This window comes from Nocardioides alpinus, assembly GCF_900112035.1.
GTDB lineage: Bacteria > Actinomycetota > Actinomycetes > Propionibacteriales > Nocardioidaceae > Nocardioides > Nocardioides alpinus.
The window spans coordinates 169473-516257 of the sequence record NZ_FOKC01000002.1 but is presented as its reverse complement, the minus strand read 5'-3'; the positions used below and the strand labels follow the sequence as shown (position 1 = coordinate 516257).

The following is a 346785-nucleotide window of genomic DNA, read 5'->3' as shown; positions in this document are numbered from 1 at the left end:
CGTCGCACTTCGTGTGGCAGGACCTGGATCCGGTGGGGTTCTTGTGGGACTTCAAGGACCGGATCTATCACGTGGACTGCAAGGACGCGAAGCGTCAGGTCGGCAATGGTCGTAATGGTCGGTTGGGGTCGCACCTGGCGTGGGCGGATCCGCGTCGGGGGTGGGACTTCGTCTCGACCGGGCATGGTGATGTGCCGTGGGAGGCGTCGTTCCGGATGCTCAACACGATCGGTTACGACGGGCCGATCTCGGTGGAGTGGGAGGACGCGGGGATGGACCGGCTCGTGGGTGCGCCGGAGGCGTTGGAGTTCGTGCGTCGCCTGGCGTTCGACGCCCCGTCCGCCTCGTTCGACGCCGCCTTCTCGACCACGTCCTGACATGAGCGACGAGACGCTCCACCCGGCAAGGATCGGCGTGTGGTTCGTGGGCGCCCGTGGTTCGGTCGCCACCACGGCAGTGGTCGGCGCCCTCGGCGTGTCCCACGGCCTCGCGCCGGCCACCGGGCTGGTGACCGAGCTGCCCGAGCTGGACCCCGACGGCCTGCCCGACCTCGGCGCCCTCGTCTTCGGCGGCCACGACGTCAGCTCGCAGGGCGTACCCAAGAAGGCCGAGGCGCTCGTCGCCGGCGGCGTGGTGCCGGCCGCGGTCGTCAGCGCGATCGGCGCGGGGCTCGACGCGATCGACGCGGAGGTGCGGCCCGGCTACGTCGCGGGGGAGGAGACCGCGACGAAGGCGGTGGAGCGGCTCGCCGGCGACATCGCCGACTTCCGCGAGCGGCACGGACTGGCGCGGGTGGTCGTCGTCGACGTCGCCAGCACCCAGCCCCCGGTCGACGAACCCGACCACGTGGTCGACCTCGACGACCGGCTCCCCGTGGGCGCGGTCTATGCACTCGCGGCCTTCCGCGCAGGCGCGCCCTACGTGTCCTTCACCCCCAGCCCGTGCCTGCGCCTGCCGGTGGTGGTCGAGGCTGCCGCTCGCGCCGGACTGCCGTACGCCGGATGCGACGGCAAGACCGGGGAGACCCTGCTCAAGTCGGCCCTCGCGCCGATGTTCGCGATGCGCGCCCTGGAGCTGCGGTCGTGGACGTCGGTCAACCTCCTCGGTGGTGGCGACGGCCAGACGCTGTCGGACCCCGAGGCTGCTCGGAGCAAGACCGTGGCGAAGCGCAGCGGGCTCGACGCCATGGTCGGTCGGCCCGTCCCGGGCCCGATGCACATCGACCAGGTCGAGGACCTCGGGGAGTGGAAGACCGCGTGGGACCACGTCCGGTTCGACGGCTTCCTCGGCACCCGGATGACCCTGCAGCTCACCTGGCAGGGGTGTGACTCGTCCCTGGCCGCCCCGCTGGTCCTCGACCTCGTACGACTGGTGGCTGCGGCGCACGAAGCCGGCCGCTCCGGGCCCCAGCCCGCGCTCGCCTTCTTCTTCAAGGACCCGGTCGGTGGCACCGAGCACCGGCTGTCCGAGCAGTGGCGCGACCTCGTCGCCTGGCGTGGGGGGCTGGGTGCATGACCGGCCTCCCTGCGCCACGTGACCTCGCCGAGCTGGTCCGGCTGCCCGCGGCCCTGACGGTCCCGGGCGACGCCTGGTCCGGCGCAGCCTGGTCCGGTGCGCCGACCGGGCAGGCGGCGCTCATGCCGATCGGATCGGTCCTGCTCTACTGGTCCGGGATGGCCCTCAACGACTGGGCCGACCGCGAGGTCGATGCCGTCGAGCGTCCCGAGCGCGTCATCCCCACGGGCCGGGTGCCGGCCGGGGCGGCCCTCTGCGTCGCGGGATCGCTCGGCGGTGCCGGCCTGGCGGCCACCGCGCTGGTGGGTGGCCGGCGGGCGCTCCGGACCAGCGTCCCCCTGGCCGTGCTCATCGCCACCTACGACGTGCTGGCCAAGGACTCGCCCCTCGGCCCCCTGGTCATGGCCTCCACCCGAGGTCTCGACGTGCTGCTCGGTGCGGCCGGAGCGCCCGCCCTGGCTGTCGCCCCAGCCGCCTCGGTGGCGGTGCACACCCTCGGGGTCACCGTGCTCAGCCGCGGTGAGGTGCACGGGGCGACGCCGGCGACCGCTGTCGCGGCGTTGGTGGCCACCGGCGCGGCGATCGTCGTGCTGGTCGCGGCCACGTGGCAGGACGACGTCCGGCCCGGCCACCGATGGGTCGCCCTCGGCTTCGCAGTGCTCTACGGCGCCGCGGTCGGTGTGCCCCAGGCCCGTGCGGTGGACGCACCCGATGCGGTGCACGCGCGTGCCGCGACCGGCGCCGGCATCGGTGGACTGACCCTGCTGCAGGCCGGGTGGCTGGCCGCCCGCGGACGGATGCTGCCGGCGCTCGTCGTGGCCGCGGCCGGTCCGCTGCTCCGCCGGGCCGCCCGGACAGTGGGACCGACATGAGCGTGCGCCTGGGCTACGGGCTCAACGGCTTCGCCGGCCACCGACTCAGCGACGCCTGCAGCGTTGTCGCCTCGCTCGGCTACGAGGGCGTCGGACTGACGCTCGACCAGCCCCACCTCGATCCCTTCGGCGACCTGCCCGCGCAGGTCGCCCACGCCCGGCGCTGCCTCGATGCCCACGGCCTCGCCTCCGTCGTGGAGACGGGGTCGCGCTACGTGCTCGACCCGTGGCGCAAGCACGAGCCGACCCTGGTCAGCGACGAGGGACGCGAGCGCCGCGTCGAGCTCCTGTGCCGCGCCGTGCGCATCGCCCACGAGCTCGGCTCGGAGGCAGTGTCCTGCTGGTCCGGAACGGCGCCCGCCGAGGTGGACGGCGTACGCCTGTGGCGGCGGGTGGTCGACGGGCTCGGCCCGGTCCTCGACGACGCCGCGGACCTCGGCGTCACCCTCTGCGTCGAGCCCGAGCCGGGGATGTTCCTGGCGACCCTCGACGACGTGCTGGAGCTGCGTCGACGGCTCGGCCACCCCGAGCACCTGCGGGTCACCCTCGATCTGGGCCACCTGGTCTGCAACGAGCCGCGCACCCCCGAGGACACCGTGCGGCACGCCGGTGCGCTGCTCGCCAACGTGCAGGTCGACGACATGGTGCGCGACGTGCACGAGCACCTCGAGCTGGGCACCGGCGACCTCGACCTCGACCGCGTCCTCGGCGCCCTGGTCGAGACGGGGTACGCCGGTCTGGCGTGCGTGGAGCTGCCGCGCCACTCGCACGCGGCCCCCGCCGTCGCGGCCTCGACGATGACGGCACTGCAGGCCTCGCTGGACCGGCTCGGCCAGCCCGTCGGCGCCTCACGGGAGGCACGATGACGTCCGTGCGTCCCCTCGCGCCTCCGGAGGAGCTGCGCAGCGCCCTGTCCGACGACGCCAGGCGGGCCCTCGACGACATGGTCGCGGTCCTGGCTGCCGGGGCGACCACGCTCGGCCGCGTCTTTCCCGCTGCTGCCCGCCGCACCGCGCGCGGCGACCTCGCTGCCGGTGGCCCCCGCCTCGAGGACGCCGTCCGCGTCGAGCTGGTGGCGATCGCCGCGACCCGGCTCGCTCCCGGCGCGCTGCTCGACGAGCTCGACCAGCTCTACCGCTACGGCGACGCGGACGAGAAGCGTGCCGTGCTGCTGGCGCTGGGCGGGATCGACGACCCCGCTGTCGACGGCTCCGCGGTCCTCCTCGACGCGCTCCGCACCAACGACCCACGACTGGTGGCAGCCGCCATGGGCCCGCACGCCCGGCGGCTGTCACCGCACGACTGGCGCCACGGCGTGCTCAAGTGCCTCTTCGTCGGCGTGCCGCTGGCCGGAGTGTCCGACCTCGCCGTCCGCGCCGACGCCGAGCTGACGGAGATGGTGCGCCGCTACATCGACGAGCGCGAGGCGGCCGGTCGTCCGGTTCCGGACGACGCCCTGCTCGTGCACGACCTGACGACCCTGACCCGCCCGGAGGCCTGAGATGCGCATCTTCGATCCCCACATCCACATGACGTCGCGCACCACCGACGACTACGAGCGCATGCACGCCGCCGGCGTGCGCGCCGTCGTCGAGCCCGCCTTCTGGCTCGGCCAGCCGCGGACCAGCGTGGGTTCCTTCACCGACTACTTCGACGCCCTCGTGGGCTGGGAGCGTTTCCGGGCGTCGCAGTTCGGCATCGCCCACCACTGCACGATCGCGCTCAACCCCAAGGAGGCCAACGACCCCCGCTGCGACGGGGTCCTCGACGTGCTGCCGCGCTACCTGGCCAAGGACGGGGTGGTCGCCGTCGGCGAGATCGGCTTCGACTCGATGGGGCCGGCCGAGGAGCGGGCCTTCCGGCGACAGCTCGACCTCGCGGTCGAGTTCGAGCTGCCTGCGATGGTGCACACCCCGCACCGCGACAAGGAGGGCGGCACCCGTCGTACGCTCCAGCTGGTCGAGGAGTCCGGCATCGACCCGGGCCTCGTCGTGGTCGACCACCTCAACGAGCTCACGGTCGGTCCGGTGGACGCGCACGGGTGCTGGATGGGCTTCTCCATCTACCCCGACACCAAGATGGATCCCCAGCGGATGGTGCGGATCCTCCAGGAGCGCGGTCCCGCGCGGGTGCTGGTCAACTCGGCCGCCGACTGGGGTCGCAGCGACCCGCTGCTGACGCACGCCACCGGCGAGGCGATGCTGGCCGCCGGCTTCAGCGACGACGACGTGGACCGCGTGCTGTGGCGCAACCCGGTGGAGTTCTTCGCGCAGAGCGGTCGGCTGCTGCTGCCCGAGACGGACGATGCTCCCGCGCCGGACGCCTCGTCGCTCTTCGAGGGCAACTCGATCCTGCGCGGGCAGCAGGTGAGCTGATGCGCCTGCGCCACCGCGACGGCACCGTGGTCCACCTGGCCTACGGCACCAACGTCCTGCCCGCCGAGGACGTCGACGGCCTGGTCGCCCAGGCCGCGGCGACGGGCGACCGCATCCGCCGGGCCCTCGGCAGCGACCTCGTCGGCCTCGGCCTCTGGCTGCCGGCGGGTGCCGCCCACCGGCTCGCCGAGGACCCCGACGGCGTACGCCTCGTCCGGAGCCGGCTCGCCGAGCACGGTGTCGAGGTGGTGACGGTCAACGCGTTCCCCTACGCCGCCTTCCAGGAGCCGACGGTCAAGCACTCGGTCTACCTCCCGGCGTGGACCTCACGCGCGCGCCTCGACTACACCCTGGCGGCTGCGCGGGTGCTCGCCAGGCTCCTGCCCGACGATGCCGACCACGGCTCGATCTCCACCCTGCCCCTGGCGTGGCACAACCCGTGGTCACGGGACGACCAGAGGCTCGCCGAGGCCCGCCTCTCCGAGCTGGCTGCCGGTCTGGCCGCGCTGGAGGCCGAGACCGGGCGCCGCGTGGTGGTCGGCATCGAGCCGGAGCCGGGGTGCGTGGTCGAGACCGTGGAGGAGGCCGTCGACCGGCTCGCGACGGTCGACCGCGAACGGATCGGTGTCTGCCTCGACCTCTGCCACCTCGCGGTCGGGTTCGACGACGCGGAGCGGGCGCTGCGCCTGCTCGACGATGCCGGCCTGCGCGTGGTCAAGGCCCAGCCCGCGTCGGCGCTGGTCGTGGACGACCCCGCGGACGCGACGACGCGACGCGCCCTTGCGTCGTACGCCGAGGACCGGTTCCTCCACCAGGTGCGGCAGGAACGACCGCACGGTCACGAGGTCGAGGGCCGCGACGACCTTCCCGACGCCCTCGACGGCGGCGACCCGCTCGCCACGGACACGCCCTGGCGCGTCCACTTCCACGTTCCGGTCCACGCCGACCCGCAACCGCCGCTGCACAGCTCACGCGAGGAGCTGGAGGCCTCGCTCACCGCGCTCCTGGGTGGCCCGGTCGCTCGGGTGGACCACCTGGAGGTCGAGACCTACACGTGGTCGGTCCTGCCGGGCGGAGCACCCGAGGACGACGAAGCGCTCGCCTCCGGCCTCGCGGCCGAGCTGGCCTGGGTGCACGCCGAGCTCGTCGCGCTCGGCCTCACCCCACTCTGACCCCCACCCGCCACACCTGCACCCCGGAGGACCTGATGGACAAGCTGCTCGTCGCGGACGTGGTCGGGCTGACCCCCGACCTGCTCCAGCACATGCCACGCCTGCGAAGCCTCGCGGCCACCGGATCGTCGGCGGTGCTCGACCCCGTCCTGCCTGCGGTCACCTGCAGCGTGCAGTCCACCTTCCTGACCGGTCTGACGCCGACCGAGCACGGCATCGTCGGCAACGGGTGGTACTTCCGTGACCTCGGCGAGGTCCACCTGTGGCGCCAGCACAACGCCCTCGTGCAGGGGGAGAAGGTGTGGGAGACGATCCGTCGCGAGCTGCCCGGCTACACCGTCGCCAACGTCTGCTGGTGGTACGCCATGGGGGCATCGACGGACTGGACGGTCACCCCGCGCCCGATCTACTACGCCGACGGCAAGAAGGCCCCCGACTGCTACACCCGACCGCCCGGGCTGCGCGACGAGCTGGTCGCGGCGCTCGGCGAGTTCCCGCTCTTCCAGTACTGGGGACCGACCGCCTCGATCCGCTCGACCGAGTGGATCGTGGGAGCGGCCCGGCACCTGATGCCCCGCGCGGACCTCACGCTGGCCTACCTCCCGCACCTCGACTACGACCTGCAGCGCTTCGGCCCCGCGTCGGCCCAGGCACACCGGGCCGCGCGCGACGTCGATGCCGCGCTGGCGCCGCTGCTCGACGACGCCGGGCGCCTCGGCGCCCGGGTCGTGGTGCTGTCGGAGTACGGCATCACCGCGGCGGACACGCCCGTGGACGTCAACCGGGCACTCCGCGCGGCAGGCCTCCTGGAGGTCTACACGCAGGACGGCATGGAGTACCTCGACCCGTGGACGTCCCGGGCGTTCGCCGTCGCCGACCACCAGGTGGCGCACGTCTACGTCGCCGACCCGGCCGACCTCGAGCGCGTCCGGACGGTGTGCGCCGGGCTGACCGGCGTGGCCGAGGTGCTCGACGACGCAGGCAAGGCGGCGGCCGGACTCGACCACGAGCGTGCCGGCGAGCTGGTGCTGGTCGCCGAGGCGACCGCCTGGTTCACCTACTACTACTGGGACGACGACGACCGTGCGCCCGACTTCGCGCGCGGCGTCGAGATCCACCGCAAGCCCGGCTACGACCCGGCTGAGCTCTTCTTCGACCCGCAGGACCGCCTGGTGAAGGCGAAGGCGGCGCTGACCCTGGCTCGCAAGGCGGCCGGGCTGCGCTACGCGATGAAGGTGGTGCCGCTCGATCCCGCGCCGGTGCGCGGCACACACGGTCGACTGCCGGCTCGTGATGCCGACGCCCCCGTGGTGCTGTGCGACCGCCCCGGGGCCCTGCCGGAGCGCATGGCCGCCACCGAGGTGAGGAACCTGCTGCTCGAGCTCGCCGGTGCGGTCCCCGCGCAGGTGTCGGTGCCGTGAGCGACGTCGACGACCTGCTCGAGCGGGTCCGGGAGCGGTTGCGGACGACGCCGTCGTGCGGCGTCGCCCGGGTCGACCGACTGGTGGGCGACGCGCTGCGGCCGGGCAAGCTGCTGCGCCCCGACCTCGTGCTGAGGAGTGCCGTGGCGACCGGGAGCGACCTCGGCCGGACCGCCGACGTCGAGCGCCGCGTCATCGAGGGTGCGCTGTCGGTGGAGCTGCTGCACGTCGCGACCCTCGTGCACGACGACATCATCGACGCCGCCGACGTACGCCGTGGGCGACCGTCGGTCGTCGCGAGCGCAGGTGTCGCCACCGCGATCGTCGTCGGCGACCTGCTCCTCGCCCGTGGGGCGGCGGCAGCGGCCCGCTCGTCGGGTGCCGCGTCCGGGGTGTGGGCGCGCACGCTCGACTGCATGGCGGCCGGCCAGCTCCGTGAGGCGGGCCTCGCGGAGTCGCCGTCGCTCGAGGCGCACGCCGAGTACGCCTCGCTCAAGACCGCCGAGCTCTTCCGGTCGAGCGCCGAGATCGGCGCGCTGGCCGCGGGGGCAGCGCCCTGGGTGGTCGAGGCGCACGGCACGTTCGGCCTCCACTTCGGGATGGCCTTCCAGCACGTCGACGACCTGCTCGACCTCGTCGGCGATGCCGGGCGGATGGGCAAGCCGACCGGCGCCGACGCCACCAACGGCGTCCCGACGGCGATCTCGCTGCTCTCGGGTCGTGACGGCCTGGAGGAGGTCGCCGGCCTGATCGCCGACGAGCTCGAGGAGGCGCGAGCAGCACTGCGCCCCGGTCCCGGAGCGGCCGCCCTGGCGACCTGGGCGGGTGGGGCCCTGCGGCGAGCGGCCCGGGCCGCCGTGGACCCGGCCGATCGCGACCTGGACGCACGACTGACCACGGCGTTCGGTCGTCTCGACGACGCCTCCGACCCTCGAGCATGGGAGCTCCGGCCGTGCCGCACCTCGTCCTCCGTCTGATGGTGCTCCTGGCGGTGCTGCTGGCTTGGGCGCCGGCCCCACCCGCAGCAGCCCACGGCGAGCTGCTCTTCTCCGACCCTCCCGCTGACGGTGTGGTCCAGGCACTGCCCTCGCGCGCCTTCCTGACCTTCTCCGACGCGGTGAGCGAGATCCGGGAGATCACCGTCGTCGGTCCGGAGGGGAGCGTGACCAACGGTGCCCCCTCGTCCATCGGGCCGGAGGTGCGCCAGACCCTGTGGGAGGGCGTGGACGGCGCCTACACGCTGGAGTACTACGTGGTGTCCGCCGACGGCCACGACGTGCGCGGAGAGGTGCACTTCGAGGTGGGACCGACCTCCACTGCCGCAACGACCGGCACGTCCGGGGACGAGCCTCAGGCGTCGGGCGAGGACCCACCGTCGGAGGGACGCTTCGCCGCCGTCCTGCCTGCGGGGCTCGTCCTGGTCGCCGCCGCGGTGGCACTGGCGCTGCTCAGGCGCCGCCGCTCGACAGCGACCGGGCCCGACAACGGCTGAGGCCCTCCCGGATCTCTCCGTGAAGGGCCTCTGACCTGCTGCAACTGTTGGTACGCCATGAGGGACTTGAACCCCCAACCCGCTGATTAAGAGTCAGCTGCTCTACCAATTGAGCTAATGGCGCGTGGTGAAGCGAGTGGAACTTTATCAGCGGAGGACGCCCACCAAAAATCGAGGGCTCATCCGAGCTCGGCCAGCACCGCCTGGGCGGCGTTGTGGCCGCCCAGCCCCGAAACGGCGCCACCGCGCCGGGCGCCCGATCCGCACAGCAGCACGGAGTCGTGCTCGGTCTGGACGCCCCACTGCTGGGCAGGTGTGTCGAGCCGGGCGCGGTTGTTGGCCCACGGCCACTCGAGGTCACCGTGGAAGATGTGGCCGCCGGGCATCGCGAGGTCCTTCTCGATGTCCTGGGGGATCTTGGTCTCGATGCACGGGTGGCCGTCGGCGTCGGTGGCGAGGCAGTCCTCGAGGGGCTCGGCGAGCACCGCGTTGAGCGAGGCGAGCGCACGCCCGATCGCGACGTCGCGAGCGCCCGGGTCGGCGTCGAAGAGGGCGGCGGGCGTGTGCAGCCCGAAGTAGGTCAGCGTGTGTGCCGAGCCGGCCCGGTCGCCGAGGATCGAGGGGTCGCTGAGGCTGTGGCAGTAGACCTCGCCCGGCATCGGGTCGGGCACCGCACCGCCGGCAGCGGCGGCGTACGCCTGCTCGAGCTGGGTGTAGTCCTCGGCCAGGTGAAGAGTGCCGGCGAAGGCCGTCGCCGGGTCGGCGCCGGACGCGAGCGCAGGGAGCCGGTCGAGGAGGAAGTTGATCTTCAGCTGGGACCCGGACGGCTTGTTGTCCTCGTCCTCACCCTCGCCGAGGAGGATCCGCAGGACCCATGGCGCGACCCCCGACAGGACGCGGCGCGCAGTGACCGCGTGCTGGCCGGTGCTGTCGTGCCAGGTCACCTCCGCGCCGTCGGCGCCGGGGGTGATGGCGCTGACGCCGGCCCCGGTGAGGATCTCTGCGCCCGCGTCGACGGCGGCCTTCGCGAGGGCGTCGGTGACCGCACCCATCCCGCCGATCGGCACCCGCCACTCACCGGTGCCGTTGCCGATCAGGTGGTAGAGGAAGCAGCGGTTCTGGATGAGCGACGGGTCGTCCATCGAGGCGAAGGTGCCGATGAGGGCGTCGGTGGCGACCACGCCGCGGACCGTGTCGTCGGTGAAGCGCGAGGTGATCGCGTGGCCGAGCGGCTGCGTCACGACGTCGTTCCAGATGCGCTCGTCGGCGAGCGCCCGCACGTCCCGCTCGAGCGGGAGGGGCTGCATCAGGGTCGGCGAGACCACCTCGGCCAGTCGACCGACCTCGGCGTAGAAGTCCTGCCACGCGGCGTACTCCTCGTCCGAACCGGTCAGCTCGCGGAACGACGCGCGGGTCGCCTCGCCCTCGGGCCGCTCGACGAGCAGCCCACCGGAGCGCTCGCTGCGCGTCCAGGGCGTGTACGACGCCGTGGTGCGCGAGGCGAGGCGGATGTCGAGGCCCAGGTCGGCCATCAGCTGCTCCGGCATCAGGCTGACCAGGTAGGAGTAGCGCGAGAGGCGGGCCGGCTGGCCGGCGAACGGCTCGACGGAGACGGCCGCGCCGCCGGTGTGGTCGAGCCGCTCGAGCACGAGGACCGAGAGGCCGGCGCGGGCGAGGTAGGCCGCGCTCACCAGGGCGTTGTGGCCACCGCCGACCACGACGACGTCATAGCTGCTGCTGCCGGAATTCACCGGCCCAACCTAGACCCTCAGCCCGTGAACGCGTCGTTGGGCACGATGACCGCGCGGCCGGTGACGCGACCGTGGGCCAGGTCGTCGTAGGCCGTGACCGCGTCCTCGAGCGGGTAGATCGTCGTGTCGGCGCGCAACAGTCCTCGGGCGGCGAGGTCGAGCACGGCGACGAGCTCGCGCCGGTTGCCCCAGTAGGTGGTCTGGACGCTGGCCTCGTAGGGCAGGCCGAAGAAGGAGACGGGCAGCGTGCCGCCGGCGATCCCGACGATCGTGATGTCGCCCAGCTGGCGCACGCACGCGGCCGCCGTGGCCAGGGTCTCGTCGGAGCCGACGAAGTCGAGCACCACGTCGGCGCCGCGTCCGCCGGTGGCCTCGCGGATCTGTGCCGCGGTGTCGGGCCCGGGGTCCAGCACCAGGTCGGCGCCGTGCTCTGTGGCGGCTACCCTGGCCGCGTCGCGGCCGTCGACCGCGATGACCCGGGCCGCGGTGATCGCCTTGAGCACCTGGACGCCGAGGTGGCCGAGCCCCCCGACACCGATCACCACCGCGGTACTGCCGGGACGCAGCTTGCCCAGCGAGCGGCGTACGGCGTGGTAGGGCGTGAGCGCGGCGTCGGTCAGCGGCGCGGCGTCGACGACCTCGAGCCCGTCGGGGATCGGCACGAGGTGGCGCGCGGCCGGCACCAGCAGGAACTCCGCCATCCCGCCGTCCAGGCCGAGCCCTCCGCCACCACCGGGCACCGGCGCCAGGTCGGGGCGCTCGCAATAGGTCTCCAGCCCGTCGAGGCAGTGCTCGCAGGACCCGCAGCCCCATGCGCCGACGACCGCCACCGCCTGGCCGACGGCCAGACCGGTCACGCCGTCGCCGAGGGTGTGGACCCACCCGGCGTTCTCGTGGCCCAGCGTGAAGGGCGGGCTCCAGGGCAGCGTGCCCGGCTCGAACTCGTGCATCAGGTGCAGGTCGGAGTGGCACGCACCCGCTGCCCCCACCTGCACCAGCACCTGGCCCGGCCCGGGCTCGGGCACGGGCACCTCCTCGAGCACGGGCTCGCTCTTCCACTCCCTCAACCGCAGTGCGCGCATGTCGACCTCCTCAGGTTCCCCTCCGGCCTGACCGTCCGGCAGCCCGGGCAGCAGGGCCCTTTGCCGCCACGTCGCGGGCCCAAGGACCCTTCGTGCCGGCGGCGGGCCGGCGGAGAGTGGACGTGCCGGAACCCAGTCGAGGAGAGCGTCATGACCGCACTGAGCAGCAGCCCCAGCACCCACCCGAGCATCCCGCCGATCGTCGTGGGCATCGGACCGGACGAGATCGAGTCCGCGCTCGCGTTCGCCGCGGACGAGGCCGTACGCGTCGGGTGCGGCCTGCACCTCGTCCACGCCGTGCACGTGGTGCCGTCCGGTCCCGAGACCGTCCTGCTCACCGCGGTCGACGTCGAGGCCTGGGGCCGTGAGCTGCTGACGCTCGCGGTCAAGCGGGCCGACGACCTCGTCGACGGCGCCGTGCCGGTGACGCACGAGCTCCGGCGCGGCACTCCGGTGCAGGTGCTCGTCGAGGCGGGGCGTACGGCCCGGATGGTCGTGCTCGAGCACCGGCACCTCTCCCGCCTCAACCGGATCGTCAACCGGACCGTGGCCGGGGGAGTCGCGGCGCACCTGCGCGTCCCCGTCGTCGCGGTCCCGAGCGGCTGGACGCGTCCCGCGGGCACTCCGGTCGTCGTGGCCGGGGTGGACGTCCCGGACCGCTCGGCCGAGGTCCTCTCCGCCGCTGCGGCCGAGGCACGCGCCCGCGGCGCCGACCTGCGCGTGGTGCACTCGTGGGCGCTCCCGGTCCACCACGACGGGTTCGTCGTCGAGGACGCCGAGCACCGCCGCTGGACCGATCGCTCCCGCGCGGAGGTGCGGGCCGCCCTCGACGCCCTGGGCGACGAGGCGGTGGCGATCGAGGCGGACGTCGTGGTCCACCCCGGCCGCGCGATCGAGGCGATCCTGGAGGCTTCACAAGGTGCCCAGCTGCTGGTCATCGGGCGCCACGACCCGCTGGTCCCGGTCGGCTCCCACATCGGTCCGGTGGCCCGGGCGGTGCTCCGTGAGGCGACCTGCCCCGTGCTGCTCGCCAGCCCGCGCTCCCACCGGGCGGCCTACCGCGCCTCAGTGTGAGGGCAGGGCCCCGCTGAGCCGCTCGTGGCGCTCGGCGCTCGTGGGATCGAGGCCGACGATCTCGACCGTCTTGCCCTTGCGGGCGTACTTCGTGGTGATCGCGTCGAGCGAGGCGACGGTCGAGGCGTCCCAGACGTGGGAGTCGGTGAGGTCGATGACGACGTGGTCGGGGTCGTCGGCGTAGTCGAACTGCGTGTAGAGGTCGTTGCTCGAGGCGAAGAAGAGCTCGCCGGTCACGCGGTAGACCGCCGACGAGGTGCCGTCGCGGTTCTCGACGAGCTCGCGATCGGTCTCGGTGAGGTGGGCGACGCGCCTCGCGAAGAGGGTCATCGCGACCAGGACGCCCACCCCGACACCGATGGCGAGGTTGTGGCTGAGCACGGTGACGACCACGGTGGACACCATCACCGCGGTCTCGGACCGGGGCATCCGGCGCAGGGTGGAGGGTCGGACCGAGTGCCAGTCGAAGGTGCCGACCGACACCATGACCATCACCGCGACGAGGGCGGCCATCGGGATCAGGGCGACCACGTCGCCGAACCCGACGACCAGGACCAGCAGGAAGACGCCGGCGAGGAAGGTCGAGAGCCGGGTCCGCGCCCCGGACGCCTTCACGTTGATCATCGTCTGGCCGATCATCGCGCAACCCCCCATGCCGCCGAAGAAGCCGGTGACGATGTTGGCGCCGCCCTGGCCCCATGCCTCGCGGGTCTTGTCGGAGTGGGTGTCGGTGATGTCGTCGACGAGCTTGGCGGTCAGCAGCGACTCCAGCAGGCCGACCAGCGCCATCGCCACGGCGTACGGCGCGATCACCTGCAGCGTCTCGAGCGTCCACGGGACGTCGGGGAAGAACAGGGTCGGCAGGCTGTCGGGCAGCTCGCCCTCGTCGCCCACGGTGGGAACGGTGATCGCCGCGAGCAGCGTGAAGCCGGTCAGCGCGACGATCGCGACCAGAGGAGCGGGTACGACGCCCGAGATCCGCGGCAGGCCCACGATGACGGCGATGCCGACGGCCACCATCGGGTAGACGAGCCACGGCACGTCGACCAGGTGCGGCACCTGGGCGAGGAAGATGAGGATCGCGAGGGCGTTGACGAAGCCGACCATCACCGACCGCGGGATGAAGCGCATCAGCCGGGCCACCCCGAGGAGCCCGAGCACGACCTGCAGCACACCGCCGAGCAGGACGGTCGCGACCAGGTAGTCGTAGCCGTGCTCACGCACGACCGGTGCGATGACCAGCGCGATGGCGCCCGTGGCGGCCGAGATCATCGCGGGCCGGCCACCGAGGAACGCGATCGAGACCGCCATCGTGAACGACGCGAACAGTCCGATGCGGGGATCGACCCCGGCGATGATCGAGAACGAGATCGCCTCCGGGATGAGCGCGAGCGCGACGACGAGGCCGGCCAGGACCTCGGTGCGCAGCATCTTCGGAGAGCGGAGGGCGTTGCGGACGGTGGGGGCGAGCTCGGGTCGGGACGTGGTGGCGGCAGACTGGGGCACGAGCAGGAACCCTAACCTCACGTGAGGGTAGAGTTGGCATCCGCAACGGGAGGGAACGACGTGGACGAGCAGGCGAGCGTCATGCACATCGGCGAGGTCGCCGCGCGCACCGAGCTGTCGCTGCGCAGCCTGCGGCACTGGGAGGAGGTCGGCCTGCTCCAGCCCTCCGGTCGCACCGAGGGTGGTTTCCGGCTCTACACCGACGCGGACGTGGAGAAGATCCTCGTCATCCGACGGATGAAGCCCCTCGGGTTCAGCCTGGACCAGATGAAGGACGTCATGCGCGACCTCGAGGCGCTCGAGGCACCCGGCACCACGGCCGCGGACCGTGACGCCGTACGCACCCGGCTGCACGCGATCCGCGCCGAGGCGACCGAGCGCCGCGTGGCGCTCGTGCGCCAGCTCGACATGGCCGACGAGTTCATCGCACTCATCGACGCGCAGGCCGACTGAGGCGTCAGCGGCCGAAGAGGCGCGAGAAGAAGCCGCCGCCGGTGCCGGCGGCCGCCTTCTCGTCGGCGCTGTGCTGGCCGTTGCACCAGTCCTTGGCCGGGACGCCGGCCCTGACCTGGCTGATGTGCTGCCCGCAGCCGGCCCAGGTGGTCCGGCCGCAGGTCTTGCATCGGGTTGCTCGGCACATGGAGTGCTCCTTCTGTGGTGAGGGGGTGGAGGGGGAGTGGTGTCAGCCGTGGGAGAAGGTGATCCTCGGCAGCACGCGGGTGAGCCAGCGGGGGCTCCACCACGCAGCCCTGCCGGTGAGGCGAAGCATGACGGGCAGCAGCACGAGTCGCACCAGGAAGGCGTCGAGGAGCACGGCGACGCCGAGCACGATGCCCATCTCCTTGGGCGGCAGTGGCCCGGAGAGTGCGAAGGTGAAGAACACCGCCACCATGACCGCGCCGGCGGCGAAGATCACCCGGCCGGAGTGGGCCAGCGAGCCGACCATCGCCTCGCGCGGGTCGCCCGACTTCTCGTAGTGCTCCTTGGCGGAGGCGAGGAGGAAGACGGTGTAGTCCATCGCGATCGCGAAGATCATCGCGAAGAAGAAGACCGGTGCCCACGCGTCGAGGAAGCCCTGAGGCTCGAAGCCGAGCAGGTCGGCGCCGATGCCCTCCTGGAAGACCAGCCGCGCGACGCCGAACGCCGCGGCCGTGGACAGCAGGCTGGCCAGGGTGCCGAGCAGGGAGATCAGCGGCGCCTGGAGGGCGACGAGCAGGAGCAGGAAGCCCAGGGCGAGCACGACCCCGATGACGAGCGGCGTGGACTCGTCGAGCTGGGTCTTGAGGTCGAGGTTCTCCACGGCCGCGCCGCCGACGAGCGCCGAGGCGGGCAGGTCGCTGCGCAGCCGGTCGACGGTCGCGCCGAGTGCGGGGTCGGACGGGTCCACGTCGGGCACGGCCTGGAGGAGCACGAGGTCGCTGTCGTCGGCGGCGGGCTGGGCGGGCATGACGCCCGCGATGCCCGGGTCCGCGCTCAGGACGTCGTACGACGCCTCGGCGTCGGCCCGGTCCGCGACCACCTGGAGGGTGCCGGGCGCGCCGTCCCCGAAGGACTCCTTGACCTGGTCGTAGCCGACGCGTGCGCTGGCGTCCTCGGGCAGGACCTGGATCGAGGGCATGGCGGTCCTGAGGCCGAGGACCGGTGCGGCCAGCACCAGGAGGACGACGACGGAGGCGAGGCCGAAGGCGACCGGTCGCTTCCAGAGGCGCTCACCCCACGCGGCGAAGCGCGCCGAGCGGTGCTCGCCGGTGTGCACCCACTTCAGGGCCAGCTTGTTGATGCGGTGGTCCAGCACGAACAGCACGAGGGGGAGCAGGGTCAATGTCGCCGCCAGCACGAAGACGACCGCCAGGATGATGCCGCCGGCCATCGACCGGAAGGACGGTGACGGCACCAGCATCACGGCCGAGAGCGAGACGAGCACGGTCAGGCCGGACAGGAGCACGGCCTTGCCGGCGGTGTCCATGGTCTCCGCGATCGCCTGCCGCGGGGTCTCGTGGTGGCCCATCCGGGCCGCGCGGAACCGCACGACGAGGAAGAGGGCGTAGTCGATGCCGAGGGCCAGGGCGAACATCATGGCGAAGTTCATCGCCCAGATCGAGACCGGCACGAGCTCGTTGATCAGCACCAGCGAGCCGGCCGAGGCCACCAGGCCCGCGAGGGTCAGGATGAGGGGGAGGCCCGCAGCGACGAGCGCACCGAACGCGAGCACGAGGATCGCCAGGGTCACGGGCCAGGACACCATCTCGGACTTCAGCATCGCCTCGAGGTTGGCCTCGTTGAAGTCGGACCACAGCAGCGACGCCCCGGTCGGGTTGACCTCGATGCCGTCGCCCGACAGCGCCTCGAGCTCGCCCTTGAGGTCGTCCGCGACACGGACCATCTCGTTCGGGTCGGCGCCGGCGCCGGCGAGGACCACGGCGGTCGAGCCGTCCTGGCTCAGGGAGGCGCCGGGCTGAGGGGCGATCACGTCGGCGATGCGGGGCTCGGCGTCGAGCACCGCAGTCACCTCGTCGATGACCTGCTGGCCGCGGCCCTCGGTCACCGGCCCGTCGGTGCTGTGCACGACGACCTGGATGGCGGAGCTGGCGTTGCCGCCGAAGCTCTCGGTGGCCAGCTCCTGCACGGCGACGGACTCGGAGCCGTCGGCCTGCCAGCCGGCGCCCGACAGGTTGGCCTCGACCTGGGGGGCAAAGGCCCCGAGGCCGACGATGAGCAGCAGCCACACGACCGCGGTGAGGCGGCGGTGGTGGGTGACCCACACGCCGAGCCGGCCGAGGGGGCCGGGGCGGTGGCCGAGGCCGTCGGGGTCGGAGGCGGTGGATCGGTGGGCAGCGTGGCGGCGGGTGGCCGTCGACGTCATGGGAGTGCTCTTCCTGTCGGGGGGTGTGGTGCGGAGACGGGTTAGACGAGGGCGGGCAGGGCCTGGGCGGCCGTGTAGGCCGCGACGGCGAGGACCAGTCCGGTGAAGGCGGTGGAGAGGCGGCGGGTGTCGGCCCGGTCGGCGACCCGGGCGCCGGCGACGGCGGCCACGGCGGCTGCAGCGGTGAGGGCGACGACGGGCCACCAGTCGGGGGCGATGCCGCTGCCCGAGCGGGCGAGCAGCGCGACGCTGCTGGTGATGGTGATGACGACGAGCGAGGTGCCCGCGGCGTACTCGAGCGGGAGGCTGAGCGCCATCAGGAGCGCGGGTACGACGAGGAAGCCCCCGCCGACGCCGAGGAACCCGGTCAGCAGGCCGACCGCCGTGGCCGTGACGAGCACCTTCAGCGCGCGGGGGCACTGGCAGGCGAAGGTCGGGCTGAAGGTGATGATCGGGTCGTCGAGCCCCGGCCGCCGGGTGGTCCCCTCGCCCGCGTCGGCGTGCCGTCCGCGCCACTGGCGTACGGCGAGCAGCGTGCCGACGACGAGCATCAGCACGGCGAAGGCGCCGAGCAGCACCGGCTCCGCGACGGCGGCCGAGGCGCGAGCACCGACGACGGCGCCGCCGGTCGCGACGAGGCCGAAGACGGCGCCGCGGGCGAGCAGGACGTTGCCGGCCCGGTGGGCCGCGATCGCCCCGACCAGGGAGGTCACGGCCACGACGACCAGTGACCCCGTCGTCGCCTGCGCCGGGCTCTGCCCGAGGGTGTAGACCAGCACTGGGACGGCCAGGATGGAACCGCCGCCGCCGAGCGCGCCGAGGCTGAGCCCGATGAGTGCGCCGGCGACGACCGCGAGGGCGAGGGTCACGCGTCGGGCCCCACCAGGTGGAGGCCCACCTTCTCGGCGTTGTCGAAGGAGTCGTCGACGGCGACGAGCGAGCGGCCCGCGGCGTCGAGCATCGAGGCTGCGACCGACGCGCGGTAGCCCCCGGCGCAGTGCACCCAGACCTCTCCCGCCGGCACGTCGCCGATGCGGTCGACGAGCTCGTGGAGCGGGACGTTGACGGCGCCGTCGATCCGCGCCGCGTCGTGCTCGTCGGCCCGGCGTACGTCCAGGACCACCACCTCGCGGTGGTGCCGCACCTGGGCGAGGTCGGCGAACGTCGCCGTCGCGAACGAGCCCAGCTCGCCCTCGGTCCAGTCGTGCGGCGTGCCGGTCGCGTGGGCGGCCGGACGGTCGATGCCGATCCGCACGAGCTCGCGCTGCGCCTCGGCGACGTCCTCGACGGTCTCGCCCAGCAGGGTCAGCGGGGTGCCCCAGGGGATCAGCCAGCCGAGATAGGTCGCGAAGCCACCGTCCAGCCCGAAGTTGAGCGTGCCGGGCGCGTGGCCGGCCGCGAACGCGATGCGGTTGCGCAGGTCGACGACCCACTCGCCGGCCTCGATGCGCGAGCGCAGCTCGGCCGCGTCGGCCACCGCCGGGGGAGAGAGGTCGGGCTCGGCCGGTCCGGCGGTGTTGGCCGGCGCCATGTGGGCGTAGTAGGCGGGCCACGGGCCGAGGCCGGCCAGCAGCTCGTCGACGTACGTCTGCTCGTCCTGCGTCAGGACCGGGTTGGCGTGCCTCTCCCGACCGATGGTCGAGGAGGTCGCGTCCGACTGCGTGGCCGAGCAGAACGACCCGAAGCCGTGGGTCGGGTAGACCTTGGCCGCGTCGGGCAGCAGGTCGGCGAGCCGGTGGGCCGAGGCGTGCTGGTGGTGCACCAGGTCGTGGGTGTGCTCGGGGCCGAGGAGGTCCGGACGCCCGGTCGCGCCGTAGAGCAGGGAACCGCCGGAGAAGACGCCGACCTGGTCGTCGCCGTCGGCGAGCACGTAGGAGAGGTGGGTGAACGTGTGGCCGGGGGTTGCCAGCGCGGTGATGCGCATACGTTCACCCACCTCGACGACCTGCCCATCCGCCACGGGGGTGCGGATGAAGGACACGTCGTCCTCGCCATTGACGAGGTAGTGGGCACCGATGCGCTGCGCGAGCGCGAGGCCACCGGTGACGTAGTCGTTGTGGATGTGGGTCTCGAGGACGTGGGTGAGGCGTACGCCGTGGTCGTCGAGGAGGGTGAGGACCCGGTCGATGTCGCGCTGCGGGTCGACGACGAACGCGACCTCGCCGTCGTGGACGAGGTAGCTGCGGTCGCCGAGGGTCGGGGTGTCGATCGCGATGACGGTGAGGTCGCTCATCACAGACCCACCCCCACTGCGCGCCCGGACCGGATCCAGGCCTGCGTACCGCCGGTGACCGACACGGCGTCGAAGCCCTGGGCCACCAGCAGGTCCGTCATCGCCCTGCTCCGGTTGCCGGAGGCGCAGATGACGTGGACGCGGGTCGATCGGTCGAGCTCGCCCAGGCGCGAGGCCAGCTGACCCATGGGCATCAGGACGGCGCCGGGGACGTGTGCCTGGGCGTACTCCGCGCGCTCGCGGACGTCGACGGTCGTGGCGGTCTCGCGCTCTGCGGCGTAGTCCTCGAGCGAGATCTCGGGTGTCGTGGTCATGAGAAATACCCTAGGGGGTATCCAAGGAGAATGCAAAACACCCCCGGGGGTATGCTGTCCTCATGGAATACACGATCAGCCGGACGCTCCGGATGCCGTACGACGACGCGGTCGCCGCCACGCGCGACGCCCTCTCCGACGAAGGATTCGGGATCCTCACCGAGATCGACCTCGCGGCGACCATGAAGGCCAAGCTCGACGTCGACCTGCCGCCCCAGGTCATCCTCGGGGCGTGCCGGCCTGCGCTGGCCCATGCGGCCATCCAGGTCGATCCCTCGATCGCCGCCGTGCTGCCGTGCAACGTCGTGGTCCGGTCGGTCGACGCGGCGACCACTGTCGTGGAGGCGTTCGACCCCGACGCGATGATGGGCCTCGCCGGAGGGGCACTGGAGTCGGTGGCCACCGACGCCAAGCACCGGCTCACGTCCGCGCTGGACGCCCTGGCCGCACTCGACAAGGAGCACTGATGGAACTCGACCCGACCCAGATGACCCCCGTCATCAACCGCATCAAGCGCGCCCAGGGCCAGCTCGCCGGCGTCCTGCGCCTGCTGGAGGAGGGCCGTGACTGCGAGGACGTCGTCACCCAGCTCGCCGCCGTGTCCAAGGCGCTGGACCGGGCGGGCTTCGCGATCGTCGCCAGCGGCCTGCAGCAGTGCCTCACTGCGGGCGACGGCGTCGACAGCGTGGACGTGAAGAAGATGGAGAAGCTGTTCCTGTCGCTGGCATGACTAGGGTCCGTCAGATGAGCGAGAGCGTGAGGGAGCGGATCGACAGGCGCCTCGGCGACCCGATCTGGTGGAACGACGTCCTGCAGCTGGTGAAGACCGTGCTGGCCGCTGTCGCCGCCTGGGTGATCGCCGCGAGCGTGCTGGACCTGCCGCAGCCGTTCCTGGCCCCGTGGGCCGCGTTGCTGGTGGTGCACGCCACCGTCTACCGGACCTTCTCCAAGGGTGCCCAGCAGGTCGCGGCCACGGTGGTCGCCGTGCTGCTCGCCACCGGGGTGGGGGAGGCGCTCGGGCTCACCACCGGATCGATCGCCCTGCTCCTGGTCGTCGCGCTGGTGCTCGGCGCCGTGCCGTGGCTGGGCGTCGAGGCCACGACCATCGCGACCACCGGGCTGGTGGTCCTCACCACGGGGTTCGAGAGCGACGTCCTGCTCATCTCCCGGCTCGTCGACACCGGGATCGGCGTGGCTGTCGGGCTGCTCGTCAACGTGCTTGTCTGGCCCCCGCTGCGACGTCGTACGGCTGCCGAGGCGATGGACCGCATCGACGACGGGATCGGCGCACTGCTGGTCGACATCGCCGACGGGCTGGGGGAGGGCTGCCAGGAGGCGGACGTCGCCGCCTGGATCGACCGCACCCGCGACCTCGACGGCGACCTCGAGCACGCCTGGGCACTGGTGCGGCAGGCGCAGGAGAGCGCGCGGATGAACCCCCGCCGCTCGGCGCGGGCGATGAAGGACCCGAAGCAGTGGCACGGGCTCCTGCGACGGATGGAGCAAGCCGTCGCCGAGACCCGCAGCCTCGCCCGCACGCTCGGCAGCCAGCAGGCGCACCGGGAGACCTGGGGAGCGGCGTTCGCCGACCCGTGGCTTGCCATGCTCGGCGACGCAGGGCGCGGTGCCCGGTCCGCCGACCCGGCCGCGCTCGTCGACGTACGCCGTCGCCTGGAGGTCTTCGCCGAGGAGCTGCGGTCCACCGAGCGGTCGCCGGAGTGGCCGATCTACGGCGCGCTGATCATCAACCTGCGCAACATCGTCGATGCGATGGACGTGGTCGCCGAGGCCAACCCGATCGGGGGCAACCGGCTGCCGCTGCGGATCCCGGTCCGCCGCGGCACCGCGGCCGCCGGCTGAGCGGGCCCGGACCCGGACGCAGACGCAGATCGAGCCCCCGACCTCGCGGTCGGGGGCTCGATCTGCCTGGGGTGAGTAACGGGACTTGAACCCGCGACATCCGCCACCACAAGGCGGCGCTCTACCAGCTGAGCTATACCCACCATGTCTGCTCGCGCTGAGGCGAGGACGACGAGAAGTGTAGGGCAATCAGCCCGCAGAGCCGGAATCCGGGTCGGCGTCGGACGCCACGTCCGGGCCGAGACCGGTCAGCTGGCCCCCGTGGCGGGCTGCGATCTCCCTGGCCGACGTGCTGTCCGGGCCGGGGTGGGGCACGAAGACGGCCTCGCGGTAGTAGCGCAGCTCCTCGATGCTCTCCTGGATGTCGGCCAGCGCGCGGTGGTTGCCGCGCTTGGTCGGGGCCGCGAAGTAGGCGCGGGGGTACCAGCGGCGCGAGAGCTCCTTGATGGAGGAGACGTCGACGATCCGGTAGTGGAGGAACGACTCGAGGTCCTGCATGTCGCGGGCGAGGAAGGCGCGGTCGGTGGCCACGGTGTTGCCGGCGAGCGGGGGTCGGCTGCCGTCGGGGCAGTGCTCCTTGATGTAGGCGAGCACCTGCTCCTCGGCGTCGGCGAGCGTCGTACCGCTCGCGAGCTCGTCGAGGAGTCCCGACTTCTCGTGCATGCTGCGCACGAAGTCGATCATCTGGTCGAGCGCCTCCTGCGACGGCTTGATGATCACGTCGAGGCCCTCGCCGAGCACGTTGAGCTCGAAGTCCGTCACGAGGGCCGCCACCTCGATCAGCGCGTCCGCGCCGATGTCGAGGCCGGTCATCTCGCAGTCGATCCACACCAGTCTGTCGCTCACGAGCGGTCACACTACCCATGCCTCTCAGGGTCGATTCAGGCTCACCTCCTAACCTTCGGGGTGTGAAGGACTGGTTCGGCCTCGTGGCACGCCTGGTGACGGGCGGCGTGTGGATCGTCGCCGGCGCGCTCAAGCTGCCGCACCCGGCCGAGAGCGTGCGTGCGGTGCGGGCGTACGACCTCCTGCCGGAGGCGATCGTCCCGGCCGTCGGGCACCTGCTGCCGGTGCTCGAGGTGGTCATCGGACTGTGCCTCGTGCTCGGCGTGATGGTGCGCGGCACGTCGGTCGTCTCGGCGCTGCTCTTCGTCGCCTTCATCATCGGTATCTCGAGCGCCTGGGCGCGCGGGCTGTCGATCGACTGCGGCTGCTTCGGCGGCGGCGGCGAGATCCCGGACGCGGCGGCGAAGTATCCCGGCGAGATCGCCCGCGACATCGGGCTGCTGGCTCTCAGCCTCTGGCTGGTCGTCCGTCCGGCGTCGCGACTCGCCCTCGAGAACGTGCTGTTCACCTCCACCGATGACCTCGAACCCACCTCTGACGACGAAGGAAGCCTCGATGGCGCAGAAGAAGACCTCGCACAGGACCGCTGAGGAGAAGGCGGCGACGGCGGCCAAGCGGGAGGCCCGCAAGGCGCGCACCGAGCGTGCACGCGAGCAGGCCGAGGAGCGTCGCAAGGCCAAGCAGCGCAAGGACCAGCTGACCCGCGTCGGCATCGGCGTCGGCGTGCTCGCGCTCGTCGTCGGTGGCTACTTCCTCGTCAGCAGCCTCGGATCCGACAAGCCCGCCACCCCGCCGGCCGGTGCCACGGACAACTTCGGCCTGCGCATCGGCGATGCCGACGCGCCCAAGGAGATCGTGGTCTACGAGGACTTCCTCTGCCCGTTCTGCGGCCAGCTCGAGCTGACCGTGCGCGACCAGCTCGCTGCCGCCGTCGAGGCCGGCGAGGTCAGCGTCGAGTACCGCCCCCTGGGGTTCCTCGGGCGGATCAGCGACTACTCGCCCGAGTCGGCCAACGCCTTCGCGGTCGTGCTCGACGCGGCAGGGCCCGAGGTGGCCACGTCGTTCCACGACCTGCTCTTCGACAACCAGCCGCCCGAGTCCGGTCCCTTCCCCGACTCCGACGACCTCGTCGACCTCGCGGTCGAGGCCGGTGCCACCGAGGCCGACGTGCGCCCGGGGATCGAGGACATGGCGTTCGAGGGCTGGGTCGATGCGGCCAACGACGCGGCGTCGCAGGAGGGCGTCAACTCCACGCCGTCGGTCTTCGTGGACGGCGAGCTCGTCGAGGGACAGACGATCGAGGACATCGCCGGGGCGATGGTCGGCTCGGCCGGCTGAGCCCCTCCTGAGAGACTGCGCGGCGTGAGCCTCCAGTCCTTCATCGCCGGCCTGCCCAAGGCCGAGCTGCACGTCCACCACGTCGGGTCGGCGTCGCCGCGGATCGTCTCCGAGCTCGCGGCGCGCCACCCCGACGCCGGAGTCCCGTCCGACCTGGAGGAGCTCAAGGCGTTCTTCACGTTCCGCGACTTCGCGCACTTCATCGACGTCTACCTCGCGGTGGTCGACCTGGTCCGCACGCCCGAGGACATCCGGCTGCTGACCTACGAGGTGGCGCGCGAGATGGCGCAGGGACAGAACCTCAGGTACGCCGAGCTCACCTGCACGCCGTACACGTCCGTGGTCCGCGGCATCCCGATCCAGGCCTACACCGAGGCGATCGAGGACGCGCGGGTCGCGGCCGAGCGCGACTTCGGCCTGGTGCTGCAGTGGATCTACGACATCCCCGGTGAGTCCGGGATCCCCGCGGCCGACGCCACGCTCGCGTACGCCCTCGAGCACCGCACCGACGCGCTGGTCGGCTTCGGCCTCGGCGGGCCGGAGATCGGGGTGCCGCGGGCGCAGTTCGCACCACACTTCGACGCGGCCCGCGCCGCGGGCCTCCGCTCGGTCCCGCACGCCGGCGAGACGACCGGTCCGGAGACGGTGTGGGAGTCGCTGCGGCTGCTCGGCGCCGAGCGGATCGGCCACGGCGTCTCGGCGGCCCGGGATCCCGAGCTGCTGGCCCACCTCGCCGACACCGGCGTCGTGCTCGAGGTCTGCCCGACGTCCAACATCGCGACCCGCGCGGTCGACCGGATCGAGGACCACCCGCTCCGGGCGTTCGTCGACGCCGGGGTCCGGGTGACGATCAACTCCGACGACCCGCCGATGTTCGCCACCACGCTCAACCACGACTACGAGGTCGCGGCCGGCCTGCTCGACCTCGACGAGCGCGGCGTCGCCGACCTGGCGAAGGCTGCGGTCGACGCGTCGTTCGCACCGGACGAGGTGAAGGCACGCGTGGGCGCCGAGATCGAGGCGTACGCCGCCCTGCCGCACTGAGCGCACCAGAAATGAATTCGGCCCCGCTACCTCATACGTGGCGGGGCCTGCGCCCATCCTGACGGGGCCGGGCGTCTCGGTCGTGGAGGCGGCGCCGCGTGTCGTGGGATGGGGAAGAGGTGGGCTGAAGACCTTCGGGTGATGGGTGACAGATCTAGTTCGGTTGATCTGTGACACTCGTTGTCACTGTAGATCGCCGTTGAGGCGCTTGGGATCTCTTGACCCTCACCTCCCCGGTGCTGTCTCGTTTCTGGGTGCGGAGCAGCTGGTCGCCGTCGTAGAACTGCAGGACGGACTCGGTGACCCACACGTCGATCGGACGGCCTGCGGCGGCCACGCCGAGGCAGACCTGTTGCCAGCTGACGCACACCACTCCGACGGCGCTGGCTCGGCGGGTGATCCAGGTTCCGTCGCTGCGACCAGTGTCGGGGCGGTGGGCCGCACCGGTGTCGACCGGTCGTCGCAGGGGCGTGACGGCTGCGTCGCGTACGGTGAGGAACCGCGCGGCCGGGACGGCCATGTCGAGCGCCTGATGTGGCCGGTCGTGGTTGTAGCCGTGGACCCACTCGTCGAGCTCGCCCTGCGCGGTGGCCAGATCGGGGAAGGTCCGGTCGGTACGGAACTCGGTGCGCAGCGCACGGTGGAACCGCTCGATCTTCCCGGTCGTGGTGGGCGAGCGGGGCTGGGTGTGCAGGTGCTCGATCCCGTTCTCGCGACAGATCCGGTCGAAGAGCACCTCGACCGGCGGCCGGTTGTAGCGACCGGTGAAGACCTTCCCGTTGTCGGTGAGGATCTGCCCAGGCACGCCGTAGGTCCCTAGCGCCAGGCTCAGCCCCTCACACACGTTCGGGGAGCTCTCACGCAGCATCAGATGCGCGCTGACACAGAACCGGGAGTGGTCATCGACCCCGGTCAACGCCTTGGCCCGACGCCCGTCCGCAAGGACGAACCCGCCCACGACGTCCATCTGCCACAACTCCATCGGCAGTCCGCGTTCCCACCGCTTCCACTTCCGATCACGGCGGCGCCGACCCGAGGGGTCGATCAGGTTCAACCGGACCAGGCACCGGTAGACCGCCGACTCGCTCGGGACCGGGTCCACCCCGGCGCGGGCCAGCTCGAAGACCAGCCGCCGCGGCCCCCACCCCGGATGCGCGGACCGCATCGTGGCGATCGCCGCCTCAACATCCGCATCGATCTGGTGCGGACACGACCGCGGCCGGTGGGACCGGTCCGCCAACCCCTCCAGACCCTCAGCCTCATAACGGGCCAACCACCCGTGCACCGTCTTGCGATGCACTCCGTACCGGGCCGCCACGCTCGAGACCGTCTCGCCGTCACTGATCACCGCCAGCACGGCCTGATACCGCTGCTCGGTCACACTCAACTCCCTCATCTGGGGAGTGTCACCAATCAACCGGAGTAGCCGTCACCCATCACCCGAAGATGTGTCACCACTCAGGCGAAGCCCAACTGTCACCCGTCAGGCGAAGTCATACAGCGGGCGCCCCCGGCAGGATTCGAACCTGCGACCTAGAGATTAGAAGGCTCTTGCTCTATCCAGCTGAGCTACGGGGGCCGGCGGCGGCCAGTATTCCAGCGGGGTCGGACGTGTGACGATCCGGTCGCCCGGACGACCGGATCGCCACACGTCGTGGGTCCTCAGGCGGGGGAGGTGGCAGGCTCCCGGTCCGCCGGTCGGGTCGACTCGGGGTCAAGCTCGTCGCGCCACGCCGTACGTCCGCGCGGGGCGTCGTACGCCGCCTGGTCGAGGATGCCCTCGCGCTTGGCCACGAGGGTCGGCACGAGTGCCTGGCCGGTGACGTTGACCGCCGTACGCCCCATGTCGAGGATCGGGTCGATCGCGAGCAGCAGGCCGACGCCCTCCAGCGGGAGGCCGAGGGTCGACAGCGTCAGCGTCAGCATCACGGTGGCTCCGGTGACGCCGGCTGTGGCGGCCGAGCCGATGACCGAGACGAAGGCGATCAGGACGTAGTCGGTGACCGACAGGTCGAGCCCGAAGAACTGGGCGACGAAGATCGCCGAGATCGCGGGGTAGATCGAGGCGCAGCCGTCCATCTTCGTCGTGGCGCCGAGCGGCACGGCGAAGGAGGCGTAGGCGCGCGGCACGCCGAGGTTGCGCTCGGTGACGCTCTGGGTGACCGGCATCGTGCCCACCGAGGAGCGCGAGACGAAGGCCAGCGTGATGGCGGGCCAGGCACCGGTGAAGAACTGCTTGACCGAGAGCCCGTTGAGCCGGAGCAGGACGGGGTAGACACCGAGCAGCACGATCAGCAGCCCGGCGTAGATCGCCAGGGTGAAGGTGCCGAGCGAGCCGAGGGCGTCCCAGCCGTAGGTCGCGACGGCGTTGCCGAGCAGGCCGATCGTGGCGATCGGGGCGAGCAGGATGATCCACCACAGCACCTTCTGCACCACGGCGAGCGCCGAGCGGACGAAGGTCAGGAACGGGTCCGCCGCCTCGCCGACCTTGAGGGTGGCGATGCCGATCGCGATCGCGACCACGAGGATCTGCAGGACGTTGAACGACATCGACACGCTGCCGTCGTCGCCGGCCGAGCCCTCGAGACCGAGCACGTTGGCGGGCACCAGGCCGGTCAGGAAGTCGAGCCACGAGCCGGTCGACGACGGGGCCGCGGCAGCGTCGGAGGCCACACTGGTGTGCTCACCCGGCTGGATGACGAGGCCGAGCACGATGCCGATGGCGACCGCGATCAGCGCGGTGAGGGCGAACCACGCCAGGGTCTTCCACGCCAGTCGAGCGGCGCCGGTGACGTCACGCAGGTTGGCGATCGAGGCGACGATCGCGAGGAAGACCAGCGGCGGGACCACCGTGCGGAGCAGCGTGACGAACGTGCCGCCGACGGTGCTGAGCGTCTCGGTGAGCCAGTTGGGGTCGACCTCGCCGGTGGCGGCGTCGACGCCGTCCGCGCCCATGCTGCGCGCCACGAGTCCGAGGGCCACGCCGAGGACCAGTCCAATCAGGACCTGGACGCCGAACGAGGGGAGCGTGAAGCGGGTGCGCTTCTTCGTCTCCGTAACAGAAGTATTCATAGTGAAACAGTAACCTTTCGGACACGCGCGCCGGCAAGCGTGCGGGCGTCGTCGCGGAGGGGAGCCGAGGGGAGATGTGTCAGGCGCGGGGCGACGGGCCCGGACAGAGGGCGCTCTCGGTGCGCGCGAGGTCGACGTCCCGACGCTGCGTCAGCAGGTCGCCGACGGTCGAGGGAGTCCGGGGAGCACGCACGTAGGTCCCAACCGGTCCTCCTCGTCGCGTGTTCCGTGTTTCGTCTCACATGTCAGGTGTCGCCTGACTAGGGTTCGCGGCATGTCTCTTCGTCTCGGGGTGCGGCTCCTGGCGGCCCTCGTCCCCGCCCTCCTCCTGCTGCCCGCCGCCGCCCACGCCGAGAAGGTGGTGACCGAGGACGCGGAGGGTGACGTGGTGAGCTTCGCCGGCGAGTCCGAGTTCCCCGACCAGACCGTGCCGGCGCCCGACTACGCAGGCGTCGACCTCGTGCGGACGGCCGTCACCCACGGTGCGCAGCGGCTGCGGGTCACGATCAGCTTCCGGGCGCTGGAGCGCGACCCGTTCCAGATCACGGTCGTCAGGGTGAAGACCCCTCAGAAGAACTACGACATCAGCGTTGAGCGCCTGGGTGGGAAGCCGGTTGCCTCGTTCGACGGCGGTGAGAAGGCTCCTGAGTGCCGGGGGTTGAAGTCCAGGATCGACCTGGGCGCCGACGTCGTGACGACCTGGCTGCCCACCTCCTGCCTCGGCGCTCCCCGTTGGGTGCAGGTGGGCGTGGGAGCCGTCGCCGTGTCAGCGGACCAGGCCGAGCCGGACCAGATCGGCGCTCACGCCGACGACGCGCACCGAGTCGGAGAGATCCGCGACAATCTTGCGCTGGGGCCCAAGGTCCGCCGCGGCTGAGGACTCACCGCGAGAGCAGCACCAGCACCTCGTAGTGCGTGGTGTGCGGGAACATGTCGAGCACCCGCGCCTCGACGGGCCGCAGCGACGGCATCAGTGCGAGGTCACGTGCGAGCGACTCGGCGTTGCACGAGGAGTAGACGACGTGCCCCACGCCCGACGACTCCAGCCAGCCCGCGAGCTCGGTGCCGATCCCTCGTCGCGGCGGGTTGACGACGACGAGGTCGGGTGGCGACTGCTGTGCCACGGCCCACTGCGTGGCATCGGCGGCGACGAACGCCGTACCTGCCACCTGCGCGTGGAGCGCCGACCGGATCGCCTCGGCGGACAGCTCGACCCCGACGACCTCGCGGCCCGGCCCGGCGAGGTGGAGCGCGAATCCGCCCACCCCGCAGTAGAGGTCCCAGACCGTGCGCACCGGCAGTGCGGAGACCCACCCCCGCGCCTGCTCGTAGAGCGCCTCCGCCACGAGGGTGTTGGTCTGGAAGAACGACTGCGGCCCCAGCCACAACGTCACCCCGGTGGTGAGCCGCATCGGCATCGTCGCCTCGGGGGTCAGCACGATCTCCCGCTCGCCCTCGAGCACCGCCTTGTGCTCGGGCTGCACGTTGATCGTCACCACCCGAAGCCCCGGCAGCACGTCCTGGAGCGCCGGCAGCCGCGATCGGACCCGCGCCTCCAGCGCCGTCGACCGCATCACCAGCCGGAGCAGCAACTCGGCATCGGGTGACTCGGTCAGCAGCACGTGCTTGAGCTCGCCGGTCCGCGTCGCGACGTCGTACGGCGTCAGGACGGCGTCGCGGATCCAGTCGGCGATGCGGCCCAACGCACCGGTGAGGCCGGGGGAGTGCAGGCCGCAGTCACGCAGGTCGATCCCGACCAGGTCGCGGTCGAGGATCCCCAGCGTCGGGGCGTCCGCCGTGCCGCCGACCACCATCTTGGCCTTGTTGCGGAAGCCCGACTCCGGTCCCGCAACGGTCGGCAGCCACACGGGGGCGTCGACCAGGGAACGCGCCTGCGTCTCCTTGTCGGACAGCTGGCGCGGGCGCGGGACCTCGAGCAGCGTGCAGGAGCGGCAGCGGAAGGCGTCGTAGTGGTGACAGTCCACTACCTGCGCGAGCCCATCCACTCCTCCACGTCCGCCGACGTGCGGGGGAGCGAGGCCGAGAGGTTGGTGCTGCCGTCGGCGGTGACGAGGATGTCGTCCTCGATCCTGATGCCGATGCCGCGCAGCTCCTCGGGGACGAGCAGGTCGTCCTCCTGGAAGTAGAGACCGGGCTCGACGGTGAGGACCATGCCCTCGGCCAGGTCGCCCTTGGGGTAGATGTCGACCGACGTACGGCCGCAGTCGTGGACGTCCATGCCGAGCATGTGCGAGGTGCCGTGCAGCGTCCAGCGCGCGTAGAGCTTCGACTCCGGGTCCAGCGCCTCCTCGGCGGAGACCGGCAGCAGACCCATGTCGGCGAGCCCGTGGGCCAGCACCTCCATCGCCGCGTGGTGCGCGGCGAGGAACGGGACGCCGGGGCGTACGGCCTCGATGCCCTTCTGCTGGGCCGTGAAGACCAGGTCGTACAGGTCGCGCTGCAGCGGCGTGAAGGTGCCGTCCACCGGGAGGGTGCGGGTCACGTCGGCGGTGTAGAGGTTGTGGCCCTCCACGCCCATGTCGAGCAGGACCAGCTTGCCGGGCTCTATCGCGCCGGTGTTGTCGATCCAGTGCAGCGTCGTGGCGTGCGAGCCGCCGGCGCAGATCGAGTCGTAGCCGATGTCGTTGCCCATCGCGCGGGCGCGGCGGAAGAAGGTGCCCTCGATCCAGCGCTCGCCGAACTCCAGGACCCGGTCCCACTCGCGGACCGAGTCCTCGAAGCCGAGGGTGGTGATGTCGCACGCCTCCTGCAGCTCGGCGACCTCCCACTCGTCCTTGACGAGCCGCAGCTCGTCGGCCACCCGTCCAAGGTCCTGGTCGGTGGTGAGGTCGCGGGTCTTGCGGTCGTCGTCGAAGGACGGCAGGTCCTTCACGTGCCGGACCTCGATGCCGAGGGAGTCGGAGATCTCCTGGGCGGACGGACGACGGCCGGCCCACAGCTCGCCGTACTGCCGGTCGCGGAAGAACTCGTCGGTGTCGCGCTCGGACCGCGGGCGGGCGTAGAGCACCGACTCCCCGTCCTCGACGACCAGCACGGCGTCGGAGGTCTGGTTGCCGGTGAAGTAGGTGTGAGCCGTGTCGGGGCGGAAGCGGTAGTCGGTGTCGTTCGCCCGCACCTTGTAGGTGCCGGCCGGCAGCACCAGCCGCTCGCCGGGGAACGCCTCGGCCAGCTTGGCGCGGCGGGCCGCGGCCCAGTCGGCGATGGGGTGGCGCGGCAGCTCCAGGTCACGGTTGCCCCAGCCCTCGCGCATGAAGGCGGCATAGGCCGCCGGCACGGCCGGGTCGTGCGACTCGGTCTTGGGGTCGGCGGGGGTCTCGTCAGTCGTCTCGCTCACGCGGTCACTGTACGACGAACGCGCGGCGTAGGCAGGCCCGGACCTTCCGCCCGTAGGGGTGCGGGGAGGCGGGTTCGAGCGCGCTGCTCCGTTAGGGTCGATCCATGCATCGAGGCCGTCGCGACAGTGTCGCGTTCACCGTCGTGGTGGGCGTCCTCGTCCTCCTCGGCGGCCTGGCCATGGCCCTGGTCGTCGGTCTGTCCGGTGCTCCTCGCTCGCTCGCCCTCGCGGCGGTGCTGGCAGCGGTGCCGGTGGGTCCGCTCGTCGGCTGCTTCATGTGGCTGGACCGCTACGAGCCCGAGCCGCGCAACCTCCTGGTCGCAGGACTCCTCTGGGGTGCCTTCGTCGCCACGGCGGCCGCGCTCGTCTTCCAGGGCATCGGCCTGGTCGGCGGTGCCAGCGAGCGCGACAGCCTGTCCGTCGTCGCACCGATCACCGAGGAGGCGACCAAGGGGGCCTTCCTCCTGCTGCTCCTGTGGTGGCGGCGCCACGAGCTCGACGGCGTGCTGGACGGCATCGTCTACGCCGGCATGGTCGGTATCGGCTTCGCCTTCACCGAGAACATCCTCTACCTCGCCGCCGCCTACGACGGCACCGACGGCCTGGGCCCGGGCGGCACCACGGCGCTGACCGGCACCTTCATCCTCCGCGGTGTGGTCAGCCCGTTCGCGCACCCCTTCTTCACCGCCTTCATCGGCATCGGCGTAGGCCTCGCGATCGCCTCGCGACGCCTGTGGGTCCGGGTGCTGGCGCCGCTCGCCGGCTTCGCCGTCGCCGCGTTCCTGCACGGCCTCTGGAACACCTCGACCCTCTCGGGCACGGGCCACTTCTTCATCGTCTACGGCACGCTGATGTTCCCCGCGTTCCTGGCCGTGGTCGCCTTCGCGGTCTACCGCCGCCGCTCCGAGCGTCCCCTGCTGTCCGCAGCCCTGCAGGACGCCGCCGACCGCGGTCTGCTGCCCTCGAGCGACATCCCGTGGCTCGTCGACCTGCGCGCCCGCCGCCACGCCCGCCGCTGGGCGCGGGAGCAGGGCGGCTCCCTGGCCGAGCGCGGCATGCGGGACTACCAGGCTGCAGCCATCGAGCTCGGCTACCTCCACCACCGCTACCTGCGCGGCACCGCGCCCGCCGACTTCAGCGTCCGCGGCCAGGAGCACGTCGAGGAGCTCGGCCGGATCCGTCCCTACATCTCCTTCCCCGGACAGGTGGTACCCACCCGATGAGTGAGCACGAGGCGGACCAGACGCCGTTCCCCGGCCGTCGCACGCCCGATGCCACGACCGAGATGGTCACCGCGCTGGTGCGCATGCGTGGCGCGCTGCAGGAGGCCCGGCTTCCGCTCGAGCTGCCCGGAGCCGCTGAGCAGCGCGACGCGCGCACCGAGATGGTCGACCAGCTCGAGGACTACGTCATCCCGCGCCTCATGACCCTCGACGCCCCCCTGCTCGCCGTCGTCGGCGGCTCGACGGGCGCCGGCAAGTCGACGCTGGTCAACTCCCTCGTCGGCACCCGCGTGACCACCCCGGGCGTCCTCCGCCCGACCACGAGATCTCCCGTCCTGGTGCACCACCCCGACGACGCCAAGTGGTTCGGCCAGGACCGCCTGCTGCCCGAGCTCGAGCGCGTCGCGCGCCAGACCAACGACCCCGAGGCGCTGCAGCTGGTGGCCTCGCCGGCAATGACGCCCGGGCTGGCCATCCTCGACGCGCCCGACATCGACTCGGTCGAGGAGCGCAACCGGGTCCTCGCTGCCCAGCTGCTCGCTGCTGCCGACCTGTGGCTGTTCGTCACGTCGGCTGCCCGCTACGCCGACCAGGTGCCGTGGGACTTCCTCCGCAAGGCCGCGGAGCGCTCGGCCGCGGTCGCCATCGTGCTGGACCGCACCCCGGCCGACGCCGTCGAGACCATCTCCACCCACCTCGCCAGGATGCTGGCCAGCCGCGGCCTCAAGGACTCCCCGCTCTTCACCGTCGAGGAGGGCGAGGTCTCCGAGATGGGGCTGCTGCCCTCGACCTCGGTCATCGAGATCCGGCAGTGGCTGCAGGCGCTGGCCGACGACCAGGACGCCCGTGGCGCGGTCGTCCAGCAGACCCTCGACGGCGCCGTGCGTACGCTCGCCCGTCGTACGCACACCGTGGCGGACGCCGCGACCGAGCAGACCGACGCCGTACGCCGCCTGCGCGAGGACGCCAACGAGGCCTACGACCGGGCCGTGGCGCAGATCGCGGAGGCCTCCGCGGACGGCACGCTGCTGCGCGGTGAGGTGCTCGCCCGCTGGCAGGAGTTCGTCGGCACCGGCGAGCTGCTCAAGTCGCTGGAGACCAAGGTCGGCTGGCTCCGCGACCGCGTCGTCAACGCGGTCAAGGGCAAGCCCCAGCAGGCCGAGCGGGTGACCGTCGCCGTCGAGTCGGGACTCGAGACGCTCGTCCTCGAGCACGCCGAGGCCGCTGCCGAGCGCGCCGAGGCCTCGTGGCGCGGCACCGCAGCAGGCCAGATCCTGCTGCGCGACGCGGGCGAGGACCTGGGCCGCGCCTCGCGCGACTTCCGTCGCCGTGCCGAGCGGGCCGTGCGTGACTGGCAGTCCGACGTGCTCGAGATGGTCCGCAGCGAGGGTGCCGACAAGCGCTCGACCGCACGCTTCCTCGCCTTCGGCGTCAACGGCCTCTCCGTCGCGCTGATGGTGGTCGTCTTCGCCCACACGGCCGGCGTCACCGGGGCCGAGGCCGGCATCGCCGGCGGGTCCGCCGTGCTGGGCCAGAAGCTGCTCGAGGCCGTGTTCGGCGACCAGGCCGTCCGGTCGCTCGCCGAACGTGCCCGACGACAGCTGGAGGTGGCGGTCAGCGACCTCCTCGACTCCGAGCGCCGTCGCTACACCGAGCTGCTCGACAGCCTCGAGATCTCTCCCGAGGCCCCCGAGCGGCTCCGGGCCGCGGCCCGCAAGGTCGACGACCTGCGCTACGCCGCGACGCGGGTGCAGCAGGACCCGGCCCACCAGGAGTCGGCCAGTGACGACACCGCCCCCTAGTCTTGGGGGTCGTACCCACCCACCCCGGACCGTGAGGGAGTCATGACGTCGTTGCTCGAAGGGGCCAAGAAGCTGGTCACCCGGAGCTCTGACATCGGCGCCCGCGTCGACGGTCTCGAGCGCGCGGCCGCAGCCGCCCGCGGACGCGTCGACGACGACGTCGCCGACCACGCCACAGCCGTCGCGGAGCGTGCGGCCGGGCGGCTCAAGCTCTCGGCCGACCACACGGTGGTCGCCCTCGCCGGCGCGACCGGCTCCGGCAAGTCCTCCACCTTCAACGCGCTGAGCGGGCTCGAGCTCGCCGCGGTCGGCGTACGCCGTCCCACCACCTCCTGGGCCACTGCCTGCGTCTGGGGCAAGGAGGGCGCCGAGGAGCTGCTCGAGTGGCTCGGCATCCCGGCCCGCCACCAGGTGACCCGCGACTCGATGCTGTCCAAGGCCGACGAGGACGTCGAGATGCGCGGCGTCGTGCTGCTCGACCTGCCCGACCACGACTCCACCGAGGTCTCCCACCACCTCGAGGTCGACCGGCTGGTCCAGCTCGCGGACATGCTCGTGTGGGTGCTCGACCCGCAGAAGTACGCCGACGCCGCCATCCACGACCGGTTCCTCAAGCCCCTCGCCGGGCACAGCGACGTGATGCTGGTCGTCCTCAACCACATCGACACGGTCCCCGAGGCCCGCCGCGCGTCCATGATCGACGACGTACGCCGCCTGCTCGAGGCCGACGGCCTCACCGGAGTCCCGGTGCTCGCCGTCAGCGCCCGCCAGGGCTGGGGCGTCGACGAGCTGCGCGCACTGATCGCCAAGCGGGTCGCGGAGAAGAAGGTCACCCGCTCCCGCCTCGAGGCCGACGTGAGGTCCGCGGCCCAGCGGCTGCAGGACGCCGTGGGCACCGGCAAGGCGCCGACGCTGTCCAAGGAGCGCATCGCCGCGCTGGACGACGCCTTCGCCGATGCCGCCGGGGTGCCGACCGTCGTGCAGGCGGTGTCCGACTCCACGCGCCTGCGCGCCAACCGGGCCACCGGCTGGCCCGTGACGGCGTGGTTCTCCCGGCTCAAGCCCGACCCGCTCAAGCGGCTCCACCTCGACCTCGGCGCGTCCGGCAAGGAGCTGACCGGCGCGTCCCGTACCTCGGTGCCGAAGGCGACCGGGGTCCAGCGCGCCCGCGTCGACACCGAGGTGCGCGCCCTCGCCGACCAGGTGGGCGAGGGCATGGCACCGTCGTGGGCGCACGCCGTGCGTGCTGCGTCGGTCTCGCGCCTGCCCGACCTCAACGACCGCCTCGACCGTGCGGTCTCGTCCACCGACCTCGGTGCCGACAGGATCCCCGCATGGGCCGGACTGGTGCGGGTCCTGCAGTACGTCCTCATCATCTCCGCCCTGGTCGGTGCCGGCTGGCTGGCGCTGCTGGCGTTCGGGTCCTACGCCCGCCTGCCCGAGCCCCCGACGCCCGAGGTCGGCGCCTTCCCGCTGCCGACGCTCATGCTGCTGGGCGGGATCGGTCTGGGGTTGCTCCTGGCCCTGGTGTGCCGCTGGCTGGTCTCGCTGACCGCGAGGAAGCGGGCGCGCTCGGCGGACAAGCGGCTGCGCGACGCGATCTCGGAGGTGTCGGCCACGATGGTGGTCGAGCCGATCCGGGCCGAGCTGGTGTCCTACGGCGAGGTCCGCGACGGCTTGTCGGCCGCGCTGCGCTGAGCTCCGGCGTCAGCCCTGATGGGGCCTGACGGGCCGCTGGTCGTCCACAGCGGGTGCCGATCGCGGGTTGTCCACAGCCGGTCGCGCGACGGACCGCTGGTGTCGGTCGAACTGCCGAGCCTTGTGGTGAGCGCGGCGGACCCATCGCCGCCCGACACCGGGAGATGACACCGATGAACGACACCCAGATCACCCTGTCCGGCTGGATCGGCGGCGACGTCACGCTGCGCGAGGTCGCCGAGGGACGTCACGTCGCCTCGTTCCGGATGGCCTGCACCCCGACCCGCTTCCGGGACGGGGAGTGGGTCACGGGCCGCACGTCGTGGCACACCGTCACCGTGTGGAACCGGCTGGCTCGCCACGTCGCAGCCTCGCTGCACAACGGCGACCCCGTCGTGGTCCACGGGCGGCTCGTGGCCAACGTCTGGGAGCGCGAGGGAAAGCCGCAGACGTCCTGGGAGGTGGTGGCCACCTCCGTGGGCCACGACCTCTCCCACGGCACGACGACCTTCACCAAGGCGGCACCGGTCGAGGGGGCGGCAGAGGAGCCGGCCGAGGTCCGGAGCGTGGCGCCGGTCGTCGAGTCCCACGCCGCGTGACCCGCGCCGAGTGCGTGTGACGACCCGGTCGTCCGGGCCGCCGGATCGCCGCACGTCCCCCGGCTGCCGGGTGGCGCGCTGCGATTGTCGGCCCGGGCGCGCTTCCCCGTAGGCTCGCCCGCATGGCTGAGTACGTCTTCACACTGCGCAATGTGCGCAAGGCCCACGGTGACAAGGTCGTCCTCGACAACGTCACCCTCTCCTTCCTCCACGGCGCCAAGATCGGTGTCGTCGGACCCAACGGCGCCGGCAAGTCGACGCTGTTCAAGATCATGGCGGGGCTCGAGCACGCCAACAACGGCGACGCGATCCGCGACCCCGAGGCCACGGTCGGGATGCTCCAGCAGGAGCCCCCGCTGACCGAGGGCAAGACGGTCCTCGAGAACGTCGAGGAGGCCGTCTCCGAGCTCAAGGGCAAGATGAAGCGCCTCGAAGAGGCCTACATGGAGATGGGCGAGCCCGACGCCGACCAGGACGCCCTCATGGAGGAGACCGGCAACCTCCAGACCGAGCTCGACAACGCCAACGCGTGGGACCTCGACAGCCGCTTGGACCAGGCCATGGACGCGCTGCGCTGCCCGCCGCCGGACGTGCTGGTCGACCAGCTCTCCGGTGGTGAGCGCCGCCGCGTCGCGCTGTGCAAGCTGCTGCTCCAGCAGCCCGACCTCCTGCTCCTCGACGAGCCCACCAACCACCTCGACGCCGAGTCGGTCCAGTGGCTCGAGGGCCACCTGAAGAGCTACCCGGGCGCCGTCATGGCGATCACCCACGACCGCTACTTCCTCGACAACGTCGCCGAGTGGATCGCCGAGGTCGACCGCGGCCAGATCCACGGCTACGAGGGCAACTACTCCACCTACCTCGAGACCAAGCGCGACCGCCTCAAGGTCGAGGGCCAGAAGGACGTCAAGCGCGCCAAGATGCTTGAGAAGGAGCTGGAGTGGGTCCGCTCCAACGCCAAGGCCCGCCAGACCAAGAGCAGGTCCCGCCTCGCGCGCTACGAGGAGATGGCGGCCGAGGCCGACCGGATGCGCAAGATCGACACCTCCGAGATCAACATCCCCGCCGGTCCGCGACTCGGTGACATCGTGCTGGAGGCCGACGGCCTCGGCAAGGGATTCGAGGGTCGCACCCTCATGCACGACGTCTCCTTCAAGCTCCCGCGCGCCGGCATCGTCGGCGTCATCGGCCCCAACGGCGTCGGCAAGACCACCCTGTTCCGGATGATCACGGGGGAGGAGCAGCCGGACGCCGGCGAGCTCAAGGTCGGCCAGACCGTCAAGCTGTCGTACGTCGACCAGAGCCGCGGCGGCATCGACCCCACCAAGAACGTCTGGGAGGTCGTCTCCGACGGCCTGGACTTCATCAAGGTCGCCAACTTCGAGATGAACAGCCGCGCCTACGTCGCGTCGTTCGGCTTCAAGGGCCCCGACCAGCAGAAGAAGGCCGGCGTGCTGTCCGGTGGTGAGCGCAACCGCCTCAACCTGGCCCTGACGCTGAAGATGGGTGGCAACATGCTGCTCCTCGACGAGCCCACCAACGACCTCGACGTCGAGACCCTGTCCTCGCTCGAGGACGCGCTGCTCGACTTCCCGGGTTGTGCCGTGGTCACCTCGCACGACCGGTGGTTCCTCGACCGCGTGGCCACCCACATCCTCGCGTGGGAGGGCGACGCCGAGGACCCGGCCAAGTGGTTCTGGTTCGAGGGCAACTTCGCGTCCTACGAGGAGAACAAGATCGAGCGCCTCGGCATCGACGCCGCGCGGCCCCACCGGGTCACGCACCGGCGCCTCACCCGCGACTGATCCGGACTACTGCCTGATCTCGCTCTCGGGGTGCCGGGTGACGAGGTGGTCGGCGATGCGGTCGAAGACCCGTCCCACGGCGGCGAAGTCGTCCTCGGCGACGAGGTCGACGACGTTGCGCCGCACGCTCTCGACGTGGCACGGCGCGGCCCTCACCAGCAGCTCGTGGCCCTGCTCGGTCATGGTCGCGATGACGCCGCGACCGTCCTCCGGGGTGGTGCCCCGGGTGACGTAGCCCGCCGCCTCCATCCGCGCGACCGTGTGTGTCACGCGGCTGCGCGAGTGCGCCATCGCATCGGCCAGCTGGGCCATCCGCATGGCGCGGCCCGGGCGCTCGGAGAGCCGCACCAGCACCTCGTACTCGTTGAGCGACATGTGGTGCTCGCGTCGCAGGTCGTCGTCGAGGCGCTCCAGCAGCAGGGTGATGCCCATCATCAGGGCACGCCACGAGTGCTGCTGGGAGTCGTCGAGCCAGCGCGGGTCGCCCGTCACGGTCATGGCCCGAGCCTAGTCGGCCCGGGCCGCGATCCGGCTCAGGCGGTGCGCTCGAGGATCATCGCCATGCCCTGGCCGCCCCCGACGCACATCGTGATCAGGCCGGTGGACTTGTCGTGCCAGTCGAGGCTGTTGAGCATCGTGTTCTGCAGGCGCGCCCCGGTCATTCCGAAGGGGTGGCCCACGGCGATCGCGCCGCCGTTGACGTTGAGGCGGTCGAGGTCGATGCCGAGGTCCTGGTAGGACGGCACGACCTGGGCGGCGAAGGCCTCGTTGATCTCGACGAGGTCGATGTCGCCGATGGACATGCCGGCGTACTTGAGGGCGTTCTTCGTCGCCTCGACGGGGCCGAGGCCCATGATCTCGGGGGAGAGGCCCGAGACACCGGTGGACACGATCCGGGCGAGCGGGGTGAGGCCCAGCTCGGCGGCCCTGGTGTCCGACATGATCACGACGGCTGCGGCGCCGTCGTTGAGCGCGCAGCAGTTGCCGGCGGTGACGACCCCGTCGGGGCGGAAGACCGGGTCGAGGCCGGCGATGGCGTCGTACGTCACTCCTGCGCGCGGGCCGTCGTCCTTGCTGACGACGGTGCCGTCGGGAGTGGTGACCGGGGTGATCTCGCGGGCCCAGAAGCCGTCAGCGATCGCCTTCTCGGCGAGGTTCTGCGAGCGTACGGCGAACTCGTCGAGCTCCTTGCGGTCGAGCCCGCGCATCCGGGCGACGTTCTCGGCCGTCTGGCCCATCGCGATGTAGATGTCGGGGAGGTTGCCGTCCTCGCGCGGGTCGTGCCAGTCCGTGCCGCCCTTGGCGTACTCGTCGGTGCGCGCCTGCGCGTCCTCGAAGAGGGGGTTGCGGGTGCCGGGGAGGTGGTCGGAGGTGCCCTTGGCGAACCGCGACACGGTCTCGACGCCGGCGGAGACGAAGATGTCGCCCTCGCCGGCCTTGATGGCGTGGAAGGCCATCCGGGAGGTCTGCACCGACGAGGAGCAGTAGCGGGTGACGGTGGCGCCGGGTACCTCGAGGCCGAGCAGCGTGGTGACCACGCGGGCCATGTTGTTGCCCGACTCGCCGCCCGGAAGGCCACATCCGAGGAGAAGGTCCTCGATCGCGGCGGGGTCGAGGTCCGGGACCTTGTCGAGGGCGGCCTGCACGGCGAGGGCCGTGAGGTCGTCGGGACGGAAGTCCTTCAGCGAGCCCTTGCTGGCGCGGCCGATGGGGGTGCGCGCTGCGGAAACGATCACTGCCTCGGGCATGGAGAACTCCGGTTACTCGTCGGTCACGGTCTGCTCCGCACCCTAGTCCGCGGTCACGACCGGTCGGCTCCCAGGCCCGTCAGCAGCTGCTCGACGCTCTCGCTGACGAACGTGTGCCGACGCCGCGTGGGCAGCATCAGCGACGCGAGGAGCACGCCGTCGAGGGCCGCGATCAGCGTCTCGGCGGACGCGCCACCGTCCTCTCCGGCATCGCTCATCACGCCACGGACCATCTCCACCAGGTCGTCGCGCCAGAGGGTGAAGCGCTCGGCGAGGCCGGGATCGCGGGTGGCGATGACGGTGAGCTCGAGGCGGGCGGCCAGCAGGTCGGGCTGCTCGAGCCAGCGCGAGAACAGTCGCGACACCTCAGCGACGGCGCGCTCGTGGTCGCCCGGGCACGAGGCGAGCCGCGTGCCCAGCGCGGCGACGTCCGTCCCCAGCCGTTCGGCCACGAAGTCACCGAGCGCGCCGAGGAGCGCGTCGCGGGAGCGGTAGTAGGCCGAGGAGCTGCCCTCGGGCAGACCGGCCTCGCGGTCCACGGCCCGGTGCGTCAGCCCACGGTTGCCCTGCCGGGCCAGCACGGTCGTGGCGGCAGCCAGGATCTCGCGCCGTCGCGGCGACAGCTCCTGACCCGCTGGGCCCACGTTCGCCACCCTTCTCGGCACGGTGCTCACTGACGGTGACGCAGGACACTACCGGCTCGACTTGCGCCGTGGGTCTCCCGGAGTAGTCTTCTACATACGTAGAAGTTCTACGTCTGTAGAAAGGAATCGACCATGCAGATCTTCGACCCCACCGCCGCCATCGCCCTCCTCGTCGTCGTCGTCATCGCCGCGCTGGCCGCCGTCGCCCTGGCCGCGGTCGCCCTCCCTTCCACCCTCCGCGTGACCCGCCGCGACCGCCAGGCCCGCCACGAGTCCATCCCGGCCTACTACGGTCGCCTGCACTTCGCTGGTTGATGGCGCTCGCCGGTCCAGGCAACGCCGGGTGACGAGCGCGGTGGCCGGGAAGTCTGCGAGCATCAGGACGTGCGCCACCTCTATCGCTGCCCGCTCCGGTGGGCCGACCTCGACCTCCTGGGGCATGTCAACAACGTCACCTACGTCGACTACCTCCAGGAGGCGCGGGTCGACATGTTCCGCACCCACGCCCCCGACAGTCGCGCCGACGACCTCGCGGAGGGCGTGGTCGTGGTCCGTCACGAGGTCACCTACGTGTCCTCGCTGACGTTCGGCTTCGAGCCGGTCGCCATCGAGTGCTGGGTCACGGAGGTCCGGGCGGCCAGCTTCACCATGGCCTACGAGATCTTCGCCGAGGACGAGGCGGGGGAGCGCACGGTCTACCTGCGAGCCCGCACGTTGCTGACGCCGTACGTCTTCGCCACCGAGCGCCCACGCCGCCTCCACGACGAGGAGCGCGAGTCGCTCTCGCGGCTGCTCGAGCCCGACGAGCCGGTCCGCGCACCGAAGCCGGTCGAGGTGGTCGACGTGCCCGGCGGGGCGTACGACGTGCACGTGCGCTTCAGCGACGTCGACGTCTACGGCCACGTCAACAACGTGAAGTACTTCGAGTACTTCCAGGAGGCCCGGATCCAGCTGATGGTCACCCAGGGCCGCGAGCTCGGCGAGGGCTACCACCTCGTGGTGGCGCAGACCGACGTCGACTACAAGCGGCCGATCCTGTTCCGTCCCGAGCCCTACGACTGCAGGACCTGGGTCTCCCGGATCGGGAGCACGTCGGTCGTCTTCGAGTCCGTCGTCCGCGACGGCGACCAGGTGCTGGCCCGGGCCCGGGTGGTCGGGGTCTGCCTCGACAGCGAGACCGGTCGGCCGGCCCCGGTGCCCGACGAGTTCCGCGCCTTCGTCGCGGGCTGATGCACCCCGCCCCGTTCACTCCAGCGTGTTGACCATGAACTGGGCGGCATGGGTCACGTAGTCCCAGAACCGCTGGTCCTGCTCCGGCGTGAGGGCGGCATGGTCGAGGCCCGCCCGGAAGTGCACCAGCCACCGCTCGGCTGCGGCCGGCGTCACCTGGAAGGGCGCGTGGCGCATCCGCAGGCGCGGGTGGCCCCGCGTGTCGCCGTAGGTCGTCGGTCCGCCCCAGTACTGCACGAGGAACAGCGTGAACCGCTCCTCGGCCGGGCCGAGGTCCTCCTCGGGGTACATCGGGCGCAGCAGCTCGTCGCCGGCCACCCCCTCGTAGAAGCGGTGGACGATGGTGCGGATCGCCGCCTCGCCGCCGATCTCGTCGTAGAACGTGGTGCTCACGTGGTCACGCTCCCGGCCTCGGTCTGGGCGGGGCCGTCGGCCGGAGGCTGGGCGTCCTCGTCGGAGGCCTGCTGCTGTGGGCGTTCGGCCTCCCTGTGCCACACCACCTGCTGGGTGAACGGCACCTCGAAGCCCTCGTGGTCGAAGCGGGCCTTGATCCGCGCACGCATCTCGCGCGCCACGGCCCACTGCTCCAGAGGCGCCGTCTTCAGCGCCACGCGTACGACGACCGCGTCCGGGCCGAGCTCCTGCACGCCCCACACCGATGGCTCCTCGATCACGCGGCCCTTGAAGTCCTCGTCCTCCCAGATGTCGTGGGCGAGCTCGCTCAGCACCCGCTGCACGCGCGCCAGGTCCTCGCCGTAGGCGACCTTGACGTCGAGCACGGTGCGCGCCCAGTTCTGGCTCATGTTGCCGACGCGCAGGATCTCGCCGTTGCGGACGTACCAGACGGTGCCGTTGACGTCGCGCAGCCGGGTCACGCGCAGGCTCACCGCCTCGACGGTGCCGGCGGCCTCGCCGAGGTCGACCTCGTCGCCCACGCCGTACTGGTCCTCGAAGATCATGAAGATGCCGGACAGGAAGTCCTTCACCAGGGCTTGGGAGCCGAAGCCCAGCGCCACGCCGATGATGCCCGCGCTCGCGATGAGGGGGGCGATGTCGTAGCCGAGCTCGGAGATGGCCATCAGGGCGATCACGGTGAAGACGACGCCGCTGACGATGCTCTTGAGCAGCGAGCCCATGGTGGCGGCGCGCTGCACGCGACGGGTGTAGCCGGGATCCTCGGTCAGGTTGAGGGCGGCGCCCACGCGGCCGCCGCTGATCGCCCGGCTGAGCCGGTTGGGCAGCATGCCGACCTCGGCGCGCTTGATGACGCGGTCGATCACCCGGTGGAGGAGCCACCGGACGATCAGTCCGATGAGAATGAGTCCCACCAGCGCGCTCGGTTTGCCGAGGATCCAGTCGGAGACCGTGGCGAGGGGCTGGCTACCGGTCTGCTCCAGCACCCAGGTGCAGATGTTCTCGTCGCTCGAGCAGGTCATGAGGGCGTCGGTCCCGCTCCCGGAGACCTCGGTCACAGTGGAGATCGGGGTGGTGAGGGGGTGAGGCATGCCCGCCAGTATGGGCGATACCCTGTTGCTCGTGACCACGCCCGTCAGCCTCTCCGACTCCTCCCGGCGCGCCCACGCTCGATGGGCCCGCCGCGTCGCCCTGCTGGCCAGCGCACCGGCGCTGGCGCTCCTGGCCGCACCGGCCCGCGCCGACGTGCCGGAGGGTTGGGGAGGGGAGACCGAGCAGGCCGGTCTCGACTTCCTTCACGCCCTTGGGCTCTACCTCGGCGCCCCGCTCCTGCTGTTCGTGCTCATCGTGCTGGCGGTCTACCTCCCGGCGATGGTGCGCGGCGAGAAGCTGCTCCCCGACCACACTGGTCACCAGCAGCTGCCCGAGGGCCAGTGGATCGGCGGACCCCGTCAGGGCGTCGCCGAGCTTCCCGGCCCCGACGGCGACGACTCGCGGGCAGGCGGAGCCAGTGCCCAGTGGTGACCCGCTGAGCCAGGCCGACCGCCTCGCGCTCGACCGGACCATCCGCCTCGCCGAGCAGTCCTGCCGCTTCGAGTTCTCCGTCTACGCAGGCCCGGCCGAGAGCGACGACACCCGTGCCTGGGCCACCCGGCTGCACAACCGGCTCGTCGCGCCGTCGCGCAGCGTCCTGATCTTCGTCGACCCGGCCCGTCGCGCAACCGAGGTCGTCACGGGCGGCGACGTCCGCATCCACCTCACCGACGCCGAGGTCGAGCTGGCCGTGCTGGCCATGTCGTCGGAGTTCGCCGTCGGCAACCTGCTGGGTGGCTTGCAGCGTGGGATCTCGATGCTCGCCGATCACGCGCGTCCGCAGAACACCCTGCACGCATAGCCATCTGCGCTCGCTCCGCTCGCGCGTGCGGTGCTTGATGGCGCTCGCTCCGCTCGCGCGTTGCTCGGCGCCCTGCAAGACGTCGTCTTCCCTCCTCGGCTTGCTCGCTGCGCTCGCTGTCGCTCGTCAGTCCAGACGACGTCGGTCGCCGAGCCCCACCTTGATGTGACCTCGGGCTCGCCACGCTCGCTGCGTCCCAGACGAGATACCAGAACGCGGGGTGGCGAGCGCGAGCGAGCGGAGCGAGCTCAATCAGCTCCCGTCGTGCTCCTGGGCGGCCAGCGCGCGGGCGACCTCGGCCCGCGCCTCCCCGACGTAGCGCTGCGCACCCTTGGGCGCGTCGTTGTCGGCGAGCCACTCGTCGAGGCGGGCCAGGGTGGCGGCGGAGCCGAGGGGCTTGGGGAAGCCGTACTCCAGCACGGCTGACGCCTTGTGGAAGCCGATCGTGTCGATCAGCGTCTCCGCGGCGTCGAGGAACTTCTCGAGATAGGGCTCGAGCACGTCCTCCTGGCCGAAGCGGAAGATCGAGAACGCGATCTCGCGCGAGGTCTCGTTGGGCGTCGCCGGGTCGAGGACCGCGTTCCAGCCGGCCTCCTTCGCCTCGGCGGTCGGCTGAGCGACCCGAGCCGCGGCTGCCTGCTCCTTGCCGGAGATGGTCTTGTCGACCTCGAGCTCGGCGTCGATCTCGGCGTCGCCGAACCGACCCGCCCGGGCCAGGGCAGTGATCAGGGTCCACCGCATGTCCTGGTCGACGGCGAGGCCCTCGACCGTGAACGACCCGTCCAGCAGGCCGATCAGGTCGTCGAGCGCCCCGGCACTGTGGGCGGCCCCGGCGTAGGACCGGACGAAGGTCAGCTGGTGGTCGCTCCCCGGCTCGGCGGCCAGCAGCAGCTCGCGCAGTCCGGACTCCCACGTGGCCCTGAGCTCGTCGCGGTGGGCGGGGTCGGAGTAGAAGTTCACCGCCAGTGCCGTCGACGACGGGATCCGGGTCACGGCCCAGGCGTCCGACTCGTGGCCGATGTTGGCCAGGACGAGGTCGGTCCAGTCGCGGGTACGCATCTCACCGTCGCGGGTCATGTCCCACGTGGCGCCCCACACGAGGGCGCGCGGCAGCGAGTCCTCGAAGGTGGCGAGCGCGGAGATCGCGGTGGCGAGCGACCGCTCGTCGAGGCGGATCTTGGCGTAGGCGTGGTCCTCGTCGTTGAGCAGCAGCAGCGCCGGCTGCTTCACGCCGACCAGCTCGGGCACGGCGGTGCTGGCGCCCTCGACGTCGATCTCGAGGTAGTCGCGGCGGACCAGCTTGCCGTCGACCTCGTCGTACAGGCCGATGCCGAGGCGGTGGCGACGCAGCGTCGGCCAGGCCGGGTGCGCCGACTGCGCCACGTCGAACGACGCGTACGTGCCGTCCTCGGCCAGCTCGAAGCTCGGTGCGAGCGTGTTGACACCGGCGGTCTGCAGCCACTCCTGGGCCCAGCCCTCGAGCTCGCGGCCGGAGGCCTTCTCCAGCGTCGCGAGCAGGTCCTTGAACTCCGGGTTGCCGTACTCCCACTCCTTGAAGTAGGCGCGCAGCCCTTCGAGGAACGGGTCGATCCCGACCCACGCGACGAGCTGCTTGAGCACCGAGGCGCCCTTGGCGTAGGTGATCATGTCGAAGTTGACCTCGACCGCGTGCAGGTCGACGTTGTCGGCCGCGATCGGGTGCGTCGAGGGCAGCTGGTCGGCGCGGTAGCCGGTCTGCTTGCGGGCGTTGGCGAAGCCGGTCCAGGCGTCGTCGAACTCGGTGGCGTTGGCCTCGCACCAGTAGCACGCCCACTCCGCGAACGACTCGTTGAGCCAGAGGTCGTCCCACCACTTCATGGTCACGAGGTCGCCGAACCACATGTGCGCCATCTCGTGGGTGATCACGGAGGCCCGGAACTCGAAGAACGAGCGCGCCTGGCGGCTGCGGGGGAGGTACTCGTCGCGCAGCGTCACGCAGCCGGCGTTCTCCATCGCCCCGGCGTTGTACTCGGGGACGTAGAGCTGGTCGTACTTCCCGAAGGGGTAGGGGTAGTCGAACTGCTCCTCGAAGAACGCGAAGCTCTGCTTGGTCAGCTCGACGAGCGCCGCCGTGTCCATGTGCTCCTTGATGGACTGCCGGCAGTAGTGACCCAGCGGGATGGTGCCGAACTTGCCCTCGTAGGTGTCGAACTCGCCGTGGTACTCACCGGCGACGATCGCGGTGATGTAGGTCGACATCTTCTTGGTGGTGGGGAAGCTCCACACCGAGGCGCCGCCGTCCTTCTCGACCGGCTCCGGGGTCGCCGCGTTGGACACGACCACCCAGTGGGACGGTGCGGTGACGGTGAAGGTGAAGACCGACTTGAGGTCCGGCTGCTCGAAGGTGGTGAAGACGCGGCGCGCGTCCGGCACCTCGAACTGGCTGTAGAGGTAGACCCGGTCGTCGACGGGGTCGACGAAGCGGTGCAGTCCCTCACCGGTGTTGGAGTAGGCGCAGTCGGCGGTGACGACGAGCGTGTTGGACGCCTCGAGGTCGTCCAGCGCGATGCGGCTGTCGACGTACGCCGTCGCGGGGTCGAGGCTGCGTCCGTTGAGGGTGATCTCGCGGACCGTCGGCGCGACCAGGTCGGCGAAGGTGCTCGACCCGGGCTGGTGGCAGCTGAACTCCAGCGTGGTGACGGAGGTGAACGTGGCCTGGTCGGGCCGGATGGCGCCCGTCAGGTCCAGGTCGACGGCGTACGCCGTGACGTCGAGGAGGGCGGCGCGGGTGGCCGCCTCGTCGCGGGTGAGGTTGGTTCCAGGCATGGGGCGCATCCTGCCACCGGGCCGGTGGAATACCAGAGCCGGAGCCGCACTTGAGGAAGTCATGGCTACTGCTGACTTCTGGTTCGACCCGCTCTGCCCGTTCGCCTGGATCACCTCGCGCTGGATCCGCGAGGTCGAGCAGGTCCGTGACATCGACGTGCAGTGGCACGTGATGTCGCTGGCCTACCTCAACAAGGACAAGGACATCCCCGACGGCTACCGCGAGATGCTGGTCGGCACCGAGCGGCCCGTCCGCGTGGCGATCAAGATCGCCCAGGACCACGACAACGCCACCCTCGGCGAGTGGTACACCGCGATCGGCACCCGCCGCCACAACAACGGCGAGGACCTGGACCGTGAAATGGTCGCCGCGTCGCTCGCCGATGTGGGCCTCCCCGCCGACCTGATCGAGGCGTGGGACGACGCGTCGCTCGACGAGGCGGTGGCGAAGAGCCACCACGAGGGCATGGACGCCGTCGGCGACGACGTGGGCACCCCCACGATCCACATCAACGGCTCGGCCTTCTTCGGCCCGGTCCTGTCCAAGATCCCCCGCGGCGAGGAGGCCGGTGAGTTGTGGGACGGGGCCGTGGCCCTCGCGAAGTTCCCCTACTTCTACGAGCTCAAGCGCTCCCGCACGGGCGACCTCGACTTCAGCTGACCAGACGCGCGACCCGGGGAAACCGGGTGGCGGACGGTCACTAGGCTCCTCCCCATGACTCGTGTCCTGTCCGCCGTCGCCTGGCCCTACGCCAACGGTCCTCGCCACATCGGCCACGTGGCCGGTTTCGGTGTGCCCTCCGACGTGTTCTCCCGCTACATGCGGATGGCGGGCCACGACGTCCTGATGGTCTCCGGCACCGACGAGCACGGCACGCCGATCCTCGTCACGGCCGACCAGCAGGGGGTCAGCGCCAAGGACCTGGCCGACAAGAACAACGCGGTCATCGTCACCGACCTCGCCGACCTCGGCCTGTCCTACGACCTCTTCACCCGCACCACGACCGGCAACCACTACGGCGTCGTGCAGGAGATGTTCCGCGTCTGCCTCGCCAACGGCTACATGGTCGAGCAGACGACGCTGGCCGCGATCAGCCCGTCGACCGGCCGCACGCTGCCCGACCGCTACATCGAGGGCACCTGCCCGATCTGCTCCTACGCCGACGCCCGGGGCGACCAGTGCGACAACTGCGGCAACCAGCTCGACGCGACGGAGCTGATCAACCCGCGCTCGAAGATCAACGGTGAGACGCCGACGTTCGTCGACACCCAGCACTACCTGCTCGACCTCCCGGCCCTGGCCGATGCGCTCAAGGTGTGGCTCGACGAGCGTGAGGCCGAGGGGCACTGGCGTCCCAACGTGATCAAGTTCAGCCAGAACATCCTCAAGGAGATCCGTCCGCGCGCGATGACGCGCGACATCGACTGGGGCATCCCGGTGCCGGGCTGGGAGGACCAGCCCACCAAGCGCCTGTACGTCTGGTTCGACGCGGTCATCGGCTACCTCTCGGCGTCGATCGAGTGGGCCCGCCGCTCGGGCGACGACGACGCGTGGCGCGCGTGGTGGAACGACCCCGACGCCCTGTCCTACTACTTCATGGGCAAGGACAACATCGTCTTCCACTCCCAGATCTGGCCCGCCGAGCTGCTGGCCTACAACGGCCAGGGATCGCGCGGCGGCGAGCCCGGGTCGTACGGCGTGCTCAACCTCCCCACCGAGGTCGTGTCCTCGGAGTACCTCACGATGGGCGACCAGCAGTTCTCCACCTCGCGCGGCCACGTCCTCTACGTCGGTGACTTCCTGGCCCGCTACGGCCCCGACCCGCTGCGCTACTTCATCTGCGCCGCCGGTCCGGAGACCTCCGACGCGGCCTTCACCTGGGCCGACTTCGTCACCCGCAACAACTCCGAGCTCGTCGCGGGCTGGGGCAACCTGGTCAACCGCACGGCCACGATGGTCGCCAAGAGCTTCGGCGAGGTCCCGCCGTGCGGTGAGCTCGAGGAGGTCGACAAGGCCGTCCTGGCCACCGTGCGCGGTGGCTTCGAGTCGGTCGGCGACCTGCTCGGCCGCCACCGGCTGCGCGCCGCGACCGCCGAGGCGATGCGCATCGTCGGCGAGGTCAACAAGTACGTCACGGTCACCGAGCCCTACAAGATGAAGGACGAGTCGCAGCGCGACCGCCTCGCGACGGTGCTGCACGTGGCCGTCCAGTGCGTCAGCGACTGCAACACGCTCCTGGCGCCCTTCCTGCCGCACGCCGCCAACCAGGTGCACCTGGTGCTGGGCGGCGAGGGTGAGTTCGTGCCGATGCCACGCATCGAGCAGGTCGACGAGCTCGACCCCGACAACGGTGCCGGCCTGGTGTCCTACCCGGTCATCACCGGTGACTACTCGGCCACGCCGCGCTGGGAGTCGCGTCCGGTGACGGTCGGTGCGAAGGTCGAGAAGCCGACTCCGGTCTTCACCAAGCTCGACCCGTCGATCATCGACGAAGAGCTCGCCCGCGTCAGTGGCTGACGTCGAGCTGCGGGTCGCCCGGTCCGACTCCCCGGAGTCGGTTCGGCTGCTCGCTGCCTACGAGGCCGAGCTCGTGTCCCTCGGTGTGACGCTCAACCACGGCTGGGCCGGGGGAGTGACCCCCGAGCAGCTGGCCGCGCCGCAGGGCGCCTGGCTCGTGGGGTGGCGCACCGACACGGGCGGAGGCGAGGAAGCGGTCTGCTGCGGCGGCGTACGCCTGCTGTCACCGGAGGTGGCCGAGGTCAAGCGCATGTACGTCGACCCGTCGGTGCGCGGAGCCGGGCTGGCCAGGCGACTGCTGAGCGAGCTGGAGGCGGCCGCGGTCGACCTCGGTGCCAGGGTGGCGCGGCTCGACACCGGGCGCGACATGGCGCCGGCGGTCGGGCTCTACCGGCGTACGGGCTATGTCGAGATCGAGGACTACAACGGCAACCCGGACGCCGGCTGGTGGTTCGAGAAGGCGCTCTAGGGTGGGCCTCATGCCTGCCGACAACGCTGCCGAGATGTATCTGCCGCACTTCGTGGTGAAGCAGAAGCTCACGATGATGGTGAACCGCTACGAGGTCTCGGAGTCCGACGAGGCCGGCAACCCCACGCGCCTGATGGCGCTGGCCGAGCAGAAGCGGATGGCGTTGAAGGAGCAGGTCACCTTCTTCTCCGACGCGAGCAGGTCGCGGCCGGTGTTCGGCTTCAAGGCACGCCGCAGGCTCGACCTCAACGCCGGCTACGACGTCACCGACGAGGGCGGCGCGCAGATCGGCTTCTTCCGCAAGGACTTCGGAGCCTCCCTGCTGCGCTCGACGTTCCACGTCGAGGGGCCCGGCTATGCCGGCAGCGGCCAGGAGCGCAGCCAGTTCTACGGCCTGCTGCGCCGCTTCACCGATCTCGCCTTCCTGCCGATCCACTTCGACTTCCTCGACACCGAGGGCCGACCGCTCTTCTCGGTCGAGCGCAAGATGTCGATCGGCGACCGCTACCGCGTGACCGTCCCCGACCAGCGGGTCGACTTCCGGGTCGCCGCGGCGGTCGCGGTCGCCCTCGACGCCCTGATGGCGCGCTGAGATGGCCACCGCGCACCACGCAGTGCTGGGCACCGGCACCGTCGGTCGCACCATCGCGGCGCGCCTGGTCGAGCTCGGCCACGACGTACGCCTCGGCACGCGCGACCCGGCTGCCACCCGCTCGCGCGACGGCTGGGTGGACGTCCCCGGCGTCGAGCTGGTCACCTTCGCCGAGGCCACGGCCGGCGCCGACCTGGTCGTGCACGCCGGCAACGGCGCGACCGCGCTGGAGCTCCTTGCCGCGGCCGGCGACCTGTCCGGCCGCGTGCTCGTCGACATCTCCAACCCGCTCGACTTCTCCGAGGGCTTCCCGCCGACGCTCAGCGTCAAGGACACCGACTCGCTCGGCGAGCAGATCCAGAGGGCGTTCCCGGACTCCTTCGTGGTCAAGACGCTCAACACCCTCACCGCGGAGCTGATGGTCCACCCGGAGCGGCTGCCCGACGTGACGAGCGTCTTCGTGAGTGGGGACGACGTCCCTGCGAAGCAGCGGGTGACCGCGCTGCTCGCGGAGCTCGGCCACCGCGACGTCATCGACCTGGGTGGCATCGAGACCTCGAGGGGTGTCGAGATGTGGATGCCGCTCTGGCTGCGGCTGATGGGCTCCCTCGGCACCGCCGAGTTCAACCTCAAGGTGGTGCGGGGGCCGTGATCTATCCCGAGGTCCGGGCCGCCCTCGCAGCCGACGCGGGTCCCGACCTGAGCGCTCCCGGCTTCGACGTCGCCGCCCACCGCGAGCAGGTGCGCCTGGCCAACCTGCGTGAGCCGCGCGAGGACGTCGCCTCGGTCGAGGACGTCGACGCGGACGGCGTCCGGTGCCGGCTCTACACGCCTGCCGAGCCGCTCGACGGACTGGTCGTGCACGCCCACGGTGGCGGCTTCGTGCTCAACGACATCGACGTGCACGACGCCGTCTGTCGACGTTTCGCCAACCGCCTACGCCGTCCGGTGCTGAGCGTGGGCTACCGCCGACCGCCCGAGCACCCGTTCCCCGCGGCGCCGGACGACCTCGACACTGTCGTGGGCTGGCTGCGGCGCGTCGGCCCACCCGGGCCGTACGCCGCCCACGGAGACTCTGCCGGCGCCAACCTCGCCCTGGTCGCGGCGCTGCGCAACCCGGGCTTCTTCCGCGCGGTCGCGCTCGTCTATCCCTTCCTCGACCCGCGCAACAGCTTCCCGTCGTGGACGGAGGGAGCCGCATCGGGCTTCGACCCCGCGGAAGCCTCCTGGTACTGGAGGCAGTACGCCCGCACCGCGGCCGACTTCGACGACCCCGACCTGGCGCCGCTGCTCTCCGACCGGCTCCACACCCTGCCTCCCACCTTCGTCGCCACCGCCGAGCACGACCCGCTGCGCGACGAGGGGGAGGAGCTGGCCCGGCTCGTCGCGGAGACCGGTGTCGAGACCGTCGGCATCCGCTGCCTGGGTCAGGTCCACGGCTTCTGGCGGCACGCGCAGTTCACTGCCGCGGAGCCGCTGGTGCGCACGGTCGCGGGCTGGCTCGACCAACACCTGGGCTGAGCATGATCGTGGGGCTGCTCGGTGACCTGGAGGGTGACCGCGACTGGGCCGTGGGCCGACTGCGAGCACTCGGCGAGCGAGGCGACGTGCGGGCGGTCTGCCAGCTGGGCGACCTGCGGTTCGGTATGGGCCTCGATCACGAGGGCTACCTCGCTCGACCTGGACACGCTCAGCGACGCGACGCCGTCGGGACGCTAGGTGGCGAGGGTGTAGTTGCTGGCGAGGTGGAGCTCAGCGGGTGAGTAGTGCCAGCCGCCGGTGGGTCCGCCGGGCAGGGGTGGGGAGGTGGATCGGGTGATGCGGAGGTGTTCGGTGACGCCGTGGACCTCGTGTCGTGTGGTGTCGCCGGGGTCGGCGACCCAGGTGGTCCAGCCGGGGGTCTCCTTGACGTGGTTGCAGCGTTCGCAGAGTCCTTGGCCGTTGGCCGCGGTGGTGGGGCCGCCGTCGGCGGCGCGTCGGACGTGGTCGAGGTGCCTGATCGTGGCGTTGCAGCCGGGTGTTCGGCAGGTGCCGGCGTCGCGGAGGGTGAGGAGCTCGGCGAGGAGGCCGTCGAAGCGTCGGCTGGTGGACTCCATCGCGACCAGTGCCCGGTCCTCCGGTGTGGCGAACAACCGGCGCAGGGTGGCCTTCGCTGCGGCGGACGCCCTGCGGACGAGGTCGGTGCACAGCGCGGCGGGGAGGAACCCGACGCCGTTGATCAGGCCGGGTTCGGTGCCGTCCCCGAACAACGACTCGACGCCGATAACGAGGTTCACCTTCATGGTGGGCGGGTCGGTGGCGGGGTCGAGTCCGGTGATCCGGGCAGCGAGGGTGTCGGCCCGGACCTGCCCGCCGGTGCGGGTATCGCCGTCGGCGCGGGCGGTCGCGGCCGCGGTGTCGAGGGCGGTCCGGACGGCGGCGAGGACTTCGAGGGGCAGGATCGCGGTGAGGCGTCCGGTGCCGTCGTCGAGGGCGCGGGAGGTGACGTGCCGGTCGGCGCGGGCCCGGCGGTAACGGCGGGTCTCGGCGTCGGCGGCGAGGGTGAGGCACAAACGGCGTACGGCCCGGCGGAGCGTGAGGTCGCCGAGTCCGGGGAGTCGGGGTGCGAGGTCGGCGTCGACCCGGTGGCGTTGCTCGGGGGTGAGGTGGGCGACCTCCCGGGCGAGGGTGAACGCGCGGGCCTCGGTGAGCTCACCGCGCGCGAGCGCGGCCAGCGTCAGGGGGAGGTCGTCACGCAAGCGACGCGACAACAGCACCCGCTGCTCCCCGGCGTGCGGGCTGGCCAGGATCGCCAACGCGACCTCGGCGCCGACCGACATCGCCCGCGGAGGCGTACGCCGACCCGACCTAGCAGCAGGCGCGTCCTCGGCCTCGGCGGCGTCCGCGAACCTCGAGGTCACGACGACCTGAGCGGCCGCGCACGCACTCTTGATCCGCTCGAGCGCTTCGAGCTGGTCGAGGTGCTCACTCGGCAGGCCAGCAGGGGCCAGGGAGGCGAGGAGGTCAGCCAGCGCGTGGAGGTCGCCGGCCTGCCACGCGGTCTCTTCCTGCTGCTGCTCCATCTGCCCTCCTCCGGCTCCCGAGTTCGAACGTGTGTTCCATGATGGCAGCGACCACCGACAGCGGGTATCGCGACAGTCGCTGCGCGACTCCTGCGCGACTCCTGCGCGGGTGCGGCACATCCACCTCGTGGGCGCGTGTGTCGGCGCCCTCTGCCAAACTTTCCCCATGCGCGTTCACCTGGGCTCCGACCATGCTGGCCTCGATCTCAAGGAGCACCTCACCGCGTGGCTGCTCGACCACGACTACGAGGTCGTCGACCACGGTCCCTTCGTCTACGACGCCCTCGACGACTACCCGGTCTTCTGCCTGCGCGCGGGCGAGGGCGTGGCCGGCGACCGTGCGGAAGGCCTGGACAGCCTCGGCGTCGTGATCGGCGGCTCCGGCAACGGCGAGCAGATGGCCGCCAACAAGGTCACGGGCATCCGCTGTGCCCTGGTCTGGTCCGAGGAGACGGCTGTCCTGGCGCGCGAGCACAACGACGCCAACGTCGTCTCGGTCGGCGGGCGGATGCACACGCTGGACGACATGACCCGCTTCGTCGAGGTCTTCCTCGCCACCCCGTTCCCGGGGGAGGAGCGTCACGCGCGCCGCATCGGACAGCTGTCGGTCTACGACGAGACGCGCGAGCTGCCCGACCTCCCCGAGTCGGCCCTGCGCGCACCGGATGCCTGAGGGCCACACCCTCCGCCGGCTGGCAGACGACCTGAATGCAGCGTTCGCCGGGCGTTCGGTGCGGGTCTCCTCGCCGCAGGGACGGTTCGAGGCCGACGCCGAACAGCTCGACGGAGCCCGGCTGCTCGGGGCCGACTCGGCCGGCAAGCACCTCTTCGTCGAGCTCGACGGCGAGCGGTTCGTGCACGTCCACCTCGGCCTGATCGGCACCTTCGACGTGCACGCCGGCGTCGCCGAGGTGCCCGACCCCGTGGGGGCGGTGCGGCTGCGGCTGGTCACCGCGGAGGCTCGCGACCCGCGCGGAACGTCGTACGCCGACCTCCGGGGCGCCATCCTGTGCGACCTCATCGGCCCCGAACGGCGCGCAGAGGTCATCGGCCGGCTCGGTCCCGACCCGCTCCGCGCCGATGCCGACCCGGACGTCGCCTGGCACCGGATCTCGCGGAGCCACCGGACGATCGGCGACCTGCTGATGGACCAGAAGGTGCTGGCGGGCGTCGGCAACGTCTACCGCGCCGAGGTGCTCTTCCGCCACCGCATCCACCCGCTGCGGCCCGGCAACACCCTCCGCGTCGGGCAGTGGCGCGCAATGTGGGCCGACCTCGTCGAGCTGATGGGCGAGGGCGTGCACTCCGGGCGGATCGACACGGTCCGGCCAGAGCACACCCCGGAGGCCATGGGGCGCGCGCCGCGCAAGGACGACCACGGCGGAGAGGTGTACGTCTACCGCCGCACGTCGATGCCGTGCCTGGTCTGCGGTGCAGCCGTGCGCACCGGTGAGCTGGTCGGACGCAACATCTTCTGGTGTCCGCGATGTCAGCCCGCGTTCCGCTCGCGAGCCGTACAGTTCACGGACAAGGACACTGGCCCGTCGCGAGGAGCTCGACCGTGAGTTCTGCCCGCGAGCGCCGACCGACCCTCGGCGAACGCGCCCGCGACCTGCTCAACCGGGTCGTGCCACGAGGGTCGCGATCCCTCATCGTGCTGGTCGTCGCCACCGTGGCCATCGGCGTCGCCATCTGGCAGTTCCCGGTCGACGCTCCGCTGGTGACGTTGCTGGTTCCGCTGGTGGTGTCGAGCCTGATGCTCGGGCCCCGGCAGCTGCCGTGGTTCGTGGTGTTCGTGCTGCTGGTGCTCGCGCTGGTCGTGCCGACGCAGGACGACATCTCGATCCGGATCGCGTTGACAGTGGTCATCATCTTCGGCCTCGGCTTCGTGGTCCTCCTCTCGTCCTTCCGCCGCTCACGCCTCGGCGTCGCCGGCATCCAGGGCGAGCAGATGTTCATCGACCTGCGCGACCGGATCCTGCGCCACGGCGGGATCCCCGCACTGCCCGACGAGTGGTACGTCGCGGCAGAGCTGCGGTCGGCGGGTGGCACCCCGTTCGCGGGCGACTTCATCGTCGCCTCACGCGTCGGCGAGCTCCTCGAGGTCGCCGTCGTCGACGTCTCCGGGAAGGGCCAGGGCGCCGGCACCCGTGCCCTCCTGCTCTCCGGCGCGATCGGCGGCCTGATCAGCGCGCTGCCCCCGGCCGACTTCCTCGCCGCCGCCAACACCTACCTCCTGCGCCAAGACTGGGAGGAGGGGTTCGCGACCGCCATCCACCTGTCCCTCGACCTGACGACCGGTCGCTTCGAGCTGCGCACGGCCGGGCACCCGCCGGCCGCCCTGCGGCACGCGGGGTCGGGACGGTGGGAGGTGATCGAGACCGAGGGGCCGATCCTCGGCCTGATCGAGGGGACGACCTACGCCGCGACGTCCGGTGAGATGCGCAGCGGCGACGCCCTCCTGCTCTACACCGACGGGATGGTCGAGACCCGCACCCGCGACATCGGATCGGGCATCGACAAGATGCTCGGTCAGGCCGAGCGGCTGCTGCGCGGCGACTTCGAGGGCGGCGCGACCCGGATCATCGAGTCCATCGGATCGCGCAACGACGACCGCGCGCTGATGCTCGTCCACCGGCGCTGACGCGGCCGGACGTCGTACGAGCCGGGTTGCGGTGCACGCTCACGGGTGTGGCACCATGACACCCGCATCGGCGTCGAGCACGTCGCCGGAGCGCGCGGATGTAGCTCAATGGTAGAGCCCCAGTCTTCCAAACTGGCTACGCGGGTTCGATTCCCGTCATCCGCTCCAAGCAGGCCTCCTCTGCTCGTCCGGGGGCCCGTTTGGCGGGGCGTAGCGTAGTGGCTAGCGCGCCTGCTTTGGGAGCAGGAGACCGCAGGTTCGAGTCCTGTCGCCCCGACCACGGAGTCCGAGCGCGGGCGTGATTCGGCCTCAGCGCGACGCGTCGATAGACTGACGAGGTTTGCAGTCGCCGGGCTCCTGCCTGCGCGCCGCACCGACACCCCCACGTTCCCCCGTGGGACGACCCATGACCTTCAGCATCAGGAGACATTTGTGAAGAGCGCCGTCGAGACCTTGAGCCCGACCCGGGCCAAGCTGACCGTCGAGGTGCCCTTCGAGGAGCTCAAGCCGAGCCTCGACGCGGCCTACCAGAAGATCGCGCAGCAGATCAACGTCCCGGGCTTCCGCCGCGGCAAGGTTCCGCCGGCGGTCATCGACCGTCAGGTCGGCCGCGGGCCGGTCCTCGACGAGGCGATCAACGCCGTCGTGCCCCAGCAGTACATGGCCGCGCTCCAGGAGCACGACCTCGAGCCGCTGGCCCAGCCCGAGATCGAGGTGACGAAGTTCGAGGACAACGAGTCCCTCGAGTTCACCGCCGAGGTCGACGTCAAGCCCGACTTCGAGCTCCCGGCCTACGACGGCCTCGAGGCCTCGGTCGAGGACATCGAGATCAGCGACACCGACGTCGACGAGCAGGTCGAGGCACTGCGTGAGCGCTTCGGCACCCTCGCCCCCGTCGAGCGCGCGGCCGCCGACGGCGACTTCGTCACCATCGACCTGGTCGCGGCCACCGACGGCGAGGCCGTCGAGGGCGGTGAGGTCAGCGGCATGTCCTACAAGGTCGGCCGCGGCGGCATGATCGACGGCCTCGACGAGGCCCTCGTCGGTCTCAGCGCCGGCGACGACGCCACCTTCGACTCCGAGCTGGTCGGCGGCGACCTCGTCGGCGAGCAGGTCCAGGTGACCGTGACGGTGACCGCCGTCCAGGAGCAGCAGCTCCCCGAGTACGACGACGAGTTCGCCCAGCTCGCCTCCGAGTTCGACACCGCCGACGAGCTCACCGCCGACGTGCGCGAGCGCCTCGGTCGTGGCAAGCGCCTCGAGCAGGCCGCTGCCGCTCGCGACGCCGTGCTCGAGGCCCTGCTCGAGAAGGTCGACATCCCGCTGCCCGAGGTCATGGTGACCGACGAGCTCAACGCCCGTCGCCAGAACGTCGAGCAGCAGCTCGCGATGGCCGGCATCACCATGGAGAAGTACCTCGAGGACGAGGGCCAGACCCAGGAGGAGTTCGAGGCAGACCTCGAGCGCCGGGTCCGCGACGCCGTCGCCGCCCAGTTCATCCTCGACAAGGTCGCCAAGAAGGAGGAGTTCGGCATCGAGCAGGCCGAGCTCTCCGAGCACCTCGTGCGGCGCGCCCAGCAGTCCGGCCAGGACCCGCAGGAGTTCGCCAACCACATGTTCGAGCACAACCACATCCCCGAGCTCGTGCAGGAGATCCTGCGCGGCAAGGCGCTCGCGACGATCGTGGAGTCCGCGACCGTCACGGACGCCTCGGGCAACGTGGTCGAGCTCAAGAACCTGCGTCCCGACGGCACCATCGGCGAGCCCGTCGACGAGGCTGCGGCCGAGGCCGACGCGGAGACCACCCCGGAGGACGAGGCCTGAGCCTCACCCCCACCGTGACCGGCGTCCATCCCCTCGGGGGTGGGCGCCGGTCGGCGTTGCGGGGTCAGGCGGTGGGCTCGGTCCGCGCCAGCACGTCGAGGGCGTAGCGGGCGATGGCCGCGCGCTGCCGGGTCCAGTGGTCGAACGCCGCTTCGTCCGGCAGCACCTCCGTCGGGAGGCTCGGCAGGCCGTTGAAGAGCATCAGGCTCACCGCATGGCTGCGTCGCACCTGCTCGAGCGGCACCTCGAGGCCCTCGTCGGCGAGCCCGGCGGCGTACGCACGCACGCATGCCTCGGCGCGCTCGGGGAGGTCGTCGGCGTCCTGGCGCCCGATCTGGATGTCTCCGACCAGGAGCTGGGAGAGGTCGAAGCCCACCGGTTGCGAGCGCCAGAACCCGAAGTCGATCAGGGTGAGGCCGGACTCGCCCGTACGACGCAGCAGGTTGTTGGGGCAGGCGTCGCCGTGCGCGGCCCGGTGCAGGCTGCCGTCGAACTCGCGGGCGACGGCGTCGAGGCGGCCCGCGGCGGCCCTCAGGCCGTCGCGCAGGTCCCCGAAGTGCTCCGCGACCGTCGGCTGACGCCACGTGGCGTCGTCGTGGAGGCCGGGCAGCACGGTGAACGCGAGCCGGCCCTTGACGAAGGAGTCGATGTGCCAGGGCTGGGGGTCGATGTCGGCGAGCGGGGCGACCTGCGGGCTGGCGGAGAGGCGGCCCAGCAGGCGCGCGGCGCGGACGCTGTCGTCGTACGTCCACGGGGCCGGGTCGCACTCGACGGCCTCGATCCAGACCACGGCGGTCTCGTCGTCGTGCTCGTCGACCCTCAGGCCCCGCGGCACGCCGAGCCCCTCGGGCAGCCGCTCGGCGAGGTCGGAGGCGTAGAGGAGTGGCTCCGCGCGCCACGGCACGGACGCGGCGGCCCACTCGGCGATGTCGGCCGGCACGAAGGCGAAGGCGGGGGAGTGGCGCCAGTTGTGCACCCGCTTGACGAACAACGTGAACTCGCGGGCGCCGAGTCCTGCATCGGCGTGGCCCCGCACCCACGTGCGGGCGCCGGTGAGGATGGACGGCACGTCGTAGTCGACCGTCTCGGCCGACGAGTCCAGCAGCGTCACGGCGCGAACGCACCACAGGTCGGCGACCATCGCGGCCAGCTCGGCGTCGGTGACGTCGTCGTCGCCCAGCACCTCGCGCCGGGGTGCTCGCGCCGCGCCGGTCGCGAAAGTTGCTTTCATGACCAAGAAAGGTAAGCTGCTTTCATGTCTGGTGTCAACCGGTTGCCTGCCGTCGAGCCCCACCTCCCCATGCTGATGGGGATGGTCTTCGGGCGCCTGCGTGAGCGCCTCGCCGAGGAGGCGCCCGAGCTGCGTCCCTCCCAGCTGCGCGTCCTGGAGTGGCTGCCGCCGGAGGGACTGACCATCACCGAGCTCGCCGAGTGCGCCGAGATGACCACGCAGGGGTGCGGACAGTTCGTCCGCCAGCTCGCGGCGCTCGGGATGGTGGAGGTGGCCGTCGCCGACCACGACGCCCGGGCCCGCCGGGTGCGCCTCACGCCCGCCGGCCGTGAGGCCCGCGCCCGTGCGGCAGCAGTGCTCGAGGCGTACGACGAGGCGTGGGCCACGCAGGTGGGAGCCGAGCGCTACCGCGTCTTCCGCGAGGTGCTCGAGGAGGTCGCGCTCGGCTGAGCGGCACGTCGGGGCACGGAATCCGCTGTGGGCGAACAGGGTGGGTCATCGCGTGGAAGTGTCCGACCTTCCGGCTAGTGTCGCCAGCGTGAACCAGAACTCCAGCCCAGCCCTCTCGCCCGAGATGAACGGCGCCGGTGGGATGTATGGCCTCGATGACCACATCTACCAGCGCCTGCTCCGCGAGCGCATCGTCTTCCTCGGTTCGGAGGTGCGCGACCAGAACGCCAACGCGATCTGCGCGCAGCTCCTCCTGCTCTCCGCAGAGGACCCCGAGGCCGACATCTTCCTGCACATCAACAGCCCCGGCGGCTCGGTCGACGCCGGCATGGCGATCTACGACACGATGAACTACATCCCCAACGACGTCGCCACGGTCGGCATGGGCCTGGCCGCCTCGATGGGCCAGTTCCTCCTCTGCGCCGGCACCAAGGGCAAGCGCTACGCCCTCCCGCACGCGCGGATCATGATGCACCAGCCCTCCTCGGGGATGGGCGGCTCGGCCTCCGACATCAAGATCCAGGCCCAGCAGTCGCTCCACATCAAGAAGGTGCTGCTCGACCTGATCGCCGAGCACACCGGCCAGACCGTCGAGCAGGTCGTCGCCGACGCCGACCGTGACCGCTGGTTCACCGCCGAGCAGGCCGTCGAGTACGGCCTGGTCGACAAGGTGGTCACCAATGCCCGCGAAGCCGCAGACGAGGGCCGCCCGGCCAGGACGAAGGACTGAACGAGATGAACTACTACATCCCCCAGTGGGAAGAGCGGACCTCCTACGGGTTCCGCCGCATCGACCCCTTCGCCAAGCTCTTCGAGGACCGGATCATCTACCTCGGCACCCCGATCAGCGACGACGTCGCCAACGCGGTCATCGCCCAGCTCATGTGCCTGGAGACGATGAACCCCGACAGCGACATCAGCATCTACATCAACAGCCCCGGCGGCTCGTTCACCGCGCTGACGGCGATCTACGACACGATGAACTTCATCAAGCCCGACGTGCAGACCGTGTGCATCGGGCAGGCCGCCTCCGCGGCCGCGATCCTGCTGGGAGCCGGCGCGAAGGGCAAGCGGATGGCGCTGCCCAACAGCCGCATCCTGATCCACCAGCCCTACACCGAGGGCACGTTCGGCCAGACCTCCGACATCGAGATTCAGGCCAACGAGATCCTGCGGATGCGCGAGCTGCTCGAGCGGATGATCGCCGACTCCAGCGGCAAGGACATCGAGCAGGTCAGCAAGGACATCGAGCGCGACAAGATCCTCACCGCCGCGCAGGCCGTCGAGTACGGCCTGATCGACGCCGTCATCGAGTCCCGCAAGGCCACCCCCGCGCTCGTCTGAGCGGGTCGGGGACTGACGAAATCATGACCCGCGACATCTCGTGTCCGGCCCCCGTCGGGGGCCGGCACGGGGTACCGTCGTCGGGCCTGTTGGAAGACAGCACGGTGCAGGGTGTTGAGAGCCGGAACCCCTTTCCGGCAAGACTGGAGGACACGACTCGTGGCACGTATCGGTGACGGCGGCGACCTGCTGAAGTGCAACTTCTGTGGCAAGAGCCAGAAGCAGGTCAAGAAGCTCATCGCTGGACCCAACGTCTACATCTGCGACGAGTGCATCGAGCTCTGCAACGAGATCATCGAGGAGGAGCTCGCCGAGGGTTCGGAGGTCAGCCTCGAGGAGCTGCCCAAGCCCAAGGAGATCTTCGAGTTCCTCAACTCCTACGTCATCGGCCAGGAGCACGCCAAGAAGTCCCTCGCCGTCGCGGTCTACAACCACTACAAGCGGGTCCAGTCGGGTCTCCAGCCGGTGAGCGGCAAGGTCAAGGACGACGTGGTCGAGGTGGCCAAGTCCAACATCCTCGTCATCGGTCCGACCGGTTGCGGCAAGACCTACCTCGCCCAGACGCTCGCGCGGATGCTCAACGTCCCGTTCGCGATCGCCGACGCCACGGCTCTGACCGAGGCCGGCTACGTCGGCGAGGACGTCGAGAACATCCTCCTCAAGCTCATCCAGGCCGCTGACTACGACGTCAAGAAGGCCGAGACGGGCATCATCTACATCGACGAGATCGACAAGGTGGCCCGCAAGTCGGAGAACCCCTCGATCACCCGCGACGTCTCCGGCGAGGGCGTCCAGCAGGCGCTGCTCAAGATGCTGGAGGGCACCACCGCGTCCGTGCCCCCGCAGGGCGGCCGCAAGCACCCGCACCAGGAGTTCATCCAGATCGACACCACCAACATCCTCTTCATCGTGGGTGGTGCCTTCGCCGGCCTCGAGCAGATCGTCGAGCAGCGCGTCGGCAAGAAGTCGCTGGGCTTCACCGCCGAGGTACGCGGCGCCGCCGAGCGCAACGCCGACGACCTCCTCGCGCAGGTGCGCCCCGAGGACCTCACCAAGTTCGGCCTGATTCCCGAGTTCATCGGTCGCCTGCCGCTCATCGCGAGCGTCAACAAGCTCGACCGCGAGGCACTCGTGCAGATCCTCACCGAGCCGCGCAACGCGCTCGTCAAGCAGTACCAGAAGCTCTTCGACCTCGACGGTGTCGAGCTCGAGTTCACCGACGAGGCCATCGACTCGATCGCCGAAGCCGCCCTCGAGCGCGGCACCGGTGCCCGCGGCCTCCGCGCGATCATCGAGGAGGTCCTCCTCTACGTCATGTACGACGTGCCCTCGCGCGGCGACGTGGCGAAGGTGATCGTCACCCGCGAGACCGTCGAGGACGAGGTCGCGCCGACGCTGATCCTGCGCGAGTCCGAGGCCAAGAAGAAGAAGTCGGCCTGAGTCGCTGACCGGCCTGCGTGGCCCGTCCTGACCACCCCGGTCTAGTCATTTCGGACTATTCGTGACTATCGGCCGTGATCATGCGTCATGACCCCTCCAGACTGGCGTCTCGTCAGCATGTGGGAAGGGGAACCCGTGGGGGTTGATCCGAAGCGGCCGCTCGTGGGGTTCGCTCTGGTGGCGGTGCTCTGCGCCGTCCTGATGACCTTGTCCGTCGGTCGGGGCTGGGCCCTCGAACTCTTCCACCCCGGCAAGCCGATCGCCGCCGCCGCGGGCGGCAACGTCGACCGCGCACCGGCCCCGGTCGCTGCTCCGGCCGAGCCGACCCCGGTGAGCATCCCGGCCGAGCTCAGCGCGCAGCCGCTCGGCGTGTCCGCCGGTGGGCCCGTGCCCGCCAAGGACGCAGCGAAGGTCACCGACCAGGAGTCCGACAAGGAGTCCGACGTGGTCGAGGCGCAGGTGGACCTCCAGACGGAACCGCCCGCCCCGGACACCGCCTCGTCGGACCAGGCCGACGACAGGTCCGACAAGGCCGCTGACAAGGCCGCGCGCAAGGCGCAGCGCGACGCGGACAAGGCCGCGCGCAAGGCTCAGCGCGACGCGGACAAGGCCGCCCGCAAGGCGCAGCGCGACGCGGACAAGGCCGCCAGGGCTGCCGACAAGGCTGCGCGCGACGCCGCCAAGGCCCAGCGTCACGCCGAGCGCGACGCAGAGAAGCTGGCCCGCGCGGAGCAGAAGTCCGCCGACCACGCGGTCAAGCATGCCGAGAAGGCTGCTGAGAAGGCGGCCGAGGCCGCCGAGCGGGCAGCCGAGAAGGCCGCCCGCAAGGGCTGACCTACTCCGGCGCCGGTGCGTCCTCGACCGGTGCCAGCTCGGCGCTGACCCGCAGTTCGGTCGCGGACTCGTCGGTGACGAACTCCAGGTCGCCGACCACGTTGCCGACCGCCCGCAGGTCGTCCTGCGCCTGCTGGGCAGCCGCGACGAGGGCCCCGGGACCGGTGATCACGACGCGTGACAGTGGTGCCCGCATCTTGGCCTTGGCCTGCGACTTGGCGCCGCGGATGCCGGTCAGGGCCCCGGCGACGGCGTCGAGCACCAGCGGCTGGGACGCGGCGGCGGAGCCGAGGTCGGCGGCGGTGGGCCAGGCGGCGTGGTGGATCGAGCCGTCCTGCCACCACGACCAGACCTCTTCGGTGGCGTAGGGCAGGAACGGCGCGAGGAGCCTCAGCTGCGTGTGGAGGGCGATCGCGAGGGTCGCGCGCGCCGACTCGGTCGCCTGGCCGCCGTCGGTGTCGTACGCCCGCTCCTTAACCAGCTCGAGGTAGTCGTCGCAGAACTCCCAGAAGAACTTCTCGGTGACCTCGAGCGCGGTGGTGTAGTCGTAGGCGTCGAAGGCCTCGGTCGCACGTCGCACGACGGTCTCGAGCCGGCCCAGCAGGGCGCAGTCGACCGGCGCGCTGACCGTGCTGGGGACCAGCGTGGTGGCGCCGACGTTGCCGAGGACGAACTTGGAGGCGTTGAGCACCTTCATCGCCAGCCGGCGGCCGATCTTCATCTGTGACTCGTCGAACGGGGAGTCCATCCCCGGGCGACCGATCGCTGCACGCCAGCGGACGGCGTCGGCGCCGTACTTGTCGAGGATGTCGGTCGGGACCACGACGTTGCCCTTGGACTTCGACATCTTCTTGCGGTCGGGGTCGACGATGAAGCCGGAGATCATCGCGTGCGACCACGGCACGACCCCGTGCTCGAACTCGGCGCGGACCACGCGGGAGAACAGCCAGGTGCGGATGATGTCGTGCGCCTGGGTGGCCAGGTCGTAGGGGAAGACGCGGGAGAACAGGTCGTTGTCGACCTCCCACATGCCGGCGATCTGGGGGGTGAGCGAGGAGGTCGCCCACGTGTCCATCACGTCGGGGTCGCCGACGAAGCCGCCGGGCTTGCCGCGCTGGTCCTCGGTGTAGCCGTGGGGTGCCTGCGTGGACGGGTCGATCGGCAGCTGGTCCTCGGACGGCATCAGCGGGTGGTCGTGGTCGGGCTCGCCGTCGGCGTCGACCGGGTACCAGACCGGGAAGGGGATGCCGAAGAAGCGCTGGCGCGAGATCAGCCAGTCGCCGTTGAGGCCACCGACCCAGTTGTCGTAGCGGTGCTTCATGTGGGTGGGGATCCAGGTGATCTCCTCGCCCCGGACGAGCATCTCCTTGCGCAGCGCTGCGTCCTTGCCGCCGTTGGTGATGTACCACTGGCGGGTGGCGACGATCTCGAGCGGCTTGTCGCCCTTCTCGTAGAAGTTCGCCATCCGCTGGGTGGCCTTCGGCTCACCGTCGAGGTCGCCGGACTCGCGCAGGAGCGCGACCATCGCCTCGCGGGCACTGAAGGTCGTCTTGCCGGCCAGCTCGGCGTACGCCGTCGAGGCACCGTCGGCGGCGAGCCACTCGGGGGTCTCGCGGTGCAGGCGACCGTCGCGGCCGACCACGGTGCGGACCGGCAGGCTCAGCTCGCGCCACCAGATGACGTCGGTGAGGTCACCGAACGTGCAGCACATCGCGATGCCGGCACCCTTGTCGGGCTCGGCCGCGTGGTGGGCGAGGACCGGGATCTCGACACCGAAGACCGGCGACGTGACGGTCGTGCCGAACAGGTCCTGGTAGCGCTCGTCGTCGGGGTGCGCGATGAGCGCGACGACGCTCGGGATCAGCTCGGGACGCGTGGTCTCGATGTGCAGGGGGGTGCCGTCGGGCTTGTGGAACGCGACGCGGTGGTAGTGGCCGGGGTAGTCGCGCGCCTCGAGCTCGGCCTGCGCGACGGCCGTCTGGAAGGTGACGTCCCACAGGGTCGGCGCCTCGGACAGGTAGGCCTCGCCCCGGGCGTAGTTGCGCAGGAACGCACGCTGGCTCACGGTGCGCGAGTGGTCGCCGATGGTCGTGTAGGTCGGGTTCCACTGGACCGAGAGGCCGAGCTGGCGCCACAGCGCCTCGAACGCCTTCTCGTCCTCGACGACGAGCTGCTCGCACAGCTCGATGAAGTTGGGCCGGCTGATCGAGACCTGCTTCTTCGGGTCAGGCTTCTCCGGCGGCGTGAAGTCGGCGTCGTAGGGCAGCGTCGGGTCGCAGCGCACGCCGAAGTAGTTCTGCACCCGCCGCTCGGTCGGCAGGCCGTTGTCGTCCCAGCCGATCGGGTAGAAGACGGCCTTGCCCTGCATCCGCTGGTAGCGCGCGATGAGGTCGGTGTGGCTGTAGGAGTAGACGTGGCCCACGTGCAGCGAGCCGCTGACGGTCGGCGGGGGCGTGTCGATCGAGTAGACGTTCTCCCGCGGCTGCGTGCGGTCGAAGGCGTAGGTGTCGTTGTCGGCCCACGTGCGGGACCACTTCTCCTCCAGGCCCTCCAGTGCCGGACGCTCCGGTACGACGACGTCGCGCAGCTCGGTGCTCGCGGTCGTGTCCGGACCGGTGTCCGGGGTCTGGGTGGCGGGGGAGTCAGTCATGGTCGAAGTCTATGGACGGGCCTCCGGCCTGCGAAAACGAGTATCGACTCCACGTGTCGTCGCCGTAGCGTGGCGTGATGGATCTGGAGTTCTTCGACACCCCGCAGCCCTTCCTCGAGGCGGCCGGTGAGCTGCTCCGCGCGGACCCGGTCCTGGGCAGCGTGATCGCCAGCGTCAGCGAGCGCACCGCCCGCGAGATCGCGGACGGCCACGACTCCTGGGCCGAGGTCGACGCACCGTTCGCACGCTGGTGGCTGGCGGTCCGCGACGACTCCGGCGCCGTGGTGAGCGCGGCCATGCGCACCGCGCCCTTCAAGCCCTACCCGACCTTCGGGATGCCGATGAGCGACGAGGCGGCGCGCACGCTCGCCGCCGCGTTGCACGACCGGGGCGAGCTCCTGGGTGGGGCCAACGGCGCGCTCCCCGGTGCCGGGGTGCTCGCCGCGGCGACCGCCGAGCTGGTCGGCGGCGAGCTCGTCACCGACAAGGCCACCCGGCTCTGGGAGGCCACCTCGGTCGTCGTCCCCCCGGCTCCGGAGGGCCGGCTCAGGCCGGCCACCGAGGACGACGCCGCGCTCGTGCTGTCGTGGTTCACGGCCTTCCACGCCGAGGCCGACGAGCAGGCCGGGCGCGAGCCCGACCCGACGTCGGGCGAGCACAACACCCTCGACAGCGTCCTGGTCCGGATCAGGGAGGGCGTCGAGTGGCTGTGGGAGCTGCCGGACGGCACGGTCGCGCACCTGACCGGCGCTGGCCTGCCGTCGTACGGGGTCGCACGGATCGGTCCGGTCTACACGCCACGCGAGCACCGCGGCCGAGGCATCGCGTCGTACGCCGTGGGCGAGCTGACCCGCCGCGGCCTCGAGGCGGGCAGCCGGATGTGCCTGTTCACCGACCAGGACAACCCGACGTCCCACAAGATCTACGCGGGCCTCGGCTACGAACCGGTGGTGGACATGGCCGAGCACCTCGTCAGGGTGCGCCGCGAGCCCTAGGCTCGCCGGATGCGGCGTCCAGTGCTCATCGCCAGCCTGTGCCTCGTCGTCCTGGCTCCGGGGTCCGCACCGGTGCTCGCTGCACCCGAGGCCGGTCCGGCGGTCGTCCACGCGGTCGGCGGGTGCGAGCTGTTCCCCGCCGACAGCCCGTGGAACCGCCGCATCGACGACCGTCCGGTGTGGCGGTGGTCGAGGGCGATCGTGGACCGGCAGGCGGCCGGGCACGACCTGCACCTCGACCTCGGAACGAGCGAGGACCAGTACGGCATCCCGGTCAACGTCGTCGACGAGGACCAGCCCCTGCTGCCGCTGCAGTTCGGCGTGGACGGTGAGGACTACCGCGACGAGAGCGACCGCGGCCCGGTCTTCGTGCCGGCCGACGCAGCGATCGAGGGCGGCAGCACCCGTGATCCCGACCCCGACGAGGGCGACCGGCACGTCCTGACGGTGCGGCGCGGCACCTGCGACCTGATCGAGCTGTACGCCGCCGAGCGGGTGCGTGACGCGTCCGGCACGGTGGTCGCCTGGCGGGCCGCCGCGGCCGCCCGGTGGGACCTCTCCTCCACCCGCCTGCGGCCCGCCGGCTGGACGTCCGCCGACGCTGCCGGCCTGCCGATCCTGCCCGGCCTCCTCGATCACGACGAGGCTGCCTCGGGTCGCATCACCCACGCGCTGCGGTTCACCCTGCCGTCGGCCCGCCACGCCTACACCTGGCCGGCCCGCCACTGCGGTCCGAGCGGCAACACCGCGCGGGACCTGCCGGCGTACGGCCTGCGCTTCCGGCTGCCGCGGTCGTTCCCGGCGCGGCGCTACACCGGGGCCGCGCGCGCGATCGTGGTCGCGATGAAGCGCTACGGCCTGGTCTACGCCGACCAGGGCTCCGCGATGTACGTCACCGGCACCGCCCACCCGCGTTGGGCCGACGCCCTCGACCAGTTCCGCGAGCGCCCGCTCGACGGCCGCGCGCTGGAGGTCGTGAAGCCGTGGCGGCGAGTGGTCTCCTGCTAGCGCGGTCGCCTCCGGACGGGCCCTAGACTCGACCCGAGATGACTGACGCACCCCAGGCCGCCCGCCCCGCCCAGACGTTCGACGAGGTCGAGGACGCGCTGCTGTCCCGCTGGCCCGAGACCAAGCTCGAGCCGAGCCTCGACCGCATCGAGGCCTTCACCGAGCTGCTCGGCGACCCGCAGCGCTCGTTCCGCTCGATCCACCTGACCGGCACCAACGGCAAGACCAGCACGAGCCGGATGATCGAGACCCTGCTGCGCGCCCTCGACCTGCGCACCGGTCGCTTCACCTCCCCGCACCTGGAGAGGATGAGCGAGCGGATCAGCATCGACGGCGAGCCGATGGACGACGAGGCGTTCGTCCGCGCCTTCAACGACGTCGCCCCCTACACCCACCTCGTGGACGCCGACCAGGAGCACCCGCTCAGCTTCTTCGAGACGATCGTCGGGATGGCCTACGCCGCCTTCGCGGACGCCCCGGTCGACGCGGCCGTGGTCGAGGTCGGGATGGGCGGCAGCTGGGACGCCACCAACGTGATCGACGCCGACGTCGCCGTCGTGCTGCCGATCGCCGTCGACCACGCCAAGTACCTCGGCGAGGACGCCCCCACCATCGCTCTCGAGAAGGCCGGCATCATCAAGGCCGGGTCCGTCGCGGTGCTGGCCGAGCAGACCCCCGAGGTCGCCACCGTCCTGCTCGCGCGAGCGGTCGAGGTCGGCGCCACCGTCGTGCGAGAGGGTGTCGAGTTCGGCGTCGCGGCCCGTACGCCCGCGGTCGGCGGCCAGATGATCTCGCTGCAGGGCCTGCGGGGTCGCTACGACGACGTGTTCCTCCCGCTCTACGGCGCCCACCAGGCCCAGAACGCCGCCGTCGCCCTCGCTGCGGTCGAGTCCTTCGGCACCGGCGCCCTCGACGAGGACCTCGTACGGGCCGCCTTCGCCGAGGTGACCTCCCCCGGGCGGCTGGAGATCATCCGGCGCAGCCCCACGATCGTCCTCGACGCCGCCCACAACCCCCACGGCGCCGAGGCTGTTGCCGCCGCGCTGGAGGACTCCTTCGCCTTCAGCCCCCTGGTGGGCGTGATGGGTGTGATGGAGGACAAGGACCACGAGGGCGTGCTCAACGTCCTCGAGCCCCACCTCGCCTACCTCGTGTGCACCCAGAACTCGAGCCCGCGGTCGATGTCGGCCAGCGCGCTCGGTCGTGCCGCCGTCGAGATCTTCGGCGAGGACCGGGTCAGCGTCGTCCCCGACCTCTCCGACGCCATCGAGCGGGCCGCGACCCTCGCCGAGGCGGGGGAGGCCATCGAGGTCTCCATCGGCGCCGGCGCCGTGCTGGTCACCGGTTCGGTCGTCACCGTGGGCGAGGCGCGCGCGATGCTCAAGGGCCGCCGATGAGCAGCCAGGACGAGGTCCCGACCAACACCGAGCGATCACCCCGCCGCGGCATGTGCGCGGCGGTGCTGTCGCTGGAGGCCATCGCCCTCGGCCTGACCACCCCGGTGATGATCGCGATCTCCGACGTCCCTGCCGGCACCGCCGTGGCGATCGGGCTCGGCCTCGCCGTGGTGTGCCTGCTGCTGGCCGGCATGCTGCGCGCCGAGTGGGCCTACCTCGCCGGCTACGTGGTCCAGGTCGCCGCGATCGGCCTCGGCTTCGTCATCCCGGTGATGTTCGGCCTCGGTGCCGTCTTCGCCGCGCTGTGGGCCGGTGCCGACCTGCTGGGTCGCAAGATCGAGCGCGAGCGCGCCGAGGCATGGGCAGCCTGGCGCGCGGAGCAGGGCTGAGGCTGGCTAGGGTGCTCGCATGACCGACGTGCAGCGTTCCCTCGTCCTCGTCAAGCCCGACGGCGTACGCCGCGGCCTCTCCGGCGAGATCCTGCGCCGGATCGAGGCCAAGGGCTACACGCTCGCGGCCGTCGAGCTCCGCAGCGCAACCCCCGAGATCCTTGCCGCCCACTACGCCGAGCACGAGGGCAAGCCGTTCTACGGGCCGCTGGTCGAGTTCATGCTCTCCGGCCCGGTCCTCGCCATCGTCATCGAGGGCCAGCGCTGCATCGAGGGCTTCCGGTCCCTGGCCGGCGCCACCGACCCGACCGTCGCCGCCCCCGGCACCATCCGTGGCGACCTCGGCCGCGACTGGGGTCTTGCCGTCCAGCAGAACCTCGTGCACGGCTCGGACTCCGAGGAGTCCGCCGCCCGCGAGATCGGGATCTGGTTTCCGAGCTGAGTCAGTGAGCGCGAGCTTGCTCGCGATCCACTGACTCACGCCGAGGACATCTTTCACACCAGCCTCACAGACCCCGCGCGTGTCCTACCGGGATGCTGCCTGCCTGCTCCTTAACCTGAGTCAGGGTCGGCGGGAGGGCTGCTGACCCCTCTTCCCGGCACGACCGACCTCCAAGGGCTCAGGGGCATGGCACACAGCATCATCGGCCGCGACATGGCCGTCGACCTCGGCACCGCCAACACACTGGTCTATGTCCGCGGCAAGGGCATCGTGCTCGACGAGCCGTCGGTCGTCGCCATGAACACCACGACCGGCGAGGTGCTCGCCGTCGGCCACGAGGCCAAGCGGATGATCGGGCGCACGCCCGACAACATCGCGGCCATCCGCCCCCTGAAGGACGGCGTGATCGCCGACTTCGAGGCGACCGAGCAGATGCTGCGCTACTTCATCCACCAGGTGCACCGCCGCCGCTACTTCGCCAAGCCCCGCATGGTGATCTGCGTGCCGAGCGGCATCACGGCCGTGGAGCAGCGTGCCGTCAAGGAGGCCGGCTACCAGGCCGGCGCCCGCAAGGTCTACATCGTCGAGGAGCCGATGGCCGCCGCGATCGGCGCCGGGCTCCCCGTGCACGAGGCCACCGGCAACATGGTCGTCGACGTCGGCGGTGGCACCACCGAGGTCGCGGTGATCAGCCTCGGCGGCATCGTCACGAGCCTGTCCGTGCGGACCGCCGGTGACGACCTGGACCAGGCGATCATCGCGTGGATGAAGAAGGAGTACTCCCTGATGCTGGGGGAGCGCACCGCCGAGGAGGTCAAGATGACCCTCGGGTCGGCCTTCCCGCTCCCCACCGAGCCGGACGCCGAGATCCGCGGCCGCGACATGGTCTCCGGCCTGCCCCGCACCGTCGTCGTCTCGAGCTCCGAGCTGCGCCAGGCGCTCGAGGAGCCGCTCCACAACATCATCGACGCGGTCCGCACCACTCTGGACCAGACCCCGCCCGAGCTCGCCGGCGACATCATGGACCGCGGCATCGTGCTCACCGGCGGCGGCGCCATGCTCCGCGGCCTCGACGAGCGGCTGCGCCACGAGACCGGCATGCCGGTGCACGTCGCCGAGGACCCGCTGTCCTCGGTCGCCTACGGCGCCGGCAAGTGCGTGGAGGAGTTCGAGGCCCTGCAGCAGGTGCTCGTGTCGGATCGTCGGCGCTTCTGATGGGGACGCTGGGGGGACACGACGGGCGCGAGCGCCGCTGGACCGGCCTCGACCGTCTCGAGTCGCGCAACCGGCCGCCGCGCTCGCTCCTGGTCGCCCTGCTGCTCGCGAGCATCACCCTGATCACGCTCGACGTCTCGGGTGGCGGGTCGTCGCCGCTGGAGCCGGCCCGGCGGGTGATCGGCGAGGCCTTCGGTCCCGCCGAGTCCGCCGCGGCAGCCGCCGTACGCCCCTTCACCGCGGTGCCCGCCTGGTTCCGCAGCAAGGACGACCTCGCCGACGAGGTCCGCGACCTCGAGGCCAGCAACGCCGAGCTCCGCGGCCAGGTCGAGCTCGCCGGCTTCGACCGCAACCGCCTCGAGCAGTACGACGGCCTCACCACGGCCGCGGCCGACCTGGGCTCGGCCCTCGTCCCGGCCCGGGTGGTGGCGCTCGGCTCGCGCCAGTCCCAGAGCTTCACGGTCACCATCGACGCCGGGTCGGCCGCCGGGCTCGGCCCCGACATGACCGTCGTCAACAACGAGGGCCTCGTGGGCCGCGTCCTGCGTGTCACCCGCGGCACCGCGACGGTGCTGCTGATCACCGACCCCGACTCGACCGTCGGTGGTCGCGTCGGGTCCAGCATGGAGATCGGCTTCGTCACCGGCAGCGGGTCGCTCGACCAGGACGCCGGGCTGGACCTGCGCCTGGTCGACGACGCCTCGATCCCCGCCCGCGACGACACGGTCGTCACGTGGGGGAGCGCCACCGGCCCCTACGCGCCCGGCGTGCCGGTCGGCACGATCACCGAGGTCTACACCTCTCTGCGCGAGGCCTCCCAGAGGGCCGTGGTCAAGCCGTTCGTGGACTTCTCGGCGCTCGACGTCGTGGGCGTGATGGTGCCCAGCGGCAGCGAGAGCGACCGGGCGGTCGTCGAGGCCGACGGGAGCCTCCGATGAGCTACCTCCGCTGGCTCGCCGCATTCGCCGCCGTGGTCGTCGCCCTCGTCGTGCAGGTGTCGCTCTTCCCGCACCTGGCCTGGCACGGCATCGTGCCCAACCTCTGCCTGCTCGTCGTGGTCGCCGCCGCCCTCACGGTCGAGGCGCCCTTCGCCCTGGTCCTGGGCTTCGCCGCGGGTCTCACCCTCGACCTCGCACCGCCGGCCGACCACATCGCCGGCCGATGGGCCCTGGCCCTGACGGTCGCGGCCTTCCTGGCCGCGCGCATGCGTCAGGACGTGAAGCCGACCGCGCTCGCCGTGGTCGGGACGGTCGCCGCCGCGTCCTTCGTCGCCACCTCGCTCTTCGCCCTCACCGGCGTGCTCCTCGACGACCCCACGATGTCGATCGCCGGTCTGCTCGAGGTCGTGCTGGTCGCGCTCGTGTGGGACGTGCTGCTGACGCCGTTCGTGCTGCCCCCGCTGATGAGGCTCTTCACGCGGCTCAACCCGCAGTGGGCCGCGCAGTGAGTCGTACGTCCCGCACCTCGGGCAGCAGCCGGCTCCGGCTGGTCGTGGTGCAGGCGCTGGCGTTCTCGCTCTTCGCCACCTTGTTCGTCCGGCTCTACTACCTCCAGGTCATCGGCGGTGAGTCCTACCAGGCGCAGGCCGCCAACCAGTCGGTCCGCGACATCGTCGTGCAGCCGCAGCGCGGGTTGATCGTCGACAGCCAGGGACGACCCCTCGTCGCCAACCGCACGTCGTGGGTCATCTCCGTCGACCGCACCCTGCTCGGCAAGCTCGAGGAGGACCAGCGCACCGAGCTCGTCCGCCGCGTCGCGGTCGTCGTCGACGCCGAACCCGAGGACGTCGAGGCCAGCCTGGTCACCTGCGGTGACCCCGGGAGCGTCCGCGACGTCTGCTGGAACGGCTCGCCCTACCAGCCCGTTCCCGTCGCCACCGACGTCTCCAAGGACGTGGCGCTGCGCGTGCTCGAGCAGCCCGAGGACTACCCCGGCGTGCTCGCCGAGCAGCAGAACGTCCGCTCCTACCCCCGCCCCTTCGGCATCAACCTGGCCCACGTCCTGGGCTACCTCAGCCCCATCACCGAGGACGAGTACGACCTCGCTGCCGATCGCGACGACCGGTCCCTCAACGGCGCCTCCGTCGTCGGTCGCGCCGGTGTCGAGAAGCAGTACGACGAGTGGCTGCGCGGCCTGCCCGGCTACCGCCGCGTCGCGGTCGACTCGATGGGCCGCGTGCTGGGCGACGACTCCCTCGTCGAGAGCACGCCGGGAGACACCCTCGTCACCTCGATCGACGCCAAGGTGCAGTCGGTCGTCGAGAAGCAGCTCGCCGAGCGGATCGCCTTCCAGCGCACCCAGGTCGACCCGGTCACCGGACGCAAGTACGCCGCGGACTCGGGCGCCGCGGTCGTCCTCGACGCCAAGGCCGGTCGGGTGGTCGCGATGGCCAGCCAGCCGACGTACGACCCGGACGTGTGGACCGGCGGCATCAGCGAGTCGCAGCTGGCCCACCTCTACTCCGAGAAGGCCGGCACCCCGCTGCTCTCGCGCGCCACGCAGGGACAGTTCGCGCCCGGCTCGACGTGGAAGCCGTTCATGACCGCGGGTGCGCTCACCAACGGCTACGCGCTCGACACGACGCTGCCGTGCTCGTCGGGCTTCCAGGTCGGCAACCGGGTCTTCAAGAACTACGAGTCCGGCGCCTACGGCAACATCGGCTTCGCCAAGGCGCTCGAGGTCTCCTGCAACACGTTCTTCTACCGCATCGGCTACGACTTCTGGCAGCGCTTCGGGAGCGACCCGGCCGACATCGACGCCCGCGACCCGCTGGTCGAGGAGGCCAAGGAGTTCGGCTTCGGCTCGCGGACCGGGATCGACCTGCCCGGTGAGGCTCCCGGTCGCATCGCCGACCGGCAGTGGAAGCAGGACTACTACGAGTCGCAGAAGGACTACTACTGCGACCTCGCGGACAAGCCCCAGACGGCTGACACGAGCGACTTCGTCTACAAGTTCGCCTACGAGTTCTGCCTCGAGGGCAACCTCTACCGAGCCGGTGACGCGGTGAACTTCTCCATCGGCCAGGGCGACACGATCGTCACCCCGCTCCAGCTCGCCCGCGGCTACGCCGCGATCAGCAACGGCGGCACCCTCTTCGCCCCGACCGTCGCCAAGGCGATCGTCAGCCCCGAGGGCCAGGTGCTGCGCCGCATCACCCCGCGCAAGGTCGCCCAGCTCGACGTCCCGAAGAAGTACCTCGACTACATCGACAGCGCGCTGCAGAACGTGACCCGCGTCGGCACGATGGCCTGGAAGATGGGCGGCTTCCCGCTCGACCAGGTCACCGTGCGCTCCAAGACCGGCTCCGCGGAGGTCTACGGCAAGCAGACGACCGGCTGGGTCGCGTCCTACAGCGAGGACTACGTCGTGGTGATGATGATCAGCCAGGCCGGCACCGGGTCCGGCTCCACCGGCGACGGGATCCGCGCCATCTGGGAGGCGTTGTACGGCATCGACGGCGAGGCCGTACGCCCCGCCCGCGCCGCCACTCCCGGCACCGTCCCGCCGATGAGGCTGCCGGAGTTCCTCGACGACGGCTCGATCATGCCGCCGGCCACCCGCAAGAAGGCGGGGGAGTGAGTCGATGACCGTCCTGTCCACCCGTCCCGCCGGCCGCCCCCAGACCGCGGGATCGCTGCGCGCGCCCGGCCTCGACTGGCTGCTGATGCTCGCCACCCTCGCCCTGGTGGTGCTGGGCACGCTGCTGGTCTGGTCGGCGACGTCGACGCGCGCCGACCTCACGGGTGGGGATGCCGACGCCTACCTGCGCAAGCAGCTGGTCAACGTCGCCATCGGGCTGGTGCTGATGGTCGCGGTGCTCGCCACCGACCACCGGTGGGTGCGCATCCTCGCGCCCCTGGCGTACGTCGCCAGCGTCGTGGGCCTCGTGCTGGTCCTCGTCGCCGGCACCACCATCAACGGCTCCCGCTCGTGGCTCCAGGTCGGCGGCATGTCGATCCAGCCGTCGGAGTTCGCCAAGCTCGCCGTCGTCATCGGCATGGCGCTGGTCGTCGCCGAGCGCACCGAGCGACGCTGGGGTCGCGGGGTCGGGAGCCTCGAGGTGGTCGCGATGCTCACCATCGCCGGGATCCCGGCCGTCCTGATCCTGCTGCAGCCGGACCTCGGCACCATGCTGGTCCTGTCCGCCACGGTGTTCGGGGTCCTGGCGATCGCCGGGGCCGGGGGACGGTGGCTGGGCGGCCTGGGCCTCGCCGCCGTGGTCGGAGCCATCGGGGCCGTGTCGGCCGGGGTGCTCAAGCCCTACCAGGTCGACCGCTTCCTGGCCTTCACCAACCCCGGGCTCGACCCGCGGGGGGCGGGCTACAACACCGAGCAGGCACGCATCGCGGTCGGCAACGGCGGACTGTTCGGGCAGGGCCTCTTCGAGGGCTCCCAGACCCGGTCGGGCTTCGTGCCCGAGCAGCACACCGACTTCATCTTCACCGTGGCCGGTGAGGAGCTGGGCCTCGTCGGCGCCGGCGTGACCATCCTGCTCCTGGCCGTGGTCATCTGGCGCGCGCTGGCCATCTCGGCCGAGGCCGGCGACCTGTTCGGCCGCGTGGCTGCCGCGGGGATCGCCTGCTGGTGGGGCTTCCAGGCCTTCCAGAACATCGGCATGTGCCTGGGCATCATGCCGGTCACCGGCGTCCCTCTGCCGTTCGTCTCCTACGGCGGGAGCTCGCTCTTCGCCGGGATGCTCGCGCTCGGCCTGCTGCAGAACATCCACCTGCGGTCATCGGGCCGCTCGTCCCACCGGGGAGCGGTCCTCCCAGGTTAGGCCGCACCCGGCGCGGCGACGTAACCTAGGTGGTCGCCCTCCCGCTCTTCCCTGATCCTCTTCCCTGATCGAGGTGTTCTCCCATGTCCGTCGCGTCGGTCTTCCCGCGCCTGGAGGCGAAGCTGCCGTCGGTCCAGAAGCCCATCCAGTACGTCGGCGGTGAGCTCAACTCCGTCGTCAAGGACTGGGACTGCGCCGACGCCTCGGAGTCGGGCGGCCCCACGGTCCGGTGGGCCCTGATGTATCCCGACGCCTACGAGGTCGGCCTGCCCAACCAGGGCGTCCAGATCCTCTACGAGGTGCTCAACGAGCGGGACTGGATCCTGGCCGAGCGCACCTACTCGGTGTGGGCCGACATGGAGCAGGTGATGCGCACCGGCGACGAGCTGGGGCCGATCCCGCAGTTCACCGTCGACGGCCACCGTCCGGTCGGGGCCTTCGACCTCTTCGGCCTGAGCTTCTCCACCGAGCTCGGCTACACCAACATGCTCAACGCGCTCGACCTCGCCGGGATCCCGCTGCACGCGGTCGACCGTGGCGAGGACGACCCGGTCGTGATCGCCGGCGGTCACGCGGCGTTCAACCCCGAGCCGATCGCCGACTTCGTCGACGCCGCGGTGCTCGGCGACGGTGAGGAGGTCGTGCTCGCGATCTCCGAGGTCGTGCGCGAGTGGAAGGCCCAGGACAAGCCCGGCGGGCGCGAGGAGCTGCTGCGCCGCCTGGCCGTCACCGGCAACATCTACGTCCCGCGCTTCTACGACGTCACCTACGCCGCGGACGGCTCCATCGAGGCCGTCGTGCCCAACCGCCCCGGTATCCCGTTCCGGGTGCGCAAGCACACGCTGATGGACCTCGACCAGTGGCCCTACCCGGCCAACCCGCTGGTCCCGCTGGCCGAGACCGTCCACGAGCGCTTCTCGGTCGAGATCTTCCGCGGCTGCACCCGCGGCTGCCGCTTCTGCCAGGCCGGGATGATCACCCGCCCGGTGCGCGAGCGCTCGATCAAGACCATCGGTGACATGGTCGAGAACGGCATCCGCAAGACCGGCTTCGAGGAGGTCGGCCTGCTGTCGCTCTCCAGCGCCGACCACACCGAGATCGGCGAGGTCGCCAAGGGCCTGGCTGACCGCTACGAGGGATCCAACGTCTCCCTGTCGCTGCCCAGCACGCGCGTCGACGCCTTCAACATCACCCTCGCCAACGAGTTCTCCCGCAACGGCCGACGCTCGGGCCTGACCTTTGCGCCCGAGGGCGGCTCGGAGCGGATGCGCAAGGTGATCAACAAGATGGTCACCGAGGAGGACCTGATCCGCACGGTCGCGGCGGCCTACTCCCACGGCTGGCGTCAGGTGAAGCTCTACTTCATGGTGGGCCTGCCCACCGAGACCGACGAGGACGTCCTCCAGGTCGCCGAGCTGGCCAAGCGGGTCATCGCCAAGGGACGCGAGGTGTCCGGGCGCAACGACATCCGCTGCACCGTCTCGATCGGTGGGTTCGTGCCCAAGCCGCACACGCCGTTCCAGTGGGCCGCGCAGCTCGACCATGTCACCACCGACGAGCGGCTCACCAAGCTGCGCAACATCGTCCGCGACGACAAGAAGTACGGCCGCGCGATCGGCTTCCGCTACCACGACGGCAAGCCCGGCATCGTCGAGGGACTGCTCTCGCGGGGCGACCGCCGCGTCGGTCGGGTCATCGAGGAGGTGTGGCGTGACGGCGGTCGGTTCGACGGCTGGAGCGAGCACTTCTCCTACGACCGCTGGATGGAGTCCGCCGAGCGTGGGCTGGCCGGCACCGGTGTCGACGTCGACTGGTACACCGTCCGCGAGCGCGACTACGACGAGGTGCTGCCCTGGGAGCACCTCGACTCCGGCCTCGACAAGGACTGGCTGTGGGGTGACTGGGAGGACGCCCTCGCGGCCGCCGAGGGCGCCGACATCGAGATCGAGGACTGTCGCTGGACGCCGTGCTACGACTGCGGCGTCTGCCCCGAGATGGGCACCGAGATCCAGGTGGGACCGACCGGTCAGACGCTGCTGCCGCTCAGCGTCGTCTGACCCCGATCAGGGCCGATCGGCCACCCGCTCGGCGCGTGCCGGGTGGGATAACCTGACGCGCGCACGTGCCCAACCAGTGCCCAGCCAGTGCCCAGCCAGCGGAGGAGACAGGGTGACCCAGGACGCGACGACGCCGCCCGGCGACGCGGAGCTCGAGCGGCTCCGTGAGGAGATCGCCCAGGTCCGTCACGAGCTCCTCGTCAACCGGGACCAGGTCATCGGCAGCGACGCCGAGGTGGGCCGGGTCAACCGCGACCTGACCCGCCTGACGCAGGAGCTGCGGTCGACCACCCGCAAGCTGCGGCGTACGACGGAGCGCGCCACCGAGCTGCAGCAGCGGCTCGCCCGTTCGAAGAAGCGCCACGACGAGCAGGTGCAGCGGCTGCGGCACCGGGTGGAGCAGCTCGAGGGCGAGCTCGCCGCCGCCCGGACGTCGTTCCCGCGCCGGGTGGTCCGGTCCGTACGCCGGCGGCTGCGGTGACCCCCAGCAGGACCGGCCGCGACGACGGCCCTCCGCTGTTCTCGATCATCACCCCTGTCTTCGACCCGCCGGTGGACGTGCTGGAGGAGACCATCGCGTCGGTCCTCGCCCAGGAGCACCGCGACTGGGAGTGGATCCTGGTCGACGACGCCTCGACCGACCCGACCGTGGTCGCCACCATCACCCGCCACATGCTCGGGGACCCGCGCATCAGGCTGCTCGAGCGCGACGTCAACGGCCACATCGTCGCGGCGTCCAACGACGGCATCGCCGCCGCCCGCGGCGAGTTCGTCGTGCTGCTCGACCACGACGACCTGCTGACCCCCGATGCGCTCGCGGTCAACGCCCGCCTGATCGACGAGCACGACGACGTCGACTACCTCTACTCCGACGAGGACAAGGTCGACGCCCGGGGGAGGACCTACGGCCGCTTCACCAAGCCCGACTGGTCGCCCGAGCGCCTGCGCGGACAGATGTACACCTCGCACCTGTCGGTCGTGCGGACCTCGCTCGTACGCGAGGTGGGAGCCTTCCGCGAGGGCTACGACGGATCGCAGGACCACGACCTGGCGCTGCGCATCGGCGAGGTGGCCCGCCGCGTCGTCCACATCCCCGAGGTCCTCTACCACTGGCGCGCCGTGGCCGGATCGACCTCCGCTGCCATCGACGCCAAGCCCTACGCCACGGTGGCCGGCCAGCGGGCGGTGCAGGACCACCTCGACCGCACCGGTGTCGCGGCCCGGGTCGACCAGGGTGCCGAGCCCGGTCGCTACGTCATCCAGCGCGAGCTCGACCCGGGCATCCGGGTCTCGGTGGTCATCCCCACCCTGGGCCAGGACGCCATCGTCTTCGGGCAGCGGCGGGTGATGGTCGTGGAGGCGGTCCGGTCCCTGCTCGCGCGCACGGCGCACCCCGACGTGGAGGTGGTGGTCGTCCACGACACCCCCACCCCGGCCGCCGTGCTCGACGAGCTCCGCGAGGTCGCCGGTGACCGGCTGGTGCTCGTCCCCTACGACAAGCCGTTCAACTACAGCGAGAAGATGAACCTCGGCGCGGTGGCGGCGTCCGGCGAGCGGCTGGTGCTGCTCAACGACGACGTGGAGGTCATCTCCGAGCGCTGGCTGGAGAACCTCGTCGCACCGTTGGACGACCCCCGGGTCGGGATGACCGGGGCCAAGCTCTACTTCGACGACAGCACCGTCCAGCACGCGTGCCACGCCTACTGGGGCAGCCACTACCGCCACCCGTTCCGGTTCTGGACGCGGGACGAGCCCGGTCCGTTCGGCGAGCTCGTGGTCAACCGCGAGGTGAGCGGCGTGACCGCGGCCTGCGCCGCGATGACCCGGGAGACCTACTTCGAGGTCGGCGGCTTCACCGAGACGCTTCCGTCGAACTTCAACGACGTCGACCTCTGCTACAAGGTGCGCCACGTGGGTCGCTCGATCGTGTGGGTCGCCAACTGCGAGCTGTTCCACTTCGAGTCCCGCACCCGCGAGGGCAGGGCCGAGGCGTGGGAGCGCTACGCGGTCGTCCGACGGTGGGGCATCCCCGAGGACGACGCGTTCACGCCGAGTGCGGTGGCGTCGCCGATGATCGACCCGCACCGAATCCTGCGCGAGCGGATCCGCGAGGCCGACCCGGGCGTACGAGCGCCTGCCGCAGCACCGCAGCCGTGACCCAGGTGAAGCCGAGCGATGCCGCCACCCAGACCAGGGTCGGTCCCGGACCGACGCCCCACCACCACTCCAGGTCGTCGCCGAAGAGGATCTTCGATGCGTCCAGGCCAGTGACGTAGCGGCGGACCTGGACGTGCAGCGCGACGGCGTGGGCCAGGCCCAGCGCCGCGACGATGCCCCAGTAGGCGGGTGGGGTCAGGCGCAGCGTGGTGCCGCGCGTGCCCAGCAGTGACAGGCCGGTGAAGATCACCAGGACCGGCAGCACGTAGCGGGGCTGGACCCCCTCGCCCACCAGGACGTGGGACTGCATGAGCAGGTACATCGGCTGCACGACCAGGGCGGCTCCGACCAGGCCCAGCGCCACCAGCTTGGCGGGGAAGACCCTGCGCCAGCCCTGCAGCAGCACCCCGAACCACGCAGCCACGGTGAGCATGGCGACCATCGGGGGGAGCGGCGTGTCGAGCCAGCCGATGCGACCCAGCGGGCCTGCGCTGAAGGCGCCGAGCCACAGCGTCGGCAGCGAGGACAGGTTGATCAGGAGCAGCTGCGTCGTGGTCAGCTCGGGCCGGGTGTAGCCCAGGCTCTCGGTGAGCGCCGACGCGTGGCCGGAGGAGAGGAAGATCGCCGCCGCCAGCACGAAGCACACGGCGGCTGCGGCGGTCACCACCGGTGCCCGGCGCAGGTGCCGCACGCGGATGATCAGGACGAGCGCGACGCTCATCAGCACGAAGAGGCACCCGTCGGCCCGGGAGCCCGCTCCGACGAAGGCAGCCAGGACGGCGAAGGCGGCGAGGGCGTTGCGCCGCCACCCGTCGACCTCGAACGCGACGTAGAGGGCCGGCCAGAGCGTGGCCGCGCCGAGCACCGCCCAGCCGCTGGGGTTGGTGGAGGCCAGCACGGAGAGCGACAGCGGGACCGACGTCAGCACGAGCGGTACGGCGGCCAGCGGGCGGCGGCGACGGGGGAGGAGTGCCGCGAGGCCCGCCACGAGAGCCACCACGATGACGGAGCTGGCCAGCCGCATCGCGAGCACGGACCGCGGCACCTCGGGGCCGATGAAGACCGACATCACCCGGTAGAAGTACGGCGGGTAGGCGCCGCCCCAGTTGCCGTGACCTGTCGCGACCTGGGGCTTGGTCGAGGTGAGGTCGTCCTGGCAGGCGCCGCTCGCGGCGAAGTCGGTCGCGAAGCAGGTGCCGGCGCCGGAGGCGAGGAGGGGGAGCAAGCGCTGGCCCGGCTCGCCCTCGACGCTCGCGCAGCGGTCGGGGTCGACGCCCTGGGCGCACCAGATCGAGGCCAGGTGGTAGTCGTCGTCGGGCGACGAACCGGGGGGCGAGGCCATCGACCAGCCGGTGAGCGCCACCAGGGCTGCGAGGCAGGTCACGAGCCAGACGAGGACGGTGCGGCTCCCTCTGGACATGGGGGCAGAGCCTAGCCGCCACCGGGCCGTGCACCCGGGACAGGGTCGGGATCCGTGGGTGCGCTCGGGCGGGGCTTGTGGCGCAGCGCCGGTCGCTCGATCAGCCGCCACGACGCGATGGCGAGCAGCCACACGATCGGCGTCGCGATCGCGATGACCGCCCACGGGTCGTCGATGCCCGCACCGACGACGGTCTGCTGGACGGGGAAGGCCCAGATGTAGACGCCGTAGGACGCGTCGCCGAAGCGCGTCAGCGGGCGACCGATCGGCGGAAGGGCGTAGGCGAACCAGAAGCAGAGGTAGACCGACGCCAGCGTCCAGGTCACCACGCGTAGCGGCTCCGGCCCCAGGCCCGTGGCCACGCACAGTGGCAGGAGCGCGAGCGCGACCGGCCAGGTGAGCAGCAGCCGGTCCCGCCAGGAGTAGGCCGCGGCACCGACGGCGAACGCGGCGATGACGTACGTCGCTCCCACGGCGTCGGAGGTGAGGGGCACCCACACGGCCGCCCACGCCAGGCCCATGGCCGCCACCACCGTGATGACGGCGCGACGGGCCAGCAGGCCGCTCACGCCGAGCAGGAAGAGCAGGAAGTAGGCGAAGACCTCGATGGGCAGGCTCCAGAGCGGCCCGTTGACGGCGCCGGGGTAGTAGCCGTGGTCGAAGACCCCCGGCAGCTCGGCGCCGAAGGGGAACAGCAGCGTGATGCGCACCGGGTAGATCCAGGTCTCCCAGCTGGAGTAGTAGGCCCCGAGGGAACGCGAGGTCACCAGCGGACCGAGCACGAACGCCGTCACCACGCCCACCGTGGCCAGGGCGGGGACCAGGCGCAGCGCCCGCTTGATCCAGAAGTCGCGCGGGGAGGGGTCGTACTCCCAGCTCCTCCGGATCAGCAGGCCGCTGACGCCGAAGAAGATCAGCACGCCGACGTTGCCGAGGGTGGTGCCGAACTGGTGCAGCGGCTCCTCACGCCCGAGCAGGGCGAACGAGTGCGACACCAGCACCGACCAGGCCGCCAGCAGGCGCAGCAGGTCGAAGTTGTTGTCCCGGCTGTCGAGCCGGTCGCCGAGCAGCACCGCGCCGCGCGGACGCGCGGCCGCAGCAGGTGGGGGGTGGGACGACGAGGTCATCCGACGACGTCGCGCAGCGGGCGCACGGAGTCGGTGGTGAAGTCGTGGACCGACAGGTGGGAGATCTCGTCGAGGCGGGCCGAACCGGTCAGGTGCGTGAGGTTGCCGGAGGCGTCGCGCGACTCGCGGAAGCGGGACTCGACGTAGCCCTCGGCAGCCGTCAGCGCCGGGAGGTCACCGAGCTGGTCGAGCCGCACGAAGTAGGCGTTGTTGCCGTTGCTGTTGCTGCCGACGAAGGCATAGCCCTTGCGCTCGCCCAGGGCGCACAGCGCTGCCAGCGAGGCGCCGAAGAACAGGTGGGAGTGGTGCGCGGCCTTCCGCGTGAAGTCGGCGGCGTAGGGGACGGACACCTTCGCCTCCGAACCGAAGACGCTGTTGTACTCCGCGACGACGACCACGGGGGAGACCACCTCGACCGCCTCCCAGACCCAGTAGTCGTTGCCGTCGATGTCGATGCTCAGCAGCCCGACCTCGCCGGTGAAACCGGCACCGGAGAACAGGTCGTTGATGTTGTCGCGGGTGATGAAGCTGGCCAGCGCCGTCAGGTCGTGGCGCCAGTGCTCGGCCAGCGTCCTGATGCTGGCCACGTTGGACTCGCTGCCGTCGATCACCAGCCCGCGCCAGTTGTCCTTCACGAGCAGGAAGCGGGTGTTGGACTCGCGATAGGTCTCCACGCCGAACTCGATGAAGCTCTCGGGTGCGTCCACGTGCTGCAGGAGGTACTGGATGATCCCGTCGTCGCCGTACTGCGAGAACACCCGGAACTCGACGTCGCGCAGCGAGCCTGCCGTCGCGGGGAGCTGGCGGGCCATCATGGTGCCGAGCAGGATCCGGTTGAGCTCGATCTCGCGGGTGAGCGAGCCGGGGGTCTGGGCGCGCGCCTGCTGGAGCGCCTGCGCCAGTCGCGGCGAGTTCGCCACCAATCGCTCTCGCAGCATGCCGTGGTCCCCCTGTCGATGCCTTGCTGGACGGCTCGGACGATACAGGTGGTCGGGCCCCGGCCGCGCCGGTGCCTCCGGGGCGCCCGACGACGCCTAGCATGGGCGACCGTGTCGAGACGATCGCAGCTGACGAGCTCGCCGACCGCCCTCGTCCTCGGCGCCGCCGTGGTGAGCGGTGCGTCCGGCTACCTTGCGCTGATCCTCGCCGCGCGCACCCTCAGCAAGGCCGACAACGCCGACTTCCTCGTGTTCTGGGGGGTCGTGTTCGCCATGTACGGCGTGCTGATCGGCGTGACCACCGAGACGACGCGGGCGGTCAGCAGCACGCGCGACCCCGGTGCCCGTACGACTCTGGTCATGCCCGTCGTCCTGGGGTTCGCACTGGCCCTGGTCGCCGTGGTCGGCCTCACCGGGGTGCTGTGGGCGCCGTCCGTCTTCGGCACCCACTGGGTGCCGCTGCTGGGTGCCACCGTGCTCGGCACGACCCTCTTCAGCGGCCACGTCGCGGTCGCCGGCGTCGCCTCCGGCCGCCGGGCGTGGTCCGGCTACAGCCTCCTCGTCGCGGGGGAGACCGCGACCCGGCTCGTGCTGTTCGGCGTCGTGGTGGTGCTGGCCGGCGGCGTGGTCGGCTTCGCGTTCGCCAGCGCCGTCGCATCCGGGTTCTGGGTCGCGGCCACCGTGGCGTCCAGTCGCTATCGCGACCTCTGGAACCAGCGGATCGACGGTGACGTCCGTGCGATCGTGCGGCGCCTGGTGGCTGCGTGCACCGCGGCCGGGGTCTCGGCCCTGCTGCTCGTCGGCTACCCGGTGCTGCTGCAGGTCACGACCTCCGACGAGGTCTTCGCCAGCGCGGCACCGATCATGCTCGCCGTCTCCCTGTGCCGCGCGCCCCTCCTCGTGCCGCTCGGCGCCTACCAGAACGTCGTGGTCACCAAGGTCGCGGCGCACGGCGTACGAGCACTGGTCCCGGTGCTGGTCGGCCTCGCCGGCCTCACGGTCGTCGGCGCCCTCGCCGCGTGGCCGATCGGCCCGTGGGCGCTGCGCATCGTCAACCCCGACTACCACCTCGACGGCCCGGTGTTCGCCGGCCTGGTGCTGGGAGCCGGACTGGTGGCCCTGCTCACCGTCACCGGCGCGGCCGCGATCGCGCTCGACCACCACACCGTCTACCTCGCCGGCTGGCTCGCTGCCACCGCGGCGACGGTCGCGACCCTCCTGCTGCCCTGGGGCCTGGAGGCGCGCGTGGTCGCCTCGCTGCTGGTCGGTCCGATCGTCGGGGTGGCCGTGCACCTCGTCTGGGGCCGGCAGCGGATCGGTTAGGCTCCCGCGGTGCCCACGCGCCCCCTCGTCCTCGTCGACATGCTCTCCTACACCGGCACCAAGGGCGGGATGGAGACCTACACGCGCGAGCTCTACCGCGCGCTGGGCCGGATGGACACCGGGCTCGACTTCGTCGCGCTCGCCAGCAAGGAGGGCGCCGCGCTCGACCTGTCGTGGTTCCCGGGCGAGGTCATCGCCTCGCGCATCAGCGGTGAGAACCGCTTCGTGTGGGCCTTCGGGGAGCTGGTCGCGTCGAGCTGGACGGCCAGCCGTCGCAAGGCGCAGCTCGTCCACTCGCCCGCCACGCTGAGCCCGATGTGGACGTCCATGCCGACGGTCGTGACCATCCACGACATGCTCTACTGGAGCCACCCCGAGCTGATGACCACACCGCTCTACACACGACCGGTGATGTGGATGGAGAAGCGCGGAGCCGCCAACGCGGCCCACGTGATCACCGACAGCGAGGTGTCCGGCGACGAGATCGTGAAGTATCTGGGGTTCCCGCGCCAGCGGCTGCACGTCGTGCCCCTCGCCGCCGAGCACCCGGACTCGCCGCCCGCACCGGCGCAGCGCCCCGAGAACCTCGTCGTGGCCAGCGGCCAGCGGCGCCCGCACAAGAACTGGGACCGCCTCGTCCGCGCCCTCGCGCTGGTGGAGGAGGACGTACGCCCGCGCCTGGTGATCACCGGCGCGCGGGGTGACGACCCGCTGGCGCCCGTGGTCGCGGAGACCGGGATGGGCGAGTGGGTCGAGCTGCGGGGATGGGTCGACGACGCCGAGCTCGCGGACCTGCGCTCGCGCGCCCGTGCGCTGGCCTTCCCGACCCTCGCCGAGGGGTTCGGCCTGCCGATCCTGGAGGCGATGGCCGAGGGGCTGCCCGTGATCGCCTCCGACCTCCCGGTCCTCCGCGAGGTGGGCGGTGACGCCGCGCTCTGGTTCGACTCGCTCGACCTCGACTCCATCGCCGATGCGCTGCGGACCGTGGCGACCCGACCCGAGGTGCTGCCGGGCATGGCGGCGGCCGGGCTCGAGCAGGCGCGCCTCTTCAGCTGGGAGCGGGTCGCGCACGAGACGCTCGCGGTGTTCCGGACGGCCCTGGCCGCCCGCTGAGGCGGCTCCTCAGCGCTCGAGCGTGTGGTCCACCAGGGACCGTACGACGGTGCGCTCGCGCCGCCTGAGGGCGGTCGGCAGCAGCGTCACCGCGTGCAGCCGCGACGTCCACCGCGTGCGGGCGGTGCGGGCCGCGCGGGTCCATCCGCGTGCTTCCATCTGCTCGGCCGCGGCGGCGTAGTAGCGACGCTCGTCGGCGAAGCGGCTGCCGTGCAGCAGGCTGGTCGCGGACGCGCTCTGCGTGTGCCGTCGGTAGGAGAAGCACACGGTCGGATCGAGCACGAGCGACTCCCCGGCAGCGGTCAGGTCGATCAGCAGGGCGAGGTCCTGGATGATCGGCAGGCCGTCACGGAAGGGGAACCTGTTGAGGACCTCGGTGCGGAACACCAGCGCCGGCCAGTAGTGCCACGCACCGCGCAGCAGGCTGGTGGCGAGCGGCTCGCCGGACAGCTCCGTACGACGGCGTACGCGGGGGCGGATCGCCCGCTTGACCTTGTCGGTGAGCGGGTCGATCGGGTGGTCGTGCTCGTCGATGACCTGCACACCGACCTGGATGGTGGCGGCGCGGGGGAACTCGCTGTGCGCGGCCTTCACGGTGCCGACGAAGTCGGGGTGCATGAGGTCGTCGCAGCCCAGGAACATCATCAGCTCGCCGGAGGCCAGCTCGCGGCAGCGCTGGTAGTTGTCGGTGATGCCGACGTTGACCTCGTTGCGCAGGTAGTGGATGCGCGGGTCGGTCTCAGCCTCGAAGTGCTCGGCCACCGTCGGGTCGGGGTAGCAGTCGTCGACGACGGTGATCATCCAGTCCGGGTCGGTCTGGGCCCGCACGCTCTCCACCGTCGCGTAGAGCAGCTCGGGGTCGCCCCAGAAGGGGATGAAGACCTCGAGCGGGCTGCTGTCCGGGCTCACTCGCGCAGCTCGCGCGGGTGCTCGTCGCGCGGCTCGCTCGGACGGAGCAGGCCACCGGGGTGACGGTGCTGGTCGATCTCGAGGCGCAGCAGCGCGATCTCCTCCGCGAGGGTGCGGGTGCGCTCCTCCAGCCGGCCCAGCTCCGAGCTGTGCTGGAGCGTCAGCACCATGATCACCATGGAGGCCGCGAAGAACAGCAGGTTGGCCGGGACCTCCAGGCCGATCGCCTCCGAGGTGCGGATCAGGAGGGAGGGGAACGCGGCGACGGTGATGATGGCGAGCGCGACGAGCGCCCAGATCAGGGCGTACTTCTCTCGCAGCCGGTGACGCCGCATCATCTCGAAGAGCGCGAACAGGATGATGATCGAGCCGGCGATCCCCAGGATCGTCACTGCACTCATCCGCGTACCTCCTGCTCGTGGGTGGGCTCGGCCTCGGGGCCCGGGGCGGGCGCCGGGACGACCGCCGGGTCGTCGCCGGGCGCGACGTCCTCGAGCTGGGCGGGCCAGTCGCGCACGAGCGCGAGGATCAGTGCGACGACGGCGCGGCAGAGGTAGACGGCGGCCTTGAAGGGCGAGTGGGAGGCCGTGCCCGCCATGCGCGCCCGCATGGTGACCGGGACCTGGGTGATGGTGCAGCCCGCGCGGGCGGCGATGACCAGCGACTCGACGGTGTCACCGAGGTACTCGGCCGGGTAGTGGGTGGCGAACACCGCGATCGCGCGCCGGTTGGACACCCGGAAGCCGGAGGTCACGTCGGTCAGGCGCGTGTGCGCCAGGCGGGAGAGCACCGTGGCCAGCAGCACCATCGCCCAGCGTCGCGGGCCGCGCACCTTGTAGGGGTCGTCGGGCGTGGCGAAGCGCGCGCCGATGACGACGTCGGCGTGGTCGAGCCCGGCGAGCAGTGCCGCGAGGTAGCGCGGATCGTGCTGGCCGTCGGCGTCGATCTGCACCGCGACGTCGTATCCGTGGCGCAGCGCGTAGCGGTAGCCCGTGCGCATCGCGCCGCCGACACCGAGGTTGAACGGCAGCGGGCAGACGGTCGCCCCGGCGGCGCGGGCACGGTCGACGGTGAAGTCGCGCGACCCGTCGTCGATGACGAGGAGGTCGGCGTCGGGGACGCACTCGCGGATCTCGGCGATCGTGCCGGCGATCGCGTCCTGCTCGTTCCACGCGGGAACGATGATGAGCACGCGGTCCCCGGACATGGCCGCGATACTATCGCGGCCGCTCGTCGGTCCATGCGTCAAGGAGGTCGGGGTCCTCGTGGGCCACATCGTTGCTGGTCCCGCACGCAGGTTCGCCCTGCCGGCCCTCCCGTGGCACGTCGTGCTGCCGGTGCTCCTCTACCTCGTGGTGTGCCTGGCCGGCGCGACGCAGTCGTCGATCGGAGCAGATGAGCTGCGGGCCGACCCCGACAACCCCTCGGGCGTCATGCTCGGGGAGGCGCGCAGCACCCGGTCCGACGAGTTCCTGACCGCGAGCCCGCTCGCGCTCGGCGTGACCGCGACCGGGCAGACCGAGGACGTCAACCCGCTGACTGCGTCGCAGGCCCTCCTCAACGTCCTTCCGTCCGGGCCGGTGACGTCACTGCTGTTCCTCGACGGCACGGCGCTGCGACTCGGCCCCTGGCTGCCCGACAGCATGCTGTTCGCGGCCAAGTTCTGGCTGGGCACGCTGCTGCTCCTCCTGGCCGCGCCGGCGTGGTTCCGGACGCTCACCCTCAGTCGCTGGATCGGCTGGTTCGCCGCGACCCTGATCCTCCTCTCCCCGGCCAACGCGTGGTGGTCCAACACCCACGCCAACCTCTTCGGCTTCGCGCTCGCCGGGGCGGTGTCCCTGCAGAAGGCCTGCCTCGAGGCCCACCACGGCCGCTGGTGGCGGGCCGGGCTGTGGGGCGTCGTCGGCGCGGCCCTCCTGGTGCGTACGCCGCTCCTCTACCCCCCGTGGGCGCTGGTCGTCGTGCCGGTGATCCTGGTCGGCACCGTCGCGGCCCTGCTGGCGACCGCACCCGGCCGGCGCACCGCGGCCGTGGTCGGCGGGGTCGGCCTCCTCACGGTCGTGCTCCTCGCCGCGGTCTACCTCGAGAACAGCGAGGCGATCCAGGCATCCGGCTCCACCGTCTACCCCGGCGCCAGGGTGGTCACGGGGTCCGCCAACTCCGTCCAGGCGCTGTTCGGGGCGACCAACCTCGGCATCCTGTCCGACGGTGTCGCCGTCGCCGGGTCCAACTCGTCCGAGATCTCCTCCGGCTTCACCGTGGCGCTCCTGGTGACCCTCCTGCTGCTCTCGCGCGGCGTGGTCTGGCGCGTGCCGGGCCAACGCTGGGCGGTGGTCACGATGGTGGCGCTGACGGGCTTCTGGCTGCTCTGGTCCACCGTGGAGTTCGGGGCCCTGGGGGAGCGGATCCCCCTGCTCAACCAGGTGCCGTCCGGCCGGTCGACCCAGATCCTCGGACACCTCGGCGTGGTCCTGATGTGCCTGGTGCTGCCCGCGGCGCGCTCGCGCGGCGCTGCCTCATGGTCGCTCCTCGCCGGCGGCACGACCGCCGCAGTGGGGGCGTACGCCGGGTCCTTCCTCCGCCTCCAGAACCTCCCCGACCTCTCCGTCGCCGCGATCTGGCTGGCCGCCCTCGGGCTCGGCGCCGCCGTCTTCGCCCTCACCTTCCGCCCGCGGCACGTGCTGGGCTACGCCCTGGGAGGGGTGCTCGCCCTCACGCTCGTCTGGAACGTCAACCCGCTGCTGGTCGGCCTCGCCGACCTCCGCGGCAGCGACATCTCCCAGGAGCTCCTGGCGGGGTCGCCCGCGGCCCGCGAGGCGGGCGACCTCTGGGTCGCGGACAGCTACGGGGTGGACTCGCTGATGATGGCCACGGGCACGCCGGCCCTGTCGGGGCGTCAGATGTCGGGACCCGCGGTGGACGTCTGGTCGAGGCTCGACCCGGGGCGTGAGCACGAGGACGTCTGGAACCGGGGCGGCTCCTACATCTGGTTCACCTGGAGCAAGGACCGCGAGCTGACCTTCGCCAACCCCGGGCCCGACATCATCTCCATCACCGGTTCGCCGTGCACCGTCGCCCGACGGATGGGCCGCCTGAGCACGGTCGTGTCCAGCCGCGAGCTCGACCAGGACTGCCTGACGCCGGTCAGCTCGTTCGACTGGGGTGGCTCCACCCGGTGGGTGTACGACGTCTCCTGACGTCGTCTCGTCCCGAACCCGGCCGCCCGGCTACGGTGTGCCGGTGCCCAAGGACCAGCCCGAGCAGCAGCCACCCCCGGTCCAGCGTCTCCGCGTACGCTACGCCAAGCGCGGCCGGCTCCGGTTCACCAGCCACCGCGACTTCTCCCGCGCCTTCGAGCGTGCGGTCTTCCGCGCCCGGATCCCGATGGCCTACTCCTCGGGATTCAACCCGCACCCCCGGATCTCCTACGCCGGGGCCTCGCCCACCGGGGCGGCGAGCGAGGCGGAGTACCTCGAGCTCGCGCTCGCCGAGGTGGTGGAGCCTGCGGACGTGCACCAGGCACTCGACGCCTCACTGCCGCCGGGCCTCGACGTCCTGGCCGTGGTCGTCTCACCCGGCGGATCGCTCTCCGACCTGCTGCAGGCCAGCCGCTGGCGCATCGACGTCGACGTGCCGCGCGAGGACGCCTGCCGGGCCGTGGAGGCCTTCCTGGCGGCGCCCGAGGTGCTGGTCGAGCGGATGACCAAGCGGGGGATGCGGACGTTCGACGCGCGCGCGGCAGTCACCCACCTCGCCGTGGTGGACGACGCGGGTGCGGGCACGTCGATCGAGCTCGTGCTCAGGCACGGCGAGCCGACCGTGCGCGCCGACGACATCCTCGCCGGCATGACGCGCCTCGGTGGCCTCGAGCCGACCGGCCCGGCCCTGATGACCCGGATCGGCCAGGGGCTCTACGACCCCGTGAGCGGCGAGGTCACCGACCCCTTCGCCAGCTGAGCGGTCAGCGCGGCTCGCACCGGCTCTGCGACCGAGTCCCACGCCCACGTGCGGTGCGCGTGCTCGGCGGCCGCCGACATGGTGGCCGCGTAGCGCTCGGAGTCGCGGGCGAGGTCGACGGCCTCGGCGAGGGCGAAGTCCCACTCGTGGTCGCGGGCCAGCCGTCCGGTGACGCCGTCGGTGATGGCGGCGTCGAGCGACGGGGTGTGCGAGGCCACGGTCCACGTGCCCACCACCGCTGCCTCGAAGAACTTCAGGTCCGACTTGCAGATGTTGAAGCCGTTGTGCTGGAGCGGGGCGATGTTGACCTCCACCTCCGCGATGGACCGCTGCAGGTCGACGTAGTGCATGAACGGCACGAACTCGATCCGGTCGCGGAACTCCTCGAGCGGGCCGACGTCGTCGAGGAAGCCGGCGATCCGGATGGCGACGTCGGCGTCGCGGGCGAGGAGCCGGGCGAGTGCGGGAGCCGCCACCGTGAAGTCGCGGACGTGCGAGGGGGTGCCGCTGAAGTAGCCGATGACGACGGGGCCCGAGCGCCGGTAGCCCGAGCCCTCCTTGGCCTCGAGCACGGTCCGGCTGAACTCCTGCTGGACCCGGTTGAGCACGTTGGGGACGACGTGCACGTCCTCGATCGGCAGGTGCCTGCCGAGGGCGGCACGCAGGGTCTGGTTGGTGGTGAAGGCACCCTCGCACAGGCGCAGGGTGGCGCCGAGCCGACCCATGTAGGCGTACCAGACGTCCCAGTCGAGGCTCACGGTCGCGTCGCGCCCCAGCGAGTCCATCATCATGTCGGCGTACGACGTGTCGAAGACGAGGTCGTCGCTGTCGAAGAGCAGCGGCACGCCCGCCCGGGCCGCGGTCGCGGCGAGGCGGCGTACGTGCCCGCCGTAGCGGTGCCGCACCAGCACGATGGCGTCGAGCTGGGGGACCACGGGAAGCACCGAGGGGATGTCGTCGTCGCTGAACCAGCCGGCACCCACGGGGGAGGCCGGGTCGCTGTTGAGCGCCTCGACGACGTTGGCCACGCGGTAGCGGAAGGTGCTCGTGTCGGGCTGCCCGTAGAACCAGGCCACCTTGACGTCACCGTCGAGCATGCGGCCGACGCGTTGGGTGACGGTGCTGTCCCACAGCACCGGGCGGGGTCCGTGCGGGTGCGGGAGGTCAGCGAACATCGTCGGACCGCATGACGCCGGCGAAGCGCTCGACCAGCGCGTCGACCGTCGGCGCGAGGCTGACGTTCCAGTCGCGCTCGATCCCGTCGGCGCGCACGTTGGCCGCGCGCTGGGCCCGGTCGTCGGACAGGGCGAGGAGACGCGCCATCCCCTCGAGGAGGCCGTCGACGGTCGAGGGCGCGGTGAGGATGTTGGCCGAGTAGTCGGACAGGTCCTGCTTGCTGCCGTGGGTGTTGGTGAGGACCGGTACGCCGGCGGCGGCCAGGTCGAGCGGGGGATAGGAGGGGTGCGGGGTGTCCATCAGCACCAGCGCCGCGTCGATGGTGCGGACCAGGTCCTGGTAGGCGAGCCAGTCGAGGCCCTCGACCACCAGCGGCTTGGTGTCACGGGGGAAGGTCAGGTCGGGCGTGCGCCGGCCGACGAGGTGCAGCTCCCACTCGTCGGGGTCGAGCAGGCCCTGCTCGACGGCGCGGGACAGGACGGTGCCGCCACGCCAGAAGAGGTTGCGCGCGTTCTCGGGGCGGGAGTAGAAGAAGAGTCGCCGCCGGCCCTCGGGACGTGCGCCCAGGTCGGCGCCCTCGCGTGGGAGGCCGCCGGGGAAGGCGGGCGTGAGCGCGATGGCCTCGTCGGCGAGGTGGGGGTAGTGGCCGGCGGAGCCGAGGTGGTCGAGCAGCCGCTGGGTGTTGACGACGACGGTGAACCCGCGCTCGTCCAGGGTCTCGCTGCACATCAGGCGCTCGTCGCCGAACGCGTAGAACATCCGCTCGTCCTCCTGGAGGAGGTAGAGCACCCGGGAGCGGTCGACGGTGCTCCCGAGCGTGGCCCGGGTGGTCCACCACGAGGTCGTCATGAGGATCTCGTCGTCGGCGACCGCCAGCTCCTGGTCGCCCCCGACCGGGACGTACGCCGTCTCCAGCGCCCCCTCGAGGCGCACCCCGGCCGCCCGCTCGAGCGTGGTGACGACGCTCGGGTCCGGAGCCTCGGTGCGCGTGGCGATCCGCAGCGTGGCACCGAAGCGGTTGGCCAGCAGGATCGCGAGGACGATGGAGGTGCCCACCCCGCCGAAGAGGCTGGAGGGTCCGACGCTGTCGGTGAGGACGGTGACCCGCGGCCCGACGGACGGCAGGTGCGCGACCGGGAGCGGCGCGAGGTGCGCCCACTGCTGGGCGAAGAGGCTGTCGAAGTAGGGCTCGCGCAGCTTGCCGCGGGGTGCGATCCGCCCCTCGTGGCGGCCGAAGGCCAGGTAGTGCAGGAGCGGGTTGGCTCCGCTCTTGGCGACGTCGGCGTTCTGCCGCTGGTAGCCCGTGGTGGAGAAGAGCTCGCTGGGGTCGTCGCCGCGGCGGGCCCCGAAGCGGAGGTAGTGGCGGACCAGGTCGGCGTCCTCGGGCAGGTCCGGGTGGAAGTGGCGGTAGTAGTCGGCGTCGAAGAGCCCCGAGTCGACGATCAGCGCGACGTCGTCGGCCAGCGGGTTCATGCTGCGGCCCTCGGCCCTGCCGACGCGCAGGTAGTGGACCAGCGGGTTGATCCTGGCGGCAGCGACCTCGGGGTTGCGCTTGAGGTACGCGCGGGAGGAGAAGGCGGCCGAGGGATCCTTGCCGTTGAACCCGCCGCGCGTGAGGTAGTGGGTGACCGGGTCCTTGCCCTGCGCGCCGAGGCGTGGGTTCTGCTCGAGGTAGAACGCTTCGTCGAAGAGGTCGGACTCCCGCAGCAGGTCGGCGTCGCTCAGCTCGCGATGCTGGATCGTGCGCTCTGTCGTGGCCAACTTCGTGGTCCCCCTGGTGACGTGGCTGGTGACATCGTCGGTGTCATGGTCTGTGCCGTGGCGTGTGGCGTGCGTGTGGTGCTCGGGAGCATATCGGGGGTCGCGCCCGTCCCGGTTCGCCGCGCGCCTTGGGGCCGGGAGCTCGCGGTGTGCGATACTCGCCACGTTCGACGTCCCCTGGCAACCGTCAGGATCCGTCGAGCCGACGACGTTCTCGCCGGTCACCCCAGTGCCCGGCACCCCGGACGGGTGGACGTCACCGGACCGCGACGCGGCCCCGCCGAGCCAGTGACAGTGGCTCCGGGCCCCCGGCGACCGCGGCAGGTGGCAGAAGGCCTTCGGAGACGCTGACGCGGAGGGTGTCGCCGCCACTGAAGCTTTGCGTCACCGGGATCGCTCGCGCGTAAGCGGTGGACGCCGTACCGGCACCGTGACGGTGCCCGAGGAGCACCACATGCTCGATTCCGACCAGCCCGAGCGCACCGAAGCCGGCACCGGCGAGACGCCTGACAGCCCCGCAGCCCCGCCGGCTGCCCCGGTCGTCACCCGGCGCACGCGCAAGTCCCCCGCCAAGAAGGCGGCGTCCGTCCCCGACGCGGCCACCGAGACCCCGGTCCCGGACCCGGCCGCACCCGCCGCCGAGGCGCCGGCGAAGAAGGCCGCCGCCAAGCGCGCCCCCGCCAAGAAGACCGCCGCCAAGCGCACCCCTGCCAAGAAGGCAGTGGCTGCCGAGGTGCCCGCTGAGGTGCCCGCCGAGGTGCCCGCCGAGGACGAGGCCGTCGCCCCCGACGCCGCGCCTGCGAAGAAGACGGCTGCCCGCAAGACGGCCGCCAAGAAGACGACCACCCGCAAGTCCGCCGCCAAGAAGGCAGCGCCGGCGCCCGAGCAGCTCGCGGTGACGGACCCCGAGACGGAGGACGAGGACGAGGAGACCGCGGACGGGTCGACCGGCCACGCCGTGCTCTTCCAGGCTCCCGTCGCGACCACCACCCGCCGTACGCGCTCGAGGGGTGCATCCGCCGCGGAACCTGCCGTCGAGGACGCGCCCGACGCCGCAGCCGGCACCGTGGCCGACGTCCCGAGCGAGGACGCGGCCGACGAGACCGCCGAGGCTGCTCCCGTCGAGAAGCCTGCATCCACGCGTCCGGCCCGCAAGAGGTCCGCCAAGAAGGCGGCTCCCGCGCCCGAGCAGCAGGACGCCGCCCCGGAGCAGGACGACGAGGACGAGACCCAGGACTCCTCGGACGACGCATCGGGTCAGGACGACTCCGGCGACGGAGACGGTGGCCCCGCGCGGCGTCGTCGTCGTCGCGGCGGTCGCCGCCGGCGCAAGTCGTCCGACGGCTCGGACGCCTCGGACGACTCCTCCGACGACCAGGACTCCGGCTCCGCCTCGGACGCCCCCTCCATCGCGTCCGACACCTCCGAGGACGCGTCCACCGAGACCGCTGAGTCCTCGGACGACGACTCGGGCTCGGGCGACTCGGGTGAGGGCAACGGCGAGGGCTCCTCGCGTCGTCGTCGCCGCCGTCGCCGCTCCGGTGACGAGGGTGGCGCCGACGAGGGTGACGCCCAGACGGTGACCCGGGTCCGCAAGACCCGCTCCGCCGAGGACCAGATCACCGCCGTCGCCGGCTCCACCCGCCTCGAGGCCAAGAAGCAGCGCCGTCGCGAGGGCCGCGAGGCCGGCCGGCGCCGCGCGCCGATCGTCAGCGAGGCCGAGTTCCTGGCCCGCCGCGAGTCGGTCGAGCGGGTCATGGTGATCCGCCAGCGCAAGGAGCTCACCCAGATCGGCGTGCTGGAGGACAAGGTGCTCGTCGAGCACTACGTCGCCCGCGAGTCGCAGACCTCCCTCATCGGCAACGTCTACCTCGGCCGGGTGCAGAACGTGCTCCCCTCGATGGAGGCCGCCTTCATCGACATCGGCAAGGGCCGCAACGCCGTGCTCTACGCCGGTGAGGTCAACTGGTCCTCGCTGGGCCACAAGGAGGGCCAGCCCCGCAAGATCGAGTCGGTCCTCTCCAGCGGCCAGATGATCCTGGTGCAGGTCACCAAGGACCCGGTCGGCCACAAGGGCGCCCGCCTCACCAGCCAGATCAGCCTCGCCGGCCGCTTCCTGGTCTACGTCCCGGACGGCACGACGTCCGGCATCTCGCGCAAGTTGCCCGACACCGAGCGCAACCGGCTCAAGACCCTCCTCAAGGAGATCGTCCCGGACACCGCGGGCGTCATCGTGCGCACCGCCGCCGAGGGTGCCAGCGAGGAGGAGCTCACCCACGACGTCGAGCGCCTGAAGTCGCGCTGGGAGGACATCGAGAAGAAGTCCTCCAACAAGGGTTCCGGCCCGCAGATGCTCTACGGCGAGCCCGACCTGACCCTCAAGGTGGTGCGGGACCTCTTCACCGAGGACTTCTCCAAGCTCGTCATCGAGGGTGACGACGCCTGGGACACCGTCTCCGGCTACGTCGAGTCCGTGGCACCCGACCTGTCCGACCGGGTCCAACGCTTCGAGCGCGGCGCGACCGGCGGCGACATCTTCGCGACCTACCGGGTCGACGAGCAGATCCAGAAGGGTCTCGACCGCAAGGTCTGGCTGCCGTCGGGCGGCTCGCTGATCATCGACCGCACCGAGGCGATGACCGTCGTCGACGTCAACACCGGCAAGTTCACCGGCTCCGGGGGCAACCTCGAGGAGACCGTCACCAAGAACAACCTCGAGGCCGCCGAGGAGATCGTGCGCCAGCTCCGGCTGCGCGACATCGGCGGCATCATCGTCGTGGACTTCATCGACATGGTCCTCGAGTCCAACCGCGACCTGGTGGTCCGCCGCCTCGTCGAGTGCCTGGGCCGCGACCGGACCCGTCACCAGGTCGCCGAGGTCACCTCGCTCGGCCTGGTGCAGATGACCCGCAAGCGGATCGGCACCGGCCTCGTGGAGGCCTTCAGCGAGAACTGCGAGCACTGCCAGGGTCGCGGCGTGGTCATCAAGGACCAGCCCGTCGACCCCGACGCGAAGGCCGAGGACGGCGAGGGCCGCCGCGGCAGCCGCCGCCGGGGTGGCCGTCGTGGCGCCGAGGGCAGCGGCTCCGACCGCCCCGCCGACGGCAACGGCAACGGTGGCGGCAACGGTGGTGGCAACAACAGCGCGCCGTCCCCCAAGGACGTGGCCGCGATGGCCCGGCACGAGAAGGCGGTCGAGGAAGCAGACGACGAAGCGGACGAGGACGCGGACGGGGCCGAGCAGGCTCCCGTCGACGAGTCGCCCGTCGCCGAGACGCCGGCCGCCGAGGTCCCTGGCGCCGAGGTTCCTGCCGAGACTGCTCCGGACGAGGCCCAAGCCCCGGTCGAGCCCGTGGTGGAGCCTGACGAGACGCCTGCCGCAGCGCCCGTCGAGGACGAGAAGCCGCGGGTGGTGACGCGTACGCGTCGGCGCTCGGCCAGCCGCCCGGCAGGCCCCCCGGTGGTCGTCGAGGCCAGCTCCGCGCCGAGCGGGGCCGGCACGCCGCCCGACTCGGGTCTCGTGGAGCCCGGCACGGCGGACCTCGAGCCCGGCCAGGGGGCGTCCGACGCCCCGACCGTCGAGCACGTCCCGATCAAGAAGAAGGGCTCGCGCAAGCGCTGACCCTCGGGGGAGAGGGGCGACCGACCGTCGTTTTGCCCGGTCGCCACTCGATCCCGTAGTCTTGACCCCCGGTGTTCGACACACCGATTCTGCGCGCCCGCCACGCGGCGTACTCGCCCGAAGTCCCAGGCGGTGTCGTGCGCAGTCCCGAATGTTCTTTGACCTGAAGTTCCCGCACCGAGGAGAGTGACTCGCCGTGTACGCAGTCGTGCGCAGTGGCAGCAAGCAGCAGAAGGTTGCCGTCGGCGACGTCATCGAGATCGACGCGATGGCCGCCGCAGGCGACACCCTCACCCTGCCCGTGGTGATGGTCGTCGACGGTGACAAGGTCACCGCGACCGGCCTCGACAAGGCCAGCGTGACCGTCGAGGTCACCGGCCGCACCAAGGGCCCGAAGATCATCATCCAGAAGTACAAGAACAAGACCGGTTACAAGAAGCGCCAGGGTCACCGCCAGAAGTACACCCAGGTCAAGGTCACCGACATCTCCCTCTGAGCGCTCGCTCGAGGTCGACCAAGTCTCTTCAGAAGGACTGAACAATGGCTCACAAGAAGGGTGCTGCGAGCACCAAGAACGGCCGTGACTCCAACTCCCAGCGCCTCGGCGTGAAGCGTTTCGGTGGCCAGGTCGTCGGCGCGGGCGAGATCATCGTCCGCCAGCGTGGCACCCACTTCCACCCGGGCACCGGTGTGGGCCGTGGCGGCGACGACACCCTGTTCGCCCTGCAGGCCGGCGCCGTCGAGTTCGGCACCCGCCGCGGTCGCAAGGTCGTCAATATCACGCCCGTCGACTGAGCTTGCGAAGTCGACACTAGGGCGGGAGATTGAGGAGAGCTCGGCTCAGCTCCGAGCTTGCGAGGACCTGAGCGACTCGTCTCGAAATCCGTCTTCACCACTGGGCGTCCCCATCTGGGGCGCCTTTTGTGGTTTCAGCACCTCCACCACAGCAAGGAACACCATGGCCATCCCCACGTTCGTCGACCACGTCACGCTGCACCTCGCAGCCGGACGAGGTGGCAACGGTGTGGCCTCGGTGCACCGTGAGAAGTTCAAGCCGCTCGGTGGTCCCGACGGCGGCAACGGCGGTCAGGGCGGCTCGATCATCCTCGAGGTCGACACGAGCGTCACGACCCTCGTCGACTACCACCACAGCCCCAAGCGCCGCGCCGAGAACGGCGGTCAGGGAGCCGGTGACCACAAGAACGGCGGCAACGGCAAGGACCTGACCCTCACGGTCCCGGACGGCACCCTCGTCAAGGACAACGAGGGCAACGTGCTCGCCGACCTGATCGGCCACGGGACGACCCTCGTCATCGCCGCGGGCGGTCGCGGCGGGCTCGGCAACGCCGCCCTCTCCTCGTCCAAGCGCAAGGCCCCCGGGTTCGCCCTGCTGGGTGAGCCCGGCGACGAGCTCGACGTACGCCTCGAGCTCAAGGTCGTCGCCGACATCGGTCTGGTGGGCTTCCCGAGCGCCGGCAAGTCGTCGCTCATCGCGGCGATCTCGCGGGCCCGGCCCAAGATCGCCGACTACCCGTTCACCACCCTCATCCCCAACCTCGGCGTGGTCACCGCCGGCGAGACGACGTTCGTCGTCGCCGACGTGCCGGGCCTGATCGAGGGTGCCGCGGAGGGTCGCGGACTCGGCCACGACTTCCTGCGTCACATCGAGCGCTGCGCCGCCCTGGTCCACGTGATCGACACGGCCACGATCGAGCCGGGCCGCAACCCGATCGACGACCTGGACATCATCGAGAGCGAGCTCGCCCGCTACGGCGGCCTCGAGGACCGGCCGCGCCTGATTGCGCTCAACAAGGTCGACGTCCCCGACGGCCAGGGCATCGCCGAGATGGTCGTGGAGGACCTGCGCGCCCGCGGCCTCCAGGTCTTCGAGGTCAGTGCCGCGTCCGGCGCGGGGCTCCGCGAGCTCACGTTCGCGATGGCCGAGATCGTGGTGGCGTCCCGCGTGGACACCCCCGAGGTCGAGCCCCAGCGGATCGTGCTGCGGCCCCGGGCCGTCGACGCCAAGGCCGACTTCGAGGTCGTCGCAGTCGACGACCCGTCGGCAGGCGCAGGACAGCGTGGCTGGCGGGTGCGTGGCGCCAAGCCGGAGCGCTGGGTGCGCCAGACCGACTTCAGCAACGAGGAGGCCGTCGGCTTCCTCGCCGACCGGCTCAACCGGCTCGGCGTCGAGGTCAAGCTCGTGCAGATGGGCGCCCAGGAGGGCGACACGGTCCTCATCGGCGCCGAGGACAACTCGGTCGTCTTCGACTTCAAGCCCAGCATCGAGGCCGGTGCCGAGATGCTCGGCCGCCGTGGTGAGGACGAGCGCCTGCGCGAGCAGCGCCCGGCCCGCACGCGCCGCACCGAGATCGCCGAGGCCATGGAGACCAAGGCCGAGGAGGAGGAGCGCGCCGACGTGGCCCGCCGCCTCGACGCGGAGCGCAAGAAGGGGCCCAACCGCAGTTCGGGCACCTCCGGCATCGGGCCGATGGCCTACGAGATCGGCACCAAGGACGACCCCGACTGGGACGGCAGTGACGACTGACCGCTCGGCCCTCGTGGGCGGAGCGCGACGCGTCGTCGTCAAGGTCGGTTCGTCGTCGCTGACCACCGCGGCCGGCGGCATCGACCCGGCGCGCGTACGCCGGCTGGTGGACGTCGTGGCCGCCTCGCGCGCCGCCGGCGTGGAGATGGTGCTGGTGTCGTCCGGCGCCATCGCGGCCGGGCTCGCGCCCCTCGGGCTCAGCAAGCGGCCCAGCGGGCTGGCCGCTCAGCAGGCGGCCGCGTCGGTCGGTCAGGGCCTGCTGGCCCACCGCTACCAGGAGGAGTTCGCCCGCCACGGGATCGTCACCGGCCAGGTGCTGCTCACCGTGGACGACGTCACCCGCCGCGCGCACTACCGCAACGCCCACCAGACCTTTGCCAAGCTGCTCGAGCTCGGCGTCGTCCCGATCGTCAACGAGAACGACACCGTCGCGACCTCCGAGATCCGCTTCGGTGACAACGACCGGCTCGCAGCCCTCGTCGCGCACTTCGTCCACGCCGACCTGCTGGTGCTGCTGTCCGACGTCGACGGGCTCTACGACGGTCCGCCCAGCCGGTCGGGCTCCCGGCTGATCCCGGTCGTACGCTCCGAGGAGGACCTCGCGTCCGTGACGATCGGTGCGGCCGGCTCCTCCGGGGTCGGCACCGGAGGCATGACGACCAAGGTCGACGCGGCGCGGATCGCCACCGGCGCCGGCATCCCCGTCGTGCTCACGTCGGCCGACCAGGCCTCGGGTGCCCTCACGGGTGCCGAGGTCGGCACCCTCTTCACGGCCACCGGCAAGCGCCGCCCCACCCGCCTGCTGTGGCTCGCCCACGCGACGTCCGGGCAGGGAACCCTGACCCTCGACGCCGGTGCCGTGCGCGCAGTGGTCTCACGTGGCGCCTCCCTGCTGCCCGCCGGGATCACCGGGGTGTCCGGGACGTTCGTGGCCGGCGATGCGGTCGACCTCCTCGACCCCGACGGCGCGAGGGTCGCGCGTGGCCTCGTGAACTTCGACGCCGAGGAGCTGCCGGCCCTGCTCGGCCGCTCCACCAGCGAGCTCAAGACGGCCCTCGGCGCCGCCTACGAGCGTGAGGTCATCCACCGCGACGACCTGGTGCTGCTGGGCTGAGCGGCGGCAAGGACTCCTACGAGTCGAACTCAAGGGGACGAAGGGCCGAGACGATCTCTACGCCGACTCCCAGTACCGCGGCCTCGGCACGTGGAGCTCGCCGCGGTGCGGCACGTAGAGAGCCACGATCTACGGCGGCCCTGGCAACGACACCATCACGGGGAGCATCGGCAGTGACCTCCTCATCGGCGGCCCGGGCAAGGACGTCGTGAGGGGGCGTTCGGGCGGGTTCGACGTGTGCCAGGGCGAGAAGCTCCGGGAGTGCGAGAAGCGCATCTGACCGCAGGTCGACCGGGCATGATGCTCCCATGACCGCCACCCTCGCGGCCGTCCTGTGGGACATGGACGGCACCCTCATCGACAGCGAGCCGATCTGGATCGCGCAGCAGTTCGTCCTGGCCGAGCAACACGGCGCAACGTGGTCGACCGAGCAGGGGCTGGCGCTGGTGGGTGCGGACATGCACGACACCGCGCGGGCGATGCAGGCGGTGGGCGTCGATCTGGACTCGGTGGAGCTGGTCGCGACGCTGGAGCGCGCGGTCATCGACTCGCTTCGTGAGACCGTTCTGTGGCGCCCGGGCGCGCGCGAGCTGCTGTCAGCGCTGCGGCAGCGGGGGATCCCGTGCGCGATCGCGACCACCTCGAGCCACGAGATGGCTGAGCTGGTGGCGAGTGCCGCGCCGGACGGCGCCATCAGCGTGGTCGTCGGGTCCGAGGACGTGACCCGGACCAAGCCCTCGCCCGAGCCGTACCTCCGGGCGGCCGAGCTGCTCGGCGTACGCATCGAGCAGTGCGTGGCGGTCGAGGACTCGCCCAACGGGCTCGCCTCGGCCGTGGCGTCGGGTGCCGCGACGGTCGCCGTGCCGAACGATGCGGTGCTGCCCGAGGCCGGCGCCTTCACCACGTGGCCGACCCTCGCTGGCCGAACGGTCGCAGACCTTGCAGCACTCCTGGGGTGACGGAGGGTCAGGCGTCCGGGCCGGACAGGATCTCCTCCAGCTCGTCCATCGTGCTGCTGAACGACGCACCCAGGTCGACGTCGTAGGCGTCGGCGAGCGTCAGCACGCTCCACAGGCAGTCGGCCAGCTCGTGGGCGAGCGCCTCGTCGAGGTCGGGGCGTGGTCGGACGCCGGCCTTGCCCTGCACCAGCTTGGCCAGGTCACCGACGTCGCCGAGGAAGCCGAGCATGATCTCCTCGGTCGTCCACGACCGGCCGTAGCTGGAGGCCTCGACCTCGGCGTAGCGCGACCTGACCGTGCGGGCACGCTCCTGCATCTCCTGGAAGTCCATGCACGGATTGTCGCTCAGGCGAAGACGCGCGGGAGGTCGAGCACCGCGGCGAGCCGCTCGGCGTACGGCTCCCGCTCCTGGGGCGGCACCCAGCGTGTGGAGCGGTGGCGCTCGTAGAGCCGGTCGTCGTGGTGACGCGGAAAGACGTGGACGTGGAGGTGCCAGACGTCCTGGTTGCCGGCCGGCTCGTTGTGCTGGCGGGTCGAGGTGCCCTCGCAGCCGTACGCCTCGCGCATCGCCACCGCGACCTGCTGGGTGAGGTCCCAGACGGCGTGGCCGACCTCGGCGGGGATGCCGTAGAGGTTCTCGTGGTGGGCGCGCGGGATCACGAGTGCAGCGCCGGCGTTGGCCGGCCACCACTTCGGAGCGATGCGGGCGAAGGCGAGGTCCGTGACGCCGACGACGTCCTCGGGCTGGTTGTGCTCGTCGTGGACGCCGGTCTGGAGCCGGCAGAACGGGCAGTCGTAGTCGGCGGGCTCGTGCACGCGGTCAGCCTGCCACGCGGAGCGCTAGCGTCGCTGCATGGACGACGCACGGGAGCCGCTGGACCGGACACCCGAGGAGATCACGGAGGACGAGGAGTTCTTCCGCTGGTACGGACCGTGGGCGCCGCTCGACCCCGACGGACTCGTGGAGCTCATGTCCGGCTTCGCCCGACCGTGGTGGATCGTCGGGGGCTGGTCGATCGAGGCCTTCACCGGGAGCCGGCGCGAGCACGAGGACATCGATCTCTCGATCCTGGCCTGCGACCTCGCCGCGTTCCGCGAGCACGTCGGTGACCGCTGGCACCTGTGGAGCAACCACGGCGGCACGCTCCGGCCCTTCAACGACCGCCATCGCGAGGTCCTGGACGTCAGCAGCCAGGTCTGGATCCGGCGCAGCGCGACCGATCCGTGGGTGGTCGACCTCCCGATCACCCCGGACCGCGACGGGCTGTGGACCAGCAAGCGCGACCCGGGCCACGTCGCCCCGCTCGAGGACGTCACCTGGGTGGACGACGGGGGAGTGCGCTACCTGCGGCCCGAGATCACGCTGCTCTACAAGGCGGCACTGCACCGTCCCAAGGACGACCGCGACCTGGCGGTGACGTGGCCGCTGCTCGGGGAGGCGGAGCAGGAGTGGCTGCGCGAGGCGACGGGCCGGCTCTACCCGGACCACGCCTGGGTGCAGCGGCTGGGCTCGTCCGGTGGCCGCGCGGGGGAGGAACGGACGGTCGCCCCGTAGGCTTGGCAGGTCATGAATGATCCGCTCGTCTACCTCGACCACGCCGCGACCACGCCGATGCTGCCGGTCGCGGTCGAGGCGATGACCCGGCAGCTCACCGGCGTCGGCAACGCGAGCTCGTTGCACGCCTCCGGGCGGGGGGCGCGCCGCGTCGTGGAGGAGTCCCGCGAGTCGATCGCAGACGTCATCGGAGCCCGACCCGCCGACGTCGTCTTCACCTCCGGCGGCACCGAGTCCGACAACCTCGCGCTCAAGGGCATCTTCTGGGCCCGGCGCGACCAGGACCCGCGGCGCACGCGGATCCTCTCCACCTCCATCGAGCACCACGCGGTGCTGGATCCGCTGCAGTGGCTCGGCAAGTACGACCGCGCCGACGTCGAGCTCCTCCCGGTCTCCGCCGAGGGTGTCCTCGACGTCGAGGCACTGAGGGACTCGGTCACGAGGGACCCCGCGTCGGTGGCCCTGATCTCGGTCATGTGGGCCAACAACGAGGTCGGGTCGCTGCAGCCGCTCGACGAGATCGTGGCGATCGCCGCCGAGCACCAGATCCCCGTGCACACCGACGCCGTGCAGGCGCTCGGGCAGGTGCCCGTCGACTTCGCCGGCTCGGGTGTCGACGCACTGACCTTCACCGGCCACAAGGTCGGCGGCCCCTACGGCGTGGGTGCGCTCGTCGTGCGCCGTGACCTGTCGGTGAGCGCTCTCGTGCACGGCGGCGGCCAGGAGCGCGACATCCGCAGCGGCACCCTCGACGTGCCCGCGATCGCCGGCCTCGCTGCCGCGGTCGGGGCCTCGGTCAAGGCCCAGGAGGAGCACGCGGTGCGCGTCGCCGCGCTGCGCGACGACCTCGTACGCCGCGTCATCGAGGTCGTTCCGGACGCCCACCTGCACGGTGCGCCGATGGGTCCGGGACGCCTGCCCGGCAACGCCCACCTCGGCTTCCCCGGCTGCGAGGGCGACTCGATGCTGATGCTGCTCGACGCGCGCGGCATCGAGTGCTCGACCGGCTCCGCCTGCTCGGCCGGCGTGCCACAACCCTCGCACGTCCTGCTCGCGATGGGCTGCGACGACGACCAGGCCCGCCACTCCCTGCGCTTCTCGCTCGGCCACACCACCACCCCCGCCGACATCGACGCTCTCGTCGAGGCGATCGGCCCGGTCGTCGAGCGCGCGCGCGCGGCCAGGGGCCACTCCGTCAAGGGGCAGTGATGAGGGTCGTCGCCGCCATGTCGGGCGGGGTGGACTCGGCGGTCGCTGCCGCCCGCGCCGTCGAGGCGGGGCACGAGGTGACGGGTGTGCACCTGGCGCTGAGCCGCAACCCCGCGTCGTACCGCTCCGGCGCTCGTGGCTGCTGCACCATCGAGGACAGCAACGACGCCCGGCGCGCCGCCGACGTCATCGGCATCCCGTTCTACGTCTGGGACCTGTCGGACCGCTTCCACGAGGACGTGGTCGAGGACTTCATGGACGAGTACGCCGCGGGGCGCACGCCCAACCCGTGCCTGCGCTGCAACGAGAAGATCAAGTTCGCCGCAGTGCTCGACCGCGCCCTGGCGCTGGGCTTCGACGCCGTCGCTACCGGTCACTACGCGCAGCTGCGGACCGGTGCCGACGGGTTGATCGAGATGCACCGCGCGATCGACCACGGCAAGGACCAGTCCTACGTCCTCGGGGTGCTCACCCAGGAGCAGCTGGCCCACTCGCTGTTCCCGCTGGGCGACACCGACAAGCCCGCCGTACGCCGGGAGGCCGAGGCCCGTGGCCTGCTCGTGGCCGCCAAGCCCGACTCCCACGACATCTGCTTCGTCGCCGACGGCGACAACGCTGGTTGGTTGCGCGAGAAGCTCGGCGACCGGGCGCCCAACCACGGCGGTGACATCGTCGACGCCGCCACCGGCGAGACGGTCGGCAGCCACACCGGCACCTACGGCTTCACCATCGGCCAGCGTCGTGGGCTGCGGCTCGGCATCCCGGCGGCGGACGGCAAGCCGCGGTTCGTCCTCGACATCGAGCCGGTCAGCGGCACGGTCACAGTCGGCCCGCGCGAGCAGCTGGCGGTCGACCACATCGCCGGGATCCGACCGCGCTGGTGCGGCTCCGTGCCCGACCGGGTCGAGGGGACCGTCCAGCTGCGAGCCCACGGCGCCGAGCACCGCGCGGTGGTGCTGGTCGACGACGACCGGGTGACCATCGACCTGCTCGATCCGGCCGAGGGCATCGCACCCGGCCAGGCCGCGGTGATCTATGACGGCACCCGGGTCGTCGGCTCGGCCACGATCGAGTCGACCCGCCCGGTGGCGGCGCGCGGATGACCGGACTCGCGGAGCGGGCCGGCGCGCTGCTGGGTCCGAAGCACACGACGTACGTCGTCGCGCTGGTGACGCCGGTGAGCACCGAGGTCGACGCGGCCGGGACGGACGTGCACGGGGACGTCGAGCTCGGGTCCGTCAGCAAGGGCGTCACCGGTCTGCTGTGGCACGACGCAGTGGCGCGGGGCGAGGTCGCCCCCGATGCCGCCCTCGGCGAGCACCTCGCGGTGCCAGCCCGACTGGGGGCCATCCGGCTGTCCGCGCTGGCCACGCACACGTCCGGGCTGCCGCGGCTCGCCGGTGGCGACGTGGTCCGCCGCAGCTGGGAGCTGTGGCGCGAGGGGCGCAACCCCTACCGCGAGGACCTCGCCGGCCTGCTCGCCCAGCTCGAGCCGGTGAAGCCGAAGCCGAAGCCGAAGCCCGCCTACTCCAACCTCGGCTTCCAGCTCCTCGGGCACGCCGTGGCCTCTGCCACGCGGACGTCGTACGCCCACCTGGTCGCGACCCGCATCGCCCAGCCGCTCGGCCTCACCGACACCTACGTCCCGGTCGCCGTCGACCAGCTCCGCCCGGGGTCCGTCGCGTCGCGCAACCGCCGGGGGCGCGAGGTCGAGCCCTGGGCCAACGAGGCGATCGCTCCCGCCGGCGGGGTGCGGTCCTCGGCCGCCGACCTGGCGGTGCTGCTGCGCGCCATGCTGGACCGCACCGTCGCGGGTGTCGACGCCCTCGATCCGGTGGCGCCGATGGGCGGCAGCCAGCGCATCGGCGCCGGCTGGCTGACCGGACCGATGCTGCGACGCACGGTCACCTGGCACAACGGCGGCACGGGTGGCTTCCGGTCCTTCGTCGGCATCGACCGCGACCGCGGTGTCGGGGTCGCGCTGGTGAGTGCGTCCACGCGGTCCGTCGACGGCGCCGCGGCACGTCTGCTGGCGGAGTCCGCGTGAGCACCGCGACGGGGATCGGTTCCCTGCCGGGGGAGGACTATGCCGAGGCCGTACGCCTGGTGCTGGGCGAGCTGTCCGACCTGCCCTACGTCCCCGAGGTCCCTGCGCGCGGCGTCACCGCAGGGATGACCGGACGCGGGCTGGCCGTCGTGGCCGGCCTGGCCGCCGACCTGCAACCCGCCGGGTGGCGGCTCACCGATGCCAGCGGCGTCGACCACCGCCGGGCGCGGTCGCTGCTCGCCCAGGACCTCGACGTGGTCGAGGAGCTGGGACAGGACTACACCGGCGCCTTCAAGACCCAGGTCACCGGCCCCTGGACGCTGGCTGCGACGGTCGAGAAGCCCCGCGGCGACAAGGTCCTCAGCGACCACGGCGCCCGGCGGGAGCTCGCGCAGGCGCTGGCCGAGGGGCTCACCGTCCACCTCGCCGACCTGCGCCGCCGCCTGCGCGGGGTGGATCGCTGGATCGTGCAGGTCGACGAGCCCGCCCTGGCTGCGGTCGTCAACGCCCGGGTCCCGACGGCGAGCGGCTTCGGGCGCCACCGTCGCGTCGACCCGCCCGAGGCGTCCGCCCACCTGGAGTGGGTGGTGTCCGCGATCACCGCCGCGGGTGCCGAGGCGTGGGTGCACTCCTGCGCCCCGCAGACCCCCTGGTCGCTGGTGGCCGGCACGGGCGTGAGCGGCCTGTCGGCCGACCTCGACCAGCTGTCGCCCGGCGACCTCGACACCTTGGCCGAGGCACTGGAGGCGGGGCACACGGCGGCGCTCGGCGTCGTGCCCTCCACGGATCCGGCAGCCGAGCCGTCCGACGCGCGCCTCACCGAGCGCGTCCAGCGCCTGCTCGACATGCTCGGCCTCGACCCCGAGGTCGTGCGGGAGCAGCTGGTCATCACCCCGACGTGCGGCCTGGCCGGTGCGAGCCCGTCGTGGGCGGCACGGGCCACGCGCCTGTCTGCGACGGTGGCGCGCAACCTCTGACCGCCGACCACTCGGTGTGGAGCAGCCGCACCACGAGCAGCGTCACCACCATCGTCAGTGCGACGAGGGGCAGCAGCTCGCCGGGGCGGCGTACGAGCGCGTCGACGAAGGCGTTGCGCCACCACACGTCGCGCACGGGGGAGTAGAAGTCGTCGGCGATCGCGCCGGGGGCGATCAGCACGACCTGGAGGACGGCGACCGGGACGAACCAGCGCTGCGCGCGCGCAGAGAGCCACGGCGAGGCGAGCGCGAGCGCCGGGGCGAGGCACACGACGAGCTCGAGACTGGTGCGGTAGCCGTAGAAGTGGTCGCCGCCGCTGAACCGGTTGAGCACGGCCTGGCTCACGACGTACGACGCACCGCCGGCCGCCAGCCAGCGGCTCCAGTCGGGCAGCTCCCGGCGGCGCCGCCACGCCGACGGTCCGAGCACGAGCAGCAGTGGGCACCACCACAGCAGGCCGCGGTCCGCCGAGAGCACGAAGCCGAGGTGGTTGAGCGGGTCCAGCGCATAGCCCGCCGCGCCGCTGGCGAAGTCCCCTGCGCGGTAGCCGGAGGTGGGGTCCCACGAGCCGTACATCCAGCGGGTCCAGGCCGAGGCCAGGGCCAGCGAGGCGGCAGCGACGGTCCCGACCCGCCAGGCCACGTCGGGGCGCCGCCGCGACCAGGCCACCCCCAGCCCGACCACGGCGCAGATCACCGCCGCGTGGAGCCGGCCCCACAGCATGACCCCGCCGAAGGCGCCCACCAGCCACCACCGGCCGCGGTCCGCGGCCCACGCCGTGCCGAGGATCCCGAGGGTGGTCAGCGTGTGGGGCCAGATCGCGTCGGCCGACACCGACCAGACCGGGGTCGCGAAGGCGAGCAGACCGGCCGCCACCAGGGACCGGCGGGTGCCCACCCGGTCGCGCAGCAGCAGGAAGAACAGCACGACCGCCGCTGCCGAGAGCACCGCCGCGGTGAGACCACCCGGGACCGGGCTCACCGTCGCGCCCCGGGCGAGGGCGTACGCCGGCACGACCGCCGCGATCACCCCCGGTGCCCGGCCGACCGCCTCGCGGCCGTCAGCGGTCTCGACGATCCACGTCTCGCGGATGATGTTGTCGTCCAGGAGCGGGAAGTCGGCGATGTCGGGGACCGGGTCGCCGGTCAGCGCGATGTGGTGCGCGGCGAACTCCGCGGTCCACGCGTCGGGGCTCGGGTCGGGGTTGATCGTGAGGGCGTAGATGCCCGCCACGACGCAGAACAGCAGGGTGGGGACCAGCCGTCGCTGCATGCGCGCCATTGTCCGCGTCCGCGTCGTGCAGGGCGAGACGTGTGGCCGAGCGCTCGTCCAGCGTTCGCCGGCAGGTCACCTGCGCGACCGGCCCGGGACCCGGGGCGCGCCTAGCGTCCCCCGGGTGAAGCTCGTCGTGCAGGTCCCGTGCCTCAACGAGGAGGACACCCTCCCGCTGGTGCTCTCGTCGATCCCGGACTCGATCCCGGGGATCGACGAGATCGTCGTGGTCGTCATCGACGACGGCAGCACCGACGCCACGGTCGCGGTCGCGCGGTCGTACGGCGTCACCGAGATCGTGCGGCACCACCGCAACCAGGGGCTCGCGCGCTCGTTCACCGACGGGATCAACCACGCGCTCGCGATCGGCGCGGACATCGTGGTGAACACCGACGGCGACAACCAGTACCCGCAGGAGCGGATCGCCGACCTGGTCCAGCCGATCCTGCGCGGCGAGGCCGACATCGTCATCGCGGACCGCCAGGTCGGGCTGATCGAGCACTTCTCGCCGGCCAAGAAGGCGCTCCAGCGCTTCGGCTCGAAGGTGGTCAACGTAGCGGCGCGCACCGAGCTGCCCGACGCCGCGAGCGGCTTCCGCGCCTACTCGCGCGAGTCGCTGATGCGGCTCAACACGGTGACACGGTTCTCCTACTGCATGGAGACGATCATCCAGGCGGGCAACAAGAACCTGGCTATCGCCAGCCTGCCGGTGCTGACGAACGCCAAGACCCGCGAGTCGCGGCTCTTCTCCTCCACCCGGCAGCACGTGTTCCGCTCCGGCGCAGCGATCGTGCGGGCCTACGTGATGTACCGCCCCTACGTGATCTTCGGCGTGATGGCCGCGCTCTTCGGTGTGCTGGGACTGCTGCCCTACGCCCGCTACGCCGTGCTCGCCGCGACGGGCGACGGGGGAGGCCACGTGCAGTCGCTGCTGGTCGGGGCCGCCCTCGTCGTGATGTCGTCGCTGTGCCTGATGCTGGGGATCGTCTCCGACCTGATCCGCACCAACCGCTCGCTGATCGAGACCAACCTCGAGCACACCAAGCGCGCCCGCTACGACATCCTCCGCGTCCCACAGACCGCGGCGATCGACTCCGTGTCCTACGAGGCCGGGAGCATCCGGTGAAGTCGCTCTACATCCGTGCCGTGCGGGCTCTCGGTGCCCTGGTGCGGGCCACCGGAGTGCTGGCGTCGCTCGAGCGGCGGGCGCCGCGCTCGCGTGCCGCCACCTGGCTCGCCTCGCTGTTCGCCATCCACGACGTCGACGGGCTGCAGCGCCTCGACGTGCCGTGGTGGACCTTCGCGTCGGCCGACCTCGTGGCCGGGTGGTTGCGCGACCACCCGGGTGCGCGCGTCTTCGAGTGGGGGTCGGGAGCGTCGACGCTGTGGCTCGCGGCCCGCGCCGGGTCCGTGCACTCGGTCGAGCACCACGCCGGCTGGGCCGGCGTACTGGCCCCGCGGCTGCCGGCCAACGTCGACCTGCGCGTGGTCGAGGCCGTCGCGACCTCGACCCCTGCCGTCCCGTCGGCCAAGCCCGGCCACGCAGGCCTCGACTTCGCTGCCTACGTCGCCGCGATCGACGACGTCGCGGGCGACTTCGACGTCGTCGTGATCGACGGCCGAGCCCGCGAGGCGTGCCTGGCCCGTGCCGTGGAGCGGCTGGCACCGGGCGGGATCATCGTCTTCGACAACGTCGACCGGCAGCGCTACGTCGACGCCATCGAGACCGTGGGCGACCGGCTCACCCTCACGATGACCCGCGGCCTCACGCCGGCCCTGCCCTACCCGACACGCACCGCCCTCCTGCACTCGACCGCGCGGTCTGCCGCCCGATGACCGGGCGACGGACGCTGCGCGGCGCCCGCGCGGCCTTCGTCCTGCTGACCCTCGCGCTCGCCTGGTGGGGGTTCCGCGGACGGTGGCGCGAGATCGCCGACGCCGCCGTCGACATCGGCCCGGTCCGGTTGGCGGCGGCCGTGGCGTGCACCGCGGCCGGCCTCGCGCTGACGAGCGTGCTGTGGCGGCTCCTGCTGCGATGGGTCGGGTCGGAGGTCGGGGTACGCGACGGCGCCGCGGTCTTCCTCGTCGGCCAGCTCGGCAAGTACGTCCCCGGGTCGGTGTGGAGCGTGGCGGCCCAGGCCCAGCTGGGCCGTCGCCACGGCGTCCCCGCCCGCTCGAGCGCCACCGCGTCGGCGCTCTTCCTCCTGGTGCACACGGCGACGGGTCTGCTGCTGGGCGGCCTGCTGGTGCTGGGCGGTGCCCTCGACCGGTCCGCCTCCACCACGTGGCCGTGGGTCGCCGTCGCGATCGGCGCTGTGGCCCTCGCTCCCGGGCTGGTGCGGCGACTCGCGGACCGGTTCGCGGGTCCGGGGGCCCGGACCAGCCTCGGGTTCGTCGAGCTCGGCACGACCACGGCCCTGATGACCGCCGTCTGGGGCTGCTACGGCGCCGGACTGCTCCTGCTCGTGCCGGCCGGCGGATCGGGCACTCCCGGGTTCGGCGCTGCGGTCGCGGCATTCGCGCTGGCGCACGCCGCTGGAGTGCTGGTGGTCGTGGCACCGGCAGGGGTCGGCGTCCGCGAGGGCGTCCTCGTGGCCCTGCTCTCCCCGGTGCTCGGGGTGCCGGGCGCGGCAGCCGTGGCGCTGCTGTCCCGCGTCGCCCACGCCCTCGCCGACTTCGCCGTCGCCGGTGCCGCCGGTGCGTGGGCGCGCGTCGGCCGGGTCGGCCCGAGCGCGGCGGCTCCCGCGCCGGCCCGTGCACACCACGAGTGAGGTCCGGACGCGGAGCGTCGTGCGTGTCGTCGCCACCGTGCTCGTCGTCCACCTCGTCTTCGTCGTCGTGCGCCTGGCCGCGGTCGGCGGCACCGAGGGCTTCGTCGTCTACGACGGCCGCGCCTACTACCGCCTCGCCCTCGACCCGCTGACGCTCGCCGTCAGCGACCACGGCATCACCTTCACCCGGCCGGCGTACTGGCAGGCGCGCATCGGCTACCCGCTCTCCTCCTGGGCCGTGTCCCTCGGCGGGCGTCGGGCGCTCGTCCCCGCGGCCCTCGTCCTGGTCAACCTGCTCGCCGTCGCCGGCATCGCCCTCCTCGCGGCCCGCATCGCGACCCGGCTGGGGCGCAGCGCCTGGTGGGGTGCGGTCCCGGCGGGTTGGGCGGGCTTCCTGGTCGGCCTGGGACAGGACCTGACCGAGCCGCTGGCCGGGCTCCTGCTCCTGGCCGCCCTGCTGCTGGCGCGCTCGGGGCGGCACCTCCTCGCCGCGCTGGCGTTGACGACGGCGGGCCTGACCCGGGAGACCACGCTCGTGGTCGCGGTGGCGGTGGTGGTCGCCGCGCTCCTGCCGACGCGCGGCGGACCGGGGGGACGTACGTCGCCCCCCTGGTGGGTCGGCGTCGTGCCGCTCGTGGCGTACGCCGGCTGGCGGGGGTGGGTGCGATCCCGCTGGTCCGACGTGGTGCCGGCGCCGCCGTCCGACAACCCGCTGGGGGTGCCGGGCCTCGCACTGGTGCGCTACCTCGGTTCGGCGCTCACCGACCCGGTCGTCGAGGCCCCCCACCTGGCGCTGCTCGTGCCGACACTGTGGGCGCTCGGCGTGGCAGCGACCGGGCTCCGTGCGGACGGGCCGCGGCACGAGCGGCTGGCGCTGGCCGCGTACCTGCTCCTGCTGGTGAGCCTGCCCGTGTGGGACCGCGGCCAGGCCTACCTGCGGTGGGGCTGCGAACCGCTGCTGATCGGGTGGCTGCTGCTCGTGGGCAGCACCCGCGCCCGCGCGGATCGCGCACTGCGGGCGCTCCCGCCGCTGGTCGCGGTGGTGTGGCTGGTCGCCGCCACGCAGAGCGTCGCCTACCCGCTCGCGGAGGCTCCCTGGAGCGGGTGGTGGACGTGGTCGTGACCTCGACAGCACGGCGGCACGCCTGGTGGCTGGCCGCGGTGGTCGTGCTGGCCCTCGCTGCCCGGCTGGTGGCCCTGCGACACGGGCTGCCCCACGCCTACAGCGCCGACGAGGAGCTGCACTTCGTGCCGCAGGCGGCGCGCGCCGCCGACGGCGACTGGTACTCCGGCTACTTCGAGAACCCGAGCGGCCTCACCTACCTGCTGGCCGTGGTGTTCCGGCTGGTGCTGCCGGGCGACGACGCCACCCGGCTGCTGGTCGACGACCCGGCGCTCGTCTACACGGTCGCGCGACTGACGGTCGTGGCGCTGGCCACGGCGACCGTGGCGGTCGTGGGGATCACCGGTCGTCGCGCCTTCGGACCGGCGGCGGGGGTGTGGGCGGCCGCCTTCGTCGGCCTGACCTTCCTCCCGGTCTTCTACGCCCACCACGCCCTTAACGACGCCCCCACCCTGCTGCCCCTGGCCGTGGGCCTGGCCGCCTGCCTGCACCTGCACGAGCGGGGCGGCACGGCGACGGCAGCGCTGGCGGGGGCCGCCGTCGGCGTCGCGGCGGGCACCAAGTACCTCGCTGCGCCGATGGTCGTGGTGGTGGGGCTCGCCCTGCTGCTCCGGGTGGTCGAGCGCCGTCAGCGCCTGCTCCCCGCGCTCCGCGACCTGACGGTCGCGGCAGCCGCGTGCCTCGGTGGTCTGTTGCTGCTCAACCCGTTCGTGGTGCTGGAGGCCGGCAAGTTCTGGGACGACCTCAGCGGCCAGTCGGCGCAGGCGGCGACGGTCAAGCTCGGCCAGGCCGGCTCGGCGTGGGCCGGCTACCCGGTCACCCTGCTCTGGGGACTCGGCCTGGTGCCCGTCCTCCTCGCCCTGTTCGGCCTGGTGCTGGCGTGGCGCCGGGACCGCGGTCGTGCGCTGCTGCTGGTCGCCTTCCCCGTGCTGCTCTACCTCGTCATGGCCTCCCAGGACCGCTGGTTCGCGCGGTGGCTGCTGCCGGCCTACCCCGCCCTCGCGGTGATCGCCGGGCACGGCGCCGCGCGGACGGCGTACGCGCTCCGGCGTCGGCTGCCCCCCGTCCTGCGTCCCCTGGCGGTGGCGATGGTCGCTGCGGTGGCCCTCGCGCAACCCGTGGTCGACGTGGTCCGCAGCGACGTCCTGCTGCTGCGGACCGACACCCGCGCCGAGGCGCTGGCGTGGCTGGCGAGCCGCCAGGCGGCGGGACGGATCGTCGTCGAGCCCGCCGTGCCCGGGTCCTACCGCCGGGACCTGCGCGAGGCCGGCTTCGAGCTGTTCCCGGTGAGCCGGCCCTTCCAGGCCTACGAGCTCGGTCTGCGGCCCGAGGTCATCGACACCTACCGCGCCGAGGGCTGGTGCTGGGTGATGGTCAACGGCCACCAGCGCGACCGCGGCGTGGCGGCGGGCCTGCCGGGGGCGACGGCCTACTACCGCCGGCTGGCCGAGGAGGGCGCCGTCGCGTTCCGGGTCTCGCCGTTCGGGGCCGCGGCACCGGCACCCGCCTTCTCCTACGACTTCAGCTTCAACTACTACCCGCCCGCACACCACCGACCCGGACCTGTCGTCGAGGTCCACCGTCTCGACGACTGCTGACCCGTCCACGCCGACGAGAGGGACCGCCCATGACACCCGCACTCCGCCGCTTCGCCCGCCACCCGTACGCCGTACCGGTCCTGGCCGCGGTCATGATGGCGCTCGTCGGCGCCCAGATCGCGCTGGTGTTCAAGGTGCCGAGCTGGGGCAACGACGAGCCGGCGCACACCGGCTACGTCGCCTCGCTCGCCGAGGGCCGGCTCCCGACGATCGAGACCGACATCGTCGACGACCCGGCGCGGTTCCCCGGGACGGCCGAGGAGTTCCGCGGGTGGGACGAGCAGCACGGCGACATCTGGACCGCCAACCACCCGCCGCTGTTCCACCTCGCGATGGTCCCGGTCTGGTGGGCGCTCTCGGACCACCAGAGCGGGATGGTCATCACCATGCGGCTGGCCAACACCCTCGGCTTCGCGACCTGGCTCCTCCTCGTCGGCCTGCTGGCCCGCGAGCTCGTGCCGCGGCGTCCGGCGGTCGCGGCGCTCGCGGTGGTGGTGGCGGCGGCACCGACGCTCGTGCTGCGCTCGGCCTTCTTCCAGAACGACGGCTGGGCGTCGGCGTCCGCGGTCCTGCTGCTGCTGGTGACCGTCCGGATGCTCCGCCACGAGGTCACCCGGACGCGGGTCGCGTGGGCGGTGGTGGCGGGGACGGTCGCCGCCGGCACCCGGGCGCAGGGCGTCCTGGTCGTCGCGCTCTGCTCGGTCGCCCTGCTCGTCGTGCTGGCCCACCGGTCACGGTGGAGCCGCGCAGGACTGCGTCGCGGGCTCGGCGTCGCCGCACTCGTCGGCGGCATCCCTGCGGTGGCCTTCGGGTGGTTCTACCTCCGCAACCTGCGGCTCTACGGCGACGTCACCGGCCAGGACGCCCTGCTCGAGAAGTTCGGCCGGGTGCCCGTGACCCGCTGGGACCGGATCGACAACATCCCCGGTCTCACCGAGCCGACGCTCGCGACGCCGATCCTCATCGTCGTCGCGCTGGTCCTGGTCCCGGTCGCGCTCGCCCGGTCCGTACGCCGGCACGGGGTGCGGCTGGACGCAATGTGGGTCCTGCTCGCCGCCCACGCGCTGCTGACCCTGCAGAGCGTGGTGACCTTCCTCGCCGCCGGCGGTGGCTTCCACGACCGCTACCTCATGCAGGTGATGCCCCTGCTGGCGACGGCCACCGCGGTCGGGATGCTCGAGGTCGGCCGGTCGATGGCCGCACCGGAGCCCGGCACCGAGGCGGCGGAGCGCCGCGACTGGTGGGTGGCCGGCGCGTGGTCGGCGGTGCTGCTGGTGTGGCTCGCCGGCGCGATCGCGTGGCTGGAGCACTACTACGTCTTCAGCCGTCAGGAGACCTCGCCGGTCGACGGACCCCTGCCGGACGCACTGGCGGCGCTGGCGATCTGCGCCGGGGCCTCGATCGTCGCCGTCATGGTGGGACGGGCGCGAGGCCGGACGCAGGCGTCAGTGGCCGCGTACGTGCGTGCCGAGGATCGCCAGGGACGACTCGATGGCGACGTCGTGCCACCGCGCGGAGCCGGACAGCATGTAGTGCCCGAGCGCGCCCATGTCCCGTAGGTCGGCGCCTTCGGCGACGGCCGTGGCGCGCGCGACGTAGCGGGTGGTCTCGCGGAACGACGTGATCCGGTCGCGGCGGCCGTGGGCGGCCACGAGCGTGCGCCCGGCCAGCGTGTGCACCGGGTCCTCGGCCGACCACCAGGGGGCCAGCCCGACCACGCCGTGCACCGACGGGTCGTCGGCCACGTGCACGGCGACGCGCGCGCCCATCGAGTGACCGAGCAGGACGACGGGTACGTCACCGTGCGCGGCGCGCACCTCGTCGAGGGCCCATCGGGCATCGGCGCTCCGATCGGCCCCGCCGTTCCAGCCACGCTCGCGGTAGCGCAGGAGCCAGGTGCCGACCCCGGCCTCGTGGGCCCGCGGCGTGATCTCGCGCTGGAGCCAGAGGGCGCGGCGCCAGGACGCGCTGCGCCCGTCGATGGGCTGGCTCGAGCGGGGCTTGCCGCCGTGCAGGACCAGGATCATCGCCCGGGCGTCGCCGGGGGCGTCGTGCTGGGTCAGGAGGCGGCCGGTCACGTCTCTCCTTCGGAATGGTGGCTGCCAACGGATGGGACGAGGGAGGACCTCCGTCGCCGGAGATCCTCCCTCGCTGGTGGTGGTGCGGGTGCTGGTGCTGTCGATCAGTGGACGACGACGGCCTCGGGGCCGTCGGTCGCCAGCTCCTCGTGCTTGACGTCGAGGAAGATCCAGATCACCGCGGAGGCGGCCAGCATCAGGATCGAGCCGACCAGGAACGCGTTGGTCGAGCCCTCCGTGAAGATCTGCTGCTGGGCGATCTGCTGGAACTTCTCCATCTGGTCGGCGGACAGCTGCGGTGCACCCGCTGCGGCTGCGGCGAACTCCTTGCCGCGGTCGGTGAACGTCTGGGTCGCGACCGTGGCGAGCACGGCGAGACCGAGCGCCCCACCGACCTGCTGGGCGGTGTTGAGCACCCCGGAGCCGATGCCGGACTCCTCCGAGCGGAGGTGGTGGACGGCCGTCAGCGTGACCGGCACGAACGTCAGGCCCATGCCGAAGGACATCAGGACGATGAACGGCATGATGTCGGTCAGGTAGTCGCCCGTCAGGTCGCTCGGGGGGAACGACGTGTCGTAGGGCAGTCGCGAGAAGCCGAACAGCGCACCGGCGGCCAGCAGCGTGCCGACGCCGGAGATGTAGCGCGGGTCGATCCGGTTGACCAGGTTGGAGGCCATGCCCGCGCCGACGACGATGCCGACGGTGAACGGGAGGAACGCGACGCCGGCCTTGAGCGGGCTGTAGCCCATGACGTTCTGGATGTACTGGCTGAGGAAGTAGAACATCGCGAACATCGCGGCCGGGGCGAGGAACATCGCCACGAAGCTGGCCGCGCGGGTGCGGTTGGTGAAGATGCGGAACGGGAGGAGCGGGTGCTCGACCCGGCTCTCGATGAAGCCGAAGACGACCAGGAGCACGACGCCGGCCACGAGGCTGGCGATGGTGATGGAGTCGCCCCAGCCCTCGCTGCCGGCCCGGGTGAGGCCGTAGACGACACCGAGCAGGCCCAGGGTGCCGGTGACGGCACCCGGCAGGTCGAGCTCGCCCGGGTGCGACTCGGACTCGTTGAGGAAGCGCGGGGCGAGGAAGGCCGCCGCGAGGCCGATCGGCACGTTGATCAGGAAGGTGAAGCGCCAGCCGTCGACCACGATGCCGAAGATCTCGGGCGACGTGCCGGTGAGCCAGCCACCGAGGATCAGGCCGACCGCAGCGCCGGCGCCGGACATGGCGGCGTAGACCGCGAACGCCCGGTTGCGCGCAGGGCCGGCGGGGAACGTGGTCGTGATCAGCGCGAGCGCGGCCGGGGAGGCGAGCGCGGCGCCGAGGCCCTGCAGGCCACGGGCGCCGAGCAGCAGTGCCTCGTTGGTCGCGAAGCCACCGAGGAGCGAGGCCACCGCGAAGATGGCGAGGCCGGCCATGAACACCTTGCGGCGACCGTAGAGGTCACCGAGGCGCCCACCGAGCAGCAGCAGGCTGCCGAAGGCCAGGGCGTAGCCGGTGACGATCCAGGGCAGGTTGGCGTTGCTGATCTCCAGGTCGATCTGGATGTAGGGGAGCGCGATGTTGGCGATGGTCGCGTCGAGCACGACCATCAGCTGAGCGATCGAGATCAGGACCAGGGCCCACGTCAGGTTGAGCTCACGCTGGGGCGGTGTCACCGCCCCGGATGCCGAGGTGGTGCTGGTGGTGTCGGTCATGGTGTTCCTTCGTCAAGAGCGGATCAGTACGAGTGGAGCAGAGGGGTCCGACAGTGGGGTCGGACCGTGGTCAGGCGGTGTGTCAGGCAGTGGGCCCGTGGAGGGCGGCGGGAAGGATGACCTCGTCGAGGACGCGCCCGATGAGCTCGGGAGTGACCTGCTCGCCGAGCAGGAACACCCGGTGCAGGACGATCCCGGCGAGGGACGGGGCGAGGACGGTGAGGTCGACGTCGGGGTGGACCTCGCCGCGGGAGCGCGCACGCTCGTAGATCGCCTGCGAGGCGGCGATCTTGGGGCCGATGAAGTCGCGCCGGTAGACCTCGGCGAACTCCGGGTCGCGGCCCATGGCGGTGACGACGGCTGACAGGACCGACTGCGCGAGCGGGTCGTTGAGCCCCCCGGGTCCGCCGCAGTAGGCCTCGAGCAGGTCCCCGCGGAGCGTGCCGGTGTCGGGCACGACCGACTCGCCCTTGTGCGCCATGATCGCGGCCACGACGAGCTCGGGCTTGCCCCTCCACCGGCGGTAGAGGGTGGCCTTGGACGCCTTGGCGCGAGCGGCGACCGCATCCATGGTGAGCAGGTCGTAGCCGACCTCGTCGAGGACCTGGAGGGTCGCCTCGAAGATCTCCATCTCGCGCTCGCCCTCCACGCGGGGGCGGGTGCCGGTCTCGGTCGGGGTCACTGCGGGCCTCTCCTGGGTGGCGGGGTGACGGTCGTCACGATGAAACGAAACGGTTTCGTTTCGCTCAACCCCGACTGTAGGCAGATCTATTCCGAGGGGACAAAGGAGTTTCCGCTGGTCCAGACCTCGCCGCACCGGGGCGCCGGTGGGGGACGGCCGGTGGTGTCGGTGGGGACGGGCAGACTGTGCCCATGAGCTCGCTCGACCAGCCCGATCCCGCTGCCGATCCCGCTGCCGAGGTGGCCGCCGCGCCACCCGAGGCACGGGAGCGCCACCGCGAGCTCAGCGAGCAGGTCGACGACGCCCGCTGGCGCTACTACGTGCTCGACGACCCGACCCTGTCCGACGCCGACTTCGACGTCCGGTTGCGCGAGCTCGAGGCGCTGGAGGACGACTTCCCGGAGCTGCGCACGCCCGACTCGCCGACGCAGAAGGTCGGCGGCGCGGTCTCCACCGAGTTCACGGCCGTCGACCACCTCCAGCGGATGGAGTCGCTCGACAACGCCTTCTCCTCCGAGGAGCTGGCCGCCTGGCACGCCCGCATCCTGCGCGAGGGCATCGAGGCGCCCGCACTGCTCTGCGAGCTCAAGGTCGACGGCCTCGCGATCAACCTCCTCTACGAGGAGGGTCGACTGGTCCGCGCGCTGACCCGCGGGGACGGGCGTACGGGCGAGGACGTCACGCCCAACGTGAAGACGATCGCGTCGGTGCCCCACCGCCTCACCGCCACCGACGCGCACCCGGTGCCCGCGCTGCTCGAGGTCCGCGGCGAGGTCTTCCTGCCCAGCGAGGCCTTCGAGCGGCTCAACGCCTCGATGGTCGAGGCCGGCAAGCCCATGTTCGCCAACCCCCGCAACGCCGCCGCCGGCTCGCTGAGGCAGAAGGACCCCCGAGTGACCGCGACCCGCGACCTGGGGATGGTGTGCCACGGCATCGGCGCCCGGCAGGGCTTCGAGCCGACCTCGCAGAGCACGGCGTACGAGGCCCTGCGGGCGTGGGGCCTGCCGATCTCCGACCAGGTCAGGGTGGTGCCGACGCTCGCGGACGTCGAGGAGCGGATCGCCCACGTCGGCGAGCACCGGCACACCATCGTCGGCTACGAGATCGACGGCCTCGTGGTGAAGGTCGACGACGTGTCGCTGCAGCGTCGCCTGGGGTCCACCAGCCGCGCGCCGCGGTGGGCGATCGCCTTCAAGTACCCGCCCGAGGAGGTCAACACGCTCCTGATCTCGATCGAGGTCAACGTGGGCCGCACCGGCCGCGTCACGCCCTACGGCGTCATGGAGCCCACCAAGGTCGCCGGGTCGACGGTGGAGAACGCCACGCTCCACAACGCCCACGAGGTCACCCGCAAGGACGTCCGCCCCGGCGACACCGTGATCCTGCGCAAGGCCGGAGACGTCATCCCCGAGATCCTCGGGCCGGTGCTGCCGCTGCGTCCGAAGGGCCTCAGGCCCTGGAGGATGCCGACGAGGTGCCCCGCCTGCCGGACGCCGCTGGCCCAGCAGAAGGAGGGCGACAAGGACCTCCGCTGCCCCAACCACGAGAAGTGTCCCGCCCAGGTGCGCGAGCGCGTCTTCCACGTGGCCGGCCGCGGGGCCTTCGACATCGAGGGCCTGGGCTACGAAGCGGCGGTCGCCCTCCTCGACGCCCACGCGATCGCCAACGAGGGCGACCTGTTCGACCTCGACGAGGCGGCGCTGCTGACCGCGCCGCTGTTCACCCGCGCGCCGAAGAAGACCGAGGAGGGTCCGCAGCTCAGCGCCAACGGCCTGCGGCTGCTGGCCAACCTCCACGAGCGCAAGGCGACGGTCCCGCTGTGGCGGGTGCTGGTCGCCCTGTCGATCCGCCACGTCGGCCCGACCGCGGCCCGCGCGCTGGCCACGCAGTTCGGCTCGATGGCCGCGATCCGCGAGGCCTCCGAGGAGACCCTTGCCAACACCGACGGCGTCGGTCCCACGATCGCAGCCTCGGTGCGCGACTGGCTCGACGGCGAGGGCTCCGGCTGGCACACCGCGATCATCGACAGGTGGGCAGCGGCCGGTGTCGCGATGGCGGACGAGCGCGACGAGTCCGTCCCGCGCACCCTCGAGGGGCTCACCGTCGTGGCCACCGGCTCGCTCCAGCACTACACCCGCGACTCGGTGAAGGAGGCGATCATCAGCCGCGGCGGCAAGGCGTCGGGCTCGGTGTCGAAGAAGACCGACTACGTCGTGGTGGGGGAGAACGCCGGGTCCAAGGCCGAGAAGGCGGAGCAGCTGGGGGTCCGGGTGCTCGACGAGGACCAGTTCACGACGCTGCTCGAGAAGGGCCCGGTGGGTCTGGTCTGACGGGTCGAGGTTTGGGAGACCCCGGATGCGGTAGGAGCACCTGAACGACAAACTTGGGAGCTCCACATGCGTCTCGTCACCACCCTGCTCGCCACGGCGGCCCTGGCCACTCCGCTCACCCTCGTCCCGTCGGCGCAGGCCGCCGCCGTCACGTGCGGGGGACTCAAGGCCACGATCGTCGGCAACGCGAGGGCCAACACCCTCACCGGCACCGCGCAGCGCGACGTGATCGTCGCGCGGGGCGGCAACGACACCATCCGCGGTCTCGGGGGCAACGACGTCATCTGCGGCGGGGACGGCGCGGACGCGATCCAGGGGGGTGACGGCAACGACCGCCTCTTCGGCGAGGCCGACGCGGTGAAGATCGACCAGTTCGGTCGGATCGTCAAGAAGGGCGACACCATCAACGGGGGAGGCGGCGACGACGCCATCGATCTCGGCTACGACCCGCGCCCGGCCAGCGAGGGCACCAGCGTGCTGCTCGACGGGGTGTCGTACGCCGACGCGCCCGCTGCGGTCGTGGTCGACTTCGGCGCGAGCTTCTCGGTCCCGGTCGCTGCGGAGGGCAACGACACGGTCACCGGCTTCGACGGCGGCATCCGGGTCTACGGCTCACCGCTCGGCGACACGATCAAGGGCACCAACTCCGACGACGTGGTCTTCGCGCGCGGCGGGGACGACACCATCTTCGGACGGGGCGGTGACGACGTCATCGCCGCCGATGCCTCCGGCACGCTCGGCAACGACCGGCTCTACGGCGACGCCGGCGACGACACCCTCAGCTCGACGGTCGGGAGCGACACCCTCGTCGGCGGCAGCGGTGGAGACGTCCTCGGCTCGACCTCGGAGCTGCACCAGGTGATCCGCGGCGGCAGCGGCGTCGACACCGTCACCTTCCCGATCCCGGCCGAGTCCGGCTTCGTGGCCAAGGGCTACGGCGGACAGGACCGGTTGCGCCTGCTGCCCAACTCCAACCCCGCGATCAAGCCGACCGTGCGCATCGACCAGCTGGGCAAGACCCGGATCAGTGACCTGCCCTTCGAGATCGAGGGCAAGATCACCGGCTTCAGCGATGTCCAGCTCCCGGCCCGCGCCCTGTCGATCTTCAAGGGCAGCAACGACTCGGAGATCATCACCGCCCACCCCGACTACCGCGTCATGGTCTACGGCCGCGGCGGCTCCGACGTGATGACCGGCTCCGACGAGCCCGACCGCCTCGACGGTGGCAAGGGCTTCGACATCGCGCGTGGGCGCGGGGGCAACGACACCTGCAAGGCGGCGGAGAAGCGCTCCAGCTGCTGAGGCACCGACCCAGCGCGCCCCCTTTCCCCGCATCCGGGTGCAGGTGCACGATGCCACCATGTCGCGCACCGGCAGGTTGCTCGTGCTCACGGTCGCCTGGGCCGTGCCTGTCGTGTGGATCGGGTTCGCGTTGCTGTCCGGGCCGTCGGACGGCACCAGCCTGAGGTCGTCGGTGCTGGCATCGGGGCCGCGCTGGGGTGAGTCGGTGGTGGTCGCGCGTGCCTACGGCGACACCCCGTTGGTCCGGGGTGACGAGGTGCTGCTGGTCGAGGAGCGGTCGCTCGCCGACTGGGTGGGCAGTGACGACGCCGCCCGGCGCGACGTCGGCGACGTGGTCCGCTACGAGGTGCGCCGCTCCCGGTCGGGGCTCGACCTGATCCAGCAGGTCGACGTGACCCTCGAGCGGTACGACGTAGCGGCTGCCGTGCGTGCCTCGCCGCAGGTGCTGGTCCTCGCGGCCCTCCTGCTCGTCGTCGGCTCAGCGGTGTTCTGGGTCAGGTCCGGGACCGCGTCGGCGCGCGCCTTCCTCGTCGCGACCGCACTCCTGCCCGCCGCGATCACCTCCGCCCCGTTCGGGACCGGCGTGATCGACCTCGCGGGAGGTGGTGGCGTCTGGCCGCAGGTGGTCGGCGAGGTGTGGGCCGCCCTCGCCCTGGTCGCCCTCGTGGTGTCGGTCGCCGCGCTGGTCGACTCCTCCCGCCGTCAGCGGGCGGTGGTGGTGGTGGCCACCCTCCTCGCCCCGTTCCTGGCGTACGGCATCTGGCTGGGGCTGTCCTACGACGGGACCGACCCATCTCCGGCCCGGCTCCAGGTGCTGGCCACGGTCGCGGTCCCCGCGCTGTGGGCCTGCATCCCCGTCGGCCTCGTCGTGGCCGCGCTGACGCACGCACGCGCCCGACGCCGGGAGGACGTGCTGGCCACCCGTCTGGTGCTGCTCGGGCTGGCGGCGGGGGTGGGCGCCTGGATCCTCCTGGGGCAGGCTCCCGCGTGGATCGGCGCCCGGGCCCCGCTGCCGGACGACCTGCTGGCGGGTCTCGCGGCCGGCGTCGCGATCGCCTGCGTGGGAGCAGCGGCTGCGCACTACCGGCTCGGGGAGATCGAGCCGAGGGTGCGCCGCGGTCTCGTCCAGGCGCTGGTGCTGGTCGTGGTCGGGGCGGCGTTCGTCGGTCTGGTGCGGGCGGTCGACGCCGCGGCCGACATCTCGGCCGGCTCGATGCTCCTCGGCGGTCTGCTGGCGCTCCTGCTCGTGCCGGTCGCCGTGACCGTGCAGCGCACCGTGCGCCGGCTGGTCTACGGCGACCGGGCCTCCCCCGACCGGGTCGTGTCGGACCTGCGGAGGCTCGACGCGGTCACAGCTCCCGAGGCCGCCCTCCGCCAGGTGCTGGAGCTGCTGGCCCGCCGCCTGCACCTCTCCTTCGCCGCTGTCGACGTCTTCGCCACCCCCACCTCGGGCCCGATAGCCGCCGCCATCGGGTCGCCCTCCGCCGCTCCGGCCACCATCGACCTCGCGGTCGGCGGCGCCACCCTCGGTCGGTTGCAGGTGGAGGTGGACACGGGCCACGACCCGTTCGGGCCGGGGGACCGGCGGCTCCTGGAGGACATCGGCTCCCAGGTCGGCGCCCTCGTCCAGGCGGTCGTCTCCAACCGCGAGCTCCAGCAGTCGCGGCAGCGTCTGGTCTCGACGCGGGAGGAGGAGCGTCGCCGGCTCCGGCGCGACCTGCACGACGGACTGGGACCGTCGCTGGCCACCCTTGCCATGCGGCTGGAGTCCGCGACGGACCTCATCCGCGACGACCCGGAGCGGGCTGCTGATCTCGTGGCGCGGCTCTCCGACCAGGCACGCGAGGACATCGTGGAGGTCCGCCGCCTCGTCGAGGGGCTGCGGCCGCCTGCGCTCGACCAGCTCGGGCTGGTGTCTGCGCTGCGGCACCGGGCGGCCGAGCACGCCTCCGGGTCGGGGTCGCTGGGAGTCCCGTGGTCGGTCGAGGCCGACGACGATCTCGAGTCCCTCCCCGCCGCGGTGGAGGTGGCGGCGTACCGGATCGTCGTCGAGGCGGTGACCAACGTGCAGCGGCACAGCGGTGCGGACAGCTGCCGGGTGCGCCTGGCGCGCGCAGACGGGGAGCTGCTCGTGGAGGTCGCGGACGACGGGAGGGGGCTGGCCGTGGACAGGCGTGCGGGTGTAGGCCTGTCCTCGATGCGCGAGCGCGCGGAGGAGCTCGGCGGGACCTTCGACGTGGGCGCCGGAGCGGACGGCGGCACCGTCGTCCGGGCGCGGCTCCCGTTGGTCTGGACCAGCTGAGTGAGGGCCGTTGTACGAGAACCAGGGAGGGAGGACCGGGATGGAGACCCACCGGGTGCTGGTCGCCGACGACCACGAGGACTTCCGGCGCGGGCTCGAGGCGCTGCTCGCCGCGACCCCTGCCCTCGAGGTCGTCGGAACCGCCGGCGACGGGGCCATGGCTGTCGCCCTCGCCCTCGACCTCCAGCCCGACGTCGTCCTGATGGACCTGCACATGCCCCGGGTCAACGGCATCGACGCGACCGCGCAGATCGTCCGGTCGTCGCCGCACATCGGCGTGCTGGTGCTGACGATGATGGACGACGAGGAGTCGGTGTTCGCGGCGGTGCGCGCGGGCGCTCGCGGCTACCTGCTCAAGGGTGCGCGGCGTGGAGAGATCGTCCGTGCCGTCCAGGCCGTCGGCGCGGGCGAGGTCATCTTCGGGCCCGGCATCGCCGACCGGGTGATGACGTACTTCTCCTCTGCGCGCACGCGTCCCGCCGCCGACGCCTTTCCCGACCTGACCGAACGGGAGCGGGTGGTGCTCGCGATGATCGCGGCGGGGGAGGAGAACGGCGAGATCGCGCGCCGTCTGGGCCTGTCGATCAAGACGGTGCGCAACCATGCGAGCAACATCTTCACCAAGCTCCAGGTCGCCCACAGGGCGCAGGCGATCGTCAAGGCACGCGAGGCAGGGCTGGGCTGAGGACCCTCAGCCCGAGCCGTCGCGACACCCACCCTGCAGGCGGGCGTCATCGCGGGCGTCGTCCCCGATCGCCCGGGCCTGCGCCTCGTCGGGGTAGACGACGGCGGCACCGAACTCCACCCCGAACGTGCCCCCGATGATGCACCCGGCCGTCCGCTCGGGATCGACGGCGGTGAGCGCCTGGAGGAGCCGGTACACCGCAGCGGGGGACATGTCGGTGCTGAGCCCGCCGAGCGCGGCCAGGGCGGCGCCCTCCATGAATCCCTCCTCGTCCTCGGCGGCACGGAGCCGCTCCAGGACGCCGAGCAGGAGGCGCTGGTGGTTGGCGACGCGCTCGAAGTCACTGCCCGCGGGCAGGTTGTCGCGGGTACGGGCGTAGTCGAGCGCCTGAGGGGCGTCGAACGTGTTGCCGCCGCTGCGCACCTGCACGCCGCCCTCGTCGGTGGTGAAGGTGAGGGGCGACTCGACCCGGACGTCGCCGACGACACCGAGCATCGAGAGGAAGCCGTCGGAGCCGGTCACCAGCACGACGTCGGGAGTGATGCCGACGAGCTCGTCCACCACGCCGGCCACGCCGTCCGGCCCCTCCTCCCGGAGGGCGGTGTTGATCCGGGCACGACCGTCCGGGAGCGCGACGTACAGGTCGCGCGGAAGGCCGATGGCGACCGCGCGGCCGGTTCCGGGGTTCACCCCGATGAGCTGCATCGCGTCGGTGAGGCCCTGCGTCACGTCGACGCCGGGTGCCGCCTCGGAGCCGAGCGCGAGCACCCACACGACGTCCGCTCCGGCATCGACGGCCTTGGCCGTGCCGGTGGTCGTCAGGCTGATGGTCGCGGGGTGGACCGAGGCGGTCGGTACCGCCACGACGAGGCCGGTCACGAGGGTCAGTCGCGCGAGGGCTCGACGGAGCGCCTTCACGGGGTCGACTCCGTCTCCACGGGGACGCCGAGCCCGTCGTCGTACGCGACGTCGTAGCCGAAGATCGACCACGTGTCCCGGTCCGCCTCCAGCAGGAAGCGGCCGTCGAGCACGAGCGCTTGCGTGGTCCCGTCCTCGAGCGTGGCCTCGAACGCGAAGTGCACCGCCGCAGTGCCGCTGTGCGCCGTGCCCGACTGCGTCAGGAACGACAGCCGGGCGTCGAGATCGGTCGCGCGTACGGCGGTGGCGTCGGCCGTGCCGGCCGCCGTGAGCAGGTCGATGTCGCGGGTGGCACTGCTGGCCGCGCGGCTGGTGAAGGACTCGAAGGAGCGGACGAACTCCTCACGCGGGAAGTCGCCGAGGAACGCCTCGAGCACGTAGGCGGAGAGCACGTCGCCGACGGCCGCCTCGAGGTCGGCGCGGGTGCGCTCGTCGAGCTGCTCTGCTCCCGCGACCGTCTCCACGCGGAGCGCCGCGGACTGCTGACCCGGGGCGGGGGGATCGTCGGGTGCGCCGTCCTGGCACCCGGACACCAGCGCCGCCACGGCGACGACGCTCCCCGCCGTACGCAGGAAGGCGCGGCCCGCGTGGCGTCGAGGGTGCCCCATGCCCTTCATCATGGCCGACCGACGCCCGCCGTGTCTCAGCTCGCCGGGACCGTGTTGACAGGGGAGAGGGCGAAGGCCTCGACGTTGTCGCGGGCGGGGTGACGATCGCCGACCGGGCCCCGGGCGAACTCGCGGAGGACCGTGCCGGTGACCACGCGGGTGAAGCGCGCGGTGGCCGTCCCGAGCGGGCGGTCGCACCGGTCGACGAGCGAGCATCCCCAACGGAGCGTGCCGGCGTTGAACACCCCGGCGCCCGACGGCGCCGAGTAGTAGACCGACTGCGACGACGTGGTGACGCCGCGGCACGAGTACGGCGAGTGGCTCAGGACCTGCAGCGGCCGCGGCAGCCTGCCGTCGGGATAGACGCGGTCCGCCTCGGGGCCCACGAGCCCGGTGACGTGGTCACCGCGGCGCACCCCGGTGCCGCGGAAGCCCCACCAGTCCGGGCTCGCGACGACATAGTCGGTGTCGACCGGGTAGCACTCGTACTGCATGCCGAGCAGGTCGTGCTCGGGCCGCGGCACCGGCTGCTGGCGGAACTGGGCACTCGCGTCCTGCGATCCCTGGGCGAACAGAGGGTCGAGGTGCGCCGAGTGGCGGTAGCCGACGACGACCCGTGCGGGACCGGTCGGACGGTCCTCGAGCCGGACCCGCCAGTACATCGTGTTGGCACCGAGGAAGGCCAGGTTGGTGCCGGAGTCCCGCGCGTCGAGGACGACCTCGCGCATCGTGGTCGTCCAGTACTCGTCGTGGCCCATCGACACGTACCCACGGGCTCCGGCCAGGGCGTCCGGCACGGTGTGGAGGTCGACGTTGGTGAAGTAGGAGAGTGGGATCCCCTCGTGCTCGGCGCGCACGACGATCGGGATGGCTGCAGTGCGGTAGTCGTTGGCCCCGGTCGCACCGTTGTAGGGGCGGTCGAAGCTGACCGCGTGGCTGGGGGTGTCGCCGTTGGCCCCCGCGTAGAGGCTGTAGCCGCCCCACTGGTTGTAGGCCTGCCAGGTGGTGATCGGTGCGACCAGGGCGACGGTGCCCTCGGCGGTGGGTGACGTCACGACGTAGGGCACCTGGGTCTCCCAGCCCGTGTCCGTCCGCAGCCGGAAGACGTAGAAGCCCGGCTGCCACGACGAGGTGTCGACGGTCAGGTCCCGCCTCCAGTGCGCGACGACGGTGCGGGTCGCGGCCGGCGCGAACCGGGGAGCAGGCTGCTGGCGACCCACCCGGAACCCGGACTCCCAGACGAACGTGCCCGTGCCGCCGCGGTAGGCGCCGATGCGCCAGGCGGCTGCCTCCCAGCCGCCCTGGGTGGTGGAGACCTTGAGCCCGACCCGGGTCCCGGGCATGCCGCTCGCGCGGGTCGTGTACGCGGCCAGCTCACCGTGCTGTGACGGCTTGCTGATCCGCCAGTCCTCGGACCCCCGGGGTTCCGACCGGTCCCGGCGCGGCTGCCCGTCGTCACGACTGCGACCGTCGGCGCCAGGAGCGAGGGGCGCGGAGGCCGAGGCCTGCGGCAGGTCCGCCTGGATGCGAGCTGCAGCTCCGCACCCGGTCAGCAGGGGGCAGAGCGCCAGTCCCGCCATCGCCAGTCGTGCCCTCATCGTGGTCACCTCGAGCCATGGCGACGGACCTTCCGACGCCGTGGTTCGAGGCTTCGCCCGACGCCATTCCCGTCACATGGGGCACGAATCCCGACGGGACGGGACGAACGGGTCGACCGTCCCGCCCGCCAGCAGAGGTGGGCGGGGCGTGGACCTAGGATTGCCGCCATGCCCGAGATCACCAGGGACGAAGTGGCCCACCTGGCCACCCTCGCCCGCATCGACCTCTCCGACGCCGAGCTCGACCACCTGGCGCCGCAGCTCAGCGTCATCCTCGAGTCCGTCGCCTCCATCACCGGTGTCGCGGGGGACGACGTGCCGCCCACGTCGCACGCGATCCCGCTGACCAACGTGTTCCGCGAGGACGTCGTGGTGCCCGGTCTCAGTGCAGAGGAGGCGCTCTCCGGCGCCCCCGCCGTGGAGGGCAACCGCTTCTCGGTCCCGCGCATCCTGGGCGAGGAGGCCTGATGAGCACGGTGAAGGACACCGCAGCCGAGGCGGCCGGCGCGCTCGCGGACGGTTCCACCACGAGTGTCGAGCTGACCGAGATGCACCTCGACCGCATCGACGCGGTCGACACCGCCGTCGACGGGCGGGGCATCCACGCCTTCCTCCACGTCGACCGTGAGGGCGCGTTGGCCCAGGCCGCCGAGTCCGACGCCCGGCGTGCGCGTGGCGAGGCACGCGGCCCGCTGGACGGCGTACCGATCGCGGTCAAGGACGTGCTCGCCACGCGCGGGCTGCCGACGACCTGCGGGTCGAAGATCCTCGAGGGCTGGATCCCGCCCTACGACGCCACCGTGGTCCAGCGCCTGCGCGTCGCCGGCCTGCCGATCCTGGGCAAGACCAACATGGACGAGTTCGCGATGGGCTCGTCCACCGAGCACTCCGCCTACGGCCCGACCCGCAACCCGTGGGACCTCGACCGTATCCCGGGCGGTTCCGGCGGTGGCTCGGCGGCAGCCGTCGCGTCGTTCCAGGCCCCGCTCGCGATCGGCACCGACACCGGCGGCTCGATCCGCCAGCCCGGCGCCGTCACCGGCACCGTCGGCGTGAAGCCGACCTACGGCGGTGTGTCGCGCTACGGTCTCGTCGCCCTCGCCAACAGCCTCGACCAGGCCGGTCCGGTCACCCGCACCGTGCGCGACTCCGCGATGCTGCACGACGTCATCGGTGGCCACGACCTGCGCGACTCCACCTCGATCAAGACCGAGTGGCCCTCCTTCACCGAGGCGGCCGCGCAGGGCGCGACCGGCGACATGAGCGGCGTCAAGGTCGGCGTGATCACCGAGCTGGCGGGCGACGGCTGGCAGTCCGGCGTGATGGCGCGCTTCAACGAGTCCGTCGAGCTGCTGGTCAAGGCAGGCGCCGAGGTCGTGGAGGTGTCCTGCCCGTCCTTCGTGCACGCGCTCGCGGCCTACTACCTGATCCTGCCGGCCGAGGCGTCGAGCAACCTCGCGAAGTTCGACGCGATGCGCTTCGGCCTGAGGGTCACGCCGGACGGCGACCCGAGCGCCGAGGACGTCATGCGCGCCACGCGCGACGCCGGCTTCGGCGACGAGGTCAAGCGCCGCATCATCCTCGGCACCTACGCCCTCTCCAGCGGCTACTACGACGCCTACTACGGTCAGGCCCAGAAGATCCGCACGCTGATCAGCCGCGACTTCGAGGCCGCATTCGCCCGTGTCGACGTGCTCGTGTCCCCGACCGCTCCGACCACGGCCTTCAAGCTGGGGGAGAAGCTCGACGACCCGATGGCGATGTACCTCAACGACCTCGCCACCATCCCCGCCAACCTGGCCGGCGTGCCGGGCATCTCGGTGCCCAACGGCCTCGCCGACGAGGACGGACTGCCGAGCGGCTTCCAGGTCCTCGCCCCGGCGCTGGCCGACGACCGCGTCTACCGCGTCGGTGCCGCCCTCGAGAAGCTGCTCACCGACCAGTGGGGTGGCCCCCTGCTCGACCGCGCGCCCGAACTGGAGACTGACCGATGAGCGCCCACACGAATGACACAGCTCTGATGTCGTACGAGGACGTGCTGGCGGCGTTCGACCCGGCCATCGGCCTCGAGGTCCACGTCGAGCTCAACACCGCGTCCAAGATGTTCTGCGGCTGCCCGGCCACCTTCGGCGGCGATCCCAACGCCGGCGTGTGCCCGACGTGCCTGGGCCTGCCCGGCGCGATGCCGGTGGTCAACGCGAAGGCCGTCGAGTCCGCGATCCGGATCGGCCTCGCGCTCAACTGCGACATCGCCGAGTGGTGCCGCTTCGCCCGGAAGAACTACTTCTACCCGGACATGCCGAAGAACTTCCAGACCTCGCAGTACGACGAGCCGATCTGCTTCGACGGCTGGATGGATGTCGACCTGCAGAACGAGGCCGGGGAGACCGAGACGTTCCGCGTCGAGATCGAGCGTGCCCACATGGAGGAGGACACCGGCAAGTCGCTGCACGTCGGCGGCGCCACCGGCCGGATCCACGGCGCCGACTACTCCCTCGTCGACTACAACCGCGCCGGGATCCCGCTGATCGAGATCGTCACCCGCCCGATCATGGGCGCGGGGGAGCGGGCACCCGAGGTCGCCAAGGCGTACGTCGCCCAGCTCCGCGAGCTGATCGTCGCGCTCGGCGTCTCCGAGGCCCGGATGGACCAGGGCAACCTGCGCGCCGACGTCAACCTGTCGCTGGCCCCCAAGGGCTCCGGCACGCTCGGCACCCGCACCGAGACCAAGAACGTCAACTCGTTCCGCTCGGTCGAGCGGGCCGTGCGTTACGAGATGCAGCGCCACGGCGCGATCCTCAGCGACGGCGGCTCGATCCTGCAGGAGACCCGCCACTGGCACGAGGACACCGGCGTCACGACCAGTGGTCGCGAGAAGTCGGACGCCGAGGACTACCGCTACTTCCCCGAGCCCGACCTCGTGCCGGTCGCGCCGAGCCGCGAGTGGGTCGAGGAGCTGCGCGGGACGCTGCCGGAGAACCCGACCGTACGCCGTGCGCGGCTGCAGGCCGCGTGGGGCTTCACCGACATGGAGATGCGCGACACCGTGGGCGCGGGGGCGCTCGGGCTGGTCGAGGAGACCATCGCCGAGGGCGCCGCACCGCAGGCCGCCCGCAAGTGGTGGCTCGGTGAGCTCGCCCGGCGCAGCAACGAGGACGGCGTCGACATCGTCGACCTGCCGATCACGCCCGCCCAGGTCGCGCGCATCCAGGCGCTCGTGGACGACAGGACGGTCAACGACAAGCTCGCCCGTCAGGTGTTCGAGGGCGTCCTCGCCGGCGAGGGCAGCCCCGACGAGGTGGTCGAGAAGCGCGGCCTAGCGGTGGTCTCCGACGACGGTGCGCTCGGTGCAGCCGTCGACAACGCCATCGCTGCCAACCCCGACATCGCCGACAAGATCCGCGACGGCAAGCACGCCGCGGCCGGCGCCCTCATCGGCGCGGTGATGAAGGAGATGCGCGGACAGGCCGACGCCGGCCGGGTGCGCGAGCTGATCCTGGAGAAGCTGGGCTGATCCCACCCGCCCCACCCGAACCACTTGAGCGGTCTAGACAACTTGTTACTCTGCAGGTGAGTCACATGGGTCACATCGCCAATTAACGCCCGTGACACGGGGGACGGCCTGGCCGTCAATGACGTCGACATCGTCGCGTCATCTCGTCGCGGGCGGGAAGGAAGTCATGCACCAGTTCATCCGCATCAGCGCGGTCGCCCTGTCGTCCGCAGCACTTGCGACGGGGTTGCTCGTCGCACCGTCCGCCTCGGCGGATCCATCGCCGGCCTTGCGATCGGCCAAGGCCGCCGCCAGCACCGACAGCACGCCCTCCACCATCGCCGCCGAGTGGCTGGCCGGGGAGCTCACCAACGGCCTGATCGTCACCGGGCAGGGCCCGGACTTCGGCCTCACCATCGACACCGGCATGGCGCTCTCGACCGTCGCCAGCCAGGGCGCGAACGTCACGGCGATCAACACCGCCCTCGAGGCGCGCATCGCCGACTACGTCGGTGACGGGACCAAGGAGTCCTACGCCGGGTCGCTGGGCAAGGCGGCGGTCTTCGCCCGCGTGGCCAAGAAGAACCCGACCAGCTACGGCGGGGTCAACCTGATCACGCGCCTCGAGGAGCGCACGGCCGATGTCCCGGCCGACCCCGCGGCAGAGCCGCAGGCGGCCGCGTTCGCCGGGCGCATCTTCGACAAGTCCGAGTTCGGCAACTTCGCCAACGTCGTCGGCCAGGCCTACGCCGTGCGCGCGCTGTCGCTGGCCAGCTCCGCCGAGGCAGGCGCGGCGCGCGACTTCCTGCTCAAGCAGCAGTGCGCGTCGGGCTACTTCCGGCTCAACTTCGACAAGGCCAACGTGCCGAGCCAGTCGTGCACCGAGGGTGTGGCCGGCAGCGAGGCCGACCCGGACGCCACCTCGCTCGCGGTGATCAACCTCATCGAGTCGGGTGACAAGAGCCCGGCCGTCACGGCCGCCCTCGCCAAGGCCGGCACCTGGCTGGCCGCTCGCCAGCGCAACAGCGGCGCGATCCGCGGAGGCGCCGGCACGGAGCAGATCAACACCAACTCCACCGCCCTCGGCGGCTTTGCGATGGGTCTGCTGAAGAACCGCGACGCAGCCCTCAAGGCCGCGCTGTGGGTGCGCAAGAACCAGCCGGTCGACAAGTACAAGTGCCGCACCGCGCTGACCAAGGACACCGGTGCCGTGGCCTACCGCAAGGAGAAGGCCACCGAGGCCGCGACCACCGGCATCCCCGCCGCCGGTCGTGACGAGTGGCGCCGCGCCACCGCCCAGGCGGTCCTCGGCCTCCAGTTCGCCCCGGCGAGCAAGGACAAGCTGAAGATCGTGTCCGTCAAGCGTGAGGCCCGCGCGGGTGACCGCGTGCAGTTCCGGGTCTTCGGACTGGCCCCGAGCGAGAGTGCCTGCATGCAGGTCAAGGGTGACTTCCTGCGCATCAAGGGCAAGAAGTCGGGCGACAAGATCGTGCGCAAGCTGCAGCTCCCCACGGGCAACCAGCGGCGCGTCGCGCTCGTGAAGACCTCGGACGACGAGGCTCGTACGTCGCTGCGGGTCCGCAACTGACCCACCAGCACCACTGCGTCACACCACCTGTCACACCATCTCGGCCCGGCGTCCCGTACGCCGGGCCGAGGTGCGTCCGGGCCGCGCCGAGGGCTAGGCTGCCCACGCCGCACCCACCTGGGTCGGCACCACTTACGCCCGAGCTGGGGAAAGCCGGTCCAACACCGGCGCTGACCCGCAACCGTGGGCACGGGAGCAATCCCGTGCGAGCCGGAACACCCTCCTCGACGCGTCTTGATCACCACCGCTGTCGAGGAATGCAGCGAGGGGCCTGCGGCGCATGCCGTCCTCCCTCGTTGTCGCAGCGGGGGAAGGGAACATGAAGTTCATCTCCGGGCTGGCAGCCGTCGCGCTCGCCGCCACCACACTGGCCCAACCGGCCAGTGCCGCCACCACCACGTCACCCACCGGGATCGCCGGCGACTACATCGCGAGCCAGCTCACCGCCGGGCTCGCCATCGGCGACTACGGCGCAGACATCGGGCTGTCCATCGACGCCGGGCTGGCCCTCGAGGCCATCGGTCGCACCGCGACCGCCGAGCTGGTCGGTGACAGCATCGCCCCCGCACTCGTCACGTCCGAGGCGTACCCCTACGGTTACGCCCGCTCGGACGAAGGCGCCCTGGACGGCCGCTACGCCAACGCCACCGCGAAGGCGGCGGCGTTCACCCAGCGGCTCGGGCGGGATGCCGGCACGACCTATCCCGAGATCGACCTGATCGCCCAGCTCGAGGAGCTGACCTCCGACACGACTGGCGAGATCGCCGACGACAGCATCTACGGCAACTACGAGAACACGATCGGCCAGTCGTTCGCCGTCGAGGCCCTCACGGTCGCAGGGTCCAGCGAGGCGGGAGCCGCGACAGGCGCGCTCCTCGCCCAGCAGTGCCCGGCCGGCTTCTTCCGGTTGACCCTCGACACCACGGCGTGCGCCGATGCCACCGACGCCCCCAACCCCGACGTGACGGCCCTGGCCGTCATCTCGCTGGTCGAGTCCGCCAGCACCGCGCCGGGCGTGGCGGCTGCTGTCGACAAGGCCGCTGACTGGCTCGAGTCGATCCAGCTCGCCGACGGCTCCCTGGAGGGTGACGCCTGGACGCCGGGCAGCAACTCCAACAGCACCGGGCTGGCCGGCTGGGCGCTCGGGCGGGTGGGACGTACGGCGTCCGCCGCGGACGCTGCCGCGTGGACGCGTGGCGTGCAGGCGGCCGACCCCGGAGCCTGCGCGAGCAAGGCTCCGACCGGCGGGATCGCCTACAACCCGGGCGACCTGACCGAGGCGCGCGCCGAGGGCGTGACCCTCAAGCGTGACGCATGGCGCCGGGCCACCTTCCAGGCCGCTCCGGCGCTGCTCTGGGCCGCGCCGGCGAGCTCCCCGCTGGGCATCACCACGCCCTCGACCGCCACTGCGACGAGCACGGTGACCGCGACGGTCACAGGCCTCGCTGCCGGCGAGTACGGCTGCGTGAGCCTCGGCACGACCGCTCGGTTCGTGAAGGGCACCGGCGCGGACATCGCCGTTCCCTTCGCCCTGCCTGCCGGGACCGGGTCGTACACGTTCTCGGTGACGACCCTCGGCGACACGAAGTCGTCCACGACCACGGTGCCGGCTCCCGTCACGCCGACGCCCACTCCCACGCCCAGCCCGGCGCCTGCGGCGCTCACGCCGGTGGTCGGCGAGCTCACCGCCTCGAAGGTCGAGCGGGTCAGCAACAACACGGTCAGGCTGACGGTGAGCTGCCACAGCGCCCAGGCGTGCGACGGCAAGGTCAAGATCCGCTCGAAGCACAAGGTGGAGCTCGCCAACGGTCAGGTCCGCAAGCTGCTCCTCGCGAAGGCGGAGTACTCCGTCGCCCCGGGCGCGAACGCGACCGTGAAGCTCAAGCTCCAGCGTCCGGCGCGCAAGGTGCTGGGTGAGCGGCGGCTGCGCGTCGTGGCGACCCAGACCGCCCGGGGCGCCGAGCCGGCGACTGCAGCCTTCTGGTTGCGCAGGAAGTGATGTCGATGTCAGCCCGAGCTCGGCGGGCCGTGAGCTCCCTGGCGATCCTGGCCTCTGGCCTGGTCGCCGGGGGGCTCACCCTCGGCATCGCACCGCTGGCGGTCGTTCCCCCGGCCGGCGCGGCCACGTGCACGTCGGCCGGAGGCGTGAGCGTCGTGGTCGACTACCGCGAGCTCGGCGGCAGCACCGTCACGGCGTGCGCGGCCGACGGCGGCGGCAAGAGCGCTGCGGCGATCTTCGCCTCGGTCGGCGTCACCATCTCCTACGCCACCCGGCAGCCGGGGTTCGTGTGCCGGGTCAACAGCGTCCCTGCCAGCGACCCATGCGTGAACGCCTCTCCGGCGAACGCCTACTGGGGCCTGTGGTGGGCCGACGGCTCGAAGGCGTCGTGGACCTACTCGTCGTACGGCGTCGGTGGGCTGACCGTGCCCGCCGGGGGCTCGGTCGGGTGGTCGTGGCAGCAGGACCGTCCCTCCGGCGGGAGCGTGCCGCCGAGCGTGGCGCCGCCGGTGATCGCCGCCTCCAGCCCGTCGCCCACCCCCAGTCCCAGTCCCACCCCGTCGGCGTCGGCGAGCCCGTCGCCGACGTCCACTCCGACCAACCCGCCCAGTGGGGGCGGTTCGGGGAGCGGTTCGGGGAGCGGTTCGGGGAGCGGTTCGGGGAGCGGTTCGGGAGGCGACTCGGGCGGGAGTGCCGGGGGCGGATCGGGTGGTTCGTCGGGGGGCTCCGCCAGCTCCGGGACGTCCAGCCCGTCCCCGACGCCGTCGGCCAGCCCTTCCGGCACGCCGGCCGCCACCTCCGAGCCGACCGGAGCGCCTGAGTCTCCCGGAGGCTCACGCGAGAAGAAGTCGTCCGACGATCCGTCGGAGGACCCGACCCCTGCCCCTGAGTCCCCTGGAGACTCGAGCCCGAGTGCGGACCCCGAGGCGTCCCCATCGGCCTCCGAGTCTCCCAGCGACCCAGGCGCGAGCAGCGCCGCAGAGGCGGGTTCGCCCGCCCCTGACGAGCCGGCCCGGGTCCCGGCGGCGGTCTCCTGGGGTGTCGTCGGCCTGCTCGCGATCGCGATCGCGGGTGGTGCCGTCGTGGCGCGTCGTAGACGGGGGGTCTGACGCGCCGTGACCGGATCGGCCGTGCCCCTGGGGGGTCTGCCGCGTGACCTGCACCCGATCGCCTGGTGGTCCTGGGCGATCGGTCTGGCCACCGCGGCCTCCCTCACGATCAACCCGTTGCTGCTGCTCCTGATCATGGGGTCAGCCACCGTGGTGGTCATGGCGCGCCGATCCGGTCACCCGTACGGTCGGTCGTTCCGGCTCTACGTGTGGCTCGCGGTGCTCACGGTCGTGCTGCGCGTCGTGTTCCGGATCATCTTCGGCGGCCAGGAGGTCGGGCACGTGCTGCTGGACCTCCCCGAGATCCCGCTGCCCGACTGGGCGGCCGGCGTCCGGCTCCTCGGTCCGGTGACCAGCGAGGCCCTCCTCGCCGGTCTGTACGACGGGCTCCGGCTCGCCGCCATCATCATCTGCGTCGGGGCCGCGAACTCGCTGGCCAACCCCAAGCGCCTCCTCGCCTCGGTGCCGCCCGCGCTCTACGAGATCGGCGCGGCGCTCGTCGTCGCCGTGACGATCTTCCCGCAGCTCGCCGACAGCGCCCGCCGGGTGCGGGCCGCGCAGGCGCTGCGCGGGGGTACGACGACGGGCGTGGGTCGGCTCCGACGCTTCCTCGTCCCGGTCCTGGAGGACGCGCTCGAGCGCTCGCTCGCGCTGGCGGCCGGCATGGACACCCGTGGCTACGGTCGTTCCGGCGGTTCCTCGCCGCGTGAGCGGCGCGTGACGGGATCACTGCTCCTCCTCGCGCTGATCGGCATCTGCGTGGGGACCTACGCCTGGCTCGACCCCACTGCACCGCGGATCCTGGCCCTGCCGATGCTCGGCGCCGGGGTCGTCGTCGCCGTGCTCGGCCTGGTCAGCGCCGGCCAGCGCGTGCAGCGCACCCGCTACCGACCCGACCCGTGGCGTGCGGCCGAGTTCCTCACCGTGGCGAACGGCATCGTCGTCGCCGTCCTCGGGTGGACCGTGGCCCACACGCAGGTCCCCGTCGCCTACCCCGGGGTCGACGTGATGCCCTACCTGTCGCCCCTCGCGCTCGCCGTCGGGATCGTCGGCATGCTGCCGGCCGTCGCGACCCCGGTCCCGGCGACCGCACTCGCTCCGAGCCGCCGGCCCCAGGAGGTGGCCGCATGACTGGGCACGCGGCAAGCGGGCACGGGGTCATCCAGCTGCGGGAGATCGGCTTCCGCTACGACCAGCACGAGGTCCTCCGCCACGTCGACCTCACGCTCGAGGAGGGCGAGCTCGTCCTCGTGTCGGGGCGCACCGGCGTCGGGAAGTCCACGCTGCTCGGCGTGGTGACCGGCCTGGTGCCGCGCTTCACCGGCGGCGTGCTCACCGGCGACGTGCTGCTGGACGGCGTGAGCATCGTCGAGCAGCCTCCGCGCGAGCGCGCCCACCTCGTCGGCTACGTCGGTCAGGACCCGCTCGCCGGGTTCGTCGCCGACACCGTCGAGGAGGAGCTGGCCTACGGCATGGAACAGCTGGGTGTCGCACCCGGGACGATGCGCCGCCGGGTCGAGGAGACCCTCGACCTGCTGGGCATCGCCGAGCTGCGCGCGCGTGACCTCCGCACCCTCTCCGGCGGCCAGCAGCAACGGGTGGCGATCGGGTCGGTGCTCACCATGCACCCCCGCGTCCTCGTGCTCGACGAGCCGACCTCGGCGCTCGACCCGACGGCGGCCGAGGACGTCCTCGCCACCATCACCCGCCTGGTCCACGACCTCGGGCTCACCGTCCTGCTCGCGGAGCACCGCCTCGAGCGGGTCGTGCCCTTCGCCGACCGGATCTGCCTGGTCACCGGCGACGGCAGCATCCGGGTCGACGAGCCGCAGCGGATGCTCGCCGACTCGCCGGTGGTCCCGCCCCTGGTCGAGCTGGGCCGGCTGGTCGGCTGGGACCCGCTGCCGCTCACCGTCCGCGACGCCCGGCGCCTCGCCCGCGCGCTGCCACCACTGACGCCTCCCGCCGCGCCGCCCGTGCCGGCGACCCGGCCCGAGCCGCTGCTCGTCGCCCGGGGAGTCACCGTCGTCCACGACACCACGGTGGCCGTCCGCGAGGTGGACCTCACGCTGACCCCGGGCCGCGTCACCGTCCTGATGGGCCGCAACGGCTCGGGCAAGTCGAGCCTCATCTGGGCGCTCCAGGGCACCGGCCGGCGTCGCTCGGGCACCCTGGACGTGATCGGCGACGACCCGGCCGCGCTCGCGCCCGCGGAGCGACGTACGCACGTCGGCCTGGTGCCGCAGACCGCGGCCGACCTGCTCTACCTCGAGACCGTCGCCGACGAGTGCGCCGCGTCCGACGCGGGCGCGGATGCCGAGGCCGGCACCTGCCGAGGCCTGCTCGACCGGCTCGCGCCCGGCATCGACGAGGCCGTCCACCCGCGTGACCTCTCGGAGGGCCAGCGCCTTGCGCTCGCCCTCTCCATCGTGCTCACCGCCCGCCCCCCGGTCGTGCTGCTGGACGAGCCGACCCGCGGTCTCGACTACGCCGGCAAGGCCGAGCTCGCCCGGATCGTCGCCGACCTCGCCGCCGACGGGCGCGCGGTCCTCCTCGCGACCCACGACGTCGAGTTCGCCGCGCACGTCGCGGACGAGGTCGTGGTGATGGCCGAGGGCGAGGTCGTCTCCAGCGGCCCCCCGCAGCGTGTGCTGGCCGAGTCGCCGTCCTTCGCCCCGCAGGTCACCAAGGTGCTGGGCGCGCCGTGGCTCGTCGTCGAGGAAGTGGCCGCCGCTCTCGCGACGGAGGTCGCGACGTGAGCATCCTCGAGCGCACCCGTCGGCAGCCGCAGGCCGTCGCGCTGCCGATCGGCCCCCGCACCGCCGCGGTGCTCGTCCTCGCGTCCGTCGCGGGCCTGATGATGCTGTGCTGGCCGCTGCTCCTCAACGCCCAGCCCGGCCAGCGCGTCGAGCCGCCGTTCCTCTTCCTGGCCCTGCTGCCGCTGGTCGTCGTCGTCGTCCTCGCCGAGATGGGGGAGGGTGGGATGGACTCGCGGGTCCTCGCCGTCCTCGGGGTGCTGTCCGCGATCAACGCGGTGATGCGCGGCCTCGGCGCCGGCACCGCCGGGATCGAGATGGTCTTCTTCCTCCTCATCCTGGGCGGGCGGGTGTTCGGCGCGGGCTTCGGCTTCGCGCTTGGCTGCACGTCGCTCTTCGCCTCGGCGCTCCTCACCGCCGGCGTCGGGCCGTGGCTGCCGTTTCAGATGATCTGCGCCGCGTGGGTCGGGATGGGCGCCGGCTTGCTGCCGCGCCGGGTCACGGGGCGCGCCGAGATCGTGATGCTGGTCGCGTACGCCGTCTTCGCGTCGTACGCCTACGGCCTGCTGATGAACCTCAGCTACTGGCCCTTCGCCCTCGGCATCGCCGTGCCCGGGCACGAGGGGTCGCTGTCCTACGTCGCCGGCGCCCCGGTGCTGGAGAACGCCCACCGGTTCCTCGTCTACACGCTGCTCACCTCGACCGGCGGGTGGGACACCGGCCGCGCCATCACCACCGGGATCGCCATCGTGGTGCTCGGACCGGCGATCCTGACGACCCTGCGGCGCGCCGCCCGCCGTGCGGTCGTGCATCCCGGCTGAGGCCGCGCGAGACCGTCACCAGACCGCCGACGACTGGTCACCGGGCCGTCGTCGTACGGCCAGTCGACAGGGCCAGCGTGACGGGACGTGGAGACGTCGCGGCGGGTGCTGCTCAAGGGTGGCCTCCTGGCCACGGGTGCCACCTTCCTGCCGGGCATGACCGGCCCCCCGCTCGACCTGCGACCCAGCGCCGCGGCGCAGACGCCGCTGGACAACCCGTTCAGCCTGGGGGTGGCCAGCGGGGACCCGTCCCCGGACGGCTTCGTGCTCTGGACCCGGCTGGCCCAGCTGCCGCTCGACGACGACGGGCTCGGCGGCATGGGGCAGGGCGTACGCCGTGTCGAGTGGCAGGTCGCCACCGACGCCCGTTTCCGACGGGTGGTCCGGAGCGGGGTGTCCCGCACCGGACCCGAGCAGGGCCACTCGATCCACCTCGAGCCGTCGGGACTCGAACCGGACCGCGACCACTTCTACCGGTTCCGCCTCGACCGGCACCTGTCGCCGGTCGGCCGCACCAGGACGGCACCGCGGTCCACCTCGGTGCCGTCCGCGCTCTCGGTGGCCTTCGCATCGTGCGCGCAGTGGGAGCACGGCTGGTTCACCGCCTACCGCCGCATGGCCGAGGACGAGCCCGACCTCGTGCTGCACCTCGGGGACTACCTCTACGAGTACGACCCCGGCTTCGAGCCCGCGCGGAGCGGGAACGTCCGCAGCCACGAGGGGCCGGAGACCGTCACGCTGGCCGACTACCGGCGCCGCCACGCGCAGTACAAGACCGACCCGGACCTCCAGCTCCTGCACGCGACCGCGCCCTGGGTGGCCGTCTTCGACGACCACGAGCTGACCGACAACTGGGCGGCCGACCGGCCCGGACCCTCGACCGCCCCCGGCCGGTTCGACGACCGGCGGACGGCCGCGCTGCGCGCCTACTGGGAGAACATGCCGCTGCGCCGTTCGGCCTACCCGCAGGGCCCGGAGCTGAAGGCCCACCGCCGCTTCGGCTGGGGCCGGCTGGCGACGTTCCACATGCTCGACACCCGTCAGTACCGCGACCAGCAGGCCTGCGGCGACGGCATGGGCACGTGCGAGGAGACCTGGGAGCCGACCCGCTCGATCCTCGGCGAGGAGCAGGAGGCGTGGATCGCCGACGGACTGCGGACCTCGACCGCCACGTGGGACGTGCTCGGCCAGCAGGTGCCGATGGGCCGCCTCGAGCTGAGCCCCCTGGAGATCGACCGGCTCTCCATGGACAGCTGGGACGGTTACCCGGCCTGCCGGGACCGCGTCCTCGCCTCGATGCGCGAGGCCACCAACCCGGTGGTGCTGACCGGCGACGTCCACGACGCCTTCGCCACCGAGGTCTGGGCCGACCACGAGGACCCCGACTCGGTCGCCGCCCCCGAGCTCATCTGCACCTCGATCACGTCCAACGGCGACGGCGAGGACTCACCCGACGGCAGCTACCGGTGGGGACGGACCAACCCCCAGGTCCAGTTCTGGAACGACCTCCGCGGCTACGTCGCCCTGCGGTTCACCGCGGAGGAGCTGCGCGCGGACTACCGCAGCCTGCCCTACGTCCGGGTCCCCGGTGCGCCTGCCTTCACCCGGGCGTCGTTCGCCGTGGAGGCGGGCTCGCCGCGGCTGCACCAGGTGGGCTGAGGGTCGTCGTGCGGGGGCGGTCAGGGCCGGACGACGATGATGCGGTCGTCCGCCGGCGTCGGCTCGCCGCGGCCGTCCCGGTTGGACGTGGTGAGCCAGAGCTGGCCGTCGGGCGTGGTGACCACGGTGCGCAGGCGGCCGTAGTCCTCGGTGAAGTACGCGGTCGGCTGCGACGCCCTCCCCGCCCCGGAGACCTTGATCCGCCACAGCCGCTGGCCGCGGAGCCCGGCCATCCAGAGGTGCCCGTCGGCGTACGCCAGCCCGCTCGGTGAGGCCTCCTCGACCGGCCAGACCAGCTGCGGGTCGACGAACTCCGAGCCACCGCCGACGCCCTCGACCTGCGGCCAGCCGTAGTTGGCGCCCTTCTCGATCAGGTTGAGCTCGTCGAAGTCGGAGTCGCCGAACTCGGAGGCCCAGAGCCGCCCCTCGTCGTCCCAGGCCAGGCCCTGGACGTTGCGGTGGCCGAGCGACCAGACGGGCGAGGCGGCGTCGGGGTTGCCGGGGGCCGGCTCGCCGTCGGCGGTGATCCGGAGGATCTTGCCGGCCAGGCTGTCGGGATCCTGCGCGAGCGCCGGGTCACCGGTCTCCCCGGTGGTCACGTAGAGGTGGCCGTCGGGGCCGAAGGCGATCCGGCCGCCGTCGTGGATGAACCCCCGCGGGATCCCGTCGAGTACGACCGTCGGCTCGCCCAGGGTCGTACCGTCCAGAGGAGCGCTCACCACCCGGTTGTCGGTGCCGGTGGTGAGGTAGAAGAAGAGCGTCCGGTCGGAGTCGAAGTCCGGGGAGACGGCCACGCCCAGCAGGCCGGCCTCGCCCTCGGGGACCGCCGCCGAGATCCCGCCCAGACGGGTGAGGGTGCCATCCGCCGCCACCTGCAGCACCCGGCCGCTGATCCGCTCCGTGACCACTGCGGCACCGTCGGGGAGGAAGTCGACGCCCCACGGCACCTCGAGCAGGTCGACGAGGGTGCCGACGGCCTTCGGGGGCCCGCCCTCGTCGCTGCCCGTGGTGGGCTCGGGCGTCTCGCTGGCGCTGGGCGTCGGCTGGCTGGGCAGGTCGGTCGGTTGCGTCACACGGGGGATCGGAGCGGGACTTCCGTCGGAGCACGCCGACGTCGCAGCCAGGGTCAGCGCCACCGAGGCGAGGACCCCTCCCGATCTCGTGCGACCCAGTCTCATGTCGCCAGTGTGCCGGGTGTCGCCGAACGCGTGGCGCCGATCGACGCGGCGACGACGCATCCGATGGCCAGCCACTGGACGGGGGTGAGGTGCTCCTGCAGCACGACGATCGCGGCGAGCGCGGCGGCCGCCGGCTCGAGGCTCATCAGGATCCCGAAGACCGCCGGACGCAGGCTGCGCAGGGCGACGAGCTCGCAGCTGTAGGGGATGACCGAGCTCAACAGCCCGACCAGCGCGCCGATGAGCAGGATCCGACCGTCCCAGAGGCTGGTGCCGGCGCTCAGGAGGGCCGGCAGCGTCATGCCCACCGCGGCGATGACGCTCGCGACGGCGAGGCCGTCGAAGCCCGCCCAGCGACGGCCGGTGCTGGCACTGAGCAGGATGTACGCCGCCCACGCGGCGCCGGCGAGCAGGGCGTACGCCACGCCGAGCACGTCCAGGCCGGTGCGCTGGAAGCCGAGGAGGACGACGCCGGCGCCGGCCAGCAGCACCCAGAGCACGTCGCGGGCACGGTGGGACCCGAGCACGGCCAGGGTCAGTGGCCCGACGAACTCGATGGTGACCGCGATCCCCAGCGGGATGCGGGAGAAGGACTGGTAGATCGCCCAGTTCATGGTGGCCAGGCTGAGGCCGAAGCCGACCACCACCAGCCAGTCGCGACGGGTCCGGCCGGTGAGCCGGGGGCGCGCGATCGCGGCCAGCACGAGGGCGCTCGTGACCAGCCGGAGCCAGACCATCGCGGTCGGCGAGATCTCCCCGAACAGGCCCTTGGCGATGGCCGCGCCGAGCTGGACCGACAGGATCCCGATCAGCACCAGTCCCACGGGCCCGAGCAGGGTGCGGCTCGGTCCTCTGGTCACGCGCGCAGCCTATGCAGGCGGGACCGTCCCCTCCGGACCGGTCTCGTCGAGGCCGGCCAGTGCCCGCTTCGCGTGCTGGGTCTCCGCGGCGAAGTAGTCGAGTCCCCAGTCCGCCACCAGCGACGGGAAGCGGAACGCCTCGCCCGGTCGGTCGGCCCCGCGCAGGGACTCACGCACCTGGGCCAGGTCGTCGATGGCCCGGTCGAGCTCGCCGAGGTAGTCGTGCAGCATCTGCCGCGTGTGCGCGGGCTCGGTGGCGTGAGCGATGAGCAGCCGCAGCAGGACCGTGTGCTTGAGCACCGGGAAGCCGGCGGGCGTGCCGTCCATCCACCCTCGCAGGGCCGCCTGCCCGGCAGCGGTGATGGCGTACGACGTCACCTCGCGGCTGCCTTCCGTGCGGGCGTCCGCGGCGACGAGGCCGAGGTCGGTGAGGCGGCGCAGCTCGGTGTAGACCTGGCTCATCGCGGGGGAGACCCAGTAGAAGCGCAGCGTCATGTCGGCACGCTGCTTGATCTCGTACCCCGTCAGCTCGTCGCCGAAGGTGAGGAGGCCGAGGATCGCGTAGCCGGTCACCGGGATGTCTTGACTCATCTCCCTCGAAGGGTAGTGTTCCTAATCGGAATAGTCACGATCTGACACCTTCCTGGAGGCCCCGGATGTCGCGCACCCTGCTCATGGTCGGAACTCGCAAGGGGCTGTGGCTGGGCACCTCCGACGAGGCGCGGACCGCCTGGGAGTGGACCGGGCCGCACTTCCCGATGGAGGAGGTCTACTCCGTCATGATCGACTCCCGGGGCGAGCGCCCGCGCCTGCTGGCGGGTGCGTCCTCGAGCTGGCTCGGGCCGCAGGTCTGGCGCTCGGACGACCTCGGTGCGACGTGGGGCGAGACGCCCAACGGAGCCGCCCGCTTCCCCGAGGACACCGGGGCGACGCTCGCCCGCGTGTGGCAGCTCCAGCCCGGGCTCTCGGCCGACGGGGGCTCCGACGTCGTCTGGGCGGGCACCGAGCCCGGTGCCGTCTTCCGCTCGACCGACCGGGGCGAGACCTTCTCGCTCGTGCGGGGGCTGTGGGACCACCCGCACCGCGAGGAGTGGAACGAAGGTTTCGGCGGACAGGCCTTCCACACGATCCTTCCGCACCCGTCCGACCCCGACCGGGTCCTCGTCGCCCTCTCGACCGGCGGGGTGTACGTCACCTCCGACGGCGGCGAGTCGTGGTCTGCGTCGAACACCGGTGTGAAGGCCGAGTTCTTCCCCGGCGAGCGCAACTACCCGGAGTTCGGCCAGTGCGTGCACAAGGTCGCCCGCGACGCGGGGGACCCGGATCGGCTCTACCTCCAGAACCACGGCGGCGTCTACCGCTCCGACGACGGGGGCGCCTCGTGGACCGACATCGCCCCGGGCCTGCCGACGGAGTTCGGCTTCGCGATGGTGGCCCATCCCCACCGTGCGGACACGGCGTACAACTTCCCGATCACCGGCGCGGAGGCACGCTGGCCCGTGGACGGCAGGGCGCGGGTCTACCGCACCACCGATGCCGGCTCGTCCTGGGCGCCGCTGGGCGACGGGGCGCTGCCGGACGGCTACTTCACGGCGGTGATGCGCGACGCGATGTGTGTGGACGACCATGCCGAGGTGGGCCTCTACTTCGGCGGTCGCAACGGTGGGGTCTGGGCCTCGCCGGACGAGGGCACGTCGTGGCAGGAGATCCACAAGGACCTCCCGGACGTGCTCGTCGTGCGCGCCGCGAAGATCGACTGACGGCTCGACGACCTCCGCGCGGCCCGCCGCAGGTGAGACACAGCGCTCCGCGGGCGGAGGGGGCAACTAGCCTGACGGCATGAGCCACGCAGCCGACGCACCCGACATCAAGCCCCGGAGCCGAGCCGTCACCGACGGCCTCGAGGCCACCGCAGCTCGAGGGATGCTCCGCGCCGTAGGGATGGGTGACGACGACTGGCACAAGCCCCAGATCGGCGTGGCGTCGAGCTGGAACGAGATCACTCCCTGCAACCTCAGTCTCGACCGCCTCGCGAAGGCCGTGAAGAACGGCGTGCACGCTGCCGGCGGCTACCCGCTGGAGTTCGGCACCATCTCGGTCTCCGACGGCATCTCGATGGGCCACGAGGGCATGCACTACTCCCTCGTCAGCCGCGAGGTCATCGCCGACTCGGTGGAGACGGTGATGATGGCCGAGCGCCTCGACGGCTCGGTGCTCCTCGCCGGCTGCGACAAGTCCCTGCCCGGCATGCTGATGGCCGCGGCCCGCCTCGACCTGGCCAGCGTCTTCCTCTACGCCGGCACGATCATGCCCGGTCAGGTCGACGGCAAGGACGTCACGATCATCGACGCCTTCGAGGCCGTCGGTGCCTGCCTCGCGGGCAAGATGACGCGCGAGAAGGTCGACGAGATCGAGCGGGCGATCTGTCCGGGCGAGGGCGCCTGCGGCGGGGCCTACACCGCCAACACGATGGCGAGCGTGGCCGAGGCCCTCGGCATGAGCCTCCCGGGGAGCTCCTCCCCGCCGGCGGTCGACCGCCGGCGTGACGGGTTCGCCCACAAGTCCGGCGAGGCCGTCGTCGAGATGCTCCGCCAGGGCATCACCGCGCGCCAGATCATGACCCGCCCGGCCTTCGAGAACGCGATCACGATGGCCATGGCGCTCGGCGGCTCCACCAACGCCGTGCTCCACCTGCTCGCGATCGCCCGCGAGGCCGAGGTCGACCTGACGCTCGACGACTTCACCCGCATCGGCAGGACGGTCCCGCACCTGGCCGACATGAAGCCCTTCGGCCGCTTCGTGTGGACCGACTTCGACCGCGTCGGCGGCATCCCCGTCCTGCTGCGGGCCCTGCTCGACGCGGGCCACCTGCACGGCGACGTCCTCACCTGCACCGGGAAGACGATGGCGGAGAACCTCGCCGATCTCGACCCCAAGCCGCTCGACGGCGAGATCCTGCGCCAGCTCGACCGGCCGATCCACGCCACCGGCGGGCTGACCATCCTCAAGGGCTCGCTCGCTCCCGACGGCGCCGTGGTCAAGAGCGCCGGCTTCGACGACTCGACCTTCACCGGCACCGCTCGCGTCTTCGACGGCGAGCGCAAGGCGCTCGACGCCCTGACCGAGGGCGCCATCGAGGCCGGTGACGTCGTGGTCATCCGCTACGAGGGCCCCAAGGGCGGCCCGGGCATGCGCGAGATGCTGGCGATCACCGGTGCGATCAAGGGCGCCGGCCTCGGCAAGGACGTCCTGCTCATCACCGACGGGCGCTTCTCCGGCGGCACGACCGGTCTCTGCGTCGGCCACATCGCCCCCGAGGCGAGCGACGGGGGACCGATCGCCTTCGTCCGCGACGGCGACCGGATCACCCTCGACGTGGCCGGGATGACCCTCGAGCTCCACGTCGACGAGGACGAGCTCGCGAAGCGGGCCGTCGGCTGGGAGCCGCTGCCGCCGAAGTACACCCGCGGCGTGCTCGGCAAGTACCGCAAGGTCGTGCACTCGGCGGCCGACGGAGCGGTCTGCTACTGACGCCCGGCCGTCCGCGCACGGCCGATAGGTTGGCGTGGTGAGCACTGCAGCAGCCCTCGACTCCGCCGACCCGCTCGCCCCCTTCCGGGCGCGTTTCGTCGGCGCCGACTCCGACCTCGTCTACTTCGACGGCAACTCGCTCGGACGGCCGGTCGCGGCCGCCGCCGACCGGCTGGCGGAGTTCGTCCGCCAGCAGTGGGGAGAGCGCCTGATCCGCGGCTGGGACGAGCGGTGGATGGACCTGCCCACCACCCTCGGCGACGACCTCGCCCGGATCTGCCTCGGCGCGGCGCCCGGCCAGACCGCGATCGGCGACTCCACGACGGTCTGGCTCTACAAGCTGATGCGCGCCGCCGTCGACCACGCCGTACGCACCGACCCGGGCCGCACCGAGATCGTCATCGACACCGACAACTTCCCGACCGACCGCTACGTCGCCGAGGGCATCGCCGCCGAGCGCGGCCTGACCCTGTGCTGGATCGAGGTCGACACCTCCGCCGGCGTCACCGCGGACCAGCTGCGCAAGGCCGTCTCTGAACGTACGGCGCTCGTCGTGGTCAACCACGTCGCCTACCGCTCCGCGTGGCTCGCCGACGCCCCCGAGCTCACCCGGATCGCGCACGACGCCGGGGCGCTGGTCCTGTGGGACCTCTGCCACTCGGCCGGCGCCCTTCCCGTCGAGCTCGACGCGTGGGATGCCGACCTCGCCGTCGGCTGCTCCTACAAGTACCTCAACGGCGGCCCCGGCTCGCCCGCCTTCGGCTACGTCAACGCCCGCCTCCAGGGGGAGCTGACACAGCCGATCCAGGGCTGGATGGGCCACGCCGACCCGTTCCTCATGGGACCCGGCTACACCCCCGCGGCAGGGATGCGGCGCTTCATCTCCGGCACCCCGCCGATCCTCGGGATGGTCGCGATGCAGAGCATGCTCGAGCTGGTCGAGGAGGCCGGCATGGAGGCGATCCGCGCCAAGTCGGTCGCGCTGACGTCGTACGCCGTCGAGCTCGCCGACGCGACCCTGCCCGGCGTCACCCTCGCCTCGCCGCGCGACCCCGCGCAGCGCGGCGGGCACGTGACGCTCCACCACGACCGGATGCGCGAGGTCACTGCGCGCCTGTGGGAGCGCGACGTGATCCCCGACTACCGCGACCCCGGCGGCCTGCGGATCGGGCTGTCGCCGCTCTCCACCTCCTTCGACGAGGTCGAGCGCGGCATGGCCGCCGTCGCGGAGGCGCTGCGATGAGCGGGCCGGTGGGTTTGCAGCTGTCGGCGACGCGGACCCGGTCCACCAACGACCACGGGCAACCCCTCGGCCGCCCCGTCGACTGGACACCCGCCACTGCGCCCGCGAGCGACACGGTGCTCACGGGCGCCGGCGTACGACTCGAGCCGATCGGGCCGCAGCACGTCGACGACCTGTACGCCGCGCTGTGCCGCACCGACGACGATGCGCTGTGGACCTACCTCGTCTGGGAGCGGCCCCGCACGCGCGATGAGCTGACGTCGATCGTCGAGCAGATGGTGGACGCGCCGGCCGCCGTCGCCTTCGCGATCGTGCCCGTCGAGACCGGCCGTGCAGCGGGCTTCTGCTCGCTGATGCGGATCGACCCGGCCATGGGCTCGATCGAGGTGGGCGGGATCGCCCTCGGCCGCCAGCTCCAGCGCAGCCGGGCCGCCACCGAGGCGATGGCCCTGCTCATGCGCCACGCCTTCGACGAGCTGGGCTACCGACGCTACGAGTGGAAGTGCGACAGCCTCAACGGCGCGTCGCGCCGCGCCGCGATCCGGCTCGGCTTCATCTGGGAGGGTCGCTTCCGCAACGCCCTGGTCTACAAGGGCCGCAACCGCGACACCGACTGGTTCTCGATCACCGACCTCGAGTGGCCGCGCGTGCGCCAGGCGCTCGACGACTGGCTCGACGACAGCAACTTCGACGACATGGGACGGCAGCGGGTCCGCCTCGCCGCCCGCCCGCCCGCGCCTGCGAGCGCCGGGCAGGAGGAGGACTGACATGGACCAGCGCGTCAGCTTCATCACGCTCGTGGTGACGGACCTCGAGGCCACCCGGAAGTTCTACGTCGACGGCCTCGGGTGGGAGCCTGAGCTCCACGAGGTGGGCGAGGTGCTGATGTTCCGCGTCGCCGACAAGGTCGTCCTGAGCCTGTGGGCGGAGGACGCGTTCGTCGCCGAGGTCGGGCACGCCCCGGCGCGCGGCGGCGTACCCCCGATCACCCTGGCCCACAACCTCGCGACCCCCCAGGGCGTCGACACCGTGCTCGAGCAGGCCCGGATCGCCGGGGCCTCCCACGTCGGTGACGCGGTCGAGCGCGAGTGGGGCGGCTACACCGGCTACTTCGCCGACCCCGACGGTTTCCGCTGGGAAGTGGCCTACAACCCCGGTGAGATCGGGCAGTCTGTGCTCCCGTGAGCACGCACGCGGTCCCCGGCTGGGACGACTACTTCCTCGGCATCGCCTCGGCCGTCTCCGCGCGCGCCAAGTGCACGCGCCGCCGAGTCGGCGCCGTGCTGACGATCGACCACCGCATCATCGCGACCGGCTACAACGGTGCCGCGCCGGGCGAGGACGACTGCCTGATGGGCGCCTGCCCGCGCGGCCAGCTGGGGTACGACGACGTGCCGGGGCTCGGCGACTACGACCGGCCGGGCACGGCGGGGTTCTGCATCGCCATCCACGCCGAGGTCAACGCGCTGCTGTTCGCCACCCGCGACACCAAGGGCTCGACCGCCTACATCACCGACCCGCCCTGCCCGGGCTGCCGCAAGGCACTGGCCGCGGCCGGCGTCGTCCGCGCGGTGTGGCCCGAGGGCGAGCACGACCGGGTGGGCCTCACGACCTGGTAGTCCTCGGTGGTCGAGCAGCGAGGAACGAGCGTCCCACCGCCGGTTGAGCAGCGAGGAACGAGCGTCCCACCGCCGGTTGAGCAGCGAGGAACGAGCGTCCCACCGCCGGTTGAGCAGCGAGGAACGAGCGTGTCGAAACCTAGTGCGGCCTGATCCAGACCAGCTCGTCGGAGTCCCACTTCTCCAGCGCCACCGGCACCAGCAGGGTCATCACCTCCGACGGTGAGCCCATCTGCAGCTCCGCGGCGTGCGCGGCGCCGTACTGCTGGCCCGCGGCATTGTTGTGCTCGTCGACCGCGGAGTCCTTGCGGCTCGGAGTGCCGGCCTCCTGGGCGGCGGCGAGGGACCGCGCGGCGTCGAGACCGAAACGGGCGGTGAGCACGGCCTGCCACATGAAGTGGCGCAGCGCGTTGGTCCGGCCCACCACGCCGCGTCCCTCGCTCGCAGCGGTCCGCAGCGCGGCCTCGGAGATCCGCAGCACCTCGACCGTGCCGGCCGGCCCGAGCCCGGCCCTGACCGCCGCCGCGGAGAGCCGCGGCACGACGGTCGCGCTGTGCAGGGCCTGGTCGAGGAGGGTGCCGAGTGCCATGGACCCACAGTGCCAGATGCGGACGGTGCGGGCGGTGCCAGACTCGTGCCATGACGTCCTCGACGCTGCGCTTCCCGCGACCGCTCCGCCCCGGTGACCGGATCGGCGTCACCTCGCCGTCGGCAGGGGTCTCGGGGGATGCTGCGGCGCGGATCGACTTCTGCGTCGCCTGGCTCCGCGAGCGCGGGTACGACGTCGAGGTGGGGGAGTGCATGGACGGCACCGGCCTCACCTCCGCGCCGGCACCGCAGCGGGCGGCCGAGCTGACCCGGATGCTCGCCGACCCGGCCCTCGCGTGCGTCGTGCCGCCGTGGGGAGGCGAGACCGCGATCGACCTCGTCGACCTGCTCGACTGGGACGCGCTCGGCGAGGCCGAGCCGACCTGGCTCGTGGGCTTCTCCGACCTCTCCACCGTGATGCTCCCGATCACCACCCGCCTCGGCTGGGCCACGGTCCACGGCGACAACCTCGCCGACACCCCGTACGCCGTCCCCGACGGGCTGCTCCACTGGCTCGACCTCGTGGGTGGCGACGGCCCCTTCGTGCAGCGCGACTCCGGGCTGGTGACCGACTGGTGGCGCTTCGAGGAGGACCCGCGTGCGACGACGTGGAAGTCCGTGGGGGAGGGCCGCTGGGAGGTGCTGGGCGGCGGCCGCGTCGACGTGACCGGACGTCTGGTCGGTGGGTGCATCGAGACGATCGCGCCCCTGGCCGGCACACCGTACGGCGACGTGCGGGCGTGGGCGGCCACCCTGGACGAGCCCACCGTCGTCTACCTCGAGGCCTGCGAGGACCACGCCGTCGACATCTGCCGCCACCTCCACGGGATGCGGCTCGCCGGGTGGTTCGAGCACGCAGCCGCCGTGCTCGTCGGGCGCACGAGCGCCCCCGACCACCCGGACCTGACCCAGCGCGAGGCGGTCGTCGACGCGCTCGGGCGCCTCGACCTGCCGATCGTGCTGGACCTGGAGATCGGACACGTCCCGCCCCACCTGCCGCTGGTCAACGGAGCGCTCGCGCGGGTGGTGGTCGACGGGGAGACGCGGGAGATCACCCAGCACCTGCGCTGACCAGGAGGTGCACCTGCGGGGGTGGCCACTGTCGGTGGTGCGTGGCACTGTCGGTGACATGAGTGACCCGAAGCAGAAGCTCACCGCAGACCAGGTCCGCGAGGCCGGTCTCGACGACTGGCGCCACCTCCTCACCGGCATCCGCGCGCGGTTCCGCACCGGCGACTTCGCCACCGGCCTCGCGCTGGTGGACCGCATCGGTGCGGCCGCCGAGGAGGCCGGGCACCACCCCGACATCTCGCTCACCTATCCCGAGGTGATCGTGACGCTCTCCAGCCACGACGTCGGCGGCATCACCAGCCGCGACCTCGACCTCGCCCGGAGGATCAGCGGGTTCGCGGCCGAGGCGGGGGCCACGGCCGACGTCTCCGGGCTCACGCAGCTCGAGCCGGGCCTCGACACCTCGGCGCCCGAGCACCTCGGCGCGTTCTATGCCGCCCTGCTCGGGGGAGAGGTGCGCGACGGTGAGCCCGTCGATCCCAGTGGTCAGGTGCCGGGGCTGTGGTTCCAGGGGCCGGGCGACCCGGGAGAGGTCTCGCACCTGCCCCCGCAGGACCCCGAGCAGCGCTGGCACTTCGACGTCTGGGTGCCCCACGACGAGGGCGAGCGGCGCGTCCAGGCCGTGCTCGACGCCGGCGGCACGCTCGTCAGCGACGCCGAGGCTCCGTCGTTCTGGGTGCTCGCCGATGCCGACGGCAACCGGTCGTGCATCTGCACGAGGCTCAACCGCTGAGCGTTGCGTGCCAGCATTCGAGACTCTCGTTCCACATGGTGGGACGACTGTCACACTTGCTTGACGTCGGACGGTCCCGGCGACGACGGTTGTTACATGCGCACCGAGATTCTTGTACGCACGCGACGCGTGAGCTGAGGTCACACCGACCGCAGCACTCGCGTCCCCCCTCGTCGCCCACCGGGCCGGGGGGCTTTTTTATGGGCTCAGTTGTTGGGCACACCACGTACTTCACGGAAGAGAAGCCATGACGGAGCAGGACGGGAAGGGCAGCGGGGCGGTCTCAGGGGCACAGAGCCTGGTGACCTCCCTGGAGGCGGCCGGCGTCACCGACATCTTCGGCATCCCGGGCGGCGCGATCCTCCCGGCGTACGACCCGTTGATGGACTCCACGCGGATCCGGCACATCCTGGTCCGCCACGAGCAGGGTGCCGGGCACGCCGCCCAGGGGTACGCCGCGGCGACCGGGCGGGTGGGCGTCTGCATGGCCACCTCGGGTCCGGGCGCGACCAACCTGGTGACGCCGCTCGCCGACGCCCACATGGACTCGGTGCCCCTCGTGGCGATCACCGGCCAGGTGGGCGCCTCGATGATCGGCACGGACGCCTTCCAGGAGGCCGACATCCGGGGCATCACGATGCCGATCACCAAGCACAACTTCCTCGTGACCGACCCGGCCGACATCCCGGCCCGGATCGCCGAGGCGTTCCACATCGCCTCCACCGGCCGTCCGGGGCCGGTGCTCGTGGACATCGCGAAGTCGGCGCTGCAGGCGCAGACCACCTTCGCCTGGCCGACCGAGCTGCACCTTCCCGGCTACCGGCCCGTGACGACGCCCCACGCCAAGCAGATCCGCGAGGCCGTGCGCCTGATCAAGGACGCCCGGCGCCCGGTGCTCTACGTCGGCGGTGGCGTGATCCGGGCGCGCGCGTCCCGCGAGCTCGCCCAGCTGGCGGCGCTGACCGGCATCCCCGTCGTCACCACGCTGATGGCCCGGGGTGCGTTCCCCGACAGCCACCCGCAGAACCTCGGCATGCCGGGCATGCACGGCACGGTGGCCGCGGTCGCCGGCCTCCAGAAGAGCGACCTGATCATCAGCCTCGGTGCGCGCTTCGACGACCGCGTGACCGGCAACCTCGACTCGTTCGCCCCCCACGCGCTCGTCATCCACGCCGACATCGACCCGGCCGAGATCGGCAAGAACCGCCACACCGACGTGCCGATCGTGGGTGACTGCAAGGAGGTCATCGCCCAGCTCGTGACACTCCTCCAGACCGAGGGCGCCGACGGTGACTACGAGGCCTGGGTCGCCTTCCTCGCCGGCGTCAAGAAGCAGTACCCGCTCGGCTACGACACCCCGGCCACCGGCCTCGCCCCGCAGTACGTCATCGAGCGGCTCGGTGCGATCGCCGGCCCCGACACGATCTTCACCTCGGGTGTCGGTCAGCACCAGATGTGGGCCGCGCAGTTCATCGGCTACGAGTTGCCCAACACGTGGCTCAACTCCGGCGGGCTCGGCACGATGGGTTACGCGGTGCCCGCCGCGATGGGGGCCAAGGTCGGCATGCCGGACAGCACGGTCTGGGCGGTCGACGGCGACGGCTGCTTCCAGATGACCAACCAGGAGCTCGCCACCTGCGCGATCAACGACATCCCGATCAAGGTCGCGATCATCAACAACGAGTCGCTCGGCATGGTCCGGCAGTGGCAGACGCTGTTCTACAACGAGCGCTACTCCAACACCGACCTGCACTCCAAGCGGATCCCCGACTTCGTCAAGCTCGCCGACGCCTACGGCTGCGTCGGGCTTGCCTGCGAGTCGCCGGAGGAGGTCGACGCCACGATCGAGAAGGCCATGGCGATCAACGACCAGCCCGTCGTGGTCGACTTCCGGGTGCACCGCGACGCGATGGTGTGGCCGATGGTCGCCGCCGGCAGCAGCAACGACGAGATCAAGTACGCCCGGGACCTGGCGCCCGACTTCGACGAGAACGACCTGTGATGGGCCGCCGGTCGAGCAGCGAGCGTGTCGAAACCAAGGAGATCCGATGAGCAAGCACACGTTGAGCGTCCTGGTCGAGAACAAGCCCGGAGTGCTCGCCCGGATCGCGGGCCTGTTCTCCCGCCGCGGCTTCAACATCGACAGCCTCGCCGTGGGGCCGACCGAGCACCCCGAGGTCTCCCGCATGACCATCGTGGTCAGCGTCGAGGAGTCCCCGCTCGAGCAGGTCACCAAGCAGCTCAACAAGCTGGTCGAGGTGATCAAGATCGTCGAGCTCGACGGTCCCGGCTCGGTCAACCGTGAGCTGCTCCTGGTGAAGGTCCGCGCCGACGCGTCCACCCGGGGCGCGGTGCTCGACGCCGTCCAGCTGTTCCGCGCCAAGGTCGTCGACGTCTCGCCCGACGCCGTCACCGTCCAGGCCGTCGGCAACGCCGACAAGCTGTCCGACCTGCTCCGGGTGCTCGAGCCGTTCGGCATCCGCGAGCTCGTGCAGTCCGGGATGGTCGCGATCGGTCGCGGCTCCCGGTCGATCAGCGAGCGACCCCAGCGCCCGGTCGCCGTGCCCGCACCACCCATGGCCGTCTGACCCACCCTCCACACCCAGCACCACCTCGAGAATCCCACCGATGAAGGAGAGCCCCCAGTGGCTGAGATGTTCTACGACGACGACGCGGACCTGAGCCTGATCCAGGGCAAGAACGTCGCAGTGATCGGCTACGGCAGCCAGGGCCACGCCCACGCGCTCTCCCTGCGCGACTCGGGCGTCGACGTCCGCATCGGCCTGCAGCCCGGCTCCAAGAGCCGCGAGAAGGCCGAGGCCGAGGGCCTGCGCGTGCTGACCCCGCGCGAGGCGGCCGAGGAGTCCGACCTGATCGTGATCCTCGCCCCCGACCAGCACCAGAGGAAGCTCTACGCCGAGGAGATCGAGCCCGCGCTCACGCCCGGCGACACCCTCGTCTTCGGCCACGGCTTCAACATCCGCTTCGGCTACATCACCCCGCCCGAGGGCGTCGACGTCTTCATGGTCGCCCCGAAGGGCCCCGGCCACCTCGTGCGTCGTGAGTACGTCGACGGTCGCGGCGTCCCCGTGCTCGTCGCGGTCGAGAAGGACGAGTCCGGCACGACCTGGGACCTCGCCCTGTCGTACGCCAAGGCGATCGGCGGCCTGCGCGCCGGCGGGATCAGGACCACGTTCACCGAGGAGACCGAGACCGACCTGTTCGGCGAGCAGGCCGTCCTCTGCGGCGGCGCCTCCCAGCTGGTGATGTACGGCTTCGAGGTCCTCACCGAGGCCGGCTACCAGCCCGAGGTGGCCTACTTCGAGTGCCTCCACGAGCTCAAGCTGATCGTCGACCTGATGTACGAGGGCGGCATCGCCAAGCAGCGCTGGTCGGTCTCCGACACCGCCGAGTTCGGCGACTACGTCTCCGGTCCTCGCGTCATCACGCCCGACGTGAAGAAGAACATGGAGGACGTGCTCGCCGACATCAAGAGCGGTGCGTTCGCCGAGCGCTTCATCACCGACATGGACAACGGTTCGCCGGAGTTCACCGAGTTCCGCAAGAGGGGTGAGTCGCACCCGATCGAGCAGACCGGGCGTGAGCTGCGCAAGCTGATGGCCTGGGTCAAGTCGCACGACACCGACTACGTCGAGGGCACCTCCGCCCGCTGATCCGTGTGGGCGGTCGAGCGGAGTCGAGACGAGGCGTGCCCGTGAGCAGCTACACGCACGGGCACGCCGAGGCCGTCCTGCGCTCCCACCGGTGGCGTACGGCGGCCAACTCCGCGGCCCACCTCCTGCCCCACCTGCACGGCGGCCAGCGGCTGCTCGACGTCGGGTCGGGGCCGGGCACCATCACCGCGGACCTGGCCCGGCTGGTGGGCGAGGTCGTGGCGCTCGAGGTGTCCGAGGACGCGGCTGCGCTGACGCGCGCCGAGCTCGACCGGCAGGGCATCGACAACGCCACCGTGGTCGTCGGTGACGTGCACGCACTCGACCTGGCCGACGACGCCTTCGACGTGGTCCATGCCCACCAGGTGCTCCAGCACGTCGCCGACCCGGTCGGGGCGCTCCGCGAGATGGTCCGCGTGACCCGCCCGGGCGGTGTGGTCGCGGTGCGCGACAGCGACTACGGCCACTTCTCGTGGCATCCCGCGTCGTCGGGGCTCGACCGCTGGCTCGAGCTGTACGACGCCGCCGCCCGCACCAACGGTGGCGAACCGCACGCCGGTCGGATGCTGCTCGCCTGGGCGCACGCCGCAGGAGCGCGCGACGTCGTGGCGGGATCCTCGACCTGGTGCTTCGCCGACCCGGAGGACCGTGCGTGGTGGGGAGGTCTGTGGGCCGACCGCATCACCACGACCGCCCTTGCCCGGCAGCTGACGGCAGGCGGGCGTGCGACCGAGGACGAGCTCGCGGACGTGGCCGCCGCATGGCGCCAGTGGGCCGCCGACCCGGACGGCTGGTTCTCCGTCCTGCACGGCGAGGTCCTCATCCGGGTCTGACCCGGTGTCGGTGCTGCCCACGGGCTGATCTGGATTTAGGTAAGCCTAACCTCAGGTATACGCTGCCACGGTGCTGGCCAACTACCTGATCGGGTTGCGCGAGGGGCTCGAAGCAGCCCTCGTCGTGAGCATCCTCGTCGCCTACCTGGTCAAGACCGACCGCCGGCACCTGCTGCCCCGCGTCTGGGCCGGCGTCGTGATCGCGATCCTGATGAGCGTCGGCCTGACCCTGGGCCTCGGGCTGCAGAGCCGCCAGCTCACCTTCCGCACGCAGGAGCTCGTCGGGGGCGTGCTCTCGATCGTCGCGGCCGCCTTCGTCACCTGGATGATCTTCTGGATGGCCGGAGCCGCCCGCTCCATCGCCGGCGACCTCCGCGGACGTGTGGACGCCGCCGCCGAGTCGCGCTGGTCGCTCGTCGTCGTGGCGTTCCTCGCCGTCGGCCGCGAGGGCCTCGAGACAGCTCTGATCCTCTGGACCGCGACCCGGACGGCGACCGGACGCGACCTCCCGGACACGGCGCCCGTCACCTGGGAGCCCCTCCTCGCCGCGGTCCTCGGCATCGCGACCGCCGTCGTCCTGGGCCACCTGATCTACCGCGGCGCGGTGTCGATCAACCTCACCCGCTTCTTCGCCTGGACCGGCGCCCTGCTGGTCTTCGTCGCCGCCGGCGTCCTGTCCTACGGCATGCACGACCTGCAGGAGGCCGGTGTGCTGCCCGGCCTCGACCACGTGATGTTCGACGTCACGCACATCCTGCCGCCGGACTCGCTCGTCGCGACCCTGCTCAAGGGCTTCTTCAACTTCTCCCCGCAGACGACGTGGGTCGAGGGCCTCGTCTGGCTGGCCTACGTCGCCGTCGTCCTCCCGCTCTTCCTCCTCAAGATCCGCCGTCGCACGACCCCCACCGCTGCCCCTGAACCCGAAGGAATCCCCGCATGAACCGCACGCTCCTCGCCCTCTGCGGTGCCACCGCACTGGTCGCCACGCTCGGCGCCTGCGGCACCGAGAGCACCGCTCCTTCGGACACGTCGGGAGACGCCGGTGACGTGCAAGCGCTGACGGTCGACTCGTCGGCCGACGCGTGCACCCTCTCCGCCGCCGAGGCCCCCGCGGGCACCCTCACCTTCGACGTCACCAACTCCGGCGACCAGGTCACCGAGTTCTACCTCCTCGACGAGGACGGCCTGCGCATCGTCGCCGAGGTCGAGAACATCGGCCCCAGCATCACGCGGGCGCTGACCGTCAACGCCCCGGCAGGTTCGTACGTCACCGCGTGCAAGCCTGGCATGACCGGCGAGGGCATCCGCGGTGAGCTCACCGTCACCGAGTCCGACGACGAGGTCGAGGTCTCCTCCGACGAGCAGGAGCTCGTCGAGGCGGCCGAGGCCAACTACGCGGCCTACGTCGAGGACCAGTCGGCGCAGCTGCTGGAGAAGACTGAGGAGTTCGTCGGGCTCTACAAGGACGGCGACGACGCCGCGGCCCGCGCGCTCTACCCGGTCGCCCGCACCCACTGGGAGCGCATCGAGACCGTCGCCGAGTCGTTCGGCGACCTCGACCCGCTGATGGACGCCCGCGAGGCCGACCTCGAGCCGGGTCAGGAGTGGAGTGGCTGGCACCTCATCGAGAAGGACCTCTGGCCGCAGCGTGCCGAGGACTACACCGCCCTCACCGACGCCGAGCGCGCGACCTACGCCGACGACCTGCTCGCCCACACCGAGGAGCTCGACACTCGCGTGCAGGAGCTGACCTACACCGTCGACGCGATCGCCAACGGCTCGCGCGGCCTGCTGGAGGAGGTCGCCACCGGCAAGGTCACCGGTGAGGAGGAGTACTGGTCGCGCACCGACCTCTGGGACTTCCGGGCCAACGTCGACGGCGCCCGCGTCGCCTACGAGGGCGTGCAGCCGATCGTGTCGGAGAAGGACGCCGAGCTGGCCGACCAGCTGACGACCCGGTTCGAGGAGCTCCAGGTCCTCCTCGACGCGCAGCGCGAGGGTGACGGCTTCGTGGCCTACGACGAGCTGACGCCCGAGCAGATCAAGGAGTTCTCTGACTCGGTCAACGCCCTCTCCGAGCCGCTCTCGCGGCTGACCGCGGCGGTGCTGTCCTGACCGGGCAGCCCCGCACGCAGCTCAGCAGACGCGGCCTGCTCGGCGGCGGGGCCGCGGTCGCGGGCGTCGCAGGCGCCTTCGCCGTCGGGCGTACGACGGCGCACGCGGACGAGGGAGCGACGGTCGCCACCGGCGGCCGCTCGACGACGTACGCCTTCCGTGGTGCGCACCAGGCCGGCATCGTCACCCCCGCCCAGGACCGGCTGCACTTCGCGGCGTTCGACGTCCTCACCGACTCGCGCGACGAGCTCGTCGACCTCCTGCAGCGTTGGACCCTCGCGGCCGAGCAGATGACGGCGGGGGAGCCCGCGGGCACCGGCGCGATCGACGGCGACGTACGCCTGCCGCCCGACGACACCGGCGAGGCGCTCGACCTCCCCGCGAGCGGCCTCACCCTCACGTTCGGCTTCGGGCCGTCGCTCTTCCGCGACGCCGAGGGCCGCGACCGGTTCGGCCTCGCCGACCGGCAGCCCGAGGCGCTGCGCGACCTCCCGCACTTCCCGGGCGACATCCTCGACCCGGCGCGGTCGGGCGGCGACCTGTGCATCCAGGCCTGCGCCGACGACCCGCAGGTGGCCGTGCACGCAGTGCGCAACCTCGCACGGTTGGGCTTCGGCACCGTCTCGGTGCGCTGGTCGCAGCTCGGCTTCGGGCGTACGTCGACGACGTCCACGAGCCAGTCCACGCCGCGCAACCTCTTCGGCTTCAAGGACGGCACCGCCAACGTCAAGGCGGAGGAGACGGCCGCGCTCGACGAGCACGTCTGGGTGGGCGACGACGACCCGAGGGCGGGCTGGCTCGTCGGCGGCTCCTACCTCGTCGCGCGGCGGATCAACATGACCATCGAGGTCTGGGACCGCCAGCCGCTGGGCGACCAGGAGGCCTTCGTCGGGCGCACCAAGGGCACCGGCGCGCCGCTCTCGGGCGGTGAGGAGATGTCCGAGCCCGACTTCGACATGCCCGGCAGCAACGACCAGCCGGTGATCGCGACCGACGCGCACGTGCGTGTGGTCCACCCGGACGTCCACGGCGGCGCCCGGATGCTGCGGCGCGGCTACAACTTCGTCGACGGGTCCAACGCCCTCGGCGGTCTCGACGCCGGACTGTTCTTCATCGCCTACGTCCGCGACCCCGGCACCCACTTCGTCCCGGTGCAGCTTGCGATGTCTAAGAGCGACGCCCTCGTGGAGTACCTGGAGTTCACCGGCTCGGCCCTCTTCGCCGTGCCGCCGGGGGTAGGGCCGGGGGAGCACGTCGGTCAGTCGTTGTTCGCCTAGCCTTCTCCCATGAGCGACACAGCAACCACGGGGTCGGGCCTCGAGCAGACCCGCCGCCTCGGCGTCGAGACCACGGGCATCGAGATCATCGACGAGTCCGAGCGCACCGCCAGGCCGTCCGACCTCTTCTGGCCGTGGTTCGCGGCCAACGTCTCTGTCTTCGGCCTCAGCTATGCGTCGTTCGTCCTCTACTTCGGCATCTCCTTCTGGCAGGCCGTCGTCGTCTCCGTCATCGGGATCGTCGTGTCGTTCGCCCTCTGCGGGGTCATCGCGATCGCGGGCAAGCGGGGCTCGGCGCCGACGATGATCCTGAGCCGGGCGGCGTTCGGGGTCGAGGGCCAGAAGGTGCCGGGTGTGATCTCGTGGCTGGTCTCGATCGGCTGGGAGACGTTCCTCGCCATCCTCGCGGTCCTCGCCACCTCCACGATCTTCACCCGTCTCGGCTGGGGCGGTGGCACCGGCACCAAGGTCGTGGCGGCCGTGCTGGTCGCTGCGCTCATCGTGGCCGCGAGCGTCGCGGGCTACCACATCATCATGCGGATGCAGTCGGTGCTGACCTGGATCACCGGCATCGTCACCGTCCTCTACATGGCGCTCACCGTCGACGACATCAACTGGTCGGCCGTGCAGGACATCCCGTCCGGCTCCACCCAGGCCGTCATCGGCGCGCTCGTGATGGTGATGACCGGGTTCGGGCTCGGGTGGATCAACATCGCGGCCGACTGGTCGCGCTACCAGAAGCGCACCGCGTCCGGCCCCTCGATCGTCGCGTGGAACACCTTCGGCGGTGCGCTCGCACCCGTCGTGCTCGTGCTCTTCGGCCTGGCGCTCGCCGGGTCCTCGACCGAGATCCTCGACGGCGTCGCGGGCGACCCGATCGGCACCCTCGCCACCCTGCTGCCGACCTGGTTCCTCATCCCGTTCCTGCTGGCGGCGATCCTGTCGCTGGTCAGCGGTGCGGTGCTCGGCATCTACTCCTCGGGCCTGACGCTGCTCTCGCTCGGCGTGAGGCTCAAGCGCCCCCAGGCGGCGGCCGTCGACGGCGTGCTGCTCACCATCGGCACCATCTACGTCGTCTTCTTCGCCGACAACTTCATCAACCCGTTCCAGAGCTTCCTCATCACCCTCGGCGTCCCGCTGGCGGCGTGGGCCGGGATCATGATCGCCGACCTCGCCCTGCGCCGGGGCGACTACGACGAGGAGGCCCTGTTCGACGCGTCGGGGCGCTACGGCGCCTTCGACTGGGCCGCCATCGGCACGATGGTGGTCGCCTCGACCGTCGGATGGGGCCTCGTGGTCAACCTCTTCGCCGACGACGCGTCGTGGAACAACTGGCAGGGCTACCTGCTCGGCCCGCTCGGGCTCGGCGGCAAGGACGGCGCGTGGGCCTTCGCCAACGTCGGCGTGCTCGCAGCCCTGGTGATCGGGCTGGTCGGTGGCTACGTGCTGCGGCGCGGCACCGTGGCCCGCCAGGAGTCGGGAACAGCCTGAGCAGGATCGATGTTCAGGCTCTCGTGAAGATCGAGATCTGGTCCGACGTCGTCTGCCCCTGGTGCTACATCGGCAAGCGCCGCATCGAGAACGCGCTCGCCGGGTTCGCCCACGCCGACGAGGTGGAGGTGCGCTGGCGCTCCTACCAGCTCGACCCGGGCGCGCCGACCGAGCCCACCGAGAGCACCTCGGTGATGCTGGCCAGGAAGTACGGCCAATCACCCGAGGGCGCGCAGCAGATGCAGGACCGGGTCGAGGCCGTCGCCGCCGAGGACGGGCTGATCTACCGGCTGTCGGAGACCCTGCACCTCAACACCGTCGACGCCCACCGGCTGATCCACCTCGCCCACCAGCAGGGCGGCAACGCGCTGCAGGGCCGGGTGAAGGAGGCGCTGCTGAAGGCCTACTTCACCGAGGCGCGAAACGTCGCCGACCACGCCGTGCTCCGCGAGGTGGCCGCGGCCGCCGGGCTCGACGCGACCCGCGTCGACGAGGTCCTCGGCTCCCGCGAGTTCGAGGCCGACGTCCACGCCGACGCCGAGCAGGCGCGCGCCTACGGCGCTACCGGCGTGCCGTTCTTCGTGATCGACCAGAAGTACGGCGTCTCCGGCGCCCAGCCGACCGAGGCCTTCACCCAGGTCCTCGAGCGCGCGTGGGCCGACGCCCACCCGAGCATCGAGATGGTCGGTGCCGGCGAGGAGTGCGGCCCGGACGGCTGCGCGATCTAGCGGGCCTTCTCGCCGGTCGCCGCCTTCTCGGCCGTCGTCTCGATCCGCGCCGCTCGGGTCTCCGGCCGCTTGGCGAGCACGATCCAGGACAGCATCAGCTTCTGCGCCGAGGCCGACCACGACTCCCAGTGCTCGCGCGAGCCCGGGTGCCGCTCGAACGCCGCGGCGAGGTCGTCGGGGACGACGCAGTCCTCGACGTCGTCCATCAGCGTCCACATGCCCGTCTCCTTGGCGGTCGCGACCGCGGCCGCACCGGCCGGCTCCATCAGCCCCGCCTCCTCGAGCCGGGCGATGCGACCCTTGTTGATCCGGGTCCACATGCTTCCGGGGCGACGCGGTGCGAACCACTGCATCGAGCGGTCCTCGTCGACGGGCATCACGGTCGAGTCGACCCACCCGACGCGGAGCGCCTCCATCACGGCGTCCTCGTAGGAGAACGCCCGGTGGGCGGCCCTGCGTGCAGAGACCAGCCACACGCCGGTGGTCTGCGTGTGGTGCTCGCCCAGCCACGCGCTCCACTGCTCGACCGCGGTCGGCTCGAGCCGTTCGGCGTCGTCCATCGCACCCATGCAGCCACCCTGCCCGAGTCGAGTGCTGTCGCGGTAGTGGTCGCCGCAGGGCCGCGCACTCGACGCGACCTGAGGAGTGGGACGGGTTCGGAGGTCGGCGGACCCGCGGGTAGTGTGGGCCGGGCACAGCGTCGTGCAGTCCCGGACCCACCCTTGATCCCTGAGGACCCCGCTGTGAACGCACCCGTCAAGCCTGTCGTACTCATCGCCGAAGAGCTGAGCCCCGCCACCATCGAGGCGCTCGGCCCCGACTTCGAGATCCGCCACTGCAACGGCGCCGACCGCGCCGAGCTGATCCCGGCGATCGCCGACGTCGACGCGATCCTGGTCCGCTCCGCCACCAAGGTGGACGCCGAGGCGCTCGCCGCGGCCGGCAAGCTCAAGGTCGTCGCCCGTGCCGGTGTCGGCCTCGACAACGTCGACGTCAAGGCCGCCACGCAGGCCGGCGTGATGGTGGTCAACGCGCCCACCTCCAACATCGTGAGCGCCGCCGAGCTGGCCGTCGCCCTCATGCTGGCCGCCGCCCGCCACATCAGCCCGGCCCACGCGGCGCTGCGCGGCGGCGAGTGGAAGCGCTCGAAGTACACCGGCATCGAGCTCTACGAGAAGACCGTCGGCATCGTCGGCCTCGGTCGCATCGGCGTGCTCGTCGCGCAGCGGCTCAGCGCCTTCGGCATGAAGGTCATCGCGTTCGACCCCTACGTCCAGGCCGGCCGCGCCGCGCAGATGGGCGTACGCCTCGTCGACCTCGACACGCTGCTCGCGGAGTCGGACTTCATGAGCGTGCACCTGCCCAAGACGCCCGAGACCGTCGGCCTCATCGGTGCCGACCAGCTCGCTGCCGCCAAGGACAGCCTCGTGCTCGTCAACGCCGCCCGGGGTGGCATCGTCGACGAGGCCGCCCTCTACGACGCGCTCAAGAACGGGCAGATCGCGGCCGCCGGCCTCGACGTGTTCGCCACCGAGCCGTGCACCGACAGCCCGCTCTTCGAGCTCGAGAACGTCGTGGCCACGCCCCACCTGGGCGCCTCGACCGACGAGGCGCAGGAGAAGGCCGGGGTGTCGGTCGCCAAGTCCGTGCGCCTGGCGCTGAGCGGCGAGCTCGTCCCCGACGCGGTCAACGTGCAGGGCGGCGTCATCGCCGAGGACGTACGTCCGGGCATCCCGCTCACCGAGAAGCTCGGCCGCGTGTTCACCGCGCTGGCCGGCGAGGTCGCCCAGCAGCTCGACGTCGAGGTGCGCGGCGAGATCACGGAGTACGACGTCAAGGTGCTCGAGCTGGCCGCCCTGAAGGGCGTCTTCGCCGACGTCGTCGAGGAGCAGGTCTCCTACGTCAACGCGCCGTTGCTCGCCGCCGAGCGCGGCACCGAGGTGCGCCTGGTGACCGACTCCGAGAGCCCCGACCACCGCAACCTGATCACCCTGCGCGGCACCCTCGCCGACGGCACCCAGGTGTCCGTGTCCGGCACCCTGGTCGGTCTCGCGCAGAAGGAGCGGATCGTCGAGGTCAACGGCTTCGACGTCGACATCGAGCCCACCACCCACCTGGCCTTCCTCACCTACGAGGACCGTCCGGGCATGGTCGGCACCGTCGGCGGCATCCTCGGCGACGCCAAGGTCAACATTGCCGGCATGCAGGTCTGCCGTCAGGACAAGGGCGGCGCGGCGCTGGTCGCACTGAGCGTGGACTCCGCCATCCCGGGCGAGACGCTGGCCGAGATCGAGGCGGCCATGCAGGCCGTCTCGGTGCGCGCCGTCGACCTGTCCTGACCCGCACGTCGGTCGCTAGGCGACCATCACCCGGCCGGCAGCGCCCTGCGTCGCCGGCCGGGCCGCGTCGGTCGACACGTGCTGCCACGCGGTGGCGAGGCGGCGTACGGCCTCGGTGAGGTCCTCGGCCGAGGCGGTCCACGGAATCCGGACGTAGCGGTCCAGGCCGCCCTCGACCGCGAAGACCGGTCCGGGGGCGACGACGACGCCGCGCCGCTCGGCCTCGACCGTCGTCGCGGTGCCGAGGGGGTCGGGGAGCTCGCACCACAGTGCCAGCCCGCCGTCCGGCACCCGGAAGCGCCACGCGGGCAGGTGCTCGCGGACGGCCGCCACCAGCGCGTCGCGTCCGGTGAGCAGGCGCTGTCGGTGGACCGGCAGGACCTCGTCGGCGCGGTCCATCAGGTCCGCCAGCACGAGCTGCTCGAAGACCGGCGCGCCGAGGTCCATCCCGATCCGGGCGTGGATCAGCCGGTCCATCTCCGCGCGGGGAGCGCGGATCCAGCCCAGCCGGAGGCCGCCCCAGTAGGACTTGCTCGCGCTGCCGATGGTGATCGCGTCCCGCGCGTAGGCAGCCATCGGGTGCGGCATCGCTGCCGCCAGCCCGGGCGCCAGCGCGAGTGCCTGGTGGGCCTCGTCGACCACGACGGTCGTACGGGTGCGGGCCAGCGTCGTCGCCAGCTCCTCACGCTGCGCGTCGGGCATCAGGTGACCGGTGGGGTTCTGGAAGTCGGGGATCAGGTAGGCCAGGCGCGGGGAGGACTGACGCAGCGTGGCGCTCAGCGCGTCGAGGTCCCAGCCGTCGGGGTCGACGGCCGCAGGCACCAGCCGGGCACCCGCGTGCCGCACCGCCTGGGTGGCGTTGGGGTAGGTCGGTGACTCGACCACCACGCGGTCGCCCGGTGCGGTGAAGGCCTGCGCGACCACGGACGCGGCGGCGAGTGCGCCGGCCGTGACCATGATCTGCTCGGGGTCCGTCGGCAGCCCGCGCGCGTCGTAGGCCGCTGCGATGCGGGCCTGCAGCGCGGGCACGCCGAGCGGGAAGTAGCCGGGGCCGCTGAGGTAGGCCGGCAGCTCCTCGGTCGCGCGCTGGTAGGCCTCGACGAGGCCGGGCGGGGCCGAGTGCGCCGCGCAGTTGAGGTCGATGACGTCGGCCCCGCCGAGGCCGGGCAGCAGGGCCCGGTCGTGGGCCCGGCGCTCACCGCCCGGCACGGTCGTGAACGTCCCCGATCCGCGCCGCGCCTCGGCGTAGCCGGCCTCGCGCAGCACCTCGTAGGCGCGGGTCACCGTCGTCCGGGAGACGTCCAGTGCCCCGGTGAGCTCGCGCTCGCTCGGCAGGCGTACGCCCAGTCCGACGCGGCCGTCGCCGATGAGCACCCGCAGGCTCTCGGCGAGGCCGAGGTAGGCGGGGGAGCGGGGGAAGTCGCCCACCAGAGTGGCTATGCGGGTGGCAGTGATCACACGGCTCATGCAGGCCACTGTTCCACGATTGGCTATGTCGGGCAAGGCCAATCGAGCGCATGATGGCCCCATGAGCTCGACCGTCCACGCACCCACGCCCCTCGCCCAGCTCGGCCCGATCGCGCAGCTGCGCGCCGGCCGGCTCGCCCGCCGCCTGCCCCAGCTCTACGTCGGGCTGTTCCTCTACGGCGTCTCGCTGGCGATGATGGTGCGCGGTGCGCTCGGGCTGGCCCCGTGGGACGTGCTGCACTCGGGCTTCGTGCGGCACGTGCCGATGACCCTGGGGCAGGCGGTCATCCTGTTCAGCTTCGTGGTGCTCGTCCTCTGGATCCCGCTCAAGGAGGTGCCCGGTCTCGGCACGATCAGCAACGCGATCGTGGTCGGGCTGTCCGCGGATGCGACCCTTGCCGTGCTCTCGGCGCCCGACGCGCTGTGGGTCCGCATCGTGCTCATGCTCGGCGGCGTCCTGCTCTGCGGGCTGGCGAGCGCGCTCTACATCGGCGCCCAGCTCGGCCGCGGACCGCGCGACGGCCTGATGACCGGCCTGTCACGCCGGACCGGCCTCTCGCTCCGGCTGGTGCGCACCGGACTCGAGGTCGCCGTCGTCGTGATCGGCCTGCTGCTCGGCGGCGTGCTCGGCATCGGCACGGTCGTCTACGCCCTGGCGATCGGCCCGCTGACGCAGCTGATGCTGCCGTGGTTCACCGTCGAGCTGGAGTGATCCGGGCGGTGACGACCGCCGTCAGCGGGCGGCGTAGTGCGCGGCAACCCGCTGGGCAGAGAGCGCGGTGCCGTAGAAGGACACGTTGTCGATGGATCCGTTGAAGGCAGCGGTCCCGGACCCGCCGCCGACCCGCACGTAGCCGGTGTAGCTCTCGACCCTGGAGGTCAGACCGCTCACGCGTGCGACGCCGTCGACGTAGATGACGGTGTTCTGGCGGCCGTTGCTCGCGGCGGTGGAGACCACGACCAGCTGGTGCCAGAGATTGTCGTCGTAGGCGGACGGGGTGGTGATCACGCTCTTCGGAGTGTTGCTCCAGTCGCCGTAGGTGATGCGACCGCCTGACGTGAGCCGCACGACCCGGTCCTCGTAGGACGGAGTTCCTGCGGTGGTGCTCAGGCCGAAGCCGGACAGGTAGCCGCCGGTCTGGTCGGCAGACCTGAACCAGAGCTCCACCGTGTGCGTGGTCGCGGATCCGGCTGCGTACGCACCCGTGAGGGCGAGCGCGCCGGTGGTGCTGATCGAGGTGCCGGGGTTGTTGAGGAGGCCGCCCGGCTGGCCGAGGACCGTCGTGGACTTGTAGGTGCCGAGGTACTGGTTGCCGGACTTGTCCTGCGCGGTCGTCGCCCCGGTCTTCTCGTCGAGGAGCCACAGGATCTGTGGCGCGTCGGCGAGGACGGCGTTCACGTAGGGCTGCGCCCACCGACTTGCCGTGAACGACCAGCCGCTGTTCCTGGTCTGGCCGGTGAACCCCGCGCTCGCGGTCGAGGCGAGCGTGCTGAGCAGGACCAGTCCCGCCACGGCCAGCAGCGGCACGCGCGAACGGGCGGCCCGGCCGGGGACGTCGACGGTAGGGGTGCTGCGCGCGAACCAGCCGCGGACCGCGCGCATCGGACCGTGGGTGGGGGGTTCCCCCTCGATGTTCCGGACAGCCATCGCGAACGCAGCCACGGTGATGAGCAGCCACAGTGTCAGGTGGGCCCACTTGCCGGACTGGACCCAGGTCACGGGCAGTCCGGCATAGGGCGCGAGGAGAACTGCCGTCCCACGCACGTGGTCCCGGGGCAGCGGTGTGATGTCGGTGACCTCGTTGGCATCACCGGCGCTGGTGTAGTCGCCGTCGTCGCGCAGCTCTACGACGCGGTGGACGACCAGCCGGTCCTGGTCGGGTGCCGGGTCGTCGAAGACGAAGACCCGGCCGACCCCGATCGGCTGGTCCGGCGTGTACGGCTTGGCGCTGACGACGTCGCCGACCTGGATCGAGGGCTCCATCGAGCCGGACTCGATCACGTAGGAGCCCCACCCGAACAGCACCGGTGCCACCGCGATGACCACGAGGCCGAGGAGGAACGCGCGGTACATGCGGGCGGCGAGCACTCCCACCAGGTGCGCCCAGGTCCGAACGGCGGTCATGTGCTCACCTCCTGGCTGGAATGACGGCGCGCTGGGGTGGCAGGAATCAGTTGCTCTGCATCTCCCACTGCATGTCGATGCCGGTCCTGGCACCCTGCATCTGGTCGATCTGCGCCTGGGTCATGCCCGTGGTGTCGAACCTCCACGACATGCGGTAGGTCTTCGAGGAGACGCCCGCCGGGACGACCCAGCCGCCGAAGCCGGCCGCGAAGGTGTTGACCTGGGCGATCGCCGACAGGGGCTGGTTGGTCACGTGGGCCGCACCCACCTGGGTGTAGCCGGTGCAGTCGGCGAAGGAGCCGCCGGTGCCGGAGTCGATGGTGACGAGGACCTTGGTCTCCAGGCCCGCCGTCGAGGTCACCGGGTTGATGGCGTAGCCCTTGACGGTGCTGGGCACCGACGCGTCGGCCGTGATGGTGATGCACCTGGTCTGGGTGTCGCCGGGCAGCATGTTGTCGACCCGGAAGCGCGCGGCGCCGTTGTCGTCGTCGGTGAGCTTGACCGAGCCAGTGGCCCACTCGTTGCCCGAGTTGCGGGTCTGGCCGGTGAACGCGGCGTACGAGGCCTGGTAGACGGTGGCGCCGAGGGCCACGATCGCGAGGGGAGTGGCGATGGTCGCGAGGACCTGGGTCGTCTTCTTGCCGGGGGACTTCATGGCTGGCTGCTTCCTTGGGATGCGGAGGTGGCCGGTGGTGGTCGCCGGCCTGTGAGCCACACCATAGGAACGGGAAGGTAACAAAATCCCGGGAACGGTAATAACCGTCACATCGGTCTTGACGGCGCCAGATCCGCTGTGCTTGGCAGCGACGGCACGGTGTGCTCACCGGAGCGACGACGTCTGGGCCGATTCCCGGTATCGCCGGACACGGTGTGGAACGTTTCATAGAGTGGCGTCCCTCACCCGAGGTCGCTGGGCGATCTCCTCATCGAAGGACGTCTCGGCGTGCCCCGTCACCCCCTCTCCCGACCGCTGATCACCGCGCTGGCGTCCCTGCTCGTCGCCTCCGGCCTGCTGCTCCCCGGCGTCGCGACCGCCACCGGGACTGCCGCGACATCGTCGGCGCCGTCTGCGCAGCCCGGCGACGGTCCGCGAGGACTGCGCGTCAACGGTCTGGCCGAGCCGGCCGACCTCGGTGACCTCACCACCCCGGACTACTCCTGGCAGGTGGGCGCCGGGATGCAGTCGGCGTACCGGGTCGTCGTGTCGACCAGCGCCGCCAAGGCGCAGGCCGACGACGGCGACGTCTGGGACTCGGGCCAGGTCGTCTCCGACCAGCAGCTCAACGTCGCGCACGGCGGGCTGGACCTGGTGGCCGGCGAGCGCTACTACTGGAAGGTCCGCACGTGGGACGGTGAGCAGGTCTCTGCCTGGTCCGACGTGACCTCCTTCGGCACGGCGCCCGGTCTCACCTGGGCGGGCAGCGAGCCGATCTGGGCCGGCGCGCAGCTGCCCGGCGAGGCGGCGGCCCCGTGGGTCGACTACACCCTGACCGGCCGGATCCGGATCACCGCCGGTGCTCTCGGCATCCGTTTCCGCGCGTTCGACCCGGGCAACGCCTTCATGTGGCAGTTCCGTGCCTCGGACAACCGGCTCACGCCTCACGTGCAGGTCAACGGCACCTACTCGACCCTCGGCGCATCGGTCGCCCTGCCGGCCGGGACGTTGGTGGCCAACACCTGGGCCGACATCCGGATCGTGGCCGCAGGCAGCACCTTCACCACGTTCATCAACAACGTGCAGGTGGACCAGCGTTCCGATGCGCGCAACGCCAGCGGCACGGTCGGCGTCCGCACCGGCAACAGCGAGAGCGCCCAGGTCGACGACCTGGAGGTCGTCGAGACCGGCACCGGTCGGGTCCTGCTCGACGACGCGTTCGAGGGCACCAACCCGTTCCCCTGTGGCGCGGTCTCCGGCGGCGTGCTCAACGTGGGCACCGCCCAGAACTGCGGCCTGGTCAACCCGGCCAACGTCCCTGCCAACTGGGCGTTCCTGCGCGGTGAGGTGGAGCTGGCCGACAAGGAGATCGCCTGGGCCACCCTCAATGCGACCGCCACGGAGTTCCGCAACCACCTGCAGTACGTCTACAAGACCTACGTCAACGGCACCTTTGTCGGCCTCGGCCCGACCAACCGGATCGGCACCGAGGCCCGCTACGACGGCTTCGACGTCACCGGACTGCTGCGGCGCGGCGAGGCCAACGCGATCTCGGCGCTGGCCTACACCACCAACGCCAACCGCCGCTTCCAGGCACAGCTGAAGGTCGCCTACACCGACGGGACGACCGAGGTGTTCGGCACCGGGCCGAGCTGGAGGTCGCTCAACGGCGCCCTCGTCTTCCCGGAGGCGGGCAGCATCGGCACGAGCTACTTCTCCGCCCCGATGGAGAACCTCGACGCTCGCCAGTACCCGTTCGGCTTCGCGTCCCCGGGCTTCGACGACAGCGCCTGGTCGCCCGCCGTGGCGCGGCCGGCGATCCCGCAGCTCGAGTCGACCCCGATGGGCAAGGTCGAGCAGCAGCTGCACGCGCCCGTGAGGATCGTGGACAAGGGCAACGGCAACTACTTCGTCGACTTCGGCCGGACCTGGGTCGGTGGCGTGCAGTACGACGTCGCCGACGGCAGCGCGGGCGACCGGGTCGAGCTCCGTTTCGGCGAGGTCACCTCCAGCCCCGACACCGTGCGCTGGGAGCTCAACACCACCAACAAGTACCGCGACATCGTCACCCTGAAGGACGGCGAGCAGCGCCTCGAGACCTGGGGCATGCGGGTCTTCCGCTACCTGGAGATCGTCGGGGCCACTGAACCCGTGACCTCAGAGAACCTGAAGGCGCTCGCCCTGGTCTACCCGTTCGACCGGGAGGCCTCGTCGTTCACGTCGTCGAACGAGAACCTCAATCAGGTCTACCAGCTCTCGAAGAACTCGATCGAGTCGCTCAACGTCAACTTCTACACCGACTCCTGGACCCGTGAGCGCACCAACTACGAGGCTGACGGCTACCTCCAGCAGCTCTCGTCGCTCTACCTCATGGAGGACCTGTCGCTGGGCCGCTACTCGATGAACTACTTCAAGAGCAACCGGACCTGGCCCACCGAGTGGCCGATCTACGTGGTGCTGTCGGTCTCCGACGCCTGGCGGCAGACCGGCAACACCGAGCAGGTCGCCGACTACTACGACAACCTGAAGGCCAAGCTGCGGCCGGCGTGGCTGGAGGCGTCGACCGGGCTGGTGCGCAAGACCACCGGCTCGAACGGCTCCAGCAGCTGCAACGACTGCGACATCGTCGACTGGCCGACCAGCCAGCGTGACGGCTACCAGTTCCGCGAGTACAACACCGTCATCAACTCGCTCTACTACCGCGCGACCCGCGACATGGCCGCGATGGCCGAGGTCCTGGGCAAGGACGCGGACGCCGCGGAGTTCACCGCGCAGGCCGACCGGCTGCGGACCCAGATCAACGAGCGTCTCTACGACGCCGAGGGCGGTCGCTACGACGACGGCATGAACGCCGCCGGCGCGAGGACCGGTCACTACTCGGTGCATGCCAGCGCCTTCGCCCTGGCCTTCGGGGTCCCCGAGGACGACCAGGTCGCCCGGGTCGCCGAGTTCGTCGACTCCCGCGGGATGGCGTGCAGCGTCTACTGCGCGGCCTTCCTGGTGAAGGGCCTCTACGACGGCGGCAACGGCCAGGCCGCCCTGGACGCGCTGACCGACGAGGGCACGAGCAGCTGGATGAACATGATCCGGCTGGGAGCGGGCTCCACGATGGAGGCCTGGGACCCGTCGCAGAAGAGCAACCTGACCTACTCGCACCCGTGGGCCGCCTCCCCGGCGTTCAACGTGCCCTCGGGCCTGTTCGGGATCCAGCCGCTCGTCACCGGTTACGGCGAGTTCCAGGTCAAGCCGCAGGCCGGTGACCTGGCGGACGCCTCGATCACCGTGCCCACGGTGCGCGGCAGGATCTCGGCCGCCTTCGAGCACGACACCCGCGGCCGCATGGAGCTGTCGGTCACCGTGCCCGGCAACACCACCGCCACCGTGCAGGTCCCGCTCCCGGGCTCGGTGCGGGCGGAGTACGTCCCCAGCCACCCGGAGGGGGCCGAGTACGTCGGTCGCTCCGACCTGCCGGGCGGCACCTACGCCACCTTCCGGGTGGGACCCGGCGAGTGGACCTTCGGCCCGAAGGCCGCGGACGACCTCGGGGTCTTCCAGGACGTCCTCGACGAGATCCTGAACCTGGACGACCGGGTCGACGTGCACCTGGCCACCGGCGACCTCGAGGCGGGGGAGGCGTCCGACCTCACCGCTCGCACCGACGAGGTCGAGGCCCTGGTCCGCTCCGCGTCAGCGGCCCACACCGCCGCCGCCGGCGCCACTGCCCGGGCTGACCTGGGTGAGGCTCTGGACCGGCTGCGCGAGCTGCGCGTCTCGCTGGACGACCGGGTGGGTGACGAGACGGTGGTGGCCGACCTGGCCCCGCGTCTGGCGGCGATCGAGGAGCTGATGGTCGAGCTGGCCCTGGAGGTCCGAGGAGTCACGCTGACCCTGGTGCCGATCGACGAGCCGGTGGTCAGGGGCCAGCAGGTCACCGGCACGGTGCGCCTCACCAACGCAGGCGACGCCCCGGTGGGACCGTTCAACGCGTCCTTCACCGTGGCCGACTGGACGGTCACCAGCGACGACACCGCGCCGGCATCCCTCGCCGCCGGCGACAGTGTCGACCTGGCCTTCACCACGCAGGTCCCGTCGGGGCAGGGCTCCGGCCCGGTCCGGGCCGAGGTGGCGCTGAGCTTCACCGACGGCGGGACGACGTACCCGATCGTGGTCGAGCGCGAGTGGGCGACGGTCGACTCGCAGGTCACCCTGACCGACGTCAGCGCGACGCACCCGGTCGACGGCTCGCTCGAGGTCGCCGAGATCGTCGCCACCGTCCGCAACGCCGGGACCGTCGCCGCGACGGGGCGGCTGCAGGCCGAGCTGCCCGCAGGCTGGTGGCAGGTGGCGCCCACCGTCCGAACGGTCGCAGCAGGGGGCGAGCTCACCCAGCGGCTCCGGGTCCTGGTCCCCGTCGGGTTCGTCGGCGGAGAGGTGCGCGACCTGCCGATCTCCTTCGTCGGGGACGAGGCGCTGGCCACCGCGAGCGTGTCGTTGACGCTGCAGCTCGCGGTGCCGGACAGTGCCACGCTGACCGATCACGTCGACTTCGGTCAGCCGGAGTCGGAGGCCGCCCACGCCATCCAGGCAGCGCCGAGCAGCGGGATCAGCACCGAGGCCGGTCTCACCCGGCGCTACGCGCACTCGCAGTACCCCGGCTCGTGGTTCTCCGCCGAGGTGGCCGCCACGCCGGGCGAGCCGATCGTGCTGCAGGTCCGGGAGACGTTCAACACCGCCGTGACCAAGAAGTACGACATCCATGTCGACGACGTGCTCGTCGACGTCCGGGTCCTCTCGGGGGCCGCCCAGTCGAAGATGTACAGGGTGCTCGTCGACGACCCCGCCCTGCTGGACCACGACGGCACGGTCCGGGTGGAGTTCGAGTACCCCGCGACTGGTGCGACGGGCTTCTTCGACCCGTCGGTCGCCGACCTGTGGGTCAGCTCGGGCGCCGACAGGACCGCGCCGGCGGTCTCGGTGTCGCTCGACACGGCGACCCCGGGAGAGGCCGGTTGGAGCCGGGGCCCGGTCACTGCGACGCTCGCGGCCACCGACGACCGGGACGACGCCCCGGCGGTCGAGGTCGACCTCGGCGCGGGCTGGACGTCGTACGGCGCCCCGGTGGTGCTGTCCGACGAGGGCGAGCAGACGCTGCGCCACCGCGCCACCGACGCGAGCGGCAACGTCTCGGACGAGGGGTCGACCCTCGTGCGGATCGACAGCATCGCGCCGGTGACCACCGTCGTGGCGCGACCGAGCGGGCGCGAGCGACGACAGCTGGAGCTCACTGCCGTCGACGCGACCAGTGGCGTGGCCGTGACCCGGTTCCGGGTCGACGACGGCGCGTGGCAGGACCTCGGCGCCGACCTGCCGGAGGTCGCCGGTGCCGGGGACCACTCCGTGGTCTTCGCGTCGACCGACGAGGCGGGCAACGTCGAGGAGACGCGCACCGAGACGCTCACGATCGAGCCCGAGTACGGCGGGGGCCCGGTGCAGGCCGAGGTGTCGAAGGGCAGCGCCTCGGGCTGGCACGGGATCGGGGCAGCGCTGGCCCTGACTGCCGGCGGCGACCCCGATGAGCTCCAGTACCGCTTCGACGGCGGTCCGTGGCAGACGTGGTCCAGCCCGCAACCGATGCCTGCGGGCACGGTGGTGGTCGACTACCGCGGCCGGACGGGCGAGGTGTTCTCCGAGGAGGCGACCCTCACGGTCCTGGTCGACCTGACCGCCCCGAGCAGCACGCTGGAGTGGACCGGCCGCACCTTCACCCTCACCGGCGGCGACGAGGGCGGCTCAGGGCTGCGACTCGTGCAGTACAGCGTCGACGGCGGCGAGTGGATGACCTACGTCGGACCGGTGAGGCTCGACGGCGGCGCCCACACCATCCGTCACCGTGCGCTCGACGCGGCCGACAACCAGGGCAGTGAGGGCACGGCTCGTCTCGACGCAGTGCCTGACGGTCCGGCGGCTGCGCCGGTCGCCACCTCCGCGCCGGTGATCAGCGGGACGCTGCGGGTCGGTCGCCGACTCACCGCGACCAGCGCGTGGGACAGCGACCGGGTGACCACGTCGGTCCAGTGGACGCGGGACGGTGCTCCGATCGCGGACGCGACCGGCCCGTCGTACCTGCTGGGGCCGGCTGACGTGCGGTCGCGGATCGGCGTAGTGGTGACGGCCACCAGGCCGGGTCACGCCACCGGGGTGGCGCAGGTGACGCGTGACGGCGTCGTCGACCGGGCGACGTCCCGGACACGCCTCCTCAAGCCCGTCTCCAGCGTGAGGGCCGGCAGCCAGGTGCGCCTGCGCCTCCGGGTGCAGGTCCGCGGACTCCCCGCAGACGGTCGGATCCGGGTGTTCCACGCCGGCAGGCGGGTCGGCGTGGCGACCGTGACCGACGGTCGCGCCGTGGTGCGGTTCCGCGCGGCGGAGCCGGGTCGGCGCACGATCCGGGTGCGCTTCCTGGGTGACGACGTGATCGAGAGCAGCGGCACGAGGATCACGGTGCGCGTGCGGTGACCCGCCATGCCGCAGGAGGGGTCGCCTGGCTCATCGCTCGTCGACGATCCGGGCGACCCCTTCGCGGCGCGGGTCGGCGACCGCCTCGAGCCCTCCGTCGTACGTCGTGAGGGCAGCGCCGACGCCCCCGTAGTACATCGACGGCTCCTCCTCCACGCGGACCTCCTCGTCGGGGAGGCCGGCGCGGTGGACGTGCACCCGGGGGTGGGCGACGGCCTCGGTCAGGTCGAGCCCGCCGCTCACGAAGCCGGCCAGCGCCGACACGACGGCCGTGGTGATCCGGTCGGCGCCGGGTGAGCCGATCGCGAGGGTCGAGCCGTCGTCGTGACGGCCCACCGTCGGCGCCATGTTGGACAGCAGCCGGGAACCGGGCGGGACGTGACGACCGGGCGGGTTCAGCTCCTGCTCGCCGAGACAGTTGTTGAGCCAGATGCCGGTGCCGGAGGCGATCATGCCTGCGCCGTATCCCGACGACACCGTGAGGGAGCACGCGGCCCCGTCGGCGTCGGTGACCGACACGTGCGCGGTCGACCCCGACTCGAGCACCGCGCGGTGGTCGGCGTCGACGCGGTCCAGCCAGGCGCGCGAGGCGGCGTCGAGGTCGGCCGCTGTCTCCAGCACCTCGCGCCGGTGTCCCAGGACCGCGCGCTGCACCCGCACCAGGTGCGCGACGTCGTCGGCATCCCAGCCGCTGCGCGGGCGTCCGTCGAGCAGGCGGAGCATCGAGGCCACGACGACCCCGCCGACCGACGGAGGGGGAGTGGTGGCCAGGCTCCACGACCCGACCCGGGTCGTCAGCGGTGCGCGGACCACCGCGGTGTACGCAGCGAGGTCGGCCGCGCCGAGCAGCCCGCCCCGCTCCTGCACGTCCTTCGCGACCAGCGCCGCGAGGTCGCCCTGGTGGAGGGCCCGCGGTCCGTCGCCTGCGATGACCTCCAGGGTCGCGGCCAGGTCCGCGACGACCACGTGGTCGCCCCTCAGGCGTCCGTCCTCGTCGTGCAGTGCCCGGTGGCTCTCGGGGTCCCAGCCGAACACGCTCTCGTGCACGTGGTCGAGGTAGAAGCGCGATGCCGACCCGAGCCGGAAGCCGCCGCGGGCCACGTCGATCGCCGGTGCCACCAGCTCGCGCCACGGCAGCCGACCGTCGCGCGCGTGGGCCTCGCCGAAGGCGGACAGTGAGCCGTGGGTCGCGACGGAGCCGGGCCCGATCGTGATCGTGACGCCACCGCCGTAGGCGGTCGACACGTCCCAGGTGTTCACCGCTGCGTCAGCCACACGGCCGCGTCCCGGCCGGTCCACCCACCCGTCGACGGCGTACGCCGAGCCTGCCGCCGGCTGCACGGTGACGAAGCCGCCCGAGCTGAGCGAGACGAGCCCGACCTCGTTGACCATCGCCACCAGGGCCGCGGCGATGGCGGCGTCGACGGCGGATCCGCCGGCCCGCGCCACCTGCTCGGCGGCGTCCGCCGCGGCGGGGTTGGGTGCGGCGACGGCCAGCGCGGTCATGGACGGACGTTCACGGACGGGTCAGCGACGGGTCGCGATCACGGCCGACGCATCGGCAGCCACCATGACCTCGACGGCGGTGAAGCGCTCGTCGGTGAGCCACTGCTCGCGCAGCGTGTCGACACGGCCGTAGGTGATCGGCGGCCACGACTCGCACGGCGCGAAGTCGTCGAGCACGACGATCCCGCCCGGCTCGACGAGGTCGACGACGTTGTCCACGCCCACCTCGGACGGCGAGCCGGAGTCGAGGAAGAGCAAGGAGAAGGGGCCGTGGTCGCGCAGCACGTTCCAGTCGGCGGCGAGCACCTCGACCTTGGCGTCGTCCTCGAAGATCTTCGACGCAGCGACCGCCAGCTTCTCGTCGAGCTCGGCGGTCAGGATCCGGGCCCCGTTGCGTACGCCGCTGCGCAGCCACGCGGTGCCGACGCCGCAGCCCGTGCCGAACTCCGCCATCGTGCCGCCGCGGGTCGCGGCGAGCGTCGCGAGCAGGCGGCCGGTCTCGTTGCGGCAGAAGGCGACGTAGCCGGCCTGGCGGCACACGTCGAACGCGCGGGAGACGACGTCGGGAAGATCGGGAGGGGCAGACATGAGGTCGCCGAGTGTGTCACCAATCGCGGCGGGTCTCAGGTGCCGGTCCGGCATCTCACGATCTGACACGTTTCGGAAAGCGGATGCGCGTGTCCGCCCAGCGGTCGTACAGTCTTCCCATCATGCGGAGCGTGCTCGTACTTATCGTTCGCCGCGGCGGGGCCTGACAGAAGGCCACCTCGTCGCGGTGTTCGGCGTTGACGAGGTTCCGCCGCCTGGCCTTCATTCGACTCAGTCGAGTTCGAAGCCGCCGCCTCTGCGGCGGGTCCGGTCCCAGGACGCGTGACCCGCACCCAGGTCCTCCGAGGACGCAGGGCCGGCCGGCAGCCGGGCCCCGGGCGATCCCCGCACTCCCGCTCCCTCACCCGCCGCGGTGTCGGCGGCTTCGAGCTCACACCCACATCCATCCGTGTAGGAGTGAGAACCATGTACGACCTGTATCCCGACTCATGGGGCCCCGCGGCCCACGACCCCGAGAACCCGCACAGCGTGGAGAACGCCGCCAGCGCGCTGCAGACGGCGCTTGACCTGCGAGACAACGGGGCCATGCGTCCCGACGACAACTAGATTTCGCGGCATGCCCGACACCCCGCAGACCGTGTCTCCACCTTCTGTCGCCAGCCCGACCCTCGCCGTCATCCCCGGTGACGGCATCGGCCCGGAGGTGACCGCCGAGGCCCTCAAGGTCCTCGAGGTCGCGTCCCCGGTGACGTTCGAGTCCACGCGCTACGACCTCGGCGCCGAGCGCTACCTCGCCACCGGCGAGGTGCTGCCCGACTCGGTGCTCGCGGAGATCCGTGAGCACGACGCGATCCTGCTGGGAGCCGTCGGCGGCAAGCCCAACGACCCCAACCTGCCGCCCGGGATCCTCGAGCGCGGGCTGCTGCTGCGGCTGCGCTTCGAGCTCGACCACTACGTCAACCTGCGTCCCTCACGACTCTTCCCCGGCACGGCCTCACCCCTGGCCGCGCCCGGTGACATCGACTTCGTCGTCGTACGCGAGGGCACCGAAGGCCCCTACACGGGCAACGGCGGTGCCCTCCGCGTCGGCACTCCCGCCGAGATCGCCACCGAGGTCTCGGTCAACACGGCGTACGGCGTCGAGCGCGTGATCCGCGACGCCTTCGACCGTGCCGAGAAGCGACCGCGCAAGAAGCTGACGCTGGTCCACAAGACCAACGTGCTGACCAACGCCGGCTCCCTCTGGTGGCGGCTCTTCCAGTCGGTCGGCGCGGAGCACCCCGACGTCACGACCGACTACATCCACATCGATGCGGCCATGATCTTCATGGTCACCGACCCGGCCCGCTTCGACGTGATCGTCACCGACAACCTCTTCGGCGACATCGTCACCGACCTGGCCGCTGCCATCACCGGCGGCATCGGCCTGGCCGCCTCCGGCAACGTCAACCCCGACCGGACCACGCCGTCGATGTTCGAGCCCGTCCACGGCTCCGCCCCCGACATCGCCGGCCAGCAGAAGGCCGACCCGACCGCTGCGATCCTCTCCGGCGCCCTCCTCCTCGACCACCTCGGCCACGCCGACGCGGCCGCCGCCATCGAGACCGCCGTCCTGGCCGACCTCAGCGAGCGGGCGCCCGGCACGAGTCGTCGTACGAGTGAGGTCGGGGACGCGATCGCCGCCCGACTCTGAGTAGGTTTGCCCCCATGCAGATCAGCACGACCGCCAACACCACGCCCGTCGACGACACCCGGCTCGCCGAGATCCTCGCGAACCCCGGCTTCGGCCAGCACTTCACCGACCACATGCTCACGGTCGAGTGGACGCCTGAGGAGGGGTGGCACGCCGCCCGCATCACGCCCTACGGCCCGCTCACGCTCGACCCGGCGACCGCGGTGCTGCACTACGCGCAGGAGACCTTCGAGGGGATGAAGGCCTACCGTCACGACGACGGCTCGATCTGGACCTTCCGTCCCGAGCAGAACGCTGCGCGGATGGTGCGGTCGTCGACCAGGCTCGCCTTCCCGGAGCTGCCGGTCGAGGACTTCGTGGAGTGCGTCGACGCACTCGTGGAGGTCGACCAGCGCTGGGTGCCGGGCAGCGAGGGCGAGAAGTCGCTCTACCTGCGGCCCTTCATGTTCGCCTCCGAGACCTTCCTCGGTGTCCGCCCCGCCCAGCACGTCACCTTCATGGTGATCGCGTCGCCGGCCGGTGCCTACTTCAAGGGCGGCATCAAGCCGGTCAACCTGTGGCTGTCCGAGACCTTCACCCGCGCCGGGCGCGGTGGCATGGGTGCGGCCAAGACCGGCGGCAACTACGCGTCGTCCCTGGCCGCCCAGCGCGAGGCCATCGAGCAGGGCTGCGACCAGGTCGTGTTCCTCGACGACCAGGAGTTCCGCTACATCGAGGAGCTCGGCGGGATGAACCTCTTCTTCGTGCACGCCGACGGCAGCATCGTGACCCCCGAGACCGGCACGATCCTCGAGGGCATCACGCGCGCCTCGATCATCGAGCTGGCCGGCAAGCTCGGCCACTCCGTGGAGGAGCGCAAGTTCTCCATCGACGAGTGGCGCGACGGCGTCGCGTCGGGCGACATCACCGAGATCTTCGCCTGCGGCACCGCCGCCGTCGTCACGCCGGTCGGGGAGCTGCGCTCGCCGCACGGGGTGACCGCTGCGCCCGCGAGCACCGAGCTCACGATGCAGATCCGCGACGCGCTGGTGGGCATGCAGTTCGGCCGCACCGACGACACGTTCGGCTGGATGCACCGGGTCGTCTGACCCCTCAGATCCGCCTGGCGGGCCCGACGTCGGTTCGCGCGGCACACCCGATGCACGTCCGCGCGGCCGGCAGCGCCCCCAGCCGGGCCGCGCCGATCGGCTCGCCGCACACCTCGCACACGCCGTAGGAGCCCTGGTCGAGGCGCACCGTCGCGGCCTCGATCTCGGCCACGTGGCGGCGCACCTGCTGCACGAGCGCCCCGATCTGCGAGCGCTCGAAGGCGATCGTGGTGCCCTCGGGGTCGTGCTCGTCGTCGGCGTTGGTGTCGAGCGACGCGGCGACCACGGAGTCGAAGTCACTGGTCAGGGTCGCCAGGCGGGCGAGCGCGAGCCGGTGCTCCTCCTCGAGCCGCTCCCGATGTCCGTCCACCACCCCATCATGGGGCGTGGGTACGACAGCGGCGCGCACGCGGCGATCAGCGGGATCGCCCGCCGTCGCCCGTATCCTCATGGCGTGACGACGTCCCCCAAGGAGCCGCCGCCGGGTCTGACCGTGGGCGGCTATGCGCTGCGTGCGCGCCTGGGCGAGGGCGGCATGGGGGTGGTCCACCTCGGGCAGAAGCCGGGGGAGCGACCGGTCGCGATCAAGGTGCTGCGTCCGCACGTCGTCGGCGACGACGAGGCCCGCCACCGGCTCGCGCGCGAGGTCAAGTCGCTCAGCCGGGTCCGCAGCCGCCGCATCGCCGAGATCGTCGACGCCGACCCCTGGGGCGAGATCCCCTACGTCGCGACGCGCTACGTCCCCGGCCTCTCGCTGCACGACCACGTGCAGGAGGAGGGCCCCCTCGCCGGCGCCGACCTGCTGTGGTTCGCCGACTGCCTCGCCGAGGCGCTCGAGGCGGTCCACGACGTCGGCGTGCTGCACCGCGACATCAAGCCGTCCAACGTGATCATGGAGGGCCGTACGCCGATCCTCATCGACTTCGGCCTGGCCCGCGTCGCGGACGACTCCCGCATCACCATGACGGGCTGGCTGCTCGGCACGCCCGGCTACCTCGCCCCGGAGATCCTCTACGGCGACGACGCCACCGCCGCGTCCGACGTGCATGCCTGGGCCGCCACCGTCGCGTACGCCGGCACCGGACGCGCACCGTTCGGCCGCGGACCGTCGGTGGCGATCATGGACCGCGTCCGTCGCGGCGAGCACGACCTGGCCGGCCTCGACCCGGTCATCCTGCCGCTGGTGGAGGAGGCCCTCGCGCCGTCCGCCACGGACCGCCCCTCGCTGGACGAGGTGCGCGACTGGCTCGAGGACCTCGCAGATCCCTCGGGCGGTCAGCCGACGGTCGCGGACGGCCGCCCGCCGATCGCGCGCGCCCCGATGACGCAGCCCATGGTCGCCTCGATGCACGACGACCTCGCCGCGCCGACGCGCATCGGGACGGCCGCGGCCGAGCCCCTGCACTGGTCGGACGAGTGGACCGAGCCGGACGACGACGACCAGTGGGCCGACCGACGCACCGCCCCACAGCGCCACACCCGGGTGCTGCCCGACGGGACCACCGAGTACGTCTCGTCCGACTACGGTCCGGTCCGCGAGCGCGTGCCTGCGGGGGAGCGGGTGCGCCGCGCGATCACCCTCGTCGCCGGCGGCGCGGTCGTCACGGCGGCGGTCGCGTTCGCCCCCTACGTCGCCCTCACCGTCGTCTTCTTCGCCGTCTGGCTGCTCCGCAGCGGTTCGCTCGCCGCGGCCTCGGCAGGCAACCGTCGCAACCGGCGCGGGATCAAGTGGTACGACGGCATCCAGCTGCTGCTCGCCGCGCCCTGGCACGTGGTGGCGGGACTCGGCGGGACGCTGCTCCTGCTGCTGTGGAGCCTCGGCATCGGTGCCGCCTTCGCCCTCCTCTGCTTCGCCTTCTCGGCCTCGTTGACCACGTCGCTGGCGATCGTCGGGGCGGCCTTCGCGATGGGGCTCTGGTGGGGGCCGGGGTCCGAACGGTTCCGCTCGCCCGTCCACCGCGCCGTCGACCCGCTCGCGCGGCGCGGGGTGCCCTGGCTGCTGGTGACCATGCTGGTCGCGGCCGGTGCCTCCGGACTGGCGGGTGCGGCAGCGGCCCAGGGCACGAGCTGGGCCCCCGACGACGCCGCGCCGCTCAGCGACGTACGACTTCCCGGCTGGCTGTGACCCGGTGAAGGTGCGCAACAGCCGCCGGGTGCGGGCGGCCAGGAAGCGCAAGCGCCGGATGGACGGCGTCGAGCACGACCTGACTGCGGACCAGTGGACGGCACTCCTGGCGGCATGGAACGGCTGCGCCTACTGCGGCACCGACGACGGAGCGCTCCAGCGCGACTGCGTGCTCGCGATCTCCCGTGGCGGGCGCTACACGCTCGAGAACGTGGTGCCGGCCTGTCGCTCGTGCAACGCCAGCAAGTGCAACGACGAGGTGACCGGTTGGTTGCGGCGCAAGCGTCTCGACGAGCGGGCGTTCCTCACCCGCTACGCAGAGATCCGGCTGCTCGTCAGTCCGCGAAGTCCCACGTCGACGACCACGCCCCGGAGCTGAGCTCCAGCGCGCGGACCTGCGTGCGGAGTCGTTCCTCGGCCTGGCGCCACAGCGTGGCCGAGTGGGCGTGCTGGTGGAAGACGCCGGTGCCGGGACGCGACCGGTCCCGGCAGGCTTCCTGGAGCCTCGCACTCTGTGCGAAGTCGTCTGCGGCTGCGACCAGCTCGCTGATCGCGGCGGTCCGGTGGTCGATCGTCGTCCCCCTCATGGGACGAGGATTCCCGAGGGGTGCGCGGAAGCGGCCCCCACGACAGGGATCTGCCCGATTTTGGGGCGGGGGCGCTCAGTCCACCAGGTACTGGTCGGCCCACGCACTGATGATCCGCGCGGCCCGCTTCGCCTGGCCGGGCGCGGTGAGCAGGTGGTCCGACCCCTCGAGCGAGATGAAGTTGCGCGGGTGGCGGGCCGCCCTGAAGATCTCGCTCGCGTTGGCGATCCCGACCGTGTTGTCGGTGGGCGAGTGCAGCACCAGGAGCGGCCGGCGCAGGCCGACGATCGCGTCGTGGAGGTGCGCGCGGCGTACGTCCTCGACGAACTCACGCTTGAGCTGCAGCGTCTGGTTGCCGAAGGTCGCCATCGCCTGGCCGTCCGCCAGGACGCGCTCGACCACGGCGTCGTAGTGGCGCTCGACGTGGGAGGGGTCGTACGGCGCGGCGACCGTCGCGATGGCACGCGCCTGCGGGACGTGCTTGGCCGCGGCGATCACCGCAGCCCCGCCGAAGCTGTGGCCCACCAGGATCTCGACGTGGCGTCCGGTGGACTCGAGGAAGCGGGCGGCCTCCGCGGTGTCGGCCACCTTGTGCGAGAACGAGCCGTCACCCCAGTCGCCCTGCGAGTCGCCGAGGCCGAGGTTGTCGAAGCGCAGCATCCCGATGCCCTCGGCGGCGAGCTGCTTGCAGATCCGCGCGGCGGCAGGGCAGTCCTTGCCGAGGGTGAAGCCGTGCGAGAAGACGCCCCAGCCGCGGACGTCGCCGACAGGTACGTCGAGCAGGCCGGCGAGCGTCTCGCCGGAGACGCTCGGGAAGGTCACGCGTTCGGCCATGGACCACATCGTGCCCGATATGCTCCGCGGCACCGCACAACGACAGGATGTGGCCATGGGGGGCTGGCGATCCCGGCGCGCAGCGAGCTGGTCGCCGGCTCGTCTCGCGTGGCGCTCGGCCGTCGGGCACCGGCGCGGCCAGGCCCTCGCGCTGGTCGCGGTCTCCGCGCTGATCACGGCCTGCACCGCCTTTGCGCCGGTCTACGACCGCGCCATGCAGCAGGCGCTCGTCTACACCCTCCTCGCCCGAGCGAGCCCGGCGGAGAAGGCCGTGACCGTGGTGTCGCAGGCGACGATCGACGCGGGCGGGGAGACGGACGCACGCGACCCGCGTGACCTCCGGGCCTTGGTCCCCGCAGACGTGGCGGCACACCTCGAGCCGCCTGTGCTGGGCCGCACCGCGATCGTCACCCCCGTCGCCGGCGACGTCCCGCCGACGGGGCAGCTCGTCTGGCGCGACGGCTTCTGCGAGCAGGTGGAGCTCGTGAGCGGCGTGTGTCCTGCCGCTGCCGGCGAGGTCCTTGTCAGCGACGCGGACGTCGACAACTTCGGTCTCTCGATCGGCTCGACCCGGACGGTGGGATCGGCGTCCGACTCGCCCGACGAGGTGCGGCTGGAGGTCGTGGGCACCTACGCCGCGTCCGACGGCGCGTGGTGGCAGGGGCTGAGGCTGGGCGGCAGCTCCAGCGTGTTCGGGGGCACGGACCCGTCGGCGACGCACGACGTCTGGCTCACCACGGAGGACACGTTCGTCGAGGCTCCGATCCTGACGGGCGAGTCCTCGCAGGCAGGGGCGCTCGTCCGCACCGAGTCGGCCGACGTCGACGAGGTGCTCGCGCTCGGGGACAGGTTGCGAGAGCTGGCCAGGACGGTGCGGGCCGAGGGGGAGAACCTCACCGTCGACTCCGACCTCGGCGCCCTCACCGACGACGTACGCGCCCAGACTGCCCAGGCCCACCGCACCGTCCCGCTGCTGATGGCACCGATGGCGGTGCTGACGGTGTTCGTGCTGTGGCTCGTGCTCGCCGCCGCGACGGAGCAGCGGCGGCGCGAGGTCGCCGTCGCGCGGCTCCGCGGTCGGGGCCCGGCCGGTGCCGTCGGCCTGCTGCTCGTCGAGCTGCTCCCGCTGCTGCTGCTGGGGGTCGTGCCGGGGGCCGCGGCGGCACTGGCCGGCGGTGCCGTCGCGCGGTCGGTGCTGCCGGGAGAGGCGCCGTTCGAGGTGGGCGCCGGATTCGTCGCTTCGGTCCTGCTGGCCGCAGCGGTCGTGGTGCTGACGACGGTGGCGGCCGCCGTACGTGTCGCGCGGGAGCCGCTCGACGCACTCGTACGCCGTGGGCGTCCGCCGTCGCGGCGGTGGGCCCTCGGGGCGCTCGACGCCTTCCTGCTCGCCGCCGTCGGCACCGGCGTCCTGGCCTTCGTGACCGGGAGCCTCGACGGTCCCCTCGCCCTGGCCGGACCCGCGCTCCTGGCGCTGTTCGCCGGCCTGCTGCTGGCCCACCTCGTGGCGCCCGCCGCGACCGCGGGAGGCCGTCGGCTGCTGCGTCGCGGCCGCCTGGTCAGCGGGGTGACCCTGCTCGAGACCGGACGCCGCCGTGAGACCCGCGCCGTCATCGCGGTGATCACGGTGGCCAGCGCGCTGGCCGTCTTCGCGGTCGACGCCGTCGCCATCGGGGAGCGCAACCGGACCCACGCGAGCGAGCACGACGCCGGTGCGCCAGTGGTGCTCCGCCTGGCCGGGCGCGACCTCGTCGGGGTGCGTGCGGCCGTCAGCGAGGCCGACCCCACCGGCCGGCGCGCGACACCCGTCCTGGTCTCGGGCGAGACCCTCGCCGTCGAGCCGGACGGCTTCCGGGAGATCGCGTACTTCCCGCGCGGTGCGCCGACCGACGCGCAGTGGGAGGCGATCGCGCCACCCGCTCAGGCACCGGTCGACCTCACCGGCTCGCGCTTCTCCCTCGACGTGCGCACCGGCGACGAGCTCACCAAGGTCGACGCGCTGGGGAGTGACTCCGAGGTGGCCCTGGGTTTCGTCGTCGTCACCGACACCGGCACGCGCCGCAGGATCCGGCTCGGCACGGTCCCGCAGCCCGGCGGGACGGCGACGCTCACCGGGACCGACGAGGCATGCGTGTCGGGCTGCACGCTCGCGGCCGTCGAGCTCATCGCCGCCCAGGCGGTCGACGTCAGCGGCGACCTGGAGCTCGGCGACCTGCGGGTCGACGGGCGCCCGGCTGACTGGCCCACCGCGGCCGACGACTGGAACGCGACCGACGCGCAGAGCACCGTGATCCGCCCGACCAGCGAGGCGTCCGACGATGCGCTCGGCCTGCTGGTGAGCACCAACGGCCTCTATCCCGCCCAGCTGACGCCGGCCTGGGTGCCCGACACCGTCGCCGCGATCCTGCCCGCCGCTCGCCGCGATCCTCTCGGGCTCGTGGTGGCCGGGGTCGACGGCAGCGACCGGCCCGCCGAGTCCGTCGGCCGGGTCACCCTCGTCCCGGCCATGCCGCGCAGCTCGGCGCTGGTGGACCTCGACGCGCTCTCCCGCGGTGCCGAGGTGTCGTACGACGCGCACCCGGAGGTGTGGCTCGTGGACGACCCCGACCTGCTCGCGGAGGTGGGCACCGCGCTGCGCGAGCGGGGGATCGCGGTGGCCGACCTGCGCCGTGCCTCGACCATCCGGCAGGCCTACCGGGACACCGTCGCCACCTGGAGCCTCGGCCTGGGCGCGGTGATCGGTCCGGCCGTGGTGCTCAACGCGCTGCTCGTCCTGCTGGTGCTCGCCGTCACCGGTTGGCGCGACCGCGCCCGCGACCTGGCCATCCTCCGGCTCAACGGCGCCGGACGTCGTACGACGCGTCGGCTCGCGGCCTGGGCCCAGGTGCCGGCGATCCTGCTTGCCGTCGTCACCGGCGTCGCCGCCGGCACCGTGGGCGCGTTCCTGGCGATGCCCGACGTCGCCCTCTTCCCGACCGTCCCCGAGGTGCCCGTCATCGACACTGCGACGGCCTGGCCGGCGGTGCTCTACGTCGCCGTGGCGTGCCTGGTGGTGCTCCCCGCCGTCGCCGCGACGGCGGGCCTCGCGGTCGCGCGCCGCGCCCGGCCCGAGCGCGTGACGGAGACCGTGTGATGAGCGGGCTCGAGATCAGGACCCGTGGCCTGGTGCACATCTACCACGCCGAGGACCACGACGTCGCGGCGCTGTCGGGCGTCGACCTCGACGTCGCGGCGGGAGAGATGGTCGGCCTGCTGGGGCCGTCCGGCTCGGGCAAGTCGACCCTGATGAGCCTGCTCGCCGGCGTGCTGCGACCCAGCGCCGGCAAGGTGTTCGTCGGCGACACCGAGGTGTCTGCCGCCGCGCCGCGCCGGCTCGACCGGCTGCGCGCGACCGAGATCGGCCTGATGCTGCAGGGCGCCGACCGCAACCTGCTCACCCACGCCACCCCCGGCGACAACGTCCGCTTCGCCCAGCAGCCCGCGCGGCGCGCCGGACGCATGCTCGCCGATCCGGCCGAGGTGCTCGCGGAGGTCGGGCTCGCCGCCGCCGCCGATCGACCGCTGAGCGAGCTGACCCCCGGCGGGCTTCAGCTCGCGGCGGTCGCCGTCGCGATCTCGTCGCGCCCCGGCCTGCTCCTGTGCGACGAGCCCACGAGCCAGCTCGACCACGAGGCCCGCGACCAGGTGCTGGCGGCGCTCGCGCACGTCAACCGCACCCACGGCACCACCGTCGTGCTCGTCACCCACGACCCCGACGTCGCTCGCGTGCTGCCGCGCACGGTCACCATCCGCGACGGCCGGATCGGCGGCGAGGGTCGCAGCGGCGAGGAGTACGCCGTGGTGACCGCCGACGGGTTCCTGCCGCTGCCGGGCCATGCCCGCGAGGGCCTGCCGCCCGGGACGCTGGTCCGCGTGCACCAGGTCGGCGACCACTACGAGATCAGGCCGGAGCGACCATGAGCGACCTGTCCGCCTCCCGGCTCGGCGTCACGTACGGCGACCTCGTCGCCGTACGTCCGCTGGACCTGCACGTTCCCGGCGGCCGGATGGTGTCGGTGACGGGGCCCTCGGGTGCGGGCAAGTCGTCGTTGCTGTGGGCGCTGGGGGTGGCTCTGAGGCCCGCGGTGGCTGCTGTCGCCGGCACGGTCAGCGTCGACGGGTCCGTGCTGGCCGATCGCGACGCCGCGGCCCGAGCAGGGGTCGTCCTCGTCCCGCAGCGCAACGGCCTGAGCGGCACGCTCTCGGCCGAGGAGAGCATCCTGGTCCCTCTCCTGGCGATGGGCGTGCCGGCGCGCGAGGCACTCGGTCGGGTGGAGTCATCCCTGGCCAGGGTCGGCCTGCTCGAGTCGTCGCGTCACCTCGTCGACCAGCTCTCCGGGGGCCAGCAGCAGCGGGTCGCGCTGGCCAGGGCCTTCGCCCTGCGACCGGCCGTGCTCCTCGCGGACGAGTCGACGAGCGACCTCGACGCGGGCAACCGGGAGCTGATGATGGCTGCCCTGCGGGAGGAGGCGGGGCGAGGGGCGGCGGTGGTGCTGGCGACCCACGATCCCGAGGCGGCGGCCGAGACCGACGCGACGTTGGCGCTGGACGAGGGTGCGGCGACATGGGTGCGGAAGTCCATCGGGTCCTGATGGCAGGTGGGCAGCGACAGGTCGGCCTTTCGGCCGGTCCAGTGGCGGCGCTCCATCCCTACGCTGAGCAGGTGAGCAATCCACTGCGGTCCCTGCTGGAGGAGCCCCGGCCCTCGGCCCCACCGGTTCGGGTGTGGCGGGACTGGGCGCTGCTGGCGGGCGTGGCGTTCGTCGGGGTGCTGGAGGTCCTCCTGCGTGAGGACATGCCGCTTCCGGGGTTGTCGCTGGTGCTGGGGGTCGGGCTGGCGCCGCTGCTGCTGTGGCGGCGTACGCACCCTCTCGCCGTGGTCGCGACCGCCTTCGGCGCGGTCGCGGTCGTGGACCTCGGCCTGATCGCAACCGACGCACCCGCGCTCGACGTCTACACGATGATCTACTTCCTGCTGCTGCCCTACGCCCTCTTCCGGTGGGGTTCCGGCCGGGAGGCGCTGGCGGGGCTGGCGATCATCCTGGTCCCGGCCACCATCTCGTTCGTGTTCAACTGGTCCGGGGTGGGAGACGCCATCGGTGGGGTGGCTGTCCTCATGTCCGCCTTCGCCCTGGGCTGGGCCGCGCGCACCCAGCACGGCGCTCGGGAGCGCAGGCTGGAGCAGGTGAAGTCGGACGAGCGGGTCCTGCTGGCGCGCGAGCTGCACGACACGGTGGCCCACCACGTCTCTGCCATCGCCGTCCAGGCACAGGCGGGGCGCGCGCTCGCGGCGACACGCCCGTCATCGGCTCTCGAAGCGCTGGAGGTGATCGAGGTCGAGGCGTCGCGCACGCTGGCCGAGATGCGGGCGATGGTCCGCGTGCTGCGCAACGAGTCACCCGTCGACTACGCCCCGCAGCCCGGTGTCGCGGACCTCGCGCGGCTGGCCGGGGCGTCGCCCGCCGGGCCGCGGGTGGAGGTCAGGGTCTCGGGTGACCTGATCGCCCTCCCGGCGGCGATCGACGCCGCTGTCTTCCGGATCGCCCAGGAGGCGGTCACCAATGCCCGGCGGCACGCCCGGAACGCCACCCTGATCGACGTCACCGTCGCCGGCGACCGGGCCACGGTCAGCCTGGCGGTCCGCGACGACGGGGACCCGGGCACAGCAGAGCCTGCCCCCGAAGCGGGCTACGGGCTGACCGGGATGGTCGAACGCGCACTGCTCCTGGGTGGCACGTGCCAGGCCGGCCCCTGCCCCGGTCGCGGCTGGGCCGTCACGGCGACACTGCCGCGGCAGGTGGCGGCGTGAGCATCCGGGTGCTGGTGGCCGACGACCAGGACCTCGTGCGGACCGGACTGCGGCTGATCCTCGGCACCCTCGACGGCATCGAGGTCGTGGGAGAGGCGCGCGACGGGCAAGAAGCGGTGCGGCTGGCCCGCGAGCTGCGTCCCGACGTGTGCCTGATGGACATCAGGATGCCCGTCCTCGACGGCGTCGAGGCGACCCGTCTGCTGGCTGGTCCGGGCGTCGAGGACCCGGTCGCCGTCGTCGTGATCACCACCTTCGACCTCGACGAGTACGTCCACGGCGCGCTGCGGGCCGGCGCCACCGGCTTCCTGCTGAAGGACGCCGGACCCGCGCTGCTCGGCGAGGCGATCCGGGCAGCCACCCGAGGTGACTCGCTGATCTCCCCCAGCATCACCCGGCGGCTGCTGTCGACGTTCGCGCGCACAGGACGGGCAGCACCACCCGCGCAACCCCTCGACCCGCTCACCGAGCGCGAGGAGCAGGTGCTGCTCACCGTCGCGCGGGGTCGCACCAACGCAGAGATCGCCACCGAGCTCTACATCAGCCTCAGCACGGTGAAGACCCACATCGGCAGCCTCATGGTCAAGCTCGGCGCCCGTAACCGGGTGGAGGTCGCGATGTGGGCGTACGAGACCGGGCGGGTCCGGGAGTAGCGGCCGCGTCCCTGAGGTCGGACAGGGGCACGCCCCGTACTTTCGGCCAGGACAGGACTGGCCATCGAACCGATCCGCGCACGACCCCGTGCCGCGAGGGTTGGGCCCATGATCACTGTCGAGTCCCTGACCCGGAGGTACGCCGGCTTCACCGCCGTCGACAACGTCTCCTTCACCGCCCAGTCCGGTCGCGTGACCGGCTTCCTCGGCCCGAACGGTGCCGGAAAGTCCACCACCATGCGCGTCATGGTGGGCCTGACCGCTCCGACGTCCGGCTCGGCCACCATCGACGGAGTCCGGTTCGCCGACCTCCCCAACCCCGGCCTCGAGGTCGGCGTGCTCCTCGACGCCTCCGCCCAGCACGCCGGTCGCACCGGACGGGAGATCCTCACCGTTGCGTCCGACACCATGGGGCTGCCGCGCACCCGGGTCGACGAGATGATCGAGCTGGTGAGCCTCACCCCCACCGAGGCCGGGCGCCGCGTGCGCAACTACTCGCTCGGGATGCGTCAACGCCTCGGCATCGCCACCGCGCTGCTCGGCGAGCCGAGGGTGCTCATCCTCGACGAGCCCGCCAACGGGCTCGACCCCGCGGGCATCCGGTGGATGCGCGACCTGCTCACGGACTTCGCCAGCCAGGGCGGCACCGTGCTGCTGTCCTCGCACCTCCTCCACGAGATCGAGGTCATCGCCGACGACCTGGTCGTGATCGGCAACGGCAGGATCGTCGCGTCGGGGAGCAAGGAGGAGCTGCTCGCTGCGGCCGGGACGCTGGCCCGCTCGACGTCACCGCGCGACCTCGCCCACGCACTCGAGAGGGCCGGGATCCCCAGCACGCTCGGCGGGGACGGCTCGGTCCGCACCGATGCCGACCCCGCTCGGGTCGGCGCCGTGGCCCTGGCCGCCGGCATCGCCCTCACCGAGCTCCGGTCCGCCGAGGGTGCCGGGCTCGAAGACATGTTCTTGTCGCTCACTGCCGACACCCAACGTGAAGGAGCTGCAGCATGACTGCCACGATCGTCCCGACGGCCTCCACCACGGCAGCCGTCCCGCCCCGCCGGTCTGCCCGTGCCGTGCCGACCACCCGGCTCGTCAAGGTCGAGCTGCGCAAGATGTTCAACACCCGCTCGGGATTCTGGATGCTCGTCAGCATCGGGGTCATGTCGGTCGCCGCGGCCGGCTCGGTGCTGGTCTTCGCGCCCGACAGCGACGTCACCTACTCGACCTTCGCGAGGGCGATCGGTTTCCCGATGTCCGTGATCCTGCCGATGATCGCGATCCTGGCCGTCACCAGTGAGTGGAGCCAGCGCAGCGGGCTCACGACGTTCACGCTGGTGCCGAGCCGCGGCCGTGTGATCGGTGCCAAGGCGATCGCGACCCTCCTCGTCGGCCTCGGGTCCGTGGCCCTCGCCTACGCGGTGGGCACCGTCGGCAACGTGGCCGGGTCTGCGGCCGCCGGAGTCGACACCGTGTGGGACATGTCGTGGTCCACGGCAGCCCAGATGGCGCTCGGCAACCTGGTCGGCATGGCCATCGGCTTCACCCTCGGTGTCGTGATGCGCAACTCCGCGGCAGCGATCGTGGGCTACTTCGTCGTCTCGCTGGTGATGCCGGGAATCCTCGTGCTCCTGGCGCAGGTGCGCTCGTGGTTCGAGGACCTGCAGCCGTGGATCGACTGGAACTACACGCAGGTGGAGCTCTTCGAGGGCACCACGGACACCGCTGAGGAGTGGGCGATGCTCGGCTCGACCACGATGATCTGGATCGCGATTCCCCTCGTCGTCGGGCTGCTGGCCCTGCGCCGCTCGGAGGTCAAGTAGCCAGGTGCGGGTAGTAGTCCCGCTTCTTCCCGTCGCGATCGACCAGCGTCGCGAGCCGCAGTCCCGCCGCCTCGACCGTGCGCGAGCTGATCCAGGCGAGCACGATGGTCGGCACTGCGACCAGCACGGCCGTGGCCACGAAGACCGAGCCCCGCTGCGGGTCGGGCAGCACACCCCAGTGGTTCATCAGGCGCAGCACCGGCTCGTGGATCAGGTAGATCCCGTAGCCGAGACCACCGAGCCAGGCCAGAGTCGGCTCGCTCAGAGCGCGGGCCCACGGGCCGCGGTGCAGCACGACCGCCGACAGCGCGACGCCCAGCGCGACGGCGTACATCGTGGGCCACCAGTGCAGCATCCCGGTCTCCGGGCGCGAGACCACGAGGGCGAGCAGTGCGCCGATCCCCACCGCGGCCGCGAGCCGTCGCGGCACGGTCGGCAGGGTGACGTCCTTCGCGCTCAGCACCGCGAGCAGCATCCCGACGGCGAAGCTCCCGGCACGCGAGGCAGGGGAGAACCACACCGACCAGTTGGTCGGATCGGGGTGCACCAGGTGGATGACGACGGCGTTGTACGCCAGCCCCACGACGAGCAGCAGCGCGGGGAGGCCGAGCAGCACGGCCATGCGGCGCTCCGGCCAGCGGTGCAGTGCCCGGCGGATCACGGGGAACGACAGCGCGACCAGGACGTAGAAGTGGAACTCCACGGCCAGGCTCCACGCGGGTCCTGCGGTCCAGAAGATGTAGGTGTCGCTGTAGACCTGCGTGAAGGTCAGGTGCAGCAGCAGGTCCTGCCAGTGCCCCGGCATCGAGTGGTTGGTCAGCCCCCACACGACCAGCACCACGCTGAAGTAGAGAGGCAGCAACCGGGCCGTACGCCGCAGCAGCATCGCGCGGCCCGACCGGGTCTCCTCGCCGGACAGCACCGCCCGCGCGACGGGCAGCCAGAGCACCAGGCCGGACAGCACGAAGAACATCTCGACGAACAGCTCGGTGCCGGTCATCAGCTGGTGGCCGAGCCCTTCCCACGGCCACGCCGAGTCGGGGCCGCTGCGGGAGAACTGGTAGGCGTGGAAGAGCACCACGCTCAGCGCGGCGAGGGCGCGCAGGGTGTTGAGCGGGAAGACGCGCCGGTCGGGCACGGTCCGCGGGTCGGTCGGGGTCGGTGTGGTCAGCGTCGTGCTCATGCGGCCACCTCCAGGTGGTCGGAGTCGGGGGTCGAGGAGCCGGTGCTCGGGGCCGTCCGCGGAGTGACGACCCACTGGTGCTCACCGCGCAGCTGCTTGAGGTGAGCGACGCGGTTCACGAGGTTCTTGGCCTCGGTGTAGACGAGCAGGTTGAGGAGGGCGGCGGTGACGAACCACCGCTTGTGCCGGCGTACGGAGGGCGCAGCGAGGCGGTATGCCGCCAGCGTCTGCAGCGGGCCGGACACCATCACGAACAGCGTGATCAGCACGAACAGCGGCGTGCCCATGTCGAGCCCGCCGTCGCGCCAGGCGAGGAAGCCCAGCAGCGGCCAGGCCGCGAGCGAGATCCACGGGTAGACCTCGCGCCAGCCCATCAGGTATGTCAGGCCGATGCGCTGCCGAGCAGTCATGTGCGGGTTGCGCAGCAGCGGCCACAGGTGGCGTACGGACACCTGGAACCAGCCCTGCGCCCAGCGCATCCGCTGCTTCCAGAGTGCGCCGACGGTGTCCGGTGCGAGCTCGAAGCTCACCAGGCCGGGGTCGTTGACGATGCTGCCGCCGGCGCCGAGGGTGCGCATCGACGCCTCGATGTCCTCGGTGAGGTAGGACCCGCGCAGGCGGATCCGCTCGAGCGCGTTCGCGCGCCAGTAGCCGTTGGATCCGCCGAAGATGCCGAAGCCGTGCAGCGAGGCGCGACCCGGGTGGGCGACGGCGTAGATCTGCTCGAACTCGACGGCCACCAGGCGGGCCAGCGCGGAGTCAGCGCCGTTGCGGATCACGCAGTGGCCCTGGACCACGTCGTGCCCGTCGGCGATCCAGCGCCAGGCCCGCTCGAACGAGCCGTCGGCCGGGTGGTGGTCGGCGTCGAAGATGCCGATGAACTCGCCGGTGGCGACGCGGAGTGCGGCGTTGACGTTCTGCGCCTTCGACGTGCTGTCGTGGACCTTGAGGACCGTCAGCTGCTCGTGCGCGCGCTCGAGTGCCAGGAGCTCGGACTCGACGGGAAGGTCCACGGGAGAGTTGTAGGCCAGCACGACCTGCAGCCCGCCGTCGTACTCGTGGGCCACGAAGTGCTCGAGCGTCTCGAGGATCGTGTCGCTCTCGTTGGGGAGGTAGGCCGCGATGACCGCGGTCGCGCGCGGCGGCGGTCCGTCGGGCGCGGGCGGCATCACCGGTGGCGTGAAGGAGTGCGACACCTCCGCCCAGATCGTCAGCGCGGTGATGCCGAGCGAGACGACGAGGGCCCAGTAGAGCGGGGTGCTCACGTCGATGCCGACCTGGTAGAGCCCGACCATCGCGAGGAACGGCAGCGCGACGCTGCCCACAGTGGCCCACAGCACCTGCCGGCCGGCGGTCCAGCCGGAGATGCGCGGGTTGCGGGAGGGAGCATGTACGCCGTCCTGGCGCGGCTGCAGGTCGCGCTGGCGCAGCGACTCCGCGGCGGCGTCGGCAGCGGCGCGGGCCGCGGCCTCGGGGTCCTGCTTGCGCGTGATCGGCGCCCACCCGACGCCGAGGTCGACGACGCCGTCGGCGCGGTGCAGGCGGTCGAGCACCTCGAGCGCGAAGTACGCCATCTCCTGCAGGCGCACCGGGCGTGCGGCGCGGTCCTCGCGGCGCAGCTGGAGCAGCAGGCGACCGTTCGGCGTCGCCGAGATCATCTCGCCGGACCGCAGGCGTGCGGTCAGCAGCTCGGCCGCGCGCCGGATGGTCTCCAGCGGGGCGCGGGTGTGGTCGCTCGGGTCGTCGTTGTCGGTCGCCCAGACCGGGTCGATCACGGCGACGATCCGGCGCCGGGTGGCGCGGGTCAGTCGCGAGGTCGGGGCGAGGATCTCGTGCCGTTCGACGACGGCGCCCGTGGTGACGGGCCGGTCGAACGGCGTGGCGGAACGGGGGAGGGTGGTCACGGAAGTCCTTCTCATCGGCTGTGCGGGCGGTGAGCGCGTCTGCGTGAGCCGCGAGTTCGATGCGGGGTTGCCGCCGAACGAAGGGATAGACTGTTCCGAGAGTGGCGGGGGCGAAGCAACTCGAGAGCGCCGTACGGGCCGTGAGTCGGGTCACGGGGTCGGAAGCCGGAGGCGGGTGTCCGCAATGCGTGACGGCGACCGGATCGCGAGACGCCGATCTCACGAGGGCGCGATGAGTGGCACGATCTCTTCCGTGAGCAGCACCACGATCATCATTGCCTAGCGCGACGGGACTCCCGCCGCGCCGACCTCCTGCACTCCAGGGGGTCTTTTTGTTTCCCGATCAAGCACCAGCCCGACCGAGAGAAGACCGATGGACCTCCACGGCGCGTTCCACGTCTACGACACCACCCTGCGCGACGGCGCCCAGCAGGAGGGGCTCAACCTCTCGGTCGCCGACAAGCTGAGCATCGCCAAGCAGCTCGACGGTCTCGGCGTGGGTTACATCGAGGGCGGCTGGCCGGGCGCCAACCCCAAGGACACCGAGTTCTTCCGTCGCGCCGGCCAGGAGCTGGACCTGCGCCACGCCAAGCTCGCAGCGTTCGGCGCCACCCGCCGTGCCGGCGTGCGCGCTGCCGACGACCCGATGATCGCCGCCCTCCGCGACTCCGGCGCGAGCGTGGTCACCCTCGTCGCCAAGTCGCACGACCGCCACGTCGAGCTCGCGCTGCGCACCACGCTGGAGGAGAACCTCGCGATGGTGCGCGACACCGTCACCCACCTGCGCGCTGAGGGACAGACGGTCTTCCTCGACGCCGAGCACTTCTTCGACGGCTACCGCGAGAACCGGGCGTACGCGCTCGAGGTGCTGCGGACCGCGGCCGAGGCGGGTGCGGAGGTCGTCGCGCTCTGCGACACCAACGGCGGAATGCTGCCCGACTGGGTCTCCGACGTGGTGCTTGACGTGATCGAGACGACCGGCGCCCGCGTCGGCATCCACGCCCACAACGACAGCGGCTGCGCGGTCGCCAACTCGCTGGCCGCGGTCGCGGCCGGAGCGACGCACGTGCAGGGCTGCATCAACGGCTACGGCGAGCGCACCGGCAACGCCGACCTCGTCACGGTCGTCGCCAACCTCGAGCTCAAGCTGGACCGGACCGTCCTGCCGCAGGGGCTGCTGCGCGAGGCGACCCGCATCGCGCACGCTGTCGCCGAGGTCACCAACGTGCCGCCGGCCTCGCGCCAGCCCTACGTCGGCACCTCGGCGTTCGCGCACAAGGCCGGGCTGCACGCCAGCGCGATCAAGGTCGACCCCAACCTCTACCAGCACCTCGACCCGCTGGTCGTCGGCAACGACATGCGACTCCTCGTCTCCGACATGGCCGGTCGCGCGTCCATCGAGCTCAAGGGCAAGGAGCTCGGCTACGACCTCTCGGACGACCGCGAGCTGGTCACGCGTGTCACCGCCCGGGTCAAGGAGATGGAGCAGAACGGCCACACCTTCGAGGCCGCCGACGCCTCCTTCGAGCTGCTGCTCGCCGAGGAGGTCGAGGGTGCGCGCCCGTCCTACTTCGACGTCGAGTCGTGGCGCGTCATCACCGAGACCCGCCCCGACGGCGAGGCGATCTCCGAGGCGACGGTCAAGCTGCGAGCGGAGGACGTGCGGTACGTCGTCACCGGCGAGGGCAACGGCCCCGTCAACGCGCTCGACGCCGCGCTGCGAGAGGCGATCGGGCAGGCCTTCCCCGAGGTCGCGAAGTTCGAGCTGATCGACTACAAGGTCCGCATCCTCGACCAGGGCCACGGCACCGATGCGATCACCCGCGTGCTGATCGAGACCACCGACGGGGAGTCCTCGTGGGTCACCGTCGGCGTCGGCGCCAACGTGATCGAGGCGTCGTGGGGCGCGCTGGTCGACGGGCTGACCTTCGGGCTGCGGCGCCAGCACCGCTGAGGTTCCTGTCCCCTCGGCGCGCTTCTCGACCGTTGCAACGGGCGGGAACCTCACGAAGCACCGGCTACCCGGTGGTTGCAGGCGAGGACTCAGCCCACGACCCGGCGCACCAGGTCGTCCCAGCCCGCCTCCAGCCGCTCGACCGGGATCCGCTCCCGCTCGACCTGCTGCTCCAGCACGACCAGCTCGAGCGGGGCGAGGATCGCGGTGGCGAGGAGCGGCAGGTCGCCGTCGACGCCGAGCTCGCGCAGCAGGTAGCGCACGTGCATGTTGGCGAACGACATCGCGGCCACCGATCGCTGGCCCGCCCGGCCGGCCGCCTCGATGAGGGAGGCGTGGGTCAGGTTGGTCCGCAGCCGCGAGTGGCCGAAGGCCAGCAGCCGCTCCATCGCCGGCGCCCCCGGGCCGAGGGGCGGCGGTCCGCCGATCACCGACGCCTGCCACTGCGTCTCCGACGTGTTGAGGACCGCCGCCATGAGTCCCTCGCGGCTGTCGAAGCGCCGGAACAGCGTGCCCTTGCCGACACCGGCCTCGGTGGCGACCGTGTCCATGGTCACGCACCCGACCCCCCGCGATTCCACGAGCCGCAGCGCCGCTGCGAGGATGGCCTCGCGGTTGCGCGCCGCGTCGGCCCGCTCCGGGGCGGGCTCGTCGGCCAGCGGGAGCAGTTTCACGCCGCCAGCCTAGGCGCGAAAGAAGTGCTGACACGTCGGGAATAGAAGCGGACCGTGGTCCGTTTGGGTGTGCATGACTTCTGACAAGCAGACCCGCGTCGCCGTGCTCCTCGGATCCACCCGCACCGGCAGCCTCAACCGCCGTATCGCCGAGCACCTCCGCGACCACGCGCCCGCCGGGGTGACCGTCGACGTCGTCGAGGGCCTCGACACGATCCCGTTCTACACCGAGGAGCTCGACGGCGAGTCCGTCCCTGCCGGCGCCTCCTCGCTGCGCCAGGCCGTCGCCTCCGCCGACCGCGTCCTCGCGGTCACCCCGGAGTACAACGGCACCATGCCGGCCGTGCTCAACAACGCCATCGACTGGCTCTCGCGCCCCTACGGCCAGGGCGCCATCGTCGGCAAGCCCTTCGCAGCCATCGGCGCCACGCCTACGCCCTACGGCGGCAAGTGGTCGCACGAGCACGCCCGCCACTCCGCCACGATCGCCGGTGCGGTCGTCGTGGACGGCATCGTCGTCGACGAGTCCGCCGTCGCCGGTGACCCGCTGGCCGACGAGGCCGCCGTCCAGCGCCTCCTCGGTGCCCTCGACGACCTCGTCGCGCACGAGGCCGAAGCAGCAGCCTGACCCGCTACGGTCGGCGGGTGTCCCAGCTCCACGACCTGACCGCGCTCGAGCAGGGCGACGCCGTACGCAACGGTGACGTGTCGCCGCTCGAGCTGGTCGAGCACTACGCCGACCGTGCCGCTGACCCGGTTCGAGCGGGCGTGGGCGCGTTCATCACGACCACCCACGACCTGGCGCGTGAGCACGCGCGCCGGCTGAGCGACCTTCTCGCCGGGTCGGGACGCCCCGCGGACGCAGGTCCGCTCTGGGGCGTCCCGACCGGCATCAAGGACCTCCACCCGACGGCCGGCGTCCGTACGACCTTCGGCTCCGCGGCCTACGACGACTTCGTCCCCGAGGAGTCCGACGCGCTCGTGCTCTCCGTCGAGGCCGCCGGCATGCCGAGCCTGGGCAAGACCAACACTCCTGAGTTCGGGTCGCCCTGCTACACCGAGCCCGACGTCGCACCGCCCGCGGTGACGCCGTGGGACTCGACCCGTACAGCTGGCGGGTCGTCCGGCGGCGCGGCCGCCGCCGTCGCTGCCGGCCTGCTGCCGGTCGCGCCCGGCTCCGACGGCGGTGGGTCGATCCGGATCCCCGCGTCCTGCTGCGGCCTCGTCGGCCTCAAGCCCTCGCGCGGGCGGATCAGCGGCGCGCCGAGGTACGGCGACCCGGTCGGGCTCGCGACCGCCGGCACCCTGGCCCGTACGGTCCGCGACGCCGCGGCCCTGCTCGACGTCCTCGCCGGGCGCCGGGTCGGCGACCCGTTCTGGGCGCCGGCACCGTCCGCGCCCTTCCTCGACGCCTGCGACCGCGAGCCCGGCCGGTTGCGGGTCGCACGCTTCATCGCGCCGGTCATCGCGGACGTCGACGTCGACGCCTCCAGCGTCACCGCCTGGGAGGACGCCTCCCGGCTGCTCGAGCAGCTCGGCCACGACGTCGAGGACGTCGCCGTGCCGATCCCGCCCGAGGCCGTCGCCGACTTCGAGACCTGTTGGGCCGTCCTCACTGCGCTGTCGCCGGCACCGCCCGGCCGCGAGGACCAGCTCCGTCCGCTCACCCGCTGGCTCAGCGCTCGAGGTCATGCCGTCACCGGTCCCGAGTTCGGCCTCGCCATCGGCCGGCTCCGTCAGCACGCGGCCGGTGCGCTCGCCGCGCTCGCGCCGTACGACGTCGTCCTCACGCCCACCCTCGCCCGACCTCCCGCACTCGTGGGCGAGCTGCGCGACGACGCCGACCCCGCCCGCGACTTCGCCCACCAGAAGGCGTTCACGCCCTGGACGAGTGCCTGGAACGTCACCGGCATGCCGGCGGTCTCCCTCCCGCTCCACGTGACCGACCACGGCCTGCCCGTCGGCGTCATGCTGGCCGCGCGGCCCGCGGAGGAGGAGCTGCTGCTCTCCCTGTCGGCGCAGGTGGAGGCTGCCGCGCCCTGGGCGGACAGGCGTCCGCCGGGCTGGTGAGGTCAGTCGTCGCCGATCCCGCGCGCATGGAGCGCGTCGCCGGACTCGTGCGCGCGGGCGACGACGCGGATCACGAAGGGGGAGAGGTACGCCCTGGGGTTGCGGTCGAGCCCGCGCGCGCGGGCCGCGTCCCGGGTCTCGCGGGCGATCGCGATCGTCCCCGGCAGCGCGCCGATCGTGAGCGCCACCGTCAGGGCCACGCGGTCCGGATCGACCCCGACCACCCGCAGCGGTCGCGCCCACCGGGTCAGGGCGTCGACCATCTCGTTGACCGAGGTCGTGGCCGTCAGCGACAACGCGGCCAGGCCCAGGCTGAGCAGGTCGAGGAAGGTCTCGACGGCCTTCTCCGCGCCGTACCACCACCACTGGAAGGCGCTCGCGACGACCGCGATGAGCAGCACGCCGCGCGCCGCGCGCCACACCGACCGCAGTGGCACCCGGCCCAGCGCCGCCAGCAGCAGCGTCACCGCGAGGAAGACCACCGCCCACCGGACGTCGCGCACGACCACGATCGCCAGGCTGAGCACGGCGAGGCCGAGCACCTTCGCGCCCACCGGGAGCCGGTGGAGGATCGTGTCGCCGGGCTGGTGCAGCCCGGCCATCAGGTCGCTCATCCGTCGACGTCCACCATGTCGGTGTAGTGCGCAACGGCCCCCCGGGGCGAGCCGTCGAAGACCACCCTCGAGCTGTCGACCACGAGCACCCGGTCGCAGCGGGCAGCCAGCTCGAGGTCGTGGGTGACGAGCACGAGCTGCTGGTCGAGCCCGAACAGCGTGTCACCGACGCGTCGGGTGTTGGCCCGGTCGAGCAACGTGGTCGGCTCGTCGGCGACGACGATCGTCGGGTCGAGCGCGAGGACCCCTGCGAGGGCCAGGAGCTGCCGCTGGCCGCCCGAGAGGGAGTGGACGGAGTCGTGAGCATGGTCGGCGAGGCCATTCGCGGCGAGCACACCGAGCGCCCGCTCGCGCCGGGCTGCGGAGTCCTTGACGGTGCGGCGCAGCGACAGCTCGATGTCCTCCACGCACGTCGGCATCACGAGCTGGGCCGCCGGGTCGGTGAAGCAGAACCCCACCATGCGGCGTACGGCGGCGCCCTCGCGCACCACGTCGCGCCCCCCGATGCTCACCCGGCCCGACGAGGGACGTACGAGTCCGTTGAGGAGACGCGCGAGGGTCGACTTGCCCGACCCGTTGGCGCCGATGACCCCGATGCGGTGCTCGGTGAGCGTCAGCGTGGTGGGAGCGAGGATCTCGCGCTCGCCGCGGCCGGGCAGGGGTACGCGGACCGCGGCGGCGTCGAGCTGGATCGTGGGCAAGGAGTCAGTCGCGGTGGAGCAGCTGCGGGAAGGCGCGGTGCACCTCGGCGGCGATCATCGCCACCAGCGACGTCTTGACGAGGTCGCCGATCCAGAACGGCATGTCGTAGGTGAGGGCCTCGCCGAACGTGACGTCGAAGTGGAGCATCATCCCGACGATCCCGAACGTGTGGATGACCAGGATGCTGGCGGTGATCGAGCACGCGAAGACGTAGAGGGCACGCGTACGCCGCTCGCGGGCGACGTACTTCACGAGGAACCCACCGAGGGCTGCGGCGATCGGGAACGAGATCAGGTAGCCACCGCTCGGTCCGCTGAAGACGCCGATGCCCGAGGAGTGCTCGGCGAAGACCGGGAGGCCGACGGTGCCGAGCGCGAGGTAGAGCGTGACCGCGGAGAAGCCGCGCAGCGGTCCGAGGATGCAGCCGGCGAGCATGACGGTGAGGGTCTGGAGCGTGATCGGCACGCCGGCGCTGCCGATCGGGATCGCGCCGATGTAGGCGCTGGCGCTGATGAGGGCGGCGAAGGCCGCGACCAGCGCGATGTCGCGCGTCGGCGACGAGGACCCCGCGGGGGAGTGGGCGGGGGCGGTCTCGGGCTGGGTGGTGGCAGTCATCGGGGGTCCTTGCTGAGCGCGACGGGCGACCTGAACGGTGTTCAGGTTAGGCTCGGGGGGAAGGCAGCGTCAACGGCGTCCGCGGGTCGGGAGGATGTGTGGCTCATCACCGCAGCGACGTGCTCGCGCACGCCGTCACCCTGCTCGACACCCACGGCCTCGCCGCGCTGACCATGCGCCGGCTCGGGGCCGGGCTCGGCGTGCAGCCCAGCGCGATCTACCACCACTTCGCCAGCAAGCAGGAGCTCCTCGCCGCCGTCGCCGACGAGATCCTCGTCCGCGGGGCTCGACCGCGGACGGCCGACGAGTGGCCCGACCAGCTGCGCGAGGTCTGCTCCGAGCTGCGCCACGCCATGCTCGCGTGCACCGACGGGGCCGACGTGGTCGCCACCGTGTGGGCCTTCGGGCTCGGCGCCGCAGGCCCGGTGGCGGAGATGGAGAAGGTGATGGCTGACGCCGGTGTTCCCGACGAGCTCGTCGCCGTCGCCTCGCGGACGCTCGTCCACTACGTCTTCGGGCACGCCTTCGAGGAGCAGACCGCCCGCCAGGCCGTACGCCTCGGTGCCGTCGAGCGGTCGCTGGAGTCGCTGCCCGACTTCGACCTCGGCCTGGACCTGGTCATCGACGGGCTGCGGGCCCGGCTCGCCTGATCCCCCTCGCACCCTCGATACCTGGGGACGAGATGGTGGGCCGCGGACGTGATCGACCCACCAGACAGTCCCTGGATGTCCAGTGTGGTCAGGCCGAGGTGTCGACGTCCGCGCCGTGCAGCTCCGCGAGCAGCACGCCGCCGGCGAGGTCGAGCCTCGTCATCCTCAGCACCGCGGTCGACAGGTCGACTCCGTCCAGGCTCGCGCCGCGCAGGTCGGTGCGGTCGAGGTTGGCCTGCCGCAGCACCGCCCGGTCGAGGCGGGCGCGAGCGAGGGAGGTGAGGGTGAGGTCGGACATCGACAGGTCGGCCTCCCGCAGGTCGACGCCGGCGAGGTCGAGCCGCGAGAGGTTGGTCCCGCGGATCGTCACGCTGAGCCACGAGCCGCCGCTCACGGTGAGCGGCCGCAGCGCGCACTCCGCGAAGCTGCTGCCGACCAGCTTGCAGCCGTCGAGGGTCGCGTCGAAGAACGACGTACGCCGGAAGTCGCAGCCGACGAACGCGCTCGCCGTGTGGGTCGAGGCGTTGAAGCGTCCACCGTGGAAGGTGCAGCGCTCGAACATCGCCCCCGTGGTGGTCGCCTCGGAGAGGTCGACGTCGGTGAAGGTGCAGTCGACGAACCGGACCGCCCCGAGCTCCTCGCCGTACCAGTCCTCGTCGCGGAAGTGTGTGCCAGTGGCTGTCCGAGGGTCGCTCACACGCGCCACCGTATCCGTGCGCCCCGGACCGGCCCGACGGATAGGGTCATGCCCGTGATCGCGTCCCACCAGCACCGCTTCATCTTCCTCAAGACCCGCAAGACCGCGGGCACGAGCGTGGAGATCGCGCTGTCCAAGGTGTGCGGCCCCGACGACGTGATCACCGAGATCAGCCCCGAGGACGAGGCGTTGCGCCAGGCCGCCGGGGGACGCGCCCCGCAGAACTTCGAGTCGCCGCCGCAGCCGCGCAAGGCCTACAACCACATGGGTGCCAAGGCCGTGCGTGACCTGGTGGGGGCGGAGACGTTCGCCGACTACTTCACCTTTGCGATCGAGCGGAACCCGTGGGACGCGGTCGTCTCGCTCTACTTCTGGAAGTACAAGGACCGCCCCGAGCTGCCCGACTTCGAGACCTACGTCCAGGAGATCTGGATCGAGCAGCTCTCCAACAACCGCCGGCTCTACCGCATCCGCGGCAAGATGGCGCTCGACCGGGTCCTGCGCTACGAGAACCTCGACGCCGAGCTGACCGAGGTCTGGGAGCACCTCGGACTGCCCGGTACGCCGGACCTCCCGCGCGCCAAGGGCAACGCCCGGCCGGCGGGGCACTACCGCGAGCTCTACACGCCGACGTCGAAGGAGCGCGTGGCAACGGTGTTCGCCGACACCATCGAGGCCTTCGGCTACGAGTTCTGATGTCGCGGTTCGCTCCCGGCGAGGTGATCTCGCGCCGGGAGGTGCTCCACGGCGACCTCTGGCTCTCGCACCCGGTCACGGTCGTGTCCGACGACGGGGAGGTGCTCGCGACCCGGCTCGACCCGGGCTCGCCGTTCACCTTCCCCGACCACCCCTTCGGCCCCCACCCGTGGGGCGCGCATACGCAGTGGGGAGGCTCGATCGTGCTGCACCTCTCACGCGCGGCGACGGCGTACGGCGTCTGGAAGTTCTTCGACGCCGACGGCACGTTCCGCCACTGGTACGTCAACTTCGAGCCGCCGATCGTCCGCGTGCCCGGCGGCTACGAGACCGATGACCACGGCCTCGACCTGATCATCCACCCGGACGGACGTCGCGAGTGGAAGGACGTCGAGGACCTGCACCACCAGCGGGCCGAGGGCCGGATCACGTCCGAGACGGTCGGTGAGGTGCTGGCGACGGCCGCGTCACTCGTCGACCTCCTCGACGAGGACCGCCGCTGGTGGTCCGACTGGGACGACTGGTCTCCCTAGGCCGTGGCCGCCAGGAGCCGCTCGCACTCCGCGACGAGCCGCGCCCGCAGCGGCGCCCCGCGCTCGGCGAAGACGCGCTGCGCCTCGACGTAGGCCGCCTTGCCTTCCGCCGTCTCGATCCTCACCGGCTCGAAGCCGAGGTCGACGAGGTCGTACGGCGCCGCCCGCATGTCGAGCTCGCGGATGTCGCGCGCGAGCTCGAAGCAGTCGGCCACCAGGTCGCTCGGGATCATCGGCGTCAGCCTGAAGGCGTGCTTGTAGAGGTCCATCCCGGCGTGCAGGCACCCCGGCTGCTCGAAGGACGGCCGGTCGTCACGCCCCGGCTGGAGCGTGTTGAGCGGCCGCGCTGTCGGGGTGAAGAAGCGGAAGGCGTCGAAGTGCGAGCAGCCGATCCGGTGCGACTCCACCACCGCGTCGGTGCCCTCCTGTCCCAGCCGCAGCGGCCAGTCGTGCCGCTTCCCGAACTCGGCGGCGCGGTGCACCATCGCCCACTCGTGCAGCCCGAAGCAGCCGAACTGCGGCGCGCGCCCGGCGGTGGCACTCAACAGCGCGTGCACCTGCGTGAGCAGCGGCCGCTGGGCGTCGACGTACGACTGGGCGACGGCGACCTGGTCGCTCGCTGGTCGAGCAGCGAGCGGCGACCCGTCCGCTGGTTGAGCAGCGAGCGCAGCGAGCGTGTCGAGACCGAGGACCTCGTAGCCCTTCAGTCCTGCGTGGTCGGGAGCATCCTCGAGCACCACCCCGAACCCGGGGTGCCAGCGCCGGAGCTGGGCGGGGCGCTGGGAGTAGTAGGTGAAGAGGAAGTCGTGGACCGGGTGCTTGACCTGCTCGGAGCGCCGCACGAGGTGCGGCGCGACGAACGCATCCACGCGCGCAGCATGGGCCTCGGCCCGTGGGCGCCACTCGACCGCAGGAAGCACCTTCATCAATCCGAGGCTAGTGCGTGGACGCCTCCGGGCAGACACTGACGAGATGGATCCCACCCGCAGCGCCGGTCTGGACCGCGCGCATGTCCTGGCCCTCGAGTGGCTCGATTCGCTGGCAGGGCGCCCGGTGCCTCCGCGCCTCACCACCGACGAGGTCGCCCAGCGGCTCGACCCGGTCCTTCCCGACGGCCCCACCGATGCGGCCACGGTGGTCGACGAGCTCGCCGCGGCGTGCGACCCGGGGCTGACTGCGATGCCGGGCGGTCGGTTCTTCGGCTTCGTCATCGGCGGCACCCACCCCGCCGCGCTCGCCGTCGACTGGCTGGTGAGCGCGTGGGACCAGAACTCCGGGCTGCGCGTCCTCACGCCGGCCCACTCGGCGGTGGAGGACCTCACCGAGACCTGGCTGCTCGACCTCCTCGGGCTCCCGCCGGGAAGTGCGGTCGGGTTCGTGACCGGCGGGACGATGGCCAACTTCACCTGCTTGGCCGCCGCCCGCGACGAGGTGCTGCGCCGCCACGGCTGGGACGTCGCGTCCCAGGGCCTGGCCGACTCGCCGGGCGTACGCGTCGTGGTGGGCGCCGAGCGGCACGACACCATCGACCTGGCTCTGCGCTACCTCGGGCTGGGCACCCCAGAGGCGGTGGCCGCCGACGACCAGGGTCGCGTCGAGCCCGCGGCCCTCGCGGCCGCGCTCGAGGCAGGGGATGGTCGTCCCACCATCGTCTGCCTCCAGGCCGGCAACGTGCACTCCGGCGCCTTCGACCCGTTCGAGGCGTGCATCGCCGCCGCCCACGACGCCGGCGCGTGGGTCCACGTCGACGGCGCCTTCGGTCTCTTCGCCGCCGCCTCCCCGACGCGGCGCCACCTGACGGCCGGCTTCGAGACCGCCGACTCCTGGGCGACCGACGCCCACAAGACGCTCAACGTCCCCTACGACTGCGGCCTCGCGATCGTCCGCGACCGCGCCGCCCTGCGCGCGGCGATGGGCATGCACGGCGACTACCTGATCTTCGACGTGGCGGGGGAGCCGATGGACAAGGTCCCCGAGATCAGTCGCAGGGGCCGCGCGTTCCCGGTGTGGGCGGTGCTGCGCGCACTCGGCCGGGACGGGGTGGCGAACCTCGTCGACGGGTTCTGCGACCACGCCCGGACCTTCGCCGACGGCATCGCAGCGATCGACGGCGCCGAGGTCCTCAACGACGTCGACTTCACCCAGGTGTGCGCCGCCTTCGGCGACGACGACCACACCCGCGCGGTCGTCGACTCGATGCTGGCGGACGGTACGGCGTGGACGACCGGCTCGCGGTGGCGCGGCCGGGCGGTGCTCCGGGTGAGCGTCAGCAACTGGTCCACGACGGCCGCGGACGTGGACGCCAGCCTCGAGGCCCTCTGCCGGGCGGCGGCCGGCAATCCCCCCACAGGGGTGTAGACCCGGCGCCGGAGCCCGACACAATGAAAAGCACGGGGTGCGCGAGGGACCGGCCCGGGGACACGGGGGTGCACGCCGGGTCGGTCCTTTGTCCGCTTCCTCGATAGGCTCGACCCATGCGCATCTGTCGGTTCAGCACGGGCGAGGAGCCGCGTTTCGGCGTCGTCACCGGAGAGGTCGACGAGTTCGGCCAGCCGGCCGAGGACTCGGTCGTCGTCGCCCTCGCGGGCGACCCCCTCTACGTCGGGATCAAGATCCTCGAGGAGCAGTACGCGCTCAGCGACGTACGACTGCTCGCGCCGATCATCCCGCGCAGCAAGGTGGTCGGCATCGGCCGCAACTACGCCGCGCACGCCGCCGAGCTCGGCAACGACCTCCCGGCCGAGCCGTTGATGTTCCTCAAGCCCAACACCACGGTCGTCGGACCGGGTGACCCGATCTTCTACCCGCCGCAGACCAGCGACCTCCACTACGAGGGCGAGCTCGCCGTCGTGATCGGCCGGATCTGCCGCGACGTCCCCGTCGAGCAGGCCACCGACGTGATCTTCGGCTACACGATCGCCAACGACGTGACCGCGCGCGACCTGCAGAAGTCCGACGTGCAGTTCACGCGGGCCAAGGGCTTCGACTCCTTCTGCCCCCTGGGGCCGTGGATCGAGACCGACCTCGACCCGCAGGACTTCGTCGACGGCCGCACGGTGCAGACCTACCTCAACGGCGACGTCGTCCAGGACGGCTCGACCGCCGACATGATCTTCGACGTCCCGGCTCTGGTCGCCCACGTCTCCTCCGTGATGACGCTGCTGCCCGGCGACGTCATCCTCACCGGCACCCCCGAGGGTGTCGGCCCCATGCAGGTCGGTGACGAGGTCGAGATCTCGATCGCCGGCATCGGCGCCCTGACCAACACCGTGTCCCAGAGGAACTGACCCACCGATGAGCAGCGTCCGCGTCCGCTTCTGCCCCTCGCCCACCGGCTCCCCGCACGTCGGGCTGGTCCGCACGGCCCTGTTCAACTGGGCCTTCGCGCGCCACCACGGCGGGTCGATCGTCTTCCGCATGGAGGACACCGACAAGGAGCGCAGCACCCAGGAGTCCTACGACGCCATCCTCGACCTGTGGCGCTGGCTCGGCCTCGACTGGGACGAGGGCATCGAGGTCGGTGGACCGCACGGCCCCTACAAGCAGAGCGAGCGCGGCGACATCTACCGCGACGTCCTCGCCCGCCTGCGCGCGTCGTCGTACACCTATGACTGCTTCTGCCGCAACGACGAGGTCGACGCGCGTCGCAAGGCCAGCGGCTCCAAGATGCAGGGGTACGACGGCTTCTGCCGCGACCTGTCCGCCGAGCAGCGAGCCGCCTTCGAGGCCGAGGGCCGCGCGCCGATCGTGCGTTTCCGGATGCCCGACGGCTCGATCACGTGGGACGACGTGGTCCGTGGCGACATCACCTTCGAGACCGAGAACGTCCCTGACTTCGCCCTCTCACGCGCCAACGGCGACCCGCTCTACACGCTGGTCAACCCGGTCGACGATGCGATGATGGAGATCACCCACGTCCTGCGCGGCGAGGACCTGCTCTCCAGCACGCCGCGCCAGCTCGCGCTCTTCGGTGCGCTCGTCGACCTCGGCATCGCCCGGGAGGTCCCGGCCTACGGGCACCTGCCCTACGTCATGGGCCAGGGCAACAAGAAGCTCTCCAAGCGCGACCCCGAGGCGCACGCGCTGGCCTACCGCGAGCAGGGATTCCTGCCCGAGGGCCTGCTCAACTACCTCGCGCTGCTCGGCTGGGCGATCGCCGCCGACCGCGACATCTTCACGATGGCGGAAATGGTGGAGGCGTTCGACATCAAGGACGTCAACCCCAACCCGGCCCGCTTCGACCTCAAGAAGGCGGAGGCGATCAACGCCTCGCACATGCGGCTGCTCTCCGTCGAGGACATCACCCACCGCGCGCTGCCGTTCCTCAAGGAGGCAGGCGTCGTGAGCGACCCCGTCTCCGACGCGGACGCGCAGCTGCTCGAGCTGGCGATGCCGCTGGTCGCCGAACGGATCAACAAGCTCACCGAGGCGCCGGCGATGCTCGGGTTCCTCTTCGTCGACGAGGCGGACTTCACCCGCGACGAGGCCGACGTCGCCAAGCTGCTCGACGAGACGGGACGCGGCGTCGTCCAGGCGTCGTACGACGCCCTCGAGGGTCTGCACGAGTGGTCGACCGCCGCCATCGAGGAGGCGCTGCGCGTGGCGCTGATCGAGGGCATGGAGCTCAAGCCCCGGGTGGCCTTCGGCCCGGTCCGGGTCGCCGTCACCGGCGCACGGATCAGCCCGCCGCTGTTCGAGTCGCTGGAGCTGCTGGGCCGCGAGCGCAGCCTGGCGCGCCTGCAGTCCGCCGTGCAGGTCGAGCCGGCCTGAGACGACCGACGTGACCACTCCGCTGACGCCCGACTTCCGGCCGCAGTACCACCAGCTGCACCGCGTCGGTCGCCCCGGGATCTGGCGCTCGCTCGTCGGATCGGTGCTGGCGCTGGTGCTGGTGTTCGCGCTCGTGCCGATCGTCGCAGGCGGTGTGGCCTTCGTGCTGCTGCTCGCCACCGGCGACAGCACGGCGGAGGCCGGGGCGGTCCTCGACGTCACTGCCGAGGCCACGCCCGCAGGTCTGGCGCTGCTCAACATCGTCATCGCCCTCGCCATCCCGGTGACCTGGGCGCTCACGTGGTGGTTGCACCGCCTCAAGCCGCGCTGGCTGTCGTCGGTCGCACCGCGGCTGCGCTGGCGCTACCTCTTCGTCTGCCTCGCGCTGTCGTTCGTGGCGCTCCTGGCGTCGCTGGGAGTCAGCGTGCTGCTGCCCCTCGCGCCGGGGGAGTCGCCGGTCGGTGAGGTCAACGAGTTCACCACGCAGACGCGCAACTTCCTGCTCGTGATCCTGCTGCTCACGCCCCTGCAGGCGGCCGGCGAGGAGTACCTCTTCCGTGGCTACCTCACGCAGGCCTTCGGCTCCCTGGTCTGGGCGCGGCGCGCGTCGCAGGCGCTCGCGGTGCTGGCGCCGGCGCTGATCTTCGCGCTGTTCCACGGGTTCTCCCAGGACGCGCCGGTCTTCTTCGACCGGTTCGCCTTCGGGGTCGTGGCAGGCATCCTCGTGATCCGCACCGGCGGGCTCGAGGCGGCCATCGCGATGCACGTCCTCAACAACTTCCTGGCCTTCGGGCTGGCCCTCGCCTTCGGCGACCTCACGACGGCGCTCAACGCCACCGGCGGCAGCAGCTGGTGGATGATCCTCTCCACGCTGACGCAGTCCCTGGTCTACCTCGCGCTCGCGACGTGGGTCGCCAGGGCCATGGGCATGGTCAACGTCGGCCCAGCGATCGGGAGCACGCTGCCACCTCCGGTCGGGGACCCCGTTTTGGAGGGCCCACCTCCGCGCGTGTAACGTTCGGGATCGGTTCCGCAAGGAACCACGTGGTGGTCAGGCGATCGCACCTCGATCGATCTGATACCCCCATGGGGTATGGTGTAATTGGCAACACGGCTGGTTCTGGTCCAGTTGTTCTAGGTTCGAGTCCTAGTACCCCAGCGAGTTCGGATCCCTCGGATCCGGATTTGGAGCGACACTCCAACTTCGGTAGAGTTTCCTCCGCCGCTCACTGAGCGGCATCTGCAAGCCCCCGTCGTCTAGCGGCCTAGGACGTCGCCCTCTCACGGCGGTAACGCCGGTTCAAATCCGGTCGGGGGTACCAACGCAGCAACGAAGGGCCCGGTCCCAGACCGGGCCCTTCGTCGTGTCGCCTGCTTCGGGTGATCCCGCGGTGCCGTCCGGGACGCCACTATCGCTCCATGAGCGCCTCCGTGATGATCCTTGTCGGGCTGCTGCTGGCCGTTGCGGGGATCTGGTCCGTACGCCTGGTGCTGGTGAGCGCCGGCGCCGGTGCGGCCTGGTTGCTGGCCGACGCGTTCGGGGCCGGCACGGGCACCGGGCTCCTGATCGCGGCGGCAGGCGGCGTCATCGCCTTCATCACCGGACTGCTCGCAGCGCGCATGCTCTTCTTCGTCATCGGCCTCGTGGTCGGTGCGGTCGTCGGTGCCCGTCTCTTCACGATCCTCGACTCGGGCGAGGCGAGCGTGCTGCTCGCGGTGGTGTTCGTCCCTGCGGTCGCCTTCCTCGGCGCCGTCGCCGTCGGGCGCTGGCGCGAGCGGATGGTGGGCTGGGCGACCGCGATCGGCGGTTCGGCGCTCGTGCTCGCCGGCGTGAGTCGACTGGACTCCGGCGTCCCGGGATTCGATCGTGACCCGCAGGGCTACGGCGAGCAGGGGATCGCCCTGGCGGCGTGGGTCGCGCTCGCCGTGCTGTCCAGGATCGCCCAGCGCCGCTGGATGTCGTCCTGTACGTCGGAGTCCAGGTGAGCGACGGAGAGGCCCGGGCCGAACCCGCGGATCCCGGGCCCGGGCCGGACGTCGAGCTCGGGAGCGACAAGGCACCCCGGCCTGCCTGGGTGCGGCCGGTGGTCATCGTGGTCATCCTGGTCGTCTGCGGCTGGCTGGCCTCGACCTTCCTCGGCGCCATCGACTGGGAGGCGGTCGGCGAGGCGCTCGGTCGCCTCTCCTTGTGGCAGGTGCTGGCGCTGGTGGCCGTGCTCCTCCTGCGCCAGACGCTCAATGCCTATCCGCTGGCGTTGTTCATCACGGGCCTCGGTGCCGCCCGCGCACTGCTCAACGACCTCGTCGCCTCGATGATGGTGGTCGTCGCGCCGCCGCCGGGGGACCTCGTGGTCCGGGTGGCGATGTTCCGCACGTGGGGCATCGAACCGTCGCGTGGGCTCGCGGGCGCGACCATGAACATGCTCGCGTTCTACGTGAACCGGTTCGCTGCGCCGCTCATCGGCCTCCTCGTGCTGGCGACCCTCGGCAGCGGCACGCAGCGGGTCGGCGCCTCCGTGGCGAGCGTGGTGGTCGCCATCGTGATGACGGTGGTCCTCTCGCTCATGGTCCGCCGGGAGGAGTTCGCCTCCCGGCTGGGCAGGGCCGCCGGCAACACCGTGCGTCGCGTGCGGTCCTCGGTGGACCCCGAGGCGTGGTCCGAGGCGGCGACGGGGTTCCAGGAGCACGTCTCGGAGGGCTACCGGCGCGCGTTCCCCCGCTCGCTCCTGGCCCTGACGCTGATGGTGCTCACGGATGCCTGCATCCTGCTGCTGGCCGCCCGTTTCGTCGGGATCTCGGCGGCGGACCTCCCTGCCTACGAGATCATCGGCATGTTCTTCCTCGCCTACCCGTTGACCCTGCCGCCGCTGATGGGGCTCGGCATCTTCGACGTCGTCCTGCTCGGCGCCTTCCTCGAGGTCGGCGGCGCAGCACTCGAGCCCGAGCTGGTGGCGGCCCTGACCGTGTGGCGAGCCGTGACCATCCTGGGGCCGATCCTGCTGGGAGGAATCGTCACCGTGATCTGGCGCCACCGCACCCGCGGCACGGCGGGTGCGTCACCGGCCGGCTGAGGCCGGACCGGAAGCGGCTCAGCGCACCTGGAAGAAGAGCCCGCGGCCGCCCTTGGTCACGACCAGGAGGCTGTCGTGGAGCTCGACGTTGTCGGCCGTGCCGTCGAGCAGCGCCAGCACCTCACGCTCGGTCTTGCCGGCGGCGCCGGTGCACCGCCCCTGCTGCACGGACGTGTTGGCGAACGCCAGGCTCGCGCCGTCGACGCGCACCGTGGTCCGCCCGCTTCGGCAGCCTGTGAAGACCCGGGAGAGGCCGTCCGCCGCCACGTCGAGGCGCGGGCGCCGGGTGTCGACCGGGAGCCGCGAGACGGCGCCGTCGGACACCGTGCCGAGGACGGTCCACGTCGCCCCGAGGAGGCTGTCGAGGTCCTCCGAGGGCGCGCTCGCCAGCTCGATGACGACCCCGTCCGCCTCCCACGTGAGGGCGCCGTCGGCCTGCGTGGCGGTGACGCCCGTGGTGAGCAGGTCGCTGAGCCACTGGTCCTGGTCCATCAGCTCCGGCTCGCACATCATCATCGTGGCTGCGGGCGGGCCGCTCCATGCGAGCATGCTGCCGTCCACCTCGAAGGGACCGAACAGGGTGTTGCACCCGGCGTAGGCCGACATCGTGTCGCCGTCGAAGGTCACCTCGACGGACGACCCCGGCACCAGGTCGTGCCCCTCGACGGACGTGGAGGCGTACGACGTCGCGTCGAGCGCGGCGGCGTCGAGGTCGGCGGCAGCGACCTCGGCCGACGAGGTGGAGGACGTCGGCGAGGTCGAGGGCGACGACGTGGCGCCCTCGCCATCGTCTGAGTCCCCTCCGCACGCCGTGAGCAGCCCGGCGAGCAGCAGCCCGGCCGCGAGCCGCACCGTCCACCCGACCCGGTCGGCAGGGGAGCGGTGGCGCCTCGATTCCGTCGTGGTGTGCATGCCGGTGTCCTTTCCCGCGGGTGCACCGAGTCTGGTGAGCGGGTGGCCCGGTGCCCTCCCCCCTTTCGGGCGATCGGGCGGTCCGGACCGCCCACCGGATTCGGGTGAGCGGCACCCCGGCGACGTGCTCTACTTTCCAGCGACGATCGTTGACGGAGGTGGGCTGGTGGCTGAGTCTCCCGGGTGGGTGGACCGGGTGGGCGAGCTGGCGAGCCGTCTGCGTCTGCGGCCGGCCGGCGTGGCCTGGGCGGTGCTGTTCATCTGCCTCTCGCTGACCCCGTCGCTGCTCCCGCGACCGCCCGTGTTCCAGGGCGTCGTGAGCGGGGTGGCCGCCGTCTGCGGCTATGCGTTCGGCCTGTTCCTCGCGTGGTGCTGGCGAGGCCTGCGTGACCGTGAGCGCGAGCCCTGGCCGGCGTGGGCGGTGTGGAGCCTCCTGCTCGGAGGCACCGCCGTGGTCCTCGTGAGCGTCGTCCTCGGCGTCCGCTGGCAGGAGGAGGCACACGACCTCGCCGAGACAGCGGCGACCCCGGTGTCGTACGTCCTGCTGACGCCGCCGGTCACCCTGCTGGTGGCTGCCCTGCTGCTCGCCCTGGCCCGCGGGATCCGGTGGCTGTTCCACCGGTTGGTCCGCACCCTCGAACGCTTGCTCAAGCCGTCCGTGGCCCGCGTCCTCGGGGTCATGGTGGTGGGACTCGTCTCCTGGAGCCTGATCAGCGGGGTGGCCGCCGACGCCGCGCTCCGCACGCTCGACGCCACCTTCGCCGTCCGCGACCTCGAGACCCCGCCCGGGGCGGTCAAGCCCACCACCGAGCTGCGCTCGGGCAGCGACGCGTCCCTCATCGAGTGGGAGTCACTCGGACGTGAGGGACGTGCCTTCCTCGGCCGTGGGCCCACTGCCGAGGACATCGCCGACCTCACCGGGCGGCCCGCGATCGAGCCGATCCGCGCCTACGCCGGCCTGGGCAACGCCGAGGACGCGGAGGCGCGGGCGGCGCTCGCCGTGGACGACCTCGAGCGCGCAGGCGGGTTCGACCGCGAGTACCTCCTGGTGGTCACCACCACCGGCACCGGCTGGGTCGAGCCCAGCTCGGTCAACGGCTTCGAGTACGTCACGGGCGGGGACTCCGCGATCGTCGGCATGCAGTACTCACACCTCGCCTCGTGGCTGTCGTTCCTGGTCGACGCGGCCCGCGCGCGTGAGGCCGGTCGAGCGCTGTTCGACGCGGTCTACGAGCGCTGGTCCGTCCTGCCGCGCGACGACCGGCCCGAGCTCTACGTCTTCGGCGAGAGCGTCGGCTCGTTCGGGGCCGAGGAGGCCTTCAGCGGCGAGTTCGACTTCAACAACCGGACGTCCGGTGCCCTCCTGGTGGGCCCGCCCCACTTCAACCCGCTCTACCGCAGCTTCGTCGAGGGCCGTGACCCCGGTTCGCGCGAGATCGAGCCGATCTACCGTGACGGTCGGATCATCCGCTTCACCACGAGTGCCGAGCGCCCCCAGCCGGAGGACCAGCCGTGGGAGGGGAGCCGCGTGCTCTACCTGCAGCACGCCTCCGACCCCGTCACCTGGTGGACCTCCGACCTGGTGCTGACCCGGCCGGACTGGCTCGAGGAGAGGCGCGGCGACGACGTGCCGGGCGAGATGCACTGGATCCCGTTCGTCACGTTCCTCCAGGTCTCCGCCGACCTCGCCGGCGCGTTCTCGACCCAGCCGGCCCACGGGCACAACTTCTCGGGGGAGCACGCAGCCGCCTGGGTCAACGTGCTCCAGCCCGAGGGATGGAGCCAGGAGATCACCGAGCGGCTGCGCCAGGAGCTCGCCCGCTACCCCTGAGGCTTCACGGCCAGCACGGCGCAGTCGGCGCCGAGCAGGATCCGCTGTGCGACGCTGCCCATCAGCAGCTTGCCGACCGGGGAGCGCTTGCGCAGCCCGATGACGATGAGGTCACCGGCCACCTCGGCCGCGACGGCGAGCACCTGGTCGCCGACGTCGGCGCCCATCGAGCGTCGTACGTCGACCTCGACGCCGGCTCCGCCGAGCTCGGTCGCCAGCCGGGCCAGCTGGTCCTCGTCGGCGTAGCGCTCGTCCACGAGGGCGTCGCCGCGGGTGGCGTTGACCACCACGACCCGGCCCCCGCGCAGCTGCGCCTCCTCGACCCCGCGCGCCAGCGCAGCCTCGCCGAACTCGTCGGGCGTCCAGCCCACCACGATCACGCTTGCTGCGTCACTCATCGCACCTTCTCCTCTTCCTCGGATGTGCCGGATGCGTCCAGGTCCTGTGCGACCGCTGCGGGTGCGGGCCGCACCGAGCGGACCACGATCGGGGTGATGACCACCAGCGCGACGATCACGTAGATCACCACGGCGAGCGGCTCGCTCCACAGCGCCGAGACGTCCCCGCCGGAGATCGCCATCGCCTCGCGGAGCTTGGACTCCATCAGCGGTCCGAGGATCACGCCGAGGATGAGAGGCAGCACCGGCAGTGCGAAGCGCCGCATCGCCAGCCCGAGCAGGCCGAGCACGAGCAGCAGGAACAGGTCGAAGGACTGCAGGTTGGTGGCGTAGGCGCCCAGCGCGGAGAAGAACAGGATCCCTGCGTAGAGCTGCGGCCGGGGGATGCGCAGCAGCTTGGCCCAGGCCGGGGCGAGCGGCAGGTTCAGCACCAGCAGCAGCGCGTTGCCGACGAGCAGGCTGGCCAGCAGCGCCCACACCAGCTCGGGCTGGTCGGTCATCAGGCTGGGGCCGGGCTCGATGCCGTACCCCTGGAGCGCGGCGAGCATCACCGCGGACGTCGCGGTCACCGGCAGGCCGAGGGCGAGCAGCGGCACGAAGGTGCCGGCGGCGGACGCGTTGTTGGCCGCCTCCGGGCCGGCGACACCCTCGATGGCACCGCGTCCGAACTCGTCCTGGCCGCGACGACCGGCGAGCTTCTTCTCGGTGACGTAGGAGAGGAACGTCGGGATCTCCGCGCCACCGGCCGGCAGGGCGCCGAACGGGAAGCCGTACGCCGTCCCGCGCAGCCAGGGCCCCCACGAGCGCTTGAGGTCCGTGCCGCTCAGCCAGGGCTGGCCGACCGGGATGATCTGCAGGGGGCTGCGCCGCAGGTGCGCGGCGACCCAGAAGGCCTCGCCCAGGGCGAAGATGGCCACCGCGACCACGACCACGTCGATCCGGTCGGCGAGCAGCGGCTGGTCGAAGCTCAGCCGCGGCTGGCCGGTGTTGAGGTCGAGCCCGACGAGACCGATGGTCAGTCCGATGAACAGAGCGATGAAGCCGCGCAGCCACGATCCGCCGAGCACGCTCGTGACCATCACCATGGTGAGGACCATGAGCGCGAAGTAGGACGGAGCGCCGATCTCGTTGGCCACCGACGCCAGCGCCGGCGCGAAGAACACGACCAGCAGGGTGCCGATGGTGCCGGCGATGAAGGACCCGATCGCGGCGGTGGCGAGGGCCTGGGAGGCCCGTCCGGCCTTGGCCATCAGGTTGCCCTCGAGCGCGGTCATCACCGAGGCCGACTCGCCGGGGGTGTTGAGCAGGATCGCGGTGGTCGAGCCGCCGTACATCCCGCCGTAGTAGATGCCGGCGAACATGATGAACGCCGGGATCGGGTCCATGCCGTAGGTCACGGGCAGCAGCAGGGCGACCGCCATCGCGGGGCCGATGCCGGGCAGCACGCCGACGAACGTGCCGAGCAGCACGCCGATCGCGGCGAAGAGGAGGTTCTGCGGGGTGAGGACGGATCCGAATCCGTCCATGAGCAGTCCGAGGTTGTCCATCAGAGCACCCCGTCCAGGATCCCGGCGGGGAGGATGACGCCCAGCACCTCGTGGAAGAAGTACCAGCTGCTCACCGACATCACGATGCCGACGAGGACGTCACGCACCAGCGTGCGGCTGCCGAGGGCCCAGGCCGAGCCGACGAAGAGGACGGCGCCGCTCACGGCCCAGCCGAGGAACGAGACGGTCAGCGCGGTGAAGAGCAGCACGCCGACCAGCTTGAGGACGGTCACCCAGTCCGCGGGCTGGCGCAGGTCGACGTCCTCGCCGCCCTCGGCCTGCGGCACGTCGCCGCGGAAGGTGGCCAGCACGAGCAGCAGCCCGAGGACCACCGTCACCGCGCCGATGGCGTAGGGGAACAGGCGCGGGCCGACGGGGTCGCCGAAGCCGATCCGCAGGGTCGTGGCCTCGTAGAAGGTGTAGGCGCCGACGACGACGAGCGCCGCGGCCAGGCCGAGCTGGGCCAGGTCCCGCTCAGGGGCCGGCGGCGCCGTGGGCGGCGCGTCCGTGCTCGGGTCAGGGGTGGTGTCGAGTGGTGTGCTCACAGCAGGTCCAGCTCCTCGAGGGTGGTGGCGACGCGCTCGTCCTGCTCCTTGAGGAACTGGGAGAAGTCGTCGCCGGTCTTGAACTCGTCGATCCAGCCGTTGTCCTCGAGGGCCTGTTGCCACTCGGGGGTCTCGTGCATCTCCTCGAGCATCGCGATCAGCTCGTCGCGCCGCTCCTCGCTGATGCCCGGAGGCGCGAAGACGCCGCGCCAGTTGGTGAAGACCAGGTCGATGTCGGACTCGACGAGCGTGGGTGCCTCGCTGACACCGTCACCCGTGAGCCGCTCCTCGCCGGAGACCGCGAGCAGGCGCAGGTCGCCGGTCTTGAGCTGGCCCTCGAACTCGCCCACGCCGGAGAAGCCGACGTCGATCTTGTTGCCGAGCAGGGCGCTGGTGAGCGGCCCGCCGCCGTCGTAGGGCACGTACGTCACGTCGCGCGCGTCGATGTCGACCGCGGTCGCGAGCTGCATGGGGAACAGGTGGTCGGGGCCACCGGGGGAGGAGCCGCCGCCGACGACGATCGAGGCCGGGTCGTCCTGCCACGCCTTCACCAGGTCGTCGATGGTCTCGAAGGGCGAGTCGGCCGGGACCAGCACGCCCTCCTGGTCCTCGATGAGCTGCGCGAGCGGCGTGGCGTCGTCGAGCTTGTAGGGGGCGCCGAAGGAGTAGAGCGAGCCGACGACGCCGAGACCGGCGGTCATCATGGTGCGCTCGTCGCCCTCGGCGTTCATCAGCCGGGTCATCGCGACCGAGCCCCCGGCGCCGATCACGTTGGTCACCTCGAAGGAGCCACCCGTGATGTCGCCGTTCTCCATCACCGCGACCGCTGCCCGACCGGTCTGGTCGTAGCCGCCGCCCGGGCTGTTGGGGATCAGCATCGTCATGTCGCTGCTCTGGTCACCGCGGGTGACCCCGCAGCCGGTGGCCAGCAGCAGGGTCGCGCCGAGCGACAGCGCCACGGCGACGGACCGCCTCGTGCGTGGGCGCATCATGTGGTCTCCTCTTCTGTCGGGCGTCGCTCCCTCGGGTTCTGGGGGAGCGACTCCGACGATGGTGGAGACTTCGTGTGGTGCTCGTCACGCTTGGGTAAGCAATGGAGGTTGTGGAACTTGTGGTCACGCTCGCGCTGGTGGCCGGCGACGCTGGCCGGCCAGTTCCTGGTGCTCCAGCTCACCGTGCTGCTTGCGGTGGTCGCCGCGGCCAGCATGGTGTCGGTGCAGCAGAGCGACGCCGACTTCCGTGACACCCGCGGCGCGCGGCTGCGGGCGGCCGCGGAGTCGATGGCCAACATCGCCGCGGTGCGCGACCCCTACCTCGAGGGCGAGGTCGCGGACCGGCGGGCGTCGCTGACGTCGTACACCCAGCAGGTGCGCACCAACGTGCAGGCCAGCGGTGTCTACCTCACCGACCCCGACGGGGTGGTGCTGGTGAGCAGCGACTTCGGCGGCCGCGAGCGACGCATCGACCTCGACGACAGCACGGTCCAGCAGCTGCGCACCTGGACCGGTGACGTCGACGACTTCGGCACCGCCTCCATCGCGGCCCAGGTGCCGATCATCGACGACGGCGGCAATCTCGTCGGGATCGCGATGGTGGCCGAGGAGTACCCGACCTGGAGCGAGCGCGCGCGCAGCGTGCTGCCGGACCTGCTCACCTTCGCGGGGCTCGGTCTCGGTCTCGGGGTGGCGGGCTCCTTCCTGCTCTCGCGCCTGATCCGACGTCGTACGCGCGGCCTCGAGCCCGCCGCCATCGCCGCCCTCGCCGACCAGCGCGAGGCGCTTCTGCACTCGATCCGTGAGGGTGTGTGTTCGCGGTGGCGGACGACGGCACGATCACGGTGCTCAGCGACAGCGCACGCGAGCTGATCGGCCTCGACGGCGACGTCGAGGGCCGACGGGTCGACGACCTCGACCTCGACCCCGCCATCCGCGGCCTGCTGACCGACGACGCCGAGATCCGCGACCACGTGGTCGTCCTCGGCGACCGGGTCCTGGTCGTCAACCGCAACCCGGTGCTCGAGCGCGGCCGCCGGGTCGCGTCGGTCACCACGCTGCGTGACCGCACCGAGCTGCTGGCACTCCAGAGCGAGCTCAGCGCACGCCAGTCGATCACCAACACCCTGCGCGCGCAGACCCACGAGTTCCACAACCAGCTGCACACCATCTCGGGCCTCGTGCAGCTGGGGGAGTACGACGAGGTGTCGCGGCTCATCGGCACGCTGAGCCGGCGGCGGGCCGAGATCTCCGATGCGGTGACCGCCCACGTCGAGGACCCCGCCGTCGCGGCGCTGCTCATCGCGAAGACCAGCCTGGCTGCCGAGCGCGGCGTGGACCTGCGCCTGAGCGGGGACAGCGACCTGCCCCGGCTCGACCCCGAGTCGTCGACCGACGTCGGCACCGTCCTGGGCAACCTCGTCGACAACGCCGTGGACGCGTCGGTGTCGGTGGGGGGCACGTCCGTCGAGGTCACGCTGCACCTCGACGAGGCCACCGTGCGCCTGGGTGTGGCCGACACTGGGCCGGGCGTGCCGCCGGACCGCGTCGGCGAGATCTTCCGGCGGGGCTGGAGCTCCAAGGCGTCGACCGTCGAGGGCCGGGGTGTCGGGCTCGCACTCGTCCAGGTCGTCTGCGAACGTCGGGGAGGCGGTGTCACCGTGCGGGCCGGCGAGACCGGTGGCGCGGTGTTCGAGGCCGTGCTCAAGGGCGTGCAGTCCGGCGTGGAGCAAGGAGCGGAGGCGCGATGACCGAGGTGACGGTGCTCGTCGTCGACGACGACTTCATGGTCGCCCGCATCCACACGCAGTTCGTCGAGCGCACCCCCGGCTTCCGCGTGGTCGGGGTGGCCAGCAGCGGCCAGGCCGCCCTCGACGACATCGCCCGGCTGCGTCCCGACCTGGTGCTCCTCGACGTGCACCTGCCTGACATGACCGGCATCGTGGTGCTGCGGCGACTGCGCGCCGACGGCGACGACGTCGGCGTGCTCGTGGTGACGGCGGCCCGTGAGGCCGACACCGTGCGTGCGGCCGCGTCCGGCGGAGCGGTGCACTACCTCGTCAAGCCGTTCGACTACGACGACCTCCGTGTCCGCCTCGAGTCGTTCCGCACCGCGCACCTTGCGCTCTCGGGGTCGGGAGCTCCGGGGCAGCAGGACATCGACGCCGTCTTCGGTGCTGCCGCCCCGGCGGCGGCAGCGGCCCTGCCGAAGGGACTGAGCCCGGAGACGGCCGACTCGGTGGAGGAGTCCCTGCGCGCGGCGGGTGAGCTGTCCGCGGCCGAGTGCGCCGACGCCGTCGGCATCTCCCGCGTCTCCGCCCGTCGCTACCTCGAGCACTTCGTCGCCCGCGGGTCGGCGTCGGTGCGCCTGCAGTACGGCGGGGGCGGGCGCCCCGAGCGTCGCTACCGTTCCGGGGTCTGACCCACGTCGCGCGGTGCGTCCGTTCGACCTGGACGTCAGGTCAGGCGGGCGTCGCCGACCACGACGTCGGTCACCGCGACGTCCACGACCGGCCGGGTGCCGGCACCGAGCAGGTCGGACACGACGGAGGTGACGACCCCGCGAGCGTCGTCGGCGGCGCCGGGAAGGGCCGTGCCGTAGGCACAGACGAGGTCGATCTCGACCCGGGTCAGGCGGTCGTCGTCGTCGATCGTGAGGTCGATCCGCTCGGCCGTCAGGTCCGGGCGGGTCCGCAGCGCGTCCCGCAGCCCGGCGCGCACGACGCGCGAGGCGACGTACGTCCTGGAGCCGTGCTCGTCCTGCGCGGTGGACGAGTCAGCTGCGACGACGACGATCGGGCGCGACGGCATGACGGTCGCGCGCACGCGGCGCTTCACCGCCTGGGACACCGACTCCCAGTCCTCGGGCTCCTCTGCCTGGGCGGCGACGACGGCCCGCTCGAGGGGGCCTGTGGGGCTCAACGCCATCGTGCCATCCTCTCTGCCAGTTGCCGACGACCGCGGTGCAGGTGCCCGCGAACGCTTCCGACCGTGGTGCCCATCGCGTGGGCGATCTCGTCGTAGCCGAGACCTTCGACCTCGCGCAGCAGCCATGCGGCGCGTTGGTTCCACGGTAGTTCGTCCAGCGCCTCCTGCAAGGCCTCGAGCAGCTCGGAGTCCATCACGTCCTGCAGCGGGTTGTCATCGGCGACCCGGATCACGTGGGACAGGAGGTCGTCGTCGATGGGCGTGGGACGGCGGTGGCGGATCAGGTCCACTGCACGCCGGTGCACCAGTCGGAACAGCCAGGTGCGCAGCGACGAGTCGCCCCGGAAGCTGTCGAGGCCCTTCCACGCGGAGATGAACGCCTCCTGCACGACCTCGCCGGCGTCGGCCTCGCTGCCGCCGACCAGGCGGCGGGCGTAGCGCAGCATGCCCGGGCCGTGCCGGTCCACCAGCTCCCCGAAGGCCGCGTCATCACCCAGCCGCGCCGCGCGCACGAGCGCCGCGTCGGTGGCGGGCTCGAGGCCGTCGGCAGGCACGGGAGAAGTGTGCAGGGTGTGCACAAGACATCTCGTCCGCGGGGTGATCGGGGTCACACCATCCTTTTCGTGACGATCGTCGAACTGGTCCCGACCAACCTGTGTTCCGGCCCACCGAGGGCCGAGGAGCACACCGAGATCGGAGACACCATGACCGAGAACACGACCACCACACCGGCGACCACCACCCCCGCCACGGGCGCGCTCGTGAGCGAGCAGGGCAAGACCTCGATCGCCGACACCGTGGTCTCCAAGATCGCCGGCATCGCCGCCCGCGAGATCAGCGGCGTGCACGACCTCGGCGGCGGCACCGCCCGCGCCGTGGGCGCGCTCCGCGAGCGGATCCCCGGCTCGCGCACCAACCTGAGCCAGGGCGTGGCCGTCGAGGTGGGCGAGCACCAGACCGCCGTCGACCTCGACATCGTCGCCGAGTACGGCGTCGCGATCGCCGACCTCGCTGCCGCCATCCGCCGCAACGTGGTCGACACCGTCGAGCGGATGACCGGCCTGGAGGTCACCGAGGTCAACATCACCGTCCACGACGTCTTCCTCGAGAGCGACGCACCGGACGAGGAGCCGGCGACCACACGTGTCCAGTGACCTGACACCCGCCGAGCTCGCCGACCGGGTGGCCCACGCCGTCCTGTCGGTGCCGGGGGTGCACGACCTGCACGGAGGAGTGCTCGGCGAGGTGGCGACCTACCTGCCGGGACGGCGCGTGACCGGCGTACGGCTGCGCGACGGCGACACCCAGGTGCACCTCGTCCTGACGTGGGGGGCCCCGGTGTCCGCTACCACCGACGAGGTGCGCACCCGCGTCGCGGCCATCGTGCCCGGCACCGTGCACGTCGCGGTCGAGGACGTCGCCGCCCCCGGCGAGACGGTCGACACCCCGTGACCGACCCCCGGACCAGCAGCGTCACCGACGCTGCCCGCCAGCGCCGCGTCTCCAGGCGTGCCGCGCTGCGGGCCGTCCATCCCGACCTGGTGGGAGGTGACGCCGACGCGTTCATCGAGGTGATGCGCGCGTTCGAGCGCACGGACACCCCAGCGGAGGCCACGGGGGTGGCCCCCGGGATGAACGCTGCTGCGACGACGGGCCCGGGTGCTCAGGGTGCCCGGCCCGTCGTCACCACCACCCTGCGGTCCCGCACCGCGCGCCGCGCCCACCGGACCGCGCGCCGGTTGCGGCACCTGGCCGAGAGCCGTCCCCAGCGATGGCCCGGCCGCCACTACGCGCACCTGCCTGCCCATCCGTTGGAGGAGAGAGCATGACCACGTCCACCCTTGGCCTGATCGCCGGCCTGTTGCTGACCATCGCCATCACCACTGGCGGGCTGCTGGGACTGCTGCTCGCCGTCGTCCTCGGCACCGTGGGATACCTCGTCGGCGGGCACGTCGACGGCGAGGTCGACGTGCGCGCGATGATGCGGGGCCGACGTGAGTGACGTCGTCGCGGTGGAGGGCCGCGGTCAGCTCAGCGTGCGGGCCCAGGCGCTGCAGCACATCGTCGAGACGGTGGCGCTGGAGGTGCCGGGCGTGCACCGCGTCGAGGGAGGACTCGCAGGCGTACGCACGGGGAGCCCGCACGCCTCCGTCCGGGTGCGCGGCACCAGCGCGCGCGTCAGCGTCGAGGTGGCGTGCCGCTGGCCGGCCCCGGTGACCCGGGTGGCGGCTGACGTGCGCGCCCGTGTGCTGGAGCGCGCCTCCGAGCTCAGCGGCGTACGCCTGGGATCGGTGGACGTCACCGTCAAGCTCGTGGGCATCGACGACAGGAGGGCGTCATGAGCACCACCCGCACCGAGCGCGCGCTGGCGCGTGCTCCTCTGGCCCGGCACCGAGCCGTCGCGATCGGCATCGTCCTCGCCCTCGGCCTGGTGGCCGTCGGCGTGGTCGCCGTGCGCGACCTCGCCGTGGCGGAGGGCTGGGCCACGGGTGAGCCCTGGCTCGCCGACGGGCTCCGGTCCCTCGACGGCCTCGGGCCCACCGACGGCGTCCTGGCCGTGGCCACGCTCGCGGCGCTCCTCGGCCTGCTGCTCATGTATGCCGGCCTGCGTCCGGCCGCGCGCCGCCACGTCGCGTCCGGCGAGGTCGAGCAGCTCTGGTCGAACCCCTCGGCGCTCGCCGAGGTGGCCCGCTCCGCGGCCGACCGCGCGCCGGGCGTCGTCTCCGCGCGGACCGCCCGCGCCCGCAAGGGCCGCGTCGTGATCGAGGTCGCGACGCGCGAGGGACGTACGACGGACGGCGCGGACCCGACCGACGCGCGAGACCGCGCGACCACTGCAGGACAGGCCCTCGGCGCCCGTCGGGTGGATGTCCGCACCGCACAGGAGGAGAGCTGATGACGACCCGACGCACCCGCGGCACCGACCGCACCGCCACCGTCGTCCTCGGCGCGGCCCTCGTGGCCCTCGCCCTGATGGCCTGGGAGTGGCGCCTCGACCTGGTCCGGCAGCTCGACCCGACCTTCGACCTCGCCGGCGTCGACGCGGTGGTCGACAGCGCCTGGTGGCCATGGGCCTGGGCGATCGCCGGGATCGTGCTGGGCCTGCTCGGTGTCGTCTGGCTGCTCGCCCACCTGCCCCGTCTGACCAAGGGCACCAGCCGCCTGGCCGAGAGCGACCCGACCGGTCGTCTCGAGGTGGACCGGTCCTCGCTGGCCGCCACGCTGGCCGATCGGTGGGCCGACCTGGCCCCGGTCACCGGCGCCCGCGGGCGGATCCTTCCCGATGCGCCCGACGTGGTCGAGCTGAGCGCCCACGTCGACGTGGAGGCCGAGCCCGAGACCCTGGTCCAGGCGTCCCAGCAGGTCGAGCGCGAGGTGGCAGCCGCCTTCCCCGACGGCACCGTGTGCGTGCGGTTCCTGCTCGACGGCCCGGCCCGGCAGCGGCGGACCCGGCGCACCACCGCGATCGCCGTCCAGGAGTAGCCCGGCCCAAGGGGGTGGGGAGCGGACGCGGCGGGCTCGGGCCGTCGTGTCCGTTTTCCGCTGGTCGAAGCGTCGCGAGCCGGGCAGACTCGCACCATGACGCCGACCGGACACCTCGACAGCGCGGCCTGCTACCGCGCCGTGCAGAGCCGGGACCGTCGCTTCGACGGGGTGTTCTACACCGCGGTCCGCACCACCGGGATCTACTGCCGGCCCTCGTGCCCGGCGCGCACCCCGGCGTCGGTCAATGTCACGTTCCACCCGACGGCGGCCAGCGCGCAGACGGCCGGCTACCGCGCCTGCAAGCGCTGCCTGCCCGATGCGACACCCGGCAGTCCGGAGTGGGACGTCGCAGCCGATGTCGCGGGCCGGGCGATGCGGCTGATCGCCGACGGCCTCGTCGATCGTGAAGGTGTCGGCGGCCTCGCCGAACGCGTCGGCTACACCCCCCGCCACCTCGGTCGGCTGCTCAGCCAGGAGCTCGGTGCCGCACCCCTCGCGCTCGCCCGTGCCCGCCGCGCACAGACCGCCCGCGTGCTGATCGAGTCCACCGACCTGCCCCTCACCGATGTGGCGTTCGCAGCGGGATTCGCCAGCGTGCGCCAGTTCAACGAGACCGTCCGCGAGGTGTACGAGGCCTCACCCACGCAGCTGCGCGGAGCCGGTCGCGCTCCGGCCCGTCGGCCCGCCCACGGCTCGGCGACCCTCGGCCTGAGGCTCGCCGTGCGTACGCCGTTCGCCGGCCGTCGCCTGCTCGACTTCCTGGCCTACCACCTCGTCCCGGGCGTCGAGGTCGCCGGCCGCGGCTGGTACGCCCGGACCCTCGACCTCCCGCACGGTCCCGCCACGGTCCGGATCGAGCTCGACGACCTGACGGCCCCCAGCGGGACCGGCTTCGTCCGTGCCGAGTTCGTGCTGCACGACCTGCGCGACACCACCGCGGCCGTCGAGCGCGTACGCCGTCTGCTCGACGCGGACGCCGACCCCGTGGCCGTCGACAACCAGCTGGGCGCCGATCGGTTCCTCGGCCCGCTCGTGCTCGCCACCCCGGGACTGCGTGTCCCGGGGCAGGTCGACGGCGACGAGACCGCCGTGCGCACCGTCATCGGGCAGCAGGTGAGTGTCACCGGTGCCCGCACCGTCGGCGGGCGCATCGTCGCCGCGCACGGACGCGCCGTCGAGTCGCCGGTCCCCGGGCTGACGCACCTGTTCCCCGACGCCGCGACCCTCGCGACCGTCGACCCGGAGACCCTGCCGATGCCGCGCGCCCGCGGCCGGGCGCTCGTCGGCCTGGCGTCGGCGCTCGCCACCGGCGCCGTGGTGCTCGACCGCGGACCCGACCGCGACGACGTACGACGGGCGCTGCTCGCGCTGCCCGGCATCGGTCCGTGGACCGCCGACTACGTCGCGATGCGGGCCCTGGGGCACCCGGACGTCTTCCTGCCCACGGACCTCGCGGTCCGCCGGGTGCTGGCCGACGTGGGACGCTGTGCCGACACCGAGCCGGACCCGCAGGCCTGGCGGCCGTGGCGCTCCTACGCCCTGATGCACCTGTGGAACACCCTCATGCCCGAGACACCGCCCGGTGAAGGAGAACTGACATGTGGACCGTGATGCCCTCGCCGATCGGCGACCTGCGCATCGTGGAGCGGGACGGCTCGATCGTCGCGATCGAGTTCTCCCCCTTCCTGCCCCCTGCCGACGGACGCCCGCTCGGCGCCCGGTCGGACGACCAGCCGGTGCTGGCCGAGGCCGTCCGTCAGCTGACGGCCTACTTCGCCCAGGAGCTCACCGACTTCGACCTCCCGCTCGCACCTGTCGGCACCGACTTCCAGCAGCGGGTGTGGGAGCAGCTCGCCAAGATCCCGCACGGGGAGACCGCGTCCTACGGCGAGATCGCCGGTCGGCTCGGGATGACCAACGCCGCCTCACGTGCGGTCGGTCTGGCCAACGGACGCAACCCCATCCCGATCGTCGTCCCGTGCCACCGGGTCATCGGTGCCAACGGCACGCTCACCGGCTATGCCGGGGGCCTGGAGCGCAAGCAGCAGCTGCTCGAGCTGGAGCAGGACGCGCTCTTCTGAGACACGCAGCGCCAACCGGCGGCGGAGGGTGGCGGCAGATTGCGGGGGCGCCGACCGGAACTGTGCGATGTGCCGCCACGGCCGGGGGCCGGCGGCGGAGGGTGGCGGCAGATTGCGGATGCACCGACCGGAACTGTGCGATGTGCCGCCACCACCGGGGGCCAGGGGCGGCGGAAGCGCCGACTACTCAGCCGCAGCGCGGCGCAGCGACTCGGAGAGCCGGTCGGCGGCGGCCAGCACCGCGGGTGCGTGCATCCGGCCGGGCTGGCGCGAGAGGCGCTCGAGCGGGCCGGAGACCGAGACGGCGGCGATGACCTTGCCACCGGGGGAGCGGACCGGCGCCGAGACCGATGCGACGCCCTGCTCGCGCTCGCCGACCGACTGCGCCCAGCCGCGGCGGCGGATGCCGGAGAGCGCGGTGGCGGAGAAGGCGGCGTTCTGGAGGCCGCGGTGCATCCGCTCCGGGTCCTCCCAGGCCAGCAGGATCTGGGCGGCGGAGCCGGCGTTCATGGTGAGCTGGGAGCCGACCGGGATGGTGTCGCGCAGGCCGGAGGGGCGCTCGGCGGCGGCGACGCAGACACGGTGCTCGCCCTGACGGCGCCACAGCTGGGCGGACTCGCCGGTGATGTCGCGCAGGCGGGCCAGGACCGGGCCGGCAGCGGCGAGCAGACGGTCCTCGCCGGCGGCGGCAGACAGCTCGGACAGCCGCGGTCCGAGGACGAAGCGGCCCTGCATGTCGCGGGCGACGAGGCGGTGGTGCTCGAGGGCGACCGCGAGGCGGTGGGCGGTCGGACGGGCCAGGCCCGTGCCGGCCACCAGCCCCGCCAGGGTGGCCGGTCCTGCCTCGAGGGCGGCCAGCACGAGGGCCGCCTTGTCGAGTACGCCGACGCCAGATCCGTTGTCCATATAGCGATATTCGCATCTCAGGGAGTGGGATGCAAGCGTTACTGTCGTACCGGTTGTCAGAAATGTCGCCCCAGACTCGTCGGCCGAAATCATCCGGCCGGACGAGCACGGCAGAAGAGAAGGAGATCGCACCATGGGCAAGACCCTGTCCGAGAAAGTGTGGGACGAGCACGTCGTCCGCAGCGCCCCCGGAGAGCCCGATCTCCTCTTCATCGACCTCCACCTCCTTCACGAGGTGACCTCGCCGCAGGCCTTCGACGGACTCCGACTCACCAACCGCGTCGTACGCCGTCCCGACCTCACGCTGGCGACCGAGGACCACAACGTCCCCACGATCGACTGGGACAAGCCGATCGCCGATCCCGTCAGCCGTCTCCAGGTCGACACGCTGCGCAAGAACGCCGCCGACTTCGGCGTTCGGCTCCACCCGCTGGGCGACATCGAGCAGGGCATCGTGCACGTCGTCGGCCCGCAGCTCGGCCTCACGCAGCCCGGCATGACGATCGTGTGCGGCGACTCGCACACGTCCACCCACGGTGCGTTCGGCGCGATCGCCTTCGGCATCGGCACCTCCGAGGTCGAGCACGTGCTCGCCACCCAGACGCTGACGCAGGCCAAGCCGAAGACGATGGCGGTCACGATCAACGGCAGCCTGCCCGCCGGCGTCACCGCCAAGGACATGGTGCTCACCCTGATCACCCACACCGGCACCGGTGGTGGTCAGGGCTACATCGTCGAGTACCGCGGCCAGGCGATCGAGGAGCTCTCGATGGAGGGCCGGATGACGGTGTGCAACATGTCGATCGAGTGGGGCGCGAAGGCCGGCCTGATCGCCCCCGACCAGACCACCTTCGACTACATCGAGGGCAAGCCGGAGGCACCCAGGGGTGCCGACTGGGATGCCGCCGTCGCCCACTGGAGGACGCTGCGCACCGATGACGACGCGGTCTTCGACAAGGAGATCGAGCTCGACGCGTCCACGATGACGCCGTTCGTCACGTGGGGGACCAACCCCGGACAGGGCGCACCGCTCGGCGCCTCGGTGCCGAGCCCCCACGACTTCGACGAGCCCAACGACAAGGTCGCGACGGAGAAGGCCCTGCAGTACATGGGTCTCGAGGCCGGCACCCCCTTGCGCGAGGTGAAGGTCGACACCGTCTTCGTCGGCTCCTGCACCAACGGCCGCATCGAGGACCTGCGGCTGGCGGCGTCGATCCTCGAGGGTCGCCAGGTCGCCGCCGACACCCGCCTGCTGGTGGTGCCGGGCTCGGTGCGCGTACGCCTCCAGGCCGAGGCCGAGGGCCTCGACCAGGTCTTCCTCGCCGCGGGCGCCGAGTGGCGCGGGGCCGGCTGCTCGATGTGCCTGGGCATGAACCCCGACCAGCTCGCCCCCGGTGAGCGCAGTGCGTCCACGTCCAACCGCAACTTCGAGGGCCGGCAGGGCAAGGGCGGTCGTACGCACCTGGTGTCCGTGCCGGTCGCCGCCGCCACCGCGGTGCGCGGCACCCTCTCCAGCCCCGCCGACCTGCAGGAGGTCTGACCATGGATGCGTTCACCACCCACACCGGCCTCGGCGTCCCGCTGCGGCGCAGCAACGTCGACACCGACCAGATCATCCCGGCCGTCTACCTCAAGCGCGTCACGCGCACCGGCTTCGAGGACGGGCTCTTCGCCGCGTGGCGCAACGATCCCGACTTCGTCCTCAACAACCCCACCTACACGGGCGGTTCGGTGCTGGTCGCCGGTCCCGACTTCGGCACCGGCAGCTCGCGCGAGCACGCGGTGTGGGCCCTGCAGAACTACGGCTTCCGCGTGGTGATCTCCTCGCGGTTCGCCGACATCTTCCGCAGCAACTCCGGCAAGGCCGGACTGCTCGCGGCGCAGGTCGACGAGAAGGTCGTGCAGCGCCTGTGGGACTGGCTCGAGGACAACCCGGGCGGTGAGATCACCGTCGACCTGGAGAGCCGCACCATCCGCGCCGGCGTCGGTGAGGACGCCGTCGAGGACTCCTTCGACATCGACGACTACACCCGCTGGCGCCTGCTGGAGGGCCTCGACGACATCGGCATCACCCTCGGCCACGACGACGCCATCACTGCCTTCGAGGCCGGTCGGCCGAGCTGGAAGCCCGTCACCCTCTGAAAAAACCCCTACGAATAAGGGCGATGGTGATTGTGGTCACCCCTCCATGTCCCTAGCGTGCCTCGGAGAGGGTCGAGCACGAGCTCGGCATCCCGTGGTTCATTGGAAGGGAAGCTAGTGAACAAGTCAGAGCTCATCGACGCGCTCTCTGCGCGTTACGAGGGGAACCGCAAGCAGGCGGCCCACGCACTGGAGTCGGTACTCGACACCATCACCCGTGAGGTGGCCAAGGGCGAGAAGGTCGCCATCACCGGCTTCGGCTCGTTCGAGAAGGCGGTGCGCAACGCACGCTGGGTCCGCAACCCGCAGACCGGCGAGCGGATGAAGTCCAAGAAGAAGTCCGTGCCGAAGTTCTCCGCAGGCAAGGAGCTCAAGGACGTCATCTCGGGTGCGAAGAAGCTGCCGAAGCTGACCGCCGCGACCATGCCGAAGCCGCCGGCCAGCGTGCGTGCTGCTGCTGCCGCAGTGACCGGTGGCGCGACCAAGAAGGCCGCTCCGGCAGCGAAGGCCCCCGCAAAGACCGCGGCCCCGGCCAAGAAGACCGCTGCCAAGAAGGCTCCGGCCACGAAGGCACCGGCGAAGAAGGCAGCTCCGGCCAAGAAGGCAGCTGCCACGAAGGCGCCGGCCAAGAAGGCGGCTCCCGCCAAGAAGACGGCCACCAAGGCAGCAGCACCGGCCAAGAAGGCTCCGGCCAAGAAGGCAGCCACCAAGGCTGCTGCGCCGGCCAAGAAGGCCGCCCCGGCCAAGACGGCGGCAGCCAAGAAGGCTCCCGCCAAGAAGGCCCCGGCCAAGAAGGCCGCCGCGAAGAAGTCCTGACGCAGCAGCAACGAAGGCGGGTCACCCCAGTGGGGTGGCCCGCCTTCCGTTTGCCCGGGACGTGTGCATCCCGACACCTGCCACGAGGGCGGCACCCAGGTCGGCCAGGTCGTCGACGTCGGCGCGCACGCTCGGGGCGTCCACTCCCACCTCGACGGCACCGGCGGCCACGTGCCGAGCTGCGGACCCGAAGCCGAAGCCGGGCTCGAAACCCGCGGCAGGAGCGGCGTACAACGTCGTGCCGACCCCGGCCCGGTCGCGTACGAAGGTGGCGCTGCCCGCCGCCGCGTGTGCGACGACCTCGGCCAGGACCGAGGCGAGCTCGATCGGCCGCAGTCCCGGCAGGTCTGCGCACAGCGCCACGGGCACGGTGTCCGGCCACCGGCGCGAGACCTCGGCGGCTGCCTGCACGAGGGTGGCGTTGAGGTCCTCGCTCGCACCGTCCGGCATCACCTCGCAGCCGAGCGCGCGCATCGCCGATGCGAGACGGAAGTCGTCGGTGACGACCAGGACCGCGTCGACCCCGGGTGTCGCCGCGGCTGCCTGGACGGTGTCCAGCGCGAACGCCTCCGCCAGCTCGCGGCGTTGCTCGTCGGGCAGGTGCTGGAAGGGGTCGGCGGCCAGACGGGACTTGCCGATCGCGGGCGGTTTGACGGGTACGACGACGACGCACCGCGCGCGTGCGGGACCGGTCGGCGGAGGGCTGGGCATCGGGCTGGACATCGCGCCCATCCTCCCATCCGGGACGGGCGCGGCGGTGCCCTCCCGGAGCCCGTGGGACCGAGTAGCCTGCTCGCGACGCAGGGAGCGTCCCGGGCCCGGCCCGGTGACAGGGGAGGGTGGCCGGTGCGCGTCAGGAAGCTGGACCAGCCCCGAGGGTGGGCCGTCACCTTTGCCGCGGCACTCATCAAGCCCACGCTCCTGGCCGCGACCTCGCGCACGTGGATCGACGGCGAGAAGATCCCCGCGACCGGCGGGTGCATCGTCGCGCTCAACCACATCTCGCACGTCGACCCGCTGCTGTCGGCGCACTTCGTCTACGACCACGGCCGGATCCCGCGCTACCTCGCCAAGTCTGGGCTCTTCTCCAACAAGGCGATCGGTGGCCTGCTCACGGCTGCCGGCCAGATCCCGGTCGAGCGACTGAGCCGCAACGCGATCGGGGCCTACGACGCGGCGGTCCGCGCGATCGGCGAGGGCGAGTGCCTCGTGATCTATCCCGAGGGCACGCTGACCCGCGATCCCGGCATGTGGCCGATGAAGGGCAAGACCGGCGCGGCCAGGATCGCCCTCGCCACCGGCTGTCCGGTGATCCCTGTCGGGCAGTGGGGCGCGCACGAGGTCCTGCCGCCCTACACGAGGACGCCGCACCTGCGCCCACGCCGGACGATCGTGATGAAGGCCGGTGACCCTGTGCCGCTGGACGACCTGGTCGCCCGGCCGACGAGTCCGGAGGCCACCGCGGAGGCCACCGGCCGCATCATGGACGCCATCACGTCGCTCGTCGCCGACCTGCGCGGCGAGGTCGCGCCGACCGAGCGGTACGACCCGCGCGCCACCGGCGTACGGGAGATCGGGAACCCCCACGACGAGCCCCACCCGGCTCGCCAGCACACCAGGAAGAAGCGGAGCCCATGAGCAAGATCGCCGTATTCAGCGCCGGATCGTGGGGCACCGCCTTCTCGCTGGTCCTGGCCGACGCGGGCAACGACGTGACCCTGTGGGCACGTCGGGACGAGGTCGTCGAGGCCGTCAACGAGCGCCGGGAGAACACCGACTACCTGCCCGGGATCGAGTTGCCGCCGTCGATCAGCGCGTCGACCGACCCGGAGGAGGTCGCGGCCGGCGCCGACGTCGTCGTGCTGACCGTCCCGTCGCAGAGCCTGCGCGAGAACCTCGCCGCCTGGGCGCCGATCCTGCCGCCGGACGCCACGCTGGTGTCGCTGATGAAGGGTGTCGAGCTCGGCACCCTGATGCGGATGAGCGAGGTGATCCAGGAGGTCACCGACGCGTCCGCCCAACGGATCGCCGTGATCAGCGGTCCCAACCTGGCCCGCGAGATCGCGCGTCGCGAGCCCGCTGCGTCCGTCGTGGCGTGCCTCGACGAGGAACGCGCCAAGCAGCTCCAGGCGATCACCCACGGCCCCTCGTTCCGCCCCTACACGTCGGTCGACGTCCTGGGCTGCGAGATCGGCGGTGCCTACAAGAACGTCGTCGGTCTCGCCGTCGGCATGGCCGTCGGACTCGGCTTCGGCGACAACACCACTGCGTCGGTGATCACCCGCGGCCTCGCCGAGACAGCACGCCTCGCGACCGCCCAGGGCGCCAACCCGCTCACGCTCATGGGCCTCGCCGGGCTCGGCGACCTCGTCGCCACCTGCTCCTCGCCGCTGTCGCGCAACCGTACGTTCGGTGAGCGCCTGGGCCAGGGGATGACGACCGAGGAGATCTATGCCTCGACCCGTCAGGTCGCCGAGGGCGCCAAGTCCTGCAAGTCGCTGCTCGCCCTCGCCGAGCAGACCGGCGTCGACGCGCCCATCGCGGCCGCGGTCGACGCGGTGGTCGACGGCAAGATGACCGCGCTCGACATGATGAACTCGTTCATCGCCCGCGACACCAAGGCGGAGATGGGTTGAGTGTGACGCCCAGTCGTGGCCGAGGGACGAGGCCGCGGCGTGGGGGCGGCCAGATTGATCAAGCGACGCGACTGAGGAACGAAGTCGCGCGAGCGCGTCGAAATCCGGTCAGCCGAGAAGCAGCCTCAGCCGATCGGTTTCGACACGGTCGCTGCGCGACTTCCTCAACCAGCAGTCGTTTGGTGCCCCTCAGCCGACGCAGCCATCCAGAGCCGTGCGCAGGTCCTCCCAGAGGTCCTCGATGTCCTCGACGCCGACGGAGAGCCGGACGAGCCCGTCGGGGATCGTGGCGGCTTCTGCCTTCCAGCGGCGCCGGCGCTCCAGTGTCGACTCGACGCCGCCGAGCGACGTGGCGTGCACCCACAGGCGGGTCTTGCGGCTTAGGAGGTCAGCCGCCATCTCGCCCTGGGACAGCACGATGCTGACGATGCCGCCGAATCCGGGGTAGCGGACCTCCGACAGCGCGGGGTGCTCGGCGAGCCGGCGTACGAGCTCCTGGGCGTTGGACTGCGCGCGCTCGACGCGCAGGTGCAGGGTGCGCAGGCCGCGCAGCGTCAGCCATGCCTCGAACGGGCCGGGGATCGCTCCCATGAGGTCACGACGGCCCTTCAGCACGGCGTACAGCTCGTCGTCGCCGGTGATGATCGCGCCCATCTGGACGTCGGAGTGGCCGGCGAGGTACTTCGTCGCGGAGTGCACGACGAGGTCCACGCCGTCCTCGAGCGGGCGCTGGAGGAGGGGAGTGGCGAAGGTGTTGTCGACCACGACGTAGGCACCGGCCTCGTGGGCGGCGGCAGTGATGGTCGGGATGTCCGCCACCTCGAGCGCCGGGTTGGTCGGAGACTCGATCCACACCAGTGCGGCGTCGGCGCAGGCGGCGACGACGGCGTCGGTGTCGGCGATGTCGACCAGCTGCGCCGTGAGGCGCCCCCGCGCCTCGAGGTCGGCGAGCTGCATGATCGTGCCGGTGTAGGCGTGCCGCGGCACGACGACCTTGCCCTCCGTCCCGACGAGGTCGAAGACGGTCGCCATCGCGGCGAGGCCGGAGGCGAAGGTCAGGCAGCGCCCGCCCTCGAGCGCACCGAGCGCATCCTCGAGGGCGGTCCAGGTGGGGTTGCCGTAGCGGCCGTACTCCACCTGGCCGCCTGCGACGTAGGTCGACGCCATGGTGATGGGCTCGTTGAGCGGTGCGTCGGGCGTCTTGTCGGGCCGGCCGGCCGTCACGGCGATCGTGCCGAGCCTGTGGGGTGAGCCGGGGCCCGGGTCAGGAGTGTCTGCAGCCATGCCGGCCAGCGTAGGTGGATAGGGTCGCGGTGATGAACGAGACCTCTCCGAGCAAGACCAGGAAGCCCCGCGTCGCCGTCGTCTTCGGTGGCCGCTCCTCCGAGCACGGCATCTCGTGCGTGACCGCAGGGAGCGTGCTGGCGGCCATCGATCGCGGGGCGTACGACGTCGTGCCGGTCGGCATCGCGACCGACGGCCGGTGGGTGCTGGAGGCGGACGAGCCCGCCCGCCTCGCGATCCGCGGCGCCGACCTCCCGTCCGTGGACGCCGAGAGGTCGCCGGTCGCGCTGATGGGGGCGGTGACCGGCACCGACCTGGTCGTCACCGAGCCTGCGAGCGTGCCGTCGGTGATCGGTGAGGTCGACGTCGTCTTCCCGCTGCTGCACGGCCCCTGGGGCGAGGACGGCACGTTGCAGGGCCTGCTCGAGATGGCCGCCGTGCGCTACGTCGGGTCCGGCGTGCTCGCCTCGGCGATCGGCATGGACAAGGCCTTCATGAAGATCGTGCTGCAGGCCGCCGGCCTCCCGGTGACGCCCGGCATCGTCGTGACCCGCTCGGAGTGGGAGCAGGACCCGGTCGGCTGCCGGACGCGGGTCGAGGAGCTCGGCTTCCCCGCCTTCGCCAAGCCCGCCCGCGCCGGGTCGAGCATGGGCATCAGCAAGGTCCACGACGCCACCGAGATCGAGGCCGCGCTCGAGGAGGCCTTCCGCCACGACCCCAAGGTGCTGGTCGAGCAGTCGATGGAGGGTGCGCGCGAGGTCGAGTGCGGTGTCCTCGGCACCCTCGAGGGGCCCCCCGAGACCTCCCGCCCCGGCGAGGTCCGCACCGGCGGCGACCACGAGTTCTACGACTTCGAGGCCAAGTACCTCGCCGACCAGCACACCGAGATCGACATCCCGGCCGACCTCCCCGCGGAGATCGAGCAGCCGCTGCGCGCGATGGCCGTCCGCGCCTTCGAGGCGCTGTCGTGCGAGGGCCTGGCCCGCGTCGACTTCTTCGTGATGCCCGACGGCTCGCTGGTCATCAACGAGCTCAACACGATGCCCGGCTTCACCCCGACCTCGATGTATCCCCAGCTCTGGGCAGCCACCGGGATGACCTACCCCGAGCTCGTCGACCGGCTCGTCCAGCTCGCCCTGCACCGCGGCACCGGCCTGCGCTGAGCCCCGCTCAGCGTTACAGGCAGGAGAGCCCCTCGCCGAGGTGCTCCTTGAGCGCCGGCGCCAGCTCGGCGAGCGCGCGGTCGACGCCCTCGGTGCGGTAGCGCGACGGGACCTGCACCTCGACGTACGGCGTCAGGCTGAGAGCGATCGGGGCGGCGTCGACCCGCAGGTCGGAGAGCTCGTCGTCGGTGACGTACCAGCCGACTCCCTTGATGACGTTGCACTCCGCCGTCGGCTCGTAGTCCGTCGGGGCGGGGACGCCGCAGGTGAGGACGTAGGCAGGATCGCCCCAGGCCGCACCCAGCGCGTCGTCCGGGTCGACCGAGCGACGTGGTTCTCCGGCGAGGGTGTCGGGAAGGTCGTCGACCAGTGCCTCGCAGGCGGCGCGGTCGGCGCCGGAGAGGTCCTGGTCCTCGAGCGGGACCAGGTCGGGGCTGCAGGCGGCGAGCAGGACGCAGGCGGCTGCGGACGCGACGACGCCCCGGCCCTGGGGACCGAGGCGTCGTCGGTGGAGCACGTGTGTCGTCAGAGGTGGACGATCAGATGTGGACGACCGGGCAGGTCAGCGTGCGGGTGATGCCGTCGAGGTTCTGCACCTTCGACACCACGAGCTTGCCCAGCTCGTCGACGTTCTTGGCCTCGGCGCGGACGATCACGTCGTAGGGACCGGTGACGTCCTCGGCAAGCGTGACGCCGCTGACCTGGGCAATGGCCTTGGCCACCTCGGCGGCCTTGCCGACGTCGGTCTGGATCAGGATGTAGGCCTGGACGACCATCGTGGACTCCTCGGTCTCTTCAGCGGGTGTGACCGGGCCAACCTACCGCGCGACGCGGGCGGGCCGACAGGGGATGGGTGACTGTGATCACCGGCCGCGTCTGGTGGGATGGGGACATGGCCTCGACAGCGGACGCAACCCTCGGCGAGACAGGTGAGTTCGGCCTGATCTCGGAGCTCGTGGAGATCTTCGAGGGCGACGAGCACGTGCTGGTCGGACCCGGTGACGACGCCGCCGTGCTGCGGATCAAGCACGGCCACGTGGTGGTCTCGACCGACCTCATGGTCGAGGGCAGGCACTTCCGCCGCGACTGGGCCAGCGCCGCCGACGTGGGCCACCGTGCCGCTGCGCAGAACCTCTCCGACATCAACGCCATGGGCGGCACCGCGCGCCACCTGACGATCGGGCTCGCCGCACCCGCCGACCTCCCGGTGGCCTGGGCCCTGGACTTCGCGCGCGGCTTCGCAGAGGAGTGCGCGAGCGTCGGTGCGAGCGTCGTCGGGGGCGACGTGACCCGCGCCGACCAGGTCGTCATCGCGGTGACGGTGATCGGTCAGTGCACGCAGTCCCCGGTGCTGCGCTCCGGCGCCCGGCCCGGCGACGTGCTCGCGACGGTCGGGCGTCAGGGGTGGGCCGCCGGCGGCCTGGCCGTCCTCGGCCGCGGCTTCCGCTCGCCGAGGGTGCTCGTCGAGGCCTACCGCCGCCCGGAGCCCCCGTACGCCGCCGGCAAGCAGGCCGCCGAGGCCGGCGCGACCTCCCTCATCGACATCTCCGACGGCCTCCTCGCCGAGGCCGGGCACCTCGCGGAGGCCAGCGGCGTCGCGATCGACGTACGCACCGGAGCCTTCGAGACCCCCGAGCCGCTCCAGGCCGTCGGTGCCGCCCTCGGAGCGGACCCGCTGCAGTTCATCCTCAGCGGGGGGGACGACCACGCGTTGCTGGCGACCTTCCCCGACGCGGGCTCCGTGCCCGCGGGGTGGCAGGTGGTCGGCGACGTGCGCGAGGGAGAGGGCGTGACGGTCGACGGGTCGACGTACGACGGCCCCACCGGCTGGACCCACTTCTGAGCGCCACTCCAGCCACCCTCGCCACACGGGTGGGCCGAGCTTGGCGGAGGTGGGGCGTTGCAACGGCCCATCCGCGCGGAAGTCACCGCTGAGGCGGTGACTCCCACCACGAACGACGAAACCCCCGCCGCAGAGCGACGGGGGTTGCGAGGAAGAGCTTCAGGTCAGCGCGAGACCTTGCCGGCCTTGAGGCAACCGGTGCAGATGTTGACTCGCTTGGGCGTACCGTTGATGGTCGCCCGGACGCGCTGGATGTTGGGGTTGAAGCGACGCTTCGTGATCTTGCGGGACCAGGGACGGTTGTTTCCGAAGCCCGGCTTCTTGGCGCAGATGTCGCAGACGGCAGCCACCGTGCACTCCGATCCGTTCGAGGGTGATGAACTGGCAGGGCCCGCGCCGCAGGAACGCAGCAGCAGGCAACCGGGAAAGAGTAGCCGAGGACCCGCGGGGACAAGAAATCGCAGCACCGTCGGACCGGGGCACTACCCTGTGGCGCGCACCACAGTGCACCTTTCCAGACCAGTTCGCACCCGGGAGCCACCGACTCGATGGAGCCAGTCAGCCACGGCATCACCCTCGACGGGGTGGCCCGGTTCGTCGACATCGCGACCGACGCGCTGTCCTCGGCGCGCGAGGAGATCGATGCCCTCAACGTCTATCCCGTGCCCGACGGCGACACCGGCACCAACATGTTCCTCACCGTCTCGGCCGCCCGCGACGAGCTGCGCGCCGCCCGCGCTGCCGATCCCGACCTCAGCCTCGAGGCGGGCCTGGCGCTGCTGGCCCGCGCGGCGCTGATGGGCGCGCGCGGCAACTCCGGGGTGATCCTCAGCCAGATGCTCCGCGCCTACGTCACCCACCTGGCCGTCGCGGGGACCGACGACCGGCGGGCCAGCACCATCGCCGCCGCGATGGCGGCGGCCACCGACGCCAGCTATGCCGCGGTCGGCACGCCTGTCGAGGGCACCATCCTCACCGTCGCCCGCGCTGCCTCCGACGCCGCCGTCGAGACCGCCGAGCGGCCCGGCGCCCGCGCCCGCGACGTCTTCACCGCCGCCGCAGCAGCAGCACGTGTCGCGCTGGCCCGGACCCCCGAGCAGCTCCCGGTGCTCGCGCAGGCGGGTGTCGTCGACGCGGGCGGTCGCGGCCTGACCGTCGTGCTCGACGCGGTCGAGACGACGTCGACCGGCCGCCGCCCGATGCCGTACGCCGCTCCGATCGGCACGCACCTCATCCCGGTCGCCACCGCCCTGCCGAGCGACGACCTCACCGAGGACGGTCCCGCCTACGAGGTGATGTACCTCCTCGACCTGAGTCCCGAGACCGAGGACGACGACGTCGTCGCCCTGCGCAAGACCCTGGCGGGCCTCGGCGACAGCCTCGTGGTGGTCGGCGGCGGCGGCCTGTGGAACGTCCACGTGCACGTCGACGACGTCGGTGCCGCGATCGAGGCGGGCATCACCGCCGGCCGGCCCTATCGGATCCGGGTGACCCACTTCGCCGAGCAGATCGCGGAGAGCCGCCACAAGGCCTCCGCCCGCCGCGGCCGCAAGGTCGTCGCCGTCGCCGCCGGGCCCGGGCTGGCCGAGCTGTTCGAGTCCGCGGGTGCGGTCGTCGTGCCGGGTGGACCGGGCCAGCGCCCCTCGACCGGGCAGCTGCTCGAGGCGATCACCGCCTGCGGGGCCGCCGAGGTCGTGATCCTGCCCAACGACGCCGACACGGTCCGCGCCGCCGAGATCGCGGCCCGCACGGCCGAGGCCGAGCACGCGATCAAGGTCGAGGTGATCCCGACCCACGCGCAGGTCCAGGGGCTGGCCGCGATCTCGGTCCACGAGCCTGGCCGCGCCTTCGACGCCGACGTCCGCGAGATGACCGCGACGGCGCGCCACGCCCGCCACGGCGCCGTGACCGTCGCCGCGCGCCAGGCCATCACGATGGCCGGCCCCTGCGAGCCGGGTGACGCGCTCGGCGTCATCGCGGGTGACTTCGCGGTGGTTGGCTCCGACCTCGAGGCGGTCGCCAACGACGTGCTCGAACGCCTCCTCGCCGGTGGCGGCGAGCTGGTCACGATCGTCTCCGGCGAGGGTGGTGTCGAGCTCGCCGGGCGGGTCGCCGCGCAGGTCGAGCACCGCCACCCCCACGTCGACGTCGCCGTGCACGAGGGCGGCCAGCCGCGCTACCCGCTGCTGGTCAGCGTCGAGTGAGCGGCCGGTAGTCGCGCATGGTCGCCATCACCCCGGAGAGCCCGATCGCGGCGGTCTTCGGCAGCTCCCACAAGAAGCGCAAGCTGGCCGAGGAGGGCCTCGGCCTCGCCACCATCGGCGACCTGCTGCGCCACTTCCCGCGCCGCTACGTCGCTGCGACCGAGCTCTCCGAGGTGGCCACGCCCATCGTCGGTGAGCAGCTGACGATCGTGGGGGAGGTGCGCTCGTGCGACAGCGCCCCGTTCACGGCCGGCAACCGCCGGCAGTGGCGTACGACGATCCGCCTGCGCACCGAGGGCCCCGACTTCTCCGTGACCCTGTTCAGCCCCTACAAGAACCTGGCCGACCGGCACGAGGCCGAGTTCGGGACGGGGAGCAGGGCGCTCTTCACCGGCAAGGCCAAGCAGTTCCGCGGCGGCTGGCAGCTCGAGCAGGCCCACGGCTTCGCCCTCGACGGTGAGGAGGGCGCGATGCTCAGCAAGCTGATCCCGGTCTACCCGCTGACCGCCAAGCTCTACACCTGGGACCTCCAGAAGGTCGTCACCGCTGCGCTCGACCTGGTGACCGGCGTCCCCGACGTCTTCACCCCCGAGCTCCGTGAGCGCTACGACCTGCTCACGGTGATGCAGGCCCTGCGCTGGATCCACGGCCCAGACGACTGGAGCCAGCTCGGCGCGGCGCAGAAGCGCTTCCGCTTCGAGGAGGCGCTGGTGCTCCAGCTGGTGCTCGCCCGTCGGCGGGCCGCGCACCGTGCCCAGGGGGCGCGTGGCCGACCGGGGCGCAGCGACGGACTGCTCGACGCGTTCGACGCGCGACTGCCCTGGGAGCTCACCGGTGGCCAGCGCGAGATCGGCGACCTCGTCGCCGCCGAGCTCGGCCGCGACCACCCGATGAACCGGCTGCTCCAGGGCGAGGTCGGCTCCGGCAAGACCGTGGTCGCCCTCCGCGCGATGCTCCAGGTCATCGACTCGGGCGGTCAGGCCGCTCTGCTGGCCCCCACCGAGGTGCTGGCCCAGCAGCACCACCGCTCGATCTCCGCGATGCTCGGCGACCTCGCCCAGGGCGGGATGCTCGGCGGGGCCGCCGAGGCCACCAGCGTCGTGCTCCTCACCGGGTCGATGGGCAAGGCCGCCCGCCAGGAGGCGATGCTCCGGATCGTCACCGGCGAGGCGGGCATCGTCATCGGCACCCACGCGCTGCTGGAGGACCGCGTCCAGTTCGCCGACCTCGGACTGGTCGTCGTCGACGAGCAGCACCGCTTCGGCGTCGAGCAGCGCGCCGCGCTGACGGACAAGGCCGGCACCCCACCGCACGTCCTCGTCATGACCGCGACCCCGATCCCGCGCACGGTGGCGATGACGGTCTTCGGTGACCTCGAGACCTCGATCCTCGCCGAGCTGCCCGCCGGCCGGGCACCGATCCAGACCAACGTCGTCCCCCTCGCCGAGCAGCCGGCCTGGATCGAGCGCGTCTGGCAGCGGGTGCGGGAGGAGGTCGAGAAGGGCCACCAGGTCTACGTCGTGTGCCCGCGGATCTCCGGCGACGCGGGCGAGGAGGGGGAGCGCGACCAGCTCGACCTCGACGAGGACGGCAAGGAGGTCGCGCCCAAGCGGGCGCTGGCCGCCGTCGAGGAGGTGCACGCCGAGCTGTCGGCCGGCGCGCTGAGCGGCGTACGCTCCGCGGTCCTGCACGGGAAGATGCCTCCGGACGACAAGGAGCGCACGATGCGCGCCTTCGCCGCGGGCGACATCGACGTGCTGGTGTCCACGACCGTCATCGAGGTCGGCGTCGACGTGCACAACGCGACCACGATGGTGCTGCTCGACGCGGACCGCTTCGGCGTCTCCCAGCTCCACCAGCTGCGCGGTCGCGTCGGGCGCGGCGGTCTCCCCGGGCTCTGCCTGCTGGTCTCCCACGCCGAGCTCGGGTCACCCGCCCGCGACCGCCTCGACGCGGTCGCCTCGACGACCGACGGCTTCGAGCTGAGCCGCGTCGACCTCGAGCAGCGCCGCGAGGGTGACGTGCTCGGAGCCAACCAGTCGGGCTTCCGCTCCAGCCTGGTCAGCCTGCGGGTGCTGCGCGACGAGAAGACGATCGTGCGTGCCCGCGAGGCCGCCGAGGCGCTACTCTCCGAGGATCCCGCGCTCACGCAGTCACCTGAGCTGGCCGCCGTCGTTGACGAGGTGGAACGCTCCGCTGCGTCGGCCTACATGGACAAGGGTTGAGCGTGATGGAAGGGCTGAACGCGAGGACATGACTCGGATCATCGGGGGAACGGCGGGAGGTCGCCGCCTGGAGACGCCGCGCGGCCAGACGACCCGCCCCACCAGCGACCGCGTGCGCGAGGCGCTGTTCTCGGCCATCGAGGCGCGCACCGGATCGCTCGACGGGCTGCGCTTCCTCGACCTCTACGCCGGCTCCGGGGCGGTCGGCCTCGAGGCGTGGTCCCGCGGTGCGGGCGTCGTCACCATGGTCGAGCAGGACCGGCGTACGGCCTCGCTCATCACCCGCAACGCCGCCACCCTGGGCTTCTCCCGCGCCCGGGTCATCGCGGCGACGGTGTCGACGGTCCTGCTGTCACCGCCCACCGCCCCCTACGACCTGGTGTTCTCCGACCCGCCCTACCCGCTGCCCGACGCCGATGTCGCCGCCGACCTCGCCGCGCTCGTCGCCCACGGCTGGCTGGTGCCCGGCGCGCTCGTGATCGTCGAGCGCGCCGCCAAGCGCAGCCAGGTCGTCTGGCCGGACGGGATCGAGGAGGACCGCACGAAGCGCTACGGCGAGACCGCGCTTTGGTACGGTCACGCCACCCCGGCACCCTGACCGACCTGCTCAGGAGCCGGGCCCGAAGGGAGTCCCGCATGCGCCGCGCTGTCTGCCCCGGGTCCTTCGACCCGGTGACCAACGGCCACCTCGACATCGTCCGGCGCGCTGCGACGCTCTTCGACGAGGTCGTGGTCGCCATCGGCGTCAACATGTCCAAGAACCGGCTGTTCACCCCCGACGAGCGCATCGCGATGCTCGAGGAGGCCACCGCCGACATCCCCCACGTGCGGGTGTCGGGCTTCGACGGGCTCATCGTCGACTTCTGCCGCGAGCTCCGCGCGGTCGCGATCGTGAAGGGCCTGCGCGGTTCCGGCGACTACGAGTACGAGCTGCCGATGGCCCAGATGAACTCCCACCTCACCGGCGTCGAGACCGTCTTCCTCCCCGGCGCGGTCGGCAACGCGTTCGTGTCCTCCAGCCTGATCAAGGAGGTCGCGGCGCTCGGTGGCGACGTCCGCGGTCTGCTGCCGGACCCGGTCCACGACCAGCTCGTACGCCGTCTCGCTGAGCGCGCCGGGTGACCCACAGGCCACCCGTTTTGCCCCGTCGTGGGCCGGACGGATACGATTCCGAGGTTGTGTTGGTGTCCAGAAGTGGGAGTTCGTCGTGAACAGCCTGGACCCGAGGGCGCCGCTCGTGCTTGATACTCGCGAGCTCGGCCGCCGCCCGGGGTCCCAGCGTGAACTCGAGCTCACTGTTCCGGCGCCGGCACAACTTGGCATCGAAGTCCTCACTGTCCCCGAAGGATCGCCGGTCGAGCTCGACCTGCGGCTCGAGGCGGTCATGGAGGGAGTACTGCTCACGGGCACGGCCACGGCCGCGCTCGAGGGGGAGTGCGTACGGTGCCTGGAGCCGATCGAGGACGAGATCCTCGCGCGGCTGCAGGAGCTCTACGTCTACCCTGAGCAGCACACCAAGGCCGCGGAGCACGACGACCGCGACCTCGACGACGAGACCAGCCTGCTCGAGGACGACCTGATCGACCTCGAGCCCCTGCTGCGGGACGCGGTGGTGCTCGCACTGCCGTTCCAGCCGCTGTGCCAGGACGACTGTCCCGGGTTGTGCACCGAGTGTGGTGCCCGGCTCGCGGACGAACCGGACCACACGCACGACGCACCGATCGACCCGCGCTGGGCAGGGCTGGAGCAGCTCCAGCAGGACCCCCAGGACTGACCACACCTCACCGGGACTTCCCGGCTGAAGCAACACACAGGAGACCCACCATGGCTGTTCCGAAGCGGAAGATGTCGCGCAGCAACACGCGTCACCGCCGTTCGCAGTGGAAGGCCGTCGCGCCTTCGCTCGCGACCTGCGCCAACCCCGCCTGCGGTGCCAAGCACCTGCCGCACCGTGCGTGTGGCCAGTGCGGCCAGTACGGCGCCAAGGCCGACCGTCGCCAGGTCCTCTGACCACCGACGAGCTCCGCGCAGCGCTCGGTGATCCGGTCCTGGATCCCGAGTTGCTGCAGCGTGCGCTGACGCACCGCTCGTTCGCCTACGAGAACGGGCAGATCCCGACCAACGAGCGCCTCGAGTTCCTGGGCGACTCGGTGCTCGGCGTCGTCGTGACCGAGACGCTCTATCGCAACCACCCGGACTTCTCGGAGGGGCGGCTGGCCAAGCTGCGCGCCGCGGTCGTCAACGCGCGCGCCCTGGCTGACGTCGCACGCGAGATCGAGCTGGGCCAGCACATCATGCTGGGCCGCGGCGAGGAGACGACCGGGGGCCGCAACAAGGCCTCGATCCTCTCCGACACCGTCGAGGCGGTCATCGGGGCGATCCACCTCAGCGGCGGCATCACGGAGGCCGCCAAGGTCATCCACCGCCTCTTCGACCCCGTCATGGAGGCTGCCGCGTCGATGGGCGCCGGCCTCGACTGGAAGACCTCGCTGCAGGAGCTCTCCGCCTCCCTCGGCCTGGGTGTGCCCGACTACCTCATCGAGGACGACGGCCCCGACCACATGAAGACCTTCGTCGCCCGCGTCCGCGTCGGCGACCTGGTGCTCGGCAACGGCCACGGCCGCTCCAAGAAGGAGGCCGAGCAGGGCGCCGCCGAGACGGCCTACCAGGAGATCCAGGCTGCGCAGGTCGCGGAGGCCCCGGCAGGGACGCCTCCCGTCAGCACCGACGCCTGACCCGTGCCTGAGCTCCCCGAGGTCGAGGTCGTCCGCGCCGGCCTCGAGCGCCACGTCGTCGGCAGCACCATCGCGTCGGTCGAGGTGCTGCACCCCCGTCCCGTACGCCGCGACCACCGCGGCTCGACCGGCTTCGTCGCTGCCCTGGTCGGCCAGCGCATCGTCGCCGTGCGTCGCCGTGGCAAGTACTTCTGGCTGGCGCTCGCCAACGGTGATGCCCTCCTGGGCCACCTCGGCATGAGCGGCCAGATGCTCCTCCACGAGCCCGGAGCCGCCGACGAGCGACACCTGCGGGTCCGTTTCACGCTCCGCGTCCCGGGTCCCGACTCCGCTCGACCGCCGGCGACCCTCGAGATGCGTTTCGTCGACCAGCGGATGTTCGGCGGTCTCGCCGTCTCCGAGGGCGGCGCGGAGCTGCCGACCGAGATCGTCCACATCGCCCGCGACCCGATCGACCCGGAGTTCGACGACGAGGAGTTCGTCCGCCGCGCGCGACGGCGTACGTCGGCCGTCAAGCGGCTCCTGCTCGACCAGGGACTCATCTCCGGGGTCGGCAACATCTATGCCGACGAGGCGCTCTGGCGCGCGAAGCTGCACGGCGAGCGGCCGGGGGACCGGCTCACCGGCCCGGTGCTGCGTGACCTCCTCGGCCACGTCCGGGCCGTCATGGGCGAGGCACTGGCGCAGGGCGGCACGTCCTTCGACGCGCTCTACGTCAACGTCAACGGGGAGTCCGGCTACTTCGACCGCTCCCTCGACGCCTACGGCCAGGAGGGCAGGCCGTGCGGCCGCTGCGGTACGCCGATCCGGCGGGTGGCGTTCATGAACCGCTCGTCCTACTTCTGCCCGAGCTGTCAGCGTCCGCCGCGCACCGCGTCGCGACGCGCCGGTGGCCGTTGACCCACCGCGACCGCGGTGGGACGCTGGGAGACGGCCGTCACACCGGCCTCTGCACCCCCCACCTGTCGAAAGGCACCCCATGGCCAAGGCTCTGATGGGTCATGTGACCACTGAGCTGCACTCCACCACGGCCCTGGCCGTGGAGAACCGCCGGCTGCGGCGGCGGGTCCAGGACCTCGAGTCCATGGTCCTGCGGCTGCAGGCCGACAACGACCGTCTCTCGGCGGCCGCGCGCGACGACGCGCTGTCCGTCGAGGACCTGCAGCCGGCCTGAGCCCCCACTGCCGGGTGAAAACCGGCTGCCCTGCGTCGCTCCCGCGACGTAGGGTCACCGACTTGTGAGCACCCTCGTCGAGACCGTCTTCCCGACGCGCCTCGGCACCAGCTTCCGGTGGCTCGCACTGGGGTCGTGGGTCTCCAACATCGGCGACGGCCTGATGCTGGCCGCCGGCCCGCTCCTCGTGGCCTCCCAGACCCGGGACCCGTTGCTGGTCGCGGCGGCCGCGATCGCCCAGCAGCTGCCCTGGCTGCTCTTCGGCCTCGTCGCCGGCGCGATGGCCGACCGGCTCGACCGCCGCCTGCTCGTGATGGTGATGGACGGCCTCCGGGCGGTGCTGATTACCGGACTGTGCGTGGTGATCGTCACCGGTCACGTCAACATCTGGATCGTGCTCGCGGCCTCGTTCCTGCACGCGACCGCAGAGGTGTTCGCCGACGCCACCGCCTCGACCCTCACGCCGATGCTGGTGCCCAAGGAGGACCTGGGCCTGGCCAACGCGCGGATCATGGCGGGCTTCCTCACCGCCAACCAGCTCGTCGGCCCGGCGCTCGGCGCCTTCCTCTTCGCGGCCGGGATGGCGCTGCCGTTCGTCGTGCAGGCGGTCTGCGTCGCCGCCGCCGTGGTGCTGATCTCGCGGATCGCCATGCCGAAGGGCGCCGTGCGCGACGTCGCCGACACCCACGTCCGCCAGGACATCGCCGAGGGCCTGCGGTGGATCGTCGGCAACCGGCCGGTCCGCACGCTCGCCCTCGTCATCGTCGCCTTCAACGTCACCTGGGCCGCCCCGTGGTCCGTGCTCGTCCTCTGGGCACTGGAGCGCATCGGTCTCGACGAGGCCGGCTTCGGGCTGCTCACCACCGCCGCTGCGCTGGGCGGACTGCTCGGCACGTTCGCCTACGGGCGCATCGAGAAGCGCTTCCGCCTCGCGACGCTCATGCGGACGGTCCTGGCCTGCGAGGTGGCGTTCCACCTGCTGATGGCGCTGACCACGACGGCGTACGTCGCCTATCCGGCCATGTTCTTCTTCGGGGCCTACGCCTTCGTGTGGGGCACCCTGTCGCAGGCCGTCCGGCAGCGCGCCGTACCGACCGAGTTCCAGGGCCGCGTCGGCTCGGTCTACATGATCTGCGTGATGGGCGGGATGCTCGTCGGCTCCTTCCTCGGCGGCCTCATCGCGGACCGGTGGGGACTCACCGCACCGTGGTGGTTCGCCTTCGCCGGCTCGGGCCTGACGCTCGCTCTGGTGTGGCGCGAGCTGGCGCACATCGCGCACGCCGACGAGGTGGCGACGGCAGCAGCCTGAGCGGTGGGCGTACCGGCAGGTGGTTCGATGGGCAGATGGACGCCCTCGCCGAGCTCGTCGAGTCCCTCCCCGCCGGTGTCGTGGTCACCGACGGGGACCGCATCGAGAAGTACCGCTGGGACCGGTCGCAGGACCCGCACGCAGGTACGCCTCTGGCCGTGGTGCGCGCCGAGGACGCCGGCCAGGTGCAGACGGCCGTGCGGTGGGCCGCGCGTCACGACCTACCCGTGGTGCCCCGCGGCGCCGGCACCGGCCTGTCCGGCGGCGCGAGCGCCGTCGACGGCGGCCTGGTGCTCACGCTCGAGCGGATGACGGCGATCGAGGTCGACCCGGTCTGCCAGGTGGCGGTCGTCGAACCCGGAGCCCTCAACAAGGACGTGAAGGCCGCCGCCGCGAAGCACGGGCTCTGGTACCCACCCGACCCCTCGTCGTACGAGATCTGCTCCATCGGCGGCAACGTCGCCACCAACGCCGGCGGTCTGTGCTGCGTGAAGTACGGCGTGACGACCGACTACGTGCTGGGGCTCGACGTGGTCCTCGCCGACGGCACGCTCGTCACCCTCGGCGGCACCCGGATCAAGGACGTCGCCGGCCTGTCGCTGCTCAAGCTCTTCGTCGGCAGCGAGGGCACGCTCGGTGTCGTCACCCGAGCCATCATGCGGCTCGTGCCGGCGCAGGTCGTCGGGGCCACGCTGGTGGCGGCCCTCCCGACGATGACGGCCGCGGCGGAGGCGGTCGTCGCGATCCGTCGGTCCCTGCGGCCCTCGATGCTCGAGCTGATGGACCAGCCCTCGATCCGGGCCGTGGAGGCGCACCGGCCTATGGGCCTCGACACCTCGGCCGGGGCCCTGCTGGTCGCGCAGAGCGACGCGCCCGGCAGCGCCTGCACCGCCGAGGTCGAGGCCATGAGCGCCGCCTGCCGGGCGGCGGGGGCCGGGGAGGTCTTCGTGACCACCGACGCCGACGAGGGGGAGCTGTTCGTGCAGGCCCGTCGCATGGTGATCCCCGCCGTCGAGGTCCTCGGCGAGCTGATGCTGGAGGACGTCGGCGTGCCGGTGCCGCGGTTGCCCGAGCTCGTGGACGCGGTCGCCCGGATCGCGGAGCGCCACGACCTGCTCATCCCGGTGGTCGCCCACGCCGGCGACGGCAACACCCACCCGCTCATCGTGGTGCCGCGCGGCGACGACGCGGCCAAGCTCCGGGCGCTGGCGGCCTTCGAGGAGATCATGCACGCCGCCATCGCACTCGACGGCACCATCACCGGGGAGCACGGTGTCGGCCGGACCAAGAAGTCGGCGCTGCCCGCCCAGCTCGGGGAGGACGTGATGGCGCTGACCCGGCGGGTCAAGGACGCGCTCGACCCGCAGGGCATCCTCAACCCGGGCGCAGTGCTGTGAGTCGGGCAGTCGTCCGCGGTGTGGTGCGTTGGTTAGGTTCGACGGCATGATCCGCGAGCGCCACCTCTTCGGTCCCGGTCCGTCCAACCCCTACCCGGAGGCCACCCGTGCCCTGGCCGATCCGCTGCTCGGGCACCTCGACCCCGAGTTCCTCCGGATCATGGACGAGACCTGCGAGATGCTCCGCACGGCCTGGGGCACGTCCAACGCCCGCACCCTGCCGCTCAGCGCCACTGGGTCTGCGGGCATGGAGGCGGCCTTCGTCAACACCGTCCACCCGGGCGACGTCGTCGTGGTCGCCGTCAACGGGCTCTTCGGCCAGCGGATGACCGACGTCGCCGCGCGCTGCGGCGCCGAGGTCGTCGCCGTCGAGCACGAGTGGGGCCAGCCCGTCGACGTCGACCGCGTCCTGTCTGCGCACCCTTCCCCGGCGATCGTCGCCGCGGTGCACGCGGAGACCTCGACCGGTGTCCGCTCCGACATCGCCGCGCTCGGCGCGGGGCTCCGCTCGCAGGGCGGTGACGCGCTCCTGCTCGTCGACGCGGTCACCTCGATCGCCGGCATCGAGCTGCGCGCCGACGACTGGGGCGTCGACCTCGGCTATGCCGGCACCCAGAAGTGTCTCGGCGTCGCACCCGGGCTCGCGCCCTTCACGATCAATGACCGCGCCTTCGAGCGCCGCGTCGAGAAGCCGCGCTCGTGGTACCTCGACCTCGGCATGCTCGGCGGCTACGTCGGGGAGGCGGGGTTGAAGGAGGGTGGCAAGGCGCAGCGGACCTACCACCACACCGCACCCACGGCGATGGTCGCCAGCCTCCACGCCGGTCTCACCCGCATCCTCGCCGAGGGCCTCGACGCGGTCTGGGCCCGCCACCGGGCGGCCGGCGACGCGCTGCAGGCCGGACTGCAGGAGATGGGCCTCGAGCTCTTCGCTGCCGAGGGCCACCGGCTCCCCGACCTGACCACTGTCAAGGTGCCCGACGGCGTCGACTCCGCCGCCGTCCGCAAGGAGCTGCTCGAGCGCTACGACATCGAGATCGGCGCCGGCGCAGGCCCCTATGCCGCAAGCGTGTGGCGGATCGGGCTGATGGGCCACAACGCCCGTCCCGACGCCGTGCTCCTCGTGCTCTCCGCGCTGCGGGACGTGCTGGGTCGTGGCTGACGCCGCACCGGTGCGGCTGCGCCGGATGACGCAGGAGGAGTTCGACACCTACCGCGCCGGCTCCGAGCGGGCGTACGCCCTCGAGATGGCTGCCTCGGGGCAGCTGGACCTCGATGCCGCGGAGAAGCGCTCCGCGCTGGAGTACGCCGAGCTGCTGCCCGACGGCCTCGACAGCCCGCAGATGCACCTGTGGACCGCCGAGGCGGGGGACCCGGCCGAGCCGGTCGGCCTCGGGTGGATCGAGCTCAGGGAGCGCTCGTCGGGCGTGACCGCGTGGGTCTACGACGTCAAGGTCGACGCCGAGCGGCGGGGCCGCGGCCTGGGGCGGGCACTGATGGAGGCGCTGCACGACGCCGCCCGTGACCTCGGGGCGACGTCGATCTCGCTCAACGTCTTCGGTCACAACGCCACGGCGATACACCTCTACGAGTCCCTCGGCTACGCGGTGACAGCGCAGCAGATGAAGCACGACCTCTGACCTCGGCGCAGAGCCTCCCCGGTCGCGTCCCCGCTCACGGGTAGGGTGAGCGGCGCTGAGCTTCCCCAGTTGTCAGCGGCCATCTCGTGACCCGTTGAGGAGCCTGCGTTGTACCTGAAGAGCCTGACCCTCAAGGGGTTCAAGTCCTTCGCGTCCTCCACGACGCTGCAGCTCGAGCCGGGCATCACCTGCATCGTCGGCCCCAACGGGTCGGGCAAGTCCAACGTCGTCGACGCGCTCGCGTGGGTGATGGGTGAGCAGGGGGCCAAGAGCCTGCGCGGCGGCAAGATGGAGGACGTCATCTTCGCCGGCACCTCCGGGCGCCCACCCCTGGGTCGCGCCGAGGTGCAGCTGACCATCGACAACACCGACGGCGCGCTGCCGATCGACTATGCCGAGGTCACGATCAGCCGCACGATGTTCCGCAACGGCGGTTCGGAGTACGCCATCAACGGTACCGGCTGCCGCCTCCTCGACGTGCAGGAGCTGCTGAGCGACTCCGGCATCGGCCGCGAGATGCACGTGATCGTCGGGCAGGGCCAGCTCGACTCGATCCTGCACGCGACCCCGGAGGACCGCCGCGGCTTCATCGAGGAGGCCGCCGGCGTCCTCAAGCACCGCAAGCGCAAGGAGAAGGCGCTCCGCAAGCTCGACTCCACCGACGGCAACCTCACCCGGCTGGCCGACCTGCTCTCCGAGATCCGCCGCCAGCTCAAGCCGCTGGGTCGACAGGCCGAGGTCGCCCGCCAGGCCGCCACCGTCCAGGCCGACGTGCGCGACGCGCGCGCCCGCCTGCTCGCCGACGACCTCGTGACCGCCCGTACGGCGCTGGAGACCGAGCTGGCCGACGAGTCGGTGCTGCTCCAGCGGCGCCAGGAGGTCGAGGCGGCCGTCACCGCCGGCCGCGAGAAGGAGGCCCGCCTCGAGGCCACGCTCCGCGACGACCTGCCGCGCCTCGCCGCCGCGCAGGAGACGTGGTTCGCGCTGTCGGGGCTCAAGGAGCGGCTCCGCGGCACCGCCTCGCTCGCCGACGAGCGGATCCGCAACGCGGCCGGTGCCACCGACGGCGACACCGTCGACTCCGGTCGCGACCCCGACGACCTCGAGGCCCAGGCCGAGCGCGTGCGCCGCCAGGAGGCGGAGATCGCCGAGCAGGTCGAGCAGCACCGCTCGGCGCTCGAGGCCGCGGTGGTCGCTCGTCGCGCCGCCGAGGAGGCCTCGTCCGAGGAGGAGCGACGCATCGTCGGCCTGCAGCGCGCAGCCGCCGACCGTCGTGAGGGACTCGCCCGGCTGATCGGCCAGGTCAACGCGCTGAAGTCGCGCTCGGAGGCGGCCGACGCCGAGATCCAGCGCCTCACCGACGCCCGCGAGGACGCGGCCACCCGCGCCGAGCGCGCCCAGCGCGACTTCACCGCCCTGGAGACCAGGGTCGCCGGGCTCGACGCGGGGGAGGAGGGCCTCGACTCCGAGCACGAGGAGGCCGTGGCCGCCCTCGACGAGGTCGAGGAGCAGCTCGCCAGGGCCCGCGAGGACGCCCAGCAGGCGTCGCGCGACCGCGCCGGTCTCGTCGCGCGTCGCGACGCGCTCGAGCTCGGCCTCAACCGCAAGGACGGCGCCGGGGCGCTCCTGGCCGCCTCCGACACGGTCGCGGGGCTGCTCGGCTCCGTCGCCGCGCTGCTCGACGTCGACCACGGCTACGAGGCCGCTGTGGCGGCCGCCCTCGGGACCGCTGCCGACGCCGTCGTCGTGAGCGACGCCCATGCCGCCGTCGCGGCCATCGACCACCTCAAGGACGACGACCTCGGTCGGGCCGGGCTGCTGCTCGGAGGGGCTCCCGTCACCGACCGCGACTGGCCGGCGCTGCCCGCCGGGGTGACGTACGCCGTCGACGTGGTCACCGCGCCCGACGACGTACGCCCCGCGCTGGTGCGGCTGCTGCACCAGGTCGCCGTCGTCGACGACCTCGCCGCCGCCCGCCGCCTCGTCGCCGACCTCCCCGACGTCATCGCCGTGACCCGCGAGGGCGACCTCCTGGGCGCCCACTTCGCTGCCGGCGGCTCCAGCAGCCAGCCCAGCCTGATCGAGATCCAGGCCGCCTTCGACGAGGCCTCCTCGCGCCTCACCGAGGCGACGGCGACCACCGAGCGGCTCGGCTTCGAGATCTCCCGGCTGGAGGCCGCGCGCCACGACGGCCTCAAGCGGGTCGACGTCGCGCTGGCCAAGCTCCACGAGTCCGACGCGACCCTGGCCGCGGTGGCCGAGGAGCTCGGGCAGTACGGCTCGCAGGCGCGCGCCGCCAAGGGCGAGACCGAGCGGCTCGAGCGGGCGATGGTCACCGCCCGCGAGGCCCGCGAGGCCGACCTCGCCGGCCTGGCCGAGCTCGAGGCCCGGCTCGCCGCGGCGGAGGACGTCACCGACGAGGAGCCCGACACCACCGAGCGCGAGAAGCGCGCCGAGGAGGCCCGCGAGGCCCGGCAGGGCGAGATGGACGCCCGGCTGGCGCTGCGCACCGCCGAGGAACGGGCCCGCGCGCTCAACGGCCGCGCCGACTCCTTGCTGCGGGCCGCGCAGGCCGAGCGCGAGTCGCGCGCACGTGCGGCCGAGCGCCGCGAGCGCCTGATCCGTGAGGGGCGCGCCGCGCAGGCGGTCTCGGTGGCCGTACGCGTCGTGCTCCACCAGCTCGAGCGCTCCGTGATGCTCGCCGCCGACGAGCGGGCGGCCGTCGAGGAGTCGCGGCAGGGGAGCGAGCAGCAGCTGATGGCCGTGCGCACGTCGCTGCGTGACCTGGGCCGCGAGCACGACGAGCTGGTCAACTCCGTGCACCGCGACGAGATGGCCCGCACCCAGCAGAAGATGCGCATCGAGCAGCTCGAGGAGCGCGCGCTCGAGGAGCTCGGGCTGGATCCCGACGGGCTGGTCAACGACTACGGCCCGACGACCCTCATCCCGTTCAGCGGCGAGGTGCCCGACGGCGAGGAGCCGCCGGAGCCGGCGGCGTTCGTCCGCGAGGAGCAGGTCAAGCGGTTGCGTTCCGCCGAGCGCTCCCTCTCGATGCTGGGCCGGGTCAATCCGCTCGCCCTCGAGGAGTTCTCCGCGATGGAGGAGCGGCACAAGTTCCTCACCGAGCAGCTCGAGGACCTCAAGCGCACCCGCAAGGACCTCCTCGACATCGTCCGCGAGGTCGACGCCCGTGTGGAGCAGGTCTTCACCGAGGCCTACGCCGACGTGGAGAAGGCCTTCGACTCCACCTTCGCCCGCCTGTTCCCGGGCGGCGAGGGACGGCTCGTCCTGACCAACCCCGGCGACATGCTCAACACCGGCATCGAGGTCGAGGCGCGCCCGGCCGGCAAGAAGGTCAAGCGGCTCTCGCTGCTCTCCGGAGGCGAGCGCTCGCTGGTGGCCGTCTGCTTCCTGGTGGCCCTCTTCAAGGCGCGACCCTCGCCGTTCTACATCCTCGACGAGGTCGAGGCGGCGCTCGACGACACCAACCTCGGCCGGCTCCTGGAGATCTACGAGGAGCTGCGCGAGAACTCCCAGCTGCTCGTCATCACGCACCAGAAGCGCACGATGGAGGTCGGTGACGCGCTGTACGGCGTCACCATGCGCGGCGACGGCGTGTCCGCGGTGATCAGCCAGCGGTTGCGCGACGCCGAGTCCGCATGAGCCACGAGTCGAGTGCGCCGGAGGCAGCACCCGCCACGGGGACCCGCACTCAACCCGCGCGGCCCACCCGGAGCGACTACGTCGCCTGGCGCACCGCCACCACCCGGTGGCGCGACGACGACGCCTACGGACACCTCAACAACGCGACCTACTACGAGCTGTTCGACACGGCGGTCAACGCCTACCTCTACGACGCGACCGGTGTCGACGTGCGTGCGCTGCCGCAGATCGGCGTCGTGGCCGAGACCGGCTGCCGCTACTTCCGCGAGATCGGCTTTCCCGAGCCGATCGAGATGGGCCTGGTCGTCGACAAGGTGGGACGGAGCTCGATCATCTACCGGATCGGCCTCTTCCAGGGCACGTCGGACGAGGCCGCGGCCGAGGGCCGCTTCGTGCACGTCTACGTCGACAACGCACGCGGCGCCGGCTCGCGCCCGGTGACCCCGGTCCCCGACGTCGTGCGGGAGGCCGTCGTACGACTGCAGCGGCCGGAGGCCTGAGCGGCGCGTGACCCTGCTCACCCCGACGCGCCGGTGGGGCGTACAGATGCGGGCGGTGCAGCGGCGGTGTGTCATGTTGGACGGGACCTGCTCACCACCTCGGGAGGAACCTCCGTGCTCGCGATCATCCTGATGATGACCCTCGGCGTGCTCGTCGCCGGAGCGGTGGCGGTCTACGTCGCCTACCCCCACCGCGGCCAGCGGATCCCCGTCGTCCCGCAGCTCGGTGACGCGATGCGCAAGGGTGTCGACTCGCTCCCCACGCTCGAGGACTCCGAGTCACGCGTCTGACCCTCCCCGGGTCCCGGCCGCCGATCGGCACCGGCGCGGCGCCGCACGTCGGGTCCGCGCAGGGTTAGCGTGCACGGGTGACCGGTGCGCGACACGACGTCCACAAGGCCTACTGCGCCGCCTGCGGCTCGATGGTGTCCCGCCGGTTCCGCCCGGGCCCGGACGGGCGCCTCGAGGCGACCTGCCCCCGCTGCGGCAGCCTCGAGCGGCACCGGTTCCTCTCCCTGCTGCTGGGCGCCCTCGAGCCGGACCTGCACGACCTCGACACGGTGGTCGAGATCGCCCCGTCCCGCCAGTCCACGCCCCTGCTCGACCGGCTCGGTGCGCGGCGGCGGATCAGCCTCGACCTCGGCCACGACAAGCGTGAGGTCGACGCCCTGGCGAGCCTCACCGCGCTGCCGCTGCGGGACGGGTCGGTCGACCTGCTGGTCTGCTACCACGTGCTCGAGCACGTGCCCGACGACTGCTCGGCGATGCGCGAGATCTCCCGCGTGCTGAGCCCCCGGGGCATCGCGCTCCTCGAGGTGCCGATCAAGCGGGGTGTCGTCACCGAGGAGGACCCGTCCGCGACTCCGGACGAACGCGTACGCCGGTTCGGCCAGAGCGACCACGTGCGGTGGTACGGCGACGACTTCGACGACCGGCTGCTGGCAGCCGGCCTCTCGTCGACGCGCGTCACGCCCCCGACGCTCGTGGGCGAGGCGGCCGTCAAGTGGTTCCGGCTGATGGCCCACGAGGTGGTGTGGGTGGCTCGGCACGGCACTGCTGCCGCGACGCCCACGGCGCCCCACGGGTCCGGCCTCACCGCCGCCTTCGACGCCGTGCTCGCCGATCTGGCCCGGACGCAGGTCCGCCTCGACCGGGCGCGCGAGCGGGCCGACCGGCTGGCCGCCCAGCGCGACGCCCTGCGGGCACGGCCGGTGGTGCCTCAGGCGCGGCACGGGGCCGACGTGCTCACCCGGCTCCGCCGCGCCGTGCACCTCTGATTGGATTGCCCCATGGGTGACTGGCTGTTTCTGATCATCGGCATCGCCGTCGTCGGCGTGCTCACGCTCGCTGGACTGCTGACGTCGGGACGACGTCGCAAGGGGGAGCTGCCGCAGGGCGGCACGGACGTCATCGTCCCGACCCCCACCGAGGGCGAGGTCGCCACCGACGCACCTCCGGAGCCCGCGGTCGCCGTCGAGCCCGACGTCGCCGCGACGCCGACGCTGGAGAAGCCGGAGGGTACGGCGTCGCGGCTGGTGCGGCTGCGCCAGCGGCTCTCGCGCTCGCAGGGCGGCCTCGGACAAGGACTGCTCGCCCTCCTCAGCCGCGACCGGCTGGACGAGGACACCTGGGAGGCGATCGAGGACACCCTGCTGACCGCCGACATCGGCGTCGCCCCCACCCAGTCGCTCGTCGACAAGCTGCGCACCCGGCTCCGGGTCGAGGGCGGTCAGACGCACGACACCCGCGCGGTGCTGCGTGAGGAGCTCATCGAGCTCGTCGGCACCGACATGGACCGCCGCCTGCAGGTCACCGGCAGCGACGGCAAGCCCGGCGTCGTCCTCGTCGTCGGCGTCAACGGCGCCGGCAAGACCACCACGGTCGGCAAGATCGCCAGGATCCTCGTCGCGGAGGACCTCACGGTGACCCTCGGTGCCGCGGACACGTTCCGCGCCGCGGCCGTCGACCAGCTCGCCACCTGGGGTGATCGCGTCGGCGTCGCGGTCGTGCGCGGCCCGGAGGGCAGCGACCCCGCGAGCGTGGCCTTCGAGGCCGTCAAGCAGGGCGTCGACCAGGGCATCGACACCGTCCTGGTCGACACCGCCGGCCGCCTGCAGAACAAGGCCGGCCTGATGGACGAGCTCAGCAAGGTCAAGCGGGTCATCGAGAAGATCGCCCCGGTCACCGAGGTCCTGCTCGTGCTCGACGCCACCACCGGCCAGAACGGCCTGATCCAGGCGCGCGTCTTCAGCGAGATCGTCGACGTCACGGGCATCGTGCTCACCAAGCTCGACGGGTCCGCCAAGGGCGGCATCGTGGTGCAGGTCCAGCGCGAGCTCGGCGTACCGGTCAAGCTCGTCGGTCTCGGCGAGGGCCCCGACGACATGGCGCCGTTCGACGCGGCGGCGTTCGTCGACGCCCTCCTCGGCTGACCTGTCGCAACTGCGCACCGCAGAGGCCCCGACCTGTCGCTTGTGTGCGCGGCAGAGGTGCCGACCTGTCGCTTGTGTGCGCGGCAGGGGTGCCGACCTGTCGCTTGTGTGCGCGGCACAGGTGCCGACCTGTCGCTTGTGTGCGCGGCACAGGTGCCGACCTGTCGCTTGTGTGCGCGTCCCTGCGCGTAAGCGTCAGGTCGGTGGGTGTTGCGTGCGTGTAAGCGTCAGCTCGGTGGGTGTTGCGTGCGTGTAAGCGTCAGGTCGGTGGGTGTGGCGTGCGCGCAAGCGTCAGGTCGGCGGGTGTTGCGTGCGCGTAAGCGTCAGGTCGGCGGGTTTGGCGTGCGCGCAAGCGTCAGCTCGGCGGGGCGGCCAGCAGGCGGCGTACGGCGTCGTCGATGAGCGTCTCGGCACGCTTGTCGAAGCTGTGCTCGGCGATGATCCGCTCCGCGATCGCCCGGCGCGCGGCGTTGTCGGGGAAGGCGTCGTAGGGCGGCGCCACCAGGCGGGCCAGCTCGTGCTCGTTGTCGAAGGGCAGCACCAGCCCGGAGAAGGTCTCCTCGAGACCGTCGATGCGGTCGCTGAGGATCCGGGCCCCGCACGCGGCGGCGTCGAAGAGCCGGTTGGAGGCGAAGCTGTCGCGCCGCATGTCGAGGTGGTGGTCGTTGAGGACGACGCCGGCAGAGGCGTAGAGCGCCCCGACCTCCTCGTTGGCCACCCCACCTGACGCGATGTGCTCGCGGTCGACGAACTCGGTCCAGTCGCTGCCGTGGAGCGTCAGGTCGGCGCCGACGGCGAGCGCGCTGCGCACGGCGTAGCGGTAGACCCCGCGGGAGTTGCCGACGAACAGCAGGTGGGGTCCGGTGTCGGGCTCGGCGCGGTCGGGGTGGAACCACCGGGTGTCGGTGCACTGCAGCAGCGACTCGATCGGGAGGCCCCACTCGCGGCTCATCCGGGTGGACCAGCTGGTGCTGGCGGCGTAGACGAGGTCGAACTGCGCCACCTCCTCCGCGCTGATCATGTCCGGGTGGCTGATGATCCACTCGACGTTGAGCAGGCCGGGACGGGGCGTGACGCGGTCGAGGCCGCGCAGGACGAGAAGGACGTCGTCGTGGTCGCGGGAGTCGCGGTCACGGGCGTCGCGCCGGTCGATCGCGACGTGCTGGCCCCGTCGTTCGAGGGCGTCGGCGAGGGACCGGGCGAAGTAGGTGTCGCCCCAGCGGTCGCCGCGGGAGGCGGCCGGGGCCGCGATGTCGACCGCCCACCGCAGGCGCGGCGGGGACTCGCGGATCCCCTGCACGGCGCGTACGACGAGCTCGGGCACCAGGGCCGACGGCGCGGTCCGGTCCTCGGGGTCGGCGGTGATCCGGCGGTTGCGCTGGTCGATGACCTCGAGACCGGCCCGCACCAGCAGCTCCGGCGCCCGGTCGGGAGGGGGGACGGCCGTGCCGCCGCGCAGCGACACCATCGCGCCGATGAGCTCCTCGGGCGCGGCGTAGGACGTGCGGGAGGTGATCACGGTGTCCGGGACGACGACCGACCCGCCCAGTCCCGCCTGCCGGGCGCGGAGGCCGAGGTCGGTCTCCGCGAGCACGGAGTGGAAGCGCGGGGCGAGTCCACCCAGGGCGATGGCGGTCTCGGTCTTCAGCGCCACCAGAGGGGCGGCCGGAGCGGCCACCTCGCAGGAGCCGATCCGGACCGCGTCGCTGCTCGGCAGCCCGGCGAGGAACAGCTCGGGGTGCGGGTTGTCCGCGCTGAAGCGTGCCCCGGCGCTGAGGACGACCCCGTCGAGGTCGACCACCAGCGGCTGCGCGACGGCGACGTCGGGCTCGTGCACGACCGCGGCGAGGCGCTGGGCGATGGGCTGGCGCGGCGGCATGGCCTCGGGCCGGACCAGCAGGACCGTGCTGCCCGCGGCCACCGAGATCCCGATGTTGGTGGCGGCAGACATCGAGACGGGAGCGGTGACGGAGACGAACCTGGCCCCGGAGATGATCGCCGCGATCGAGGCGGCCAGCACGTGGTGGGCGCGGCGCTGGCGGACCCCGACGAGCACCAGCTCCGAGCCCTCGCGCGGCACGGAGCTCAGCCACTCGACGGTGCGGCGGGGCTCGGCGCCGAGCGGCAGGACGTGGCTGACCAGGTCCGGGGAGGTGGTCCGGGCGGCGGCGCCGTCCCAGTCGACGAGCTGGCGCTCGAGCACCACCGAGTCCCAGTCGTCGGCGAAGTCGGTGACGACGGGATCGGGCCTCCTCAGCACGGGTACGTCGACCGCCAGCGGCTCGTGGTCGCGCGAGAGCCGGAGCACCAGGTCGCGCTCCACCGACCCGCCGAGGCTCTCGTCGAAGCCTCCGACGTCCTTGATCGCGGCGCGCCGCAGGAGCGCGGTGGCGAGGTCGACGGACCGACCGCCGAGCAGCTCGACGCGGTCACGGCCGACCGCTCCGGCGCCCGCCAGGACGACCGCGGCACCCGAGTGGTGGGCGTGGGCGAGCAGCTCGGTGAGCATGTCGGGGAGCCACTCGCGACCGAGCGGGAGGAACGCCACGTGGTCGGCGGTGCTGTGCTCGAGTGCGGCGTTGAGGGCACGGGCCTGCCCGCACCGGGTCTCGCGTACGAGCGTGATGCGGTCGTCGAAGGCCGCCACGCCCTGCAGGACCGCCGCCGTGTCGTCGTAGGACCCCCGGTCGACGGCGACGAGGTGCCAGTCGGTGAAGGTCTGCGCCTGCAGCGAGGCGATCGTCGCGTGGACGAGCGGGCCGGAGTCCTGGGCGGCCATCACGACGGTCACCGCGGGGGAGGTGCCGAGCGAGGTCGGCAGGTCGGGCGTCGGGCCGACCAGCTCGGGTCGCTCGAGCACGACCTGCGCGCGCCAGGCGGCAGCCGCCTCGATCGCAGCGGACCGGTAGGTGCCCCACGACACCTTCTTGGGCAGGATCCGGGTCGGGAGCGGGGTCCCGGGGCCGGAGACCGACAGCCAGTACGACAGCGCACCGTAGGGGTGGTGCCGGGCCTCCGGGTGGGCGGCGAAGATGATCCGCGGGTCGACGAGCGGGTGCGGGGAGATCCGGTTGCGGCGGCGGCGCTCGGAGACGTACCAGAGCACCGGGTGCTGCCCGAGCCGCTGCCAGGAGCGGCGCCGGCCGATCCACTGCGCCTCGAAGAGCGGGTGCGGCGAGACGTCGCCGGCCTGCACGGCGGCCCGCGCGGCCTCGTGGAGGGAGTCGAAGCCGGTGCCGAGCTGCGCGGCGACGTAGTCGGCGTCGACCAGGCCGGCCTCGACCAGGACCTCCTCGACGTCGTCGAACCTCACCGGTCCCTGCCGGCGACGCTCACCGCGCATCGGAGTACCTCACCCGCGGGAAGAGCGGCTCCAGCGCGAGCGGGGTCGGCAGCAGCCGCTCGGTGTCGCGCAGCGGGTAGTACTGCGCGGTCTCCTCCAGGAACTCGCGGACCCCGTCGAAGCGCTGGGGGAACCGGCGCTCGCACAGCTCGAGCAGCCGCTTGGCGTCGAGGTTGTAGGGGTCGTAGCGCAGGGTGTCGATCTTGACGTAGGGGAGCCGGGCGTTGTCGAGCACCCGGTCGGCCAGGCTCCGGGCCGGGTTCCACGGCTCGTTGGCGCGCTCACGCCACTCGCGGACCTCTGCGCGGGTCCGCGGGAAGTGCGAGCGGTGGGCCGCCCACCACCGCATCCGCTCGCGGGCGATGCGCTGGTCCTCGGGCGTCTCCACGAAGTAGGTGTCGGAGACGAAGCCGGCCTCGTAGAGCCTCCGAGACATGCCGACCTCGTAGCGACGGATCACCTGCCGGCGCTTGGAGATCGGCTCCATCTCCTCCCAGAAGGTGGTGAACGCCCGCGAGCCGACCACCCACGGCCGGAAGGCGATGAAGAAGGACTGGATGTGGGGCGCGACGCGCTCGGCGCCGGTGAGTCCCCAGAAGTCGCACGGCCGGGCCGCCATCTCGTCGAAGACGGGGGCGTAGGAGTCGAGGGCGAAGACGTAGGTGTCGTTGCAGACCACCACCTCGTCGTAGGCCGTCAGGTCGCCGGCGGCGTCGAGGCCGACCTTGTAGCTGAAGAAGTCGTAGCCGTAGTTGGCGCGCTCGACGACGACCGCCCGCTCGTTCAACCACGCGCGCGCGGAGTCCTGCAGCTGGGCGGTCGTGCAGACCAGCAGAGTGTCGACCGACGCGGCCAGCGCCTCGACCTGCCCGCGCACGTGCGGACGCAGCTCTCCGGCGACGTCGAAGTGCGCCATCACGGCCAGTCTGGACACGGCCGAACCCTAACAAGGTGGGGGTCCCGTCCGTTCTGTTCACACCCCCGTAACACGGCGGGGGATTCCGTTGCCTGCCCGCAACATCCGCCGAGGTCCGGTGAAACCTCGCCCCCCCAGTCTTCGGATGAACATGTGGACCCCTGCATGACATCGTCGTCATGGGCCTGGTGGACCACAACCGTTACGTTTCCTGGAGGTTCTGTGGACGGCTATTACGCCTTCATGCTTGTGGCGACTGCCTTCGTCCTGATGATGACGGTGCCCGCGCTGGCCCTGTTCTACGGCGGCATGTCCCGGTCGAAGTCTGTGCTCAACATGATGATGATGTCGTTCATCGCGGCTGCCATCGTCGGCATCCTGTACGTCGCCGTCGGATGGTCGATGGGCTTCGGTGGCGAGGGCACCTTCTTCGCCAACCCCTTCGAGCTGTTCTGGCTCGACGGCGTCACCACCGACAACTACATCTACGTGATGTTCCAGATGACCTTCGCGATCATCACGGCCGCGCTCATCAGCGGTGCGGTCGCGGACCGTCTCAAGTTCTCCGCGTGGGTGGTCTTCCTCCCGCTGTGGGCGCTCATCGTCTACTTCCCGATGGCCCACATGGTGTTCAGCTGCACCGATGACTCGCTCATCTGTGGCCGCATCGGCGCCCAGGACTACGCAGGTGGCACGGCGGTCCACATCAACGCCGGTGTCGCGGCCCTCGTGCTCGTGCTGCTGCTCGGCAAGCGCATCGGCTGGCCCAAGGACCAGATGCGTCCGCACAACCTGACGCTGACGATGCTCGGCGCGGGCATGCTGTGGCTCGGCTGGTACGGCTTCAACGTCGGCTCGATCGTCTTCGGCACCACCTTCGACGAGGACCCCGACGCGTTCTTGGCGCAGTTCTACTCCGAGACCGGTCGCACCTTCGCCAACACCACGCTGGCCACGCTCGCCGCGATCCTCGGCTGGCTGCTCATCGAGCGGCTCCTGCACGGCAAGGCCACCTCGCTCGGTGCCGCGTCCGGCATCGTCGCGGGCCTGGTCGCCATCACCCCGGCCGCCGGAGCCGTCGACATCAGCGGTGCCGTGGCCATCGGTGCCATCGCCGGTGCGGTCTGCGCCTGGGCGGTCAGCCTCAAGTACAAGCTCGGCTACGACGACTCGCTCGACGTGGTCGGTGTGCACCTGGTCGGTGGCATCATCGGCACTGTGCTGATCGGTGTCTTCTCCACCTCCGACGGAGCCGGTGGCGTCGACGGGCTGCTCTACGGTGGCGGAGCCGGCTCCCTGGGCGACCAGACGCTCGGTGTCCTGGTGGCGGTGGCCTACTCCGGCATCCTCACCGCAGTGATCGCGCTGGCCATCAAGTACACGATCGGTCTGCGCCTCGACGAGGAGGACGAGGTCAACGGCATCGACCTCGCCGCCCACGGTGAGACGGCGTACGACCTGCACAGCGGCACCAGCGGCGGAGGCACCGGGGTCCTCGCCGCGAGCACCTCCACCAACGCCCCCGCCAGCACCAAGGGAGTCAACGCATGAAGCTCGTGACCGCGGTCATCAAGCCGCACAAGTGGGAGGACGTCCGCGAGGCTCTCGAGACCTTCGGTGTCGCCGGCATGACGGTCTCCGAGGTCAGCGGCTACGGCCGGCAGAAGGGTCACACCGAGGTCTACCGCGGTGCCGAGTACGACATCGCGCTCGTGCCCAAGATCCGCATCGAGATCGTCGTCGACGACGCCGACTCCGACGACGTCGTCGGGATCATCGTCAAGACCGCCCAGACCGGTCGCATCGGTGACGGCAAGGTCTGGGTCAGCCCGGTCGACACCGTCGTACGGGTCCGGACCGGCGAGCAGGACGCGTCCGCGCTCTGATGACGACGACCCTCTCGGGCCGGCAGTCGTGACCGCAGCACAACGCCAGACCAGGGCCACCTCGGCCGACGAGCTCTGCCGGGAGGCGTACGCCGCCTCCTGCGGGCCCGTCACCGGGGTGGCCCTGGTCGCGGTCGGGGGATACGGGCGCGGCGAGCTGGCGCCCCACTCCGACCTCGACGTGGTCCTCGTCCACGACGACGACGTACCGCTCGGCGACCTCGGCCACACCCTCTGGTACCCGCTGTGGGACTCCGGGCGACGCCTGGACCACTCGGTCCGCTCGATGTCCGAGATGGTCGAGGCCGCCGCCGACCTCCGCGTCGCGCTGGGGCTGCTCGACGCCCGCCACCTCGCCGGTGACCCCGGGCTCAGCCTGCGGCTGCGCACCACCATGCTCGCCGACTGGCGCCGCCAGGCCCGCACCCGGTTGCCGGACCTGAAGGCCCTCACTCGCAAGCGCCACGAGGTGACCGGCGAGCTCGCCCACGCCTCGGTGCCCGACGTCAAGGAGGCCGAGGGCGGCCTCCGCGACGCCGGGGTGCTCAGGGCGATCGAGGCCAGCTGGCTGGTCGACGCCTCGACCCCGGCGCTCGAGGCGGCCCGCGTGATGCTCCTCGACGTGCGCGACGAGGTCCAGGAGCTGGCCGGGCGTCCCAGCGACCGGATCGCCCCCGAGATGTGGGGACCGCTCGCCGAGCGGCTCGACCTTGCCGACGCCGAGGCCGCGCAGCGTCACGTCCGCTCCCTCGGGCGCCGGATCGGCCACCTGTCGCGCCTGGCCTGGCGTCGCACCGACGCGGTCATGGACCGCACCACCGGCGAGAAGGGACGGCGCACACCCGCCCTCGAGCGGATCGCCCCCGGCATCGCCCTCTCCCGCGGAGAGGTCGTCCTGGACGCCGGGACCAAGCCGGCCGACGACCCGACCCTGCTGCTGCGGGCCGCCGCCGAGGCCGCGAGCCGCGACGCGGTGCTCGCCCCGTCAACGGCTGCCCGCCTCGTGCGCGAGTGCACCGAGCTCCCCGTCCCGTGGCCGGCCCCGGCCCGCGACGCCCTGGTCCGGCTGCTCGCCAGCGGCCCCGGGCTGCTCCCCGTGTGGGAGACGCTGGACGAGATCGGCGGCATCGACACCTTCCTCCCCGAGTGGGAGCAGATCCGGCTGCTGCCGCACGCCTCGACGATCCACCGGTTCACCGTGGACCGGCACGTGGTCGAGACCTGCGCGGAGGCCGGCTCGCTCATCCGCGGCGTACGTCGTCCCGACCTGCTGCTGGTCGCCGCCCTGCTGCACGACATCGGCAAGGGCTCGCTGCACGACCACTCGGTCGCGGGGGAGCCCCTGGCCCGCAAGGTCGTGACCCGGATGGGCTTCACCGACCTCGATGCCGAGGTCGTCGCCTCGCTGGTGCGCTGGCACCTGCTCCTCGCCACCCTCGCCACCACGCGCGACCCCGACGACCCCGCCACCACGGCCGAGCTCCTCACCCACGTCCCCGACGGCGCCAGCCTCGAGCTGCTCCGCGCGCTCACGGAGGCGGACGCCCGGGCGACGTCCTCGGCCGCCTGGACCTCGTGGCGCGAGTCGCTCATCGACCGTCTGGTGACCCGCGCCGGCGCTGCGCTGGGCGCCGAGGTCTCGCACGTCGTCGCCCTCGAGACGGTCCCCGTGCCCGACGTCGTACGACGTGAGTCGGGCGCGGTGTCGGTCGAGATCACCCCGCACGAGGTCGGCGCCACCGTCACGGTGATCGCGGCCGACCGGGTCGGGCTGCTGGCCGACGTCGCCGGCGGTCTCGCCGCGCTGCGGGTGCCGGTGAAGGCCGCGCGGGCGTGGGCCCAGGTCGACTCCGAGGGGGAGTGGGGCGTCAGCGCCTGGGAGGTCCCCGACGCCTACCTCGACCCGGCCGTCGTGCGCGACCGCATCCGGCGGGTGGCCGAGGGCACCCAGCGCCTGCCGTCACCTCCGGCGCGGGGCGTCGACGAGCTGCCGCCCATCGTCGAGGTGCGTCCGGCCGCCTCACGCCAGTCGCTGGTGTTGGAGATCCGGACCTCCGATCGTCCCGGCGTCGTCCACCTGGTCCTCACGACCCTCGCCGACCTCGGCCTGACCGTCGCGTCGGCCCACGTGTCGACGTTGGGGCCGCAGGCCGTCGACGTGTTCTACGTCCAGGAGGTCGGGGGAGTGCGTCCGACCGAGGAGCGGGCAGCCACGGCCGCCCACGCCGTGCGGGGCGCCCTCGAGGGTTGAGCGTCGGGGCCGGCTGCCGGGGGTGGCGGCACATGGTGGGGAATCGTGTCGTCGGACTGCGATCTGCCGCCACCATCGCGGGCCGGCTGCCGGGGGTGGCGGCACATGGTGGGGAATCGTGTCGTCGGACTGCGATCTGCCGCCACCCCCGGAGGGCCCGGCGGGACCGGGCAGGGGGAGGCGGAAGCGCACCCGGTCGCGCTGGATCCGGCCAAACCCCGCCCGCCGGTTAGGCTTGGGCGATCGTGCGGGCACGCCCGCGCCCACCCGTCGTACGACACCGAGGACTGACCACACCGTGTTCGCCACTCTCTCCGACCGCCTTGCCGACACCTTCAAGAACCTCCGGGGCAAGGGCAAGCTCTCCGAGGCCGACATCGACGCCACTGCGCGCGAGATCCGCATCGCGCTGCTCGAGGCCGACGTCGCCCTGCCGGTGGTCAAGGAGTTCGTCGGCGCGGTGAAGGAGCGGGCCCGCTCCGAGGAGGTCAGCGGCGCGCTCAACCCCGCGCAGATGATCATCAAGATCGTCCACGAGGAGCTCGTCACGATCCTCGGCGGCGAGACCCGCCGCCTGCGCTACGCCAAGTCCGGCCCGACCGTGATCATGCTCGCCGGTCTCCAGGGCGCCGGCAAGACGACGCTCGCGGCCAAGCTCGCGCTGTGGCTCAAGGACCAGGACAAGACACCGATGCTGGTCGCCGCCGACCTCCAGCGTCCCAACGCGGTGCAGCAGCTCCAGGTCAACGGCGAGCGCGTCGGCGTGCCGGTCTTCGCCCCCGAGCCGGGCAACGGCACGGGGAACCCCGTCGAGGTCGCGCGCGCCTCCATCGAGGAGGCGAGGCGCAAGCTGCACGACGTGGTCATCATCGACACGGCCGGTCGCCTCGGCGTCGACGAGACACTGATGCAGCAGGCCGCCGACATCCGCGACGCCGTGCAGCCCGACGAGGTGCTCTTCGTCGTCGACGCGATGATCGGCCAGGACGCGGTCGTCACCGCCCAGGCATTCCTCGACGGAGTCGGCTACGACGGCGTCGTGCTGACCAAGCTCGACGGCGACGCCCGCGGCGGTGCGGCGCTCTCGATCCGCTCGATCACCGGCAAGCCGGTCATGTTCGCCTCCAGCGGCGAGAAGATGACCGACTTTGACCTCTTCCACCCCGACCGGATGGCCTCGCGCATCCTCGACATGGGCGACATGCTCACCCTGATCGAGCAGGCCGAGAAGGCCTTCGACTCCGAGCAGTCGATGCGGGCCGCCGAGAAGCTCGCCACCAAGGGCGGCTTTACCCTGGAGGACTTCCTCCAGCAGATGATGCAGATCCGCAAGCTCGGGTCGATGACCAAGATCATGGGGATGCTCCCCGGGATGGGTCAGTTCCGCGACCAGCTGGAGAACTTCGACGAGCGCGAGATCGACCGCATCCAGGCGATCATCCAGTCGATGACCCCGGCCGAGCGGGACAACCCCAAGATCATCGACGGCTCGCGCCGCGCCCGCATCGCCAAGGGCTCGGGGCGTCAGGTCTCCGACGTCAACCAGCTCGTCGACCGCTTCTTCGAGGCGCGCAAGATGATGGAGCAGATGGCCAACGGCGGCGGCATGCCCGGCATGCCGGGCATGCCGGGACTGGGCGGCGGCAAGCGCGCCGGTGCCCGCCAGCAGCCGGCCGCGAAGGGCAAGAAGGGCAAGAAGCGCGTCTCGGGCAACCCGGCCAAGGCAGCCCAGCAGCAGGCGGCCGAGAAGGCCGCAGCCGCGGAGAAGGGCGCCAACCCGTTCGGCAACCCCGACGGCGCCGAGGTCGACTACGAGAAGGCCGCCGAGCAGCTGAACCTGCCGAAGGACTTCTCGCAGTTCCTGAAGTGATGAGACGCCCAGTCGCCTGTGAGCGCAGCGAGCAGGCGGCGTGGGGGCGGCCAGGTTGAGCAAGCGACGCGACTGAGGAACGAAGTCGCACGAGCGCGTCGAAACCCACCCCGGGAGGAACGCCCAGCATGGCAACCACACTGATCGTCGACGGGGCCAACGTCGTCGGGTCCGTCCCCGACGGCTGGTGGAGGGACCGCGCCGGCGCGGCCCGGCGCCTGCACGAGCGGCTGCTCGTGGGCGACACGTCGTACGACGCCATCGTGCTGGTGCTCGAGGGGCAGGCGAAGGGCGGCGTGAAGGCCGGCCGCGACGCGCACGTCACCACCGTCCACGCACCGAAGGACGGCGACGCCACGATCCGCGAGCAGGCCCGCCTCGCCGGCGAGTCCGGGCGCCGGGTGGTGGTGGTGACCGCCGACCGCGCACTCGCCGCCAACGTGTCGCCGGCGCAGGTGCTCAGCCCGTCGTGGTTGCTCGACCACATCTGAGCCGAGGCCGCGCCCACGTCCCGACCCGGGACATGACGATGGCGTCGTCCCCCCAGGACGGCGCCATCGTGTCGTTCAGTGGAGCGGGTCGCTCACACGCCCAGGTTGAGAGCAGCCAGGATCTGGTTGAGCAGGGTGCTCAGCTGACCGAGCAGCGCGGCGAGCGGGCCACCGTCGAGCAGACCGGCGACGGCGCACAGCAGGTTGCCGAGGAGCTGGCCAGCACCGGCGACGGCGACGATGTCGAGCACCACGCGCTGAAGCGACACCTGGAGACCGAGGACGTTGAGGTCCAGCGGGCCGAGCACGAGGTTGAGGATGTCGCAGGCAGCGGCACGGTTCGCGGTGCGTGCGCTGGTCACGGACTGGCCGTTGATCTTCTTCACCGGCATCTTCTTGATCCCGGAGAACTTCGTCGTCGAGCCGTCAGCGTTGCTGATCTTGCCCTCGAGGAAGCCCTTGGCGTAGAGCACGCCGTCGCGCTGGACGAAACGGGTCGGGGTGAACGAGCCGGTGACCTTGTCGCCCTCGGACGTCTTGCCGGTCACGGTGCTGGTGATCTTGCCCTGGTCGGACTTGCCGACGACCGAGCGCGCGGACGGGCTCTCCGGGGCCGCCGAGGCGGAGCCGATGGAGACCGATGCCAGGCCCAGGGCCATGACCAGTGCGAGGACGCCCGTCGTGAGGGCGGAGGTGACGCGTGAATTCCGAGTGTTCATGGATGCCTCCCAAATATGATGACCGTTGCGACACGGCGGTAGCCGTGCTGTCAGCCAGACCCCTCCCGGTCGACGCGGTGCATCGCCTCGACGGTAGGTGGTCTGGACCGGTGCGACACACACCCGCGAGGGTGACAGCGGTCCCGGTCAAGGACGCCGGCTCAGTGCTCCTCGGCGGCGACTCCGCCGCCGCCGCGGGTGAGGCCGATGGCCCGGACCTCCGGCAGCGCACGCGACGTCGCCGAGAGGTGCACGGCGTACTGCACGTAGCGACCGTCGAGGTCGAGCCGGGACGCGAGCGTGGCCAGCACCCAGCCGGACCACGTCGGGTCGGGGCTCGTACGGTCGCCGGCCCGCACGCGCACCACCACCCGGGTGCCCCGGGGCTGGTCGGCGTCGAGCACGAGTCGTCGCCAGCCGGCCTTGCGGCCGGAGTCGACCACGCGCGAGGTGTAGGTCCCGGACCCCTGTCCCTGCAGCGTGAGTGATCCCAGCCCACTGTCGCCGATCGTCAGCAGGTCGTCGGTGGTGCCGGTGCGGAAGTCCTCCGCGGTGAACATCGCCATGCCCGGCGCCTGCGACCGGAAGGTCGTCCCACGCCGTTGCGCAGCATTCCCGGAGGCATCGCGGGACCCGACCCGCACCGTGTGGGCGCGCGTGGCGGCGAGGTCCGTCACCACGACCACGTGACGCCGGACCAGCCGGTCGTCGAACCCCACACCCGTGCGGGGGCGCCCGGCAGGGCCGTAGCGCACCCGTGAGGTGGCCGGCTCGTCCGTGCGCCAGCTCACCCGTGCCGTGCCGTCGGGCATCGGCACCACCGCGAGGGCGCTGATGCGGGGGGCGCGGCGGTCGACGCCGGAGGTCGTGAAGGACGCCGGTGCGAGGTGGGCGGCGGGCCAGACGGTGACGGCGCCGCGCGGTCCGCGGGACTCGAGCCGGTAGTGGTAGCGGGTCGACGGCTCCAGCCCGTCCAGCTCGGCGAGGTGGTCACTGGTGCGGCCGCCGGTCGACAGCCGGGTGGACAGGTCGGACGGCGAGGTGCCCAGCCGGACGGTGCTCGTGCCGGGATCCTCGGTGGTCCAGGTCGCCGTCGCGTCACCCGTGGGGGACGTCGTGACCTTCGCGGCGGAGACGAGGTTGGCTCCGCCGCTCCCGCCGTAGGTCGCCTGGTGCGCACCGCCGACGGCCGGGAACACGGCGTACTCCTGTCCCTTGACCGTCATCGTGGTGAACGCGACCGGTGTCGGACCCCGGTTCACGGCGGTGAGGGTGGAGCCGCCGGGGCCGGTGGTGGGCAGCATGGCCGTCAGCCCGGTCGCACCGACGCCCACGCCGACGGTGAAGGACAGCGTGCCGCTGCTCCACGACAGGCCGCCGAACGACGACCCGTTGCGACTGTCGGTCCAGGTGAGGAGCTGGCGCGCGGCGATGACCGGCACGCCCCTGGCCTGGGCCGACGCCAGGACCTGGGTGTCCTCGAAGGTCGACGCGGCGTCGGTGTGCAGGTTGGCGGTGAAGGCGCCGTAGTAGCCCTGGCTGCCGAGCGCCCGGTCCAGCAGCGTGTTCGGGGTGAACGGATAGCTCTGCCCGGACTCGTCGGTCATGTTGGTGTTGGCCTGGAAGACGTCGATCATCGTGCCGTCGGTGTCGGTGAACCGCATGGGCATGCCCGAGCCGTTCATGAAGCCCGGCCGGTCCGCGACCCACGACCCGGGGTAGTAGTAGTAGTTGGTGTCGAGCCGGATCCCCGAGGCGCGCTCGGCCTTGGCCTGCGAGACCCAGTCGCTCCACACGATGCAGTGGTAGCGGCTGGTCGTGGGCGAGGGGAGCGAGGAGTACTTCGCGCGCCAGCTGCCGAGCTGGTTGGTGTAGGTGTCCTCGACCGCCTGGTAGGAGGGGAAGTTGGCGCAGCCGTTCTCCGGGTGCAGGCCGACCTCGAAGCCCTGGCCGTCGAACGCCGCCGCCTGGGTGTTGGTCATCGGGGTGCTCGGGTAGACGTACGACGTGAAGCGCGGGCACTCCCACCTCGCCACCGAGCAGCCGCTGGGACTCGCAGCCGCGTAGGTGCTGAAGCGCCCGGGTGTGCCTCCCGTGCCGTGGTCGTCGCCGGTGGCCACCACCACGGCCTTGTGGGTGCCGGGGAAGTACCAGAACCTCGGCACCGGGAAACGGTCGCGAGCGGTGACGGTGACGAGGTTGGCGAGCAGCCGCTGCTGCTCGTCGGCCTGCGGGATGTGGGCCTTGGCCAGGTTCACCCAGTCCGTCGCCGCGCCGCCGAAGAAGAGGTCGTTGGACCGGTTGGGTGTGGCGCCGTCGCGGTCCTGGCCGGCCCAGGCGAGGTTGCCCTGGCGGGTGGCGATGACGGACCGGGCGAGGTCGAAGGCGAAGGTCGCGACCTGGCCGCCGTTGGTGCCGACCGTGCGCAGCGTCACCGCCGGCAGCCCGGTGCTGGTGGTCGCGTTGGAGTAGAGGGTCGCCACCGTGGTGGCGCCGTTGAGCGAGTAGCGGTTGGCGGTGCCGTGGAACTGCATGGTGTCCGTGGTGATCCCGGCGCCGGGCTCCGTGGCCGCGTCGACCGCGAGGTAGCCCTCCGCGACGGTGCCTGCCTGGGCGGTGATGCCGGCGAGCCCGTGGAGACGGCTGTCGGGACGCATCGCGACCAGGTTGCCGCCGGCACTGACCCAGGTGGTCAGGGCGCTCACCTGCGCGTCGGTGATCGCGACGTCACCGAGGACGACCACGGCGTACGGGGCCAGCGTCGTGGCGCTGAGCGTCGAGACGCGCATGTTGGCGAACTCGTTGAGCCCCTCCGCGCGGAGGATCTCGGAGAGGTAGGACGACGACGCGTTGCCGGCGCTGGTGACCACCGCGATCGGCCCGCCCGGCCCGTCCTCGATGCCGGGCGGCGGCGGCGCGGAGGTCTGGAAGCTCCACGCGACCGGAGCCATCGTGTTGTTCGCCCCGTCCCGGGCCCCGCTGACCTCCACGGTGTACGACGTCGACCAGGCGAGGTCGGCGGACGGCGTCAGGGTGGCCGCGCGGGTGCCGGTGTCGTACGCGGTCGTGGACGCGACGACCTGGCCGCCGGGGCCGCGCAGCACCATCGCGACGGTGGAGCCGGTGACCGACTCGCTGAACGTGGCCTGCGGGCGGACCCCCACCGGGACTCCGGTCGCATCGGGGGTGGGGACGCGGCTGTTGACCGTGGGCGGCGTGGTGTCGGTGGAGTCCTCCTGGAAGACCACGTCCACCCAGTAGTTCTCGCTGCCGTAGCTCAGGTTGGGGAACGTGCTGGCGGTCGAGGTGTAGCGGTAGAGGCCGTTGCCGCCGTCGGTGCCGTTCTGGAGCGCCGTCAGCGGTCCGCGGGTCGTGGCGGCGGAGCTGAAGTAGCCGCTGTTCACGACGTACCTGCTCGGGGTGAAGTAGGACGCGACGTAGGTGGTGTTCGGTGACACCGCGACGGGCGAGCCGAAGGTCGCCTCCTGCCACCCGCTGGCCGTGCCGCCGGTGAAGGTGACCTGCGCGAGCCGGGTGCCGGTCGCGCTCCAGAGGCTGCCGACGTGGGTGCCCGTGGCCTGGCTGGGCCGGTAGTAGCGGATCCCGGTGACGAAGCCGGGGGTGTCGGTCCGGAACTTCACGCCGAGCTCGACCGCGCTGGTGTCGGGGTCGGTCGTCGCCGGGGCCGTGGTGGGCGGCCAGATCGTGCAGGGACAGCTCGACGTGGTGGCGGCGGTGGTGAACGTCCAGCTCACCGGGTCCATCTGGTTGCCGGCGGTGTCGCGGGCGCCGCTCACCGACGCCGTGTACGTCGTGCTGGCGGCCAGGCTGGCCGTCGGGTCGAGGGTCGCCGTGCGGCTGGCGCCGTCGTAGGTCGTGGTCCCCGCGACGAGCGACCCACCGGGTGTGCGCAGCTCGAAGGTGATGGTCCCTGCCTGGACGGCCTCGCTGAACGTCGCGGTCGGGTTGGTCGCCGTGGACACGCCACCCGCACCGGGCGCGGGGGTGCGGGCGCTGAGCGTGGGTCTGGTGGTGTCCGGCGTGTCGGTGGTGAACGTCCACGAGACCGGGGCGACCAGGTTGCCGGCGGTGTCGCGTACCCCGGTGACGGTCGCGGTGTAGGTCGTCGTGGCCGTCAGGTTCGCGGTCGGGTCGAGCGTGGCGGTGCGGGTCGCGGCGTCGTACGTCGTGGCGCCGGCGACGAGGGCGCCTCCCGGTCCGCGGAGCTCGAGCCCGAGGGTCGACTGCTGCACCGGCTCGGAGAACGTCGTTGTGACGTTGGCGCCCACACTGACGGCGGTGGCGCCGGGTGCGGGGGTGCGTGCCGTGACGGTGGGCGCGGTCGTGTCCGGACCGTCCTCGAAGACGACGTCCACCCAGTAGTTCTCGCTGTTGAAGGACTGGTCGGGGAACGTGCTGGGCGTGGAGGTGTAGCGGTAGAGGCCGTTGCCGCCATCGGTGCCGTTCTGCAGGGCCGTCAGCGGCCCGCGGGTGGTCGCCGCGGTGGCGAAGTAGGCGCTGTTCGCGACGTAGCGGCTGGGCGTGTAGTAGGACGCGACGTACGTCGTCCCGGCGGTGACGGGGATCGGCGACGCGAAGGTCGCCTCCTGCCAGCCGCTCGCGGTCCCGGCGCCGAAGGTGACCTGGCCGAGCCGGGTGCCCGTGCGGTTCCACAGGCTGCCGACGTGCGTCCCGGTCGACTGGCTGGGCCGGTAGTAGCGGATGCCGGTGACGAAGCCGTCGCTGCTCGCGCGGAACTTCACACCCAGCTCGACCGAGCTCGTGTCACCGTCGGTGCCGGCCGGGGTGGCCGTCGACGGCCAGATCGTGCACGGGCAGCCCGAGGTGACCGTCGTCGTCGTGAACGACCAGGACACCGGCTGCACCTGGTTGCCCGAGGCGTCCCGGGCCCCGCTGAGGTTCACGGTGTACGTCGTGTTGGAGGCGAGGGTGCCGCTCGGGTCGAGCGTGGCCGTCCGGGTCGCTGCGTCGTACGTCACGGTGGCGGGGACCAGCGTGCTGCCGGGCCCCCGGAGCTCGAGCGCGATCGTGGCCTGCTGCACCGCCTCGCTGAAGGTGGCGGTCGGCGAGACGCCGAGGGCGACGCCGGTCGCGCCGACGGCCGGGGTGCGTCCGGTCACCGTGGGGGCAGTGGTGTCCGGGGTGTCGGTCGTGAAGGACCAGGTCACGGGGTCCATCTGGTTGCCGGCGGGGTCGCGGGCGCCGGTGACGCTCGCGGTGTAGGCGGTGGTCGCGGCGAGCGCGCTCGTCGGGTCGACGGTCACGGTGCGGCTCGCGGAGTCGTACGACGTCGTCGCCGGCACCAGGGCGCCGCCGGGGGCGCGCAGCTCGGCAGTGATGGTGGGCTGCTGCACGGGCTCGCTGAACGTGGCCGTGACGTCCGCGCCGAGGGCAACGCCGGTGGCGCCGGGCGCCGGGGTGCGGGCGGTGAGAGTGGGCCTGACGGTGTCGGCACCCTCGGTGAAGACGACGTCCACCCAGTAGTTCTCGCTCTGCCAGGTCTGGTCGGGGAACGTGCTCGGCGTGGAGGTGTAGCGGTAGACGCCGTTGCCCCCCGCAGTGCCGTCCTGCAGTGCAGTGAGGGGCCCCCGCGTGGTCGCGGCGGTCGCGAAGTAGCGCGAGCTCACGACGTAGCGGGTCGGTGAGAAGTAGGAGGCGACGTACGTCGTGCCGGCGGTGACCGGGATGGGGGTGGCGAAGCTCGCCTGCTGCCAACCGCTCGCCGACTCGTTGGTGAAGCTCACCTGGCCGAGGCGCGTGCCGGTGCTGGTCCACAGGGTGCCCACGTGGGTGCCCGACGTCTCGACGGGCTTGTAGTAGCGGATGCCGGTGATGAGTCCGTCGGTGCTGGCCCGGAACTTCACCCCGACCTCGACGGGGTCACGGTCGGGGTCGGTGCGGTCGGGTGTGGCGGTGCCCGGCCAGATGGAGCAGGGGCACGACGCCGGCGGCGTCCCCACCGTGACGTTGGTGGTCGCTGCTGTGCCGATGTTGGCGCTGTCGTCGACGGCCCGGGCCCGCACGGTCAGGGCGCCTGCCGCGGAGGGCGTGAAGGTGTAGGTCCACGAGCCACGCCCGGTGGCGCGGCGCCACGTCGTGCCGTTGTCCGTGGAGACCTCCACGCCGCCGACCCGACCGCCGGTGTCGGCGGCGGTGCCGCTCACGGTCACCGGGGTGCCCACCGGCAGCGTCGCGCCGCCCGTCGGCGAGGTGATCGTGGCGGTCGGAGCGGTGGTGTCGAGCGACGCAGTGGCAGCAGTCAGCCCGGGACGGATCGTGTCGGGCTGTGCTCCCATGTCGGCCAGCAGGTTGACGGTGGCCTGCTGCGCGGCCGTGTCGGGCGCAGCCGAACCGCGGTCGTGGTTGCCATCGAGTCCCCAGGCCCACTGGATGGTCCCGGCCCCGAAGACGAGGGCTCCACCGGGAGCCTTGTACATCGTCATCGAGTGGGTGGCAGGGCCCTGCGCATAGCTGCTGCCGTGGTCGGTGATCCGGTCGCCGCTCCCGGCTGTCTGCGAGACGCGGAAGGAGCCCGGGGGACGGTGGCCGTTGTCGAGGTCCTCGTCCCACTCGTAGCCGACGACGTTGGTGCCGATGGTCGTGGTCGCACCCGCGGCCAGGCTCGCCACCCGGGTGTTGCGCCAGAAGCGCATCTGCCCGTCGGCCTGCCCGACCACCATGTTGATGGCGCAGCAGTTGATCGTGAAGATCTGCCCCGACAGCGCGTTCTCCGGCCGACCGCCGTCGGCCGGCGGGCTGAAGCGTGGGTCGCGCCACGTCCCGGTCCACACGTTGGTGGTGGGGTCGATCTTGGCGTCGGCGTGGGTCTCCTTGTAGGACACCAGCGTCCGGTGCGGCGTCCCGGACCCGTCGATGCTGTTCTCCCAGCGCGTCTTCCAGAAGATCTCGTTCCCGGAGAAGAACGCCAGGTCCACGCCGGCCGCACGGGCGGCCTCGACGTTGGTCCGTTGGGTGCCCGACCAGTACTCGTCGTGCCCGACAGAGAGGAAGGCCTCGTGCTCGAGGAGCTCGGCCCCGCGACGGTCGGTGTCCACCCCGCTGCTGTAGCTGACGTCGTAGCCGTTGGACTCGAGGAACCGCACCATCGGGTACTCCGCGTTGAACACCCAGTCCTCGGGCGCGTTGCCGCGCGTCGTGAAGGGGCGGTTGTAGCTCACCTTGTACGCGCGTCCGGCCGGTGCGCCGCTGTAGAGGCTGTTGCCGCCGTAGGTGTTGTAGGCCTGCCACGTGGTGTCGGAGGTCTGGAAGAGGAGGTCGGACCCGCCGTCGTCGTCGCGGACCACGAAGAACACGTGGCTCGCCCCGGCGGTGCCGTCGGTGCGGACCAGGCGGGCGAAGTAGATGCCCGAGACCGCGGTCGCGGGGACGTTCCAGGACGCGTTCTGGGTCCAGTTCCCGCAGTCGACCAGTCCGGTCGCGGTGGCGGTGATGCAGGTCGGCTGGTTGGTGAGCACCGTCGGCAGCACGGTCGCGACCTTCCGGGCGCCCGCGCCGCCGTAGAAGCCCATCCGGTAGATGTCGAGGCGGTACGACGTCGCTGCGGTGTCGACCTTGAAGCCGATCGGCTGTCCCTGGTCGACGCTCATGTCGGTCGCGAAGCCCTGGATGCTCAAGGAGCCGGCGCCCGTGACGCCCCACTCGCTCTCGGGGTTGCCGGGCAGCGTGTTCTCGCACGCCACCGCGTTGGTGACCGGAGGGTCGCAGGGTGCGGCCGCTGCGGGGGTCGTGCCGATGAGCACCGACAACCCCGCCGCCACCAGGACGAGCGTGAAGAGGACGACGAATCGCCGAGCACCGGGCACGACAGGCTCCCTCCTGCACGCGGACCGATCGACGTCCGCGGCCACCGCCTCCATGCTCGATCCGGGGCCGGGCGCGCGTCATGCCCACAACTGGGCACAGGGGTGCTGCCCGATAACGTGCCGACCATGGCGACGACGCTGAAGTTCTCCGGCCCGGTCCTTCCCGACGGCGAGGCGCGCGACCTCTACGTCGTCGACGGCCGGATCACCTACGAGCGGCAGGCAGGTTCCGACACGGTCGCCGAGGGGTGGATCGTGCCCGGGCTGGTCGATGCCCACTGCCACCTCGGGCTGGACGACTTCGGCGCGACCGACGACGAGGCCACCGAGCAGCAGGCCGTCGACGACCGCGACGGGGGCGCCCTGCTGATCCGCGACGCCGGCTCGGCGGCCGACACCCGGTGGATCCACGACCGTGACGACCTGCCCCGCCTGATCCGCTGCGGGCGGCACATCGCCGCGACGAGGCGCTACATCCGCGGCTACGCCCACGAGGTGGAGCCGGCCGACCTGGCGACGTACGCCGCGCAGGAGGCACGCAACGGTGACGGCTGGATCAAGCTGGTCGGTGACTGGATCTCACGTGACGCCGGTGACCTGACGCCGTCCTTCCCCGCGGAGGCCTTCGCCGACGCGATCGCGGCCGCGCACGCCGAGGGCGCGAAGGTCACCGCACACTGCTTCGGCAACGGTGTGCTGCCCGGGCTGATAGACGCCGGCATCGACTGCATCGAGCACGGCACCGGGCTCACCGAGGACCTGATCGACGCGATGGTCGAGCACGGCACGCGGCTGGTGCCCACGGTCATGCAGCTCGACAAGTTCCCCGAGCACGCGGCCGCAGGTGCGGGGAAGTTCCCCGACTACGCCGCGACGATGACCGACCTCTATGACCGGATGCCCGCCACGATCATGGCGGCCCACGAGGCCGGGGTGCCGATCTACGCCGGGTCCGACGGAGGGGGCATCAGCCGGCACGGCAACATCGTCGGCGAGATCGAGGCACTCGTGCGGATCGGGATGCCGGCCCACGATGCGCTGGGCGCGGCGAGCTGGCGGGCCCGTGAGTGGCTCGGGGTGGACGGGCTCACCGAAGGCGCCTCGGCGGACTTCGTCGTCTACGACCGTGACCCGGTCGCGGACCTGTCCGTCCTGCGAACTCCGTCGCACATCGTGCTGCGTGGCAACGAGGTGGGGGTCGGTCGACGTCGATGACCTCGGACTTCACGTTTGGGACCGGCGCGCGGACTCGATGAGGATGGGCCCATGCGCACCCTCACCGACCTCTTCCCGCCGTTCGGGCTGCACGTGGTCGCCGGGCCCCTCGAGCTCCGGGGCCTCACCGACGAGCTCATCGCCGAGCTGTGCCACGCCGCTGAGGCCGGCATCCACGACCCGGACGCGATGCCGTTCTACTTCCCGTGGACGGCCGTGCCTGCCGACCAGCTCGCGCGCAACACCGCCGCCTACCACTGGAGCAAGAGGGCGACGTTCGCGCCCGAGGACTTCTGCCTCGACCTCGCCGTCCTCCTCGACGGGCGGGTGATCGGCTGCCAGGGCGTCGCGGCCCAGCACTTCCCAGTGACGCGCACCGGTGAGACCGGCTCGTGGCTGGGCAGGGAGTTCCAGGGGCGGGGGATCGGCACGCAGATGCGCCGTGCGATGTGCGCGTTGCTCTTCGACCACCTCGGCTTCGAGGAGATCACCTCGGCGGCGTTCCTCGACAACCCCGCCTCGCTCGCCGTCTCGCGCAAGGTCGGCTACCGGCCCACCACGGTCAGCCGGATCAAGCGACGCGAGGGCGAGCTCGCGCTCAACCAGGGCCTCGTCCTGACCCCGGACGACTTCGTCCGCGGTGACCTCGCGATCGAGGTCACCGGCGCCGAGGCGGTGCGCGCCTTCATCGGGCTCGACTCCTGAACCTTGCCGGCGCCGTCCGGCCCGAGGACGATTGCAGGCACCGTGTCAACCGCGGGCGTCGCCCACGGCTGTAGGTGGGTGACGCAGCGGTGGCGCGATCGGAGGCTGCATGGGTACGCCGGAGGGACGCGAGTACGACTGGTACTTCCGCGCGTGCTTCCCGCGCCTCACCCGCACCGTCTTCCTGATGGTCCACGACCAGTCCCTGGCGGAGGACATCGCCCAGGAGGCGCTCTACCGGATGCTGCGGCACTGGCGGACCGTGGCGACCTACGACCGTCCCGAGGCGTGGGCCCGCCGGGTCGCGATCAGGATCGCCCTGCGCGAGATCCAGCGTCGCGCCGCCCGCCCGGGCAAGGAACGGCTCGCCCACCACACGCCCGTCGAGCACGTGCCGGATCCCGACGTCGCCGCCGCGGTCGCCGGACTGGCTCCCATGCAGCGGGCCGCCGTGGTGCTCTTCTACTTCGACGACCTGCCGGTGCGCGAGATAGCCGAGGTGCTCGAGGTCTCGGAGTCGACGGTCAAGCAGCACCTGCACCGCGCTCGCCACCGGCTGGCCCAGTCCCTCGGGGAGGAGGTGGGCGAGGATGTCCGTTGACGACCGCCTGCGCGCCGGTCTCGAGCGCAACGCCTCGTCGCTGGTGCCCGCGGGCGAGGCCCGCCTCGACGCGGTGCGCCGTCGCCACCGGCGCCGGGTGCTGGCCGTCGCCGGCGGCGGGCTGGTGGCGGTGGCGGCGACGGTCGCCCTGGCGTTCGGCCTCGCGTCCGGTGGTGTCGACCGTGCTGTTCCTCCCGACCCGCTGCCGCCCGCCGAGACGTCGCCCGTCCCTCCGGAGGCTGCCGGGCTGATCCCCGACTCCACCTGGCGCCGGGTGGTCACGACGAAGCAGGCCGAGGCCGCCGGTGTCCCGCGCTCGCGCATCCGCGAGGACATCGGCGACGACGGGCGCCTGCCGCTCGAGCTGCGCCTGACGACGGACACGTTCACGCAGTCAGGCGACTACGGAGGCTCCGTCTGGGAGATCGGTGACAGCGGCTCGGTGGCCTACGACGAGCGCGGCAGGCTCGTGGTCACGTCCGCGCGGTGCGTGCCGTGCTCGGCACTAGCCGTGACCTGGCGCATCGACGACGACCGACTGGTCTTCACCCGGCTGGGCCCGAGCAACGGTCCGATGGACAGGGTCGTGTGGACCGGCACGTGGCGTCGTACGAGCTGAGCGGCCGCCGGTGTCAACCGTCGGAGGACGTGGCGGCTGTGTATGAGTGAGGGCCGACCCGGCCCGGTCGACACCGAGGAGACGCCATGCCCATCCTTCATCGTCTTGCTGCTGCGGGGACCGCCCTGAGCGTCGCCGCGGTCCTCCTCGCCACACCCGCGCTGGGGGATCCGCCGGCCCCGGTCGACGAGTCGCTCCTCGTGCCGACGACGCTTGACTCCTCGTTCGCGTTCACCTGCCGCGAGAGGCCGACCGGTCCGGTCTGCACGGGTGATCGGCACATCGACACCGGGTGGGCGCCCCTGGACCTCCCGTGCCACGTGCCGCTGCACGGGAGGTACGTCTCGGACCGCCACACCACCCGCTACTACGACCATGACTACCTCGGCTACTACCGGACCTTCCGCACCGACGACGTCGACCAACTCAGCACGTCGCCCGGCGGTCCCACGACCGGAACCATCGAGTCCCGCACCCGCTTCGTCGAGCCGTACGCCGTGCCGGGTGACGACAGCACCGTCACCATCATCACGACCGGGACGATCTGGGACATCCGCACCGTCGGCCGGCCCTCGATCTTCCGCGCGGTCGGCACGGTGGTCGAGCCGCCCGGGGAGGCGGGTACCTTCACGGGTCGCGTCTTCCGCGACGGCGTGCCCACGCGCTACGAGGACGCCGGGTTGGAGGTCGTCCTGCCCGAGGACGACTTCTTCGACCACGTCTGTCGGGCCGCGACCGGCACGTGAGCGCCAGGCGATTGGTCGCCCACGGCGTACGTCTGGCAGAATCTCTCCTCGTGTCCTGCGCGCCCGGACCCTCTCATCCGAGCGACGCAGCGCCCATCGAGCGACCAGACCCGGTAACCCCACCTGGCGAGGGTCTCTCACCCACGACAATTTCTGAGGAGACACCACAAACGTGGCCGTCAAGATTCGTTTGAAGCGCCTGGGCAAGATCCGGGTGCCGCAGTACCGCATCGTCGTCGTCGACTCGCGCAAGAAGCGCGACGGTCGGGTGCTCGAGGAGATCGGCAAGTACCACCCGAAGGAGGAGCCCTCCTTCATCGAGGTGACCTCCGACCGGGCGCAGTACTGGCTCGGCGTCGGCGCCCAGCCCTCCGAGGCCGTCGAGGCGATCCTCAAGATCACCGGCGACTGGCAGACCTTCAAGGGGCTCCCGGGCAGCGAGGGCACCCTGAAGGTCAAGGAGCCCAAGCGCGACAAGCTCGAGATCTTCAACGAGGCCCTCAAGGAGGCCGCCTCCGAGCCCAAGGGCTCCGCGGTGACCACCAAGAAGAAGTCCGAGAAGGCCGACAAGGTCGAGGAGCCCGCCGCCGAGGCGCCTGCCGAGACCCCTGCCGAGACTCCCGCCGCCGAGGTCCCCGCATCGGAGACCCCTGAGGGCGCTGCCGACGCCGCGGAGGCCACCGAGACGGTGACCGCCGAGGACGCCGGCAAGAGCGAGGCGTGAGCGACGTGCTGGCCGAGGCTCTCGAGCACCTGGTGCGCGGCATCGTCGACCACCCCGACGACGTCGTCGTCCGCGACAAGCAGCTGCGTCGTGGCTCGATCCTCGAGGTCCGGGTCCACCCCGACGACCTCGGCAAGGTGATCGGCCGCAACGGCCGCACCGCGACGGCGTTCCGCACCGTCGTCTCGGCCCTCGCGGGCCGCGGCGGGGCGCGGGTCGACTTCGTCGACACCGACCGTCGGCGGTAGACGCCGGCAGTCGCCGGTGTCGACGAAGCATCGAACGCCTTGTCGACACCGACCGTCGGCGGTAGACGCCGGCAGTCGCCGGTGTCGACGAAGCATCGAACGCCTAGTCGACACCGACCGGCGCTGGGCCGACATAGCCTGACCGACGGGCGCCACTCCATCCGGAGTGGCGCCCGTCGTGGATTTCGGGCGAGGTTCGAGTCCCTTCGATGCGCTTCCCGCCCGTTGCAACCGCTGAGAACCTCAGCTGTCACCGGGTACCCGGTGGTTCCGACCGGACCTCTACGCTGACGCTGTGAGCGATCAGCAGCAGGGCGACATCGAGGTCGTCGTCGGCCGCATCGGCAAGCCCCACGGCATCCGCGGCGAGGTCACCCTCGACGTCCGCACCGACGAGCCGGACCGCCGCTTCGCGCCCGGTACGACGATCCGCGCCGAGGCGCCCGCCGGGGCCGACCGCCGACCCTCCACCCTCACCGTGACCCGCGCCCGCTGGCACCAGGGGACGCTGCTCGTCACCTTCGAGGAGCTCGACGACCGCAACGCCGCCGAGGCGGTGCGCGGCACCGTCCTGTACGGCACCCTCGGCCGGGACGAGAAGCCCGAGGACCCGGACGAGTACTACGACCACCAGCTCATCGGTCTGGCGGTCGTCGACGTCGACGGCGCGCACCTGGGTGAGGTGAAGGCCGTCGTCCACGGCTCCGCCCAGGACCTGCTGACCGTCCGCACGCCCGACGGGCGCGACACCCTCGTGCCGTTCGTCTCCGCGCTGGTGCCCGAGGTCGACCTCGAGGCCGGGCGCGTGGTCGTCGCCGACCGTCCCGGCCTGGTCACGCCGTTCCCCGACGACGTCCCCGAGGCCGCCCCGGAGGGGCCGTCGTGAGGATCGACGTCCTCTCGATCTTCCCCGACTACCTCGCCCCGCTGGACCTGAGCCTGCCCGGCAAGGCGCGCGCCAAGGGCCTGCTCGAGCTCGCCGTCCACGACCTGCGCGACTGGACGACCGATCGCCACCACACCGTCGACGACACGCCCTACGGCGGCGGCGCCGGGATGGTGATGAAGCCCGAGCCGTGGGGTGCCGCGCTGGGGGCCGTCGCACGCGACGCCACGATCATCTTCACCACGCCCAGCGGCGAGCCGTTCACCCAGCAGGTCGCCCACGAGCTCAGCGGGCACGAGCACCTGGTGTTCGCGTGCGGTCGCTACGAGGGCATCGACCAGCGGGTCATCGAGCACGCCGCCACGGTCGGCACGGTGCGCGAGATCTCCCTGGGCGACTACGTCCTCAACGGCGGTGAGGTCGCCGCGCTCGCGATCACCGAGGCGGTCGTACGCCTCCTCCCGGGCTTCATGGGCAACGCCGAGTCGCTCGTCGAGGAGTCGCACGCCGACGGCCTCCTCGAGTACCCCGTCTACACCAAGCCCGCCTCGTGGCAGGGCCGTGACGTCCCTGAGGTGCTGCTCTCGGGCGACCACGGGCGGATCGCCGCCTGGCGGCGCGAGCAGGCCGAGCGGCGCACCGCCGAGCGCCGTCCCGACCTCCTGCCGAGGACCGGCGCGGTCGCCGGCCTCGCCGACCTCGACGTACGCCCTGCCGTGCCGGCCGACGCTGGCGAGATCTACACGCTCCAGCGCGCCTGCTGGCTCCAGGAGATGGTGGCCAACCCCGGGGTGGAGATCCCGGCGCTGCGCGAGTCGCTCGACGACGTACGCCGCGGGCTGGGGGACTGGACCGTGATGGTCGTGCGCGAGCCCGTCTCGGGACGCCTCATCGGTGCCGTGCGCGGTCGGGTCGACTCCCACGGCGAGTGGGACATCGGCCGGATCATGGTCGCTCCCGACCTCCAGAGGCGCGGGCTCGGCAGGGCGCTGCTCGAGCTCGTCGAGGGCCTCGCGCCGCGGGACGTGAGGACGTACGTCCTCTTCACCGGTGCGGGCTCGACCGACAACCTGCGGATGTACAAGAAGGCGGGCTTCCGGTTGCGGTCGGACCGGACGGCGCCGGCGGGCGCGGTCGTGCTCACCAAGCGGATTTCACGCTGACCTCTCCGCTCTGGCAGACTTCACCCTTGGTCCGCTCGAGGCCAGGGTCGCCCGGACCCGTCCCACCAGACGTGCCCGGGGTCCCGCCGTACCGCACCTGCCACAGGGGGCGCACCGGCCGGCCAGCTCGAGCAGCCACCGAAACCCGTCACCACCACGAATCCGCGGCTGACCTGTGGCACTCGCGAGGAGCACACATGACCAACGTCATCGCCGATCTCGGCAATGCACTCAAGCGCGACGACCTCCCGGCCTTCCGCGCCGGTGACACCGTCAAGGTCCACGTCAAGGTCGTCGAGGGCAGCCGCTCGCGCGTCCAGGTCTTCCAGGGCGTCGTGATCCGCATCCACGGTGCCGGCGTCGGCCGCACCTTCACGGTCCGCAAGATCTCGTTCGGTGTCGGCGTCGAGCGCACCTTCCCGATGCACTCCCCGATCTTCGAGACCATCGAGGTCGTCACCCGCGGTGACGTGCGCCGCGCCAAGCTCTACTACCTGCGCAACCTGCGCGGCAAGAAGGCGAAGATCAAGGAGCGCCGCGAGGCGTGATCCACCGGGCTCGGTGCCGCGAGGCCCGAGTTCGACCAGGGACTGGTTAGTCTCTGCGCGTGACTTCTGATGACCGCGGTGCTTCGTCCATCTCCACGGACGAGGGGCCGCGGTCGTCGCGTTCGGGGGGTGCTCCGGGCAAGCCCAAGCGCAAGCAGCTGCCCCTGTGGCAGGAGACGATCCTGCTGCTCGGCGTGGCGCTGGTCCTCGCGATCGTGATCAAGACCTTCTTCGTCCAGGCGTTCTACATCCCCTCGGAGTCGATGGAGCCGGGCCTGATCCTCAACGACCGGATCCTCATCCAGAAGGTCTCCTACTGGGGTGACGACGAGCCCGAGCGCGGCGACGTGGTCGTCTTCAAGGACCCGGGTGGCTGGTTGAGCCCGATCGACGCCGCCGGGCCCACCAACCCGATCGCCCAGGCGATGGCCAAGATCGGTCTCTACCCCACCGGCGGCCACCTGGTGAAGCGCGTCATCGGCGTCGCCGGCGACACGATCCAGTGCTGCGACGAGCAGGGCCGGCTGCTGGTCAACGGCCAGCCGCTGGAGGAGGACGCCTACATCAAGCGGATGGGCGCCAAGTGCAACGGCCCGATGCCCACCAACGGTGCCTGCGACGAGGACTGGAAGACCGGCCCCATCCCCGAGGGTCACATCTTCGTGATGGGCGACAACCGCTCGCGCTCGGCCGACTCCTCGCAGCACATGTGCCCGACCGACGTCACCGAGTGCGTCCCCGGGGACGAGTTCGTCCCGGTGGACCTGGTCGTCGGCAAGGTCTTCGTCCTGCTCTGGCCCGCCGACCGCTTCCGCTGGGACACGCGTCCGTCCACGTTCGAGGACGTGCCGGACCCGTCCTCGTGACGAGGCCGCCGATGACGGCGCCCCCGCTGCCCTCGCCCGTCCCCGCGCAGAGCGGCGTGACCGTACGCCGTGATGCCGGGCTGTACGGCTACGAGCGGGCCCTGCGCCGCGCCGGCCTGGAGCCGATCGCCGGTGTCGACGAGGCCGGGCGCGGCGCGTGCGCCGGTCCCCTGGTCGCCGGTGCCGTCGTGCTGCCTGCGGGCAAGGCGGGCATCGTGCCCGGGCTCGCGGACAGCAAGCTGCTGACCGAGGCCGCCCGCGAGCGGGTCTACGCCCAGGTCGTACGCCGTGCGCTCGCGTGGTCGGTCGTGGTCATCGAGCCCGAGGAGTGCGACCGGCTCGGCATGCACGTCGCCAACGTCGAGGCGCTGCGGCGGGCGGTGGCCCGCCTCGGGACGCGACCGTCGTACGTCCTCACCGACGGCTTCCCGGTCGACGGCCTCGGCGTCCCGGGCCTCGCGGTGTGGAAGGGGGACCGGGTCGCGGCCTGCATCGCGGCCGCCTCCGTGATCGCCAAGGTGACGCGTGACCGGCTGATGGTCGACCTGCACGGGACGTGGCCGGCCTACGACTTCGCGACGCACAAGGGCTACTGCACCTCCGAGCACGACGCCGCCCTGGCCGCGCACGGACCCTCGCCGGTGCACCGGATGCGCTTCGTGAACGTGAGACGCGCGGCGGGTCTCGAGCCGATGCCGGACCCGGTGCTGGATCCGGCCACTAGGGTCGGGCCAGACGGGTTGGGCAGGGTGCAGCCGGGGACGACGACCCCCGCGAAGGAGGAGGACGCATGAGCGCCGAGGATCTCGAGAAGTACGAGACCGAGATGGAGCTCACCCTCTATCGCGAGTACCGCGACGTGGTGGGCATCTTCAAGTACGTCGTCGAGACCGACCGCCGCTTCTACCTGTGCAACCAGGTCGACGTGAAGGCCCGCTCGGAGAGCGGCGACGTGTTCTTCGAGGTCTCCATGACCGACGCCTGGGTGTGGGACATGTACCGCCCCGCCCGGTTCGCCAAGAACGTCAAGGTCCTGACCTTCAAGGACGTCAACGTCGAGGAGCTCGCGCCGGCGGAGATCGACCCGCCCAAGGACTGAGGGGCTGGCCCCACGTCCCGGGCCACTGGCCGTCCACAGGACAGCCGATCGGGGCGTCGTCCACAGCCCTTCGCCCGCTCGCGCCCGGGCCGTCGGTGCTGCGCGGTCTGCTGGTGCTTCCCGATCCTGCCCGACCGGAAGGCACCCACGATGGCTCGATCCGCTGCTGCGTCCCCCTTCACCCCCGACCCCGCCGCCGAGCGCAAGCGGCTGCTCGGCCAGCGCGGCGAGACCCTTGCGGCCCGGCACCTCACGCAGCGCGGCATGGTCCTGGTCGACCGCAACTGGCGCTGCGAGCTCGGTGAGATCGACCTGGTGCTGCGCGACGGCCAGGTGCTCGTCATCTGCGAGGTCAAGACGCGCACCTCGACCGACTACGGCTCGCCCCTCGAGGCCGTCAACCAGGTCAAGGCCGACCGTCTCAAGCGGCTGGCTTTCCGCTGGCTCCGCGAGCACGACTGCCATCCCTCCGACGTGCGCGTCGACGTCGTCGGCGTGCTGGTGCCGCCGGGGGGCCCGGTCGAGATCGAGCACGTCGCGGAGATCGGCTGATGGCGTTCGCGACCGCCCGCACGCTCGCGCTCCGCGGTGCCGACGGCCACGTCATCGATGTGCAGGTCGATGCCTCGCCGGGAGTTCCCGCGACGACCATGGTCGGCCGGGTCGACAAGAGCCTGTCCGAGGCGCGCGACCGGGTGCGGATGGCGGTCAACAACGACTGCGGCCCGTGGCCGGCGACCAAGCGCGTGACGATCCTGCTCTCACCCGCCGACCTGCCCAAGGCGGGCACCCACTACGACCTGGCGATCGCGGTCGCCGTGCTGGCGGCCGACAAGAAGCACGAGGAGCTGCGGGCCGACCACCTGACCGGCTGGGCGTTCATCGGGGAGCTGTCCGTCTCCGGCGGGTTGCGGCCGGTCCCCGGCGTGCTGCCGATGGTCATCGCGGCGGCCTCGCACGGGATCGACCGCGTCTTCGTGCCGGAGCCGCAGGCGGCCGAGGCGGCGCTGGTGCCGGGCATGACGGTCTTCGGGGTTCGCTCCCTCGCCCAGGTCGTGGCCGTGCTGCGCGGTGTCGAGGTCCCCGAGGCGCCACCAGTGGTCGGACCGTCCGCGAGCCCGCTCGCGACCTGGCGCGGCGAGGACCGGCTCGACGGCGCCGACCTGGCGGACCTCGACGGTCTCGAGGACGTCCGCTACGCCGTGGAGGTCGCCGCCGCGGGCGGCCACCCGCTGATGCTCGTCGGTCCGCGAGGCACGGGGAAGACGTCCATCGCCGAACGGATCCCGTCGATCCTGCCCGACCTGACCGTCGAGCAGTCGCTCGAGGTGTCCGCGCTGCACTCGGTGGCGGGCACGCTGCCGGACGGCTCGGGCCTGTTGCGCCGCCCGCCGTGGTTCGCACCGCACCCCTCCGCCAGCGCGGCGAGCGTCCTGGGCGGGGGCACCGGCCGGGTCAGGCCCGGCCAGGTGAGCCTGGCCCACCATGGCGTCCTCTTCCTCGACGAGTTCCCCCACTTCCGCGCGGACGTGATCGAGGCGATGCGCCAGCCGCTGGAGTCCGGCGAGGTGACCATCGCCCGCGGCGAGGAGTCGGCCACCTACCCCGCACGCTCCCTCGTCGTGCTGGCGGCCAACCCGTGCCCGTGCGGCAACTTCCACGGACTCTCGGGCGGAGCCTGCGAGTGCAGCCAGGTGCAGCGCGCCCACTACCTGCGCAAGCTCAGCGGGCCCATCGTCGATCGCGTCGACATCTGGATGGAGGTACGCCCCCAAGCGCGGCGGACCTCCAGCGCCTGGGGTGTCGCGCCGGAGTCGTCGGAGGACGTCCGCTCGCGCGTCACCGATGCTCGAGCGAGGCAGGCGCACCGCTACCGCGACCGACCGTGGTCGCTCAACGCCTCGGTGCCCGGGGTGGTCCTCGACGAGTGCTGGCCTCTCGATCCGGATGCCCAACAGGCGATCGACGACGAGCTCGCCGCTGGCCGGCTCACGCGGCGCGGACTGACCCGCGTCCAGCGTCTGGCGTGGACCGTGGCTGACTGTGCCGGAGCGACGCGCCCCGGGCTCGAGGCAGCACGTGTGGCACTGGCCCTGCGCTCCAGCGATCCGGCCCTCAGCCTGCCGGCGCGCGTGATCGCGATGGCAGCCTCGTGACCGCGGCGTCCGGAGTGCCCGAGGCCGACCGGCTGGCTCGGGTCGTGCTGAGCTGCGGCGTCGAGCCGGGCGACATGACCACCTCCAGGCTGGTGCACGAGCTCGGGCCCCAGCGAGCGCTGGGGTCGCAGTTGGTGCCCAAGCCGGGGAGCGGCCTGGCCGAGCGGCTGGCCGAGGTCGACCCTGCCCGCGCTCTCGAGACGGCAGAGGCGATGGGCATCCGCTTCCTGGTGCCGGGTGACCCGGAGTGGCCTGCGGGGCTCGACGACCTCGACCACGTCGACCAGCTCGACCACCGTGACCCCACCGCCGAGGCCGGCGCGTTGAGCTTCGGTGGCACCCCGCCGGGCCTGTGGGTCCGCGGTCCCATGCCGCTGACCGAGCTCGCCGCCTCTGTCGCGGTCGTCGGCTCGCGCGCCGCCTCGGTCTACGGGGTCGAGATGACCCAGGCCATCGCCGGGCACCTCGCGTCGGCGTCGGTGCCCGTCGTGTCCGGCGGGGCCCTCGGCATCGACTTCGTCGCCCATGACGCCGCCCTGCGGGCAGGCGGAGCGACCGTCGCGGTGCTGCCCTGCGGCGTGGACCGGGTCTACCCGATGAAGCACCGCGCGCTGCTCGATCACCTCTCGGCCGAGTTCGCGGTGGTATCGGAGCAGCCACCGGGCTCGGGACCCACGCAGCTGAGATTCCTGGCCCGCAACCGGCTGATCGCGGCCCTCACCCGAGGCACGGTGCTGGTCGAGGCCGCGCTGCGCAGCGGCGCGCTCAACACCGTGCGCTGGGCCGAGCAGATGAGCCGACCCGTGATGTGCGTGCCCGGACCGGTCACGAGCTACACCTCGATGGGCGTGCACCAGTGCTTGCGACGCGGTGGGGCCACCGTGGTCACCCAGGGCTCCGAGGTGCTCGAGGCGGTCGGTGCGATCGGGGCCCATCTCCTGGAGGAGCCCCGAGGTCCCGAACGACCTCGTGACCGACTCAGCCCGGTCGAGCGCACCGTGCTGGAGCAGGTTCCGTCGGTCTCCCCGGTCGGGGTCGAGAGCATCGCCCGGCTCAGCCTGCTGCACGTGCGCGACACCGTCCTGGCGCTCGGGCGGTTGGAGGTGAAGGGCTTCGTGGTGCGCGGCGACGACGGCTGGCGACTCGCAGGCACCGGGTGAGAGGTCCCGAACACCGGCCTCGCGCCGCCTACGATCCGAGGGTGAGCAACACCGGGGACGAGGCGACGCAGGGCGGCCTGCCCGAGCCGATGGTGCGCCTGCTCGGCGACTACGAGCGGCACCTCGTCTCCGAGCGTGACCTCACGCCCCACACGGTCCGGGCCTACCTCGGCGACATCTCGAGCCTGCTCGACCACTGCCTGCGCCTCGGCATCGACGACGTCGCCGACCTCGATCTCCGCGCGCTGCGCAGCTGGCTGGCCAGGCTCCAGACCACCGGACGCAGCCGGACGACGATCGCCCGGCGCGCGACGGCCGCGCGGGTGTTCACGGCGTGGCTCCACCGCACCGGCCGGCTGCCGACCGACCCGGGAGCGGCCCTGGGCTCCCCGAAGAAGCACAAGACGCTCCCGCCGGTGCTGCGCGCCGACGAGGCCGAGTCGCTGATCCGCGCGGCCGCCGACCTCGCCGACGACGGCTCGCCCGCAGGGATCCGCGACGTCGCGATGCTGGAGCTGCTCTACGCCACCGGCATCCGGGTCGGCGAGCTCGTCGGCCTCGACATCGACGACGTCGACACCGAGCGCCGGGTGGTGCGGGTCTTCGGCAAGGGCCGCAAGGAGCGCTCCGTGCCCTACGGCACGCCCGCCGGTCGCGCCGTCGAGCGCTGGCTCGTCTCGGGGCGACCGACGCTGCGCGTGGAGGGGTCGGGACCGGCTCTGTTCCTCGGCGTGCGCGGTCGCCGGATCGACCAGCGAGCGGTCCGGGACCTTGTCCACCGCCGCATCGCCGACGTGCCGGGGGCGCCCGACATCGGCCCCCACGGCCTGCGCCACACCGCCGCCACCCACCTGCTCGAGGGCGGCGCCGACCTGCGCTCGGTGCAGGAGCTGCTCGGCCACGCCTCCCTGGCGACGACGCAGCTCTACACCCACGTCACCACCGACCGACTCCGCCGGGCCTACCAGCAGGCCCACCCGCGGGCCTAGCGGCGTGTCGAGACGGAGACGACGTCACGCCCGCCAGTCCAGCGGGCGCGACCAACGCTCCAGCGGGGGAGTCCACCCGACCCGCGCCGAGGCGGGCTCGTCGCGCCACAGCGGCAGCAGCCGCACCGGGCCGGAACCGACGAGCGACAGCGGGTCGACGTACTCCTCGTCCGAGCCCTCGCCGACGATCAGTCCCCAGTGCAGGCACGCCGCCGGGAAGCAGTGGCTGTCGGTCACCGTGAGTCGGCCCAGCACCGCGCCGGCGGCCACCTCCTGGCCCCGCTCGACGGTGGCCACCACCGGCTCGTAGGTCGTACGTCGTCCGCCGTGCCGCACCGTGACCACGGGCTTGCCGCCGATCGACCCGGCGAAGCCGACCGTGCCCGGCAGTGCGGCGAGCACCGCCTGGCCGGGACTCCCGGCGAGGTCGACGCCCCGGTGTCCGGCGGCATAGGGGTTCGGCGGGGGCTCGAAGGGACGTACGACGTCGGGCTCGGGCGCCAGGGGCCACACTCCGTCCGGTCGCTCGGGCGCCGCAGCCGCTGCTCCGCCGTGACCGAGCAGGAGGGTGAGCACCAGGAGGGGACGGACGACACCGAGGGCAGCTCGCATCCGGCGATCCTGCGGCCCGGCGCCGGGCACGACCACCAGCACCGGACGAGCCTGTGGACGGCGGGCGGGGGAGCCGGCCTGTGGATGCGTCACGGCCCGGAATCCACGCTCAGAAGAGGGGTGCCCAGCGATTCGCTCCACGCGTACGGGTGGCCTACGATGTGCGGAGCAGTCCTCCCGGACTGACTTCGCACGCTCGCAGACCGCGTCGGAATGCATCCCTGGTTCCGGACCGCCCGTGGGCGTCGGTCCTCAGTTCCCACCAGCCCCACCGGTGCGGATCGGACCGGCGTGTGAGCGTCAGGGCACCCGACGCCCGTCGGGCGCAACGAACTGAACACAACAGGAGTCACGCTCCCGGTCCGTCCTGCGTCAAGGGCGGGCACACAGGTGAGCGCCTCCGCAACAACAGGAGAACCCATGGCAGTCGTCACCATGCGCCAGCTGCTCGAGAGCGGCGTCCACTTCGGTCACCAGACCCGTCGGTGGAACCCCAAGATGAAGCGCTTCATCATGACCGAGCGCAACGGCATCTACATCATCGACCTGCAGCAGTCGCTGGCCTACATCGACCGCTCGTACGCCTTCGTCAAGGAGACCGTCGCCAAGGGCGGCGTCGTGATGTTCGTCGGCACGAAGAAGCAGGCCCAGGAGGCCATCGCCGAGCAGGCGACGCGCGTCGGGATGCCCTACGTCAACCAGCGCTGGCTCGGTGGCATGCTCACCAACTTCCAGACCGTGCACCAGCGGATCAACCGGCTCAAGGAGCTCGACGACGTCGACTTCGACACCGTCGCCGGCTCGGGTCGCACCAAGAAGGAGCTCCTGCAGATGAAGCGGGAGCACACCAAGCTCGAGAAGACCCTCGGCGGCATCCGTGAGATGACCAAGGTTCCCTCCGCGGTGTGGATCGTCGACACCAACAAGGAGCACCTCGCCGTCGAGGAGGCCCGCAAGCTGCGGATCCCGATCATCGGCATCCTCGACTCCAACTGCGACCCCGACCTCGTCGACTTCCCGATCCCGGGCAACGACGACGCGATCCGCGCGGTCGGCCTGCTGACCCGCGTGGTCGCCGACGCCGTCGCCGAGGGCCTCATCGCCCGCTCGGGCGCTAAGGGTGGCGACGCTGACCAGGCCGTCGGCGCCGAGGAGCCCCTGGCCGAGTGGGAGCGCGAGCTCCTGACCGGTGACGCCGACAAGGCTGCTGCTGCCGCCACCGGTGACGCCGCTGCCGAGACCCCGGCCTCCGAGGCCACCGGTGCCGCGTCCGAGGCCCCGCAGGCCGAGGCCGCCGCCGACGCCGTGACCGAGGCTCCCGCCGAGGCGGAGGCCCCCGTCGAGGTCGAGGCCGAGGCCCCCGCCGAGGCTGAGGCTCCTGCTGAGGCTGAGGCTCCTGCCGAGACCGCGGCCGAGGCTCCTGCCGACGCCCCCGTCGAGGCCGAGGCTGCGACCGACGCCGAGGCAGAGCCCGCGAAGAAGGCTGCTGCCAAGAAGGACTGATGGCGGACGCCGGTCGCGGGGGACACCCCGCGGCCGGCCTTCGCACGTCCCCGTACGACCACCCCAGAACCCAAGGAAGAGGGACCATGGCTGACTTCACCGCCGCCGATGTCAAGAAGCTCCGTGAGCTGACCCAGGCCGGGATGATGGACTGCAAGAAGGCGCTGACCGAGGCTGATGGCGACTTCGACAAGGCTGTCGAGCTGCTCCGCGTGAAGGGTGCTGCCAAGGCTGCCGCCCGCGGCGCCGAGCGCGAGGCCGTCGCCGGCCTCGTCGCCACCGCCGGCAACGCGCTGGTCGAGCTCAAGAGCGAGACCGACTTCGTCGCCAAGAACGAGGACTTCATCGCCAAGGCGCAGCAGATCGCCGAGGTCGCCAACTCCGTGAAGGCCACCGACACCGACGCCCTCAAGGCCGCCGAGCTCGACGGCAAGACCGTCGGCGAGGTCGTCCAGGACCTGGCCATCACCATCGGCGAGAAGATCGAGCTGGGCGAGGTCGCCTACTTCGAGGGCACCACCGTCACCTACATGCACAAGCGTGCCGCCGACCTGCCGCCCGCCGTGGGCGTGCTCGTCGAGTTCGAGGGTGACGAGGCTGCCGCCCGCGCCGCCGCGATGCAGATCGCCGCGATGAAGGCCCAGTACCTCACCCGCGACGAGGTCCCCGCGGACGTCGTGGCGTCCGAGCGCTCCATCGCCGAGCAGAAGACCCGCGAGGAGGGCAAGCCCGAGCAGGCGATCGCCAAGATCGTCGAGGGTCGCCTCGGTGGGTTCTACAAGGAGATCGTCCTGCTCGAGCAGGAGTCGGTCACCGAGTCGAAGAAGTCGGTCAAGGCCGTCCTCGACGCCGCCGGCACCACCGTGAAGCGGTTCGCCCGCTTCGAGGTCGGCGCCTGAGCCTCCGCTCACCGCACCCGACAGGGGTCGTACGCCACCGGCGTACGGCCCCTGCGGCATTTGCGGCCGCCCGCAGGGCACCTCCGGGTGCGCGGGTTCGACCCCGCCCCCACTGGCCGGTAGGTTTCTCGGGACCGGTCAAGGCGTGCGAAGGGATCCAGGTGACGGCGTACAAGCGAGTCCTGCTCAAGCTCTCCGGCGAGGTGTTCGGCGGCGGTGAGGTCGGACTGGACCTCGACGTGATCAATGCCCTGGCTGCCCAGGTGGCCGAGGTCGCCAAGTCGGGTGTCCAGATCGCCATCGTCGTGGGCGGTGGCAACTTCTTCCGCGGCGCCGAGCTCCAGCAGCGCGGCATGGACCGCGCGCGTGCCGACTACATGGGCATGCTGGGCACGGTGATGAACTGCCTCGCGCTCCAGGACCTGATCGAGAAGCACGGCGTCGAGACGCGTGTGCAGACCGCGATCACGATGGGCCAGGTCGCCGAGCCCTACATCCCGCGTCGCGCGATGCGCCACATGGAGAAGGGCCGCGTCGTGATCTTCGGCGCCGGCGCCGGCATGCCGTTCTTCTCGACCGACACGGTCGCGGCGCAGCGGGCGCTGGAGACGCGCTGCGAGGTCATCCTGATGGGCAAGCAGGGCGTGGACGGTGTCTACGACTCCGACCCGCACAAGTTCCCCGACGCGGTGAAGTTCGACCAGCTCACCTACGACGAGTACCTCGCCCGCGACCTCAAGGTCGCCGACGCCACCGGCATCGCCATGGCCCGCGACAACAAGATGGACATGGTCTTCTTCAACCTCTCGACGCCGGGCACGATCGTGCGCGCCGTCCGGGGTGAGAAGATCGGCACGTTGGTGAGCAGCTCGGCCTGACCCGGCCGCACCACCTCCGCACCCGACGTACGACGAGAGAGAGCGCAAACGTGATCAACGACGTGATGAACGATGCCGACGCCAAGATGGGCAAGTCCGTCGAGGCGACCCGCGAGGAGTTCGCCGCCATCCGCGCCGGGCGCGCCAACCCGGCGATGTTCGCCAAGATCACCGCCGACTACTACGGCACGCAGACCCCGCTGCAGCAGCTGGCGAGCTTCACCTCCCAGGACGCGCGCACCATCTTGATCCAGGTCTTCGACGTGGGCGCGATGCCGGCCGTCGAGCGCGCGATCCGCGACTCCGACCTCGGCGTCAACCCCTCCAACGACGGCAAGGTGCTGCGCTGCGTCTTCCCGGAGCTGACCGAGGAGCGCCGCAAGGAGTACATCAAGCTCGCCAAGGGCAAGGCAGAGGACGGCCGCGTCTCGGTGCGCAACATCCGCCGCACGGCCAAGCAGGCGCTCGAGAAGCTCGAAAAGGACGGTGAGGTCGGCAAGGACGACGTCACCGGGGCCGAGAAGCGCCTCGACGGGCTCACCAAGACCCACACCGACAAGATCGACGACCTCCTCAAGCACAAGGAAGCAGAGCTGCTCGAAGTCTGAGCGCCCACCCATGACGACCTCCGAGCCACCCGCACCCGGGGTGCCCCAGCCGCCGGCAGAGGCGATCAAGAAGGACCACGGCCGCGCAGGCCGCGATCTGCCCACCGCCATCGTCTCCGCCGTGGTGCTGGTCGGGGCGATCCTGCTGTCGCTGCTGTTCTGGAAGACCGCCTTCATGGCGATCGTCGCCGCGGCGGTCGTCATCGCGATCTGGGAGCTGCACAACGGCCTGGGCGCCAAGGACATCGACATCCCCGAGCAGCCGCTGATGCTCGGTGGCGTCGTGATGGTCGTCGTGGCCTACTTCTACGGCGCGCCCGCCCTCGTCACGGCCACCGCGGTCACGGCCCTGGTGATCATGCTGTGGCTGCTGCGCCGCGGGGTGGACGGCTATGTCAAGAACGCCACGGCTGCGGTGTTCACGCTGATCTACGTGCCGTTCCTCGGCGCTTTCGTCGCGTTGCTGCTCTCGGAGGGCGGGCACAACCCGGCCTTCGGCCTCGACACCGACGACCCCGGCGTGCGCGGCATCATCACCTTCATCGCGATCACGGTGGCCTCCGACACGGGCGGCTACATCGCGGGCGTGCTGTTCGGCAAGCACCCGATGGCTCCGGTCATCTCGCCCAAGAAGTCGTGGGAGGGCTTCGCCGGCTCGACCGTCGCGTGCGTCGCGGTCGGCGTCTGGCTCGTGACGTCGTTCCTCGGCGGCGACTGGTGGGTCGGCCTCCTGCTCGGCCTGATCACCGTCGTCATGGCCACGCTCGGTGACCTGTGCGAGTCCGTCATCAAGCGCGACCTCGGCATCAAGGACATGAGCCAGGTCATCCCGGGGCACGGCGGCCTGATGGACCGGCTCGACTCGCTGCTCGCGACCGTCGCGCCGATCTGGCTGATCCTCTACTACCTCGTCTACTGAGGCGTCGTCGTGCGCGTCCTGGTCACCGGCGGTCGGACCGGCTACCTGGGTCGTCACGTGGTGGCCGCGGCCGCCGCCCACGACGTGGTCGCCGTGGGGTCGACCGACGCCGACCTGAGGGACCGCGACGCCGTGGAGGCACTGCTCGACCGACACCGGCCCGACGCGGTCGTCCACACCGCCTACGTCCAGTCCGACTGGGACGTCACCGCCACCGGTGCCGCGCACGTCGCCCTGGCGGCGGCGTCCCACGCGGCGCGCCTGGTCCTCGTCTCCAGCGACGTCGTGTTCTCCGGCGCGGACGTGCACTACGACGAGTCGGCCAGGCCCGATCCGGTGACCCCCTACGGCGCAGCCAAGGCCGCTGCGGAGACGGTCGCACTGGCCGTCTGCGCGGACGTGGTGGTCGCGCGCACCTCGCTCATCCTCGGCGACGGGAGGTCCCCGCACGAGCGCCTCGTGCACCGCCTGGCCGAGGGCGCCGATGGTGCTCTGTTCGAGGACGAGCGGCGCTGCCCGGTCCACGTCGGCGACCTCGCGGCAGCGCTCGTCGAGCTGGTCACCCACGAGGTCCGGGGTGTCCTCCACGTCGCGGGCCTGGACGCGATGAGCCGCCTGGAGCTCGGGCGGTTGATCGCCCGCCGCGACGGGTGGGATCCCGACCTGCTCCGTGGCGCGAGCCGGGCCGAGCTCGCGGTCCCCGGTCCCGTCGACGTGCGCCTCGACTCCTCCCTGGCCGAGCGCCTCCTCACCACGCGCCTGCGTGGCGCCCGGGAGTTCGTGTGACCCTCCACCTGGTCCGCCACGGTCGCCCGCTGATGGTTCCCGGCACGCCCGCGGCCGAGTGGGACCTCGACCCCGCGGCGTACGACGACGTGTGGGCGTTGCGCGCCTCCGGCCGGCTGCCGGCGCGCGCGGCGTGGTTCAGCTCGCCCGAGCCCAAGGCCGTCCAGACCGCCCAGCTCCTCACCGACACGGAGGTCGGCGTGCTGCGCGACCTGCGCGAGCACGAGCGCTCGGGGGAGCAGGTGGACGACTTCCCCGGCGTCGTACGCCGTGCCTTCGACCGCCCCGACGCCGCGGCCGTGCCCGGCTGGGAGCCGTTGGGCGCGTGCCGCGCGCGCGTCGTGCCGGCCGTACGCCGGGTGCTGGACGTGCACGGCGGCGAGGACGTGGTCCTGGTGGGCCACGGCACCGCCTGGACGCTCGCGGTCGCCGACCTGACCGGACAGCCGCCCGACCTCGAGCGCTGGGCCGGGCTCGCGATGCCCGACGTGATCACCGTCGACGGGTGAGCGCCTCGAAAATCCTCGCACCGCGTGCCCAGCGGCCACGGGCCCGGTCCACCGCCTACTCTGGAGGCGTGGAGACCGACGAGCTGCAGCAGACCGAGGAGTCGCGCGAGCGATCCTTCGAGTGGTGGCACCACAGCCACCCGACCTTCGCGGGGATCACCGGCTTCTTCGCCGGCATGCTCTTCGTCACGGCGCTGCCGGGAGCCTTCGTCGGCATCCTGCGGCTCCTCTTCGACTACGACACGGCCGAGCAGCTCTTCCCCCTGATCCTCATCGCGCTGGTCCTGCCGATCACGATGCTGGTCAAGCGCAAGACGCGCCGCTTCGCCCAGTTCATGTTCGTCGGGATGCTCGTCACGGCGCTGGTCGTCCTCGGTGTCACGTCGCTGGTCCTCTACTTCATGGTCGACGCCTGAGTCGTCGCGTCGCCTCGCGAATCGCCGCGTGACCGCGGGGATGGGAGAATCGCTCCGCGATGTCAGATTCCACTCAGCAGCCCATCAAGACCCTGCCCCTCGTCTTCGACGAGCCCCGCGGACGCAAGAAGCCCCCGCGGCACCTCGCCGACCTCGACGAGGCCGGCCGCAAGGCGCTGCTCGAGGAGATGGGCCTCCCCGGCTTCCGCGCCAAGCAGCTCTCGACCCACTACTTCGGTCGCCTCGTCGACGACCCCGCGGAGATGACCGACCTCCCGGCCACGCAGCGTGACGAGCTGGTCGCAGCACTGCTGCCCGACCTCATGACGCCGCTGCGCACGCTGGAGGCCGACAAGGGCACCACGCGCAAGACGCTCTGGAAGCTCTTCGACGGTGCGCTCGTCGAGTCGGTGCTCATGCGCTACCCCGACCGTGCCACCGTCTGCGTCTCCAGCCAGGCCGGCTGCGGGATGGCGTGCCCGTTCTGCGCCACCGGCCAGGGCGGCCTCCAGCGCAACATGTCGACCGCCGAGATCGTCGAGCAGGTCGTCGCCGGCGCGCGATCGATGGCGCGCGGCGAGGTCCCCGGCGGCCCCGGACGCGTCTCCAACGTGGTCTTCATGGGCATGGGCGAGCCGCTCGCCAACTACAAGGCCGTCATCGGTGCCGTCCGCCGCCTCGTCGACCCGTCGCCCGCCGGCCTCGGGATGAGCGCCCGCGGCATCACTGTCTCGACCGTCGGCCTCGTGCCGAGGATCAACCAGCTGACCGAGGAGGGCATCCCGGTCACGCTCGCGCTGAGCCTGCACGCGCCCGACGACGAGCTGCGCAACGAGCTGGTCCCGATCAACACCCGCTACTCGGTCGCCGAGACCGTCGAGGCCGCCTGGAACTACGCCCGCGTCACCAAGCGTCGCGTCTCCATCGAGTACGCCATGATGCGCGGCATCAACGACCAGGCGCACCGGGCCGACCTCCTCGGCGACGTGCTCAACTCCTACGGCGACTGGGGATGGGTGCACGTCAACCTGATCCCGCTCAACCCGACGCCCGGCTCCAAGTGGACCGCCTCCGACCCGGCCGACGAGCGCGAGTTCGTCCGTCGCCTCGAGGCCAAGGGCATCCCCACGACCGTGCGCGACACCCGTGGCAGCGACATCGACGGAGCCTGCGGCCAGCTCGCCGCCGTGGAGTAGTCCCGGGCAGACCGTCCTGTCGGGGACCGTTCACGTGTCGTCTGCCCGGATCGGGGCCGGTGTTGCCGACCGATCCCTAGCGTCCGTCGCATGGACCTGCTCGAGAGGCGGCGTCAGAGCCGCAACGTCACGGCGAACATCGTTGCGATCACCCGTCCCGCGAGCGCGGAGCTCCGGGTCCTGGTCGTCACCGAGTCCTTCCTGCCCCAGGTCAACGGCGTCACCAACTCTGTACGCCGGGTGCTGGAGCACCTGGCGGCCGAGGGCCACGAGGCTGAGCTGATCGCGCCGACCGGCCCGTCGACGTACGCCGGCTTCCCGGTCACCCACGCCCGCGGCGCCAACCTCCCGTTCTACGCCGACTTCCGGATCGGGTTGGAGACCCGTCGCCGGCTCCGGGCCGCGATGCAGCGCTTCCGCCCCGACGTGGTCCACATCGCCTCACCGGCCGCGCTCGGCTACCAGGCCGCGAAGGCAGCGCGCTCGCTCGGCATCCCGACGGTGGCGATCTACCAGACCGACCTCGTCGGGTTCGCCGACCGGTACGCCGTGCCCGGCGGCGCTCGCGCGATGGAGTCGCTCACCCGGCGGATCCACCTGGGCGTCGACCGCACGCTGGCCCCGTCGACCGCCAGCATCGCCCAGCTCGAGCGGCTGGGGATCGACGCGGTCGCCCGGTGGCCCAGGGGAGTGGACCAGGAGCTGTTCCGGCCTGCGCGTCGCGACGAGGCGCTGCACGCCGAGCTCGCACCGCACGGCGAGCACCTCGTCGGCTACGTCGGCCGCCTGGCCGCCGAGAAGGAGCTCGAGCTGCTGGCCCGGGTCGACCGGCTGCCCGGCGTCCGGCTGGTGCTCGTGGGCGGCGGGCCGGAGGAGGCCCGGTTGCGGGCGCTGCTCCCCGACGCCGCGTTCCTCGGCGTGCTGCACGGCGACGAGCTGGCCCGGGCGTACGCCACGCTCGACGTCTTCGTCCACACGGGGCGGCACGAGACCTACTGCCAGTCCGCGCAGGAGGCGCTGGCCAGCGGGGTGCCCGTGGTCGCGCCCCGCGCCGGTGGGCCGATCGACGTCGTCGACGACACCGTCACCGGCTACCTCTACGAGCCCGGGGACGCCGAGGAGCTGGCGGCCCACGTCGAGCACCTGCTCGCCCGGCCGGTGCTGCGGCGACGGATGGCGCTGGCCGCGCGACACAGCGTGCGGGACCGCACCTGGCAGGCCGTCAACCAGCTGCTGGTGAGCCACTACCGCGACGTCAGCGCTCCGGCTGTCAGTCGCCGCGCGGCCGGCTGAGCGAGACCGCCGCGACCGCCTCGTCGAGGCTCTCGACGAGGTGGACGTGCGACTCCATCGCCCGGCCCTGCGCGAGCGAGCGGAGCAGCGGCCAGACCGGGAGCTCCTCGGTCCAGTGCCGTCGGCCGACGAGCACCATCGGAGCGATGGTCGACGGGTCGCCGTAGTAGTTCTCGCAGGCGTCCTGGAACACCTCCTGGACCGTGCCGGCCGCGCCGGGGAGGAAGACGATGCCGGCGTTGCAGATCTCCAGCAGGGTCGCCTCACGGGTGGCGTTGCGGAAGTACTTCGCGATCGTGGTGGCGAACGGGTTCGGCGGCTCGTGCCCGTAGTGCCAGGTCGGCACCCCCAGCGAGTCGTGGCCCGGACCGTGGGCGTCGATGACCTCGAAGGCGGCCCGGGCCCACGCGCCGACGTCGGGACGGAAGGACGGCACGGCCGCGAGTCGCTGCAGCGCGTCGTCGACCGCAGTCGGGGGCTCGTCGGCCAGGAAGGCGCCAAGGTTGGCCGCCTCCATCGCTCCGGGGCCGCCGCCCGTCGCGACGGTCAGGTCACGGCCGAGCCCGTGGCCGAGGCGCGCGGCTGCGGCGTACGTCCCGCTCCCGCGCTCGAGCGAGTGGCCGCCCATCACGCCCACCACCGAGCGGCCCGCGAGCCACGTCTCGAGCGCCACGTCGACGGCGTGGTCGTGCAGGTCCATCGCGAGCGCGTCGTCGGCGTCGGGTCGGCCCTGCGACCAGGCGTACGCCCTGGCGTCGAGGGAGTCGCGGTAGCGCGGGGTGTCGTAGAGGTCGCGTGGCGCGTAGAGCGAGGCCCGGTAGGGGTCGATCGGCACACCGGGGATGTCGGGCAGGACCACGGCGCCGGCCCGGCGTACGGCGTCGCCCTCACCCTCGGCGAACTCGCAGCCGAGGAACAGCGACTGGGCCAGCGACCGGGTGAGGAGGGTCGGCCCCCGCTCGGTCAGGTCGAGCCCGACCACCCGCCAGCCGGCCAGCGTCGTCGCCCCGCCGGCCAGCCGTCGGTCGAGGTCGGCCAGCGAGGTGACGTCGAGGACACGTCCGCGGGAGTGCTTCACGTCGGACAACCTATGTGGCTGGGTGGTGGGTCTACGGAGACTCACGACCCAGCGGTCGGTAGCCAACCGATGAGTTGGCGGGTGGGGCCCCCTGGAAGGGGTGTCTGCGGCTCCGACCCGCCAACTCACCAGTGGGTGGACCAACTCACGAGTTGGCGGGTTGGGGGCCGCGTGTCGTCGTTGCCCGGCTCAGAACGCGTGCGCCATCAGGTCCCCGAACAGCTCTTGCTCGTCGATCTCGAGCCCGCGCGAGCGGAACCAGCCGGCCATGTTGGCGCAGTCGCGCAGCAGGAAGTCCATGCCGCGTGGGTTCCCGACCAGGTCCACCATCTGGGGGAGGTCGATGATGACGAGCCGGTCGCCCTGGGCGAGGGTGTTGTAGGGCGACAGGTCCCCGTGCACCAGCCCGGCCTGGACGAGCGTCAGCAGCGCCTCGCGGAGCTGGTCGTAGAACCCCTGGACGACCGACGGCTCCGGGCGGACCTGCGCCACCCGCGGGGCGGTCTCCCCGTCGTGGGTGATCCACTCCATCATGATCTCGGTGTCGTCGATCTGGACCGGGTAGGGGACCGGGAGACCGAGCTCCCAGCAGCGGCGCAGGGCGTTCCACTCCGAGACCGCCCACTCGCCGGCCGCCACCTGGCGGCCCCAGGTCGACTTGCGCTTGAGCGCGCGGTTGTCGCGCGAGCGCTTCATCGACCGGCCCTCGGTGTAGGACGCGGCACGGTGGAAGGTCCGGTGGTCGGTGTCGCGGTAGCGCTTGGCCGCCATCACGACCGAGCCGTCGGCGTCGTGGGGGTCCGACCGCTCCACGAGGAAGACGTCGGCCTCCTTGCCGGTCTTGAGGACGCCGAGCTCGGTGTCGATGGCGCCGCTGGACGTCACGACCCAGTCGGGGCGCGGTTCGGGACCCCGCATCAGGGCCTCGAGGTCCTCCCAGCGGGACCACTGCTGTCCTGCGCCGAGGTCGTCGGCGTAGGTGTCGAACGTGAAGACGAACGTCTCGTCGATGCCCTCGACGGGCGAACGGTCGTCAGGCCGGAGGAAGTCCTCCGGAAAGGGTCGTGAGGTGTCGTGGGACAAGGTGGGTGCTCCGGGTGTGAGAAAGGTGGTCGGCGGACAGGCCGAGGACAGTCATGGACATGTCACGACTCCTTTCACAGGCGGGCGGCGCGCGTCGCCACCCGGAGTACGCCGCCCAGTCTGGCGCAGGGGGCGGGAGACCGCACGTGAATATCTGGGCTAGGTTCGTCAGGGTGACCACGCGAACCCTCACGAGGCCCCTGCTCGCCGCCGCCCTCTGCGCGGCGATGACCGTCGGACTGACCAGCGCCACCGCGACCGCCGAGCTCGCCCCGCGCGCTCCGGTCGACGGCGCGTCAGGGATCGGTGATCCCTACTGGCCGCTCGATGGCAACGGCGGCATCGACGTGACGGCCTACCGGATCTCCAACCGCTACGCGCTGGACACCAAGCGGCTGAGCGGTCGGACGTCGGTCGAGCTGACCGCGACCCAGGACCTGGCGAGCTTCTCCCTCGACTTCCTGCTAAAGGTGTCGGCAGTGACGGTCGACGGGGTGGAGGCCGGCTTCGTCAAGACCGACGGCGGCCACGAGCTGCGCATCACGCCCGCCCAGGCGCTGCTCGCCGGCAGCGAGCACACCGTCGTCGTGACGTACGCCGACCGCCCGGGGAAGTACGCGTACGCCGGGGAGAACAACTGGCTCGCGAACAAGCGCGAGGTCGTCACCATGAACGAGCCGCACATGGCGACGTGGTGGTTCCCCGCCAACGACCACCCTCTCGACAAGGCGATCGTCGACGTCCGCATCCGCGTGCCCAAGGGACGCGAGGTGATCTCGAACGGAGAGCTGAAGGGCAGGCGCACCGGGAAGACGTCGACCACGTGGCACTGGCGCGCGGACGAGCCGATGGTGCCCTACCTCGCGTTCTTCGCGGCCGGTGACTTCACCATCGCCAAGGGGACCCGCAAGGGGCTGCCGTGGCTCGTCGCGGTCTCGCAGGGCCTCAGCGAGGGTGACCAGCGGGCCAGCATGCGGCTGATGAAGAAGACCCCGACCGTCATCGCCGGCCTCGAGAAGGACCTCGGCCCCTACCCGTTCTCCGTCGTCGGCGGCATCACCACCTCGCTCGACCCCGGTTTCGCGCTGGAGAACCAGACGCGCCCGACCTACCCCGCGGTGGGCGGCAGCTACACCAGCCTCGTCGTGCACGAGCTGGCCCACCAGTGGTTCGGCGACGACATCGCGGTGCAGGGCTGGCGCGACATCTGGCTCAACGAGGGCTTCGCGACCTTCATGGAGTGGCGCTGGACCGAGACCCACGGCGGACGCAGCGCCGACGCCATCCTGGACAGCTACTTCGACAACGTGGACGCGTCCTCGGACTTCTGGAAGGTCACCGTCGCCGACCCCGGCGCCGCCAAGATCTTCGACTCCGCGATCTACGGCCGCGGCGGGATGACCCTGCAGGCCCTGCGCAACCGGGTCGGCAACCAGGACTTCTGGAAGATCCTGCGCACCTGGATCCGCGAGCAGCGCGGAGGCAACGGTGCGAGCGAGGAGTTCGAGGAGCTCGCCGCACGGGTCAGTGGCGAGGACCTCGGCAGCTTCTTCACCGCCTGGCTCCGGACGCCGACCAAGCCGGCCGAGACTGCGGACAACGGGCTGGCCTGATCGCCCGATGCCTGATGTGAACTGGTTCCGCGCGCCCACGGACGGCGACGCCGGCACCCTCAACGCCTGCTACAACGCCCTCGACATCCACGTGATCCGCGGGCGCGCGGAGGACATCGCCCTCACCGATCCCGGCGGGGACTGGACCTTCGCGCGGCTCCTCACCGAGGTGGGCGCGTGCGCGGGGGTGCTGCGCGCCTTCGGCATCGGGATCGGCGACCCGGTCGCGGTCGGCGCCGTCCCGCGCGTGACGGGGATTGTCGTGGGCCTGGCGGCCGCGCGCGTGGGCGCGGTCAGCGTGTACGACGACCCGCCGGCCGCCGACGCCTCGATGGTCGTCAGCGACAGCGCGGACGGCGTCGTGCTCACGGCCGACGACGAGCCTCTCCCGTGGGACATCGCCCAGCGCGCCGGGCGGACCGATCCGGCCGGCTGCGCGGACGTGCCGGGTGACGCCGTGCTGGCGCGCCACGGCGACCGCACGCTGACGGTCCTCGCGGCGCTGGGTGCCGGCGACCAGCAGTCGTCGCCCCCGGGCCTCGAGCTCGTGCAGGTCGGCGGGCTGGAGTTCTGGTCGTTCGCGAGTCACTGACAGACTGATCCGGTGAGCGCGCGCGACATCGTCATCCTCGGCTCGACCGGCTCCATCGGCACCCAGGCCCTCGACCTGGTGCGCGCCCATCCCGACCGGTTCCGGGTGGTCGGGCTGACGGCCGGCGGCTCCCAGGAGGAGCTGTTCGACGCCCAGGTGGCGGAGTTCGCGCCGGCGTACTCGGGGCTCGGCGAGGACGCCTCCACCGAGGCCGCCTCGATGGCGTGCGACGTCGTGCTCAACGGCATCACCGGTGCGGTCGGCCTGCGACCCACCCTGGCCGCGCTCGACGCCGGCACCACCCTCGCGCTGGCCAACAAGGAGTCGCTGATCATCGGCGGTCCGCTGGTCAAGGAGCGCGCCCGCCCGGGGCAGATCGTCCCCGTCGACTCCGAGCACAGCGCCATCGCCCAGAGCCTGCGCGCCGGCTCGGCGACCGAGGTGCGTCGCCTCGTGCTGACCGCGTCGGGAGGTCCGTTCCGCGGCCGCAGCGCCGCCGAGCTGGCCGACGTGACCCCCGACCAGGCGCTCGCCCACCCCAACTTCGCGATGGGCCGCGTCATCACGACCAACTCCGCGACGCTGATCAACAAGGGCCTCGAGGTGATCGAGGCGCACCTGCTCTTCGACGTCCCCTACGACCGCATCGACGTGGTCGTCCACCCGCAGCAGCTCATCCACTCGATGGTGGAGTTCGTCGACGGCGCCGTGGTCGCCCAGCTCGGCCTGCCGACCATGCTCGTGCCGATCGCGATCGGGATGGCCTGGCCCGACCGGGTCCCCGACGCGGAGACCCCGATCGACTGGACGAAGGCCGCCGACTGGCGCTTCGAGCCCCTCGACGACGAGGTGTTCCCGGCGGTGACGCTCGCCCGTCGGGCGGGGGAGCGCGGTGGCACCGCGCCCGCCGTCTACAACGCTGCCAACGAGGTCGCGGTCGACGCCTTCCACGAGGGGCGGCTGCGGTTCCCGGACATCGTGTCCACGGTGAGGCGGATCCTGGACGCCCACGACGTACCATCGAGGGAGCACTTCACCGTGGACGACGTCCTCGCGGCCGACGCCTGGGCGCGCGCGGAGGCGGCCGCCCTCATCCCCTGACAAGGACCTGCCCCCACATGACCGTCCTGCTCTACACCCTCGGCGTCGTCTCGTTCGTCGTGGCGATCCTCGTCTCGATCGGGCTGCACGAGTTCGGCCACCTCGTCCCGGCCAAGAAGTTCGGCTGCAAGGTGCCGCAGTGGTTCATCGGCTTCGGGCCGACCGTGTGGAGCAAGCAGATCGGCGAGACCGAGTACGGCATCAAGGCGATCCCGCTCGGCGGCTACGTCAAGATCGTCGGGATGCTCCCCCCGGGAGCCGAGGACCTCGTCGAGGAGACGACGTACGACGAGGACGGCGAGGCGGTGCACAAGGTGCGCCGCTCCAACACCGGGATGTTCACCCAGCTGATCTCCGACGCGCGCGCCGCGGAGTGGGAGTACGTCAAGCAGTACGACACCGACCGCCTCTTCTACCGCCTCGCGTGGTGGAAGAAGGTGATCGTGATGGCGGGCGGCCCGATGGTCAACATCGCCATCGCGACGTCGCTCTTCGCGATCCTGTTCGCGACCTACGGCAACCCGCGCGACCAGGTCGTCGAGCCCACTGTGCAGTCGGTACCCGCGTGCGTGATCCCAGCGGCGGAGGCCGGTCGCGAGTGCACGGCCGCGGACCCGCCGACCCCGGCCGCCGAGGCCGGCATGCAGGCCGGCGACGAGATCGTCAGCTTCAACGGCACGCCCTTCTCCGACTGGGACACCTTCCAGGAGCAGATCCGCGCCAACGCCGACGGCGACGCCATCATCGAGATCGTCCGTGGCGGCGAGCCGATGACGCTCGAGACCAACACCACCGTCACCCTTCGCCGGACCTCCCTCGAGGACGAGACGATGACCGAGGTCGGCTTCCTCGGGGTCCAGCCGGAGGTGAACCTCCAGACCGGTGGCCTGCTCTACACCGCCGACCAGATGGGCACCATGACCGTCGAGACGGTCCAGGCGCTCGGCCAGCTGCCGGTGAAGGTCTACGAGGTGGGCCGCGCGATCGTCGGGCTGCAGGAGCGTGACCCGGAGAGCCCGGTCTCGATCGTCGGGGGCGGCCGGTTCGCCGGCGAGGCCGCGGCCAGCGAGGCCTTCCCGCTCGTGGACAAGATCGTGACGCTGCTCTTCCTGATCGCGAGCTTCAACTTCTTCATCGGCATGTTCAACTTCGTGCCGCTGCTCCCGCTCGACGGCGGCCACATCGCCGGCGCGCTCTACGAAGGTCTCAAGCGCGGTGTCGCCCGCCTGCGCGGTCGCCCGGACCCCGGGCACGTCGACGTCGCCAAGCTCCTGCCGGTGGCGTACGTCGTGGGGCTGGCGATGCTGGTCATGGGCGTGGTCCTGATCGTGGCCGACCTCGTGGTGCCGCTCCACATCAGCTGAGCGGCGGGGGCTCCTCCCTGGCACTCTGTCGGGCGGTGAGCCAGACAGGTTCGGCAGCCTCAGAACCTGCTTCACGCACCGCTTCACCAGGGTCCGGGGCCGGGCGGTGAGCCAGGCAGGTTCGGCAGCCTCGGAACCTGCCCCACGCACCGCCCCCGCGGCGGTCCCGCCGAGAGGGGCGTACGACGCCCCGGCCCGTACGATGGAGCCATGACTGCTGTCGGCCTTGGCATGCCCGCTCTTCCCCCGCCCGTGCTGTCCCCGCGCCGCCGGACCCGGCAGATCAAGGTCGGCTCGGTGGGGGTCGGGAGCGACTCGCCGATCTCCGTGCAGTCGATGACCACCACGCTGACCTCCGACGTCAACGCGACGCTCCAGCAGATCGCCGAGCTCACCGCCACCGGCTGCGACATCGTCCGCGTGGCGTGCCCCAGCCAGGACGACGCGGACGCCCTGCCGGCCATCGCCCAGAAGTCGCAGATCCCGGTGATCGCCGACATCCACTTCCAGCCGAAGTACGTCTTCGCGGCGATCGACGCCGGCTGCGCGGCCGTGCGGGTCAACCCCGGCAACATCCGCAAGTTCGACGACCAGGTCAAGGAGATCGCCCGGGCCGCCAAGGACCGCGGCACCTCGATCCGGATCGGCGTCAACGCGGGCTCGCTCGACAAGCGGATCATGGACAAGTACGGCAAGGCGACCCCCGAGGCGCTCGTCGAGTCGGCGGTCTGGGAGGCGAGCCTCTTCGAGGAGCACGACTTCCACGACTTCAAGATCTCGGTCAAGCACAACGACCCCGTCGTGATGGTCCGCGCCTACGAGCTGCTCGCCGAGGCCGGCGACTGGCCGCTGCACCTCGGCGTCACCGAGGCCGGCCCCGCGTTCCAGGGCACCATCAAGTCGAGCGTCGCCTTCGGCCACCTCCTCAGCAAGGGCATCGGCGACACCATCCGCGTCTCGCTGTCCGCGCCGCCGGTCGAGGAGGTCAAGGTCGGCCTCCAGATCCTGGAGTCGCTCAACCTCAAGCCCCGTCGTCTCGAGATCGTCTCCTGCCCGTCGTGCGGGCGCGCCCAGGTCGACGTCTACAAGCTCGCCGAGGAGGTCACCGCCGGCCTCGAGGGCATGGAGGTGCCGCTGCGCGTGGCCGTCATGGGCTGTGTCGTCAACGGACCCGGCGAGGCCCGCGAGGCCGACCTGGGTGTCGCCTCCGGCAACGGCAAGGGCCAGATCTTCGTCAAGGGCGAGGTCATCAAGACCGTCCCCGAGTCGATGATCGTCGAGACCCTCATCGAGGAGGCCATGCGCCTCGCCGAGGGGATGGAGCCGGTCGAGGGCTCCGAGGCGTCGGTCAGCGTCAGCTGATGGGCCCAGCCCTCACCCGTACGGTCAGCAGCACCGTACGGCTCCAGGTCGGCGCGCCCGCCGACCTGGTGCTCTCCGTGGCGGTCGCCGCCGACCTGGCGCCGACCCAGGAGTCGCTCACCGTCACCTCCGAGGCGGGGCTCCTCGAGCCCAGCGAGCTCCTCGCAGCCGGCGGCACCCGCCTGCACCGGGTCGCGCGGGCGCCCGTCGGCACGCTCGTCGTGCGGTACGACGCCGTGGTGCCGCTCGGCGGACCCCCGGCCCCGCTCACCGAGCTCGAGGGCGTGGAGTTCACCCGCCCGAGCCGCTACTGCGACTCCGATCGGCTCACCCCGGTGGCGCGCGAGCTGTTCGGCGGTCGCACGGGCGAGGACCTCGTGCGCGCGGTCGTCCGCTGGGCGCTCGACCACATCACCTACGCGCCGGGCAGCAGCGGACCGCTCGACGGCGCCCTGGAGACCTACCTCCGACGGCAGGGGGTGTGCCGGGACACCTCGCACGTGGTGACCACGATGCTGCGCGCACTGGGTGTGCCGGCCCGGCTCGTCAGCGTCTACGCACCTGGCCTGGTGCCGATGGACTTCCACGCGGTCACCGAGGTCGCCCTCGACGGGCGGTGGTACGTCGTCGACGGCACCGGGCTCGCGCCGCGCGGCTCCCTGGTCCGCATCGCCACCGGGCGCGACGCTGCCGACACCGCCTTCCTGACCGTCAACGCCGGCCAGGCGGGCCTGCTGCAGGTCCAGGTGGGTGCGAGCGTCGCCCCCGCCCTGCCGGCCGACGACGGGCTGACCCTCACCCAGCTGCGCTGACGGCTCGGGCAGCGGCCCGGCTACAGCTCCGGCAGCCGCGTCACGTCGACCCCGACCTTGAGCGAGGACGTCGTGGACTCGGTGAAGATCACGCCCTTGAGCGGGGACACGTCGCGGAAGTCGCGCCCCCAGGCGGTGACGACGTAGCGGCTGTCGGCGAGGTGGTCGTTGGTCGGGTCGAGGTCGACCCACGTCCCGTCGGGAGTCAGGACCGACGCCCAGGCGTGCGACGCGTCGGCCCCCTCCAGCTTCACCTTCCCCGGCGGGGGTGCGGTCTCGAGGTAGCCGCTCACGTAGCGGCCCGGGAGGCCGACGGCGCGCAGGCACCCCAGCGCGAGGTGGGTGAAGTCCTGGCACACCCCCTGGCGCGACTCCAGCAGGTCCTGCAACGTCGTGCGGACGTTGGTGACCCCTGACCGGTAGTCGAAGTCGTCGAAGATCGCGTGCGTCAGCGCGACGACCGCCTCGCCCAGCGGCCGGGTGGGGGTGAGGTGGGTGGCGGCGTAGGCGCATACCGCGTCGTCGACGTCCACCAGCACCGAGGGGAGCAGGTGGGTCGACACGGTGGCGGGGTCGCCCGTCCTGCGGATCTCCTCGGCCGCGGATGCCACCGTCCACCGGTCGAGCGCCGCGAGGTCGACGAGCGGCCACGCGACGTGCACGACGCTGGTCTTGGTGACCTCGAGGACCCGGTGCGGGGTCCGCACCTCGACGTAGAAGCTCTCGTTGCCGAAGTGGTCGCGGTGCTCGCTCACCAGGAGCGGCTCCGGCGAGATGTCGACGTCGTTGCTCACCACCCGCTGGGACGGCGTCTCCCGCGGCCGCAGGAACCCCCGCTCGTAGCAGGTGGTGACGTCCTCGTCGTAGGTGTACGTCGTGCGGTGCCGCACCTCGTAGCTGCGCGGCGTGAAGTCGTCGGGGCCCTGGCGGCTCACGGGCGTCCCGCCCCCGCCCAGTCACCCAGGAGCACCCGCTGCGTGGGCTTGCGGCTGAAGTGTCGAGCGGTCAGGTCGGCCGAGATCGCGCGCAGGGTCGTCTCCACCGTGGCGAGCACGTCCCGCAGCTCGGCGCGGTCGCCGGCGCACACGTCGACGAGATCGAGGTCCGCGAGCGAGGCACCGAGGGCCTCGGCCCTCTCGACCAGGTCGTCGTCGGCGGCGAGCCGCAGCGCCTTGCCGAGGCGGGCGACCTGGAAGGCCACCGACCGGGGGTTGCCGGGGTCGACCAGGAGCAGCGACGTCGCGGAGTGGATCGGCCACGCCGGTCCCTCGCCGGACGCCGTACGCCGCCGGTGGGTCAGGATGCTCTCGCAGGCCTCGAGGACCGACTCGGTGACCTGCCCGTCGGTGATCGGCGCGCGCTCCACCGCCAGCGTGGCGCGGAGGAGGGCGACGGTGTGCTGGGCGCGCTCCACGCGTACGCCACCGTCGAGGAAGCCCCACGTCTGGTCGCGCACCATGCTCTCGTGCACCACGCCCGCGACCGCGAGCAGCGACTCGAGCACGACGTCGAGCTGCTGCCGCAGGGGTACGTCGGTCGGTGCCGGTGTCGCCAGGGTGCGGGCCAGCCGCGACAGGACGTGCCAGATGTCCTGGGAGAGCTGGTCACGGACGTTCTCGGCCGCCGCCACGATGCGGTGGCCGGTGTGCGCGAGGGTGCCGACCTGCTGCGGCGTGCCGACCATGGCGCGGATGTGGTCGGACGGCGACATGCCCGGCTGGGGGGCGAGACCGGTGAGCCGCGCGCCGGCCGCCACCATGACGGCCATGGTGGCGGCGCCCGGGGTGTCGGGACGCTGGGCGTGGTCCTCGGCGAGGTCGTCGGCCACGCGCAGCAGACGAGCGATCCCCTCGGCCCGCTCGGCGTAGCGACCGACCCAGAACAGGTTGTCGGCCACCCGTGGGGCCACGGCGGCGCGGCGTTGCAGCCGGACGAGGGCGGGTTGGGTCGCCGGGTCGCGCGACGCCCACCCGCGCAGGCCCGAGGGCTCGTCGGTCAGCACCCACACGTCCTTGGCCAGCGCCCCGCTCGCGTTGGAGACCAGCAGGGACGCGGCGGAGGTGTTGACCCGGCCCAGGCCGCCCGGCATGACGTGGTGCTCGTCCGCGTGCGCGACCCCGAAGGTGCGGAGCACGAAGCGGCCCGGGGTGAGCCCGGTGGGCGTCACGACCGGGGCGGTCGACATGGCGATCGGCTCCTGGCCCACCCATGCCCAGGGGCGTGCGGAGATCTCACGGCGCAGGTCGTCGCGCTCCGCCGACGAGAGGTCCCAGCCGAAGCGTGCTGCCACCACCGCTCCGCGGGAGATCGGCTTGACGACGAGCGTGTCGAGGTGGGCCAGGACGTGGGAGAGCTCGGCAGGCTCGCCGCACCACCAGGTCGTGGCCGAGGGGAGGGCCAGGTCCTCGCCGAGGAGACGGCGGGAGAGGGCGGGGAGGTAGGGCGTGAGGCCGGGGTTCTCCAGGACGCCCGAGCCGAGGGGGTTCGCGAGGTGCACCGTGCCGCGACGCGCGGACTCCACCAGTCCGGGCAGCCCCAGCTGCGAGTCGGCCCGCAGCTCGAGGGGGTCGCAGAACTCGGCGTCGAGGCGGCGCAGCACCACGTCGACGGGCTCGCTGCGGCCGGTGCTGCGGATCCAGACCCGTCCGTCGCGCACACTCAGGTCGTCGCCCTCCACGAGCGGGAACCCCAGCAGGGTGGCCAGGAAGCCCTGGTCGAAGGCGGTCTCGGCGCCCGTCCCGGGGGAGAGCAGCACCACCCGCGGGGTGTCCACGTCGCTCCCGGCGACTGCTCCGAGCGCGCGCGCCATCGTGTCGAAGAACCCCCGCAGCCGCGCCAGGGAGGCCCGCCGGTGCACCGGGCCGAGCACCCGGCTGGTGACGCGGCGGTTGGCCATGGCGTAGCCGGCTCCGGCGGGCGCGGCGGTCTTGTCGGCGAGCACGGCCCAGGCGCCGTCCGCGTCGCGGGCGAGGTCGGTCGCGGTGAGCACCAGCCGCTGGTGGGCGATGCCGTCGGCGCCGCGGATGAAGCCGGGGTGGCCCAGCACGACGTCGGCGGGCAGCACGCGGTCGGACAGCAGCCGACGGGCGCCGTAGAGGTCGTCGTGCAGCAGCTGCAGCAGCAGCGCCCGCTGGCGAAGCGCGGACTCCAGCCCGGCCCACTCCTGGCTGCCGATGACGACCGGCAGCGGGTCGATCACCCAGCTGCGGCCGGGGTCGGCGTCGTCGTCCATCGCGCCCGGGCCGTAGCGGATGCCGTCGTCCTCGACCAGGCGGCGTGCCTCCCCGCGTGCCGCGAGCAGGCCCGGCAGCCCGAGCTGGTCGACCGCCGACGTGATCGGGTGCTGCTCGGGCCGCAGCCGGTGCGAGGCGTCGTACCACTCGTCCGGTCCGCCCTCGGTCCGCACCTGCGCGCGGTAGTCAGCCAGAGGCCCCGTGCCGCTCGCGCCCTCGGTCACGTCCTCGCTCGCAGAGGCACTGACCGGGACGCTCACCCGCGGAACCCTAGCGATCGCCGGGTAGGAACCGGCGCAGGTCCGTCGTCGCTGGATACTCCACGCCCGGCTCCGGCAGCGCGCCGAGGTCCATCCGACCGCTGGTGTGGCCGAGCGCCTCGAACCGCGACGCGCGCCGCGCCTCGGCGGCCATCGCGTTGACCGGGTGGTCGTCATAGCTGCGACCGCCCGGGTGCACGACGTGGTAGGTGAACCCGCCGAGCGAGCGGCTGCTCCAGGTGTCGACCAGGTCGAAGGTGAGCGGGGAGTGGATGCCGATCGTCGGGTGCAGCGAGGAGTACGGCGCCCACGCGCGGTAGCGCACCCCGCCGACCGCACGCCCCGGGCCGCCGAGCGGCCGCATCGGTACCGGTACGCCGTTGCAGGTGAGCACGTGGCGACCCTCGACGAGCCCGTCGGCCCGCACCTGCACGCGCTCCACCGAGGAGTCGACGTAGCGTGACGTGCCGCCGAGCGACACCTCCTCGCCGAGCACGTGCCACGGCTCGACCGCCCCGCGCAGCTCGAGGCCGACCCCGGCGACGGTGGTCTCGCCGAGCCGGGGGAACCGGAACTCGCGGAACGGCTCGAGCCAGGCCGGGTCGAACCGGGGTCCGTCGCCGAGGAACGCGTTGGTCTCGCGCACCACGTCCTCGAGGTCGGCCATGGCGAAGGCGGGCAGCAGGAACGTGTCGTGCAGACGGGTGCCCCAGCGCACGAGCGGACCCGAGTAGGGCTCCGCCCAGAACCGGGCGACCAGCGCCCGCAGCAGGGCGGCCTGCACCAGCGCCATCCGGGGGTGCGGTGGCATCTCGAAGCCGCGCATCTCCAGCAGGCCGAGGCGACCCCGGTCGCTGTCGGGGCTGTAGAGCTTGTCGATGCAGAACTCGGAGCGGTGCGTGTTGCCGGTGACGTCGGTGAGCAGGTGCCGGAACAGCCGGTCCACCAGCCACGGCTCGGCCTCGCCGCCGTCGCGGGTGGCGCGCTCGAGCTCGGCGAAGGCGATCTCGAGCTCGTAGAGCGTCTCGTGGCGACCCTCGTCGACCCTCGGCGCCTGGCTGGTCGGGCCGATGAAGCGACCGCTGAAGACGTAGGACAGGGACGGGTGGTGCTGCCAGTAGGTGACCAGGCTCCGCAGCAGGTCGGGACGGCGCAGCAGCGGTGAGTCGGCCGGGGTCGGCCCGCCCAGCGTGAAGTGGTTGCCGCCACCGGTCCCGGTGTGGGTGCCGTCCTGGTCGAACTTCTCGGTCGCGAGCCCGACCTGGCGGGCGTCGTCGTAGAGGCTCTCGGTCAGGTCGCGCAGCTCCGCCCAGGTGCGGGTGGGCTGGATGTTGACCTCGATCACGCCGGGGTCCGGAGTCACCGACAGGCTCACGAGCGACGGGTCACCGGGGAGGGAGTAGCCCTCGAGCACGACGGGCACGCCGAGCTCGGCCGCACAGTCCTCCACCGCCGTGACGAGCTCGAGTGCTCGGGCCGCGTCGGTGAGGGGTGGCAGGAACACGCACAGGTGACCGTCGCGCTCCTCGACGACGACCGCGTGGCGCGGCGCCTCCTCGACGTCGTGCACGACCGCCGGCGCGGCACCTGCTGCCGGCTGGTCCAGGGGTGCGTACGGCGCGAACGGCGAGCGGTCCGGCAGGTCCGGCGGCGCGCTCCAGGCGAGCGACTCGAGCGGCAGCCGGTAGCCGGCGGGGGAGTCCCCGGGCACCAGGAACAACCGGCCTCGCCGCAGCCGCCACCGCGCCGTGCCCCAGCCGGTGCCTGACGGGTCCTCGAAGACCGGCACGACCCACGCCCGTGGGTCCGGCGAGGCGGTGCTGTCAACCGCGTCCACGGTCGGTGCCTCGGGGTCGACCGGGTCGCCGGCCGGGCGACGAGCCTCGTCCCAGGCCTGCGCGAAGGGGTCGTCGTACGCCGCCAGGACGTGCGCGTCGGGCACGCCGAGACGGGCCGCCATCAGCCGGGCCGCGGACTCGGTCGGGGCCGGCGTCGCGGTGTCGGCGCCCACCACGGGGTCGCCCCACGGGTGGTCGAGCAGGGCGGGATCGCGCCACAGGGGCGCGCCGTCGAGGCGCCACCAGAGCTGGGCCTGCCAGCGCGGCAGCGGCTCGCCGGGATACCACTTGCCCTGGCCGTGGTGCACCAGGCCGCCCGGTGCCCACCGGTCCGCGAGCCGCTCGGTCAGGCTCCTGGCGAGGACGCGCTTGTCCGGTCCGTCGGCGTCCACCGTCCACTGGGCGCTGGCCTGGTCGACGGCGGAGACGAAGGTCGGTTCGCCGCCGACGGTGAGGCGTACGTCGCCGTCGACCAGCAGCCGGTCGACGTGCTCGCCGAGGCGGTCGACGGCGGCCCACTGCTCCTCGGAGTAGGGGCGGGTGACGCGGGCGTCCTCATGGATGCGGGTGACCCGGTTGTGGAAGGCGAAGGACACCCCGACCGGGCCGGTCGAGCCGCTGATCGGCGCGGCAGACGCAGGGCTGGGGGTCGCGCAGAGGGGGATGTGCCCCTCGCCCGCGAAGAGTCCGCTGGTCGGGTCGAGCCCGATCCAGCCGGCACCCGGGACGAAGACCTCGGCCCAGGCGTGGAGGTCGGTGAAGTCCTCGCTCGGACCGGTCGGCCCGTCGATCGCGGCGATGTCGGGGGCGAGCTGGACCAGGTAGCCCGACACGAACCGTGCCGCCAGCCCGAGCTGGCGCAGCAGCGAGACGACCAGCCACGCGCTGTCGCGGCAGGAACCCCAGCGGGTGGAGAGCGTCTCGTCGGGGGACTGGACGCCGTGCTCCATCCGCACGGTGTAGCTCACCTCGCGCTGCACCGCCTGGTTGACGGCGACGAGGAAGTCGACGATCGGGTCGGTCCGCTCGCCCAGTCCGCTGTCCGCGAGCCACTGCCGCGCCAACGGCCCCGGGCCGCCGCCCGGCTGCTCGTCGACCGGCTGGAGGTAGGGCGCCAGCTCGACGGCCAGGTCGGCCTCGTAGGTGAACGGGTACTGCTCGGCGTAGTCCTCGACGAAGAAGTCGAACGGGTTGACCACGGTCATGTCCGCGACCAGGTCGACTGTGATGTCGAGCTCGCTGACCGGCTCCGGGAACACCAGGCGGGCCAGGTAGTTGCCGAACGGGTCCTGCTGCCAGTTGAGGAAGTGACCGCGGGGCTCGACCGAGAGCGAGTACGACTCGATGGGGGTCCGCGAGTGCGGCGCCGGACGCAGGCGCACGGTGTGCGGGTGGACCGTCACCGGCTCGGCGAAGGTGTAGGTGGTGCGGTGCTCGAGGGCTACGCGGATCGTCACGCGCGTCACCGTAGTGCGCCTACGTGCCAACGATGTTTCCTCTCGTGGCTCTTGAGTGCCGAGCGCTAGGCTCCCGGCGTGCTGAGGACCCGCGAGCAGGTGCGCGTGCTGGGCCCGGGTGACCGGGACCTGTTCGTCGCGCTCACGGAGCAGGACCCGGTCGTCAACGTCTTCGCCGACTACCGCGCCCGACTCACCAACCTCGACGAGCGCTGGCTGGGCGGCCAGGTGTGGGGCAGGTTCAAGGGTGACGAGCTCGTCGCCGGCTGCCACCTCGGCGCCAACCTGGTGCCGGTCCAGTGCACGCCCGACGACGTGGGCGCCTTCGCCGACGTGGCGCTGCGCCGCCGCCACTCGGTCGGCACCATCGTCGGACCCAGCGATGTCGTGGCGGCGCTGTGGGAGCTCGTCGAGCCCCGCTGGTCCAGGCCCCGGGAGTACCGCTCGCGCCAGCCCCACCTCGAGATCCGCCACCGCTCGGAGGTCGCGCCCGCGCCCGACGTACGCCTCACCACCCCCGGTGACCTCGACACGCTCTACCCGGCGTGCGTCGCGATGTACACCGAGGAGGTCGGGGTCTCGCCGGAGAACGACGCCGGCGGCGGCGACCTCTACCGCGCCCGCATCCGGCAGCTGATCGGGCGCGGGTGGTCGATGGCGAGCTTCGACGAGCAGGGCGTCGTGTTCAAGGCGGAGGTCGCCTGCGTGACGCCGTACGCCGCCCAGGTGCAGGGCGTGTGGGTCCGTCCGGACCGGCGTGGGCAGGGCTTGTCGGTCAGCGGCATGGCCGCCGTGGTGGCGCACGTCCTCGACACAGGCGTGGCGCCGGTCGTCTCGCTCTACGTCAACGACTGGAACACCCCGGCCCGGGCGGCGTACGCGACGGTCGGCTTCGAGCAGACCGCGACCTTCGCGACGCTCATGTTCTGAGGGCCTCCGGGCAGTTCAGAAATAAACTTTCCGTGAGGATGTATCAGCACGGCGTGTGCCTCCTCCTGTGAAGACATGGGGACAATGGTCACCATGTCGGAGCATCGAGGAGCTGAGGGGCAGCTCGAGGAGTCACCGTGGGACAAGGCCAGTGGGGCGTTCACGGCGTGGCGTGCAGGGGACGCCACCGCAGTGGACGAATTGGTTTCCGCGATGACTCCGGTGCTGTGGCACGTGGTGAGGGCATACGGGCACGACCGGAGCTCGGCTGAAGACGTCATTCAGGCGACCTGGTTGGGATTCGTACGCCTCCACCGGACCATTGCTGACCCACAGGCGGTCGCGTCCTGGCTGATCACGTCAGCCAGGCGCGGCGCAGCCGCACACACCAAGGCCGCGCGACGTGCGGCCCCGGTGGAGGACGAGGCGTTGGCTGCCGCGCTCCCCGACGAGGAGTCGGCGGAGACGGTGGCGGTGCTGGACGACGAGGCGGCGCGGCTGTGGGGAGCCGTGGCCACCCTCGACGACCGGTGCCGCAGGTTGTTGCGCGTCATCGCCTTCATGGACCGACCCGACTACCACGCACTCAGCCAGGACCTCGACATGCCCGTCGGGAGCATCGGTCCCACGCGGGCCCGGTGCCTGGCCAAGCTGCGCACCGCCCTGACGAGAGGAGGCGAGCGATGACCACCGACGACGACACCCAGCTCCTGGACGCACTCCGGGACATGTGGCGCCGGGCCGATCCGCCGCCGCCCGGGCTGACCGCGACGATGATCGCCGCCGTCGTGTCCGCCGACCTCGACCAGGAGTGGGAGCTGCTCGTCCTGGTCCGCGACTCGGCACAGGAGCCGGCCGCGCAGGTCCGCGGGCTCGCCACTGCCCGGATGCTCTACTTCACCGCCGCGGAGGGTTGGTCGCTCGACGCAGAGATCGACGGCGGCCAGGTCCGCGGCCAGCTGCTCGACTTCGACGGGGACATGGGATCCGTGGAGGTCACAGTGGAGACCACGGACGGCCAGTCGTGGACGACGTCGCTCGACGAGGTCGGGTTCTTCGCCATCGAGGCCGAGCCGACCGGATCCCTGCGGTTCACCGTCCGGCTCGGGGGATCGGTCTCCAGCAGCGTCTGGGTGGCGCTCTGACCCTGCGCCGCGCCCGGTCCTCCTAGGGAAGGAGGTCCAGCTCGTGGTGCGGGCCGACCATCGGGTCCGAGTCGTACCTCGCGCTGGCCAGCACGGCGTCGCGCGCATCCTTCGCGGACGCGCCGGTCTCGGAGATCTCCCGGGCGATCCTGCCGGCCACCAGCGGGGCGGCGAACGACGTACCGCTCCACCTCGCCATGCCGGTGTCGAACACCCGGACGTCGCCCTTGTTCGGGCTCTCGTGGCACACGAAGGTGCCGTCGGGGAACGCGTTGACGTGGTTGCGACCGAGCGCGTAGACGTCGGCGGAGACCCCGAAGTTGGAGAAGTCGGACACTCGGCCGTCGCGGTCGAGCGAGCCGACGCCGACGCACCAGTCGAAGGCGGCCGGCCAGAACGGCGCCGACCACGAGTCGTTGCCGGCCGCGGCCACGAGCACGCAGTCGCGCTTGCGGAGCCGGAAGAGGTAGAAGAGCTCGAGCGCGATGGACGGGTAGTCCATGCGGGTCCGGCAGCCGGCCGAAAGGTTGATCACCTGCGGGTCGTGGGCGAGGGCCTCCTCGAGCTGCAGGACGAGGTCGGACTCCAGGACGCCGCCGCCACCGAGGCCGCCGATCGCGAAGCCCTCGACGAAGACGTTCGTCTCGGGGGCGACGCAGCGCACCACACCGGCGATGAAGGTGCCGTGACCGGCGTAGGTCCGCAGGTCCGGACCGTTGAGCTCGTCGTCACCGGTGACGCCGTCGAGCCACGGCGTACGCGGGTCGGTGCCGGACGGCGGGTTCCACCCGGTGTCGACCACGACGACGTTGACGTCGCAGGACTTCTTGCGCTGCGGGACCTGTGGCGGCCACGGCTCCTTGAGGCCCGTCTCCTCCGGCTCGATGGCCGGGCACAGGTTGCCTCCGGGACCTCCTGGAGCCACGTGCACCCAGTGGTCGGGCGAGGCCGCGCCGGGGCGCAGCCCACTCCGCTCCAGCAGGTCGAGGACGTCCGGGACGGACTGGCCGTCGACGCGCTCGGGCAGCAGGTACCGGACCAGCTCTCCGTCGAGCAGGCGCACGTCGTCGCGACGCGGCGGCTCGGTGAGGACGCCCTTGTCGAGCTGGGCCACCGCACGCTCGAAGTCGTCGGCGTCCGCAGCCCGCACCAGCACGCGGTGGGGGTGGAACACGTAGGTGAAGTCCGCGGGGGCTTCGGTGTCCCACGCCACCTGGCCGTCGTTCGCCGCGCGGAAGTCGCGCAGCTGGTCAGTCGTTCGTCGTCGTGCGTCGTCGCCGATCTTCCAGTCGCTCATGCCACGACGCTAGCGAAGCCCGAGCGCCGTGAGGAGTGGAATGACCACACGCCTTCGACGAGATCAGCAAGGATGGACTCGTGGATCGGGCCGAGGCGGAGGAGCTGCTGCGCACCGTCTTCTCGGAGAGCGACCTCAAGAGGAAGCGCGCCGAGGACGAGCTTGTTCCTGATGCCGATCCGGCGGTGGCCTCGATCGGGCACCAGATCGTCGGGATCGTGCTGCGCGACCTGGGTGAGACCGACGCGGCCCTGCGCGAGCTGCGTACGGCTCTGCGCCTGGCGCGGCGATCTGGTGACGACGAGCGGTGGGGCGACTCGCTGGCGACCCTGGGCGGGACGCTCTGCGCTGCGGGCTGGGTGCCGGAAGGCATGCGGAAGCTCGACCAGTCGGTGTCGGTGCTGCACGGCGTGCCTCTCGGTCGTGCACTGGTGCGCCGGGCCTGGGTCACGGGCCACCTGCTCGCCCAGTTCGAGCAGAGCGCTACCGACCTGAGGGAGGCCAGGAAGCTGTTTGCCGGTGGGGGCGACCACATCTGGGAGCAGCGCGCCCTCAACCTCGAGGGGCTCGTCGACGTCGGACTGGGCGATCTGGAGGCGGCGGCACAGGCGTTCGCGTCCTACGGCGAGCTCGCGTCAGCGCTCGGCAACGACTTCGATGCGGGTCTCGCGCAGCACAACACCGGCTGGCTGGCCTACGTCCGTGGCGACCTGCCGCTCGCCCTCGAGCTGTACGCCGATGCCGATGCCCGCTTCGACGCGATCGGGCTCACCAGCGTCGACCTCGTCTACGACCGCTGCCTGGCCTACCTGGCTGCCGGCCTGGCAACCGACGCTCTGGAGGTCGTCGAGCAGGCGCTCGTCGCGCGGCCACTGCTGCCGCGCGAAGAGGCGGACCTGCTGGTGGCTGTCGCCGAGGCGGCGCTGGCCGCTGGCGACTGGACACGCGCCACCAGCGCCGCCGACGAGGCGAGCCGTCTCTTGAGGGGGCAGTCGCGCCACGTCCACCGGCTGCAGGCCGACCTCCTCGGCCTCGCCGCCCGGACCGAGGCGGGGCTGCCCGCTGTGGCGCTGCTCCGGAAGGCGGAGCGTCTTGTGGCCCGATGCCGCGAGGCGCAGGTTGCGGAGCTCCCGCCGGCCCTGTTGCTGGGGGCACGCCTGGCACGAGCGGTCCGCTCGCCACGCGCGGCCGCCCTGAACGCGGCCTGGCTCGACGAGGCGGCAGGTTTTCGCCGGAGCTCGAGCGGCAGGGTGCGCGTCCTGGGGTGGCTCGCACTCGCGCAGCGCCGTGCGCTCGCGGGCGACCTGGGGGGTGTGGTTCGGGCATGCGACACCGGGCTCCGGGCGCTCGACGAGCACCGGGCAACGCTCGGCAGCCAGGAGCTGCGCGCCGTGGCGTCGGGCCACGGCGCCCGACTGGCCGAGCTCGGCACCCGCACTGCACTCGCCTCGGGGCACCCACGCCAGCTGCTGCGCTGGTCGGAGCGGTGGCGTGCCACCTCCCTGACGATCCCGTCAGCTCGGGACCAGCACGACCCTGCGACCACTGCTGATCTGGCGGCTCTCCGCGCGCAGCACCGTCGGCTCGCGGAGGCGCGCGCGGACGGGGCCCCCACCGAGCGGCTCCAGGCCCGGGCGACCCGGCTCGAGCAGTCCGTGCGGCAGCGCATGTTCCACCTGCGCGGCACCGGCGTGACGGTCTCGACGCTCGATGTCGGCGACCTGATCGAAGCCTTGGTCGAGGACGACACGGTCCTGGTGGAGCTGGTCGAGGTCGACGGTGAGATCCACGCGCTCGTTGCGGGTCGCGGTCGCGTACGCCGTCTCGACGTCGGGTCTGCCGCCGCGGCCACGAAGGCCGTGGACTTCGCGTTGTTCTCGCTCCGGCAGGCCGCCCGTGGTCGACGTACCCAGCTCGACGTCGCAGGCACGCGGCTCCAGCGTGCTCTGCTCGGCTCGGCGCTGGACCACGTGCGGGAGGCGCGCGTGGTCGTGTCCGGCACGAGCGCCCTGCAAGGGGTGCCGTGGGGACTGATGCCGGGGCTGACCGAGCGCCCGGTGACCAGCACGCCGTCCGCGCGGCTGTGGCTGCGGGCGCGATCCGCACGGCCCACGGATGATCGTCGCGTGATGCTCGTCGGTCCCGGGTTGGGCAGCGGCGGCGCGGAGGTACCGGCCGTGGCCGCGCAGGACTCGGGCATCGAGGTGCTCCACGGTGCTGGTGCAACGGTGGCGGCTGCGCTCACCGCGCTCGACGGGGCCGCGCTGGCGCACGTCGCCGCGCATGGTCACTTCCGCGAGGACAGCCCGCTCTTCTCCTCGCTCACCCTCGCCGACGGTCCGCTCCTCGTGCACGACCTCCAACGGCTCCAGCGTCCGCCGCACCGGGTGGTGCTGTCGGCCTGCGAGTCCGGTGTGATGGCGCCGGTCGGCGACCAGGAGCTGCTCGGCCTCGCCGCGGCACTGCTGTCGATGGGCACGGCCGGCGTCGTCTCCAGCCTCGCCGAGGTCGACGACGCCGCCACCGTCGAGGTGATGGTGGCCCTCCACGCCAGCCTGCGTGCAGGCGGTGGACTGGGTGACGCGCTGCTCGCCGCGCGGACGATGGCCGCGGGCGACCCGGTGCTGGCCGCGACCGCGGCGTCGTTCACCGTCCTCGGGATCTGAGCGAGGTCAGGGCGCTTCGACCTTCACCGGGTCGGTCGCGTTCTCGCAGGCGGCCAGGGTGCAGCGCACCGTGGCGGACTCCCGCTGGCCGTTGACGTCCAGCAGCACCGCTGTCGGCGACTCCCACTCCCAGCCGCTGAACCAGCTGGTCGTGTACGTCGCCAGCTTCGTGCCGTCGATCTCGCGCAGGTGCATCTCGCCGGGGCCGAGCCCGTCGGTGAGGATGCCGAAGGTCAGCATCTGCGTCCCGTCCGGGGAGATGGCGGCGACTCGGTCGGTGCAGGACTTCCACACCGTGACCTTCGGGTGCCGCAGTCGCGCCAGACGGGTGCAGCCGCCGAGGTAGGGGTCCTGGGTGTAGGTCGCCAGCAGGTCGTGCTCGATGCTCGCGAGACCTGTCAGCCGGGTCGTCAGCGGACGACGTACGCGGTCCTTGGCGAACTTCCAGAAGAACGTGCGCGTCGTGGTGCGCAGCAGCACCTTCACGCCGTCGGCCGCCACGACCTCGGGGTAGCCGCGGAACGAGCGCGACGTGCTGAGCGTGCCGGTGACCGGTGACCACTGCTTGACCGTCGCACGCGACCGCCCGGTCTGCGAGACGCCGAGGAGGGCACTGCCGTCCTCGCTGACCACGACCGTGGTCGGCCCGATGTCGCGCAGCACCGTACGGACGGTCCCGCTCGGCGTCACGTGCACCACCCGGTGGCCGCGGGTCTCACCGACCCCGTTGGTGCGGTGCGTCGCCACCATCCATCCGCCGAGCGAGGCCCCGACGGTCTCGGCTTCGGTGCCGGGGAGCTCAAGACGCCGCTCACCGTCGACGAAGACGCCGTCCTCGATGTGCGGGACGGCGATGTCCGCGCCGCGGGCCAGCCGGTCCGGTTGGAGATCGGCGGTGGGCGCGGCTGCCTGCGCCGGGACTGCGAGCGCGGCACCGACCGCGAGGGTGGCGAGGAGCGCGACGGAGGTCGGACGATGCATGGTGGGTGCTCCCGAGGTGGTGGCCGGTGCTGTGCCTGTCGTGGTGGAGACGTCGGGGTGGCGGCGTCGGTTGCGTCCGGGCATCAATGGGTTCGTCGTGCCGCGTGCCGCACACCTATCCTTGCGCCCATGACTGGCCGCCTCCTCCGCATGTCGTCCCTGTTCGTGCGCACGCTGCGTGACGACCCCAACGACGCCGAGGTCCCGAGCCACCGCTTGCTGGTCCGCGCCGGCTACATCCGCCGCGCCGCGCCGGGCGTCTACACCTGGCTGCCGCTGGGTCTGCGGGTGCTGCGCAAGATCGAGGCCATCATCCGCGAGGAGATGGACGACATGGGTGCCCAGGAGCTGTCGTTCCCCGCCATCCTGCCCCGCGAGCCCTACGAGGCGACCGGGCGCTGGACGGACTACGGCCCCAACATCTTCCGCCTCAAGGACCGCAAGGGTGCCGACTACCTGCTCGGTCCCACGCACGAGGAGATGTTCACCCTCGTGGTGAAGGACCTCTACTCGTCCTACAAGGACCTGCCGCTCTCGATCTACCAGATCCAGAACAAGTACCGCGACGAGTCGCGTCCGCGCGCCGGGCTGCTGCGGGGGCGTGAGTTCGTGATGAAGGACTCCTACTCCTTCGACATCGACGACGCGGGCCTCGAGAAGTCCTACCAGCTGCACCGCGACGCCTACATCCGGATCTTCGACCGGCTCGGCTTCGACTACGTCATCGTCAAGGCCACGTCCGGCGCGATGGGCGGCTCGGCCAGCGAGGAGTTCCTCGCCAAGGCCGAGGTCGGCGAGGACACCTACGTGCGCTGCACCCACTGCGACTACGCCGCCAACGTCGAGGCCGTCGCCGTCCGCGCACCCGAGGCGATCCCGTACGACAAGGCTCCCGCGGCACACGCCGAGGAGACCCCGGACACGCCCACCATCGACTCGCTCGTGGCCCACCTCAACGCGGCCTTCCCGCGCGACGACCGCCCCTGGGCGGCCGGCGACACCCTCAAGAACGTGCTCGTGGTGCTCAAGCACCCCGACGGCACCCGTGAGCCGCTCGCCATCGGCGTACCCGGCGACCGTGAGGTCGACCAGAAGCGCCTCGAGGGCCAGCTCGAGCCCATCGAGGTCGAGGCGATGGACGAGGCCGAGATGGCCAAGCACCCCGCGCTGGTGAAGGGCTACATCGGCCCGGAGGCGCTCGGCGAGGCATCGAAGTCCGGCATCCGCTTCCTCGTGGACCCCCGCGTCGTCGAGGGCACCCGCTGGGTCACCGGCGCCAACGTCCCCGGGTCGCACGTGATCGACATGGTGGTCGGTCGCGACTTCACCCCCGACGGCACCATCGAGGCCGCCGACGTCCGCGACGGCGACGCCTGCCCCCACTGCCTCGAGGGCACCCTCGAGTCCGCCCGCGGCATCGAGATGGGCCACATCTTCCAGCTCGGTCGCTCCTACGCCGAGGCGCTCGGGCTCAAGGTGCTCGACGAGAACGGCAAGCTCGTCACGGTCACGATGGGCTCCTACGGCATCGGCCCCTCGCGCGCCGTGGCCGCCATCGCCGAGGGCACGCTCGACGAGATCGGTCTCTGCTGGCCGCGCAACGTCGCGCCCGCCGACGTCCACGTCGTCGCCGCAGGCAAGGAGGGCGAGGTCCACACCGCCGCCGCGTCGCTCGCCACCGACCTCGCCGCGCGCGGCCTCGACGTCCTGCTCGACGACCGGACCGGCAAGATCAGTCCCGGAGTGAAGTTCAAGGACGCCGAGCTCATCGGCGTGCCGACGATCATCACGGTCGGCCGCGGTCTGGCCGACGGCACCGTGGAGGTCCGCGACCGCCGCACCGACGAGCGCGTCGAGGTCCCGGTCGGCACGGCGGCCGAGCACGTCGCGGCGCTGATCCGCGGCTGACCTGCGAGCACCATGAAGGCAGTTCGCCCCCCGATGGCGGTCCGCTGAGCGAGGCGAGGTCTGGTCGTAGCTCGAACTGCCTTCATGGTGTCCCCGTCCGCGACAGGGGACGCGCCCGTCACCTCGCTCGCCGACGCCGTACGCCTCCGAGGCCCTCGAAGGGGTGGCTCTGCATCTTTGTGCGTTGCACGAACATGCAACGGCGTTGTGGTTCCGCAGCGGTCGGATCGAATGCATGATTGTGCATGCGGCTCCACCTCCCCCACAGGAGGAGCTGCACAGGGTGATGCTGACCAACCCCACAGATGCGGTCCGCGTCCTCGGCTTTTGGGAGAGATCTCGGGACTTTCCCAAGAGCTGAGGCCGCGGGCCGCTTCCCTGTTTCCGGGGTCGCGGTGGAGGTCAGTCCAGCTCGGGCGCGCCCGGCCACGTCTGCGGGGCGCCGCCCAGCTCGAGCTGCCAGGTCCCCGACCACGTCGCCTCGGTCAGCGCCCACTCGCGCACGGCCCCCGACGACTGGGCGACCAGAGCGATCAACGTCTCGACGCCCGCCACCTCGATCGCGAGGGCGGCAGCCTGCACCGCGGTGCTGCGCAGCAGGGGCCCGTCCAGCTCGTACGTCGCCGCCGCGGCGACCGGCTCGCCACCGGCATCCTCCACGAGGCTCCGCAGCTGGTCACGGCGTGAGCGGTGTCGGCGGTGGGCGGCGGTGAGTGCGTCGAAGAGGTCCGGCGTCGCCGACTGGGACGTACGTCCCCCGAGCACGCCGTAGGTCCAGAGCGCGGCGTGCTCGCCGGCGAGAGTCGTCTGGAGGGCGTCGAGGGTGGTCACGGGGTGACCTCCGCCAGGGCCGCGCTGTGCTGCGACGTGGAGGCGGCGATGCTGGCCAGCACGCGCGCGAGGTCACCGCTGGCGGCGGTGAGGGAGCCGGCGCGCACCTCGCGCAGCAGGCGCTGCTCGGAGCGTCGTACGGCTGTGAGCGCATCCCGGGGGCGAGCAGGCACGGAGGCGGGCGCCGGGGTGGGGAGCTCGGCCTCCGGGACGGCGCCGGCCAGGACGTCGAGGTGCTCCACGTGGGCGGCCGCGACCGGTGCGAGCCGGGCGTCGAGGCTCGGCACCGCACCCGTGGCCGCAGCAAGGACCGCCTGGGCCCGTGCGAGGGCGGCCACGACCGCGGCGACCAGCTCGGAGTCCTCCGGGGGAGGCGGCGTCGCCGACGAGGACCTGCTCTCGTCGAGGGGCGGATCGATGTCGCAGCCGGCCAGCACCGCAGGCGCTGCGAGTGCCGCGCCCAGCGTCGTACGACGGGAGAGCGGGCGGCCGGGCACGTGCGAACCCTAGGTCACCCGGTGCCGGACCGGACCAGTCGGCGGTGGATGACCGACCTGCGCGACGGGCCGCTATCGTGAGCCCACAACAACTTCAGAAGGAGGTCGCCACCGATGAGCACCCCCCACCAGGACGCCACCCGGGACCGCATCGAAGCGGAGCTGATCGACCCCTTGAAGGTGATGGAGCTCGACGTCGAGGCCGTGGAGCTGACCCCGGCCGGCAAGCGCCGGGTCCTCCGCGTGGCCGTCGACAAGGACGGCGGTGTCACGCTCGACGACGTCGCCGACGCGACGCGTGAGGTCTCCCGTGTGCTTGACGAGTCCGACGTGATGGGCGAGATGCCCTACACGCTCGAGGTCACCTCCCGAGGCGTCGACCGCCCCCTGACCCTGCCGCGCCACTGGCGCCGCAACGCCGACCGGCTGGTCAAGGTCACCACCGTCGACGGCACCGACGTGACCGGACGCATCACCACCTCGGACGACACCGCCGTCACGCTGGACGTGGACGGCGAGCAGCAGCAGATCGCCTATGCCGACATCGCCAAGGCGCTCGTGCAGATCGAGTTCAACCGCAAGAGCGAGAAGAAGGACGACTGATGGACATCGACCTGAGCATCCTGCGGATGCTGGAGCGCGAGAAGGAGATCTCCTTCGAGGTGCTCTGCGAGGCCATCGAGCAGGCCCTCCTCACCGCCTACCAGCGCGCCACCGAGTCGCAGCACCCCGCGCGCGTCGAGCTCGACCGCAAGAGCGGGCACGTGACGGTCTGGGCGCGTGAGCTCGACGAGGACGGCACCGCCGGTCCGGAGTACGACGACACCCCCGCCGGCTTCGGCCGGATCGCGGCCACCACCGCCAAGCAGGTCATGCTGCAGCGGCTGCGCGACGCCGAGGACGAGATCAGGTTCGGGGAGTTCGCCGGCAAGGAGGGCGACATCATCTCCGGCGTCATCCAGCAGGGCCGCAACCCCGACGACGTGATGGTCGACCTCGGCAAGCTCGAGGCCATCCTGCCGGTGAGCGAGCGGGTGCCGGGGGAGCAGTACGTCCACGGCGAGCGGATCAAGTGCCTGGTCACCTCGGTGCGCAAGGGCATGCGCGGACCCCAGATCACGCTGTCGCGCTCGCACCCGACCCTGGTCAAGAAGCTCTTCGCCCTCGAGGTGCCCGAGATCGCCGACGGCACCGTCGAGATCGCCGGGATCGCCCGCGAGGCCGGCCACCGCACCAAGATCGCGGTCCACACCAAGGTCGCGGGGGTCAACGCCAAGGGCGCCTGCATCGGGCCGATGGGCCAGCGGGTGCGCAACGTGATGAGCGAGCTGCACGGCGAGAAGATCGACATCGTCGACTGGGCCGAGGACCCGGCCGAGCTCGTCGCCCACGCCCTGTCGCCGGCCCGCGTCACCGCGGTGGAGATCGTCGACCTGGCCGCGCGCTCGTGCCGCGTCGTCGTCCCTGACTTCCAGCTCTCCCTCGCCATCGGCAAGGAGGGGCAGAACGCGCGACTCGCCGCGCGGCTCACCGGCTGGCGGATCGACATCCGCTCGGACGAGGCGCCCGCCCCGGTGGACTGAGGCGGGGCTGCCAGTTCGTAAAGCACTGGCCCGACGCAGTAGAGTGATGAGCAGTGGCCACCACGTCTGACAACCCTGTGCCCGGACCCGTCCGGACATGCGTGGGTTGCCGGGCCAGGGCCACTGTGAGCGAGCTGCTGCGCGTGGTCGCAGGCTCGGATGCCGAGGGCCGACCAGCCCTGGTGCCCGATCCGGACCACCGGGCACCCGGCCGCGGGGCGCACCTCCACCCCACGCAGGAGTGCTGGCAGCTCGCAGTGCGACGCCGAGCATTCTCCCGGGCACTCCGCTCGGGTGTCCCGCTCGCCGGCGCACCGGTGGAGGACCATCTCGCCGCACTGCACCAGGATCAGCACCACCCGCACGACCAGTCCGAATCACAGCACCACCGACCAGAAACTGGAGCACACAGCTCATGAGCACTCGATGAGTAACTCGTAATGAGTGTGCACACCCACTAGCTGGTCCGTTTTCTCCTTCTGGGGTCACGGACCAGAAGGAGTAGTAACCCACCGTGGCAAAGACCCGAGTCCACGAACTCGCCAAGGAGTTCGGAGTCGAGAGCAAGTTCGTTCTCGAGAAGCTCAAGGAGATGGGTGAGTTCGTCAAGTCGGCTTCGTCGACTGTCGAGCCCCCCGTCGAGATGCGCTTCAAGAAGCAGTACGGCGATGAGCTGAAGGCCGTTGCGGCCTCCGCTCCCGCCGCCGACACCGCGGCAGAGGCGCCGGCCAAGAAGGCCGCCCCGAAGCCCGGTCCCAAGCCTGCCGCCGCACCTGCGGCGACCGAGGCGCCCGCCGAGACGCCGACCGAGGCTCCTGCCCCGGCCGCTCCTGTCAAGGAGGCCGCACCGGCTGCACGCCCCGGCCCCAAGCCCGGCCCCAAGGCCCCCGTGGCCGAGCCCGAGGCCCCGCCGGCCGAGCCCGAGGCACCGGCTGCGCCGGCCGCCAAGAGCCCGTCCCCGGCACCGCGCCCGGTGGGTCGTCCCGGAGCCCCGCGCCCCGGCAACAACCCGTTCGCGCCGAGCCAGGGCATGGGCTCGCGCCCGGCGCCCCGCACGCCCAGCGACGACACGCGCCCGCCGCGCCCGCCGGCCGGCGGTGGCGGCGACGCACGCCCCGGCATGCCGCGCCCCAACCCGGCGATGATGCCCAAGTCCCCGGCTGCCTTCGGCAACGGTCCCGGTGCCCGGCCCGCCCGTGGCGGTCCCGGTGGCGGCCCCGGCGGCGGTCCCGGTCGTCCCGGTGCCCCATCCCGCGGTGGCGCCCCGGGTCGTCCCGGCGGCGCACCCGGCGGTGCTGCCGGCGGAACGACCGGTCGTCCCGGTGGCTTCGGCCCCAACGCCAGCGGCCGTCCCGGCCAGCGCCCCGGCCAGCGTGGCCAGACCCAGGGTGCCTTCGGGCGCGCTGGCGGCCCGTCGCGTCGAGGACGCAAGTCCAAGCGTGCGCGTCGTATGGAGTTCGAGGCCATGGAGGCCCCGACGATCGGTGGCGTGCGGGTCCGCAAGGGCAACGGCGAGACCGTACGTCTCCCGCGTGGCGCCTCGCTGACCGACTTCGCCGAGAAGATCAACGTCGACGCAGCCGCACTGGTCCAGATGCTCTTCTCGCTCGGCGAGATGGTCACCTCGACCCAGTCGGTCGGCGACGAGACCTTCGAGCTCATCGGTGAGGAGCTCAACTACGTCGTCCAGATCGTGTCCCCGGAGGACGAGGACCGCGAGCTGCTCGAGACGTTCGACCTCGAGTTCGGCGCCGACGAGGGCGACGAGGACGACCTGGTCATCCGCCCGCCGGTCGTGACCGTCATGGGTCACGTCGACCACGGAAAGACCAAGCTCCTCGACGCGCTGCGTGACGCCAACGTGGTCGACAAGGAGGCCGGTGGCATCACCCAGCACATCGGTGCCTACCAGGTCCACACCGAGGTCGACGGCAACGACCGTCGCATCACCCTCATCGACACCCCCGGTCACGAGGCGTTCACCGCCATGCGTGCTCGTGGTGCCCAGGCCACCGACATCGCGATCCTGGTCGTCGCGGCCGACGACGGCGTCATGCCGCAGACGGTCGAGGCGCTCAACCACGCCCGCGCTGCCAACGTGCCGATCGTGGTCGCGGTCAACAAGATCGACAAGCCGGACGCCGACTCGACCAAGGTCCGCGGCCAGCTGACGGAGTACGGCCTGATCCCCGAGGAGTACGGCGGCGACGCGATGTTCGTCGACGTCTCGGCCAAGGCCGGGCTCAACCTCGACAAGCTGCTCGAGGCCGTCGTCCTGACTGCCGACGCGTCGCTCGACCTGCGTGCCAACCCGACGCAGGACGCCCAGGGCCTCGTGGTCGAGGCGCACCTCGACCGCGGTCGCGGTCCGGTCGCCACGGTGCTGGTCCAGCGCGGAACCCTCCGCGTCGGCGACTCGATCGTCGCCGGTCCGGCCCACGGTCGTGTCCGCGCCATGCTCGACGAGCACGGCAACGAGATCACCGAGGCCGACCCGTCGCGTCCCGCGATGGTGCTGGGTCTCTCGGCGGTGCCGGGTGCGGGCCAGAACTTCATCGTCGTCGACGACGACCGGATGGCTCGCCAGATCGCTGAGAAGCGTGAGGCGCGCGAGCGTGCGGCCATGCAGGCCAAGCGTCGCGTGCGTCGCAGCCTCGAGGACTTCATGGCCTCCATGGAGAAGGGCGAGAGCCAGGAGCTCAACCTCATCCTCAAGGGCGACGTGTCCGGTTCGGTCGAGGCGCTCGAGGACGCCCTCGCCAACATCGATGTGGGCGACGAGGTCTCGCTGCGCGTCATCGACCGCGGTGTCGGTGCGATCACCGAGACCAACGTCGACCTGGCCGCTGCGTCCGACGCGATCATCATCGGCTTCAACGTCCGCCCGCAGGGCAAGGCGACCCAGATGGCTGACAAGGAGGGTGTCGAGATCCGGCACTACTCGGTCATCTACCAGGCCATCGAGGAGATCGAGGCAGCCCTCAAGGGCATGCTCAAGCCGATCTACGAGGAGTCGACCCTCGGTCAGGCGGAGATCCGCGAGATCTTCCGCTCGTCCAAGGCCGGCAACATCGCAGGCTGCATGGTCACCTCGGGTCTCATCCGCCGCAACGCCAAGGTGCGGATCCTGCGCGACAGCGCCGTCGTGGCCGACAACCTCGACCTCGGCTCGCTCCGTCGCGAGAAGGACGACGCGTCCGAGGTCCGGGAAGGGTTCGAGTGCGGCATCGTGCTCAAGAACTTCCAGGACATCAAGATCGGCGATGTCGTGGAGTCGTTCGAGATGCGCGAGATCGCGCGCACCTGATCTGCTGAGCTGATGCAGGAGTCCCCGCTGAGGCGGGGACTCCTGCACGGTTCGGCCGTTGCAACACCCCAACAGCGCAAGACTTCCCCCGCCCGGGGGTCCCGGCTGGGAACTCGAGAAGGTAGATCCATGGCAAACCCCCGCGTCCGCAAGATCGCCGACCGCATCCAGGTCATCGTCGCCGAGATGCTCGAGCGACGGATCAAGGACCCGCGGCTCGGCTTCGTGACGATCACCGACGTCCGGGTCACCGGTGACTCCCAGCAGGCCTCGATCTTCTACACCGTCCTCGGTGCCGACGAGGAGCTCGCCAACACGGCCGCGGCTCTCGAGTCGGCCAAGGGCGTCATCCGCTCCGAGGTCGCCAAGCAGCTCGGCATGCGGATCGTCCCGACGCTGACCTTCATCCCCGACGCCCTCCCCGAGAGCGCCCGCGCCCTCGACGAGGTGCTCGAGCGCGCCCGCAAGCAGGACGAGGAGGTCGCCGCGCGCCGCGTGGAGGCCTACGCCGGCGAGGCCGACCCGTACAAGAAGCCCCGCGAGATCCTCGACGAGGACGACCTCGAGGGCGAGCCCGACGCGCTCGACGACGGGTCCGACCTCGGCTTCGAGGAGGTCCCGCCCGCTGCCGAGCCCCTGCCCGCGAGCGAGGACGCGTCCGCCGACGAGGACGACCGCGCCTGATGGTCGACCCCGCCCTGGTGGTCGTCGACAAGTCCCCGGGCATGACGTCGCACGACGTCGTCGCGCGGGTGCGCCGGTTGGCCGGCACCCGCAAGGTCGGCCATGCCGGCACCCTCGACCCGATGGCCACCGGTGTCCTCGTGCTGGGCGTCGACCGCGCCACCCGGCTGCTCGGGCACCTGATGCTGACCGAGAAGGCCTACGACGCCACCATCCGGCTCGGCGCGTCGACGACCACCGACGACGCGGAGGGCGAGGTCGTGGCGACCCACGCGACCGACGGCGTGCGGGAGGACGACGTACGTGCCGAGCTGGCGCGCTTCGTCGGCGACATCGATCAGGTCCCGACCGCCGTCTCCGCGATCAAGGTGGACGGCCAGCGTGCCTACGCCCGCGTCCGCGCGGGGGAGCAGGTCGAGCTGAAGGCCCGTCCGGTGACCATCCACGAGCTCGTGGTGCACGAGGTGGCGCTGCCGGACGTACGGATCTCCGTACGCTGCTCGTCGGGCACCTACATCCGCGCGATCGCCCGTGACCTGGGCGCGGCGCTCGGCGTCGGAGGGCACCTCACCGCCCTGCGACGCACGGCGGTCGGCTCCTTCGACCTGTCCCGCGCCCGCACCCTCGACGAGCTGGGCGAGTCCTTCGACGTCGTCCCGATCGCCGAGGCCGCGCGGGCGTCGTTCCCCGTCGTCGAGCTGACCGAGGAGCAGGCTGCGGACGTCCGTTTCGGGCGCGCCCTCGCGCTGATGCTCCCGGGAGAGGGCCCCCACGCGGTCTTCGACCCCGAGGGAGGGTTCCTCGCCCTCTACGAGCAGCGCGGCGAGCAGGCCAAGGCGGTTGCCGTCTTCGTCTGAGGACGACCCGGGGACCGGCGGCGTGGCGGTGGTCTTGACCAGCGCGGTCCATCCTGGCGAAACAGACCGGTGCAGGGGCAGGCTGGGACCGCGTGCACCGGACCTCAACCAGGGGGAGGCCCGGTGCCTCACCTTCCGGCTCCGACCGCTGAGTAGTGTTTGCCCGTGCAGATCTGGCGTGGAGTCGACGACGTGCCGGCCGACCTCGGCCGCACCGTCGTCAGCATCGGCAACTTCGACGGCGTACACCTCGGCCACGCCCACGTGCTGCGCGAGGCACGCGAGACGGCCACCCGCCTCGGCGTCGACACCGTCGTCGCGGTCACCTTCGACCCGCACCCGATGGCGGTCCTGCGGCCCGAGCACGCGCCGCCGACGCTGACCTCGATCCACACGCGTGCCCGGCTCCTCGAGACCGCGGACGTCGACTGCATCCTGGTGATCGGCTTCGACCGCGAGATCTCCCGCTGGTCGCCGCAGGAGTTCATCGACCGCATCCTGGTCGACGCGCTCCACGCCGCCGCGGTGGTGGTGGGCGCCAACTTCCGCTTCGGCGCCAGGGCGGCCGGCGAGGTGGCCACCCTCGTCGAGGCCGGCGCGACGCGCGACTTCGAGACCGTCGGCGTGGCGCTCGACGGCGGTCCGCAGGTCTGGAGCTCGACCTACGTCCGCCAGTGCCTGGCCTCCGGCGACGTCGCGGGCGCCTCCGAGGCGCTCGGCCGGGCCTTCACCGTGCGCGGAACGGTCGTCGAGGGCGACAAGCGCGGCCGCGAGATGGGCTACCCGACGGCCAACGTGCCGGTGCCTCCGATCGACGCCGCACCCGCCGACGGGGTCTACGCCGGCTGGCTGACCCGTCTGGACACCGGCGAGCGCTACCCCGCTGCCATCTCCGTCGGCACCAACCCGACCTTCGACGGCGAGCGCGAGCGCCGCGTGGAGTCCTACGTCCTCGACCGCGACGACCTCGAGCTCTACGGCGTTGAAGTGGAGGTCGCGTTCGTCGAGCGGCTCCGCGGGATGGTGAAGTTCGAGGGGATGGCGGCGCTCATCGAGACCATGCACGACGACGTACGCCGCGCGCGCGAGATCCTCGCGTGACGCGCGCCGAGCCGGCGGAGCCGACCGGCCGCGCCGAGGCGGAGGCCTGGTTCCTGGCGCACGGCCTGCCCTACTTCGTCGACCCGATCCGCGAGCAGGTGCGCCGGCGCCTGGCCCGTGGCCGACTGCTGCTGGTGGCAGCCGTCGGCCTGCTGCTCGCGATCCCCACCGGGGTGGCGGTCGCCGTCTGGGGCGGCGACGACGCAGCGTCCGGGATCTCCACGGCCGTGACGGTGCTGCTCGCCGTGGCGGCGGTCTACGCCGGACGCGCCCTGCGGGTGCACCTGATCGGCGTCTGGGCGGTGCGGCAGACCCTGTCCAGCCTGGGACTGCTGTTCCCGCTCGCGACGCGGGCGCTGCCGATGCTGCTGCTCTTCGTCACGTTCCTCTTCATCAACACCGAGGTGTGGATGATCGCGTCCGCGCTCGACGGCGGCGTCCTCTGGGGTGCGGTGATGCTCTTCGCGGCACTCGCGACGGGCTTCCTCGTCGTCCGGCTCACCGAGGAGGTGGACCGGCTCGACGACGAGGTCGGTCGCGACGAGCTCGGTGACGACGCCGACGTCGTCGGACTGCAGCGCACCAACCTCGTGCTCGTCCTGCTCATCACCCAGGCCTTTCAGGTGCTGCTGCTCGCCCTGGCGGTCTTCGCCTTCTTCATCGTCTTCGGCGTGGTGGCGATGGACGACGACGTGCTCTCGACCTGGATCGAGACCGACCTCACCTACGCCTGGAACATCCCCGTCAGCCGGGAGCTGCTCCAGGTCTCGACGTTCCTCGCCGCCTTCAGCGGCCTCTACTTCGCGGTCTACGCCGTCACCGACGAGAACTACCGCCGCGAGTTCTTCACCGAGGTGCTCGGCGAGCTCGAGCAGGCGCTGCGGGTGCGGGTCCGCTACCTCCGCGGTTCCTGACCCGGCCCGCGGGTCGGCGTACGACGCAGATCGAGCGGTGCCCCGTCCACCCTCCACGTCGGGGGGAGTGTGGCTGGAGCACCGCTCGATGCAGTCGGTCGGGTGGTGCGGTCAGGCGTCGAGGTCCTGCTCGACCAGCGCGGCGATCGCGTCGACCGCGGCCTGGTCGTCGCCGGCCACCTCGACCGTGTCGCCGTTGCCGGCGCCGAGGGTCATGATCATCAGCGACGAGCTGGCGTCGACACCGTTGATGGTGACCTCCGTCCCGAGCTCACCGGCCTTCTCGGCGATGATCGCGGCGGGGCGGGCGTGGAGGCCGACGGCGGAGCCGACGACGACGGACTTGCTGGGCATGGTGCTCCTTCGGGTGGGTCGGATGGGGTGAGGCGTGGGTCACACCGTAGCGAGGTCGGTGTCGGCCTTGTTGGTGCTCTTGAGCAGGACGACCAGCGCGGCGGCGACGAGCACGCCGGCGACCAGGGCGATCAGGAAGCCGAGCACGCCGTCGACGGCGAAGAGGACGAAGATCCCGCCGTGCGGGGCCCGGAGGCTGACGCCGAGGCCCATCGAGAGGGCGCCCGTGACGGCGCTGCCGGCCATGATGGGCGGGATCACGCGCAGCGGGTCGGCCGCCGCGAACGGGATCGCCCCCTCGGTGATGAACGAGGCACCCATCGCCCACGCCGCCTTGCCGTTCTCGCGCTCGGGAACGGTGAACAGGCCGGGGCGTACGACCGTGGCCAGTGCGAGCGCCAGGGGCGGGACCATGCCGGCGAGCATGACGGCCGCCATCACCTTGAGCTCCGGGGCGTCCGTCGCGGTCGCGGCGGCGCCGAGGCCGGTGGTGGCGAAGGCGTAGGCGGTCTTGTTGAGCGGGCCACCCATGTCGAAGGCCATCATCAGGCCGAGGATGACGCCCAGGACGATCGCCGAGCCTCCCTGCAGGCTGTTGAGGCCGTCGCTCAGCGCCTCCATGAGCGCGGCGAGGGGCTTGCCCAGCACGACGACCATGATGAAGCCGGAGATCAGTGTCGCCAGCAGCGGGATGACCAGGACGGGCATCAGCCCGCGCATCCAGGTCGGCACCTTCCACCGGGTGATCCAGAGGGCGGCCATGCCGGCCAGGACGCCACCGACGATGCCTCCGAGGAAGCCGGAGTTGATCACGCCGGCGACGGCGCCCATGACGAAGCCGGGCGCGATGCCGGGGCGGTCCGCGATGGCGTAGGCGATGTAGCCGGAGAGCGCCGGAACGAGGAAGCCGAACGCTGCCGCGCCGAGGGTGAAGAGCAGGGCCCCGAGGTAGGCGAAGAACGGGCTGTCCAGCAGGGCGTTCTCGAGCCCGAGCTCGTCGAGGTCCGGCAGGTTGAAGAACGTGTTCTCGACGGCGATCCTCTGGCCGTCGGTCGTGATGTCGTAGCCACCGAAGAGGAAGCCGAGGGCGATCAGCAGACCGCCCGCGGCGACGAACGGGATCATGTAGGAGACGCCGGTCATCAGGACCCGGCGTGCCGTGGCGCCGAACGACTGCTTGCCGCCCGCGTGGGCGTTGACCTCGCTGGCCGTCCCCTCCACGCGCGGCGCGCTGGACGGGTCGGCGGCGTAGCGCAGCGCCTCGGCGATCATCGCGTCGGCGTCGTCGATCGGCCGCTTGACCCCGGAGCTCACCATCGGCTTGCCGGCGAAGCGCGACCGGTCGCGCACCCCCACGTCGACGGCGAAGATGACCGCGCCGGCCTGGGAGATGGTCTCGGGGGCCAGCGGGGTGGAGCCGGCGGACCCCTGGGTCTCGACGTGCAGCTCGACGCCCGCGCGCTCGGCGGCGGCCTCGAGGGCTTCTGCGGCCATGTAGGTGTGGGCGATGCCGGTCGGGCAGGCGGTCACGGCGACGAGCGACGGCTTGCCGGTGGTGGCAGGAGCAGCAGGAGCGGCAGCGGCGGCAGGAGCCGCGGCGGCAGCCGCAGCAGCAGGGGCAGCAGGGGACGCGGCCTTCGCGCCTGGCGCGGGCTCCCCGATCTCGTGGGAGATCAGGTCGACGACCTCCTCGACCGACTCGGCGGAGCGCAGCGCGTCGGTGAAGGCCGGCTTGACCAGCGCGCGGGCCAGCTTGGTGAGGATGGTGAGGTGGTCGGCGTCGCCGCCGGCGGGTGCGGCGATGAGGAAGGCCAGGTCGGCCGGGCCGTCCTTGGCGCCGAAGTCGACGGGCGGGTCGAGTCGCGCGAAGGCGAGCGTCGGGACCTCGACCCCGGTCGTACGGCAGTGCGGGATCGCGATCGCGCCGGGCAGGCCGGTGGCCGAGGTCGACTCGCGGGCGAACGCGTCCTCGATCAGCTGGTCCTTGTCGCTCGCGCGCCCCGCGTCGTCGACGACGGCCGCGAGGGCGCGGATCACGTCGTGCTTGTCCGAGCCCCAGGCGGCGCCCAGCCGCACGAGGTCGGTGGTGATCAGGTCGGTCATGCTGTGCCTCCGAGGGGAGTGACGCCGACGAGCTCCGTGCGGAGCTGCGAGGGCAGGGGGATGGTCGTGCCGGGTAGGCCCGCGGCGGCGCTGCCGTAGGCGACGGCCAGGGCCAGGCGCTCGGGGGCGGGGAGCCCCCGGATGTCGCCGAGCAGGTAGCCGAAGAGGCTGGAGTCGCCGGCACCGACGGTGCTGACGACAGTGGTGGGGGGCGGCGTGGCGTGCCACGCACCCTCGGACGTGACCAGGACGGCGCCGTTGCCTCCGAGGGTCGCCAGGACGGCGCCCACACCCTTGGCGATGAGCTCGCGCGCGGCTGCCGCGGCGGCCTCGGGGTCGGACTCGAGCTCGTCGGGGTCGCCACCGGTGAAGGAGGCGAGCTCCTCGCCGTTGGGCTTCATCAGGTCGGGCGCCGAGCCGGGGAGGGCCTCGACCAGCGCCTGGAGCGGGGCCTCGCTGGTGTCGACCGCGACGCGGCCACCCACCTCGCGGAGACGTCGTACGAGGTCGGCGTAGAAACCCGGGGGCGCGCCCACAGGAAGTGAGCCTGCCAGCACGGTCCAGTCAGCGCCAGAGGCACGGACCAGGATGGTCTGCGCCATCAGCTCGAGGTGCATCGGGAGCACCTCGGCGCCCGGCGAGTTGAGCTTGGTGGTGGTGCCGTCGGGCTCGGTGATGGTGAGGTTGACGCGTACGTCGCCGGCGGGGCGCACGGGGCGGCAGTCGATGCCCGCGCCGAGCAGCTCGAGGACGAACGGGTCGTCCTTGTGGGCGGGCACGACGGCGATGCTGGGGATGTCGGCGCTGACGGCCGCGCGGGAGATGTTGACCCCCTTGCCGCCGGCCTGCGAGGTCACCGAGGCGACCCGGTGGACCTGGCCGCGGGTCAGCTCGCCGTCCAGGGCCACCGTCCGGTCGATGCTCGGATTGGGTGTCAGGGTCAGGATCATGCGATCACCACCTCGATTCCGGATGCTTCCAGCGCGCGGCGGTCCGCGGCCTCGATGTCGCTGTCGGTGACGAGCACGTCGATGCTGTCGAGCGTCGCGAACCGCACCGCGGTCTCCACCCCGAGCTTGCTCGAGTCGGCGAGCACGACGGTGCGCCGCGCGCAGGCGATGATCGCCCGCTTGCTGGCCGCCTCGTCGCTGTCGGGGGTCGTCAGGCCGTGCCCGACGGTGAGGCCGTTGGTGGCCACGAACGCCACGTCGGCGCGGAAGTCCGCGAGTGCGGCCACGGTGTCGGCACCGACGGCGGCGTGCGTCGTGGGGCGCACCTTGCCGGGAAGCAGGTGCAGCTCGATCTGCGGGAGGCCGGCGAGCCGGGTCGCGACAGGGACGGCGTGGGTGATGACGGTGAGCCGGTGGTCGCGGGGGAGTGCGGCCGCGAACCGTGCGGTCGTGGTGCCGGCGTCGATCACCACCACCGAGTCGGGCGGGGGGAGCAGGGCGACCGCCGCGTTGGCGATGGCCTCCTTGGCCTGCGTGTTGGACTGGTCGCGCTCGCCGATGCCTGATTCGATGACGTTGAGCGAGCCGGCCGGCACCGCCCCGCCGTGGACCCGACGCACCAGACCCATGCGGTCGAGGGTGGAGAGGTCGCGGCGGACGGTCTCGGTGGTCACCTCGAACTGCTCGGCCAGCTGGACCACCGACAGGCGGCCTCGCCGGCTGATCAGGTGGGCCATGGCCTGCTGCCGCTCTTCGGCGTACATGGGTCCCCTCTCCGCGATCTGTGTATGTGTTGTTTTAGTCCCGAATGTGTTGCTTGTCAACCAGCGCGTGATCTACGGTGTGTCCATGACCACACCCGCGCACCCCCTGAGCGGGACCCCGGTCGTTCCGGGTGTTGCCGCCGGCCCCGTCCTGCACGTCCGCGGCGAGGTGTCGCCCGACGCCATCGCCCGCTTCGGTGACGGCGACTTCGCTGATGCCGAGGCCGCACTGGCGGCGTACGACGACGCTGCGGCAGCGGTCGCCGAGATGTTCTCGACCAAGGCGTCCTACGCCCAGGGCGCGGCGGCGGAGGTCCTCACCGCCAGCGCGGGCCTGGCGCGCGACAAGGGGCTGCGCTCCGGGGTGTCGAAGAACCTCCAGGCCGGACAGGGTCCGGTGACAGCGGTCCAGGGCGCCGTGGACCAGTTCGTCACGATCTTCACCACCATGGGCGGCCTGATGGCCGAGCGCGTCACCGACCTGCGCGACATCGAGCGCCGGGTCGTCGCCCACCTCGTGGGGGAGCCCGCCCCGGGTGTACCGATCCCGAGCGAGCCGTCGATCCTCGTGGCCGAGGACCTCGCCCCCAGTGACACCTCCGGGCTCGACCCCGAGCTCGTCACCGCCCTCGTGACCGAGCGCGGCGGGGCGACCAGCCACACCGCGATCATCGCGCGACAGCTCGGCATCCCGTGCATCGTCGGTGCGGCCGGTGTCATGGCGCTGCCGAGCGGCACCTTCGTCGTGATCGACGGGGAGACCGGCCTCATCGAGCAGGGTGCCGACCCCGACGAGGCACGCGCGCGCGTGGAGGAGAGCAAGCGCCTGCGCGAGGAGCTCGCGGCCTGGACGGGTCCCGCGGCGACCGCCGACGGCCTGCCCCTCAAGCTCCTCGCCAACGTCGCAGACGGGGCGTCCGCGAAGTCCGCCGGCCGCGAGCCCGTGCAGGGCGTGGGCCTGTTCCGCACCGAGCTGTGCTTCCTGGACCAGAAGGAGGAGCCGACGGTCGAGGAGCAGGCCGACATCTATGCCGACGTCCTCTCGCCCTACGCCGACGGCCGCTACGTCGTCGTCCGCACCCTCGACGCGGGCTCCGACAAGCCGATCGCGTTCGCGACCCACGAGGGTGAGGAGAACCCGGCGCTCGGGGTGCGCGGGCTGCGGCTGAGCTTCGGCAACCCCGGCCTGATGGACCGCCAGCTCGACGGCATCGCCCTCGCTGCCGAGCGCACCGGCACCGAGACGTGGGTGATGGCGCCCATGGTCGCCACCGTGGCCGAGGCGTCCGACTTCGCCGACAAGGTCCGGGCCCGCGGGCTCAAGGCCGGCATCATGGTCGAGATCCCGAGCGCCGCCCTCCTCGCGCACCGGATGCTCGAGGTCGTCGACTTCCTGTCCATCGGCACCAACGACCTGACCCAGTACGCGATGGCCGCCGACCGGATGGCCACCGACCTGGCGCACCTCACCGATCCGTGGCAGCCGGCCGTGCTCCAGCTGATCGCGATCACCGCGCACGCCGGCACCGAGGCCGGCAAGCCCGTCGGTGTGTGCGGTGAGGCGGCGGCCGACCCGCTGCTCGCGACGGCGCTCATCGGCATGGGCATCACGTCGCTCTCGATGGCCGCCCGCGCCGTACGCCCCGTCGGCGCCCAGCTCTCCCGCGTCACCCTCGAGACGTGCGAGGCAGCGGCCGAGGCCGCCCTCGGCGCACCCGACCCGATGGCCGCACGCGCTGCGGTCCGGGCCGTGCTGGGGCACTGAGGCGCGGGGCTCGGAACAGGTCGCGCCGCCACCCACCCCGCGACAGCAACAGGCAGAAACCAGGCTGATCGGGCGCTCGACGCGCCCAGACACGGAGGAACGATGACATCACCGTACGACCGCTACCGCGCAGCCGATCTCGACCTGCCGGAGGAGACCTGGGCCTGGAACCTCTGGGGTGCCGGCGAGGAGAACATGGGCAAGGACGGCCAGCCCGAGCTGCTCCCCATCCCCTCACCCGATGCCGACCACATGCTGGTGCGCATCGACAGCGTGGGCCTCTGCTTCTCGGACGTGAAGATCATGCGCCAGGGCGGCAGCCACCCGAAGCTCTACGACCGCGACCTGTCCGCGGAGCCCACCCGCCTGGGGCACGAGGTGAGCCTCACCGTCATCGAGGTCGGGGACAACCTCGCCGACCGCTACCACGCCGGCCAGCGGCTGGCCGTGCAGCCCGACATCTACCAGGACGGCAGGAGCACGGCCTACGGCTACACCATCCCCGGCGGACTGATCCAGTACCACCTGATGGGCTCGGAGATGCTCGACACCGACGACGGTGCCTGCCTGCTACCCCTCCCCGACACGATGGGGTACGCCGAGGCGTCCACCCTGGAGCCGTGGGGCTGCGTGATGGCCGCCTACACGCAACGCCGCCGCCTGGAGCCCAAGGCCGGTGGGACCATGTGGATCATCGGCCGGCCCGGTGACGAGCGGGACTACGACTTCTCCTCGGGTCTGGACGCCCCGACCGCGATCGTGCTGACCGACGTGCCCGCCTCGGTGGCGGAGCTGGTGGAGCACACCTCCGCCGCGAAGGTCGTGCGCAACGGCATCGGCACCGATGACTACCAGGCGCTGGTGGACGAGCTGACAGACGGCGCCGGCTTCGACGACATCGTCATGCTCGACCCCCGCTCCGCGGGGACCGTGGGCGCGGTGGCCACGCACATCGCGCGGCGCGGCACCCTCAACCTGGTCGGCGAGACCGCCCTGGACGGCCTGGTGGACACCGACGTGGGCCGCCTGCACTACGACTACACCGCCTACCTCGGCGGCCGGGGTCCCGACATCGCCGCCTCCTACGGGGAGGCGCGCAACCGCTGCGACCTGCGTCCGCAGGGCACCACTGTCTTCGTCGGCGCCGGCGGGCCGATGGGGTTGATGCATGTCCAGAGGGCCATCCAGCAGCCCGACGGCCCCCGCACGATCGTCGCCACGGAGGTGAGCGACGAGCGCCTGAAGAGCCTCGAGGAGCGTCTGGCGCACCTGGCGGAGAGCAACGACTGCGAGCTGGTCACCTTCAACTCCCAGACCGCGGACGAGTCGCTCCACGACTTCGTCATGGGGCTCACCGACGGCCGGGGCGCCGACGATGTCGTGGTCAGTGTGCCGATCTCCGCAGTGATGGCCGAGGCCGACACCGTGATGAATCCCGACGGCATGCTGGTCTTCTTCGCCGGTGTTCCCAACGGCACCATGGCGCCGTTGAACCTGAGCGCGGTCTACCTCGACAACGCCCAGTACACCGGGACGTCAGGGCTGACCATCCACGACCAGCAGCAGGTGGTGGACCTCGCCGACCGGGGTGAGCTCTCCCCGGGATCCATCGTGGGCGCCGTCGGCGGCATGCGGGCGGCCAAGGACGGCCTCCAGGCGCTGGTCGACGGCAGCTACTCCGGCAAGGTCCTGATCTTCCCCCAGATCCACGACCTGCCCCTCATGGGGCTCGACGAGCTGGAGGAGAAGCTGCCCGAGGTCGCCGCGAAGCTGTCGGCCGGCAACACGTGGAACGGCGAGGCAGAAAAGGCGCTGTTCGACAGCCAGTTGGGCCGTTAGGGGAGCAAAGCCACACAGTCGGGCATGAATTCCTGCCCGAATGCTTGGCAACGTGCCCGTTCGTGCGGTTTAATCACGGCATCATGTGATGGGGCTCACTCCCCACGTTTCAACTGGAGGACATCAGCATGGCGACCACAACCTCTACCCCCGCGTCCCGCTCCGGCGGCCGCGTACGCGTGCAGCAGTTCGGCACGTTCCTCTCCAACATGGTCCTGCCCAACATCGGCGCCTTCATCGCCTGGGGCCTCATCACCGCGCTCTTCATCGAGAACGGGTGGATCAACCTCGGCGGCGGCGACAACGCCTGGCTCTCCCCGGGCAGCTGGGTCGCCGAGTTCGGCGGCTGGGGCGACTTCGCCGGCCAGGGCATCGTCGGGCCAATGATCACCTACCTCCTGCCGCTGCTCATCGGCTACACCGGCGGCCGGATGATGTACGACGACAACATCCGCGGCGGCGTGGTCGGAGCCCTCGCGACGATGGGCGCCATCGCCGGCGCCGGCGTCCCGATGTTCCTGGGCGCGATGATCATGGGCCCGCTCGGCGGCTGGTCGATGAAGAAGCTCGACGCCATCTGGTCGCACAAGATCCGGCCCGGTTTCGAGATGCTGGTCAACAACTTCTCGGCCGGCATCTGGGGCATGATCCTGGCGATCGTCGGCTTCGTGGTGGCCGGACCGTTCGTCACCTGGTTCAGCGCCCGCGCCGAGGAGATCATCGACTTCCTCGTCAGCAACAGCCTGCTCCCGCTGACGTCGCTGTTCATCGAGCCCGCGAAGGTGCTCTTCCTCAACAACGCGATCAACCAGGGCATCCTCACCCCCCTCGGCACCGCCGAGGCCGCCCGCGACGGTCAGTCGATCCTGTTCCTGCTCGAGGCCAACCCGGCCGCGGGCGCGGGTCTCCTGCTCGCGTTCACGTTCTTCGGCAAGGGTGCGGCGAAGGCCTCGGCCCCCGGCGCGCTCCTCATCCACTTCGTGGGCGGCATCCACGAGATCTACTTCCCCTACGTGCTGATGAAGCCCAAGCTCATCCTCGCGATGATCGCCGGCGGCATGACCCAGATCAGCATCAACCTGGCGTTCAGCTCGGGCCTGCGTGCCCCGGCGGCGCCCGGCTCCATCATCGCGGTGCTCATCGCGACCCCGGGCGCCAGCTACGTCGGCGTCATCCTGTCCGTCATCGGTGGCGCGGCGGCGTCGTTCGTCGTGGCCGCGTTCCTGCTCAAGCTGGACAGGGCCGACGACGAGGGCGACCTCACGGCGGCCACGGCCAGCATGGAGGAGATGAAGGGCAAGAAGTCGATCGCCTCGTCCGCCCTCGGCGGCGGCACCGCGACCGAGACCCGCGAGATCCGCACGATCGTCTTCGCCTGCGACGCCGGCATGGGGTCCTCGGCGATGGGTGCGTCCGTGCTCCGCAAGAAGATCCACGACGCCGGTCACACCGAGGTGACAGTGGTCAACAAGGCCATCTCCAACCTCAGCGACGACGTCGACCTGGTGGTCACCCACCAGGACCTGACGGATCGAGCCCGGCAGAAGTCCCCGTCCGCGCAGCACGTCTCGGTGGACAACTTCATGGGCAGCCCGAGGTACGACGAGATCGTCACGATGGTCGAGGAAGGCAAGCGCACCTGACCTGGTCGACGACGAGCACCACGAGCCCGGCCCTCCACGGCACGGAGGGCCGGGCCTGCTCGTCAGGGACCTCGCGCGGTCATCGCGCTGTGGTCTGATGGCGGGACGCGACACCGGCCGGCGAGGCGTCGGCCGCACCGAACACTCGAGGAATGAGGCGCCAGATGAGCGACGTACTGAGTCGGGAAGCGATCGTGCTCGGCGGGCAGGCCCGTGACCGGGACGCGGCCATCACCGAGGCCGGGCAGCTGCTCGTGGCCTCCGGTGCGGTGGACGAGGCCTACGTCGCGGCGATGCACGAGCGCGAGACCTCGGTCTCGACGTTCATGGGCAACGGCCTGGCCATCCCGCACGGCACCAACGAGGCCAAGGCGCTGATCCGCCAGACGGCCATCTCCTTCATCCGCTACGACGAGCCCATCGACTGGAAGGGCAGCCCGGCGACGTACGTCGTGGGGATCGCCGGCGCAGGCGACGACCACCTGACGGTGCTCCAGGCGCTGGCCGGGGCCTTCACCGACGACGACAGCCTCGCCGCCCTCAAGGCGGCCCAGACGCCCGACGACATCCTCGCCGTCCTCGACGGCAAGGTCTGACCCCGAGGACCGACGGGGTGGGGGTCCACCCCCGTCCCGTCACCCACGGAGCCCCCGCCGGAATCGGCGGGGGCTCCGTGGCGTGCGGGCGAAGGAGGAGCTCAGCAGGCGGTGACGGCGACGGGTACGCCGTTGAGCGCGGCGTTGCCCGACACGTCGAGCAGCTCGGGGTCGGTGAGGTCGTTGACCGAGACGCCCGCCACCTCGCGGCTGCGGGTCATCAGGACGCCGTCGCGCGCGTGGCCGTAGCCGTGGGGGAGCGAGACCACGCCCGGCATCAGGTCCTCGGACGCGGCGACCTCCACCTCGACCGACCCGATGCGCGAGGTCACCCGGACGCGGGCGCCGTCGACGATCTCCCGGTCGGCGAGGTCGGCAGGGTTCATCAGCAGCTGGTGGCGCGGGCGGCCCTTGGTCAGTCGGGCTGAGTTGTGCATCCACGAGTTGCAGTCCTGCTGGTGGCGTCGCCCGATCAGCAGCAGCTCGTCGCCGACCGGCGTCGGCATCGCCGCGAGGCGCGCCACGTCCTGCACCACGAGCGCGGGGGCGAGGTCCAGGCGCCGGCCCTTCGACGGCAGCCGACCCGGGAGCTGGCCCCCGCGGAGCGGACCGAGGTCGATGCCGGCGGGTCGGGCGCGCAGCTTCTTCAGCGTCACCCCGCTGGTCCCGCGCCGCAGCAGCTGGCCGATCAGGAACGTGGGGCTGGCGGTGAGCCGGGCGCGCTGGATCACCCGCTTCTTCAACGGGGCCCTGCGGCTGAGCCGGGCGGTGGTGCGGAGGGTGATCTCGCGGAAGATCTGCCAGTCGTGGCGCTGGTCGTCCTCCTTCTCGAAGACGCCCGGGGTGAACCGGGCCGTGTTGCGCACGGCCAGCAGGTGGAAGACCAGGTCGTAGTGGTCGCGCTCGAGCGCCGTGGTCGGCGGCAGGATCACGTCGGCGTGCCGGGTGGTCTCGTTGACGTAGATGTCGACCGCTGCCATGAAGTCGAGACCGGGCAGAACCCCGTCGAGGCGCGACCCGTCAGGCGTCGACAGGACCGGGTTGCCGGCCACGGTCAGCAGCGCGCGGACCTGGCCGTCGCCGGGGGTCTCGATCTCCTCCCGCAGCGCCGAGACGGGGAGCTCGCCGGCCGTCTCGGGCAGTCCGCGCACCCGCGAGCGCCAGGCGTCGTGGTGGCCGCGACCGATCAGCCCGGTGCCCACCGCGTCGATCGCCGGCGTCGTGAACATCGCGCCACCGACGCGGTCGAGGTTGCCGCTGAGGATGT

General features: G+C 71.9%; 320 protein-coding genes, 7 tRNA genes and 1 pseudogene (1 of these 328 cut by a window edge). 233 read left to right on the top strand and 95 right to left on the bottom strand.

What is annotated here, in order from left to right; genetic code table 11:
* The 10 genes from BM127_RS07730 to BM127_RS07690 form a co-directional block, all read left to right on the top strand.
* The coding region (locus tag BM127_RS07730) for a sugar phosphate isomerase/epimerase family protein (protein ID WP_244889163.1) at nucleotides 1-377 on the top strand (377 nt) is incomplete at its 5' end.
* A gap of 1 nt (nucleotide 378) precedes the next feature.
* Nucleotides 379-1515, top strand: a complete 1137-nt coding sequence (locus BM127_RS07725) for an inositol-3-phosphate synthase (protein WP_091196805.1) — start codon at nucleotides 379-381, stop codon at nucleotides 1513-1515.
* Nucleotides 1512-2387, top strand: coding sequence for an SCO3242 family prenyltransferase (locus BM127_RS07720; RefSeq protein WP_091196802.1), 876 nt, complete (start codon nucleotides 1512-1514; stop codon nucleotides 2385-2387). Before BM127_RS07725 ends, BM127_RS07720 begins: the two co-directional genes overlap by 4 nt.
* Nucleotides 2384-3253, top strand: a complete 870-nt coding sequence (locus tag BM127_RS22195) for a sugar phosphate isomerase/epimerase family protein (RefSeq protein ID WP_175507346.1) — start codon at nucleotides 2384-2386, stop codon at nucleotides 3251-3253. Before BM127_RS07720 ends, BM127_RS22195 begins: the two co-directional genes overlap by 4 nt.
* A 5-nt stretch (nucleotides 3254-3258) precedes the next feature.
* On the top strand, nucleotides 3259-3888 hold the full coding sequence (locus tag BM127_RS22190) for an EboA domain-containing protein (protein WP_198554219.1): 630 nt from the start codon (nucleotides 3259-3261) through the stop codon (nucleotides 3886-3888).
* Between the two features lies 1 nt (nucleotide 3889).
* Nucleotides 3890-4762 (top strand): TatD family hydrolase, encoded by an 873-nt coding sequence (locus BM127_RS07710; protein WP_091196801.1) that lies wholly within the window; start codon nucleotides 3890-3892, stop codon nucleotides 4760-4762.
* On the top strand, nucleotides 4762-5934 hold the full coding sequence (gene eboE / locus BM127_RS07705) for a metabolite traffic protein EboE (protein WP_091196798.1): 1173 nt from the start codon (nucleotides 4762-4764) through the stop codon (nucleotides 5932-5934). The genes BM127_RS07710 and eboE overlap by 1 nt, the downstream gene beginning before the upstream one ends.
* Nucleotides 5935-5969: 35 nt before the next feature.
* On the top strand, nucleotides 5970-7355 hold the full coding sequence (locus BM127_RS07700; protein WP_091196796.1) for an alkaline phosphatase family protein: 1386 nt from the start codon (nucleotides 5970-5972) through the stop codon (nucleotides 7353-7355).
* The gene (locus BM127_RS07695; RefSeq protein WP_157829529.1) at nucleotides 7352-8332 is read left to right on the top strand and encodes a polyprenyl synthetase family protein; all 981 of its coding nucleotides are present in this window, start codon (nucleotides 7352-7354) and stop codon (nucleotides 8330-8332) included. Before BM127_RS07700 ends, BM127_RS07695 begins: the two co-directional genes overlap by 4 nt.
* Nucleotides 8308-8847, top strand: a complete 540-nt coding sequence (locus tag BM127_RS07690) for a copper resistance CopC family protein (RefSeq protein WP_175507345.1) — start codon at nucleotides 8308-8310, stop codon at nucleotides 8845-8847. The genes BM127_RS07695 and BM127_RS07690 overlap by 25 nt, the downstream gene beginning before the upstream one ends.
* A 48-nt stretch (nucleotides 8848-8895) precedes the next feature.
* On the opposite strand, the gene BM127_RS07685 is transcribed toward BM127_RS07690, so the two are convergent.
* The 3 genes from BM127_RS07685 to BM127_RS07675 form a co-directional block, all read right to left on the bottom strand.
* A tRNA-Lys gene (locus BM127_RS07685) sits at nucleotides 8896-8971 on the bottom strand.
* Nucleotides 8972-9026: 55 nt separating this feature from the next.
* Nucleotides 9027-10598 carry a phytoene desaturase family protein gene (locus BM127_RS07680; RefSeq protein WP_091196787.1) on the bottom strand — a complete coding sequence of 524 codons (1572 nt, stop codon included), beginning with the start codon at nucleotides 10596-10598 and terminating at the stop codon, nucleotides 9027-9029.
* A 17-nt stretch (nucleotides 10599-10615) separates the two neighbouring features.
* Entirely contained in the window at nucleotides 10616-11680 is a 1065-nt protein-coding gene (locus BM127_RS07675; RefSeq protein ID WP_091196784.1) for an NAD(P)-dependent alcohol dehydrogenase, read from the bottom strand.
* 150 nt (nucleotides 11681-11830) lie between these two features.
* Between BM127_RS07675 and BM127_RS07670 the strand changes: the two genes are divergently transcribed.
* Complete coding sequence (locus tag BM127_RS07670) at nucleotides 11831-12754, top strand: universal stress protein (RefSeq protein WP_091196782.1); 924 nt, start codon at nucleotides 11831-11833, stop codon at nucleotides 12752-12754.
* On the opposite strand, the gene BM127_RS07665 is transcribed toward BM127_RS07670, so the two are convergent.
* A complete protein-coding gene (locus tag BM127_RS07665; RefSeq protein ID WP_231263316.1) occupies nucleotides 12746-14260 on the bottom strand; it encodes a SulP family inorganic anion transporter in 1515 nt (504 codons plus the stop codon). The two genes, BM127_RS07670 and BM127_RS07665, sit on opposite strands and share 9 nt — an antisense overlap.
* Before the next feature lie 60 nt (nucleotides 14261-14320).
* On the opposite strand from BM127_RS07665, the gene BM127_RS07660 reads away from it, so the two are divergent.
* On the top strand, nucleotides 14321-14713 hold the full coding sequence (locus BM127_RS07660) for a MerR family transcriptional regulator (protein ID WP_198554218.1): 393 nt from the start codon (nucleotides 14321-14323) through the stop codon (nucleotides 14711-14713).
* A 4-nt stretch (nucleotides 14714-14717) separates the two neighbouring features.
* On the opposite strand, the gene BM127_RS07655 is transcribed toward BM127_RS07660, so the two are convergent.
* Genes BM127_RS07655 through BM127_RS07635 form a run of 5 tightly spaced genes read right to left on the bottom strand, consistent with a single transcriptional unit; the run spans nucleotide 14718 to nucleotide 19670 of the window.
* Nucleotides 14718-14900 carry a hypothetical protein gene (locus BM127_RS07655; protein ID WP_091196753.1) on the bottom strand — a complete coding sequence of 61 codons (183 nt, stop codon included), beginning with the start codon at nucleotides 14898-14900 and terminating at the stop codon, nucleotides 14718-14720.
* Nucleotides 14901-14942: 42 nt separating this feature from the next.
* A complete protein-coding gene (locus tag BM127_RS07650) occupies nucleotides 14943-17123 on the bottom strand; it encodes an MMPL family transporter (RefSeq protein WP_091196688.1) in 2181 nt (726 codons plus the stop codon).
* Between the two features lie 41 nt (nucleotides 17124-17164).
* Nucleotides 17165-17992: a sulfite exporter TauE/SafE family protein gene (locus BM127_RS07645; protein WP_091196685.1), complete on the bottom strand. Its 828-nt coding sequence runs from the start codon at nucleotides 17990-17992 to the stop codon at nucleotides 17165-17167.
* Nucleotides 17989-19356, bottom strand: a complete 1368-nt coding sequence (locus tag BM127_RS07640; RefSeq protein ID WP_091196683.1) for an MBL fold metallo-hydrolase — start codon at nucleotides 19354-19356, stop codon at nucleotides 17989-17991. Before BM127_RS07640 ends, BM127_RS07645 begins: the two co-directional genes overlap by 4 nt.
* On the bottom strand, nucleotides 19356-19670 hold the full coding sequence (locus BM127_RS07635; protein WP_091196680.1) for a rhodanese-like domain-containing protein: 315 nt from the start codon (nucleotides 19668-19670) through the stop codon (nucleotides 19356-19358). The genes BM127_RS07640 and BM127_RS07635 overlap by 1 nt, the downstream gene beginning before the upstream one ends.
* Nucleotides 19671-19732: 62 nt before the next feature.
* Here BM127_RS07635 and BM127_RS07630 point away from each other — a divergent pair, with 62 nt between their 5' ends.
* From BM127_RS07630 to BM127_RS07620, 3 genes are read left to right on the top strand one after another with little or no spacing between them, the layout of a single operon-like run.
* Nucleotides 19733-20137, top strand: coding sequence for a DUF302 domain-containing protein (locus BM127_RS07630; protein WP_091196677.1), 405 nt, complete (start codon nucleotides 19733-19735; stop codon nucleotides 20135-20137).
* Nucleotides 20137-20400 (top strand): metal-sensitive transcriptional regulator, encoded by a 264-nt coding sequence (locus BM127_RS07625; RefSeq protein ID WP_091196674.1) that lies wholly within the window; start codon nucleotides 20137-20139, stop codon nucleotides 20398-20400. Before BM127_RS07630 ends, BM127_RS07625 begins: the two co-directional genes overlap by 1 nt.
* Nucleotides 20401-20414: 14 nt before the next feature.
* On the top strand, nucleotides 20415-21530 hold the full coding sequence (locus tag BM127_RS07620; RefSeq protein WP_157829528.1) for an FUSC family protein: 1116 nt from the start codon (nucleotides 20415-20417) through the stop codon (nucleotides 21528-21530).
* A gap of 67 nt (nucleotides 21531-21597) precedes the next feature.
* Here BM127_RS07620 and BM127_RS07615 read toward each other — a convergent pair.
* Both BM127_RS07615 and orn read right to left on the bottom strand, forming a co-directional pair.
* Nucleotides 21598-21673 (bottom strand) — tRNA-His (locus BM127_RS07615).
* Between the two features lie 46 nt (nucleotides 21674-21719).
* Nucleotides 21720-22376, bottom strand: a complete 657-nt coding sequence (gene orn, locus BM127_RS07610; protein ID WP_091196669.1) for an oligoribonuclease — start codon at nucleotides 22374-22376, stop codon at nucleotides 21720-21722.
* A 62-nt stretch (nucleotides 22377-22438) separates the two neighbouring features.
* On the opposite strand from orn, the gene BM127_RS07605 reads away from it, so the two are divergent.
* The 3 genes from BM127_RS07605 to BM127_RS07595 are packed head-to-tail and all read left to right on the top strand — an operon-like array spanning nucleotide 22439 to nucleotide 24758.
* The gene (locus BM127_RS07605) at nucleotides 22439-22966 is read left to right on the top strand and encodes a MauE/DoxX family redox-associated membrane protein (protein WP_231263315.1); all 528 of its coding nucleotides are present in this window, start codon (nucleotides 22439-22441) and stop codon (nucleotides 22964-22966) included.
* Nucleotides 22932-23714, top strand: a complete 783-nt coding sequence (locus BM127_RS07600; RefSeq protein WP_157829527.1) for a DsbA family protein — start codon at nucleotides 22932-22934, stop codon at nucleotides 23712-23714. The genes BM127_RS07605 and BM127_RS07600 overlap by 35 nt, the downstream gene beginning before the upstream one ends.
* A 24-nt stretch (nucleotides 23715-23738) precedes the next feature.
* A complete protein-coding gene (locus tag BM127_RS07595; RefSeq protein ID WP_198554217.1) occupies nucleotides 23739-24758 on the top strand; it encodes an adenosine deaminase in 1020 nt (339 codons plus the stop codon).
* 154 nt (nucleotides 24759-24912) lie between these two features.
* On the opposite strand, the gene BM127_RS07590 is transcribed toward BM127_RS07595, so the two are convergent.
* From BM127_RS07590 to BM127_RS07580, 3 genes are all read right to left on the bottom strand, one after another.
* Nucleotides 24913-26154 carry an IS481 family transposase gene (locus BM127_RS07590; protein WP_091196658.1) on the bottom strand — a complete coding sequence of 414 codons (1242 nt, stop codon included), beginning with the start codon at nucleotides 26152-26154 and terminating at the stop codon, nucleotides 24913-24915.
* A gap of 109 nt (nucleotides 26155-26263) precedes the next feature.
* Nucleotides 26264-26337, bottom strand: a tRNA-Arg gene (locus tag BM127_RS07585).
* An 83-nt stretch (nucleotides 26338-26420) separates the two neighbouring features.
* Entirely contained in the window at nucleotides 26421-27830 is a 1410-nt protein-coding gene (locus tag BM127_RS07580) for a dicarboxylate/amino acid:cation symporter (protein ID WP_091196655.1), read from the bottom strand.
* Nucleotides 27831-28104: 274 nt separating this feature from the next.
* Here BM127_RS07580 and BM127_RS07575 point away from each other — a divergent pair, with 274 nt between their 5' ends.
* A complete protein-coding gene (locus tag BM127_RS07575; protein ID WP_139227684.1) occupies nucleotides 28105-28707 on the top strand; it encodes a hypothetical protein in 603 nt (200 codons plus the stop codon).
* Between the two features lie 4 nt (nucleotides 28708-28711).
* On the opposite strand, the gene BM127_RS07570 is transcribed toward BM127_RS07575, so the two are convergent.
* A complete protein-coding gene (locus BM127_RS07570; RefSeq protein ID WP_091196652.1) occupies nucleotides 28712-29815 on the bottom strand; it encodes a methyltransferase domain-containing protein in 1104 nt (367 codons plus the stop codon).
* A complete protein-coding gene (locus BM127_RS07565; RefSeq protein WP_231263314.1) occupies nucleotides 29815-31185 on the bottom strand; it encodes an aminopeptidase P family protein in 1371 nt (456 codons plus the stop codon). Before BM127_RS07565 ends, BM127_RS07570 begins: the two co-directional genes overlap by 1 nt.
* Nucleotides 31186-31289: 104 nt before the next feature.
* Between BM127_RS07565 and BM127_RS07560 the strand changes: the two genes are divergently transcribed.
* The 5 genes from BM127_RS07560 (at nucleotide 31290) to ettA (ending at nucleotide 38312) form a co-directional block, all read left to right on the top strand.
* A complete protein-coding gene (locus BM127_RS07560) occupies nucleotides 31290-32408 on the top strand; it encodes a PrsW family intramembrane metalloprotease (RefSeq protein ID WP_091196650.1) in 1119 nt (372 codons plus the stop codon).
* Nucleotides 32405-34210, top strand: a complete 1806-nt coding sequence (locus BM127_RS07555; RefSeq protein WP_231263313.1) for a dynamin family protein — start codon at nucleotides 32405-32407, stop codon at nucleotides 34208-34210. Before BM127_RS07560 ends, BM127_RS07555 begins: the two co-directional genes overlap by 4 nt.
* Before the next feature lie 42 nt (nucleotides 34211-34252).
* A complete protein-coding gene (locus tag BM127_RS07550; protein ID WP_091196647.1) occupies nucleotides 34253-35908 on the top strand; it encodes a YfjP family GTPase in 1656 nt (551 codons plus the stop codon).
* Nucleotides 35909-36081: 173 nt separating this feature from the next.
* Entirely contained in the window at nucleotides 36082-36507 is a 426-nt protein-coding gene (locus BM127_RS07545) for a single-stranded DNA-binding protein (protein WP_157829526.1), read from the top strand.
* A gap of 122 nt (nucleotides 36508-36629) precedes the next feature.
* Nucleotides 36630-38312 carry an energy-dependent translational throttle protein EttA gene (gene ettA / locus BM127_RS07540; protein WP_091196644.1) on the top strand — a complete coding sequence of 561 codons (1683 nt, stop codon included), beginning with the start codon at nucleotides 36630-36632 and terminating at the stop codon, nucleotides 38310-38312.
* 6 nt (nucleotides 38313-38318) lie between these two features.
* Here ettA and BM127_RS07535 read toward each other — a convergent pair whose 3' ends face one another.
* The 3 genes from BM127_RS07535 to BM127_RS22185 are packed head-to-tail and all read right to left on the bottom strand — an operon-like array spanning nucleotide 38319 to nucleotide 40704.
* The gene (locus BM127_RS07535) at nucleotides 38319-38810 is read right to left on the bottom strand and encodes a MarR family winged helix-turn-helix transcriptional regulator (RefSeq protein WP_175507344.1); all 492 of its coding nucleotides are present in this window, start codon (nucleotides 38808-38810) and stop codon (nucleotides 38319-38321) included.
* Nucleotides 38811-38845: 35 nt separating this feature from the next.
* The gene (locus BM127_RS07530; RefSeq protein ID WP_091196642.1) at nucleotides 38846-40060 is read right to left on the bottom strand and encodes an acetyl-CoA C-acetyltransferase; all 1215 of its coding nucleotides are present in this window, start codon (nucleotides 40058-40060) and stop codon (nucleotides 38846-38848) included.
* A 53-nt stretch (nucleotides 40061-40113) separates the two neighbouring features.
* Nucleotides 40114-40704, bottom strand: a complete 591-nt coding sequence (locus tag BM127_RS22185; RefSeq protein ID WP_157829525.1) for a TetR/AcrR family transcriptional regulator — start codon at nucleotides 40702-40704, stop codon at nucleotides 40114-40116.
* 132 nt (nucleotides 40705-40836) lie between these two features.
* Here BM127_RS22185 and BM127_RS07520 point away from each other — a divergent pair, with 132 nt between their 5' ends.
* Nucleotides 40837-41019, top strand: a complete 183-nt coding sequence (locus BM127_RS07520) for a hypothetical protein (RefSeq protein WP_091196641.1) — start codon at nucleotides 40837-40839, stop codon at nucleotides 41017-41019.
* A 69-nt stretch (nucleotides 41020-41088) separates the two neighbouring features.
* Nucleotides 41089-41934 (top strand): acyl-CoA thioesterase, encoded by an 846-nt coding sequence (locus BM127_RS07515; protein WP_091196639.1) that lies wholly within the window; start codon nucleotides 41089-41091, stop codon nucleotides 41932-41934.
* A gap of 15 nt (nucleotides 41935-41949) precedes the next feature.
* Here BM127_RS07515 and BM127_RS07510 read toward each other — a convergent pair whose 3' ends face one another.
* Together BM127_RS07510 and BM127_RS07505 are read right to left on the bottom strand one after the other, a co-directional pair.
* Nucleotides 41950-42327 (bottom strand): globin, encoded by a 378-nt coding sequence (locus tag BM127_RS07510; RefSeq protein ID WP_091196638.1) that lies wholly within the window; start codon nucleotides 42325-42327, stop codon nucleotides 41950-41952.
* Entirely contained in the window at nucleotides 42324-43439 is a 1116-nt protein-coding gene (locus BM127_RS07505) for a mechanosensitive ion channel family protein (protein ID WP_231263312.1), read from the bottom strand. Before BM127_RS07505 ends, BM127_RS07510 begins: the two co-directional genes overlap by 4 nt.
* 31 nt (nucleotides 43440-43470) lie before the next feature.
* Between BM127_RS07505 and BM127_RS22180 the strand changes: the two genes are divergently transcribed.
* The gene (locus BM127_RS22180; protein WP_157829524.1) at nucleotides 43471-43872 is read left to right on the top strand and encodes a hypothetical protein; all 402 of its coding nucleotides are present in this window, start codon (nucleotides 43471-43473) and stop codon (nucleotides 43870-43872) included.
* Complete coding sequence (locus BM127_RS22175) at nucleotides 43859-44242, top strand: DUF5130 family protein (RefSeq protein WP_157829523.1); 384 nt, start codon at nucleotides 43859-43861, stop codon at nucleotides 44240-44242. The genes BM127_RS22180 and BM127_RS22175 overlap by 14 nt, the downstream gene beginning before the upstream one ends.
* A gap of 252 nt (nucleotides 44243-44494) precedes the next feature.
* On the opposite strand, the gene pepN is transcribed toward BM127_RS22175, so the two are convergent.
* On the bottom strand, nucleotides 44495-47047 hold the full coding sequence (pepN, locus tag BM127_RS07495) for an aminopeptidase N (protein ID WP_091196634.1): 2553 nt from the start codon (nucleotides 47045-47047) through the stop codon (nucleotides 44495-44497).
* 61 nt (nucleotides 47048-47108) lie between these two features.
* Between pepN and BM127_RS07490 the strand changes: the two genes are divergently transcribed.
* The 6 genes from BM127_RS07490 to BM127_RS07465 are packed head-to-tail and all read left to right on the top strand — an operon-like array spanning nucleotide 47109 to nucleotide 52147.
* On the top strand, nucleotides 47109-47708 hold the full coding sequence (locus BM127_RS07490; RefSeq protein ID WP_091196631.1) for a mycothiol-dependent nitroreductase Rv2466c family protein: 600 nt from the start codon (nucleotides 47109-47111) through the stop codon (nucleotides 47706-47708).
* A 54-nt stretch (nucleotides 47709-47762) separates the two neighbouring features.
* On the top strand, nucleotides 47763-49565 hold the full coding sequence (metG, locus tag BM127_RS07485; protein WP_091196629.1) for a methionine--tRNA ligase: 1803 nt from the start codon (nucleotides 47763-47765) through the stop codon (nucleotides 49563-49565).
* Nucleotides 49558-50034, top strand: a complete 477-nt coding sequence (locus BM127_RS07480) for a GNAT family N-acetyltransferase (protein ID WP_157829522.1) — start codon at nucleotides 49558-49560, stop codon at nucleotides 50032-50034. Before metG ends, BM127_RS07480 begins: the two co-directional genes overlap by 8 nt.
* A 10-nt stretch (nucleotides 50035-50044) precedes the next feature.
* The gene (locus BM127_RS07475; protein WP_231263311.1) at nucleotides 50045-50626 is read left to right on the top strand and encodes an LURP-one-related family protein; all 582 of its coding nucleotides are present in this window, start codon (nucleotides 50045-50047) and stop codon (nucleotides 50624-50626) included.
* A gap of 1 nt (nucleotide 50627) precedes the next feature.
* Complete coding sequence (locus tag BM127_RS07470) at nucleotides 50628-51278, top strand: NADPH-dependent F420 reductase (RefSeq protein WP_091196624.1); 651 nt, start codon at nucleotides 50628-50630, stop codon at nucleotides 51276-51278.
* Nucleotides 51275-52147 (top strand): alpha/beta hydrolase, encoded by an 873-nt coding sequence (locus BM127_RS07465; RefSeq protein WP_091196622.1) that lies wholly within the window; start codon nucleotides 51275-51277, stop codon nucleotides 52145-52147. Before BM127_RS07470 ends, BM127_RS07465 begins: the two co-directional genes overlap by 4 nt.
* 194 nt (nucleotides 52148-52341) lie before the next feature.
* On the opposite strand, the gene BM127_RS07460 is transcribed toward BM127_RS07465, so the two are convergent.
* The gene (locus BM127_RS07460) at nucleotides 52342-53688 is read right to left on the bottom strand and encodes an HNH endonuclease (protein ID WP_157829521.1); all 1347 of its coding nucleotides are present in this window, start codon (nucleotides 53686-53688) and stop codon (nucleotides 52342-52344) included.
* A gap of 166 nt (nucleotides 53689-53854) precedes the next feature.
* Here BM127_RS07460 and BM127_RS07455 point away from each other — a divergent pair, with 166 nt between their 5' ends.
* From BM127_RS07455 to tig, 6 genes are all read left to right on the top strand, one after another.
* Nucleotides 53855-54361, top strand: coding sequence for a ribose-5-phosphate isomerase (locus BM127_RS07455; protein WP_091196615.1), 507 nt, complete (start codon nucleotides 53855-53857; stop codon nucleotides 54359-54361).
* A complete protein-coding gene (locus tag BM127_RS07450) occupies nucleotides 54354-55253 on the top strand; it encodes an Fpg/Nei family DNA glycosylase (protein ID WP_091196612.1) in 900 nt (299 codons plus the stop codon). Before BM127_RS07455 ends, BM127_RS07450 begins: the two co-directional genes overlap by 8 nt.
* A complete protein-coding gene (locus tag BM127_RS07445; RefSeq protein WP_231263310.1) occupies nucleotides 55250-56332 on the top strand; it encodes a PP2C family protein-serine/threonine phosphatase in 1083 nt (360 codons plus the stop codon). Before BM127_RS07450 ends, BM127_RS07445 begins: the two co-directional genes overlap by 4 nt.
* 94 nt (nucleotides 56333-56426) lie before the next feature.
* A tRNA-Gly gene (locus BM127_RS07440) sits at nucleotides 56427-56500 on the top strand.
* Between the two features lie 36 nt (nucleotides 56501-56536).
* Nucleotides 56537-56612, top strand: a tRNA-Pro gene (locus BM127_RS07435).
* A gap of 152 nt (nucleotides 56613-56764) precedes the next feature.
* Nucleotides 56765-58156 carry a trigger factor gene (tig, locus tag BM127_RS07430; RefSeq protein WP_091196607.1) on the top strand — a complete coding sequence of 464 codons (1392 nt, stop codon included), beginning with the start codon at nucleotides 56765-56767 and terminating at the stop codon, nucleotides 58154-58156.
* 64 nt (nucleotides 58157-58220) lie between these two features.
* Here tig and BM127_RS07425 read toward each other — a convergent pair whose 3' ends face one another.
* Nucleotides 58221-59387 carry a phosphotransferase gene (locus tag BM127_RS07425; RefSeq protein WP_139227683.1) on the bottom strand — a complete coding sequence of 389 codons (1167 nt, stop codon included), beginning with the start codon at nucleotides 59385-59387 and terminating at the stop codon, nucleotides 58221-58223.
* 24 nt (nucleotides 59388-59411) lie between these two features.
* On the opposite strand from BM127_RS07425, the gene BM127_RS07420 reads away from it, so the two are divergent.
* The 5 genes from BM127_RS07420 (at nucleotide 59412) to BM127_RS22170 (ending at nucleotide 63455) form a co-directional block, all read left to right on the top strand.
* Nucleotides 59412-59837 carry a MarR family winged helix-turn-helix transcriptional regulator gene (locus tag BM127_RS07420; protein WP_139227682.1) on the top strand — a complete coding sequence of 142 codons (426 nt, stop codon included), beginning with the start codon at nucleotides 59412-59414 and terminating at the stop codon, nucleotides 59835-59837.
* Nucleotides 59838-59961: 124 nt separating this feature from the next.
* Complete coding sequence (locus tag BM127_RS07415; protein ID WP_091196942.1) at nucleotides 59962-60567, top strand: ATP-dependent Clp protease proteolytic subunit; 606 nt, start codon at nucleotides 59962-59964, stop codon at nucleotides 60565-60567.
* A gap of 5 nt (nucleotides 60568-60572) precedes the next feature.
* Nucleotides 60573-61181, top strand: a complete 609-nt coding sequence (locus tag BM127_RS07410; RefSeq protein ID WP_091196598.1) for an ATP-dependent Clp protease proteolytic subunit — start codon at nucleotides 60573-60575, stop codon at nucleotides 61179-61181.
* A gap of 159 nt (nucleotides 61182-61340) precedes the next feature.
* Nucleotides 61341-62621, top strand: a complete 1281-nt coding sequence (clpX, locus tag BM127_RS07405; RefSeq protein WP_091196595.1) for an ATP-dependent Clp protease ATP-binding subunit ClpX — start codon at nucleotides 61341-61343, stop codon at nucleotides 62619-62621.
* Nucleotides 62622-62783: 162 nt separating this feature from the next.
* Entirely contained in the window at nucleotides 62784-63455 is a 672-nt protein-coding gene (locus BM127_RS22170; RefSeq protein ID WP_091196594.1) for a hypothetical protein, read from the top strand.
* Nucleotide 63456: 1 nt separating this feature from the next.
* On the opposite strand, the gene valS is transcribed toward BM127_RS22170, so the two are convergent.
* Nucleotides 63457-66105 carry a valine--tRNA ligase gene (valS, locus tag BM127_RS07395; RefSeq protein ID WP_091196591.1) on the bottom strand — a complete coding sequence of 883 codons (2649 nt, stop codon included), beginning with the start codon at nucleotides 66103-66105 and terminating at the stop codon, nucleotides 63457-63459.
* A 77-nt stretch (nucleotides 66106-66182) separates the two neighbouring features.
* Here valS and BM127_RS07390 point away from each other — a divergent pair, with 77 nt between their 5' ends.
* From BM127_RS07390 to BM127_RS07330, 13 genes are all read left to right on the top strand, one after another.
* Nucleotides 66183-67100 carry a GNAT family N-acetyltransferase gene (locus tag BM127_RS07390; protein ID WP_091196939.1) on the top strand — a complete coding sequence of 306 codons (918 nt, stop codon included), beginning with the start codon at nucleotides 66183-66185 and terminating at the stop codon, nucleotides 67098-67100.
* A 9-nt stretch (nucleotides 67101-67109) separates the two neighbouring features.
* Nucleotides 67110-68108 carry a hypothetical protein gene (locus BM127_RS07385; protein ID WP_139227681.1) on the top strand — a complete coding sequence of 333 codons (999 nt, stop codon included), beginning with the start codon at nucleotides 67110-67112 and terminating at the stop codon, nucleotides 68106-68108.
* A gap of 38 nt (nucleotides 68109-68146) precedes the next feature.
* Complete coding sequence (locus BM127_RS07380) at nucleotides 68147-69505, top strand: bifunctional folylpolyglutamate synthase/dihydrofolate synthase (protein ID WP_091196587.1); 1359 nt, start codon at nucleotides 68147-68149, stop codon at nucleotides 69503-69505.
* Complete coding sequence (locus tag BM127_RS07375; protein ID WP_231263309.1) at nucleotides 69502-69894, top strand: DUF4233 domain-containing protein; 393 nt, start codon at nucleotides 69502-69504, stop codon at nucleotides 69892-69894. Before BM127_RS07380 ends, BM127_RS07375 begins: the two co-directional genes overlap by 4 nt.
* A gap of 19 nt (nucleotides 69895-69913) precedes the next feature.
* The gene (ndk, locus tag BM127_RS07370; protein ID WP_091196585.1) at nucleotides 69914-70336 is read left to right on the top strand and encodes a nucleoside-diphosphate kinase; all 423 of its coding nucleotides are present in this window, start codon (nucleotides 69914-69916) and stop codon (nucleotides 70334-70336) included.
* Between the two features lie 186 nt (nucleotides 70337-70522).
* Nucleotides 70523-71551, top strand: coding sequence for a rod shape-determining protein (locus BM127_RS07365; RefSeq protein WP_175507343.1), 1029 nt, complete (start codon nucleotides 70523-70525; stop codon nucleotides 71549-71551).
* A complete protein-coding gene (mreC, locus tag BM127_RS07360; protein WP_091196583.1) occupies nucleotides 71551-72489 on the top strand; it encodes a rod shape-determining protein MreC in 939 nt (312 codons plus the stop codon). The genes BM127_RS07365 and mreC overlap by 1 nt, the downstream gene beginning before the upstream one ends.
* Nucleotides 72486-72998, top strand: coding sequence for a rod shape-determining protein MreD (mreD, locus tag BM127_RS07355; protein WP_091196580.1), 513 nt, complete (start codon nucleotides 72486-72488; stop codon nucleotides 72996-72998). The genes mreC and mreD overlap by 4 nt, the downstream gene beginning before the upstream one ends.
* The gene (gene mrdA / locus BM127_RS07350) at nucleotides 72995-75130 is read left to right on the top strand and encodes a penicillin-binding protein 2 (protein WP_091196931.1); all 2136 of its coding nucleotides are present in this window, start codon (nucleotides 72995-72997) and stop codon (nucleotides 75128-75130) included. Before mreD ends, mrdA begins: the two co-directional genes overlap by 4 nt.
* Before the next feature lie 4 nt (nucleotides 75131-75134).
* Nucleotides 75135-76328: a rod shape-determining protein RodA gene (gene rodA, locus BM127_RS07345; protein WP_091196577.1), complete on the top strand. Its 1194-nt coding sequence runs from the start codon at nucleotides 75135-75137 to the stop codon at nucleotides 76326-76328.
* An 83-nt stretch (nucleotides 76329-76411) separates the two neighbouring features.
* The gene (locus BM127_RS07340) at nucleotides 76412-78385 is read left to right on the top strand and encodes a TIGR03960 family B12-binding radical SAM protein (RefSeq protein WP_091196574.1); all 1974 of its coding nucleotides are present in this window, start codon (nucleotides 76412-76414) and stop codon (nucleotides 78383-78385) included.
* 112 nt (nucleotides 78386-78497) lie between these two features.
* Nucleotides 78498-78866 (top strand): hypothetical protein, encoded by a 369-nt coding sequence (locus tag BM127_RS07335; protein ID WP_091196572.1) that lies wholly within the window; start codon nucleotides 78498-78500, stop codon nucleotides 78864-78866.
* Nucleotides 78863-80542, top strand: a complete 1680-nt coding sequence (locus BM127_RS07330; protein WP_091196568.1) for a glycosyltransferase family 2 protein — start codon at nucleotides 78863-78865, stop codon at nucleotides 80540-80542. Before BM127_RS07335 ends, BM127_RS07330 begins: the two co-directional genes overlap by 4 nt.
* On the opposite strand, the gene BM127_RS07325 is transcribed toward BM127_RS07330, so the two are convergent.
* The 3 genes from BM127_RS07325 to BM127_RS07315 are packed head-to-tail and all read right to left on the bottom strand — an operon-like array spanning nucleotide 80430 to nucleotide 84027.
* A complete protein-coding gene (locus tag BM127_RS07325) occupies nucleotides 80430-81962 on the bottom strand; it encodes a DUF2142 domain-containing protein (RefSeq protein ID WP_091196565.1) in 1533 nt (510 codons plus the stop codon). The two genes, BM127_RS07330 and BM127_RS07325, sit on opposite strands and share 113 nt — an antisense overlap.
* An 11-nt stretch (nucleotides 81963-81973) precedes the next feature.
* On the bottom strand, nucleotides 81974-83089 hold the full coding sequence (locus tag BM127_RS07320) for an acyltransferase family protein (protein ID WP_091196564.1): 1116 nt from the start codon (nucleotides 83087-83089) through the stop codon (nucleotides 81974-81976).
* Nucleotides 83086-84027, bottom strand: a complete 942-nt coding sequence (locus BM127_RS07315) for a hypothetical protein (protein WP_198554216.1) — start codon at nucleotides 84025-84027, stop codon at nucleotides 83086-83088. The genes BM127_RS07320 and BM127_RS07315 overlap by 4 nt, the downstream gene beginning before the upstream one ends.
* Nucleotides 84028-84138: 111 nt before the next feature.
* On the opposite strand from BM127_RS07315, the gene BM127_RS07310 reads away from it, so the two are divergent.
* Entirely contained in the window at nucleotides 84139-85350 is a 1212-nt protein-coding gene (locus BM127_RS07310) for a hypothetical protein (protein WP_091196561.1), read from the top strand.
* Between the two features lie 9 nt (nucleotides 85351-85359).
* Complete coding sequence (locus tag BM127_RS07305) at nucleotides 85360-86463, top strand: glycosyltransferase family 4 protein (RefSeq protein ID WP_091196558.1); 1104 nt, start codon at nucleotides 85360-85362, stop codon at nucleotides 86461-86463.
* Between the two features lie 9 nt (nucleotides 86464-86472).
* On the opposite strand, the gene BM127_RS07300 is transcribed toward BM127_RS07305, so the two are convergent.
* From BM127_RS07300 to BM127_RS07290, 3 genes are read right to left on the bottom strand one after another with little or no spacing between them, the layout of a single operon-like run.
* Nucleotides 86473-87372, bottom strand: coding sequence for a glycosyltransferase family 2 protein (locus BM127_RS07300; RefSeq protein WP_091196555.1), 900 nt, complete (start codon nucleotides 87370-87372; stop codon nucleotides 86473-86475).
* The gene (locus BM127_RS07295; protein ID WP_091196553.1) at nucleotides 87369-87773 is read right to left on the bottom strand and encodes a DUF2304 domain-containing protein; all 405 of its coding nucleotides are present in this window, start codon (nucleotides 87771-87773) and stop codon (nucleotides 87369-87371) included. Before BM127_RS07295 ends, BM127_RS07300 begins: the two co-directional genes overlap by 4 nt.
* Nucleotides 87770-88579 (bottom strand): glycosyltransferase family 2 protein, encoded by an 810-nt coding sequence (locus BM127_RS07290; protein WP_091196551.1) that lies wholly within the window; start codon nucleotides 88577-88579, stop codon nucleotides 87770-87772. Before BM127_RS07290 ends, BM127_RS07295 begins: the two co-directional genes overlap by 4 nt.
* On the opposite strand from BM127_RS07290, the gene BM127_RS07285 reads away from it, so the two are divergent.
* The gene (locus BM127_RS07285) at nucleotides 88557-90569 is read left to right on the top strand and encodes a DUF7657 domain-containing protein (protein WP_139227680.1); all 2013 of its coding nucleotides are present in this window, start codon (nucleotides 88557-88559) and stop codon (nucleotides 90567-90569) included. The two genes, BM127_RS07290 and BM127_RS07285, sit on opposite strands and share 23 nt — an antisense overlap.
* Nucleotides 90570-90612: 43 nt before the next feature.
* Nucleotides 90613-91329: a TIGR03936 family radical SAM-associated protein gene (locus BM127_RS07280; protein ID WP_231263308.1), complete on the top strand. Its 717-nt coding sequence runs from the start codon at nucleotides 90613-90615 to the stop codon at nucleotides 91327-91329.
* On the opposite strand, the gene BM127_RS07275 is transcribed toward BM127_RS07280, so the two are convergent.
* Both BM127_RS07275 and BM127_RS07270 read right to left on the bottom strand, forming a co-directional pair.
* Nucleotides 91284-92504 (bottom strand): glycosyltransferase, encoded by a 1221-nt coding sequence (locus BM127_RS07275; RefSeq protein ID WP_091196542.1) that lies wholly within the window; start codon nucleotides 92502-92504, stop codon nucleotides 91284-91286. The two genes, BM127_RS07280 and BM127_RS07275, sit on opposite strands and share 46 nt — an antisense overlap.
* On the bottom strand, nucleotides 92494-94266 hold the full coding sequence (locus BM127_RS07270; RefSeq protein ID WP_091196540.1) for a rhamnosyltransferase WsaF family glycosyltransferase: 1773 nt from the start codon (nucleotides 94264-94266) through the stop codon (nucleotides 92494-92496). Before BM127_RS07270 ends, BM127_RS07275 begins: the two co-directional genes overlap by 11 nt.
* Before the next feature lie 454 nt (nucleotides 94267-94720).
* Here BM127_RS07270 and BM127_RS07265 point away from each other — a divergent pair, with 454 nt between their 5' ends.
* From BM127_RS07265 to BM127_RS07240, 7 genes are all read left to right on the top strand, one after another.
* Nucleotides 94721-97888 carry an Rne/Rng family ribonuclease gene (locus BM127_RS07265; protein ID WP_091196925.1) on the top strand — a complete coding sequence of 1056 codons (3168 nt, stop codon included), beginning with the start codon at nucleotides 94721-94723 and terminating at the stop codon, nucleotides 97886-97888.
* Nucleotides 97889-98084: 196 nt separating this feature from the next.
* Nucleotides 98085-98384: a 50S ribosomal protein L21 gene (gene rplU / locus BM127_RS07260; protein WP_056908626.1), complete on the top strand. Its 300-nt coding sequence runs from the start codon at nucleotides 98085-98087 to the stop codon at nucleotides 98382-98384.
* Nucleotides 98385-98428: 44 nt separating this feature from the next.
* A complete protein-coding gene (gene rpmA / locus BM127_RS07255) occupies nucleotides 98429-98683 on the top strand; it encodes a 50S ribosomal protein L27 (RefSeq protein ID WP_091196537.1) in 255 nt (84 codons plus the stop codon).
* A gap of 163 nt (nucleotides 98684-98846) precedes the next feature.
* Nucleotides 98847-100433: a GTPase ObgE gene (gene obgE / locus BM127_RS07250; protein WP_091196534.1), complete on the top strand. Its 1587-nt coding sequence runs from the start codon at nucleotides 98847-98849 to the stop codon at nucleotides 100431-100433.
* The gene (gene proB / locus BM127_RS07245; protein WP_091196532.1) at nucleotides 100423-101547 is read left to right on the top strand and encodes a glutamate 5-kinase; all 1125 of its coding nucleotides are present in this window, start codon (nucleotides 100423-100425) and stop codon (nucleotides 101545-101547) included. The genes obgE and proB overlap by 11 nt, the downstream gene beginning before the upstream one ends.
* 127 nt (nucleotides 101548-101674) lie before the next feature.
* The gene (locus BM127_RS23130; protein ID WP_139227687.1) at nucleotides 101675-101827 is read left to right on the top strand and encodes a hypothetical protein; all 153 of its coding nucleotides are present in this window, start codon (nucleotides 101675-101677) and stop codon (nucleotides 101825-101827) included.
* A gap of 28 nt (nucleotides 101828-101855) precedes the next feature.
* A complete protein-coding gene (locus tag BM127_RS07240; RefSeq protein ID WP_091196529.1) occupies nucleotides 101856-102506 on the top strand; it encodes an HAD family hydrolase in 651 nt (216 codons plus the stop codon).
* 7 nt (nucleotides 102507-102513) lie between these two features.
* On the opposite strand, the gene BM127_RS07235 is transcribed toward BM127_RS07240, so the two are convergent.
* Nucleotides 102514-102837 (bottom strand): nucleoside triphosphate pyrophosphohydrolase family protein, encoded by a 324-nt coding sequence (locus BM127_RS07235; RefSeq protein WP_175507342.1) that lies wholly within the window; start codon nucleotides 102835-102837, stop codon nucleotides 102514-102516.
* A 14-nt stretch (nucleotides 102838-102851) separates the two neighbouring features.
* Nucleotides 102852-103322, bottom strand: coding sequence for an HIT family protein (locus BM127_RS07230; protein WP_091196526.1), 471 nt, complete (start codon nucleotides 103320-103322; stop codon nucleotides 102852-102854).
* 37 nt (nucleotides 103323-103359) lie between these two features.
* Here BM127_RS07230 and BM127_RS07225 point away from each other — a divergent pair, with 37 nt between their 5' ends.
* Genes BM127_RS07225 through BM127_RS22765 form a run of 5 tightly spaced genes read left to right on the top strand, consistent with a single transcriptional unit; the run spans nucleotide 103360 to nucleotide 108294 of the window.
* Nucleotides 103360-104061, top strand: coding sequence for a nucleotidyltransferase domain-containing protein (locus BM127_RS07225; protein ID WP_175507341.1), 702 nt, complete (start codon nucleotides 103360-103362; stop codon nucleotides 104059-104061).
* A 12-nt stretch (nucleotides 104062-104073) separates the two neighbouring features.
* Nucleotides 104074-105270 (top strand): cysteine desulfurase family protein, encoded by a 1197-nt coding sequence (locus BM127_RS07220; RefSeq protein ID WP_091196523.1) that lies wholly within the window; start codon nucleotides 104074-104076, stop codon nucleotides 105268-105270.
* The gene (gene mnmA / locus BM127_RS07215) at nucleotides 105270-106373 is read left to right on the top strand and encodes a tRNA 2-thiouridine(34) synthase MnmA (RefSeq protein ID WP_091196521.1); all 1104 of its coding nucleotides are present in this window, start codon (nucleotides 105270-105272) and stop codon (nucleotides 106371-106373) included. The genes BM127_RS07220 and mnmA overlap by 1 nt, the downstream gene beginning before the upstream one ends.
* A complete protein-coding gene (locus BM127_RS22770) occupies nucleotides 106370-107317 on the top strand; it encodes a serine hydrolase domain-containing protein (RefSeq protein WP_231263307.1) in 948 nt (315 codons plus the stop codon). Before mnmA ends, BM127_RS22770 begins: the two co-directional genes overlap by 4 nt.
* A complete protein-coding gene (locus BM127_RS22765; protein WP_231263306.1) occupies nucleotides 107314-108294 on the top strand; it encodes a uroporphyrinogen decarboxylase/cobalamine-independent methonine synthase family protein in 981 nt (326 codons plus the stop codon). Before BM127_RS22770 ends, BM127_RS22765 begins: the two co-directional genes overlap by 4 nt.
* Here BM127_RS22765 and BM127_RS07205 read toward each other — a convergent pair.
* Nucleotides 108206-109567 carry a hypothetical protein gene (locus BM127_RS07205; RefSeq protein ID WP_139227679.1) on the bottom strand — a complete coding sequence of 454 codons (1362 nt, stop codon included), beginning with the start codon at nucleotides 109565-109567 and terminating at the stop codon, nucleotides 108206-108208. The genes BM127_RS22765 and BM127_RS07205 overlap by 89 nt on opposite strands.
* Nucleotides 109568-109691: 124 nt before the next feature.
* Here BM127_RS07205 and BM127_RS07200 point away from each other — a divergent pair, with 124 nt between their 5' ends.
* From BM127_RS07200 to BM127_RS21815, 6 genes are read left to right on the top strand one after another with little or no spacing between them, the layout of a single operon-like run.
* On the top strand, nucleotides 109692-110693 hold the full coding sequence (locus tag BM127_RS07200; RefSeq protein WP_091196517.1) for a glycosyltransferase family 2 protein: 1002 nt from the start codon (nucleotides 109692-109694) through the stop codon (nucleotides 110691-110693).
* Nucleotides 110690-111403, top strand: a complete 714-nt coding sequence (locus BM127_RS07195) for a class I SAM-dependent methyltransferase (RefSeq protein ID WP_091196514.1) — start codon at nucleotides 110690-110692, stop codon at nucleotides 111401-111403. The genes BM127_RS07200 and BM127_RS07195 overlap by 4 nt, the downstream gene beginning before the upstream one ends.
* Nucleotides 111400-112338: a lysylphosphatidylglycerol synthase domain-containing protein gene (locus BM127_RS07190; protein ID WP_091196512.1), complete on the top strand. Its 939-nt coding sequence runs from the start codon at nucleotides 111400-111402 to the stop codon at nucleotides 112336-112338. Before BM127_RS07195 ends, BM127_RS07190 begins: the two co-directional genes overlap by 4 nt.
* A gap of 19 nt (nucleotides 112339-112357) precedes the next feature.
* Nucleotides 112358-113461 carry a hypothetical protein gene (locus BM127_RS22165; protein WP_175507340.1) on the top strand — a complete coding sequence of 368 codons (1104 nt, stop codon included), beginning with the start codon at nucleotides 112358-112360 and terminating at the stop codon, nucleotides 113459-113461.
* On the top strand, nucleotides 113458-115059 hold the full coding sequence (locus BM127_RS07180; protein WP_175507339.1) for a phospholipid carrier-dependent glycosyltransferase: 1602 nt from the start codon (nucleotides 113458-113460) through the stop codon (nucleotides 115057-115059). Before BM127_RS22165 ends, BM127_RS07180 begins: the two co-directional genes overlap by 4 nt.
* A 29-nt stretch (nucleotides 115060-115088) precedes the next feature.
* Entirely contained in the window at nucleotides 115089-116618 is a 1530-nt protein-coding gene (locus tag BM127_RS21815; RefSeq protein ID WP_139227677.1) for a DUF2142 domain-containing protein, read from the top strand.
* Here the strand turns inward: BM127_RS21815 and BM127_RS07175 are convergent.
* The 3 genes from BM127_RS07175 to BM127_RS07165 form a co-directional block, all read right to left on the bottom strand.
* Nucleotides 116505-117137: an alpha/beta fold hydrolase gene (locus tag BM127_RS07175; RefSeq protein WP_198554215.1), complete on the bottom strand. Its 633-nt coding sequence runs from the start codon at nucleotides 117135-117137 to the stop codon at nucleotides 116505-116507. The genes BM127_RS21815 and BM127_RS07175 overlap by 114 nt on opposite strands.
* A 104-nt stretch (nucleotides 117138-117241) precedes the next feature.
* Nucleotides 117242-118834: an MFS transporter gene (locus BM127_RS07170; protein WP_091196505.1), complete on the bottom strand. Its 1593-nt coding sequence runs from the start codon at nucleotides 118832-118834 to the stop codon at nucleotides 117242-117244.
* An 82-nt stretch (nucleotides 118835-118916) separates the two neighbouring features.
* Nucleotides 118917-119516: a TetR/AcrR family transcriptional regulator gene (locus BM127_RS07165; RefSeq protein WP_091196502.1), complete on the bottom strand. Its 600-nt coding sequence runs from the start codon at nucleotides 119514-119516 to the stop codon at nucleotides 118917-118919.
* A 191-nt stretch (nucleotides 119517-119707) separates the two neighbouring features.
* Between BM127_RS07165 and ligA the strand changes: the two genes are divergently transcribed.
* The 4 genes from ligA (at nucleotide 119708) to BM127_RS07145 (ending at nucleotide 126135) form a co-directional block, all read left to right on the top strand.
* Nucleotides 119708-121846, top strand: a complete 2139-nt coding sequence (gene ligA / locus BM127_RS07160) for an NAD-dependent DNA ligase LigA (RefSeq protein ID WP_091196499.1) — start codon at nucleotides 119708-119710, stop codon at nucleotides 121844-121846.
* A gap of 66 nt (nucleotides 121847-121912) precedes the next feature.
* The gene (locus tag BM127_RS07155) at nucleotides 121913-123148 is read left to right on the top strand and encodes a calcium-binding protein (RefSeq protein WP_091196497.1); all 1236 of its coding nucleotides are present in this window, start codon (nucleotides 121913-121915) and stop codon (nucleotides 123146-123148) included.
* A gap of 58 nt (nucleotides 123149-123206) precedes the next feature.
* The gene (locus BM127_RS07150; RefSeq protein ID WP_091196494.1) at nucleotides 123207-125450 is read left to right on the top strand and encodes a sensor histidine kinase; all 2244 of its coding nucleotides are present in this window, start codon (nucleotides 123207-123209) and stop codon (nucleotides 125448-125450) included.
* A 40-nt stretch (nucleotides 125451-125490) separates the two neighbouring features.
* Entirely contained in the window at nucleotides 125491-126135 is a 645-nt protein-coding gene (locus BM127_RS07145; RefSeq protein ID WP_091196492.1) for a response regulator, read from the top strand.
* Between the two features lie 6 nt (nucleotides 126136-126141).
* On the opposite strand, the gene BM127_RS07140 is transcribed toward BM127_RS07145, so the two are convergent.
* From BM127_RS07140 to BM127_RS07130, 3 genes are read right to left on the bottom strand one after another with little or no spacing between them, the layout of a single operon-like run.
* Nucleotides 126142-127053, bottom strand: a complete 912-nt coding sequence (locus BM127_RS07140) for an LCP family protein (RefSeq protein ID WP_091196489.1) — start codon at nucleotides 127051-127053, stop codon at nucleotides 126142-126144.
* Nucleotides 127050-127661: a hypothetical protein gene (locus BM127_RS07135; protein ID WP_091196487.1), complete on the bottom strand. Its 612-nt coding sequence runs from the start codon at nucleotides 127659-127661 to the stop codon at nucleotides 127050-127052. Before BM127_RS07135 ends, BM127_RS07140 begins: the two co-directional genes overlap by 4 nt.
* A 35-nt stretch (nucleotides 127662-127696) precedes the next feature.
* Complete coding sequence (locus BM127_RS07130; protein ID WP_139227676.1) at nucleotides 127697-129259, bottom strand: N,N-dimethylformamidase beta subunit family domain-containing protein; 1563 nt, start codon at nucleotides 129257-129259, stop codon at nucleotides 127697-127699.
* A gap of 168 nt (nucleotides 129260-129427) precedes the next feature.
* Here BM127_RS07130 and gatC point away from each other — a divergent pair, with 168 nt between their 5' ends.
* The 10 genes from gatC (at nucleotide 129428) to BM127_RS07080 (ending at nucleotide 142684) form a co-directional block, all read left to right on the top strand.
* Complete coding sequence (gene gatC, locus BM127_RS07125) at nucleotides 129428-129727, top strand: Asp-tRNA(Asn)/Glu-tRNA(Gln) amidotransferase subunit GatC (RefSeq protein WP_091196482.1); 300 nt, start codon at nucleotides 129428-129430, stop codon at nucleotides 129725-129727.
* Nucleotides 129727-131253 carry an Asp-tRNA(Asn)/Glu-tRNA(Gln) amidotransferase subunit GatA gene (gene gatA / locus BM127_RS07120; RefSeq protein ID WP_091196480.1) on the top strand — a complete coding sequence of 509 codons (1527 nt, stop codon included), beginning with the start codon at nucleotides 129727-129729 and terminating at the stop codon, nucleotides 131251-131253. The genes gatC and gatA overlap by 1 nt, the downstream gene beginning before the upstream one ends.
* Entirely contained in the window at nucleotides 131250-132773 is a 1524-nt protein-coding gene (gatB, locus tag BM127_RS07115) for an Asp-tRNA(Asn)/Glu-tRNA(Gln) amidotransferase subunit GatB (RefSeq protein WP_091196478.1), read from the top strand. Before gatA ends, gatB begins: the two co-directional genes overlap by 4 nt.
* A 166-nt stretch (nucleotides 132774-132939) precedes the next feature.
* A complete protein-coding gene (locus tag BM127_RS07110) occupies nucleotides 132940-134340 on the top strand; it encodes a prenyltransferase/squalene oxidase repeat-containing protein (RefSeq protein ID WP_091196475.1) in 1401 nt (466 codons plus the stop codon).
* Nucleotides 134341-134659: 319 nt separating this feature from the next.
* Nucleotides 134660-136339, top strand: a complete 1680-nt coding sequence (locus BM127_RS07105; protein WP_091196472.1) for a hypothetical protein — start codon at nucleotides 134660-134662, stop codon at nucleotides 136337-136339.
* Between the two features lie 5 nt (nucleotides 136340-136344).
* On the top strand, nucleotides 136345-137448 hold the full coding sequence (locus BM127_RS21810; protein WP_139227675.1) for a hypothetical protein: 1104 nt from the start codon (nucleotides 136345-136347) through the stop codon (nucleotides 137446-137448).
* 21 nt (nucleotides 137449-137469) lie between these two features.
* Entirely contained in the window at nucleotides 137470-138579 is a 1110-nt protein-coding gene (locus tag BM127_RS07095; RefSeq protein WP_091196916.1) for an energy-coupling factor transporter transmembrane component T, read from the top strand.
* Nucleotides 138576-140207 carry an ABC transporter ATP-binding protein gene (locus BM127_RS07090; RefSeq protein WP_091196466.1) on the top strand — a complete coding sequence of 544 codons (1632 nt, stop codon included), beginning with the start codon at nucleotides 138576-138578 and terminating at the stop codon, nucleotides 140205-140207. The genes BM127_RS07095 and BM127_RS07090 overlap by 4 nt, the downstream gene beginning before the upstream one ends.
* Nucleotides 140204-141025 carry an ECF transporter S component gene (locus BM127_RS07085; protein ID WP_231263304.1) on the top strand — a complete coding sequence of 274 codons (822 nt, stop codon included), beginning with the start codon at nucleotides 140204-140206 and terminating at the stop codon, nucleotides 141023-141025. Before BM127_RS07090 ends, BM127_RS07085 begins: the two co-directional genes overlap by 4 nt.
* An 87-nt stretch (nucleotides 141026-141112) precedes the next feature.
* Nucleotides 141113-142684 (top strand): alkaline phosphatase D family protein, encoded by a 1572-nt coding sequence (locus BM127_RS07080; protein WP_231263303.1) that lies wholly within the window; start codon nucleotides 141113-141115, stop codon nucleotides 142682-142684.
* Nucleotides 142685-142704: 20 nt separating this feature from the next.
* Here the strand turns inward: BM127_RS07080 and BM127_RS07075 are convergent, their stop codons facing one another.
* From BM127_RS07075 to BM127_RS07065, 3 genes are read right to left on the bottom strand one after another with little or no spacing between them, the layout of a single operon-like run.
* Complete coding sequence (locus BM127_RS07075) at nucleotides 142705-143862, bottom strand: PQQ-dependent sugar dehydrogenase (RefSeq protein ID WP_091196908.1); 1158 nt, start codon at nucleotides 143860-143862, stop codon at nucleotides 142705-142707.
* Nucleotides 143859-144722, bottom strand: coding sequence for an EamA family transporter (locus BM127_RS07070; protein WP_231263302.1), 864 nt, complete (start codon nucleotides 144720-144722; stop codon nucleotides 143859-143861). The genes BM127_RS07075 and BM127_RS07070 overlap by 4 nt, the downstream gene beginning before the upstream one ends.
* Before the next feature lie 9 nt (nucleotides 144723-144731).
* Complete coding sequence (locus tag BM127_RS07065) at nucleotides 144732-145313, bottom strand: PadR family transcriptional regulator (RefSeq protein WP_091196464.1); 582 nt, start codon at nucleotides 145311-145313, stop codon at nucleotides 144732-144734.
* 65 nt (nucleotides 145314-145378) lie between these two features.
* Here BM127_RS07065 and BM127_RS07060 point away from each other — a divergent pair, with 65 nt between their 5' ends.
* The 6 genes from BM127_RS07060 (at nucleotide 145379) to BM127_RS07035 (ending at nucleotide 151115) form a co-directional block, all read left to right on the top strand.
* Nucleotides 145379-146482 carry a WD40/YVTN/BNR-like repeat-containing protein gene (locus BM127_RS07060; RefSeq protein ID WP_091196461.1) on the top strand — a complete coding sequence of 368 codons (1104 nt, stop codon included), beginning with the start codon at nucleotides 145379-145381 and terminating at the stop codon, nucleotides 146480-146482.
* Between the two features lie 79 nt (nucleotides 146483-146561).
* Nucleotides 146562-148253 (top strand): dihydroxy-acid dehydratase, encoded by a 1692-nt coding sequence (ilvD, locus tag BM127_RS07055; RefSeq protein WP_091196458.1) that lies wholly within the window; start codon nucleotides 146562-146564, stop codon nucleotides 148251-148253.
* A gap of 37 nt (nucleotides 148254-148290) precedes the next feature.
* Nucleotides 148291-149496, top strand: a complete 1206-nt coding sequence (gene kynU / locus BM127_RS07050; protein WP_231263301.1) for a kynureninase — start codon at nucleotides 148291-148293, stop codon at nucleotides 149494-149496.
* An 8-nt stretch (nucleotides 149497-149504) separates the two neighbouring features.
* A complete protein-coding gene (locus BM127_RS07045) occupies nucleotides 149505-150263 on the top strand; it encodes a GNAT family N-acetyltransferase (RefSeq protein ID WP_231263300.1) in 759 nt (252 codons plus the stop codon).
* Nucleotide 150264: 1 nt separating this feature from the next.
* Complete coding sequence (locus tag BM127_RS07040) at nucleotides 150265-150681, top strand: VOC family protein (RefSeq protein WP_091196451.1); 417 nt, start codon at nucleotides 150265-150267, stop codon at nucleotides 150679-150681.
* The gene (locus BM127_RS07035; RefSeq protein ID WP_091196448.1) at nucleotides 150678-151115 is read left to right on the top strand and encodes a deoxycytidylate deaminase; all 438 of its coding nucleotides are present in this window, start codon (nucleotides 150678-150680) and stop codon (nucleotides 151113-151115) included. Before BM127_RS07040 ends, BM127_RS07035 begins: the two co-directional genes overlap by 4 nt.
* Before the next feature lie 139 nt (nucleotides 151116-151254).
* Here the strand turns inward: BM127_RS07035 and BM127_RS07030 are convergent, their stop codons facing one another.
* Nucleotides 151255-151704, bottom strand: a complete 450-nt coding sequence (locus tag BM127_RS07030; RefSeq protein ID WP_091196447.1) for a DUF6973 domain-containing protein — start codon at nucleotides 151702-151704, stop codon at nucleotides 151255-151257.
* 50 nt (nucleotides 151705-151754) lie between these two features.
* Between BM127_RS07030 and BM127_RS07025 the strand changes: the two genes are divergently transcribed.
* From BM127_RS07025 to BM127_RS06975, 11 genes are all read left to right on the top strand, one after another.
* Nucleotides 151755-152774 carry a S66 family peptidase gene (locus BM127_RS07025; protein WP_091196444.1) on the top strand — a complete coding sequence of 340 codons (1020 nt, stop codon included), beginning with the start codon at nucleotides 151755-151757 and terminating at the stop codon, nucleotides 152772-152774.
* A 58-nt stretch (nucleotides 152775-152832) separates the two neighbouring features.
* Nucleotides 152833-153507: a 4a-hydroxytetrahydrobiopterin dehydratase gene (locus BM127_RS07020; protein WP_091196904.1), complete on the top strand. Its 675-nt coding sequence runs from the start codon at nucleotides 152833-152835 to the stop codon at nucleotides 153505-153507.
* A 247-nt stretch (nucleotides 153508-153754) separates the two neighbouring features.
* Complete coding sequence (locus tag BM127_RS07015) at nucleotides 153755-155509, top strand: acetolactate synthase large subunit (RefSeq protein ID WP_091196442.1); 1755 nt, start codon at nucleotides 153755-153757, stop codon at nucleotides 155507-155509.
* Nucleotides 155510-155555: 46 nt separating this feature from the next.
* Entirely contained in the window at nucleotides 155556-156095 is a 540-nt protein-coding gene (gene ilvN / locus BM127_RS07010) for an acetolactate synthase small subunit (RefSeq protein WP_091196440.1), read from the top strand.
* 57 nt (nucleotides 156096-156152) lie between these two features.
* The gene (gene ilvC, locus BM127_RS07005; protein WP_091196437.1) at nucleotides 156153-157181 is read left to right on the top strand and encodes a ketol-acid reductoisomerase; all 1029 of its coding nucleotides are present in this window, start codon (nucleotides 156153-156155) and stop codon (nucleotides 157179-157181) included.
* A 41-nt stretch (nucleotides 157182-157222) separates the two neighbouring features.
* Nucleotides 157223-158014, top strand: a complete 792-nt coding sequence (locus BM127_RS07000) for a methyltransferase domain-containing protein (RefSeq protein WP_091196901.1) — start codon at nucleotides 157223-157225, stop codon at nucleotides 158012-158014.
* A 70-nt stretch (nucleotides 158015-158084) separates the two neighbouring features.
* Complete coding sequence (gene efeU / locus BM127_RS06995; protein WP_091196434.1) at nucleotides 158085-158954, top strand: iron uptake transporter permease EfeU; 870 nt, start codon at nucleotides 158085-158087, stop codon at nucleotides 158952-158954.
* A complete protein-coding gene (gene efeO, locus BM127_RS06990) occupies nucleotides 158951-160129 on the top strand; it encodes an iron uptake system protein EfeO (protein ID WP_091196431.1) in 1179 nt (392 codons plus the stop codon). Before efeU ends, efeO begins: the two co-directional genes overlap by 4 nt.
* Nucleotides 160126-161406, top strand: coding sequence for an iron uptake transporter deferrochelatase/peroxidase subunit (gene efeB / locus BM127_RS06985; RefSeq protein WP_091196429.1), 1281 nt, complete (start codon nucleotides 160126-160128; stop codon nucleotides 161404-161406). Before efeO ends, efeB begins: the two co-directional genes overlap by 4 nt.
* 9 nt (nucleotides 161407-161415) lie before the next feature.
* Complete coding sequence (locus BM127_RS06980; RefSeq protein WP_091196426.1) at nucleotides 161416-162897, top strand: purine-cytosine permease family protein; 1482 nt, start codon at nucleotides 161416-161418, stop codon at nucleotides 162895-162897.
* Between the two features lie 23 nt (nucleotides 162898-162920).
* On the top strand, nucleotides 162921-163625 hold the full coding sequence (locus BM127_RS06975; protein WP_091196424.1) for a DsbA family oxidoreductase: 705 nt from the start codon (nucleotides 162921-162923) through the stop codon (nucleotides 163623-163625).
* Here the strand turns inward: BM127_RS06975 and BM127_RS06970 are convergent.
* On the bottom strand, nucleotides 163622-164194 hold the full coding sequence (locus BM127_RS06970; RefSeq protein WP_091196422.1) for a YdeI/OmpD-associated family protein: 573 nt from the start codon (nucleotides 164192-164194) through the stop codon (nucleotides 163622-163624). The two genes, BM127_RS06975 and BM127_RS06970, sit on opposite strands and share 4 nt — an antisense overlap.
* Before the next feature lie 174 nt (nucleotides 164195-164368).
* Between BM127_RS06970 and serA the strand changes: the two genes are divergently transcribed.
* A complete protein-coding gene (serA, locus tag BM127_RS06965; protein WP_091196419.1) occupies nucleotides 164369-165964 on the top strand; it encodes a phosphoglycerate dehydrogenase in 1596 nt (531 codons plus the stop codon).
* A 15-nt stretch (nucleotides 165965-165979) separates the two neighbouring features.
* Here serA and yczR read toward each other — a convergent pair whose 3' ends face one another.
* Nucleotides 165980-167431, bottom strand: coding sequence for a MocR-like transcription factor YczR (gene yczR / locus BM127_RS06960; protein ID WP_091196416.1), 1452 nt, complete (start codon nucleotides 167429-167431; stop codon nucleotides 165980-165982).
* 61 nt (nucleotides 167432-167492) lie between these two features.
* Between yczR and yczE the strand changes: the two genes are divergently transcribed.
* Nucleotides 167493-168143, top strand: coding sequence for a membrane protein YczE (gene yczE / locus BM127_RS06955; RefSeq protein ID WP_091196414.1), 651 nt, complete (start codon nucleotides 167493-167495; stop codon nucleotides 168141-168143).
* Between the two features lie 21 nt (nucleotides 168144-168164).
* On the opposite strand, the gene BM127_RS06950 is transcribed toward yczE, so the two are convergent.
* Together BM127_RS06950 and BM127_RS06945 are read right to left on the bottom strand one after the other, a co-directional pair.
* A complete protein-coding gene (locus tag BM127_RS06950; RefSeq protein ID WP_091196411.1) occupies nucleotides 168165-169556 on the bottom strand; it encodes a signal peptidase I in 1392 nt (463 codons plus the stop codon).
* Nucleotides 169557-169602: 46 nt separating this feature from the next.
* Complete coding sequence (locus tag BM127_RS06945) at nucleotides 169603-170211, bottom strand: hypothetical protein (RefSeq protein WP_091196409.1); 609 nt, start codon at nucleotides 170209-170211, stop codon at nucleotides 169603-169605.
* Between the two features lie 288 nt (nucleotides 170212-170499).
* On the opposite strand from BM127_RS06945, the gene BM127_RS06940 reads away from it, so the two are divergent.
* Nucleotides 170500-176724, top strand: coding sequence for a family 78 glycoside hydrolase catalytic domain (locus BM127_RS06940; protein WP_091196406.1), 6225 nt, complete (start codon nucleotides 170500-170502; stop codon nucleotides 176722-176724).
* Nucleotides 176725-176754: 30 nt separating this feature from the next.
* Here BM127_RS06940 and BM127_RS06935 read toward each other — a convergent pair whose 3' ends face one another.
* Both BM127_RS06935 and BM127_RS06930 read right to left on the bottom strand, forming a co-directional pair.
* Complete coding sequence (locus BM127_RS06935; RefSeq protein WP_091196403.1) at nucleotides 176755-178230, bottom strand: gamma-glutamyltransferase; 1476 nt, start codon at nucleotides 178228-178230, stop codon at nucleotides 176755-176757.
* Nucleotides 178231-178251: 21 nt separating this feature from the next.
* Nucleotides 178252-178818, bottom strand: a complete 567-nt coding sequence (locus BM127_RS06930; RefSeq protein ID WP_091196401.1) for an O-methyltransferase — start codon at nucleotides 178816-178818, stop codon at nucleotides 178252-178254.
* A gap of 426 nt (nucleotides 178819-179244) precedes the next feature.
* Between BM127_RS06930 and BM127_RS22160 the strand changes: the two genes are divergently transcribed.
* From BM127_RS22160 to BM127_RS06920, 3 genes are read left to right on the top strand one after another with little or no spacing between them, the layout of a single operon-like run.
* Entirely contained in the window at nucleotides 179245-179385 is a 141-nt protein-coding gene (locus tag BM127_RS22160) for a hypothetical protein (protein WP_157829520.1), read from the top strand.
* A gap of 10 nt (nucleotides 179386-179395) precedes the next feature.
* Nucleotides 179396-180472 carry a 3-isopropylmalate dehydrogenase gene (locus tag BM127_RS06925; RefSeq protein ID WP_091196398.1) on the top strand — a complete coding sequence of 359 codons (1077 nt, stop codon included), beginning with the start codon at nucleotides 179396-179398 and terminating at the stop codon, nucleotides 180470-180472.
* Nucleotides 180473-180486: 14 nt separating this feature from the next.
* The gene (locus BM127_RS06920) at nucleotides 180487-181560 is read left to right on the top strand and encodes a branched-chain amino acid aminotransferase (RefSeq protein WP_091196393.1); all 1074 of its coding nucleotides are present in this window, start codon (nucleotides 180487-180489) and stop codon (nucleotides 181558-181560) included.
* 4 nt (nucleotides 181561-181564) lie between these two features.
* On the opposite strand, the gene BM127_RS06915 is transcribed toward BM127_RS06920, so the two are convergent.
* Complete coding sequence (locus tag BM127_RS06915; protein ID WP_198554214.1) at nucleotides 181565-181930, bottom strand: TraR/DksA family transcriptional regulator; 366 nt, start codon at nucleotides 181928-181930, stop codon at nucleotides 181565-181567.
* 84 nt (nucleotides 181931-182014) lie between these two features.
* Here BM127_RS06915 and BM127_RS06910 point away from each other — a divergent pair, with 84 nt between their 5' ends.
* A complete protein-coding gene (locus BM127_RS06910; protein ID WP_175507337.1) occupies nucleotides 182015-183685 on the top strand; it encodes a serine/threonine-protein kinase in 1671 nt (556 codons plus the stop codon).
* Between the two features lie 10 nt (nucleotides 183686-183695).
* Nucleotides 183696-184064: an HNH endonuclease gene (locus BM127_RS06905; RefSeq protein ID WP_231263299.1), complete on the top strand. Its 369-nt coding sequence runs from the start codon at nucleotides 183696-183698 to the stop codon at nucleotides 184062-184064.
* Here the strand turns inward: BM127_RS06905 and BM127_RS06900 are convergent.
* Nucleotides 184021-184272, bottom strand: coding sequence for a hypothetical protein (locus BM127_RS06900; RefSeq protein WP_091196387.1), 252 nt, complete (start codon nucleotides 184270-184272; stop codon nucleotides 184021-184023). The genes BM127_RS06905 and BM127_RS06900 overlap by 44 nt on opposite strands.
* A 75-nt stretch (nucleotides 184273-184347) precedes the next feature.
* Nucleotides 184348-185106, bottom strand: coding sequence for an alpha/beta hydrolase family protein (locus tag BM127_RS06895; RefSeq protein ID WP_091196384.1), 759 nt, complete (start codon nucleotides 185104-185106; stop codon nucleotides 184348-184350).
* 55 nt (nucleotides 185107-185161) lie between these two features.
* On the opposite strand from BM127_RS06895, the gene BM127_RS06890 reads away from it, so the two are divergent.
* The 7 genes from BM127_RS06890 to BM127_RS06860 all read left to right on the top strand — a co-directional run bounded on the left by BM127_RS06890 (nucleotide 185162) and on the right by BM127_RS06860 (nucleotide 193424).
* Entirely contained in the window at nucleotides 185162-188236 is a 3075-nt protein-coding gene (locus BM127_RS06890) for an FtsX-like permease family protein (RefSeq protein WP_091196381.1), read from the top strand.
* Nucleotides 188236-189063, top strand: coding sequence for an ABC transporter ATP-binding protein (locus BM127_RS06885; RefSeq protein ID WP_091196897.1), 828 nt, complete (start codon nucleotides 188236-188238; stop codon nucleotides 189061-189063). Before BM127_RS06890 ends, BM127_RS06885 begins: the two co-directional genes overlap by 1 nt.
* Nucleotides 189060-189734 carry an ATP-binding cassette domain-containing protein gene (locus BM127_RS06880; protein WP_091196379.1) on the top strand — a complete coding sequence of 225 codons (675 nt, stop codon included), beginning with the start codon at nucleotides 189060-189062 and terminating at the stop codon, nucleotides 189732-189734. The genes BM127_RS06885 and BM127_RS06880 overlap by 4 nt, the downstream gene beginning before the upstream one ends.
* 71 nt (nucleotides 189735-189805) lie before the next feature.
* Nucleotides 189806-190951, top strand: coding sequence for a sensor histidine kinase (locus BM127_RS06875; protein ID WP_231263298.1), 1146 nt, complete (start codon nucleotides 189806-189808; stop codon nucleotides 190949-190951).
* The gene (locus tag BM127_RS06870; RefSeq protein ID WP_091196375.1) at nucleotides 190948-191604 is read left to right on the top strand and encodes a response regulator; all 657 of its coding nucleotides are present in this window, start codon (nucleotides 190948-190950) and stop codon (nucleotides 191602-191604) included. Before BM127_RS06875 ends, BM127_RS06870 begins: the two co-directional genes overlap by 4 nt.
* Before the next feature lie 108 nt (nucleotides 191605-191712).
* Nucleotides 191713-192612, top strand: coding sequence for an ABC transporter ATP-binding protein (locus BM127_RS06865; protein ID WP_091196372.1), 900 nt, complete (start codon nucleotides 191713-191715; stop codon nucleotides 192610-192612).
* The gene (locus BM127_RS06860; RefSeq protein ID WP_091196369.1) at nucleotides 192609-193424 is read left to right on the top strand and encodes an ABC transporter permease; all 816 of its coding nucleotides are present in this window, start codon (nucleotides 192609-192611) and stop codon (nucleotides 193422-193424) included. Before BM127_RS06865 ends, BM127_RS06860 begins: the two co-directional genes overlap by 4 nt.
* Here the strand turns inward: BM127_RS06860 and BM127_RS06855 are convergent.
* Together BM127_RS06855 and BM127_RS06850 are read right to left on the bottom strand one after the other, a co-directional pair.
* Nucleotides 193417-194607 carry an acyltransferase family protein gene (locus tag BM127_RS06855; protein ID WP_091196367.1) on the bottom strand — a complete coding sequence of 397 codons (1191 nt, stop codon included), beginning with the start codon at nucleotides 194605-194607 and terminating at the stop codon, nucleotides 193417-193419. The two genes, BM127_RS06860 and BM127_RS06855, sit on opposite strands and share 8 nt — an antisense overlap.
* On the bottom strand, nucleotides 194604-196511 hold the full coding sequence (locus tag BM127_RS06850; protein ID WP_157829519.1) for a glycosyltransferase family 2 protein: 1908 nt from the start codon (nucleotides 196509-196511) through the stop codon (nucleotides 194604-194606). Before BM127_RS06850 ends, BM127_RS06855 begins: the two co-directional genes overlap by 4 nt.
* A 373-nt stretch (nucleotides 196512-196884) precedes the next feature.
* Here BM127_RS06850 and cimA point away from each other — a divergent pair, with 373 nt between their 5' ends.
* Nucleotides 196885-198465, top strand: a complete 1581-nt coding sequence (cimA, locus tag BM127_RS06845) for a citramalate synthase (RefSeq protein WP_091196360.1) — start codon at nucleotides 196885-196887, stop codon at nucleotides 198463-198465.
* An 89-nt stretch (nucleotides 198466-198554) separates the two neighbouring features.
* Here the strand turns inward: cimA and BM127_RS06840 are convergent, their stop codons facing one another.
* Nucleotides 198555-199139 (bottom strand): TetR/AcrR family transcriptional regulator, encoded by a 585-nt coding sequence (locus BM127_RS06840; protein ID WP_091196357.1) that lies wholly within the window; start codon nucleotides 199137-199139, stop codon nucleotides 198555-198557.
* 73 nt (nucleotides 199140-199212) lie between these two features.
* On the opposite strand from BM127_RS06840, the gene BM127_RS06835 reads away from it, so the two are divergent.
* Nucleotides 199213-199767, top strand: a complete 555-nt coding sequence (locus BM127_RS06835; protein WP_091196354.1) for an NAD(P)H-dependent oxidoreductase — start codon at nucleotides 199213-199215, stop codon at nucleotides 199765-199767.
* 17 nt (nucleotides 199768-199784) lie between these two features.
* Complete coding sequence (locus BM127_RS06830; RefSeq protein ID WP_091196352.1) at nucleotides 199785-201209, top strand: amidase; 1425 nt, start codon at nucleotides 199785-199787, stop codon at nucleotides 201207-201209.
* Between the two features lie 2 nt (nucleotides 201210-201211).
* Here BM127_RS06830 and BM127_RS06825 read toward each other — a convergent pair whose 3' ends face one another.
* Genes BM127_RS06825 through BM127_RS06815 form a run of 3 tightly spaced genes read right to left on the bottom strand, consistent with a single transcriptional unit; the run spans nucleotide 201212 to nucleotide 203140 of the window.
* Entirely contained in the window at nucleotides 201212-201823 is a 612-nt protein-coding gene (locus BM127_RS06825; RefSeq protein ID WP_091196349.1) for an energy-coupling factor transporter transmembrane component T family protein, read from the bottom strand.
* The gene (locus BM127_RS06820) at nucleotides 201820-202524 is read right to left on the bottom strand and encodes an energy-coupling factor ABC transporter ATP-binding protein (RefSeq protein ID WP_091196346.1); all 705 of its coding nucleotides are present in this window, start codon (nucleotides 202522-202524) and stop codon (nucleotides 201820-201822) included. Before BM127_RS06820 ends, BM127_RS06825 begins: the two co-directional genes overlap by 4 nt.
* Nucleotides 202525-202528: 4 nt before the next feature.
* On the bottom strand, nucleotides 202529-203140 hold the full coding sequence (locus tag BM127_RS06815; protein ID WP_091196343.1) for a biotin transporter BioY: 612 nt from the start codon (nucleotides 203138-203140) through the stop codon (nucleotides 202529-202531).
* Between the two features lie 98 nt (nucleotides 203141-203238).
* Here BM127_RS06815 and BM127_RS06810 point away from each other — a divergent pair, with 98 nt between their 5' ends.
* Complete coding sequence (locus BM127_RS06810) at nucleotides 203239-203790, top strand: TetR family transcriptional regulator (protein WP_091196340.1); 552 nt, start codon at nucleotides 203239-203241, stop codon at nucleotides 203788-203790.
* Nucleotides 203791-203878: 88 nt separating this feature from the next.
* Here the strand turns inward: BM127_RS06810 and BM127_RS06805 are convergent, their stop codons facing one another.
* The gene (locus BM127_RS06805) at nucleotides 203879-204487 is read right to left on the bottom strand and encodes a pentapeptide repeat-containing protein (protein WP_091196337.1); all 609 of its coding nucleotides are present in this window, start codon (nucleotides 204485-204487) and stop codon (nucleotides 203879-203881) included.
* Between the two features lie 54 nt (nucleotides 204488-204541).
* Between BM127_RS06805 and BM127_RS06800 the strand changes: the two genes are divergently transcribed.
* Nucleotides 204542-205183 carry a sulfotransferase family protein gene (locus BM127_RS06800; RefSeq protein WP_139227674.1) on the top strand — a complete coding sequence of 214 codons (642 nt, stop codon included), beginning with the start codon at nucleotides 204542-204544 and terminating at the stop codon, nucleotides 205181-205183.
* On the top strand, nucleotides 205183-205716 hold the full coding sequence (locus BM127_RS06795) for a ribonuclease FAU-1 family protein (protein ID WP_091196332.1): 534 nt from the start codon (nucleotides 205183-205185) through the stop codon (nucleotides 205714-205716). Before BM127_RS06800 ends, BM127_RS06795 begins: the two co-directional genes overlap by 1 nt.
* Here the strand turns inward: BM127_RS06795 and BM127_RS06790 are convergent.
* Entirely contained in the window at nucleotides 205713-206642 is a 930-nt protein-coding gene (locus tag BM127_RS06790) for a 3-methyladenine DNA glycosylase (protein WP_091196329.1), read from the bottom strand. The two genes, BM127_RS06795 and BM127_RS06790, sit on opposite strands and share 4 nt — an antisense overlap.
* Before the next feature lie 46 nt (nucleotides 206643-206688).
* On the opposite strand from BM127_RS06790, the gene BM127_RS06785 reads away from it, so the two are divergent.
* The 8 genes from BM127_RS06785 to BM127_RS06750 all read left to right on the top strand — a co-directional run bounded on the left by BM127_RS06785 (nucleotide 206689) and on the right by BM127_RS06750 (nucleotide 213557).
* Entirely contained in the window at nucleotides 206689-208074 is a 1386-nt protein-coding gene (locus BM127_RS06785) for a pyridoxal phosphate-dependent decarboxylase family protein (protein ID WP_091196327.1), read from the top strand.
* 116 nt (nucleotides 208075-208190) lie between these two features.
* A complete protein-coding gene (locus tag BM127_RS06780) occupies nucleotides 208191-209003 on the top strand; it encodes a fumarylacetoacetate hydrolase family protein (RefSeq protein WP_091196325.1) in 813 nt (270 codons plus the stop codon).
* A gap of 7 nt (nucleotides 209004-209010) precedes the next feature.
* Nucleotides 209011-210486, top strand: coding sequence for a glutamate--tRNA ligase (gene gltX, locus BM127_RS06775; protein ID WP_091196322.1), 1476 nt, complete (start codon nucleotides 209011-209013; stop codon nucleotides 210484-210486).
* A 10-nt stretch (nucleotides 210487-210496) separates the two neighbouring features.
* Nucleotides 210497-211501 (top strand): CPBP family intramembrane glutamic endopeptidase, encoded by a 1005-nt coding sequence (locus tag BM127_RS06770; RefSeq protein WP_091196319.1) that lies wholly within the window; start codon nucleotides 210497-210499, stop codon nucleotides 211499-211501.
* 72 nt (nucleotides 211502-211573) lie between these two features.
* Nucleotides 211574-211645: transfer RNA gene (locus BM127_RS06765), tRNA-Gln, on the top strand.
* Between the two features lie 87 nt (nucleotides 211646-211732).
* A tRNA-Glu gene (locus tag BM127_RS06760) sits at nucleotides 211733-211808 on the top strand.
* 97 nt (nucleotides 211809-211905) lie between these two features.
* Nucleotides 211906-212472: a hypothetical protein gene (locus tag BM127_RS06755; protein WP_091196316.1), complete on the top strand. Its 567-nt coding sequence runs from the start codon at nucleotides 211906-211908 to the stop codon at nucleotides 212470-212472.
* A complete protein-coding gene (locus BM127_RS06750; protein ID WP_157829518.1) occupies nucleotides 212469-213557 on the top strand; it encodes a lysylphosphatidylglycerol synthase domain-containing protein in 1089 nt (362 codons plus the stop codon). The genes BM127_RS06755 and BM127_RS06750 overlap by 4 nt, the downstream gene beginning before the upstream one ends.
* Before the next feature lie 18 nt (nucleotides 213558-213575).
* Here BM127_RS06750 and BM127_RS06745 read toward each other — a convergent pair whose 3' ends face one another.
* Nucleotides 213576-214469 carry an META domain-containing protein gene (locus BM127_RS06745; protein ID WP_091196311.1) on the bottom strand — a complete coding sequence of 298 codons (894 nt, stop codon included), beginning with the start codon at nucleotides 214467-214469 and terminating at the stop codon, nucleotides 213576-213578.
* 166 nt (nucleotides 214470-214635) lie between these two features.
* Here BM127_RS06745 and BM127_RS06740 point away from each other — a divergent pair, with 166 nt between their 5' ends.
* The gene (locus tag BM127_RS06740; RefSeq protein ID WP_175507336.1) at nucleotides 214636-216300 is read left to right on the top strand and encodes an alpha/beta hydrolase; all 1665 of its coding nucleotides are present in this window, start codon (nucleotides 214636-214638) and stop codon (nucleotides 216298-216300) included.
* Here the strand turns inward: BM127_RS06740 and BM127_RS06735 are convergent.
* The 4 genes from BM127_RS06735 to BM127_RS06720 are packed head-to-tail and all read right to left on the bottom strand — an operon-like array spanning nucleotide 216291 to nucleotide 219782.
* Nucleotides 216291-216698 (bottom strand): universal stress protein, encoded by a 408-nt coding sequence (locus BM127_RS06735; protein WP_198554213.1) that lies wholly within the window; start codon nucleotides 216696-216698, stop codon nucleotides 216291-216293. The genes BM127_RS06740 and BM127_RS06735 overlap by 10 nt on opposite strands.
* Entirely contained in the window at nucleotides 216695-218245 is a 1551-nt protein-coding gene (locus tag BM127_RS06730) for a tripartite tricarboxylate transporter permease (protein ID WP_091196307.1), read from the bottom strand. Before BM127_RS06730 ends, BM127_RS06735 begins: the two co-directional genes overlap by 4 nt.
* On the bottom strand, nucleotides 218245-218790 hold the full coding sequence (locus tag BM127_RS06725; RefSeq protein ID WP_091196304.1) for a tripartite tricarboxylate transporter TctB family protein: 546 nt from the start codon (nucleotides 218788-218790) through the stop codon (nucleotides 218245-218247). Before BM127_RS06725 ends, BM127_RS06730 begins: the two co-directional genes overlap by 1 nt.
* Nucleotides 218787-219782: a Bug family tripartite tricarboxylate transporter substrate binding protein gene (locus tag BM127_RS06720; RefSeq protein ID WP_231263297.1), complete on the bottom strand. Its 996-nt coding sequence runs from the start codon at nucleotides 219780-219782 to the stop codon at nucleotides 218787-218789. The genes BM127_RS06725 and BM127_RS06720 overlap by 4 nt, the downstream gene beginning before the upstream one ends.
* A gap of 117 nt (nucleotides 219783-219899) precedes the next feature.
* Between BM127_RS06720 and BM127_RS22515 the strand changes: the two genes are divergently transcribed.
* From BM127_RS22515 to BM127_RS06710, 3 genes are read left to right on the top strand one after another with little or no spacing between them, the layout of a single operon-like run.
* On the top strand, nucleotides 219900-220655 hold the full coding sequence (locus tag BM127_RS22515) for a hypothetical protein (protein WP_198554212.1): 756 nt from the start codon (nucleotides 219900-219902) through the stop codon (nucleotides 220653-220655).
* Nucleotides 220604-221533: a sensor histidine kinase gene (locus BM127_RS22510; RefSeq protein ID WP_198554211.1), complete on the top strand. Its 930-nt coding sequence runs from the start codon at nucleotides 220604-220606 to the stop codon at nucleotides 221531-221533. The genes BM127_RS22515 and BM127_RS22510 overlap by 52 nt, the downstream gene beginning before the upstream one ends.
* Nucleotides 221530-222204 (top strand): response regulator, encoded by a 675-nt coding sequence (locus tag BM127_RS06710; protein WP_091196302.1) that lies wholly within the window; start codon nucleotides 221530-221532, stop codon nucleotides 222202-222204. The genes BM127_RS22510 and BM127_RS06710 overlap by 4 nt, the downstream gene beginning before the upstream one ends.
* Nucleotides 222205-222239: 35 nt before the next feature.
* Here the strand turns inward: BM127_RS06710 and BM127_RS06705 are convergent, their stop codons facing one another.
* Both BM127_RS06705 and BM127_RS06700 read right to left on the bottom strand, forming a co-directional pair.
* A complete protein-coding gene (locus BM127_RS06705) occupies nucleotides 222240-222710 on the bottom strand; it encodes a hypothetical protein (RefSeq protein ID WP_091196299.1) in 471 nt (156 codons plus the stop codon).
* Nucleotides 222701-223264 carry an RNA polymerase sigma factor gene (locus BM127_RS06700; RefSeq protein WP_231263296.1) on the bottom strand — a complete coding sequence of 188 codons (564 nt, stop codon included), beginning with the start codon at nucleotides 223262-223264 and terminating at the stop codon, nucleotides 222701-222703. Before BM127_RS06700 ends, BM127_RS06705 begins: the two co-directional genes overlap by 10 nt.
* A gap of 69 nt (nucleotides 223265-223333) precedes the next feature.
* Between BM127_RS06700 and BM127_RS06695 the strand changes: the two genes are divergently transcribed.
* From BM127_RS06695 to BM127_RS06655, 9 genes are all read left to right on the top strand, one after another.
* Complete coding sequence (locus tag BM127_RS06695) at nucleotides 223334-223864, top strand: Asp23/Gls24 family envelope stress response protein (RefSeq protein WP_231263295.1); 531 nt, start codon at nucleotides 223334-223336, stop codon at nucleotides 223862-223864.
* Nucleotides 223854-224162, top strand: a complete 309-nt coding sequence (locus BM127_RS06690) for an Asp23/Gls24 family envelope stress response protein (protein WP_198554210.1) — start codon at nucleotides 223854-223856, stop codon at nucleotides 224160-224162. Before BM127_RS06695 ends, BM127_RS06690 begins: the two co-directional genes overlap by 11 nt.
* Nucleotides 224159-224539, top strand: a complete 381-nt coding sequence (locus tag BM127_RS06685) for a hypothetical protein (protein ID WP_091196294.1) — start codon at nucleotides 224159-224161, stop codon at nucleotides 224537-224539. Before BM127_RS06690 ends, BM127_RS06685 begins: the two co-directional genes overlap by 4 nt.
* Nucleotides 224536-224712, top strand: a complete 177-nt coding sequence (locus BM127_RS06680; RefSeq protein ID WP_091196291.1) for a DUF2273 domain-containing protein — start codon at nucleotides 224536-224538, stop codon at nucleotides 224710-224712. The genes BM127_RS06685 and BM127_RS06680 overlap by 4 nt, the downstream gene beginning before the upstream one ends.
* The gene (locus BM127_RS06675) at nucleotides 224705-225052 is read left to right on the top strand and encodes an Asp23/Gls24 family envelope stress response protein (RefSeq protein ID WP_091196289.1); all 348 of its coding nucleotides are present in this window, start codon (nucleotides 224705-224707) and stop codon (nucleotides 225050-225052) included. Before BM127_RS06680 ends, BM127_RS06675 begins: the two co-directional genes overlap by 8 nt.
* Nucleotides 225049-225606 (top strand): hypothetical protein, encoded by a 558-nt coding sequence (locus tag BM127_RS06670; protein WP_091196286.1) that lies wholly within the window; start codon nucleotides 225049-225051, stop codon nucleotides 225604-225606. Before BM127_RS06675 ends, BM127_RS06670 begins: the two co-directional genes overlap by 4 nt.
* Nucleotides 225606-226193: a hypothetical protein gene (locus BM127_RS06665; protein ID WP_091196282.1), complete on the top strand. Its 588-nt coding sequence runs from the start codon at nucleotides 225606-225608 to the stop codon at nucleotides 226191-226193. Before BM127_RS06670 ends, BM127_RS06665 begins: the two co-directional genes overlap by 1 nt.
* A gap of 96 nt (nucleotides 226194-226289) precedes the next feature.
* Nucleotides 226290-227807: an AlkA N-terminal domain-containing protein gene (locus BM127_RS06660; RefSeq protein WP_091196280.1), complete on the top strand. Its 1518-nt coding sequence runs from the start codon at nucleotides 226290-226292 to the stop codon at nucleotides 227805-227807.
* Nucleotides 227795-228277: a methylated-DNA--[protein]-cysteine S-methyltransferase gene (locus tag BM127_RS06655; RefSeq protein ID WP_091196277.1), complete on the top strand. Its 483-nt coding sequence runs from the start codon at nucleotides 227795-227797 to the stop codon at nucleotides 228275-228277. Before BM127_RS06660 ends, BM127_RS06655 begins: the two co-directional genes overlap by 13 nt.
* 183 nt (nucleotides 228278-228460) lie before the next feature.
* On the opposite strand, the gene BM127_RS06650 is transcribed toward BM127_RS06655, so the two are convergent.
* The gene (locus tag BM127_RS06650) at nucleotides 228461-229183 is read right to left on the bottom strand and encodes an IclR family transcriptional regulator (RefSeq protein ID WP_091196275.1); all 723 of its coding nucleotides are present in this window, start codon (nucleotides 229181-229183) and stop codon (nucleotides 228461-228463) included.
* A gap of 133 nt (nucleotides 229184-229316) precedes the next feature.
* Between BM127_RS06650 and leuC the strand changes: the two genes are divergently transcribed.
* From leuC to BM127_RS06635, 3 genes are all read left to right on the top strand, one after another.
* Nucleotides 229317-230723, top strand: a complete 1407-nt coding sequence (gene leuC / locus BM127_RS06645) for a 3-isopropylmalate dehydratase large subunit (RefSeq protein ID WP_091196273.1) — start codon at nucleotides 229317-229319, stop codon at nucleotides 230721-230723.
* A gap of 2 nt (nucleotides 230724-230725) precedes the next feature.
* Nucleotides 230726-231325, top strand: a complete 600-nt coding sequence (leuD, locus tag BM127_RS06640; RefSeq protein WP_091196270.1) for a 3-isopropylmalate dehydratase small subunit — start codon at nucleotides 230726-230728, stop codon at nucleotides 231323-231325.
* A 117-nt stretch (nucleotides 231326-231442) separates the two neighbouring features.
* On the top strand, nucleotides 231443-232141 hold the full coding sequence (locus BM127_RS06635; RefSeq protein ID WP_091196267.1) for an HU family DNA-binding protein: 699 nt from the start codon (nucleotides 231443-231445) through the stop codon (nucleotides 232139-232141).
* Between the two features lie 21 nt (nucleotides 232142-232162).
* Here BM127_RS06635 and cofC read toward each other — a convergent pair whose 3' ends face one another.
* On the bottom strand, nucleotides 232163-232864 hold the full coding sequence (cofC, locus tag BM127_RS06630; RefSeq protein WP_231263294.1) for a 2-phospho-L-lactate guanylyltransferase: 702 nt from the start codon (nucleotides 232862-232864) through the stop codon (nucleotides 232163-232165).
* Nucleotides 232865-232987: 123 nt separating this feature from the next.
* Here cofC and BM127_RS06625 point away from each other — a divergent pair, with 123 nt between their 5' ends.
* Nucleotides 232988-233779 carry a lysophospholipid acyltransferase family protein gene (locus tag BM127_RS06625; protein ID WP_091196264.1) on the top strand — a complete coding sequence of 264 codons (792 nt, stop codon included), beginning with the start codon at nucleotides 232988-232990 and terminating at the stop codon, nucleotides 233777-233779.
* Nucleotides 233776-234777, top strand: a complete 1002-nt coding sequence (locus BM127_RS06620; protein ID WP_091196262.1) for an NAD(P)H-dependent glycerol-3-phosphate dehydrogenase — start codon at nucleotides 233776-233778, stop codon at nucleotides 234775-234777. Before BM127_RS06625 ends, BM127_RS06620 begins: the two co-directional genes overlap by 4 nt.
* A gap of 189 nt (nucleotides 234778-234966) precedes the next feature.
* Here BM127_RS06620 and BM127_RS06615 read toward each other — a convergent pair whose 3' ends face one another.
* On the bottom strand, nucleotides 234967-236061 hold the full coding sequence (locus tag BM127_RS06615; RefSeq protein ID WP_091196259.1) for a trans-sulfuration enzyme family protein: 1095 nt from the start codon (nucleotides 236059-236061) through the stop codon (nucleotides 234967-234969).
* Nucleotides 236062-236093: 32 nt separating this feature from the next.
* On the opposite strand from BM127_RS06615, the gene BM127_RS06610 reads away from it, so the two are divergent.
* The gene (locus tag BM127_RS06610) at nucleotides 236094-237224 is read left to right on the top strand and encodes a D-alanine--D-alanine ligase family protein (protein ID WP_091196257.1); all 1131 of its coding nucleotides are present in this window, start codon (nucleotides 236094-236096) and stop codon (nucleotides 237222-237224) included.
* A 13-nt stretch (nucleotides 237225-237237) separates the two neighbouring features.
* Here BM127_RS06610 and BM127_RS06605 read toward each other — a convergent pair whose 3' ends face one another.
* Together BM127_RS06605 and BM127_RS06600 are read right to left on the bottom strand one after the other, a co-directional pair.
* On the bottom strand, nucleotides 237238-237741 hold the full coding sequence (locus BM127_RS06605) for a DUF3515 domain-containing protein (protein ID WP_198554209.1): 504 nt from the start codon (nucleotides 237739-237741) through the stop codon (nucleotides 237238-237240).
* A gap of 22 nt (nucleotides 237742-237763) precedes the next feature.
* A complete protein-coding gene (locus BM127_RS06600; protein WP_091196254.1) occupies nucleotides 237764-238000 on the bottom strand; it encodes an Lrp/AsnC family transcriptional regulator in 237 nt (78 codons plus the stop codon).
* Between the two features lie 116 nt (nucleotides 238001-238116).
* Here BM127_RS06600 and BM127_RS06595 point away from each other — a divergent pair, with 116 nt between their 5' ends.
* Nucleotides 238117-239067, top strand: coding sequence for a thiamine-phosphate kinase (locus tag BM127_RS06595; RefSeq protein WP_091196879.1), 951 nt, complete (start codon nucleotides 238117-238119; stop codon nucleotides 239065-239067).
* A gap of 164 nt (nucleotides 239068-239231) precedes the next feature.
* On the opposite strand, the gene rpmB is transcribed toward BM127_RS06595, so the two are convergent.
* Nucleotides 239232-239417, bottom strand: a complete 186-nt coding sequence (gene rpmB / locus BM127_RS06590) for a 50S ribosomal protein L28 (protein ID WP_091196251.1) — start codon at nucleotides 239415-239417, stop codon at nucleotides 239232-239234.
* Between the two features lie 198 nt (nucleotides 239418-239615).
* On the opposite strand from rpmB, the gene BM127_RS06585 reads away from it, so the two are divergent.
* From BM127_RS06585 to ftsY, 18 genes are all read left to right on the top strand, one after another.
* Nucleotides 239616-241271 carry a DAK2 domain-containing protein gene (locus BM127_RS06585; RefSeq protein WP_091196248.1) on the top strand — a complete coding sequence of 552 codons (1656 nt, stop codon included), beginning with the start codon at nucleotides 239616-239618 and terminating at the stop codon, nucleotides 241269-241271.
* A gap of 17 nt (nucleotides 241272-241288) precedes the next feature.
* On the top strand, nucleotides 241289-243496 hold the full coding sequence (locus tag BM127_RS06580; RefSeq protein ID WP_091196244.1) for an ATP-dependent DNA helicase RecG: 2208 nt from the start codon (nucleotides 241289-241291) through the stop codon (nucleotides 243494-243496).
* A gap of 28 nt (nucleotides 243497-243524) precedes the next feature.
* Nucleotides 243525-244094 (top strand): 16S rRNA (guanine(966)-N(2))-methyltransferase RsmD, encoded by a 570-nt coding sequence (gene rsmD / locus BM127_RS06575; RefSeq protein WP_091196241.1) that lies wholly within the window; start codon nucleotides 243525-243527, stop codon nucleotides 244092-244094.
* Nucleotides 244095-244132: 38 nt separating this feature from the next.
* Nucleotides 244133-244618, top strand: a complete 486-nt coding sequence (gene coaD, locus BM127_RS06570) for a pantetheine-phosphate adenylyltransferase (RefSeq protein WP_091196239.1) — start codon at nucleotides 244133-244135, stop codon at nucleotides 244616-244618.
* A gap of 85 nt (nucleotides 244619-244703) precedes the next feature.
* The gene (locus BM127_RS06565; protein ID WP_091196236.1) at nucleotides 244704-245270 is read left to right on the top strand and encodes a YceD family protein; all 567 of its coding nucleotides are present in this window, start codon (nucleotides 244704-244706) and stop codon (nucleotides 245268-245270) included.
* 50 nt (nucleotides 245271-245320) lie between these two features.
* Complete coding sequence (gene rpmF, locus BM127_RS06560) at nucleotides 245321-245506, top strand: 50S ribosomal protein L32 (protein ID WP_091196235.1); 186 nt, start codon at nucleotides 245321-245323, stop codon at nucleotides 245504-245506.
* A 50-nt stretch (nucleotides 245507-245556) separates the two neighbouring features.
* Entirely contained in the window at nucleotides 245557-246231 is a 675-nt protein-coding gene (gene rnc / locus BM127_RS06555) for a ribonuclease III (protein ID WP_231263293.1), read from the top strand.
* A 3-nt stretch (nucleotides 246232-246234) separates the two neighbouring features.
* Nucleotides 246235-247131: a bifunctional DNA-formamidopyrimidine glycosylase/DNA-(apurinic or apyrimidinic site) lyase gene (mutM, locus tag BM127_RS06550; protein ID WP_091196229.1), complete on the top strand. Its 897-nt coding sequence runs from the start codon at nucleotides 246235-246237 to the stop codon at nucleotides 247129-247131.
* A 103-nt stretch (nucleotides 247132-247234) separates the two neighbouring features.
* Nucleotides 247235-247405, top strand: coding sequence for a hypothetical protein (locus BM127_RS06545; protein ID WP_372476613.1), 171 nt, complete (start codon nucleotides 247235-247237; stop codon nucleotides 247403-247405).
* A 64-nt stretch (nucleotides 247406-247469) separates the two neighbouring features.
* The gene (locus BM127_RS06540; protein ID WP_091196225.1) at nucleotides 247470-248714 is read left to right on the top strand and encodes an MFS transporter; all 1245 of its coding nucleotides are present in this window, start codon (nucleotides 247470-247472) and stop codon (nucleotides 248712-248714) included.
* Nucleotides 248715-248749: 35 nt separating this feature from the next.
* Nucleotides 248750-250111 carry an FAD-binding oxidoreductase gene (locus BM127_RS06535; protein WP_091196222.1) on the top strand — a complete coding sequence of 454 codons (1362 nt, stop codon included), beginning with the start codon at nucleotides 248750-248752 and terminating at the stop codon, nucleotides 250109-250111.
* 46 nt (nucleotides 250112-250157) lie between these two features.
* Nucleotides 250158-251273 carry a pyridoxal-phosphate-dependent aminotransferase family protein gene (locus BM127_RS06530; protein WP_091196219.1) on the top strand — a complete coding sequence of 372 codons (1116 nt, stop codon included), beginning with the start codon at nucleotides 250158-250160 and terminating at the stop codon, nucleotides 251271-251273.
* Nucleotides 251266-251751 (top strand): GNAT family N-acetyltransferase, encoded by a 486-nt coding sequence (locus tag BM127_RS06525; protein WP_091196216.1) that lies wholly within the window; start codon nucleotides 251266-251268, stop codon nucleotides 251749-251751. Before BM127_RS06530 ends, BM127_RS06525 begins: the two co-directional genes overlap by 8 nt.
* A gap of 108 nt (nucleotides 251752-251859) precedes the next feature.
* Nucleotides 251860-255414: a chromosome segregation protein SMC gene (gene smc / locus BM127_RS06520; RefSeq protein ID WP_091196214.1), complete on the top strand. Its 3555-nt coding sequence runs from the start codon at nucleotides 251860-251862 to the stop codon at nucleotides 255412-255414.
* Nucleotides 255411-255914, top strand: a complete 504-nt coding sequence (locus BM127_RS06515) for an acyl-CoA thioesterase (RefSeq protein ID WP_091196211.1) — start codon at nucleotides 255411-255413, stop codon at nucleotides 255912-255914. The genes smc and BM127_RS06515 overlap by 4 nt, the downstream gene beginning before the upstream one ends.
* 114 nt (nucleotides 255915-256028) lie before the next feature.
* Nucleotides 256029-256205, top strand: coding sequence for a hypothetical protein (locus BM127_RS22155; RefSeq protein WP_157829517.1), 177 nt, complete (start codon nucleotides 256029-256031; stop codon nucleotides 256203-256205).
* A 77-nt stretch (nucleotides 256206-256282) separates the two neighbouring features.
* Complete coding sequence (locus BM127_RS06510; RefSeq protein WP_091196208.1) at nucleotides 256283-257191, top strand: class I SAM-dependent methyltransferase; 909 nt, start codon at nucleotides 256283-256285, stop codon at nucleotides 257189-257191.
* A 12-nt stretch (nucleotides 257192-257203) separates the two neighbouring features.
* Nucleotides 257204-258346 carry a signal recognition particle-docking protein FtsY gene (ftsY, locus tag BM127_RS06505; RefSeq protein ID WP_091196205.1) on the top strand — a complete coding sequence of 381 codons (1143 nt, stop codon included), beginning with the start codon at nucleotides 257204-257206 and terminating at the stop codon, nucleotides 258344-258346.
* A 355-nt stretch (nucleotides 258347-258701) separates the two neighbouring features.
* On the opposite strand, the gene BM127_RS06500 is transcribed toward ftsY, so the two are convergent.
* Both BM127_RS06500 and BM127_RS06495 read right to left on the bottom strand, forming a co-directional pair.
* Nucleotides 258702-261689, bottom strand: coding sequence for a glycosyltransferase family protein (locus BM127_RS06500; protein ID WP_091196203.1), 2988 nt, complete (start codon nucleotides 261687-261689; stop codon nucleotides 258702-258704).
* Entirely contained in the window at nucleotides 261679-262623 is a 945-nt protein-coding gene (locus BM127_RS06495) for a rhamnan synthesis F family protein (protein ID WP_139227673.1), read from the bottom strand. Before BM127_RS06495 ends, BM127_RS06500 begins: the two co-directional genes overlap by 11 nt.
* A gap of 225 nt (nucleotides 262624-262848) precedes the next feature.
* Between BM127_RS06495 and BM127_RS06490 the strand changes: the two genes are divergently transcribed.
* The 5 genes from BM127_RS06490 to BM127_RS06470 all read left to right on the top strand — a co-directional run bounded on the left by BM127_RS06490 (nucleotide 262849) and on the right by BM127_RS06470 (nucleotide 269103).
* Nucleotides 262849-264156 carry an ammonium transporter gene (locus BM127_RS06490; protein ID WP_231263291.1) on the top strand — a complete coding sequence of 436 codons (1308 nt, stop codon included), beginning with the start codon at nucleotides 262849-262851 and terminating at the stop codon, nucleotides 264154-264156.
* Nucleotides 264153-264491, top strand: coding sequence for a P-II family nitrogen regulator (locus BM127_RS06485; protein ID WP_091196194.1), 339 nt, complete (start codon nucleotides 264153-264155; stop codon nucleotides 264489-264491). Before BM127_RS06490 ends, BM127_RS06485 begins: the two co-directional genes overlap by 4 nt.
* A 28-nt stretch (nucleotides 264492-264519) precedes the next feature.
* Complete coding sequence (locus BM127_RS06480; protein WP_157829516.1) at nucleotides 264520-266742, top strand: [protein-PII] uridylyltransferase; 2223 nt, start codon at nucleotides 264520-264522, stop codon at nucleotides 266740-266742.
* A 298-nt stretch (nucleotides 266743-267040) separates the two neighbouring features.
* The gene (ffh, locus tag BM127_RS06475) at nucleotides 267041-268612 is read left to right on the top strand and encodes a signal recognition particle protein (RefSeq protein WP_091196190.1); all 1572 of its coding nucleotides are present in this window, start codon (nucleotides 267041-267043) and stop codon (nucleotides 268610-268612) included.
* A gap of 128 nt (nucleotides 268613-268740) precedes the next feature.
* Nucleotides 268741-269103 (top strand): NYN domain-containing protein, encoded by a 363-nt coding sequence (locus BM127_RS06470; RefSeq protein ID WP_091196188.1) that lies wholly within the window; start codon nucleotides 268741-268743, stop codon nucleotides 269101-269103.
* Nucleotides 269104-269195: 92 nt separating this feature from the next.
* Here BM127_RS06470 and BM127_RS06465 read toward each other — a convergent pair whose 3' ends face one another.
* Nucleotides 269196-269822 carry an ABC transporter substrate-binding protein gene (locus BM127_RS06465; protein WP_139227672.1) on the bottom strand — a complete coding sequence of 209 codons (627 nt, stop codon included), beginning with the start codon at nucleotides 269820-269822 and terminating at the stop codon, nucleotides 269196-269198.
* A 161-nt stretch (nucleotides 269823-269983) separates the two neighbouring features.
* Entirely contained in the window at nucleotides 269984-277666 is a 7683-nt protein-coding gene (locus BM127_RS06460; protein ID WP_101228778.1) for a DUF4082 domain-containing protein, read from the bottom strand.
* Between the two features lie 126 nt (nucleotides 277667-277792).
* Between BM127_RS06460 and BM127_RS06455 the strand changes: the two genes are divergently transcribed.
* The 17 genes from BM127_RS06455 to BM127_RS06375 all read left to right on the top strand — a co-directional run bounded on the left by BM127_RS06455 (nucleotide 277793) and on the right by BM127_RS06375 (nucleotide 291391).
* On the top strand, nucleotides 277793-278881 hold the full coding sequence (locus BM127_RS06455) for an amidohydrolase family protein (protein ID WP_091196180.1): 1089 nt from the start codon (nucleotides 277793-277795) through the stop codon (nucleotides 278879-278881).
* Nucleotides 278882-278932: 51 nt separating this feature from the next.
* Nucleotides 278933-279586, top strand: coding sequence for a GNAT family N-acetyltransferase (locus tag BM127_RS06450; RefSeq protein WP_091196177.1), 654 nt, complete (start codon nucleotides 278933-278935; stop codon nucleotides 279584-279586).
* Between the two features lie 109 nt (nucleotides 279587-279695).
* A complete protein-coding gene (locus BM127_RS06445; RefSeq protein WP_091196175.1) occupies nucleotides 279696-280187 on the top strand; it encodes an RNA polymerase sigma factor in 492 nt (163 codons plus the stop codon).
* Nucleotides 280177-280806, top strand: a complete 630-nt coding sequence (locus BM127_RS06440; RefSeq protein WP_091196173.1) for a hypothetical protein — start codon at nucleotides 280177-280179, stop codon at nucleotides 280804-280806. Before BM127_RS06445 ends, BM127_RS06440 begins: the two co-directional genes overlap by 11 nt.
* 86 nt (nucleotides 280807-280892) lie before the next feature.
* Nucleotides 280893-281552, top strand: coding sequence for a hypothetical protein (locus BM127_RS06435; protein ID WP_091196126.1), 660 nt, complete (start codon nucleotides 280893-280895; stop codon nucleotides 281550-281552).
* Nucleotides 281553-281724: 172 nt separating this feature from the next.
* On the top strand, nucleotides 281725-282276 hold the full coding sequence (gene rpsP, locus BM127_RS06430; RefSeq protein ID WP_091196123.1) for a 30S ribosomal protein S16: 552 nt from the start codon (nucleotides 281725-281727) through the stop codon (nucleotides 282274-282276).
* A gap of 5 nt (nucleotides 282277-282281) precedes the next feature.
* On the top strand, nucleotides 282282-282524 hold the full coding sequence (locus BM127_RS06425) for an RNA-binding protein (protein ID WP_091196877.1): 243 nt from the start codon (nucleotides 282282-282284) through the stop codon (nucleotides 282522-282524).
* A 295-nt stretch (nucleotides 282525-282819) separates the two neighbouring features.
* Nucleotides 282820-283410: a ribosome maturation factor RimM gene (rimM, locus tag BM127_RS06420; protein WP_231263290.1), complete on the top strand. Its 591-nt coding sequence runs from the start codon at nucleotides 282820-282822 to the stop codon at nucleotides 283408-283410.
* Nucleotides 283407-284573 carry a tRNA (guanosine(37)-N1)-methyltransferase TrmD gene (gene trmD / locus BM127_RS06415; protein ID WP_091196120.1) on the top strand — a complete coding sequence of 389 codons (1167 nt, stop codon included), beginning with the start codon at nucleotides 283407-283409 and terminating at the stop codon, nucleotides 284571-284573. Before rimM ends, trmD begins: the two co-directional genes overlap by 4 nt.
* Before the next feature lie 197 nt (nucleotides 284574-284770).
* Nucleotides 284771-285121, top strand: coding sequence for a 50S ribosomal protein L19 (rplS, locus tag BM127_RS06410; protein ID WP_091196118.1), 351 nt, complete (start codon nucleotides 284771-284773; stop codon nucleotides 285119-285121).
* A gap of 59 nt (nucleotides 285122-285180) precedes the next feature.
* Nucleotides 285181-285987, top strand: a complete 807-nt coding sequence (gene lepB, locus BM127_RS06405) for a signal peptidase I (protein WP_091196116.1) — start codon at nucleotides 285181-285183, stop codon at nucleotides 285985-285987.
* Nucleotides 285988-285998: 11 nt separating this feature from the next.
* On the top strand, nucleotides 285999-286781 hold the full coding sequence (locus tag BM127_RS06400) for a ribonuclease HII (RefSeq protein ID WP_091196113.1): 783 nt from the start codon (nucleotides 285999-286001) through the stop codon (nucleotides 286779-286781).
* Complete coding sequence (locus BM127_RS06395) at nucleotides 286778-287086, top strand: DUF2469 domain-containing protein (RefSeq protein ID WP_091196110.1); 309 nt, start codon at nucleotides 286778-286780, stop codon at nucleotides 287084-287086. Before BM127_RS06400 ends, BM127_RS06395 begins: the two co-directional genes overlap by 4 nt.
* Before the next feature lie 150 nt (nucleotides 287087-287236).
* Nucleotides 287237-287638, top strand: coding sequence for a YraN family protein (locus tag BM127_RS06390; RefSeq protein ID WP_091196107.1), 402 nt, complete (start codon nucleotides 287237-287239; stop codon nucleotides 287636-287638).
* Nucleotides 287638-289242: a YifB family Mg chelatase-like AAA ATPase gene (locus tag BM127_RS06385; protein WP_091196106.1), complete on the top strand. Its 1605-nt coding sequence runs from the start codon at nucleotides 287638-287640 to the stop codon at nucleotides 289240-289242. The genes BM127_RS06390 and BM127_RS06385 overlap by 1 nt, the downstream gene beginning before the upstream one ends.
* The gene (gene dprA / locus BM127_RS06380) at nucleotides 289239-290402 is read left to right on the top strand and encodes a DNA-processing protein DprA (RefSeq protein ID WP_231263289.1); all 1164 of its coding nucleotides are present in this window, start codon (nucleotides 289239-289241) and stop codon (nucleotides 290400-290402) included. The genes BM127_RS06385 and dprA overlap by 4 nt, the downstream gene beginning before the upstream one ends.
* An 89-nt stretch (nucleotides 290403-290491) precedes the next feature.
* Nucleotides 290492-291391, top strand: coding sequence for a tyrosine recombinase XerC (locus BM127_RS06375; RefSeq protein ID WP_091196870.1), 900 nt, complete (start codon nucleotides 290492-290494; stop codon nucleotides 291389-291391).
* A 24-nt stretch (nucleotides 291392-291415) separates the two neighbouring features.
* Here BM127_RS06375 and BM127_RS06370 read toward each other — a convergent pair whose 3' ends face one another.
* Complete coding sequence (locus BM127_RS06370; protein ID WP_091196103.1) at nucleotides 291416-292003, bottom strand: M23 family metallopeptidase; 588 nt, start codon at nucleotides 292001-292003, stop codon at nucleotides 291416-291418.
* A 420-nt stretch (nucleotides 292004-292423) separates the two neighbouring features.
* On the opposite strand from BM127_RS06370, the gene rpsB reads away from it, so the two are divergent.
* The 10 genes from rpsB to BM127_RS06320 all read left to right on the top strand — a co-directional run bounded on the left by rpsB (nucleotide 292424) and on the right by BM127_RS06320 (nucleotide 301010).
* The gene (gene rpsB, locus BM127_RS06365; RefSeq protein ID WP_091196101.1) at nucleotides 292424-293506 is read left to right on the top strand and encodes a 30S ribosomal protein S2; all 1083 of its coding nucleotides are present in this window, start codon (nucleotides 292424-292426) and stop codon (nucleotides 293504-293506) included.
* An 86-nt stretch (nucleotides 293507-293592) separates the two neighbouring features.
* Nucleotides 293593-294405, top strand: a complete 813-nt coding sequence (tsf, locus tag BM127_RS06360) for a translation elongation factor Ts (RefSeq protein ID WP_091196098.1) — start codon at nucleotides 293593-293595, stop codon at nucleotides 294403-294405.
* A 161-nt stretch (nucleotides 294406-294566) separates the two neighbouring features.
* Nucleotides 294567-295283 carry a UMP kinase gene (gene pyrH, locus BM127_RS06355; RefSeq protein ID WP_091196095.1) on the top strand — a complete coding sequence of 239 codons (717 nt, stop codon included), beginning with the start codon at nucleotides 294567-294569 and terminating at the stop codon, nucleotides 295281-295283.
* Nucleotides 295284-295336: 53 nt separating this feature from the next.
* Nucleotides 295337-295891, top strand: coding sequence for a ribosome recycling factor (gene frr / locus BM127_RS06350; RefSeq protein WP_198554223.1), 555 nt, complete (start codon nucleotides 295337-295339; stop codon nucleotides 295889-295891).
* Nucleotides 295892-295901: 10 nt separating this feature from the next.
* Entirely contained in the window at nucleotides 295902-296810 is a 909-nt protein-coding gene (locus BM127_RS06345; protein ID WP_091196090.1) for a phosphatidate cytidylyltransferase, read from the top strand.
* 9 nt (nucleotides 296811-296819) lie between these two features.
* Complete coding sequence (locus tag BM127_RS06340; RefSeq protein WP_091196088.1) at nucleotides 296820-297596, top strand: SDR family oxidoreductase; 777 nt, start codon at nucleotides 296820-296822, stop codon at nucleotides 297594-297596.
* The gene (locus tag BM127_RS06335; RefSeq protein WP_091196086.1) at nucleotides 297593-298105 is read left to right on the top strand and encodes a histidine phosphatase family protein; all 513 of its coding nucleotides are present in this window, start codon (nucleotides 297593-297595) and stop codon (nucleotides 298103-298105) included. The genes BM127_RS06340 and BM127_RS06335 overlap by 4 nt, the downstream gene beginning before the upstream one ends.
* A 68-nt stretch (nucleotides 298106-298173) precedes the next feature.
* Nucleotides 298174-298521 (top strand): hypothetical protein, encoded by a 348-nt coding sequence (locus tag BM127_RS06330; RefSeq protein WP_091196083.1) that lies wholly within the window; start codon nucleotides 298174-298176, stop codon nucleotides 298519-298521.
* A gap of 59 nt (nucleotides 298522-298580) precedes the next feature.
* On the top strand, nucleotides 298581-299717 hold the full coding sequence (gene rlmN, locus BM127_RS06325; protein ID WP_091196080.1) for a dual-specificity RNA methyltransferase RlmN: 1137 nt from the start codon (nucleotides 298581-298583) through the stop codon (nucleotides 299715-299717).
* Between the two features lie 90 nt (nucleotides 299718-299807).
* On the top strand, nucleotides 299808-301010 hold the full coding sequence (locus tag BM127_RS06320) for a glycosyltransferase family 4 protein (RefSeq protein ID WP_091196078.1): 1203 nt from the start codon (nucleotides 299808-299810) through the stop codon (nucleotides 301008-301010).
* Here BM127_RS06320 and BM127_RS06315 read toward each other — a convergent pair.
* Together BM127_RS06315 and BM127_RS06310 are read right to left on the bottom strand one after the other, a co-directional pair.
* Nucleotides 300988-302088 (bottom strand): LOG family protein, encoded by a 1101-nt coding sequence (locus BM127_RS06315; protein WP_091196075.1) that lies wholly within the window; start codon nucleotides 302086-302088, stop codon nucleotides 300988-300990. The two genes, BM127_RS06320 and BM127_RS06315, sit on opposite strands and share 23 nt — an antisense overlap.
* Before the next feature lie 189 nt (nucleotides 302089-302277).
* Nucleotides 302278-303171, bottom strand: a complete 894-nt coding sequence (locus tag BM127_RS06310; protein ID WP_091196072.1) for a serine protein kinase RIO — start codon at nucleotides 303169-303171, stop codon at nucleotides 302278-302280.
* Between the two features lie 173 nt (nucleotides 303172-303344).
* Between BM127_RS06310 and BM127_RS06305 the strand changes: the two genes are divergently transcribed.
* The 6 genes from BM127_RS06305 to BM127_RS06280 all read left to right on the top strand — a co-directional run bounded on the left by BM127_RS06305 (nucleotide 303345) and on the right by BM127_RS06280 (nucleotide 310015).
* A complete protein-coding gene (locus tag BM127_RS06305) occupies nucleotides 303345-304784 on the top strand; it encodes a M1 family metallopeptidase (RefSeq protein ID WP_175507335.1) in 1440 nt (479 codons plus the stop codon).
* A gap of 7 nt (nucleotides 304785-304791) precedes the next feature.
* The gene (locus BM127_RS06300; protein ID WP_139227671.1) at nucleotides 304792-305376 is read left to right on the top strand and encodes an AMP-binding protein; all 585 of its coding nucleotides are present in this window, start codon (nucleotides 304792-304794) and stop codon (nucleotides 305374-305376) included.
* A gap of 12 nt (nucleotides 305377-305388) precedes the next feature.
* Nucleotides 305389-306477: a 1-deoxy-D-xylulose-5-phosphate reductoisomerase gene (gene dxr, locus BM127_RS06295; protein ID WP_175507334.1), complete on the top strand. Its 1089-nt coding sequence runs from the start codon at nucleotides 305389-305391 to the stop codon at nucleotides 306475-306477.
* 17 nt (nucleotides 306478-306494) lie between these two features.
* Nucleotides 306495-307841 (top strand): M50 family metallopeptidase, encoded by a 1347-nt coding sequence (locus BM127_RS06290; RefSeq protein WP_091196066.1) that lies wholly within the window; start codon nucleotides 306495-306497, stop codon nucleotides 307839-307841.
* Nucleotides 307842-308051: 210 nt separating this feature from the next.
* Nucleotides 308052-309203 (top strand): flavodoxin-dependent (E)-4-hydroxy-3-methylbut-2-enyl-diphosphate synthase, encoded by a 1152-nt coding sequence (gene ispG, locus BM127_RS06285; protein ID WP_091196063.1) that lies wholly within the window; start codon nucleotides 308052-308054, stop codon nucleotides 309201-309203.
* Complete coding sequence (locus tag BM127_RS06280) at nucleotides 309203-310015, top strand: transglutaminase-like domain-containing protein (RefSeq protein ID WP_091196061.1); 813 nt, start codon at nucleotides 309203-309205, stop codon at nucleotides 310013-310015. The genes ispG and BM127_RS06280 overlap by 1 nt, the downstream gene beginning before the upstream one ends.
* Before the next feature lie 20 nt (nucleotides 310016-310035).
* Here BM127_RS06280 and BM127_RS06275 read toward each other — a convergent pair whose 3' ends face one another.
* The 3 genes from BM127_RS06275 to BM127_RS06265 are packed head-to-tail and all read right to left on the bottom strand — an operon-like array spanning nucleotide 310036 to nucleotide 316803.
* Nucleotides 310036-310950: a transglutaminase family protein gene (locus tag BM127_RS06275; protein WP_091196058.1), complete on the bottom strand. Its 915-nt coding sequence runs from the start codon at nucleotides 310948-310950 to the stop codon at nucleotides 310036-310038.
* The gene (locus tag BM127_RS06270; RefSeq protein ID WP_091196055.1) at nucleotides 310947-313508 is read right to left on the bottom strand and encodes a circularly permuted type 2 ATP-grasp protein; all 2562 of its coding nucleotides are present in this window, start codon (nucleotides 313506-313508) and stop codon (nucleotides 310947-310949) included. The genes BM127_RS06275 and BM127_RS06270 overlap by 4 nt, the downstream gene beginning before the upstream one ends.
* Before the next feature lie 10 nt (nucleotides 313509-313518).
* On the bottom strand, nucleotides 313519-316803 hold the full coding sequence (locus tag BM127_RS06265; RefSeq protein ID WP_091196865.1) for a transglutaminase family protein: 3285 nt from the start codon (nucleotides 316801-316803) through the stop codon (nucleotides 313519-313521).
* A 78-nt stretch (nucleotides 316804-316881) separates the two neighbouring features.
* Here BM127_RS06265 and BM127_RS06260 point away from each other — a divergent pair, with 78 nt between their 5' ends.
* The 3 genes from BM127_RS06260 (at nucleotide 316882) to BM127_RS06250 (ending at nucleotide 318878) form a co-directional block, all read left to right on the top strand.
* The gene (locus BM127_RS06260) at nucleotides 316882-317733 is read left to right on the top strand and encodes a GNAT family N-acetyltransferase (protein ID WP_091196052.1); all 852 of its coding nucleotides are present in this window, start codon (nucleotides 316882-316884) and stop codon (nucleotides 317731-317733) included.
* 84 nt (nucleotides 317734-317817) lie between these two features.
* Nucleotides 317818-318420 (top strand): RNA polymerase sigma factor, encoded by a 603-nt coding sequence (locus BM127_RS06255; protein WP_372476616.1) that lies wholly within the window; start codon nucleotides 317818-317820, stop codon nucleotides 318418-318420.
* Complete coding sequence (locus BM127_RS06250; RefSeq protein WP_091196048.1) at nucleotides 318417-318878, top strand: hypothetical protein; 462 nt, start codon at nucleotides 318417-318419, stop codon at nucleotides 318876-318878. Before BM127_RS06255 ends, BM127_RS06250 begins: the two co-directional genes overlap by 4 nt.
* Before the next feature lie 22 nt (nucleotides 318879-318900).
* Here the strand turns inward: BM127_RS06250 and BM127_RS06245 are convergent, their stop codons facing one another.
* Nucleotides 318901-320175, bottom strand: a complete 1275-nt coding sequence (locus tag BM127_RS06245; protein WP_091196045.1) for a S8 family peptidase — start codon at nucleotides 320173-320175, stop codon at nucleotides 318901-318903.
* Between the two features lie 80 nt (nucleotides 320176-320255).
* On the opposite strand from BM127_RS06245, the gene BM127_RS06240 reads away from it, so the two are divergent.
* On the top strand, nucleotides 320256-322841 hold the full coding sequence (locus tag BM127_RS06240) for a CHAT domain-containing protein (protein WP_091196042.1): 2586 nt from the start codon (nucleotides 320256-320258) through the stop codon (nucleotides 322839-322841).
* Nucleotides 322842-322847: 6 nt separating this feature from the next.
* Here the strand turns inward: BM127_RS06240 and BM127_RS06235 are convergent, their stop codons facing one another.
* A complete protein-coding gene (locus tag BM127_RS06235) occupies nucleotides 322848-323822 on the bottom strand; it encodes a hypothetical protein (protein ID WP_139227670.1) in 975 nt (324 codons plus the stop codon).
* Nucleotides 323823-323951: 129 nt separating this feature from the next.
* On the opposite strand from BM127_RS06235, the gene BM127_RS06230 reads away from it, so the two are divergent.
* Nucleotides 323952-325730 carry a proline--tRNA ligase gene (locus tag BM127_RS06230; RefSeq protein WP_231263287.1) on the top strand — a complete coding sequence of 593 codons (1779 nt, stop codon included), beginning with the start codon at nucleotides 323952-323954 and terminating at the stop codon, nucleotides 325728-325730.
* Between the two features lie 402 nt (nucleotides 325731-326132).
* On the opposite strand, the gene BM127_RS06225 is transcribed toward BM127_RS06230, so the two are convergent.
* Together BM127_RS06225 and BM127_RS06220 are read right to left on the bottom strand one after the other, a co-directional pair.
* A complete protein-coding gene (locus BM127_RS06225; RefSeq protein ID WP_091196035.1) occupies nucleotides 326133-326561 on the bottom strand; it encodes a DUF4439 domain-containing protein in 429 nt (142 codons plus the stop codon).
* Complete coding sequence (locus BM127_RS06220; RefSeq protein ID WP_139227669.1) at nucleotides 326558-327058, bottom strand: hypothetical protein; 501 nt, start codon at nucleotides 327056-327058, stop codon at nucleotides 326558-326560. Before BM127_RS06220 ends, BM127_RS06225 begins: the two co-directional genes overlap by 4 nt.
* A 114-nt stretch (nucleotides 327059-327172) precedes the next feature.
* Between BM127_RS06220 and rimP the strand changes: the two genes are divergently transcribed.
* From rimP to BM127_RS06180, 8 genes and pseudogenes are all read left to right on the top strand, one after another.
* Nucleotides 327173-327661 carry a ribosome maturation factor RimP gene (gene rimP, locus BM127_RS06215; protein ID WP_091196029.1) on the top strand — a complete coding sequence of 163 codons (489 nt, stop codon included), beginning with the start codon at nucleotides 327173-327175 and terminating at the stop codon, nucleotides 327659-327661.
* The gene (gene nusA / locus BM127_RS06210; RefSeq protein WP_091196027.1) at nucleotides 327661-328641 is read left to right on the top strand and encodes a transcription termination factor NusA; all 981 of its coding nucleotides are present in this window, start codon (nucleotides 327661-327663) and stop codon (nucleotides 328639-328641) included. Before rimP ends, nusA begins: the two co-directional genes overlap by 1 nt.
* A 53-nt stretch (nucleotides 328642-328694) precedes the next feature.
* On the top strand, nucleotides 328695-329060 hold the full coding sequence (locus BM127_RS06205) for a YlxR family protein (protein ID WP_308249288.1): 366 nt from the start codon (nucleotides 328695-328697) through the stop codon (nucleotides 329058-329060).
* A 95-nt stretch (nucleotides 329061-329155) separates the two neighbouring features.
* Nucleotides 329156-331948, top strand: coding sequence for a translation initiation factor IF-2 (infB, locus tag BM127_RS06200; protein WP_091196022.1), 2793 nt, complete (start codon nucleotides 329156-329158; stop codon nucleotides 331946-331948).
* A 129-nt stretch (nucleotides 331949-332077) separates the two neighbouring features.
* Nucleotides 332078-332479 (top strand): annotated as a pseudogene (gene rbfA / locus BM127_RS06195) (30S ribosome-binding factor RbfA); the annotation flags it as partial.
* Between the two features lie 152 nt (nucleotides 332480-332631).
* On the top strand, nucleotides 332632-333489 hold the full coding sequence (gene truB / locus BM127_RS06190; protein WP_091196016.1) for a tRNA pseudouridine(55) synthase TruB: 858 nt from the start codon (nucleotides 332632-332634) through the stop codon (nucleotides 333487-333489).
* A gap of 165 nt (nucleotides 333490-333654) precedes the next feature.
* Entirely contained in the window at nucleotides 333655-334590 is a 936-nt protein-coding gene (locus BM127_RS06185) for a bifunctional riboflavin kinase/FAD synthetase (RefSeq protein WP_091196014.1), read from the top strand.
* Nucleotides 334587-335504 (top strand): hypothetical protein, encoded by a 918-nt coding sequence (locus tag BM127_RS06180; RefSeq protein WP_091196011.1) that lies wholly within the window; start codon nucleotides 334587-334589, stop codon nucleotides 335502-335504. The genes BM127_RS06185 and BM127_RS06180 overlap by 4 nt, the downstream gene beginning before the upstream one ends.
* Nucleotides 335505-335615: 111 nt before the next feature.
* Here BM127_RS06180 and BM127_RS06175 read toward each other — a convergent pair whose 3' ends face one another.
* The 4 genes from BM127_RS06175 to BM127_RS06160 are packed head-to-tail and all read right to left on the bottom strand — an operon-like array spanning nucleotide 335616 to nucleotide 339675.
* Nucleotides 335616-335858, bottom strand: a complete 243-nt coding sequence (locus BM127_RS06175) for an HPr family phosphocarrier protein (protein WP_091196007.1) — start codon at nucleotides 335856-335858, stop codon at nucleotides 335616-335618.
* A 39-nt stretch (nucleotides 335859-335897) separates the two neighbouring features.
* Entirely contained in the window at nucleotides 335898-337961 is a 2064-nt protein-coding gene (locus BM127_RS06170) for a PTS fructose transporter subunit IIABC (protein ID WP_091196004.1), read from the bottom strand.
* Nucleotides 337958-338911 (bottom strand): 1-phosphofructokinase family hexose kinase, encoded by a 954-nt coding sequence (locus tag BM127_RS06165; protein WP_091196002.1) that lies wholly within the window; start codon nucleotides 338909-338911, stop codon nucleotides 337958-337960. Before BM127_RS06165 ends, BM127_RS06170 begins: the two co-directional genes overlap by 4 nt.
* Complete coding sequence (locus BM127_RS06160) at nucleotides 338908-339675, bottom strand: DeoR/GlpR family DNA-binding transcription regulator (protein ID WP_091195999.1); 768 nt, start codon at nucleotides 339673-339675, stop codon at nucleotides 338908-338910. Before BM127_RS06160 ends, BM127_RS06165 begins: the two co-directional genes overlap by 4 nt.
* Nucleotides 339676-339760: 85 nt before the next feature.
* Here BM127_RS06160 and ptsP point away from each other — a divergent pair, with 85 nt between their 5' ends.
* From ptsP to BM127_RS06140, 4 genes are all read left to right on the top strand, one after another.
* A complete protein-coding gene (ptsP, locus tag BM127_RS06155) occupies nucleotides 339761-341440 on the top strand; it encodes a phosphoenolpyruvate--protein phosphotransferase (protein ID WP_091196863.1) in 1680 nt (559 codons plus the stop codon).
* A 102-nt stretch (nucleotides 341441-341542) separates the two neighbouring features.
* Nucleotides 341543-343279, top strand: coding sequence for an alcohol dehydrogenase catalytic domain-containing protein (locus BM127_RS06150; protein WP_091195997.1), 1737 nt, complete (start codon nucleotides 341543-341545; stop codon nucleotides 343277-343279).
* Nucleotides 343280-343407: 128 nt separating this feature from the next.
* Nucleotides 343408-344922: a PTS mannitol transporter subunit IIBC gene (locus BM127_RS06145; protein WP_091195995.1), complete on the top strand. Its 1515-nt coding sequence runs from the start codon at nucleotides 343408-343410 to the stop codon at nucleotides 344920-344922.
* 164 nt (nucleotides 344923-345086) lie between these two features.
* Nucleotides 345087-345518, top strand: a complete 432-nt coding sequence (locus BM127_RS06140; protein ID WP_198554207.1) for a PTS mannitol transporter subunit IIA — start codon at nucleotides 345087-345089, stop codon at nucleotides 345516-345518.
* A 101-nt stretch (nucleotides 345519-345619) separates the two neighbouring features.
* On the opposite strand, the gene BM127_RS06135 is transcribed toward BM127_RS06140, so the two are convergent.
* On the bottom strand, nucleotides 345620-346785 hold the 3' portion of the coding sequence (locus tag BM127_RS06135) for a molybdopterin-dependent oxidoreductase (protein WP_175507333.1). Its footprint extends 979 nt past the window's final position; only the last 1166 of its 2145 coding nucleotides appear in the window; its start codon lies off the right edge, out of view; its stop codon occupies nucleotides 345620-345622.

Coding starts and splice junctions, on each gene's coding strand:
- BM127_RS07725 (WP_091196805.1), top strand. CDS start 379: ATGAGCGACGAGACGCTCCACCCGGCAAGGATCGGCGTGTGGTTCGTG.
- BM127_RS07720 (WP_091196802.1), top strand. CDS start 1,512: ATGACCGGCCTCCCTGCGCCACGTGACCTCGCCGAGCTGGTCCGGCTG.
- BM127_RS22195 (WP_175507346.1), top strand. CDS start 2,384: ATGAGCGTGCGCCTGGGCTACGGGCTCAACGGCTTCGCCGGCCACCGA.
- BM127_RS07710 (WP_091196801.1), top strand. CDS start 3,890: ATGCGCATCTTCGATCCCCACATCCACATGACGTCGCGCACCACCGAC.
- eboE (WP_091196798.1), top strand. CDS start 4,762: ATGCGCCTGCGCCACCGCGACGGCACCGTGGTCCACCTGGCCTACGGC.
- BM127_RS07700 (WP_091196796.1), top strand. CDS start 5,970: ATGGACAAGCTGCTCGTCGCGGACGTGGTCGGGCTGACCCCCGACCTG.
- BM127_RS07675 (WP_091196784.1), bottom strand. CDS start 11,680: ATGCGCGCACTGCGGTTGAGGGAGTGGAAGAGCGAGCCCGTGCTCGAG.
- BM127_RS07670 (WP_091196782.1), top strand. CDS start 11,831: ATGACCGCACTGAGCAGCAGCCCCAGCACCCACCCGAGCATCCCGCCG.
- BM127_RS07655 (WP_091196753.1), bottom strand. CDS start 14,900: ATGTGCCGAGCAACCCGATGCAAGACCTGCGGCCGGACCACCTGGGCC.
- BM127_RS07650 (WP_091196688.1), bottom strand. CDS start 17,123: ATGACGTCGACGGCCACCCGCCGCCACGCTGCCCACCGATCCACCGCC.
- BM127_RS07640 (WP_091196683.1), bottom strand. CDS start 19,356: ATGAGCGACCTCACCGTCATCGCGATCGACACCCCGACCCTCGGCGAC.
- BM127_RS07635 (WP_091196680.1), bottom strand. CDS start 19,670: ATGACCACGACACCCGAGATCTCGCTCGAGGACTACGCCGCAGAGCGC.
- BM127_RS07630 (WP_091196677.1), top strand. CDS start 19,733: ATGGAATACACGATCAGCCGGACGCTCCGGATGCCGTACGACGACGCG.
- BM127_RS07625 (WP_091196674.1), top strand. CDS start 20,137: ATGGAACTCGACCCGACCCAGATGACCCCCGTCATCAACCGCATCAAG.
- BM127_RS07620 (WP_157829528.1), top strand. CDS start 20,415: ATGAGCGAGAGCGTGAGGGAGCGGATCGACAGGCGCCTCGGCGACCCG.
- BM127_RS07600 (WP_157829527.1), top strand. CDS start 22,932: ATGGCGCAGAAGAAGACCTCGCACAGGACCGCTGAGGAGAAGGCGGCG.
- BM127_RS07590 (WP_091196658.1), bottom strand. CDS start 26,154: ATGAGGGAGTTGAGTGTGACCGAGCAGCGGTATCAGGCCGTGCTGGCG.
- BM127_RS07580 (WP_091196655.1), bottom strand. CDS start 27,830: ATGAATACTTCTGTTACGGAGACGAAGAAGCGCACCCGCTTCACGCTC.
- BM127_RS07575 (WP_139227684.1), top strand. CDS start 28,105: ATGTCTCTTCGTCTCGGGGTGCGGCTCCTGGCGGCCCTCGTCCCCGCC.
- BM127_RS07560 (WP_091196650.1), top strand. CDS start 31,290: ATGCATCGAGGCCGTCGCGACAGTGTCGCGTTCACCGTCGTGGTGGGC.
- BM127_RS07555 (WP_231263313.1), top strand. CDS start 32,405: ATGAGTGAGCACGAGGCGGACCAGACGCCGTTCCCCGGCCGTCGCACG.
- BM127_RS07550 (WP_091196647.1), top strand. CDS start 34,253: ATGACGTCGTTGCTCGAAGGGGCCAAGAAGCTGGTCACCCGGAGCTCT.
- BM127_RS07545 (WP_157829526.1), top strand. CDS start 36,082: ATGAACGACACCCAGATCACCCTGTCCGGCTGGATCGGCGGCGACGTC.
- ettA (WP_091196644.1), top strand. CDS start 36,630: ATGGCTGAGTACGTCTTCACACTGCGCAATGTGCGCAAGGCCCACGGT.
- BM127_RS07535 (WP_175507344.1), bottom strand. CDS start 38,810: ATGACCGTGACGGGCGACCCGCGCTGGCTCGACGACTCCCAGCAGCAC.
- BM127_RS07530 (WP_091196642.1), bottom strand. CDS start 40,060: ATGCCCGAGGCAGTGATCGTTTCCGCAGCGCGCACCCCCATCGGCCGC.
- BM127_RS07520 (WP_091196641.1), top strand. CDS start 40,837: ATGCAGATCTTCGACCCCACCGCCGCCATCGCCCTCCTCGTCGTCGTC.
- BM127_RS07505 (WP_231263312.1), bottom strand. CDS start 43,439: ATGCCTCACCCCCTCACCACCCCGATCTCCACTGTGACCGAGGTCTCC.
- pepN (WP_091196634.1), bottom strand. CDS start 47,047: ATGCCTGGAACCAACCTCACCCGCGACGAGGCGGCCACCCGCGCCGCC.
- BM127_RS07490 (WP_091196631.1), top strand. CDS start 47,109: ATGGCTACTGCTGACTTCTGGTTCGACCCGCTCTGCCCGTTCGCCTGG.
- metG (WP_091196629.1), top strand. CDS start 47,763: ATGACTCGTGTCCTGTCCGCCGTCGCCTGGCCCTACGCCAACGGTCCT.
- BM127_RS07475 (WP_231263311.1), top strand. CDS start 50,045: ATGCCTGCCGACAACGCTGCCGAGATGTATCTGCCGCACTTCGTGGTG.
- BM127_RS07470 (WP_091196624.1), top strand. CDS start 50,628: ATGGCCACCGCGCACCACGCAGTGCTGGGCACCGGCACCGTCGGTCGC.
- BM127_RS07460 (WP_157829521.1), bottom strand. CDS start 53,688: ATGGAGCAGCAGCAGGAAGAGACCGCGTGGCAGGCCGGCGACCTCCAC.
- BM127_RS07455 (WP_091196615.1), top strand. CDS start 53,855: ATGCGCGTTCACCTGGGCTCCGACCATGCTGGCCTCGATCTCAAGGAG.
- BM127_RS07450 (WP_091196612.1), top strand. CDS start 54,354: ATGCCTGAGGGCCACACCCTCCGCCGGCTGGCAGACGACCTGAATGCA.
- BM127_RS07425 (WP_139227683.1), bottom strand. CDS start 59,387: ATGAAAGCAACTTTCGCGACCGGCGCGGCGCGAGCACCCCGGCGCGAG.
- BM127_RS07420 (WP_139227682.1), top strand. CDS start 59,412: ATGTCTGGTGTCAACCGGTTGCCTGCCGTCGAGCCCCACCTCCCCATG.
- BM127_RS07415 (WP_091196942.1), top strand. CDS start 59,962: ATGAACGGCGCCGGTGGGATGTATGGCCTCGATGACCACATCTACCAG.
- BM127_RS07410 (WP_091196598.1), top strand. CDS start 60,573: ATGAACTACTACATCCCCCAGTGGGAAGAGCGGACCTCCTACGGGTTC.
- valS (WP_091196591.1), bottom strand. CDS start 66,105: ATGACTGACTCCCCCGCCACCCAGACCCCGGACACCGGTCCGGACACG.
- BM127_RS07390 (WP_091196939.1), top strand. CDS start 66,183: ATGGATCTGGAGTTCTTCGACACCCCGCAGCCCTTCCTCGAGGCGGCC.
- BM127_RS07385 (WP_139227681.1), top strand. CDS start 67,110: ATGCGGCGTCCAGTGCTCATCGCCAGCCTGTGCCTCGTCGTCCTGGCT.
- BM127_RS07380 (WP_091196587.1), top strand. CDS start 68,147: ATGACTGACGCACCCCAGGCCGCCCGCCCCGCCCAGACGTTCGACGAG.
- BM127_RS07375 (WP_231263309.1), top strand. CDS start 69,502: ATGAGCAGCCAGGACGAGGTCCCGACCAACACCGAGCGATCACCCCGC.
- ndk (WP_091196585.1), top strand. CDS start 69,914: ATGACCGACGTGCAGCGTTCCCTCGTCCTCGTCAAGCCCGACGGCGTA.
- BM127_RS07365 (WP_175507343.1), top strand. CDS start 70,523: ATGGCACACAGCATCATCGGCCGCGACATGGCCGTCGACCTCGGCACC.
- mreC (WP_091196583.1), top strand. CDS start 71,551: ATGGGGACGCTGGGGGGACACGACGGGCGCGAGCGCCGCTGGACCGGC.
- mreD (WP_091196580.1), top strand. CDS start 72,486: ATGAGCTACCTCCGCTGGCTCGCCGCATTCGCCGCCGTGGTCGTCGCC.
- rodA (WP_091196577.1), top strand. CDS start 75,135: ATGACCGTCCTGTCCACCCGTCCCGCCGGCCGCCCCCAGACCGCGGGA.
- BM127_RS07340 (WP_091196574.1), top strand. CDS start 76,412: ATGTCCGTCGCGTCGGTCTTCCCGCGCCTGGAGGCGAAGCTGCCGTCG.
- BM127_RS07325 (WP_091196565.1), bottom strand. CDS start 81,962: ATGTCCAGAGGGAGCCGCACCGTCCTCGTCTGGCTCGTGACCTGCCTC.
- BM127_RS07320 (WP_091196564.1), bottom strand. CDS start 83,089: ATGACCTCGTCGTCCCACCCCCCACCTGCTGCGGCCGCGCGTCCGCGC.
- BM127_RS07315 (WP_198554216.1), bottom strand. CDS start 84,027: ATGCTGCGAGAGCGATTGGTGGCGAACTCGCCGCGACTGGCGCAGGCG.
- BM127_RS07295 (WP_091196553.1), bottom strand. CDS start 87,773: ATGAGTGCAGTGACGATCCTGGGGATCGCCGGCTCGATCATCATCCTG.
- BM127_RS07285 (WP_139227680.1), top strand. CDS start 88,557: ATGAGCACGCGGTCCCCGGACATGGCCGCGATACTATCGCGGCCGCTC.
- BM127_RS07290 (WP_091196551.1), bottom strand. CDS start 88,579: ATGTCCGGGGACCGCGTGCTCATCATCGTTCCCGCGTGGAACGAGCAG.
- BM127_RS07275 (WP_091196542.1), bottom strand. CDS start 92,504: ATGTTCGCTGACCTCCCGCACCCGCACGGACCCCGCCCGGTGCTGTGG.
- BM127_RS07265 (WP_091196925.1), top strand. CDS start 94,721: ATGCTCGATTCCGACCAGCCCGAGCGCACCGAAGCCGGCACCGGCGAG.
- rpmA (WP_091196537.1), top strand. CDS start 98,429: ATGGCTCACAAGAAGGGTGCTGCGAGCACCAAGAACGGCCGTGACTCC.
- obgE (WP_091196534.1), top strand. CDS start 98,847: ATGGCCATCCCCACGTTCGTCGACCACGTCACGCTGCACCTCGCAGCC.
- BM127_RS07240 (WP_091196529.1), top strand. CDS start 101,856: ATGACCGCCACCCTCGCGGCCGTCCTGTGGGACATGGACGGCACCCTC.
- BM127_RS07235 (WP_175507342.1), bottom strand. CDS start 102,837: ATGGACTTCCAGGAGATGCAGGAGCGTGCCCGCACGGTCAGGTCGCGC.
- BM127_RS07225 (WP_175507341.1), top strand. CDS start 103,360: ATGGACGACGCACGGGAGCCGCTGGACCGGACACCCGAGGAGATCACG.
- BM127_RS07220 (WP_091196523.1), top strand. CDS start 104,074: ATGAATGATCCGCTCGTCTACCTCGACCACGCCGCGACCACGCCGATG.
- mnmA (WP_091196521.1), top strand. CDS start 105,270: ATGAGGGTCGTCGCCGCCATGTCGGGCGGGGTGGACTCGGCGGTCGCT.
- BM127_RS22770 (WP_231263307.1), top strand. CDS start 106,370: ATGACCGGACTCGCGGAGCGGGCCGGCGCGCTGCTGGGTCCGAAGCAC.
- BM127_RS07205 (WP_139227679.1), bottom strand. CDS start 109,567: ATGCAGCGACGGCTGGTCCCCACCCTGCTGTTCTGCGTCGTGGCGGGC.
- BM127_RS07190 (WP_091196512.1), top strand. CDS start 111,400: ATGACCGGGCGACGGACGCTGCGCGGCGCCCGCGCGGCCTTCGTCCTG.
- BM127_RS21815 (WP_139227677.1), top strand. CDS start 115,089: ATGACACCCGCACTCCGCCGCTTCGCCCGCCACCCGTACGCCGTACCG.
- BM127_RS07170 (WP_091196505.1), bottom strand. CDS start 118,834: ATGACCGACACCACCAGCACCACCTCGGCATCCGGGGCGGTGACACCG.
- ligA (WP_091196499.1), top strand. CDS start 119,708: ATGAGCTCGCTCGACCAGCCCGATCCCGCTGCCGATCCCGCTGCCGAG.
- BM127_RS07155 (WP_091196497.1), top strand. CDS start 121,913: ATGCGTCTCGTCACCACCCTGCTCGCCACGGCGGCCCTGGCCACTCCG.
- BM127_RS07150 (WP_091196494.1), top strand. CDS start 123,207: ATGTCGCGCACCGGCAGGTTGCTCGTGCTCACGGTCGCCTGGGCCGTG.
- BM127_RS07145 (WP_091196492.1), top strand. CDS start 125,491: ATGGAGACCCACCGGGTGCTGGTCGCCGACGACCACGAGGACTTCCGG.
- BM127_RS07135 (WP_091196487.1), bottom strand. CDS start 127,661: ATGGGGCACCCTCGACGCCACGCGGGCCGCGCCTTCCTGCGTACGGCG.
- BM127_RS07130 (WP_139227676.1), bottom strand. CDS start 129,259: ATGAGGGCACGACTGGCGATGGCGGGACTGGCGCTCTGCCCCCTGCTG.
- gatC (WP_091196482.1), top strand. CDS start 129,428: ATGCCCGAGATCACCAGGGACGAAGTGGCCCACCTGGCCACCCTCGCC.
- gatA (WP_091196480.1), top strand. CDS start 129,727: ATGAGCACGGTGAAGGACACCGCAGCCGAGGCGGCCGGCGCGCTCGCG.
- gatB (WP_091196478.1), top strand. CDS start 131,250: ATGAGCGCCCACACGAATGACACAGCTCTGATGTCGTACGAGGACGTG.
- BM127_RS07110 (WP_091196475.1), top strand. CDS start 132,940: ATGCACCAGTTCATCCGCATCAGCGCGGTCGCCCTGTCGTCCGCAGCA.
- BM127_RS07105 (WP_091196472.1), top strand. CDS start 134,660: ATGAAGTTCATCTCCGGGCTGGCAGCCGTCGCGCTCGCCGCCACCACA.
- BM127_RS21810 (WP_139227675.1), top strand. CDS start 136,345: ATGTCAGCCCGAGCTCGGCGGGCCGTGAGCTCCCTGGCGATCCTGGCC.
- BM127_RS07090 (WP_091196466.1), top strand. CDS start 138,576: ATGACTGGGCACGCGGCAAGCGGGCACGGGGTCATCCAGCTGCGGGAG.
- BM127_RS07075 (WP_091196908.1), bottom strand. CDS start 143,862: ATGAGACTGGGTCGCACGAGATCGGGAGGGGTCCTCGCCTCGGTGGCG.
- BM127_RS07065 (WP_091196464.1), bottom strand. CDS start 145,313: ATGAGTCAAGACATCCCGGTGACCGGCTACGCGATCCTCGGCCTCCTC.
- BM127_RS07060 (WP_091196461.1), top strand. CDS start 145,379: ATGTCGCGCACCCTGCTCATGGTCGGAACTCGCAAGGGGCTGTGGCTG.
- ilvD (WP_091196458.1), top strand. CDS start 146,562: ATGAGCCACGCAGCCGACGCACCCGACATCAAGCCCCGGAGCCGAGCC.
- BM127_RS07040 (WP_091196451.1), top strand. CDS start 150,265: ATGGACCAGCGCGTCAGCTTCATCACGCTCGTGGTGACGGACCTCGAG.
- BM127_RS07030 (WP_091196447.1), bottom strand. CDS start 151,704: ATGGCACTCGGCACCCTCCTCGACCAGGCCCTGCACAGCGCGACCGTC.
- BM127_RS07025 (WP_091196444.1), top strand. CDS start 151,755: ATGACGTCCTCGACGCTGCGCTTCCCGCGACCGCTCCGCCCCGGTGAC.
- BM127_RS07020 (WP_091196904.1), top strand. CDS start 152,833: ATGAGTGACCCGAAGCAGAAGCTCACCGCAGACCAGGTCCGCGAGGCC.
- BM127_RS07015 (WP_091196442.1), top strand. CDS start 153,755: ATGACGGAGCAGGACGGGAAGGGCAGCGGGGCGGTCTCAGGGGCACAG.
- ilvN (WP_091196440.1), top strand. CDS start 155,556: ATGAGCAAGCACACGTTGAGCGTCCTGGTCGAGAACAAGCCCGGAGTG.
- efeO (WP_091196431.1), top strand. CDS start 158,951: ATGAACCGCACGCTCCTCGCCCTCTGCGGTGCCACCGCACTGGTCGCC.
- BM127_RS06980 (WP_091196426.1), top strand. CDS start 161,416: ATGAGCGACACAGCAACCACGGGGTCGGGCCTCGAGCAGACCCGCCGC.
- BM127_RS06970 (WP_091196422.1), bottom strand. CDS start 164,194: ATGGGTGCGATGGACGACGCCGAACGGCTCGAGCCGACCGCGGTCGAG.
- yczR (WP_091196416.1), bottom strand. CDS start 167,431: ATGAGCCGTGTGATCACTGCCACCCGCATAGCCACTCTGGTGGGCGAC.
- yczE (WP_091196414.1), top strand. CDS start 167,493: ATGAGCTCGACCGTCCACGCACCCACGCCCCTCGCCCAGCTCGGCCCG.
- BM127_RS06950 (WP_091196411.1), bottom strand. CDS start 169,556: ATGACCGCCGTTCGGACCTGGGCGCACCTGGTGGGAGTGCTCGCCGCC.
- BM127_RS06945 (WP_091196409.1), bottom strand. CDS start 170,211: ATGAAGTCCCCCGGCAAGAAGACGACCCAGGTCCTCGCGACCATCGCC.
- BM127_RS06935 (WP_091196403.1), bottom strand. CDS start 178,230: ATGACCGCGCTGGCCGTCGCCGCACCCAACCCCGCCGCGGCGGACGCC.
- BM127_RS06930 (WP_091196401.1), bottom strand. CDS start 178,818: ATGTCTGCCCCTCCCGATCTTCCCGACGTCGTCTCCCGCGCGTTCGAC.
- BM127_RS22160 (WP_157829520.1), top strand. CDS start 179,245: ATGTACGACCTGTATCCCGACTCATGGGGCCCCGCGGCCCACGACCCC.
- BM127_RS06925 (WP_091196398.1), top strand. CDS start 179,396: ATGCCCGACACCCCGCAGACCGTGTCTCCACCTTCTGTCGCCAGCCCG.
- BM127_RS06920 (WP_091196393.1), top strand. CDS start 180,487: ATGCAGATCAGCACGACCGCCAACACCACGCCCGTCGACGACACCCGG.
- BM127_RS06900 (WP_091196387.1), bottom strand. CDS start 184,272: ATGAGGGGGACGACGATCGACCACCGGACCGCCGCGATCAGCGAGCTG.
- BM127_RS06895 (WP_091196384.1), bottom strand. CDS start 185,106: ATGGCCGAACGCGTGACCTTCCCGAGCGTCTCCGGCGAGACGCTCGCC.
- BM127_RS06890 (WP_091196381.1), top strand. CDS start 185,162: ATGGGGGGCTGGCGATCCCGGCGCGCAGCGAGCTGGTCGCCGGCTCGT.
- BM127_RS06885 (WP_091196897.1), top strand. CDS start 188,236: ATGAGCGGGCTCGAGATCAGGACCCGTGGCCTGGTGCACATCTACCAC.
- BM127_RS06880 (WP_091196379.1), top strand. CDS start 189,060: ATGAGCGACCTGTCCGCCTCCCGGCTCGGCGTCACGTACGGCGACCTC.
- BM127_RS06865 (WP_091196372.1), top strand. CDS start 191,713: ATGATCACTGTCGAGTCCCTGACCCGGAGGTACGCCGGCTTCACCGCC.
- BM127_RS06860 (WP_091196369.1), top strand. CDS start 192,609: ATGACTGCCACGATCGTCCCGACGGCCTCCACCACGGCAGCCGTCCCG.
- BM127_RS06855 (WP_091196367.1), bottom strand. CDS start 194,607: ATGAGCACGACGCTGACCACACCGACCCCGACCGACCCGCGGACCGTG.
- cimA (WP_091196360.1), top strand. CDS start 196,885: ATGGACCTCCACGGCGCGTTCCACGTCTACGACACCACCCTGCGCGAC.
- BM127_RS06835 (WP_091196354.1), top strand. CDS start 199,213: ATGACTTCTGACAAGCAGACCCGCGTCGCCGTGCTCCTCGGATCCACC.
- BM127_RS06825 (WP_091196349.1), bottom strand. CDS start 201,823: ATGAGCGACCTGATGGCCGGGCTGCACCAGCCCGGCGACACGATCCTC.
- BM127_RS06815 (WP_091196343.1), bottom strand. CDS start 203,140: ATGACTGCCACCACCCAGCCCGAGACCGCCCCCGCCCACTCCCCCGCG.
- BM127_RS06795 (WP_091196332.1), top strand. CDS start 205,183: ATGTCGCGGTTCGCTCCCGGCGAGGTGATCTCGCGCCGGGAGGTGCTC.
- BM127_RS06790 (WP_091196329.1), bottom strand. CDS start 206,642: ATGAAGGTGCTTCCTGCGGTCGAGTGGCGCCCACGGGCCGAGGCCCAT.
- BM127_RS06785 (WP_091196327.1), top strand. CDS start 206,689: ATGGATCCCACCCGCAGCGCCGGTCTGGACCGCGCGCATGTCCTGGCC.
- BM127_RS06780 (WP_091196325.1), top strand. CDS start 208,191: ATGCGCATCTGTCGGTTCAGCACGGGCGAGGAGCCGCGTTTCGGCGTC.
- gltX (WP_091196322.1), top strand. CDS start 209,011: ATGAGCAGCGTCCGCGTCCGCTTCTGCCCCTCGCCCACCGGCTCCCCG.
- BM127_RS06755 (WP_091196316.1), top strand. CDS start 211,906: ATGAGCGCCTCCGTGATGATCCTTGTCGGGCTGCTGCTGGCCGTTGCG.
- BM127_RS06745 (WP_091196311.1), bottom strand. CDS start 214,469: ATGCACACCACGACGGAATCGAGGCGCCACCGCTCCCCTGCCGACCGG.
- BM127_RS06735 (WP_198554213.1), bottom strand. CDS start 216,698: ATGAGTGACGCAGCAAGCGTGATCGTGGTGGGCTGGACGCCCGACGAG.
- BM127_RS06730 (WP_091196307.1), bottom strand. CDS start 218,245: ATGGACAACCTCGGACTGCTCATGGACGGATTCGGATCCGTCCTCACC.
- BM127_RS06720 (WP_231263297.1), bottom strand. CDS start 219,782: ATGATGCGCCCACGCACGAGGCGGTCCGTCGCCGTGGCGCTGTCGCTC.
- BM127_RS06710 (WP_091196302.1), top strand. CDS start 221,530: ATGACCGAGGTGACGGTGCTCGTCGTCGACGACGACTTCATGGTCGCC.
- BM127_RS06705 (WP_091196299.1), bottom strand. CDS start 222,710: ATGGCGTTGAGCCCCACAGGCCCCCTCGAGCGGGCCGTCGTCGCCGCC.
- BM127_RS06680 (WP_091196291.1), top strand. CDS start 224,536: ATGACCACGTCCACCCTTGGCCTGATCGCCGGCCTGTTGCTGACCATC.
- BM127_RS06670 (WP_091196286.1), top strand. CDS start 225,049: ATGAGCACCACCCGCACCGAGCGCGCGCTGGCGCGTGCTCCTCTGGCC.
- BM127_RS06665 (WP_091196282.1), top strand. CDS start 225,606: ATGACGACCCGACGCACCCGCGGCACCGACCGCACCGCCACCGTCGTC.
- BM127_RS06660 (WP_091196280.1), top strand. CDS start 226,290: ATGACGCCGACCGGACACCTCGACAGCGCGGCCTGCTACCGCGCCGTG.
- BM127_RS06655 (WP_091196277.1), top strand. CDS start 227,795: ATGTGGACCGTGATGCCCTCGCCGATCGGCGACCTGCGCATCGTGGAG.
- BM127_RS06650 (WP_091196275.1), bottom strand. CDS start 229,183: ATGGACAACGGATCTGGCGTCGGCGTACTCGACAAGGCGGCCCTCGTG.
- leuC (WP_091196273.1), top strand. CDS start 229,317: ATGGGCAAGACCCTGTCCGAGAAAGTGTGGGACGAGCACGTCGTCCGC.
- leuD (WP_091196270.1), top strand. CDS start 230,726: ATGGATGCGTTCACCACCCACACCGGCCTCGGCGTCCCGCTGCGGCGC.
- cofC (WP_231263294.1), bottom strand. CDS start 232,864: ATGTCCAGCCCGATGCCCAGCCCTCCGCCGACCGGTCCCGCACGCGCG.
- BM127_RS06620 (WP_091196262.1), top strand. CDS start 233,776: ATGAGCAAGATCGCCGTATTCAGCGCCGGATCGTGGGGCACCGCCTTC.
- BM127_RS06615 (WP_091196259.1), bottom strand. CDS start 236,061: ATGGCTGCAGACACTCCTGACCCGGGCCCCGGCTCACCCCACAGGCTC.
- BM127_RS06610 (WP_091196257.1), top strand. CDS start 236,094: ATGAACGAGACCTCTCCGAGCAAGACCAGGAAGCCCCGCGTCGCCGTC.
- BM127_RS06600 (WP_091196254.1), bottom strand. CDS start 238,000: ATGGTCGTCCAGGCCTACATCCTGATCCAGACCGACGTCGGCAAGGCC.
- BM127_RS06595 (WP_091196879.1), top strand. CDS start 238,117: ATGGCCTCGACAGCGGACGCAACCCTCGGCGAGACAGGTGAGTTCGGC.
- BM127_RS06585 (WP_091196248.1), top strand. CDS start 239,616: ATGGAGCCAGTCAGCCACGGCATCACCCTCGACGGGGTGGCCCGGTTC.
- BM127_RS06580 (WP_091196244.1), top strand. CDS start 241,289: ATGGTCGCCATCACCCCGGAGAGCCCGATCGCGGCGGTCTTCGGCAGC.
- rsmD (WP_091196241.1), top strand. CDS start 243,525: ATGACTCGGATCATCGGGGGAACGGCGGGAGGTCGCCGCCTGGAGACG.
- coaD (WP_091196239.1), top strand. CDS start 244,133: ATGCGCCGCGCTGTCTGCCCCGGGTCCTTCGACCCGGTGACCAACGGC.
- rpmF (WP_091196235.1), top strand. CDS start 245,321: ATGGCTGTTCCGAAGCGGAAGATGTCGCGCAGCAACACGCGTCACCGC.
- BM127_RS06535 (WP_091196222.1), top strand. CDS start 248,750: ATGGACGCCCTCGCCGAGCTCGTCGAGTCCCTCCCCGCCGGTGTCGTG.
- BM127_RS06530 (WP_091196219.1), top strand. CDS start 250,158: ATGATCCGCGAGCGCCACCTCTTCGGTCCCGGTCCGTCCAACCCCTAC.
- BM127_RS06515 (WP_091196211.1), top strand. CDS start 255,411: ATGAGCCACGAGTCGAGTGCGCCGGAGGCAGCACCCGCCACGGGGACC.
- ftsY (WP_091196205.1), top strand. CDS start 257,204: ATGGGTGACTGGCTGTTTCTGATCATCGGCATCGCCGTCGTCGGCGTG.
- BM127_RS06500 (WP_091196203.1), bottom strand. CDS start 261,689: ATGCGCGGTGAGCGTCGCCGGCAGGGACCGGTGAGGTTCGACGACGTC.
- BM127_RS06490 (WP_231263291.1), top strand. CDS start 262,849: ATGCTTGTGGCGACTGCCTTCGTCCTGATGATGACGGTGCCCGCGCTG.
- BM127_RS06485 (WP_091196194.1), top strand. CDS start 264,153: ATGAAGCTCGTGACCGCGGTCATCAAGCCGCACAAGTGGGAGGACGTC.
- BM127_RS06470 (WP_091196188.1), top strand. CDS start 268,741: ATGGCAACCACACTGATCGTCGACGGGGCCAACGTCGTCGGGTCCGTC.
- BM127_RS06465 (WP_139227672.1), bottom strand. CDS start 269,822: ATGAACACTCGGAATTCACGCGTCACCTCCGCCCTCACGACGGGCGTC.
- BM127_RS06455 (WP_091196180.1), top strand. CDS start 277,793: ATGGCGACGACGCTGAAGTTCTCCGGCCCGGTCCTTCCCGACGGCGAG.
- BM127_RS06450 (WP_091196177.1), top strand. CDS start 278,933: ATGCGCACCCTCACCGACCTCTTCCCGCCGTTCGGGCTGCACGTGGTC.
- BM127_RS06445 (WP_091196175.1), top strand. CDS start 279,696: ATGGGTACGCCGGAGGGACGCGAGTACGACTGGTACTTCCGCGCGTGC.
- BM127_RS06440 (WP_091196173.1), top strand. CDS start 280,177: ATGTCCGTTGACGACCGCCTGCGCGCCGGTCTCGAGCGCAACGCCTCG.
- BM127_RS06435 (WP_091196126.1), top strand. CDS start 280,893: ATGCCCATCCTTCATCGTCTTGCTGCTGCGGGGACCGCCCTGAGCGTC.
- rplS (WP_091196118.1), top strand. CDS start 284,771: ATGACCAACGTCATCGCCGATCTCGGCAATGCACTCAAGCGCGACGAC.
- BM127_RS06400 (WP_091196113.1), top strand. CDS start 285,999: ATGACGGCGCCCCCGCTGCCCTCGCCCGTCCCCGCGCAGAGCGGCGTG.
- BM127_RS06395 (WP_091196110.1), top strand. CDS start 286,778: ATGAGCGCCGAGGATCTCGAGAAGTACGAGACCGAGATGGAGCTCACC.
- BM127_RS06390 (WP_091196107.1), top strand. CDS start 287,237: ATGGCTCGATCCGCTGCTGCGTCCCCCTTCACCCCCGACCCCGCCGCC.
- BM127_RS06385 (WP_091196106.1), top strand. CDS start 287,638: ATGGCGTTCGCGACCGCCCGCACGCTCGCGCTCCGCGGTGCCGACGGC.
- BM127_RS06375 (WP_091196870.1), top strand. CDS start 290,492: ATGGTGCGCCTGCTCGGCGACTACGAGCGGCACCTCGTCTCCGAGCGT.
- BM127_RS06370 (WP_091196103.1), bottom strand. CDS start 292,003: ATGCGAGCTGCCCTCGGTGTCGTCCGTCCCCTCCTGGTGCTCACCCTC.
- rpsB (WP_091196101.1), top strand. CDS start 292,424: ATGGCAGTCGTCACCATGCGCCAGCTGCTCGAGAGCGGCGTCCACTTC.
- tsf (WP_091196098.1), top strand. CDS start 293,593: ATGGCTGACTTCACCGCCGCCGATGTCAAGAAGCTCCGTGAGCTGACC.
- BM127_RS06345 (WP_091196090.1), top strand. CDS start 295,902: ATGACGACCTCCGAGCCACCCGCACCCGGGGTGCCCCAGCCGCCGGCA.
- rlmN (WP_091196080.1), top strand. CDS start 298,581: ATGTCAGATTCCACTCAGCAGCCCATCAAGACCCTGCCCCTCGTCTTC.
- BM127_RS06320 (WP_091196078.1), top strand. CDS start 299,808: ATGGACCTGCTCGAGAGGCGGCGTCAGAGCCGCAACGTCACGGCGAAC.
- BM127_RS06300 (WP_139227671.1), top strand. CDS start 304,792: ATGCCTGATGTGAACTGGTTCCGCGCGCCCACGGACGGCGACGCCGGC.
- BM127_RS06290 (WP_091196066.1), top strand. CDS start 306,495: ATGACCGTCCTGCTCTACACCCTCGGCGTCGTCTCGTTCGTCGTGGCG.
- ispG (WP_091196063.1), top strand. CDS start 308,052: ATGACTGCTGTCGGCCTTGGCATGCCCGCTCTTCCCCCGCCCGTGCTG.
- BM127_RS06280 (WP_091196061.1), top strand. CDS start 309,203: ATGGGCCCAGCCCTCACCCGTACGGTCAGCAGCACCGTACGGCTCCAG.
- BM127_RS06255 (WP_372476616.1), top strand. CDS start 317,818: ATGGTCACCATGTCGGAGCATCGAGGAGCTGAGGGGCAGCTCGAGGAG.
- BM127_RS06250 (WP_091196048.1), top strand. CDS start 318,417: ATGACCACCGACGACGACACCCAGCTCCTGGACGCACTCCGGGACATG.
- BM127_RS06245 (WP_091196045.1), bottom strand. CDS start 320,175: ATGAGCGACTGGAAGATCGGCGACGACGCACGACGACGAACGACTGAC.
- BM127_RS06235 (WP_139227670.1), bottom strand. CDS start 323,822: ATGCATCGTCCGACCTCCGTCGCGCTCCTCGCCACCCTCGCGGTCGGT.
- BM127_RS06230 (WP_231263287.1), top strand. CDS start 323,952: ATGACTGGCCGCCTCCTCCGCATGTCGTCCCTGTTCGTGCGCACGCTG.
- rimP (WP_091196029.1), top strand. CDS start 327,173: ATGAGCACCCCCCACCAGGACGCCACCCGGGACCGCATCGAAGCGGAG.
- nusA (WP_091196027.1), top strand. CDS start 327,661: ATGGACATCGACCTGAGCATCCTGCGGATGCTGGAGCGCGAGAAGGAG.
- truB (WP_091196016.1), top strand. CDS start 332,632: ATGGTCGACCCCGCCCTGGTGGTCGTCGACAAGTCCCCGGGCATGACG.
- BM127_RS06175 (WP_091196007.1), bottom strand. CDS start 335,858: ATGCCCAGCAAGTCCGTCGTCGTCGGCTCCGCCGTCGGCCTCCACGCC.
- BM127_RS06170 (WP_091196004.1), bottom strand. CDS start 337,961: ATGACCGACCTGATCACCACCGACCTCGTGCGGCTGGGCGCCGCCTGG.
- BM127_RS06165 (WP_091196002.1), bottom strand. CDS start 338,911: ATGATCCTGACCCTGACACCCAATCCGAGCATCGACCGGACGGTGGCC.
- BM127_RS06160 (WP_091195999.1), bottom strand. CDS start 339,675: ATGTACGCCGAAGAGCGGCAGCAGGCCATGGCCCACCTGATCAGCCGG.
- ptsP (WP_091196863.1), top strand. CDS start 339,761: ATGACCACACCCGCGCACCCCCTGAGCGGGACCCCGGTCGTTCCGGGT.
- BM127_RS06150 (WP_091195997.1), top strand. CDS start 341,543: ATGACATCACCGTACGACCGCTACCGCGCAGCCGATCTCGACCTGCCG.
- BM127_RS06145 (WP_091195995.1), top strand. CDS start 343,408: ATGGCGACCACAACCTCTACCCCCGCGTCCCGCTCCGGCGGCCGCGTA.
- BM127_RS06140 (WP_198554207.1), top strand. CDS start 345,087: ATGAGCGACGTACTGAGTCGGGAAGCGATCGTGCTCGGCGGGCAGGCC.